The 461373-nt window shown below is 44.3% G+C and carries 420 protein-coding genes, 6 tRNA genes, 4 pseudogenes, 1 riboswitch and 2 other annotated features (2 of these 433 running past the window's edge); of the genes and pseudogenes, 150 read left to right on the forward strand and 280 right to left on the reverse strand.

The genetic code is table 11. The features are described 5' to 3' along the window. From L1D31_RS07580 to L1D31_RS07590, 3 genes are all read left to right on the forward strand, one after another. Positions 1-1052: the 3' portion of an ABC transporter permease gene (locus L1D31_RS07580; protein ID WP_239836486.1), read on the forward strand. Its footprint begins 106 nt before the window's first position; 1052 of the gene's 1158 nt are visible here — the last part of the coding sequence; the start codon falls outside the window, past its left edge; the stop codon is at positions 1050-1052. Next, positions 1049-2176, forward strand: a complete 1128-nt coding sequence (locus L1D31_RS07585; RefSeq protein ID WP_239836487.1) for an ABC transporter permease — start codon at positions 1049-1051, stop codon at positions 2174-2176. The genes L1D31_RS07580 and L1D31_RS07585 overlap by 4 nt, the downstream gene beginning before the upstream one ends. A gap of 185 nt (positions 2177-2361) precedes the next feature. Beyond that, positions 2362-3858, forward strand: a complete 1497-nt coding sequence (locus tag L1D31_RS07590; RefSeq protein WP_239836488.1) for an EAL domain-containing protein — start codon at positions 2362-2364, stop codon at positions 3856-3858. 13 nt (positions 3859-3871) lie between these two features. On the opposite strand, the gene L1D31_RS07595 is transcribed toward L1D31_RS07590, so the two are convergent. Together L1D31_RS07595 and L1D31_RS07600 are read right to left on the reverse strand one after the other, a co-directional pair. Then, on the reverse strand, positions 3872-4309 hold the full coding sequence (locus L1D31_RS07595) for a DUF3859 domain-containing protein (protein ID WP_239836489.1): 438 nt from the start codon (positions 4307-4309) through the stop codon (positions 3872-3874). Then, positions 4288-4731 carry an ATP-binding protein gene (locus L1D31_RS07600; protein WP_239836490.1) on the reverse strand — a complete coding sequence of 148 codons (444 nt, stop codon included), beginning with the start codon at positions 4729-4731 and terminating at the stop codon, positions 4288-4290. The genes L1D31_RS07595 and L1D31_RS07600 overlap by 22 nt, the downstream gene beginning before the upstream one ends. Before the next feature lie 77 nt (positions 4732-4808). Between L1D31_RS07600 and metA the strand changes: the two genes are divergently transcribed. Next, positions 4809-5750: a homoserine O-succinyltransferase gene (gene metA, locus L1D31_RS07605; RefSeq protein ID WP_239836491.1), complete on the forward strand. Its 942-nt coding sequence runs from the start codon at positions 4809-4811 to the stop codon at positions 5748-5750. On the opposite strand, the gene L1D31_RS07610 is transcribed toward metA, so the two are convergent. Further along, on the reverse strand, positions 5734-6549 hold the full coding sequence (locus L1D31_RS07610) for an alpha/beta hydrolase (protein WP_239836492.1): 816 nt from the start codon (positions 6547-6549) through the stop codon (positions 5734-5736). The genes metA and L1D31_RS07610 overlap by 17 nt on opposite strands. Positions 6550-6669: 120 nt before the next feature. Here L1D31_RS07610 and pilW point away from each other — a divergent pair, with 120 nt between their 5' ends. Next, a complete protein-coding gene (gene pilW / locus L1D31_RS07615; RefSeq protein ID WP_239836493.1) occupies positions 6670-7341 on the forward strand; it encodes a type IV pilus biogenesis/stability protein PilW in 672 nt (223 codons plus the stop codon). Positions 7342-7354: 13 nt separating this feature from the next. Here the strand turns inward: pilW and L1D31_RS07620 are convergent, their stop codons facing one another. The 3 genes from L1D31_RS07620 to L1D31_RS07630 all read right to left on the reverse strand — a co-directional run bounded on the left by L1D31_RS07620 (position 7355) and on the right by L1D31_RS07630 (position 9122). Further along, positions 7355-7549 carry a hypothetical protein gene (locus L1D31_RS07620; RefSeq protein ID WP_239836494.1) on the reverse strand — a complete coding sequence of 65 codons (195 nt, stop codon included), beginning with the start codon at positions 7547-7549 and terminating at the stop codon, positions 7355-7357. 14 nt (positions 7550-7563) lie between these two features. Next, on the reverse strand, positions 7564-8547 hold the full coding sequence (rlmF, locus tag L1D31_RS07625; protein WP_239836897.1) for a 23S rRNA (adenine(1618)-N(6))-methyltransferase RlmF: 984 nt from the start codon (positions 8545-8547) through the stop codon (positions 7564-7566). Between the two features lie 65 nt (positions 8548-8612). Next, complete coding sequence (locus tag L1D31_RS07630; protein WP_239836495.1) at positions 8613-9122, reverse strand: M48 family metallopeptidase; 510 nt, start codon at positions 9120-9122, stop codon at positions 8613-8615. Positions 9123-9231: 109 nt separating this feature from the next. On the opposite strand from L1D31_RS07630, the gene L1D31_RS07635 reads away from it, so the two are divergent. Further along, positions 9232-9462, forward strand: a complete 231-nt coding sequence (locus tag L1D31_RS07635) for a glutaredoxin family protein (RefSeq protein ID WP_006962058.1) — start codon at positions 9232-9234, stop codon at positions 9460-9462. 4 nt (positions 9463-9466) lie between these two features. Here L1D31_RS07635 and L1D31_RS07640 read toward each other — a convergent pair whose 3' ends face one another. The 4 genes from L1D31_RS07640 to L1D31_RS07655 form a co-directional block, all read right to left on the reverse strand. After that, on the reverse strand, positions 9467-11911 hold the full coding sequence (locus L1D31_RS07640; protein WP_239836496.1) for a PAS domain-containing hybrid sensor histidine kinase/response regulator: 2445 nt from the start codon (positions 11909-11911) through the stop codon (positions 9467-9469). Positions 11912-11930: 19 nt separating this feature from the next. Beyond that, positions 11931-13145, reverse strand: a complete 1215-nt coding sequence (locus L1D31_RS07645; protein WP_239836497.1) for an ABC transporter substrate-binding protein — start codon at positions 13143-13145, stop codon at positions 11931-11933. A gap of 148 nt (positions 13146-13293) precedes the next feature. Beyond that, on the reverse strand, positions 13294-14751 hold the full coding sequence (gene modF, locus L1D31_RS07650) for a molybdate ABC transporter ATP-binding protein ModF (RefSeq protein ID WP_239836498.1): 1458 nt from the start codon (positions 14749-14751) through the stop codon (positions 13294-13296). Between the two features lie 96 nt (positions 14752-14847). Further along, complete coding sequence (locus L1D31_RS07655; protein WP_239836499.1) at positions 14848-15717, reverse strand: LysR family transcriptional regulator; 870 nt, start codon at positions 15715-15717, stop codon at positions 14848-14850. A 114-nt stretch (positions 15718-15831) separates the two neighbouring features. Here L1D31_RS07655 and L1D31_RS07660 point away from each other — a divergent pair, with 114 nt between their 5' ends. Next, a complete protein-coding gene (locus tag L1D31_RS07660) occupies positions 15832-17079 on the forward strand; it encodes an MFS transporter (RefSeq protein ID WP_239836500.1) in 1248 nt (415 codons plus the stop codon). A 70-nt stretch (positions 17080-17149) separates the two neighbouring features. Beyond that, complete coding sequence (locus tag L1D31_RS07665) at positions 17150-17710, forward strand: DUF1415 domain-containing protein (RefSeq protein ID WP_239836501.1); 561 nt, start codon at positions 17150-17152, stop codon at positions 17708-17710. A 31-nt stretch (positions 17711-17741) separates the two neighbouring features. Here L1D31_RS07665 and L1D31_RS07670 read toward each other — a convergent pair whose 3' ends face one another. Then, complete coding sequence (locus L1D31_RS07670; RefSeq protein ID WP_239836502.1) at positions 17742-18818, reverse strand: sensor domain-containing diguanylate cyclase; 1077 nt, start codon at positions 18816-18818, stop codon at positions 17742-17744. Positions 18819-18998: 180 nt separating this feature from the next. Here L1D31_RS07670 and L1D31_RS07675 point away from each other — a divergent pair, with 180 nt between their 5' ends. Next, positions 18999-19574 carry a nucleoside triphosphate pyrophosphohydrolase family protein gene (locus L1D31_RS07675; RefSeq protein ID WP_239836503.1) on the forward strand — a complete coding sequence of 192 codons (576 nt, stop codon included), beginning with the start codon at positions 18999-19001 and terminating at the stop codon, positions 19572-19574. A gap of 293 nt (positions 19575-19867) precedes the next feature. On the opposite strand, the gene btuD is transcribed toward L1D31_RS07675, so the two are convergent. From btuD to L1D31_RS07715, 8 genes are all read right to left on the reverse strand, one after another. Further along, positions 19868-20623: a vitamin B12 ABC transporter ATP-binding protein BtuD gene (gene btuD, locus L1D31_RS07680; RefSeq protein ID WP_239836504.1), complete on the reverse strand. Its 756-nt coding sequence runs from the start codon at positions 20621-20623 to the stop codon at positions 19868-19870. Further along, positions 20610-21605: a vitamin B12 ABC transporter permease BtuC gene (btuC, locus tag L1D31_RS07685; RefSeq protein WP_239836505.1), complete on the reverse strand. Its 996-nt coding sequence runs from the start codon at positions 21603-21605 to the stop codon at positions 20610-20612. Before btuC ends, btuD begins: the two co-directional genes overlap by 14 nt. A 119-nt stretch (positions 21606-21724) precedes the next feature. Beyond that, positions 21725-22753 (reverse strand): succinylglutamate desuccinylase, encoded by a 1029-nt coding sequence (locus L1D31_RS07690; RefSeq protein ID WP_239836506.1) that lies wholly within the window; start codon positions 22751-22753, stop codon positions 21725-21727. A gap of 225 nt (positions 22754-22978) precedes the next feature. Further along, entirely contained in the window at positions 22979-24769 is a 1791-nt protein-coding gene (locus tag L1D31_RS07695; RefSeq protein ID WP_239836507.1) for a M3 family oligoendopeptidase, read from the reverse strand. A 3-nt stretch (positions 24770-24772) separates the two neighbouring features. Next, a complete protein-coding gene (locus L1D31_RS07700; RefSeq protein WP_239836508.1) occupies positions 24773-25393 on the reverse strand; it encodes a histidine phosphatase family protein in 621 nt (206 codons plus the stop codon). Positions 25394-25464: 71 nt separating this feature from the next. After that, positions 25465-26232: an adenosylcobinamide-GDP ribazoletransferase gene (locus tag L1D31_RS07705; protein WP_239836509.1), complete on the reverse strand. Its 768-nt coding sequence runs from the start codon at positions 26230-26232 to the stop codon at positions 25465-25467. Beyond that, on the reverse strand, positions 26229-27257 hold the full coding sequence (cobT, locus tag L1D31_RS07710; RefSeq protein WP_239836510.1) for a nicotinate-nucleotide--dimethylbenzimidazole phosphoribosyltransferase: 1029 nt from the start codon (positions 27255-27257) through the stop codon (positions 26229-26231). The genes L1D31_RS07705 and cobT overlap by 4 nt, the downstream gene beginning before the upstream one ends. Positions 27258-27263: 6 nt before the next feature. Further along, the gene (locus L1D31_RS07715) at positions 27264-27875 is read right to left on the reverse strand and encodes a flavin reductase family protein (RefSeq protein ID WP_239836511.1); all 612 of its coding nucleotides are present in this window, start codon (positions 27873-27875) and stop codon (positions 27264-27266) included. Between the two features lie 530 nt (positions 27876-28405). Here L1D31_RS07715 and L1D31_RS07720 point away from each other — a divergent pair. The 3 genes from L1D31_RS07720 to L1D31_RS07730 all read left to right on the forward strand — a co-directional run bounded on the left by L1D31_RS07720 (position 28406) and on the right by L1D31_RS07730 (position 32291). After that, entirely contained in the window at positions 28406-29092 is a 687-nt protein-coding gene (locus L1D31_RS07720; RefSeq protein WP_239836512.1) for an NAD(P)H-binding protein, read from the forward strand. A 191-nt stretch (positions 29093-29283) separates the two neighbouring features. Further along, positions 29284-30657 carry an L-cystine transporter gene (locus L1D31_RS07725; protein ID WP_239836513.1) on the forward strand — a complete coding sequence of 458 codons (1374 nt, stop codon included), beginning with the start codon at positions 29284-29286 and terminating at the stop codon, positions 30655-30657. Positions 30658-31418: 761 nt separating this feature from the next. Then, positions 31419-32291, forward strand: a complete 873-nt coding sequence (locus L1D31_RS07730; protein WP_239836514.1) for a hypothetical protein — start codon at positions 31419-31421, stop codon at positions 32289-32291. Between the two features lie 128 nt (positions 32292-32419). Here L1D31_RS07730 and L1D31_RS07735 read toward each other — a convergent pair whose 3' ends face one another. After that, positions 32420-33454: an HD domain-containing phosphohydrolase gene (locus L1D31_RS07735; RefSeq protein WP_239836515.1), complete on the reverse strand. Its 1035-nt coding sequence runs from the start codon at positions 33452-33454 to the stop codon at positions 32420-32422. Then, positions 33444-37202 carry a response regulator gene (locus L1D31_RS07740; protein ID WP_239836516.1) on the reverse strand — a complete coding sequence of 1253 codons (3759 nt, stop codon included), beginning with the start codon at positions 37200-37202 and terminating at the stop codon, positions 33444-33446. Before L1D31_RS07740 ends, L1D31_RS07735 begins: the two co-directional genes overlap by 11 nt. A 487-nt stretch (positions 37203-37689) precedes the next feature. Here L1D31_RS07740 and L1D31_RS07745 point away from each other — a divergent pair, with 487 nt between their 5' ends. Beyond that, entirely contained in the window at positions 37690-37866 is a 177-nt protein-coding gene (locus L1D31_RS07745; RefSeq protein ID WP_239836517.1) for a hypothetical protein, read from the forward strand. Positions 37867-38521: 655 nt separating this feature from the next. Here L1D31_RS07745 and L1D31_RS07750 read toward each other — a convergent pair. After that, positions 38522-38992: pseudogene (locus tag L1D31_RS07750) on the reverse strand (BCCT family transporter); the annotation flags it as partial. Between the two features lie 346 nt (positions 38993-39338). Between L1D31_RS07750 and L1D31_RS07755 the strand changes: the two are divergent. After that, on the forward strand, positions 39339-39620 hold the full coding sequence (locus tag L1D31_RS07755) for a phage antirepressor N-terminal domain-containing protein (protein ID WP_345772834.1): 282 nt from the start codon (positions 39339-39341) through the stop codon (positions 39618-39620). Between the two features lie 129 nt (positions 39621-39749). Here L1D31_RS07755 and L1D31_RS07760 read toward each other — a convergent pair whose 3' ends face one another. Continuing rightward, positions 39750-40124, reverse strand: a complete 375-nt coding sequence (locus tag L1D31_RS07760; protein WP_239836520.1) for a hypothetical protein — start codon at positions 40122-40124, stop codon at positions 39750-39752. A gap of 502 nt (positions 40125-40626) precedes the next feature. Between L1D31_RS07760 and sbcB the strand changes: the two genes are divergently transcribed. The 4 genes from sbcB to cdd all read left to right on the forward strand — a co-directional run bounded on the left by sbcB (position 40627) and on the right by cdd (position 44374). After that, a complete protein-coding gene (gene sbcB / locus L1D31_RS07765) occupies positions 40627-42051 on the forward strand; it encodes an exodeoxyribonuclease I (protein ID WP_239836521.1) in 1425 nt (474 codons plus the stop codon). 143 nt (positions 42052-42194) lie between these two features. Further along, positions 42195-42560 (forward strand): CidA/LrgA family protein, encoded by a 366-nt coding sequence (locus tag L1D31_RS07770; protein ID WP_239836522.1) that lies wholly within the window; start codon positions 42195-42197, stop codon positions 42558-42560. Then, a complete protein-coding gene (locus L1D31_RS07775) occupies positions 42560-43237 on the forward strand; it encodes a CidB/LrgB family autolysis modulator (RefSeq protein WP_239836523.1) in 678 nt (225 codons plus the stop codon). Before L1D31_RS07770 ends, L1D31_RS07775 begins: the two co-directional genes overlap by 1 nt. Positions 43238-43486: 249 nt before the next feature. Further along, positions 43487-44374: a cytidine deaminase gene (gene cdd / locus L1D31_RS07780; protein WP_239836524.1), complete on the forward strand. Its 888-nt coding sequence runs from the start codon at positions 43487-43489 to the stop codon at positions 44372-44374. 48 nt (positions 44375-44422) lie between these two features. On the opposite strand, the gene L1D31_RS07785 is transcribed toward cdd, so the two are convergent. Continuing rightward, complete coding sequence (locus L1D31_RS07785) at positions 44423-45628, reverse strand: HD-GYP domain-containing protein (protein WP_239836525.1); 1206 nt, start codon at positions 45626-45628, stop codon at positions 44423-44425. Between the two features lie 322 nt (positions 45629-45950). On the opposite strand from L1D31_RS07785, the gene purT reads away from it, so the two are divergent. After that, the gene (purT, locus tag L1D31_RS07790) at positions 45951-47126 is read left to right on the forward strand and encodes a formate-dependent phosphoribosylglycinamide formyltransferase (RefSeq protein WP_239836526.1); all 1176 of its coding nucleotides are present in this window, start codon (positions 45951-45953) and stop codon (positions 47124-47126) included. A 38-nt stretch (positions 47127-47164) separates the two neighbouring features. Here the strand turns inward: purT and L1D31_RS07795 are convergent, their stop codons facing one another. Then, positions 47165-47812 (reverse strand): thiopurine S-methyltransferase, encoded by a 648-nt coding sequence (locus L1D31_RS07795; protein WP_239836527.1) that lies wholly within the window; start codon positions 47810-47812, stop codon positions 47165-47167. Positions 47813-48128: 316 nt separating this feature from the next. Here L1D31_RS07795 and L1D31_RS07800 point away from each other — a divergent pair, with 316 nt between their 5' ends. The 3 genes from L1D31_RS07800 (at position 48129) to L1D31_RS07810 (ending at position 50538) form a co-directional block, all read left to right on the forward strand. Then, positions 48129-48902, forward strand: coding sequence for a phosphoribosylglycinamide formyltransferase (locus tag L1D31_RS07800; RefSeq protein WP_239836528.1), 774 nt, complete (start codon positions 48129-48131; stop codon positions 48900-48902). Positions 48903-48959: 57 nt separating this feature from the next. Then, the gene (locus tag L1D31_RS07805; protein WP_239836898.1) at positions 48960-49427 is read left to right on the forward strand and encodes an ASCH domain-containing protein; all 468 of its coding nucleotides are present in this window, start codon (positions 48960-48962) and stop codon (positions 49425-49427) included. 127 nt (positions 49428-49554) lie between these two features. Next, positions 49555-50538, forward strand: coding sequence for a DUF3187 family protein (locus L1D31_RS07810; protein WP_239836529.1), 984 nt, complete (start codon positions 49555-49557; stop codon positions 50536-50538). Here L1D31_RS07810 and L1D31_RS07815 read toward each other — a convergent pair. After that, positions 50535-51278: a sporulation protein gene (locus L1D31_RS07815; RefSeq protein WP_239836530.1), complete on the reverse strand. Its 744-nt coding sequence runs from the start codon at positions 51276-51278 to the stop codon at positions 50535-50537. The genes L1D31_RS07810 and L1D31_RS07815 overlap by 4 nt on opposite strands. A gap of 185 nt (positions 51279-51463) precedes the next feature. On the opposite strand from L1D31_RS07815, the gene hutC reads away from it, so the two are divergent. The 6 genes from hutC to L1D31_RS07845 all read left to right on the forward strand — a co-directional run bounded on the left by hutC (position 51464) and on the right by L1D31_RS07845 (position 58730). Beyond that, the gene (gene hutC / locus L1D31_RS07820; RefSeq protein ID WP_239836531.1) at positions 51464-52177 is read left to right on the forward strand and encodes a histidine utilization repressor; all 714 of its coding nucleotides are present in this window, start codon (positions 51464-51466) and stop codon (positions 52175-52177) included. Positions 52178-52284: 107 nt separating this feature from the next. Further along, positions 52285-53523, forward strand: a complete 1239-nt coding sequence (gene hutI, locus L1D31_RS07825) for an imidazolonepropionase (protein ID WP_239836532.1) — start codon at positions 52285-52287, stop codon at positions 53521-53523. Further along, on the forward strand, positions 53516-54514 hold the full coding sequence (hutG, locus tag L1D31_RS07830; RefSeq protein WP_171353390.1) for a formimidoylglutamase: 999 nt from the start codon (positions 53516-53518) through the stop codon (positions 54512-54514). The genes hutI and hutG overlap by 8 nt, the downstream gene beginning before the upstream one ends. A gap of 95 nt (positions 54515-54609) precedes the next feature. Then, the gene (gene hutU, locus L1D31_RS07835) at positions 54610-56307 is read left to right on the forward strand and encodes a urocanate hydratase (protein WP_239836533.1); all 1698 of its coding nucleotides are present in this window, start codon (positions 54610-54612) and stop codon (positions 56305-56307) included. Positions 56308-56334: 27 nt separating this feature from the next. Beyond that, positions 56335-57867 (forward strand): histidine ammonia-lyase, encoded by a 1533-nt coding sequence (hutH, locus tag L1D31_RS07840; protein ID WP_239836534.1) that lies wholly within the window; start codon positions 56335-56337, stop codon positions 57865-57867. A 137-nt stretch (positions 57868-58004) separates the two neighbouring features. After that, complete coding sequence (locus L1D31_RS07845) at positions 58005-58730, forward strand: DUF3581 domain-containing protein (protein ID WP_239836535.1); 726 nt, start codon at positions 58005-58007, stop codon at positions 58728-58730. Between the two features lie 45 nt (positions 58731-58775). Here L1D31_RS07845 and L1D31_RS07850 read toward each other — a convergent pair whose 3' ends face one another. After that, complete coding sequence (locus L1D31_RS07850; protein WP_239836536.1) at positions 58776-59237, reverse strand: isoprenylcysteine carboxylmethyltransferase family protein; 462 nt, start codon at positions 59235-59237, stop codon at positions 58776-58778. A gap of 66 nt (positions 59238-59303) precedes the next feature. Next, complete coding sequence (locus L1D31_RS07855) at positions 59304-62336, reverse strand: FAD-binding and (Fe-S)-binding domain-containing protein (RefSeq protein WP_239836537.1); 3033 nt, start codon at positions 62334-62336, stop codon at positions 59304-59306. A 204-nt stretch (positions 62337-62540) separates the two neighbouring features. Here L1D31_RS07855 and L1D31_RS07860 point away from each other — a divergent pair, with 204 nt between their 5' ends. The 5 genes from L1D31_RS07860 (at position 62541) to L1D31_RS07880 (ending at position 66438) form a co-directional block, all read left to right on the forward strand. After that, on the forward strand, positions 62541-63221 hold the full coding sequence (locus L1D31_RS07860; protein WP_239836538.1) for a DUF3334 family protein: 681 nt from the start codon (positions 62541-62543) through the stop codon (positions 63219-63221). Positions 63222-63391: 170 nt separating this feature from the next. Then, positions 63392-64075 (forward strand): DUF2786 domain-containing protein, encoded by a 684-nt coding sequence (locus L1D31_RS07865; protein ID WP_239836539.1) that lies wholly within the window; start codon positions 63392-63394, stop codon positions 64073-64075. A 195-nt stretch (positions 64076-64270) separates the two neighbouring features. Next, a complete protein-coding gene (locus L1D31_RS07870) occupies positions 64271-64939 on the forward strand; it encodes an OmpA family protein (protein WP_239836540.1) in 669 nt (222 codons plus the stop codon). Positions 64940-65053: 114 nt separating this feature from the next. After that, positions 65054-66088, forward strand: a complete 1035-nt coding sequence (locus L1D31_RS07875) for a J domain-containing protein (RefSeq protein WP_239836541.1) — start codon at positions 65054-65056, stop codon at positions 66086-66088. A 170-nt stretch (positions 66089-66258) separates the two neighbouring features. Continuing rightward, positions 66259-66438 carry a hypothetical protein gene (locus L1D31_RS07880; protein ID WP_239836542.1) on the forward strand — a complete coding sequence of 60 codons (180 nt, stop codon included), beginning with the start codon at positions 66259-66261 and terminating at the stop codon, positions 66436-66438. Between the two features lie 85 nt (positions 66439-66523). On the opposite strand, the gene maiA is transcribed toward L1D31_RS07880, so the two are convergent. The 5 genes from maiA to L1D31_RS07905 all read right to left on the reverse strand — a co-directional run bounded on the left by maiA (position 66524) and on the right by L1D31_RS07905 (position 71222). Then, positions 66524-67177: a maleylacetoacetate isomerase gene (gene maiA, locus L1D31_RS07885; protein ID WP_239836543.1), complete on the reverse strand. Its 654-nt coding sequence runs from the start codon at positions 67175-67177 to the stop codon at positions 66524-66526. Then, a complete protein-coding gene (locus L1D31_RS07890; protein WP_239836899.1) occupies positions 67177-68187 on the reverse strand; it encodes a fumarylacetoacetate hydrolase family protein in 1011 nt (336 codons plus the stop codon). The genes maiA and L1D31_RS07890 overlap by 1 nt, the downstream gene beginning before the upstream one ends. A gap of 12 nt (positions 68188-68199) precedes the next feature. Continuing rightward, on the reverse strand, positions 68200-69339 hold the full coding sequence (locus tag L1D31_RS07895) for a homogentisate 1,2-dioxygenase (protein WP_239836544.1): 1140 nt from the start codon (positions 69337-69339) through the stop codon (positions 68200-68202). Continuing rightward, positions 69332-70405, reverse strand: a complete 1074-nt coding sequence (gene hppD / locus L1D31_RS07900; RefSeq protein ID WP_239836545.1) for a 4-hydroxyphenylpyruvate dioxygenase — start codon at positions 70403-70405, stop codon at positions 69332-69334. The genes L1D31_RS07895 and hppD overlap by 8 nt, the downstream gene beginning before the upstream one ends. A 358-nt stretch (positions 70406-70763) precedes the next feature. After that, positions 70764-71222 (reverse strand): HPP family protein, encoded by a 459-nt coding sequence (locus L1D31_RS07905; protein WP_239836546.1) that lies wholly within the window; start codon positions 71220-71222, stop codon positions 70764-70766. Between the two features lie 106 nt (positions 71223-71328). Here L1D31_RS07905 and L1D31_RS07910 point away from each other — a divergent pair, with 106 nt between their 5' ends. After that, positions 71329-71907: a TetR/AcrR family transcriptional regulator gene (locus L1D31_RS07910; RefSeq protein WP_239836547.1), complete on the forward strand. Its 579-nt coding sequence runs from the start codon at positions 71329-71331 to the stop codon at positions 71905-71907. A gap of 60 nt (positions 71908-71967) precedes the next feature. Here L1D31_RS07910 and L1D31_RS22660 read toward each other — a convergent pair. Together L1D31_RS22660 and rhlP are read right to left on the reverse strand one after the other, a co-directional pair. Beyond that, positions 71968-72145, reverse strand: a pseudogene (locus L1D31_RS22660) (YrhK family protein); the annotation flags it as partial. A gap of 156 nt (positions 72146-72301) precedes the next feature. Beyond that, on the reverse strand, positions 72302-73141 hold the full coding sequence (rhlP, locus tag L1D31_RS07915) for a rhombotarget lipoprotein (RefSeq protein WP_239836548.1): 840 nt from the start codon (positions 73139-73141) through the stop codon (positions 72302-72304). Between the two features lie 1316 nt (positions 73142-74457). On the opposite strand from rhlP, the gene L1D31_RS07925 reads away from it, so the two are divergent. After that, entirely contained in the window at positions 74458-74895 is a 438-nt protein-coding gene (locus L1D31_RS07925) for a DUF285 domain-containing protein (protein ID WP_239836549.1), read from the forward strand. Positions 74896-74933: 38 nt separating this feature from the next. Further along, positions 74934-76049: a BspA family leucine-rich repeat surface protein gene (locus tag L1D31_RS07930; protein WP_239836550.1), complete on the forward strand. Its 1116-nt coding sequence runs from the start codon at positions 74934-74936 to the stop codon at positions 76047-76049. 220 nt (positions 76050-76269) lie between these two features. On the opposite strand, the gene L1D31_RS07935 is transcribed toward L1D31_RS07930, so the two are convergent. The 8 genes and pseudogenes from L1D31_RS07935 to L1D31_RS07970 form a co-directional block, all read right to left on the reverse strand. Further along, positions 76270-76500 carry a hypothetical protein gene (locus L1D31_RS07935; RefSeq protein WP_239836551.1) on the reverse strand — a complete coding sequence of 77 codons (231 nt, stop codon included), beginning with the start codon at positions 76498-76500 and terminating at the stop codon, positions 76270-76272. 286 nt (positions 76501-76786) lie between these two features. Continuing rightward, the gene (locus L1D31_RS07940; RefSeq protein ID WP_239836552.1) at positions 76787-77146 is read right to left on the reverse strand and encodes a VOC family protein; all 360 of its coding nucleotides are present in this window, start codon (positions 77144-77146) and stop codon (positions 76787-76789) included. A gap of 540 nt (positions 77147-77686) precedes the next feature. After that, positions 77687-78373, reverse strand: a complete 687-nt coding sequence (locus tag L1D31_RS07945) for a hypothetical protein (RefSeq protein WP_239836553.1) — start codon at positions 78371-78373, stop codon at positions 77687-77689. 136 nt (positions 78374-78509) lie between these two features. Continuing rightward, positions 78510-78893: a DUF2726 domain-containing protein gene (locus L1D31_RS07950; RefSeq protein WP_239836554.1), complete on the reverse strand. Its 384-nt coding sequence runs from the start codon at positions 78891-78893 to the stop codon at positions 78510-78512. Between the two features lie 297 nt (positions 78894-79190). Continuing rightward, positions 79191-79706: pseudogene (locus L1D31_RS07955) on the reverse strand (LysE family translocator); the annotation flags it as partial. 15 nt (positions 79707-79721) lie between these two features. Continuing rightward, positions 79722-79967, reverse strand: a pseudogene (locus L1D31_RS22575) (LysE family transporter); the annotation flags it as partial. Between the two features lie 148 nt (positions 79968-80115). Then, positions 80116-80562 (reverse strand): GNAT family N-acetyltransferase, encoded by a 447-nt coding sequence (locus tag L1D31_RS07965; protein WP_239836900.1) that lies wholly within the window; start codon positions 80560-80562, stop codon positions 80116-80118. Between the two features lie 488 nt (positions 80563-81050). Continuing rightward, positions 81051-81407 (reverse strand): PilZ domain-containing protein, encoded by a 357-nt coding sequence (locus tag L1D31_RS07970; protein ID WP_239836555.1) that lies wholly within the window; start codon positions 81405-81407, stop codon positions 81051-81053. Positions 81408-81705: 298 nt separating this feature from the next. On the opposite strand from L1D31_RS07970, the gene rarD reads away from it, so the two are divergent. Further along, positions 81706-82596 (forward strand): EamA family transporter RarD, encoded by an 891-nt coding sequence (rarD, locus tag L1D31_RS07975; RefSeq protein ID WP_239836556.1) that lies wholly within the window; start codon positions 81706-81708, stop codon positions 82594-82596. A gap of 21 nt (positions 82597-82617) precedes the next feature. Here the strand turns inward: rarD and L1D31_RS07980 are convergent, their stop codons facing one another. The 10 genes from L1D31_RS07980 to L1D31_RS08025 all read right to left on the reverse strand — a co-directional run bounded on the left by L1D31_RS07980 (position 82618) and on the right by L1D31_RS08025 (position 91866). After that, positions 82618-84036 carry a basic amino acid/polyamine antiporter gene (locus L1D31_RS07980; protein ID WP_239836557.1) on the reverse strand — a complete coding sequence of 473 codons (1419 nt, stop codon included), beginning with the start codon at positions 84034-84036 and terminating at the stop codon, positions 82618-82620. 331 nt (positions 84037-84367) lie between these two features. Continuing rightward, complete coding sequence (locus L1D31_RS07985; RefSeq protein WP_239836558.1) at positions 84368-84592, reverse strand: hypothetical protein; 225 nt, start codon at positions 84590-84592, stop codon at positions 84368-84370. An 87-nt stretch (positions 84593-84679) separates the two neighbouring features. Continuing rightward, the gene (locus L1D31_RS07990; protein WP_239836559.1) at positions 84680-85156 is read right to left on the reverse strand and encodes a Dps family protein; all 477 of its coding nucleotides are present in this window, start codon (positions 85154-85156) and stop codon (positions 84680-84682) included. 369 nt (positions 85157-85525) lie between these two features. Continuing rightward, entirely contained in the window at positions 85526-85864 is a 339-nt protein-coding gene (locus L1D31_RS07995; RefSeq protein WP_239836560.1) for a DOPA 4,5-dioxygenase family protein, read from the reverse strand. A 67-nt stretch (positions 85865-85931) separates the two neighbouring features. Continuing rightward, positions 85932-86570: a response regulator transcription factor gene (locus tag L1D31_RS08000; RefSeq protein ID WP_239836561.1), complete on the reverse strand. Its 639-nt coding sequence runs from the start codon at positions 86568-86570 to the stop codon at positions 85932-85934. After that, positions 86563-87918, reverse strand: coding sequence for a cache domain-containing protein (locus L1D31_RS08005; RefSeq protein WP_239836562.1), 1356 nt, complete (start codon positions 87916-87918; stop codon positions 86563-86565). The genes L1D31_RS08000 and L1D31_RS08005 overlap by 8 nt, the downstream gene beginning before the upstream one ends. A 79-nt stretch (positions 87919-87997) precedes the next feature. Beyond that, entirely contained in the window at positions 87998-89281 is a 1284-nt protein-coding gene (locus tag L1D31_RS08010; RefSeq protein WP_006958853.1) for a TRAP transporter large permease subunit, read from the reverse strand. Between the two features lie 10 nt (positions 89282-89291). Next, positions 89292-89831 carry a TRAP transporter small permease subunit gene (locus tag L1D31_RS08015; protein WP_006958854.1) on the reverse strand — a complete coding sequence of 180 codons (540 nt, stop codon included), beginning with the start codon at positions 89829-89831 and terminating at the stop codon, positions 89292-89294. A gap of 138 nt (positions 89832-89969) precedes the next feature. Next, the gene (locus L1D31_RS08020; protein ID WP_239836563.1) at positions 89970-91061 is read right to left on the reverse strand and encodes a TRAP transporter substrate-binding protein; all 1092 of its coding nucleotides are present in this window, start codon (positions 91059-91061) and stop codon (positions 89970-89972) included. Positions 91062-91494: 433 nt separating this feature from the next. Then, positions 91495-91866 (reverse strand): MarR family transcriptional regulator, encoded by a 372-nt coding sequence (locus tag L1D31_RS08025; RefSeq protein WP_239836564.1) that lies wholly within the window; start codon positions 91864-91866, stop codon positions 91495-91497. 221 nt (positions 91867-92087) lie between these two features. Between L1D31_RS08025 and L1D31_RS08030 the strand changes: the two genes are divergently transcribed. Beyond that, positions 92088-92759 carry a DUF2982 domain-containing protein gene (locus tag L1D31_RS08030; protein ID WP_239836565.1) on the forward strand — a complete coding sequence of 224 codons (672 nt, stop codon included), beginning with the start codon at positions 92088-92090 and terminating at the stop codon, positions 92757-92759. A 38-nt stretch (positions 92760-92797) separates the two neighbouring features. Here L1D31_RS08030 and L1D31_RS08035 read toward each other — a convergent pair whose 3' ends face one another. The 10 genes from L1D31_RS08035 to L1D31_RS08080 form a co-directional block, all read right to left on the reverse strand. Further along, a complete protein-coding gene (locus L1D31_RS08035) occupies positions 92798-93454 on the reverse strand; it encodes an MBL fold metallo-hydrolase (RefSeq protein WP_239836566.1) in 657 nt (218 codons plus the stop codon). A gap of 82 nt (positions 93455-93536) precedes the next feature. After that, the gene (locus L1D31_RS08040; RefSeq protein ID WP_239836567.1) at positions 93537-94076 is read right to left on the reverse strand and encodes a DUF882 domain-containing protein; all 540 of its coding nucleotides are present in this window, start codon (positions 94074-94076) and stop codon (positions 93537-93539) included. Positions 94077-94259: 183 nt separating this feature from the next. Then, positions 94260-95813, reverse strand: a complete 1554-nt coding sequence (locus L1D31_RS08045; RefSeq protein ID WP_239836568.1) for a L,D-transpeptidase family protein — start codon at positions 95811-95813, stop codon at positions 94260-94262. 109 nt (positions 95814-95922) lie between these two features. Next, on the reverse strand, positions 95923-97005 hold the full coding sequence (locus L1D31_RS08050; protein ID WP_239836569.1) for a DUF1513 domain-containing protein: 1083 nt from the start codon (positions 97003-97005) through the stop codon (positions 95923-95925). After that, positions 96995-98050, reverse strand: coding sequence for an imelysin family protein (locus L1D31_RS08055; protein ID WP_239836570.1), 1056 nt, complete (start codon positions 98048-98050; stop codon positions 96995-96997). Before L1D31_RS08055 ends, L1D31_RS08050 begins: the two co-directional genes overlap by 11 nt. A 9-nt stretch (positions 98051-98059) precedes the next feature. Continuing rightward, complete coding sequence (locus L1D31_RS08060; RefSeq protein ID WP_239836571.1) at positions 98060-99448, reverse strand: di-heme oxidoredictase family protein; 1389 nt, start codon at positions 99446-99448, stop codon at positions 98060-98062. Positions 99449-99563: 115 nt separating this feature from the next. Beyond that, positions 99564-100826 carry an imelysin family protein gene (locus tag L1D31_RS08065; RefSeq protein WP_239836572.1) on the reverse strand — a complete coding sequence of 421 codons (1263 nt, stop codon included), beginning with the start codon at positions 100824-100826 and terminating at the stop codon, positions 99564-99566. A 167-nt stretch (positions 100827-100993) separates the two neighbouring features. Then, positions 100994-101632, reverse strand: coding sequence for a GTP cyclohydrolase II (gene ribA, locus L1D31_RS08070; RefSeq protein ID WP_239836573.1), 639 nt, complete (start codon positions 101630-101632; stop codon positions 100994-100996). A gap of 160 nt (positions 101633-101792) precedes the next feature. Further along, the gene (locus tag L1D31_RS08075) at positions 101793-101969 is read right to left on the reverse strand and encodes a hypothetical protein (RefSeq protein WP_239836574.1); all 177 of its coding nucleotides are present in this window, start codon (positions 101967-101969) and stop codon (positions 101793-101795) included. Between the two features lie 184 nt (positions 101970-102153). Further along, complete coding sequence (locus tag L1D31_RS08080) at positions 102154-103125, reverse strand: GGDEF domain-containing protein (RefSeq protein ID WP_239836575.1); 972 nt, start codon at positions 103123-103125, stop codon at positions 102154-102156. Positions 103126-103246: 121 nt separating this feature from the next. Between L1D31_RS08080 and L1D31_RS08085 the strand changes: the two genes are divergently transcribed. Continuing rightward, positions 103247-103666, forward strand: coding sequence for a BLUF domain-containing protein (locus tag L1D31_RS08085; RefSeq protein WP_239836576.1), 420 nt, complete (start codon positions 103247-103249; stop codon positions 103664-103666). 35 nt (positions 103667-103701) lie between these two features. On the opposite strand, the gene L1D31_RS08090 is transcribed toward L1D31_RS08085, so the two are convergent. The 6 genes from L1D31_RS08090 to L1D31_RS08115 all read right to left on the reverse strand — a co-directional run bounded on the left by L1D31_RS08090 (position 103702) and on the right by L1D31_RS08115 (position 109439). Next, positions 103702-104175: a DUF2947 domain-containing protein gene (locus L1D31_RS08090; protein WP_239836577.1), complete on the reverse strand. Its 474-nt coding sequence runs from the start codon at positions 104173-104175 to the stop codon at positions 103702-103704. A gap of 25 nt (positions 104176-104200) precedes the next feature. Next, entirely contained in the window at positions 104201-104788 is a 588-nt protein-coding gene (locus L1D31_RS08095; protein ID WP_239836578.1) for an HD domain-containing protein, read from the reverse strand. A 2-nt stretch (positions 104789-104790) separates the two neighbouring features. Beyond that, positions 104791-105369 carry a ribosomal protein S5-alanine N-acetyltransferase gene (gene rimJ, locus L1D31_RS08100; RefSeq protein ID WP_239836579.1) on the reverse strand — a complete coding sequence of 193 codons (579 nt, stop codon included), beginning with the start codon at positions 105367-105369 and terminating at the stop codon, positions 104791-104793. After that, the gene (tyrR, locus tag L1D31_RS08105; RefSeq protein ID WP_239836580.1) at positions 105370-106914 is read right to left on the reverse strand and encodes a transcriptional regulator TyrR; all 1545 of its coding nucleotides are present in this window, start codon (positions 106912-106914) and stop codon (positions 105370-105372) included. It abuts the gene before it with no gap. A 102-nt stretch (positions 106915-107016) separates the two neighbouring features. Further along, positions 107017-108066, reverse strand: coding sequence for a TIGR01620 family protein (locus L1D31_RS08110; protein ID WP_239836581.1), 1050 nt, complete (start codon positions 108064-108066; stop codon positions 107017-107019). Next, on the reverse strand, positions 108063-109439 hold the full coding sequence (locus L1D31_RS08115) for a YcjX family protein (protein WP_239836582.1): 1377 nt from the start codon (positions 109437-109439) through the stop codon (positions 108063-108065). Before L1D31_RS08115 ends, L1D31_RS08110 begins: the two co-directional genes overlap by 4 nt. Before the next feature lie 1129 nt (positions 109440-110568). On the opposite strand from L1D31_RS08115, the gene L1D31_RS08120 reads away from it, so the two are divergent. Then, positions 110569-113493, forward strand: coding sequence for a hypothetical protein (locus L1D31_RS08120; protein ID WP_239836583.1), 2925 nt, complete (start codon positions 110569-110571; stop codon positions 113491-113493). Between the two features lie 195 nt (positions 113494-113688). Here the strand turns inward: L1D31_RS08120 and L1D31_RS08125 are convergent, their stop codons facing one another. Together L1D31_RS08125 and L1D31_RS08130 are read right to left on the reverse strand one after the other, a co-directional pair. Next, a complete protein-coding gene (locus L1D31_RS08125) occupies positions 113689-113874 on the reverse strand; it encodes a hypothetical protein (protein WP_239836584.1) in 186 nt (61 codons plus the stop codon). A gap of 111 nt (positions 113875-113985) precedes the next feature. Next, positions 113986-115509 (reverse strand): fumarate hydratase, encoded by a 1524-nt coding sequence (locus tag L1D31_RS08130; protein WP_239836585.1) that lies wholly within the window; start codon positions 115507-115509, stop codon positions 113986-113988. A 205-nt stretch (positions 115510-115714) separates the two neighbouring features. On the opposite strand from L1D31_RS08130, the gene pabB reads away from it, so the two are divergent. Further along, positions 115715-117082 carry an aminodeoxychorismate synthase component I gene (gene pabB / locus L1D31_RS08135; RefSeq protein ID WP_239836586.1) on the forward strand — a complete coding sequence of 456 codons (1368 nt, stop codon included), beginning with the start codon at positions 115715-115717 and terminating at the stop codon, positions 117080-117082. Here pabB and L1D31_RS08140 read toward each other — a convergent pair. Continuing rightward, the gene (locus L1D31_RS08140; protein WP_239836587.1) at positions 117079-118773 is read right to left on the reverse strand and encodes an ATP-binding protein; all 1695 of its coding nucleotides are present in this window, start codon (positions 118771-118773) and stop codon (positions 117079-117081) included. The genes pabB and L1D31_RS08140 overlap by 4 nt on opposite strands. A gap of 6 nt (positions 118774-118779) precedes the next feature. Next, positions 118780-119322: a heme NO-binding domain-containing protein gene (locus L1D31_RS08145; RefSeq protein WP_239836588.1), complete on the reverse strand. Its 543-nt coding sequence runs from the start codon at positions 119320-119322 to the stop codon at positions 118780-118782. A gap of 38 nt (positions 119323-119360) precedes the next feature. Between L1D31_RS08145 and L1D31_RS08150 the strand changes: the two genes are divergently transcribed. The 3 genes from L1D31_RS08150 to L1D31_RS08160 all read left to right on the forward strand — a co-directional run bounded on the left by L1D31_RS08150 (position 119361) and on the right by L1D31_RS08160 (position 123013). Then, positions 119361-120014 (forward strand): CoA pyrophosphatase, encoded by a 654-nt coding sequence (locus tag L1D31_RS08150; protein ID WP_239836589.1) that lies wholly within the window; start codon positions 119361-119363, stop codon positions 120012-120014. Between the two features lie 289 nt (positions 120015-120303). After that, positions 120304-121557 (forward strand): aromatic amino acid transport family protein, encoded by a 1254-nt coding sequence (locus L1D31_RS08155; RefSeq protein WP_239836590.1) that lies wholly within the window; start codon positions 120304-120306, stop codon positions 121555-121557. A 94-nt stretch (positions 121558-121651) separates the two neighbouring features. Beyond that, positions 121652-123013, forward strand: coding sequence for an L-serine ammonia-lyase (locus tag L1D31_RS08160; RefSeq protein ID WP_239836591.1), 1362 nt, complete (start codon positions 121652-121654; stop codon positions 123011-123013). A 50-nt stretch (positions 123014-123063) separates the two neighbouring features. Here the strand turns inward: L1D31_RS08160 and L1D31_RS08165 are convergent, their stop codons facing one another. Together L1D31_RS08165 and queD are read right to left on the reverse strand one after the other, a co-directional pair. After that, positions 123064-124218: an aromatic amino acid transport family protein gene (locus tag L1D31_RS08165; RefSeq protein ID WP_239836592.1), complete on the reverse strand. Its 1155-nt coding sequence runs from the start codon at positions 124216-124218 to the stop codon at positions 123064-123066. Between the two features lie 471 nt (positions 124219-124689). Further along, on the reverse strand, positions 124690-125052 hold the full coding sequence (gene queD, locus L1D31_RS08170; RefSeq protein ID WP_239836593.1) for a 6-carboxytetrahydropterin synthase QueD: 363 nt from the start codon (positions 125050-125052) through the stop codon (positions 124690-124692). A 290-nt stretch (positions 125053-125342) separates the two neighbouring features. On the opposite strand from queD, the gene L1D31_RS08175 reads away from it, so the two are divergent. Both L1D31_RS08175 and asnS read left to right on the forward strand, forming a co-directional pair. Continuing rightward, on the forward strand, positions 125343-126956 hold the full coding sequence (locus L1D31_RS08175) for a methyl-accepting chemotaxis protein (RefSeq protein WP_239836594.1): 1614 nt from the start codon (positions 125343-125345) through the stop codon (positions 126954-126956). A gap of 181 nt (positions 126957-127137) precedes the next feature. Continuing rightward, complete coding sequence (asnS, locus tag L1D31_RS08180; protein ID WP_239836595.1) at positions 127138-128538, forward strand: asparagine--tRNA ligase; 1401 nt, start codon at positions 127138-127140, stop codon at positions 128536-128538. 86 nt (positions 128539-128624) lie between these two features. Here asnS and L1D31_RS08185 read toward each other — a convergent pair whose 3' ends face one another. Beyond that, a complete protein-coding gene (locus L1D31_RS08185) occupies positions 128625-128831 on the reverse strand; it encodes a hypothetical protein (RefSeq protein WP_239836596.1) in 207 nt (68 codons plus the stop codon). A gap of 96 nt (positions 128832-128927) precedes the next feature. After that, the gene (locus tag L1D31_RS08190; RefSeq protein ID WP_239836597.1) at positions 128928-130319 is read right to left on the reverse strand and encodes a PLP-dependent aminotransferase family protein; all 1392 of its coding nucleotides are present in this window, start codon (positions 130317-130319) and stop codon (positions 128928-128930) included. Between the two features lie 196 nt (positions 130320-130515). Here L1D31_RS08190 and L1D31_RS08195 point away from each other — a divergent pair, with 196 nt between their 5' ends. The 3 genes from L1D31_RS08195 to L1D31_RS08205 all read left to right on the forward strand — a co-directional run bounded on the left by L1D31_RS08195 (position 130516) and on the right by L1D31_RS08205 (position 133910). Continuing rightward, positions 130516-130761: a hypothetical protein gene (locus L1D31_RS08195; RefSeq protein WP_239836598.1), complete on the forward strand. Its 246-nt coding sequence runs from the start codon at positions 130516-130518 to the stop codon at positions 130759-130761. Positions 130762-131004: 243 nt separating this feature from the next. Further along, entirely contained in the window at positions 131005-132510 is a 1506-nt protein-coding gene (locus L1D31_RS08200; RefSeq protein WP_239836599.1) for an HD domain-containing phosphohydrolase, read from the forward strand. A gap of 209 nt (positions 132511-132719) precedes the next feature. Beyond that, positions 132720-133910 (forward strand): amino acid aminotransferase, encoded by a 1191-nt coding sequence (locus L1D31_RS08205; protein WP_239836600.1) that lies wholly within the window; start codon positions 132720-132722, stop codon positions 133908-133910. A 50-nt stretch (positions 133911-133960) separates the two neighbouring features. On the opposite strand, the gene L1D31_RS08210 is transcribed toward L1D31_RS08205, so the two are convergent. The 3 genes from L1D31_RS08210 to L1D31_RS08220 form a co-directional block, all read right to left on the reverse strand. Next, entirely contained in the window at positions 133961-134590 is a 630-nt protein-coding gene (locus tag L1D31_RS08210) for a transporter (RefSeq protein WP_239836601.1), read from the reverse strand. Positions 134591-134757: 167 nt separating this feature from the next. Next, positions 134758-135135, reverse strand: a complete 378-nt coding sequence (locus L1D31_RS08215; protein ID WP_239836602.1) for a transporter — start codon at positions 135133-135135, stop codon at positions 134758-134760. Positions 135136-135358: 223 nt separating this feature from the next. Next, positions 135359-137704, reverse strand: coding sequence for a DEAD/DEAH box helicase (locus tag L1D31_RS08220; protein WP_239836901.1), 2346 nt, complete (start codon positions 137702-137704; stop codon positions 135359-135361). Between the two features lie 142 nt (positions 137705-137846). Between L1D31_RS08220 and L1D31_RS08225 the strand changes: the two genes are divergently transcribed. From L1D31_RS08225 to L1D31_RS08240, 4 genes are all read left to right on the forward strand, one after another. Further along, complete coding sequence (locus tag L1D31_RS08225) at positions 137847-139535, forward strand: NAD-dependent malic enzyme (protein ID WP_239836603.1); 1689 nt, start codon at positions 137847-137849, stop codon at positions 139533-139535. A 44-nt stretch (positions 139536-139579) separates the two neighbouring features. Next, the gene (locus tag L1D31_RS08230) at positions 139580-139909 is read left to right on the forward strand and encodes a DUF3392 domain-containing protein (protein ID WP_239836604.1); all 330 of its coding nucleotides are present in this window, start codon (positions 139580-139582) and stop codon (positions 139907-139909) included. Next, positions 139909-140646, forward strand: a complete 738-nt coding sequence (locus tag L1D31_RS08235; protein WP_239836605.1) for an ElyC/SanA/YdcF family protein — start codon at positions 139909-139911, stop codon at positions 140644-140646. Before L1D31_RS08230 ends, L1D31_RS08235 begins: the two co-directional genes overlap by 1 nt. Positions 140647-140820: 174 nt before the next feature. Then, positions 140821-141645: a DUF2797 domain-containing protein gene (locus L1D31_RS08240; protein WP_239836606.1), complete on the forward strand. Its 825-nt coding sequence runs from the start codon at positions 140821-140823 to the stop codon at positions 141643-141645. Between the two features lie 72 nt (positions 141646-141717). Here the strand turns inward: L1D31_RS08240 and L1D31_RS08245 are convergent, their stop codons facing one another. From L1D31_RS08245 to L1D31_RS08260, 4 genes are all read right to left on the reverse strand, one after another. Further along, positions 141718-143352 carry an insulinase family protein gene (locus tag L1D31_RS08245; RefSeq protein ID WP_239836607.1) on the reverse strand — a complete coding sequence of 545 codons (1635 nt, stop codon included), beginning with the start codon at positions 143350-143352 and terminating at the stop codon, positions 141718-141720. Between the two features lie 69 nt (positions 143353-143421). Beyond that, on the reverse strand, positions 143422-144465 hold the full coding sequence (locus L1D31_RS08250; RefSeq protein WP_239836608.1) for a pitrilysin family protein: 1044 nt from the start codon (positions 144463-144465) through the stop codon (positions 143422-143424). 155 nt (positions 144466-144620) lie between these two features. Continuing rightward, positions 144621-145856 (reverse strand): cysteine desulfurase-like protein, encoded by a 1236-nt coding sequence (locus L1D31_RS08255; protein WP_239836609.1) that lies wholly within the window; start codon positions 145854-145856, stop codon positions 144621-144623. Next, a complete protein-coding gene (locus L1D31_RS08260) occupies positions 145840-146496 on the reverse strand; it encodes a 2OG-Fe dioxygenase family protein (protein ID WP_239836902.1) in 657 nt (218 codons plus the stop codon). The genes L1D31_RS08255 and L1D31_RS08260 overlap by 17 nt, the downstream gene beginning before the upstream one ends. Positions 146497-146896: 400 nt before the next feature. Between L1D31_RS08260 and trxB the strand changes: the two genes are divergently transcribed. The 3 genes from trxB (at position 146897) to cydC (ending at position 151472) form a co-directional block, all read left to right on the forward strand. After that, on the forward strand, positions 146897-147859 hold the full coding sequence (gene trxB / locus L1D31_RS08265) for a thioredoxin-disulfide reductase (protein ID WP_239836610.1): 963 nt from the start codon (positions 146897-146899) through the stop codon (positions 147857-147859). Positions 147860-147970: 111 nt separating this feature from the next. After that, positions 147971-149758, forward strand: coding sequence for a cysteine/glutathione ABC transporter permease/ATP-binding protein CydD (gene cydD / locus L1D31_RS08270; RefSeq protein ID WP_239836611.1), 1788 nt, complete (start codon positions 147971-147973; stop codon positions 149756-149758). After that, positions 149751-151472 carry a cysteine/glutathione ABC transporter ATP-binding protein/permease CydC gene (gene cydC / locus L1D31_RS08275; RefSeq protein ID WP_239836612.1) on the forward strand — a complete coding sequence of 574 codons (1722 nt, stop codon included), beginning with the start codon at positions 149751-149753 and terminating at the stop codon, positions 151470-151472. The genes cydD and cydC overlap by 8 nt, the downstream gene beginning before the upstream one ends. Positions 151473-151662: 190 nt before the next feature. Here the strand turns inward: cydC and rluB are convergent, their stop codons facing one another. The 5 genes from rluB to L1D31_RS08300 form a co-directional block, all read right to left on the reverse strand. Then, positions 151663-152601: a 23S rRNA pseudouridine(2605) synthase RluB gene (gene rluB, locus L1D31_RS08280; protein WP_239836613.1), complete on the reverse strand. Its 939-nt coding sequence runs from the start codon at positions 152599-152601 to the stop codon at positions 151663-151665. A gap of 189 nt (positions 152602-152790) precedes the next feature. Continuing rightward, positions 152791-155154 carry an EAL domain-containing protein gene (locus tag L1D31_RS08285; RefSeq protein ID WP_239836614.1) on the reverse strand — a complete coding sequence of 788 codons (2364 nt, stop codon included), beginning with the start codon at positions 155152-155154 and terminating at the stop codon, positions 152791-152793. Further along, the gene (locus L1D31_RS08290; protein WP_239836615.1) at positions 155151-155801 is read right to left on the reverse strand and encodes a hypothetical protein; all 651 of its coding nucleotides are present in this window, start codon (positions 155799-155801) and stop codon (positions 155151-155153) included. The genes L1D31_RS08285 and L1D31_RS08290 overlap by 4 nt, the downstream gene beginning before the upstream one ends. A 118-nt stretch (positions 155802-155919) precedes the next feature. After that, the gene (locus L1D31_RS08295) at positions 155920-156540 is read right to left on the reverse strand and encodes an L-threonylcarbamoyladenylate synthase (RefSeq protein ID WP_239836616.1); all 621 of its coding nucleotides are present in this window, start codon (positions 156538-156540) and stop codon (positions 155920-155922) included. Positions 156541-156624: 84 nt separating this feature from the next. Next, on the reverse strand, positions 156625-157482 hold the full coding sequence (locus tag L1D31_RS08300; RefSeq protein WP_239836617.1) for a PHP domain-containing protein: 858 nt from the start codon (positions 157480-157482) through the stop codon (positions 156625-156627). Between the two features lie 82 nt (positions 157483-157564). Here L1D31_RS08300 and L1D31_RS08305 point away from each other — a divergent pair, with 82 nt between their 5' ends. The 8 genes from L1D31_RS08305 (at position 157565) to L1D31_RS08340 (ending at position 166193) form a co-directional block, all read left to right on the forward strand. Then, positions 157565-157690: a Trp operon leader peptide gene (locus L1D31_RS08305; RefSeq protein ID WP_239836618.1), complete on the forward strand. Its 126-nt coding sequence runs from the start codon at positions 157565-157567 to the stop codon at positions 157688-157690. Further along, positions 157637-157739: a sequence feature (Trp leader region), on the forward strand. Its footprint overlaps the gene before it by 54 nt. Before the next feature lie 131 nt (positions 157740-157870). Further along, the gene (locus L1D31_RS08310) at positions 157871-159436 is read left to right on the forward strand and encodes an anthranilate synthase component 1 (protein ID WP_239836619.1); all 1566 of its coding nucleotides are present in this window, start codon (positions 157871-157873) and stop codon (positions 159434-159436) included. Positions 159437-159439: 3 nt separating this feature from the next. Continuing rightward, a complete protein-coding gene (locus L1D31_RS08315) occupies positions 159440-160048 on the forward strand; it encodes an aminodeoxychorismate/anthranilate synthase component II (protein ID WP_239836620.1) in 609 nt (202 codons plus the stop codon). A gap of 10 nt (positions 160049-160058) precedes the next feature. Continuing rightward, positions 160059-161057, forward strand: coding sequence for an anthranilate phosphoribosyltransferase (gene trpD, locus L1D31_RS08320; protein WP_239836621.1), 999 nt, complete (start codon positions 160059-160061; stop codon positions 161055-161057). Positions 161058-161080: 23 nt separating this feature from the next. After that, positions 161081-162508, forward strand: coding sequence for a bifunctional indole-3-glycerol-phosphate synthase TrpC/phosphoribosylanthranilate isomerase TrpF (trpCF, locus tag L1D31_RS08325; protein ID WP_239836622.1), 1428 nt, complete (start codon positions 161081-161083; stop codon positions 162506-162508). A gap of 90 nt (positions 162509-162598) precedes the next feature. Further along, on the forward strand, positions 162599-163789 hold the full coding sequence (trpB, locus tag L1D31_RS08330; protein ID WP_006958942.1) for a tryptophan synthase subunit beta: 1191 nt from the start codon (positions 162599-162601) through the stop codon (positions 163787-163789). Beyond that, a complete protein-coding gene (trpA, locus tag L1D31_RS08335) occupies positions 163789-164595 on the forward strand; it encodes a tryptophan synthase subunit alpha (protein WP_045974477.1) in 807 nt (268 codons plus the stop codon). The genes trpB and trpA overlap by 1 nt, the downstream gene beginning before the upstream one ends. Before the next feature lie 338 nt (positions 164596-164933). Beyond that, a complete protein-coding gene (locus tag L1D31_RS08340; protein WP_239836623.1) occupies positions 164934-166193 on the forward strand; it encodes a dicarboxylate/amino acid:cation symporter in 1260 nt (419 codons plus the stop codon). Positions 166194-166258: 65 nt separating this feature from the next. On the opposite strand, the gene L1D31_RS08345 is transcribed toward L1D31_RS08340, so the two are convergent. From L1D31_RS08345 to L1D31_RS08355, 3 genes are all read right to left on the reverse strand, one after another. Beyond that, entirely contained in the window at positions 166259-166753 is a 495-nt protein-coding gene (locus L1D31_RS08345) for an outer membrane beta-barrel protein (protein WP_239836624.1), read from the reverse strand. Positions 166754-166855: 102 nt separating this feature from the next. Then, complete coding sequence (hrpA, locus tag L1D31_RS08350; protein WP_239836625.1) at positions 166856-170782, reverse strand: ATP-dependent RNA helicase HrpA; 3927 nt, start codon at positions 170780-170782, stop codon at positions 166856-166858. Between the two features lie 133 nt (positions 170783-170915). Next, positions 170916-172208 carry a MipA/OmpV family protein gene (locus L1D31_RS08355; RefSeq protein WP_239836903.1) on the reverse strand — a complete coding sequence of 431 codons (1293 nt, stop codon included), beginning with the start codon at positions 172206-172208 and terminating at the stop codon, positions 170916-170918. A 151-nt stretch (positions 172209-172359) separates the two neighbouring features. Between L1D31_RS08355 and L1D31_RS08360 the strand changes: the two genes are divergently transcribed. The 3 genes from L1D31_RS08360 (at position 172360) to L1D31_RS08370 (ending at position 175169) form a co-directional block, all read left to right on the forward strand. Then, positions 172360-172731, forward strand: coding sequence for a hypothetical protein (locus tag L1D31_RS08360; protein WP_239836626.1), 372 nt, complete (start codon positions 172360-172362; stop codon positions 172729-172731). Beyond that, positions 172728-174635 (forward strand): alkaline phosphatase D family protein, encoded by a 1908-nt coding sequence (locus L1D31_RS08365; protein WP_239836627.1) that lies wholly within the window; start codon positions 172728-172730, stop codon positions 174633-174635. Before L1D31_RS08360 ends, L1D31_RS08365 begins: the two co-directional genes overlap by 4 nt. Positions 174636-174713: 78 nt before the next feature. Beyond that, positions 174714-175169 (forward strand): TerB family tellurite resistance protein, encoded by a 456-nt coding sequence (locus tag L1D31_RS08370; protein WP_239836628.1) that lies wholly within the window; start codon positions 174714-174716, stop codon positions 175167-175169. Positions 175170-175211: 42 nt separating this feature from the next. Here the strand turns inward: L1D31_RS08370 and L1D31_RS08375 are convergent, their stop codons facing one another. Then, entirely contained in the window at positions 175212-175742 is a 531-nt protein-coding gene (locus L1D31_RS08375; RefSeq protein WP_239836629.1) for a 3'-5' exonuclease, read from the reverse strand. A gap of 309 nt (positions 175743-176051) precedes the next feature. Between L1D31_RS08375 and L1D31_RS08380 the strand changes: the two genes are divergently transcribed. From L1D31_RS08380 to L1D31_RS08390, 3 genes are read left to right on the forward strand one after another with little or no spacing between them, the layout of a single operon-like run. Then, positions 176052-176684: a DUF2760 domain-containing protein gene (locus L1D31_RS08380; RefSeq protein WP_239836630.1), complete on the forward strand. Its 633-nt coding sequence runs from the start codon at positions 176052-176054 to the stop codon at positions 176682-176684. Beyond that, positions 176684-178612, forward strand: coding sequence for an Hsp70 family protein (locus tag L1D31_RS08385; protein WP_239836631.1), 1929 nt, complete (start codon positions 176684-176686; stop codon positions 178610-178612). The genes L1D31_RS08380 and L1D31_RS08385 overlap by 1 nt, the downstream gene beginning before the upstream one ends. Positions 178613-178667: 55 nt before the next feature. After that, positions 178668-181475 carry an Hsp70 family protein gene (locus L1D31_RS08390; protein WP_239836632.1) on the forward strand — a complete coding sequence of 936 codons (2808 nt, stop codon included), beginning with the start codon at positions 178668-178670 and terminating at the stop codon, positions 181473-181475. Positions 181476-181560: 85 nt separating this feature from the next. Here the strand turns inward: L1D31_RS08390 and L1D31_RS08395 are convergent, their stop codons facing one another. The 3 genes from L1D31_RS08395 to L1D31_RS08405 form a co-directional block, all read right to left on the reverse strand. Further along, positions 181561-181869 carry a hypothetical protein gene (locus L1D31_RS08395; protein ID WP_239836633.1) on the reverse strand — a complete coding sequence of 103 codons (309 nt, stop codon included), beginning with the start codon at positions 181867-181869 and terminating at the stop codon, positions 181561-181563. Between the two features lie 83 nt (positions 181870-181952). After that, the gene (locus tag L1D31_RS08400; RefSeq protein WP_239836634.1) at positions 181953-182708 is read right to left on the reverse strand and encodes a transporter substrate-binding domain-containing protein; all 756 of its coding nucleotides are present in this window, start codon (positions 182706-182708) and stop codon (positions 181953-181955) included. An 87-nt stretch (positions 182709-182795) separates the two neighbouring features. After that, entirely contained in the window at positions 182796-183833 is a 1038-nt protein-coding gene (locus tag L1D31_RS08405; protein ID WP_239836635.1) for an AraC family transcriptional regulator, read from the reverse strand. A gap of 150 nt (positions 183834-183983) precedes the next feature. Between L1D31_RS08405 and L1D31_RS08410 the strand changes: the two genes are divergently transcribed. Both L1D31_RS08410 and L1D31_RS08415 read left to right on the forward strand, forming a co-directional pair. Further along, on the forward strand, positions 183984-184997 hold the full coding sequence (locus L1D31_RS08410; protein WP_239836636.1) for a DUF2804 domain-containing protein: 1014 nt from the start codon (positions 183984-183986) through the stop codon (positions 184995-184997). A gap of 19 nt (positions 184998-185016) precedes the next feature. Continuing rightward, on the forward strand, positions 185017-185868 hold the full coding sequence (locus L1D31_RS08415) for a sterol desaturase family protein (RefSeq protein ID WP_239836637.1): 852 nt from the start codon (positions 185017-185019) through the stop codon (positions 185866-185868). A 34-nt stretch (positions 185869-185902) separates the two neighbouring features. Here L1D31_RS08415 and L1D31_RS08420 read toward each other — a convergent pair whose 3' ends face one another. Further along, positions 185903-186382, reverse strand: a complete 480-nt coding sequence (locus L1D31_RS08420) for a hypothetical protein (RefSeq protein ID WP_239836638.1) — start codon at positions 186380-186382, stop codon at positions 185903-185905. Next, positions 186379-186714, reverse strand: a complete 336-nt coding sequence (locus L1D31_RS08425; protein WP_239836639.1) for a DUF805 domain-containing protein — start codon at positions 186712-186714, stop codon at positions 186379-186381. The genes L1D31_RS08420 and L1D31_RS08425 overlap by 4 nt, the downstream gene beginning before the upstream one ends. Positions 186715-186897: 183 nt before the next feature. Between L1D31_RS08425 and L1D31_RS08430 the strand changes: the two genes are divergently transcribed. After that, on the forward strand, positions 186898-187917 hold the full coding sequence (locus L1D31_RS08430) for a helix-turn-helix domain-containing protein (RefSeq protein WP_239836640.1): 1020 nt from the start codon (positions 186898-186900) through the stop codon (positions 187915-187917). A 12-nt stretch (positions 187918-187929) separates the two neighbouring features. On the opposite strand, the gene L1D31_RS08435 is transcribed toward L1D31_RS08430, so the two are convergent. Together L1D31_RS08435 and L1D31_RS08440 are read right to left on the reverse strand one after the other, a co-directional pair. Further along, a complete protein-coding gene (locus tag L1D31_RS08435) occupies positions 187930-188682 on the reverse strand; it encodes a helix-turn-helix domain-containing protein (protein WP_239836641.1) in 753 nt (250 codons plus the stop codon). 20 nt (positions 188683-188702) lie between these two features. Beyond that, positions 188703-189164, reverse strand: a complete 462-nt coding sequence (locus tag L1D31_RS08440) for a carboxymuconolactone decarboxylase family protein (RefSeq protein ID WP_239836642.1) — start codon at positions 189162-189164, stop codon at positions 188703-188705. Between the two features lie 130 nt (positions 189165-189294). Between L1D31_RS08440 and L1D31_RS08445 the strand changes: the two genes are divergently transcribed. Then, a complete protein-coding gene (locus tag L1D31_RS08445; protein WP_239836643.1) occupies positions 189295-190026 on the forward strand; it encodes an ABC transporter substrate-binding protein in 732 nt (243 codons plus the stop codon). Between the two features lie 62 nt (positions 190027-190088). On the opposite strand, the gene L1D31_RS08450 is transcribed toward L1D31_RS08445, so the two are convergent. Continuing rightward, positions 190089-191252 carry a hypothetical protein gene (locus tag L1D31_RS08450; RefSeq protein WP_239836644.1) on the reverse strand — a complete coding sequence of 388 codons (1164 nt, stop codon included), beginning with the start codon at positions 191250-191252 and terminating at the stop codon, positions 190089-190091. Positions 191253-191374: 122 nt separating this feature from the next. On the opposite strand from L1D31_RS08450, the gene L1D31_RS08455 reads away from it, so the two are divergent. Continuing rightward, positions 191375-191935, forward strand: coding sequence for a LysR substrate-binding domain-containing protein (locus L1D31_RS08455; protein ID WP_345772835.1), 561 nt, complete (start codon positions 191375-191377; stop codon positions 191933-191935). Between the two features lie 48 nt (positions 191936-191983). Continuing rightward, positions 191984-192670 carry a DNA-3-methyladenine glycosylase I gene (locus L1D31_RS08460; RefSeq protein WP_239836646.1) on the forward strand — a complete coding sequence of 229 codons (687 nt, stop codon included), beginning with the start codon at positions 191984-191986 and terminating at the stop codon, positions 192668-192670. A gap of 1 nt (position 192671) precedes the next feature. Here the strand turns inward: L1D31_RS08460 and L1D31_RS08465 are convergent, their stop codons facing one another. Further along, on the reverse strand, positions 192672-193130 hold the full coding sequence (locus tag L1D31_RS08465) for a MarR family transcriptional regulator (RefSeq protein WP_239836647.1): 459 nt from the start codon (positions 193128-193130) through the stop codon (positions 192672-192674). 115 nt (positions 193131-193245) lie between these two features. On the opposite strand from L1D31_RS08465, the gene L1D31_RS08470 reads away from it, so the two are divergent. Further along, positions 193246-193668 (forward strand): organic hydroperoxide resistance protein, encoded by a 423-nt coding sequence (locus tag L1D31_RS08470; RefSeq protein ID WP_239836648.1) that lies wholly within the window; start codon positions 193246-193248, stop codon positions 193666-193668. A 56-nt stretch (positions 193669-193724) separates the two neighbouring features. On the opposite strand, the gene metE is transcribed toward L1D31_RS08470, so the two are convergent. Next, positions 193725-196007 (reverse strand): 5-methyltetrahydropteroyltriglutamate--homocysteine S-methyltransferase, encoded by a 2283-nt coding sequence (gene metE, locus L1D31_RS08475; RefSeq protein WP_239836649.1) that lies wholly within the window; start codon positions 196005-196007, stop codon positions 193725-193727. A 277-nt stretch (positions 196008-196284) separates the two neighbouring features. On the opposite strand from metE, the gene metR reads away from it, so the two are divergent. Further along, a complete protein-coding gene (metR, locus tag L1D31_RS08480; RefSeq protein ID WP_239836650.1) occupies positions 196285-197196 on the forward strand; it encodes an HTH-type transcriptional regulator MetR in 912 nt (303 codons plus the stop codon). A 29-nt stretch (positions 197197-197225) separates the two neighbouring features. On the opposite strand, the gene L1D31_RS08485 is transcribed toward metR, so the two are convergent. The 4 genes from L1D31_RS08485 to L1D31_RS08500 all read right to left on the reverse strand — a co-directional run bounded on the left by L1D31_RS08485 (position 197226) and on the right by L1D31_RS08500 (position 203289). Further along, positions 197226-197426, reverse strand: coding sequence for a DUF4250 domain-containing protein (locus tag L1D31_RS08485; RefSeq protein ID WP_239836651.1), 201 nt, complete (start codon positions 197424-197426; stop codon positions 197226-197228). Between the two features lie 75 nt (positions 197427-197501). Continuing rightward, complete coding sequence (locus tag L1D31_RS08490; protein WP_239836652.1) at positions 197502-198182, reverse strand: hypothetical protein; 681 nt, start codon at positions 198180-198182, stop codon at positions 197502-197504. 14 nt (positions 198183-198196) lie between these two features. Further along, positions 198197-200740 carry an EAL domain-containing protein gene (locus tag L1D31_RS08495; protein WP_239836653.1) on the reverse strand — a complete coding sequence of 848 codons (2544 nt, stop codon included), beginning with the start codon at positions 200738-200740 and terminating at the stop codon, positions 198197-198199. Between the two features lie 74 nt (positions 200741-200814). Continuing rightward, positions 200815-203289 (reverse strand): EAL domain-containing protein, encoded by a 2475-nt coding sequence (locus L1D31_RS08500; RefSeq protein WP_239836654.1) that lies wholly within the window; start codon positions 203287-203289, stop codon positions 200815-200817. Positions 203290-203500: 211 nt separating this feature from the next. On the opposite strand from L1D31_RS08500, the gene L1D31_RS08505 reads away from it, so the two are divergent. Together L1D31_RS08505 and L1D31_RS08510 are read left to right on the forward strand one after the other, a co-directional pair. Further along, positions 203501-205780: a YgiQ family radical SAM protein gene (locus L1D31_RS08505; RefSeq protein WP_239836655.1), complete on the forward strand. Its 2280-nt coding sequence runs from the start codon at positions 203501-203503 to the stop codon at positions 205778-205780. A 230-nt stretch (positions 205781-206010) separates the two neighbouring features. Then, positions 206011-208023 (forward strand): methyl-accepting chemotaxis protein, encoded by a 2013-nt coding sequence (locus L1D31_RS08510; RefSeq protein WP_239836656.1) that lies wholly within the window; start codon positions 206011-206013, stop codon positions 208021-208023. A gap of 50 nt (positions 208024-208073) precedes the next feature. On the opposite strand, the gene serC is transcribed toward L1D31_RS08510, so the two are convergent. Both serC and L1D31_RS08520 read right to left on the reverse strand, forming a co-directional pair. Continuing rightward, positions 208074-209156, reverse strand: coding sequence for a 3-phosphoserine/phosphohydroxythreonine transaminase (gene serC, locus L1D31_RS08515; protein WP_239836657.1), 1083 nt, complete (start codon positions 209154-209156; stop codon positions 208074-208076). Between the two features lie 184 nt (positions 209157-209340). Then, the gene (locus tag L1D31_RS08520; protein WP_239836658.1) at positions 209341-209919 is read right to left on the reverse strand and encodes a TetR/AcrR family transcriptional regulator; all 579 of its coding nucleotides are present in this window, start codon (positions 209917-209919) and stop codon (positions 209341-209343) included. Positions 209920-210049: 130 nt separating this feature from the next. Between L1D31_RS08520 and L1D31_RS08525 the strand changes: the two genes are divergently transcribed. Continuing rightward, on the forward strand, positions 210050-211093 hold the full coding sequence (locus tag L1D31_RS08525) for an alkene reductase (RefSeq protein ID WP_239836904.1): 1044 nt from the start codon (positions 210050-210052) through the stop codon (positions 211091-211093). A gap of 96 nt (positions 211094-211189) precedes the next feature. Here the strand turns inward: L1D31_RS08525 and L1D31_RS08530 are convergent. From L1D31_RS08530 to uvrY, 7 genes are all read right to left on the reverse strand, one after another. Further along, positions 211190-211265, reverse strand: a tRNA-Gly gene (locus tag L1D31_RS08530). A 14-nt stretch (positions 211266-211279) separates the two neighbouring features. Further along, positions 211280-211366, reverse strand: a tRNA-Leu gene (locus L1D31_RS08535). A 69-nt stretch (positions 211367-211435) separates the two neighbouring features. After that, positions 211436-211511: transfer RNA gene (locus L1D31_RS08540), tRNA-Gly, on the reverse strand. A 3-nt stretch (positions 211512-211514) separates the two neighbouring features. Then, positions 211515-211588: transfer RNA gene (locus L1D31_RS08545), tRNA-Cys, on the reverse strand. A 230-nt stretch (positions 211589-211818) separates the two neighbouring features. After that, a complete protein-coding gene (gene pgsA / locus L1D31_RS08550) occupies positions 211819-212376 on the reverse strand; it encodes a CDP-diacylglycerol--glycerol-3-phosphate 3-phosphatidyltransferase (RefSeq protein WP_239836659.1) in 558 nt (185 codons plus the stop codon). A 78-nt stretch (positions 212377-212454) separates the two neighbouring features. Next, the gene (uvrC, locus tag L1D31_RS08555) at positions 212455-214287 is read right to left on the reverse strand and encodes an excinuclease ABC subunit UvrC (RefSeq protein ID WP_239836660.1); all 1833 of its coding nucleotides are present in this window, start codon (positions 214285-214287) and stop codon (positions 212455-212457) included. Then, a complete protein-coding gene (gene uvrY, locus L1D31_RS08560) occupies positions 214287-214931 on the reverse strand; it encodes a UvrY/SirA/GacA family response regulator transcription factor (RefSeq protein ID WP_239836661.1) in 645 nt (214 codons plus the stop codon). The genes uvrC and uvrY overlap by 1 nt, the downstream gene beginning before the upstream one ends. Before the next feature lie 345 nt (positions 214932-215276). Between uvrY and L1D31_RS08565 the strand changes: the two genes are divergently transcribed. From L1D31_RS08565 to L1D31_RS08575, 3 genes are all read left to right on the forward strand, one after another. Beyond that, a complete protein-coding gene (locus tag L1D31_RS08565; protein WP_239836662.1) occupies positions 215277-215762 on the forward strand; it encodes a DUF3015 domain-containing protein in 486 nt (161 codons plus the stop codon). A gap of 125 nt (positions 215763-215887) precedes the next feature. Then, positions 215888-217744, forward strand: coding sequence for a DUF4105 domain-containing protein (locus L1D31_RS08570; RefSeq protein WP_239836663.1), 1857 nt, complete (start codon positions 215888-215890; stop codon positions 217742-217744). A gap of 73 nt (positions 217745-217817) precedes the next feature. Next, positions 217818-220181, forward strand: a complete 2364-nt coding sequence (locus tag L1D31_RS08575) for a DNA polymerase II (RefSeq protein ID WP_239836664.1) — start codon at positions 217818-217820, stop codon at positions 220179-220181. A gap of 13 nt (positions 220182-220194) precedes the next feature. Here the strand turns inward: L1D31_RS08575 and L1D31_RS08580 are convergent, their stop codons facing one another. After that, positions 220195-220962: a nucleotidyltransferase domain-containing protein gene (locus L1D31_RS08580; protein WP_239836665.1), complete on the reverse strand. Its 768-nt coding sequence runs from the start codon at positions 220960-220962 to the stop codon at positions 220195-220197. 136 nt (positions 220963-221098) lie between these two features. Between L1D31_RS08580 and yeiP the strand changes: the two genes are divergently transcribed. Together yeiP and L1D31_RS08590 are read left to right on the forward strand one after the other, a co-directional pair. Then, positions 221099-221665, forward strand: coding sequence for an elongation factor P-like protein YeiP (gene yeiP, locus L1D31_RS08585; protein ID WP_239836666.1), 567 nt, complete (start codon positions 221099-221101; stop codon positions 221663-221665). Between the two features lie 2 nt (positions 221666-221667). Beyond that, on the forward strand, positions 221668-221988 hold the full coding sequence (locus L1D31_RS08590; RefSeq protein ID WP_239836667.1) for an HI1450 family dsDNA-mimic protein: 321 nt from the start codon (positions 221668-221670) through the stop codon (positions 221986-221988). Positions 221989-222106: 118 nt separating this feature from the next. Here L1D31_RS08590 and ihfA read toward each other — a convergent pair whose 3' ends face one another. Continuing rightward, the gene (gene ihfA / locus L1D31_RS08595) at positions 222107-222403 is read right to left on the reverse strand and encodes an integration host factor subunit alpha (RefSeq protein ID WP_045974367.1); all 297 of its coding nucleotides are present in this window, start codon (positions 222401-222403) and stop codon (positions 222107-222109) included. 647 nt (positions 222404-223050) lie between these two features. On the opposite strand from ihfA, the gene L1D31_RS08600 reads away from it, so the two are divergent. From L1D31_RS08600 to L1D31_RS08640, 9 genes are all read left to right on the forward strand, one after another. Next, positions 223051-224226, forward strand: a complete 1176-nt coding sequence (locus L1D31_RS08600) for an acyl-homoserine-lactone synthase (RefSeq protein ID WP_239836668.1) — start codon at positions 223051-223053, stop codon at positions 224224-224226. After that, positions 224219-226744 carry a response regulator gene (locus L1D31_RS08605; RefSeq protein ID WP_239836669.1) on the forward strand — a complete coding sequence of 842 codons (2526 nt, stop codon included), beginning with the start codon at positions 224219-224221 and terminating at the stop codon, positions 226742-226744. The genes L1D31_RS08600 and L1D31_RS08605 overlap by 8 nt, the downstream gene beginning before the upstream one ends. A gap of 402 nt (positions 226745-227146) precedes the next feature. Next, positions 227147-229663 (forward strand): response regulator, encoded by a 2517-nt coding sequence (locus tag L1D31_RS08610; RefSeq protein WP_239836670.1) that lies wholly within the window; start codon positions 227147-227149, stop codon positions 229661-229663. 290 nt (positions 229664-229953) lie between these two features. After that, positions 229954-230196: a hypothetical protein gene (locus tag L1D31_RS08615; RefSeq protein WP_239836671.1), complete on the forward strand. Its 243-nt coding sequence runs from the start codon at positions 229954-229956 to the stop codon at positions 230194-230196. Positions 230197-230335: 139 nt separating this feature from the next. Beyond that, a complete protein-coding gene (locus tag L1D31_RS08620) occupies positions 230336-230887 on the forward strand; it encodes a septation protein A (protein WP_239836672.1) in 552 nt (183 codons plus the stop codon). Between the two features lie 92 nt (positions 230888-230979). After that, positions 230980-231378, forward strand: coding sequence for an acyl-CoA thioester hydrolase YciA (gene yciA, locus L1D31_RS08625; RefSeq protein ID WP_239836673.1), 399 nt, complete (start codon positions 230980-230982; stop codon positions 231376-231378). 113 nt (positions 231379-231491) lie between these two features. Then, positions 231492-231788 carry a YciI family protein gene (locus tag L1D31_RS08630; protein WP_239836674.1) on the forward strand — a complete coding sequence of 99 codons (297 nt, stop codon included), beginning with the start codon at positions 231492-231494 and terminating at the stop codon, positions 231786-231788. A gap of 1 nt (position 231789) precedes the next feature. Beyond that, positions 231790-232191, forward strand: a complete 402-nt coding sequence (locus tag L1D31_RS08635) for a GspS/AspS pilotin family protein (RefSeq protein WP_239836675.1) — start codon at positions 231790-231792, stop codon at positions 232189-232191. A gap of 331 nt (positions 232192-232522) precedes the next feature. Beyond that, positions 232523-232744, forward strand: coding sequence for a hypothetical protein (locus tag L1D31_RS08640; protein WP_239836676.1), 222 nt, complete (start codon positions 232523-232525; stop codon positions 232742-232744). Positions 232745-232786: 42 nt separating this feature from the next. Here L1D31_RS08640 and L1D31_RS08645 read toward each other — a convergent pair whose 3' ends face one another. Next, on the reverse strand, positions 232787-233035 hold the full coding sequence (locus L1D31_RS08645) for a DUF1289 domain-containing protein (protein ID WP_239836677.1): 249 nt from the start codon (positions 233033-233035) through the stop codon (positions 232787-232789). 213 nt (positions 233036-233248) lie between these two features. Here L1D31_RS08645 and L1D31_RS08650 point away from each other — a divergent pair, with 213 nt between their 5' ends. The 5 genes from L1D31_RS08650 to L1D31_RS08670 all read left to right on the forward strand — a co-directional run bounded on the left by L1D31_RS08650 (position 233249) and on the right by L1D31_RS08670 (position 237995). Next, positions 233249-233695, forward strand: coding sequence for an META domain-containing protein (locus L1D31_RS08650; protein ID WP_239836678.1), 447 nt, complete (start codon positions 233249-233251; stop codon positions 233693-233695). 203 nt (positions 233696-233898) lie between these two features. Further along, the gene (locus tag L1D31_RS08655; protein ID WP_239836679.1) at positions 233899-235041 is read left to right on the forward strand and encodes an ABC transporter substrate-binding protein; all 1143 of its coding nucleotides are present in this window, start codon (positions 233899-233901) and stop codon (positions 235039-235041) included. A 33-nt stretch (positions 235042-235074) separates the two neighbouring features. Further along, entirely contained in the window at positions 235075-236784 is a 1710-nt protein-coding gene (locus L1D31_RS08660) for a thiamine ABC transporter permease (protein ID WP_239836680.1), read from the forward strand. After that, positions 236750-237397 (forward strand): ATP-binding cassette domain-containing protein, encoded by a 648-nt coding sequence (locus tag L1D31_RS08665; RefSeq protein ID WP_239836681.1) that lies wholly within the window; start codon positions 236750-236752, stop codon positions 237395-237397. Before L1D31_RS08660 ends, L1D31_RS08665 begins: the two co-directional genes overlap by 35 nt. Beyond that, positions 237390-237995, forward strand: coding sequence for a CDP-alcohol phosphatidyltransferase family protein (locus L1D31_RS08670; RefSeq protein ID WP_239836682.1), 606 nt, complete (start codon positions 237390-237392; stop codon positions 237993-237995). The genes L1D31_RS08665 and L1D31_RS08670 overlap by 8 nt, the downstream gene beginning before the upstream one ends. Before the next feature lie 272 nt (positions 237996-238267). Here L1D31_RS08670 and L1D31_RS08675 read toward each other — a convergent pair whose 3' ends face one another. The 3 genes from L1D31_RS08675 to L1D31_RS08685 form a co-directional block, all read right to left on the reverse strand. After that, positions 238268-239200, reverse strand: a complete 933-nt coding sequence (locus L1D31_RS08675; RefSeq protein WP_239836905.1) for a class I SAM-dependent methyltransferase — start codon at positions 239198-239200, stop codon at positions 238268-238270. Between the two features lie 11 nt (positions 239201-239211). Then, positions 239212-239907 (reverse strand): TIGR01621 family pseudouridine synthase, encoded by a 696-nt coding sequence (locus tag L1D31_RS08680; protein WP_239836683.1) that lies wholly within the window; start codon positions 239905-239907, stop codon positions 239212-239214. 122 nt (positions 239908-240029) lie between these two features. After that, entirely contained in the window at positions 240030-241460 is a 1431-nt protein-coding gene (locus L1D31_RS08685; protein WP_345772832.1) for a sodium-dependent transporter, read from the reverse strand. Positions 241461-241865: 405 nt separating this feature from the next. Between L1D31_RS08685 and cls the strand changes: the two genes are divergently transcribed. The 4 genes from cls (at position 241866) to L1D31_RS08705 (ending at position 246643) form a co-directional block, all read left to right on the forward strand. Further along, entirely contained in the window at positions 241866-243320 is a 1455-nt protein-coding gene (gene cls / locus L1D31_RS08690) for a cardiolipin synthase (protein WP_239836684.1), read from the forward strand. An 87-nt stretch (positions 243321-243407) separates the two neighbouring features. Next, entirely contained in the window at positions 243408-244613 is a 1206-nt protein-coding gene (locus L1D31_RS08695; RefSeq protein ID WP_239836685.1) for a cystathionine beta-lyase, read from the forward strand. A 253-nt stretch (positions 244614-244866) separates the two neighbouring features. Beyond that, positions 244867-245769 (forward strand): triacylglycerol lipase, encoded by a 903-nt coding sequence (locus L1D31_RS08700; protein ID WP_239836907.1) that lies wholly within the window; start codon positions 244867-244869, stop codon positions 245767-245769. A gap of 10 nt (positions 245770-245779) precedes the next feature. After that, a complete protein-coding gene (locus L1D31_RS08705; RefSeq protein ID WP_239836686.1) occupies positions 245780-246643 on the forward strand; it encodes a lipase secretion chaperone in 864 nt (287 codons plus the stop codon). 15 nt (positions 246644-246658) lie between these two features. Here the strand turns inward: L1D31_RS08705 and L1D31_RS08710 are convergent, their stop codons facing one another. The 7 genes from L1D31_RS08710 to pspA form a co-directional block, all read right to left on the reverse strand. Next, positions 246659-247219 (reverse strand): DNA-3-methyladenine glycosylase I, encoded by a 561-nt coding sequence (locus L1D31_RS08710; protein WP_239836687.1) that lies wholly within the window; start codon positions 247217-247219, stop codon positions 246659-246661. Positions 247220-247280: 61 nt separating this feature from the next. After that, on the reverse strand, positions 247281-250382 hold the full coding sequence (locus L1D31_RS08715; RefSeq protein ID WP_239836688.1) for an efflux RND transporter permease subunit: 3102 nt from the start codon (positions 250380-250382) through the stop codon (positions 247281-247283). After that, complete coding sequence (locus L1D31_RS08720; RefSeq protein ID WP_239836689.1) at positions 250375-251460, reverse strand: efflux RND transporter periplasmic adaptor subunit; 1086 nt, start codon at positions 251458-251460, stop codon at positions 250375-250377. Before L1D31_RS08720 ends, L1D31_RS08715 begins: the two co-directional genes overlap by 8 nt. A gap of 1 nt (position 251461) precedes the next feature. Then, a complete protein-coding gene (locus tag L1D31_RS08725) occupies positions 251462-252493 on the reverse strand; it encodes an efflux RND transporter periplasmic adaptor subunit (protein WP_239836690.1) in 1032 nt (343 codons plus the stop codon). 134 nt (positions 252494-252627) lie between these two features. After that, entirely contained in the window at positions 252628-253017 is a 390-nt protein-coding gene (gene pspC, locus L1D31_RS08730; protein WP_239836691.1) for an envelope stress response membrane protein PspC, read from the reverse strand. Continuing rightward, positions 253010-253243 (reverse strand): envelope stress response membrane protein PspB, encoded by a 234-nt coding sequence (gene pspB, locus L1D31_RS08735; protein WP_239836692.1) that lies wholly within the window; start codon positions 253241-253243, stop codon positions 253010-253012. The genes pspC and pspB overlap by 8 nt, the downstream gene beginning before the upstream one ends. 178 nt (positions 253244-253421) lie before the next feature. After that, positions 253422-254093: a phage shock protein PspA gene (gene pspA / locus L1D31_RS08740; protein WP_239836693.1), complete on the reverse strand. Its 672-nt coding sequence runs from the start codon at positions 254091-254093 to the stop codon at positions 253422-253424. A 213-nt stretch (positions 254094-254306) separates the two neighbouring features. On the opposite strand from pspA, the gene pspF reads away from it, so the two are divergent. From pspF to L1D31_RS08770, 6 genes are all read left to right on the forward strand, one after another. Continuing rightward, positions 254307-255305, forward strand: coding sequence for a phage shock protein operon transcriptional activator (gene pspF / locus L1D31_RS08745; protein WP_239836694.1), 999 nt, complete (start codon positions 254307-254309; stop codon positions 255303-255305). 109 nt (positions 255306-255414) lie between these two features. After that, positions 255415-257034 carry an ABC transporter substrate-binding protein gene (locus L1D31_RS08750; protein WP_239836695.1) on the forward strand — a complete coding sequence of 540 codons (1620 nt, stop codon included), beginning with the start codon at positions 255415-255417 and terminating at the stop codon, positions 257032-257034. Then, positions 257034-257996: an ABC transporter permease subunit gene (locus L1D31_RS08755; protein WP_239836696.1), complete on the forward strand. Its 963-nt coding sequence runs from the start codon at positions 257034-257036 to the stop codon at positions 257994-257996. Before L1D31_RS08750 ends, L1D31_RS08755 begins: the two co-directional genes overlap by 1 nt. Beyond that, the gene (gene sapC / locus L1D31_RS08760) at positions 257983-258870 is read left to right on the forward strand and encodes a putrescine export ABC transporter permease SapC (RefSeq protein WP_239836697.1); all 888 of its coding nucleotides are present in this window, start codon (positions 257983-257985) and stop codon (positions 258868-258870) included. The genes L1D31_RS08755 and sapC overlap by 14 nt, the downstream gene beginning before the upstream one ends. After that, the gene (locus tag L1D31_RS08765; protein ID WP_239836698.1) at positions 258870-259868 is read left to right on the forward strand and encodes an oligopeptide/dipeptide ABC transporter ATP-binding protein; all 999 of its coding nucleotides are present in this window, start codon (positions 258870-258872) and stop codon (positions 259866-259868) included. Before sapC ends, L1D31_RS08765 begins: the two co-directional genes overlap by 1 nt. After that, entirely contained in the window at positions 259865-260650 is a 786-nt protein-coding gene (locus tag L1D31_RS08770) for an ATP-binding cassette domain-containing protein (RefSeq protein ID WP_239836699.1), read from the forward strand. Before L1D31_RS08765 ends, L1D31_RS08770 begins: the two co-directional genes overlap by 4 nt. A gap of 92 nt (positions 260651-260742) precedes the next feature. Here L1D31_RS08770 and L1D31_RS08775 read toward each other — a convergent pair whose 3' ends face one another. Together L1D31_RS08775 and L1D31_RS08780 are read right to left on the reverse strand one after the other, a co-directional pair. Then, positions 260743-261132 carry a DUF2750 domain-containing protein gene (locus tag L1D31_RS08775; RefSeq protein ID WP_239836700.1) on the reverse strand — a complete coding sequence of 130 codons (390 nt, stop codon included), beginning with the start codon at positions 261130-261132 and terminating at the stop codon, positions 260743-260745. A gap of 66 nt (positions 261133-261198) precedes the next feature. Further along, positions 261199-262104 (reverse strand): manganese-dependent inorganic pyrophosphatase, encoded by a 906-nt coding sequence (locus L1D31_RS08780; protein ID WP_239836701.1) that lies wholly within the window; start codon positions 262102-262104, stop codon positions 261199-261201. Between the two features lie 183 nt (positions 262105-262287). On the opposite strand from L1D31_RS08780, the gene L1D31_RS08785 reads away from it, so the two are divergent. Next, the gene (locus L1D31_RS08785; RefSeq protein ID WP_239836702.1) at positions 262288-263499 is read left to right on the forward strand and encodes a putative manganese transporter; all 1212 of its coding nucleotides are present in this window, start codon (positions 262288-262290) and stop codon (positions 263497-263499) included. A 75-nt stretch (positions 263500-263574) separates the two neighbouring features. On the opposite strand, the gene L1D31_RS08790 is transcribed toward L1D31_RS08785, so the two are convergent. The 13 genes from L1D31_RS08790 to L1D31_RS08850 all read right to left on the reverse strand — a co-directional run bounded on the left by L1D31_RS08790 (position 263575) and on the right by L1D31_RS08850 (position 281036). Beyond that, on the reverse strand, positions 263575-264663 hold the full coding sequence (locus tag L1D31_RS08790; protein WP_239836703.1) for a response regulator: 1089 nt from the start codon (positions 264661-264663) through the stop codon (positions 263575-263577). Between the two features lie 78 nt (positions 264664-264741). After that, positions 264742-265665, reverse strand: a complete 924-nt coding sequence (locus tag L1D31_RS08795; RefSeq protein ID WP_239836704.1) for a diguanylate cyclase — start codon at positions 265663-265665, stop codon at positions 264742-264744. A gap of 19 nt (positions 265666-265684) precedes the next feature. Further along, on the reverse strand, positions 265685-270481 hold the full coding sequence (locus L1D31_RS08800; protein WP_239836705.1) for a PAS domain S-box protein: 4797 nt from the start codon (positions 270479-270481) through the stop codon (positions 265685-265687). Continuing rightward, positions 270478-271689, reverse strand: coding sequence for an EAL domain-containing response regulator (locus L1D31_RS08805; protein ID WP_239836706.1), 1212 nt, complete (start codon positions 271687-271689; stop codon positions 270478-270480). Before L1D31_RS08805 ends, L1D31_RS08800 begins: the two co-directional genes overlap by 4 nt. A gap of 239 nt (positions 271690-271928) precedes the next feature. Further along, the gene (gene hisIE, locus L1D31_RS08810) at positions 271929-272564 is read right to left on the reverse strand and encodes a bifunctional phosphoribosyl-AMP cyclohydrolase/phosphoribosyl-ATP diphosphatase HisIE (RefSeq protein WP_239836707.1); all 636 of its coding nucleotides are present in this window, start codon (positions 272562-272564) and stop codon (positions 271929-271931) included. Further along, a complete protein-coding gene (gene hisF, locus L1D31_RS08815) occupies positions 272561-273334 on the reverse strand; it encodes an imidazole glycerol phosphate synthase subunit HisF (RefSeq protein ID WP_239836708.1) in 774 nt (257 codons plus the stop codon). The genes hisIE and hisF overlap by 4 nt, the downstream gene beginning before the upstream one ends. Further along, entirely contained in the window at positions 273316-274053 is a 738-nt protein-coding gene (gene hisA / locus L1D31_RS08820; protein ID WP_239836709.1) for a 1-(5-phosphoribosyl)-5-[(5-phosphoribosylamino)methylideneamino]imidazole-4-carboxamide isomerase, read from the reverse strand. Before hisA ends, hisF begins: the two co-directional genes overlap by 19 nt. Before the next feature lie 12 nt (positions 274054-274065). Beyond that, positions 274066-274680: an imidazole glycerol phosphate synthase subunit HisH gene (gene hisH / locus L1D31_RS08825; RefSeq protein WP_239836710.1), complete on the reverse strand. Its 615-nt coding sequence runs from the start codon at positions 274678-274680 to the stop codon at positions 274066-274068. Between the two features lie 26 nt (positions 274681-274706). Continuing rightward, on the reverse strand, positions 274707-275780 hold the full coding sequence (gene hisB, locus L1D31_RS08830; protein ID WP_239836711.1) for a bifunctional histidinol-phosphatase/imidazoleglycerol-phosphate dehydratase HisB: 1074 nt from the start codon (positions 275778-275780) through the stop codon (positions 274707-274709). A gap of 56 nt (positions 275781-275836) precedes the next feature. Further along, positions 275837-276877: a histidinol-phosphate transaminase gene (gene hisC / locus L1D31_RS08835; RefSeq protein WP_239836712.1), complete on the reverse strand. Its 1041-nt coding sequence runs from the start codon at positions 276875-276877 to the stop codon at positions 275837-275839. 12 nt (positions 276878-276889) lie between these two features. Further along, a complete protein-coding gene (gene hisD, locus L1D31_RS08840; RefSeq protein WP_239836713.1) occupies positions 276890-278182 on the reverse strand; it encodes a histidinol dehydrogenase in 1293 nt (430 codons plus the stop codon). 5 nt (positions 278183-278187) lie between these two features. After that, positions 278188-279084 carry an ATP phosphoribosyltransferase gene (gene hisG / locus L1D31_RS08845; protein WP_239836714.1) on the reverse strand — a complete coding sequence of 299 codons (897 nt, stop codon included), beginning with the start codon at positions 279082-279084 and terminating at the stop codon, positions 278188-278190. Positions 279085-279124: 40 nt separating this feature from the next. Beyond that, positions 279125-279260 (reverse strand) — a sequence feature (His leader region). Positions 279261-279434: 174 nt separating this feature from the next. After that, on the reverse strand, positions 279435-281036 hold the full coding sequence (locus L1D31_RS08850; RefSeq protein WP_239836715.1) for a Na+/H+ antiporter NhaC family protein: 1602 nt from the start codon (positions 281034-281036) through the stop codon (positions 279435-279437). 115 nt (positions 281037-281151) lie between these two features. Beyond that, positions 281152-281334: riboswitch (Lysine riboswitch) on the reverse strand. 605 nt (positions 281335-281939) lie between these two features. On the opposite strand from L1D31_RS08850, the gene L1D31_RS08855 reads away from it, so the two are divergent. Next, a complete protein-coding gene (locus L1D31_RS08855; RefSeq protein WP_239836716.1) occupies positions 281940-282347 on the forward strand; it encodes an H-NS family nucleoid-associated regulatory protein in 408 nt (135 codons plus the stop codon). 91 nt (positions 282348-282438) lie between these two features. On the opposite strand, the gene L1D31_RS08860 is transcribed toward L1D31_RS08855, so the two are convergent. Beyond that, the gene (locus L1D31_RS08860; RefSeq protein ID WP_239836717.1) at positions 282439-283743 is read right to left on the reverse strand and encodes an inosine/guanosine kinase; all 1305 of its coding nucleotides are present in this window, start codon (positions 283741-283743) and stop codon (positions 282439-282441) included. Between the two features lie 207 nt (positions 283744-283950). Next, entirely contained in the window at positions 283951-284220 is a 270-nt protein-coding gene (locus tag L1D31_RS08865; RefSeq protein WP_239836718.1) for a hypothetical protein, read from the reverse strand. Positions 284221-284413: 193 nt separating this feature from the next. On the opposite strand from L1D31_RS08865, the gene mnmA reads away from it, so the two are divergent. From mnmA to purB, 3 genes are all read left to right on the forward strand, one after another. Next, positions 284414-285535 carry a tRNA 2-thiouridine(34) synthase MnmA gene (gene mnmA / locus L1D31_RS08870; protein WP_239836719.1) on the forward strand — a complete coding sequence of 374 codons (1122 nt, stop codon included), beginning with the start codon at positions 284414-284416 and terminating at the stop codon, positions 285533-285535. Between the two features lie 26 nt (positions 285536-285561). Continuing rightward, a complete protein-coding gene (hflD, locus tag L1D31_RS08875; protein ID WP_239836720.1) occupies positions 285562-286179 on the forward strand; it encodes a high frequency lysogenization protein HflD in 618 nt (205 codons plus the stop codon). Between the two features lie 149 nt (positions 286180-286328). Next, positions 286329-287699 carry an adenylosuccinate lyase gene (purB, locus tag L1D31_RS08880; RefSeq protein ID WP_239836721.1) on the forward strand — a complete coding sequence of 457 codons (1371 nt, stop codon included), beginning with the start codon at positions 286329-286331 and terminating at the stop codon, positions 287697-287699. Positions 287700-287783: 84 nt separating this feature from the next. On the opposite strand, the gene L1D31_RS08885 is transcribed toward purB, so the two are convergent. From L1D31_RS08885 to htpX, 9 genes are all read right to left on the reverse strand, one after another. Then, on the reverse strand, positions 287784-288320 hold the full coding sequence (locus L1D31_RS08885) for a DUF3833 domain-containing protein (protein ID WP_239836722.1): 537 nt from the start codon (positions 288318-288320) through the stop codon (positions 287784-287786). Position 288321: 1 nt separating this feature from the next. Next, on the reverse strand, positions 288322-288876 hold the full coding sequence (locus L1D31_RS08890) for a chalcone isomerase family protein (RefSeq protein ID WP_239836723.1): 555 nt from the start codon (positions 288874-288876) through the stop codon (positions 288322-288324). Continuing rightward, positions 288827-289351, reverse strand: a complete 525-nt coding sequence (locus L1D31_RS08895; RefSeq protein ID WP_239836724.1) for a DUF2878 domain-containing protein — start codon at positions 289349-289351, stop codon at positions 288827-288829. Before L1D31_RS08895 ends, L1D31_RS08890 begins: the two co-directional genes overlap by 50 nt. Before the next feature lies 1 nt (position 289352). Further along, a complete protein-coding gene (locus L1D31_RS08900) occupies positions 289353-290591 on the reverse strand; it encodes a cyclopropane-fatty-acyl-phospholipid synthase family protein (protein ID WP_239836725.1) in 1239 nt (412 codons plus the stop codon). Then, positions 290588-291385 (reverse strand): DUF1365 family protein, encoded by a 798-nt coding sequence (locus L1D31_RS08905; protein WP_239836726.1) that lies wholly within the window; start codon positions 291383-291385, stop codon positions 290588-290590. Before L1D31_RS08905 ends, L1D31_RS08900 begins: the two co-directional genes overlap by 4 nt. Then, positions 291385-292665, reverse strand: coding sequence for an NAD(P)/FAD-dependent oxidoreductase (locus tag L1D31_RS08910; RefSeq protein WP_239836727.1), 1281 nt, complete (start codon positions 292663-292665; stop codon positions 291385-291387). Before L1D31_RS08910 ends, L1D31_RS08905 begins: the two co-directional genes overlap by 1 nt. Before the next feature lie 12 nt (positions 292666-292677). Continuing rightward, on the reverse strand, positions 292678-293403 hold the full coding sequence (locus L1D31_RS08915) for an SDR family NAD(P)-dependent oxidoreductase (protein ID WP_239836728.1): 726 nt from the start codon (positions 293401-293403) through the stop codon (positions 292678-292680). After that, on the reverse strand, positions 293400-293819 hold the full coding sequence (locus tag L1D31_RS08920; RefSeq protein WP_239836729.1) for a nuclear transport factor 2 family protein: 420 nt from the start codon (positions 293817-293819) through the stop codon (positions 293400-293402). Before L1D31_RS08920 ends, L1D31_RS08915 begins: the two co-directional genes overlap by 4 nt. Before the next feature lie 193 nt (positions 293820-294012). After that, entirely contained in the window at positions 294013-294873 is an 861-nt protein-coding gene (gene htpX, locus L1D31_RS08925; RefSeq protein ID WP_006962801.1) for a protease HtpX, read from the reverse strand. Between the two features lie 302 nt (positions 294874-295175). On the opposite strand from htpX, the gene L1D31_RS08930 reads away from it, so the two are divergent. After that, a complete protein-coding gene (locus L1D31_RS08930; protein WP_239836730.1) occupies positions 295176-295343 on the forward strand; it encodes a hypothetical protein in 168 nt (55 codons plus the stop codon). Between the two features lie 64 nt (positions 295344-295407). On the opposite strand, the gene bioD is transcribed toward L1D31_RS08930, so the two are convergent. From bioD to bioB, 4 genes are read right to left on the reverse strand one after another with little or no spacing between them, the layout of a single operon-like run. After that, on the reverse strand, positions 295408-296091 hold the full coding sequence (gene bioD / locus L1D31_RS08935) for a dethiobiotin synthase (RefSeq protein WP_239836731.1): 684 nt from the start codon (positions 296089-296091) through the stop codon (positions 295408-295410). Continuing rightward, positions 296088-296891 carry a malonyl-ACP O-methyltransferase BioC gene (bioC, locus tag L1D31_RS08940; RefSeq protein ID WP_239836732.1) on the reverse strand — a complete coding sequence of 268 codons (804 nt, stop codon included), beginning with the start codon at positions 296889-296891 and terminating at the stop codon, positions 296088-296090. Before bioC ends, bioD begins: the two co-directional genes overlap by 4 nt. After that, positions 296891-298036: an 8-amino-7-oxononanoate synthase gene (locus tag L1D31_RS08945; protein ID WP_239836733.1), complete on the reverse strand. Its 1146-nt coding sequence runs from the start codon at positions 298034-298036 to the stop codon at positions 296891-296893. Before L1D31_RS08945 ends, bioC begins: the two co-directional genes overlap by 1 nt. Continuing rightward, positions 298023-299075: a biotin synthase BioB gene (gene bioB / locus L1D31_RS08950; RefSeq protein WP_239836734.1), complete on the reverse strand. Its 1053-nt coding sequence runs from the start codon at positions 299073-299075 to the stop codon at positions 298023-298025. The genes L1D31_RS08945 and bioB overlap by 14 nt, the downstream gene beginning before the upstream one ends. 133 nt (positions 299076-299208) lie before the next feature. Here bioB and bioA point away from each other — a divergent pair, with 133 nt between their 5' ends. Continuing rightward, positions 299209-300492, forward strand: a complete 1284-nt coding sequence (gene bioA, locus L1D31_RS08955) for an adenosylmethionine--8-amino-7-oxononanoate transaminase (RefSeq protein ID WP_239836735.1) — start codon at positions 299209-299211, stop codon at positions 300490-300492. Positions 300493-300623: 131 nt separating this feature from the next. Here bioA and L1D31_RS08960 read toward each other — a convergent pair whose 3' ends face one another. Next, on the reverse strand, positions 300624-301655 hold the full coding sequence (locus L1D31_RS08960) for a porin (protein WP_239836736.1): 1032 nt from the start codon (positions 301653-301655) through the stop codon (positions 300624-300626). A gap of 518 nt (positions 301656-302173) precedes the next feature. On the opposite strand from L1D31_RS08960, the gene dinG reads away from it, so the two are divergent. From dinG to L1D31_RS08985, 5 genes are read left to right on the forward strand one after another with little or no spacing between them, the layout of a single operon-like run. Beyond that, positions 302174-304246 carry an ATP-dependent DNA helicase DinG gene (gene dinG, locus L1D31_RS08965; RefSeq protein ID WP_239836737.1) on the forward strand — a complete coding sequence of 691 codons (2073 nt, stop codon included), beginning with the start codon at positions 302174-302176 and terminating at the stop codon, positions 304244-304246. A gap of 18 nt (positions 304247-304264) precedes the next feature. Next, complete coding sequence (locus L1D31_RS08970; protein WP_239836738.1) at positions 304265-305044, forward strand: TSUP family transporter; 780 nt, start codon at positions 304265-304267, stop codon at positions 305042-305044. Beyond that, positions 305041-305589 (forward strand): primosomal replication protein, encoded by a 549-nt coding sequence (locus tag L1D31_RS08975; protein WP_239836739.1) that lies wholly within the window; start codon positions 305041-305043, stop codon positions 305587-305589. Before L1D31_RS08970 ends, L1D31_RS08975 begins: the two co-directional genes overlap by 4 nt. Continuing rightward, positions 305585-305755, forward strand: coding sequence for a pleiotropic regulatory protein RsmS (gene rsmS / locus L1D31_RS08980; protein ID WP_239836908.1), 171 nt, complete (start codon positions 305585-305587; stop codon positions 305753-305755). Before L1D31_RS08975 ends, rsmS begins: the two co-directional genes overlap by 5 nt. Positions 305756-305775: 20 nt before the next feature. After that, positions 305776-306888 (forward strand): cupin domain-containing protein, encoded by a 1113-nt coding sequence (locus tag L1D31_RS08985; RefSeq protein ID WP_239836909.1) that lies wholly within the window; start codon positions 305776-305778, stop codon positions 306886-306888. A gap of 35 nt (positions 306889-306923) precedes the next feature. On the opposite strand, the gene L1D31_RS08990 is transcribed toward L1D31_RS08985, so the two are convergent. Next, the gene (locus L1D31_RS08990; protein ID WP_239836740.1) at positions 306924-309041 is read right to left on the reverse strand and encodes a methyl-accepting chemotaxis protein; all 2118 of its coding nucleotides are present in this window, start codon (positions 309039-309041) and stop codon (positions 306924-306926) included. A 219-nt stretch (positions 309042-309260) separates the two neighbouring features. On the opposite strand from L1D31_RS08990, the gene xthA reads away from it, so the two are divergent. After that, positions 309261-310067 carry an exodeoxyribonuclease III gene (xthA, locus tag L1D31_RS08995; RefSeq protein ID WP_239836741.1) on the forward strand — a complete coding sequence of 269 codons (807 nt, stop codon included), beginning with the start codon at positions 309261-309263 and terminating at the stop codon, positions 310065-310067. 99 nt (positions 310068-310166) lie between these two features. Here xthA and L1D31_RS09000 read toward each other — a convergent pair whose 3' ends face one another. From L1D31_RS09000 to L1D31_RS09015, 4 genes are all read right to left on the reverse strand, one after another. After that, entirely contained in the window at positions 310167-311684 is a 1518-nt protein-coding gene (locus L1D31_RS09000; RefSeq protein WP_239836742.1) for a hypothetical protein, read from the reverse strand. A 519-nt stretch (positions 311685-312203) separates the two neighbouring features. Next, positions 312204-313406: an enoyl-ACP reductase FabV gene (gene fabV / locus L1D31_RS09005; protein ID WP_239836743.1), complete on the reverse strand. Its 1203-nt coding sequence runs from the start codon at positions 313404-313406 to the stop codon at positions 312204-312206. A gap of 178 nt (positions 313407-313584) precedes the next feature. Beyond that, positions 313585-315870: an acyl-CoA dehydrogenase gene (locus L1D31_RS09010; RefSeq protein WP_239836744.1), complete on the reverse strand. Its 2286-nt coding sequence runs from the start codon at positions 315868-315870 to the stop codon at positions 313585-313587. A 65-nt stretch (positions 315871-315935) separates the two neighbouring features. Then, positions 315936-316562 (reverse strand): TetR/AcrR family transcriptional regulator, encoded by a 627-nt coding sequence (locus L1D31_RS09015; protein ID WP_239836745.1) that lies wholly within the window; start codon positions 316560-316562, stop codon positions 315936-315938. A gap of 471 nt (positions 316563-317033) precedes the next feature. On the opposite strand from L1D31_RS09015, the gene L1D31_RS09020 reads away from it, so the two are divergent. After that, positions 317034-317927 carry a 1-aminocyclopropane-1-carboxylate deaminase/D-cysteine desulfhydrase gene (locus L1D31_RS09020; RefSeq protein WP_239836746.1) on the forward strand — a complete coding sequence of 298 codons (894 nt, stop codon included), beginning with the start codon at positions 317034-317036 and terminating at the stop codon, positions 317925-317927. 97 nt (positions 317928-318024) lie between these two features. Then, entirely contained in the window at positions 318025-318330 is a 306-nt protein-coding gene (locus tag L1D31_RS09025) for a DUF1496 domain-containing protein (protein ID WP_239836747.1), read from the forward strand. A 1-nt stretch (position 318331) separates the two neighbouring features. On the opposite strand, the gene L1D31_RS09030 is transcribed toward L1D31_RS09025, so the two are convergent. Then, positions 318332-319249, reverse strand: coding sequence for an ROK family protein (locus tag L1D31_RS09030; RefSeq protein ID WP_239836748.1), 918 nt, complete (start codon positions 319247-319249; stop codon positions 318332-318334). Positions 319250-319399: 150 nt separating this feature from the next. Here L1D31_RS09030 and manA point away from each other — a divergent pair, with 150 nt between their 5' ends. Then, positions 319400-320584, forward strand: a complete 1185-nt coding sequence (manA, locus tag L1D31_RS09035; RefSeq protein ID WP_239836749.1) for a mannose-6-phosphate isomerase, class I — start codon at positions 319400-319402, stop codon at positions 320582-320584. 95 nt (positions 320585-320679) lie between these two features. Continuing rightward, the gene (locus L1D31_RS09040; protein ID WP_239836750.1) at positions 320680-321078 is read left to right on the forward strand and encodes a DUF296 domain-containing protein; all 399 of its coding nucleotides are present in this window, start codon (positions 320680-320682) and stop codon (positions 321076-321078) included. Positions 321079-321332: 254 nt separating this feature from the next. Here L1D31_RS09040 and L1D31_RS09045 read toward each other — a convergent pair whose 3' ends face one another. Beyond that, positions 321333-321866: a YbhB/YbcL family Raf kinase inhibitor-like protein gene (locus L1D31_RS09045; RefSeq protein ID WP_239836751.1), complete on the reverse strand. Its 534-nt coding sequence runs from the start codon at positions 321864-321866 to the stop codon at positions 321333-321335. Positions 321867-321916: 50 nt separating this feature from the next. Then, positions 321917-323008: an alkene reductase gene (locus tag L1D31_RS09050; RefSeq protein WP_239836910.1), complete on the reverse strand. Its 1092-nt coding sequence runs from the start codon at positions 323006-323008 to the stop codon at positions 321917-321919. 395 nt (positions 323009-323403) lie between these two features. Between L1D31_RS09050 and L1D31_RS09055 the strand changes: the two genes are divergently transcribed. Then, positions 323404-323865, forward strand: a complete 462-nt coding sequence (locus L1D31_RS09055; RefSeq protein ID WP_239836752.1) for a VOC family protein — start codon at positions 323404-323406, stop codon at positions 323863-323865. 281 nt (positions 323866-324146) lie between these two features. Here L1D31_RS09055 and L1D31_RS09060 read toward each other — a convergent pair whose 3' ends face one another. The 4 genes from L1D31_RS09060 to L1D31_RS09075 form a co-directional block, all read right to left on the reverse strand. Beyond that, positions 324147-324470: a hypothetical protein gene (locus tag L1D31_RS09060; protein ID WP_239836753.1), complete on the reverse strand. Its 324-nt coding sequence runs from the start codon at positions 324468-324470 to the stop codon at positions 324147-324149. Positions 324471-324760: 290 nt separating this feature from the next. Next, a tRNA-Ser gene (locus L1D31_RS09065) sits at positions 324761-324848 on the reverse strand. A 145-nt stretch (positions 324849-324993) separates the two neighbouring features. Beyond that, a complete protein-coding gene (locus tag L1D31_RS09070; RefSeq protein ID WP_239836754.1) occupies positions 324994-325443 on the reverse strand; it encodes an L-alanine exporter AlaE in 450 nt (149 codons plus the stop codon). Between the two features lie 224 nt (positions 325444-325667). Beyond that, positions 325668-328097: a hybrid sensor histidine kinase/response regulator gene (locus tag L1D31_RS09075; RefSeq protein WP_239836755.1), complete on the reverse strand. Its 2430-nt coding sequence runs from the start codon at positions 328095-328097 to the stop codon at positions 325668-325670. Positions 328098-328221: 124 nt separating this feature from the next. Here L1D31_RS09075 and L1D31_RS09080 point away from each other — a divergent pair, with 124 nt between their 5' ends. Further along, on the forward strand, positions 328222-328791 hold the full coding sequence (locus tag L1D31_RS09080; protein WP_239836756.1) for a UPF0149 family protein: 570 nt from the start codon (positions 328222-328224) through the stop codon (positions 328789-328791). A gap of 31 nt (positions 328792-328822) precedes the next feature. On the opposite strand, the gene L1D31_RS09085 is transcribed toward L1D31_RS09080, so the two are convergent. The 21 genes from L1D31_RS09085 to L1D31_RS09185 form a co-directional block, all read right to left on the reverse strand. Further along, complete coding sequence (locus tag L1D31_RS09085; RefSeq protein ID WP_239836757.1) at positions 328823-329182, reverse strand: hypothetical protein; 360 nt, start codon at positions 329180-329182, stop codon at positions 328823-328825. Further along, positions 329175-330404, reverse strand: a complete 1230-nt coding sequence (locus tag L1D31_RS09090; protein ID WP_239836758.1) for a serine protease — start codon at positions 330402-330404, stop codon at positions 329175-329177. Before L1D31_RS09090 ends, L1D31_RS09085 begins: the two co-directional genes overlap by 8 nt. Positions 330405-330548: 144 nt before the next feature. Then, complete coding sequence (locus tag L1D31_RS09095; RefSeq protein ID WP_239836759.1) at positions 330549-331583, reverse strand: potassium channel family protein; 1035 nt, start codon at positions 331581-331583, stop codon at positions 330549-330551. Between the two features lie 193 nt (positions 331584-331776). Continuing rightward, positions 331777-332838 carry a quinolinate synthase NadA gene (nadA, locus tag L1D31_RS09100; protein WP_239836760.1) on the reverse strand — a complete coding sequence of 354 codons (1062 nt, stop codon included), beginning with the start codon at positions 332836-332838 and terminating at the stop codon, positions 331777-331779. A gap of 136 nt (positions 332839-332974) precedes the next feature. Beyond that, positions 332975-333751, reverse strand: coding sequence for a tol-pal system protein YbgF (gene ybgF, locus L1D31_RS09105; RefSeq protein WP_239836761.1), 777 nt, complete (start codon positions 333749-333751; stop codon positions 332975-332977). Positions 333752-333766: 15 nt separating this feature from the next. Further along, positions 333767-334306: a peptidoglycan-associated lipoprotein Pal gene (pal, locus tag L1D31_RS09110; RefSeq protein ID WP_239836762.1), complete on the reverse strand. Its 540-nt coding sequence runs from the start codon at positions 334304-334306 to the stop codon at positions 333767-333769. A 37-nt stretch (positions 334307-334343) separates the two neighbouring features. Beyond that, on the reverse strand, positions 334344-335696 hold the full coding sequence (gene tolB / locus L1D31_RS09115) for a Tol-Pal system beta propeller repeat protein TolB (RefSeq protein WP_239836763.1): 1353 nt from the start codon (positions 335694-335696) through the stop codon (positions 334344-334346). A gap of 10 nt (positions 335697-335706) precedes the next feature. Further along, positions 335707-336780 carry a cell envelope integrity protein TolA gene (tolA, locus tag L1D31_RS09120; protein WP_239836764.1) on the reverse strand — a complete coding sequence of 358 codons (1074 nt, stop codon included), beginning with the start codon at positions 336778-336780 and terminating at the stop codon, positions 335707-335709. Between the two features lie 13 nt (positions 336781-336793). Continuing rightward, the gene (locus tag L1D31_RS09125) at positions 336794-337237 is read right to left on the reverse strand and encodes an ExbD/TolR family protein (RefSeq protein WP_239836765.1); all 444 of its coding nucleotides are present in this window, start codon (positions 337235-337237) and stop codon (positions 336794-336796) included. Positions 337238-337242: 5 nt separating this feature from the next. Then, positions 337243-337941, reverse strand: coding sequence for a protein TolQ (gene tolQ, locus L1D31_RS09130; RefSeq protein ID WP_239836766.1), 699 nt, complete (start codon positions 337939-337941; stop codon positions 337243-337245). Beyond that, on the reverse strand, positions 337931-338350 hold the full coding sequence (ybgC, locus tag L1D31_RS09135; protein WP_239836767.1) for a tol-pal system-associated acyl-CoA thioesterase: 420 nt from the start codon (positions 338348-338350) through the stop codon (positions 337931-337933). Before ybgC ends, tolQ begins: the two co-directional genes overlap by 11 nt. Positions 338351-338515: 165 nt before the next feature. Continuing rightward, complete coding sequence (gene ybgE, locus L1D31_RS09140; RefSeq protein WP_239836768.1) at positions 338516-338818, reverse strand: cyd operon protein YbgE; 303 nt, start codon at positions 338816-338818, stop codon at positions 338516-338518. Next, positions 338811-338918 (reverse strand): cytochrome bd-I oxidase subunit CydX, encoded by a 108-nt coding sequence (cydX, locus tag L1D31_RS09145; RefSeq protein ID WP_000270284.1) that lies wholly within the window; start codon positions 338916-338918, stop codon positions 338811-338813. Before cydX ends, ybgE begins: the two co-directional genes overlap by 8 nt. Before the next feature lie 12 nt (positions 338919-338930). Then, positions 338931-340067, reverse strand: a complete 1137-nt coding sequence (cydB, locus tag L1D31_RS09150; protein ID WP_239836769.1) for a cytochrome d ubiquinol oxidase subunit II — start codon at positions 340065-340067, stop codon at positions 338931-338933. Between the two features lie 15 nt (positions 340068-340082). Next, a complete protein-coding gene (gene cydA, locus L1D31_RS09155; protein WP_239836770.1) occupies positions 340083-341669 on the reverse strand; it encodes a cytochrome ubiquinol oxidase subunit I in 1587 nt (528 codons plus the stop codon). A gap of 458 nt (positions 341670-342127) precedes the next feature. Continuing rightward, positions 342128-343132, reverse strand: a complete 1005-nt coding sequence (gene ruvB / locus L1D31_RS09160) for a Holliday junction branch migration DNA helicase RuvB (RefSeq protein WP_239836771.1) — start codon at positions 343130-343132, stop codon at positions 342128-342130. Positions 343133-343152: 20 nt separating this feature from the next. Continuing rightward, on the reverse strand, positions 343153-343770 hold the full coding sequence (gene ruvA / locus L1D31_RS09165) for a Holliday junction branch migration protein RuvA (RefSeq protein WP_239836911.1): 618 nt from the start codon (positions 343768-343770) through the stop codon (positions 343153-343155). A 78-nt stretch (positions 343771-343848) separates the two neighbouring features. Then, entirely contained in the window at positions 343849-345300 is a 1452-nt protein-coding gene (locus L1D31_RS09170; protein ID WP_239836772.1) for a methyl-accepting chemotaxis protein, read from the reverse strand. A gap of 123 nt (positions 345301-345423) precedes the next feature. Beyond that, the gene (ruvC, locus tag L1D31_RS09175; protein WP_006962853.1) at positions 345424-345945 is read right to left on the reverse strand and encodes a crossover junction endodeoxyribonuclease RuvC; all 522 of its coding nucleotides are present in this window, start codon (positions 345943-345945) and stop codon (positions 345424-345426) included. A gap of 68 nt (positions 345946-346013) precedes the next feature. Continuing rightward, the gene (locus L1D31_RS09180; protein ID WP_239836773.1) at positions 346014-347753 is read right to left on the reverse strand and encodes an alpha-galactosidase; all 1740 of its coding nucleotides are present in this window, start codon (positions 347751-347753) and stop codon (positions 346014-346016) included. Between the two features lie 294 nt (positions 347754-348047). Further along, a complete protein-coding gene (locus L1D31_RS09185) occupies positions 348048-349025 on the reverse strand; it encodes a porin (RefSeq protein WP_239836774.1) in 978 nt (325 codons plus the stop codon). Positions 349026-349467: 442 nt separating this feature from the next. Here L1D31_RS09185 and L1D31_RS09190 point away from each other — a divergent pair, with 442 nt between their 5' ends. After that, positions 349468-350127 carry a transporter substrate-binding domain-containing protein gene (locus L1D31_RS09190; protein ID WP_345772836.1) on the forward strand — a complete coding sequence of 220 codons (660 nt, stop codon included), beginning with the start codon at positions 349468-349470 and terminating at the stop codon, positions 350125-350127. Positions 350128-350141: 14 nt separating this feature from the next. Here L1D31_RS09190 and L1D31_RS09195 read toward each other — a convergent pair whose 3' ends face one another. From L1D31_RS09195 to L1D31_RS09205, 3 genes are all read right to left on the reverse strand, one after another. Further along, on the reverse strand, positions 350142-351017 hold the full coding sequence (locus tag L1D31_RS09195) for an SDR family oxidoreductase (protein WP_239836776.1): 876 nt from the start codon (positions 351015-351017) through the stop codon (positions 350142-350144). A 133-nt stretch (positions 351018-351150) separates the two neighbouring features. Beyond that, positions 351151-352302 (reverse strand): patatin-like phospholipase family protein, encoded by a 1152-nt coding sequence (locus tag L1D31_RS09200; protein ID WP_239836777.1) that lies wholly within the window; start codon positions 352300-352302, stop codon positions 351151-351153. Positions 352303-352311: 9 nt separating this feature from the next. Next, positions 352312-352404 carry a YnhF family membrane protein gene (locus L1D31_RS09205; RefSeq protein WP_239836778.1) on the reverse strand — a complete coding sequence of 31 codons (93 nt, stop codon included), beginning with the start codon at positions 352402-352404 and terminating at the stop codon, positions 352312-352314. Between the two features lie 131 nt (positions 352405-352535). On the opposite strand from L1D31_RS09205, the gene L1D31_RS09210 reads away from it, so the two are divergent. The 3 genes from L1D31_RS09210 (at position 352536) to L1D31_RS09220 (ending at position 355191) form a co-directional block, all read left to right on the forward strand. Further along, positions 352536-353129: a porin family protein gene (locus L1D31_RS09210; protein WP_239836779.1), complete on the forward strand. Its 594-nt coding sequence runs from the start codon at positions 352536-352538 to the stop codon at positions 353127-353129. Positions 353130-353629: 500 nt separating this feature from the next. Further along, positions 353630-355090, forward strand: a complete 1461-nt coding sequence (locus L1D31_RS09215; RefSeq protein ID WP_239836780.1) for a sodium-dependent transporter — start codon at positions 353630-353632, stop codon at positions 355088-355090. A 2-nt stretch (positions 355091-355092) separates the two neighbouring features. Then, positions 355093-355191 carry a MetS family NSS transporter small subunit gene (locus tag L1D31_RS09220; protein WP_239836781.1) on the forward strand — a complete coding sequence of 33 codons (99 nt, stop codon included), beginning with the start codon at positions 355093-355095 and terminating at the stop codon, positions 355189-355191. A 64-nt stretch (positions 355192-355255) separates the two neighbouring features. Here L1D31_RS09220 and L1D31_RS09225 read toward each other — a convergent pair whose 3' ends face one another. The 15 genes from L1D31_RS09225 to yceD form a co-directional block, all read right to left on the reverse strand. Continuing rightward, positions 355256-355681: a hypothetical protein gene (locus L1D31_RS09225; protein WP_239836782.1), complete on the reverse strand. Its 426-nt coding sequence runs from the start codon at positions 355679-355681 to the stop codon at positions 355256-355258. A 166-nt stretch (positions 355682-355847) separates the two neighbouring features. Continuing rightward, the gene (gene ptsG, locus L1D31_RS09230) at positions 355848-357278 is read right to left on the reverse strand and encodes a PTS glucose transporter subunit IIBC (RefSeq protein ID WP_239836783.1); all 1431 of its coding nucleotides are present in this window, start codon (positions 357276-357278) and stop codon (positions 355848-355850) included. 445 nt (positions 357279-357723) lie between these two features. Beyond that, positions 357724-358491 (reverse strand): YchF/TatD family DNA exonuclease, encoded by a 768-nt coding sequence (locus L1D31_RS09235; protein ID WP_239836784.1) that lies wholly within the window; start codon positions 358489-358491, stop codon positions 357724-357726. Continuing rightward, a complete protein-coding gene (gene holB, locus L1D31_RS09240) occupies positions 358482-359444 on the reverse strand; it encodes a DNA polymerase III subunit delta' (RefSeq protein WP_239836785.1) in 963 nt (320 codons plus the stop codon). The genes L1D31_RS09235 and holB overlap by 10 nt, the downstream gene beginning before the upstream one ends. Before the next feature lie 2 nt (positions 359445-359446). Beyond that, positions 359447-360076, reverse strand: a complete 630-nt coding sequence (gene tmk / locus L1D31_RS09245; RefSeq protein WP_239836786.1) for a dTMP kinase — start codon at positions 360074-360076, stop codon at positions 359447-359449. Continuing rightward, on the reverse strand, positions 360073-361089 hold the full coding sequence (gene mltG / locus L1D31_RS09250) for an endolytic transglycosylase MltG (RefSeq protein ID WP_239836787.1): 1017 nt from the start codon (positions 361087-361089) through the stop codon (positions 360073-360075). The genes tmk and mltG overlap by 4 nt, the downstream gene beginning before the upstream one ends. Beyond that, complete coding sequence (pabC, locus tag L1D31_RS09255) at positions 361086-361889, reverse strand: aminodeoxychorismate lyase (protein WP_239836788.1); 804 nt, start codon at positions 361887-361889, stop codon at positions 361086-361088. The genes mltG and pabC overlap by 4 nt, the downstream gene beginning before the upstream one ends. Positions 361890-361965: 76 nt before the next feature. After that, the gene (fabF, locus tag L1D31_RS09260; RefSeq protein WP_239836789.1) at positions 361966-363210 is read right to left on the reverse strand and encodes a beta-ketoacyl-ACP synthase II; all 1245 of its coding nucleotides are present in this window, start codon (positions 363208-363210) and stop codon (positions 361966-361968) included. Positions 363211-363300: 90 nt separating this feature from the next. Then, on the reverse strand, positions 363301-363534 hold the full coding sequence (acpP, locus tag L1D31_RS09265) for an acyl carrier protein (RefSeq protein WP_004406112.1): 234 nt from the start codon (positions 363532-363534) through the stop codon (positions 363301-363303). Between the two features lie 234 nt (positions 363535-363768). Beyond that, positions 363769-364503, reverse strand: coding sequence for a 3-oxoacyl-ACP reductase FabG (fabG, locus tag L1D31_RS09270; RefSeq protein WP_239836912.1), 735 nt, complete (start codon positions 364501-364503; stop codon positions 363769-363771). 21 nt (positions 364504-364524) lie between these two features. After that, positions 364525-365448 (reverse strand): ACP S-malonyltransferase, encoded by a 924-nt coding sequence (fabD, locus tag L1D31_RS09275; RefSeq protein WP_239836790.1) that lies wholly within the window; start codon positions 365446-365448, stop codon positions 364525-364527. Between the two features lie 74 nt (positions 365449-365522). Then, a complete protein-coding gene (locus tag L1D31_RS09280) occupies positions 365523-366473 on the reverse strand; it encodes a beta-ketoacyl-ACP synthase III (RefSeq protein WP_239836791.1) in 951 nt (316 codons plus the stop codon). A 5-nt stretch (positions 366474-366478) separates the two neighbouring features. Continuing rightward, complete coding sequence (plsX, locus tag L1D31_RS09285) at positions 366479-367504, reverse strand: phosphate acyltransferase PlsX (RefSeq protein ID WP_239836792.1); 1026 nt, start codon at positions 367502-367504, stop codon at positions 366479-366481. Positions 367505-367513: 9 nt separating this feature from the next. After that, positions 367514-367684, reverse strand: a complete 171-nt coding sequence (gene rpmF / locus L1D31_RS09290) for a 50S ribosomal protein L32 (protein WP_006959289.1) — start codon at positions 367682-367684, stop codon at positions 367514-367516. A gap of 31 nt (positions 367685-367715) precedes the next feature. Continuing rightward, positions 367716-368240, reverse strand: coding sequence for a 23S rRNA accumulation protein YceD (gene yceD, locus L1D31_RS09295; protein WP_239836793.1), 525 nt, complete (start codon positions 368238-368240; stop codon positions 367716-367718). Between the two features lie 148 nt (positions 368241-368388). On the opposite strand from yceD, the gene L1D31_RS09300 reads away from it, so the two are divergent. Then, the gene (locus tag L1D31_RS09300) at positions 368389-368970 is read left to right on the forward strand and encodes a Maf family protein (protein WP_239836794.1); all 582 of its coding nucleotides are present in this window, start codon (positions 368389-368391) and stop codon (positions 368968-368970) included. A gap of 77 nt (positions 368971-369047) precedes the next feature. Here the strand turns inward: L1D31_RS09300 and rluC are convergent, their stop codons facing one another. After that, positions 369048-369992 carry a 23S rRNA pseudouridine(955/2504/2580) synthase RluC gene (gene rluC, locus L1D31_RS09305; protein WP_239836795.1) on the reverse strand — a complete coding sequence of 315 codons (945 nt, stop codon included), beginning with the start codon at positions 369990-369992 and terminating at the stop codon, positions 369048-369050. A 566-nt stretch (positions 369993-370558) separates the two neighbouring features. Here rluC and rne point away from each other — a divergent pair. Continuing rightward, complete coding sequence (gene rne, locus L1D31_RS09310; protein WP_239836796.1) at positions 370559-373483, forward strand: ribonuclease E; 2925 nt, start codon at positions 370559-370561, stop codon at positions 373481-373483. Positions 373484-373781: 298 nt separating this feature from the next. Continuing rightward, entirely contained in the window at positions 373782-375341 is a 1560-nt protein-coding gene (locus L1D31_RS09315) for a SulP family inorganic anion transporter (protein WP_239836797.1), read from the forward strand. 45 nt (positions 375342-375386) lie between these two features. Here L1D31_RS09315 and rnd read toward each other — a convergent pair whose 3' ends face one another. The 8 genes from rnd to L1D31_RS09355 all read right to left on the reverse strand — a co-directional run bounded on the left by rnd (position 375387) and on the right by L1D31_RS09355 (position 383115). Beyond that, entirely contained in the window at positions 375387-376502 is a 1116-nt protein-coding gene (rnd, locus tag L1D31_RS09320; RefSeq protein WP_239836798.1) for a ribonuclease D, read from the reverse strand. Between the two features lie 99 nt (positions 376503-376601). Next, positions 376602-378290 (reverse strand): long-chain-fatty-acid--CoA ligase FadD, encoded by a 1689-nt coding sequence (fadD, locus tag L1D31_RS09325; protein WP_239836799.1) that lies wholly within the window; start codon positions 378288-378290, stop codon positions 376602-376604. Between the two features lie 111 nt (positions 378291-378401). Continuing rightward, positions 378402-379259, reverse strand: coding sequence for an alpha/beta hydrolase (locus tag L1D31_RS09330; protein ID WP_239836800.1), 858 nt, complete (start codon positions 379257-379259; stop codon positions 378402-378404). Then, entirely contained in the window at positions 379256-379813 is a 558-nt protein-coding gene (locus tag L1D31_RS09335) for a Slp family lipoprotein (protein ID WP_239836801.1), read from the reverse strand. The genes L1D31_RS09330 and L1D31_RS09335 overlap by 4 nt, the downstream gene beginning before the upstream one ends. A 17-nt stretch (positions 379814-379830) precedes the next feature. Beyond that, positions 379831-380133 carry a chromosome partitioning protein ParA gene (locus tag L1D31_RS09340; RefSeq protein ID WP_239836802.1) on the reverse strand — a complete coding sequence of 101 codons (303 nt, stop codon included), beginning with the start codon at positions 380131-380133 and terminating at the stop codon, positions 379831-379833. A 20-nt stretch (positions 380134-380153) separates the two neighbouring features. Then, a complete protein-coding gene (gene tsaB / locus L1D31_RS09345; protein WP_239836803.1) occupies positions 380154-380855 on the reverse strand; it encodes a tRNA (adenosine(37)-N6)-threonylcarbamoyltransferase complex dimerization subunit type 1 TsaB in 702 nt (233 codons plus the stop codon). Positions 380856-380867: 12 nt separating this feature from the next. Continuing rightward, positions 380868-382793, reverse strand: coding sequence for an ATP-dependent DNA helicase (locus L1D31_RS09350; RefSeq protein ID WP_239836804.1), 1926 nt, complete (start codon positions 382791-382793; stop codon positions 380868-380870). Positions 382794-382914: 121 nt separating this feature from the next. After that, positions 382915-383115 carry a hypothetical protein gene (locus tag L1D31_RS09355; protein ID WP_239836805.1) on the reverse strand — a complete coding sequence of 67 codons (201 nt, stop codon included), beginning with the start codon at positions 383113-383115 and terminating at the stop codon, positions 382915-382917. A 195-nt stretch (positions 383116-383310) separates the two neighbouring features. Between L1D31_RS09355 and purU the strand changes: the two genes are divergently transcribed. Then, positions 383311-384144 (forward strand): formyltetrahydrofolate deformylase, encoded by an 834-nt coding sequence (gene purU / locus L1D31_RS09360; RefSeq protein WP_239836806.1) that lies wholly within the window; start codon positions 383311-383313, stop codon positions 384142-384144. Positions 384145-384211: 67 nt separating this feature from the next. On the opposite strand, the gene L1D31_RS09365 is transcribed toward purU, so the two are convergent. After that, positions 384212-386215 carry an NADPH-dependent 2,4-dienoyl-CoA reductase gene (locus L1D31_RS09365; RefSeq protein WP_239836807.1) on the reverse strand — a complete coding sequence of 668 codons (2004 nt, stop codon included), beginning with the start codon at positions 386213-386215 and terminating at the stop codon, positions 384212-384214. A 205-nt stretch (positions 386216-386420) separates the two neighbouring features. Here L1D31_RS09365 and sppA point away from each other — a divergent pair, with 205 nt between their 5' ends. Together sppA and ansA are read left to right on the forward strand one after the other, a co-directional pair. Further along, on the forward strand, positions 386421-388271 hold the full coding sequence (gene sppA, locus L1D31_RS09370) for a signal peptide peptidase SppA (RefSeq protein WP_239836808.1): 1851 nt from the start codon (positions 386421-386423) through the stop codon (positions 388269-388271). Between the two features lie 133 nt (positions 388272-388404). Further along, positions 388405-389421: an asparaginase gene (gene ansA / locus L1D31_RS09375; protein ID WP_239836809.1), complete on the forward strand. Its 1017-nt coding sequence runs from the start codon at positions 388405-388407 to the stop codon at positions 389419-389421. A 70-nt stretch (positions 389422-389491) separates the two neighbouring features. On the opposite strand, the gene serS is transcribed toward ansA, so the two are convergent. The 4 genes from serS to L1D31_RS09395 all read right to left on the reverse strand — a co-directional run bounded on the left by serS (position 389492) and on the right by L1D31_RS09395 (position 393538). Further along, complete coding sequence (gene serS / locus L1D31_RS09380) at positions 389492-390799, reverse strand: serine--tRNA ligase (RefSeq protein ID WP_239836810.1); 1308 nt, start codon at positions 390797-390799, stop codon at positions 389492-389494. A 96-nt stretch (positions 390800-390895) separates the two neighbouring features. Beyond that, positions 390896-392242 carry a replication-associated recombination protein A gene (locus L1D31_RS09385; RefSeq protein WP_239836811.1) on the reverse strand — a complete coding sequence of 449 codons (1347 nt, stop codon included), beginning with the start codon at positions 392240-392242 and terminating at the stop codon, positions 390896-390898. 2 nt (positions 392243-392244) lie between these two features. Next, positions 392245-392841 (reverse strand): outer membrane lipoprotein chaperone LolA, encoded by a 597-nt coding sequence (gene lolA, locus L1D31_RS09390; RefSeq protein WP_239836812.1) that lies wholly within the window; start codon positions 392839-392841, stop codon positions 392245-392247. An 82-nt stretch (positions 392842-392923) separates the two neighbouring features. Further along, on the reverse strand, positions 392924-393538 hold the full coding sequence (locus L1D31_RS09395; protein ID WP_239836813.1) for a YecA family protein: 615 nt from the start codon (positions 393536-393538) through the stop codon (positions 392924-392926). 225 nt (positions 393539-393763) lie between these two features. On the opposite strand from L1D31_RS09395, the gene dusC reads away from it, so the two are divergent. After that, positions 393764-394717 (forward strand): tRNA dihydrouridine(16) synthase DusC, encoded by a 954-nt coding sequence (dusC, locus tag L1D31_RS09400; protein ID WP_239836814.1) that lies wholly within the window; start codon positions 393764-393766, stop codon positions 394715-394717. A gap of 105 nt (positions 394718-394822) precedes the next feature. Here dusC and L1D31_RS09405 read toward each other — a convergent pair whose 3' ends face one another. From L1D31_RS09405 to cysB, 5 genes are all read right to left on the reverse strand, one after another. Further along, positions 394823-395617: an ABC transporter ATP-binding protein gene (locus tag L1D31_RS09405; protein ID WP_239836815.1), complete on the reverse strand. Its 795-nt coding sequence runs from the start codon at positions 395615-395617 to the stop codon at positions 394823-394825. Further along, the gene (locus L1D31_RS09410; RefSeq protein ID WP_239836816.1) at positions 395614-396558 is read right to left on the reverse strand and encodes an ABC transporter permease; all 945 of its coding nucleotides are present in this window, start codon (positions 396556-396558) and stop codon (positions 395614-395616) included. Before L1D31_RS09410 ends, L1D31_RS09405 begins: the two co-directional genes overlap by 4 nt. Before the next feature lie 56 nt (positions 396559-396614). After that, complete coding sequence (locus L1D31_RS09415; RefSeq protein WP_239836817.1) at positions 396615-397580, reverse strand: ABC transporter substrate-binding protein; 966 nt, start codon at positions 397578-397580, stop codon at positions 396615-396617. A gap of 173 nt (positions 397581-397753) precedes the next feature. Continuing rightward, the gene (locus L1D31_RS09420) at positions 397754-398950 is read right to left on the reverse strand and encodes a methyltransferase (protein ID WP_239836818.1); all 1197 of its coding nucleotides are present in this window, start codon (positions 398948-398950) and stop codon (positions 397754-397756) included. A 53-nt stretch (positions 398951-399003) separates the two neighbouring features. Beyond that, on the reverse strand, positions 399004-399978 hold the full coding sequence (cysB, locus tag L1D31_RS09425) for an HTH-type transcriptional regulator CysB (RefSeq protein WP_239836819.1): 975 nt from the start codon (positions 399976-399978) through the stop codon (positions 399004-399006). A gap of 297 nt (positions 399979-400275) precedes the next feature. Between cysB and L1D31_RS09430 the strand changes: the two genes are divergently transcribed. Both L1D31_RS09430 and L1D31_RS09435 read left to right on the forward strand, forming a co-directional pair. Next, a complete protein-coding gene (locus L1D31_RS09430) occupies positions 400276-401040 on the forward strand; it encodes a DNA repair protein (RefSeq protein WP_239836820.1) in 765 nt (254 codons plus the stop codon). A 68-nt stretch (positions 401041-401108) separates the two neighbouring features. After that, positions 401109-401885, forward strand: a complete 777-nt coding sequence (locus L1D31_RS09435; protein ID WP_239836821.1) for a tRNA isopentenyl-2-thiomethyl-A-37 hydroxylase MiaE — start codon at positions 401109-401111, stop codon at positions 401883-401885. Between the two features lie 115 nt (positions 401886-402000). Here L1D31_RS09435 and pyrF read toward each other — a convergent pair whose 3' ends face one another. From pyrF to tig, 13 genes are all read right to left on the reverse strand, one after another. Further along, positions 402001-402699, reverse strand: a complete 699-nt coding sequence (gene pyrF, locus L1D31_RS09440) for an orotidine-5'-phosphate decarboxylase (protein ID WP_239836822.1) — start codon at positions 402697-402699, stop codon at positions 402001-402003. 85 nt (positions 402700-402784) lie between these two features. Next, positions 402785-403954 carry a lipopolysaccharide assembly protein LapB gene (gene lapB, locus L1D31_RS09445; RefSeq protein WP_239836823.1) on the reverse strand — a complete coding sequence of 390 codons (1170 nt, stop codon included), beginning with the start codon at positions 403952-403954 and terminating at the stop codon, positions 402785-402787. 25 nt (positions 403955-403979) lie between these two features. Continuing rightward, a complete protein-coding gene (locus L1D31_RS09450) occupies positions 403980-404261 on the reverse strand; it encodes a lipopolysaccharide assembly protein LapA domain-containing protein (RefSeq protein ID WP_239836824.1) in 282 nt (93 codons plus the stop codon). Positions 404262-404398: 137 nt separating this feature from the next. Continuing rightward, positions 404399-404680: an integration host factor subunit beta gene (gene ihfB / locus L1D31_RS09455; RefSeq protein WP_239836825.1), complete on the reverse strand. Its 282-nt coding sequence runs from the start codon at positions 404678-404680 to the stop codon at positions 404399-404401. A 211-nt stretch (positions 404681-404891) separates the two neighbouring features. Beyond that, the gene (gene rpsA / locus L1D31_RS09460) at positions 404892-406562 is read right to left on the reverse strand and encodes a 30S ribosomal protein S1 (RefSeq protein ID WP_239836826.1); all 1671 of its coding nucleotides are present in this window, start codon (positions 406560-406562) and stop codon (positions 404892-404894) included. Positions 406563-406665: 103 nt separating this feature from the next. Continuing rightward, a complete protein-coding gene (gene cmk / locus L1D31_RS09465; RefSeq protein ID WP_239836827.1) occupies positions 406666-407346 on the reverse strand; it encodes a (d)CMP kinase in 681 nt (226 codons plus the stop codon). A gap of 139 nt (positions 407347-407485) precedes the next feature. Beyond that, on the reverse strand, positions 407486-407785 hold the full coding sequence (locus L1D31_RS09470; RefSeq protein WP_239836828.1) for a ComEA family DNA-binding protein: 300 nt from the start codon (positions 407783-407785) through the stop codon (positions 407486-407488). 141 nt (positions 407786-407926) lie between these two features. Then, positions 407927-409786, reverse strand: coding sequence for a peptidylprolyl isomerase (gene ppiD / locus L1D31_RS09475; RefSeq protein WP_239836829.1), 1860 nt, complete (start codon positions 409784-409786; stop codon positions 407927-407929). Between the two features lie 173 nt (positions 409787-409959). Next, entirely contained in the window at positions 409960-410232 is a 273-nt protein-coding gene (locus L1D31_RS09480; protein ID WP_004414742.1) for an HU family DNA-binding protein, read from the reverse strand. Positions 410233-410426: 194 nt separating this feature from the next. Then, positions 410427-412778 (reverse strand): endopeptidase La, encoded by a 2352-nt coding sequence (gene lon, locus L1D31_RS09485; protein WP_239836830.1) that lies wholly within the window; start codon positions 412776-412778, stop codon positions 410427-410429. A gap of 129 nt (positions 412779-412907) precedes the next feature. Continuing rightward, on the reverse strand, positions 412908-414191 hold the full coding sequence (gene clpX / locus L1D31_RS09490; RefSeq protein ID WP_239836831.1) for an ATP-dependent protease ATP-binding subunit ClpX: 1284 nt from the start codon (positions 414189-414191) through the stop codon (positions 412908-412910). Between the two features lie 73 nt (positions 414192-414264). Then, positions 414265-414891: an ATP-dependent Clp endopeptidase proteolytic subunit ClpP gene (gene clpP, locus L1D31_RS09495; protein ID WP_045975254.1), complete on the reverse strand. Its 627-nt coding sequence runs from the start codon at positions 414889-414891 to the stop codon at positions 414265-414267. Between the two features lie 105 nt (positions 414892-414996). Then, complete coding sequence (tig, locus tag L1D31_RS09500) at positions 414997-416301, reverse strand: trigger factor (RefSeq protein WP_239836832.1); 1305 nt, start codon at positions 416299-416301, stop codon at positions 414997-414999. 512 nt (positions 416302-416813) lie between these two features. On the opposite strand from tig, the gene L1D31_RS09505 reads away from it, so the two are divergent. Together L1D31_RS09505 and L1D31_RS09510 are read left to right on the forward strand one after the other, a co-directional pair. Then, a complete protein-coding gene (locus L1D31_RS09505; protein WP_239836833.1) occupies positions 416814-418622 on the forward strand; it encodes an ATP-binding protein in 1809 nt (602 codons plus the stop codon). Next, positions 418622-419965, forward strand: a complete 1344-nt coding sequence (locus L1D31_RS09510; RefSeq protein ID WP_239836834.1) for a sigma-54 dependent transcriptional regulator — start codon at positions 418622-418624, stop codon at positions 419963-419965. The genes L1D31_RS09505 and L1D31_RS09510 overlap by 1 nt, the downstream gene beginning before the upstream one ends. Before the next feature lie 45 nt (positions 419966-420010). On the opposite strand, the gene L1D31_RS09515 is transcribed toward L1D31_RS09510, so the two are convergent. From L1D31_RS09515 to L1D31_RS09570, 12 genes are all read right to left on the reverse strand, one after another. Further along, positions 420011-420244 carry a DUF2789 domain-containing protein gene (locus L1D31_RS09515; RefSeq protein ID WP_239836835.1) on the reverse strand — a complete coding sequence of 78 codons (234 nt, stop codon included), beginning with the start codon at positions 420242-420244 and terminating at the stop codon, positions 420011-420013. A 130-nt stretch (positions 420245-420374) separates the two neighbouring features. Beyond that, on the reverse strand, positions 420375-421736 hold the full coding sequence (locus L1D31_RS09520; protein WP_239836836.1) for a TRAP transporter large permease: 1362 nt from the start codon (positions 421734-421736) through the stop codon (positions 420375-420377). A 3-nt stretch (positions 421737-421739) separates the two neighbouring features. Continuing rightward, complete coding sequence (locus L1D31_RS09525) at positions 421740-422411, reverse strand: TRAP transporter small permease (protein WP_239836837.1); 672 nt, start codon at positions 422409-422411, stop codon at positions 421740-421742. A gap of 110 nt (positions 422412-422521) precedes the next feature. Continuing rightward, a complete protein-coding gene (locus L1D31_RS09530) occupies positions 422522-423517 on the reverse strand; it encodes a TRAP transporter substrate-binding protein (RefSeq protein WP_239836838.1) in 996 nt (331 codons plus the stop codon). Between the two features lie 487 nt (positions 423518-424004). Then, positions 424005-425120: a sn-glycerol-3-phosphate ABC transporter ATP-binding protein UgpC gene (gene ugpC / locus L1D31_RS09535; protein ID WP_239836839.1), complete on the reverse strand. Its 1116-nt coding sequence runs from the start codon at positions 425118-425120 to the stop codon at positions 424005-424007. 5 nt (positions 425121-425125) lie between these two features. After that, positions 425126-425983 carry a carbohydrate ABC transporter permease gene (locus tag L1D31_RS09540; protein WP_019277875.1) on the reverse strand — a complete coding sequence of 286 codons (858 nt, stop codon included), beginning with the start codon at positions 425981-425983 and terminating at the stop codon, positions 425126-425128. Beyond that, positions 425980-426903, reverse strand: a complete 924-nt coding sequence (locus L1D31_RS09545; RefSeq protein WP_006959370.1) for a sugar ABC transporter permease — start codon at positions 426901-426903, stop codon at positions 425980-425982. Before L1D31_RS09545 ends, L1D31_RS09540 begins: the two co-directional genes overlap by 4 nt. Before the next feature lie 105 nt (positions 426904-427008). Beyond that, positions 427009-428256 (reverse strand): ABC transporter substrate-binding protein, encoded by a 1248-nt coding sequence (locus L1D31_RS09550; protein ID WP_239836840.1) that lies wholly within the window; start codon positions 428254-428256, stop codon positions 427009-427011. A gap of 138 nt (positions 428257-428394) precedes the next feature. After that, on the reverse strand, positions 428395-429843 hold the full coding sequence (locus tag L1D31_RS09555; RefSeq protein WP_239836841.1) for an ATP-binding protein: 1449 nt from the start codon (positions 429841-429843) through the stop codon (positions 428395-428397). 3 nt (positions 429844-429846) lie between these two features. Then, positions 429847-430569, reverse strand: coding sequence for a response regulator (locus tag L1D31_RS09560; protein ID WP_239836842.1), 723 nt, complete (start codon positions 430567-430569; stop codon positions 429847-429849). 675 nt (positions 430570-431244) lie between these two features. Beyond that, positions 431245-431853, reverse strand: coding sequence for a DUF2913 family protein (locus tag L1D31_RS09565; protein WP_239836843.1), 609 nt, complete (start codon positions 431851-431853; stop codon positions 431245-431247). A 198-nt stretch (positions 431854-432051) separates the two neighbouring features. Beyond that, positions 432052-432128 (reverse strand) — tRNA-Arg (locus L1D31_RS09570). Positions 432129-432328: 200 nt separating this feature from the next. Here L1D31_RS09570 and folD point away from each other — a divergent pair. Next, positions 432329-433192, forward strand: a complete 864-nt coding sequence (gene folD, locus L1D31_RS09575) for a bifunctional methylenetetrahydrofolate dehydrogenase/methenyltetrahydrofolate cyclohydrolase FolD (RefSeq protein WP_239836844.1) — start codon at positions 432329-432331, stop codon at positions 433190-433192. A 45-nt stretch (positions 433193-433237) separates the two neighbouring features. Here the strand turns inward: folD and recR are convergent, their stop codons facing one another. The 6 genes from recR to L1D31_RS09605 form a co-directional block, all read right to left on the reverse strand. Further along, complete coding sequence (gene recR, locus L1D31_RS09580; protein WP_239836845.1) at positions 433238-433837, reverse strand: recombination mediator RecR; 600 nt, start codon at positions 433835-433837, stop codon at positions 433238-433240. A gap of 16 nt (positions 433838-433853) precedes the next feature. After that, complete coding sequence (locus L1D31_RS09585; RefSeq protein WP_006959389.1) at positions 433854-434183, reverse strand: YbaB/EbfC family nucleoid-associated protein; 330 nt, start codon at positions 434181-434183, stop codon at positions 433854-433856. A gap of 72 nt (positions 434184-434255) precedes the next feature. Beyond that, positions 434256-436331, reverse strand: coding sequence for a DNA polymerase III subunit gamma/tau (dnaX, locus tag L1D31_RS09590; protein ID WP_239836846.1), 2076 nt, complete (start codon positions 436329-436331; stop codon positions 434256-434258). 12 nt (positions 436332-436343) lie between these two features. Further along, positions 436344-436889 (reverse strand): adenine phosphoribosyltransferase, encoded by a 546-nt coding sequence (gene apt / locus L1D31_RS09595; RefSeq protein ID WP_239836847.1) that lies wholly within the window; start codon positions 436887-436889, stop codon positions 436344-436346. A 163-nt stretch (positions 436890-437052) separates the two neighbouring features. Then, positions 437053-437418, reverse strand: a complete 366-nt coding sequence (locus L1D31_RS09600) for a YbaN family protein (protein WP_239836913.1) — start codon at positions 437416-437418, stop codon at positions 437053-437055. A gap of 345 nt (positions 437419-437763) precedes the next feature. Further along, positions 437764-438864 (reverse strand): response regulator, encoded by a 1101-nt coding sequence (locus L1D31_RS09605; RefSeq protein ID WP_239836848.1) that lies wholly within the window; start codon positions 438862-438864, stop codon positions 437764-437766. A 242-nt stretch (positions 438865-439106) separates the two neighbouring features. Between L1D31_RS09605 and L1D31_RS09610 the strand changes: the two genes are divergently transcribed. After that, complete coding sequence (locus tag L1D31_RS09610; RefSeq protein WP_239836849.1) at positions 439107-439982, forward strand: LysR family transcriptional regulator; 876 nt, start codon at positions 439107-439109, stop codon at positions 439980-439982. A gap of 35 nt (positions 439983-440017) precedes the next feature. Here L1D31_RS09610 and L1D31_RS09615 read toward each other — a convergent pair whose 3' ends face one another. The 3 genes from L1D31_RS09615 to fadI form a co-directional block, all read right to left on the reverse strand. Beyond that, on the reverse strand, positions 440018-440566 hold the full coding sequence (locus L1D31_RS09615; RefSeq protein ID WP_239836850.1) for an NAD(P)H nitroreductase: 549 nt from the start codon (positions 440564-440566) through the stop codon (positions 440018-440020). Between the two features lie 104 nt (positions 440567-440670). Beyond that, positions 440671-442794 (reverse strand): fatty acid oxidation complex subunit alpha FadJ, encoded by a 2124-nt coding sequence (fadJ, locus tag L1D31_RS09620; protein WP_239836851.1) that lies wholly within the window; start codon positions 442792-442794, stop codon positions 440671-440673. Next, a complete protein-coding gene (fadI, locus tag L1D31_RS09625; protein ID WP_239836852.1) occupies positions 442794-444101 on the reverse strand; it encodes an acetyl-CoA C-acyltransferase FadI in 1308 nt (435 codons plus the stop codon). Before fadI ends, fadJ begins: the two co-directional genes overlap by 1 nt. 626 nt (positions 444102-444727) lie before the next feature. Here fadI and L1D31_RS09630 point away from each other — a divergent pair. The 4 genes from L1D31_RS09630 to L1D31_RS09645 all read left to right on the forward strand — a co-directional run bounded on the left by L1D31_RS09630 (position 444728) and on the right by L1D31_RS09645 (position 449168). Next, complete coding sequence (locus L1D31_RS09630; protein WP_239836853.1) at positions 444728-445303, forward strand: sigma-70 family RNA polymerase sigma factor; 576 nt, start codon at positions 444728-444730, stop codon at positions 445301-445303. Further along, positions 445296-446024 carry a DUF3379 domain-containing protein gene (locus L1D31_RS09635; protein WP_239836854.1) on the forward strand — a complete coding sequence of 243 codons (729 nt, stop codon included), beginning with the start codon at positions 445296-445298 and terminating at the stop codon, positions 446022-446024. The genes L1D31_RS09630 and L1D31_RS09635 overlap by 8 nt, the downstream gene beginning before the upstream one ends. Before the next feature lie 266 nt (positions 446025-446290). After that, the gene (locus L1D31_RS09640) at positions 446291-447577 is read left to right on the forward strand and encodes an outer membrane protein transport protein (RefSeq protein WP_239836855.1); all 1287 of its coding nucleotides are present in this window, start codon (positions 446291-446293) and stop codon (positions 447575-447577) included. A gap of 316 nt (positions 447578-447893) precedes the next feature. Then, positions 447894-449168: an outer membrane protein transport protein gene (locus L1D31_RS09645; protein WP_239836856.1), complete on the forward strand. Its 1275-nt coding sequence runs from the start codon at positions 447894-447896 to the stop codon at positions 449166-449168. Positions 449169-449218: 50 nt separating this feature from the next. On the opposite strand, the gene L1D31_RS09650 is transcribed toward L1D31_RS09645, so the two are convergent. The 16 genes from L1D31_RS09650 to L1D31_RS09725 form a co-directional block, all read right to left on the reverse strand. After that, a complete protein-coding gene (locus L1D31_RS09650; RefSeq protein WP_239836857.1) occupies positions 449219-449989 on the reverse strand; it encodes a VacJ family lipoprotein in 771 nt (256 codons plus the stop codon). A gap of 64 nt (positions 449990-450053) precedes the next feature. Continuing rightward, the gene (gene ccmI, locus L1D31_RS09655; RefSeq protein ID WP_239836858.1) at positions 450054-451274 is read right to left on the reverse strand and encodes a c-type cytochrome biogenesis protein CcmI; all 1221 of its coding nucleotides are present in this window, start codon (positions 451272-451274) and stop codon (positions 450054-450056) included. Then, positions 451274-451753 carry a cytochrome c-type biogenesis protein gene (locus tag L1D31_RS09660; RefSeq protein ID WP_239836859.1) on the reverse strand — a complete coding sequence of 160 codons (480 nt, stop codon included), beginning with the start codon at positions 451751-451753 and terminating at the stop codon, positions 451274-451276. The genes ccmI and L1D31_RS09660 overlap by 1 nt, the downstream gene beginning before the upstream one ends. After that, entirely contained in the window at positions 451750-452304 is a 555-nt protein-coding gene (locus L1D31_RS09665) for a DsbE family thiol:disulfide interchange protein (RefSeq protein WP_239836860.1), read from the reverse strand. Before L1D31_RS09665 ends, L1D31_RS09660 begins: the two co-directional genes overlap by 4 nt. Next, a complete protein-coding gene (locus L1D31_RS09670) occupies positions 452304-454262 on the reverse strand; it encodes a heme lyase CcmF/NrfE family subunit (protein WP_239836861.1) in 1959 nt (652 codons plus the stop codon). Before L1D31_RS09670 ends, L1D31_RS09665 begins: the two co-directional genes overlap by 1 nt. After that, positions 454259-454744, reverse strand: a complete 486-nt coding sequence (gene ccmE / locus L1D31_RS09675; protein WP_239836862.1) for a cytochrome c maturation protein CcmE — start codon at positions 454742-454744, stop codon at positions 454259-454261. The genes L1D31_RS09670 and ccmE overlap by 4 nt, the downstream gene beginning before the upstream one ends. Then, positions 454741-454947 (reverse strand): heme exporter protein CcmD, encoded by a 207-nt coding sequence (ccmD, locus tag L1D31_RS09680; protein ID WP_239836863.1) that lies wholly within the window; start codon positions 454945-454947, stop codon positions 454741-454743. Before ccmD ends, ccmE begins: the two co-directional genes overlap by 4 nt. Positions 454948-454951: 4 nt before the next feature. Further along, positions 454952-455698, reverse strand: coding sequence for a heme ABC transporter permease (locus tag L1D31_RS09685; protein WP_239836914.1), 747 nt, complete (start codon positions 455696-455698; stop codon positions 454952-454954). A gap of 114 nt (positions 455699-455812) precedes the next feature. Continuing rightward, positions 455813-456481 (reverse strand): heme exporter protein CcmB, encoded by a 669-nt coding sequence (gene ccmB / locus L1D31_RS09690; protein WP_239836864.1) that lies wholly within the window; start codon positions 456479-456481, stop codon positions 455813-455815. Between the two features lie 2 nt (positions 456482-456483). Then, positions 456484-457104: a cytochrome c biogenesis heme-transporting ATPase CcmA gene (gene ccmA / locus L1D31_RS09695; protein WP_239836865.1), complete on the reverse strand. Its 621-nt coding sequence runs from the start codon at positions 457102-457104 to the stop codon at positions 456484-456486. A 187-nt stretch (positions 457105-457291) separates the two neighbouring features. Next, complete coding sequence (locus tag L1D31_RS09700; protein WP_239836866.1) at positions 457292-457786, reverse strand: DUF2802 domain-containing protein; 495 nt, start codon at positions 457784-457786, stop codon at positions 457292-457294. After that, positions 457786-458280: a chemotaxis protein CheW gene (locus L1D31_RS09705; RefSeq protein ID WP_006959436.1), complete on the reverse strand. Its 495-nt coding sequence runs from the start codon at positions 458278-458280 to the stop codon at positions 457786-457788. Before L1D31_RS09705 ends, L1D31_RS09700 begins: the two co-directional genes overlap by 1 nt. 37 nt (positions 458281-458317) lie before the next feature. Then, on the reverse strand, positions 458318-459328 hold the full coding sequence (locus L1D31_RS09710) for a chemotaxis protein CheW (RefSeq protein WP_239836867.1): 1011 nt from the start codon (positions 459326-459328) through the stop codon (positions 458318-458320). Beyond that, entirely contained in the window at positions 459321-460097 is a 777-nt protein-coding gene (locus tag L1D31_RS09715) for a ParA family protein (protein ID WP_239836868.1), read from the reverse strand. The genes L1D31_RS09710 and L1D31_RS09715 overlap by 8 nt, the downstream gene beginning before the upstream one ends. A 12-nt stretch (positions 460098-460109) precedes the next feature. Continuing rightward, on the reverse strand, positions 460110-461240 hold the full coding sequence (locus L1D31_RS09720) for a chemotaxis response regulator protein-glutamate methylesterase (RefSeq protein ID WP_239836869.1): 1131 nt from the start codon (positions 461238-461240) through the stop codon (positions 460110-460112). Positions 461241-461264: 24 nt separating this feature from the next. Beyond that, positions 461265-461373 carry the final stretch of a chemotaxis protein CheA gene (locus L1D31_RS09725; protein WP_239836870.1) on the reverse strand. 2147 nt of this gene lie beyond the right edge of the window, so the window shows 109 of its 2256 coding nt (coding positions 2148-2256); its start codon lies beyond the right edge, outside the window; the stop codon is at positions 461265-461267.

Consider the following 461373-nt stretch of genomic DNA (forward strand, 5'->3'; position numbering starts at 1 on the left):
TTTTTTCACAAGGACTGGCACGAGACTTACCTATTGGCATTGTCGACTTATCTCATAGTCAACTTTCCCGCCAACTGAGCCACTATTACGATGCGACATCAACTTTAAAAGTGACTCGGAACTTTGCCGATATTGCCGAGGCCAAAAATGCACTCGTGACCAGCAAGGTTTTCGCCTATGTCGTTATTCCGACGGATTTTGATAAGAGTATTTATCAGGGTATACCTCCGCTGGTGAGTGCGTTTTATAACAGCCAGACAATATTGATTGGAAAACTTATCAGCTCAGCCTTGGTGCAAGCACAGTCAACATTCAATGCCCAAATCGACACTAAGAAAGCGTTATTAGAAGGAGGACACTCAATAGATCAAGCGCTGGGATCAGCACTGCCAGTCAAAACCCAAATTACACCTTTATTCAACAAAAACGCCAATTACGCGCAGTTTTTGGTCTCTGCAATTGTGCCTGCCTTGTGGCAAATCATCATTGTGGTTTCGACCATTTTAATACTGGCCGCAAATCATAGAAATAGAGGCTTAGTACGTTGGTTGGGAAATAACAGCACCACAGAGTGCTTAAAAACTCTGCTTCCTTACTTCCCCATATTTATAGTACAAGGCTTGGCCTTCCTATACTGGTTTTACATGGGCTTCAAATGGCCAATGAGCGGTAGTTATGCTGTGTTGATATTCGCACAAATCATCACTGTTTTCGCTTGTGTTGTTATGGGCAGCTTCTTCTTCTTTTTAACTCTCGACCCAGCTCGCGCCATGAGTTTTGCTGGCGCTTTCACTGCCCCCAGCTTCGCCTTCATGGGCATTACTTTTCCAGTGACAGACATGAACCACCTCGCACAAGCTTGGCGCAGCTTGTTACCTATTAGTCATTATATCGAGATTCAGGTAAGCCAAGTCAGTTATGGTCAAAGTGTTTATGATGCCTTACCTCACCTGCTACCCATGTTAGGCTACTTACTCCCAGCCTTAATGTGTGCTTTGCTAATTCGAAAACATTTATTCAACACAAGACAAAGCCAAGTGGAGGCGCAATGAGAATCATAGATGTACTTTCTGCCGAAGTTAAAGCTTTGTTGAGTAACCCTATCGTGACACTTACTGTGTTTGGTGGTGTACTGTTCTATTCGTTTCTGTACCCTCTTCCCTACAACCACCAAACGCCAAGAGAACAACCCATCAGTATTGTCAACCTTGATCGTAGCCAGACTAGTTACAAGCTTGAGAGAATGGTGGATGCAACGCCACAGGTCAAAGTCGTACAACGTGATTACGCTATCGAGTCTGCTCAACAAGCCTTTATCGATGGTAAAATCAGTGGCTTTCTTGTGATTCCTGAGCATTTTTATAAAGACCTATTAATGGGTGCTAGCCCGACTCTCTCTTTCGCAGGGGATGCCTCCTATTTTCTTGTCTACGGAACCGTCGTTGAAGGCCTTGCACAAGCTGGGGGAACCTTAGCCGCCCAAACAAAAGTTACTCGATTACTCCTGGATGGGACTCCAATGGCTTTAGCCAGTGAACAATATAGCGCAACCAAACTGAACCTTAAGCCGACCTTCAACCCACGTATGGGCTACATTGACTATGTTGTTCCAGCAGTGTTTGTTTTGATTTTACAGCAGACAATGGCGATGGCTTCAGGCCTAATGACTGGTAGCCAAAAAAGCGGAAAAGGCTATTGGAGTGCCACCCAGCCGAGCACACTACTCTTGGTCCGCTTTAGTGTTCTGGTAGGCATTTACTATATTCTGAGCATGTTTTATTTTGGTGCCAGTTTCTCGATGCATGGCATCAGTCAACTTGCAACTAGTGCTCAACTCCTCTCCCTGCTATTGCCGTTTTTACTCGCTTCCTGCGCAATCGGTATCTGCTTGGGAGCAATAACGCCAAGACGAGAACTTGTTACCCTAGTGGTTCTCATCAGCTCAATGCCGTTGATCTTCAGTGCAGGATTTATCTGGCCACTAAACAGTATTCCCTCCCCAGTCCTCTGGCTCTCACAACTTTTTCCAAGCACACCAGCTATTCAGGGCTTTCTTGCCTTAAATCAAATGGGAGCAAGTTGGGATCAAATATCTTCTCAATGGGGGCTGTTGTGGTTACAAAGCGGCTTATGGATCAGCTTAGCTCTCTACAGCTATCGAAAATACTGTCAATAAAGCGATTACCAGCACTTATCTTCTAACGGTAAATAACATAGATCACCTAAGGCGGCAATTGGCTGAATAGCGAGAATTGGTGTAAAAGTTAACTTAGTTATTGCGATTAATTTGCGGACAGTTCGACATTTTTATGCGGCAATACATATTAACATCAAATAGGTTAACAAAATAGAATAATTAAAATGAATCAAAGCGTATCAACTCTAACACTAGAACTTAAATCACTGCTTGCTTACATTTTAATTCCACTTTGCATTGTTTTTCCTGTTTCACAATACGTTGCGTATTATGGAATTACGGATAGCTTGAAAACCATCGCCTTAAATTTTCAAGATAGAATTGAAGATGTCATCACTGAGATCCAAGAAAAAAATGCTAAAGCAATAAAGCATCCTGAGAGTTGTGACGCTATTCGTGAAGATCTCCTGTTTGAGAGTTCCTTAAGAGAACTCATCATCATTCAAGACGGCATCGCTATTTGCTCCTCAAAGCGTGGGGAAGTTTATACCGACTTAAACTATGCCTTTAAAAATGGTACGGCTAAATCTGGCGTCTTTCTTTTCGATATTAACCAAGACCCAAAACAAAGAACGATGGTCGTGGTGAATAGAGAACCGAATATCGTTAATAGTGGTGCTTTTGCTATCGTTGACAATAACTACCTTCTTACAAGGCTAACTAACATTGAAAATGATAAGCTGAGTTTTATTACGGCTAAGTTTGGTCAAAAAGTCTACCCTGCAGACAAAGATTTTGCATCGGATACTCTTCATTACATTACTACCTCTCCAAAGTATGGTTTTTCTTTAATGACTGAAGCGAGCCCCGAATTTATTCATCGACGTGTTGTTTATTCTGCATTAAGCAGCATTCCAATTTCTTTTCTCATTTCAATGGTTTTATATACTGTTCTTTCGCGTCTCAAAAGCCGTGACAGTCTCGTCGATGACCTAAGAAAAGGCTTAAAAAGAAAAGAGTTATTCCTCGTTTATCAACCTATTATTGACGCTGACGACAGTCAGAAACTGAGTGGTTTTGAGGCACTCATTCGCTGGCAACACCCTAAACTAGGTTTGGTTCGCCCAGACTTATTTATACCACTGGCTGAACAAGAAAATATCATAGATGCTATTACTGATTATGTCTTGGAAGTGGCATTAGAGGATTTCAGTTCAGAACCTGCATTCCGTCATGTTCATCTAGGTATTAATGTTCCTCCCTCCTATCTACATCAGCCACAAAACATATCAACTCTATGTCACTATGCTATCCGCTTTAGACAGGTTGGGATTCGCCTTGTAGTTGAGGTCACCGAAAGACAGATACTTGATGACAGAGGGCGAGATGCGCTTTCAGAGCTGAGAAAGAGCGGTGTTCTCATCTCGATTGATGACTTTGGTACCGGCCACACAGCTCTCTCAGTCATCCAGAACACTCAGTTTGATTATTTGAAAATTGATAAATGCTTTGTTGATACTATTGGTTTAGAAACCGTTAATGCCACTGTACTAAATACGATTATTGAACTTGGCCATCGCCTGGGTGTAAAAATAATTGCAGAAGGTGTCGAAGAGCCCGAGCAAGTCAAATATTTAGCCGAAATGAAGGTATCTTATCTGCAAGGTTACTACTTTTCTAAACCCTTGAAGTTAGAGACACTTAAACAATCTTGGCTATAGTAACAGGAACAGCCTAAAACCCTCGTCTTTTCCAGAATTCACCTTCATCTCGGCTGTAAACATCGAAGGTCTTATCCGCAACCACTTTGCCATTTAATTCAATGGTCATACGCCATTTACCAATGTTGGAATCATAACCATTGATAGGGGCTAAAAGCTGAATGGTATCCCCAAGATAAAAATCCCAGTCATTACTCCCGACATGCATGTCCCCAGTAAACGGATCTAATATCTGGCCTTTTTTACCCAGAACCCCCGGATGGTCAATGCAATATTCAATCACCTGACCTTTGGCTTTTTTGATATTCACAATAAAACCAAACTCTATATCCTGATCGGCAGGAACTTTAGTTGTGAAGTCTTGGATTTTAGGTAAGTGCTTAGATTTTGAATCCCACTGGCTATAGACGCCGTAAGAGGTCATTTCTATTACAGCTGTTCTCTTCGCCATTCTTGCCACCGTTTTTTCATCTCTAGGATAGTGCTTGCAGGAACACCGTGAATATTGCCATAGTCTTGCTTACATTCGATGACTTCAAACACCGCGTCATACTGTTGCGCCATTTTGTAGTAAGGTATGATCTCCCATCTCATGACAAAAGTATTAGATACCACCACGCTTTGCCTCTGAAGCAAGCTTTCACGCGTCATTGTTTTGCACCAATCATGCGCCTTCGAGATATCTTCTGGTCTGAAAATGTAATCACCTTGAGCATCAATGAAGTACATATCCGCTTCATAATGATTCACACCCAGTGTCCGAGCTAGAGTACTTTTCCCGGAACCAGGCAACCCACGAATAATGGTCAGCTTTAGCGTCATTGAAATGAATAGTTCGACTAATGAGGCACAAATTTTACCGCAAATAAGCATAACAATGCTATCGACATCTCATTAGGTTTGAGTTAAGTTTGGATGTATAGACGTCCAAAAAGCTTAGGGAGAAAGCTGTGCCGATTAAGATCCCCGACCAATTACCTGCTAGTGATGTATTACGTCAGGAAAATATCTTCATAATGCCCGAATCTCGAGCGTCTACGCAGGAAATTCGCCCCCTAAAAGTATTGATCCTCAACCTAATGCCGAAGAAGATAGAAACTGAGACTCAGTTTCTTCGCTTACTTTCTAATAGCCCGCTTCAAGTAGACATTGAGCTGCTACGTATCGATGATAGACCAAGCAAGAACACACCCACGGAGCACTTGGATAACTTCTATCGTCAGTTTGAGATGGTCAAAGGGCGTAATTTCGATGGTCTGATCATTACAGGAGCCCCATTAGGACTGGTTCAATTCGAAGACGTAATCTATTGGGAGCACTTACAAGCCATCATGAGTTGGGCGAAAGAGCACGTAACCTCGACATTATACGTGTGTTGGGCTGCTCAAGCAGGTTTGAAACTGCTTTATGACCTACCCAAGCGCACTCGGAAAGAGAAACTTTCTGGTGTCTACCACCATCAGATACATCAACCGTACCATCCTGTATTGCGTGGCTTTGATGATACTTTCTTAGCTCCCCACTCACGATATGCAGACTTCTCACCCGAGTATCTCGCTGAGCATACCGATTTGGATGTGCTGGCGACTTCTGATATCGCAGGAGTGTATTTAGCCGCGACGAAAGACAAGCGAAATGTCTTCGTGACGGGTCATCCTGAATATGATGCATTTACGCTTCACAATGAGTATATCCGTGATCTCGGCGAAGGAATGGAACCCGCTATTCCTGTGAACTACTATCCGAACAACAATCCAGATAACAAACCCATCGCAAGCTGGCGCAGTCACGGTCATTTGCTATTTTCGAACTGGCTCAACTACTGCGTATACCAACAAACTCCTTACGACTTAGATCAATTTAGTGAAGCCAATTTCACAAAGGATGATTAAGGCCTAAAGCGTGGATTAGTTGTTTGATTTCGTTGATAACTTTAGGGGTATTTTGCCAAAGGATAAAATGCCCCTCACCCTTAACTTCCACCAACCTCTTATCTTTTCCAGATAGGCGCTCAATAGCAAAAGTCGAATTCTCAGGCGCTGCGATATTATCTTCATCACCGTGAATCAAAGTCACGAGCACTGAATCCAATGGACTCCAATCCTTAGCACTGAGCTTTTCAAGCTCTCCAGCAAGAGGCAACATTTCTCCATTTGACTTCCTCCAACTGTCAGTAAGAAAAAGACTAACCAGCCACGTATCTGCCAGCTTGTTGTACCATTTAGGTGCTTCAAGTGTTGGGTCAAATGCTGGCGCAATCAATACCATTCCGTGAACCAAATTCGGAAACATCAGTGCGAGATTTAGTGCAATAGGCCCACCTAGAGAATGACCAACCAGAATATTAACTTTGTCTTCAGCAAGAAAAGATTTAATGGATAGGGATTGTCCGTCTAAATTGGCAATAAGCTGGTTAGGAGACTGACCGTACCCCAAACGATCAATCGAAACCAATTCAGCATTGGCTAATAACCAAGTGTCTTTCAAGTAAGCTTCATAGCCTTCTTTATTCCCGGGGGAGCCATGAATAAAAATCAGCCTATAGTGACTAGCATGGTTACCCTGCTTAACATACGCCACACCACTGTCCGCATACTGAGTGCTCATGTCTAACTCAGATGCGATAGATGATTTAATAGACAGCCCGACTAAAAAGCTTAAGGCCACTGCACCGATGACTTGTTTTTTCACACTCTGTTCCCTTTATTTTCAGCCGTTCTTGCTAAATCGCCCGCATGATTACGCCTATTTTGATGAGACCGGACAAACAACGTAATACATTCAAAAGAAGGTCCTTCTCTTTGCCATACTATGCGCTTTCTATTTCTTTTCGCCAGCCTATTACTATCAGCTTGTGTCACCGTCAAAAATCCTTTATCGACCTCAGCGAAAAACCATCAAGCGGATGCTCGAATCGCATTGGGGATAAGTTATTTACAACGTGGGGAGCGGGTCAAAGCACGAGAGAATCTACATAAGGCTCTTGTACATTCACCGAACTATTTCCGCGCTCAACTGGCTATGGCTCATTATTTGGATCATGTGTCTGAGTACGAACGAGCGGATAATATGTACCAGAAAGCCATTCATAGCCAACCTAGTAATGGGCAGATACTGCATGACTACGGTAGTTTTCTTTGCAAACAATCCCGCTATAACTCAGCGCAGACTATGTTTGACAAGGCCATTCAACAGCCTGACTACCTCAATGTCGCAGCGAGCTACGAAAGTGCCGCTTTTTGTGCGCTTAAGGCTGAACAAACCATACAAGCAATGACATACTTCAAAAGAGCAATAGCACACGATCCCAAACGAGCACAATCAATACTAAACTTGGCCAAGCTTGAAATTGAGCATGGAAAACTGGCAATTGCCCGACAGCGTATCAACTTGTTTCACCAAGAATTTGGCGTACGAGATGTTTCGCTCCGCTTGCTCATGAAGTTAGAGCAGAGCCAAAAAACAACCAGCCTCAGACCATAGTATTGAAGCATGCTTAGCGTTTCTTTCGGTGTGATAAAGGGGTACTACGCCGGCGTTTTATCCGAGAAGCTCGCTGGATTTTGAGATACTCTCTATAAACGATAAATACAAAGCCCAAAAGCCCAGCAATAAACAGGAAGGCAAAGAGAATAAGTAAACCATCGCAAAACCATTCAGGCTCACAAGGCATATAAATTTCGACATCCATATGCCCTCCTTTGTTTACTGTTTTGAGCTGTACCAGCCTTGTCTTTCAGCTGGCGTTTGAAACGTCCATGCCATAAACCGGCTCACTTTGTGCCCTTGACTCATTTCAACTATTTGTACCTCTTTCGCACCAACTTTAGCGAGGTTCTTGCGCATCCAACGTACGTTCTCTTTTTTGGAAATCAAAGTAGAAAACCACAATACCTGTTTCGCAAAGTCACGGCTTTCAAACGCAAGGTTCTTGATAAAGGCCGCTTCACCTCCAGGGCACCAAAGTTCCGCATTTTGGCCACCAAAGTTAAGTATAGGTGATGCTTTGTATTTCTCTTTTTCCCTGTATAAGCCACGTTGCTGCTTACTGCGATTGAGGTTGTTAATTTTACGCTCCGTACCTTGCTGCGCTTCCTGTAAGGATCTGTGAAATGGCGGGTTACAAGTTGTTAACTCAAAATACTCATCGCTTTGAATGATATCTTTAAAGAAATACCGGCTTTGTGTTTGCAAACGGCACTCTATTAGTGGTTTGAGTTCAGCATTACTTTCAACAATCTGATTGGCGTTCTCAATAGACACCGGATCAATATCAGAGCCTACGTACTGCCATCGGTACTGCGTTGCTGCGATGATAGGATAAATACAATTTGCCCCTACTCCGACATCCAGTGCCCTGACTTTTTCGTGGTTTATCTGCTTGTTATCTTGCACTAGCAACTCTGCTAAGCGGTGGATATAGTCGGCACGACCAGGAATTGGCGGACACAGATAACCCTCGGGAATATCCCAAAAGGAAATGCCGTAATGATGAACCAGTAAGGCTTTGTTGAGTAATTTGACGGCAACAGGATCAGAGAAGTTAATGGACGCCTCACCTTTCGGATTTTTAACAACATGCCTTTTCAACTCTGGGGTCACTTTCACTAATTGAGAAAAATCGTAGCGACCTCGATGCAGATTATGCTGGTGTAACCCCGCTTTTCCTTTTAAAACCGTGACTTTCATTTCTCCTGACGGCTTGCCTGTGTATTTCGGGCTTGTTCGCTTGTTCTGCTCAATCATAAATTAGTTTACTTATTCGTTTTCTCTACCGTTTCGGTATATATCATAAATAATCGAGCATCGAGCTCAAGTTGGTGATAGTCAGGTTCCATATGGCAACAAAGTTGGTAAAACGCTTTGTTATGGTCTTTTTCTTTCAGGTGTGCAAGCTCGTGAACCACAAGCATTCTCAGCAAAGGTTCAGGGGCATTTCTAAACACACTGGCGATGCGGATTTCATTTTTGGATTTAATTTTACCGCCGTGCACTTTAGCGATGTAAGTATGTAGTCCTAACGCATTGTTGATAAGGTGAATCTTATTGTCGTATACCACCTTACTGATGGGCGATGTTTTTTTCATATAGCGATTTTTTATCGCCATTGTGTACTCAAACAGCGCTTTCTCGCTTTTAATCTCGTGATTTTCCGGATAACGACGCTTAAACCATTTCTGCAACCGTCCTGTTTCCAACAATTCTGTCACTGGATTAATAATATGTTCTGGATAACCTTGGATGTAACGAAGAACTGGATTCATAGCGTAAATATCAGTGCAAAGATCAAGGTGTGCCAGTCTACCCGAATCACACTTGCCATTCACTGTCTTTTCATTACACTCTGCTGCAAAGCAAGATTAGGAATTTACGATGAAAAGACTTGTCTTATATGTGAAGGATAAATGCCCGCACTGTAAAGATGCCCAGCGATACTTAGATGAAAAAGGGTACGCCTACAGGTTAACTAACGCCAAAATGCAACGCGGTCGCAAAGAGCTTGATGCGATCGGCGCTCGTTCTTTGCCCGTACTCAAAATTGGTGATCGCTATATGATTGGCTGGAACCCGAAAAATTTCGAAAAGATGTACAACTCAAAGTGATCAATCATGCTTCGCGCATCGCTTTTTCTTCCAAAGTTTTAAGCGTTGCGTGAAATACTTCATCCAGTTTGTCTGAACTAATAGGTTTGGTAATGACATCTGCACAGCCTGCAGAGATCATTCGCTCTCTTGTGTATTCAAATGCGTCAGCAGTACAACCAATAATAACTGGAGGGGACTTTAAGCCTAGTTCAACAATCGCTTTGGTTGCCTTCAACCCATCCATCACTGGCATATGGTTATCCATTAAGACACAATCGAAATGTTGATTTTGCACTCTTTCCACAGCCAATTCACCATTCTCAACCACTTCATATTCAAACCCTTTGTTTTTAAGGAATTTACCTAAAACCAAGGCGTTGACTCTCGTGTCTTCCGCAATAAGAACACTCAGGCCTGCTCCGTCGAACTCTGGGAGCTGTTCCTGCTTCTCATGAGTCTGACGAACTTGTACAGTTTTCAATTCAATAGGAACGAGCACCGTAAACTGGCTACCCTCTTCGACGGTACTGTTTAAGTCAATCGTCCCCTTCATTGCTTTGACCAAATCACGTGTAATAGACAAACCTAAGCCCGTTCCACCAAATCGACGCGTGGTATCGTTTTCCGCTTGAGCAAAAGGGTCAAAAATCACTGATTGCTTTTCCGAACTTATCCCAATCCCTGTATCAGCAACCACCATATGAAGCTCTGTTTTCTGACTTTGCTTCACCACATCTAAAGTTAGGCTAATCCCTCCTTCCGAAGTGAACTTTAAGGCATTACTGAGCAAGTTTTGTAGGATTTGCAGTATACGCGTTTCATCCGCGATTAGTGCTTTATCAGATGATTGAGGGTAGGTACATTTGAACTCAAGGTGTTTGTCAGCACACAGTGGTTCATAAAGCCGAGTCAGCCTTGTCGCCACGTCATGTAGAGAAAACTCTGTTTCTTCAAGTTCGAGTTTTCCCGCTTCAATTTTTGAGAAATCAAGAATATCATTCAGCACATTTAACATGTGTTTCCCAGAGCTCACTAAAGTGTCCACGTACTCTTGCTGCTCTTGGCTAAGGTTTGTGTTTTTAAGTAGATCCCCGACACCAAGAATACCATTCATCGGCGTTCTTAGTTCATGGCTCATCGCGGCTAAAAATTGAGATTTAGCTATGTTCGCCGCTTCCGCTTCTACAGCTTTTATTTTTAGAGACTCTTCAAGCTCAACACGCTGGGTAATATCGCGCTCAACAGCCATAAAGCCCTCAATCTGTCCATCTGTGGAATATAAAGGAGTCAGCGCAATTTCAATCCAGTATGACTCTCCGTCTTTGTTATAATTCAGCAGCTCAAAGAAACCCGGTTCTCTGCGATCGATGAAGTCATGCATTCTCCTTGTTGTTTGTCTATCTGTATCAGCTCCTTGGAGCAGCTGACTAGGCTTTTTACCCACTAACTCAGATAACGAATAACCTGTCAGCTGTTCAAAAGCTCCATTAACCCATGTCACTTTGGCATTTAGGTCGGTGAATACAACGGCATCACGCATATGCTTAACCACGCGTGCTAATCGAGCCGATTCTGCCTCTCGTATTTTCAAAGATTCTGACTGCTTATATAAACGCTGCTCTGACTCTGCCAATTTTAGGAATGGCGAGACCAGTACTCTACGCCCAAAGATAAACATAACAATCAGCGTAATCCCAGTGGCAGTGAGCATGCCAATAAATAAGCTTTCCATTAAATTGGATCTGGCGTTCACCACCAACTGTGGTGATACCGAATACATTAAGGTCAATTCAGTTCCTTCGATAGGAAAGGTATCAACCTTCCAATTATTGGGTGGACTCATCTCCCAATTCAGTCGATTTTGAGCAATACCAAACCAGTGCAAACTATCTGTGCCTAAGCTCTCGAAAAACTGGCTCTCATCCAGTGGTGTGACATAGGTACCTAGGCCTTCTGCGTAATCGTTATATAAGATTGGAGAAGTAAGCAGAAGATAGTCTCTTCCACCATATTTAAACAGTGAGTATGACTGTTTATCCATTAATGACTCATTTTCTACACCAGTTGTAATGAAGGTTAGTACCGTATCTGGAAGGGCTATTTCTTGATAAATTTCCCCTCCTGAAAAATCATATATATTAACGTAGGCAGTCGAGCCAGATGACTTAATTACATCAAGTTGATCTTTAAATGCGCTGCGATTATCCACCCCTTCTAATACTGCTCGTGTGACAACAGAGTGAGAAGTGACACGTCCAAGCCTTTGCTCATGCAGCTTCAGAAACTCGAATACATACCTCTCAATGGCAACGAATTTTCCTTTTAGACTCTCGTTAATAAGGATTTGTGCCGTCTCTCTGGCTTGATGTTGAACAAAGGCAAAACTTGCAAGCATGAATACGCAGGCCCCAACGATGAGAAACAACGAAAACAAATGCATTCCATTTTTCTTATCAAACTTCAACATAGACCTGCGTTACCTGTGCTTAAATGGATTTGGGGTTCAGTTTTACAGCGTTTTTATCATCGTAAGTCGCCATACAAAAATCATCAGCACCTAATGCTTCATGGGCATCAAAATTATCTTCAGAGAAGGGAGAGAATGGTGATTGATATTCTTTAATTAGCCCTTGCACAATGATATCGCTCGATTCCAAAGCATTTTTTAGCGCAATACGATTAGATTCCACATTATCCGTTAACTCTATTCGACTGGCTGCTTCAATGAATATTTTTGCCAGATCGTAACCATGAACAAACCCGGCTGGGGCCTCAATATTGGTGTCTTCAAAGTACGCTGGGAATAGGTTTTTGGCGTCTCTAAACACATTTTGGCTAAAAGTATTTAACTCAGAGCTATAAAAGTTGAAACACGATTGGATGAAGTGAAGATTAGCTTTCTCGCGGATAGAGAAAGGGATATTTTGTGCAAACTTCCCTCCCGTAATTCCCCAATGACTGTATATCGGCATTTCTATATCAATATCTGCCACACTTTCCACAATCAATTTGCCTTCACGGCTATTCGCTACCAGTAATACACAGTCTGCACCACTGGATTGGGCTTCACGAATCAAAATCCGCGCATCAACATTCTTAATCCCCCAATTAAACCAGCTTGTTTTAACCTGCTCGGTGAGGTCTTTAGGCAACGCAGACATCATGGCTTTGTGATTGGATTTCCCCCACCCTGTATTTTCTAACACCAAGTGAGGTTGTTTACATTGCTGCTCTAATGCATAGTTAACCAATATTTTCCCAACCTTAGAGTCATCGACAGAAAGGCGAAATACATAGTTATCTTCCGCTGAAGGGTAACGGGTTATTGGCGTACCAGCTGCCCATGGTACTAGCGTCAGCATCTTGGATTTATTGATGTATTCTCGATATTTCATTAAAGGCGGCGAATGCATTCCAGCAAAATAAACCAATCCATTATTATCTTTTAGGAAACGATCCATATTTCTCTTACTACGCAGTACGTTTCCTCGGTGATCGGTCGTTACAAACTCAACCGGAATGCCCGAAATTTGATTTCCTTGTTGAGCGAAAGCCACCTTAACCCCATGCTCAATGGCCAGTGCCGACTCTAGATGCCCAGTTCTATCGGCATCCAAATACACTCTTAGCACATCGGGTTTAGTCGCATGAACCAAACCGCTGAATAGTAGCATCACTCCAATCAAAATTTTCCTAGCCATATAGATCACCAAGTTAGTCGTTATCCTTTGTTTCTATAATTAGCCTAGGAAAGCATGACGTTTTTTCCAGTAATTTATTGACTTTAAAAAACAAAAATTGAGTGCACCCGCTGTTTAGGCCATCAACCAGAGAATATCACCTCTCTCATTACAGCGATTGGTGAATGACAGTCTTGTAGCATGCATGAGTTTGATCGAAGCAAAACTCGAGTTCGTTATGGATACTTTTTAGCTTGTCATTTTGATAGTGAGAAACATAAAGAAGCTGGCTCAAGTTTTCCTTAGCAATCAGCTCGAGCGTATTTTTAACCAGTCTCCTACCTAAGTAGTCAAGCCCCTGATAAGGTTCATCTAGGATTAGAATTGCTGGTTGTTTTATTATCGCTCTGGCAATCAATAACAGACGCTGCTGACCGTACTCAAGTTGCTTAAAAGAGGTTTTTTCGTACTCTGACATATGCAGTATTTCCAACCACTCTTGAGCGACTTGGACTTCCTTTTTGGAAGGTGATTGATAGAGACCAATAGAGTCATAAAAGCCAGAAAGGATAACTTCTAGTGTGCTACAACTGACACGATATTGCAGATGTAATGCAGACGACACCATCCCAATGTGTTTTTTAATATCCCAAATAGATTCACCTGAACCACGTTTATTCCCCAAGATATGAATATCGTTAGAATAGCACTGCGGATGATCACCAAAAATCAATCCAAGTAACGTACTTTTCCCACAACCATTAGGGCCTTTAACCTGCCAGTGCTGACCTTTGTCGATTCTCCAATTTACACCAGAGAAAATTGTTTTCTCTGTGTATTCGACCTTACCCTCCTTAAGTTCAAATATCGGATTGTTAAATTCTGTGGTGTGCTGATGACGACGAATAAGAGACATCATCTGTTCACTCTGCTGTTTGGATTGGGCTTTGATTTGATTGATGACTGGGTGTTGATGCCAAGATTCGATGTCCATGACACTCTCGAGTTTTCCCTGATTAAACAACGCAACTTGCTCAATCCAGCTAGGCACATCTTCCTCTCGGTTAAATGTGATGATCATCTGAAGTGATTTCGACAGTGCCACTAGATACTCCGCAAGCGCTGAACGGTGAGTAACATCGAGACCTGTAAATGGATTATCAAGAACAATCAAATCCGGCTTGGTTGCCAGCGCTCGTGCTAACATAACTCGCCGTGTCTCTCCTGTGGAGAGAACACGAAAACCACTATCACTGAGGTGTTTAAGATCTAACCCTTTAAGCAGTCGTTGAGTTAGCGCTTCATCTTGACACTGTTCATAGATCAGAGTCTGAACAGTACTCCCCTTATCTATTCGGTCTAGAAAGTCGGTATCGTCTTTCGCGAGCTCATCTTCTAGCAACCGCTGTTGCTCGACAAGAGAGACCTGAGCGACTCGACCTTCAGATATAGCGAAACCTCCCTCGACACCCTCCAACTCCCCACAAAGCAAACAGCCCAGAGTAGAACCAATATCGCCTTCTGTACTAAACACGGCCCATGATTGGTCTTGCTCAATATCCCATCGCTTAATTTCCAACTTACTCGCGCCAGTTTCAACCATCAGATCTTCAATCTTCAATTGCATTTCACTGCATTCCTTCCCTGAATTTTGTATCCAATCAAACTACTCTAATCGAAACAATGTTGCGACCAACTTAGGGGAAAGTGTGAGCTACATGAGCTACACATACTGCTTAACAAATTCAATGAATGTCCGATCGGCGATGGATAGATAACCATCTTTTCGCCATGCGAGAGATAAGCGTAAGTTGACGGGATCATCAAAAGGCACAGCAACCACATCTTTCTCATGCTCCGTGACCAGCTTAAGTAGAGCAGTAATAGCAAACTCATGCTTCACAATGCTTAATATCATTGGTAGCAAATTGGTTTCAAAAGAAAAATTCATCTTCTTTTCATACTGACGCGCTTTGCTTTCTACGAAGTCACGGTGGAAATATCCGGGCTTAAACATCACCAGTTCATGTTCAAAGAACTCGGTGAAACTAATACTTTTCTTTTCAGCAAGTGGGTGTTCGGGGCCAACGACTGCAACCATTTCAACATTCAACAAATGGTCCGTTTCCAGATCATCAGGTACATTTTCATCATCAATGACACCAATATCGAGCTCTCCATTCAAGAGCATCTTTCTGATTGAACGAGCGCCCGCATCAATAAGGGTTAATTTGAGATTGGGATAATGTGTCTTGAATGCCATCAGAACCTGCGGAAAGAAATAGGAGCCCATCATGCTTGGTGCTCCCAATCTGACTTCCCCTTTCTCTAAACCTCGCATTTCGTCGATTGCTAATTTGGCGTCATCTATTTGTTGCAAAACTCGCTTGGCATGTTCATACAGCACCTTGCCTTCATCAGTTAACGTTATTTGTCGTTCTTCTCTACGGAACAATTCAACACCAAGTTGCTGTTCAAATTTTTTTATTGAAATACTTAATGCGGGTTGCGCAATATGCAGTGCTTTTGCAGCCATGGTGAAGTGGCCATGCTCTGCAACAGAGACGAAATGTTTCAGGTGTCGAGAGTCCATGTTTCTTCATATATTTTATATATAGCATCCATATTTTTAATATATTTTATTAATCCTCATCTCACTGATATTTTGATCACATTAACCGATTGAATTTCTAAAGGCACACCTTCAATGATCGAATTAGGCACTCAAGATTACCGACGCGTCACTTTGAGCCTCGCATTGGGATCCTTCATTATTTTCTGTAACTTATACTTGTTCCAGCCAATGCTGCCCTATATGGCAGTGCACTTTTCAGTGTCCGAAACTCAGGTTAACTGGCTATTTGCTGCAACAACACTCGCACTTTCATTCAGCTTGGTTCCTTGGGCTGTTGCCTCTGAAGCAACTGGACGTAAACGCGTCATGCTAGCAGGACTTCTTACAATGCCAGTGATTGGTCTTTGTATGCTGCTCTTTCCATCATTGATCAGTTTGGTGGCTATGCGCACTTTAATGGGCATTGCGATCGCTGCATTTGCTTCCGTTGCCGTTGCTTACATGGTCGAAGAACTCTCGCCAAAAGCTTTTGGGCAAGCTATTGGTGGCTACATTGCCGCTAACTCACTCGGCGGGATCACCGGGCGTATTGTCGGAGGGACGCTTACCGACGCACTTGGCTGGCAACAGGCGGTTATTGTCATGGCGATATTGACTTTCATTGGTGCCCTAGCCGTTTGTGTGATGTTGCCAAAGCAGAAACATTTTGTGCCTCAAAAAGGTATGCTGAGATATCACAACCGAGCACTCATCAAGCATCTCAAGAACCAGACTATTTGGCTCGCAATGCTGATTGGCGGAGTGAATTTCGCTCTATTCGTAAACTTGTATTCGGTCATGGGGTTCCGACTCGTTGCAGCTCCCCACTCTTTACCGATAGGGTTAGCATCGTTGATTTTCCTTTGCTACTTACCCGGCACACTAAGTTCTAAGCTGACTTCTGTATGGAACCGCAACCATCAACCCATATCCGGTATGGTTTGCGGCACCATGATCAGCCTACTAGGAATGTTGGTCGCCTACATTGACCGTATTCCATTTATGATTCTAGGCTTAGCCCTAATAAGCTTTGGTGCTTTCTTCACTCATACTTTGGCTTACGCTTGGGTCAGCCAAAAAGCCACCAGTGCCAAAGCGACAGCAACCGCACTATACCTCGTGCACTATTACGTAGGTGGTAGTTTAGGAGGATTCTTCTTAATTTACTGCTGGCAGCATGGTGGCTGGGCCTATGTTATTGGTGGAGGAATGACTCTATATCTGACAATTTTTACCCTTTGCTACAAGTTAAACTCAATCAGTATTGAGCCGGTACTTAAAGACAACAAGACACAAACTGAAACGTCTCATGAGTTACAGGCTACAACACCTTCTCAATAGCCTTCTTAACTACTTACTGCCATAAACTGAATCTGCTATTCTTGCTTCCAAATAATAAACCGGAAGCAAGATGACCACTTCAAGCTCAACACAAGCCATCGCAGAGCAAGTCAATCAATGGCTCAATGATGTCGTAATCGGCCTAAACCTATGCCCATTTGCTGCCAAACCACAACGCAATAAACAGATTAAAATCTTTGTGAGTGAAGCTACGCAAGAAGAAACACTGTTAGAAGACATACTCACTCAATTAATGGAACTGGAAGCCAAGCCCGCCGAAGAATTGGAAACCACTCTAGTGGTGGTACCAAACATGCTGGAAGACTTCTTCGATTACAATCTATTTATTGACTGGGTAGAAGCCTTAATTCGCCAACAAGATTGGGAAGGTGTCTACCAATTAGCGACGTTCCATCCCGATTATTGCTTTGGGGGTGCTGAGCCTGAAGATGCAGAGAATCTGACCAACCGTTCTCCTTATCCAGTTTTTCATCTCATCCGCGAGGCGAGCATGGAAAGAGTATTGAAGCACTACCCTGATCCCGAATCTATTCCTGACAACAACATTGCGCGAGTCGAGTCTCTTACTCAGGCAGAATTGATCAAACTTTTCCCGTACTTATTTAAATAACGCACCAGTTTGAGTGGAGTCTCACCTCCACTCATTTCAACGATTCATTGACAAATGAAGATAGCGAACGTATCACAACGCAATTGCGTCCTTGGTTCTTAGCGGTATACAGCGCCTCATCAGCCACAAGAATGATTTGATCGAGAGTACTCTTCTTACAATCAGAGTTTGATTCAAGGGAGAAGTCAAACTCACAAACGCCAATGGAAACCGTTATTGGTTTATTATCCAGCACCACTTCGGTAACCGATTGATGAAGTTTATTGATGAACTGCTTTCGTTCTTCAGTATTGCGCTCTGGGAACCAGACAACAAACTCCTCTCCGCCTAAACGAGCAATAAAGTCTCTGTCAGACAAGCTGGACTGAAGTTTTTGTGCCGTTTTCTTTAGAACGTCATCACCAATTTGATGGCCATAAGTATCGTTGACTTTCTTGAAGTTATCGATGTCAATGACCGCCAAAGCTCCTTTACCACCAGCATGTTTCATACGTTCAATGTCCAAATGTATCGTTTTGAACATACAGCGACGATTTGCGACACCAGTCAAAACATCATGATAAGCCTGATATTCTAATTGGCTGTTCATCTTTTGTAGACGTTCTTCCTGATTACGACGAATTAACTCGACCTCAATCCATGAAGCCATGAGTTTAAGCGCATCAATATCGATATCTTTGAATTTTCTTGGGTAGGGAGAGGCGGAAGAAAAGTTGAGCGTCCCAAAAATCTCGTCATCAATAAAAATTGGTATGCCGATGTATGACTCTAAGCCAAAAGCCTCATAAGCTGGGTGTTTAGCGTACTTATCGTTTTCTCCCATATGCTCAATAGAAACAGGGCCAGACGAGCTGCAGGTAATTTGGCAATACGTAGACTCATAATTAAAAGTATCCCCAGAGTTTAACTCGACACCTTCGGATGTAACGCAATATAACACGGTATATTGGTCGTCATCTATACGAGATAAGATACCAATATCAAGATTAAAGCGCTCCAACCCCATTATGATCAGTTGGGTAATCTGGATATCAAACCCTTTCTGATAATCATTGGTGATCTGGTAAAGACGTCGTATTACCTTTTCACTTTCACTCGCTACAACCATATGCTTTCCTAATAAATTTCCTTTTATATAAGATAGACTTACTTTCACAACAACATCAATGGCCTTGAACGTGAAACTCTGAATATTTTGGCCTTGCCCCATTTATTTTCGTGCTGCAATGGCACGTTTCATAAGGCTTTGTTAGTATGACGCGATAATTAGCAATTGCAGGTTAAGTGAATGCACCTATCCAAACTTACTCAAGATATCTTTGACCATCTTTACCGCGACATTACCGAGTTTCGTACTACTTTCGACTTACCTGTTGCCTCTCCTGAAAGCTTAGACGAGAAAGCAGACACCCTGCATACCTCTTTAGCGGTAGAAGAGCTTACTGAGTTAGCTGAAGCTGACAATAAAACGGAACAAGCTGACGCTATCATTGACAGTGTATATGTCTTAATGGGCCGCCTAGTTCATCTAGGGGATAATAAAGTAGAGTCCAACCTAGCCATCAGTTACCTGATTGACTTGCTACTCAATGTTGCGGTTAATCGTGGCATCGACTTTATTCCTTGTTGGGATGAAGTCCACTCAAGCAACATGAGTAAAGTCTGTCGAAATGAGCAAGAATACGCGGAAACCGAAGCCCATTATGCAGAGCAAGGCATCAAGTTGAAAGCGGTACAGAAAGGTGATTACATTATCGCCAAATGTGCTGAAGACTTCGTCTCTGAGGGCAAGACAATTCGCCAAGGTAAGGTGTTAAAATCTGTTTATTACCGCCCAGCAGACCTCGCTCCCCTCACCGTATAACCCCTAGATAAAAAGCCGCCACCTTCGGAAACCTTAGGTGGCGGAAGCTGCCATAATCATAAAAATGGCTTATTTGTTGTCAGCTTTCTGGTTTCCCTTCAAATTGACTAAGCCTAACAAGAACGAGAATGTATCATTCTTATTAATGCCAAACTTATGCCACCCTACGAAACAAATCTAACCAATTGATATTTAAGGTTAATAAGATTTTTGCTTCGCTAAAATCAGATGAGTATGAACACATTCAGTGCAGACTGCACTAATTTGAGTATTAGAAATGGTAGGGCTGTCTATCAGTCAAAGACTAATACGGGCTCCCCATTGAACTCTGTCCGGTGAACTTGAGTGTTGAACACTTTCGATAACTTACTTGGCTCAAATACTTGAGAGACGGGGCCGACATGTTGCATCACTCCTTTATCAAGCAATAAAGCTTGATCGGCATGCTTCAGTGTCCGATTCAAATCATGATTGGACATCACAACGCAGATCCCCATATCCGCCACCTTTCGAATCAACCGATATAACAGCGCCTCTTGGCCAATATCCAACGACGCAGCAGGTTCATCGAGAACCAAGAGTTTCGCGTATGGATTCAATGCTGGCCAAATTTGAAGACAAATGGCACATAAACGGACACGTTGCCATTCACCACCAGATAATTGATGAATTGAGCGATGGAGCTTATCCTCGAGTTCGAGCAGTTGGACCAGTTCACTCACCACTTGCTCTACCCCTTGATTCATTTTCAGAACTGAACTCGGCAATGATAGAGAAAGGTATTGTGACACTTCAAGATTAAAAGCTGGTCGATCATTTTGGCTTAAGAAAGCTCTATACATGGCAAGGCTCTCAATAGAGCTAGAGTGGACGCTTAAACCGAAAATCGTTGCTTCCCCCTCAAACTCTAACAACCCCGAAAGAGCCGTCAATAAGGTGCTCTTCCCACTCCCATTTGGGCCGACAACGTGAAGTATCTGCCCTTTCTCGACCGAGAATGAAAGTGGCAATAAACGCGCGCCTACCGATAGGCTATTAACGTGAATCATGATGTTTTACCAGCATCCATATAAACACAGGGGCGCCTATCGTCGTCGTGACGACTCCAAGTGGCAGCTCAGCAGATTCCAACGCGATTCTGGCGATGATGTCGGCAAAGACAAGCAGCAACGCGCCTGACAATGCGGAGATGGGGAGTAAATAGCGATTCTCACTTCCCAAAGCGAGTCTAAGCAAATGCGGAACAATTAAACCAATGAACCCAATCACACCACCGAGTGCGACTGAACCACCAACAAGAATCGAAACGGCTAAGATTAACTTCCAGCGAACCGCTTCCACGTCAACGCCGAGTTGCTTGGCATGCAGTTCACCCATCATTAGCTTGTCCAGTATCTGTCCTTTTAAACACAACCACACCAAAACAGGGATCAACGTGAGTGTTAATGTGTGGTGGTACCAACTCGCCCCACCAATACTACCCATCAACCAATACATAAGCTGCCTTAGGCTTAAGTCATCACTGAAATAGAACGCCCAAGTCACAACAGCACCCGTCAAAATACCCAATGCAACACCAACCAAAAGTAGCCTTGTCGTAGTCAGCCGCATCACCTTAGCCATAGACACAAGCAGTAGAGTAAACAGCAATGCACCTATCACCGCAGCCACCATAAAACCAACTGGGGTTGCCAAAGCAGGAAGAAAAAACAGGAGGATGACCATCATTACGCTCGCCCCACCTGAAATACCAAGAACGCCTGGCTCTGCAAGAACATTGCCCAAAAGCACCTGCAAAACGGCACCCGATACAGCCAGTGACGCCCCAATAGCAATCGCGGCAAGTAGCCTCGGCAATCGAAGTTGAGTCATCAATTGTTGCTGCAAATGGGTCAATTCTGAGAAAGGCGAAATGAACATTTCACCAACCATAAGGTGCGCCATGGAGAGAAGAACAAGCGCAGCAAAGATCACCATAAGACAACGCTTCCAGCGTTGATGTCTGCGACTTAATAATTGACTCAGTTCCATACGACTTCGCTTAACTTCATACAGCAAGTGATTCTAGGTATGATAAAAATAATGGCTTAACGATACCGTTAAGCCATTAAAATAGAAAGCTTGTCTGATGAGTTTAGACTGCAAACGCTTTAATCATAGACAAGTTGATCTTCTTCATAACGCGTTTTCACTGGGCAAACCATTAACGCAGCTCTTTGCCCTATCGCAACATGCCTGTTAGGAAATACGATCGCTTCCCCCTCATTTTTTGCCATCAGCGGTTTATCACCATCATGACCAAACACTTCGCCATGCTTAAATGCCGTAAAGTTTTCTACATCATCATCAAACATGAAATCAAAGTCATCGTGCAGACGAACGATAGTACGGCTAACACGATACATAACGGGCACACGCGGTAGGTGTTCTGCTTCGCTGGATGAGAGGAGATCTCGCATCGCCAAATCAAAAGCGACCAGTTTATCGAGATCATTCTCCCCGATACGTGCAACTCGCCCTAATTCCACCGTCAATGCCTGTGCGGCAAAGTTTTCGGCACTGAACCAGCTGAATGTGCTGGAAGGCGCATTGGAAAACATCACAGCATCAATATGACCGCTCGCAACAAACTCCATGAGAGCTTTGCTTCGAACAGGATGGCGTGTCTTCGGGCTCACAACAAATGTGTAGTGTTTAGATAAGCGGATTGCACAATGCAGATCTAGATGCCAGCGCTTATCTGAAGGCGTACCTTCATAGAATTCTGCCACAATACGTTTAAGGTTTCGCGCAATGACCAGCTCTTTCGTAGGTTCATATTCTTTTTCATCAAACAAACGGTTGAGGTTCATTTCTAGAAAACGAGTATGAGCGTTCGTTGACTCAGGATGAGCAATAATAAACAACAAACGTTCCGTGACAGGCTGAAAGCCTGACTGGATATCAGAAATGATTTTATCCACCAACTCCATGGGAGCGGTTTCGTTACCATGAACACCACAGGAAAAAATGATGTGTTTACTGTCTTCATTTAACGTTGACGGGATGACTTCCAGAACTCCACGTTGGTGAAGTTTGAACACAGTACCATTTGCAACAGTGATTTCACCAGCTGGCATGTCTTGTTCTAAGTTCAGACTGTCAAAAAGAAAAGATTGGCGAAAGAGGTTTTTCGTCATGCGCTACTCCTTTATTGCACAGCGGGTATGTTAATGAATTGTTCAGGCAATTTATGTAGACACGATCTCACTTATCAAGAGAAAATCCGTGCTTCATCGTAAAAAACTCAACTGCCACGCCCGATACCATTTTCCGTTCGGGATAGAATGCTCTCGCTGTACATAAAACAACCGGGCAGACTCCCTACCCGGCTTGCTGACTATCGTATCATATTTATGGTGAATTTATTCTTGATCCAATAGAGATTCGAACTCATCAATTTTATTTTTCACCATATCGACGCTTTGTTGCCAAAACACTTCACTGTTCAATGCCATACCCAAATGCTTTTCAACCACTTCTTCTGCCATCATTGAGCCAGTATCACGTAAAAGGCTGACGTAATCCGCATAGAAGTTGTCACTTTTCGATTCTCGTTGTGCATAGACACCTTTACTAAACAGATAGCCAAATAAATACGGATAGTTGTAAAAACTGACTCCCGAAATGGAGAAATGAAGCTTGCTTGCCCAGAAATAAGGATCGGCTTCCGTCATTGACTCACCATACCATTCTTTCCAAGTCTCACTCATCAAAGCACACAATTGTTCAGCACTCAGTTCACCTGCCATTCTCTGCTGATAGAATGCCTTTTCAAATTCAAAACGCACTGGAATATTGATCATCAAGGCGTAGCAACTTGAAAGCTCTTCCCATAGCATTTCCAACTTTTCTTCACGACTTTCGCTCTGTTCCAGCAAGTAATCACGGACAATATTTTCAGCGAAGATGGAAGCCGTTTCTGCTAGCGTCATCGGATAGCGTGTTTGACACAGCGGCATATCACGCATTACCCAGTTATGAAAAGCGTGGCCAAGTTCATGAGCTAGAGTGAGAAGATTGGAACGGCTTCCTCCCCAAGTCATGAAGACTAACGGGGAACGCGTTGCGGCAAATTTTGTACAATATGCACCTAGGCGTCTGTTGGTTGAAGGCGCAGCGTCAATCCATCCATTTTCCACCATCATGGTGACAAATTCCGCCATTTCATTGTCCACTTGAGCAAAGGCATTGGTAATGATCTCGATACCCTCATCAAAGCTATACACCTTAGGTTGAGTCTCTGTTAGGCTCGGCATACCCGCTAAATGGTTCCAAGGTTTCATTTCCGTCAAACCATGCACTTTGGCCATAAGCAAACCTGCTTTCTGTCCTACATGTCGGTTGTCTTTAGCAACTTTCATCATGGTATCTAAGGTTTCCGCTTGGATACGACTGCCATGAAGACTACTATCTAGGAAGTGTACTTTTTTCACATGAGAACGTTTTTGGTTGACCGTGTGGCGCCATCCCGCTAGTGCATTTAAAATTCCAGCAAAACTTTCTTGGTGCGTGTGCATTGCTTTCTGAATACCGCGCCAAGCTCGTTCTTGTTTGTTAAAGTCCGTACCATACAAAATACTGGCAGCCTGAGAAAAGCCGATAAAATCGGGTTCGTGTTCTCCTACATTCACTTGCAGCGAGCCTGTGATGTTGTCATACATTCTCCCCCAAGCATCTCGCCCATCCACCTGCATTGCTGATAGCAATTGCTCTTCCGCAACACTTAACTTGGTGTCTGCAAGCTTGCGTGTACAATCAATCTGAAATGCCTGACCAAACACATCCCCATTTTCATGGTTCAATACCTCAATAATGAACTCTTCGGGAGCGTTTGTCAGAGTATCTTCATAAGGCGTAAACGCTTGAGAAAGCTCAGAATTCAGCTTAGCTACACGACCAATCATTGCTTTGGCTGCGCTGTTTTTGGCGTCTACTGACGCATGGCAATTTGCAAACGTATTGATTGTTGAAAGTAGCTTGCCTGCGGCTTCACTAGTCAATATTGCATTTTGCATCACGGCAACCGAGTTACGTTTATCAACGTTCAGTCCCAATACCTGAATACATTGCTGAACGAGCTCGACATCTTGTTCAATCTTATTATCGTCTAAACCTTGATAAGCAATGGTCAGATTCCAACTTGGTGTTGTCATGTTTTATTCCTTAATTTGAAGTGGTACGCCAATGGAGCACACTCGTTGGTACAGACTGTCTGCTCTGGTCAGTTGGATGTGAGTCAGGCTTTGATTGCCTATTTGAAGCACAGAATAGAGCGCAGGGTTTTTCCAGTCTAAATCCAATATTGAAGCTAATATCATACGTATCGTACCACCATGACAAATGATTAATGTGTCCTCTTCGACACTCTCTACCAGTGCAGTCCACCGTTGAGTAACACGACGGTGAAACTGCTGTAGAGTCTCTGCCTCTGGTAAAACCGTCTCTGCGGGGTCTTGCCAAAATTGCTCCAGCAATGGCCAGTGAGGCTTAATACAGTCAAATGGTTTACCGTCAAGCTCACCAAAATTCATTTCCTGCAGCTGAGGATCTGCTGATAATGAGAGAGCCGGCCGATTTGACACCAGTAGTGCGGCCAAGTCTTGGCAGCGCCGAAGTGGTGATGTCACAACGTGGGTGATGTTTAAAGACAATGATATCAAACCTCGGCAAATTGCTTGCTGAGTATCGGAGTCAACCAAAACATCAGTGGAACCATTCAAGGCAGGCTCACCTTGTGTTTTTCCATGCCTGAGTAAATAAATATTAACTGTCTTCAAGCTTCTTCCCTTACAGCTTGATTGGCAAAATAGCCGCAACCAATGTCAAATGTATAGACACTCTTTCACCTTCACAGAAAACCAAGTATCACTAGATAAATCACTATTTCCATCAACTGCTGAGCAGCACCTAGGCAGTCGCCCGTAAATCCACCAATTCGTTTCATTAGCCAGTGTTTGAAAAGCACTCGAAACATAAGAGCGGCAGTAATCAACAAAACCACTAGCGTATAATCTAACCACAACATCGGCAGCAAAGCGGTGACAGCCAGTATCACAAGTTCACTTTTAGATTGTTGATTTGCAAGCGGTTTACTCTTGCTCACCTCGGGGTCACTCACATAAGGCATGTTATAAATGAGCGAAGCAGCGATCGCTCGGCTTAAAGTATAAGAGATGAGTAAAACGACTATGAGTTCAGTTTTAGGCGCAAGCTCAGTAAGCAGAACGTACTTTCCCAGTAAAGCCATGACAAGGGCACTCGCGCCGTAGGTGCCAATTCGACTGTCTTTCATGATGGTCAAACGCCTTTCAAGCGTCATTCCACCACCAATGCCATCTGCCATGTCGGTCAGGCCATCCTCATGGAAAGCACCGGTTAACAACAAACTAAACACCATAACCACGACAACGGCGACATTGACGCCCCAGACACTTTCGGCCAACCAATAAACCATGGCACATAATGCTCCTAGGCATAAGCCGACTAAAGCAAAGTAACGGCCAGCCTGATTCATGCGCTTTTCTGAGTATGGAGTAGCTTGAGGAATGGGTAACCGCGAAAAAAAACCTAAAGCCAGCCAGAACAGTTCTATCTGATACCTCAGAGAATGCATCAAACCGTTACTCCGGCATCTTCGAAGCTTGCCATTGAATTGTAAAACTCTGCAGCCGCTCTGACTAAAGGAATCGCAAGAGCGGCGCCTGTGCCTTCTCCTAAACGCATAGACAAATCTAACAGCGGGTTAGCATCGAGTTTTTCGAGTAATATCTGATGGGCCAATTCTTCAGATTTATGCGCAAAAATCATAAACTCTCTGCATTCAGGTGCTATCAGCGTTGCTGCGTAGGCTGCTGCTGTGACAATAAACCCATCGACAATAACGGGTGTTCTTGTTTCACTGGCGGCCAAGAACGCCCCCACCATTTGCACAATCTCAAAACCGCCCACTTCAGATAACACCTGATAAACGTCACCACCTCGGCAACGCGACACGCCTTGCTCAACTAGAGCCACTTTTTTCGCTAGCTGTTCAGTGGTGATTCCTGTGCCTAGACCAACACATGATTGGGCATCCTGACCTGTCAAAGCAGCAACTATGGCGGCGGCACTTGATGTATTGCCAATACCCATTTCACCAAACATGACAAGGTTGCAACCTTCATTGACCGTTCGCTTAACTAGCTCGCGACCAAACTCAATCCCCTGTTTGACTTGGTCACTAGACATCGCTGCCTCATTGGCAAAATTGGCGGTTCTGTCACCCAGCCTTTGCACTACAAAGTTGAGCGCTGACACCTCTACAGGAATCAATATTCCCGTATCAACCACCTTAAGCTCAATCTGGTTTACCCGACAAAAACAATTGATTGCCGCTCCACCAGCAAGAAAATTTAACACCATTTGTTGAGTCACAGCGCTTGGCGCGATGCTCACACCTTCGTCCGCAATGCCATGGTCACCAGCAAAGACAATAGCGGTTGGCTTTACAATGCTCACACTAGTGACGGCGTCACTTTTTGAGTTACTCTGAATCAGTGCGAGCTGGTGGGCAATTGACTCTAACTGTCCAAGAGCACCCAGTGGTTTAGTTTTTTGATTGATTCGATGCCAAATAGCATCTGAATAAGATTGATCTAACATACAGCTTTATTTCGGTCTGGCGACAGTAAATGGTTGGTCTAGATTGGCATATTGGCTACCACCTAAACGAGAAAGAGGATTCACTTTTAGTGCGTCAACAACTAAACGTTCTTGTTTATCTCCAATCACTTCCGGCGCAATATATATGTCTTCAATTTGAGCAAAGATTAGGCTTTGAGGTGTTTCCCCAATTTCTTTAACTTCAAACAGCTTGCATCCAAAAGCAATTGGGCAATCTTTGATTCTTGGTAATTCAAAGCCCTCAAATTCAGTCAGTTCCAACTCGGCTAAGGCAACCTCAGACTGACCATGTGGTAAGGTTGCCGATGTCTGAGTTACTTGCTCAGCCATCTCAGCATTTGCGATATGCACCACCATTCTTCCAGTCTCTAGGATGTTGCGTGTCGTATCTTTGATCTCGCCTGTCGGTTTTTTACCCACAGAAAACATTAAAAGCGGAGGGTTACTTGAGATAGGTGTGAAATAAGAAAATGGTGCGAGGTTGTAATCTGCATCACCCGAATCGGTCAAAACCCACGCAATTGGCCTTGGAATCACGGTTTGAGTCATCAAATGGTACATCTGAGTAGGAGCAAGAGTGCTTGCATCAATATTCATTTTATTGTTCCTTTTGGTGTCACGAGTCCCCAGTGAAGCTCTGAGTGTAACGCGAAATCAGCTAGTTAACACCCCACCCCCACGCTTATTTCATCGCGTATAGACATATACAGGCGTCATTTTCATATTCAAATTGATGTGAAAAATGAAACTTTTCCCGCCCATCACCTATCTTATTATATGGGGCAGCCTTATTCACAACTAACTTACTGAAAAATATCACACTGAAAATTAGTCGGCATGAAGACTGCATTGCTTAACGCCGAGTACGGTTGACCCAAGCTTGATAGCGCAAGGAGGTTTGTATGTTTGCCAATCAAAAATCGAAGAAACAGAAACAACACAAGTCGAATCAAAAGACTCAAAAGCGAGTCCCTTTCTCCCTAACTTGATCTCTCCACCACCAGAATGGCCTCGTTAATCGAGGCCAAACATGACCCAAGATAACTCTCAACCTAAAGGATCGATCACAGACTTTTCAAGTGCATTATTAGATGCTCTGGTTGTTACATTGAACTAAGGACAATAATGTGTCTGAGTCGAGAGATTTAGTCGTCATGATTGCTGGCGCGACAGGCTTAATAGGAACAGAGCTGATTAAACAGATGCTAGAAGAAGCTCCCATCACACGCATCTATGCCTTGAGCCGTCGTCCACTGCCTTTCTTTCACCCCAAGCTGGAAGTACTGGAAAACAAACAACTTCAAGTTCAAGAGTGGGACTCTGATAAACCATCCCCAAAATACGGCTTCATCTGCCTAGGTACCACCATCAAGCAAGCAGGCTCAAAACAGGAACTGGAACGCATCGATTACGAGTTAGTGTGCGATGTAGCTCAAACAATGAAGGTACTTGGTGTGACTCACTTAGCCGTTGTCTCTAGTTACGGTGCTTCGGTACGTTCTGTGTCTCATTACTTGCGCTGCAAAGGCAAAATGGAAATAGCCATTGAGCGTATGGGGTTTGAACATGTTTCCTTTGTCAGGCCTGGACCTCTTGTCGGCCTTAGGGATACCCCTCGCACTGATGAAGCCGTTGTTCAATTTGTCTTGAAATCTCTTCGACCGCTTATGTTAGGCAAGCTGGCTAAGTTGATTCCCATTCAAGCTGAAGAAGTCGCAAGGGCGATGCAATACAGCTTGCTGACCAACACGGAAAGAAAAATTCAAACTCTTGATAGTATCCAGATGAGAGATTTGATTAATAAATATCAATAAGTTGCCCATTTTCACTTTTATTCGCGCACTTTCGATACAAAATCGCCAGTTTAATAACTTAAATACATATCAAATATCTTTTTTTTATTTCAATCATACTTTTCAAATCATTATTGTTTGTTACAGAATTTAATCCTGTAATGCATTTACTCAATAAATGCGACTCAAACTCTCAATAAGGACAACCTATTATGTCAGTAGCGGCTATCGCTTCTTTAGCGGTATTTGTCGGTATCCTCTTTTTCCTTTTTGGCCAACAGCGGAAGGAAAACACATTATCCCGACTCGTTCTATGCGGTTTAGTGCTCGGCAGTGCATTTGGCTTAGCGCTTCAACTTATATTCAGTGAAGGTAACCCGGTTATCGTTCAAACTCTGGAGTGGGTCAATGTCGTTGGCCGTGGTTATGTTGGCCTATTAAAGATGGTCATTATGCCTCTGGTACTGGTCTCTATGATTGCCGCCGTTGTCAAACTAGAAAAAGGCGGATCATTGGGCAAGATCTCTGGCCTGACAATTTCCGTTCTATTAGCCACCACGGCAATTTCTGCCATCATCGGTATCTTTGTGACGCAGGCGTTTGGCCTTAGTGCAGAAGGTTTAACTGAAGGTGCCCGAGAAACAGCTCGTATTGCTGTGCTCGAAGACCGCGTAGGTGTCGTCAGCGATCTCACCATTCCTCAAATGCTGGTTAGCTTTATTCCTACTAATCCTTTTGCTGATCTAACTGGTGCTCGCTCGACTTCGATTATCGCTGTTGTGATCTTCGGTGTATTAACTGGTATCGCTGCACGCAAAGTGATGGCAGAAAAGGAAGAATTGGAAGCACCGATTCGTACGTTTGTAGAAGCCACTCAGTCGGTAGTGATGCGTTTGGTAAAAATGATCATGGCTTTGACACCTTACGGTATTGCAGCGCTAATGGCGAAAGTTGTTGCCACATCCAGTGCGAGTGACATTCTCAACCTACTGGGCTTTATCGTAGCGTCATACGTTGCCATCGCATTAATGTTTGTTGTTCACGGAATTCTGGTGTCTTTTGTTGGTGTTAGTCCTAAAGAGTATTTCCAGAAGATTTGGCCGGTGCTGACATTCGCATTTACGTCACGCAGCTCAGCAGCAACGATTCCACTTAACGTAGAAGCACAGATCAACAAGCTGCGCGTGCCACCTGCGATTGCAAACCTTTCAGCATCATTTGGCGCAACCATAGGACAAAATGGCTGTGCGGGAATCTACCCTGCAATGTTGGCCGTGATGGTTGCTCCAACTGTGGGTATCGATCCAACGGATATCAACTTCATCCTATCCCTAGTTGCAATTATCGTGGTGAGCTCATTCGGTATCGCCGGCGTGGGGGGCGGTGCGACCTTCGCAGCCTTGATTGTATTACCTGCAATGGGATTACCAGTAACCATCGCAGCGCTGCTTATCTCAATTGAACCTTTGATTGATATGGCACGAACTGCTCTTAACGTCTCAGGTGCCATGACAGCARRCACCCYCACAAGCCGTATTCTTGGTGATAAACTCACCGACGAAGAGCTTGAAGCTCAACAAGCCTAACATAGCGAAGCCCTGAGTTAACCACTCGGGGCTTTTTCTAAGCCAACAAATTTCCTGCAATCCAGCGCTTCCTGTTTGCCTTGTCTCATCCTCAGTGGTCTAATACCTGAGTGAATTTCAAAGACTTGGTAAAGAGATAATGCAACAAGAGCATCAACCTACGTTTTTCTTCTTCGATTATNCTTTTTCTAAGCCAACAAATTTCCTGCAATCCAGCGCTTCCTGTTTGCCTTGTCTCATCCTCAGTGGTCTAATACCTGAGTGAATTTCAAAGACTTGGTAAAGAGATAATGCAACAAGAGCATCAACCTACGTTTTTCTTCTTCGATTACGAAAATGAAACTGTAAGAAACTGATATTTATATATTTTATTTTTAAATATAAAATTATGAGACACTAGATAGACGCAATAAAACAGCTATATTTTGGTCTTATAAGTAACTTCTAGACAGGAACGGCTTAGGGTATTCGTACGAAACAGCCTACTTCTGATAAATTCCGTTTAGACAAAGTGGCTAAAACCATTCAGCATCAGATGCAACCAAACCTAGTCTCAGCCTGCGAAATATTATCAAACTAACTACCTGAGCCTTCACAATACCAATCCTAGTGATTTGGAGCACTAGCCCTTATCATATGAGTTGACCAGCTTCTAGGCTTGCTCAATCAATATATTTTTGATTGCAACTTTATAAATATCAGTACCATAGCGAACGACAAATATATAGACTCTATTGGTATTCATTTGGAGGAGTAACTTAGTGCTGATGATCAATTATTGGACACAGATCCAGAAAGACTGCTATGAGTTAGTACATGAATGTATCTATTGGGGTAAGAGTTGCTTAGCATCTTTACGTGAGAACATTACATCTCCAACGAAGCTGTTTGACACATTCATAAAAACCGCTACATCTATCTCCGCAATAGCTCTAATCGGTACTTACTTCGTGATGATGGCAGTTAAGCCTTGGTATGATGGTGGAGGAAATTGGCTATATGTTCATGACGTTTGGTCAAACTGGCAAACACTTAATGCTGCTATGATCGCCTTCTCTGCCAGCTTGGTTGCTGTATATGCAGCCAGATATAGCGAGGAAAAAAAGCGCCAACGCCAGTTAATTGCAGCAAGGGCGATGTTACCCCAAGCATTATCAGATTTCACTGAGCACACTACGAATTTAGCCAACTTCTATATACAGACCTACGATTATTGGCGAATTGATCAGACGACCCGAGACGAAAAACCAGTTCCCCCCAAAGCAAGCATCAATGATGCAGTCACCATATTCTCAAACTGTATGCAACATACGAATATTGAAGTGGTTGAGATAATGGCCAAGGTATTAAGTATGAATCAATATATATCCGCTAGAGCACAGAGCGAATACAAGGACACCAACCTAGTACGTAGAGCGTCGTGGAGATTTAATATAGAATCTCAATTATGCGAATTAGGTGAAATGCAGGCCTTGATAAATAGGATGTTTAGTTACGGGCGTGAGCTACAAAGCGATCTTGACCTCACCAACTTAACTGAACAGGAAATAAGTCAAGGCATGAGAAATATCAATATTGTTAACTGCCCTGCTGCATATGAGTATTTAGCAGGGAAGTTTGGGAGCACTCCTTAGAACAATACTTATGCCTGATTAGTAGTTTGGCACGAAGTTGGACATTTCTGTGTCAGTGATTTTAATAATTTAGCAATTAATAAATAACTACAGGTATTGAAAAGTCGCTTGATGAAGGTCCAGTCTGTCTAGAGCAGAACACTGTCAGATGAGGTCTGATTAGTACGCTTTAGCGTCTTCTCTTTTTTATCCCATTTCGCTTTAATTTCTTTTATCTCGTCGATATGAGCGATAAAAATATCGACCAGTCGCTTTTCCAAATGCCCGATAGACATTTCACTTAATGTTTCTAGGACCTTAGGTATTGGCCATGCTTCTTTGTAAGGACGCTTCATAGTCAAAGCATCAAACACATCTGCTACAGCAACGATTCTTGCGGATTCTGGGATAGCGTCGCCAGCGAGTCCTTCTGGGTAACCACTCCCATCCCACTTTTCATGGTGGCCCAACGCAATCTCTGCCGCTAGATTAAATAATTTATTGTCACTTTTACTTAATATATCGTAACCAATTTGCGAATGTTTTTTCATCACCGCCCACTCGTTTTCGTCTAGCTTGCCCGGTTTTTTTAAAATCGTATCTGGTATACCGATTTTACCCGTATCATGCATCGGTGCTGCCATTTCTAATAATTCACTGTCTTCCCTACTCCAGCCAGACCAGAAGGCTAAGTATTTGGCGTATTCAGCCATTCGCCAGATATGAACCCCAGTATCGGTATCGTTAAAATGCCCTGCTTCCCCTAGCATGTGCAATGCCGAACGCTGACTATCTTCCAGTTCAGAGGCTTTAACCAGTGATAAATGAGTGTGAATCCTTGCTTTTAAGATCGGCTCAGAAATAGGTTTAGAGATATAATCCACACCACCGACTTCAAATCCCTTGTTCTCATCAACTTCACCCTTAGATGCGGTAACAAAAATTACTGGGATATTTTTTAGGTCATCACGTTGCTTGATTTTTCTGGTGAGCTCAAAACCATTAAGATCTGGCATATCCACATCCACCAAGATTAAATCTGGCTGATGTTTTACTGCACTCTCAAAACCAGAAATACCACCATTGGCATACTTAAGGATATAGAGTTCTTCTAGGAAGCTGCGCATCAACGCTAAGTTCACCGGTTCATCATCAATACATAGAATGGTTTTTCTAAAAGGCATGTTTGTACCCACTGTCCAAATAGTGCTTCACTACGTCTTCTGCACGACGAAATTGGAACTGTTCAACCTCAGCTGTAACTTGATCTACCACCTCTTGAGGCAACCTATTCACGGCCACACTTAGTGCCTGTTCAATTTCGCTCAAATCATCACTATCGAGCGCCGTTAGCAGCTCACCTAATGCAGCGCGTTGTCCATCATTGTCATAGCGTATATCAGCCGACGATTTAACATCGCTTATTTCTGGCTGTAGAGAGGTGATGTATGCTTGCGCTTCTTCAATTGATCTGGCTAGAGATCGATTAATCGAATCCAATGCCTTATCGCTGATACTCTCTGAAAGCTCAATTTCTAATTCGGCTTGTCCACTTACTTCCATCAACTCATTCATACAGAGAGCCCCTGCAACTCCTCTCAGCTTATGCAGTAATGAACGTGCGCTTGCCCATTGATGTTTTAAGGTATGCTCTTCCAAGCGCTGGGCCGCATCTGCATGGTTTGAAACGAAAGATTGAAGTTGCTTTAAATAGTTATCCTCTCTTTTCCACACCTTCAGCCCTTGGGTAATATTCAGCACCAATGAACTATACGAGTCGCCTTGGTTGACTGGATTATTATCCGCATGGCTTTGGTCAAGTTTCGTGTCTACCACATCAACCTTTTCACTATTTTCCTGTTTTGGCGTCCACTTGAGTACTTCTTCAATCAGTTGCTCCACATCAAACGGCTTGGACACAAACGAACTCATTCCCGCATTTTTTGCGTTTTGCTGATGAACTTTAAACGCACCAGCACTCAATGCGATGACTGGGAGATCAACCAATGTAGGGATAGAACGAATTTTTGCAGTCGCTTGATAACCATCCAAAACGGGCATTTGAATATCCATAAGGACAAGGTCGAACGCCTCAGGTGATTGCACCAACATATCCACCGCCTCTTGGCCATTTTGGGCAGTTGTTATAGAAGCACCTTCATCTTCTAAGATAGTTTGGGCGACTTCTCGGTTGATTTCGCTATCATCCACAACCAGAATGGAACGATTTTTTAACCGCTTGAAAGAAGCGAGCTGACGATCATTAGATGTTTTTTCAACGAGACGTTTATTCGCTGAAAGCACTGCGTTATACAGACTTGAGCTTGTAACAGGTTTAGCTAAAACAACATCTATTACACGATTGGACTGCTCATCAATACTATCTACAAGGTGAGGCGATATAATTAGAATCACCGTCAAATTGACTTCCTCAGACAACCCTTTAACCGCCCGTGCAACTGGTATTCCCCCAGATTCAGGAAGTTGGTAGTCAATCAAGACTGCATCATAGTGATCAACACCTTTTTCGTTGATCAGTTTAAGTGCATCTTGCCCACAACCTGCGGAATTAACTTGCCAGCCAATACTCGACGCGATATCGCACAAAAGCTCACGCGTTGTCGGATGCTGTTCTACGATGAGTAATCTCTGGTAGACCATACTTGGCAACGAGTTACCTTCCTTGTTATTGACTTCGAAAGGTAGCTCAAAATAAAACTCACTTCCCTTACCAAATTCACTAGTCAGTTGTAGTTCTCCTCCCATCAAAGAGGTCAGTTTTTTACTTATCGTTAACCCTAAACCCGTACCACCGTACGTACGTGTAGTTGAGCTATCCGCTTGAGAAAACTCGCTAAAAATATGCTTTTGTTTCTCAGGGGGAATACCAATACCTGTATCCGTGACGCTAAACCTCAATTTCGTTTTACCCTGATTAGTTAACTCACCGACAGATTCAACTTTGAGTACAACTTCCCCTTCATCGGTAAACTTAAGCGCGTTGCTAGCTAGATTAATCAGTATCTGTCTGAGCCTAAGTGGATCCCCTTTTAGAAACTCAGCTTCCGGAGGCAAGGCTGAGATAACAACTTCAACCGGTTTTGAGCCGACTGCTGTGGACATAATACTGGCAACGTTGTCGATCACTTCAGTCAACCGAAATGGAACATTTTCGATTTCAAGGCGGTTTGCTTCAATTTTAGAGAAGTCCAAAATATCGTTAATAATGCCAAGAAGTGACTTACCTGCATCATGAATACGCTTAACCATATCTAGCGACTGAGGTGACAACTCCTGTTTTTTCAACAAGTAAGCCAGACCTAAAATCGCGTTCATTGGGGTGCGAATTTCGTGACTGATATTGGCGACAAAATCCCCCTTCGCTTTGTTCGCGGCAATGGCTTTGTCTTTAGCCAAACGTAGTTCAGAAGTTCTGTCTAGCACCGTTTGTTCTAGAGATTCATTCACTTCCAACAATTTCGACGCTGTTTTCTTCTGTTCCGTCACATCGCGCATAATGCCCGCGACACCAGAGATCGCATTGTCCTTATTGACAATTGGCGACAGAGTAATAGAGACATCGAGCTTATCTCCGTTACGCTTGTTTGCGACGGCATCAAACGAATCCACCACACCTCCGGCAAAGATGTCGATGAGCTTTCTTTGCATAGGCTGCGCGGAGTCATGAGAGAAAACCAATTCAAACAGATTTTTGCCTTGCGCGTAACTGGCGGTAAAACCAAATATCGTTTCAGCCGCATGGTTCCAGCTTTTTACTATTCCGTTACGGTCAACACCGATCACGGCGTCGTAAGAATTCTTGACGATGGCTTCAAATTCAGATTGCGTATCCAATAAGGTAAATTTCTTGTTGAGAAATATATGAGCGACAAAGAGAAACCCGCTAATAAGGATGAAAAGAACCGCCAAAACTGCGTATAAAGGGAGTGACTGATTGGCGATTGATTGCTCTATAACGGATAACGGCGTGAGAAGTACTAAACGTATCCATCTATGCTCTTCTAAGCGACCGAGTTCAATATTCTTTTGCGTGAACATAATTTCATCTTGTAGAAGTTCACTTTCTGAATACAGCGCATTCGATGGATATAGGTTCGCAACACTGTCAGAAAAATAACTGTCCCATGTGTGTTGATGGCCTAAATCAGTCGCCATTTCCATATTCGAATCAGGGCCTAATAAGAACTCGCCGCGGCTATTCAATATGTACGCCTGTATATCTGAATTGAGATTTTCTGAAAACAGATCGAGTAATGCATCCGCGTAATAGTTGATGACCAACAAACCAAACAACTGTCCTTTATCATCATGTACGGGATATAAAAATCGAATCGTTTTAGTGTAAGGGAACGAAACTTTTCCGTACTCACGATTCAGGTTGATACCAGATTTGTAGATTTCATTCGGAAGGAGTTTTGTTCCGGCTTGGTAATAATCAGATTTGCTCTTGTTCTGCAGTTTGTTTGACGGCACTATCTCAGCCGACCCCCCCGCTCTGTCTACACGAACGATTTCCATTCCTTTATTTTTCACACCGATATATCGAATCTGAAAAATGTCGCTGTTGTTCTCTATGTAACCTTTAAAAATTGTATTTAGGCGATCAATCCAAAGTTGAGATGTCGTACCATCAAATGGGTCAACACCAGCATTTTCGTCAGCACGTACGATTCCCTGAATGGGCGGTGTTGAATATAGAAAGCTGATTTGTCTCTGCCAATCGTTTAGCTTACGTTGCAAAGTATTTTGTCTGCTGGAAAGCTCATTTGCTAAGTCTGAGGCGTACTGAGCTGTTGCCTGCTGAGAAATATACTCTTTAGCGCCAAAAGCAAGCGCAATACACAAGCCGATGGTGACACATAACACTAACAATAGGGATGATTTTAAAGTTTTTTGATTGCTAAGGTGCATATCAGCACGCTCCCTAGTAGTCCACTAAATTGACGATGATTGTGTAAAGTCGCGATCAGATTTTTCTAGGGCAACAGACACAAGCACCATCACACATTATGTAACCAGTAGAATAATATTAGACAGGGTTCATAATTTTGCATACGAAAAATATGCAATAAAGATCAATTTGTTTACAAAAACTGCAATCTACACAAAAGTTAGGCTATTTCTGGTTTAGATTGTAAGGTTCAGTGAGCAAACTCTAAAGCGGCTAAGGCATCTGGGGCGGGAGTACTTTCTGGTAAAGCATTTTAAAGACCGTTGCTGGCGACGCAAAAACGTGTGCTGGCAATCCAGTTTGTCTGATACCACACTCCTCCTCTTCAGCTGAACGCATTCAATATTTGTATGGCAACTTGGTGCGTGGATTCAATCAATCTTCACTGTTTCTAACAAGACCTTTGCAAATCCTGACCCTCATTTTTATGGCTACATTCGAGAAACGGTGTGTGACGCTCAAGGCGAATTTGAATTTGGCAATATCCCGGATGGCACCTATCACATCACCACACACGTCCTATGGAAAGTGTCTGCTGATGCTTATCCAATGGAAGGTGGCGCACTTATGAAACGAGTTAACGTGCCTAGTGGAAGCAATCAGAAACATACTCTAAGCCATTAATGTTACGAGATGATGCGACAAAATCACTTGGTGATCACATCTTCTATGGTGTACCTCAAACCGATTTTTGGACATTGTCAATTTAGCGGCGACGGCCAAAATCCACCCATCGAATAACTTCTAGTATCACAAAGCGCAATTGGGCACCGCTTATCGCAGTACCTGAGATGCAAGCTTTTGGACATTTTTGAGTTACGAAAAATTAAATATTAGCAACTCATGAATAACTACAAGTATGGCAAGTCTAGTCGCATGATAGCAGACTACTCATTTCTTTCAGCTTGCTGTTTTAGTATTGCTTTCAATTCCTAAACCTCTGCTCTGAGAGCATTCACCTCTTCTAAGATCTGAACCTCCACCTTGCGCTCGTTAGTGGTCAACATAAAGTTTGGCAGTCACATTTAGTAGGGCTCAGAAAGACCTGAAACGTTGGTGGACAAAAGTGAGTCAGTGACTATTTTAATTTAGCAAATCACTGATAACTCTGTGTATGGAAAGACACTTAAACCGGTGTCCAACCTTTTATGCAGATATATAAGGGATGTATGGACTTTTGAGTGAAAAGTAGCTCTAAGGAGGAACTTGAAAGTGAGGAGAGCTGTATAGTCAGTGAATCGTCTATATTATTGATCTTACGTAATCTAACTCAATATGATTACTTACCACCATGGATGACTTGAGTTTTCCTATATTCATATTCAATCTCCGTTTGCTCTGCTTTTCTAATCACTTCATCCAATTCCGCTCCTCTCGTTTTGGTTGCCGGAGCATATACTTCAAGATACACAGATTCCATAAACCCATAACTCATCATCGTTACCATAATGGCAAAAGGACATCCCATAATAACGAGTAGTGATTGAATAGCTGTCATACCTCCACTCATTAACAACAAGCTAGTGATACCTGAAATAGCAATTACCCAGCCAATGCGTTGTGAAATCGGAGCATTGTCTTCGTCCTTTGATGTCAGTGTATTGATAACAAGCGTGCCCGAATCAGAGGTCGTGATAAAGAATACGAAAATGCTGAATAGTGCTAGGTAAATAGGCAGACTCCAATCAGATACCAACTCAAAAAACTTAAACCGTGCTGATGAAGGGTTTGTCATTACAGCAGTGCTTAGTTCAACAGCGTTTGATAGTCATTCAAGGCTTTACTAAAAATTACCAACCGAACAAAGCAAAGGACCATATTCAATTACTGCTAAACGAACTAGGTCATTCACTAACCATTACCTGGGATCACTACATGTTCCTCAAACAAAATCCTTATCTCTTAGATGTTCAGCCGTTCTTCACAGGAGAGACTGTTGATATACTGAGACTGAGTTTTGATACATAAGCTCTACGCCTCCAAACGATCGGCTATCTACTATCTTTGAGAGATAGCCTTTTTCTACCAGCTGTTGATTGGTGCGTTTTGGTGATTAAAGTCTCTATTGCTACGAGGGCATACATATATCTAATCAAATCACCGTTCCATTCCACGACTCAAATCTTATTATCGTCGAACACAACGGCAAACCTTACCCCCCAATGAAACCTATTGTTGAAGGCATGGGGATGGAAGAAGGACATGTTGTTAGCACGCAAATCGTCCCTGAAGATTCCGTGGTGTTCAGATTAGAAGAAATCCCTAAACTTCTTAGAGAGCCCGGGTACTTTACCGTGGATCAACTTAAGGAAGTCGCAAATACTGCTGTAGAGAAAATTACTGAAGTGGCAAACAGCTCATTGAGTTTACTAAGATAATCAGCTTCAGCGGGTGGATACAATGCTCTCCCGTTCTCTCGCACAATCTAGGCTGGTGAAGCTTTGCTCAGCTTCACCGCTGTTACTAAGATGTCTTCCTTTCACTAGATTCAAAGTCCATAACTTCAACTACATATCTATAATTCTTGCCACGCAAGTGTCGAGATACTTAAAAGAATCATCCACGTGAACAGTAATTTCTTGTCCACTCAATCTTGCGGCAAGTACTAAAGAAAAGAGATCAGATTCAGCATTTCTAGCAATAACTAATGCGGTACCATTATTACAGGAAGCCGTCGTACGACAACTGCCAACTGTAACGTCGGATTCCAAACAAAACCAACTAGCGCCATCCCATGATGCACCAGTTAAATACTGATGTGTCCGTAGCTTTTGGACCTTACCAGTAATTGAACCTGAAGCGGCCAACACATTGAAGCTTTGTAAAGTCAAAGCGGATAAAAGGCATGTGATAAAACAAGATTTTAATAAAATTTTTCTCATGATAATCTATCTCTTCTAATTCAAATAACAGCTACTAGACAGAAACTACACATTTTTAATATGAATACTTACAAGTCTTTATATAGCCACGTTTATTTACTTGAATATTAACAGTGGTTTAAACCACTAACAATGCTAGCCAAACTTAAAGAATAGAATTTTCTATCCAGCGAGAATTTCTAATGAGCATTCGAAATCATGTATGTATACTCTATCTCCCATCTTGATTACCCAAGTATTGAGTAACTAAACTCTACTCCGCCATTTGTTGTGTCGTCACAATCTCTCCAATTTTGATCGCATCAAGCACTTTAAGCTGTGTTTTGGTTGGCTTCACTCGCACCACCTGGTGAGGACAATTGCGCGCAGCAGTTATAAGAACCTCGTTTAACACCTTTTTCTAAGCCAACAAATTTCCTGCAATCCAGCGCTTCCTGTTTGCCTTGTCTCATCCTCAGTGGTCTAATACCTGAGTGAATTTCAAAGACTTGGTAAAGAGATAATGCAACAAGAGCATCAACCTACGTTTTTCTTCTTCGATTATGAGACGTGGGGAACCAGCCCAGCAAAAGACAGACCGTCTCAGTTTGCGGGAGTACGTACCGATATGGACTTCAATATCATAGGTGAACCTCTTGTTATCTACTGCCAACCACCCTCAGATTATCTTCCTTCACCAGAAGCTGCGCTGATCACAGGTATTACACCTCAAGTTGCGGAATCGAAAGGCCTGCCAGAGCCTGAGTTTATCGCCAAAATTCATGAGCAATTATCCACCCCCAACACCATTAACTTAGGTTACAACAGCATTCGATTTGATGACGAAGTAACGCGATACACCTGTTACCGGAATTTCATCGATCCATATGCGTGGAGCTGGCAAAACGGCAACTCTCGCTGGGACTTACTTGATGTCATGCGTGCCTGTCACGCCCTTCGCCCAGAAGGCATTAATTGGCCAGAGAATGACGAAGGTTTTATCAGCTTTAAGCTAGAGCACTTGTCCGTTGCCAATGGCATTGAACACGAGAATGCACACGATGCGATGGCTGACGTTATAGCAACGATTGAAATGGCTAAAAAGGTGAAAGCCGCTCAGCCTAAGCTCTTTGATTATTTCCTTAGTATGCGCCACAAGCGAAAGCTGAACGAACTCGTCGATATCGTGAATATGACACCGCTTATGCACGTATCGGGTATGCTGGGCCATGAATGCAATTACACTAGCTGGGTGGTTCCGGTCGCTTGGCATCCAACCAACCAGAATGCGGTGATCGTGGTCGATTTAGCGAAAGATCCTCAGCCGTTGTTGGATTTAGATGTAGGACAGCTTAATGAGCGTCTCTACACCAAACATTCTGAACTTGGCCCAGACGAACTGCCTGTACCAATCAAACTTGTCCATCTCAACAAGTGCCCTATTTTGGCTCCAGCCAAAACATTAACTGCTGAGAATGCAGCTAACATAGGCATTGACAGAGAAAAATGCTTACAAAACCTTGAGAGACTTAGACAGCATCCAGAGATTAGAGAAAAACTCAATTCGCTATACAGTATCGAGAGAGAATACGAAAAGAGCGATGATGTTGATACTATGCTTTACGATGGTTTCTTCTCTCCTGCGGCAAAGCAATCAATGGATATCATACGAGAAACTGAACCAAAGAATCTTTCCGCCCTTGATATCTCATTCAGTGACGACAGAATTGCTCCGCTTCTATTCCGCTATCGCGCCAGACATTTTCCGTGGACATTGGACGAGAGTGAACAACAAAAATGGGCGGCACATTGCCGTGAGTACTTTGAAAGCCGAATTGAAGATTACATGTTGAATTTGGAAAACTTAGTTCACGAGTATGAAAGTGACGAAAAAAAGATAGCTATCTTAAAATCTGTTTACCAATACGTTCAAAAGCGAGTATCTTAAACAACTTATTGCCTGCACCCTATAACAGTTAGGCCTCATCACACTATAAAAATACCACCTTGCTGAGGCCTGTGAATACACTGAACCTACGTTTCAGTGTATTCACATATGCAAAAGTTGATTAAATTTGGACGACACCACCTATGGCGAAAACCTTGCTTAAATACGTCGTATCTATGGGGCTGATTTTTCTTTGCCTCATGGCAGGCATTAATATTCAAAACCTTCTAGATATCTCAATTCCGGGCAGCATCATTGGCATGTTAATCTTGTTTTCACTTCTTGCCAGCGGCCTAGTACCAGTGGAATGGGTACGCCCTAGCGCCACTCTGTTTATTCGATACATGGTACTGCTCTTTGTTCCAATCAGTGTTGGATTAATGGAACACTTTGATCTACTCCTCAACAACGCGCTTCCGATTCTTGCTAGTGCAGTAGGTGGCACTTTCATCGTACTGGTTTTATTAGGACTCATGTTGGATAGAATGCTCAAGCGAGGTGACCAATAATGTGGCTACTCGTAACAATTGTCGTTTTTCTGTCTGCACGCTGGCTCTGTCAAAAGATCACTAGTCCGTTTATGAATCCTCTACTGATCAGTCTGGCAGTGATGATCCCTTTACTCACCCAGCTCAAAGTACCGTTCGAAACTTATTACCAGGATAATGAGTGGATTAATTTTCTGCTACAGCCTGCCGTTGTTGCCCTCGCATATCCCCTATACGAGCAGCTTCCTCAAATACGAGCTAACTGGCGAATCATCATTCTGGCCTGTGGTGTCGGTAGTGTCATGTCGATGCTGACCGCCACGGTTATCGCATCCTACATGCAGACAGACCTCTCATTGATCGCCAGCTTATTAGGTAAATCTGTAACAACGCCAATCGCAATGGAAGTATCAAGCCATTTAGGTGGCGAACCTGCTATTGCCGCTATTTTGGTGCTATTGGTTGGGTTGTTTGGTGCGATTCTGGCCTACCCTATTTATAATGTATTGAACATTACTCATCCCATTGCCAAAGGCCTCACCATGGGCACCGTTTCTCATGCATTGGGGACCGCAACCTGTGCAGAAAAGGACGCACAAGATGCAGCCTTCAGCTCATTGGCACTCGTGGTCTGTGGCGTAATTACCTCAATTCTCGCCCCATCATTCTTCGCTCTCGCGATCTGGCTCGCTGCATAAACCTCCGCGTCGGATAGCGTATCTACGCATTCCGACGTACATCACCTAAACCTTCACTGCAATCGTTATCATGTGTGACATCACTCTAATTGTGTAACAATAAAATCCATTGCAATTTTTATTGTGACAATGATCTCAGTAAAGTTTTCTGCGTTACATAAAATGAAATACCAGTATCAGGGTAAGCCACTCTAAAAGTAACTCAGGCAGACCCAAAGATATTCATTATTGCTTAAACAAGGATTCAATATGAGAAGCCGCATAGAACAAGCGCTGTCTGAAGCGCCAGATAAAGTCGCAAAGTTCCTTTCTCCTATTTTGTTAGCGGATGATTTTGATGCAACCCTCTCTTCTGAACAGTTTGCAGAGCTACTCGCTATTTCTGATCTACAAGATGATGAGCTGAGAGTGGCACTGCTTCCCTTAGCCGCGGCTTATTCTTATGCTCCGATTTCAAATTTTTATGTAGGTGCAATTGTTCGTGGTCTGTCAGGAAGACTTTACTTCGGTGCAAACGTTGAAATTTTAGGCGCGCAACTTGGTCAGACCGTACACGCAGAGCAATCAGCGATTAGTCATGCGTGGATGAAAGGCGAACAAGGTATCTCGGACATTACAATCAACTTTAGTCCTTGTGGTCACTGTCGCCAATTTATGAATGAATTGACGACAGCTGGTGAATTGGCGATCCAACTTCCTCAACGTGATGAGAAAACCCTTCAAGAGTATTTGCCTGAATCATTTGGGCCTAGTGATCTCGGTATCGAATCAGGTTTAATGGCAGCCGTTGACCATGGAAAGCGATGTGACGAGTCTGATGAAGTCGTCCTCAAAGCATTAGATGCGTTGAATAGAAGTTATGCGCCTTACACTCACAATTTAAGTGGTGTTAGCATCAAGCTAAAAAGTGGAAAAGTGTATCAAGGTGCCTATGCAGAAAATGCAGCCTTCAACCCAAGCCTACCTCCACTACAAGTAGCATTGATCCAATTACTTCTTGATGGTGAGTCATTCGATAATATTGCCACAGCAGCACTTGTTGAGATGTCTGAAGGCACAATCAGCCACCTTGCCGATACTCAGTCAACGCTGGAAGCAATCAATCCCGATATCCCTGTATCTTATTTGGCTATCTAATAAGGTGATATTCGCAAAAGGCGCTGAGTTAGCGCCTTTATTATTTTCTCACACATCAAAAAATGGGGCGGGATCTACTTCAAGATTACTTGGCGCAATCGCCTTCGCAATTTTATATTGACTGTTCTTGATATCGACGAAACTGACATCAATAAAACGCTTATATTTTCTTGAGTAAAAGCACTTCACTTCTGGCTTTAGAGGTTCATCCGCATTCGATGTCCAAACAATGCCAACCCTACCGTCATTCAGTTCGACTAACGCCCCGACTGGATAGACGCCGATACAGTTAATAAACTTATAAACCAAGTCACGATCAAGATGAAATGGCGTTAAACTCAATATGATCTTAAACGCTTCGGCCGAGCTCATTCCTTTCTTGTAACAGCGATCTGCGGTCAATGCATCATAGATATCCACAATGCAGCTCATTCTCCCATGTAATGGTATTTCATCACCCTTGAGCCCCTTCGGGTAGCCATTGCCGTCTAATTTCTCATGATGCATCAGACAAACATCACGACTGATGCTACCTAACCCCTCGACAGTAAAAATAATCTCTTCAGCATAGACTTGATGCAATTTCATATGCTCAAACTCTTCAGGGGTGAGCTTACCAGGCTTGTGCAGAACTTTATCGTCCACCTTAATTTTACCGACATCATGAATAATACCGCCTATAGCCAGTTGCTTCAGTGTCTCTTTCGGCAAGTCAAGGTGTTTGCCAAAAGTCACCAATAAAGTAGCGACATTGACTGAATGCTCAAGCAAATACTCGTCTTTACTTCTTAGTGCAGAGACGCAGTGCAAAGCATCGGAATCAATCAATACCGCTTCTATAAGATCATTGGCCCAACCATCTAACTCATCAACATGAATCGACTTATCATCAAACGTCTGATTAAGAATTTTTTGCGCAAGACCTTTGGCTTCACGAATGATTTTTGACGCTTTCTTTTGCTTAGAAAAACGGCTCATGGGCTTGCGTTTAATCGGTGTTGGTGACGACTCTTCGTTCACCTTGGGCTTGGCTTCAACCACAGGTTTAAACACACTCCCTTTAGCAGACAGACTTTTATCTACCCACGCGAATTTGATCCCATTCTGAACGAGTTGCTGGATGGCTTTCTTAGAAGAAACTCTACCCGCATTTGCCAAATTAACGCGCTTGTTATCTTCGATTGCCGTAACAAACATCCCAACCATTAACGTATCAATCGGAACCTTTATGGAGTTGTTTGGATCGTACTTCATCTATTGACTATGACAACTATTGTGATTTCTGTAGTTTTATAAATTATAATCACAAACTTATCACTTTACTTAAGCATTCACTCTACTGATATGTCACATAATTAAGATTTTTAACGATGCACACTCAATTCACTCTCTTCCGTTCAATACACAAGTCATAACAACCTCATTCGGCAGCATAGAGCGAGTAAATCATCCACTGAACGTAAGGCTCTGCAGTACCCAGCTGTAATTCTCACAGAAAAGCAAACGTTTGCCTTTTTTGTTTATATCAGTATGATTCGTATCATTTTCAATATCCATTAATTGTGAAAGGTTATTTATGTTTGGTACTGCTACCCGCAATAACGCGACACGTGTGTTGCTGCTAGGTTCCGGGGAACTTGGAAAAGAAGTTGCGATTGAATGTCAACGTTTAGGCTTAGAAGTCATTGCATGTGACCGATATGAAAATGCTCCCGCCATGCAGGTGGCGCACCGAAGCTACACGTTAGATATGCTTGATGGCGAAGCGTTAGAAAAAATTATCACCAAAGAACAACCGGATTACGTTGTACCTGAAATTGAAGCAATTGCCACAGAGAAACTCGTTGAGCTTGAAGCCAACGGATTAAATGTTGTGCCAACAGCAAATGCAACTCGTCTAACAATGAACCGAGAAGGAATACGCCGGCTGGCAGCAGAAGAGCTCAACCTCACCACTTCACCTTACCATTTTGCTAGTACCTATGAAGAATTCACCCAAGCCGTTGAGTCTGTTGGCATCCCATGCGTATGCAAACCAATTATGAGCTCTTCAGGCAAAGGTCAAAGTATTATTAAATCAGCAGCGGATGTAGAGGCCGCTTGGCAATATGCACAAGAAGGTGGCCGCACAGGTGCAGGACGCGTTATTGTCGAAGGCTTTATTGATTTTGATTATGAGATCACTCTATTAACAGTTAAAGCTATTGATGGTATCCACTTCTGCGCTCCGATTGGACACCGCCAAGAAGACGGTGACTATCGCGAGTCATGGCAACCTCAAGCGATGTCTGATGCTGCGCTATCTGCCGCTCAAGACGCCGCTAGCAAAGTTGTAAATGCGTTAGGAGGCCGAGGTATCTTCGGCGTAGAACTGTTCGTTAAAGGTGACACCGTCATTTTCAATGAGGTCTCCCCTCGCCCGCACGATACTGGCCTGGTCACTCTTATGTCTCAAGACAGTTCTGAATTCGCACTTCATGTCCGCGCATTCACTGGCCTACCTATTTCAGGTATCACCCAGTACGGGCCTACCGCATCAGCGGTAATTTTAGGACAAGGCCAATCCGATAACCTTCAGTTTAAAGGAATGGTAGACGCTCTAGCTGCCCCACAAACTCAACTTCGTTTATTTGGAAAACCTGATATCAATGGACGCAGGCGCTTAGGAGTGAGCATCGCTCGTAGAGAGACCATTGAGCAAGCGATTGCAAGCGCTGTTACCAGTGCAGATAAAGTAAAAGTCGTTTATTAAAAACACCAGCCCCTGAGTCTGTATAGGGGCTTTCATCATTAACTTTCAATCAAATACACTTCTTCGGCGAAGCTGGATAAACCTTTCTTCGCTATCTTAGGGTGATGTTCATCTGCGTCATCACGATACAGTTTAGTGATGCGGTATTCTGAGAATAAAGAGCGTACTTCTGTTTCGGTCACAGAGAATGGAGGACCCGCCATTTCAGCTTGCGGATAATCTAACGTAACTAACAGAATTCTTCCGCCCGGTTTCAGCAGAGATTTAATACGCTGGACGTAATCTGCACGCATTTCTTCTGGCAAAGCGACCAGAGCAGCTCGGTCATACACAATCTCAACTGGCTGAACGGGCGCGGTAAAGATGTCGCCAGTGTAAACAGACAGCTCATCAAACTGATACAATTCATGCTGACCATTTACAGGGATCACCGTAGGCGTATAAAAATGTTCAGCAAAAAATGAACGTACTGCAATTTTGCTTAGTTCCACTCCCTGAACATCATCATGCTTGGTCGCTAACCAGACTAGATCTTCCGTTTTACCACACAGAGGGACAAACACTTTATCTTCTCTGCTCGGTTTGGTTTCAGACCAATACTGAACCAGCAGTGAGTTTACATCTTCTACGTGAAAACCGATTTGGTTTGATGCCCATTTACTGTGCCAAAATTCTGGATCTTTCATTTTTATTCCCTACCTAACGTGACTGCCTCATAGCCTATACGAAAGCGTTTCTCAGTGGTATCCCTCAAGCTTTATAAACCGTTCAGATTGGGTTCAGATAAAGCGTTTATACTGATTTACACATTGAGAATGAACCATAAGGACATTGGACACTCAAATAAATTGGGAGTTAGCTCATACAATTACATCACAAGGAAATTCCTACATTGTAATTATCGGACTAGCCCTCATATATAAATTAGAGATTGGTATGCCTTGGTTGTTGAATCTTTTCTTACACCATTTACCCAAGACGCTACGAATCTAAGGAGAGTGAATGAGCCTATTTTTGCGCACCACAGCCCTGATGCTTTTAATGCTCAGCCGCGCGCCAGCTTTCGCCGCTATTCCAACAGCACCCGGTAGTGAGGAAAATCGTTCGACTAACCAGAACGAAGTCTGTTCCAAAGCATTCAAACACAACCTGAGTGGCCTGTATGGCATCCAATCCACACCAACAACTCCACTTCAACCCTACTCTGACTTCGACATTCTATACAGCAAAGCACACCAAGCTCAGGCTGAGTTAGAAATGATCTGTAAGAGCACTGCAATGCTAACTTCAACAAACGCCCACTTTGCAGGTGTGAAATCTGCAGAGCGAGCAAAGCAAAAGATCTCCTATGAACTTGATGGTGATGCTGAGCGTATTACTGACCTTGCCCGTGCGACGATTGTGGCCGATGACATCGAAGGCTTGATGTCAGCTTACGAAGCGTTGAATCGTGAAACCACTGTGGTAAAAGTAAAAAACCGCTTTAAGAAACCTGGGGCTTCAGGCTATCGTGACCTAAATCTATTGGTCCAGCTTCCAAAGACCAACTTGATTGCTGAAGTCCAGCTACACCTTAAAGCCATTGCTGATGTAAAAAGTGGTCCAGAGCATGACTTGTACGAACGTATTCAGAAAATTGAACGTCAAGCGGCTTCAGAAGGCCGCCACATCAGTGAGTTTGAATTCGCTCAGATTAAGTCAATGCGAGCTCAGTCGAAAGCGCTTTACCAAGAAGCATGGCAACCTTATATTACCACCCATCTAAGTGCTGCCTAGGCCTAACTAAATGCGACAGCCCCTTATTATTGAAGGGGCTTCTTTTCAAGGACGATGATGACCCCACAGCAACAAGCGTATCTAAACGAATACCTCACCACCCTCACGCTTAAACAGCGAGAAACGATACCAGACACCATCGCTGAATATTTTTGCGCTGACGAGTTTAATGCCAACCAATGCGCCAAATTGATTAGCGAAGGTACAAAGCGGGAGTCCTGTAGCTTGAAACAAGGCTACGATATTGAACAAGAACCTCTTCCTCAGGTAGGTCGTATTACAGTGGTGCTTAACTGGCAGCAAGAGCCGGTTTGTATCATTCGCCTAACAGAAGTTTCTATCTGCCCTTTCGATCAAGTAACTGAAGAGTTTGCCCGCTCAGAAGGAGAAGGTGACCTGAGCTATGAATGGTGGCGTGACGCGCACATTAAATTCTTTACTCAATACGCTGGTGAGATTGGCGCCAAATTCGATTTACAGTCCGACTTGGTACTAGAACGATTCGAAAAAGTGTATCCACTGTAAAGCTAACCCAGACCGACTGCTAAGGGTTAGCCAGACGTCCCTCAGCACATATCCGATCATAAATTCGGCACATGATAAATTCATAAACTATCCTTTTATCAGTGACATAAGAATAAGAAATGAATCTATGATCCTTTGCAGGCAGTTTTTCCTCTCTCTCATTCCTCTGGTATTAGTTAACGCCGCGTGGGCACAAATCGACTATGGACCTGTGCAAAGCTATACGCAGTCCCCTTTCCATACCAATAGTTTGTCACCTCAGCTTCGTTCTGGGTTTTCGATGGATAGGAATGAAGTGGAAGTTTATGGCACCGGCACTATTTCAAGTATCTGGGCTGTCACGTCAGATTACGAATTAGACTACTATCAGAATCAAATTGCCGTAGGTGGGAAATGGCAGTTCACTGCCGATTGGCAATGGGAACTGAGCTATCGCTGGAATTACGCTGGTAACAACCACCTTGATCGATTAACCATCGCTTTTCACGACTGGTTTGGTATTGACCAAAATGGCCGTGAGAATGTGGACAACGATCGCTTTGTAATTAATATGCCTGACTATGGCATAGAATTGGAAGACTTCCGTGGAGAAAGCCTAAGTCACGCAATCACCAGTTATATGCAATATCAATTTATCAATAAAGAACATTACGGGCTTTCAGTCGGTGCATCTCTTTACTATAACGACACTAAGCATGGCATTTTCAGTTCTTCAGAGTTCGAGCAAGGTATTCAACTAAACTACGGCTACCGCCGCGACAAACACTCCCTAGACACCCTACTTGCTATCACTTTTCGCAATACACCAACAGTATTCAAAGATATGCCCTATCGCTCTAGCACCTGGACGGTTGGAACGAGTTATCGCTACCAGCTATTGGAAAGGCACCATCTTATTGGACAAATCGCTTTTCATGAGGGTGTATCAGGTGGGGAGGATGAATTTTCCAAGCCATCGACCGAGTTCACCTTTGGCTATCGTTACCAGATGGAAAACTCAGCCATTGAATTGACTGCAGTGGAAAACATGTTTAACGCAGATAACAGCACCGATATCGCCTTTGGAATAGGATATCGGTACCGCTTTGGAGGTTCAGATAACCAAGCTTAAACTGAAAGCACTCGGCTAACCGCAGAGCTGATTTCAGCATCGCTGGCGTTAAGACTCAGAGAGAAAGAGACGTACTGGTCACCACGCATGCTAAGCGAACGGTCAACTTCCGCTAAACAATGCATAACACTGCCATCAAGGATGAATGACAACTCTATTTCTTTCTTGTTAATAAAGCCATTGTTGCGGAACTCTATCTCCTGATAGCAACCAGATTTAGATGAGAAGTTGCTGCCTCGCAAATACCCTTTTTCCACGTCGGCCTTGACCATTGCAAAGCCAGCCTGCTCTATCGCTGAAATTACTTTAGAAGTAACCGGTAATGCTTTCACTTCAACAAAGTCACGATCTTTAGGATCGATCGCGAAATCAATATCTAATGTTGTTTCTACCCAAACATGACACTGATTCTTCATTGCATTCAGCGCCGTAATCGGTGTTTCATCATCTAACTTAAATTCGAAAGGAACCTGTTTATTTTCCTGCGGCTGAATAGTGAAAGGTTGTACTGCCTGAAGGCTGCCAATGGTGAAACTCTGATAGCTAGCACCGTTATCACTCTCAACTTTGACCTCAGTACAGAGTTTAAGATTAATAGCGTCAATTTGCTGCTCAACATCGCCCCCTTGAATATGGACAACACCTTTCAGAGTTTCTCCCTGAAAAACAGACATGCTCTCAAGAATCGTATCTACTTTCGCAGATCCAATACCCAGTGACGCTTTTAACTTACCAAACATAAGGTTTCCTTTTACTTTCTATGTCGTTATTGTGTCTGATTAACATGCCGTGTTAATCAGCCGCAAGTCCTTTCTCTGAATAATGCGTCAACCATCATTTGAACGATTAATCCGTAACCAGAGTTGCAATTTAATGGCAAATGAACCACCATTTGTATAGTCAATTAGATAATTATTAAGTAATTATGAGCCAATCGCCATTATATCTTCAAATAAAACAATATATTACTGACAAAATCGATTCCGGATATTGGCCTGTGGGTCATCGTATATCGACTGAACTAGAGCTAACAGAACAGTTCGAAGTTAGCCGGATGACAGTCAATAAAGCAATTCGTGATCTAGTCGCTGAAGGTAAGCTTCAAAGGCGGCCTAGGCTTGGCACATTTGTTTGTGCACCAGATGATAAAGCAGAGTCTCCATTATTGGATATTCAAAATATTGCCGAAGAAGTGAAGCTACGAGGTAAAACCTACTCTAGTAAGGTAATCAAACAAGCCTCGATGCTCGCCGACGAAACTGTTGCAATAAAATTAGGAGTGATGTTGAACAGCCCGATTTTCTATAGTGAAATCATTCACTTTGAAGATAATTCTCCTATTCAATATGAACTTCGCTGGGTTAATAGCACTTATGCGCCTGATTATCTTGAACAAGACTTTACCCAAATCACCCCAAACCAGTACCTATCCGAAAATTGCCCACTAAGTGCTATCGAACATACCGTTGAAGCCATCGTTGCAGATGATGAGGTGCGTAATGCCTTGAGACTCGGGGCTAACGAACCTTGCCTGCTACTGAACAGAAGAACATGGAGCCAAGATAAGCTCGTGAGTTCTGCATTGCTTTACCACCCGGGCACTCGCTACAAATTAAGCTCCAAAATATTACTCGGTTAAAGCATTTCATACTTTTTACTGATCACATTTTTGCAACAAGCCACTTGATCAATTGTTATACCTGAACAATCATTTGTATATACATTTAAACTTATGGACTCAATTACATGCTTGGAAGCGCTTCTTCATCCTTAAAAACCGACAGCCAAGAATTGCTGCTAACCAATGCACGACTGGTCTCTATGGTCGCTGGATCGCAAGGGTATTCTGTTTCAGAACCAAGTAGCCTTCTTATTAAGAGTGGAAAAATCGCGCAAATCGGTGGCTCCGAGCTTTCTTGCACCAACTCTTATGATTGTAACAACCAGTTGGTCACACCTGGATTTGTTGATTGCCACACTCACCTAGTCTATGCAGGTAATCGCGCTAATGAGTTTGAAATGCGTCTTAATGGTGTCCCATACCCAGAGATTGCCAAGCAAGGTGGCGGTATTCTATCAACCGTTCGTGCAACGCGAGAAGCAAGTGAAGAAGCTTTAATTAACCTCGCACTGCCACGATTGGACGGTTTGATTCGAACTGGTGTCACATCGGTAGAAGTAAAGTCGGGTTACGGTCTGACTGTACAAGACGAGATCAAAATGCTACGTGCAGCAAAAGCACTAGAAGAGCACCGTAAGATTCGAATCACCACAACATTACTCGCAGCACATGCCCTTCCTACAGAATATGCCGGTAAAGCGGATGACTACATTAAATTGGTGTGCGACGAAATTATTCCTCTTGTCGCAGAAGAGAAACTAGCCACCAGCGTCGATGTATTCTGTGAATCGATTGGCTTCAACTTGGAACAAACCGAAAAAGTATTCGCTGCTGCCAAACAACATGGTCTGCATGTAAAAGGTCATACTGAGCAACTGTCTAACTTAGGTGGCACAGCCCTAACCGCTCGCTATCAAGGACTGTCAGCAGATCATATTGAATATCTAGATGAAGAAGGCGTAAAAGCACTCGCCCAATCTGGAATGGTTGCCACGCTGCTGCCTGGGGCGTTTTACTTCTTACGAGAAACCCAGTTACCGCCCATTGAGCTACTTCGTCAACACAATATTCCAATGGCAATAGCAACGGATCTTAACCCGGGCACCTCGCCTTTCTCAGATTTGACTATGATGATGAATATGGGCTGTACACTTTTCGGCCTAACGCCTGAAGAAACATTGCGTGGTGTGACTTGCAATGCAGCTCAAGCGCTAGGCTTCGGTAACAGCCGAGGGCAAATTCAGCCAGGCTATGATGCTGATCTTGCTATTTGGGATGTGAGCCACCCTGCCGACTTCAGTTATCAGCAGGGTTTGTCACGCTTGTCTGCTCGCGTGGTAAACGGAGAACTGGAATATGTCTAATCTACCAACGACTAACCAGGATTTTCACTGGCAAGGGCGCCATGACGCTGAAGATGGTGCGATGGGAAAACGCGTCCATCACGTTATCAAACAGCTGCAAGTACAGGATCTTGAACCTTATCGAAACGCTGTGAGCGTCTTGGGTTTTGCCTGCGATGCTGGTGTTGCAAGAAACAAAGGTCGCGTTGGCGCCAAAAAAGCGCCTGATTTGATTAGACGCGCACTTGCCAACATGGCTTGGCACAAAGAAAGCGCGCTTATCGATTTGGGTAATGTCGTCTGTGAAGATGACTTGCTGGAACAGTACCAATCAGAATGTGCTGATGTCATCGCTGCAGCGCTTCGCTCTACTCCGGTTATCACACTCGGCGGCGGTCATGAAGTGGCGTGGGCTTCCTTTCAAGGACTTGCACGCTACTTCGAGTACTTAAACCCAGTAACGCCTCCTAAGATTGGTATCATCAATTTTGATGCTCACTTTGATTTACGTGCGTTTGAAAGCAATAACGCCGACGTAAAGCCCAGCTCTGGCACACCATTTAATCAAATTTATGATTACTGCCAAAAACATGACTGGCCGTTCCATTACGCCTGCCTAGGTGTCAGCAGAGCCAGTAACACGCAAGCCTTGTTTGAGCGAGCGAAGGAGCTCAACGTGTGGTTCGTCGAGGACAAAGATCTCGCGCATTTAAACCACATCTATCATCTGACCCAGTTGCAGCATTTCATCGATAATTGCGATTATATCTACCTCACCATCGATCTTGATGTCTTCCCTGCTGCGACAGCTCCGGGCGTCAGTGCCCCTGCCGCCAGAGGTGTCAGTATGGATACGTTGGCACTCTTTTTAGACCGAATTTTACACTACAAACAGAAGTTGGTTATTGCCGACATCGCTGAGTACAACCCTACTTATGACGTTGACAGTCAGACGGCGCGGTTAGCTGCAAGGCTTTGTTGGGATATCGCTAACGCCTTTTCCGAAAAATAGAAAAACCAGAAAGGAAAGCGACTAGATTGCGTGAGAGCTTTGCTCTTGCGCCACCCGCTTTCAACCTGAAAACGTGAAATACAAGGAGTCTTACCATGACGGAACGCCAAGTAGAAGATATGCGTCTCGATACTACCCGCACCATTCGTGCCCCACATGGCACGGATCTGAGAGCAAAATCTTGGCTGACTGAAGCCCCGCTTCGCATGTTAATGAACAATCTGGATCCTGACGTCGCTGAGCATCCTCATTCACTGGTTGTGTACGGTGGTATTGGCCGTGCAGCGCGCAACTGGGAATGTTTTGACAAGATTGTTGAAGTTTTAGAACGTCTTGAAGACGACCAAACCTTGCTGGTTCAGTCTGGTAAACCTGTCGGTGTATTCCCAACACACAAAAATGCGCCACGTGTTCTTATTGCAAACTCTAACCTAGTACCGCATTGGGCGAACTGGGAACACTTTAATGAGTTGGATAAAGAAGGGCTGATGATGTACGGTCAGATGACCGCCGGCAGCTGGATCTACATCGGTTCACAGGGCATTGTTCAAGGCACTTATGAAACGTTTGTTTCTGTTGCGAAGAAGCACTTTGATGGTAAAGCAAACGGACGTTGGATTCTAACCGGAGGCCTTGGCGGCATGGGCGGCGCTCAGCCTCTGGCTGGCACCATGGCGGGCTTCTCTATGATCGCGGTCGAGTGTGACGAATCTCGTATCGATTATCGTCTACGTACAGGCTACGTTGACAAAAAGGCCACCAGCTTAGATGAAGCACTGGCAATCATTTATGAATCTGAAGAGCCTGTTTCTGTCGGCCTACTAGCAAACGCGGCAGATGTATTCCCTGAGCTGGTTGAGCGCAACATCACGCCAGATGTAGTGACAGACCAAACGTCAGCGCACGATCCACTCAACGGTTACCTTCCAATCGGTTGGTCGATGGAACACGCAGCCGATATGCGTAAGCAAGATGAAGCCGTTGTTGTCAAAGCAGCCAAAGAATCGATGGCGATTCAAGTTAAAGCGATGCTTGAGCTTCAAAAACGCGGTGCTGCGACTCTAGATTATGGTAATAACATCCGTCAAATGGCCCTAGAAGAAGGCGTAGAGAACGCGTTTGACTTCCCGGGTTTCGTTCCAGCTTATATTCGCCCACTCTTCTGTGAAGGTATTGGTCCATTCCGCTGGGCAGCACTATCCGGTGACCCAGAAGATATCTACAAAACCGATCAGAAAGTCAAAGAGTTAATCCCAGACAACCCACACTTGCACAACTGGCTAGACATGGCTCGCGAGCGTATTCAGTTCCAAGGCCTACCTGCTCGTATTTGTTGGGTTGGATTGAAAGATCGTGAGCGTCTAGGCCAAGCATTCAATGAAATGGTCAAAAATGGCGAACTTAAGGCGCCCGTTGTTATTGGCCGTGACCACCTAGATTCAGGTTCAGTCGCTAGCCCTAACCGTGAAACAGAAGGCATGATGGACGGTTCTGATGCCGTGTCAGATTGGCCTCTGCTGAATGCTCTGCTAAATACAGCAGGCGGTGCTACTTGGGTTTCACTCCACCACGGTGGCGGTGTAGGAATGGGCTTCTCTCAGCACTCTGGTATGGTTATTTGTTGTGATGGCAGCGATGATGCGTCTGAACGAATTGCTCGCGTTCTTCACAATGACCCAGGCACAGGCGTGATGCGTCATGCAGATGCTGGCTATGACATCGCCAAGCAATGCGCAGCAGACCAAGGGCTCGACCTACCTATGCTCAATGAAGAGCTGAAGAAGCTTAAGTAAGCAAACCTGAAGAAAGGAAAGACAAAGATGTTAAATTTAACGCTAAAGCCGGGAAATATTAGCTTAAAAGAACTCCGTCAGGTGAGCCGCTCTCCTGCAAGATTGACTCTGGATCCAGAAGCCATTCCTGCTATCGATGAAAGCACTAAAGTGGTTGAACAAGTGATTGCCGAAGACCGCACTGTCTACGGCATCAACACCGGCTTTGGTCTACTTGCTAACACTCGTATTGCACCAGAAGATCTCGAGACGCTGCAAAAGAGTATCGTGTTGTCGCACGCGGCCGGCATCGGCAAGTTCATGTCAGATGAAACGGTTCGCCTGATGATGGTACTTAAGATCAACAGCCTTGCTCGTGGATTCTCAGGTATTCGCCTTAAAGTCATACAGGCGCTGATTGACCTAGTGAACTCTCAGGTATATCCATGTGTGCCACAAAAAGGCTCTGTGGGTGCTTCTGGTGACCTCGCGCCACTGGCGCACATGAGTACCGTATTACTTGGTGAAGGTCAGGCACGCCACAACGGTAAGATCATCTCAGGTCTGGAAGCGATGAAAATCGCTGGGCTTGAACCAATCACACTTGCGCCTAAAGAAGGCCTTGCGCTGCTTAACGGCACTCAGGCATCAACTGCCTTCGCACTTGAAGGCTTATTTGCGGCTGAAGATCTGTTTGCTTCTGCGACCACCTGTGGCGCAATGTCTGTAGAAGCGGCACTGGGAAGCCGTCGTCCATTCGACCCTCGTATTCACCGCGTGCGTGGTCATCGAGGCCAGATGGACGCAGCACTAGCGTATCGCCACGTTTTGGATGCCAATAGTGAAATCGGTGACTCACACACAGGTTGTGAGAAAGTTCAGGATCCATATTCTCTGCGTTGTCAGCCTCAAGTTATGGGGGCATGTTTACAACAAATCCGTAACGCTGCTGACACTCTAGAAGTGGAAGCCAACTCTGTCTCTGACAACCCACTGGTTTTTGCCGAAGACGGTGACATCATCTCTGGTGGTAACTTCCATGCTGAGCCTGTCGCCATGGCAGCGGATAACCTAGCTTTGGCCATTGCTGAGATTGGTAGCCTCTCTGAGCGTCGTATGGCACTTTTGATCGACAGCGCGCTGAGTAAGCTACCGCCTTTCCTTGTCGACAACGGCGGTGTTAACTCTGGCTTTATGATTGCTCAGGTCACTTCCGCTGCATTAGCAAGTGAAAACAAAACGCTGGCTCACCCTGCGTCTGTTGATAGCTTGCCAACATCGGCAAACCAAGAAGATCATGTATCTATGGCAACCTTTGCTGGGCGCCGTCTGCGTGAGATGGCAGAGAATACTCGCGGCATTTTAGCGGTTGAGTATCTTGCGGCCGCTCAGGGGATAGACTTCCGTGCTCCAAACAAGTCGTCTGCGAAAGTCGAAGAAGCAAAACAGATCTTGCGTGAGAAAGTACCGTTCTACGATAAAGACCGCTACTTTGCGCCGGACATTGAGCAAGCAAACAGTTTACTCAAGCTTGCCGTGCACAATCATCTGATGCCAGATTCGATTTTACCTAGTCTCTGATCACTGTTTGTAGGGCTCCAATTCGGAGCCCTTTCTTGAATTTATCGTCATAATTCAGTAATAACTCCACTGGATGGACCATTCAAAAAGAATCGTCATATATAATCCATCTCAGTTTTGGCTATTTACCGTAAATTATGTTTTTAAAACCATATTTTTCTAACAACGACAAGCAGTTTCAGTTCACTCGTCAGCAAGCAAGCCATTTTGCAAAGATGGTTGCGGGCGACTTCAACCCAATTCACGATGAAGACAACAAGCGCTTCTGCGTTCCGGGCGACCTGCTTTTCGCGGTATTGCTACAGAAAGAAGGCGTTAGCCAGAAAATGCGTTTTGATTTCTCAGGTATGGTCAGTGACGGTGTTGCTCTGCACATTGAAAACAAGTGTGACAAAGAAGCCGCCGTTGTTGACGAAAGCGGTAAAGAATACCTACACATGAACCGCGAAGGCGAAGTGAATCGTGATACCGCATTTATTGAGCATGTCGTAACAAATTACGTTCAGTTCTCAGGCATGAACTTTCCACACATCATGGTTCCATTAATGGAAGAACAGCAGATGATGATCAACTGCCAGCGCCCATTAGTCATTTACGAGAGTATGGAAGTGGAATTCGCTCGTTTAAGTCTCTCACATCCAGAAGTCGAGTTTGCAGGCGCAACGTTTGATGTTGAAGGCAAACGTGGTGTCGTCACATTGAATTTCGACTTTAAAGAAGGCGACGAGGTTGTCGGTAAAGGTGTTAAGCGCATGGTTGCGAGTGGTTTGAAGCCATACAACCAAGAAGACATCGACGGCTTAGTGGCTCGCTTTAACGAGCGCAAAGAGGCATTCTTAGCGCAGTTCAACAAAGCTGCATAACCTTAGATTTCTAAAAAGAACCCCGCACATATGAGCGGGGTTCTTTTATATCCAGCGTCTGACACGTTGCTTGTAGTCTAAATAAGCGGCCCCAAAAAGCTCTTCAAGGGCGCGCTCTTCAGGACGAATTTGAAATCGATTCATATATAGAACAAATCCGAAAGCAAACACAATACACAACAAGTTTTGTTGCCAGTAAGCGAAACCAAACAGCAACAAAAATAGCCCCAAATACATTGGGTTTCTTGAGTAAGCAAAGACACCACTATCCACGATCTTTGAAGCTTCTTTGACGTTAACTGGATTGACGGTAGTGTTCGCTTTGCGAAACTCATAGACGCCAGATAGCCCAACAAACGCTGAAATAACGAAACACACTAATAAGACTATCCAAGGTAACGGCAGGCCAATCGAAAAAGAGTGGAACTCATGGCCAATATGATTCATCAACACTCCAATAAGGATAAACAGCGCGACAGGTGGGATTTTTCTTTCTAACTTTTCCATAATCTTCAAGAGCTTTGCAGGTGTTCATAAAAAATAGCCCAGCTTTCAACGCTGGGCTAGGTCTAATCACACAATTTGCAGTAGTGCCTGTAAAGGATGCTTCACTTTGACATCCTCAAAGCGCTTCACCTGACTTCGACAGGAATAGCCAGTGATCAAGCATCGCTCCTTCGGCAACTGCTCTAATTGAGGTTTCCAACTCAGCCCGTAAATGTCTCTCGACATCTGCAACTTATCGACTTCGTGGCCAAACGTTCCAGCCATACCACAACAGCCCACAGGAACCGTATTCAGGCGAGAGCCAAAGTGTGAGAATATTGCTCCCCACTCTTTCTCTGCGTTAGGCATTTTGGTTTTTTCTGTACAGTGAGCCAGAAGATACCAAGGTTCCTCTGCACTCGTACCAGAGGCCTCGAACTCACAGAGCCTAGATTGCAGCCATTCATGAACCGTCAGCACTTCGAAATCACCACGCTTATCGCCGAGCACTTCGTTGTACTCATCGCGATAACAAAGCACCAACGCCGGATCGACGCCAACCATAGACACTTCTAGATCGGCCACTTGTTGTAAGAACATCGCTGTGCTCTTAGCACTTTTGGCAAAACGCTGTAAGAAACCTTTCACGTGCTGAGCCTTACCATTAGGTTTGAAAGGCAGCAAAACAGGCGTTTTACCAAGTTTAGTCAACAACTTAGCAAAGTCTTCCACCACTTCAGCATCGTAGTAGCTGGTAAATGGGTCCTGTACGATCACCACATGGTTCGCTTTATCTTCTTTTGACAAAGCCGCCAGATATTGCAGATCAAAAGGTTGAAGGTGCTGCAATCGTGACGTTAGCGTCGGCACTGACATGAATGGCGCATCAGTATAACCCACCGTAGAAGCCGTGAAGCTTTGGACCCATTTTTGGTTTAGAACACCATTTACTAACTTTGGTGCTTTCGCCATGACAGGTAAAACTGATTCTATATTCGCAACCAAATAGTCCTTTGCAGGACGCTGATAGCGCGAGTAATAAATATTGAGGAACCTTGAACGGAAGCTTGGTACGTCTACCTTAATCGGGCATTGGCTAGCACAAGCTTTACAGGCTAGACAGCCATTCATCGCTTCGTAGACTTCATGGGAAAAGTCATACTCATGACGCTTGTTTAACGAATTACGCACTCTGTCCAACATCGATTTGATGGATGACGTTTCTTCTAAAGCCTGCTTCTCCAAATCGAGAATATCCACACCCTGCTCTGTAAGCTGACGCAGCCACTCACGAACCAAGCCAGCACGACCTTTAGGAGAGTGGCGACGATCTGCCGTCACTTTCATCGAAGGACACATTGGCGAAGATGTATCGTAGTTAAAACAAAGACCGTTACCGTTACATTCCATCGCCTGCTTAAAGCTGTCTCGCACTTCAACATCGATCTGGCGATCAAAGTAGCCGCGCTTTGTATCTGTGACTTTGACTAGCTCTTCTTGGCTCTCTAGTGGTGTGCAGATCTTACCTGGGTTCATCTTGTTGTGAGGATCAAACGCCGCTTTAACTCTTCTCAACTCAGTAAACAGCTCGTCACCAAAGAACTCAGGACCATATTCTGAGCGGTAGCCTTTGCCGTGTTCTCCCCACATCAAACCACCATATTTGGCGACGAGCTTAACGACTTCGTCAGACACTTCATGCATCAAGGCTTCTTGCTTAGGATCGCACAAATTTAACGCAGGTCGAACATGAAGAACGCCTGCATCAACGTGACCAAACATACCGTAGCTGAGAGATTTGGAATCCAGTAGCTCTCGGAACTCAACAATAAAGTCAGCAAGGTTTTCAGGCGGGACACAAGTGTCTTCTGCAAATGCGACAGGCTTAGCTCTTCCTTTCGCTGCACCAAGCAAACCAACCGCTTTTTTACGCATGTTGTAGATACGACCAATACTGGCTACATCACTGCACACCTGATAACCGATAATGCCCGCTTGCTCGGCTTCCATCATTTGATCCAAACGTTTGGTCAGCGCATCGACCTGCTGCTCGACTTCCTCAACATCTTGGCCTGCATACTCCACCATGTTGATGCCTTGCATATCTTTGCCGGGAACATCAGTCAGCAAATCACTGACGGTATGCCAGACAATGTCTTGCTTAGCTAAATTGAGTACTTTTGAGTCGATGGTTTCTACTGAAAGCGCGTTAGCTTCAACCATAAATGGGGCGTTACGCAGTGCGGAATCAAAGCTGTTGTATTTCACGTTCACTAACGTGCGAGCGTTAGGGATTGGAGTGAGGTTAAGCTTAGCCTCTGTAATAAATGCCAAAGAGCCTTCCGCGCCACATAATACTCGAGTTAAATCGAAGCTCTGTGTCTCTTCATCCAATGCATTCTTTAAGTCATAACCCGTTAGAAAGCGATTGAGAGGGGGAAATTTCGCATTGATTTGCTCACGCTTGCTACGACACACTTGCTCTGTAACCTGCAATGCTTGGTATGCGTGCTCTCCCTCCTGAGGGCGACCTTGTGACATATCCGACTCAAGCACTGATCCATCAGCAAAGACCGCTTGTAAAGACAATACGTGATCAGACGTTTTTCCGTATTTCAGGGAACCTTGTCCGGAAGCATCAGTATTGATCATACCGCCTAGAGTCGCACGGTTACTAGTCGAAAGATCAGGCGAGAAGAAATAGCCATAAGGCCTGATAGCATCGTTTAACTGATCCTTAACCACACCAGTCTGAACGCGTACCCAACCTTCCTTCTCATTGATTTCCAGCACCTTGTTCATATGGCGTGATAAATCCACCACGATACCCTTGGTCAGCGACTGACCATTGGTGCCAGTGCCTCCACCACGTGGTGAAAACGTAATACGCTCATATTGAGATTGGGTACTGAGTCTGCCAATGAGGACAACATCTTGAGTAGACTTAGGGTGAACGACTGATTGGGGGAGTTGTTGGTAAACACTATTGTCCGTCGCGACAGCCAAGCGGCTAGAATATTGGCTTTCGATGTCTCCGGTAAAACCCGATTGTCTGAGATCTTCTAAAAAACTGAGTACGACGGGATCCACATCAGATTGAGAGTGTAATCTTGGTAACATTTGCTTCCTGCCCCTACTACGCTGATCCTATCAGCATTGGGTTCAATATAATGAGTAATATTTTTTTGATTTTCGTCACTTTACAACATTTGAAAGGGTGAATAAAACAGAAATGCAATGTCAGAATGGCACTAATTGCAATTCTTATCCACACTTAGTAATTATACCTAAAATTAGTAAGTGTCTTTCATGAGTGAATCATCAATGAAAAAAAATAAAGTCATTACCACAGAAGATATCCTTTTAAAGCTTTGCCAGTCCGTATCGAGTGTGCTGACTTCTGCAACCAGTTCTGATATCAGCTATTCCGCTATGGTACAAAAAATCACCAAAACGAGTCTCAAACCTGACTTCGGTTGTTTTGTACTGTTTGATGGTGGTTTCTCTGGGCTGGTTGTTATCAACTTTACTTCAAAAGCTGCTTTGGAGATTTATACCAATTACATGCGCAACATGGGTATGCCTGAGGAAGAATTAGCCGTCCTACATACTTCAGATGAGGTAGGTGATGTGCTTGGAGAGCTGATGAACCAGTTGGTCGGTGACTTCACCAACCAAGTAAGAAAAGCGCTGCAAACACATATTACGCAGAACCAACCTAAGATGCTGACGCTGAATAAGCAAGTCATCCTTTCCGTTGACACGAACTTAGACCGCCCTCAGGCTCGCCGTGTGACCTTCTCAACCGAAAACGGCAACATTTTCTACCTTGAGCTTGCTATGGACAAAACGGAGTTCATTCAACTAGAAGAATTTGAAACTCACGAAGATGAAACACCAGATTCGATTCTTGAACAAGCACAACAAAAGCTGAAATCTAAGAAAGAATCGCCAAAAGAACAGGCCGATAACGGCAACGATTTGTTAGATGAGCTAGGTATCTAATCTTTCTCAACTAAACCTGACTAAGCCGCTGTAATTTCAGCGGCTTTTTTATTTTTGAATATATGGTTTCAAAACAAAACTTATCCTCTGGCAAGCCAAGAGTTTCGTTTTGATGTCAGAAGCGTTAAAATGGTCGACTTTGTAAAAATCAGTGAGATTTTCTGTTGTCGATGGATAAACAAAAAGCCCTCAAAAAAATTGCTAAGTGTTTAGAACTTGGTAACTCAGCCAATGTTAATGAAGCGGCGAACGCGATAAAAATGGCGCATCGCCTCATGCTCAAATATGGCTTAGATAAAGATGACATTGAATTCATCAAAATGGGCAAAACTAAATCGACAAACTTACTGCCTTCTAACATTAGCTCTACCCTACTCCGTATTATTCGCGGGATTAATACCAAATTTGGTGTAGAAGCCGTCTTAACCAACCACAAAGGCCTCAAGCGTGCTGAATTCATTGGTGAGGCTGATCGCGCCATCTTTGCAGCTTTTGCATTCGATATCATCTATCGTGAGATGAATGAGCAAACAGGTAAGTTTCGCAACAGCTTTGCGGGTACAGGCACGTCTACTGGTGAGGTATCTCGTCGGGTCAATTCCTTCGTTTCGGGTTGGGTTGAAGGGGCGCTTGAGAAACTGCCACTCATCAGCCCTGATGATGACTCCAATAAAAAAATCGACGACTATATCGATAAAGAATTCAAAAACATTGATCGCGAAACGTTCAAAAAGCAACTTCGCGAAGCAATGAAAAACCTCACAGAAGACTATGAAGTCGGCCTAAAGAAAGGTCGTTCAGTCTCAGTCAGTCGTCCAATTGATGGGGCCCAAGCCCCTAAAATGCTACGATAAACTCTCCCCTCTCTTAAATTAGCTTGGCTGAATTCTCACCACTTACGTTCAGCCAACGTTAACATTCAGTCAATTGATATATAATTAATTGACATAACAAACACTAGAGGGTTAATTCTACTCCCCGTATAAGCCCACAGGTCAGTTTTGACTTATGCTGACAATGAAAGTGAAAGAATACATGGAGATGTTTTCGTGAAAAAAATGACTTTAGCACTTGCGGTAGCGATCGCACTCACTGGCTGCCAAGCAACACAGCGCCAGAATGCGACCACCGGTGAATCCGAAACAAATTCAGCTACCAAAGGGGCACTGCTCGGCGCTTTGACAGGCGCTGCAGTCGGGTTAGCGACAGGTGATGATGCAACAGAGCGCCGACAACATGCGCTAATAGGTGCAGCCGGAGGAGCCGCCGTCGGCGGTGGTGTAGGTTACTATTTTGATCAACAAGAAGCGGCTCTTAGAAAAGAGTTGCTCAATTCAGGTGTTCAGGTTGAGCGTGTTGGTGAAAATCAGTTATTGCTTCGTATGGAAAATGGTATCGGATTCCAAACCAACTCGTACAACCTAGACCCTAGCATCCACAATACCCTACGCGGCGTGGCTAAGATTCTGGTTGAGTATCCAGATACCAGCTTAGTCATTGAAGGACATACCGACAGCACAGGTAGCGATACGACTAACCAGGTATTATCTGAACGCAGAGCTGAGTCTGTTCGCTCTTATCTATTATCACAAGGTGTTGCGGCTGGTCGCGCGATTGCACGAGGCAACGGCGAACGCTTCCCGCTATGCTCGAACAGCACTTCAGACGGTCGAGCTTGCAATCGAAGAGTAGAAATTAAGATTCTACCTCTTAAATAAGACTCGGGATTCTATCGATGAAAATGGCTTCTCTAGAAGCCATTTTTTTATTTGTTAGATAAATACATTACACTATAGATCAGGTAAGTCATTTTTAATGGTTTGGGGAATATCTTGAAATTTATCAGCCTTTTATTGTTAATGCTCTCCCCAATCACCTTGGCCGAGTCTATCGAAGTTTTAACGAATAAAGCTCAAAGCAATGACGTAGAAGCGCAGATACAACTAGCCAACCAATACCTTAAGGGTAAAGATGTTCAACCCTCACAAGAAGACGCACTCTACTGGCTCGAACAAGCAGCCAACAACGGCAGCACTGAAGCGGCAGTACAACTCGCCTCTCTTTATCTTCAAAATGAGACTAAAGATACCCAGGAAGCCATATATTGGCTCACTAAACTCGCTGTATCCGGAAATACCCAAGCTCAATTCAATCTGGGCAAGGTTTACGAGAACATGCCTGACTCACCTGAAAATTTGGACCTGGCTGAAGTTTGGTACCGTACGGCCTCATCAGCCAATGAAGAGGCCGAACAAGCCTATGCTAGGGTACTGGAAAAGAAATTCAATGCCCAAAGAGCGAAACAAGTGTCATCGATCGGCCAGTTAGACGTCGCTTTTGATAATTCGACTATTGAGCTAAGCCCTGTCGCTAAAAGTAAGTCCCGTGCCAGTAACCGGAGTAATGACATCATTTATGCATTGATGATCATTTCAGGTGCATTATCAGTATTAGCATTCTGGCTGGGTCGCAAAGTACGTAAGTTAAAAGCATATTCAAAGCTCTCACATGATGATTTGTCTGGTGAGAAACGCAAACTAGAGTCTAAACTAAAAGACAAAGACAACCTGTTGAGACAACAAAAAAAACAGCTGGAAACCTTGTATCGCCAGTTTAAGAAGATGCAATCGTCTCAAGGTCAACACATACCTAAACACAAGTCAGATTCTCTCGCTACAGAGCAAAAACTCTCGCTCGCGTGCGCTCTATTTGGCTTCAAAGTAGAGGCCATTCCTGCTGAAAAAGACATCAAAGTCAGATATAAGCAATTATGTAAAATTTACCACCCAGATTTGAAGGGCAGTGATGAGGAAATGAAACGCCTTAACAATGCACTAAAAGTCATCCTTGCCAATGTTAATAGATAGTTACAATTTAAAACTCGTTGAATTTAAAACAGACAGGACCCTTAGTTTCACTCACTTACGCAATCGATCTCCCTCCCACTTCAAGTAACAAAAAGTTAACTTACCTTCATCATGTATGTCATACTCTTCGCCGAAAATAACACCTGGTAAAACAAGGTGAGGAGAAATCTATGTTTACTATCGAAGGTATTTGCGATTGGTGCAAAAAGCCTAGCCTAGTTACCAAACATGAGTATATTGACGGCCTTTGCCACCACTCCTGTAAAGAGTGTAACGATCTAGCCAAATTAGACGTTCGCCAATTCAATATCGCAGAAACCCAGCAACGGGAGCGCCTTGCACAATCATAGTATCCACTGTTGCCATGCTCTATGAGAAGAAATAGAACAGCCACCGTTTTCGCGGTGGCTTTGTTTTTGTAGTGAGGGTAATTATTTAGCTCGTCGCTGCATCGGGTTGATGTTCCGGCGCTGCGGAAATAAAGGCTGGATGCTCCCTTAGTGACATTGTCACTTTATGAATAAGAGGATAACGGCTCAAATCCACACTGAATCGTTCTGCATTATAAACCTGTGGAACCAAACAAACATCGACTAGACTGATATCATCACCAACACAATAAGCACCATGTGTTTGCGCCAGTTTCTTTTCCAAACTATGAAAGCCCACATCGATCCAGTGACGATACCATTGAGACTTTTGTTCCTCTACAACCGACAGCTCTTTACTTAGGTACTGCAGTACACGCAAGTTATTGATAGGATGGATATCTACAGCAATATCCTGCGCCAACGCTTTCACGATATAGCGTTTCTGCTTATCCAGTGGCGTCAGAAGGTAACTAGGGTACTGCTCATCAAGGTAATCAATAATAGCTAGTGATTGATTCAATCTAACATCACCATCAATCAGCACTGGGACCAGTTCGCTGGCATTCAGGGCTTGAAATTGGGCGGAGTGTTGCTCTCCGCCATTGTTCACCAAGTGAATAGACTTCTGTATGTACGGCAACTGCTTGAGATTCAGAGCGATTCTAACTCTATAAACTGCTGATGAACGCCAGTACCCATACAATGTCAAATCAGACATCAGTACTTCACCACTTTTTGATCTATCGAACCAAAGATGGAAGCGCCAGAGACATCCTTCATTTCCATTTTGATTCGGTCACCGAACTTCATAAAGCCAGTCGAAGGTTTACCATCCCGAATCGTCTCGATCATACGAACTTCTGCAATACACGAATAACCTACTCCTCCCTCTTCAATAGAAGTACCATATTCTGTACCTTGCTTATTGGAGACGGTTCCTGAGCCTATGATAGCCCCTGCTGATAACGGACGAGTTTTTGCAGCATGAGCTATTAGGTCAGGGAATTCAAATGTCATATCAACCCCTGCATTGGGGCAACCGAATGCTTCGTCGTTATAGAACGACAACAGAGGTAAAGTGACTTTCCCCCCATCCCATGCATCACCTAATTCATCTGGCGTTACAGCAACTGGAGAGAAGACAGAGGAAGGTTTTGACTGAAAGAAACCGAAACCTTTTGCCAACTCATTAGGGATCAGCCCACGCAATGAAACATCATTCACCAACATCAGTAAGCGGATCGACTTCGCTGCTTCTTCCGCAGTCACCCCCATAGGGACATCATCGGTGATCACAGCCACCTCACCTTCAAAATCAATCCCCCACTCTTCACTGCCTACAGGAATATCATCTCTAGGACCGATAAACGCATCAGAACCTCCTTGATACATAAGTGGGTCAGTCCAGAAACTCGGTGGCATTTCGGCACCACGAGCCTTACGCACCAGCTCAACATGATTGACATACGCACTGCCATCAGCCCACTGATAAGCACGCGGTAAAGGAGACTCGCACAGGCTCTGTTCGAAAGGCATTTCAGCAACCAGCGTGCCTTCATTCAAGGCTTGGTAAACTTCGGTAAGTTGAGGTTCTACTTTTGACCACTGATCGAGCACAGACTGCAAAGTCGCAGCAATGTCTGCAACAGCCACACATTTCGTCAGGTCTTTGCTGACAACAACCAACTGACCATCTCGAGTATCGTTTTTCAGGGTAGCTAACTTCATCATTGTTCCCTTTTATTTTTCTGGATGTGTTTTCCAGCTATAAACATATTCTGGGTTCTCTACAGCATGCGCTTCATCGCTGAACTTTAACGCATGTCGGGTATCGATCATCACAGCAACTTCGTCGGTAAATTTTTTCTTATACTCCTGTCCCGCTTTGAATGCTTTAGGATGAGGGCCATGCGTAAATCCAGCAGGGTGAAATGTCACCATGCCTGCTTCGATGTTATCCCTGCTGAAAAAGTCACCGGCATGGTAGAAAAGCACTTCATCGTAGTCATCGTTGTTGTGATAGAAAGGCACTTTAAGTGCTCCAGGGTCACTTTCAATTGGCCTTGGTACAAAAGTACAAATAACAAACCCGGCACCGACAAATGTCGTATGCGCTGACGGCGGTAAATGATAGCGGTGAGACATTAACGGACGAATATCACGCCAATTAAGCTTCACAACAGAGAGATCACCGTGCCAGCCAATAGCATCAAGCGGGTTAAACGGATAAGTGATCACGCTTACTTGCTCGTGCCTTTTCACCTGCACTTGAGTTTGCTTCTCCGAATATTGTGCTTTGAAATGATCATCAATTGAAGGAATTTCCAACACGGCAGGATCAAACACCGCATGATTACCAACCATACCTTTTTCAGGCAATGAATAAGCGGCATCGGTATTCTCGATCATCAGAATGAACATTGGTTCAGAAGGCTCTAGGCGCCAGTTGGTCGAACGGGGAATCATCACATAATCCCCTTCGCCAACTTCTAGATGACCGTAATCGCAATACAGATCAGCTTTGCCCTGATGGATAAACAGAAGTTCATCTCCATCGGCGTTGCGCACAAGAAAGTCCATCTTGTCATCCATACGCCAGATACGAATTTTACAGTCATTGTTATGCAGAAGATTCGGCACTGCCCATGGTGAAACCTGTGCCGCTTTCTCAACCAGATTAAAATTAAACGCGCGAGGCCTTAACTCCCCTTCCCACTCCGTCCAGCCTGTTGGTGCGTGCTGGTGATGGAAATGAGCTGCAGGGCCGAAGAATCCACTTCGACCTGCTTCGCGCTCATAAATTGCCTCTTCCGGAAAGTCAGCATGTGCCTGTTTGGAGCACACTCCCTCCCGGTGAGGGAATGTAATCCATTTATGCATCGCTCAGTACTCCTCGGCGGATCTGATCTTCTTCAATCGATTCAAACAACGCTTTGAAGTTACCTTCACCGAAACCTTCATTACCTTTACGCTGAATGATTTCAAAGAAAACTGGACCAATGACCGTTTGAGTAAAGATTTGCAGCAAAATACCATCTTTCATCGGCGCACCATCGATCAAGATCTGCAGATCTTTTAGTTTTTCAACATCTTCCGTGTGGCCTTCAACTCTAGAATCGATTTTTTCGTAGTAAGTGTCCGGTGTTGGCATAAAGTCCATACCACGGTCGCGCAGCGTTTGTACGGTTTGGTAGATATCATCCGTTGTCATCGCAATGTGCTGAATACCTTCGCCATTGTATTCTCGGATAAATTCTTCAATTTGTGATTTGTCGTCAGAGGACTCGTTAATTGGGATTCGGATCTTTCCACACGGAGCCGTCATCGCTCGGCTGACTAGACCAGTCAACTTACCTTCGATGTCGAAATAGCGGATTTCACGGAAATTACCGATACGCTCATAGAAGCCGGCCCATGTGTCCATGTTACCTTGCTTAACGTTATGCGTCAGATGGTCAATTTCGTACATGCCAACATCCGCTTTCTTCAAACGCGCTTCAGCATCATCATAGAAATTAAAGTCGACATCATAGATACTCTGCTTACCATAACGATCGACAAAATAAAGCAAGCTTTCACCAATACCATAAACCGCTGGTATGCTAAGCTCCATTGGACCAATTTGCGTCTTGTATTCTTCTGCACCATTCTCTAATGCATGAGCCATGGCTTTGGCAGCATCTGCCACACGGAATGCCATACCACACACAGATGGACCATGTACCTTAGCAAACGCTTCCGCTTGGCTATGGGGCTGTGCATTGACAATAAAGCTGATGTCTCCCTGGCGGTATAGCCACGCTTCTTTTGAGCGATGTTTGGCAATTTCCGCGAACCCTAGAGAAACAAACAAATCCTTCAACTGCCCGATCCCTTCATCTGTCGCAGCGGTGTACTCGACAAATTCAAATCCATCAGTTCCAAGTGGGTTATATGCTTGAGTCATTGTTTTTCCCTCAGTGATTAGTTACGTCCTTTCCTAATTAACTTGAACCAACTTGACCACTAAGGGAATAAGCTCACTCTAAATCGATTTTAAAAGTCAAACGCATGATTTTGTAAACAAAGCGTAACAAGACAGAAAAACAAAAAAAACACCATTACAAACAAACAATTAGATAAAAACAAAAGTAACATTTTATTTACAAAAGAGCGTGTGCCTGCAACTTTTCACTCACAATCTAGTGTTTGGTATAGAGCTCCTAAGGGGCAAAGCAAAACAATATTTGGCGATGACAAAGCTCTTCACTAAAAGATGTTTCATCAACGCCACTGCGGCACTATCACGTGACTTGATTACTTTGTTAACGCTCCGTGTTAAAGCCGTATGACTGGATTTTTTGAAGAGTTTTGCTCATAAACACGATAGCGATAGATCCAACCAAAACAGGCGTAATTAAAAACGACCACCCATAACCAGCCAGCATGATTAAGATAGGGTTCGCTCCAGCTGGTGGATGCGTCGTTTTAGAGACCAGCATGCATGTAATTCCCAGCCCAGTGGCGATAGCTAAGTTCATTGGATTTACATCCATATACTGAGAAAAAATCACCCCAATGATCGCAGTGATTAAGTGACCCATAATAACATTTTTCGGTTGGGCAAGCGGACTCTGCGGTAAACCAAAAACCAGAACGGCTGTAGCGCCAAATGGAGCAATTACCAACATCACATTTTCTATATTACTCTCCAGCACCAAAAGAAAGCCAATAGCAAGTGATGCTCCAACCCCCGATATCAACGCAGACAAATAATGATTCATATAAACCTCTCCATTGCAAAAGTAGACCACTCTGTCTACCTATCTAGGGTAGACAATTTGTTCTACCTGCGTCAATATAGAAAACACGATTTTTGAGGTACCTTTTATGAGCAAGAAGCGAGATTTATTGCTAAGTACAGCACTAGAATTGTTTTATCGACATGGCATTAACTCCATTGGAATAAATGAAGTCATCAACGTTTCTGGGGTAGCGAAAAAAACACTGTACAGCCACTTCAATAGTAAAGAGGACTTAATACTTAAGGCTTTAGAAAGAAGGCACCAAACTTTTATGTATTGGTTGGAATCTAAACTCGAACACGCCACAACCAATGTTGAGCTGATTGAAGCATTGTTTTCTTCTTTAGAGAATTGGTTTAATAGTAAAGAGCCTGAATTAGGCGACTTTAATGGATGCTTCTTTATTAATACCTCTGCGGAGTTTCGCAATACTGACAGTGAAATATCGAGCTATTGCCGCTTTCACAAAGAACAAGTCCGTCAATTGATTCAGTACAAACTTAGTGAAAACTCAGAGGAGTTACTAAACGCGATTTGTTTGCTAAAAGAAGGCGCTATTACAACCGCTTACATATCGGGACAAAGTTCAGAACTCATTAAAAGTAGTGTGGATACTTTACATCGCCTGAGTGATCTGCTCCAGCAAGACTCGGGGTCACATTAGGTGTATGATTATAGACATCTTTTCAACTATACTGGGTGTCTATTGGCAGAGAAATCAACCACCTATAACAAACATCCAATTACCACTTTCAACAAGAGGCTCATTCAAAAAGAAAAGACTACCAACTAAAACCAAATCGCTATTAGCAAATCATGATTGCTCCCAAGGCCTCATAACGACGTTGGATGACAGCATGTCGATTACCAATGTCTAGATCCAATTTCATAGTTTGACTCATTTCCACCTCATAAAACGATCCATGACTGAATAAAATAAACATCAGGTTGCAAATGTCCATTGGCAACCTAACGCCTCATTAAGTGGTGAACAACGCCCCCACTATGCTCTAGAAAACCGTCGAAAACACTGCACTTCAATCTGCAACTAAAAGTGCTTAGCGTTGTGAGTCCGTCTTGAACGCTTTGTTAGCTTTCTTTCGAAACAGTGAAAGTGATGCCAGAACAACTAAAACAAACCAATAGATACTACCGCCGCTATAACCACTGCCGTAGCTAACATTAGCTACCTTTTCTTCTTTGATACGGGTTTTGAACAAATCGAGCTCCGAACCAAGATTGTTCACCATGTCTGTAACAGCCAAGTCAAAACCTTTTTCAGAGTTTTCGTAGAAGGTCTCCTCAATGCCGACGGCCGTGGACACAGACCCAACATTACTCAAGCCAGGAGCTCTGAATAGCAACTTGCTGCTATTAATATCGAAGACCGCAGTATCTACAAAAGTTTGAGTTGTATTTTGGTCTCCGGGGATTAAGTACATACCAACGATGGTCCAATAAAGTAGAGCAGCGTTGTTTTGACTACTACGCGCCACTTGGTCATACGAAACTAGCGCCATAACTTGTACATCATACAACCTAGAAATTTGCTTTAAATTATCAAAACCACCGCCACTTCTTAGGTAGGTGTCGGATATAATTTCTATTCTATTTACGTAGTCGAGCCCTATAAATTCATTTTTTACTTTTGACAAAATTTCATGCTTTCGCTTACTAGACAAATCCAACTTGCCGTATTTTGAGCTAGGTACAAAGGCGATACCAACGTTAACTGGTAAAACCAAATGAGGAATTGTCGGCTGGTGTTCTTGATAATCTTTAGTATTGGGGTAGAGGAAGTCAACTAAGCTACTAGAAGCCGTTTCTTCACTTTGACCAAGCCCGCTACACCCAAATATAAAGATCGATAAAGCAAAGATAAACGCTATTTTCTTCATATTATTACCCCTTTATTAATACTAAAAAACCTTAAAAGCTACGCTAAGTTAAGTGGTGACTAGACGTGCGCGATGCTTGAGCAAACGAGTCCAGCGCGCGTTTAGACATCCACTTGAACGCCTTGTTATAAGTGCTTATTCTGCCACCGATTTTTAACCAGCGCACAGTGGTTGGGAGAGTTTTGTGAAGCATAGAACACCGCGTTCATCGCTGAGCCCTCGAGCCGAGTACGTACAGAAGTTAAGACACATTGATAGAGCGGTGATAAATATTGACCGCTACGCCACAGTGAAACTATGCCAGCAATTGTGAACCGCTAAACTTGGCAAGGTGCCCAGTAGTAACCATCGATTTCACCACACAAACCAAGACCACAACAACGAGATTTGGCTAGCTAGATAAAAGGTCAGGTGGAAAACTTTAGAATTAGAGTACAAAAGCACAAAGCCTTATAACGCCGCATTAAGGTGTGAGCAACGCAATACCGATTCTGCCGCATACCACCTTAATCACTTAAACCAACGCATAGTGAAAATGCCACGCGTTGCGAATCACTCTTAAACCCCTTGTTATGTGCATTTTTCGTTAGATGTCAGTTGACCGTACGAGAGTTCTAAACGTTCAATGAAAGACTCTTTTTGTCCGGAAGACCAGAAGCAAAGGTATCAACATACGACTTTTCAAAAACATCATATAAAAATCTATCTTCAGTTTTGGCTACATGAATAGGTGAATATGGCCTAAGAGCAATAAGAAAGTCGTCTAATTCATTGTCATCGATTAAATTGTATTAGTCTCCGTAATATCTACAGCGATACCGTTAATCTCTATCCAATAATGCGTGATAAGCCTATTTTCAGGTCGAACACCTCTAATACTTTTAATTTCAAGATCTGGATAGAGTTTGAGGAAATGATAGACAAGGATCATTGACGTCAGTTTGCAATTCATTGCAGGAAAATCAGCCGTTACTAAATCTGCCTGCTCTGGGTCACAAGACTGAATTAACTACCTGAGCTTAGCGGCCTGCCTTAGTATTTCATGCTTATTAATAGCCACAAACTCCCTCATGCACATAACACCGAATTAATAAGGTGTTCGATTAATGTAAACTTTTAGAAAGTCAATATAGCTTGTCATTAAGATATCAAATTTAATAACCCATAAATAACTTAAATAACACTAAATCGAATTCTATATGTGACGTTAATAACGTTATTGTATTTTGAATGCATCAAGATAAAAAATAGTTTTAACTTTAATTAGTTAAGCAAATATAATATTAGAATTAATCATAATAAATAATATATTAATCATGAAAATAACGTCTGTTATTTTAGCCTGCATGGCTTTGGGTAGTACAGCCAGTTTTGCCGAAGAAAATCATACAATTCGTTGTGATGCTAACCCTCCCGGTAGTGTGGTGATTATCGATGAGCGTTTATATGTGGTGGTCGATAATGCGCTATTGCGCCAACAAGATTACTGGCAAAACTTTATCAACGGCAAGATAGAGCTGTGTACAAGTCATGTCACTGATATGAGCGATTTATTTGCTCAATCACCCTATTTTAATTACGACATCAGTCAATGGGACACGCGCCGCGTGACCAATATGGATCGTATGTTTAAAGGGGCGAAGCGCTTTAAGCAAGATTTATCCAATTGGTCGGTGGAAAAGGTCACTCGCCATAAAGACTTCGCCCTGCAAAGTGGCCTACCTAATTATTACCTGCCGCTATTTTCGCACTAATTTCTCTTAATAATGTCGATTCAACCTAGGAAATAACCATGAAAAAGAATCTTCTTTCACTGCTTGTTGGGGCGGCGGCGCTCGTCAGCCAGCAGGCTTATGCCATCGATATTTCAGTCAAATGCCCAGATCAGCCCGTCAATTCCGTGATACTCGAAAACGGCAAGGTGTATGTGGTGGTCGACAACACTTTGATTAAAAACCCAATTATGCTCGATAACCTAGAGCAAGGTCATATTGGCTTTTGTACCACTCAGGTCACTAATATGTCTAATGTGTTCTTTGAAAGAACCGCCTTTAATGCCGATATCAGCGATTGGGATACGTCTAATGTGACTACTATGAGAGCGATGTTTAAGGGAGCGAAAACTTTTAATCAAGATATCGGTTATTGGGATACCTCTAATGTGACTATTATGTCTCAAATGTTTTGGAATGCTGAAGCTTTTAATCAAGATATCGGTCATTGGGACACCTCTAATGTGACTACTATGCATGGGATGTTTTTAGAGGCGGTAGCCTTTAACCAAGATATCGGGCACTGGGATACCTCGAATGTGATTCATATGAGTGCGATGTTTAGGAGTGCTGACGCTTTTAACCAAGATATCGGGCACTGGGATACCTCTAATGTGACTATTATGTATTCGATGTTTGAACTTACTGAAGCTTTTAATCAAGATATCGGGCACTGGGATACCTCTAATGTGACTCATATGAATTCTATGTTTGGTCATGCTAAAGCTTTTAACCAAGATATCGGGCATTGGGATACCTCTAATGTGACTGATATGGCTACTATGTTTAAAGATGCTTCCGCTTTTAACCAAGATATCGGTCATTGGGATACCTCTAATGTGACTGCTATGGGTGCTATGTTTGCTGAGACGAAAGCTTTTAATCAAGATATCGGGCAGTGGGATACCTCTAATGTGAGAAAAATGAGATGGATGTTTAGTGATACTTACGCTTTTAACCAAGATATCGGTGATTGGGATACCTCTAATGTGATTGACATGTCTTATATGTTTTTTAAGGCGAAAGCTTTTAACCAAGATATTGGCAATTGGAATGTTAGCCAAGTAACTAAGTATAGCGATTTTGCTAAAGACAGCTTATTGACTGAGGAGCAGCTGCCTATATTTACCCAGTAGCGGTTGATCTATAGATTTACTGCTTATCTCTATGCAGTGGCCAACTAAAATTGGCCACTGCAAGATTCCAATACCACGACACATGGAGATTGTTGAGGCAAAAATGCCTAAATTGCTGAGGCGTCAGTTCTCTATTAGAAAGCAGCTTTGAGTTTCAATAAACACCTATTTATATCGCCTTAGGGGCTAGGTCACGCCAATGATCGTGGTTCTCATCTTGTTAGCTGGTCGTTTCCACGACATCCAAAGCTACCAAATTGAAACTTGTTGCCTGAATAAACCACTCAAGCCAAGGCATCGATTCCTTAAAACCTTCAAAGTGGAATCGACTGCCATCAAACTTCGCGTTCATAATTTCATCAATCGGGCACTCTGGTGTTTCGTGGGCGACAGGTGCAATGTTATTTAACCAAGTGAGGCTTTTTTCATCAGACACGTTATATAGAGTCATCTCCCCCATTTTGAACAATTAGGTCGCTTCCATTTGTACGTGGGTGCTGTTTGCTGATGAACATACCACTGAGAACCATGGTAACCTAGGAGTCAACTCTGGAAACATCTTTGATAGACACATCATCAAAGCTCATCTTCTCAAAGTTGGTGTTAAACTCCTACCACCTAACGCCGCATTAAGTGGTGAACAACGAGAACACCTAACCTAAAAACATTGTGCTGTAAACGCTTAAGCTGATTTGAACTAAAAATGCCATGCGTTGCGAATCGCTCTGAATTGTTTGTTATACGCGGGCTTCCGACCAAACTGCGAACTCATTACCACTTGGTTCTAGAAAATGAAAACGGCAACCGCCAGGAGATTCGAATATAGGGCGAATGATTTTACCACCACTTTTAGCGATTTTCTTTAGAGTGCCTTCAATGTCGGAGCTATAGAATTCTAAAAGTGCTCCACCGGTATTAGTTTGGTTGCAGCAATCAGCTTTGAAGAAACCACCGTCTAATCCCTGATTTGAAAAAGCTGTATATTCAGGTCCATAGTCGACAAACTCCCAACCGAAAACTGAAGAGAAGAATGATTTTGTCGACTCCAAGTCTTTTGCGCCAAACTCAACATAATTAAGTTTTTCATGCTGATTCATTTCCTTACTTCTTGTTGATTGTCCTGACAAGCGTATAACGCCGCGTTAAGGTGTAAGCGGCGCTACCACCCAGCCTAAAGCATTGTACCGTAGTCACCAAAGTTGAAGTAGAAGCAAAAATGCCAAGCGTTGGGAATCCCTCTTAAATTGTTTGTTATAAGTCAAACCCTCTGGATTTGAGTAGCTCTAAAACCTCTCCATGACCTAGTAAGTAAGAAGATAAGCGAACTTTATTGCCAGATTTAATATGGAGAGCGTACCAGGACATTGATGTGTTAAACTTTGCCGAAATTAGGTCATCCCAATGCTCTTTTTTTGCGCCCGTCCAAGGAGTATGAAATTCGATACCATTATCATTAAATCTGCCTTTGACTTTAAAGTATTCAACGATGGAATGAAAAGTGCCAAGTGTTGAGAATCACTCTTAAATGCTTTGTTAAATTGCTATTCTTCCGCGATCACTGGAAGTAGAAATGAACTCTCTACCCAACCAGGTACCATTTCATTAGATAGATGATCAAAATACTCAACATTAACCCACTAGCCCAGTGTCTTTAGCTCAGAGACTTTTAATTTTGCAGGCAATACTTCGATTACATCTGAACTTATTGTAGGTTCAACACGCAAATTTAGATTTGTTTTGACTACAAAGTGATGTTCGATTGGAGCGCGCTCTATCTCGTTTACCACAGATGTGAGAGCCATTTCTAAAGTATCAATTCGAGCTAGTAATTCTTGCTCAAACTGTGACGATGAATATGTAGTATGAACAACAATAATTAGTGCAATTAAGTGTTCAATATAGAACTCTAAGCTAAGACGACCTTTCGGTAAGGTCTCTGCCCTCTCAACGCTTTGTTCAATAGCATAGTCAAGTTCTAAACTATCAACGACCTCAGTAATATCCTCGTTGTCATCAGCAAGTTCATAGCTAGTAATTGAGTATTTATTAGCAATTGAAATTGCTCGCTGTAAAGACTCGTTTTGTTCAAATAGAATTCGATTGCTATTGAATACAGGGTTACTTTCAAGCTGTTGTAGATGCTTAAAATTAAGCCCTGCTTGTCGCATGACTTTAAATACCGGCTCATTAAAGTTCTCAATTAAACCTTTGGGCAAAGAACATTCAATCTGTTCAGCCATACGGAAAGCTGGATTATCTTGTAGTTTCCTAATCGCTTTCATCGTAGGATTATTAAAAAATTTATCTAGTTCTTCTAATATCACGATACTCTCCTGCAATTTAACGCCAAATTAAGGTGTGAACAACGCTAGCACCTTAGCTAAACCATTGTGCCGTAACCACTAAAATTGAAGTAGAAGCCAAAATGCCAAGCGTTGGGAATCACTCTTAAATGCTTTGTTATACAAAAACTTCCTCGAAGTTATTGCATTTAATTTCAGTCTCGCGCTCCAACACCCGTGCGATTTCAGACGGCTCGTAAAAACGTTTAGTACTAAACCGTACCAACTTATGATGCCCTTCTAGCGCTTCATTTACGTATTGATCACGTTCTTGTCTTTTCTTCCAATTATGTGTTGAGTCGTCAAGCTCAATAACAGCCAGCACTTTTGTTGCTTTGTCAGTAATAACAAAGTCCATCCGTTTAGCCCACGTTCGTGAATTGTTTTTAAAATTAACCGATTTTACTAAGGCCATTAATGATACTTGACTATGAATTATATAGTCTGAAGGCAGAGCTTTTTGCAGAGCAAAGTACAATTTTCTCTCATTTTCTGTAGCCAAGTGACTTTGCTTTTTATGTTCTACCTTAACTTTAGGCTCGCTTGACACATCTACAGAAAGGTTATTATTACGCTTCGGTGTATTTTCGTAAGACTTGGTCTGTTACTTCGGTGCACTCGTTCCTTTGAGTTTCCATATAATGTAGCCGATAGCAACTAGGACTAATAATTCAAACATTAACGTATATATCTCCTTTTTGTATAACGCCGCATTAAGGTGTGAGCGGCGCTTGGCTATACTTGAGCGAAGCGAAACTGCCAAGCGTTGCGAATCGCTCTTAAATGCTTTGTTATGCCACTAGCGGTCACTGATTGCSACTTTACTTGCTAGACCAATAAGTAAAACACCCGAAAATCCCTCCAGTGTTCGTGAATAACGCTGAGAATTCGGGCGACTAAAGACCCAACTACCCACTGATGCATACAAAACATTACACACTGTAGCTAATACGCTGAATAGCAAACCAAGCACCAATAATTGCACTGAAGCCGAACCTGCTGAGGCATCAATAAACTGAGGAAGGAATGAAAGGAAGAATAGTGCTACCTTAGGGTTTAAAACACTAACGATAACACCTTGTAAAAATACATTTTTGTCGCTGTCAACGCTTTCACTTACCACTAATTTGCTATCCCCACGCCACATAGAGAGTAACGACTGAACCCCCAAATAGACTAGGTAAGCGGCACCTAGCCATTTTACGGCACTAAAAGCTACCGCAGAGCTGAGGATGATTGCTGATAAACCTAAAGACGCAGCTAATGTATGAACAAAGTAACCAACACCAAGCCCCATTGCAGCTTTAAACCCTGTAANCAAATAGACTAGGTAAGCGGCACCTAGCCATTTTACGGCACTAAAAGCTACCGCAGAGCTGAGGATGATTGCTGATAAACCTAAAGACGCAGCTAATGTATGAACAAAGTAACCAACACCAAGCCCCATTGCAGCTTTAAACCCTGTAAACAGCTTACCTTTCATTGTGCTTGAAACAATGTAGATAACGTCTGGCCCCGGTATCATATTGATAGCCAAACAAGCGACTACAAATAATAGTAGTGAATTAAAATCCATTTCCTTTTCTCCATATTTGATAGCTGTGGCATAACGCCGCGTTAATGGGCAGCAACGCTACCACAAACCTAAGCCATTGTGACATAAACACTAGTGCCAAACTGTGAGCTAAAACTGCCAAGCGTTGACTGTCCAATTGAACGCTTGGTTATGTGCGTACTAACGACATGGGGACAAAACGAACCCCATTAAATTCCGCTTCATCACCTATTTTAAGGAAGCCATGGCCATGGTAAAAATCCACTGCATTAACTGATGAACGCAAGCTTATTTCATTGGCATCGCTTGATGCCAACAAGTGTTCAAGCAATTTACGGCCTAACCCCGTGCCTTGAGCCTRTTTTGACACGAAAAGGTGGGTGAGATAGTTACCGTCACGTAACGCAGCAAAGCCTAGCAAATTATCATTTGAGACCACCTTAATGGCCAAAAAGTTTTTGCCGCTAAACACGGTATGTAAATCTGGGACAATTCGTTCGTTAAACTGTTGCTTACCTTCTTCACCAAACAAAGGAAGAATATCTAAAGCTGAAACTGCAGAGACAAGATTCAGCACAGCATCGATGTCATCCACTGATACGTTTTGAATTAACATATTACCTCCGAGCACCATAACNACAATTCGTTCGTTAAACTGTTGCTTACCTTCTTCACCAAACAAAGGAAGAATATCTAAAGCTGAAACTGCAGAGACAAGATTCAGCACAGCATCGATGTCATCCACTGATACGTTTTGAATTAACATATTACCTCCGAGCACCATAACATTTGTATACTGCGCGAGCTCTGTTTGAAACACCCGATTTTCGATGAACCTCTCTGATTCCTATACAGAAAACGCTAGAAAAACTGTAAAACAAAATGCGCGTGCGTATTTTGACTGCGCAGTATCTCTTTATTACTTTTTGTAACTTATTGAATTTTAAAATCACTTATCATTTGTCACAAACATAAATGAGCGTCATCGTGTGTATGATCACTTTTGTTATTACATTCTTTGTTCTTCCAGATGTCAGATACAAAACCGCCGCATAGTTTATGCGGCGATTTCACTATTTGCTTCGCTATAGGAGATGAAGCTCGTTAAGCCACTTCAGTCGTTGGACGAGAGAAATACGCTGGGTACTTCTGGCGAATATGGCGCTGCTCTTCAACCATATTCTTAAAAGATGGACCTTTTCTGAGCTTAACAATTACCTCATTTTGTTCGAATCGTAGCACATTGCCCTCAAAGGTCACTTGCTTGTTGTTATGCAAATGAATCGTCCCAGACATTGCTAACCCTTTATACCAATTGGTAAAGGTATTTTTGACCACTCGGATACCCCCCTCAGACACTTCGGTGACATGAAACAGTTCGTTAGAAATACGCACTGAAGGTCTTGCTCTTCTTGGGTACTTCAATCGATAAAATTTACGCTTTTGTTCAAAATCACTCATTAACTTTCTCCTATAACTTCGAGTGATAAAGCCCCGAAGAGTCTTATATTTCTGGTGATTCTAGGGTCATCCAGACAAATCTAATCTTAAGATAATATAATTGTCGGCTATCAAAAGGAAATCTTTAGCCGCTAGTTGTGAGCCTGTGATCTCTCAGCATACTATTCAGTCCGCAATATATAATCATAAGAAATTGATTTTAAAAGAATAAACCCTAAAAACCCATCCATAGCAAATCTCTTTACAATACGAGGTTTTGCTCATACATTGCACGCATCATAATCGCTAGGTGTATTCCATGTCACAAGAACGTACTGGTAACTGGATGGCTGCTCTTTCATTCCTTTTATGGGGATTGTTACCACTCTATTATCAATATTTTCCTAATGCGGCTTTGGACGAGTTACTCACCGTTCGACTAGTTGCCTCTGTACCCTTTGGTATACTGATCGTGCTGTTTGTCACAAAAAAGTGGCCTAATTTTACAGCTATTTTTAGTGATCACCGCTCTTTAGTCATCACACTATTGGGCAGCACTCTAATGTCAATTTCTTGGTGTGCATTCACATGGGCGATGACAAATGATCGCGTGATTGATGCCAGTTTAGGCTTTTTCATCAGTCCACTAACAATGACAGCCTTGGGGGTATTCGTGTTAGGTGAAAAACTCTCACTTGGCAAAAAGGTGGCATTAGTATTAGCGACGGCAGGATTAAGTTATCAAGTCATGCAATATGGGCAAATACCTGTTATCGCACTGACTATGGCCATTTTCTTTACACTGTATGGTTGGTGTAAAAAGAAGATTCAATACGAATGGAGCACATGCCTGTTTGTCGAAGCCTTAGTGTTGCTGCCCTTTGCACTTGGCTATCTCACTTTCAAAGAACTCACTGTCGGTACTGAATCACTTAACTCAGGCTGGTCAACCTTTGCACTCTATATTGGCTCAGCTCCCGCAACCCTCGTTCCTTTGTTGTTTTACTCTTTAGCGATTCGTTGGACCAGTATGTCAACGGTCGGATTAATGCAATACATTGAACCGTCAATTCAATTTCTATTAGCAATATATCTCTTTGGTGAAATCTTTGATGAAGTCAAACTAATCAGCTTCAGCCTGATATGGACCGGTTTGCTTTTCACCATTGCAGAAAGTGCCAAAAACCGAATGGTACTGAAACGCTCATAAAATCCCCCTCCGGGGGATTTTTTAAAATGAAAGATGAAGCGTACCTTGCCAAAGCAGTCCGACAGCCAAAACAGCAGCTACACTCAACACACTAGCACCAAGTTTCTCTTTACCTTCAAACGGGTTGATCCCCTGCTCTTTCTTGGCCTGAATGTAAAAATACAGACCCGGCACATAAAGAATCGCCGAAAGAAGTAGGTAATTGAGCCCAGATGCATACAGTAACCACAGACCATATAACGTAGCGCCAATGCCCACAGCAAGTAAGCTACCTCGGCTTTTTTGTGTTATTGCTAATTTGAGTACGTAGGCACCGACCAAAAAATATGGTACTAAGATCATTTCAGAAGCAATGATCAACAAGGTATCGTACGTGCTGCCCGCAAACATCACCAAGATCAGAGAGATCTGAACCCAAATATTGGTCAAGGTTAGCGGCTTTACCGGGCTACCAGCTTTATTCAACTTCGCATAACTGGCCGGGAACATTTTCTCTTTTGCACACAGATAAGGTGCTTCTGAAGCTAAAACCGTCCAACTCAAGAATGCACCACACACAGACACGAGCAAGCCGACACTGATTATGTATTGACCCCATGGCCCGAGAATATGAGTCAGCACCTTTGCCATTGACGGGTTTTGATAGTGCGCCAACTCTGTTGGCTTAATGACTCCCATAGAGAGCAAAGTCACCAAGACATAGATAGATAAGGCGGTCAGCAGCCCCAGTATTGTTGCACGTCCAATATCTTTGCGGTTACGAGCCCGACTGGATACTACCACCGCACCTTCAATACCAATGAACACCCAAACTGTCACTAGCATAATACTTTTTACTTGATCCCATAGCGTATGCGTATCACCAAAATGGAGACCACTGAAGTCAATCGTGAATGTGTCCCAGCTAAACGCAAACATTGCACAGAGTATAAACACCACCAGCGGTACAAGCTTCGCGTAAGTCGTTACCATATTAATCAAAGCGGCCGTTTGCACACCACGTAGGACTAATGCATGTACCATCCACAAAAGCATGGATGCACCTAAAATAGATACCCAAGTATTACCCTGGCCAAAGATCATGTTGTCAGGTGTGTCAAACAGCATGCCTAAGGTACTAAACACAATAACCAGATAAGAAACGTTGGCCAACATCGCACTTAGCCAGTAACCCCATGCAGAGCAGAAGCCGACAAAATCGCCAAAGCCTTCTTTTGCATAACCAAACACCCCGCTTTCAATCTGAGGTTTATGAGAAGCCAGCTTTTGGAATGAGAATGCAAGAAAGACCATGCCAATACCAGTAATCGCCCAGCCAATCATGACTGCCGCAGGGCTTGCAACAGAAGCCATGTTTTGTGGCAAGCTAAATACGCCTGCACCGATCATTGAACCAATGACGATCGCAGTGAGAGAGCTCAACCCAAGTTTGTTATTCATTGTTGTTCCGGATTATAAATTCAATGGTTTCGGAAATGGTCATATTACGGAGAAACTGCAATAAGAGGCAGAGTGGTTGTGACTCCTATCGCAAAGAAAAGCGAATAATCAGACACTTCATTGCTGCCGATCAAACCAAATCCACATCTTAATATTTAATTCCAGTAATTAAAATATAATTAGAATTTAAAACCACAAAAATAGCAATAAAACAGCCCACAACCTCAACAAAAGGTCCACTAAATAGCAAATTGCACTTTAAAAAGAAAAGGGCGCTTGGGGAATAAAAGAAGACAAAAGCAGGACCTAAAGAGCCCTGCTTTATACTGGGTTAGTGATGCGAGCCAGACGGGTCAAATCCGAAGTCTGACTGCTGGTAAATGTCCGACAAAGCCTTTTCTTTCTTAGACTTAGTCGAACTCCTTGAAGTCCCTGTGTGGTGTACATCCTGTGACTCCAAAGCCTTTTCATGTGCTTTTGCCGATCGAATAAATTCTGGGTTGTTAAGCGCCTCCTGACGCAGGCGATTAACACGTTCAAGGGTTTCCCACAACATAACTCACCTCCAGACTCTGTATTTATATACAGTATAGATAACCTCACTAATATCTCAAGAAAACACTGTCTATTTGAACAGTTATTTTTACTGCAAATAGGCGTTCAGCATCCACATCAGCTTTTCTTGCTCTCGAATATAGTCTCCCATTAGGGCTGCCGTACCTTCATCTTCTGCTTCTTCTGCTTGGTTTAAAATCGCGCGTTGCTGAGTCAGTAACGTGCTAAAACCATGAACAAGACCTCTCACACATTCTTTACCTGTTGTCGCATTTTGGTGTTCTTCAATGCCACTCTTTGCTAAATACTGGCTAAAACTGTGGTCTGGCGCTGAGCCAATAGTCAGAATACGCTCTGCTAGCTCATCAATTTTGGTTTGAAGATCGGTGTAGATCTCTTCAAATTTCAAATGCAGTTCAAAGAATTGCTGACCTTTGATGTTCCAGTGATAACCGCGGGTGTTCATATAAAGCACTTGATAGTGCGCTAACAACGCATTCAACTCGGTCGCCAGTACTTGTGATTTTTCGTTGTTTAGGCCAATTAAGTTAATTTGGTTTGTCATAGTGCATTCCTCATCACAATCAATGTTTTTGGCTGTTGCCTTTCAATGATTTAACTATACTCACTCCTAATAGATAGTTAAAAACGTTCATTTCTATAGATTTAATAGGCAATTCCTATAAACACTCAGTCTAATAGTGAGCAGCCTCTACTCTCTGTAGAAGTGAACTAGCGTTACTCTGAAGCTGTGGTGCAAATATGAAGATAATGGCTAAATGGGGGCTTGTGCGGGTAAAAGAGCACTTTAACCGCGAGAAAGTTGAAATAGTAGGAATGACAGAAATGATAGCTCTCATTTCTGTTCCTTAATGTACACAATGAGTTTACGTCACGCTTGTTGTACTCGGGTATTGAATGAAAGGTATATCCACTAAAGCGAAGAGAGATCCAACTCAACAGGTTTGCCCAACCAATAAGCAAATTCGGTATGATCTTTGAGGTCATTACCCGTCAATGCGTGAACCAAAACCGGTAACTCCCCACGGGATTTATCTAACCAAGGGATTAAAACATCAAAGTCATCCGCCGTAAACGTCACAGAAAAGCTCCACATGGTATGAGGGCCGACTAGTTTCTGGTTGAAGCGCCCGACAGACAAATCAAACTCGCGGCTGATTTTCTCTCTCAAATCAGATGCGAAGTCTTTGCTGTAGGCGTCAAAATAGACATGTGCATGGTAATCTTGATGGATATTTTTTGGATAAGTCATAATAATCTTCATTGAACGTGTTCGGATACACGATCCTGCCACATTATTTAGTTTGCTAATGCGGTCGCTAACCCAATAGCCCTTGTTCGACAGCATATTTGGCAAGCTCTGCAGTGCTGTGTATATCTAGCTTCTGCTTGATGTTTTGCCGATGGGTTTCCACGGTGCGGTAACTAATACTCAGCAAAGCGGCGATTTTCTTACTACTGTTTCCTTCCGCAACCAATTTAAGAACGGCTTCCTCGCGTCGACTGAGAGGGTTAGGTTTTTGCGCAGCGGGAATCACTTCTTGAGAAAACAAAGTCTGTGTCACGGATTCGCAAAAATAGGTCGAGCCTTGGTAGACCGTTTTAATCGCCTGCACCATCCGACGGGCACAAATCTCTTTCAGCATGTAACCAACAGCGCCGGCCTGCATCACCTTCATGATATATTCGCGGTTATCATGCATGGTCAGCATCAACACCTTAATCTCTGGCAGCTCTTCCTTGATAAGACGCGTGGCATCGATGCCGTTCATTAATGGCATACTCACATCCATCAGCACAACGTCTGGCGTTAGCGCCTTAACCTTTTCAATCGCCTCCAAGCCATTGCTGGCCGAGCCAATCACCTCAATTTCTGGTTCCAGTTGGAGCCGAGCGATAAATCCATCTAAGACGACCTGGTGATCGTCGACTATCACCACTGTGATCGGTTTATCCATAAACTAGTCCATCTAATTTCAACAGTACGGTAATCTCTGTACCAAACCCTGGTTCGCTTTCGAGCTCAAAATCACCACCCAAAAACTCTACTCGCTCACGCATATTGCGTAAACCAATGCCCGACTTTCTTAGCGTTGAGCCTACATCAAATCCGACACCATCATCACGTATGATCAGCTGAAGCATATCGCCCAATTGCTGCAGGATTACCGTCACCTGCTTCGCTTGAGAGTGCTTCTCTATATTAGTCAGCGACTCCTGTGCCACTCGGTAAAGTGTGGTTGCTACCTCTGATTTTAGCCTGCTCTCACTGGTTGATAATGACGCCTCAACATCGACGCCAGAATGCGCTTTAAAGTCCGTCAGCAGAGTCGTCATCGCAGCCTCAAGGCCGATATCATCCAGCGCACTAGGCCTTAACTGATGCGAAATATGTCGAACTTCATTAATCGCTGTCATAAGAGAATTCTGCGACTTAGCCAGATGCTGCTTTTGTGTTTCGTCATCAAGTTTAGTGCCAAGCAACTCCAAATGGCATTTGCTTGAGATCAGAAGCTGGTTAATACCATCGTGAAGCTCCCTCGCTAAATGCTTTTTCTCGTCTTCCTGAAACATCACGGTTTTATGCGCCAGCTCTTTTAAGCTCTTATCCGCCAGTCGATGCTCATGTAAATTAACCGCTAATGTCAGAACCAGAATCACCGCGACGGTCACCACTACAATCACAATGAGTGAAAAGAAGGTCGTCTCGATATTATCGTTGACCGCCAATTGGAGGTTTGCCACTTCTTCAGTGACATCTTCAATGTACAAGCCCGTACCGATCATCCAGTTCCACTTGCTCAACCAAGCCGCGTAACTCAGTTTAGGAACGCTTTCTCCTGTGGATGGCTTTTGCCACAAATACTGATGAAAACCGCCACCGGATTTTGCCTGCGCCAGTAAAGACTCTATTAAGTGGTTGCCGTTTTCATCCTGAATGTGCAGCAGGTTTTGCCCCACCAATTCGGGCATAATAGGGTGAACCAGATTGGTCCCATTCTTGTCGTAAACGAAGAAGTAACCATCTGTACCATATTGCAGACGACTGATGATCGCTTTGACCTGCTCCTTGGCCTGATGCTCTTCGATATTAGGATCGTTATAGATGTGCTCAATGGCATCAAAGGCCAAATCCACCAGATCCTTGAGCGCCGATTCTTTTGACTTAATGAGGCTGGAATGGAAGATGTTCACTTCTTTATCACCCAGCGTTTTGGTTTGGTAGATAGCGATCCAACTTGTCAGTGCCATCACTAACAACAGCGGCAACAAGCTCAACAAAATCAACTTAGCTTTTAGAGGCATTCCTTCTCCCATACTAAAAAGCTGCCCATACGAGCAGCTTTACTTTAGCAAGAGTTGTTACATTTCTGTAATCGGGCGATCACATTCCATAGAATCCAGGGAAGACTAACAGTGATGCCAGCACGAGGATCTGAATACCGATGAATGGCATCACGCCTCGGTATATATCTCGGGTCGTCACCCCTTTCGGTGCGACACCTTTGAGATAAAACAGGCTGAAACCAAATGGTGGGGTCAAGAAAGAGGTCTGAAGGTTCATCGCAATCAAGATCGCAAACCAAGTCATGTTGATGCCCATAATCTCGGCAACGGGTGCGATGATCGGAACGATGATAAAACAGATTTCCACAAAGTCGATGAAAAAGCCCAGAACCAGAATCACCAACATAGTGATGATCAGGAAGCCCCATTTTTCCCCCGGTATTTGTAGCATCCACTCTTCAACTAGGTAGTCACCGCCCGTGTAGGTGAATGCCATGGAGAACGCTGTGGCACCAAGCAGAATCGCAAACACCATTGCCGTCACTTTAACCGTCTCTTTCGACGCTTCATACACCATGTTCCAGCTGAATTGCTTGTAAAGCAGAGACAGAACTATCGCACCAGCCCCACCAAGTGCGGCGGATTCTGTTGGCGTCGCAACACCAGCAAAGATGGAGCCAAGTACCACTACGATAAGCGCAAGTGGCGGGATCACAGCTTTGAGCGCAGTGATGACTTCCTGCTTACGGCTTACCGATTCATCACGAGGAATTGGCTGCGCAGCTTCTGGATTGAGTTTGGCGTAAATCAGGATGTAAAGAACGTAAGCGCCAACTAAAACAAGCCCCGGCCAAACCGCTGCCTGAAACAAATCTCCTACTGGCACACCTAACACATCGCCAAGAAGAATTAAGACGATAGATGGTGGAATGATTTGGCCTAACGTACCTGAGGCACAAATCGTTCCGCACGCCAGCCCTTTATCGTAGTTGTACTTGAGCATAACTGGCAGAGAGATAAGCCCCATCGCTACAACAGAGGCACCAACAACGCCTGTCGACGCCGCCAGTAAAGCACCCACTAACACGGTAGAAATCGCGATACCACCGCGCACACCACCAAACAGCTTACCCATGGATTCAAGCAGCTGTTCCGCTAGACGTGTTTTTTGAAGAACCAAACCCATGAAAACGAACAATGGCACTGCCATCAATACCGTGTTTTCCATGATGGATTGGATGCGATATGGCATGAAAGCAAACATATCCATGCCTTCGGCCCAAACGCCGAATATCAGTGCAATACCACCAAAGGTGAACGCAACTGGGAAGCCAAGCAGCAAAGCAAACAAGGCAACAAAAAACATTACAATACCGACCATTTTTGTCTCCTTACTTTTGCTCTGTTGAGTTGGCGTAAATTAAATGCGGGTTAAAAATCTTATTGAGAGAATGAAGCAGTAATCCAACACCACTTATTGCCATAAACATAAACGACAATGGAATCATGGCTTTAATTACCCAGCGATAGGGTAAGCCACCTGGATCACCAGACGTTTCACCCAGGGCGAAACTTTCTTTAGCGAAATCAACGCCGTACCAAGCCACCAGCAGGCAAAACGGGAAAAGAAAAACGATGGTACCGATTAAATCAATGATCGCCTGAGCTCGATGAGACAAGCGCTCGTAAAAAAGGTCTACCCTGACATGGCCACCAGCTTTAATGGCATAAGGAACACCTAATAGGAATACGGCAGAGAACAAGTGCCACTCCATTTCCTGAAATGCAATGGAAACATCGTTAAACACGTAGCGCATCACCACATCGTAAACGACATTTGCGAGCAATAAGATAAACAGGATACTCGACAGCCATCCTAGGAAATCGCCGAAGCGATTAAAGATGCGCTCTATATAGATTAGATTTCTCATTCCCTACTCCATGGAACTTTGAAATAACTCCGCTTGGCCGAAGCCTGCGGAGCTTTGTTATAGACTCTTCAAATTATAAGAGAGTTTTCTTGGGCTTCTCGTTGCCAGCTCATTCAAACTGGCAACGAATTTTTATGATTATTGTTGTGCCTGACTGTTCAGGTATGCGCGGTGCGAGATGTCAGACCAAGGACGAACTTGCTCGATGTAAGCTGCCTGAGACGCTTGGATCTCTTTTGCCATTTCATCTTTGTCAGCATGTTCTTTAAGTAGACGCTCGTTAGCTTCGCGAAGTGCTGTCATAACTTCCGCTGGGAAGTTTTTCACCTGTACATTTGGATATTCAGACTTGATTGACGCCCAGTTCTTACCACTTTCGTGTTTAGACTGAGTGTACATATCGTAAGCCGCAGTTTTCATGGCAACCTGAAGAATCGCTTTCAGATCGTCAGGCAGACGGTTCCAAGTGCGCTTATTGATCAGGAATTGCAACTCTGTACCTGGCTCATGCCAACCTGTGTAGTAGTAAGGTGCAATCTTGTGGAAACCCATACGTAGGTCAAGTGATGGCCCTACCCACTCAAGTGCATCGATAGTGCGGCGCTCAAGCGAGGTATATAGCTCACCCGGTGCGATATTGGTTGGTTTTGCACCCAGCTCCGCCAAAATCTCACCGGCAAATCCAGGGATACGCATTTTCAGACCTTTTAGGTCATCGACAGAGTTGATCTCTTTCTGGAACCAACCACCCATCTGAGTATCTGTGTTACCTCCAGGGAAAGACATCAGGTTATGAGGTGAATAGACTTTCTCCATTAACTCCATACCACCACCGTAATAGAACCAAGCGTACTGCTCTGTCGGCAGCATACCAAATGGCATCGAGGTGAAATAAAGCGTATTAGGCACTTTACCTTTCCAGTAGTAAGACGCAGAGTGCCCCATGTCATACTGGCCCGATTTCACCATGTCAAACACGCCCAGTGGTGCTTTGTGCTTATTTGCAGAGTCGATTCGAATCTGAAGGCGGCCATTAGACATTTCTTCCGCCATCTTCGCCATGTTTTTGGTTGCGTCACCAAAGATTGGGAAGTTTGGCCCCCAAGTTTCCGCCAGCTTCAAGCGGTACACTTTTTCAGCAGCATTCACTGATGTCGCAGCAACAGCTAGTACTGCTGCCATAGCCGTACCTTTCAGTACTCGTTTCAAAGATTGTCTGATTAGACTCATGTTCACGTCCTTTGTTAGATTCAGCAACTTTCCAGCTACTTTTTACTCAAGCAAAGAGTGGTTCATCTAATCAGTTTTAGAAATAAGCGTGAACACGGAGAAAAATTAACAATGTCGTTTGCTATTTGACTTGTTAATTACGTATTTCTACGTAGGCCAAAGTGCAATAAAGATTTTTAATCATTAACAATCAATCTATTACATAGAGGCAAAATATGAGTTTATTTCAATAATACGTAGACAACGATACGTGATACGGATAGGTGGGGATTTTTTATAAATGTGACAAATGTTAAATATTGATAGATATAGCGATAACTGACCAGATATTATTCTCAAAATAACAGCGCCCCGACATTAAAGTCGGGGCACTTCTATTCGTTCTCAACAACAGAGTGCTCTGCTGTTCAAAAGAGCGCTATAACAGTATGAATTAAAGGGCTTTATAGATAACTTTGTTACCTGCTAGCTGCTCTTTTGCCACTAGGTTTTCTTCTAGCAGTTTTTTCAACGCGCCCGTCGCCCATGAAGCAGCTTTGGCTTCTTCTTGGCCTGCGGCAAGACCAATGCCTTTCGGGTTAATGCCTTCTGCATTGGCAACAACAATATCTAACACTTGTTGTTGTTTAGGAGTCAGTGCAACGCTAACTTCTTTAGTCGTAACAACTTTCTCCGCTGCTGATGCTACAGCTACTTTTTTCTCAACTACAGGCTTAGCTTTCTTAGTTGCTTCTACGTTTGCAACTGTCGCCTTAACGCGTTTTTGCAATTTCATCTGCACTTTACGCTTATGAGCAAGTCTCATCGAGTTTCTCTCCATTTCACTGCATCCGGAGCAGTGGTGAAAATTTGAAGCGCGATTTATACCAAAATTTTGCGGCTATTTACAGGGTATAAGGGGCTTTATCGAGCAAAAATGCGTGATATGCTGTCATCAGACTACAATTTAATCAGTGCTGATTATGATCCTTTTCATAACTACTGAATATATAAACAGAGGTTTGGGTCACTGCTAGGGAGTCGTAAATGCAGACGTTGCATCTTACCAATCAACCTATCCGGCTTTCTTCACCGTTAGCCAAAATCATTGCGACTATCGCATCTATTATAATGATTTCTCTTGTTATGTTTTCACCAGACTTTCAACAAGCCCTTTTAACGCTGGTGGTAATTTTATCGCTGGTTGGTTTTGGCTACCTGATGATTCTTAAAGGCACAGTTTCCTACACGTTGACGGCTACACATTTTCAGCAGCACTTGTTCAAAGGCGGTTGGGTAGTGAAATGGAATAACGTCAGCAAAATTGGCATCTGCCACTATGATCAAGAAGGCTGGCAACAACCTTTGCCTTGGATTGGCATTAAACTCAAACACTACTCCCCTTATCTCGATAGCATCTGCCCTCGAATCGCCACAGAAATCCTTCTCAGCCAAAGAGCGCTGCTGTATCTCGGTGCCAAGCAAAGTCAACAGGGCATTCAGTTTGAAGACATCGTTTTGGACTCTCAACCTTACAAGAACTCAACAGGAGAAGAGTATTCAGGTTTACAAGCGATGCTCGCTAATCGCATGCGATACCAGAGGAACTACTTTGATTACGATATATTCATTTCTGCTCATGACTTGGATCGATCGGCTGAAGAGTTTGTCGGGCTAGCAAGACGATATCTTGCGGCTGCAGAGCCTGAAGAAGGTTAAGAATAACAAAAGGTCGCGCGAGGCGACCTTTTCAGTGATTAATAAAGTGGCATCTCATCGGCCACAAATGGGTTGGAAGCGCGTTCTCTGCCAAATGTCGACTCTGGACCATGGCCAGGTACAAACCGAACGTCATTACCTAGAGGCCAAAGTTTGGTTTTAATCGAGTGAATCAGAGTATCGAAATCGCCTTTAGGAAAGTCTGTACGTCCGACTGAACCGTTAAATAACACATCACCAACAAAGGCCAATTTAGCTTCTTTACTGAATAACACCACATGACCCGGTGTGTGACCAGGTGTGTGGTAGACATTGAGAACTTGATTACCAAACTCTACGGTATCACCATCATTCAACCACTTTTGCGGTTCGAATGCTTCGGCCAATGGAAAACCGAACATCTGGCTCTGCCCTGCTAAGCCCTGAAGCCAGAAATTGTCATCTTTGTGTGGACCGACAATGTCTACTCCACCAAGTTCATCGGACAAAGGTTCACTACCACCAACATGATCCAAATGACCATGCGTCAAAACCAAGTTTGTCACCTTAACCCCTAACTCTTTGATCAGCGCAGCCAATTGCTTTACATCCCCACCGGGATCAACCACTATGCCTTGCATAGTTTCATCGCACCATACGATGGAGCAGTTTTGCGAAAAAGAGGTAACGGGAACGACTTGGTACTTCAGAGACATATTGAAACCTTACGAATATCTAAACTGGCGAAACTATGACATTTGGTAAGGTCTTTGACAACCTTGTCTTACGCAAACGTACTTACCAACGGCGTACAGGCCCAGTATCAATGTGCACAAAGTTACTTCTCGGATAATAACCGACTCCACCCGCTTGAAGTTCAATCGCAGCATCACGAACCCTTTTCAAATTGACGCCATCAAGTCGAAAATCAATCGCCTGCCCCAACATGTGGTAGCTCTTCTTCGCCACACCGTTTGACTTAGAGCGCAGCTCGGCGTTGGTAGCGGGAGAACGGTAGCCAGAGATGATCTGTACTTCTGCATCGACTCCAAGTTGAGATTGAATCAGCGAGATTTGATCAAAAAGATACTTATCCATCTTATGGACTTCATTGCGACGAAAGTCTCGACAGATATTATCAATTCGACTCAACTCATTCGCCACATAGACTCGGCCATCGAAATAGCAAGATTCCAGCTCTTCCCCTGTATGGAGGTTACTAAATGCCAGAGCGCGAGGTTGGTCTGGGTGGGAAGCAAAAGCAAGAGAAGGAACACAGCTGGCAACAACTAAGCCACTACCTGCTAGTTTGATAATGTCTCTACGAGAAAAATTCACAATGAGAAGCCTTCAAAATATCGTTGATGATGCGTGTCGAACGGCGACACTACCTAACTCTAAAATGAAGTGCAAATGCATAAACTGTGCTCACAGAGAGATCTTGAGCATCGAAATTTACTTAGTACTTGACCTTATTAATAAAAAAGTTCGTTGGGAGAAAATGTGATTTTTTGGTCAGGTTCACCCTTTGCCATAACTAAACCGATCCCAGCGGTAAATATCATCCCTGTAATGCACTTTGCCACCTTCTGACCATGCAGTCTGGTAAATGATGTGAACGGGTACCCACTGTTTGAGCGGAATCGCTTTATTTGCGGCAAGCTCCTCTTCTTCTAACGTCGACATATCCAGCCCTTGGGTCTCAAGTAGCCGAGTGGCAAACTGATCCGCGTGCTCAACCCTAATGCAACCTGAGCTAAATGCCCGGCTTGCTTCGTCAAACAAATTCTTACTTGGTGTATCGTGCAGGTAGATAGCACGTCGATTAGGGGTATTGAACTTGTATAACCCTAGAGCATTTTTATCTCCAGATAGTTGTGTCATCCGATAAGGAAATGCACTGGGGCGCATGTTCTGCCAATCAATATCCTCTGGGTTAATCAACTCTTTTGATCCCCACTTAGGCACAATCTTAATATTTTGCTTAACCAAATACTCAGGGTCTTCTTTTACCTTAGGAATAATATCTTCAACCATAATTTTCCAAGGCACGTTCCAAGTAGGATTAAGGATCAGTGAGTCCAGCTTAGTCGTCATCATCGGTGTTGGTCTGCCTTTACGCCCCACAACTACTTTGGACTGAAACACAGCTTGACCTGAGTACCAATATTTCATTTCAAAGCCCGGAACGTTCACCACAATGATGGTGTCACGCTCAATCGGCCACAGTCGACTGCGCTCGGCATTGAGTGCCAAAATGGATAAGCGTTCACTCGGGCTAGTATTAAGCCAGCGAATCGTATCGGGGCCGATAATGCCATCACCGATTAAACCATGAAGGCGTTGGAACTGCTTTACTGCAGCTTCTAAGGTAGCATCGTACCTGCCGACATCACGTCGAACTCCCGACAAATCGACATCGACCATCTCCATTCTGACTAACAACACTTCGCGGTTTTCAAGTTTATCACCGATTTCTCGTAATCCCCGCTGGTGATATTTAGGGAGGTTCAATTCTTCAAACTTTACAACGTGCAGGTAACTATCTATCAGCTGCTGGTAGTCATCACTATCAGGCGTATACACTTCGATCAGCTCGCTTAACTGCTGATGTTCGACCGCCACTGCGACAGCGATCAAATTGGTCTGGCTCAACCTCGGTAAGGGCTTATACAGCTTAGACTCGAAAAACCAGTCATAGCCAAGCAGCTTGGCTTGCTCAGCATAACTGATATAAAGAAGTAAGGTGTCCGTGGCGAGCAAGTCGTACTCATGCCAACGATTGCTTTTCCGATAATATTCAAGATATCTTAGCTGGCGTGCAAAAAGGGGGCTAAAACCAGCACTGGTAATGATTTCAAGCTGAAACTCAAGGCGAGAGCTCTGTTGCAGGTCAAACCAAATCAGTTGATTGTGATTGCTCTGATAAATCTGCTCAACATCTCTCGAATACTGTAAAACTCTTAGGACGTGACTGTCAGGCTCCAACCAGCCAATACGCTCAAAATAGCTACTGGCCCACGTTGGTGTAGAAAGCATTATCAGCAGTAATAGAAGGGGGTTAAGTCTAGCCATCTTACTCTCCAATCTAATCGCCCGAGATCAAAGTATGGCAGAGAAATAAGAGGCTAGGATGAAATGTTGATGAGAATATTAATTTTCCCAAGCTTTACAATGAAGTAGGCTAAGAAATCATCGACCAGTGGTTATCCCATTGAATTCCTGACTGAATTTTTTTCTTCTCTTCGGGTGAATATTGCGTGATCACGCCGCCAGCCCCCGAGCTAACTCGGAAAAAGCCGTTCTGTACGACGACACCCGAAGCGTCTGGTAATGAAGCCAATTCAACCATTTTTCTGGTTTGTTTAGACCAGATTCCATAGCAGTTTCCGCGAGGTGATGTTGCCAAGATCCACTCATCGGTTGCCGCAATACTCGCTATGTAATGATTAAATCTTGCCCACTGTTCCGGTTCCCCTTCAAGCGGGATCATTTCACCACCTTGAGTATGCATTGCCAAAAGAGACGGGTACTCATCAGGCTCACCACGGTACTGCTGACCGCACAGGACAGTTTTGTCACCATCATGTGCGAGATGACGAATACTCAAATGGTTATCTGGCAAAGCCACCTGCTCGGTCAGTTCGCCATTGGAGTTAAGGTAGCTCAAGCTAGGCTTCATGGTTGCAATGTTAAGCGGCTGTCGGCCATTGGTATGAACACCGCCAACACCAATTGCCAGAGAGCCATCTGGCATGGCAATCACTTCATGCGGCCCAAGGCCAAAGTTGGTGAACTCCGCCACCTTATCGTATCCAGCCAGCACATCGTAAACACCAATAATACCTCGACTGGTGCCACGTTCACCCTCAGTTGCGTACAGCCACTTACCGTCGTTCGAATACACGCCATGACCATAATAGTGACGATTGGAATGGGCGGCTGAGGATTTGATCACTTCACCCGTCATGTAATCAAACACAACGAAAAACGTACCTGGACGACGAGCAAACGCCACTGCATGGTTAAGTTTCGCGTTTGTTGCGACTCCATGCCCTCTTGCAGGAAGAGGAACTTGTCTTATCGGGTGACCAAACTCATCCGCGACTACCGCAGAGTACTTGTCTCGACCATATAAGGAGCAACCAATCAGTGCCGGCTGACCCAATGTCTCGGACGTGCTCGCACAACCGAAAGGCAGCATAGGCGCAGCAGCGCCAAACAGCGCTGCCTTGAGAAGATTTCTTCTTGTGTTATCAGTCACCATCAGTTGCGTTAAACCCTATTACGACACCAAGTTCAATCGCCACTTCTTCGTGGATAAGATACTTCAGCTGTTCCAGCTTATTGTATTGAGCGTAAGCTTTACGATAACCCTCTTTTGTCTGCAGCATGTCAAACAAACTTTCATCGGTCGGCCACGTTTCCAGTGCGGTATCAAACTGCTGAGCAATGCTGTCAGCAAGTTGTACTTTTCCACGCTCACGCAGCAGTTTATCCAGCCCATTTCCGCCCGCTAAGTACAACGCCTGCATCGCCTCAATATTAGCCTTCAAATTCAGCATGGAAGTTTCTGAACGCCAGGACTCAGCGAAATAAGGTCTTGGTTTACCAAAGTTCGCTAAAGGACGACTCATCTTTTTCATGCTGTATTCAAGCTGATTAGAAAGAAGAGAAATGTACTCAGACGTCCATGCTTTCTCATCCAGCTTGACCCAAGGGTTAGTCTCCCATGCCGTAGCAATGGTCTCAGCATTCGCGGCAATGTTCTCTGCGATTGCAATACCGGTTTGGCAGGTAGCTTGTGATGAACTCAAAGAAGAGGCTTGATCATACAACAGCCATTCTACCGAGCCTAACCCCTGAACCGTCACGCTCTGCTGTGAAATTTGCGCTTGCGTCCAAGTCTTGCTTTGGCCCGTCAGTGCAGTCATCTTGCGGCCCGTCAGTGCAGTCATCTTGCGACCCGTCGTATTTTTCTTGTCTGGCCAAAACTGAATATTCCAGCTCTGCTCAAGTGCCTTTTCAGGCCCCCTTTCCTGCCCTTGTAGTGCCATCCAAGCAACCATGGTTTGATGCCATTGTGACTTCAGTGACTCCAATTCCGTCGCGTCCGCACAATAAGCTGCCATTTGAGCGGCCAGCTTATCAGCTTGATTTGAGAAAGTGTGGGCGGCGGCAAACTCTACTTGATAAACACCCTGACTAGGATGAGAGGTTTTCTGAGCGACAGGCTCTGTGCTGCTGGTTGACTGACAACCAGCCAGCATCATTATCGAGGCAGCCAATGTTGATAAAGAAAAAATCTTCATCGTGATTCCTTACAATGAATTCAAGAAAGCGATCAATGCATCGCGCTCTTTTTGATTGAACTTGAGAACAGTTTGTTTCGCCGGCTCAGCTTCACCGCCATGCCACAATACCGCTTCCATCAGGTTACGTGCTCGGCCATCATGAAGGAAATAAGTATGGCCGTTGACTTCTTCGGTGTAGCCGATGCCCCATAATGGCGCAGTTCGCCATTCACGTCCATTCGCCAAATACTCAGGCCTGTTATCTGCAAGTCCTTCACCCATATCATGAAGCAGCAAATCGGTGTAAGGATGAATTTTCTGATTCGACAAGGCTGGCAGGCCTTCTCTCTTCATAGTTCTGACTTCGCTCTTATGGCAGCTATCACACCCTGCTTTAGCAAATAAGTTTTGACCGAGATTAACTTGCGGATCATCCATATTACGACGAATCGGTACGGCTAAGTGTTGAGAATAGAATTCAACGAAATCGAGAATGTTGTCACTCACTTCAGGAGCTCCACCGTTTGGCAATTCAGCACAAATAGATTGCTTTGACGTGCAGTTTTCATTCGGGAACAAGTTGCTGGTCAGGCCAACATCACCGTTAAATGCCGCAGCATTTTGTTGCATCAGTGTAGGCTGCCCAGATTTCCAGCCAAAGCGACCAATGGCGAAATCATTCTTCTGTATATCCCAGACTTTGTTCACCTTACCTGAGATACCATCGCCATTGGCATCATGTTCATCTGCCCAAGTTTGCAGCGTTTCATCAGAAATACTTTCTAATAGCCCCAAACCAATCATTGGCGGAGCAACGCGGGCGGAAAATTGGGTATCTGGGTGCATCTCGCCGTAACCTAAATCGGTAATTTTGAGGTTGGGCTTACGTAGCATTACTTTTGTACCATCGGTAAAGGTCACTGGTACATCTGTGTATATAATGTTGATCTGTCCTTCAGGAGTTTGATCCTGAAGTGAAAAGTCTTGTAGCTGACCACCATACGTTGGTTCTGGAATGACACCATCTTTGATGAAAGCTTTTTTCTGCTCTGGTGTCATCGCAGGAATACTCAAGCGCACTAGCATGGAAACGGCATGAATGTCCCCTTCTTCTGGTGGGTGGCCACGACCATCTTTAATATGGCAGTTTTGACAACCATTGGTATTAAAAAGAGGCCCTAAGCCGTCACGGGCATCGGTAGAAGCCGGTGCTTGTACCCATGGGTTACGGAAAAAACTGTTACCAACACTGAAATCCAGTCGCTTGGACATTGGCAGGTTTCCAGCCGGCAAAGAGTATGCATTGGCACCCTCTTTCTTAACCGCGGTACCACCGCCAGATTTCATTTCATAACCAGAAACAGAAGCACTCACCAGTATTAGAGAGGCTAATATGGACTTTTTATACAACTTCATACCAATAATTCTCGGGTAAAGACCAACACTTTGTTAAGAAATATTCTCATTAAAAGTGTGGTTATATAAACAGCAAAAGGGCTCACTAAGAGCCCTTAAAATTAATTAATTGTTTTTAGAATTCGTGGTCAGCTGTATCTGGGTTCAGGCTGTTGATACCAACGATTTTTGCCGCACGTTCGATAGATGAAGTCTGAGCAACTAGAGACATAATTGTCTCGTTTACTAGCGCGTTACCTTGCGCGTTGCCTGCTGCAATTAGCTGGTCAAAGTACTGACCGTTCTTTTCAGCAGAAGTTACAAGTTGACCTACTTGAGATCGTGTTACGTCGAACTGCTTCTGGATCTCTTCCGCTGCTGCCTTATCTTTCTGAGCTACAAGATCTGCGATGCTAGGACCAGATAGAAGCGTACCGTCTTCACGTTTGTACAGACCAGTGTATACGTTGTAAATACCCTGTTCGTTGTAGTAGTGAGAGTTGTGCGTGTTGTCAGAGAAACAATCGTGCTCATCTTCAGTAGAGTTTGCTTCTAGAGCGACTTTCATACGCTCACCAGCAAGCTCACCTAGAGATAGAGAACCCATGCCGAATAGCATTTTGCGAAGACCATTGTCTGCAGAGTCGTTGAGAAGTTCTTCACGGTAGTTACCTTTTACATCTGAAGACCACTGCTTCTCCATCCACTGTAGATCTTGAACCAGTAGATCAGCCGCTGCTTTTAGGTACTCACCACGACGGTCACAATTGCCATTAGTGCAACCTTTACCAACAACGAAGTCAGTGTAAGCACGCTCACCAGCACCAGCGTTAGTGCCGTTTAGATCTTGACCCCATAGCAGGAATTCAATCGCGTGGTAGCCAGACGCAACGTTCGCTTCAGAGCCACCCACTTCGTTCAGGTCAGCAATCGCTTCTGGAGTCAGCTGTGCAACGTCAAGTGTAGTTGCACCAATCGTTAGCTGCTTGTTTGCAACGATATTTGCGCTCGCGCCTTCGTTACCTAGCTCATATTGGTAATCAGTTGATACGTAGTCGATAAGGCCTTCATCAAGAGGCCATGCGTTTAGTTGGCCTTCCCAATCATCAACAACCGCGTTACCAAAACGGAATACTTCAGACTGTTGGTACGGTACGCGAGAGTCCAACCAAGCTTGTTTTACTTCAGCAAGTTTGGCTTCAGATGGAGCAGCAAGGAAAGATTCGATAGATTGGTCTAGTGTCTTAGCAGTAGTTAGTGCATCGGCAAATACTGCGTGAGCAACATCTGCGTAGTGTTCTACCACTTGCTCTTTTGTCACGTTCGCTGCAAAAACAGAACTGCTAGCAAGAACGAGAGAAGTGGCAACAGAGCGCGCTAAAAGTGATTGTACATTCATTGAAAAGCATCCTTGTTGAGCTTAATAATTATTCTGCAAAATAAGTGCTAATTATTCTCATTTGCACTCATAGTCGCAGATAATACAAACTTACATTTTTTTTGCAAGCGCTATACAAAAAAGCCTCACAAAAGTGAGGCTTTTATCAACATAGGGTATTCAACGGGTTACAGCTTTAGATCGTGCTTACCATGCGAGACTTTGGCTTGAAGGTATCCCTCGTTGCCTTCTTTGACATGCGCTGAAGTATTGACAGTGTCTTCAATTTCGACGCCGTGCTCTTTCAATTCACGGATCTTTTTCGGGTTATTAGTGATTAGACGGATCTTATCGACGCTTAATGCTTTGAGCATCTGCGCGGCTTCGGTGAAATCACGCAAGTCATCACCAAATCCTAGATGATTATTGGCTTCATAAGTGTTCATGCCTTGGCTTTGTAGCTTATATGCGTCAATCTTATTATATAAGCCAATACCACGGCCTTCTTGGCGAAGGTAAAGAATAATGCCACCAGACTCTCCCATCTTATTGATGGTTTCATCCAATTGCTCACCGCAGTCGCATCGAGAAGAATGGAACACGTCGCCTGTCAGACACTCTGAATGTAAGCGAACTAAAGGGCTGGACTGGGTCTTATCGGCTTGTTTGAAAATGACGGCTACGTGTTCCTTGTCGGTCTTCAGTCCTTTAAATGAAAGAAGCTCAGCCTCTATGTCACTATTTTTACCGACTTTAAAATCTACTCTGGCTCTAACTTCCGCCATATCCCTACTCACTTGAATCTTGCTATCTTCTATTTCTATCATTTTAGAAATCTCTTATGTGACTAACTATGGGGATTGATACCCGATAAATCAATGGTCAGATCACTTTTTGTTATAATATAACAATTTAATTTTGAGGCAATAAAAAACCTCAGCGAATTTTATTCGTGAGGTTCTTTATAAAACTGGGTGAGTAGGGTCGTTAGTGATTCTGTTTTTTCTTCCAAACAGAAAGTTCAATCCACAAAGCTTCAAGCACTTGAAGTTCTTCTTCGGTCAATAGAGAAAGGGTTGGTTTAGTCTGTGGCAAAGAATAAGCCTGCAATGAGCTTATTTGAGCATAAAAATCTTTGCGTAATTGAGAGATATTTGTATCCACTACTATTCCCTAAGTCTCTTTCTATAAACCGATATAAATTGGTGACTCAAACCATTTGTCTCAAAAATGATAGCAAATTACATAAATTGCGCAAAGGTATGAGCTAATTTTGAGTAATAAATCACATTTTATTTGCTAGCTATATCTTTATAATTCAGCATATTACTTGATCATATTTGATCTTTTAAAAGAGCTCTACGTAATCCAAATGATCATCATCATTCGGCCCTGCTCTTCCTAAGATGAGATCTTCATAACACTCAATTCGGTTACGCCCATTCTCCTTCGCACTGTACAATGCAGTATCCGCATGACCTAAAATCGTCGGCAAGTACTCATGCCGAGAGATCGCACATACACCGCAGCTGAATGTCATACTATTAACTCGTGGGAAGCGGAATGCCTCTATATGTCGACGAAAGCGATCAAGTTCATTGATCACTTGCTGTTTTTCCTGAGGAGGCAGCAATAAGACAAATTCCTCACCACCGAAGCGAAATAACTGAACTTGCTCTGAAAAGAAGTTCTGTAGTTGTTGAGAGAACATCAGCAGCACTTCATCTCCAATCATGTGCCCGTAGGTATCGTTGATGCCCTTAAACAGATCAAGATCAATTATCGCAACCCATGCCTGCTCACCCGCTTCATGGCCAGAGGCCAAATTAAAGCTATGAGATAACCTTTCTTCTAATGTTTTCCGATTGAGTAAACCAGTTAATTTATCCCGCTCACTCTCATGTAATACAATTAAGTAATTGCGATAAATCTTTGAAAAGCCATCGATAAGAAGTTCAAATTGAGATGGGTCCGACGTGGTTTCAATCTCTAACAACGCTGAGCTCTGCTCAGAGATAGGAATCGGGCACTGACAAACATACTGAGTGCTATTGAGTTGGTTAATAGTCAGCACACTATGACTGTGCTCGTGGCTATAACATTGCTCAGGTGCTTGATCATATCTCCATTGGTAGTCATTATTCTCACCATGTCGATAAACACTCGCGACCACAATAGAAGTACTCGATAAATAATGGACAAGACGAATTGATTCAATGGGCATCATTTCTAATAAGGTGGCAACGAGGCAGTGGCCAAGAGATAAAGAATTTCGTTGCTCAGTGATTTCGACAACAGAGTTCAGAATCTTATCTTCCATCAATCAAACCTAACCAGACTTCATTAATTAAATTCATTATAGACGTTAATAAAAATAAATGAGTTTTATTGCATATAATAAAGATTCAAGGAAGCAAACGCGCAATCACAAGGAGAAGACTATGTTCCTAGTCAGGTTGGTTTACACCAGTACCATCGCTAAAGGAGTGACTGAATCAGACATTCAAAACATTCTTGATGTGGCAAGGAAAAACAATTCCCTCATTGATGTGACAGGCTTACTTTTGTTCAATCGCAATTACTTTTTGCAATGTCTTGAGGGTTCAAGGGCGCAAGTTAATAAAATCTACCATCAGATCCTTAATGATCCACGACATGAGAATATTCTATTGCTGGACTACTCCGAAGTTGCTGAACGAGAATGCAGTGAATGGAGTATGGGGTATATCCCAGAAGTCAACGCAACCATGCCCATCCACCTTAAGTATTCAACCAACTCAAAGTTTGAACCATACAGTTTGTCTGGCAGCAGTGCTCATAAACTGTTGCTTGATCTACGTAATGTAGTCACGGTTGTTTAGCGAATAAAAACAAAGCAGCCTATTGGCTGCTTTGTTTAATCTCGATGCCCAAGTTTTACATTACCTTCTGAATCAAACCATAAGGCCTCTTTACGTCTACGGCCAATAAGAATAGGCCCATCATCGTAAAACAAAAAGTTTTTCCAGTGCTTCTTAAATACACTCCACTTGGTTTCAATAACGTTATATTTTTCGTAGCAAAAATAAACCGTAACATCGTCTTGCCAGTCAATGAATTCTGCAACTCCCTCGGGCAATGCTTCTTCATCCGACTCCCAAGCCGCCATCCAGTTCACATTATCTTTCCAGCTGGACTCTTTCATTGGCCAATCACCCGAGCTTAAACGCTCTGAGTCTGGGCTTTGAGCACTAATATTATCTTTCCAAAGCTGCGCAGCACGAGCCTGCGTCATGGGTTTTATTTGCTCTAGGTCCTGTACTGGCACAGGCATAGATTGATGAGTGAAAATCCATTTTCTTTGGTATTCATCCAAAGTGAGATACGACATTCATTTTCCTCGTAATGGCATTCATTTAAGCTTTGAGCCAGCCTTTTTGGGTGGCTTCTTCAATGATTTTCTGTGCTTTATCCCATAAAGCTTCTGAGCCATATTCTATTTTTCTATTCACTGTCAGCGCCTGTTCACGGTTTACTCCGTGTTCAAGCCAGCTCTGACCATTATTGTGGTAATTAAGCAGCATAGGAATGAGCCTATCCAAAGCTTTACCAAATTTGGCATCTGCCGATTCTGCTCGCTCAAACTCTAGCCAAAGATCAAGCAGTTCTTGTCCTTGCTCTTTTGGTAACATCGCAAACAATCGCTTTGCAGCGGCGAGCTCTTTCTCTTGCTGAACTTGCGATGCCGCAACGTCGTATACAAAAGTATCGCCAGCATCAATTTCCACTATGTCGTGCAATAACAGCATCTTAACGACGCGCGCAATATTCACCGGCTCATTAGCATGTTCTTCCATTAAAACTGCCATCAAAGCAACGTGCCAGCTGTGTTCCGCACTGTTTTCAAGACGCCCCTCCGCACTTTTCACTCGGGTTCTTCTCAAAACCGATTTCAGTTGATCCAGCTCCATCAATAAAGCCAGTTGTTGCTCTAATCGACTCATGCTCAGCCTTCTTTCCAATCCGGGTTAATCAAAGAGGTTAGGTTATGATCTTCCCATTTTCCATCAATCAATAGGTAATCCTGCGCAAAACCTTCTCGTTTAAAACCAAGACGGTTAAGCACTGCCTCGCTACGATGGTTGCGCGGCATGTAACCCGCCATAATCCGATGAATATTTTGGATGCGAAACATATAGCGAACCGCCATTCTCAACGCTCGTGTCATGACTCCTCGACCCTGAGCGCTCTCACCAAGTGAGTAGCCAAGATTGCAGGCATGAAAAGGAAAGCGTGAAATATTGCTAAACGACACCGTACCAAGCATTGCTCTTGACTCACTATCAATGATGATAAGGTAATAACCTAAGCCCATACGATGCAGTTCATTGAGCTTAATCAAACGCTGGGTCCAACCTGATTCCGAAAAGAAAGCCTCTTCCCTTCTTGGCTCCCATTGCTTGAGGTGCCCTCGATTGGCAATGAAGTAATCGGAAATTAGCTGACCGTCAGTGGGTTCAGCAGTACGCAGGATAATATCCTCATCCTGCTCAAATACCTGCTGGGGAGTGCTGATTCGTTCCATTTAGTTTTTTCTTATTCCGTATTCACGTAATTTGTTGGCCACTGAAGTGTGAGAAACATTGAGACGCTTCGCTAGCTTCCGACTTGATGGGAAAGACTGATAAAGGCGCTCAAGAACCTGAGATTCATAATCTTTCATTATCTCATCCAGCGATCCATCCAAATTGATTGTGGGCCCGCTGGCCGTTGGGCTTTCAAGCTGAGGAAGGTGGAATAGGTCAATAGTGAGAGTGTCGGAATCCAGCTCTGTCAACGCTCTAAGTACCATATTCTCTAACTGACGCATATTACCTGGCCACTGGTAGTTAACTAACTGATCCACCAAAGTTTCATCAATATCTGGTTTCTTGATACCCAGCTGTTTAACGTATTTCACAACGAACAAGTCCAATAAAGGGCCAATATCATTGGAACGTTCACGCAAAGCTGGGATATTGAGCGTCAAAACGTTAAGACGGTAGAAAAGATCTTCACGGAAAGACTTAGACTCGGCAAGATCCGCAAGGTTATGTCGAGTAGAAGCAATCACTCGCACATCAACATGAATTTCCTGCTCAGCACCGACACGACGGAAAGTACCATCCTGCAATAGGCGTAGTAATTTAATTTGCAGATGCGGGCTCATCTCACCGATTTCATCTAAGAAAACCGTGCCCCCATCAGCTTGCTCAAAAATCCCCTTATGGCCCTGTTCATGATTAAACGAGCCTGGCGCATGACCAAATAGTTCCGTTTCTGCCACATCGTCTGGCATAGAGGCACAGCTTAGTACCAAGAAAGGAGAAGCCGCACGATGTGATCGGTTATGACACGCTCTGGCCAGCATCTCTTTACCTGTCCCAGTCTCCCCTTGAATCAATAAAGGCTGGTCAAGCATAGAAAGTTTTTTTGCTTGGCTTATCAGAGCCTTGTGCCGATTTGACACACCTACAAAATGCTCGAACCCCAAATTATTGTGCAGAGGTAATGAGTCTTCTAGGGCGGATTTTTCTTGCGAAGAGCGAATGATCATAACGGTACTGGCGAGAATCGACTCATTCGATTCATCGGTAATATAGACCGGCATGATCTCCATGCTGTAGTCGAGGCCACTAATCACAATGTTTTCGCGTTGGCGAGTAATTTTACCTTCCGCCCATTTAGAAAAGTTAAAGCTCGGCAGTAGAGTGCTTATCTGGTGGCCAATCATTTCCTCTTCTTCACAACTAAACAAGCTCAATGCAGCATGGTTCGCCATGTCAACATTGCCCTTTAAGTCAATCGCCAAAACTGGCTCAGGAAGGTTGTTTAATAGAGAAATGAGTTCCGTGTTATGCCTTTCCATAGGCATGAACTGGATCTTGCGTACGTCTCTTACTCCCGAAATTCGACGTATCTCGGCCATGAGTTCACTGAAAGTATCAAAATCAATATCAGGACAGTTCAGGTAGATAATGCCTGTAATGTCGATTTCGATCCCTCGTAAATCAATATTTTTAGAAGCCAGAATATCGAGTAGCTCACGAGTGAGCCCTAATCTGTCTTCACATGTCACTTCTAAACGCACTGATTATATCCCTAGTCTGAGGTGTCAGGAAAAGTTGACAGTAGTTTCCCCTAAGCCTAGATCCTCGTCAAGCAAACCAACATCACTTGCTTCACATTCACACTATTTGATTGTAATGGCGGCGATTTTTTCAGCGATCTGCTTTCTTATCGCTCCGAGTTTGACTCTCCTGTCTCGGTGCCACGGAGTTGGTCTCAGCAGCGCCATCGCTTTGATGCCCAATCTTGCTGTCAGTATACCAACGCCCAGTCCCTGACCTGCTCTGGCCGATACTTTCCCTGCAAGATCCATCGACATCAAATCCATACTGGCGTCAACCGCAAGTTCACTGGCACCTGCAGCCGCCATATTGATCAGGGTCGCTTTAAACAACTTTAGTCTCGACCAATAACCCAGCTCGACGCCATACACCCCAGCCACGTTATCTATCATTTTGAAGTTACGCCATGCCACCAGCAACATGTCTGCAATAGCCAGTGGGCTTATTGCCACTAAGGCCGCTGATTCCGTTGCATGCTGAGTGACGATTTTGGTTGCTTTCTTGTCTTGTTCACTCACCACCATCGCATCATACATATCCAGTACTTCGGCATCACTGTGGGAGGCATTCACACTGTGTGTCCAACGATCATAACTTGGTGATTCTGTCTTAATGCCACTTTGCTTCGCGATAGATTCGCAAAACGCTTTACCTTGACCAACACTGTTTGCTTCTATCAAGGCTTCACTCTGCTCTTGAATAGAAAAGTGATAACGTAACGTTTTAAGCTTCCATAGCTCCTTTCCAATTGCCCCGACTCCTAACGCAGCCAACGTTGACATAAAACCAGCCCAGCCAAGCGCTAGCCAATCAGAACTTTGAACAGACGTAATAATACTGTCTATGGCTTGCCAACCAACCAAGCCAGAAAACGTCGTAAGTAACCCGCTCGCTAACCATCGGCGCCCTGTTTTAGGTCGAATCACCTGTTCCAGCTTTTCTTCAGCCTCGCTTTGCGTTTCTTCTGAGTTGATTGCCGTTGGTATAAAGGTTTCTTGTTCTTCAAACTGCATTTGGGAGGTCAAGTCCGGGTCGCTGCCCATAGGCTCTTGCTCCAATGTTTGAGTGAAGACTTGTTTTTGCTTTAGCTTTGCATCTTGAGAATCGGTCATTTCAGCTTGTCTCCAATCAGGTATTCCAGCGCTTTATCAATACGAATATGGGGCAGAGGATCATCTATCGAGCTAGGGAGTGGCCGGAAAGCGGTAAATTCGAATCCTTCGTTTTGCCAGAAACTCTTCTGAGGCAGTTTTTTTGGAACTTCGCCAGGAAAGATTGTCAGTGGCTGTTCATCAACGGTTATACCCTGGATTGCGGGAACTGATTCGGTACCACGATTGATGAAACCTGTTTTAGTTGCCTGAATAGACGCCATGGAGATACAACTCATTTCGATGTTCTCATAAGACGCCGTTTGCCAAGCGGGATGCACCATCTGCTGCAATAAAGAAACTAGGTTCGGGTGCTGCTCTGGCGTCACATGATCGGCCTTAGTCGCCGCAAACAATATCTTATCGATTCTCGGTGCAAACAATCTCTTTAACATATTGCTTCTGCCATAGCGGAAGCTGTGCATGATCTGCTCAATTGCATGGCGCATATCATGGAAAGATTCGTAACCGGCGTTCAATGGTTGTAAGCAATCAACTAATACAATTTGACGGTCAAATGTCGAAAAGTGATGCTTGTAAAACGCTTTCACAACCTTTTGCTGATACTCCTGATACCGCGCTTTTAGCATGGCTAAATTGGAGTCTTTGCTGGCTTTGTCCTCTTGTTCGAAACGACAAGGAAAAAACTGCAGCACGGGGGCTCCTTCAAGCTCACCTGGCAAGACAAATCTTCCCGGCTGTACCCAATGCAATCCCCCATTTTTGCAATCATGCAAATACTGGGTATAGCTTTGAGCGATTTGTTCAAGCTGCTTCTCATCCAACTCGCCCGATAGATTGAGTTGGTCAAGTTGGTTTAACCAACCTTGCGCTAATTCTCCGCGTAGGCCTTTAAGCGCAGCAAATTGTGTTTTAGACCATTGATGGAAGTCCATGTCGAGTAATGGAAGATCGAGTAACCACTCACCTGGATAGTCAATAATATCGATGTGCAACGTTGAAGTACTGCCAAACAGTTTTTTCGTTTTACGAGTTGGTCGGTATTTGACCGCAAGACGAATCTCACTTACATCACGTGTCGGTTCAGGCCATTTTGGCGGCTGCGTGAACACATGCTCCATCGCTTCATCGTAGGCAAAACGTGGCACCATCATATTGGCTTGGGGTTCACGCTTCGCACCCACTAGGCGCTTATCGCGTGCTGAAACCAGTAAAGGAAGATTGTCGTGAGTGGAAGTGTGCAACAACTGATTCACCAAGGAGCTGATAAACGCCGTTTTCCCCGCACGAGATAAACCAGTCACCGCGACACGCACATGAGAATCGACGCTGCGGTTAATAAAATCATTCACTTCCTGAGTAATACTCTTCATTTACTGTCTCTTTGTTTTGAACACGAGATTATCCTAACCATTGTAATCTTAATGAAAGATGAATAAAAAAGCCTCCGATATAAATCAGAGGCTTTAGACTGCTGAACTGAATTTCTCTAGGTCAATTGATACCAAGTTATTCACTAAAGTACTCAACGTAGAAGCATTGAGATATCAGGTTACATAGCTCACAACACAGTGCATTCTCATGATATCGCACAGTTTAAGCGAGCAAACCCACTTACTCATCACCAGAAAGACTGCCTTAGGAGCATGAACCACTTCACAAGTTAACAATAGGTAGTCATAAGCTTTATCACTCAAACAATAAATGTGAGTAGGGTTAGGTTTACTCCATGATAAAAGCTCTGAACTCGATTAAGGCTCTAAGCCTGCCCGAAACTCACTGTTCTTTGGGAGGAATGTGACAGTTAATTTGACTTAGTTTCATGTGTAAATGACTCAATAATAATTTAATTGAAGTAAATTCCAATAAAAGAGATTTTTAAGTTAAAGTAACGTAAATTTAAAATAAGTAATTGTTTTTAATAAGTCTTATTCATTCCTATATTTAAAACACTTAATGTCCCATATTTAAGACAGATCACCACTCAAAAATAAAACAGTAAAACTCTTCACTAATTTTGTAATTAAGGTCACAAAACTAGAGATAAATTATTTATTTTATGAAATCTATTTCTCACCATTATAAATTTCGACAATTATCATATATCGTACAAATACTATTTTTATTAAACAAAAAGTAATATGGTTATATGTATCAGTTTTTCGTCATATGTATAAATAAGACCTTCACTTAGTATTTATAAAAACAATTTAGTAAATTATTAAATAATAAAATAAAAACTTTATCAGCACGCTGACGCTGGCCCTATAAGCCTGCATGGCATTTATTTACGAAACTAACAGATATAAAGCCTCTACGCTGCCTTTCTACTGATTTAACCAAAGTAAGGCAGTCGGCACACAAAACAGTAAACTTAAAACTATCTGAATAGAAATTTAAAAACCACTTTAACTTAAGGAGAAATAATATCCCCTAAAAAGAGCTAAAAATTAATCTCTTACAGCCACGTAAGAAACATATTCAAACATTTAGAGGTAAATTATGAACAAGGCAAAGCACAACCGGTCTATATTGGCTGGTATTCTTTCAATCGCTTTAAGTCATCCAGCATTGGGAGCCTACTATGATAACGGCGAAGATGACTTTCTAAAGACGAAGCACATAGGAACATTAGGATTCGATAGCTCTTCTGGGGTAGAAACGTACAAGATATCTATCACTGACTACATATCACAAGGAAGAGTAGCTGGCAGTAGTGATTGGCATCAAGATTATGTAGATATTTTTAAATTTGATGCACATTACACTCATCACCTAAGCGATTTGGTCAGGCGTAATATCATCCCCATCAGAATCCGTTTGTCCAAAACAATGCAACAGCAGCGAGAAACTCGCGGGATAGAAAAGGTTGAACTTATAGAAAAGCATCCTAGTGGTTCATTTAAAAAGCTTGCAGAATTCTTGCCAGCTATGCCTGAAAGCGGTGACAGTGAAGACTATATTGTTGAAACTAAAACAGCACTTCACAATAAAGACCTTGGCTACGAATATTATTTGGTAGTTAAAGGAGATCGCAATAGTGGCCACTATGGTAAAGAGTATTCACTCGAAATCGAACAGTATGACATAGGAGACAAGATAACAGAAGCTGCCGACCTGGGAAATATGGGAGATAGTACTCTGTGGGATGATAGTACTGATTTCTCTAGTGAAACCATGAATGATCTCATTCAGACAGATAACTTGCATGATATTGGTTACTACCGAGACCGCGCGGACCTATATAAATTGAGACTACCAATAGGTCCTGTAATAGCAAAAGTGCGAGCTAACAAGAGTTATCAGCTGAATGATACTTTTACATTAGAACTGCTGAAAGAAGAACAAGGCAATCTAATTTCGGTGTCAGGTCCTTTTAATGCAGGTAGATATGAAGATGTTATTTTAGGAAACATTGATACTAGTGGTGATTACTATATACGGACTGGGTTCTCAGGCAATACCGCTACTGTTTACAAGTACTCACTCGAAGTGCGCAGTGAAACAACCGTCGAGCAGGATAAAACAAAGTTAGCTGTATCTAATCCTCTCGAAAGAAGTTGCGGCGTAAATTCAGACGCACATTGTTATGATTCGCCGTTGAGTAATGGACTAGTTGATGCTGGCGCTGTTTATATTTATCAACATTATCCTGCCTTAAGTAAATGGCAGGCGGAAGGCTTTATAAAGTCACCCAACCCCCAAAGTGGCGACAACTTCGGTGATGCTGCATTTTTCACTGAAAATGATCAATACCTAGCGGTGTCTGCTCCAGGAGAAGACAACTGTGGTAGCGGTGTTGGAGGCTCGGGCACCGGTAACGAATGCGGGGATAGTACACCTGGTATGAAGAATGATTATGCTACTGATTCAGGCGCTCTGTATATTTTTGAAAAACAGCAAAAAGTGAATGCTTATGGATTTAACTTAGGTGATAACGAGCAATATGTTTTCAAGCACTATATAAAAGCACCCGTTGTACATGCAGCTGATAATTTTGGAGCCTCGTTGTCAACCGGTAACCGCATTGCTTTAGTTGGAGCTCCAGGTGTAGGCTCAACCTCAGAGAAAAATCATAACTCTGAATGGCTAAATGAAGCTGATATAGCTCACCATCTCAGTAGTAACAACGGAGATAACACCGGAGCCGTTTTCTTGTATGGTATAGATGAACGCAGTAATTGGTTATTAAAAGGAGCATTTAGACCTCTGAGTTTGCAAAATAACTATGGCTCCCATGCAGGCTCAGTAGAGGACGAAAACTTCGGTGCTGGAATCACTAATAGCGGAGATGGTAAAATAGTTGCCATTAGTGCACCTGGAGACGTCCGCTGCGACCAAGGAAACAGCGATAATGGTGTATACAGCGATAATGGTGTATTCAATATAGCCAAACTGTCCAAAACTGATCTAAAACATTACCTAGAAACATCCACCTCAAATTGTATCAGTGAGAAGTCAGGTAGCGTTTGGGTATATGAGCAACAGCCTGATGGCTCCTACTCTGTGATTAGTTATCTTAAGGCGCCAGAAACAAGAGCTGGAGATTTTTTCGGTGTAGCGACTTGGATGACTAGTAATGGCGAATATCTGGCCGTTGGCTCCCCTGGTAATGATTCAGGCATCAGTGATACAGATGGTTGGGTCAGCAAGAGTGAAAATAGTTTCAACAACCATCCTTGGACTAATACTAGCAAACCAAATTCTGGCGCGGTTTACCTTTATAAGCGTGTAAACATAGACAACCAGACTGGCTATGAGCTTGTTTCTTACATAAAAGATCGAAATGGTGCAATGGAAGGCGCTGACTTTGGCGCGTCTATTTTTCTGAATGATGATAGGACTCTAATTGTTGGCGCACCAGATGCCGTTTATAGCCAAAATAGTAACACCTACGACAACGGTTATGTTTATCTTTTTAATTTTGATGCACTCGGTCAGCTTACCGACAGCCAAGTTATTTATCCAAAAAGTAATGCTAATGCGTTTAACCAAGCAAGTCGCTTTGGTTCAACTGTTCTGATGAAAAACAGCTTCATTTTTATTGGCGAACCTGGAGATGATCATTGTGGTGCCGGAGTAAATGGTGAAAGCCTCAATATTGAAACGGATTATAACCCATATAATGATAATAGTACTTGCTCTGAAGGCCAGATGGTTAGCAATTCAGGGGCAGTACAGATTTATGATGCATCATCTGGTTTGCCTCAAACGATGTTAAAAGCTGTCAATCCTGGTAACACTTATTATGATAGCGAACAGTTTGGGGGAATATTAGCCAGCAATGCTTCCGAAAGCGGGGACAGCGAAGGTGGTATGGCATCTGATCCTATGAGTGAAATACTAAATGACTTTCTCTGTGACAATCTAGATACTGGCAATCCATTTATTGACTTTGTCATCGACTCATTTGTATGTGACGATTAATAAATAGTTAAACATCTATGCCAAACTAGCGGCTATATTGAATAGCCGCTTTTATGCTAATCGTTGTTCACAAACATCTGCTGCAACGGCTTAGAGCAAAGACCCGGCTTAAAAATTAAACCTTTTCTCAACAGCCTGATGTCGCTAAAATAGAGTCAGAGGATTAGTCATTTTCGAAGTAGATAGAAAGTGCCTTTAATCGTTTTCAATCAGCTTGTAGATGACAAACAACGCAATCTCCAGCAATACAAACAAAGCACAGGTGATCATTACGTACTTTTGATCAAATATGCTGATCCCATGCAGAATAAGATCGTAGCCGACAAATACACCGATCACTGCGGCAATAACCAGCTGTAGGATTTGAATAAATCGAGGCATGAATGCTCCTGAGGTTCTCCAACATAAAAAGCAGTATATAAAAAAAGGTGCATTATCTTCTGCACCTTTTATCAAATATTTGCTATGTAATTCAGCTATTTCTCATCAGCCTTAGGCTTGAGATTCCATTTCTTGGATTTTCACTTTCCAAGTATCCGGGCCGATTTGGTGTGCATTGGCACCATTCGAGTCAACCGCAACCGTGACAGGCATATCTTCGACTTCAAACTCGTAAATCGCTTCCATACCCAGGTCTTCAAATGCCACAACGCGTGCTTTTTTGATGGCTTTTGCAACAAGGTAAGCCGCACCACCAACTGCCATCAGATAAACCGCTTTGTGCTTTTTGATCGACTCAACCGTCGCTGGGCCACGCTCAGCTTTACCTATCATGCCCATAATGCCTGTTTCTTCCAGCATCATATCAGTGAACTTATCCATACGGGTGGACGTTGTTGGGCCAGCTGGCCCCACTGCCTCATCACCCACGGCATCGACAGGACCGACGTAGTAGATAAACTTGCCTTTAAAATCGACGCCTTCTGGAAGGCCTTCACCATTTTGCAGCATAGTCTGAATACGCTTGTGCGCGGCATCACGGCCGGTCAGAATTTTTCCTGATAGTAGAACGGTTTCACCCGTTTTCCACTGCTCTACGTCTTGCTGAGTTACTTCGTCCAAGTTCACACGCCGTGTGTTTGCCCCCGCTTCCCAAGTGATATCCGGCCACTCTTCAAGTTTAGGTGGAGTGAGATCCGCAGGGCCTGAGCCATCGAGAGTAAAGTGTACGTGGCGTGTCGCCGCGCAGTTTGGAATCAAGCACACTGGCTTAGAAGCGGCGTGTGTTGGCGCTGTTTTGATCTTCACATCGACCACAGTTGTTAAACCGCCAAGGCCTTGTGCACCGATACCCAGTTTGTTGACACGATTGAAAATATCAAGACGTAACTCTTCTTCAGCATTTTCTGGACCACGTTCGATCAACTCTTGAATATCAATATGCTCCATCAGAGATTCTTTCGCCAATACCGCTGCTTTCTCGGCCGTCCCGCCAATACCTATACCCAACATTCCCGGTGGGCACCAGCCTGCCCCCATGGTTGGCAGTGTTTTCTCAACCCATTCTGCAACGTCATCAGATGGGTTAAGCATCACCATCTTGGTTTTGTTCTCAGAGCCACCACCTTTTGCAGCAATCTGAATTTCAACTGTATTACCCGGTACCATATTGATATGAACAACCGCTGGCGTATTGTCCTTGGTATTGATTCGTTTACCTGCTGGGTCAAGCAGAACAGACGCACGTAGCGGGTTGTCTGGATTAGTATAAGCCTGACGAACGCCTTCATCGACCATCTGTTGCACCGTCATATCAGTAGAATCCCACTGAACTGCCATACCGATATTCACAAAACAAGTGACGATTCCGGTGTCTTGACAGATAGGTCGATGACCTTCTGCCGACATTCGAGAGTTAATAAGAATCTGAGCAATAGCGTCTTTGGCCGCTTGGCTCTCTTCTTTGTGGTAGGCTTCTTCAAGGGCTTGAACAAAGTCTAGAGGGTGATAGTAAGAAATATACTGAAGTGCATCAGCGACACTGCTGATCACATCTTGCTTGCGAATTACCGTCATTGCATGCCTCGTTATAGTTATGCTTCCTTTAACACCGCCGTATAAACGCCAGTTTTATATTCTTGCTTGTCACCACAAGTTTAGAAGACTGACACTATCTTTTTATTATAAAACGTCACTGTAGCGGCGATAGTTGGCAATATGATACTCTTGGTTCTCCTCTCTTGCTATGCAGTGAACGATCTCTTTGTCACAAATTAAACAAATGAATAACAACACACCAAATTGCTTAGAAATCAAACCCATTAATTACCATGCTGAACTTTCAAAGCAGCTTTTCAGCCATATTGAGGACAAGCCATGGGCGATGTTGTTACGTTCTGCATCCGAAAACCACATTGACAGCCGATTCGACATTTTGGTCGCTGATCCGCTGGTGACACTTACCACCTGTAGTGACATCACAAAGATAGTGAATCCTGAAGGACAATTTGAGTCTGACCAAGACCCTTTTATGCTTTTAGAGCAACAGCAGAGTCAATGGCTACCAAGCCAAGAATACAAAGGTGAACTACCTTTCATTGGCGGTGCACTAGGGTACTTTGCCTACGATTTAGGCCGCAGAGTTGAAAAGCTACCACAAATGGCGGAGCACGACCTCTCGACACCCGATATGGCCGTCGGCGTTTATGAATGGGCTGTAGTGATAGATCATAAAGATAAACAAGCATTCGTCGTTGGCGAAAATATCGAGCGCCATTACGATTGGCTTCTATCTCAATCATCTAAACAGTCGCCGCCATTTGCCCTCATCAGTCCTTGGCAGTCAAACATGACAAAACAAGGTTATCAAGCACGCTTTGAACAAGTCCAAGAGTATTTGCGCTCAGGAGACTGCTATCAAATTAACCTCGCCCAGCGCTTTAAGGCAGAGTATTCAGGGAGCGAATGGCAAGCATATCAAAAACTGGAAGCGTATAACAAAGGACCATTTTCGGCTTTCGTGCGCACTGAACACAGTGCAATTCTTAGCGTCTCACCAGAGCGTTTTTTGCAAGTCCATGATCGCCTCATCGAAACAAAACCAATTAAAGGCACTCGGCCAAGGCATCAAGATGCTGAGTTGGATACCGCTTCAGCGCAAGAACTCGCACTAGCAGAGAAAGATCAAGCAGAAAACCTTATGATTGTCGACTTGTTGAGAAACGATGTAGGACGTGTGGCGAAACCGGGGTCTGTTCATGTACCAAAACTGTTTGATATTGAAAGCTTTCCCGCAGTGCATCATCTTGTCAGTACAATACGAGCAGAATTAGATACTCAGTATTCACCTGCGGACTTGCTTCGTGCCAGCTTTCCCGGTGGTTCAATCACTGGGGCCCCTAAAGTTCGGGCCATGGAAATTATTGAAGAGTTGGAACCTCATCGGCGCAGTGCCTACTGCGGGAGCATTGGCTACATTAGCCGACATGGAGCCATGGATACTAGTATTACCATTCGTACGCTCATTGCAGAAAACCATCAAATATACGTTTGGGCAGGCGGCGGCTTAGTCGCGGATAGTGGTTGCGATGCGGAGTATCAGGAAACGTTAGACAAACTTTGCCGTATTCTTCCGATATTGGAGAGTTAAGCCCATTTTTCTAACATAAGCTTGAGATCTTTGGCGGTATACGGTTTGGTGAGAATATCATCCATACCACATTGGATGCATTTCTCGCGCTCTTCCAACGTTGTCCCAGCCGTTAAAGCAATAATTGGCAATTTAAATTCTTGTTCGCGCAAGTAGCTGGTCGCTTCAAAGCCGTCCATTTCTGGCATACGACAATCCATAAAGATAAGGTCATAACGGCTTCCTAATGCCGCTTGAATCGCTTCCACACCATTGTTGGCAATGTCAGGCGTGATCGACCATTTCTTCAACATTTGATTGATGATGACTTGATTCATTCTGATATCATCCACTACCAAAATAGATAGGCTTTCAAGTGGCTTAGCGTTGGTATGACTTTCGGCTTTGTTGGGTATTGACTCTTGCTCTGCAACTTTGAGCGGAATAGACACCTTAAACTCGGTACCCACCCCTTTTTGACTAGTAAAGTTAATCTCACCTTCCATTAAATCAATCAGGTTTTTGCAAATAGCTAACCCTAAACCTGTCCCTTCAAAGTGGCGTTTTGCGGTTCTGTCGGCTTGAACAAATGGATCAAAAAGAATCGGCTGCGCAGCCTCAGGGATACCTATTCCGGTATCTTTGACCGATACTTTTAAGCTATTTTCAGACCACAGAACTTCGACAGTTACAGAACCTACTGAGGTAAATTTGATGGCATTACCAATAAGGTTAATCAGAATTTGGCAAATACGGTCAAAGTCACCAATCAGTAGAGCAGGCACTTCTGAGGAGGAGTGAATGGAAAATTGCACCCCTTTTTCTTTCGCCTTATTAACGAACACTCCCTGAAGCATTTCATTGAGATCGACCCAAGCAAACGTCGACGGAATAAGATCCATCATACCCGCGCTCATTTTGCTGAAATCAAGAATGTCGTTAATGATGTGCCTTAAAAAATCACCGGTATGCGAAAGGTTAGTCAACAAAGTGCGTTGCTCGTCATCCAGAGAAGTGTCGGACAGTAATTCAGCACTACCCAGTAATCCATTGAGCGGTGTTCTCAACTCATGATTGATCATCGCAACAAATTCTTTCGTTGATCTCTCTGATTCCTCAGCCCTCGCTCTGGCTTCTTGGTTACTAGTTAACATGATTTGTCGGCTGATGGCACTGCAAAGTAAGTCCGCAACCAGGCGCATCTGACTCACAATGAACTCAGCGTCTATATCGTGGTCTTTTGTCAGAACAGACAGTTCCCCAACCACTTGATGATCGACTTCTAAGGGCAGTGACACTCTTTCGTCTTCCCAATAGGCATAGGGTTTGATCGCATCGATATGCTCTCGTTGAACACAACCAAAATGACTGTCATGCACCGTTGACACGACATCTGGGACAATATACAAACCAGATTTGGTCAGCGCGGAGGAAGAGTCTAAGCGCTCAAGAAGACTCGAAAGCAAACCATCATCCAGTGTCCGGCTTAAAAAAGCACGACCAAAGTGAATTAATGTCTCATTGATTTGCTCTTCAAAAGCCAGCTTGTGTAAATCTTTATGCGTCTGCCTTTTTAACTGAGTAAGCACCAGTTTCAGGTGTTCATTGGCTTCATAAAGTTCAAGACTTTTCTGTTCCAATAACAGCTCCGCTTGCTTGCGCGCAGCAATCTCTCTGGCAAGTTTCCGCTCTAACGCAGACTGACTACTCATCTACATTTACCCTACGACCGTCACCTTGAACCTAACATCATTGCCACTTTTATTGTTGTTTTCCATGGCTATATGCAATGATTCATCAAAATGCTGGGCACATCCCTCAATTAAACCTAAGCAAACATGGGACATACATCGGGCGCTTTTGTAATCAAATACCATCTCAGTTTCCGTTTCCGAAATGAATTCAAAGCGTGGCGGGTTGGCGTCCTGATAAAGCTTTTTGACCTCAATATGAATATAATCTTCCACTAATCGGATAAATTGCAGCGAGTTTTTGCACCCCTGAAGACTACTTCGCTCGGGTAACGATTGGTAAAGATTTTCAAAAACAGACTGACCAAATACGCGCTGTAATTCCTCCGCAGAAATACCAGTTTGCTTACTCAATTGAACAATCAATGCGACCAAAGCTTTATGGTCGTAACTGCCTACAGCCGTGTAAATTCCATCATCACCAACATCTGAAAGCAGTTGATCAAGTGCATCAAGACCAAACTTCTCTTCGACTAAGTCCATAAATTCTGTGAAGATAATTCCTTTCATATATTGAGCTATCCTTGGTATATGATGGTCTTTCAAGCATGAATCATAAAGTTCAGTTTTTCAAATACACATACGGAGCTAACGTGTTGTCAGAACTCAATAAAAGCCAATTAATTCAGAAGTTCCAGCTACAACAAACTGTCGACTACCACCATGAAGCGTTAAAGCGAGTTGCGCATATCAACCATGCCTCTTTACGTAAAGCCTCGGTACTTATAGGGTTTGTTGAAAGAGACAACGGCCTGAACATTATTTTCACTAAGCGAGCCAAACACTTAAAGCACCACCCTGGGCAAGTCAGCTTTCCAGGTGGAAAATATGAACACTGGGACAATTCACTAGCTGAGACAGCATTGAGAGAGACTTATGAGGAAGTCGGCATTGCACAGCATGAAATCTCCATTTTTGGCCAAATGCCAGAGCTCATCACCATTAGTAAGTTTACAGTGACACCATTTCTTGCTTTTGTGTCCCCCGATTACCAAGCAACTATAGACACCAACGAGGTCGATGAAGTGTTCGAAGTGCCAGCGGAGATTGTCCTTGATAAACGACACTTGCACAGTGAGCGTTTCCAATTCCGGAATCATTCACATCGTGTATTTGGCTTATCCTATGACAAGCACTTTATTTGGGGTATGACTGCGCAAATTATCCACGCGATGCAGAAACATATCATGCACCAATATTAATAAATCTTAATATCGACCGACATTCACTCACATTAGTTAAACTATTCATCAATAAAGAAAACGTTTTCTTGCGACATACATAAAACATTATCGCAACAACATTAGTTTTTCTAATCTTAATAATTAGCATAAATCACCAGTAGCACATCATTTTCGTGAGCAAAAACCTGTTTTTGACATATCATATTATCACTCGTATCAATTCATGATTTAGATCTATTTTTCGTGCAAGATTTTTATGCAAAATTGCACCCGACTTATTTCCTGTTCCCAAAATGAGTATCACAAAATGAATGTTACAAATTCGGCGGTTTCAGCCGCACAATCATCTAGTAAGTTTACTTACAAGGACTTCACTTGGTGTCTATCACTTTTCGGTACTGCTGTAGGTGCTGGTGTACTATTCCTTCCAATCAAAGCAGGTGCTGGCGGCTTTTGGCCATTAGTTATCCTTGCTTTAATCGCCGCTCCAATGACTTGGTTCGCTCACAAATCTCTGGCTCGTTTCGTTCTTTCCGCGAAAAACCCTGAAGCAGATATCACTGATACAGTAGAAGAACACTTCGGTAAAGCTGGCGCAAACCTTATCACTTTTGCTTATTTCTTTGCTATTTACCCTATTGTTCTTATCTATGGTGTAGGTATTACAAACACAGTAGATTCTTTTCTCGTCAACCAAATGGGCATGGAATCCATCCCTCGCTGGTTGCTGTCTGGTGCACTGATTGCAGCAATGACTGCAGGCGTTGTATTCGGTAAAGAACTGATGTTGAAAGCGACATCTGCGATGGTATACCCACTGGTATTCATCCTTCTTGCTCTGTCTTTCTACCTGATTCCTGACTGGAACAGCTCAATGGTTGAAGTCGCGCCTGACTGGTCTGCAATGCCTTCTATCGTTTGGCTAGCCATCCCAATCATCGTTTTCTCTTTCAACCACAGCCCAATCATCTCTCAGTTCTCTAAAGAGCAACGTCGTGTGTACGGTGAAGATGCGGTGAAAAAAACAGATGCTATCACTGGCGGCGCAGCAATGATGCTGATGGGCTTTGTGATGTTCTTCGTATTCTCTGTTGTGTTGTCTCTATCTCCAGAGCAGCTAGCAATGGCTCAAGAACAAAACATCTCTGTACTGTCTTACCTAGCAAACGTTCATGAGTCACCACTGATCTCTTACATGGGCCCACTAGTAGCATTCGCAGCAATTACATCTAGCTACTTTGGTCACTTCCTAGGAGCGCATGAAGGTCTTGTTGGTCTAATCAAATCTCGCTCTGAAGCACCGAAGAGTAAGATTGAAAAAGCTTCTCTACTATTCATCGTTATCACCACTTGGATTGTGGCTATTGTTAACCCAAGTATCCTTGGCATGATCGAAACCATGGGCGCGCCAATGATTGCGGCCATCTTATTCTTAATGCCTGTATTCGCAATGCAGAAAGTCCCAGCAATGGCGAAGTACAAAACTTCTGCACCTGTACAGATTTTCACAACTATCTGTGGTCTTGCGGCAATTAGTTCTGTAATCTACGGAGCACTTTAATCACACTAGTGAATTAAGTGGTTAAACAAAAAATATAACGATAATAATAAGCCTCCCGCTCCCCCTTGGGAGGCTTTATTTTGAGGAAATCGATATGATTAGTGTTTTTGACATCTATAAAATCGGTGTTGGTCCTTCAAGTTCGCACACTGTAGGCCCAATGAAGGCGGGCAAAGAGTTTATTGATGATTTACGTTCAATGGGAAAATTGCGCGACATCACTAAAATCACCGTTGACGTTTATGGATCGCTATCACTGACAGGGAAAGGTCACCACACAGATATCGCTATCATCATGGGTCTTGCAGGCAATACTCCTGAGAAAGTCGATATCGACTCTATTCCGGGCTTTATCGCTCGTGTAGAGGAAACGGAGCGCCTACCTGTTGGCATGCACTGTCACACAGTATCGTTCCCGAAAGATGGCGGTATGAACTTCCATACTACTAACCTTGAGTTGCACGAAAATGGTATGCAAATCCACGCCTGGATCGACGACGAAAAAGTGTACTCAAAAACCTATTATTCAATCGGTGGTGGCTTCATTGTTGACGAAGAGAACTTCGGCAAAGAAGAAGAAAACCCGATCAAAGCACCTTACGAATTCACCACGGCGGAAGAACTAGTAAACCAGTGTAAAGAAAACGGTCTTTCAATCAGCACTCTTGTGATGAAAAACCAAGCAGCTCTACACTCTGAAGAAGAATCTCGAACTTACTTCGCTAATATCTGGAAAACCATGCGTGAGTGTATGGATCGCGGTATGAACACAGAAGGCATTCTGCCTGGTCCACTGCGCGTGCCTCGTCGTGCTGCGGCTCTTCGTCAGCAGTTGATGACTTCTGAGAAAACGACGAACGACCCAATGGCTGTTGTAGACTGGGTCAACATGTTTGCTTTCGCCGTCAATGAAGAAAACGCAGCAGGTGGCCGTGTGGTTACGGCTCCAACGAACGGTGCGTGTGGCATTATCCCAGCGGTATTGGCTTACTATGACAAGTTTATCCAAACCGTCACTGAGAAAGATTACATCCGCTACTTCGCCGCTTCTGGCGCGATTGGTGGCCTTTACAAGCGTAACGCGTCAATTTCAGGTGCGGAAGTTGGCTGTCAGGGTGAAGTTGGCGTTGCTTGTTCTATGGCTGCAGCAGGTCTTGCTGAGCTTATGGGTGGTAGCCCTGAGCAAGTCTGTATGGCTGCTGAAATCGCGATGGAGCACAACCTAGGCCTCACATGTGACCCTGTCGCAGGTCAGGTGCAGGTTCCATGTATCGAGCGTAACGGTATTGCCGCCGTGAAATCGATCAATTCCTCTCGTATGGCTCTACGCCGTTCATCGGCTCCGACTGTGTCTCTGGATAAGGTTATCGAAACCATGCTAGAAACCGGTAAAGACATGAACGCAAAATACCGCGAAACGTCTCAGGGTGGTTTAGCCGTTAAAGTTATTTGCTAATTTGCCTCTTTATCCAATTTCAAAGCCCGGTATTTCACCGGGCTTTTTCATTAAATAACCTGTGAGACCAGCAAGAAACTACCAAACAACAAAGAGAACATCAGCATTATAGCGCCTCCCTCAGCGGTGTATCGCGTCGTTGCGGTATTTGCCAATCTGACTTTGTACACCATCGCCAGTGGCACAAATACAGCCAGAAACACCAAAATGATACCGGCGTAACTCAGTACCGCCAAAAACTTATCAGCGGCCAATAGTGCACCGACAAGAGGCAAGATAAACGTCATCACATATGTCACTACGCGATTTTGTCCGAACATATCGCGGTTTTGGTTAAACAGAGACATCGCCACACCAAAAAATGACGTCAAAAGTGCAAGCCCAGTGAATACAGATAATATCGTACCGATCCAAGGTGAGTGATATTCAAACGCAATAATAAGTTCTGAGACATTAGAGAACTCGCCTAATTGCTCTGGTTGTAAGTTACCCACAACCGCAAACAACCAGCACAAGTAACAGATCAAAGGAATCACAGAACCAATAATCACCATGTTTCGCAATTGCTGATCTGTCGCTTCATGGTTGTAGGAAACAAGAGAAGGAATAACAACCATAAAACCAAAGCTGGTAAACAGAACCGCGCTAGTCTTGATCAACGCAACTTGATCATGATTCATCACCTGCATCAGATTCGTTAGGCGAAAATCCGGTAGCAGGAGTATTAAACTTAAACTCAAGCTGGCAATCATAATGAAAAACAGCGTGCGATTGAGCTTGTCAATGACACCTGTACCGCAAGCGATAACCGCGCCAGCAATAAGCGTGAAGAGGATCTGAGTTTGGCTTGCAGAAAGCTCAATACCAATCGCACGAGTCAGCTTACCGACAAGATCAGCAGCGCCAAGAATATAAGCCATTAATAGACAAATTAGCAGAGCGTATAGAAGCAAGTTTGTCACTAATTGCCCTACTTTTCCTAACGTTTGGCGAGCCACTGAGTTAAGACCAAGGCCACCGCCTGCCTTTAACGTCGCTTCAAGCAACAACAAAGCCGCATATGTGGTGCCGAAGCAAATAAAAACCATTAGTAAGGATCCATACCACAAACCAAATTGTGCCAGAACCATAGGAATTGCGAGCATACCAGCACCGAGCGCGGTACCAGAAATAATCAGGGAACTACCAAGAAGTTTAGTATTCATATTTTCGTATCTATTTTGAAAGTGAAAAGATTGAGATGTGCGCGTGCCTAGCGCGAGGGCTAACAATCAAAAACAATACGAATAGCGAGCTTTAAAGAAGAAAACGCGTTGAAAAGAATGACGTAGAGAGGAAACATTGTTGAACGCTTGAGAGGCAAGAGAAAAGGTAACAGCAGTGTGTGGCGAACCTTCCGTAGGTTCGATGATCGGTGTGGTAATTTTGAAGATCATTTAGGTGTCCGATATTATGAGACAATCCCTTGAAACAAAAGCAGCAATCCTTCCGCTGCCTGCCCTTCAACATGAAGGGACTCGTCATCTTAATCATTGACAGCGGGATTGCAATGTCTTCAATAAAGAAATTTCGCTATTCACCTACTGGTACATTCATAGGCGAGTATTCATAGCGGATCTCATGACGATCAAAAAAGCGAAGCTTTGAGCTTCGCTTTTCACAATTTATATCGTCGCTTAATTGCCGGTGTAAATACAACCCGCAGTACAGGTTTCTTTGATTTCGACTTTGCTTAATAGTGGCAAAGTTGGTTTAAGTTTCTGCCAAATCCATTTCGCCAGCACTTCACTGGTCGGGTTTTCTAAACCTTCAATGTCATTGAGGTAATAGTGGTCAAGTTGATCATAGATAGGTTTAAACGCAGCTTTAATTTCTGCAAAGTCAACAACCCACCCAGTATGTGGATCGACTTCACCTTCTACGTAAAGACGAACTAAGAAAGAGTGGCCATGCAATCTACCGCACTTATGGCCTTCCGGTACGTTAGGAAGGTGGTGCGCCGCTTCAAACATAAACTCTTTGTATAATTCAGTTTTCATTTTGGATCTCGGCATTACAAAAGACACGCAATACTAAGGAAATAGTATAGTAGTGACAAGGTTCACCCCGCGATTAATAGAATTATTTATAAGAGCCTAGTTCTTCGACCTTTGTAGCACGTCGAAAAAATGTCGTCGCGTCAAAGATTTGGTTACATCAGTTCCACATCACATTTACATAAACCACACATTGTGTATGGTCACAATAAATCTCTCTATCGATTGAGTGAATATGCATATAAGTCATTATATTTGACGTCTATTCCAATTCTAACAATTAAGCATTTGAAATGAGTTCAACCATTACTACCAAATTGCTGGCAACCCTCGTCACGGTTTTCTCTCTGGTACTAGCCTCCTCCACCGCGTATCAGTACTGGCAACAGAAAGAGCTAATGAATTCCGTTCTTAGCGAGCAGTTACATGATAAAGCCAGTAACTACTTTGACAGCCTCAATATGATGATGCTAACAGGCACTATGGCGCAAAAAGAAACTCTACGACAAAAAGCTCTTGCTCAAGACGGCATTGAGCAAGTCAAGGTACTCCGTGCTGAGGCTGTCAGTAAACTTTATGGCCCAGGCCAGCCAAGTCAGGCACCTGAAGACGAGATTGACCAAAGAGCTCTAAAGGGTGAACTGGTCATTGAACCGATTTCTGCCGAGTGGGGTAAAGGTTTAGTTGTCGCCTTACCGATGAAGGCAAGCGAAAACTATCGCGGAACAAACTGTGTCTCTTGTCACATGGCACCAGAAGGAGAAGTGCTCGGCGCGATTCGATTAGAATACAACTTATCTCACGTCAATAGCATGATCAGTCAGCGCACAATTATCGCCGTGACCATTATGGCAACCTTCGGCTTTATAGGCTTTTTGTTGACCCTGTTCTTGATCCGTAAATTCATTGTTCGCCCGATTCAAAAGACATCGCGCTACATGCAGAGCGTAAGTGAAAGTAAAGATTTATCCAAACGAATTAAACACGAGAACAAAGATGAGATTGGCCAGCTCTCTGTAGCAATCAATTCGTTTATGGACACGGTAAGCCATAGCTTGGAAAAAGTTCAGGAAACCTCACACCACCTAAACAGTTCCGCGGCAGGGCTTACCGACGTCGCTCAAGTGACCGATCAAGCCGCACATAATCAACAAAACGAGACATCAGACGTTCAAGCCAACATCGAACAAATGCAATCTCAGCAAGTTCAGGTAGAACAGGCTACCAATGATGCTTCCAACTTGATCAAACATACCACCAGCATTGCTGAGCAAAGCGCTGGACAAGCGCACAGCGCCAGTACTGAAATCAAGAGTCTGGTAACCGATATAGAGCAAGTAAAAGTCAATATTGTCGAGCTCAACGATCAGACCGCTGAAGTATCCACCATTTTAGAAGTGATAAAGGGTATTGCAGAGCAAACCAATCTACTGGCACTCAATGCCGCTATTGAAGCCGCTCGCGCAGGCGAACAGGGCCGTGGCTTCGCCGTGGTCGCGGATGAGGTGCGCCAACTTGCCAGCCGAACATCCGACGCGACTGGAAGCATCGAAAACATTATCTCGCAATTCCAGAAAGACAGCCAAACTTCTCTGGCTTCCGTTGATACTGTATGCGAGACCGCTCATGAACGCTCCAATGAGATTGAAGCGCTGTCTGTAGCAATGTCTGAAGTGGTAAGCGAAATGCAACAGGCACTCGCTCATGCGCAAAGCATTCAGCAGCAAACCAGCAATACCACTCACATTAGTCAGCAGGTGCAACATAAAGTCGAAATCATCACCCAGCATGCCGATGACACCTCTCAATCCGCCGCAAAAACGCGCGACATCAGCATGAATCTAGAGCAACTTTCAGAACATTTGGAGTCTTTAATCAACCAGTTTACGCTTTCGCGGAAGAATTAAGTCGATTTGGACATTTTTTGCGCCACTATTAGCGAATAAAGGTTGAAGCCTAAGATTTGAAAGGTAATATGTTCCATTGAATAGATGAATTCAGTCCAACCCAATGTTTGCTCACTTTTTATTCGGTGAGTCCACAAAAAACATTGGGTTGATTTTTTACTCAATGGAGAATATTTACAACATGACTTACGCGCCTGTATCAGACGTATTGAACGGTAAGCTAGCAGTTGACAGTGAAGTCACTGTCCGCGGCTGGATCCGTTCGCGTCGTGATTCCAAAGCTGGAATCTCTTTCCTTGCCATCTACGACGGCTCTTGTTTCGACCCGATTCAGGCCGTGGTCCCTAATAATCTAAATAATTACAACGATGAAGTCCTAAAGTTAACAACAGGCTGCTCTGTTGAAGTAACAGGTACTATCGTTGAATCTCCTGCGAAAGGTCAGGATTTTGAGCTTGCAGCAACTGACGTGAAAGTCGTTGGCTGGGTTGAAGATGCTGAGACTTACCCAATGGCGAAAACTCGCCACTCAATTGAATACCTACGTGAAGTAGCACACCTTCGTCCACGTACGAACGTTATCGGTGCAGTCGCACGTGTACGTAACTGTTTGTCTCAGGCAATTCACCGTTTCTACCACGAGCAAGGTTACTTCTGGGTATCTGCGCCACTTATTACCGCTTCTGACGCAGAAGGTGCGGGTGAAATGTTCCGCGTATCGACACTAGACATGGAAAACCTACCGCGCACAGAAGAAGGCAAAGTGGACTACAACGAAGACTTCTTCGGTAAAGAGACGTTCTTAACGGTATCTGGCCAGCTTAACGGCGAAGCTTACGCTTGTGCGCTAAGCAAAGTGTACACATTCGGCCCTACATTCCGTGCAGAAAACTCAAACACCAGCCGCCACCTAGCGGAATTCTGGATGGTTGAACCTGAAGTTGCTTTCGCTGATCTTGAAGATATCGCGAAACTGTCTGAAGACATGCTGAAGTACGTATTTAAAGCAGTACTAGAAGAGCGTCGTGATGACCTTGAGTTCTTTGCACAACGCATCGACAAAGAAGCGATTACTCGCCTAGAGAAATTTGTTGAGTCTGATTTCGCTCAGGTTGATTACACTGATGCAATCCAGATTCTTCTAGACTCTGGCCGTGACTTCGAATTCCCAGTTGAATGGGGTATCGATATGTCTTCAGAGCACGAGCGTTACCTAGCGGAAGAACACTTCAAAGCACCGGTAATCGTTAAGAACTACCCGAAAGACATCAAAGCCTTCTACATGCGCCTAAACGAAGATGGCAAAACAGTAGCAGCAATGGATGTACTTGCACCGGGCATTGGTGAAATCATCGGCGGTTCTCAGCGTGAAGAGCGTCTGGACGTTCTAGACGCCCGCATGCGCGATATCGGTATCGACCCAGAGCACATGGATTGGTACCGTGACCTTCGTCGCTACGGCACGGTTCCTCACTCAGGTTTCGGCCTAGGCTTTGAGCGTCTGGTTTCTTACGTAACAGGTATGGGTAACGTACGTGATGTTATTCCATTCCCACGTACACCACGCTCAGCCAACTTCTAAATAAGAAGTGAATGAAATATCAAAAAAGCCTCCAAGGAGGCTTTTTAAATGAATAAACCTCCAATATGGAGGTTTATTTTTTTCACCTAAGACTGTTCTGCTTTCGAGGCATATTTAATACCAAACAGGCAAAGTCCAAACATCACAAACGGAATGGCGGCTGCAGTGTATTCCGTCCACACCAAATCAGCAAAAGACTTAGCAAGAATCAGGTGACCAAAAATCAATAAAAATGCGCTGAATATCGCGATGGCAATCAATCGAAATTCATGCTTATAGCGTTGTTTTTCCATACTTTCCTCGCTAACTGTTTATATTTCTGGTGTATTTCATCACAGACCTCGTCAGTCAGCGCAGTACAGTTGAAGCGAAAAATAGCCAAACAGTAGCTAATCAGTGATCACCTTAGCAATTTCAATAATGGTCTGCTCCAACTCACTTGTCATCGGATAGGACGCGTTCAAACGCACACAGTTCTGAAACTTTTCCCTTGAGCTGAATAGTCCGCCATAAGCGATGGTAATTCCTTGCTTTTGCAACCTTTGGTACAACTGGTAAGTATCGACGTCCTCATTCAATTCTAGCCAAACAAAGTAACCACCATTGGGCCGGCTGACCTTCGTTCCTTTGGGAAAATAACGCTCCACAACATCAATAAAAGCATACTGTCTTGCTGCCAATTCCTTACGCAGTTTTCTTAGGTGATTATCTAAGCTTTCATACTGGAGATAATGCGCGATCCCCTCCTGAACAGGTACGCTACCGGATAACGTTGAAACCAGCTGTAGCTTTTGTAAACGCTCGTTGTACTGACCATTAACTACCCACCCGACCCGATAACCGGGGCATAAGGATTTGGATAAAGAGCCACAGAGCAGCACCCTATCTTCTTGGTCCCAGTATTTAAGCGGCATCGGTTTGTGAACACCAAAATAGAGTTCGGAATAGACGTCATCTTCGACGATGGCGAGCTGATGTTGGTTCGCCAATTCAATGACCTTTTGCCTGTTAGCGGACAATAAGCTCGCTCCGGTCGGATTGTGGAAGTTTGGCATCAACCAGCACGCCGTCACCTTATGTTTTTTAAGCGCTCGCTCAAACTTCTCCAAACATAACCCAGTTTCAGGATGAACAGGGACTTCAATGGCTTTCAGGTTTAATCGCTCAATTGCCTGAATGGCGCCATAGAACGCTGGTGCTTCAACGATGACAGTATCACCTGGCTGTGTTACCACCTGTAGCCCTAGATTCAGCGCTTCCATTGCGCCTGAAGTAATGACGATATCTGTATGAGAAACTGTTATTCCTTGCTTGAGGTAACGCTGCGCGATTTGGCGACGCAGTGCTTCATTACCGGGCGGCATGTTATCAAACACACTATTAAGTGGCATTTTACGACCCGCACTCGCCAGATGACGGTTAAGTGATTGAAGAGGAAATAATTGAGGGTCAGGAAAAGCCGAGCCGAGCACAATATCAGCTTTACTGTTACTTTGTAAGAACTCATACAGCTTATCGTTAAATTCAGGTGCAACGACTTTGCTTTCTAGCTCAGGAGTTGGAACCCGTTCTATGATCGAGGTAACGAAATAACCTGACTGTGGTTTGGCGAGTAACCATCCTTGAGATTCAAGAAGTTGATACGCCTGAAGGACAGTTGAAGCGCTGACTGAGCAGTTACGACTGGTCATTCTGACAGAAGGTACTTTCTCTCCGGCTCGCCAAATACCATTCTCAATTTGTAACTTAAGCTGTTCAGCTAACTGTTGATAGCGATTCATACTTCCCTCACCTTTTCATTCAGGTGACAAAAGATAACACACATTTGATTCACACTGGCTTAAGCTAATTAAAACAAATTCGTTAATTTTTAACGCATTCCGTTTGTTGATGATAATCACATTAAATATTTACTTCTCTGTTACATTTAATCACGTATTAGTGATCAAAATAACCTTAACGTAAGGATTGATGATAATGAAAAAATACGATGAGTCGCATATCGAATATAAAGGTGAAAGCAACGGCGTTCATAGCTGGATAGCTCCACATGGTCAGCCGTACTATTGGCACCCAGATTGGCTACACATTGCCGAAGACGCAACAGGTTCACACCCCAAAAAAGATATTGATATTGAGCAAGGTGAAAAACCGACCCAAAAACACGCACTAAAAGCGATTATTTCGCATGTAAATGACTGGGCAGCGAAAAAGCTTAAATAATCGAAGCTAATAGCAAGTGCACTAAACAACAGCAGAGCCACATATCCGGGCGCGGTTATGTGGCTTTCTTCTGAGTAGCGAGATGGCATTGGATATCCCTAAATTGGTATTACCACTACTACTAAAGTTGCAAAAATCTATCTAAACTCGAAATGAAACGATACTATCGCGGGTCATTTATACAGGATGGATATGAAACTTAATCCAAACAGATTTATTTCAACGCAAGAATAGGGCTAGAAGATGGTTAACTCAAACTACAACGCGCCTCTCACACTAAAGCTGTATGCTATTGCAGCGATGGTTTTCGGCACTTATGGAGGTCGAGTCTGTCCTTTTCTTGAAACACTGACAACAAAAGAGATTTTGTTTCATGTTGGAGTCACCTTTGGCTCACTATTCTTAATCCGACATTTTTTGCTCAACAACCACTCTCTCCTTGCCGAACAACGTCAAGCAAGGCTTGATGCCACTCTATTCTTCATGGGTAGTGTTCCTCTGGCCCTGTTCTATAACACTCAATACGACTTCGCTCTCGATAGCAACCTTAAAGTCTTGTTCGGTATGACTCTCTTCGGGTTCTTTACGGGTTTAATTCTCCAACTCATTTCTAAGATCAAACAGTTCGAGCACTTAAGTCAGGAAGAACAATATCAGTTCGAACTTAGTGGTGAACGTCAATCGATGGTCAAGCAAATGATCATGATGATCTGTATGTTACTCGTGACTCTTACCACTATGCTAACGATGGTTGCGGTGAAAGATATATTCTGGTTACAACACAACCCTGAACATGTCCTAGATGGCAGTGGCACTATCAGTATCATTAAAGAGTTTATTTACCTGTCATTGGTTCTTGGCGCGTACGTCGTCACAATTCTTGTGCTTTGGACCAAATTAATGCGCAAAGTTTTGCTCACTCAAGAGTATTCATTGCTTGAAGTTACGCAAGGCAATATTGCCAAGCGCTTGCCTATTTTTGAGCATAATGAATTAGGTTCGATGGCCTCACTCACCAATAAAATGCTCGATAGCCTGCAGGCGAGTCAGGATGAAGTAAAGACGACGCGTGATGTCGCAATTGTATCCCTCTCCGCTCTTGCCGAATCACGGGATAATGAGACAGGCGCCCATATTCTGCGTACGCAAGAATACATCCGTGCGCTGGCCAATTATTTAAGTCAGTTTGATAAGTACAAAGCACTTCTTACTCCAAACTATATAGAATTGTTGTACAAATCGGCACCGTTACACGATGTGGGTAAAGTGGGTATTCCAGACAATATTTTGCTCAAGCCTGGTAAACTCACAGATGAAGAGTTTACCACCATGAAACGTCACCCAGAAATTGGGGCAAAAGCACTGTCGATTGCAGAAAAGCACTTAGGCAGCAACTCTTTCTTACGTCTTGCTAAAGAAATCGCACTTACCCACCATGAAAAGTGGGACGGCGCAGGCTACCCTAAAGGCTTGAAAGGTGATCAAATCCCACTCTCAGGCCGTTTGATGGCACTTGCCGATGTTTATGATGCTCTCATCTCTGAGCGCGTTTACAAGAAAGCCTTCAGCCACGAAAAAGCCAAATCAATAATCCTAGAAGGAAAAGGCAGTCACTTCGATCCTGAGTTAGTTGATGCGTTTCTCACCATAGAGCAAGAATTTGTCGATATTGCAGATAAATACCGTAGTTTAGAAGCAGAAGAGAATGCGATGGCTTTGGAAGAACTTCAAGCCAGTGCGTCCGCTTAAATTTCTTCCAGCGACTTCACATTGATTCACAAAGTTCAACCACTTTTGACCTGCTTTTTATTGGCAAAATGCAGGTTAGGCAGCGAGCGCTAACAAAATGTGCTTATTTTATAATTTTCTTACTGGTTGATGTTGTCTCAGCGCGCGCAGATAAGGTATAAATAACCGAAATACTTATATCCTCCCTTCGATTAACATGGATGACAATTATGTTTGAAAAAGTAGTAGCTGCACCTGCCGATCCTATCCTTGGACTGACGGAAGAGTTTAAAAAAGACTCTCGCGCAGACAAAATTAACCTCGGCGTTGGTATCTACAAAAATGAACAAGGTGAAACACCTGTTCTAGCGACCGTAAAGAAAGCCGAAGCCGCCCTGATTGAAAGTGAAAAAACCAAATCATACCTGACCATCGAAGGGACTGCAGAGTATGGTCTAGCGGTACAAAAACTGCTATTTGGTGATGACTCGAACATTGTAACTAACAAGCTGGCAAAGACAGCACAGGCGCCGGGCGGTACAGGTGCTCTGCGTGTCGCAGGTGAATTCATCAAGCGTCAGCTTGGCAATGTAAAGATCTGGATCAGCAACCCTACTTGGGCCAACCACAACAGTGTATTCACTGCCGCTGGGATCGAAACTGCGCAATACAGCTACTACAATGCTGAAACAAAAGACAAAGACTTTTCGGCAATGCTCGCGGACCTTGAAAAAGCGTCTGAAGGTGACATCGTCCTTCTTCACGGCTGTTGCCATAACCCAACAGGTATTGATCCTACAGTTGAAGAGTGGGAAACATTAGCGAAACTGGTCGCGGACAAAAAACTTCTGCCTCTATTCGATTTTGCTTATCAAGGTTTTGCTAAAGGCGTTGAAGAAGATGCCGCTGGTTTACGTGTCTTCACTAAGTACAACAAGGAGATCTTAGTCGCGAGTTCGTTCTCAAAAAACTTTGGTCTTTACAATGAGCGTGTTGGTGCGTTTACCTTAGTTGCAGAATCAGAGCAGACGGCAAATACAGCATTCTCTCAGGTGAAAGCCATCATTCGCTCTATCTACTCTAACCCACCAGCACACGGTAGCGCAGTGGTGACGCACATTCTTAACAATGCTGAACTGCGCAATGAGTGGGAAGCGGAAGTAAAAGAAATGCGTGACCGCATTCAAAACATGCGCGAGCTGTTTGTTGCGACACTGAAAGAGCAAGGCGTTGACGCTGACTTTAGCTTCATTGAGCGTCAAAATGGTATGTTCTCCTTCTCTGGCCTTTCCAAAGATCAAGTGGCTCGCCTTAAAGATGAGTTCGGAATCTACATCGTGGGTTCAGGCCGTATCAGCGTAGCCGGTATGACTCGCTCAAATATGCTGCCACTGTGTAAAGCCATTGCAGCGGTTTTGTAAGCCTATTCTCTAATAGAAAGAGCCATCTGGCTCTTTCTATTACTACTGCCCTAAAGTAAATATCGTAGACTCACGCCACCTTCGTTAGTCGTTGTCGAGCCGTTATTGCGATGAGTATAAAAACCTCCAAGCATTAGCTTAGGTGAGATTTGATAATCGCCACGCATATTAAAGATATCTTCATCCAAGATATCACTTCGCCTTACTCCTCCAGTCACTGACAGTTCCCAAAGTTTGCTCAATTCATATTTAAGGGTTATATCGCCACCCCACATGAATTTACTGTCACTCGAGATTTTCTCATCTGTAACATCATTCGTTTGCGTCGACCATATAAAGCCTGCTTTAGCACCTGCGACCAAGTCCCATTTATCCTCTAGCGAATACCTGAACGCTGCACCGGGCAGTAATGTGTAACGCTCAGTAGTGGTATCTTTCGGATGGATAAACCTCGCTTCATAATCCAGTGTCGCGAGAAACTGATCATCAAGTAGCATATTGCCACCGACGGCCAAAGAGGTCACATTACTATTAACCCCTAAATTCTCATCCAACGAGCCAGCACTCAAGTCTGCGTACAGAAAGTTATAATTAAGGTCGTGGGCTGTGTTTTGTCCAAAAGCGGATAAAGATGTAACCAAGAATATAGGAGCAAGCAGATAAGGCAGTTTTACTTCCATGAATACCTCTCTTAATACAGACAAATAAAGCCAGTCTATGGGAAAGAACGCATCCTCTATAACAAGAGATGGGCATCGTTCTGGATTAGAAAGTATAGAACAAGTTAACGCAAGTTATTGAGAGATATATAGGATTCTCTGAAGAGAATAAGGCCCGATACAGGGCCTTAAAGTGTAATGAACAGTTCGTCCTGCTGATCGCTTTCGATAGAGGTATTTGAGCGAGTTTCCAGGCTTTCAATTTGTTCTTGCTCTAGCTCATAGGGCATAACCACCTTGAGCTCTTCAATACCTTCACTGCGAGCAATCTGCATCAGTATGAGAATATTGGCCTCATCACTACGACTTGCTGAGAGCGATTTCATCGCTTGATCCCACAAGCGGTCTTCGGCTGAGATTGCTTCTTTGATTGAACTTTTCCAGGCAAGGCTGAAAATAGGGGCAAACGTACTCATCGCTTCTAGGAAAGTCCATTTTTTGCTGCACGATGCGCCAAGAAAAGAAGTATAGTCAAAAACAACACTAGTCTTGCCCTGATGTTCCATATCAACCTCCTCTGGTAGGCAACACAGTGCTCTCAATATCCTCTATCCTTAGTCATATAGCAATAGGATATAAAACAATCGTCTTTTATACCCATTTTTTCGAGAAAAAAGCTATATCAAAACCAACCCGATAACAAAAGATGTACAAAATCGAGACATACACAATCTGTTGCGTAATATTTTAGAGACCAAATTTATCCCTACGGTTTGGATAATTATTCCTCTATCGAATATCTACGATTCGGCTCGCTTTCTTGTACTGAACTCGCCAACCGGGCCATCGCGGCAGTTCCCAACGTTTTGGGTCTCCCTTTCTCAATCCAGATTTATACACCACATACACCAGCTTCTTTTTCGGGTGATATTCAACACTTAGTTGTAAATCACCAATGAAAAGCTCAAATGGGTAAGTCGCTGCAAAATCTTCGTATTCCCAATAAGGTATTCCATCAAAAGGAAAATCGTCAGCGCTGAACATTTCTAGCTCCGAGGCATCTGTCAGTTCTAATGCTTCGAGTTGTTCTATAAACCAAGTATCAAAAGTGAGTGGTTCATGGCATGCCTGAGAAAGCGTCTTATCTAGCGCTTGATAGAGTTTCCAATGTTCGATCTCCTGATGACGCTGTTTCGCAAAACCGGGCAGTAATTCCTCACGTTTTACCGCTTCAAGCAGCGGCTTAATCGCAAATTCTCCCTCAGCTTGCGTTTTCTTTGAAGCCACCTTACGTCCCGCGTAAATCAAATTGAGCTCGACATGAGGGATATCATCAACATTCACTACATCGCCTTCCACCCACTCTCCGACTCCAAGTGCTTCAAACAGTGCAAGATTGACTGGCATAGCTACGGTTACGAGGTTTAAAGTCTGCTTAACGCCTCGTCCTGGTAGGCTGTGAGTATCCAACACCAGCGCTGCATCGACATTACTGGGTAGCCGACTCGCTCGTCCTAGTATGACTTCCATATATCCGTTGCCCAATGCCTCTTTGCGCTTTTCCCGTCTAACGAACAAAAGCTCAGGATGCAAAGCAGCGATGGCCTCTACCAATTCATGGTGTGCATAGCGAGATGCCACGCCAAGTTGCGGCAATTCGAACACCACTCGCATCTGTTCAGACAAAGCTTTGGCTTCTTTCAGAACATCCGATTCAACGTTCACTCCCGGTAGACGTTCACCTCGCAAAGTCCGAATCGCGACCTCAGCATCACAACCCAATGGCTCTTCTTTATCGAGTTGCTCTAACGCTTCTGTATTTGACGACAATCGATACAAAGCCGCGGGGGTAGCGAGAACCGACGTAAGATCCACCATAGCTTCCTGCAATTTTCGGGTTGGCATACGCGTCACCAGATCCGCATACAGAGCGTCTATAGGTAAAGGGTATAATCGTTGACCATGAGATGTAGCAAGGCCGGAATCGTCAATCGCCCCCATGTTTTTCAATATAGTCATCGCCAGCTCAAATGACTTGTCAGGCAGTGGTTCCAAGAAGTTAAGATCCGCCAGTGATTGACCACAACAGGCCGATGCCAGCATTGCTTCAGTCAATGTTTCACGATGAAGCTCTGGCGGTGTAACATCCGCTAAAGCGGCATGCTCACCATATAAACGAATACACACGCCATCCATAACTCGACCTGCGCGGCCACTGCGCTGCCTAGCGCTGGCTTTAGAAATATGCTTCAAGCTCAGCGTGGTCTTACCGTTTCTCTGTTCCGTACGGCGCTCTAAGCCGGAATCAATCACCGCCACGACATTAGGTATCGTCAGTGAGGTTTCCGCCACGTTAGTCGCAAGCACGACTTTCTTTAGGCTTTGTTGGTTTAAGGCAATTTCTCTTTGCTGTTCAGTAACTGAGGCATGCAGTGGAACCACAATCACATCATTTATGTGTGACAGCGCACCTTGACACTGAGCTATCTCTTTTCGTCCGGGCAAAAAAACCAGAATATCGCCATCAATATTGAGTAGAGCCTCTACCTCGGTTTTGACTTTTTGTTCCAAGTTTCGGCCATCGGGCAACTGACGAGAGTCACCCGCTCTATGGGCAACTGCAACTTCAAAATTACGTCCTTTGGCCTGCAATCTTTCAGCACCCACATAGCGGGCAAGTTTATCACCTTCGATTGTCGCTGAAGTAATAACCAAACGGTGCTGGTCGAGTTTGCTTAGCAGAGCAACCAGCAAATCGGTATCCCAACGACGCTCATGAAACTCATCAATAATAATCGTTTGATAGCCACTCAACCGATTTTCTGAATACCAACGCAGTGCAACTCCGGGGGTGACAAAGACGATCTGTGTCTCTTCATCACATCGGTTTTCAAGTTTGATTGAGTAACCAACTGATCGACCAAGTGGCTCCTTTTTTTGTTCCGCAAGAAACTGCGCTAACGAAGTACAAGCGATACGTCTCGGTTCAATCACCAGCACTCTCCCCTTCTCTGCTGACCAAAGCGGTAATCGGGTTGATTTGCCCGAGCCAGTTTCGGCTTCTACTATCATATGGTGAGTAGAAAGCAGGTTCAGAAAGTCGGGGTTGAGAATATCTATAGGTAAGCTGGACATCGTTAGCATCGAGATCGTGGAAAAGGCGGAAAGTATATAACTAATCTGTGCCAGAATGCATGAATATTCGGTTTACAATATGGTCACTAATCCCTATCATTTTCTGGTTCCCGTTCCTTAAGACCCTACGACAAGGCAAGTGATGAATAACGATAAACGCCCTTTATATATCCCTTTCGCTGGTCCAGCGCTTCTTAGCACGCCTCTTCTCAATAAAGGCAGCGCATTCTCAGCAGAAGAAAGAGCTTCTTTCAATCTCGAAGGTTTGTTACCAGAAACAACTGAAACCATTCAGGAACAAGTGGAACGTGCTTACCAACAGTATCGCAACTTTGAAAGCGATATGGATAAACACATCTACCTACGTAACATTCAGGATACCAACGAAACTTTATTCTACCGCTTAGTGCAGAACCACGTTTCAGAAATGATGCCGATCATCTATACACCAACGGTGGGTGCGGCCTGTGAGAACTTTTCAAATATCTATCGTCGTGGTCGTGGTCTATTCGTCTCTTATGCAAACCGTGACCGCATTGATGATCTTCTTAACAACGCCTCAAACCATAACGTAAAAGTGATTGTTGTTACCGATGGTGAGCGTATTCTTGGCTTAGGTGATCAGGGCATCGGTGGTATGGGTATCCCTATCGGTAAACTTGCACTGTACACCGCCTGTGGTGGTATTAGCCCAGCTTACACACTACCTATCGTACTGGATGTTGGTACGAATAACCCTCAGCGTCTTGCAGACCCGATGTACATGGGCTGGCGTCATCCACGTATCACTGGCTCTGAATACGATGCATTCGTCGAAGAGTTTATTCAAGCGGTGCAGCGTCGCTGGCCAGATGCGTTGATTCAGTTTGAAGATTTCGCACAGAAAAATGCAATGCCTTTGCTTGAACGTTACAAAGATCGCATCTGTTGTTTCAATGATGATATTCAAGGTACGGCTGCTGTCACTGTTGGCTCTCTACTGGCAGCTTGTCAGGCAGCGGGCACGCAGCTTTCTGAGCAGCGCGTGACGTTCCTTGGTGCAGGCTCTGCGGGCTGTGGTATTGCAGAAGCTATCATCGCTCAAATGGTATCGGAAGGGATTTCTGACGAGCAAGCACGTTCACAAGTTTACATGGTGGATCGTTGGGGTCTGCTACAGGAAGGCATGCCAAACCTACTTGATTTCCAACAGCGTCTGGTACAAAAGCACAGTAACACCGACGACTGGGAAGCGGAAAGCAATGGCTACTCACTACTCGACGTTATGCGCAATGCCAAGCCTACCGTTCTGATTGGGGTTTCTGGTGCTCCAGGTTTGTTCAGTGAAGAAGTGATCAAAGAGATGCACAAACACTGTTCTCGCCCAATTGTATTCCCTCTGTCAAACCCGACCAGTCGAGTTGAAGCAACGCCTCATGACATTATTCGCTGGACTAACGGTGAGGCTCTCGTTGCCACTGGCAGCCCATTTGACCCCGTCGTTCATGATGGTAAAACTTACCCAATTGCACAATGTAATAACAGCTACATCTTCCCGGGTATCGGCTTAGGCGTACTTGCTGTACAAGCAAAACGTGTTACTGACGAAATGCTCATGGAATCCAGCCGTGCTCTCGCTACGTGTTCTCCGCTGGCGATTAATGGTCAAGGCGCACTGCTGCCTCCTCTCGAAGCTATCCACTCAGTGTCGAAGAAGATTGCTTTCGCAGTAGCAAAGAAAGCGATTGCACAGGGCGTAGCGCTTGAAATTACTGACGAGGCACTAGAAGAAGCGATTGAAAATCACTTCTGGCAACCGGTTTACCGTCGTTACAAGCGTACTTCATTCTAATTACTATATTGACTCAGCCCCTACTAATAGGGGCTTTTTTGTTTATGATGATTTTTGAATTCCTTTCCCCTGCGGGAAAATATCTCTTACCTTATCTAACTGAGATTTCAACAGCGCTGATCGCTTGTTTCCTTGTGATGGCTGGTGGCGAAGTCAACACTTTGCTCAGAAGAACGCTGCGAAACCACAACTTTGTACTCAGAACCGTCGTATTTGTCTTGATTAACGCCTTTGGTTACGGCTTAATCATTGTTAAAGCCACCCCTTACCTCGCTCGGACATTACGTGATATGGACGCTGGCATTATGTTTTCTATTGTTATTGTCAGCTTTATATTAATTGGTTCATGGGCACAACGGAATCGACAAATTTAGTGCGAAGACTCTTTCACAGACCAAAACCCTCTGATCATTATTTAGCCTACGCGCTAAAGGGGCTTCGCTGTATCCCTCTCTTGCTGATCTGCGCGGCTATCTCTCTCTTTTTGATAGACCGCTGGGTCTCCTATCAGACCAAAGATCAGCTCTATACTAGTTCAGAGCAAGTCGGTAATTTTGATGTCGCCGTCGTCTTGGGGACCAGTAAGTATCTTGGAAAAATCCTTAACGATTACTATACCAATCGCATTAGTGCAGCGATCGATCTATACCAAAGTGAGAAAGTCGATAACTTCCTGTTAAGCGGCGACAATGCCCACCGGTCTTATAATGAACCTTGGACAATGAAGCGTGATTTGCTCAAAGCGGAAGTGCCTGAGAATCATATATACCTTGATTACGCAGGCTTTCGCACTCTTGACTCTGTGGTTCGAGCAAAGGAAATTTTTGATACCGATAATTTTTTGATCATCACTCAGAAGTTTCATTGCGAGCGAGCGCTATTTATTGCCAACTTCCATAATATCAATGCCAAATGTTTTGCGGTTCCCGGCCCTTCGGCACATTCTGGTTATCAAATCCGATTACGAGAAGTGTTTGCCAGAGCCAAAGCCGTATTGGATCTTTACATCACACGAGCCAAGCCCAAATTCTTGGGGCCAAAAGAACCAATTCATCCCAGCGAAGCAGAACCATTAAATATTGAAGATAGCGTAGTTGAAGGCACCGAATAGCCTATCGAAACGGGCTGACTTCACCCCCAACTACATCGTTTATCTTCATAAAGCCACATCAGCCAAGTAGCAATATGGTCGATAACGATTCTCTGCTACACTAACCGCTGAGTTAAACAGCTCAAATACAACATTTACCCATATAAGAGCTGTCAATATAAAATGAGTAATGTCATGTCTTTAATCGCAAAAGGTACGCTAAGTAAGATGCGTGCTTCGTTAGATGGTGAAGTACACTATCATCTTCCAGTCGGTGATGAACTCGTCGACCTTCAGCCTTTCATAGGCCAGAAAATAACTCTAAACCATACCGGTAACATCTTTTGTTGCTCTTGTGGTAAGAAAACCAAAAAAAGCTACTCACAGGGCCACTGTTTCGTGTGCATGAAAAAGCTCGCGAGCTGCGATATGTGCATTATGAAACCGGAAACGTGTCACTATGATCAAGGCACATGTCGCGAGCCGCAATGGGGCGAAGATAACTGCATGGTTGACCATTTCGTCTATCTTTCGAATACATCAAGCCTCAAAGTCGGAATTACTCGCCATACACAGATCCCGACACGTTGGATTGATCAAGGTGCCACACAAGGCCTTCCAATATTCAAAGTGAAAACTCGCCATATCTCAGGCCTGATTGAAATTGAGTTGGCAAAACACATTGCAGATAAAACCAACTGGCGAACTTTGCTCAAAGAAGATGGCGAGCCAATGCCACTTGAAGAGAAGTTTGCAGAGCTATTGCCGTTGGTTGAGGACAAAATCGCTGAGATAAAACATCAGTTCGGTGATGATGCGATTGAGATACTCAACGCTGATACCACGTCCATCAGCTACCCAGTTTTGCAGCACCCGATAAAAATCACATCGCATAACTTTGATAAGAACCCTGAAGTGGCAGGCACTTTACAGGGTATTAAAGGTCAATATATGATTTTTGATACTGGTGTGATTAATATCCGCAAGTTCACGTCTTACGAAGTTGAAGTCAGCGTATAACACCTGGCCCATTAACTCCTATTAAAAAAGCCCTTTCATTAAAAATGAAAGGGCTTTTTGTAACAAGGCAACTTATTGGGCTAGCGGGCTAAGTATGTATTTGTAATGCTCTGCACTTTGACCAAATGACTCTATAGCACGAACTCTCACGTCATCTAACGTAATCGTTTTTGCTACCTCTCTTGATTGAGTGAAGGCTTCTTCACCAAAATCATTCACCAAAGTTAAAGCACGGAACCAAGCAACGTCTGAGGGGTAGTTAATCGTGTCTTCAAGGTACACATCCAACTGCTCCTTCGCAATCGCTAGCTCCTCTTGGGTCACAGAAGCGATCAGATTCTGAATGACTTTATCAATGGCTTGTTCTACCTTAGGTAGATCTTCTGCTGCAACTTGAGCTTCAATAGTCCAATCCGTTGCCGGCTCATTATTGTCAGTAGAAAAGTAACTGTCGGGGGCATAATCTAAGCTCAGCTCTTCACGTACGTAAGCATCTAGACGTCTGGCTAAAATACGCTGCACAACCTTATCTACCAACGTAAGTTTTGCATCTTGAGCCCTTGCGGATTGATTAATAGCGCGCAGTCTGTAACGGCTATTTTGCTCATTATTGATCGCTAGGTTAATTTTGCTATCGGGGCGAGCATTATAACGCACTTGATAAGGCGGCATCTTCGCCGCCTCCAGAGGAATTGTCGAAATATAGTTCTTCACACCATAAGCAATCTGCGATGATTCAGCCCCAGCCACAATCACCAGCTTACTATTGCGAGCCTTTCTAAATAGCTCGTCATAAGCTTGTTGCACTTGATCGACCGTCACGCTTTCAAAATCATGGGCATAAGTAGGGAAATACACACTTTGAGCAGCAAAGGTATTCGTTTCAATCGCGTCATACCATTGACCGAGCGGAGATTTGAGATAAGACATGAGTTCATCCGCATACTCCTGCTTTAACACTTCGATCTGCTGTTCACTAAACTTAGGGTATACCATCACGTTATAAAGAAGTTTGAGTACCTCATTAACTTGGTCTTTAGGAGCACTGATTTCAAAACCATGTTCAGTGCCATTAATGTAACTCTGAACATCAATATCATTTTTGCGGATATACGCTTTGAGCTGAGTACCATTAAACTGAGCAACACCACTCTTTATGAGGGTTGCCAAGAGTAATTGAGATGCTGGTACAAGCTCTCGCTCCAGAACGGCTTTCCCACCCGAAGACATATAAACAATATGAGCAAAATCAGTGTCGTTATCGGGGTCAAATAGTACGTCAATACCATTATCCAAGGACCAAGTCACCTCTCCATTGTTTTGTTCTATGGCATCAGGTAAAGGCTTTTCTGACTCCACTTCAACCAATCCATTCATATCCGTACTTATGTGATTACTGGCCACACCAGGCATTCCATACATGCTTTTCCACTCAGGCAGACTTTGCTTCACTTGCTCAATCGATTCCACGGGGTCAGTACCGACGAACATATCATATGAATAAGATAGCATATTTCGTACATGTTGATTGATGTAGTCAATATCCGCTAAACGCAGCAGTTGATCGAGACTGCGCTTGTAATCGGCTAATGACTGAGAAGGTTCTCCCTCCGCCAATTGGGTTGTTCTGTCTTCAGCGAAGTCTTCGCTTCCACGCCGAAACCACTCATCGTCCGCGTGTTTACGACTACTTTTATATTCAGCCATAACTACCTTCAATTCTTCTTGACTAACACCATGATCCCTGAGCGACGCCAAAGTTTCAAAAAACAAAGGCTAAACGGCATTTCGATCTTGAGGGGAGAATGAGATAGACGTATCGTATACGCGCTCCTGCACACTCGTATAAATACTAGAATCCCAGCCGCGTAAAGGTAAAGCATGTTCGGTGTATACTGCATCTAATCGATGTGATATCAAGCGAGCAACAATTTTGTCTTTCCAATACTCAATAAGATCATTTCTTGTGAGAAGCAAATTTTCCCCCAGATAGAAAGTCATCCCTACCACCGATGGCTCATCAATACTAACTTGAGTAACAAAGTCACCTCTGTTGATCGCAGCTTTTGCTCGAACAGGTGGTGGTAAGTCATTCGTTGGCTGCCAGTCTGCAAACATTTTTTGGATTAACCCTTTCGCATCGTCACGCTTAATATCTCCGACAATGATTAATTCACTGGATTGTGGCTGATACCAAGTGTCATAAAACGCTTTCAGTGATTGAGAAGTTGCGCTTTGGATAGTCTCTGGTGTACCAATCGCGTCCTTTCCCTCATAAGGTGTCCCTTTCACGCTGTTTTCATACGCCTTATCGTAGAAAGACAAATGCTCAGGCACTCCCCGGCGATATTCTGCCAGAACGACTCCTTTCTCGCGCTCAACCTCCTCAGGGGCGAATGTCACACGATTTGCAACGTCTCTTAGCCAAAGTATTGCTTTGTCGAGTTCATCTTGGTTCGGTAAACAGAGTGTGTAGACTGTTTCCTCGTACGAGGTATAAGCGTTAACATCGTGACCGCTTGCTCCCGTCTTCTCCATCAGTTCGATGACTTCATTTGGCGTAAAATTTTCACTACCATTAAATGCCATATGCTCGACAAAGTGGGCATACCCGAGTTGGTCAGGTGTTTCTTCCAATGAGCCAACATGGACAAATAACCGAAGAGATATTGCTTCTGTATCAATTGGGTAAATATGGTATCTGAACCCGTTGTCTAACTGACCAGACTTCCAGTTAGTATCTTGCTGAATAGGTATATTCGTACTTTGCTGAGCACAACCGGCTAACAGCAAGACAAACATAATTAAGACTTTCTTCATAATCGATATGCTTCTGTTTTATATTCAGCCGAAATATAACTGTTAATACATCAATGTCGATAGTCTATTTAATAAGAATTAGTCCTTCACGATCAAAAAAGACCCTCAGTGAGGGCCTTATTTATAGCTTAAAAGCAGAAAAAGTCTTTCGCTATTCATTGTCCTAAGATAAGTTTCAGCTCATCAAACAATACATCGACTTCTTCTAATGTGTTGTAGTGCATGAAACCAATTCGAACCACACCACCTGATTGTTCAAGATCGAGCTGACGGGCCAAGCCAAGCGCATAAAAATGTCCGTTCCAAACACAGATATTACGCTGACCCAGCTTCTGAGCAATCTCCTCAGGGGAATGGTCATCAAAAGTCAGTGCGAAAGTTGGCGTTCTCAACTCACTGTTGGCTTCATTGCGTCCCCACAACCTCACTCCTTTTAGCTCTGCTAAACGTGTAAGGAAACGTTCACTGATCGCGGACTCGTGTTGATTAAACTGTTGGAAAGAGTCGACCAACCGGCGGCGAAGATCATCACCATCCTTACCCCATTGAGCCAGATACTTGACAGCGGCAATGACCCCCGCAAGACCTTCAAAGTTCTGAGTGCCCGTCTCAAATCGACCCGGACCTGTATTGGTAGCAGGCTCGACTTTGTATGGCTGTAAAGACTGTAACCACTTAGGCGCGATATATGCAATCCCAACATGGGGGCCAAAGAATTTATACGCAGAGCAAGCCAAGAAATCACATCCTAGCTGTTGTACGTCAACCAAGTGATGCGGAGCGTAATGTACAGCATCGACATATACCATAGCTCCCACACTGTGTGCGGCTTCAACTACACGTTTCACGTCCACAATTGAGCCTGTGGTATTAGATGCGTAAGTCAGCGCGACAAGTTTAGTCTTAGGAGTGATCAGCGATAGCAAATGCTCTAAGTCTAGTGAACAGTCTTGCTCATTCACTCGAGCCTGATAGACTTTCACTTGCTTATCATCCGCCGCTTGCTGCCAACTCGACACGTTGGAGTAGTGATCGAGAGAGGTAACGATGACTTCATCTCCTGCTCGCCAACCGCGACTAATTGCCCGGCTAAGCTGGAACGTCAAAGAGGTCATGTTGGCACCAAAGACGATGTTATCGCTCGATTCTGCATTGAGTAACGCTTGTGCAGATTCTCTCGCTTGTTTCATCAAGTCAGTGGTATGGGCACTGGAAAAATAGTGACCACCAAGATTCGAATTAAAAAAGCCCAGATACGCGGTCATCGCCTCTAGTACACTATTTGGCACCTGTGATCCACCCGGGCCATCAAGAAACATCACCGGCAGGTCATTGTGACTTTGCTGTAAGGCGCGAAACTGCGCGCGTACCAAGTTAGGAGTGAAGTTCATTCACGGCTTCCTTCGCGGTTAGTACAAATACGTCCATATACCCTTCTTCACCCTCAATCACAGAGCGAATTGGCGTTGCGTTATGCCACAATTTATTGTCGGCCAACATGGCAACTTCACCGTTTTGAAGCACTTTGCGGAAAAAAGGCGCTTCGTTGAAACTGCTGTATAGCATCACATCGCCACCTTCGATGTTATGGCGACCCATTCCGACAAGTGCAATATGGTCGAAGCCGTCTTGATGCACGCCTTCTGGTGCTACCTGCGTCTCATCAAAAATGGCAGAGATGCGCATTTGGTGAATTTCAATTTCCTGACCATCTATCAACTTATTAGCATCGACAAACAGCTGACAGATCTCGCGCATCCCTTCACTTTGAAGGGTCGTCGCTTCAATAGGCTCAAATTGACGCACGACATTACCTTGAAACCGGTTGATATCATCGGTTTGCATGAACTCATTTTTCTGAAGATCAATAACCTGACCATCTTTAAACTGGATGACTGAGTAACGACGCAAACGGTATTGACCGTCTGCATGCTCGGTATTAGGTAGTTTGGTAAAAGACGGCGCCAACTGTGCAAACGCAGAGTCACTTAACTGAGTGAGCTGCAAAGTTGTTTCGCGGTTATGTAACATCATCATCTCCTTAATGAATGTTCATATGGGAATCTTTGGTTAACATCTTGTTCACAACCATTATTTGCGCATTTATATTGCAAGATCAACAAATATCAGCAGTTAAAACCAACAAAAATTATAATTTAGAATGTAACACCAAAAATAAAATTAATTACAGTTAAATGAACCATTTTTAGAGTTTGACGAGTCAAAAATTCAGATGACTTATCTGTTAACAGCAATATAAATCTTTCAGCTCAATTAGTTAAGGTGCTCTTTTGTCGTTGCAAGCGTCATCGTTTGCGTTCTAATCTATAACCATTTATTACATTTCGACGACTTGCTAACGCTTTCAATACCCCAAACTATTCCATACAATCGAATGAAATTGATAAGCGTCACCGCTAATGGAGCACAAATGAGCGACGTAAAACACAGTAAGTTACTTATCCTTGGTTCTGGTCCTGCGGGCTACACTGCTGCAGTATACGCTGCGCGCGCAAATCTAAACCCAGTATTGGTGACTGGTATGCAACAAGGTGGTCAGTTAACGACAACAACCGAAGTTGAAAACTGGCCGGGTGATCCTGAAGGCTTGACTGGGCCTGCTCTAATGGAACGTATGAAAGAACATGCCGAGCGTTTTGAAACAGAGATCGTTTTTGATCATATCAACCAAGTCGACTTCAGCCAGCGCCCTTTCCGTCTGAAAGGCGACAGCGGTGAATATACATGTGATGCCTTGATTATCTCGACTGGTGCCTCAGCGAAGTATCTTGGCCTTGAGTCAGAAGAAGCGTTCAAAGGGCGTGGTGTGTCTGCCTGTGCAACTTGTGACGGTTTCTTCTACCGTAATCAAAAAGTCGCGGTGGTTGGCGGCGGCAACACGGCTGTTGAAGAAGCGCTTTACCTCTCTAACATTGCTTCAGAAGTACATCTGATTCACCGTCGTGACAGCTTCCGTGCTGAAAAGATTTTGGTTAAACGCTTGATGGACAAAGTCGAAACCGGCAACATCATTCTCCATACGGATCGCACTTTGGAAGAAATCACAGGCGACGACATGGGTGTGACGGGCGTTCGCATTAAAGACACCAAGTCAGACTCTATAGAAGAATTGGAAGTGATGGGTGCTTTCATCGCAATTGGCCATCAACCCAATACAGGCATTTTTGAAGGTCAGTTAGAGATGAAAGATGGCTATATTCTTGTCCAATCTGGCCTTGACGGTAATGCGACACAAACCAGCGTCCCAGGCGTCTTTGCTGCGGGTGATGTCATGGATCACAACTATCGCCAAGCAATCACTTCAGCCGGAACCGGTTGTATGGCAGCCCTTGATGCTGAACGTTTTCTGGATGCTCTAGCAGACCGTAAATAATATTTTTCATTTTTGACTCAAATCCTTAAAGCCTCGTGGTATTCCCACGAGGCTTTCTTTTGTATAATCGCGAACCTCAACTCGCATAATAATTATCATTAAGCCTTCACGATGGACAAAAAGAAACAGCGCAGCTTGAATAAATGGCTCAAGCAGCAAAGTAAGTTAGCAAAACGCTGGCTGATGATTGCTGTTGGCCTCGGCGTACTTTCAAGCGTATTTTTGTTAGCTCAAGCAGCCTTGCTCGCCACCATTCTGCATCAATTGATCATAGAACAGGTCGACAAATATCAACTTGTGCCTTATTTCATTGGTTTAGCCGCCGTCATTGGTGTTCGAGCGCTGTGTTCATGGGGCCGAGAGATCGCAGGTTATCGCTGCGGCGCGCAAATTCGTGTTTATATACGCCAGCTTATTCTCGACAAGCTAAGAGAGTTAGGCCCAGCTTATATCAAAGGTAAACCTGCTGGTTCGTGGGCAACATTATTGCTTGAACAAGTAGAAGATATGCATGATTTCTTCGCGCGTTATCTGCCTCAAATGTCTCTCTCTGTGCTTGTTCCCTTCGTGATACTTATTGTCGTCTTCCCAGTGAACTGGGCAGCCGGTCTTATCTTCCTGCTCACTGCTCCATTAGTGCCAATGTTTATGGCCCTAGTCGGTATGAAAGCCGCCGACGCCAACCGCAAGAACTTCAAAGCATTACAGCGTTTATCTGGTCACTTTTATGACCGCTTACAGTCGATGACGACGATCCGTCTTTTTGACCGAACCAAAGCAGAAACGGAAGTCATGCGTGGGGCTTCTGAAGTATTCCGAACTCGCACAATGGATGTCCTGAAAATTGCGTTTCTGTCTTCCGCCGTTCTGGAATTTTTTACCTCTATTTCCATTGCACTGACCGCCGTTTACTTCGGTTTCGCCTTTATCGGTGAACTTAACTTTGGTGACTATGGTGCAGGGGTAACCTTGATGGCAGGCCTGTTTATTCTGGTCCTGGCTCCTGAGTTTTATCAACCACTGCGTGATTTAGGTACTTTCTATCACGCTAAGCAACAAGCGGTTGGAGCTGCTGAAAGCATTGTTGAGTTCCTTGATACTGATGTCAGTGCCGTTCGTTCAGGTGACAAAACGCTCAGCGCGAATGACGCTATTTCCATCCAAGCAAAAGATTTAGAGGTGTTCTCACCTGAAGGCATTAAATTTCTTGGTCCTGTGAGTTTTGACCTCTCGACGGCTCAAACGACAGCTTTAGTTGGCCCAAGTGGCGCCGGCAAAACCAGCTTAATCAATGCGATACTCGGATTCCTCCCATATAAGGGGTCACTCATCATCAATGGCATCGAGAGAACAGAGCTGAATCTCGAAAACTGGCGAGAAAAAATCAGTTGGGTTGGCCAAAACCCGTTGCTATTGCATGGTTCTATCCGTGACAACATCACGTTGGGCAAAGACAACGTATCGGATGACGCTATTCAAACCGCATTACAAGAGTCTTTCTCCGCAGAATTCGTAGAGCAACACGGCCTCGATTACGCCGTATCCGACCGCTCTGGCGGCCTTTCTGTTGGGCAAGCTCAACGATTAGCACTCGCAAGAGCGATGGTACAGGACGGAAAATTCTGGCTTCTGGATGAACCAACCGCTAGCTTGGATGCGCGTAGTGAACGCTTAGTGATGCAGGGCTTAGCTGGTCAGATCGAAGGTAAAACGACGCTGATGGTCACCCACCAGCTCAGCCCTCTACAAAACGTTGAACAGATTCTGGTCATGGAAAACGGTGCGATTATTCAAAGTGGTCACTACAACGAACTCTCTAGCCAAGAGGGGTTATTCCAAAATATGCTTCAGGCGAATAATACTCTAAACCAAGCCAATAAGGGGAATCTCGATGCGTGATTTAGTTCCCTATCTAAAACTTTATAAAAAGCACTGGTTCGGCCTATCTCTGGGAATGCTGTTGGCCTTCCTGACTCTATTTGCCTCTATTGGCTTACTGACTTTGTCCGGTTGGTTCTTATCTGCAGCCGCAGTGGCCGGGTTAACTATCGCCCGAGAAACCTTCAACTACATGCTGCCAGGGGCTTTTGTCCGCGGCTTTGCCATGGGACGCACCGCTGGTCGATGGGGTGAGCGCGTTGTTAGCCATAACGCTACCTTCAAGCTACTGACCGATCTGCGTATTTTCTTCTTTTCCAAACTCACACCATTAATTCCGGGGCGAGTATCAAACCTACGTGATGCTGACTTACTCAACCGCCTAGTGGCTGACATTGACGCGATGGACCACGTCTATCTGCGCCTTGTTAGTCCTATGGTCGTAGGCACACTTGGCATCCTAAGTTTAACTGCACTGATTTGCTGGTTTGACATGGAACTCGGCTTAACGCTTGGCGCCATTCTTATGGCTTTACTGCTCATCTGGCCGGTACTGTTCTACAAATTAGGTAAAACCAATGGCGCAGAGCTGACACAGAACAAATCCGACCTGCGTATCGCAACATTGGATTGGTTACAAGGCTATAGCGAGCTCACTCTGTTTGGAGCGGAAGAGCGTTACCGTAATGCGATTTTAAATGTGCAAGAACGCTTACTGAAGAATCAGTATTTTAATGCTCACTTTGCAGGTTTAGCACAAGCATTACTGATGCTGGCTAACGGTTGGACAATTGTTCTGATGCTATGGCTAGCGGCAGATGGAGTGGGCGGTAATATGCCTGATCCTATGGTTGCCTTAGTGGTATTCGCTACAATGGCCAGTGTCGAGCTTCTAATGCCAATTGCTGGCGCTTTTCAACATTTGGGTCAAACACTAACTTCAGCACGGCGATTAAACGACATCATCTTGTCCGAGCCTGATGTTCAGTTCCCAGACCAAAACACTCAGCACGACGACACCTATTCAATTGAGTATGAGAATGTCACTTTCCGTTATCCTGATGGCGATTCAAATACACTTCAAGACATTAGCCTGCAAATCCCTGCCAAGCACTGCATCGCAGTGGTGGGTCAAACCGGTTCCGGTAAATCGACATTAATGCAGTTGCTGAACCGCTATTGGGACACCCAGCAAGGCGACATTAAAATTGCGGGCCAATCCATTCGTCATTGGAGTGAAAGCCAGTTACGCCAAGCCATCAGCGTGGTCAGCCAGCGAGTTGATATATTAAACGGTACTTTGCGTGATAATTTATTGATGGCTTCTCCAGATGCTAACGATGAACAGTTAGCCGAAACGTTATCTAAAGTCGGCCTAAACAAATTATTGGATGAGCAAGGTTTAGATACATGGTTAGGTGACGGTGGTCGCCAACTGTCCGGTGGGGAAAAGCGCCGTATCGGTATTGCGCGTGCTTTACTACACAATGGCCCTATCCTATTACTTGACGAGCCTACCGAAGGTTTGGATAAGCAAACAGAACGACAGATCATGAAGCTGTTCGAGCAGCACTTTGAAAATAAAACGGTTGTTTTCATTACTCACCGCTTAGTGGATCTCCACAGAATGGATGCCATTTGCCTAATTGAGCAAGGCCAGATTGTCGAGCATGGTAGCCATCAAGCGCTGCTTGAAAAACAAGGGCGATATTTCGAGCTCAACCAAACGCTATGATCCACAAGGGCGATAGACATCGCCCTTTTTACGCTGACTAGCGACAATTATCTTGATATCGAACGAGAGGGAAATGGGAGAATCAAGATTTCTGGTAGCGCGGTGATCGCTCTAAAAGGTACGCTATTTATCTGATTGGAGGTACAAAAAAGCAGCCGTATGGCTGCTTTTTGAAATAGATTGATTAGCGCTAACGCTGCTTATTACGAGCACCTTGCTCACCCGCACCTTTGCGCGGTTTACGGCGAGCTGGATTGTTACTACGTCCACCACCATTGTTCATTCGTTCTTCATGACGCTTAACTGCGCGACGAATTTTCTGGCTACGAGAACGCTCACGCTTACGTGACGTATTGGCTTTGTTTTCGTCAAGCATGGTCTCTTTTTCAGGGCGCAGCTCTACCAATTCACGTAAGTAGTTCACCTCTTTGAGGTCAAGCTCCATCCATCCGCCACGAGGCAGTTTCTTATCAAGGAAGATATCACCGTAACGAACACGCTTCAGGCGGCTAACCGTACAGTCCTGAGATTCCCACAAACGACGCACTTCGCGATTACGGCCTTCGTTGATCACAACGTAGAAAGTGTGGTTCATACCATCACCACCTGCGTAAACAACATCTTCAAAGCGCGCTAAACCATCTTCCAGCTCAACACCACTGACGAGGTTACGGACTTTCTTCTCATCCACCTCACCAAATACACGCACTAGGTACTCACGCTCGACCTGACGACTTGGATGCATAAGACGGTTAGCAAGCTCACCATCGGTAGTAAATAACAGCAAGCCTGATGTATTCGCATCTAGGCGACCAACAGAGATCCAACGCGAACCACGGATTTTTGGTAGACGGTCAAATACAGTACGACGACCTTCAGGATCATGACGAGTACACAGCTCACCTTCCGGCTTGTAGTAAGCTAGCACACGGCACACAACTTCTTCCTGCGCCTTAGCAGAAACAGTGTGACCGTCAATACGTACTACGGCATTCTCGTCTTCTAGTCGCTCACCAAGCTTAGCCACAACGCCATTTACACTTACACGACCCGCTTTAATTAAGGCTTCTAGCTCGCGTCGTGAGCCATGGCCTGCTCGCGCTAATACTTTCTGTAATTTTTCGTTCATTCATCTACCTTTGTGTCGTCTTCTCAGACGTCGATTCTATTTTGCGACCTAAATTCGCGGCCGCATATTATCGCAAATCCTTGGAAAAAACGCATGCTTTATTTTCGATTTTGACAACAATAACAATAGCCAATAATGAGAGTAATCGTAAGATTTTATAACCTTTATACACCTCATTAACCTAGCACTTTATTGACGAGAATGAACAGAGCCTATCGCCTTAGCTTTTGGTTCAATATCCCCCCAACGCTGATCTTCTAACACCTCTAGCCAAGGTGTTAACTGTTCTTCAGGCTTCGGCCGACTAATAAAATAGCCCTGCGCATAATCACAGCCATTGTTTATTAACCAATCCAGAGAGGCCTGATCTTCCACACCTTCCGCGACCGTTTTCAACCCAAACCTTTTAGCCAGTTTGATGGTCGATTGTGCAATCGTCTGATCTTGCTGGTCGTCAGCGACATTTAGGATGAAGGATTTATCAATTTTGAGCTCTGTAGCAGGTAAATGTTTGAGCTGAGATAACGATGAGTAACCTGTTCCGTAGTCATCAATCGAAATTGACAGACCTCGTCGGGACATTCTGCTCAGTAGCGATAATGCGTATTCAGGGTCCTCTGCAAGAGCGCTTTCGGTGATCTCTATCGTAACCTCAGCTTCACTGCAACCAAACTGAGAGAGGAAACGAGCGACCTTAACATCAAAGTCTTTCTGTTTAAGGTTAACCGCTGAAACATTGATCGCGACACCAAGCTCATACCCCGCCTCTCTCCAAGTTTGAAGCTGCCGCAATGCATTACCTATCACCCAGTCCGTTAGAGCATCGATTTGCCCTGTTGTTTCTGCAATTTCAATAAACTCATCAGGAGGAATCATGCCCAGCTCTGGATGTTCCCAGCGCACAAGAGCTTCGACTTTATCGATTCGTGATGTGTGTAGATTTAATTTGGGTTGAAAGTGAAGAACCAACTGCTCATTCCGAATCGCTTCTGTCAATTCATGGATTAGACGCACTCGATTAATCGCACTCTCCGCCATGCTAGAAACAAACTCTAAGCTGGGTTGCTTTATTTTCATTGCCTGTTGTAAAGCAATCCCTGCATTATGAAGCAGTTGTCGCGCCGTTTCACCATGTTTGGGATAACGACAATAACCAGAAACAGTGTGCACCGTCACTGAAATACGTCGCAAAGTAAACACTCCCGATAAACACTGCAAAACAACATCGACACTTTGTTCATCACTTTGAAGCTTGCTACAGGTCGTTAATAAAGCAAATTCAGATGAGTCAAGCTGGTAAAACTGAGCTTGTTCATCCAAAGTCAACAAACGACTCGCAGCCGCCACCTGCAATTCTTCCCCCGTATCCAGACCTAGGCTGTAATTAAGTTCTTCAAACTCCAGGACTCGAAATCGAATTAGCATAAAGCCATCGCATTGGTTCTGAATCAAATGGGCAATATCTTCAAATAACTTTTTCTTATTCGGCATTTGTGTCAAATCAGAGTGATAAGCACGGAAATTAAGCTCTGCTTCACGATCATTAACCGCCTGATTCATTAAATTGAACTCATGAGCCAATACACCTAACTCATCTTTGCGTTTAACCACCAACTCGTTACTTGCCTGACCCTTAGCGATTTGTTGTGCCTTTTTCACTAGCTCCTGCAAAGGTTTCGCAAGGCTTTTTGACAAGAAATATGCAGCAAGCACCGAACAGCCAAACGTACCCAATACGATCAGCACAACTTGGAACCAACGGCTTTGAAGTGTGGCGAATAGATCCGATCTGGAGAGGTAAAGTGCAGCGATCAGGTCTTTTTCTTCTTTAAAGCCAATCGCTACCTCAGTCGCTATAGTATTGGCATCCGTTTGCTGGGGCTTAGAAGAAACACCACTCTCTTTACCTTCAATACTACTAGCAAGCAGTGACCATTGACCATTTTCCTGATAGCCGATATCAACATTCATACCGGTTAACAGTGCTAACCTTTGGGCCAATATCTGATCGATAGCGAAGCCAAAACCTATCCATGCAACGGTTTCTGCCCCACTTTGTACTGGAACCAAAACTAATTGGAACACAGCGCCCTGATAATCATAAAGGATGGGTCGGTCTTCATCTGGGGCAGCAGTTTCAGCCATCGTCAGCATATTGTTTTCCGTATCGGCAAGTGTCCGATTACTGCTTCTGTCATAAACCAATTTGCCAATAAAATTACCATCGGCAGTAAGACCGATCGCCAAATCAGCGGATATCCGTTGGCGGTGATTGTTTAAAGCCACCAAAAAGCTGCGTTCATCCTCTCTCAGCGCCTGTTTAAGGCCAAAGTCTTTTGCCACAGTTTGTGCAAATGCGCTCAGATTCCGCGTACGTTGTTCAAACTGATTTTCAAACACTACCTTTGCTGTACTTAGGTGTATTTGGGCTCGTTCAGCTCTCTCTTCTTCATTCGATTGAACGATGGAGTAAAACAGAACACACTGTACAGTGACTAATACCGCCAGGAATGAAAGCAGAATTTGTGTCTGAATACTTTTGAATTGACTCATTTGTATGACCCGTAAGATCTGTAAAAATCAATCGTCTGAGTGTTTTTCTGTTTGGGTATTGGTGACATCTTTTTCGTCAGCGACAAGGTCAACTCTTTCTCTTGACTAAGCTTGGCATACAATTCCTCATTCATCTGAGGGTGCCATGCAATGACTTTCACATTTTCTAATTCATCCGGTAAGGTCATTCTTACCACTCCAGATTTACCTGTGATGGTAAAATACGGCGTGTCCACAACCTTGATATAGCCGCTCATCCAATCATGAATATTACACCCCATCGCTATGACTCCTTCACTGAGGAAGGACTTCTCTACCCCTGCTTCCGAGGAACGAATAACGAAAGAAAAATCCAGTGGACCAGTAATTGAGTATATATGGTGAGAAATGTTGTCTTTATTGGTAAACAACACTGGCTGGTTTACTTTAACTACTGAGATATAAGGCTTAAATGCACGCTTATCTTGCGAGATCTCAGTCACTAAAGTGTCTTTTACTGAGGAAGATTGCTTCGGTAAATTGGACGCCGTGACATAGACCACTGCATCTTTAACAGGTTTACCATTATTCTGGACAACACGAATTTCAACCGGAGCAGCGAAGCAGACAAGGCTGAAAAAGGAGAGAACAAAGATCAAGTGACGCATATTGCATATCTGATTAGTGAGACTTAACAATCAGCATAGCAGTCAGTGGGAAGTTTTGCGGGTAAAGAGAGCATAAGCATCAATGTCTTATGCTCTTGGGAGTCAGCAAAATTGGCTGTTACTTGAAAGGCTCAGGGTCTCCAGAGCCTAAACGAGCAATAACGGGTTCATCATCACTGAAGTCAACCACTGTTGTTGGTTGCTCACCAAGGTAGCCACCGTTGAGGATACAATCGACAGCATGCTCCAGTTGGTCGCGAATCTCTTCTGGATCAGACTCTGTAATGTCGTTACCCGGAAGAATAAGAGACGTCGACATCAGTGGCTCACCGAGCGCTTCGAGAAGATCGAGTGCGATGCGGTTATCGGGGACGCGGATACCTATCGTTTTACGCTTCGAGTTCATTAAGCGACGAGGAACTTCTTTGGTGCCTTTGAAAATGAAAGTGTACGGCCCAGGCGTGTTGTTCTTTAGTAAACGAAATGCCGTATTGTCAACACGGGCATACAAAGACAATTCGGACAAATCACGACAAAGTAGCGTGAAGTTGTGCTTCTCATCCAATCGGCGAATCTTACAGATTCGTTCTAATGCTTGTTTATTTTCTAATTGGCAACCCAGTGCGTAACCTGAATCTGTTGGGTAAATAACCACGCCACCATTACGAATGATTGCTACAGCCTGATTAATCAAGCGAGCCTGCGGGTTTTCTGGGTGAACGTAAAAAAACTGGCTCATTGTCATTCCTCATCATCGAGTCTCTCGACTCTATATATCTTAACGTATTGATTTAATAGCAATCTTATAAACTAATCAGTCCAATTATTGACCATCAGCTTGCGAAGGCTCAATACCCCAATCTTTCCATACAGGTTCAACACCTGCAGGTAGCCATAGATTTCTGCCTAACTCCATCCAAGGAGATGGATAATGGAAATCGCTGCCTTGAGACGCTAATAGTTTGTATTGTATAGCATAATTAGCCAAGTTGCGTCTTTCTTGTTGACCTTGTTGTGGTTGAGCCACCTCCATCGCATCACCACCCGCTTCAACAAATGCTGTAATCAGTCGTTTTATCCACTTAGCAGTTAAGTTGTAACGCCCCGGATGGGCTAGAACGGCCTGCCCACCTGCGCTATGAATAGCCGATACCGCTTCTTCCATTGAGCACCAACTGGGCGGCACGTAACCAGGGTTATTGCGAGTTAGATATTTTTTAAATACCTGCTGCATGGTTTTCGCGTAACCGTTATCAACCAACCATTTAGCAAAATGAGCACGGGTGATGGGCGCATCCCCCGCAATAGCTTGAACTTCTTCCAGTACGCCCTCTCTGGTTGCCTTAGCCAAACGATGCGCCATCATTTCTGCTCGACCTTCTCGATGCTTTTTCTGCTGCTCGATGAGCTTGCCGAGTTGCTCAGATTGCGGATCTAAATTCAACCCAACGACATGGATATCCTTGTTCTGCCATACCGTTGAGATTTCGATACCGTTAATGATCTTAATTGGCAGCTGGTTTGCTTCTACGTACTGATGCGCTTGCTCTAAACCATCGACCGTATCATGATCAGTGATCGCGAGGACATCAATGTTGAAACCGAGAGCTCTGTCTATCAATTCGTTGGCAGGTAATCGTCCGTCAGAGGCGGTTGTGTGGCTGTGTAAATCAATTCTCATAAATGTGTTTTTTTAGTTGACTTTTTACCTCTGCACTAGTTAACTAGTACACAAATACGAAGTACCTGAATAAAGGCTCACTATGTTACAAGAATTTAACCAAAACCAAAAAGCGAATCTTGCATCTGACACTCTACGTGACAGTTCTGCAAACCTTGCTTGGTGGCGCACTTGGACAAGTTCTTGGTGGGCTAACGTGTACTTTTAATTGAACAGATTAATGTTACCAAGCCCGCTACTAAAGCGGGCTTTTTGTTTTGTCGGATACAAAGCACTCAACTGATTAAACATTCATCAATTACTGCAAAATCCACATTGGGTGAATGTTTTCTTTGTGCGACTATGTACGACAGGAAGTAAGAAAGAATACAAATGAAAAGGAGGTCTTGTGAACAAGGCCATTGAAATCAAAAAGCTAGGAAATCTTGAAGTCATTCAAGCGTCTGCACCTTACGCACAGGACCCAACTCGTCTGTTTCATTCCTTGTGTGAGAAAAAAACTGACAGCCTATTATTAGAGTCTGCGGAAATTGACTCTAAGCAAAACCTCAAAAGCTTGCTGATCGTAGATTCTGCCGTTCGCATCGTTTGCAACGGTCACATCGTTACCATGCAAGCACTGACGAATAACGGCAAACACCTGCTTTCTCATTTGACTCACAACATTCATAACAATGTGACTCATTCTTTTGATGGCACGACGCTGATACTTAAGCTCGAAGCACCTTGCGACACATTAGATGAAGATTCTCGCTTACGCGAAGCTTCATCCTTTGACGCCCTGCGCCTAGTTCAACACAGCTTTGACCTCAGTGAACAGCAAAAGCATGCGCTTTTCCTTGGTGGCTTATTTGCTTACGATATGGTGGCTAATTTTGAACCTTTAGGTGATGCCGAAGCCACTAATAAATGTCCAGATTATGTGTTCTATGTCGCTGAAACACTGCTCATTGTTGACCACCAACGCGAGTCCTGTGACCTACAAGCTACTTTATTTGCAAACGAAGAAGAAAAAGCAACGTTACAAGCTCGTATCGAAAGCATTCAATCTCAATGCTCCAACCTTAAACATTTACCACTGGCAACGAAACTGCCCAACATCACCCCTCAACCAAGTGTGAGTGATGCCGATTTCTGTCAGATCGTTCGCGATCTAAAACAATATGTGGTTAAAGGCGATATCTTTCAGGTTGTTCCGTCACGTCGCTTTACTCTGCCTTGCCCCTCACCTCTTGCAGCATATAAAGAGCTCAAGCAAAGTAACCCAAGCCCTTATATGTTCTATATGCAAGATGAACTCTTCACACTATTCGGAGCTTCACCAGAAAGTGCTCTGAAATATGAGACTGAGACTAATCAGGTCGAGATCTACCCTATTGCTGGTACACGTCGTCGTGGCAAGCGTCCTGATGGTGCTATAGATTTTGACCTCGACAGCCGTATTGAGCTTGAGCTGCGTACCGACATGAAAGAAAACGCCGAACACATGATGCTAGTCGATCTCGCGCGTAACGACGTTGCTCGTATTTCTCAGGCAGGCTCTCGTCATGTGGCCGATTTACTTAAAGTCGACCGCTACAGCCATGTTATGCATCTGGTGTCTCGTGTGGTTGGTCAACTTCGCGAAGATCTCGATGCTCTTCACGCTTATCAAGCCTGTATGAATATGGGGACGCTTACCGGGGCACCTAAAATCCGTGCGATGCAACTGATTCGCGATGTCGAAGGCGCTCGCCGTGGTAGCTATGGAGGAGCGGTAGGTTACCTAACAGGTGAAGGAACACTCGATACCTGCATCGTCATTCGCTCTGCTTACGTGGAAGATGGCATTGCACAAGTTCAGGCAGGTGCTGGGGTGGTATTTGATTCAGAACCACAAGCCGAAGCCGATGAAACTCGTGGTAAGGCACAAGCCGTTATCTCTGCAATTCAGTCAGCGCATAAGGAGTCGTAAGAGATGGCTAACATTGTATTTATCGATAACTTTGATTCATTTACCTACAACTTGGTCGATCAGTTTCGTTCACTGGGTCATAAAGTCACCATCTACCGTAACCATATCAGCGCTTCGGCAATTGAAGCAGCCGTCAACAAACTTTCTAATCCAGTCGTTTTGTTGTCACCTGGGCCTGGAGCGCCTTCTGAAGCTGGGTCAATGCCAGAAGTCATTCAACGTCTCAAAGGTAAAGTGCCGATGATTGGCATCTGCCTAGGTCATCAGGCTATTGTTGAAGCTTATGGAGGCACCGTAGCCGGTGCAGGGAAAATCGTTCACGGCAAAGTGTCGATGATGGAGCATCAACACCATGCCACCTATTCAGACTTACCTTCACCACTTGCCATTGCGCGTTACCATTCATTGGTGGCGACAGAAGTGCCACCTTCTCTTACCGTCACCGCCGAAGTTGACGGGCTGGTGATGTCGGTAGTACAAGAACAAGATAAGATTTGCGGATTCCAGTTCCATCCAGAATCGATTATGACTACCTACGGTGCAACCCTATTGGCGAACGCCATCGAATGGGCTCTTGGTCATTCAGAACAAACGTCAGCACAGCTGCAATAAGGAAGAGAAAATGGAAACGATCATTAATAAACTTTATGAGCAGCAGTCACTGACTCAAGATGAAAGCCAGCAACTCTTTGATGTTATTATTCGTGGTGAACTCGACCCTATCCTTATAGCTTCTGCGCTAACTGCCCTGAAGATCAAAGGGGAAACACCGGATGAAATCGCTGGAGCGGCTAAGGCCTTACTTGCTAACGCAAACCCATTCCCACGTCCAGATTATGATTTCGCAGACATCGTTGGCACTGGGGGCGACGGGCATAACACCATCAACATTTCAACTACAGCGGCCTTTGTTGCCGCTGCCTGCGGCCTAAAAGTCGCCAAACATGGAAACCGCAGTGTTTCGAGTAAATCCGGTTCTTCCGATCTACTCGACTCATTTGGCATCAACCTAGCGATGAGTGCGGAAGACACTCGCTCTGCTGTTGATAGCCTAGGAGTGGCTTTTTTGTTTGCGCCGCAATATCACAGTGGTGTTCGCCACGCGATGCCAGTGCGTCAGACAATGAAAACGCGCACCATTTTTAACATCTTAGGCCCGCTGATTAACCCAGCGCGGCCAAACATAGAACTCATGGGTGTTTACAGTGAAGAGCTGGTTCGTCCTATTGCTGAAACCATGCTAAAGATGGGCATGAAGCGTGCTGCAGTCGTTCATGGCAGTGGTTTAGACGAAGTCGCTATTCATGGCGACACCACAGTGGCGGAGATCAAAGATGGGCAAATTACTGAATACACTTTGACTCCAGAAGACTTTGGCCTAACAGCGCATCCGCTTGAAGCAATTAAAGGCGGTGATCCTGAAGAGAACAAAGCCATTATTACCAATATCCTCACTGGTAAAGGCACCGATGCCCAGCTGGGTGCGGTAGCGGTTAACGTTGCGCTTCTCATGCGTTTATTTGGTCATGAAAATCTCAAGGCCAATACTCAGCAAGCTATTGAGGCTATGAACTCTGGTAAAGCGTTTGAGCTGGTTAATCAGCTAGCAGCTCACGCCTAAGCACCTGAAGGAAGGAACAAAAGATGACTCAGACGCAAGATAAACTTTCAGAGCACGTGTCCCTAAAAGAAGCGCAAATGGCAGAAGTATTGGCAAAAATCGTTCGTGATAAGTACATCTGGGTGGAAGAACGTAAAGCCTCTCAACCTTTGGCGCAGTTTAAAGAGGCGCTCACTCCGTCTGATCGTAGCTTCTATGACGCAGTAAGCGGTAAAAAAACTGCCTTCATCACAGAATGTAAGAAGGCGTCTCCGTCCAAGGGACTGATTCGTGACGACTTTGACCTCGATTACATTGCGTCCGTGTACAATAATCACGCTGATGCGATTTCAGTGCTCACCGATGAAAAGTACTTTCAAGGAAACTTCGATTTCCTGCCACAAGTGAGAAAGCAAACATCTCAACCGATTCTGTGTAAAGACTTTATGGTCGATACTTATCAGGTTTATCTAGCTCGCCATTATTCTGCTGATGCAATTCTGCTGATGCTATCGGTACTTGATGACGCCGAGTATAAAGCACTGGAAGAAGTAGCTCACTCACTCAACATGGGCATTCTGACCGAAGTCAGTAATGAGGAAGAGTTACACCGCGCAGTAAAACTTGGCGCTAAAGTTATTGGTATTAATAACCGCAATTTACGTGACCTAACAACAGATTTGAACCGCACCAAAGAGCTGGCACCAACAATACGTGAGCTGGCACCAGAGGCGACCATCATTTCGGAGTCAGGCATCTACACACACCAGCAAGTTAGAGATCTTGCAGATTTTGCTGATGGTTTCCTAATCGGTAGCTCATTGATGGCAGAAGACAACTTAGAGCTGGCAGTACGAAAAGTCACACTAGGTGAAAATAAAGTTTGTGGCCTGACACACCCAGATGATGCTGCGAAAGCTTACCAAGCAGGTGCGGTTTTTGGCGGGCTGATTTTTGTCTCTAAGTCGAAGCGTTGCGTGGATTTAGAAACCGCTCGCCTAACCATGTCTGGTGCTCCTTTGAAATATGTGGGCGTATTCCAAAACCATGATGTCGACACCGTGGTTGGTATTGCGCAAGAGCTTGGCCTCTGCGCTGTACAGCTGCATGGAGATGAAGACCAGAACTTTGTCACTGCGATCCATGAGCAGCTAGGTGATCAAGTTGAAATCTGGAAAGCTTACGGTGTAACAGACTGCTTACCTACCCTGTTGGGTACGCCTGTCCAACGTCATTTACTGGATACAAAAGTAGGCTCGCAAACAGGTGGCACTGGCTTGGTCTTCGACTGGTCATTACTCAGTGACACATCAAAAGTCATGCTGGCAGGTGGCATATCTCCTTTCAATGCGCAAAAAGCGGCCCAACAAGGCTGTCTAGGTCTGGATTTAAACTCAGGCGTTGAAGTTTCACCAGGCAAGAAAGATGCAGAGAAGCTGCAACAGGCATTTGATGCGATTCGCAGCTACTAAATAGATTTATTAAAGATCAATTACTCATAATTAAAGAAATTTTTTGGTGTGCTAGAGAGCAATGCCAAACTGAATTGAAGGAATAAAACCATGGCAAAACTTGATGCCTACTTCGGCGAATACGGTGGTCAGTATGTACCGCAAATTCTCGTTCCTGCACTGGAACAGCTAGAACAAGCGTTTATCGATGCGCAAGAAGACCCAGAGTTTCGCAGCGAGTTTATGACCCTGCTGCAAGAATACGCAGGTCGCCCAACGGCGCTAACACTGACTCGCAATCTAACCAAAGGTACAAAAACCAAACTGTACCTCAAGCGCGAAGATTTATTGCACGGTGGCGCACACAAGACTAACCAAGTGCTAGGTCAGGCACTGTTGGCTAAGCGTATGGGCAAAAACGAGATCATTGCGGAAACTGGTGCAGGTCAGCACGGCGTGGCAACTGCACTGGCTTGTGCATTGCTTGGTCTGAAATGTCGCGTGTACATGGGAGCAAAAGACGTAGAACGCCAAAGCCCGAACGTGTTCCGTATGAAACTTATGGGCGCGGAAGTCATTCCTGTTCACTCAGGCTCTGCAACTCTTAAAGATGCATGTAATGAAGCACTGCGTGACTGGTCTGCAAGCTACGAAGAAGCTCACTACTTGCTGGGTACCGCTGCTGGTCCTCATCCATTCCCGACCATAGTGCGTGATTTCCAACGCATGATTGGCGAAGAAACAAAAAACCAGATTCTGGCTCGTGAAGGGCGCCTTCCTGATGCAGTCATCGCTTGTGTGGGTGGTGGCTCAAATGCAATCGGTATGTTTGCTGACTTTATTGAAGAGGAAACGGTTCGCCTGATCGGTGTTGAACCTGCAGGTAAAGGTATCGATACCGACCAGCATGGCGCCCCTCTTAAGCACGGTAAAACCGGCATCTTCTTTGGTATGAAAGCGCCACTGATGCAAGACGTAAACGGGCAAGTTGAAGAATCTTACTCTGTTTCTGCGGGCCTTGATTTCCCTTCAGTTGGACCTCAGCACGCTCACTTAAATGCAATTGGCCGCGCGGAATACGACAACGTAACCGATGATGAGGCTTTGGAAGCATTCCAAGAACTTGCCCGCAGTGAAGGTATTATCCCTGCACTAGAGTCATCTCACGCACTAGCTCATGCACTACGTATGGCTCGTGAGAACCCAGACAAAGAACAACTTCTCGTCGTAAACCTATCAGGTCGTGGTGACAAAGACATCTTTACTGTTCACGCCATTCTAGAAGAAAAAGGAGTTATCTAATGAGCCGTTATGAGTCTATGTTTGAGCGCCTGAACGAGAAAAACCAAGGTGCATTTGTTCCTTTCGTAACCGTGTGCGATCCAAACCCGGAGCAGTCCCTGAAAATTATGGAGACACTGGTTGAAGCGGGTGCCGATGCACTTGAACTGGGTATTCCGTTTTCGGATCCACTTGCGGATGGCCCTACTATTCAAGGAGCGAACATTCGCGCACTGGATTCGGGAGCAACCCCAGATATCTGCTTTGATTTGATTGGAAAAATCCGCGCCAAATACCCAGAACTCCCAATCGGCCTTCTGATGTACGCAAACCTAGTTTATGCGCGCGGGATTGATAGTTTTTACCAGCGTTGTGCGAATGCCGGTATCGATTCTGTGTTGATTGCTGACGTACCAACCAATGAAAGCCAAGAGTTTGTTGAGGCGGCTAAGAAGCACGGTATTGAACCTATCTTCATTGCACCGCCAACGGCGTCAGAAGAGACACTAAAATCAGTTGCTGAACTAGGTGGCGGCTATACATACCTACTCTCGCGTGCTGGTGTAACCGGTGCAGAAACAAAGGCCAACATGCCAGTAAGTGATCTTTTAGATAAACTCAATAAATACGATGCTCCACCATCACTGTTGGGCTTTGGCATCTCTCAACCAGAACAGGTTAAGCAAGCCATTGAGTCTGGTGCTGCTGGTGCGATTTCAGGCTCTGCCATCGTAAAAATCATCGAATCGAACGTTGAATCTCCGCAAGAAATGTTAAATCAGCTCGCTAATTTTGTTTCACCGATGAAAGCTGCGACGCAAAAGTAATAGATTAGCCGTCTAAACATCTATGAGATCGGTTTCTTAAATCATTAGAGAAACCGATCTTTTTTTTAACATATCAGTGTAACTCCTCCACCCTACCTCCTAATCACACAATGTATTACAAAGCCAAAATCTATCCCACAAACCAATAGCAAACGTTTGCTATTGGTCAAAAAGTTATCATCCATCAAGGAAAATGGTTTTAATCGACCCAATTAACTTGGGCGCTTATTGCTAAATGTAAAAATAAAGTGTAAAAAGCGAAGCGAAATTACTGTCTAAATTATAAATTTGATTTAGATATTAATTCTGGAATTTTAAAATTTGTTAGCACAGAGGTTATGGAAGTGTTAAAAGAAAAGAATTTACTAAACAACATCGGCGTTCAAGTTGTGATCGCCATGATTGTGGGTACTGCCGCGGGTGCCTTCATGGGAGACAGCGCTACGGTCTTCGCTCCATTAGGTGCGATTTTTATTAACCTAATCAAAATGCTGGTTATTCCATTGGTCGCTGTCGCGCTAATTTCGGGCGCAGCGGGCTTAGGCAATAGTCAGTCAGCGGGTAAAGTTGGTTTAGTAACTTTAGGTTACTTCGGTCTGACATCTGCACTCGCTGTTGCACTTGCTCTATTTATGGGTGAAGTCTTCAAACCAGGCATGGGTATCGATGTTTCAGGCATCGAGGGCATGTTCTCTTCTGAGTACGCTTCTAAAGGTGACCTACCTTCTTTCTGGGCAACCATTACTGGTATGATCCCAACTAACGTTTTCCAGTCACTGAATGAAGCAAACATACTGCAAATCCTAGTATTCTGTATGTTCTTTGGCATTGCGATTTCTAAGCAAGATAAAGAGCGTCGTGACCCAATCATTAACGGCGTAAATTGCATTGTTGATGCAATGGTTTGGATGATCAACAAGGTTATGATCATTGCTCCGCTAGGCGTATTTGGCCTGATGGCAGAAGCAGTAGGGACCTTTGGCTTTGGCGCTTTAATGGTGGTATTCAAACTGTTTGTTGTCTACATCGCTGCAATTCTTATCTTTGGTTTCGTGGCCTACCCTCTTATGGTTCACATCTTCACTAAGACCTCTGCGAAGAAATTCCTGACAGCGATGAAGAAGCCTCAAGCCGTGGCTTTATCTACCGCTTCATCAATGGCGACTCTGCCTGTCACGATGGATACCTGTGAGCATGAGCTGGGTGTAAGAAACTCGACAGCGTCTTTCGTTCTCCCGCTAGGCGCAACGATCAACATGTCAGGTAACGCAATTTACTACGGTTTGGTCGCGATCTTCTTCGCACAACTGTTCAACATCGATCTTGGTATGGGCGCATACATTGCCATCATTATTACCTCGACACTTGGTGCAGTGGGCCAAGCAGGTGTACCTGGCCCTTCGTTCCTAGTGGTTGCTGTTCTTCTGGCAGCAGGTATTCCTATCGAAGGTCTGCCACTCTTGTTCGCTCTTGACCGTATCTTCGACATGATCCGTACTGCATTGAACATCACAGGTGACGCCGCTTGCGCTGTGATTGTTGACTCACTGATTGAAGAAGAAGCGAAAGAAGCTGAGCTTCAAAAACAGCAAGCTTAAGCGCTGATTTCAGGTAACAAAAAGCCCGGCTAGTAACATAGCCGGGCTTTTTGGTGATGTGTCTATTACAAGAAGTGGAATGTCGCGTTTAGCGAGAAGTTTTTCACATCGTCTTCTTTCATATTGAATACGCTGTAGCTCGCACCGAGAGAAATGGGGCCCATGACAAAGTACTCCGCACCAACACCGTACATTACGTCGATTTCATCCTCTTTAAAACCGCCATCGGCTTTTAGGTCGTAAGAATGAAGTCCGCCTTTTGCGTAAACATGCAACGGACCAAAATCAAGACTTGGCTTAGCTGCAAAGTAAATGGAAGAACCAGTTAGGTTAGTTTTAATACCTGAATAATCCACACGGTCATAATCACCGAGGTCTTGATAACCAGCCTCGAGACCGATAAAAGGCAAAATACCTGTACCGACATGTACGTTATATGTCGTTGTTGACTCACCCCCTAAGTCGCCTTGACCTACACTTGCACTGCCGTAGATCCATGAGTCCGCTGATGCTGTTGCTGATGCACCTAATAAAGCTAGTGCGAGTAGTGTCTTTTTCATATTTAACCTTCTTTCTTTTCCCTTTGCAGAGGCTGCCACGGCAATCCTCTGCCAGTATAAGTCAAAATATTGTTATATTTAAGTTTAATGCAATTTATATACCTAACATTGGTCAATCGCGTTCTTTACGCGTTTGTCCGATACCGGATATGGCGTGCCCAGCTGCTGAGCAAAATAGCTAACGCGCAGTTCTTCAAGCATCCAACGCACTTCTTTGACGTTATCTGGTACAGCCATTCCTTTAGGAATTTTGTTGAGCAATTCTTTGTAGTCGTTAGTAACGGCCTCAATCTTCAGCATATGCAAACGGTCCTTATTAGGATCGATTGGCAACTTCTCCATACGACGCTCAATCGCTTTCATGTAACGCAAAATATCTGGAAGGCGTATCCAACCACATTCTGTCGCAAACCCTTTAAAGATAAGCCCCTCAATTTGCGCCTTAATATCAGACAAAGCAAAAGCCATGGTGAAATCTATCTTACCCTTTAGCTTTTTATTAATACTGAACGCAGTCGTCAAAATTGTCTCAACTTGTTTTGCAATATCAACAACAGTATCACCGAGCTCAGCACGCACGTGTTCTTTGAGCTGCTCGAACTGCTCAGGCTGCCAAACTAGCCCACCCTTCTCTTCAATAAGCTTATCCACACCACAAGCGATACAGTCATCAATCAGGTCAAGGACTTTCCCATAAGGGTTAAAATATAGACCGAGTTTAGACTTATTTGGCAAGTTACTGTGCAGGTATTTGATCGGAGATGGTACGTTCAGCAATATCAATCGACGTTGGCCAGCCCGCATCGCAGAGGCCTGTTCTTGCTCCGTCTCGTAGAGTTTGATTTCAACACTGTCTTTGCTGTCAACAATCGCTGGATAAGCTTTGACGTCATAGCCGCCGCGCTTTTGCTGATAAACTTTTGGCAACTCACCAAAACTCCAAGTATGAAGCCCTTGTTGCTCAATATCGTCATCGGCGACTTTAGAGAGTGTTTCCTGAACTTTGTCTTTTAGGCTCTCTTTTAGCTCATGCAGATCGCGATTTTCTTTGAGTTTACGATTTCTATGGTCCACTGCGCGGAAGGTAACCTTCAAGTGATCTGGTACTTGCTCCATATTCCAATCTTCGCGTAACACTTCCACGCCAGTCATACGGCGAAGCTCTTTTTCTAAAGCATCAAGTAACGGCACTTCCATCGGTGTTGCACGAGCTAAAAATGCATCAGCGTAGTTGGGGGCAGGGACGAAGTTTTTACGAATCGTCTTTGGCAGTGATTTGATCAGGCTGACGACCAATTCATGGCGCAGCCCAGGAATTTGCCAGTCAAAACCCGCTTGTTCGACTTGGTTTAAAATAGGCAGAGGTAGGTGAACAGTCACACCATCGTTATCTTCTCCCGGTTCAAATTGATAGCTCAACTTGAGTTTAAGGCCATTCTGATGCCAGAAGTTAGGATAATCCAAATCCGTAACATGGCTAGCGTCACCTTTGAAGAGCATTTCTTTTTCAAAGTTCAGCAGCTCACTGTTTTCTTTAGACGCGTTCTTCCACCAAGTATCAAAATGACGCCCTGAAACAACTTCCGTCCCCACTCGTTGGTCATAAAAATCAAACAGCTCATCATCATCAACCAAAATATCACGGCGACGGGACTTGTGTTCCAGCTCTTCCACTTCTTGAAGCAACTTACGATTTTGCTTAAAGAAAGCGTGTTTGGTTTCCCATTCACCTTCTACCAAAGCACTGCGGATAAAGATCTCACGGCTCACTGTTGCATCGATAGGGCCATAATTCACTAGGCGTTTAGGCACAATTGGCACGCCATAAAGCATCACTTTTTCATGAGCCATGACAGCAGCACGCTTTTTCGACCAATGTGGCTCGCTGTAACTGCGTTTAATCAGGTGCTTTGCCAGCGGTTCAATCCACTCCGGTTGGATCTTGGCGATAATACGCCCCCACAACTTTGATGTTTCCACTAGCTCAGCAGACACAATCCACTTTGGCTGTTTCTTAAACAACCCAGACGCAGGGAAGATATGGAAGCGCGCATTCCGTGCCCCTTGGTACTCATTCTTCTCCTGATCTTTCATACCAATGTGAGAAAGTAAACCGACCAGTATCGCACTGTGAGTGGCTTGGTAGCTCGCAGGTTCATCATTGAGTTTGAAGTCCATCTCACGCATAGACTGGTGTATCTGGAAATAGACGTCCTGCCACTCTCGAACTCGGAGATAGTTTAGATAGTCCTGCTTGCACTGCTTGCGGAATTGGTTTCCAGACAGCGTTTTTTGCTGCTTCTGAATGTAATCCCACAAATTAACCAACGTCAGGAAATCAGACTCTTCGTGAAAGAAACGTCTGTGCTTATCGTCTGACGATTGCTGTTTATCGCTTGGTCTCTCTCTCGGATCCTGAATCGAAAGTGCAGAAGCGATAACCATGACTTCTTTCAGTGCCCCATACTTTGGCGCTTCCAAAACCATACGAGCCAAACGTGGATCGATTGGCAAACGAGCTAACTGGCGGCCAATTGAAGTCAGACGTTTTTTAGGATCTTTCGCGTTTTCATTGATGGCACCGAGCTCTTCTAATAATCGTACACCGTCTTGAACATTGCGTTTATCAGGCGCTTCAACAAACGGGAAAGCTTGAATGTCACCCAACCCCAGCGCCGTCATCTGAAGGATAACCGATGCTAGGTTAGTACGAAGAATTTCAGGATCGGTAAACTCTGGACGAGACTCAAAATCTTCCTCAGAGTACAAACGGATACAAATGCCCTCCTCAACACGACCACAACGACCTTTACGTTGGTTGGCACTCGCTTGAGATACAGGCTCAATCGGCAGGCGCTGTACTTTAGTACGATAACTGTAGCGGCTGATACGCGCAGTACCCGGGTCGATAACATACTTGATCCCTGGTACTGTCAGAGAGGTTTCAGCGACGTTCGTTGCTAAGACGATGCGACGTCCAGCATGTGGCTGAAAAATCTTGTTCTGTTCACCGGCTGAAAGACGCGCGTACAATGGGACAATCTCTGTGCTCTTCAGGTTACGCTTTGCCAATGCATCAGCAGTGTCACGAATTTCTCGTTCACCGTTCATGAAGATAAGAATATCCCCTAAACCTTCATCGCAAAGCTCATCGACCGCATCAAAAATACCTTCTAGCTGGTCACGCTCGACATCATCACCACGTAATGGTCGGTAACGCGTTTCGACTGGGTAAGTACGGCCAGACACCTCAATAATGGGTGCATCATTAAAATGCTTAGAAAATCGCTCAGGGTCAATCGTTGCCGAAGTGATGATCACTTTAAGATCAGGACGGCGTGGCAGCAGTTCTTTCAGGTAACCAAGGATAAAATCGATATTAAGACTGCGCTCGTGCGCTTCATCGATAATAATGGTGTCGTACTGGTTCAAGAAACGGTCATGCTGGATTTCAGCCAGCAAAATCCCGTCAGTCATCAGTTTAATTTGGGTATTGTCTGAAATTTGATCGTTGAATCGGACTTTATAACCGACAAACTCACCCAATTTGGTTTCCATCTCTTCCGCGATACGATTCGCTACCGAACGCGCAGCAAGGCGTCTTGGCTGTGTATGGCCAATCAAACCATATTGGCCACGCCCAAGCTCAGCACAAATTTTGGGGAGCTGAGTGGTTTTCCCTGAACCCGTTTCACCGGCGACAATAACCACTTGGTTTTCTTCAATCGCCTTTGCAATATCATCTTTCTTCTGACTTACTGGCAGAATTTCTGGGTATTCGATGGTGGGTTTGTAACTGGCTCTTTGCTCGACATCCATCATGGATTTAGCAATATCTAAGGCTATTTCATCGAAAACGGCATGACGAGACGCTTCTTTCTTTATTTTACTGGCGCCTGAAATGCGCTTACTCAGACGAAATCTATCTTTGAGCATGCACTGATTCAATGCCTTACGCAGAGAAGTAGCCGTGTTGGCCTGCACTTTCTCTTCAGAGGCGGTATTTTTTTCTGGCTGTGACGAAGTCAAAGCGTTACCTATTCTTTTCACTACATAAAACTGCGACAAATTGTACCACAGTCACCGTGACAAATGTCTCAGTCCATACAACAAAAAAGCCGTTAGTGACGTTCTCACTAACGGCTTTTCATCATCGGCTCAATCAAAAGTCACACTGCACATAGATGGTATTGTAGTTACTCCCACCTTTAATCCGACCATATTGGGACGCTTGTTCAAATATCGCGCTGCGATGATGCAGTGAATAACCCACCCACATGTTGTCTAAGTCACGCTTGTTGAATAAATCGCCAATGTTGACGTCAAACGAAAAATCGAGATAGTTAAGGAAATTACTCGCGTTGTAGCCCTTAGAGTCCATCTCCGTTTGTTCGATATACGTGATGCTGTCAATGAATGACATCCCTTCAGCCACACCAAATCGCCACTGAGTCGGCCAATTAAACGTGTAGTAGGCTTTAATCGCAGCAACGTATTCGGTACTGGCAGATTGCACATCTGAAGACCAGTGATGAACAATACCCGGTGTAAAGTAAATATCCAGCGGCACACCAAACAATTCGTCCGTTAAAGGATGACCATAGAAAAGCGACGTCATTTGGTTATTGTATGGGTCTTCTTCTGTATTGAGCTTCATGATGTCGCCGATATTGGATGGCGTTGCCCAACCATGCGCAATCCGAACGTAACGTTTATTCTTGAGTTCAGGCTTAGGCGCTTTCGATTTATCATTAAAGAAACCAAAGCCAACAAAAAACTCGCCTTGATACCTATCTTCAACGGTATTGGAATGGTAGGCGTTATTATCCAGTCGGGTCACGCTGGTAGAACCCAACAGATACAAGTTTGAATAAACGTGATAACGCGCGTCTATTCCTATGTTGAGATCAATGCCACCACCAATATTTTCTTTGGTGATATCGGAAAAAGAGTAATACTGACTATTGAAATCCGCATCCTTATAACGAAGACGGGCATGTGGCCTAAGTTCCCAGTCCCCATAATCAAACTCACCACTCACGCTTAGGTTACTATGGAAACGAAACTCGTCATCTGTCATCAATTCAGCATCTAGGTACCAATCATCATCAAGGAAATAGCGTAGTTGACCACCAAAGTCGACCGCATCTCCACCGTTTGCATTTTGTTCAGAAGAGGGGATGTCTACAAACCTAAGCCGCATTAATGCACTCAACTGGAAGGCTTCATCCTCTGGCTTAAAAAGATAAGCCCCGCCCTGCAAACCTTCGACAAACACGTGCTCGTTCTCAAAATACATCATCGGTACAAACGTACCAACCGTCTGGTCATTGTTACCCGTGTAAAAAGGGATGGAAGCCATACGATAGACAGCAGCAATACCCCAATCTTGTTCACTGATGCCTTTTTCTTCCTCGGCGACAGCAGAAAAACTGACGGCGTTTACTACTAGCATCGTCAGTGTCGATAGTTTCTTTACGCTAATCATTTTTTATCCAAAACTGACCGAACGACTCAAATTCTCATCAATCGATAAAGTTAATACTTATCTTTAAGCACGATTCGCCGTTAATATAAGAGTACATGTTCGCCTAAATTCTAAAATTGTGAAAGCATCAGATTTAAAGAAAGTTCTCGACTCATTACCTGAAAACCAAGATCCGCACATAGTGACTGGAGAAGAATGGCTTCCTGAAAGGTTGGTTAATACTCACCTCGACAATGACATGCTATTTTTAGAATTTGATAACGCACCCGAAGAAACCCAAGGAGAGGAAGAAGGTCGTGGATTTGTCGAGCACGAAGTTGACATGATTCGTCAGCGATTTACACAAATTCTTGACGAAAGCTCCGATACAAAAACCAAAGCAGATGCTATGCTGGCGCTCTTTCTCATGGGTCACGAAATGTCGAGTTCTGAGATCATCGAAATATTGGAAGACCCTGAAGTACCTAAAGATCCGACAGAGAACCAATGAAACCAACACCTGAATTGCCCTTTCTCTTAGCTGGCCCCATTTTAAGAAAATCTACCGCTGATGAGCTTGTCTTCTGGTTAGCAACCAGTCGTCCCTTAGAGGGAAAGTTCATACTTTCTCAAGCGTCCGATCACAACGTAGTCTTTCAAGACAATCTTTCTGAGTGCCAGCAAATTCAGGTGGGCGTACACTGCTTCGTGACCTTAGCGCATTTTAAAAGTGACTTTCCAACTGATGTGGCGCTTAGTTATGAACTCGAGACTCACCTCGGTCCACTAAGCACGCTTTACCCGCATTTACTGCATACTGACGAAGAACAGTTAACGTTTAAAATCTCGACCAAAGCGAATTATGTCCTGCATGGTTCCTGCCGCAATCCGCATTATCCTAGTAAAGATGCGCTCGCCACTATGGATAATAAGGTCGCCACTCAATCTCTGAATGAGAGACCAGACATGCTGATCTTGAGCGGCGATCAAATCTATGCTGATCATGTAGCGGGGCCAATGCTTGATGCGATCTTACAAACCATCGACATACTTGGTTTGCCATCAGAGTCGTTTCCTAATGCTCCCATTGATTGTGCCGAGTCGCTATATGCGCATCCCGACTGCTTTTATGGGCGAGATAAAATTCTACCCCACTACGTTGATGACGGGACTTTCCTGAGCAAATTATTTCCCAAGCGCCGTGTCCCTATTTTCAGCTCACGCGAAAACGAAAATCATCTGGTCACTTTCGCTGAGTTCCTTGCCATGTACATTTTGGTCTGGTCTCCCACTCTTTGGCCATGCCTCAATTTGACACGTCTGCTCGATAAAGAATTTACCCATGGCGGTCAAACGCTTTCGCCTCGCTGGCAACAGCAATGGCGTGAAGAAAAACAAGTACTCGAAGCATTCATCGGCACTTTGCCTCAAGTACAGCGCTTACTTGCTCATATACCGACTTATATGATTTTCGATGATCATGATATTACTGATGACTGGAATCTGACCGTTGGTTGGGAGAAATCCGCATACGAAAACCCATTCTCTAAGCGTATTATTGGCAATGGCTTGATTGCTTATTGGTTGTGCCAAGGGTGGGGAAATGAACCGGATAACTTCAATGACGAGTTTCTGTCTGAGGCATTGAACTACCTAAGCCAACCCACAGCACAAAACCAAGATGAGTTCATCAGTTACCTTTACAGTTTCGAGCGATGGCATTTTACCATCCACACTTCACCTAAAGTTGTCGTTCTGGACACCCGCACACGAAGGTGGCGTTCAGAATCAAGAATGAACAAACCCTCTGGTTTAATGGATTGGGAAGCACTAATAGAGTTTCAGCAAGAGCTAATGCATCAAGATAAAGTGATTGTCGTATCCGCAGCCCCCATGTTTGGCGTCAAGTTTATCGAAGCTCTGCAAAAAGGCATGACCATGCTTGGTCAACCACTAGTGATTGATGCAGAAAACTGGATGGCACACCCTGGCAGTGCAAATACGCTATTGAGCATTTTTACTCACACGAAAACACCTGCAAACTTTGTTATTTTGTCAGGTGATGTCCATTACTCATTTGCGTACGATATAAAACTCCGTTTTCGACGCTCTAGCCCCAATATTTATCAGATCACCTGTAGCGGCTTTAAAAGTCAGTTCCCTGAGCCTTTATTAGCAGTGTGTGACCATCTGGATAGGCTACTCTATTCCCCACGCTCACCACTCAACTTTCTGACTAAACGTAAACGTCTGAAAATCAAAAAGCGGGATCCCAATACCGAAGGAGCCCGTCGTTTGGTCAATGCCAGCGCCATCGGCGAAGTAAAGCTGGATGACAACGGTAAACCTAAACGGATCTCGATATTAACGGGAGATGGCAAAGAAATTGATTTTCCACCGATAGGAGAAAAGTAATCTTTTTGTAAAGAGACTTGTGCTTGCTTCGCATCATCACTATCTATAGAACTAGGAAACAAATTTGAGGCGCGTCACATGCTGAATTCCATCACAACTCTATTTAAACAACTTATCGACGGTCAAGATCTCGGAAAACACGTAGAGACAGACCCAAATCTTGCCATCGCCTGTTTGCTCTGCGAAGTCTCCGGTGCAGATCACCAAATCATTGGCGCCGAGACTGAGGCCAAATGTCAATTGCTCACTCGTCTTCTAAATATCAGTCAACCTGAAGCGTCTTCTCTCCTCGAACGTGCTGCGATAAAAAGTAAAGAGTCTGCCTCTTTGTATGACTTTACTTCACAGTTAAGAGAACTCAGTCAGAATACTCGGTTTGACCTTATTCAAGCGATGTGGGAAGTTGCGCACGCTGACGGAAACATTGATCCGCTTGAAGATGCAGTTATTCGCAAAGCCGCAGAATTGCTCTATGTCGATCACAGCGAGTTTATTCGCGCTAAATTGCAGGTGATTGAGAATAATAACGGCTAACCTAAGCCACCATGACGACAGCCTAAGGCCAACTGTCCGCCACTAAAGCATGGTTAACGCTAATTTAGCGAGATTATAGGCGTCAACGTATCCAGAGTGCTGTCGTCCTTCCCAGTCAATATTTTGTGCTTCCTGAGCGGCCTTGTGGCCAATGCGTTTATCTTTAAGGCGATGCTGGATGCGATACAGAGTAGCTAAGTTAATGAACTCTTTAAACGGCATTTCAATGCCTTTATCCTGACATTCTTGCGCTAAGATCAGATCGTCTCTACCCCATGAGGCGTAAATTTTATTCGCGCCGCCGAAGTTTTTGATCATCGACTTGAGTACTTCTTCGAGCGGGCGACCCTGTTTCTCAATTTTACGCGGCGTAATACCCGTTAGTTGAGAACAAAACAGAGACACTTCATCTTGTTCTGGTTTCACATAGTACTGAGCACGTTTGACGATCTCGCCTTTGACAAGATCAATTTCCGCCAGTCCGACTTCGATGATTTCACCAGTAGTACCGACACCGTTTTCATTCCAACAGCACATTTCCAAATCGAAACAAACTATACGGTTATGGTTCATTGCTCGCCTATGTTTTGTTTTCTGATAAAGCGCCGAATTCTACCTCAGTTGAAGCTAAAACTCGAATCACACCGAGTTGGTTGCGCAGTTCTTCCGCAATCTTGTGTCGAACTCACCACCTAATTTTGGTCAACTTATCTATAGTGTGACTCAAAATGCCTAAAAACAAATCAATCAGGCCTGTTACTGCCTCTTTTCTGAAGGCCTGTCGACTTGAATGTGATAATATTTGCCCCAATTTAACCCAATAATTACGACAATAGCACTCAGGTGTGACTGCTATTTCTTCCATCAATTAAGAGAAATGTCATGACGTTCGATTTACAAATGATCCCTCAAACGTTCGATATGCTGCACGCTGGCCTAACGGCATCAAGCGTCCTTTTACTTCTGATTGCGGTATCACGCAAATCTAAAGTCGTCGAGAAAGTGGTTGAAAAGCCCGTTGAGAAAGTCGTCGAAGTTGAAAAGCCTGTCGAGAAGATCGTTGAAGTAGAAAAAGTGGTCGAAGTTGAGAAAGTCATCGAGAAAGTGGTGGAAGTCGAATCTAAACTGGCAACCGCTTCAACAGATTCAGCGATGCAACTTTTATCTATCATGCAGCAGGAAGCCCGTCTGATTGACTTCCTAAAAGAAGACCTAACCTCATTCTCAGATGAAGAAGTCGGCGCGGCCGCTCGAGTTATCCACACGGGGGGGCAGAAAGTGCTGAGCGATTACGTTTCGCTTGAGCATATCCGTAATGAAGATGAAGACACTCGTATTACGATTGAAGACGGCTTTAACTCGCAGGAGATTCGCCTAACCGGTAATGTGACAGGAAGTGCACCTTTTAATGGCACCTTGATTCATAAAGGCTGGAAAGCACGTGAAATGAATCTACCGAAACTTGCTGAAAACTACGACGCTTCTATTATTGCACCTGCCGAGGTGGAGCTGTAATGGAACACCACAACACAGCGACTGACACGCCTAAATTCAGTGTTGGTATCGACTTAGGCACAACACACTGTGTGATGTCTTTTATCGACACGCACAATGAAGATGCACAAGTTGAAGTGATGCCGATTCCACAGCTCACTGCGCCTGGTACAGTAGAGACTCGCAGCCAATTAGGCTCTTTTCTATACCAACCACATGAGCACGAAATGAACCCGCAATCACGCGTTCTTCCGTGGTCGAGCGAGCCAAAAGCGCTGGTTGGTGCTATTGCACGTAACCTAGGTTCGAAAACACCAATTCGTCTTGTTGCCAGTGCCAAATCTTGGCTTTGTCACTCAGGTGTTAACCGTCGTGATGCATTCCTACCAGCAGGTAGCCCAGAAGAAGTGGAAAAAGTATCCCCACTTCATGCAACTGAGCTTTACCTAGAGCACTTAAAAGAGGCGTGGAATCACGCGAATCCAAACCACAATCTTACCGATCAAGACGTAACTATTACAGTTCCTGCTTCTTTTGATCCTGCTGCTCGCGATCTAACTGCAGAAGCAGCACGCAATGTTGGCTTAACTCACCTGACACTGTTGGAAGAGCCCCAGGCGGCTCTATACAACTGGATCGATAACAGCAATGACAAATGGCGTGATGAAGTCGAAGTTGGCGACATCGTGCTGGTTGTGGATATCGGTGGTGGTACCACTGACCTTTCTTTGGTGGAAGTCACTGAAGACGGCGGTAACCTAACTCTGAACCGTATCGCGGTAGGTGAACACATCCTACTTGGCGGTGACAACATGGACCTTGCACTTGCGTACCGTTTGAAGATGAAGCTAGCGCAAGAAGGTAAAGAGCTACAGCCATGGCAAGTTCAGGCAATGACGCACGCATGTCGTGACGCGAAAGAAGCGCTATTGAGCGACAGTGAACTTCAGTCAGTGCCAATTGTCGTACCAAGCAGAGGTTCTAAACTGCTTGGTGCAACGTTGAAGACAGAACTGACTCAAGAAGAAGTACAACAAACTCTGGTTGACGGCTTCTTCCCTCAAGTTGCGATTACTGATCACCCTGTTCAACGTAACCGTGGCGCTTTAACGCAAATGGGTCTGCCTTATGCACAAGATGCAGGCATTACTCGTCATATTGCAGCCTTCTTGTCTAAGCAAGCCAATGCCCTTTCCGCTTCAGGAAATGGTAGCGCAGAAGCCGCTCAAGACTTCAACCCATTCGCTAACATGCCTGGTATGCCAGGTGCGGATGCTGCGCAATCGGCTGACTTCATCAAGCCAACGGCAATCCTATTCAACGGTGGTGTTCTAAAATCCACACTTCTAGCCACTCGTCTAGAAGATACGATTAACGAATGGTTACTGGAAGCAGATGCGGAACTGGCTAAACGCCTAACAGGCGTGGATCTAGACCTTGCGGTTGCGAGTGGTGCAGCTTACTACGGTTCTGTACGTCGTAGTCAAGGCGTTCGTATCCGTGGTGGTATTGCTTCGGCGTACTACGTGGGTATCGAAAGTGCAATGCCTGCGATTCCGGGCATGGCGCCTCCAATGGAAGCACTGTGTGTCGCACCATTTGGTATGGAAGAAGGCTCAAGCGTTGACGTACCAAGCCAAGAGTTTGGTTTGATCATCGGTCAGCCAGTTAACTTCCAATTCTTTGGCTCAACCGTTCGCCGTGATGACCTAGCAGGTACTCACTTAGATTACTGGGCTCCAGAAGAGCTTGAAGAGCTACCAGAAATCCAAGTGACCTTACCTGTCTCGGAAGGTCGCCGTGAAGGTGAAGTGGTTCCAGTAACCCTAGCCTCTCGCGTCACAGAGCTTGGTACGCTTTACCTAGAAGCCATCGCCGCAGACAACGGACAAAAATGGCATGTCGAGTTTGATGTACGCGAAGACGCGAACACAAGCGAAACAGAATAACTAGACATCAACGGCATCCAATCGGGTGCCGTTTTTTAAAGACACGAAGGTATGTATGGCATCTCCTCGTTTTCTTGTCGGTATTGACCTTGGCACCACAAACACTGTGGTGGCGTATTGTGAAATCACCGACAACCTTGAACAATCCAAAGTATCCCTATTCGACATCGACCAATTGATTGGTCCGGGTGAAGTGGTTCGTAAACCATTACTGCCCTCTTTCCGTTACCATCCTGCGGTTGGTCAAATCTCCCCTGCTGACCTAACACTCCCATGGGAAAACGAACCTGTTTCTGGCGACATTAGTAATGTGATCGTAGGTGAATGGGCACGTGAATTAGGAGCGAAGGTAGAAGGGCGTCAGGTCTCCAGTGCAAAAAGCTGGCTATCGCACCAAGCAGTGGATCGTAGTTCAGACATTCTTCCTTGGGCTGGTGCGCAAGACGTGGATAAAGTCTCCCCCGTGATTGCCAGCGCAAGCTACCTCAACCACATTCGCCAAGCATGGAACTACCGTAACCCTAGCAACAAGCTAGAAGACCAAGATGTGGTTGTGACGGTTCCTGCCTCGTTCGATGAAACCGCTCGTAAGCTCACGCTTGAAGCCGCTGAGCTGGCAGGTTTAAACAAAATCGTCTTGCTCGAAGAGCCACAAGCGGTCTGTTACGATTGGTACGCTCGCCACCAGCAAACTGCAGCCGATGAGTTAAAAGAGCTACCACTGATCCTAGTTTGTGATGTGGGCGGCGGTACCACCGATTTGAGTTTAATCGAAGCAAAGTACCACAATGATGAACTGGCACTGGATCGCATTGGCGTGGGTGAACACCTGATGCTTGGTGGTGATAACCTCGACTTAGCATTAGCGCACCTTGCAGAAAGCCGCTTCAATCAAAGTAAGAAGCTCACTGCAGCGAGCCTGACTAAGTTGATTCAGCAAACTCGTAAAGCAAAAGAAAACTTGCTTTCAGCGAGTGCGCCAGAAGAAGTAAAAATCACCATGCTGGGTAGCGGGTCTAAACTTCTGGGCGGAACAAAGAGCATTGCACTAAGCAAACAAGAAGTGCACCAAATTGCTTTGGATGGCTTCTTCCCGCGTTCTGATTTCAGTGAAGTGCCAGATAAACGCCGCAGCGCAGTGGTCGAGTTTGGTCTTCCCTACGTTGCTGACCCAGCAGTAAGTAAGCACGTCGCCGAATTTTTAACTCAGCATCAACAGGTCTCTCGCGCCGCGCTTGGCGTTGAAGATGACAAACAAAATGCTATCCCCGTTGGAATACTGCTTAATGGTGGTGTATTCAACAGTGAATTGGTCACAGAGCGTGTCACAACGTTGCTTTCTGATTGGCGCGGAGCTCCTGTCACCGTGCTGGATAACCCACACCCAGATTGGTCTGTGGCTCTCGGCGCTGTTGCATTTGGTAAAGCGCGTCGCGGGGCACAACTCAAGATCGGTGGTGGTGCCGCACGTTCTTACTTTTTGCACCTGCAAGAAAAGAACAAGATGGGTAAAGCGCTTTGCTTGCTGGCGAAAGGGACAGAAGAAGGCAACGAAATTCGCCTCAGTGGACGTCGCTTTTCGTTAACGCTTGGTGAGCCAGTACGCTTTAACCTTTTGACATCGACTCACGATACATTAAGCCAAAACACCGCCATTCAAAACGGCGTAATGGTTGATGTTGACCCAGATTTGTTTGCACCTCTGCCACCTTACATCACCACCCTTGAAGGCAAAGGTGCCGAGCTGAAAGCCAACCAAAAAGAGCGTGTTGAAGTGCAACTGGCGTGTCAGTTGACTGAAGTCGGCACACTTAAGATGGAATGTGTCAGTGCGGAAGACGACAGTAAACGTTGGGAGCTGGAATTCGAAGTTCGTAATAAGCAAACCGAGGAAGGCGATCTGGTTGAACTTCATCCTCGCCTGAATGAGTGTAAAGAACTGATCGGTCGACTTTACAGTGGCAATAAGAAAAGCGCTGATGGTAAAGAGATAAAAACCCTAGCTAAAGATCTAGAAAAGAAACTTGGCAAGCGCGACGAATGGGACTTCACCACTCTACGCCAACTGTTTGATGCGTTTACTCAAGGTCGAAAGCGTCGTCGCCGCTCTGAACCACACGAGAAAAACTGGCTGCGTTTAGCTGGCTTCTCTTTAAGACCAGGGTTCGGTGACGCTACGGATTCATGGCGTATCGAGCAGATATGGGGGCTTTATCAGCAAGGTATCCAGTTTAAAAACCACCAAGGTTGGACGGATTGGTGGGTCTTTTGGCGTCGTGTTGCAGGTGGTCTTAGCCAAGAGCAGCAAGAAACCATCTTGGCGGACATTGCTAAATACCTTCATCCGAGCGCAATGAAAAACCCACAATCAGCCAAAGCGGCACAAGAAATGGGTTACGAGTCCATGGTACGCCTTGCGGCCTCCTTGGAGCAGTTAGAAGTCGAAGACAAAGTGCTACTCGCAAGCTGGTTTATGAGTAAAGCGATTAATCACAATCAGTTCGAGCAAGCACATTGGTGGGCTCTAGGGCGACTCTCTTCACGAACGCCTCTGTATGGTAGCCAACACAGTGTCATCCCGCGCGAGCAAGCTGAACAGTGGTTGCCAAAGCTATTGGAACAAAACTGGCTCAAAGAGCCGATGATTGCGTTTGCCGCGGTGATGATTTGTCGTAAGACAGGCGATCGCCTATTCGATATTTCTGACGACTACCGTGAACAAGTTCTCACTAAGCTGAAGCAAAGCAAAGTGCCTGAGTCTTGGTTATCACTGGTTGAAGAAGTCAAAGAGCTGTCTGAGAGCGAATCGAAGCGAGTCTTTGGTGATGCACTGCCGAGTGGCCTAACACTGGTCAATAGCTAAATGTCAGTGGCCTATCTGCTAGAAACATCGAGAGCCGATAGGCCATTGAAACTGTCGTATTGTATATTGGACAGATAAAGCCACACTATTTACGAAGTAAAGCCACACACTCGTCATATGACGGATTATCACTGACTCCAATGTCCCACAGTTGTTTAGCCGCGTAGTGAGCAAAATTTGGATCAGCTGGGAATAAAGCCTGCCTAGAACGCTTCTTTTTCAGATAGATAATTTTTATTTCTTTTAATTCAGAACCAATAATATGCCTAGAGTTGGCACAGATTTCTGCAAGTCCTTCATAAGCATAAGCGTTAACTTCGGCCATATTAATCGCGGCAAACGCATGAACAGGGGCCAATACAGTCAACAGAATTATCTTGTTATGCTTTCTCATATGTTACGCCCCTGCCACATTACAGGTCGTGAGCGAATGGAACATTCCGAACCTCCAGCGCAAGACTACATCCACTTGGTGAACTAATCGTCGTTCTGTATGTTTTGTAAAAAAGCGGCTTCCGATTGCATGATTTCACTGTACTCGCCGGTTTCCATCAAATGCTGTAAACCTGCGTTAAATTCTTTGACCAATACTTGACTGCGTTCACTATCAAATCGGCTGAAAATCACAAACATATCATCTTCAAGTAAAGGTTTAGAATCCAATTTAATGTGTTGCCTTAGCTCTTTAGGCACATAGTGTTTTATGAGGTACAAACCGCGTTCAACACCCGTTGGATAAGCATCAAGTCGTCCCTTAGCCATTTTCTGAAAATTAGTTTCTTCAGAGTTATTTATCTCTACTTTAACACCAAGTTTCTGCATCAAATGGGTTGCTTGATACCCTTGAGTCGCACCTATTTGATACTTATGAAGATCGGCCACTTCCTGCCAAGAAAATAGCGTATCAGAGTGGTAAAAGAACTGAACCCGTTGACTAAAGAAGGGCTCTGAAAAGATAAACTCTTTGACCCTATCCTCATTTTTCATCCAAGGGAAAGTACCATCAAATTTACCTCTTATCGCATACTGATAAGATCTCACCCATGGGTAGTATTCGAGTTCTACGGTATAGCCTCGAACTGCAAATGCCCTTCGTACCAATGTTTCCGATATTTTTAGCTCAGGATCAGACAGAGAGCTGGTATATGGCTCCCAATCTCCCACCGCAAACTTAACCACCTTATCGTCAGAAAAAGACGGGAATGAATAGAGTAAAAGAAGTAAAAAACTCACCCAAAAGCACTTCATAACAACACAACTATCAGTAACACCAATTGTAAGTGTAGCTCTAATACTCATATTCGATAAGCAGTATAGATTTTAGAAAGATCGCAGTGTTCTTAGAGCACTAGGTGCTTTGCCTGACCAGCGTTTAAAACTTCGTCTAAAATTCGCGCTATCGCTATAACCAAGACGAAAAGCGATGTCATCAACCGTCAAGTTTGTGCGCAACAAAAACTCTTTGGACAATTCAAAACGGACTTCATCAAGCTGAGACTGATAGCTGGTTCCTTCTTGGTTTAGCTGCCTTCGTAACGTCCGGGTTGAACAAGCGTGTAGTTGGGCGACGTCATCAAACGAAGGGAATACTCCAGCACTTTGGTAAAGATGTGTTTTAATCTGATTACTCAGTCGCATCGGAGACTGCAATAATGCGATGACAGACTCACAAGAATGGAGGTAAATTCCGAGCAGATCAGCATTATGGGAAGTCAATCGCCAATCCAATACATGAGCGTCAAAAGTCAATGCGAACCGTGGCTGTTCAAAGTTAACTTCACATTGAAAGCGCTGCATATACTCTTCTGCGTACACTGGTGGTGCGAACGGGAGCTCAAGCTTTCTGACCTTGAGTTGTTGCCCCGTCAGTTCAGCAAATAACGATAAGAGTGAGCTAAAAAAGTACTCTGTACAAAAAGGCAATAACTCACCAATATTTAAGTCATTTTCTATCTCAATCGAAGCTGTGTTATCACCCCGTAATACTCTGACCGAGAAGATAGGACCATTAAGATCCAAATACTTAAATCCAGCTTTTATTGCTTCAGAGACGGTTTGACTGCTCATAATGGCATAACCCAATATACCAAAATGACTGAGTGTGGCTTTTCCACCCAGTAATAAACCTAAGCCGATAGAGGGGTAGCACTGCTGAGCAGAGTGAAATAGCAGAAGTTTGTCCGAGTAACTGATATGGTTCTGGGGCTGCTGCCAATCTAAATCATCTAGGCCCGTTTGTCGTAATAAACTCTGCGAGTCTAAGCCGTATTTCTCTAAAGTGGTAAGCAACAAAGAGACATCAAGTACCCCTAACTGATAACGATGTTCAGTGGGTAAATACTCCGCGATCACTTCCATATCAGCTCCCATTTCCAGTTATTGTTTAGAGTAACCAAGTTTAGCTCTCTTAATCGTGATGTTTATTCGTTTTCTGACCGAAAATGACCTGTCAAAATAAACCAAAGCACGTAACACTAATGAAGAATGTTATCAATTTGTGAACACATTATGTTACTGAGTCAAACGGCTCCAGAGTGCCTAATTCAAGCTAATGGGAAGCCTTATTTGGGCCACTTTGATGGCGTACCCAAGCAGCTGGGGATCACCCATTTTGATTATCGAAACAATATGGACCGTAAAGTCGGTAAGATGAAAAAGTACTTTCATTACAAGCAGTTTCAATTCGCAAGTATATCAACGCCTCGCTATGTCATCGGTATCGCTATTGCCGATATCCGCTATGTGGGTTCCGCATTTTGCTACGTCTACGATATGGAAGCCGACACACTGATAGAAAAGAGCTGGCTAAGGCCGTTATGTATCGATAAACAAATGGCTGCATCTCCATACCGCGGTAAGACGACCATCGCAGCAAAGCGCCTGATATTTAATATCGAACACCCTAGATGGCACATGAAAGCCGATACTGATTTTCTACACCTTGATGTGTCACTGGAGCCATTACGTCATAGCTTACCGCTCTCGCTCTGCACACCGACAGGCTATAACGGCTGGACTTACACCCAAAAGCACAACGCGCTGACCGTGACAGGAAACATTGAAATTGGTGGTGACACTATCGACCTTTCAGGCGCGTTAGGCGGCTACGATTTTTCCGCTGGTTTCATGAGGCGAGAAACCAGTTGGCGATGGGCAAGTATTAATGGCAAGACTAAGGATGGCACATTAGGCCTCAATTTGGCCGCCGGTGTAAACGAGACCAGTTGCCATGAGAATACCCTATGGCTCAACGGTTCACGACATTTGCTAGGAGCCGTCCACTTTCGTTTTGATCGTCAATCCTCTCAGAGAAAGTGGCATATTTTCTCGGATGATGGTCGAGTTGATCTCACCTTCACACCAATCAACAGAAGAAGTGAAAAGCTTAATCTTTGGCTGCTACAAAGTAATTTTCGTCAGTTTATTGGCCGCTTTTCTGGTTTTATTGAAGATGAAAATGGTATCCGTCACACGCTAGATCAACAACTTGGGTTAACCGAAGATCATTTCGCTCGTTGGTAACCCTCTCGGAGCTTCACTTATGGACTTCAGAACTCTTATCGAGCACCCAGAATGGCTGCTGATACTGTTAGCCCCCTTATTTATTGGTTTAATGTTGGCCGAATACTTCATCGGACAAAAACGCGGTAAGCTACCTAGAAGCTCCTCCTATATACTCCCTGAAGTTCTGTGTAACTTTACCCTCGCAGGCATGCACCAACTCGCAGATCTATTAGCTGGGCTTTTGATCATTCAACTATATCAGTGGTTATTTGGCTGGCGTCTATTAGAGATTGATATGGGAGTGACCAGCTTTATGATACTGCTCGTTCTGCAAGATTTCTTTTACTACTGGTTCCATCGAGCCAGTCATCGTACTCGCTGGATGTGGGCAGCGCATGTCGCTCATCACAGCTCTGAACGTATGAACTTCAGTACCGCCTTTCGCCAGAGCTTGATGTACCCTTTCGCTGGGATGTGGTTATTTTGGGTGCCTCTGGTGATCATCGGATTCGAGCCTAAATGGGTTATTTTCGCCGTACTACTGAACTTAGGTTTGCAGTTCTTCGTCCATACGCAATGGATACGCTCGCTTGGCCCCTTAGAGTCTATTTTTAACACTCCTTCCCATCACAGAGTTCATCACGGAAGAAACCCTCAGTACATAGATAAAAACTATGCGGGCGTATTGATTATCTGGGACAAATTGTTTGGCACCTTCGAACCCGAAATAGAGGCCGTCCGCTACGGTGTCACAAAGCCAGTAAACAGCTTCAATCCTTTGACCGTGACCTTTCAAGAGTGGGGAAACCTATACCAAGATGTCTTCAAGAGTAAGACATCGATAGCCCACAAACTAAAGGCTTTATTTTCCCCACCCAAAGATCAATGAGCCCCCTAAACCTTACAGGTAGGCTTCCCAAACACTACCGGCAAAATTTATTTCTTGTCTTGCCTAACAACCAAGAAATCCAACGTTTTCTGGAATTGAGGACAAATTCTTCCTCTGGACCGATACCATCAACAATCCAACCATCAACATCCTTGCTTTGGCCAAGTGCTGAAAATTGCCAGTCTTGACTGCTGACTCGCTCACCCTGAATCAAAGCCTTATTCAACGCTTGGCTTCTCACCACGATTTTTATTCCCTCAGCCGAACCAATTCCTAGGCCTGATTCTCCTTTTTGCCCTACTGCAACTGGTATTTTCATCGTGCAGTGATGACCATGTCGATTCACCCAAGTGTAATTGCCTTCTCCCACACGACCTCGAAGCCAAAGCAATTCACCAGATGCCATATCATCGACCTCAAGAATACCCAGTACCTTTTCAGGGTAAATATGAGGGTCAAACCCCGCCATGGCTTCAGAAACAAAAACAAGTAGTAGCCATACTATCCACTTCATGAGCATTGTCCTCCATGGCTTTCAGGCACAATGCCCTGCTGAACAAGTAGGTACGTCAACCAGAATGGGCCTAGGGCGGGGATAAAAAACACTAGCCCCCAATAGCCCGACTTGCCAATATCATGCATCCGCCTTGATACCAAAGCGATGATAGGAATAAAACTGGCGATGCTATACAACACGTCAAACGAAGATAAAGACAAGCTAACGTCCACAGCAATAAATACCAAACTCACCACTACATGAACCAACATAAACACCCAAAACTCTTGCCTTGATGAGTGACCCGAAAAGTCCAATCCTCGTTTCCAAGCTAACCAATAGAAGTGCATCTTTGTTCTCTCTAGATTGTAAAATGAGTGTGTATTTTGCTCATGAAAAGAGAAATGATGCGTCCTAAAACGGGTTTTAGGACGTTCTGATACCCGTTTTAGTCTAGTCTGAGCTTCTAATTCAGTTTCATATCGTTATGCTATGACGAGTTTATCTATCACTTTTTCAATCCAGGACAAACTATGCTCGCGATTCCTGTCCCTTTTGTTGTCTCATTGCTTTTAGGGCTACTGGCTGTCAGCCTCTATTCAAATAATCGTGATCAATCAAAGTTTGCTTGCGGTTTCTTACTTCTCTGTGCCTTGACGACTGCTGTTGTAGGGCTTAGATGGACATATCAGGCACCTCTTCTTTTGTTCGCTCAACCTATTTTAGCGTCTATCATTCCAATCGCAGCATGGTATGCATTCACACGTACTCGTAACACAGCTCTAAGCTCGATATACAAGCATGCTGTGCTCCCATTGATTGTCGTACTATTTCTCCTTACCCAAACGTTTTGGCAACCTCCGCTCGATGAATTACTGACGGTTATTTACTTGTTTTATGGCATCGCTTTGATGAGAACCTCTTCTGATCAAGAACTGCTAGTGAATGTCTCGCTGGGCAGTTGGGAAAGAGTAAAGCACGCAAGAGTGATAGCGGGTTGGATGCTCATGTTTTCCGCTTCCATCGACGCTTTTATATCGCTCGATTTTGCCTATAACCATGGTAACCTGACACTGTATATATTAACGATCGGACACCTCGTCCTCTTACCCATTTTATCTTTGGCAGTTGTGATTACAGGTATTCACACATCACCCAGCAGAGCAGAACCGGCATTTGAACACAAAGAACCGATAGCTCAACCTGCTATGTCAACATCTAAAGCCAAGGAAATCGCATCACAGCTGGATGAAACCATCAAAGAAAAGTGCTTATACCTAGATCCAGAACTGACGCTTTCTCGTTTATCGCGCAAGCTTGGTATTCCCGCTAAGCAAATATCGATGGCCGTCAATTTGGTTCACGGCAAAAATATATCAAAGCTCGTCAACGAGTATCGAATACGTCATGCACAGAACGCTCTAATTCAAACCGATGAGCCTGTTACGCAAATTATGATGAACTCAGGTTTTCAGACTAAATCTAACTTCAATCGAGAATTTAATCGCATTGCAGGAATGAGCCCCAGCGAGTACAGGAAGCAATCAAGATGAAGGATGAATAATTTAGGCGTTGTTTTGCTTGATACGACGACTGAGTTTGCCCGGCGTGATCCGCGCAAAGCTCTTAAACTCTCTGGTCATATGCGCTTGGTCAGAAAAGCCTTGATAAGCGGCTAAGTCGGCAAGCGATAACTCGGGGTTATTTCGCAGCGCTTGAATTGATGTATGCACACGACGCAGGCGTTGAAAGTGCTTAGGGGACATACCAATCCAGTGCTGGAATTTGCGTTCCACCTGTCTTTGACTCTCACCGAAGCACTCTCCTATCTTGCCATCCTGAGCTCGTTGAATCAGTTTCGCTCTCTCATCAGTGGTATTGCTTTGAGCCACAAAGCCCAAACACCAACGCATCAAAAGCACGATACGAACACTGTGGCTTGGCGCCTCTTTGAGTTGGGTAAGAAACTCACTTGATACCTTAAAGGGAAACGTGTCTTGAAAGCACACTTGATTTGTCTTAACCAAACGATCCAAAAACGAAAAGCTCATCCCAGGGTGAAAACGAATACCACAAAGCTGGCTTTTTGGTGCAAGAGTAATGGTTTTGGTAATTTTGCTGTATGGCTGATACATCGCACTCTCAGTGTAGGTTTTACCTTCAAGGCCTACCATCCCTTGTAAAACAAACATCACACCAGAGCCGCCATCACAGTAGAGAGGTTTACAGACCTCACCTTCGTGAGGCACGTTGACCGACCATATTGCTTGAATATGGTCGGCGAGTGGCCCAATTGGGTTAACTATTTGAAAATCCATATTCTGAGAAATAGCTGTATTCACTCTTTTGAAAAGCTGCCCACTTCTGGCTTGAATGCTTTAACAATACGATTCCAGCTGTTTATCGCATTGATTGCCAACGTCAGGACAACAAGCCCTTTTTCACCAAACGTATCGAGTGTCACTTGATAGTCAGCATCCGCTACCTGACCACCCTTCGTTAGACTCTCTGCCCAATGTAGCGCAACTTTTTCTTGTTCGCTATACAAAGGCATATCTCGCCATGCACTCAACCCTATCAAGCGGTGCAGAGACTCACCTTGCTTCAGAGCATCTTTACTGTGCATATCGATACAAAAGGCACATTGATTGATCTGGGATATGCGAAGTTTAACCAGCTCCCACAGCGTGATCGACAATGTACTTTGCTGCTCAAATTGAGCTTTAAGATACTCTTCTTGCCCCATTAAAATTTGGATACCTTCTGGCGCTGCATTAAAGTAATTTAATCTTGGTGTCATAAGTCTATCTCCTTGTTTGATATTAGTAGCCTACCCCCAGCAAAAAACAAAAGATTGAATATTTTCGCCATCCCTCCCCACCAATCTTGTCTATGCTGTTAAAACACTCTCCACAACAAGGAATTAGCTAATGCGCAACCTGACATTGATGTTTTTTAGCCTGATTTTGCTAACATCGCCAGTACGTGGCGATGTTCTTACTCTTACATCTCTTGAGTGGCCTCCCTATGCAGGGCGAAACTTAGACGCTCAAGGAGCCTCCGTTGCTGTTGTGAAAGCCGCTGTAGAAGCGATGGGGCACGAGCTAAACGTCGAATTCTACCCTTGGGAAAGAGCGGTCCATCTCGCGAAGAATCAAGCAAAATATGCTGGCTACTTCCCAGAATACTACTTCGACGCCTCTGACCTAATATTTTCGAACCCCATAGGGACCGGTCCCTTAGGCTTTGTTGAGAATAAAGCCAATCCCATCTCATGGAGCAGTTTACAAGACTTAAAATCCGTTAAAATCGGGGTGGTGCGTGGGTACGTGAACACCGAGGAACTCGACAGCATGATTGCGAGCGGTGCTCTTCAATCTGAAGCGGTCACCAGTGATAACCAAAACCTGAAAAAAGTCTCAGGGCAGCGCATCCCTCTCGCCGTTATAGATAGCAATGTTCTTAACTACTTACTGACGAGTGACAAGAGCCTCCAAGCAGCACAAGACAAGTTGCAAATGAACTCAAAGTTACTTGAAGAGAAGGAACTGTTCATTGCATTTGGTAATGATGAAACAGGTCAAAAGTGGAAATCAATCGTTGATGAGGGGCTGAAAAAAATCGACAGCAAGCAAATTATGTCGGACTACTTTAAAAAATAGTCCTTGTCTTACGGATGCAAATGGGAGAAAAACTCCCATTTGCAGTTATATACCGACCAGATTCATAGATAACGATAACTGATCTCATGCCATCGCTTATCGCCTATTTTTTCAGCCACGGCCTTAACAAATTCTGCAGATAAACTTCCATCAGTTTCAAATTTCAATTGAGTCATCAAGTTATCTAGACTTGAGCCTGCCCCATTCAAAGCTGAATCCAATTCATACCAAAACGCAGAGCCTTTAAAGTAAAACAACGGATAATATTGCCCTGCTCCTTGTTCATTGTAGAGGCGGTTTGCTTTAATCAGCCCTGTTGTAGAAAAAGGAAATTTTTTAGCAAAACTACCCCAGAAACGAGTCGGTTCTTCAGCAGCATAATCCGTAGCTTGCAGCGATTTTATCGCGTAGTACTCAGCCAAACTTTCCGCTGCCCAAGTTGGTCTGCTAGCTGAGTCTAAAACATGCACTGACTCATGCGCTGCAATCTTGAGTAACATCTTTAGTGAAGCTGGGGTGAGTTTTCCTTTCTCTAGCCAGGCATTAATCAAGATCATATTTTCACCAGCAGCTCCACTTATACTCCCTGACGAGCTGTCCTTTTTGAAAAACGCCATTTGCCAGTCTTGTCGCTGTGAGTTCGAGAATACGCTATTCAAGTAATTGAGTGACGATTTTAATACTGGCTTCCATTGCTCTACCTGCTGCATTACTTGAGGAGCATCGCTGAAAACGGTGACTTGTTTGTCGTTGATGTTTAATTCTGTACTTTCCATTCCCCAAACAACAAACAAGGGTGGCTCAGATAAGTCAGGCATCGACTGACAGCTATGAACAGGAGTACAAACGCGAATGTCGTTACTCCCTTTGAAACGCGGCAGGGAATTCCACTCACTAACGAAATACCAACCATCATTGATGCTCCTGCTATCAATTTGTTGCGAGGTATCCATACCTTGCTCAGATGTGTGCTCCATTCGCAACGACCATTGAACCTGTTGGCATTCCTTAGGGTTCAACTGCTCTAAAGCTGTGACCCGCCCCAAACCAGATTGGCATGATACCGACGGCTGAGCCATGGTAGTTAAAGTGCGAGCAGGTATCATCTCTACTTGCTCTAAATTACTCGTGTCTACAGTGACGATGACAATATCAGCATCATCAGGATCGACAGATAACTGATAAGTCAAAGACGGGTTAGCAAACACCTCAGTTGACAAAAACACAGTTATAACGAGAAAAGCATGTTTCAAATTGAACATAAACGTATGGAGTTGAAAAGTTTGCTAGATAGGACATCGACTACATAAATAAAGTTCGACCAACGAAGTGAAAACTGAGTATTTACATAGCTGATTTTCTCTCATTGAACCCCAACATTAACGTCGAAATGGAGCTCAGTAACGAGCTCGTTGACCCACACCTTACTGACGCAGACATGATGGTACGGATCGGCAATCTTGAAAACTCTACTCTGGTCGCACGTTACCTCGGAGATTATCAACTCATCTTCTGTGCTGCACCTAGCTACCTTAGTGCTCACGGCCCCATCCATTCAATCTCTCAACTTAACCAGCATCAATGCCTTGGCTTCAGTTACAGTGAAGGCAGCGCCAACCTAACCACACAACTGTCTAGGAGCGCGTTCTTACGCGGACAGACTCGACTAGCCTCGAACAATGGCGAAGTATTGCGCAGTGCTGCGCTATCCGGTGTAGGTGTTATGCTGCAACCTGCGATATTAGTCGCTGATGATCTAGCGAGTGGCAGACTGGTAGAAATACTCAAGCAGGATGCACCAGGGCCAAAATCCATACACTTGCTTTACAAGAATAAACACCTGTCGCTAAAGAACCGAACATTTGCTGATTTCATCCTCAAAAACTGCCGGCATAGTCAATTGAGATAAAGCCTAACAGGCTGTTATGATGTGGAAAATTTAAAAAGGGCAACGTGTATGACTGTTGAGAAATTTGAACATATCTATCAGAGAGCGGCACAACGAAAAGGTGGTGAAGAGCAACTGGAAGCCCTACTCTCTACTCCGCTGAGTAAAGACGAGATCGCTGCTATAGCCAACGATCGCTGGCTATCGGCATTCAGTATGAAGGTATTCCAAAGCGGGATCTCATGGAGCGTGGTTCGTAATAAATGGCCTAACTTTGAAGAAGTTTTCTTCGGTTTTAAAATTGAGCCGCTACTGATGTTGTCTGAAGAGCAATGGGATAACAAAGCAGCAGATAAACGTATCATTCGACACCATGCCAAAGTGAAATCCATTTATGCTAATGCGCAAATGATTCATGAAGCGTCACTTGAGCATGGTTCTTTCGGGCAAATGGTCGCAGAGTGGCCCACCGAGACTATCACGGAATTATGGCTTTTTTTGAAGAACAAAGGTCATCGACTTGGAGGAAATACTGGTCCTTATAGTCTTCGCCAAATGGGCGTCGATACCTTTATTTTGTCCGGTGACGTTGAAGCTTATCTAAGAAACTGCAAAATCATCGAAGGTGGTAAAGACACTAAACGTTCTTTAGAGGCAGCAAATAAAGCCTTCGCTGAATGGCAACAACAAAGTGGACGCAGCCTGACTCAGATTAGCCAGACGATTGCGTTGAGCACCGGAGACAATCGTGTTTAGCCTAAACTAGGTTCTTCAGCACTTTTTCACATAACTGTTTCAACGTAATCAGTTCATCGAGTTCAAGGTCGATTTTACAGCGCATAGCGTTAGGGACTGACTTGGCGGTTTCTTTCAGTGCTTGACCTGATTTGGTTAGGTTAAGCACTCTCACTCTCTCATCGTCCTGACTTCTTCCCCTTATAACAAACCCTTTTGCTTCTAACCTTTTCAGTAATGGTGTCAACGTGCCTGAATCAAGGTACAGCCTTGTACCTAAGTCTTTTACGCTAGCCCCGTCTTTCTCCCATAGCAGCATCATCACTAAATACTGTGAGTAGGTGAGCTCCAACTTATCAAGAATGGGACGATACGCGCGGATTACGGCATTAGCAGCACTGTAAAGTGGGAAGCAAAGCTGATTATCGAGAAGCAACTTCTCTTCATCTGTTATTTTGTCTACGTTTTGGCATTCTCTCATTCGACGCTCACAGAAATATTTAAATTGCGCACAATATAGTTGCATTCCAGACAACTTTCGATCTAATATTGCAAGCAATTAAATTGTGCGCAATACAAATAAAAGGAAAGATAACATGACAACTCTATACAAAACTTCCGCTAAAGCACTGGCAGGTCGTAACGGCCAAGTTAAAACAGACGATGGTTTACTTGATCTAGAACTGACTTATCCGAAAGAAATGGGCGGTAGTGGTGCAGCGACTAACCCAGAACAACTTTTTGCCGCGGGTTATTCTGCCTGTTTCTCTAATGCCATTTTGCATGTTGCTCGTGAAGCGAAAGTGGCCCTTAGCCAAGCACCTGTCACGGCAGAGGTAGGAATTGGTCCAAATGACAATGGTGGATTTGCACTTACTGTAAGCCTAGCTGCAGAAGTGGACTTACCACAAGAACAAGCTTTGGAGCTCACACGCGTTGCCCATCAGGTATGTCCGTACTCAAACGCGGTCCGTGGAAATGTGGATGTTCAGGTCAGTGTAAATGGTGAGTCAATCTAACCTCAAGATCAAAGATGAAACGCCGACATAAAAGCCGGCATTTCATCTTTGGTATATTAAGCAAACGCCACTCGTAGCTTTTTCGCCGCCGAAACCATGTTAGCCAGTGACGCTTCGGTTTCTGCCCAGTTTCGTGTCTTCAAACCGCAATCTGGATTCACCCACAAACGGTTTGCCGGTATCTTATCAGCGGCCTTGTACAACAGGCCTTCAATCCACTCTTCAGTTGGGATATTTGGAGAGTGAATGTCGTAAACACCAGGGCCAATTTCATTAGGATAGTCAAACTCCTCAAACGCTTTTAGTAACTCCATATTTGAGCGAGAAGTTTCTATCGTAATCACATCCGCATCTAATGCAGCCACGGAATCAATAATCTCATTAAACTCTGAATAGCACATATGTGTATGGATTTGTATCTCGGGCTTGGCACTGGCTGCAGCGATCTTGAATGCCGCTACCGCCCACTCTAAATATTCGGCATGATCACGTTTTTTAAGTGGCAAGCCTTCTCGAATAGCCGGCTCATCAATCTGGATAATATTGATACCTGCCTTTTGCAGATCAGACACTTCATCACGCAATGCTAGCGCCAATTGATTGGTTATTTCTTTGCGACTGATATCCTCACGAGGGAACGTCCAACAAAGAATTGTCACTGGTCCTGTCAACATCCCTTTCATTTGCTTAGAAGTGAGTGACTGGGCATATGTCGACCATTCAACAGTAATGGGGTTTTCGCGCTCGATATCCGCAACGACTATCGCTGGTTTAACGCATCGTGAGCCGTAGCTCTGTACCCAGCCAAATTTGGTGGTTTGAAACCCTGCTAAGTTCTCGGCAAAATATTCCACCATGTCGTTACGTTCGGCCTCACCATGCACCAGTACATCAAGGTCCAGTGCTTCCTGGCGTTTTACAGCATCTTCGATGTGACCTTTCAAGGCTGTCAAATAGTCTGATTCCGATAACTGGCCGCTACGGTAAGCACTACGCTGAACTCGTATTTCATTCGTTTGTGGAAAAGAACCAATCGTCGTTGTGGGGAACAATGGCAAACCTAATACCGCATTTTGATACAGAGCGCGCTCCTCGTAAGGTACACTGCGATCAGACCAAGCTTTTGTTATCTGATTAAGCCGCTGCTGAACTTGAGGCTTGTTGACGTGGGCGGCATTCTTACGAGCCTGAATTGAAGCACTGTATGTATCGCACGCTAAAATAGCCTTATGATCACCATCCAAGGCTCTGCCTAATAAAGCCACTTCGGCCACTTTTTGCTTTGCAAAAGCAAACCAACTGCGTACTTCTTCGGTCAACTCAGGTTCAAGATCCAGATCCACAGGGCTATGAAGCAATGAACACGAGCTCGCAACCCATAACCTATCGCCCAGCCGCTTTTTCACAGGCTGAAGTCGTGCAAGCTGCGCGCTTAGATCCGCCCGCCAAACATTGCGCCCATTAATAACGCCTGCCGAAAACACCCACTCTTTCGGTAATCGAGAAATGACTTCACTTAACTGTTCTGGGGCTTCTGACAGGTCAACATGCAAACCATCGATCTCTAATTCGATAATCTTGTCCAATGTGTCTTCCACTGAATCAAAGTAGGTCGTTAGCAGTATTTTTACCTCGCCACGAATGACCTGATAAGCAAGCTTGAATGCATCAAGCCAAGGTGCCTCCAATTCTAGTGATAGAATAGGTTCGTCGATCTGCACCCACTCAACCCCTTGGCCTGCTAATTTGGCTAGAATGTTTTGATAAACGGTAAGAAGACGTGGTAACAGCGTCAAGCGATCAAACCCTTGTTCCACTTCTTTACCAAGGTAGAGGTAGCTCAACGGACCTAACAGAACGGGTTTCACATTTTGTCCCGCTTTGATAGCCTCATTAACTTCCTCGAACAGTTGAGGCCAGCTAACTTCAAAGCTATCATCCCGACTAAACTCAGGTACGATGTAATGATAATTGGTGTTAAACCATTTGGTCATATCCGACGCCGCAGATCCGCTACAGCTACAATTTGCCTGAGACTGACCACGTCCAACTTTGAACAAGGTATCCAAATCAGGCTCCCCTTCTCGGTGACGTTTAGGCACATGTCCTAGTAATAAGGTCGTGGTCAGAACATGGTCATACCATGCAAAATCACCTGCGGTAACAAAGCTCAGTTCGGCCTCAGATTGTACTTGCCAATTTTTCTTTCGAAGCTGGGCCCCCACTGCTTTGAGCTCAGCTTGGTTAATTTCTCCTCGCCAATATTTCTCCAGTGCAAATTTCAATTCACGCTTTTCGCCGATTCTTGGGTAACCTAGGATATGAGTCGTCGTCGCCATATTTCTAATCCTTCTTGATTATTAAAGCAATTAGGCCTGTACTGCCTAAACAACAGTAAGGCGTCTAGATGGCTAAACTATCTCGATTAAGACATGAATGAACAACCTCCAATTATTCAAGCTGTTTATTAGAAAACTTCATGTCCGCGACAGCGAATTAGCTCAACTAACGAATTCAATCATTAACATCTTTTTAGACGTCTAGATGTTTACACACCTATAAAACACAGGTAAGTTAGTTATATTCATCATCAGCGAGCAAGATTGAAGGGATTTCATGATTGAGATTAAGCATCTGAAAACATTAGCCACATTGCGGGACACTGGCTCTTTGACTGCCACTGCAACAACGCTACACCTGACTCAGTCAGCCCTGTCTCATCAAATAAAAGATCTGGAAGCTCGTATTGGTGGTCAGCTTTTTCTGCGTAAGACTCGTCCTGTGAGATTTACCTCTGAAGGCGAAATCCTTCTTAGCTTGGCAGATGAAGTGCTACCACGCATTGCCAGAGCGGAAAATGAATTAGCCAGTTTGAAAGAGGACGTTAACGGACGTTTGCATATGGCTATCGAATGCCACTCCTGTTTTCAGTGGCTAATGCCTGCGCTAAGAGAATATCAAGTGGCTTGGCCAAGTGTGACTCTGGATTTCTCATCTGGATTTGGTTTTGAGCCTCTACCAGCGCTGATGAATGGCGAGTTGGACTTGGTGATCACCTCTGATATTCAACCAAGATCAGAAGTCCATTATGAGCCTCTCTTTGATTTTGAAATGCGCTTAGTTACTGCAACCACCCACCCACTGGCATCAAAAACCTCTATTGAACCGGAAGATTTAGCCAATGAGACCATGTTGTCCTACCCAGTTCAAAAGAACCGACTTGACGTGGTAAAACACTTTCTACAGCCCGCAGGCATTGAGCCCGCCAAATGGAAACAAGCAGACAACACGCTGATGCTAGTACAAATGGTGTCTGCCGGTTTAGGAGTAGCCGCTTTACCTAACTGGGCAATAAGCGAGTTCTCCCGTCAAGGCTTGATTACCAGTCTCTCTTTTGGCGGTGGGTTGTGGCGACGTCTGTTCGCTGCAACACGAAATTCAGACAAAGACAAACGCTACCTTCAAGCCTTTTTTAATACTGCCAGACAACAATCAAAAAGCCATTTAGAAGGGATAAAAACGGTATAAAAAAGGAGGCATCAGCCTCCTGTTTCATTCTATCTATCGTAAGATTTAAACTGATTGGTGAGCGGATCATATTGATAACCCAATATATCCAATTTCCCCACCACTGTTTCGACATCCATTTCATACATGGTCACGAGTTCTTCAAAGCTATCACACTCGAGTCTCAGCTTTTCATTAACAATGCCAAGTAAAATCGCACTGTCTAACCGACCTACATGAGTCATATCCATAACCACGCTCCTGTGTTGACCATCTATATCAAGCGTAGCGTCAAATCTTCAAATTAACAGTGAGCGATTTCTCTTCTAAAGAACAAACAAGCCTTGATTGAACGTTATTGTCGAGATTAGAGTTAATAATGCAATCGCCAACTGAGCCTTATGTACCGTCTTTGACATAATGATATGCCAACACCAGATAAGAACTGAAGTAATGAGCAGTGCAAACCCAATCAATAGTGGCTGAGTAGCTTGAGCAAGAACAGCTTCATCTAGGCCAAAGGCTTTAAGCAAAATCGCTAAACTCATCAGCATTGCTGAGAGCACACCAGTCACCGGCAGAATACGGTGAAAAGCTTGTAAACGCGTTCTCGCTACGGTGAGGAGCAAGTGAGCAAACAGCGCACCTAAAAGTATGATTTGAATAAATACACTCAGACTAGCCGCAAGATCAGATTGCTCTCCAATACCAATGGCAACATAGGCAAGTGCCAAACCATTAGCAAGGTACATAACCCACATTGGCCCTTGTACTCGCGTTTTTTTGGTTTGAACTTGAGAGTAGAAGTATGCAATGGCAAACACAATCATCATGGCTTCAATTTTCAATGAAGCAACAGCCAGCCACATAATTGCGAGTACAGGAAGGACCTTATGAATACGGCCTCGCTGACCCGGGCAGATATCACCCTTGACCAAAATGAGCGTCAAAATGAATTGAGCACCTAAAAGCATAGGAGCAAACACTGCTAACAATTGCTGAACCATGATGTCTGATATCGCTATAATTTCTGATGGGTGCGGATAATAACAGACTTGCTAAGGCCAATTCCACCAGCGATTCTTACTTGCTCGTTAGCAAAATGGTTGAGCAGATCCTGATTCGTGACCACACCTAAATACTGGCCGGTTTCATTGATAACCAGCCAAGGCGGCTTGATACCACTTTTAATCAGTTCAGGCATTTCAGACATTTTTATCAGGTATGAAGCCCGGTGGATGTCACGCCTCATCACTTGGTTAAGCTTTCTTTTCAAAGCAACCACATCTTTAGGTGTTTCTAGCTTTGTCCCAAGAGTATTCGAAAGATGATGGTTCAATTCTTCTCGACCAATGACACCGACACAAATAGTGCCATCAACAATGGGGATGACCTCAAGATTGTATTGCTGAGAAGTAAATAAGCGCCTCGCATCCTCTAAAGTATCTTTAGGTTCTAAGGTTGGTATATGAGTTTGTGTGATACTAAGAATGCCAACCTGCCTCATACTGGAAGCCCGAGTGAGGAAGTCTTCCAGTTTCTCACAATAGTTCCAAGCACTTTCAAGCTGCTCAAGAGGTAGCGGTTTAGAGAAGAAGTAACCTTGAATATAATCCACTCCAACACCACAAATGACTTCCAGTTCTTGTCGGGTTTCGACCCCTTCTGCCACAACTTTGACATTCAACGTGTGCGCCAATTCAGTAATCATCTTGACGATATGATACTTGTGAGTCCCGACTCTTAAACCCGAGACAAAGTCCCTATCAATCTTTAATAGATCAAAATTACAATCGCTAAGATAACTAAAAGAGCTATAACCCGTCCCAAAGTCATCAATGGCGACGCTGACTCCTCTTCTCCGTATATTTCTAATTAGAGAGGATTGCTCTGACTCGCTATCAAAGTAAGCACTTTCCGTTAACTCAATCGTCACTAGTTCAGGGGTTTTAGCGTACTGGTGCACCAAAGCATCAGCGCTCTGAAGCACTTCATCGACCTCCAACTTGGTATTAAGTGAGCGGTTGATGGTCATCCCTAATTTTTCGCCGTACCGTTCTTGAATCACGGACAAGTCTTCAAGCGCTTTCCTTCCCACACACCAATCCAAATCCGATACCAGATCTAAGTCTTCCGCAACCGTCACCATTTCTTGCGTATTGAGCATTGTCCCATTGGGTGCTTTAAAGCGGCTTAACGCTTCAAACTTGACAATATCCCATGTTTTAACATCAACGATGGGTTGATAGTAAACTTCAACAGCATTCGATTTAATCAGCTTAACCGCCCACTCTTCTAGTTCCTTACGACGCAGGACCTCACGATGAATCGCACCATGGTAAAAAGTGATAAGGCCTCGAGCATCACTTTGTTGCTCAAGCATGGCTTGCACGGCATGCGGCACCAACAGTTTGGGGTTATGCGCATCATGACCAAGTACTGAGACCCCAACTTTGCCGTGAACTATAGCTAAGTGTACCTCTTTGCCTGCCTTTTGGTTAAGTGACGCAAAGAAGCGTCGAATGGTTTGATGAATAATCCGAACTTGAGAAGGGCCTGGTCGTTTTTCACATTCTAAGCAGGCGACGAAATGATTATTCCCGATATAGCCGACTTGCTGCGCGTTGCGATTTCTCGCTAAGTGCTCGGACAAAACAGATTTAAGCTCAAAGTCATCCTCACGGTTGAACTTAGGCACAAACGCGACAACCATGCTGATGTGCTCCGCCGCTTCGTCCATCCATCGGCTCGCCACTGCTTGCGTAAACTGCTGCTCAGTGGGCAGCTGAGTCAATAGTTCAATACCTCCATGCTCAACATCCGCAACTCGGTAAAGATTCTTCGATAGGTCCAAGTACCAACCCACATAAAACATACTCTCGCCGAGAGCTAACTTCTGAACGGTTAGGTCTTGCGGAATCGTATTACCTGATTTGGTTTTAATAAGAATGACACCAGACCAAAAGCCTTTCCGCTTCACCTCTTCCCATAAATTTTGATAATAGTCTTTGCTGTGCTTACCTGAGTCCAGTGTATCTAGGCTCCTCCCCGCCAGATCATGATGCAAATAGCCCGTGTGTTCTTGAAAGTAGCGATTACAGGCAATCACGCTTTTTTCCGAATTGGCGAGCACAACACCATGATGAGGGTTATCAAAAAGCTGCTCAAATAATTGGCTAACCAAATCACTGGTTTTATCAAAACTGATTAGAGGCGTAAGGTGCCCGAGTACTCGACCTTGTTTATCACCGCTAAATGAAAACTCTACGTAGCTGACTTTACCTTGTGCCAGATTCAGGCAACAACAGAATCGCCTTTTCTGAGTGGACTTATGTGCCTCTTCAAAATGATGAACTAACGTAGATTGGTCTTGGTAACTCAAACAAGAAAGTAGAAAGTTGTTGGTTAGACGAGGCAAATCAGACTGAAACAGTTGTACACATTTATCACGATCTATTGAAAAATGGTGTGACTCTGCTTCCCACTGCCATTCAATAGAATTTAGCTCGCTCTTACTTTTGATGTTCGACGCAATCGAACCATGAGAACGGAGATCTCCTAACATCAAGACTCACCCAAAAGAATTATATTATTCGGTATCACTTATAAACTTAGGTGAACTCGGCGGTATTGATAGAATTATTTTTTAATTATCTTACCCAATAAATACTGCATAACTCTTTCATGTTCGATGATACCTTTGAATCGTGATTCATCATCAACCAGCACCCAGGGCAGCGGTGCTCTTGCCATTAAGTCTTCCAATTCCACTAATGATGTATGCCAAGACAGTAGTGATTCCGGTGCAGACATTATACGGTGAGCAGACTTATGCCACATCGTGTGCTCTTTACTGGTCTCATGATCTGTTCCCATATTCGGCGTCAAATGCAAATTCATTGCAGCTCTGCTAATAATGCCCACGCAATGATGGGATTCAATAACAGGCAAAACATTGATCGTTTCCGTTTTAAAATAAGTGTAAATAAGGGACAGAGGTTCGCCCGGGTCAAGATGTGGTAACTGAGGTGTTATCAACTCTAATAACGTACCGGTTTTAGCATTTGACATACTTTGAGTTGACGGTAAAACACAGTAATGACTCACCGATCGTAGATCTTTTATTGGCAATGGCTTCGAGAAGAAATAACCCTGAATGCAATCGACGCCTAAATTACGTAATGTTGTATACTCACTTTCGGTTTCAACACCTTCAGCCACCACTTTTAGCCTGAGTTTTTGGGCTAACTGAATGATGGTATTCACGACATGATATTGCCGACTGCCAAAGCAAATATCTTGAACAAAGCTTCGATCAATTTTCAATACATCAAAATAGTTTCGATTAAGATAATCGAAAGACGCGCACCCAGTACCAAAATCGTCAACCGCGATGGAGACGCCTGCTTTTCGAATCGCTGCCAGTAACTGCTCTTGATAACTGTCGCCACCAAAATACGCACTTTCGGTGAACTCAATCGTCAGCATGTTTGGTTTAATGCCGCTTTCATCGATGAGCTGGGCACAGTGACGAAGGATTTCGACAATGTCTTGTTTAGAATTGAATGAACGATTAACAGACAGCCCAATGTCCTCGCCAAACAATTGCTGCAGTTCCGGCAATGCCGACATAGCTTTTCGATTGACAACATCATCCAATCGGACAATTAGATCAAGATCTTCAACGACATTGATCAACTCCTGCGTTGAGGCGCTGGCAGTGTCACTTTCAGGAAAGCGACACAAGGCCTCAAATTTATCAATTCTTCCTTTTTTGATGTCCACAATCGGTTGGTAAAAAACATCTATTGTCTCTTCCAATATGGCTTGTTCAACCCAGCTCTCCAGCTGTTTCTTACGCTCCACTTGTTCGTGAAGTTCACGGTCATAAAACCTCACTCTTTTATTTTCGCCTGAGTGCAACTCCAGCAAAGCTTGCAATGCGTGCGAGAGTAATCGCTTGGGTGATTTCGCATCAGAATGCAACACAGAGACGCCGGTGAGGCCAAATCTAAGTGCTTGTGCAACGGGCGCTTGAACATGCTTAAAACTGTGGAAAAAAGCTTTAATTAACTTTCGGATAGAGCGGATACTCTCACTCCCCTGCTTCATACTCGCTTTTAGCGTAACGGCAAACCGGCTATCACCAACATAACTAGCAGACGAGACTAGAGAATTTTCAGCAATATAACTGGCAAATTGACGCTTGACTTCCTGCTCATTCTCCAAGGGAAATTGTGGTTGTAATGCCAACATGATCAACAAATCTTCACATTGGCTGTCAGCGTAGTCTTGCTCGAGTTGCTCTAAAAAGCGTTCACGCGATGGCAGTTGCGTCAGTAAATCTACACCGCCAGTTTCTCTGCCATCAATCCGCTGAAGCTGATTCGATAAGTCTGCACACAACCCCAGTAAATACGACTCGCCGTTCCCAGGTTCAATCTTGTGAATTGTCAGTTCTTGAGGCAGTACAGAATCATCAGCCTTTCTTGTCAGCATAGGACCACTCCAATGCCCATGTTGTTCTATGCTTTGCCAAAGCTCACGGTAATAATCATCACTGAGTTTCCCTGCATTCAAAATATTCGTTTTTAGACCAAGGATATCCTCAAGCCTATGGCCCGTTATACGCTCGAAATGACGATTGCAAGCTAGAATTCGAGTCTCTGAGTCCGTTACGACCACACCATGATGCCTATTCTCAAACACAGAATAGAAAATATCGGCTGCCACCATCCGTGATGAAATGACCAAACAAGGTGCAACAACCCCTTTCAGTAAAAACTCACTTTCAGCTTTGATAATGAACTCTACATAAGTAAAGAGGCTATTGGGCGTCAGTAGACAACAGGGAAAGGAATGGGCTTTGTTGGAGGTTAATGCGGTTTTAAACATGGTGCGAGCCATACGGCGTTGAGCGGTAGGCAATAGCTTAAGTAGTTCCTTAGCCGAAATGGTGAGCTTGTCACAACCGAATAATTGCTTCATCGCTTCTGGCTCACAGCTAAATTCCTGAGTCACAAGGTCCAACTGCCAAGCGTACGTTTTGTACTTTCGCTGGCGAGTAGGCGCGACCATCTCCTTCACAGCGGTACCAGAATCAACCTCATACATAAGCGCCCACCTCAAGTTTAGTGCTCATCACTACTCTATAATACTAGTCCCATATGGCACCGTAATCTGTTATATAGCCAACACATCTAATAACAATATGATGCATAACTAACCGAGAGAACTTAAACATGCAAAACCTAGGGATATGTTGAGGTAGATACTCCGCTCGCAAGCCGCTATAATTCGCGCTCCCTGGAACAGAGAACAAAATATGTACAGCAATATCACCCCTATTCACGAGCACAAAAAATACTGGGCAGAATGCTTCGGTAATGCCCCTTTCCTACCGACAAGTCGTAAGGAAATGGATGCCCTAGGATGGGACAGCTGTGACATTATTATCGTAACTGGCGATGCTTACGTTGATCACCCCAGCTTTGGCATGGCGATCATTGGCCGCTTGCTTGAAGCCCAGGGATTTCGAGTCGGCATTATTGCGCAGCCTGAATGGCAAAACAAAGATGCCTTTACTCAGCTGGGTAGGCCAAACCTGTTCTTTGGTATTACTGCAGGTAACATGGACTCAATGATCAACCGATACACCGCTGATCGTAAACTACGCCATGACGATGCTTATACCCCTAATAATGAAGGGGGGAAACGTCCAGACCGTGCAACGCTGGTTTATTCTCAGCGTTGTAGAGAAGCCTACAAAGGGGTGCCGATTGTTCTCGGAGGAATCGAAGCCAGTTTGCGCCGTTTGGCCCACTACGATTATTGGTCAGACAAAGTTCGCCGCTCCATTCTGTTTGATGCAAAAGCGGATATATTGCTGTTTGGTAATGCTGAACGTGCACTAGTTGAAGTTGCTCACCGACTGGCTGATGGCAAAGAGATTGGTAATATGACCAACATTCGCGGCACGGTAGTGAGCCTCCCAGCAGCGCCGGAAGGCTATAAGATCATTGACTCTTCACGTATTGAAAAACCGCGTAAAGAAGCCTTCATCCCACCAAACCCATATGCGGTAGAAGAACAGTGTGACACCAAAGCAAAAACTGAAGAGCCTGAAGCGAAGCCTATCGCTATTCGCCCTTCTCGTCACGATGCAGCAACCACGGCAGTGCGCATTCCACACTTTGAAAAGCTGAATAATGACCGAATTCTCTATGCTCACGCCAGCCGTATTATGCACCTTGAAACCAACCCTTACTCGGGGCGTGCATTGATTCAGCGTCATGGTGATCGTGAACTTTGGGTTAACCAAGCTCCGATTCCTCTTTCAACGGAAGAAATGGATTACGTTTTCGGCCTGCCTTACGCCCGTGTACCGCACCCGAAATATGGTAAAGCAAAGATCCCTGCCTACGACATGATCAAAACCTCCGTGAACATCATGCGTGGCTGTTTTGGTGGCTGTTCTTTCTGTTCTATTACTGAGCACGAAGGTCGTATCATCCAAAACCGTTCTCAAGAGTCGATCATAAACGAGCTTGAAGAGATTCGAGATAAGGTTCCGGGGTTTACTGGCACCATTTCCGATCTTGGTGGTCCAACTGCAAACATGTATCGACTCGGCTGTAGCGATCCGAAAGCTGAAGCAAACTGTCGCCGTCCATCGTGTGTTTTCCCGGGGATCTGTAACAAGCTGAATACCGACCACAAGCACACTATCGATCTGTATCGCGCAGCACGTAAAGTGGAAGGTGTAAAAAAAGTAATGATAGCTTCTGGCGTTCGTTACGATTTGGCAATCGAATCACCAGAATACGTTAAAGAACTGGTTACACACCATGTTGGTGGTTACTTGAAGATAGCGCCTGAGCACACAGAAAAAGGTCCGCTTGATCTAATGATGAAGCCGGGCATGGGCACTTACGATCGTTTCAAAGAAATGTTCGAAAAGTACAGTGCTGAAGCAGGTAAGAAGCAGTACCTGATCCCTTACTTTATCTCTGCACATCCGGGTACCGAAGATGAAGACATGCTGAACTTAGCTCTGTGGCTGAAGAAAAACGACTTCGAGTGCGATCAAGTACAAAATTTCTACCCATCACCTATGTGTAATGCCACCTCTATGTATTACTCAGAAACGAACCCGCTTAAGCGAGTGAAATACAAACAGCGTGAGGAAGTCCCGGTTGCGAAAGGTGAGCGTCAACGCCGATTACATAAAGCACTACTGCGCTACCATGATCCCGCCAACTGGCCTTTAATCCGCGAGGCATTGATCAGCATGGGCAAAAAACACCTGATAGGCGACAAACCAAGCTGTCTAGTCCCAGCAGAAGATAATGATTCATTAACGCCCGCGCAGCGAAGAAAATCAGGTCGACATGGCTCGAATCGATTCGCAACAAAACACACCAAGAGCCAGCCAGGTTTTGAAAAGATGAACGGTTCTGGTCAGAAGAAGCCAAACAATAGCCGCAACTCAGGCAACGGTGGTAAACCAACAGGCGGTCGAAATGGTAAGCCGGGCAGTCAAGTTAACAGTAAGCCGCCAGCGGGCGGAAAACCTTCGGCAGCTCGCAAACCTAAGCGTCGATAAGCAAACCTAAGCGTCGATAAGCAAACCTAAGCGTCGATAAGCAAACCTAAACGTCGATAAGCAAACCACTTTAACACATTTTAAAATCGCAGCTTAGGCTGCGATTTTTTATGACACCCAATCAGCATCATGCCGATAATTATCACCGAATTTGTCAATTATTTTTGCACCTTAAGTCATAAGCTCCATACTTAGTTCATTGGAATCTAACTCCCGATGGAGAGATATAGATGAATGTTCGTCTGTCCCATGCCCTCTACATGGGCTTTTCAATTATCATCATTACGACCCTAATATTAGCTTTCGTCGTCTGGTCTCTAGTCAATAAATCCGCCACTATTTCAGAAGATATAGAATCAGATGATGTTCCCGGTGTACTTGCGTATTTCAACGTCTTGGATGAAATAGGTGATCTTCAAACCAACGCTCTGGAATATCTTAATGGAGATGCTGGTCAGCGTAACGCATTTGAAGTGAATGCCAGCGAGTTTCAGCAGCACTACTCTCGACTCCGCTCTTTAGAATCAGCGAAAGCATCTGACGTCAAAAAAATGGACCGTATCATAGGACTGGCTAACCAATACATAGATCAAGTGAAGCAAGGTGTTTTCACCAAATACAACCCCGCCGACGAGCAACAAGCCATTCAAAAAATAAACCAATTAACCAAAAATGTAGGGGCTCCACTGGAAGATTTACTCAATCAATTGGCTGAAAAACGCTTTACCGAAGCCTACAGTAGTACCGACCTTCACCGCTCTCTCAATCAAGATTTGCCGAGTATTCGCTATTACCTTGAGCTCGTTGACGAAGCAGGCGATATGATTGCAACTCTCAATGTTTATATCATGGGTGATCCGACTGCTCGTGAGACATTTAATGATGATGCTGGCTCCTTTGCTGGCTATCTTGATAAGCTCCGTCCTTTGGAACCAGACCCACAAGCTTCAAGCCAAATCGACGATGTCGAACAATATTACTACGACATTATTCGTACCGCTCAGGAAGTATTTGAAGGCTATGATCCATCAGGAAAAATGTCTGCAAATCAATTGGTAAGGGAACTAAAACAATCCATTATCCTACCACTCGAAAAAGTACTTAACACCTCAGCCACTGAAGAAACCAGTGACTCTATACAAGCTCTCGCAGAATTGAATGACAACATGTCGACAATTATCTTCTGGCTAACCGTCAATGTCATTGTGGTATTAGTCGCCGGCATTGTTGTCGCTTGGGGGCTTTCGAATATCATACGTCAGAGACTGGATGTGATTGCCGCCAAAGCGAAATCTATTGCCGATGGCGATTTGTCAGAACCACCCATCAACGAAACCAACAAGGATGAACTGGGCGAACTCGCTCGTGCTATTGATGCTATGCAGCAATCTCTCAGACGTGTGCTTTCCAACATCACCAATGTCGCCTCCGAAGTGGCCAGTAACACTCAGATGGTAGATGACACAAGCAAACTGGTTGCTTCAGGTATTAAAGAGCAAGCAGACAAAGCGACATTAATCGCCAGTGCCGTTGAAGAAATGACGGTGACAGTTAATCAAGTTGCCGATCAAAGTAGCGATGCGGCTGAAAGTTCTAGGCAAGCGGGAGAAGAAGCCACCAGTGGCGGAAAACTAATGCAAGAAACCGTTCATGGTATGAACCGTATTTCGGAAGTCGTGAATGAAACTGCGGAGACGGTCGATAGTCTAGGCAAGCGTGGAGAAGAGATTGGCAATGTGATCCAAGTGATCAACGATATTGCTGAACAAACCAATTTGCTGGCACTAAACGCTGCGATAGAGGCAGCTCGTGCCGGTGAGTTAGGCCGGGGGTTCGCCGTCGTCGCTGATGAGGTCCGAGGGCTCGCGGAAAGAACCTCGAAAGCAACCGAAGAAGTAGGTGGTTTGATTTCTTCCATTCAGAATGAGACCCGCCAGGCAGTCTCTAGAATGAGTGAAGGCACTCAACTGGTCGCAGAGGGAGTCACTTTATCGAACTCTGCGGGTGATGCTCTGACACAAATTGTTTCGAGAGCCCAAGATGTCAATCAAATGATCGATATGATTGCCACAGCAGGTAATGAACAAGCCACCGCTGCGCAAGAGATATCACGTGATATCAACGCCATTAGCCAAATTGCAGGTAATTCCGTTCGGACGACTCAAGATGGTGAGCAGGCCGTTAGTCAGCTGTATAGAAAAGTCGAAGAATTAGAGCAAGTCGTGGCGAGATTCCGGCTTTAAGCCATAAAAAAGGCTTAGCCATTGTGGCTAAGCCTTTGTCAATTTATGAGTTAAGCGTTCTCTGCTTCAAACTCTTTCATAAACTCAACCAGCGCTTTAACCCCTTCAACGGGCATCGCGTTATAAATCGAAGCACGCATACCTCCCACTGCACGGTGGCCTTTCAACGAAACAAGTCCTTTTTCCGCGGCCAGCTCTAAGAACACGCTGTCTAACTCTGGTTTTGCTAACTGAAAAGGTACATTCATTCGGGAGCGGTTCTGAGCATGGACATCGTTTTTATAAAAATCCGAACTATCAATGTAATTATACAAGATCGCAGCTTTCTCACGGTTAACCTGCTCCATCGCTGCGACACCACCCTGTTCTTTCAGCCATTTGAACACCAAGCCTGACAGATACCATGCGAAAGTTGGGGGCGTATTAAACATTGAATCTTTTTCAGCTAAAATTTTATAACTGATAAAACTCGGTAAAAGATCGTGGGCAAGATCGAGTAAGTCATCGCGAACTATGGCAATACAAATCCCTGCCGAACCAATGTTCTTTTGCGCACCGGCATAAATAACACCATATTGAGAAACATCGATTTCTCGTGACAATATGTTAGATGACATATCCGCAACGATAGGTTTGTCGGTCTTTGGCAAATCTGAGATTTCAATACCATCGATCGTCTCGTTTGGACAAAAGTGCACATAAGCTGATTGAGGGTCAATTTGCCATTCAATAGGGTCTGTAACCGTTAGTTTGCCATCTTTTGTCGTTTTGGCATTAAAAACATCAACTTCGCAGTATTTTTCTGCTTCTTTGATCGCACTTTCCGCCCAGTAACCTGCATTGATATACGTCGCTTTCTTAGCGCTCCCTAAAAGGTTCAGAGGAACCGCTGCAAACTGAGCACGAGCCCCACCTTGACAGAATAAGACTTTATAGTTGTCTGGGACATTCAGTAGGTCGCGTAGATCTTGCTCTGCTTCTTCTGCTACCTTAATGAATTCTTTACTTCTATGACTAATTTCCATCACAGAGGTGCCAAGTCCATTCCATTCAACGAATTCAGCTTGTGCTTTTTCCATTACAGCTCTAGGTAGACCAGCAGGCCCAGCACTAAAGTTATAAACATTGTCCATTTCGAGGTTCCTTGCTCATACTTCAATAAGAAATTAACAGGATTAATAGCATGTTTTTCCACGTATAAAAAGCAAGAAAAGGAGCCTTTCAGGCCTTTGTTTAAGTAGAAGTGCAGAAAATTGAGTATCCCACCATGATGAAAGTCGATGTTATCACTCATTGAGGAGGGTGATCGCAGCCCACTTAGGCTTTGATGTAGTCCAATAATTCATCTTTCAATTCACGCAGTACACCTGGCTTGGGCTGTGTATGAGACAGAGTACGGATCCCATAAATACCCATAACTAAAAATTGAGCCAATTGGGTCGCTGACTTATGCAGGCTAGCTTCTCCTGCTTGCTGTGCTAAAGCAATTTTATCTTCAATCGACTGATGCCAATCTTGTAGCATCATACTGATTAAACGCTCTACTTCATCATCTTGCTGTGCCATTTCGCTGAGTGATTTCTGCAGTAAACAGTCTTTGATCTCCTCTGTTTCACACTCTTCAAGCACCCAATTTAAGTACATCTCAAAACCAGCCATAACACTGGCCTGAGATTCAAAAAGAGTTTGAAAGTCTCGTTTTTTATCATCACGGTATTGCTCTAGAGCTGCGATTAGCAAGCCTCGTTTATTTTCAAAAGCACAATAGATCGACCCCGGGTGCAACCCGGTTACGGCTTTTAGATCTTGCATACTGGTTTTAGCGTAACCCTTGGTCACAAATGCATCCATAGCAGAACGTAGGACGTCTTTTCGATCAAATTCAGCGCTGCGCATCGGCTCTCTTATCTCAATCATCAATATGTGATGATTCTACTTTATTTTGAACAATCATTCAAAAATCAGTTGAACGAAGATTCAAATTAGAATAACTTGAATGGGCATTCAAGAAATCATACAAGGGAACATCATGAACAACCTATTTGAGCCAATAGCACTGAACGACACTATTACGCTAAACAATCGAATTGTGATGGCTCCACTGACCCGCTGCATGGCAGACAATCACTTAGTACCAACTCAACAAATGGTAGATTATTATGCCCGTCGTGCAGACACTGGACTTATTATCAGCGAAGCAACCATCATTCGCCCAGATGGGCAAGGCTACCCTAACACCCCGGGTATCTACAGTCAGAAACAAATAGCAGGATGGCGAAAAGTGACAGATGCTGTTCATGCCAAAGGAGGGAAAATATTTGTTCAGCTGTGGCACACCGGTCGCGTTGCTCACCCACACTTTTTCAACGGTGAATTCGTTTTAGCGCCCTCTGCCATAGGCGTTGAAGGAAGTGTACCGCGCATGCGTGAGCTGACATACACCATTCCTAAACCAGCCTCTCGCGAAGAAATTGAAGAGTTGGTTGAAGATTACCGCCAAGCGGCCATCAATGCATTAGAGGCGGGCTTTGATGGCGTTGAAATCCATGGTGCAAATGGCTATCTAATCGATCAATTTCTTCATTATTCAAGCAACACTCGTGACGATGAGTTTGGCGGTTCAGCAGAAAATATGGCACGTTTCCCCCTACAAGTCGTAGACGCTGTCGTTGATGCCATTGGTAAAAATAGAACCGCACTGCGGCTCTCTCCTGGCGCTTACTTCAACATGGAAGCCGACAATCGTGATCGATTGGTGTTTGATTACTTACTTCAAGCACTAGAAAGTCGAGACTTGAGCTACCTTCACGTTGGCATTTTTGATGACAGCATGACATTTGATTATTTAGGCGGCACAGTGTCTGAGTATATGCGCTCTCATTATAGTAAGACGTTAATGGGGGTTGGTGGCTTTACACCAGAGACAGGTAGTGCTGCCCTTGAAGCTGGGAAATTCGATTTACTGGCAATCGGTCGGCCATTGATCGCAAACCCAGATTATGTAGAGAAAGTAAAATCGGGCTCTGATCTAACTGACTACTCTGAAGAAATGTTGGCGCAACTAGTTTGAGCCCATGACTAGAAATCGGCAGCTTTCGCTGCTGATTTTTATTATGTACGCCATAATCAAAAAAGCCCTGACCTTACGGTCAGGGCTTTCTTAACTTGGAGCGACACACGAGGTTCGAACTCGTGACCTCAACCTTGGCAAGGTTGCGCTCTACCAACTGAGCTAGTGTCGCATAAATGCGTTAGATGGTGCCCCGGGCCGGACTTGAACCGGCACAGCGCGAACGCCGAGGGATTTTAAATCCCTTGTGTCTACCAATTCCACCACCAGGGCACACAAATCTAATTTGTGATGGAGACACCATCTTGGATATCGCTACATTCTCAGCGCTATCCTGAAATTTGGAGCGACACACGAGGTTCGAACTCGTGACCTCAACCTTGGCAAGGTTGCGCTCTACCAACTGAGCTAGTGTCGCAAATGGAGGCGCGTCCCGGAGTCGAACCGAGGTCCACGGATTTGCAATCCGCTGCATAGCCACTCTGCCAACGCGCCTTTGTAACTCCAATTGGTCGCTTTTCTGCGTTCCTCTTGGGTACGGGATGCATTCTACGGATTCGAACTAATGAGTCAACACTATTTTTAATTTTTTGAATCGTTTGTCTAATTAACATGCAAAAGCAGCCAATTTGATTAATTTACTGCCAAAATTCTTTTGATTTTGACTAAGTTAGCTTAAACAAAGTAAATTGCAGGCATAAAAAAACGGGCAACCGCCCGCTTGTTTAGTGATGTTCTTCATTAAGTAGATCGTCTTTCGCAGCCATAAGATACTGCGCCATCGACCAATAGGTAAGTACTGTTGCTATATACAAAGCCACATACCCCAGCCAAACCATCCAATCATCATAACGCCAGATAAGTACCCACAAAGCAAACATCTGGCTAAGCGTCTTCACTTTACCGACCCAAGATACAGCCACACTCGCGCGTTTACCGATCTCTGCCATCCATTCTCGTAACGCGGAAATAATGATCTCGCGAGCTATCATAGTTACAGCAGGGATCGTAACCCAAATAGAGTGATAATGTTCAGTGATAAGAATAAGAGCCGTCGCCACGAGAACTTTATCCGCAACAGGGTCGATAAAAGCGCCGAAACGGGAAGTTTGACCCAACTTTCGAGCTAACATTCCGTCTAGCCAGTCTGTAAAGCCCGCCACCCAGAACACCATCGCAGCAGCAAACGGAGCCCAGCCATAAGGTAGATAGAAAACTACGACAAATACAGGGATAAGGAAAAGTCGTAGTAAAGATAAAATGTTAGGGATATTTAAACGCATATTTATTGAGGCTCTTATCGTTTGCGTATTGCTCTGTTTACTGCTGAAAAACAGGGCTCTTATGGTGCGGGATTTTTCCTATTGTTTCAATGCTTGATAAATGTTTTCTGCCAAAGAAACACTAATCCCAGGAACTTTGGCGATTTCTTCAACGCTCGCACGCTGCAGTTCCTGTAAACCTCCCATGTATTTGAGCAAGGCTTGACGACGCTTAGGCCCTATCCCTTCAATACCTTCGAGTGCACTGGTTCGCCGAGTTTTACCGCGCTTAGCCCTGTGCCCAGCAATCGCATGGTTGTGGCTTTCATCACGGATATGTTGCATTAAGTGCAAAGCAGGCGCATCACTGGGTAGATTGAATTCTTCACCATCTGAGCTAATTAAAGTTTCCAGCCCCGGCTTGCGGGTCACACCTTTTGCAATGCCAATCAAGCGTGGTCGCTTAGGCCAATCTCCCCAATATTGAGAGATAATTTCAAGCGCTCGGTTAAGCTGCCCTTTGCCACCATCAATAAACACAATGTCAGGGATTTTCTCGACATCCAACTGCTTCGAGTAGCGCCGCTCTAAAGCTTGCCCCATCGCAGCATAATCGTCACCACCTGTGATTCCAGTGATATTGTAGCGGCGGTATTCTTGTTTGACAGGGCCTTCATGATTGAACACTACACATGAAGCGATAGTGCTTTCCCCCATCGTATGCGAAATATCAAAACATTCCATCCGTGAGATGTTATCCATCCCCAACACTTCTCGTAGCTCCTTAAAGCGTTGCGAGATGGTCATTTTGTGATTGATCTTAGTTGTAATTGCTGTCAGCGCGTTGGTATTCGACAATTTAAGATAGCGACCTCGAGTGCCCGTCGGGTTTACGTGGAAGTGAACTTTTCTCCCTGCAATGTCCCCTAATGCATCTTGCAGTGATTGTAACTCCGTCATCAACCCAGAGTTAAGGATAATTCGTGTAGGAATGGTTCGAGCTTCGTTGTGACTCAGGTAATACTGACTCAAAAAACTATAGAAGACCTCTTCCTGAGTAGTGTCATTAGGAATTTTAGGAAAGTGACTTCGACTGCCTAAGATCTTACCTTGACGGATCATAAGGATATGAATACAGGCGATACCATTTTCTTGAGCAAAACCCAGTACATCCATATCGTCTTGAGAGTCTTCAGATACAAATTGCTGTTCCTGAATGCGACGTATGGCTTGGATTTGGTCTCTAAATTTCGCCGCCTCTTCAAACTTAAGGCTACGACTGGCAAGCTCCATTTTCTCAACCAGGGTCGTCAATACTTGCTGATCTTTGCCTTGCAGGAATAAACGCACAAACCCAACTAACTCAGCGTAGTCTTGATCAGAAATAATGCTGCTAACACAAGGGCCTGCACATCGGCCAATCTGGTACATCAAACATGGGCGCGTTCGATTACTGTACACCGTATCTTCACACTGTCTAACAGGAAAGATTTTCTGAATAAGATGTAGCGTTTCTCTTACTGCTCCAGAATCAGGGTAAGGCCCAAAATACTCACCTTTCCGCTTTTTAGCCCCACGGTGCATCGATAATCTAGGGTGCTTATGCCCGCTGACAAAGATGTAAGGATATGATTTATCATCACGCAGTAACACGTTGTACTTGGGCAAGTACTGCTTAATGTAATTATGTTCTAGGATCAGCGCTTCTGTTTCACTGTGCGTGACCGTGACATCAATCTTGTTAATATTACTGACTAATGCACGTGTTTTTTCACTATCTACCTTCTTGCGAAAGTAGCTAGAAAGACGCTTTTTGAGATCTTTGGCTTTACCGACATAGATCACTACAGCCTCAGCGTTATACATTCTGTAAACGCCGGGCTGATTGGTCACTGTTTTAAGAAAGGAAGCCGAGTCAAATGTGGCATTCACTACAATGTCTCGGTATCTAACATCCCATGACGGATAGCAAGGTGGGTCAGCTCGACATCACCGCTTATGTCCAGCTTGTTGAACAGGCGATAACGGTAGCTGTTGACGGTTTTCGGACTCAGGTTTAGCTGCTCTGAAATATCCGTCACTTTCTGCCCTTTGGTGATCATCATCATGATCTGTAACTCACGCTCAGACAGATCGGCGAAAGGGTTTTCCGATGCTGGAGAGAATTGGCTAAGCGCCATCTGCTGAGCAATTTCAGGTGAGATATAACGTTGGCCGCTATTAACGACACGAATGGCGTTGACCATTTCATCTGGTCCCGCCCCTTTAGTCAGGTAGCCAGCGGCACCTGCTTGCATCACTTTAGTTGGAAACGGATTTTCCGTATGAACAGTTAAAACAATGATTTTCACATCAGGATTGAAACGCAGTATTTTTTTGGTTGCCTCTAAGCCACCAATACCCGGCATATTCATATCCATCAAAATGACATCGGCATGGTTGCCTCGACACCATTTTGCTGCATCTTCACCGCTTTCAGCTTCCCCTGCTACGTTCATTCCACGGACGTCTTCAATAATACGTCGTATCCCTGTGCGAACCAGCTCGTGATCATCTACAAGGAAAACACTTATCAAACTTGTATCTCCACACTTCTTGATTGGCTCTGTATCTACTCTGAAGCAGATGACAGCATAGCAGCCTATTTTAACTCAAATTTCGTTTTTTGCTTACTCTGAATATGTGCCCAAACGCAAACTTTAGCAAGTACTTATTTTCACATCTGCCGCTTAGTACACTAATGACATTACAATTAATAATTTAAGCCATACACTGCGGTTATGATTCAGAAATCTGCATATAGCCACACAACGCAAGGCTTACCATTGAAAATGAATCTAATTTCACTTATTAATACATAGTGCATACATACAATTGCACAAAATAAATACACTTTAAATGATATCTTATAAGGATATATTATGAAAAAGCTTCTAGCAGTGGCAGCCCTAGCAACAACTCTTCCAATGTCTAACTTTGCACTGGCTGATAACGATGTAGGTTGTGGTTTGGGTACTATGGTATTTGACGGTCAATCAGGTAAGGTTTCTAAAATTCTAGCGGCGACAACGAACGGCACTTCTGGTAACCAAACTTTTGGTATCACTTTCGGTACTTTAGGTTGTGACGGTACTGGCACTATTTCTTCATCTGAAAAACTAGCCATGTTTATTGATGGAAATATGGATAACCTAGCACGTGACATCGCTAAAGGCGAAGGCGAAACTCTTGCAACTCTTTCTGAAGTTTGGGGTATCAATGAAGCGGACAAAGCAACATTCAATACTCTAGCTCAAGAAAACTTTGCCCAAGTTTTCAAATCTGAAAATGTCACTTCTCAAGAAGTATTTGTAAACCTAAACAATGTTGTTGCCGATAACGCACAACTAGCAGGTTACGCTATTTAAGTTATACCCCCTAAAAGGTGCCTTCCTAGGCACCTTTTTAACATCACTCTCAAGCCTTCCTATTATTCGTTGTGTCTTGACGCAGAAAGTAAGAAACTCAACCAAACCGTAAGACTGTGTATTAGATGAAGTCACCTGTGCTGAAAACCTTTTTGTTGTGCGGCTTAAGCTTAAGCCTTTTATTACCTTCGACGTTAATGGCTAGTGAGTTCGATGTCGATCAACTTTCAAAGCACTCCTATTGGCTCAAACTCGGCCACTATTTGCCGACGTTTCTATCTGGCTACGAAAGTACTGTTGATAAAAGTGAGTTTTTTCTTGCGAAAGAGGGAAAATACTCCCCTAAAGCAGAACTGGAAGCAACTATCAGTCGGCTGTACTCCGAAGACAAACAACTCGCTGTAGAGACTCAATGCCAATACCCTGCGCGTTATCACTGGTTGGAGCAACAACAAGGCCGCCAGGCAAAACTCAATTGTCCAGAGCTAGAAACTTGGAGCCAAGTGATTGACCCTGCAGGCCTTACGCTGGTTTTTCCCACAGCGTTTATGAATAACCCTTCTTCTATGTTTGGACACACTCTGCTGCGTGTCGATTCCAAAGACCAAACGAGACACAAAGAATTAGTCGCGTTTGCCATTAATTTTGCTGCGGAACCAGAAACCGACGACAACCCCGCCTTATTTGCGCTCAAAGGGTTGTTCGGTAGCTACCCCGGTCGTTATACCGTGATGCCATACTATCGAAAAGTTCGAGAATATAATGACATCGAATCTAGAGATATCTGGGAATACAAACTCAACCTCACTGAAGAGGAAGTCAATCGCGTTTTGCTCCACTTATGGGAAATGCAGCGGGCAGAGTTTGATTACTATTTCCTAGATGAAAACTGCTCTTACCAGCTTCTTTCACTATTGGATGTCGCCCGAGACGACTTACGATTAATTGAAGGCTTTCCAATCCAAGCAATCCCATCAGACACTGTGTATGCCTTGGCTGAAAATGGATTGTTGGCAGAACCTCATTACCGAGAAGCGTTTGGAACCCGATTATTACACCAAGCTAATGAAGCCAACGAGGAGATCTTCGAGGCGGCGCAAAGAGCCATACACGGTGAATACCCAAGTGAAAGCGAGTTCTCAGATCAAGAGCGAGCAGCAATCCTAGAACTCGCTTACGAATGGCTTAACTTCCAACTATACGATTCTGGTTTAGAGCGCGATCCGACAGCCAAAAGGCTAACCAAGCTACTTTATCTGCGTAGTAGAATAAAAGTAGAGTCTCCATTTACTCCTGTTCCGCAACCTAAAGTCCCACCGGAAAAAGGACATGCATCCGCTCGGATCGGATTGAGCTACCAATACTGGGATGAACACAATAATCAAGCCACTATTGAATGGAGAGCAGCGTATCACGATTTGCTTGATTCTCAGGACGGCTTTATACCCGGAGCCCAAATCAACTTCCTAGATACGCAAGTGAGTGTCGACCAGCAAGGCACTTCTCGACTCGATAGATTTTATTTTATCGACACAATGGCGCTCGCACCCAGCAATAGGGTGTTCAATAGTTGGGCTTGGAATATTCGTACGGGCTTTGATAGGCAGCCTATGTCCGATGAATTGGCTGGAAGATGGTTTGGTCAAGGTGGATTTGGTAAAGCTTGGGGCTCTTCGGATAAACTCCACGTATACTCGCTCTTATCAGGTGCGGTAAGTGGCGGCACTCTGACTCAATATGATGCGATCCCGGGGCTAGGTTTAGAGATGGGCGCCATTTACCAAGCAGGCCGTCACCACAGAATCGGTTTACAAACTCAATACATGGCTCTAATCGACTCTCAGGATGACAGTCATGTTGAGATTGATGCCAGCTGGAACTGGAGCTTTAACCGTAATTTCGCCGTGCGGACACAATTGAGTTACCAAAATTGGCAATCTGAGAATATTGGTGCCAAAGTAACAGGCTTTATCTATTATTAAGAGTACGCCTGCTTATGCTAAGCTAGTGAAACCAAGCTTCATCCGTTGCTTGGTTTTCTTTTAGAGCAGTTTCATGTCAGTCCAACACGGTTTCCTCCTTACTCGACAAGCCAGAGATATTTCTGGTAAAACGCAAATTGATTTGTGGCTCTCGACTGATAGCGGCCCGACCAGGCTTGTGGTCATTGGTGAAAAGCCTGTTTTCTTTATTCCTCAAGCGGATATAGCAACAAGTCTCTCCTTGATGAAGCAACTGTCCGTTGATGCCGAAGTAAAACCTCTCTCTCTTGAAAGCTTCGATGGCACCAAGCTGGCTGCTTGTTACTGTTCAACGATTAAAGACTCACAACTACTGAGTCAAAAGCTCAAGCACCAAGAAATACTCGTCCTAGAGGATGATATACGCCTGGCGGATCGCTATCTCATGGAACGCTTTGTTCAAGGCGGCGTTGAGTTTACTGGTCAGCCACAAAAGAGAAACGGTTATACTCAAGTTGCCAATGTGAAATGCCGCCAAGGTAGTTATACCCCTCAGTTAAAGGTCGTTTCACTTGACATCGAATGCTCAGAAAAGGGGCTTCTCTACTCTATCGGTTTAGATAGCCCAATGGACAGCCGTGTCATCATGATTGGAGAACCACAAGAGGCAGAAACGGAGATCGAGTGGGTCAAAGATGAAAAGCAATTACTCCTCTCATTGATCTCGTGGTTTAGGCAATTTGACCCCGATGTCATCGTAGGTTGGAATGTCATAGATTTTGACTTTCGACTCCTACATAAAAGAGCTGAATGGAACAAAGTTCGATTAACCATTGGGCGAGCCAACCAAGCGAGCTTTTTCCGTACCTCAAATAGCACACAGCAAGCCTTTATTTCTATCCCTGGTCGTGTGGTGATGGACGGCATTGATACTCTGAAAACCGCAACCTACCATTTTCGCAGTTGGTCATTGGAGTCAGTGTCACAGGAGCTGCTCGGCGAAGGGAAGCAAATTCACAACGTCCATGACCGAATGGCAGAAATCAACCATATGTTCAAAAAGGACAAACCGTCACTGGCCAAGTACAACCTGCAAGATTGTGTTTTAGTTAACAAGATTTTTGCCCACACTCACCTACTCGAATTTGCCATTGAACGTTCCAAGCTCACTGGTGTTGAGTTAGATCGCGTCGGTGGCTCAGTCGCTGCATTCACCAATCTCTATTTGCCACAAATTCACCGTGCCGGCTATGTTGCCCCTAATCTCCAACCTGAGAACTGGTTGGCAAGCCCTGGGGGATACGTAATGGATTCAATCCCCAATCTTTATGACTCGGTACTTATGCTGGATTTTAAGAGCCTTTATCCATCGATTATCCGTTCATTTCTCATCGATCCCATGGGCTTAATAGAAGGCCTTAAATTGGAAGTAGGTAAAGGTGAAAATCAGGCTGTAGCAGGATTTCGCGGGGGTCAGTTCCATCGTCACAAACATTTTCTGCCTGAGATGATCGAACACTTATGGGCTGCCCGTGATGTTGCTAAGAAAAACAATGAAAAAGCCTTCTCACAAGCGATTAAAATCATCATGAACTCCTTCTATGGCGTATTGGGCTCTTCCGGTTGCCGCTTCTTTGATACTCGCCTAGCATCCAGCATCACCATGCGTGGGCATGAAATCATGAAGCAAACCAAGAAACTGATTGAGGAGAAAGGCTATCAGGTGATCTATGGGGATACTGACTCAACCTTTGTATCACTAAACGGGAAATTCTCGCAAAGAGAAGCCGATGAGGTTGGGCACCAGCTTGTTGAACACATTAACGCTTGGTGGACTGCTCACCTAAAAAACGAATACAACCTCACTTCTATCTTAGAGCTAGAATATGAGACTCATTATAAAAAATTTTTGATGCCAACCATTCGCGGCCAAGAGACTGGATCTAAAAAGCGTTATGCAGGCCTAATAGGTGAAGGTAGAGAAGAGAAAATTGTCTTTAAGGGTCTGGAAAGTGCACGTACCGATTGGACACCGCTCGCTCAACGCTTCCAACAAGACTTGTACAGTCTAGTTTTTCACGGTGAAGACCCTTCCAGTTACATTCGAGGTTTTGTTGAGAAGACCATGGCAGGTCAGTTTGATGAAGAATTAGTTTATCAAAAGCGCTTACGTCGAAAACTATACGAATACCAGAAAAATGTGCCTCCACAAGTACGTGCCGCTCGATTAGCCGACGAAATTAATGCTCAGTTAGGCCGCTCTTTGCAATACCAAAATAAAGGGCGAATAGAATACTTGATCACGATATCTGGTCCAGAACCCAAAGAGTACCTTAAGAGTACTATCGATTATCAACATTACATTGATAAACAACTCAAACCCGTAGCCGAAGCTATCCTACCTTTTATTGGCATCGACTTTGCGACACTCAGCGAACCGCAGCTAGGTTTATTCTGAACCAGCCGAGCTCTTACCCTATCTTAAATTCGGTTTTTTTGTACTGCTTCGCCAACCACTCACCGAAGCCATCCAGAATACCTATGACAGAGCGTTTTGCGATCACGCGGCCAGTGAGCAAAATCCCCAAGCGCTCTATCTCGACCTTTTTTTCTGGATAATAGCGCAGAAAGTTCTGACCACACTCGACAGGATCGTCAAACCAATTCTTGTCTTTGTACATAACCAATGAATAACTCGCACGTAGCAGCTTCTTAGCAATAATCATCTGAGCTTTGGACTGCTCTTCTGGCGTTGCAGAGCGCGCAATACGATTGCGATAAACGGCAACCCAATCTTCCACATCCATGTTCCAATGTTTAGCAATTTCCCAGCTCGGCTCATAGTCGCCAAAACATTCAGATAAGTCTTCACCATAAATACAAACAGAACAGTGGCGTAGCTGGAAACCCCAAGAAAAAATACTCTCTAAACTTGCTACTTCTTTCGCGAGTGTATTTTTTAAAGAGACCTCAGTGATGAAAGGGTAAGACTTCTGAAATCGCCACTTTATCGAGTTGAAGAGCGTTGTTCTGATATCACTAAAGCTCTTATGCGTAACGACTAGGACATCAAGATTCGAACGATGTAGCTTCGCTCGTTTGCGAGCCACGCTTCCATAGATATATACGCTGTGTAAATTATCGCCTAATCCTCCTCTTAGAAAAGCAATAAGATCATTGATGGCAGGTTGGTACCTTTCTTGAAAAGGTTGCTTAGGATCGATAACGGAAAGAAGCATTAAATTGATAGCAATAATTGTTAGACTTTCGATATCTTAATGTTCGCCTACACGCTGACACGAATCAAGATATTCCTTACCCTAAACTCTATGTATATAATACGACAATTCCATTCCACACTAAGGAAACACTTTTATGCCAAGGGCAAGTGAGCTTAAAAAAGGTTTTGCGATTGAATCTAATGGTAAAACTCTCCTGATCAAAGATATCGAAGTTACCACACCAGGTGGACGTGGCGGCGCAAAAATCTACAAACTGCGTTGTACTGACCTTTCCACTGGCGCACGAGTTGACGAACGTTTTAAATCGGACGACGTGGTTGAGACCGTGGACATGTTTAAACGTGCTGTGGCTTTCTCGTACGTCGATGGCGACGAATACATCTTCATGGATAACGAAGACTACACGCAGTACACTTTCAAGAAAGAAGAGATCGAAGAAGAGCTCATGTTCGTTACTGAAGAAATTCAGGGGCTACACGTTATTGTGGTCGATGGCAACGCTGTTGGTCTAGAGCTTCCTGCTTCCGTAGAGCTTGTTATTGAGGAAACCGATCCATCAATCAAAGGCGCATCAGCCTCTGCCCGCACAAAACCTGCACGTTTTGCAACAGGCCTTACGGTTCAAGTACCGGAGTACATAGCAACAGGTGATCGCATTGTGATCAACACAACTGAACGCAAATACATGAGTCGAGCCTAATTATGTCTGAACTTATCTCTTATGACGACGCCATTGAGACGGCTTACGACATCTTCCTAGAGATGGCTGCGGATAATCTAGAAGCGGCAGATGTGATCATATTCACCGCTCAGTTTGATGACCGTGGTGCAGCTGAACTGGTTGAAACTGGCGACGATTGGGCGGGCCACGTAGGTTTTGAAGTCAACAAAGAAACCTACGCTGAAGTACGTATAGGCCTAGTCAATGAAGAGAATGATGTGTTAGATGAAGTGTTTGCTCGTTTGTTAGTGAGCCGAGATCCAGAACACAAATTCTGCCACATTCTATGGAAAAGAGATTAAGAACAAAAATACCCAAGCTGTATAGCTTGGGTATTTTTTAGAAATAGCTAGAGGACGAATTATCGATTAATCCGTCTTCTAGAATTCTGTAGGTTTCAACTGACAAGCATCATGCGTGTTAGTCTTCTACCTTGGCATTTTCTACACGGGCTTTTAGTTTTTGCCCCGGGCGGAAGGTGACAACGCGACGAGCACTGATTGGAATGTCTTCACCCGTCTTTGGGTTTCGACCTGGACGTTCATTTTTTTCTCGGAGATCAAAGTTACCAAATCCAGACAGTTTTACCTGTTCGCCACTCTCTAGTGCCTTACGAATTTCTTCGAAAAACGCCTCAACCGTTTCCTTGGCATCCCGTTTACTGTATCCGAGCTTCTCAAACAGGTTTTCTGCCAAATCGGCCTTTGTGAGCGCCATAAAACTTTCCTCAAAGCTGTGTTAAACATTGCTACCGAATGGGTAGCGCCAAAGCATTTTGCCCAGCCAATCAACAACATATCGGCTTTACTTGGGAAAGTGTATGCCAACCTTCTGATTTTCGCCAACTTTTTTGTTAATTGAGTGCTATTTAATCATAAAAAACAAATAGATATATGAAAAAAACAGCCAACCCAACTCCGAAAAAATTTAATAACTCCTTATTTTTCAAATAATTAGACTGAAAAATGAAAAGAATCAATATTAAAGACTGAAATAATTGGAAATTTCCCACACTCAACTCGAGATAGAGATGAACGCATTCAATATGCAAACATTTTTACTTTGCACCTCGATTGCTATGAAAGAGGCAGGTAGATGTTTGAAAATACAGCACTCTTATCTTCCGCCTCTCTAAGCAACAAAACACAAAGTAAAAATTTTGTATGGTAGCACTTAACTTGATAATTATTTTTACAGTCTGGTTTACGGCTATTTGTGTATGAAGAATAAGACTCATTCAATTGACCAATATTTATATTAATAACGTGAGCCATGCATTTATTTTTATCAGCAATAAATGTTTAGAATATGAAAGTTAGTACTTATGTATTGACAAATAAATAACTACTGTTGGCTAACTCTGTATGAAAATTATCAAAATGCTATCTTCATTTTTGGAAGAAGATAGGTTATCTCAAACTCAATCTAACGAGCTTTTAAAAAAAATTGCTGATATACCGCAACATACAAAAATACTTGAAGCATTAATTAGCAAAAGAAAACAACAAGTACTGAAAGTGCGTACGGATTTGAACCTAAAAGATCTAAATACACTTTTAGGGACCAAAGAGTACGTTTCTCTTACAAAGCAAAAACCAGCTACCGGAGAATTAGCCGAGGAATTGGACTATTTTCTGGAACAAGTAGCATTAAAACACTTTGAATCATTACCATTACTTTGGGCACTAGTCGAACGCTACAAGTTACACAGTAAGCGCTTGGGAACAGCCCCAAAAACTCCCACTCTAAGTTACAATGACAGCGACTACTACAGCGACCTTATTGCAGAAATATCAAAGGCTCCGCTTATTGTTTCCGTTCCATTTGATGACGGCCTCTATCGAATAAATGATGCGGTCTTACTTTCAAATATTGAGTTATTTATCATCAAACAAAAATGGTATGAGCTGCTTTTTCTTATGGAACACTCCTCTTCCGGTCAACATTTCGTTATGTTCCACAGTTCAACCGAAAGCAAGTATCCGTGTCTGTGCTCATCAGCCATGGTTACAGATTGGCAGCATAAACATCGCTGGCTGAGCTTTAGTCCGTTTTTTCAACATGAAGCCTGGCTACTGCTCGCTTCGAAAGGAACCATAAAAGAGATAAATAGGACAGGAGCGTTTAATCAACTTAATGAAAATCTATCAACTTTAGAACAATTTGATTCAGATTGTATGGCTAAAGCTAACTATTCTTCCAAACTATGTGAGATACTTAGGCTCACAGTATCCGGAAACCAGATTCAACAACTGTATCTTCTTTACTTAGCTCAGAAGGAAATGGCTAAGCAGTTGGCTGAAGCTGGTTATGGATGCGCATATACAATTATTAATAACCCTTGGCTGTTAAATTTCTACGCCCGATTAGAACGTGACGCATATGTTCACTGCGGTTGCTTCGATCTGGGTGAATGTCCAACCTACAGAGGTATGTGGCTTGTACAAGAATTTAACCGCCAATATACAAATATCGACTTTAAACGATATAAGTCTATGGCTAGGCAAAAAATTATGATTTTGGAAGAAAGTGATGCTTGAGTTGCTTACTAACATCCAGATACATCCTGCATTCCTACTGCTTTTCATGGTAGCTGCAATTGTTCTCACTTGGAGTTTTTACTTTGCAAAAACGGCTAACCGCAGCAGTAGTATTCAACTCGGGAAGATCAAGTTACCTTACTTATTCTACTCCCTGTCGATTTTAGGTTGGACACTAAGCAACGCCTTTTTCTATTCTCCGTACTTAGTTAGTTGGGGTGATAACGTTGCGATAGGGATAGCTTTATTTGCAAATGTCACCTCTTACCTTGCATTTGCAAATGCATACATAGTGTGCTTGATGCTTGCAAAGAAGGAAGGTGAGAGATCATGGATTGAAATAACATTTTTAGGTTTAGTCTCTGTGATCGTGCTCATTGCTAATATCGGTAATTACTCCATGATAGATGGAATTACAATCGATGATGTGGGTGTGTTTAACATTCATTTCGGAGAAGGAACTAATTACTTCTTTCTAACCGTTATGATGCTAATATTACTATCTTTCAAAAGCGTAGTTAAATACTCACGTAACGCAAAACCACTTCAGCAGCTTAAATCTCTCTACATGCTGTTTGGTATTGGCGTCTTCATGATTTCCACTCTTGCGATTCATGTTGTCGTACCAATGTTATTTGAAGACTTCTCCTTTGCCTGGCTGCCACCAGCGCTTTCTATAACGGAGATGTTGTTAATGGGATACGCATTAATAACATCTCGCTTCTATAGTAGCCACCATATTATCTATAAACTCACTGCAATGGGCCTAACCATTAGTTTGCTACTATTCCCTACTCTGTTTTTAATTCATGTATTTGAAACAGAAAACATTGTTTTGATTGGAATCCTATTCATCACTATAACAGGGTTGAGCTGGAAATCATTAATGGAGCTGTGTAGCCGCTCAGCGAGTAGAGTGGTGTTTAATGACGAGTTCTCGCCACAAGAAAAACTCTATCAGTTAGAAGATGAGTTTCAAGTTTCAACGGGTCAAGCACTACGTAAAGTTGCCACCATTTTGGGAATAAATGAAAACTCATTACAGCTACTTTCAAATATACAAGATGAAACACTTTATACCTCACACTTAAAAGGGACTGGTAGTGTTCTAATCTATGAAGAAATTGAAGAATCTTTGCCTATTAGCAGCAAACACGTTGCGCATTCGCTTTCAAAACTATACAAGAAAATGAGTGCAGACAACGTTGCGATGGTTCTCCCAATATATGACCACACAAACAATATGTCACATCTATTAGTCGCCCATAAAAAGAGTGATGGTCGCTTATTCTTTAGTGAAGAAATCCAAGCCTTACAGTCTGTACTTAAAAAAGTTCAGGGGTATATCAACGCGGACAGAAAGGTAAGACAATCCCAAGCATTAGCGAATTCTATTGCGCATGAGATGAGAAACCCTCTTGCTCAAGTTCAGTTTCAGTTTGAAAACCTTGCGCTCAAGCTAAATAACGGCACCTCACGAGACGAACTTAATAAGCATGTTTTAGATGGGAAGAATGCAATTGAGCGTGGCAAGCAACTTATAGATATTATATTGAGAGAAGTTAGTGACTCATCTTTGGAACAGGAACCAGCAATATCAACGTCAATACAATCTGTTATACGCACAGCTGTAGACAGGTATGGCTTTGAAGATGATGATGTAAAGAACCGCGTTATTCTCAATATCGATCAAGATTTTGTGGTGAAGATAAACGACACGCTATTTAACTTTGTTTTGTTTAATCTAATGCGCAATGCTATTTACTATTTCGATTCTTATCCACAAAGCACAATAGAAATACAAACCATTGCCGGTAAATATGAAAATTACGTTATTATCAGGGATACAGGTCCCGGTATTCCTGAACATTTAACCAAGCGTATATTCGATGATTTCTTTAGCCACAACAAGAGTGGAGGAAGCGGTCTAGGGTTAGGTTATTGTCAGCGTGTGATGAGAGCTTTTGGCGGTGTAATACGCTGCTACTCTCAGGAAGGGAGTTATACAGAGTTCCATCTTTCGTTCCCATCAATATCGTTTGCACCTCCTGTGGCGCAAGTTCGAGACCATTCCCCTCATTCTCATAAAAATACAACCGAAGAAACAAATAGCTTCATCAGTAACTTAGCCCATAACATTGAAAAGCCCGATAAGCATATGATTTTGGTCGTTGATGATAAAGAAGTTCAACGCTCGCTTGTTAAACTATATCTTGAGCAACTAGGTTATGATGTTGTATTGGCAAACAACGGTAAAGTGGCAATAGAGATCATTCAAAGTAATCCTATTGATCTTGTTTTTATGGATATACAGATGCCAGTAATGAACGGTTTCGAAGCTGCGAGTATAATAAAACGCTCCTATCCCACAATTCCTATCATTGCTCTATCTGGCGAATCCGGTGAGCGTGAATTAAACCTGATAAGTGAGTTGATGGATGGACGGCTTTCTAAACCAACAACCAAGGAAGCTTTAAACCATATGCTTACGTCTGCACTACCTATAAGTACACACTAAACACGTAACCAGCCCCACTAGCTACATACCATAGATAAAAAGATAAGAGTATTTAGTGGGGTATGAAATTTTTAGAACTTATTGAGTCCCAACAACTTGGTATGAGCTATGTTAGTAACTTCAATAACAACGACAATTTTGTTTATAGGATACGTAATAATCTGCCTCTTAATTGCCAAAAAAAATCAATAATTAAAGTGATAATAATCATGATTCATTAAATAGTAATTCTAAACATACAGTTCCCCAAAGAAATATTGCAAATAATCATAATCCACCAAACTATACTTGGCTTAAATGAATTACAGTTTGGATGAGACATTATAAATAGCGCATTAGGGAATAGTTAAATCACTATACTTCATTAAAATCGACGTCATAAATTGGTAAAATAAGAACATTATGTTCAGTTATTTATTGGATCAGGTTTTATATCCTAAAGCTTTATTCCTAATTTTTGCAGCACTATCCTTGTTGGTTTGGGCGATATACTTCTGTTTAACACTCATCAGGCGGCATGGAAAATCTAGCATACGACTATATTACTACTACCTATGCTATATGGCTGGGCTGTTTTTCTGGATTCTAAGCAATAGTTACTTTCATACGGGGTTTCTCAACAAGTTTGGTAGCAATGTTGCTGTAAGTATGGCAGTGATTGCAAACTTGTCCACTCTCGTTGCATTTACCTCGGCTTATCTGTTTTCAGCAAAGCTGTATTGTTTCTACACCCAACGTTCTATTGCTCGTTGGCAAAGTATTATCGTTGCCATCACAGCGATTTTTGCCATCTCATGCAACTTGATACCAGACTTAACTGTTCGTGGAATAAGTATTATTGGTCCAAGTAACTTTGAGCTGAATTTTGGCCCTTGTACCAAGCCATTTTTTTCAGGGCTTGCTATTTTAGTCCTGCTCACGCTAGTTAATTTAATACGTCTAAAAAACACCCCAAACCTAATTCGCAGAACTCGCATCAATTACATGATTCTGGGAATGACCATATTTATGTTTTCAACAGCGATTATACAGCTTGGATTGACTCTGTTCTTTGACGATTTTTCTTTAACTTGGCTACCTCCGGCTTTATCTGTCCGGGAGGTTCTATTTATGGGCTATGCCATATTGACTTCTAGATTCTATAGCCCTAGATATATTAGCTACATCCTTTTAAACGTAACAATAACCGCATTTGTATATGCGTGCTCTATTTCCTTATTCTATTCGCTTGAGGATACTAGTGTTTCAGAGCTTGCAATTGTCGCCATGTTGATCGGTCTATCCTGGCCCAAACTCTATGGAAAGATTCGAACAATAAGTAGTCGATTATTCTACGGAGAACCGCTATCTCCGGTCGATAAAATAGCTCTTCTACAAAAAGATTTTCATCAATCGCCTACCCAAGTCATGGCAAAGCTCGCTGAGTACCTAGGAGTTTCTCAAGGAAAACTTCGTCTACTAGACCGCTATCAAGGCGCAGACGTTTACCAGCAGTACTTTGAAAAAGAGACTGCTCCATTGGTGATTGACGAAGTTGAGGAAAGACTCTCACAGACCGAAGATATGATGCTCAGTGTCGTACACCGCAATATGAAAGAGACCCAATCTGGCCTTGTCCTTCCCATCTACAGCGACAACAAAGAGCTCTCCCATGTTTTGGTCTCAAACTCAAAATCAGAAGGGGTCTATTTTTCCTATGAAGAGATCTCTGCATTAGAGAGTGTCCTTCGGAAAGTTCAACTTCATATCACATATGAACAGCAAGTACGCCAATCCCAAGCCTTAGCAAACTCTATCGCTCATGAAATGCGTAACCCTCTTGCTCAAGTTCAGCTTGAATTCGAGAACCTTGCACAAAAAATAAATGGAAGACAGCCATATGAAACCCTTGCGACTCATGTCAATCTTGGGAAACAAGCCATCAATCGAGGACGGCAACTCATCGACATCATTTTAAGAGAAATTGATAACGCTTCTCTTGATCAAGAACCAGCGATTTCTTCGTCCATCGCTTCAATAATCATTTCAGCAGTCAATCAATATGGATTTGACAATGACTCACTACGAAGCAAAGTGATTCTGGACGTAAAGGAAGATTTCATTGTCGAGATTAACGAGACTCTATTCAACTTCGTCCTCTTCAATCTACTTCGAAACGCTGTGTATTATTTTGACTATTACCCAGAGAGTACTATCACGATACGAACCGAGAAGGGACAAAGTAAAAATACCGTCATGTTTACAGACACTGGACCGGGTATTCCTCATGCATATCAAGAACGTATATTTGATGACTTCTTCAGCCACAATAAAAGTGGAGGAAGCGGCTTAGGGCTGGGCTACTGCACACGAGTCATGAAAGCCTTTGGAGGTTCTATTCATTGCGATTCAAAAATTGGTAAATTCACTACATTTTATCTGACTTTTCCTACTGTTTTGGATAAAGCTAAAAATCGCCACCTTACTGAAAATAATGTGAATATTGACAGTTGTAGACCATTGCTTGAGTTAAGTTCTGATTCAACAATAAAACCGACAAAAGCCAGCACGGATAGACCTCTAATACTGGTCGTTGATGATAAGCAGGCTCAGCTCTCCCTAGCCCAACTGTATATCAAGCAACTAGGCTATAACGTCCTACTAGCCAATAACGGGAAGGTCGCAGTTCAGACGATTCAGAATAACCCTATTGATCTCGTCTTTATGGACATTCAAATGCCGATAATGGATGGGTTTGAAGCGGCTAGCATCATCAAACGCTCACACCCATCTTTGCCCATCATTGCTCTGTCCGGAGAGTCGGGTGATAAAGAGTTAAAAAAAATCAATGAACTGATGGATGGTCATTTATCCAAGCCGACATCAAAGCAAGCATTAGATGAGGTGTTGACCACTGCATTAGCACCTGCTCCTGTCTAATACATCGCTGTTTCAAAACGACTCGCAATTTGCATGTCACCTATCATGCGATAACTCAAGGACTCATTTTCATTATCAACGCCTCATATGTGTTTGGATGTTGACGTGACTTTAACCCACATTAACTGGTTAATATCGTTAATAAAAAATCTATGAAATGGCATTTTCAATAGTTGTGGCACTTATTATGCTTTTAGACAGCTATGAATGAAAAAGTGGCAATATTTTGTCTTTGCCACTTTCTCAGTCTGAGAGAGACATCAGGCTGACATAGCTAAGAGAGGCAGCTTATGGAAATTCATCGTCATACATACTATCGCCTTATTCATCATGGCATTAAAAGCTTGTTGGTTGATCGTCTTGGTCACTTTACTGAGCATGAATATCACGACTACCTCAACTATATGACAGGCAAATCGAGCTGTTTCGCAATGTCCAATGAAGAGCTTCAAGTTGCCGTTTCTAACTTGAAAGACGAGGGCTACCTCGAAGATATTAAGCCCCTAATTAGGCGATTAGAAATGCATTCATAAGTCATCAGTACTAGGCTGGTCAAATATGGCCAGCCACTGAACACTTGAAAGGTTTTAAATCCGCTGCTTTTAATACCTTTGTGATTTCATCAGACTTGGTTAGACTGAATCCCCCCAAAACTCTATAGAACCGCCAATAATGAAACAACTGATCGATTTTATTCCGCTCATTATCTTTTTCGTTTTATACAAAATGCACGATATCTATGTGGCGACAGGTGCTCTAATCATAGCAACGGCTATCCAATTGGTTATCACCTATGCCTTATATAAGAAAATCGAGAAAATGCAGTTGATCACCTTTGTTATGGTTGCGCTGTTTGGCGGAATGACCATCTTCCTGCACGACGATGATTTCATCAAATGGAAAGTCACTATTGTTTATATCGTTTTCGCTATCGGCCTTGCAGTAAGCCATGTAATAGGCAAATCCGCGATAAAGGGTATGTTAGGTAAAGAAATCAGCCTACCAGACCACGTGTGGTCAAAAGTGACTTGGGCATGGGTTGCCTTCTTTTCTTTCTGTGCTGGGGTGAACGTCTATATTGCCTTTAAACTTCCGCTCGATGTTTGGGTTAATTTCAAAGTCTTCGGCTTACTCGCAGCAACATTTGGCTTCACCTTAATCACAGGTATCTACATCTATAAACATCTGCCAAAAGATAAATCCGAAGCCAATTCTGGTGACTAACCACACGCTTTTGATATAATTCATACTAATTTTTCCCCTTTGAGATATTGCAGCGGCCACTTCGGCCGCTGTTTAGTTTTACGGATGTCAAAATGAGTAAAGAAATCACTTCCCCTCGTGGACAAATGCTTTTGCGCACCCTTGCAATGCCTGCAGATACTAATGCGAACGGTGATATATTCGGAGGCTGGATCATGTCTCAGCTCGACTTAGCTGGTGGGATTTTGGCTAAAGAAATATCGGGTGGGCGTATTGTGACGGTTTCCGTCTCAAGTATTACCTTTAAAAAGCCAGTAAAGGTGGGTGATGTGGTTTGCTGCTACGGTGAATGTACCAAGATTGGTCGCACATCAATGAGTATTGATCTCGAAGTATGGGTAAAGCCGGTTAAAGAACATGGTGTAGAAGATCGCTTTATGGTGTGTGACGCGACATTCAACTACGTCGCTATTGATACTGAGGGTAAACCTCGTCCAATCAAACAAAACTAATCTCACACTTTGCTGTCAGAAAGTCTTTAAAAAGCTGTTACATTCTGTAGAGTTAGGTAAATCACACAATAACCGGCTGCTTAGTCGCTTATTCATTATAAGGACATCAATACATGTGGTATGTTATTTTCTCTCAAGACGTTGAAAACTCATTGGAAAAACGTCTAAGTGTACGCCCAACACACTTAGAACGACTTCAAAAGCTTCAAGATGAAGGACGTTTACTGACAGCGGGGCCTATGCCTGCCATCGATTCAGATAACCCAGGTAAAGCTGGCTTTACAGGTTCAACAGTTATCGCAGAGTTCGATTCACTTGCGCAAGCGCAAAGCTGGGCAGATGCTGATCCGTATATTGAGGCGGGTGTGTACGAGAAAGTCATCGTTAAACCATTCAAGAAAGTATTTTAAGATGAAACTGAAGATTACCTTAGCCGTGCTTTCTGCTGCCATATTGGCAGGCTGTGCCTCACCAGAGGGCGATAAACAGCGCGAGCTCGAATTGCTTGCCGCCAATCGAGCGAATTTGTTGGCTTCGGAATTACCTATGGAAGCTGGCCCACTTTCTATCATGAGAGCAAACTCCAAAGGCACAATGATCGAGATCATGATGGTGTATAACCAAGATGCTCAGGGCGCTAAGCCATTGAAGCAAGTGCTTCGTCACAGCGTTAATAGTTACTGCACGAACCCTGATACAAAAAATAATTTGGAGGTTGGCTTAAGCTATCGACTTAAGATGCGTAACAGCCGCGGGCAACTGATGGTCGACGAAATCGTCACAAAACAAACCTGCCAAGCCGCGACCCCTTAAAATTCTCTAAAGACTCTGGAATGTAAAAAGACTTCCACAAGCGAAGTCTTTTTCTTTAAGCCTTCCAATAAATAGGTACCATTTCACATCAATCCACACCGCATATCGAGCTAACATAAATTAATGAAATTTTTATGACATTGCTTATATGGGCAAAATGAGACAATCTCACCTAAGGTCATATTGTTTAACAAAATAATCCTCCTCCCACTGCATACATAAAAATCAAAGCAAAGACAATTATTCTTTAAAAGTGTGATCTCATATTGACGATAGCTCAATCGGCTCCTAACTTTTCATATTAGTGTCATAACCAAGGAGGATCACCTAAATGAAACGCGCAAGCAATTCCTATCGTCTGCAATTAATAAAAGAAGTCGCGACTCGGCAAGAACGGCTAAATTGCGGTGATCCTATGGCAAATTACATTCAGCAACTGCTTGATTCAAAACCTGAATCTGAGCAACACCCTGAACAAAACTATCGCTTTAGCGGCAATCACTTTGACGACCATGTCGGTGGTTGGATAAGTGATAAGTGGGGAATTAAATAGACCCTCCTCGCTTTCAAAAAAGAAGGCGAATCTAGATTGGTATTAAAATAGATCTTGCTGTGGGCTTTGAAGCTCTAAGCCCACTTCTGGCTCGGTCTTCGCACCTTGCATTTTTCGGCGATAGCGTAAGCGGCACAGTTTGATAATGTGGCGCTGTTCGTCTGGGGTAAAATTCAACCAATTAAAACGCTCGTCACGCTTGCGCATACAACCTTTACAGTAGCCTTTTTCATCTACTGTGCAAACGCCTACACATGGGCTTGGGACGGCAAAAAATTCTAGTTGTTCCATATGTGCCTCATCATAGTTTTCTTAGCTACGCTTTAAGCACTTACTCCTACTGTATTAAATTTATAATTAAATGAAATTCAATAACTTTCATTATGTGACTGTAAACAAACTATGACCTTAACCTGACAAAAATAGAGCTTTCTGACCTATACTTTGTGCCATTAAAGTCGACAAAATGTCGAATAACGTTTCTATATTTCGGAGTTCATTACTATGAAGTTTAGTCCAAAAACATTACTTGCTGCTGCCTCACTCCCTTTTGTCATGACAGCTTGTGCAAGCAATGGAGGCGATGTGAAACAAATTACGGCTCAAGATCTTCAACATCACAACTGGGAACTGGTTAGCATTGATGGCGAAGCAGTTAAGGTAGAAAACCATCAGAAAAAACCTCGCCTTGAAGTGGGAGAAAATTTGATGGCTAATGGTAATGCAGGCTGTAACAATTTTTTCGGTCAAGCTGAGCTCAAGGATAACCAACTTCGCATTGAAAAAATGGGCATGACGATGAAAATGTGTATTGGAGACGTGATGGACTTAGAACGCGCATTTTCTCAATCCTTGGCGGAATGGAGTGACGTAACATTGACCGATGAAGGTATGGTATTAAAGAACGACATTCATACTTTGACTTTCAAGCTTAGCGACTGGAAAGGCTAGTTATTAACCTACATATTACAAAGCAGCCATCAATGGCTGCTTTTTGTTATTAAGCTAAGAACATGTTCAATTCTCATACAGTCCGCTTACAATTCCTTCAAATACATAAGAAAATTAAATTTTTTCAGTCATAATGAATGAAAACCATAGATAGTACGGTCTATCACCACATCAATGAACTCATTCAAAGGGTAAGGACAACCATGAAAAGGCTGATCACTTTCATCTCTACCTTGTTGCTGTCTTTTGGGGCAACGGCGCAAGATAATTGGCAACAGATTACAGAGAAAGCCAAAGGACAAACCGTATACTTCCATGCATGGGGTGGCAGTCAAGAAATCAATAACTATCTACGCTGGGCAAATAGCCAACTGCAAGCGCGCTATGATGTGACATTACAGCATGTAAAAGTAACCGACATCGCCGAAACAACAACACGCTTAATAGCAGAAAAAGCCGCTGGGAAAAACACAGGTGGCAGCGTTGATATGGTTTGGATTAATGGCGAAAACTTCAAATCTATGAAGAACAATCAATTACTTTTTGGCCCTTTTGTTCAGCACTTACCAAGCTGGCAGAAAGTAGATAAATCCTTACCGGTTGATCGTGATTTTTCAGAGCCAACAGAAGGTTTAGAAGCCCCATGGGGTGTCGGGCAGTTAGTTTTTATTCACGATAAACTAACGCTCAACAACCCTCCTGCCTCCTATACGGAGATGTTAAGTTACGCCAAGGCATTTCCAAACAAGCTGAGCTACCCTCGCCCGCCAGAGTTTCATGGTACCAGCTTTCTTAAAGCCGTATTGATTGAACTGACTGCCAATGATCCTGCTTTGGCTAAGCCGGTTGAACAGGTCAACTTTGATGCTGTCACTGCGCCTTTATGGAAATACTTAGATGAATTCCATAAAGTCGCTTGGCGACAAGGTAAGCAATTTCCGGCAAGCTCTGCAGAAACAGTACAGCTCTTAGATGACGGACAGCTTGATCTTGCCATCACATTTAACCCAAATTCCGTTTACTCTGCTCAGGCAAACGGTAACTTAGCCGAGAGTACAACGGTTTATGCAATGGATGGAGGTGCTCTCTCTAATATTCACTTCCTTGCTATCCCATGGAATGCCAACGCCAAAGAGGGTGCATTAGTGGCAGTTAACTTTCTATTAAGCCCTGAAGCTCAATCTCGCAAAGGTGACTTGTCTATTTGGGGCGATCCATCCGTGCTTGAGAATCAATACTTAACAGGCAGCGCAAAGAAAACAACGCTATTCAAATCTGTTGCTGAACCACACCCTAGCTGGCAGGCTGCTCTGGAAACAGAGTGGCAGAAGCGCTACGGTAATTAAGAGCAACCATAACCATTAAGTGACGAAAGCCAGATGTTAAGAGCTGCGTACACAGTATTCATTTTGATTTGCATTACCCCAACAATCCCCGGATTAGTTGGTGTATTGCTCTCATCATTTGGCTACGTTCCTCCTGTCGGCCTGTTCGATTTCTCACTCAGCAGCTATCAGCAGTTTTTCGAATGGCCGGGGATTGAGCACTCCATTGGGCTCACTTTATTCAGCTCCATAGCCAGTACTTATCTTTCTTGTTTAATCTGCTTTGCGATTCTTCAAAGCCTTTGGTTAGACCGCCATTGGCGAAAAGTTGAAGCACTGCTTTCACCCTTGCTAGCAATGCCTCACGTCGCTTTCGCGATTGGATTTGCTTTTCTGTTCGCTCCTACAGGTATGGTTGCACGTATGTTGGCTCAAACCTTAGGTATTGACGTAGACACACATGAAGCAACTTGGTTAGTGCATGACCCTTATGCGCTGGGTTTAGCCATGGCACTTTCATTTAAAGAAGTGCCATTTTTGCTGCTCATGAGCATTCCCGTTTTGCAGCAGATTAAAATCGATAAGCTGTATCAAGTCAGCACCTCTTTGGGGTATTCACCTGCACAAATGTGGTGGAAGGCGGTCTTCCCTCTTTGGTTAGTAAGAATGCGCTTCGCCTTGTTTGCCGTGATGGCTTATGGCGTTTCCGTGGTCGATTTAAGCTTGATCTTGGGTCCAACCAATCCACCTACATTGGCCGTCTTAGTATGGCAGTGGTTTAATGACCCCGACTTATCACTTATCCCTCGTGCGGCATCTGGCGCGGTTATGCTGTTTGTGTTAGCCAGTTTACTTTTAGTCCTAATCGTACTGGTCGAAAAGCTTCTCGTCGGCCATTTTGGTCAGTGGCAATACTCAGGTCGAAGAGGGTTTAGTCTGCCCGGGAAAACGCTGTTTACCGTTTCGGCCATTTTAGCCGGCATTATGTTTCCACTGATGTTGATCTGGAGCTTCGCTCATCGATGGCGCTTTCCGGACCTTCTCCCGACCCGATATAACGACCGCTTTTGGAGCAATGAGTGGCTCAATATATTACCGACGGTTAACCAAAGTTTGATCATTGCCGCCGTTACCGCTTGTTTTGCTTTGATATTGGGTGTGGTGGCTCAGGAAAGTCGTATCCGTTTTCGCTTACACTTGCCAGGTTATATCATTGTTTTACCTATGCTTATCCCGCAGCTTTCTATCTTATTTGGTATCCAGGTAACCACTCTCTACTTGTCTGGTGATGCCTATTACATCTGGGTCATCTGGTCACACGTATTCTTTGCTTTCCCATTTGTGTACTTAGCACTCGATGGCCCATGGCGAAGCTATGACAACAACTATACTCGAGCGGCATTAAGCCTTGGCAAAACGCCTCTCTTTGTCTTTTTTCATATTAAGGTTAAGTTGCTGCTACCAGCCATCTTGTACGCTTGGGCTGTCGGAGCCAGTGTGAGCTTGGCGCAATATCTACCGACTCTGATGCTCGGTGGGGGCAGGATTGCAACCGTGACCACGGAAGCCGTCGCTCTTTCGAGTGGCTTCGATCGACGCGTTACTGCCATCTACGCGATTTGGCAAGCCATCTTGCCATTTGTTTTCTTTGTCTCTGCCATCCTTATTGGCAGATTCGCATTGCGACAACCTGATTATCAAAAACAAACGAACAAGGATGCCCTTACGCATGACGCTGTCTCTAGAAAGCCTCGCCATCCATAAAACCAGCGGCGAAGCCCTATTTTCTGATTTGAATATATCCGTTTCAGCGCAGGAAGTCGTTTGCCTAATGGGCCCCAGTGGATGCGGAAAATCAACCTTGTTGAGTTTGATCGCAGGGCATATGACTAGCGAGTTTGTCCATTCCGGGCGCGTGCTACTAAATGGCATTAACTTAGCTGAACTTGAACCCCATCAGCGACAAGTTGGAATTCTGTTTCAGGATGACTTGCTATTTCCACATCTAAACGTGTGGCAGAACCTCGCTTTTGCCCTTCCTAACTCAATCAAAGGCGATGAAAGACGCCACCAAGCTATGGTTGCATTGAACAAGGTTGAGCTCTCACAACTCGCAGATTCATTTCCTGATCAGATTTCCGGCGGCCAACGTGCTCGTGTCAGCTTGCTAAGAATGCTACTGGCCAAACCTAAACTAGCGCTGTTAGATGAACCGTTTAGCAAACTGGATAAAGAACTTAGAACACAGTTTCGTGACTGGGTCATCGCTCAACTGGCAGAAGCAAATATTCCTACTCTGATGGTCACACATGACAAGGATGATGTTCCTGAGAACGGACGAGTATTAAGTTGGCCATGGGATACTCATCATGCTTGATCGATTCAGTATCAAAGTCATTCGCTCCCCTTTGGCCATTGCCGCCGCCGTATTAGATAAACTCGGTGTGACTGCAAACCAAACCACGCTAAGTGGTTTTCTTCTTGGGTGTCTGGCGTTTCCTGCTCTGTACTTTGAGCAATACGAGCTGGCACTTGTGTTCATCGTTATTAACCGAGTATTTGATGGTTTGGATGGCGCGTTAGCTCGGCGTCAGGGCATCACAGATGCAGGTGGATTTCTCGATATCAGCCTCGACTTCCTGTTTTACTCTCTGATCCCATTTGGCTTTGTGGTCGCTAATCCAGAGCCAAACGCGGTGGCGGGCGCTTTTCTCATTTTCTCATTCATTGGTACCGGCTGCAGCTTCCTTGCTTTTGCCGTCATGGCAGGGAAACGGGGAATTGAGAATCCTGTTTATAAAAACAAATCCCTTTACTATATGAGTGGTCTGACTGAGGGCACTGAAACCATAACGTGTTTCATTGCGTTTTGTCTTTTCCCGCAGCACTTTGCCATCATTGCATACCTGTTTGGCACAGCCTGCTGGTTCACGACCTTTACTCGCATCTACTCAGGTTTCCACACTCTGAAATAGACATAAAAAAGGTCGCTCAATGCGACCTTTTTTAGAGGACAAAATTGACTATCACTGCGACCAACAATCCGGAGAAGAAACTCGGAACATGAAACTGACGTTTCGGCATAGATTGGAATTCTAGTGCTGTCTCTTCCTGAAATGTTTTCTTTGATAATTCCTTGATGTAGTCATTTTGCATATCCGTTCTCCCAACTGAAGTAATTCTGACTTCAGCATAGAAGCTCAAGTTAAGTTGAGGTCAATATAGAGTTACAAAGATCTCAGTAAATTTAGCGGAACAGCATCACTTTAAGCGCCGCTTCACTATCAACATCAGCAAATTCTGGCGGATTATCTAACCGTTGAACAAAGCTCAGCTGTGGCGCTTCTTCCTTCATGCTTTCAATTAGGAAATCGCTACTGACCTGAGGAGAGTTCACACACGCAAGCACTTCGCCCTTATCGGTGAGCAATTCAGGCAAACGACGTAGAATTCTCTTGTAGTCTTTGGTTAGCGCAAAGCTACCTTTTTGAAATGAAGGTGGATCGATGATGACTAGATCATACGGCCCTGATCTTTTGATTTTTCCCCAAGATCTAAAAATGTCATAAGCCAGAAACTTCACTTGATTAAGGTTGTGCTCATTCAATCTATGATTATCTCGCCCTTTCGACAGAGACGCTCTTGCCATATCGACATTCACAACCTGATCAGCCCCACCATCGATAGCCGCAACTGAAAATCCACAGGTATAAGCAAATAAGTTAAGAACATTTTTATGTTTAGCATGCTGCTGAACCCACTCTCGGCCTAAGCGCATATCGAGAAACAAACCAAAGTTTTGGTTACGACCAATGTCGAGTTGGTACTTCAACCCTGACTCAACCACAATAGGTTTAGTGTTCAGTTCACCGATAAGCACTTCCGATGGCGAACCTTCGCTGTATCTATGTTGGATAACCACACACTTGACACCTTTCTCCTGCCATAGCGCAGTCTCAGATAGCTCATGCAATCCCTGTTTGAGCTGTTCAAGAAACTCATCATCAACACTCTTGAATATATTGATCAGCAATTGGCAATCGACCCAATCACAAGTGATCTGCTCTAAACCTTGGTAAACACGGCCTCGACCGTGAAATACACGCCTGACTTCGTTGGAAGTACTCGATAACTGCTCCGAAATGTGAGCGAAGAATGTAGGAAGTTGTTCAACCTGCATACTGGTTCCTGTTATTTTTTGATTTTCGGCCATGAGAGCTCCCAAGGTTTTAACCAAGCATTAATGCCTTGGCTGACATTTTCCTGCCGCCATTTCTCACCAAGCAGAGCATTTTCTCTCGGGTCACAGACAAACTGGAATGCTTTTCCATGAAACTCAAATTCAAGCGCAAATGCATGGAGGTAACCTCGGTCTGATTTACTGGTGGGGGCATAAATCGCATCTCCGACGATAGGTGAACCGGCCGACTTTAGTGCTACCCTGATTTGATGAGTTTTACCTGTATGGGGCTTGCACAAGAACAAACGCTCACCCGGTTCCGCGCTAGCTGAAAGAAACTGCGTGATCGCAGGGTTTGAGTGAGAGTTGGTCAATTTCCATGCAGAGCGGCGCGAGCGCTCCATATCACCACTGACAAGCCCTTGTTTCTTCTTCGGCTTCTTACTACCAATCGCCAAATAGAATTTTTCCACACGACGTTGAGCAAATTGTGCCGATAACTCACTCGCAGCCGCAGCGTTGCGCGCAAGCAAAAGAAGCCCAGAAGTCATCTTATCCAATCGATGCACAAGGTAGAGTTGCTCATCACCAGTAACTAATGCCACTTCATGTAGCAACATGGTTTCGCCATCATCCTTATGAACTGAAACATTGGGATATTTGTCAATGACGACAAAGTCTGAGTGAGAAAAAACGATATCAAACATAGAGGGCTCCACTTTGGACGCATGAGTATACCTGTTATGCGTTCTAATTCCACAAGTAGATAAGCAAATCAAAACGGGGAGCCATGTAGGCTCCCCGTTTACGTTGTTAACTGGATTCAGCGCTACAGTTTCTTAGAAAGAACACCTGCAAACGCAATGATTCCGATACCTAGTAGCATGATCTCACCTTTGCCACTATCGAAGCCGGACTTAATGCCCATGAAAGCAACGATTGCGATAGCAACAGGGATAACGTATTTCACTAGGTTGTACCATAAGCCAAACATTGGGAAAGAAACTTCACCGTCGTTCGTGATTTCTTTCTCAAGGTCAGCACGGCTTAGACGCCAGCCCGCAAAGATACATACCAACATACCGCCAACCGCTAGGAAAATCTTATCAGTCAGTAGGTCGAAGATATCAAATGCACCGGTACCAAACAGAGTTGGACCAACGCCACCCAGAGATAGAGAAGCAAACACACATAGTGCCGCCATTACTGAGCTTGCTGCGATTACCGCTGTTGGGCGCTTCATACCTTTCTCATCGATTAGGTAAGAAACTACAACTTCAAGCAATGATACCGAAGATGTCAGTGCCGCCACGGTTAGACCAATAAAGAACAGTAGTGCGAACAGAAGACCAATAACGCCGCCCATTTCAGCAAATAGCTGAGGTACAACAACAAAAACCAGACCAGGGCCTGCTGCCGGCTCCATACCGAATGCGAACATAGCTGGGAACATGGCAACACCTGCTAGGATAGCAACACCCGTATCCATCGCCGTTACCATACCGGTTGTCTGAACTAGGTTCTCTTTCTTCTTCAGGTAAGAACCGTACGTCATCATACAGCCCATACCAAGACTTAGAGAGAAGAACGCCTGACCTAGCGCTGCTAGAACTACGTTGCTATCCACTTTGGAGAAGTCCGGCATGAACAGGAACTCTAGACCTGCCATTGCACCTGGAAGCATCAGACCTTTCACTGATACAACGATCAGGATAAGGAATAATAGTGGCATCAGAATCTTACCTGCTTTTTCGATACCGCCAGAAATACCTTTCATTACGATAACGATGTTAAACATCAGGTAAATACCCATCCATATCAGTGGCTGTACTGGGTCAGAGATAAAGCCACCAAAACTATCACCAATAGCTTCTGGCGTGCTAAGCAGACCACCACCTACTTTAAAGATGTATGCCAGTGCCCAACCGCCTACTACCGGGTAGAAGCCCATGATAAGCAAGCCACTGACAACACCGATAACGCCGGTAAATGTCCAACGACGATCAGTAGACTTAAATGCGCCTACTGCAGATAGACCTGTCTTACGGCCAATAGCGAATTCTGTCAGCATAACGCTAAAGCCAATGAAAATTACAAAAATCAGGTAGATAGCAACGAACGCACCGCCACCACTCTCACCTGCCGTGTAAGGAAACTTCCATATGTTGCCCAAACCAACAGCGGAACCTGCTGCGGCCATAACGAAGCCTAATTTAGACCCCCATGTATCACGGGGCTGTGCACTTATACTGTTAGCCACGATTACTCCATTAAAAATTTATAAGTTGTGTTTGCTTACGTTAGGCGTCGAAAAGTTGAGTGTATAAAAAAATTTACACTTATTAGAATTCTAGGTGACCCTAACAATGTGGCAAGTAAAACAGTTTGAGATTAAAATTGGAACCCCAAAAAGTGTAAATTCCCACCACCGCACGGTATATCGCGCTTAAACGCTGCTTTTTTGAACTAAAACCTCCCCTTTTATCTACATTTTACACTTTTGTAACATGATAATTCTATTTAGGATATTTATCTAACCCACTACGTCACATTACTCATAACAACATTTGAAAACGAAATGTTTGTTGTCGCCGCACCTAACTGGATTTAATATTTAGGTTAATCCTTTATCATACTCAAGCGATTGATTTATTCAGGAAATTGAATGGAAAAGTTCTATCACTTCCTCACATTGGCTGGCATTGTCTTCTACTGGATTCTGGTTGCTGGGGTAACATTACGAGTTGTTCTCAAACGAAGAGCGGTGAGCGTGTCTCTCTCTTGGCTGATGATCATCTACATCATTCCTATCGTCGGCGTGGCTTGTTACTTCCTCTTTGGGGAACTAAACCTCGGCCGAAGAAGAGCAGAAAGAGCAAAAGAAATGTTCGTTCCGTTCGCCAAATGGTTTTCCAGCCTTAATGAATGCCATGCACACGATACTGAGAGCTTCGGTCGTCACATCTATCGCATTGATGAACTGTGTAACAATCGACTTGGATTACCTGCCCTGAGTGGCAACACCTTATCATTACAAAGTTCTCCGAATGACATTCTACATTCGATCATTGAAGATATTGAGAATGCGCAAACCAGTGTACGAATGGTTTTTTATATCTGGCATCCGGGTGGATTGGCTGATGCCGTGGCTTCTGCTCTGATCAGAGCTGCGAAGCGCGGTGTAGAAGTCAAACTGCTTCTTGACTCTGCTGGCAGCCTACGTTTCTTCCGCAGTCAGTGGCTCAAGATGATGCAAACAGCTGGGGTTGAAGTCGTACAAGCTTTAGAGGTCAGCCCTTGGCGTATTTTTCTCCGCCGCCTCGACCTACGTCAGCATCGTAAAATCATCGTTATAGATGACAAGATTGGCTATACAGGTTCAATGAACTTAGTTGATCCTGCCTTCTTCAAACAGGAATCAGGGGTTGGTCAATGGATAGACATCATGGTGCGGGTGACAGGGCCAACCGTTAACGTACTCTCTGCCATCCACTGCTGGGACTGGGAAGTTGAAACTGGGTCGCGCTCTCTTCCCCAATTACCAGAATGCCAATTAGACCCTAACGAGCCTCAGCACCCAGTTCAAGTCGTCCCTTCAGGACCAGGGATGCCAGAGCACCTAATTTCTCAGGTATTGACACTTGCCATCAATCAGGCAAACCAATCAGTGAGAATCACAACACCATATTTTGTACCCAGCGCGGATCTGCTCGAAACGCTTAAAATGACAGCGCAGCGTGGCATTACTGTTGAGCTGATCATTCCGCAAAAAAATAATTCACTCATGGTGCAATGGGCTTCACGTGCTTTTTACGCAGAACTTATGGAAGCAGGTGTAAAAATTTATGAGTTTTATGGCGGCCTACTGCATACCAAATCCGTGGTCATAGATCAGCAATTCTGTTTAGTTGGCACCGTAAATATTGACATGCGCAGCTTATGGCTCAATTTTGAATTGACGCTAGCCATTGATGACGAAGCTTTCACCAAAGAAATGTACTGGCTGCAACAAAGTTATATAGAAACCTCTCATGAAGTAAAACTAGAGGAGTGGAAAAAGCGCTCTCTATATTCACGTTTCTTAGAGCGAACCTACTACTTATTCAATCCTCTTCTATGATAAGTAATTTCTGACTTCTGACTCTCTTGCTATTAATGCGTTGCCATGTTTTAAATAAGGCAACGCATTTTCAGATAAGGATTTTCAATGTCAGAAGATAAGCAAACCAAGCTGGTCACCGCAGGTCGAGACAAAAAATGGACCAATGGGGTCGTGAATCCACCAGTTCAACGCGCTTCTACTGTCGTATTTGATACCGTTGCAGAAAAACATCACGCAACGGTTAACCGAGCAAATAAAACCCTCTTTTATGGCCGTCGTGGCACCCATACTCACTTTGCTTTCCAAGATGCAATGGTTGAAGTTGAGGGTGGGGCCGGCTGCGCTTTGTACCCTTGTGGTACAGCAGCTATTTCCAACGCGATTCTTTCTTTTGTTGAGTCAGGCGATCATATTCTGATGGTGGATACCTGCTATGAACCAACTCGAGACTTCTGTGACAAGATCATGAAGAAGATGGGAGTGGAAACAACCTATTACGACCCAGTGATAGGCGAAGGTATCCGTGATTTAATTCAGCCAAACACCAAAGTGCTGTTCCTAGAGTCACCCGGTTCGATTACCATGGAAGTACAAGACGTTCCAACCTTAGCCAAAATTGCCCATGAACATGACATCGTTGTCATGCTCGACAACACTTGGGCCGCTGGCGTGAATTTCTCACCTTTTGAGCATGGTGTTGATATTTCCATTCAAGCCGCGACTAAGTACATTGTTGGCCACTCTGATGTCATGCTGGGCACCGCTGTCGCAAATGAAAAACACTGGGATCAGTTGCGAGAACAAAGCTATTTAATGGGCCAGTGTGTGTCACCTGATGATGCCTATCTTGGACTACGTGGCATTCGTACTCTCGACGTTCGTCTTCGCCAACATGCAGAGAACAGCCTGAAAATTGCTAAGTGGTTACAAAATCGTCCGGAAGTCGATCATGTTCGCCACCCTGTACTAGAGACTTGCCCTGGCCATGAGTTTTTTCAACGTGATTTCACTGGTGGTAATGGCTTATTCTCATTTGTGTTAAAAGCTAGCTATCCACGCGCCACCACGGCACTGCTTGATGGTATGAAGCATTTCAGTATGGGGTACTCTTGGGGCGGGTTTGAAAGTCTGATTTTAGCGAACGAGCCAAAAAGCTTTAATAGCCTACGAACCGTTGCGAACCCCAACTTCGAAGGCACACTCATTCGGCTACATATAGGGCTGGAAAATATCGACGATCTGCTCACTGATCTTGAACGTGGCTTGGAGCGCTATAATTCGCTCATTCTAGAGCAACATACTACCGTTTGATCTAACAAACTCCTATAAGCCCCCCCTCTGGGGGCTTGATTTTAAAATATTGATATTATTGAACATTTTATCAATACATAATAACACGTTAAACAATTGTGTTGTTTTCCTTTCTCAATTCACAGTTCTATCGCTTAGCTTATATTCATATTTCGTATAGCTCATTTTCTAATCTACTGTTTATTTACTCATCAGAGGTCAAACCAGAAGGAGCAAAACTTTGAAACACAAACTGATACTTGCTGCGCTCTGTATCTTCAGCTTAGGGCTATCAGCAACCACTAGTGCGTCCAGTGCTAGCGGTTACACACAAACTCAACACCCTATTGTTCTTGTCCATGGGTTATTCGGTTTTGATACATTAGCTGGCGTGGACTATTTCTACGGCATTCCTCACGCTTTAACCAAAGACGGAGCAAGTGTTTACGTTGCTCAGGTCTCTGCGACGAATAGCTCAGAAGTTAGAGGCGAGCAGTTGCTAGAACAAGTTGAAACTTTACTTGCAGCAACAGGCGCATCAAAAGTCAATTTAATCGGTCATAGTCATGGCGGTCCAACAGCGCGCTATGTGGCTTCTGTCAGACCAGATCTTATCGCCTCTGTGACCAGCATCGGTGGTGTCAATAAAGGTTCTAAAGTAGCTGACCTCGTTCGCGGTACGGTGCCTGAAGGATCTGGGTTAGAAGCTTTAGCGGTAAAACTGGCTGAAGGGCTAACGACACTGATTAATCTATTGTCTGGTGGCAATGACCTTGATCAAGATCCTCTTGCCTCTTTGGATGCCTTAACGACCGAAGGCTCACTTGCGTTCAATCAACACTACCCGGAGGGCATTCCCGACACTGAATGTGGCAATGGCGATTTATTAGCCGATAACGGTGTGTACTACTATTCTTGGACGGGTTCATCCACTTTTTCTAACATCTTTGACCCGACTGACGCTGCAATGATGATTCTTGGTCTGGCATTTGACGAGCCAAATGATGGTCTTGTTGGGGCGTGTAGCACTCACTTAGGGCAAGTTATTCGCGACGATTACAAGATGAACCATCTGGATGAAATAAATGGATTGCTCGGTATTCACCATTTATTTGAAACAGACCCAGTCACCCTTTATCGTCAACATGCAAATCGCCTGAAACTGCAAGGCTTATAGGAAATAAAAGATGAAAAAGACCGCTCTAATAACGACAATGATGATCGCCTCGATGAGCCTCGGAGCGGTCTATTTCATCAACCGTAGCGAAACAGTAAATACAGCCGCTCAACCCGTATCTCAGCTCGACACTCAGATAGATACTTCATCAAGCCGTGATTTATTTGATTACACCTTGAGCAGTCTGGGTGAACAGGAGATGGATCAGATCAAAACGCGTATACAAAATGTTTCTCAGCGTGAGAAAGAATTAAGCCTTGATGAGACACTTTTCGAAACCTTTTTGCAATATAAATCCGAATTGGGAACTCTGGAGTCAGTCACTTTTCGAACCATTACATTGTCTGATTTAGAACAGCTCCACCTACAAATTCTAGCTCTGCAAAACCAGTACTTTACTGACCCACAAATTGAACTCTTATTTAGTGAAGAAAACCGACTGCGCCAATTGGCTATTGATAAGCTCGCCATCGCAAAACAAGGCTTAGATCCCGAATCACAAGCACAATGGCTAGAAGCGACATTGTCTGGTCAGCCCGACTATATCCTACGAGCAGAGCGTAATAACCAGCTCATTATAGGGCTCAACCACAGTGAGCAGATGGAAGCACAAGATAAACACCTCACCCGTGTCGAGTTGGTTGGGGAAGAGGCTGCGGGCAGGCTAAGTAAACTCGACGAGAAACGCGAGCAGTTTAATTCTCAACTGGATAGCTATTTGGCGCAGCGAAATGACATACTGGCTGACAACACTTTATCGGATGCCGCAAAGCAAACCCAGATAGCTTACCTAAGAGAGCAAAGCTTTGACACCGTACAGTGGCGCAGAGTCGAAGCACTGGAACGCATCCATGATCAAAACTTATCGCCATAGCATGCCCCTACGTCACTAGTATCTGGGTTTCTTGGGGCAATTCACCATATGATCGTCAGCCATGCCTACCGCCTGCATAAACGCATAGCAAATGGTCTCACCTACAAACTTAAAGCCTTTCTTTTTCAAAAACTTGCTCATGGCTTTTGACTGCTCAGTAGAAGCAGGCACATCACCCATTTTTTGCCAATGGTTGACTACAGGCTGACCATCGACAAATTGCCACAAGGCTTTTGATAAGCTGCCATATTCTTCAATCAATGCTTTCGCGGCTCGCGCATTACTGAACACGGATTTAATTTTTCCTCTGTGCTTAACCACATCATAATTTTCAACAATATGCTCAGCGTGCTCGTCCTCATACGCTGCTAATTTATCCAGATCATAGTTTTCAAAGGCTTGTCGGTAGCCTTCGCGTTTTTTCAGGATGGTGATCCAACTCAATCCTGCTTGGGCACCCTCTAACGTAATAAACTCGAACAATACCTTATCGTCATAAACCGGAACGCCCCACTCTTTATCGTGGTATTCACGCTCAAGCTCATGGTTCATCGCCCATGCGCAAGTGGTATCCATTGCTTTCTCCTTTAAATAAAACACCCTGACAAAGCCAGGGGTGTTTGCACTCTTATGTCAATCAGTTTGGCACTGTCACTTTGTGGAAGATACGATACAACACTGGCACGACAATAAGTGTCAGTACGGTCGCAAATCCCAAACCAAACATGATGGTAACCGCCATGGGTTTGAAGAAGATATCCGGTAACAGTGGGATCATGCCCAAAATAGTCGTGATTGCTGCCATGCAAACAGGTCTCACACGGCTTAGAGACGCCTCGACAACGGCTAAATATGGGTCTTTGCCTGACTTCATTTCAATTTCAATCTGATCGAGCAATACGATGCCATTTTTCAGCAGCATGCCTGACAAGCTAAGAAAACCGAGTAATGCCATGAAACCAAATGGGGTATCCAAAACCAACAGCCCTGTTGTGACACCGATAATTGCCAGTGGCACTGTCAACCAGACGATGAGCGGCTCTTTAACAGTGTTGAACAAGAACACTGTGACTAAGAACATAAATAAATAGCCCATTGGCATGGTAGTGAACAGTGAGGCCTGCGCATCGCCAGAGGATTCATACTCCCCCCCCCACTCCAACGCATAACCAGATGGCAGTTCGATGGCTTCAATCAAAGGCTGTAAACGCTTTTGCAATGTCGAAGCCGTTTCCTCTCCCAACAAGTCAGGATCAGCCATAACCGTCAATATACGCTTGCGATTCTTACGTACTATAATCGGGTCTTCCCAGCGCATGTCGTAGCCTAATGTCACTTGCTGCAAAGGGATATATTCACTTAACGCTGGGCTCCAAATTTTCATGCCCTCAATATTGCGAATATCGACACGCTCTTCTTCTGGCAATCGAGCAACAATTGGCATTAACGTTGTACCGTCACGATATACCCCGACCGATTTACCTGAGAAAGACATTGCAAGGAACTCGTCAACATCTGATTTAGTGATGCCGTAACGGCGAGCTTGTCCTTCGTTAAACTGCGGCTCTAACACTTTAGTACGTTCACGCCAATCATGGTGGATGTTCGTCGCTCCAGGGTCCGCATGCATGATGTCTTCAACTTGTCTGGCAATCCCTCTAAGGATAGTTGGGTCAGACCCAATGATACGTGCCTCAATTTTAGCTCCACCGCCAGGGCCGAGTTCAATTTGCTTGAGCTTGTAATTGATCTCTGGGAAGTTGGCTTCAACATGCGCTCGAAAATTAGACATCAAATCCGCAAGTTGCTCATAATTCTCGACTCGAGTGGTGATTTCACCATAGGCAGCGTAGCTTTTCTCTGGCGCATAAGTCAGCATGAAACGTTGCAAACCTTTACCTGCTGTCGTAGTTATATGCTCAACTCCGTCTTGATCTGACAGCCAAGATTCCAAAGCTTTAAGCTTGGTGTTGGTTGCACGAATATCGGTCCCTTCCGGTAACCAGATATCGGCTTGGAACATGGGCGTTGTTGACGATGGGAAAAACGACTGCTTAACGAAAGTAAAGCCATAGATACTTGCCGCAAGACCAACAATCATAACCACAACCGTTAGCCAAGCCCGCTTCATACAAAACTCTAGAAACCCCTTGTATAGCACAAAGATCATACCGTTGTAGGGGTCACTGCCTTCGCCACCCCCTTTGATTTTTTGCCCTTTAAAGAAGATATCAGCAAAAAAAGGCGTCAACGAAATCGCAGTAAACCAACTGAGCATGAGTGAGATTAATAGTACCGTGAACAAAGTGCCACAATACTCACCTGTCGCATCCTCTGACAATCCAATAGGGGCAAAGGCAGTCACGGCGATAACGGTAGCACCAAGCAATGGCCATTTAGTCTGAGTCACGATATCAGTCGCCGCCTGCATTCTTGTTCGGCCTTTCTGGGTCCCGATGAGTATTCCTTCAACCACTACAATCGCATTGTCCACCAGCATACCGAGCGCAATCACCAATGCTCCCAACGAGATGCGTTGCAGGTCGATTGCAAAGTACTTCATAAAGATAAATGTGCCCAACACGGTAAGGAGCAGAATCAAGCCAATGAGTAAGCCGGAGCGTAGCCCCATAAAGAACAGTAAAACGATAATAACGATCGCTATCGCTTGCCCCAAACTAACGACAAAGCCACTCACTGATTTGTCGACTTCTTTTGGCTGACTGTAGATTTCAGAGATCCCAACTCCCACAGGTTGTTGGTACTTTAGTTCGGCAAGGCGACGGGCAAAGCGCTTACCGACCTCAACCACGTTAACGCCTTGCGCAAAAGAAACACCGATATTGAGCGCTAACTTGCCATTAAAAGTAATAATATTGTCCGGTACGTCGATGTAACCGCGTTTGATTTCCGCAACGTCACGCAGATAAATTAATCCTTGTGCCCCACTTTCAGTAATGATCAAGTCTCCTAGCTGGTCAACATTCTGGAACTCACCCGTTGGTTGGATACGGATGTACTCATCACCGATCCGAATTGCACCAGCATCCGAGACCACATTTTGAGTTGAGAGCAAATTAAACACGGTATTAGGTGCCAAACCTAAACTACTCAAACGCTTCATCGAAATCTCAATGAAGACTTGCTCTTGTTGCTGGCCAGAAACAGAGACTTTACTGACCCCCTCTACCAACTCTAATTCACGCCTCAAATAGTCAACATAATCGAGTAACTCCTTGTAACTGTAACCTTCTCCTGTGACGGCAAGTAAAATACCGTAAACATCACCAAAATCGTCAATGACCTTTGGATCATTCACTCCGGGAGGAAACTGACCTTTAAGGTCATTGACCTTACGGCGTAATTCATCCCAAATCTGCGGTAAATCATCAGGACCATAGTTGTTTTTCATGGTCACGGTAATTTGAGATAAACCTCGGCTGGAGATCGAATTAACTTCATCAACATAAGTCAGTTGCTGAATGGCCTTTTCGATTGGGTAAGTCACTTCTTCCTCGACTTGCTGAGGTGTCGCCCCAGAATAGGATGTCACCACCATGGCATCTTTGATCGTGAAAGCAGGGTCTTCGAGGCGGCCTAAACCAAAGAAAGCGGCCACACCACCAATCAAGAAAATTAATGAAATCATCCAACTGATGACACGGTTGCGAATGAAATATGCAGCGATACCAGTCACATCTTGGTCTTTCTGAGACAGTGGGTTATTTTGATCACTCATTGCCTGCCTCCTGCTTTACGATTTCCACTTTCATCCCTTCTCTTAATCGGGAAATTCCCGCCACAACAACTTTTTGTTTGCTCTCGAGCCCCTCTAGGATTTGCAACGCTTCTTTCGTCATTTTGCCAATCGTCACAGCTTGTTTGGCAACGGTATTATCATCGTTTAGCACCCAAACAAACCTGTTAAGTCGGTCAATCTCATCACCATCTGCATTGAATACCGCTTCTATAGGAACCAAAACACCAGTATTCAAATTCAGACCAATATCATTACTTTTGGACGTAACTTCAACGGCCATACCGTCAAGGATGAACTCTTCTTCAGGCATAGGAAGTGACAAAGTTACGGTAAACGTCCTTGTGGCTGGGTCAGGTTCAGTCGTAAATTCTTTAATTGAGGCCGAGTATTCGTTACCACTTGGTACTTTAACCAGAGCCTCAATACGCGATAGGGTTTCTTGATCCGGCTGGTTGACGTATAGACGATCTGGCAACTGTATGAGCACTTCAACACTATCGAGACTATGAATATTCACGATTTGCTGACCGACTTGAATGTTTTCAAATTGCTCGACATTCACTCGGGAAATGATGCCATCGACAGGCGCCAGCAACTTAGTGAATGATAGCCTCAACTGCGCTAACTTCAGCTCTGAGTAGGCTATCTGACGATTGGCGGCAATCTCATCAAATTGCGACTTGGCCAGCAGGCCTTTATCGACAAGAGGTTTAGAACGTCTATATTGGCTATCGATAACACTAAACTTTGCCGATGCGTTATCAACATCAAGCTCGTAATCTGTCGGATCCAGCTTCGCAAGCACATCGCCTTTTTTTACCTGATCGCCTTCTTTAACGCTGAGCTCACTGATTTCACCCGCTACCCGAAAACTTAAATGAGAGCGCTCAGCGGCATTGGCGACTGCAGGGAAATATAAGTGCTCCTTTGAGATACCACTGTCTATTTCTATGATTTTGACTTTAGGGGGACCAAAGTCAACGTATTCACTATCACCACCGCAGCCTACAAGAATGGCAGCTGTTGAGAGCACGATGAGGCTAATCCATTGCTTCATATTACAATCCTCGCTCCTTGATCCACTCCCTCACTTTGGTCCCGGGTTCAATGCCACTGACACCAGAGATGATGATCTGATCACCATCATTTAAACCACTCTTAACTTCACGCTTGTTGTTCAACACAATGGAAGCTTTTTCCACTACGCCATTGTGTGCTACACGCCAAACACAAGTTTTTCCATTTTCGTTAAATATTGCTGCATTAGGAATCCGTGTCGCTCCTTCTGAATCAATTTTGACATGCACCTCCCCTGCCATACCTGGCAAAATTCCGGTATCTGTTGGGCGTGCCATGACCATGGTGACCTTGTAAGAGCCCGTTTTAGGATCGGCCTCCGTATCTACTTCCTGAAAAGTCAGCTCATAGCGGCTCTCAGGAAATGCATCAAATCTCATAGTTGCAGTCAGGTTTATGCCGCTTGCAAAGCGATTCAACAGGTGGTCAGGGAGCTGGAATTGTACTTTCATTAACTGATTCGTCTGAATATTCATTACACCTTGCTTAGCAGCAATGTATTCGTAGTTATCAGTCGTAATCAGTGAAATCGTGCCATCATAAGGTGCGACCAACTTGGTATAACGAAGATTGGCACGGGCTTGTTCTAATGTGGCTTTGGCAGAGTTAAGGTTCGCCTTAGCTTGATCAAAATCTTGCTCTGAAACTACCTTATCAACACGCAGTTTTTTATAACGTTCAAACTGAACATCCGCGAGGCGGTACTGCGCTTCTGCCTGCTTAGCCAATAAGGAATATTCATCTGGGTTTAGGGAGGCAAGGACTTCACCTTTGCTCACAGGTTGGCCCGAAAGGACATCGATAGACTGAAGTTGTCCGGGTACTCGGAAAGCTAAAATCGCTTTATCACCAGCTTCGGATGTGGCGGGAAAATGTCTTTCAAACTGTGCGTTTCCAACCGAAACGGTAAAGAGTTTTGCTGGCCTGGATTCGGGTTCAGGAACAGGAGGGAGCTCCTTACCACAGCCACCTAATGTTGCAGCTATGGCGAGAAGCACAAAATTCTTGTGCATAGTCAAACATCCATTTGTCACTTTTAGTTACAAAGATAGATGAATGATTACGCGACTGCCAGACACATACCAGTAAATTATTATTAAAATTAATAATTTGCTAACAAAACATAGTGGCGGTTCTCATTATCGAACTATAAACTTTTAAACTCTCGATCAACTTTAAACGTATCGGAGGTGACATACGCCTCTAGGCCACGAATTTGATTTTCAAGGCCATCAAAATCTTTCTCAAGCGTTTCTAGCAATGCCCCAGGAGCCTGACCTTGTTGCCATGGTTTACTTTTCAACTTGTGTTCCTGCTCCATTTTAAGAGATTCAACATAATTAGCAGGTTGTTTTTCAAGCATGAAAGTCATCGCGATATAGGCCAACAACACCAAGAAGCTGCCACCAAGAAGTGCAGCAGAGATCACTAAGATTCGAATCAACCAAACTTCAGTACCAAAGTAATTAGCTAAGCCTGCACAAACACCTGAAATCTTACCATTAACGGTATCGCGGTACAGCTCTCGCTTATTCATATCGGCGTCTCCAGTTAGGGGTTTCAGCATCAAGAATACGCTCTAACGTGTCCACACGCTTTTGCATCTGTTCTGCTTTTTCTGACAAGGTTTGTAATCTCTGGAAATCATCTTCTGATAGACCACTTGCCGTTTTCTTCTTGCTACGATAATGAAGTATTAACCATAGTGGAGCGACGAAAATCAGAAAGACAATCAGTGGTCCTGCAATAAGAAATGACGACATAAATGACTCCTAATAAATAGACAACAGTTTCACACGAGTACACCTCTACTCTGCCGCAAGCTGTTATAAAATCAATTAAATAAAACTAAGAACTTCGAAAATATTGGAAAAACCATAAATTGGTTTTGATGAGGCCAGGTGCGACCCACCTGACCTGTGCACCTTCAGATCTCGACTTTTATGATTTTTTTTCGTTCATCTGTTTTTTCAAATTTTCAAGCTCTTGTTCAATCTCGTCTTGCGCTTGCAGCTCAGCAAATTCCTGATCTAAGGATTTCGAATTACCGGATTTAGCATATACATCTGCTTCTGCTTCCAGTTCATCTATCTTACGAGTGTATTGCTCGAACTTTGCCATTGCTTCAGATGTACGCGCCGTATGTAAATGCTTTTGCACATCACGTCGATTCGAAGCCGCTTGAGAACGAATAGCAAGTGCTTGCTGCTTAGCACGTGTTTCGGTGATTTTACTTTCAAGCTTACTGATTTCGCCGGTGAGCTTTTCAATCGTTTCTTCCACTAATGTTTGCTCAGTATGCAAACCTTTCAACATATCTTGTAGTTTTTGCTTTTCAATTAAAGCTGCACGAGCCAAATCCTCACGCTGCTTGGTCAGAGCTAGTGTAGCTTTCTCTTGCCAATCGCTAATTTGGCCTTCAAGAGATTCAACTTTACGTGCCAACTCTTTTTTATCAGCAATCGCCTTGGCCGAATTCGTACGAACTTCGACTAACGTATCTTCCATTTCCTGAATAATAAGACGAATCATTTTTTCAGGATCTTCCGCTTTATCTAATAAGGCACTAATGTTTGAGTTTACGATGTCGGCAAAACGAGAAAAAATACCCATATTTAACTCCTTATCCTGTAATCAATCACATTATCGCGACTTGGTTACATCTGATGTTCATTGTAGGTTTCACTTACTTATTCAATAACCAAGATACGTGCCAACTTATAAACATATACAAAACAACAGATTACGAAAACTACCATTGTAATTCGAACTTATCTATGATGAATTTAGCTAACAATAGGTAAATTTCACCATTGGAGTGTTTTCATGCAACAAAATCTCATTGGCGAGTCACCAGCTTTCCTGACGATACTAGACAAGGTCTCCAAACTCGCAGCCATAGAACGTCCTATTCTGATCATTGGTGAACGAGGGACAGGTAAAGAACTGATTGCTCAACGCCTCCATTACCTATCAAAACGCTGGGATCAGCCACTAATTTCCCTCAATTGCTCTACCTTGAGCGAAGGCCTGATCGACTCAGAGTTATTCGGCCATGAGCAAGGCGCTTTTACTGGTTCAAAAGGACGTCACAAGGGGCGCTTTGAACGAGCTGAAAATGGCACCCTCTTTCTCGATGAGCTCGCCACCGCTCCACTGCTGGTGCAGGAAAAGCTATTACGAGTGATTGAATACGGCCAATATGAACGCGTTGGTGGGCACCAATTGCTTAACGCTAATGTGCGGCTGATCTGCGCGACTAACGCCGATCTGCCGAAAATGGCTGAGAACGGTGAGTTTCGAGCAGATCTGCTTGACAGGCTTGCTTTCGACGTCATTCATTTACCTCCACTTCGAGAACGCCAAGAAGACATTCTGCTGTTAGCGGAATACTACGCCATCAAGATGTGTCGAGAGTTGAACTTTGACTACTTCGTTGGTTTCTCTCCTGATGCTCAGCAAGCACTGCTTGACTATCAATGGCCCGGAAACGTCCGTGAACTTAAAAATGTGATAGAAAGGGCGGTTTATCAGCACGGGCAGCAAGATGAGCCAATCAACCAATTGATATTCGACCCGTTTGCAACGCAGTGGCAAACAGAACCTGAGCCAGTTTCTCTTCAATCACAACCATTACCAGACCAACCAACCTTTCATTTTCCAATGGACTACAAAGCGTGGCAGGAAAGCCAAGATATTCGCCTGCTGAAAGCGGCCCTTGAAGAGAGCAAATTTAACCAACGGAAGGCAGCCGATATGCTTGGCCTGAGCTATCATCAGCTAAGAGGGATGATCAGAAAGTACGACCTCTCGAATCTTTCCTGAGTGCGTATAGGTTATTTTAAAAACCATAAACTAATAATGGTAAACTACTGAGATATTAAGGCATAATGGGGAGTTCTATTATGCTTTGTCTCTGGCAATTGTTCTTTCTATGAAAGCATTCATTCAACTGACATTAAGTATCTTCAGCATTACCTTGCTTACAGGCTGTGGTGAAGAGCTTGATCACAATAAAATTCGCCAAAGTGGTTTCGTCTACTGTGGTCAAGGCGGTCCAACCAGCTTTAACCCTCAATTGGTTGATAGCGGCATTACGTCTGAAACTCTTAGCCCTCAGCTATTTGATACTTTGCTGACGCTAGACTCGAACAATTTCAAACCTATTGCCAACCTTGCGACCAGCTGGTCCGTTAACAAAGCTGGCACAGAATATACGTTTAACCTGCGCAAAGACGCCCAATTCCAAAATACCGCTTGGTTTACGCCTAGCCGAGCCATGAATGCTGAAGATGTAGTGTTCAGCTTCCGTCGAATCATCGACAATTCCCATCCTTATCATTATGTTGGAAGTGGCCTCTACCCTTGGTTTAGCGGGATCGATTTTCAAAACCTACTCGTTGATGTTCGGGCTATCTCACCATATCAAGTCCGTTTCACCCTAAGCCGACCAGACAATACGTTTCTGTCCAATATCGCCACTAGCCATGCAGTTATCCACTCTGCAGAGTACGCTAGCCAACTTACGCTGAGCGATAACAAAGCCATGCTCGACAGCCACCCTGTTGGAACCGGTCCATTTTATCTTGATGATTATCAGATCAATGACCTCGTCAGGCTCAAACGTCACAATGGGTACTGGAAAGGCAAACCTAAGATGGCTCAAGTGGTATTTGATATTTCTCACCGAGGTACAGGCACTTTAGCCAAGCTACTTCGTAATGAGTGTGATGTACTCAACTCACCATTATCGAGTCAAATCCCCATTATTAAACAACAAAGCGATATTAAACTAATGGCTAAACCCGCGATGAATATTTCATTCATTGCCGTCAATACCACTCACCCAGCACTTAATGACCCTAGAGTTCGTAAAGCTCTTAACTACGCCATTAATCGCCAAAACATTCTCGAATCCGTTTACTACGGCACCGGTAGTCAGGCCTACTCGGTGCTCCCTCCCAGCTCTTGGGCATATCTCAAAGACAGTGTGCAAATTCGTTACGACCGTAATTACGCGATTGCGTTAATTAAAGAAGCAGGATTCGATAAAGGGCTGGAGTTAACCATGTCAGTTCCTCTTGAGCCACGTGCTTACAACCCAAGCCCTCGTAAAACGGCTGAGCTCATCCAAGCAAACTTAGCAGATATCGGCATTACACTTAACCTACTGACAGATGATCGCTATGATCGCACTGACGTCGCCAGCAACACCAACATCGATCTGTACCTTACAGGCTGGATTGCCAATACAGGTGACCCAGATAATTTCCTCCGACCATTACTATCGTGTGATTCAAAACGAGTGGGCTTGAATGTCTCCAGCTGGTGTAATGCTGATTTCGATTTCCTACTCGACCTTGCACTTGAAGTCGATAAGCCACGTTACCGTCTTAACTTGTATAAACAGGCACAAAACATTCTCAACGAAGAATTTCCGGTGATTCCACTTAGCCATGGTATGCAGTTCCAAGCTTATGATGCTTCATTACAAGGGTTTAAAGTGAGTCCATTTAACGCACAACCTTTTGATGCGGTAGAGAGGGTCAAATAATGTTTCTCTATACTGTTCGACGTATCAACCTTTTCATCATCACATTACTTATCCTAACCATGGTAGGCTTTAGCCTGCTTAGGCTTGACCCAAATTCTCCTTGGACCGTTCAAGATTTCTGGCCGGGTTGGATGACTTATATTGGCGAGCTAATGCACCTCAACTTTGGGATGACAAAAAGCGGTGTTCCAATCGCAGATGAACTCGCTGTTGTTTTCCCTGCAACGTTGGAATTATGTTTGATTGCTTTTGCCCTTTCTCTCCTGATCGGGATCCCAGTTGGCACGCTCGCCGGCATGAAGCAAGGCAAGTGGATTGACACAGCCATTTCCTTTACCTCAATGTCCGGTTACTCCGCACCGATTTTTTGGGTCGCACTCCTCATGATCATGGCATTCTCACTGCATTTCGAGCTATTCCCAGTCGCTGGCCGTTATGACCTACTCTATGAAATTGATCATGTCACGGGTTTTGCCATCGTGGATGCATTCTTTGCGCGTGGCGAGTATCGCGCTCATGCACTACAAAGTGTTTTAGAGCACTTGATACTACCTTGTTTAGTGTTGGCGCTTGCTCCAACCACTCAAGTTATTGGCTTAATGCGTACTTCGGTTGCCGAAGTCATGGGGCAAAACTATATTCGAGCCGCTCGCATCAAAGGTCTATCGACGCACAAAATCGTCACTCAACACGTGCTGAGAAATGCTATACCGCCGATTATCCCTAAGATAGGCGTTCAGCTATCCAGTATGTTGACTCTAGCTATCATTACAGAATCGATCTTTAACTGGCCGGGTATTGGTCGCTGGTTACTCGACGCACTTTCCAATCAGGATTATGTTTCTATTCAGGCTGGTGTTATTGTTGTCGCCACCTTAGTGTTGACGGCGAATATTCTTTCAGATTTGGTTGGCGCTATGGTCAATCCGTTAGTGAGGAAAGAGTGGTATGCTAACCGATAACATCTATCAGGAAGAACAAATCCCGACGCAATTCGAGCGTTTCTGGCGCAGCTATCGTGCAAACGGCTTAGCCATGTTCGGTTTATGGTGCCTTGTTTTTATTGTTGTCGTCACTTTAGCTTCTCCTTGGCTAACTCCTCATGACCCTCAAGCCCAGACGGGGGAACTGCTTGTCCCTCCCTCTTGGAACCCAGCAGGCACGGTCGAATATTTTCTAGGTACTGATGACCTAGGTCGAGATATCCTATCTCGGCTCATTGAGGGGTCACAGTTAACGTTCGGCGCTGCTGTTATCATCACACTCATTGCAACAATTGTGGGTTGTTTGATTGGTATTTTAGCTGGCATGACCAAAGGATTGTTATCAAGTACACTCAACCATTTACTTGACACCGTCATGTCGATTCCATCGCTTCTCCTCGCGATTATTTTTGTCGCTTTCTTGGGGTTTGGCGAGTTTAATATTCTACTTGCGATATGCCTCGCTTTGATCCCAAGGTTCGTCCGCTCAGTCTATATCGCTGTGCATACTGAAGTTGAAAAAGACTACATTATGGCTGCCCGCCTTGATGGTGCGAACGATTTTTATCTGCTCTGGAACTCCATCCTTCCCAATATTTTGGTTGTGATTGCTTCTGAGGTAACCCTCGCTCTGTCAATCGCGATTTTGGATATTACCGCACTGGGCTTCCTTGGTTTAGGCGCACAAGCCCCAAGCACTGAGTGGGGTGCGATTCTTGGTGACTCTGTTGAATTAATCTATTTAGCACCTTGGACAGTGACGCTTCCTGGCCTTGCCATCATGTTCATCGTGATTGTCATTAACTTGGTGGGTGAAGGCGTTCGTCAGGCACTTAACGCGGGGATCGAATAATGCCATTACTAGATATTCGCCACCTAACGATTGAGATTGAAACACCGCAAGGCCTGATGAAGGCAGTGGATCGCATGAGTCTAACCATGAACGAAGGAGAAATTCGTGGATTGGTAGGAGAATCTGGCTCAGGTAAGAGTTTGGTAGCCAAAGCCATCGTTGGAGTCTGTAAGGAAAACTGGAAGATAACAGCAGACCGAATGCGCCTTGGCAATGTGGATTTACTGCAGTTAACCCCTAAAGAGCGTCGCAGAGTCATCGCTCGTGATATTGCGATGATCTTTCAAGAGCCTTCAACGTGTCTGGATCCTTCGGAAGAAGTCGGACGCCAGTTGATAGAGTCCATCCCCGCTCATTCTTTTACCGGAAAGTGGTGGGAGCGCTTTAAATGGCGTAAGAAACAAGCGGTTGCTCTACTTCATAAAGTAGGGATCAGAAACCACGAACAAATCATGTCAAGCTATCCGTATGAGCTGACGGATGGTGAATGTCAAAAGATCATGATTGCGATGGCCATCGCCGCTAAGCCTAAGCTTCTGATTGCCGATGAACCGACCAATGATCTCGACCCAATCACTCAATCTCAAATCCTACGACTTCTTAGTCGTATGAATCAGATCAACAACACGTCGATCATGCTCATCGGCCATGACTTGACAACCATTACCCAGTGGGCAACGCGGATTACCGTCATGTACTGTGGCCAGTCTGTTGAGTCAGCGGACACTAAAAAGATTCTTGCCAAGCCAAAGCACCCTTATACCGTTGCTTTACTTAAAGCTATGCCCGATTTCGGTGAATGGATTCCTCATAAAGAGAAACTCCAGTCTCTCCCAGGTAGTATTCCGCCACTGCAGCATCTGCCCATTGGTTGCCGGCTTGGCCCCCGTTGTCCTTATGCTCAAAGGCAGTGCGTAGAAATGCCAATCACCAGACGAGTCAAAAATCACAAATTTGCCTGCCACTTCCCTCTGAATATGGAGAAGAAGAAAGCATGAGTGCGCTACTAGAAGTTAATGGCCTAAGTAAAGAGTTTGTCACTCGCTCAGGCTTGTTTCGCAAAAAAATCCACCATGCCGTTAAACCTGTCAGCTTTACATTAGAAGCCGGGCAAACCATTGGTTTTATTGGTCAAAACGGCTCAGGAAAGTCGACATTAGCTCGCATGCTTGCGGGAATGATCGAGCCAACCAGTGGTGAAATACGGGTCAATGGCGAACTTTTGGAACACAAAGATTACTCGACTCGTTGTAAATTGATCAGGATGATATTTCAAGACCCGAATACGTCACTCAATCCACGTATTCAGATTGGCCGCATTCTTGAAAGTCCTTTGAAACGAAATACCAGTATGACACCTGAAGCACGTATGAAGCGCGTTAAAGATGTTTTGCTTAGGGTCGGACTCCTTCCAGAGCACGCTTATTTTTACCCTCAGATGCTAGCTGCAGGCCAAAAGCAGCGCATATGCTTGGCTCGTGCGTTGATTCTACAACCTTCGATTATTATCGCTGATGAAGCACTAAATGGTTTAGACATGGCCATGCGTTCTCAGATTATTAATTTATTCTTAGAATTGCAGGAAGAGATGGGCGTATCGTTTATCTATGTTTCCCAACACTTAGGGGTTGTCAAACACATTACCGACAAGGTGATGGTTATGCATGATGGAGAGGTAGTGGAAGCAGGTGAAACACAGCAAGTGTTAACCTGCCCAGACAACATCATTACTCAACGCATGGTGGAAAGTCACTTCAACAAAGCAACCTGTTTCAAATAATAATCCCATCTACCAAGGCTGCAATGGGATCATACACTGTTTGACTTAGCCAATACGGTAGTGACATCTCTTGGGAAAAGATGCCCTTAGGTTTAGCGTTTCTTTTGGTGCTTTTTCAGTTCAAATTCGAACTCATCAGGGTACAGAACTAGCCCTTCTTCGCTTTGATTGGGAAACACGACAATAGATAACTCATCGTCTTCAAGTCCGTAGGTCCAACGACTAAACCATTTTGCGGTCGATATAGCCTCCGCTTTGCAGTGCTCCCAATCACCTGTAGCCCATTGATTGGCAAATTCTTCATGGGGCCAAACCGGTATACAATCTTCATCTTCTGTATTAAGCATCACGCAGCCATGCTCATCAGTCAAAATCCAGACTTGTCTGTTTTTGGCGATTTCTTTCACCGTGTAACTAAATCGCTCGTCTTCACGCATTTTTAGTACAGAGTCTATCTGTTGTTGTGAAAGTGGCTCTGACATTTCCTTACTCCTTAAAGCAAAACGCCCACGATGACCGTGGGCGTTACATTTAATCATTGAACGGTGTTATGCTAACTCAGCCTGAAGCCAAGGCCAACCTTGCTTCTTACGACTTAGCGTATTTTCCATCATCAGCACACCATCTTGCTCATGCTTAGTCAGCTTTTCCGCCCACTCACCTTTGTATAGTAGACGAGTTTGAGCAGTAGTGATGTCTGTTAACATGACCGCAGCAAAGGCTAGGCTTTCTTCAGCACAGCGGCGTTCTAGATCAGACTCCAGCGCTTCAATCATACCGTCAACTTGCTCTAGAGTAGCCAGCTCAACCTGACCGACAACAACATCACGACCATTAAATGGGTAGCCTTTCAGATCTTTTTCTACAAGCTCAGCCGCAGAAAGACCTTCGATGTTTGTTTTTGCGATAAGAAGATCTTTAATGAAAGCGTCAACATCACATACGTCTGCAATTTTCGCTAGCTCTTCAACGGCATCTTTATCTTTCTGTGTGCAAGTTGGAGAAGCAAAGCCGACGGTGTCAGACAGGATAGCCGACATCATTAGCTTAGCGATTTGCGGTGATATTTCATGACCTTCAATTTTGAACATGTTGAATAGAACAGTGTTGGTACAACCCACTGGCCAAATCCATGCTTCCATAGGGTTTACGGTCATGACATCACCAAGACGGTGGTGATCAACAATACCTAAAATTTCAGCTTCAGCCACGTCATCCGGTGCTTGTGCTAGATCTGAGTAGTCAACCAACCAAATTTTTTCACCCGCAACAGAAGTACGAAGTTCAGGTACTTCTGCGCCCGCGACTTCAAGAATGTGCTGTGTTTCACGGTTAATTTCACCTTGGCGAATTGGCATTGCTTCAAAGCCACGAGCCTTGAGCAGCTCAGTTGCTACCAATGCACTACAGATGCTATCACTATCAGGGTTCTTGTGACCTACAACTAGAATCATCTTTTTTCCTATTACGACTTACATAGGCCCATATTGGGCAATTACTCACAAAGGCCGATACTTTACCTGAATTTTGAAATTTGTCATGAGTTAGCAAAAAGAAAAGTGTAAATCACAACTTTTAGTTGCAAATAATTCCCATTAAAATATATTGATAATTATTCTCATTTGTATTTTGGTATTATGAATTCGATTAGGCTTTTAGCGGCTTTACCCCATTGGCTGTCTTTCTCTCAGTTCCAACCAGCTTACAAACGCCTTTTATTACCCGTCGTTTTGCTGGCTTTAGTGCTTAACGAAGCAACCCGAGAGGTCACAGTTGCAACACTGTCTGATGCCTTTTGGGCGGTGTCAGCCTACGTTGCTTTTACTTTGGTCATCTACCACTATGTGTCCCTATGGATGAACAAAGAGAGCAAGCTGGTTAACTTATACCAGAGCTCACGTAGCTATCAGGTTTTCTTTGCTTCTTTACTGGGTGCACTTCCCGGATGCGGTGGTGCCATCATAGTCACGACACAATTCGTTAGTGGACGAGTCGGGTTTGGTGCTATTGTCGCGGTGTTAACCTCTACGATGGGGGATGCTGCGTTTCTTTTGTTAGCCAGTAAACCTGACATAGGTTTGGCCGTTGTTACACTGGGCATTGTGGTAGGCTCAGTCTCTGGATGGGTTGTCAACGCTATCCATCAAGACGACTTCTTAAGACCAACCGTTAAATCAGCATTAGCTGAAAAGTTCTGCTGCCGCTCTGATCATAGTCAGCAGTCCCACTTTGAAAAGAAGGCCATCAATCTCCAAGGTGCCTTTTGGAAATGGCTAATCGTACCAGCAACATTTGTTGCCATACTAGGCTCGTTTCAAGTGGATATCAATGCGCTCCTTTCTCTTCCTGCAGCGAGTATTGAATGGCTAGGGACAGGGCTTATCATTCTTAGCATGTTACTTTGGTCCTTAACCAAAGAAATCAAAGATTATGAGTCAACAGTATCGGAAGATAAAAAAACCGTTTCTTCACATCCCCTGCAGAAAGCGGCGCAAGATACTAACTTCGTAACTGCATGGGTTGTTCTCGCTTTTATGACCTTTGAACTCATAGCCTACTTTGGTCACATTAACTTAGCAGAGACTTTTTCCGGTTGGGGTGCGTGGATGCCTTTGATCGGGGTCGCTGTCGGTATGCTACCAGGATGTGGGCCTCAAATCTTAGTCACCAGTCTCTACATTTCAGGTGCGGTGCCTTTATCTGCACAATTAGCGAATGCGATATCCAATGATGGCGATGCGCTATTTCCTGCTATCGCATTGGCCCCTAAAGCGGCACTAGTTGCGACTGTTTACTCTGCGATTCCAGCCCTAGTGGTGGGTTACAGTTACTACCTAGTATTCGAGTGACAACGTTAAGTCAACGCACAAATGAGTTTGCATAAAATTGATGGCTTCTATCGTTTAATAACTGGCTCAGGTGGCCTATTTTAACGCATTCGCGATTTTCGCAAGAAGGATATCAGCTTTCGTCGGTTTCACAACATAATCGACAGCACCAAGGCTGATGCTGGATTTAATGATATCTTTATCAGAGTGACTGGTTAGCATGATAATTGGTATGTGCTTAATAGTCTCGACCTTTTTCACTGCGTCTAACGTTGCTAAACCATCCATAATCGGCATATCTATATCGAGTAGTATGAGCTCTGGTTTCATGACTTTTGCTTTCATGAGAGCTTCGACACCATTACTTGCGCTTTCGACTTTATAGCCCTTTGGCTCTAAAATTGAGGATATGATTTTTAGCATCACAGGCTGATCATCAGCAACAACGATCAACGGCCCTTTAGATAAAGCCTGGGGCTTTGAGGCGTCCAGAGAGCTGGAAATCTTATTCAGCATTTCTGCACTGTTATTGCGATATTTTTCTAGATCATCACGAAATTCCTTAATAGAGAATTGGCTGAGTGTCGTTCTTTGTACAGATTCCGGCATTGAGCGCACAATATTAGTAAATGCTTTTTCCCACTCAATGGCTGGCACTCGAGCCAATAGCTCATTAAGCGACTTAGTCACCTGTTCAAACTCACTATCTTGCTGAGTTGATGTCTCCTGTACCTGCGTTTGCAAAGCGTCTATCGACTCAATACTGCTATTAATGCTCTCTTCCATCTTAAGATTATCTTGTTCAACTTGTTGGAGCTCTACTTTGGTCGCCAAGTGCTGCGCTAGTCGACGCAATGTCAGGATAACCTTGTTGGTGTCATAAATTGGCTTGATCGTTTCATAGCTATAGAACAGTTCCTTAACGCATAAGTCATATGCTTCCTGACGATAAGATTTATTGCACATTAATAGATCGTATTTAGGAATGTGTGCTTGATGTTGAAGAGCACCATGCTCATTGAGCAACTTGGAAAGGGTGGCCGCTTCTCTAGGGCTTTCAAAAGCATAGATAGAAATAATGCTTAAGTGTGGCTGCTTAAGCGACTGCACAAACTTGGCTTGTTCTTTCTCAATATTAATGGGTGACACATTATCGAACAATATTGACGCAACAGGCTTTACCATATCTAGTATTTCTTTCGAATTATAGAATATGTAAATACTGGTTTGCGAAACATCCATGTCACCCCCTAACTCTTTCTTTTAACTCGATCGTGCACTTTTTATTGCACTCATTACCGTCGCATCTAGCTTATCTGTATAGTTGTGTTTCTCAGAGCCAATTTGAGCGGCAACACTCGCCTCGGTTAATTCCCTTTCTAGTGTATCCAGACAAAGTTGAAACTGCTTATTTGAGCTATTCGCTAACAAAATCGTAAATATGTTATCACTAAGCCGGGCGATAACCCCCTCATCAGTGACTGATGAATTAATGATAGATACAACAATAGTCAGCAACTGTTGATACTCATCTCCCTTTTCTTTGCTAGGCAAGGTCACATCCAGAGCCACAATATACAGAGGAGTCCCCACTGAACGAACATTACTCTCTTCCTTCTCCAAGTATATTGACCACCCTAATCGGTTTAAAAAACCCGTTTGGTTATCTTTTAATGGTTCAGGTAAAAAACTAACTTGCTTACGAGATAAAGCTATATTTTGCAGTTCTAACTGCAACAGGCTTGAGAGTAGTTTAGAGACTAATTCAACGGTTTCTTTACCATCCGCAGGGACTCTTCCAGATGGTACTGTATCAATCGCACATAAGGTGCCAAACAGATCGCCATTAGCAAAACAGACTGGGATCCCAACATAAGACTTAATTTTTTCCGCTCTATAAATAGGCGCTTCAACATAGGATGGAATGTCATCGACATCAGGAGCCCACCTAGGCCCTTCACCTTTTACCATGCGACTGCACATAGAGTCATTCCAATTAATGACCGTTAATTCGTCGATTTGATACCCATCTCCTTCAACCTGTAATATAACCCACTCATCTCCATTTTTACGCGTCATCATCCAAGCCCCATACCCATACTTATTTCTAAGATATTTCAGCGTACTACGACTCGCCTCAGAAAATGTCGCAAAAGGCGTTTGATCCATCACGTGTAGGTTTAACAAAGTACCTCCTTGCCATCGGCTAGATGATTTTATCGCGCTCTAACTGCTGCTGTATTTTCTCCATCATATCGACCACTTCTTTTATCGCTTGCTCGACGTGTTCAATATCATGGCTGTTTTTTTCTATCGAACGAAAGATCTCACTCAGTAATAAAGCCCCACTGGAAGCTGCGGCCCCCTTCGCACCATGAGACAAGCTCTTAACTTGTGATAAGTCGTTCTCTTGGCAGGCTACTTGTATTTTTACGATATCCTGAGACACACTTTCCCAAAACATCGATAAAACGGCTCGAGTCATTTCTTCATCTCGGCTACCGATCACTTCACTGAGGTGATTTAAGTCAATCAATGGCTTCGAGTCATTTTCAGGTAAATCAAGAGTTTTGACTGGTTCAGCAAGTTGGTTCTCATTGTCACCTTTCGGTTTGCGTAGTGATTTCCCACGTAAACGAAGTGCTAATACTTTCCTTAGGGTAGAAAGCTCTACAGGCTTGGGAATATAGTCATCCATTCCCGCTTCTAAACAATGTTCCGCTTCACCGACCAACGCATTGGCAGTAATAGCAATGATCAGAGTCCTTTCACTGGCCATGTCCGACTCAATACGGCGAATTTCTGAAGTCAGTTCAAAGCCATCCATTTCCGGCATATGGCAATCTGTTAACACTAGCGCGTAGTCATTTGATTGCCATTTTTCAAGCGCCTCACGCCCGTTATCCACCATATCAAAGCGATAACCTAACTTAGTAAGCTGCTGAGCCAATACCATCTGATTGGTTGGTTGATCCTCTGCGCATAAGATTGTGATATCTTGATTATTCACCCAATCAATTTCGCTGTTATCGGTGCTCTCAGCTGTAATCGCTTCGCTCCAATCAAAATCTGGGCTTTCTTGACCGGTCAAGATGGCTAGACCGATCACTAGCTCACTGGGCTTGAGTGGGTGTGTACCAACACCATACTTATCCGGCGCTATGTATCCTCCTTTTGCTGCCGGATTATCACTGAGTATCAGCGAACGCCCTTGAGCCACATTGGCGATATCATCGTCGGTCAAATAGACCGCTTTATGCTCTTCCCAAGTAAACGATGACTGAACATCAACAATAATATCTCGTGTCTCGACGCTGCTTAGAATTTCAGCACATATATGCTTGAGGTTGGCATTTTCAATGTCTAAAACCAACGTTATCGTAGAGAAATCAAAACGACCAAATACTGATTGGGTACGGCATGGCGCAGCAGGAATCGTAAACGAAAATTTGCTGCCTTCACCAATACGGCTTTCGACATCAATATTACCCCCCATTAAATCAATGAAGGATTTTGTAATGCTAAGACCAAGCCCTGTACCACCAAACTTTCTTGTGGTTGAGCTGTCAGCTTGTGTAAATGGCTTAAACAGCTTCAATTGCTGTTCTTCTGTCATACCCACGCCATTATCTTCTACCATGATCGAGAGAAGCTGCCGTGCATTGTCATAACTCGTCGCCACTTTGACTAAGCCCGATTTATCTTTACACTGACTAAACTTGACGGCATTGCCAAGCAGATTAAGGATAACTTGGCGAGTTCTAACTGGATCAATTAATATGAATTCTGGAACTTGGCTCTCGTATGTCATAAACACATCAACGCCTTTCTGATTCGCGCTTAACCACAAAGCCTCCAGCGTTTTTTCTATCAGATAAAGAGGGTTAGTTTCCGTCGGATCTAACTCCATCTGCCCCGATTCGATTTTTGAGAAGTCGAGAATGTCGTTAATGATTTCCAGTAAGGAGAAGGATGAATCACGAATGGTGCTCACCATTCTTCCTTGATCGTAGTCGAGAGAAGTTTCTTTCAGCAGATCTACCATGCCTATAACACCATTCATCGGGGTACGTATTTCATGGCTCATCGTGGCTAGGAAGCGAGATTTGGCTTCATTCGCTTGTTTTGCGGCAAGACTCTCTTTCTCAAGAGCGGCCTGAACTTCTCTCTCTTCTGTAATATCGAGGTTAATACCAAAGACATGACGTAAATTAGAGTCTTTATCGACAACTACATCCCCAGCAGCCTTCACCCAATGCATTGCGCCTGTAGCTTGGTTAATAATTCGAAACTCTGCATTATAGACATCACCGCCTTCAACCGCACGATTAAAGCTTGTTATTGCACTTTCACGATCATCAGGGTGTATGCTTTGTTCCCAATCGGGATAGGACACTGGCTTATTGGGTTCAATACCATATAGGCGATACATGCCCTCATCCCAGCGCAGTGCCTGTGACTGAATATCTAGCGACCAGTTACAGATTCCGCCAGCGTCAGAGGCTAAACGCATTCCTCGTAATAACTCGTCTCGCACAGATTTTGCAGAGCGAAGCTCTTTTTCAATCCGTTTTCGGTTAGAGATATCTTCAACAACAGCCACAAAATATTTGGGTATTGTGTCATCTTCGCAAACGATGGACACTGAAATAGTTGCCCAGAACTCTGACCCCGATTTACTTAAATAGAGTTTATCAATAGTGAACGATCGCTTGTCGTTTCCGATTAGTTGCCCTACCAAACGTTGGCTCTCTTCGCGGTATTCAGGATGAGTCACATCGAGATAGCTCAGCTCTAATAGCTCAGGTTCACTGTAACCGAAGATCTCACACATCTTATCGTTTACTTCGATAAAATTGCCATCGAGATCCACTCGACAAATACCCACAGCTGCCTGATTGAATGCCGCGCGGTAGACCAGTTCACGCTCGCGCAATTCCGACTGTAGTCTCTTCTCTCGCTGTTTGGTTTCTTCTTGTAATGTAATGTCTTTTACCACACCAACAAATACTTGAGCATCTCCCAACCAAGTTTCCCCAACAGAAACCTCAATAGGAAATACACGCCCAGATTTATGTAATCCTTCTACTTGGCGAGGTGTCCCAATGAGTTTTTTATTTCCGGTTAACAAGTAGTTAGAAATAAATCCGTCATGAGCATTGGCATAGTGGGAAGGCATAAGAACACGGACATTTTCCCCAACCAGCTCCTCTCTGATTCGACCAAAAATCATTTCAAGTGAGCGGTTAACATCAACAATAATACCCTTATTATCAATCACTACCGTGCCATCAAGCGCAGTATCAAAAACCGTACGTAGGCGACTTTCAGAATCACGAGCTTGTTGGGTTCTTCGGGCAACTTCATCCTCAAGCTTAATTTTCGCTTGATCCTCAATTCTCTTAATTTCAGTAATATCCGTCTGAACACCAATATAATGAGTGAGTTCACCATCATCATTAAATACAGGGTCGATACGCAAATTGTTATAGAACAAGGAGCCGTCTTTTTTGTAGTTCTTAAGTATTACCGAACAAGAGACTTTATTGGCTATTGCATACCTGAGTTTCTCAATATCTGGTTGCTCGGTATCATTACCTTGAAGAAATCGGCAATTGCGACCGATGACTTCATCTCGTGTATACCCAGTAAGCTCTTCAAACGCTTTATTGGTAAATATGATTGGTGAGTCAGGCAACCGTACATCTGCAACCGTAATGCCCGTTGCCGTCGAATCGATTGCGCGGCTTTGGATTTCTAATTGAAAACGCTGTTCATCCGTTTCTTTGGTTAACTTTGCACGCTCCACAACGATTTCTTTGAGGTTTTTCAGCTCAGACACCATTTTAGCAATTTCATCTTTGCCGGATATTTCCGGTAAAATTACATCCTTCTCTCCATGTGCTAGGCTGTTGATCGCTTTAGATAATTCATTCAGCGGTCTGGCGATTCTTTTCCCAAGATAAAAAGCCACTAAGATGATGAACATCAATAATAAAGCCGCCAGTGCAAAAGAGCTTTTGTATAGACTTTCCGAATCCGCTAATGCTTCGCTGACTTCAACACGTATTAACGCGGACCAACCTAAACCTGGATAGTCATAAGCGCCATTGGTGTAGGCGTATCCTGTCACCTGTTCGACTTGCTTCCGAAAATGGGTAGACACATTTGAGCCACTCAACCCTGACACCGCCAGTCTTGCCCCCTCAACACCATTGGTCGCTAAGTTTAACTGGCCAAGAACTTCAAAGTCCCGTTCATAAACAGCTTCGCTTTGTCCAATCGGATCGTAGTCAACAATTATCCGGCCCTTGTTATCAAGTATCGTTAGCTCAGAACTTAAGAAACCACGCTTCGATAACAAATCGTATGTGTCAGAGACAATGGTCTCTACAGCTTTAAAATCAACCACATTTACCCAAAGCCCCGCAGGCTCTCCTGCTCGGTCTAAAATTAGCGTGGCAAAAACCATATCGTAGGAATTAGGGTTGTCATCGATCAAATATCGTTCAGGCCCAAAAACATAACTACTTCTCGGGCTGTCAGAATCTAATGTGTCTCCGGCAATGGCTTCCGAAAACCACTTGGTCTCTCTTACCTCTCGTGCGGTACGTGCGAGATTAGGTAGCGTTTTTCCAAATTCATTCTCCGTATTACTAGCAAGAATATTTCCTTTGTTATCGAAAATAAGTATCCGCCGATAAACTTTATAATTTTGTACAAAACTATTAAGGTTTTCAGCCATCAAAGAACTGGTTGCCACGTAATCTAACTGCTCTTTATCTACCACACCTAATGACATAGGAAACGCTTGAGCATCGTGGTAGCGCTCAAATAAGTTACTATCAATAAGGCGGATAAGCAGCGCGGCTTCCCTTTCAATAGTCGTGAACGTCGTCTCTTGTAGGATGTCTTTGCCTTTCCAAGATGTCAAAGTCACCGCCCCCAACATCAACACTCCAAAAACAAAAAACAGTAACGGTAGTTTGGTAGAAAACTTCATGAGCGATCCTCATAAATGCGATTTGAGCGCTTCATATAAGCAAGGATGTAGCTCAGTTCGTCCGGCTTAGAATACAAGTAGCCCTGGGCAATGTTGCAACCGATAGACACTAAAAACTCTTCAACTTCACGATTTTCGACCCCTTCGGCTACAACACTCATACCCATAGCCTTACCCATCCGAACACTTTGCTCGAGAATTGCTTGAGACTTGGTGTTTGTTAAACAGTCGAGCACAAAGCGCTTGTCTACTTTAAGTTCATTGAAAGGGATAGAGTGAAGCTGAGCAATAGAAGAATAGCCTGTACCAAAGTCATCGATTGAAAGATTAAACTTAAGTAGCCTGAGCCGAAGCAATTGCGTGTTAATAGCCGCCTGATCATGAGTCAGCGCTGTTTCAGTTAACTCACATAAAATGCTTTCTTGCGGAATTTGATATTCATTTGCAACCTGGTCCAGCCAGCTAGTAAAACCTTGGTCTTCCAAAACTTTTGCCGATATATTGAGGGAAAATGTAATGTCTTGAAGAGATTGGAAATGTTTGGCTATATCAGAGAAGGCAGCTCGAATAATGGTTTTAGTGAGTGATAAAATGAGGTCTAAATTCTTTTCTGCTACGGGAATGAAACTGTCAGGAGGGATAATATTGTCATCTTCATCCACAACACGAGCCAAAACTTCTAAGCCACATACCCGACCCGTTTCCAACTCTATCTGGGGTTGAAAGAATGCCCTTACACAACCCGTATCAATAAAGTGTTGAACTGATGCCGCACTCAAAACCGAAGGAGGACGATTGTTGATTCTTGATATTGTTGACTTTTCAACCTGTGACATCAAATCTTTCACCGTAGTAAAAGAGATGGGTTTCTTCAAACTACCTAAAATGTCGAGCTTGTAAAGGCGGGCTAGGTTCGAAGATGAAGATAACACTTCTTCTTCCTCGCCACTGATTAAAATCACACTGCCACTGAAATGGATTTCGCCTAAGTATCGCAACACCTCAAAGCCATCTTCAACTGGCATATTTAAGTCACAAAAGATGATATCAATATCGTGCTCGACTGCGAGTTGTTTGGCTTCTTTTCCATCACATGCTTCTAGCACATCCTGATAATCGAGATTTTGTAAGCAGAGCTTCAGGGTGTGCCTCACTACTTTTTGATCATCTGCGATAAGCGTTATTTTTTTGCCGTGAGCCACCTTCACTCCGACCTCCTTATAACTCAACATCCTCATTTCGTCTTACGCTACAACTTCTTACCAACAAAAGTAGCAACATAAAAGCCCTTTTAAGAAGAGTAGTTTATATACGCGATAACGAAAGAAACGATCGATAAAGATGATATTTACAACAAAAAAACCGTAAGACGTACTTACGGTTTAGTCAGGGGAGATGTTGAGATGAGTATACTTAGAAGATTAGGTTTTACTCGAAAGTCAAAAAACTATTTATGACGCTCTTTCAGCTTATTAACCACGTCGTTCATTGATAAACCTTGATCCTGAAGTAGAACCAGTAAGTGATAAATCAAATCCGCTGACTCACACACTAACTCCGCCTTGTCACCCGACGTCGCCGCAAGCGCGACTTCAACGCCTTCTTCGCCCACTTTCTGCGAAATACGCTTGGTGCCACGGGAATAAAGGTTGGCAGTATAAGAGGAATCAGGGTCGGCACTCTTGCGGGCAGCCAATAACTGCTCAAGTTGATGAAGCCACACCATTTGCGACTCCTCTTGCGGATCCACATCCCAGCAAGTGGTATTGCCCAAGTGACACGTAGGGCCAATGGGATTCACTTTCACCAACAGCGTATCGTTATCGCAATCTAACTGCATGTTCACCAATTGCAACACGTTGCCTGAGGTCTCACCTTTGGTCCAAAGACGCTGTTTGGTACGAGAGAAAAACGTCACTTGACCCATTTCACCCGTTTTTGCCAACGCATCTTGGTTCATGTAACCCATCATCAGCACTTGGCTTGATTGGAAATCTTGTACGATGGCAGGTACCAGACCATCCACCTTTTCCCAGTTGATTCGCTCAGCTAGCGAACTGACTTCGGCGGCTTTCACACTCATAGTCGTACCTCAATGCCTTGTTGTTTCAAATACTGCTTTAGTTCACCAATGTTGATGACTTGTTTGTGGAATACCGATGCGGCAAGCGCACCATCGACATTCGCTTTTTGGTAAGCTTCTGCGAAGTGCTCCATGGCACCCGCACCACCTGATGCAATCAACGGTACGTTACACACTTCATGCACCATGTTTAGCTGATCGATATCGTAACCGTTACGCACGCCGTCTTGGTTCATCATGTTCAATACGATTTCACCAGCGCCACGCTTTTGCACTTCTTGCACCCAATCACGCGTTTCCCACTGGGTCGCTTTGGTGCGTTCTTCATCGCCAGTAAACTGGTAAACCTGATACTTGCCAGTATCTTTGTCGTAGTAAGAGTCGATGCCAACCACGATACATTGAACACCAAACTTATCCGCAAGGTCAGTAATCAACTGCGGGTTCGCCAATGCAGGTGAGTTGATAGACACCTTGTCCGCGCCAAACTCAAGAATGCGCGCTGCGTCTTCGGCTGATTTAATACCACCAGCGACGCAGAAAGGGATATCAATTACTTCTGCAACACGAGCAACCCAGCTTTTATCGACGACACGGCCATCACTTGAAGCGGTAATATCGTAGAACACAAGCTCGTCAGCGCCTTCTTCCGCATAACGTTGTGCCAAAGGAACGATGTCGCCGATGATTTCGTGGTTACGGAACTGGACGCCCTTCACCACTTGTCCATCACGAACATCAAGACATGGAATTATTCGCTTTGCCAGCATGCAAATGCCTCCTCTGCTGTGAACTTACCATCTAACAGTGCTCGACCGACAATCACGCCTGCCACACCACTACCTTTTAGTGCTTCGATATCTGCTAGCGAGCCGATGCCGCCTGAAGATTGGAACTGCACTTGTGGGTACTGTTTACATAGGTCAACATAAAGCTCTACGTTTGAGCCTTCTAACGTACCGTCACGCGAAATGTCGGTACAAAGTACGTGCTGCAAACCTACTGTTAGGTAATCATTGATCAGAGCTTCAATCGTCACGCCTGAATCTTCTTGCCAACCGGAGATTGCCACTTTGCGTGTACCGTCTTGATCGATGTTGATGTCTAGCGCGAGAACGATTTTCTCTGCGCCGTATTTTTCCATCCAACCTTTTACAAGCTCTGGTTGTTTTACTGCTGTAGAACCAACCACAACACGCTGAGCACCTGCTTCTAGCAGATCAACCACGTCTTGCTCAATACGCACACCACCACCGATTTGGATATTCGCAGGCGTACTTGCTAATAGCTTTGCAATCAAATCAAGCTGACGTGCTGTCGTATCTTTTGCGCCCGTTAGATCGACTAAGTGCAGCCAGTTAGCACCGGCTTGGTGGTACAAGTTAAACTGATCTGCTGGGTCGACTTTGTACTCGGTTACTTGGCCGTAATCACCTTGATAAAGGCGAACCACCTGTCCTTCAATTAAATCAAGAGCTGGAATAATCACACTAAATCCCTTTTATAATTCTAAGAAGTTTTGAATAAGCTTCGCGCCCGCTTTTGAAGAACGCTCAGGGTGGAATTGCACGCCGTAGTAGTTACCGCTTTGTACTGCTGCTGTGAACGGGTTGCCATACTCACACTCCGCAATAGTGTAATCCCCAACAGGCATTGCAAAACTGTGTACAAAGTAGAAGTACTCACCTTCTTCAATGCCTTTGAACAATGGGTTACCTGCTTTTGCAGAGACTGTGTTCCAGCCCATATGAGGCAGCGGCAAGTCGCCAGTTTGTAGTAGCTTCACTTCGCCATCACAAAGTCCAAGACACTCAACCAACTCATCAGCTTTCTGCCCTTTCTCTTGAGACATTTTACCCAACAGTTGCATGCCTAAACAGATACCTAACAGCGGCTTTTCTACCTGCTTTACCAAGCTGATAAGGTCACGCTCTTCAAGGTTTTTCATCGCTTCACTGGCGGTTCCTACACCCGGTAGGAATAGCTTATCTGCCGACAATACAACTTGTGGGTCTTTTGAAATCGTTACGTCATAGCCTAGGCGTTCAATGGCAAACTTCACCGAAGAAACGTTGGCACAGCCAGTATCGATGATGACAACTTTCTGTTCTGTCACTGTTTTTCTCCTTGCTAGCGCTAGCCTTAAAGCACGCCTTTACTACTTGGCAGCTCAGTACCTTCTACTTTGATTGCTTGGCGCAGAGTACGACCAAACGCTTTAAATAGGCTCTCAATGATGTGGTGATCATTATCGCCAGCAGAAGAAAGGTGCAGCGTACACGCTAGGGTGTCAGTTAGAGAGCGGAAGAAGTGAACCACCATCTCGGTTGAAAGGTCACCGACTTGCTCACGGCTGAACTGCGCGTCGAACTTAAGGTAAGGACGCCCTGATAGGTCTAGAGCACATTGCGCCAAACACTCATCCATTGGCAGGCTAAAGCCAAATCGGCCAATACCACGCTTATCACCTAGCGCTTCTTTCAGCGCTTGGCCTAACGCAAGTGCGGTGTCTTCTACTGAGTGGTGATCGTCAATGTGCAGGTCACCTTCCACTTTGCACACCATTTGGAATCCACCGTGCGTCGCAATTTGATCCAACATGTGGTCAAAAAAGCCTAGGCCAGTAGAAATATCATTACCGCCTTGGTCATCAAGATTTACCGCGACTTTAATATCAGTTTCTTTCGTAGTACGGACCACTTCAGCGACGCGAGCCTTCACCGTCAGATCTTTCAGGATCTGTTTCCAACCCATGGTTTCCGGGTTGTATTGAATGCCACGAATTGCCATATTTTCTGCAAGTTGAAGATCGGTTTGACGATCGCCAATCACAACAGAGTTTTGGAAGTCCACTTTGCCACCTTGAAGGTACTCTTTCACCATGCCTAATTTAGGCTTTCGGCATGAGCAGTTATCTTCTTCAAAGTGAGGGCAGATCAATACGTCATCGAACTTCACACCTTGAGATTCGAAGATTTCCATCATCATATCGTGCGGTGCATCAAAATCTGCTTGTGGGTAGCTGTCGGTGCCCAAACCGTCTTGGTTAGTGACCATCACTAGACGGTATCCTGCATCCTGCAACGACAGCAGGCTTGGGATAACAAATGGCTCTAGTTTTAGCTTATCTAAACGGTCTACTTGAAAATCAACCGGCGGCTCAACAATTAAGGTGCCATCACGGTCAATAAAAAGGATTTTTTGTTGTTTGCTCACTCGAACTTCCTTATTTCAAATTTAGTGGCTCTCGCAAAGGCCAGAGCCAATGATATTTAGCTGTAATAGTTTCTAATAAATCCGAGTGTTTTTTCGCACTCGTCGCGGTTACCGACACTGATACGTACGCAGTTCTCAATTGGCGAGTTACGCAAGATAATGCCTGTTTCCCAAGCAGCTTTGAAAAGATCATCACCATCTGGGAATTTAACCAATAGGTAGTTACCCCATCCTTCAAAGACTTCCAAGCCCGGAATCATCGACAAGCCCACCTGCAAATAAGCACGGTTCGCGTTCAAATCGAGAACTTGGAATTTTGCTCTCGCTAGGCCGGCTTCAGAAAGCGCTTGGGTAGCAATTTCAGCAACAGGAACTGGTACTGGGTATGGTGCGATAACTTTAAGAAGTACATTAATCAGCTCTTCGCTCGCAAGCGTAAATCCACAACGCAAACCCGCAAGGGCAAAAGCTTTCGACAGAGTACGCAGAATTGCAAGATTCGGGTATTGAGCCAGTAAATCTACTGTTGACGCTTCTGGGCAGAAATCAATGTAAGCTTCGTCCATCACCACGATTGCGCGGTCTTTTGTCATTTCAAGCAGAGAGACAATATCTTCACGCTTAACCAAGTTACCCGTTGGGTTATTTGGTGAACATACGAAAACCAGTTTAACGTTATCCAGATTGGCTTCGATACCTGTAAGGTCTAGTTGCCAATCTGATGTTAGCGGCACGGTTTTGCGCTCTACACCAATGGTTTCAGCGCTGATAGAGTACATACCGTAAGTTGGTGGGCAGTAAAGAATCGCATCTTCGTCTGGCTCACAGAATGCACGAATCAGTAGTTCAATGCCTTCATCTGCACCGCGAGAAGTCAGCGTTTGTTCTGATTTTACCCCTGCATACGCAGCGTAAGCAGAAATCAGTTCTTTAGGCTGGCATTCGCTGTAACGATTAAGCCTAGCAAAGTCAGTTTTGTATTCATTGTTGAATGGCGATTCGTTGGCATTTAGCCATACATCGCCTGTACCACCGATACGACGAGCCGATAAATAAGGAGTCAGTTTTTGGACCTGTTTACGCGCTAGCTTTTCCATCTCATTGCCCTCTTACTTAGCTGCCAGTTTTTCTACACGAATGGTCACGGCACGTTTGTGTGCATCCAAACCTTCTGCTTCAGCCATGGTCACCACTGTTGGAGCAAGGTTTTTTAGACCATCAGCAGACAGCTCTTGAACTGTCATACGCTTAGAGAAATCCGCTAAACCTAAGCTCGAATACGTACGCGTGTAACCGTAAGTAGGGAGAACGTGGTTAGTGCCCGATGCGTAATCACCCGCCGATTCAGGTGACCAATCCCCTAGGAAGATGGAACCTGCATTATCGAGTAAAGGTAGAAGCTCACGAGGGTTCTTTGTCTGAACAATCAAGTGCTCAGGGCCGTAGTAATTTGAGATTGAAACCGCTTGAGTCAACGACTCCGCGATGATAACCAAACTTGAAGCGAGTGCCTTCTCAGCAATGTCTGCACGAGATAGCTCTTTGAGTTGGCGCTGAACTGCATCAGTGACTTGGTCAGCAATCACAGGTGAAGGCGTCACAAGCACTACTTGAGAGTCAGGGCCGTGCTCTGCTTGGCTTAGAAGGTCTGCAGCGATGAAGTCTGGGTCTGCAGTTTCATCGGCAATCACTAGCACTTCCGAAGGGCCAGCTGGCATATCGATCGCTGCACCGCGAAAATCATTGCTCACCTGACGTTTTGCTTCTGTCACGTAAGCGTTACCCGGGCCAAAGATCTTATCGACTTTGGATACTGTCTCTGTACCGTAAGCCATCGCAGCGACGGCTTGACCACCGCCAACGTTGTACACTTCATCAATACCACACAGTTTTGCTACATAAAGGATCTCGTCAGTAATTGGCGGTGGAGAACAAAGCACCACTTTACGACAGCCTGCAATTTTTGCAGGAACCCCAAGCATCAAAACCGTCGATGGTAATGGCGCGCTGCCACCTGGAATGTACAAACCCACTTTTTGGATTGGACGCGTGACCTGTTCACAAAGCACACCCGGTTGAGTTTCTACTTTGATAGGTTGTGGCTTCTGCGCTTTGTGAAACTTAGAGATGTTGGCATAAGCTTGCTCCAGTGCGTTCTTCATTTTTTCAGAAAGACACGCTGACGCTTCCTCAATCTCTTGAGCCGATACACGAATGGATTCCGGCTTCACGCGATCAAACTTCTCAGTTAATTCAAGCAGGGCTGAATCGCCCTCACTACGAACTTTCGCGATAACGTCAGAAACCGCAGCAGTAATGTTTGCACCCTCTGCAATTGCAGGACGTTCTAGAATCGAGTCTTGCTGAGATTCACTTAGCGATTGCCATACGACGGTTCTCATTGCGGTTACTCCATCATTTTGTCAATTGGTAGCACTAGGATTGAGCTTGCGCCCAGCTCTTTCAGCTGTTCCATAGTTTCCCAGAACAGGTTTTCAGTACTGACCAAATGAACCGCAACTTTTTGCTTGTCGGCAGACAGAGGTAATACAGTAGGGTCTTCAGCGCCCGGAAGTAGTGCCTTGATTTGGCCTAGCTTCTCAGCTGGTGCATGTAGCATGATGTATTTAGATTCTTTCGCTTGCTGTACGCCTTGCATACGAGTCAGGAGTTTCTCGATTAACGCGACTTTGTCTGCATCGAATTCACCTGTACGTTGAATCAGCGTTGCTTTTGATTTGAAGATGATTTCCGCTTCTTTTAGACCGTTAGCTTCCAATGTTGCCCCCGTAGACACTAAATCAGCGATCGCATCTGCAAGACCAGCGCGAGGGGCAACTTCTACTGAGCCTGTCAGCATACATGTTGAGAATGGGACACCCGCTTCATCCATGTAAGCTTTTAGCAACTGTGGGTATGTAGTTGCGATGCGCTTACCAGCAAGGTCTTTAGGGCCGTTGTACTCTTCGTCTTTGTCAATTGCGATAGACAAACGACAGCCACCGAAATCAAGTCGACGAAGTTGGATAAATTCCGATGGTTCGCCCAATGCTTTACGGTCGAGGCGAACTTCTTCTAATTCATTTTCACCAATAAAGCCTAGGTCAACGACACCATCCATAATCAGACCCGGAATATCGTCGTCACGAACCAAAAGTAAATCAATTGGCATATTTTCAGAGTGAACGACAAGGCGCTCCCCCATAACGTTGAATTTAACGCCACACTTTTTAAGTAGAGCTTGGCTCTCTTTACTAAGGCGACCTTTCTTTTGGATTGCGATTCTTAGGCGTTGTGTTTGCATTGCTTTTATCCCTGTGCAAATTAATTCTTAAATCGTTAAAACTAAAAAACCCTCGGAAGAGTAGTCTCCCGAGGGTTCTAAATCTTGTAGTTTGCGATTTCTGCCTCCGGGAGTTTCCTGTCCCCCGGGTATGCGTACATCTCCCGAAAGACTAGACTGGGTGATGATGGTGATGAATGTTCATTACAAAATTACGCATACTTATAAGCTCTTCAGTTCGCTTGCTTGATAACCACACTAACCAAGGAAAAACTATTTTTCAACTAAAAATTAAAGATTTTTAAAATTTGTATTAGACAAATAAAAAGGAGCTTTCGCTCCCTTTTAAGTTCTTTATTGAGTTCAATTCATTAAGCGTTGTGACAGCTTGCTATCTTGGCTCTTGAAAGAATTGACAACAATACACAAACGCCAAAAAAGGCAACGGCTGAAGCGGCAAAAGAGATTCCTACGGAAGCCGTCATCCCCAATGTGATAAAACCAATACAAGATACAGCAGCTACTGACAGCGCATAAGGTAACTGGGTCGCTACATGATCAATATGGTTACAACGAGCCCCTGTTGAAGACAGAATCGTCGTATCAGAAATTGGCGAGCAGTGGTCACCAAATACTGAACCAGCTAATACAGCACTTAGCATAGGCAGCATCAAAGCGAGATCCGTTGCGCCAGCCATATCACCGGCAATTGGAAGCATGATGCCAAATGTCCCCCATGACGTACCAGTAGAAAATGCCATAAGGCCAGAGAGTAGGAATAGAATAACTGGCAGCCAATGTGGATTTATATTACCTTGCGCCAATGTGGACAGGTATTTACCCGTATTCATATCACCAATCACTGACCCAATAGTCCAAGCAAAAACTAAGATCAAAATGGCACCAAACATTGATTTTGCACCAATCCATAGTGTGCGTGTGATCTCGCTTACCGCGATACCTTGCTTAAATACCGTAAACAATGCGATAGCTAAACCGACAAGACCACCGTAAATTAGCGAGGTGCCTACATCGGTGTTTTCAAAGGCACCTAGAATATTAAATGCCTTGCCATCAGCAGCCAAAGCTTGACCGCCGGTATATAACATAGAAGCAATGGTTGCAACAATCAGGAATACGATCGGCAAAACCAAGTCTGAAACTTTACCGCCTTCGCTCTCTTGAATATCTAACTCTTCATTGATTTCATGAGCTTCCTGTGAATCATTCGCTTGCTCTTTCTCAAAACCATGGCCTTGTGAGGCCGCAATTTCGTGATTACGCATTTTACCAATATCAAGGCCAAACCAAGCAACGGCAAACACCATCAGCAATGCAAATACCGCATAGAAGTTCATTGGAATAAGACGCACATACGCGCCAAGAGCGGAATACTCAGTAATGCCATGTGAAACGAGAATGCCACCAATAATAGTCATGATATACGCGCCCCAACTTGATGCAGGCATAATCACACACATTGGTGCTGCGGTTGAATCTAAGATGTAAGCCAATTTAGCTCGAGAAACATAGAAGCGGTCTGTGACAGGACGAGAAATCGCACCAACGGCTAGGCTGTTAAAATAGTCATCAACAAAAATAAATACGCCTAGAAAAGCCGCGAGTAATTTGGAACCACGTTTGCTTTTAACGCGCGATTGCGCCCATTCGGCGAAAGCACGGGTACCACCCGATAACGTCAGTAGCGCCGTCATCATACCAAGTAAAAGTAGGAAACCAACGATACTCATATTCCATGTATTAATACCGCCGTCTTCAATGAAGACACTCGATACCGTTGAGCCTACATAACTGAGTGTATTACCCAGAGAGTAATCGTTAAGAAGGACAGCGCCCAAAGTGATACCCACACCTAAAGACACCAGTACACGACGAGTAATAATCGCCAAACTCAGTGCGACCAATGGAGGTAGCAAAGAAATCGGAGATGTAGCAAAATCAATTAAATTCATGATCTTCAAAAACCAGTAATAAATGGTTAGAGATCTACTGCAGATAAATTGAAAGAAATGAGTATCAAACAATTTATGTTGAACTAAGCGAAAGGGAAGCGAAAACTCCACCCTGCCCTACAGTAGCGCTCCATAGTTTTACAAAATTATAGACTATGGCAGTGTTACCCCTTTCGAGTGTAACCCCAGCAAGCACCGTTGATATGAATACTCACTTCGGCAAAACAACCTTTCATATCTGTTCATTGGCATCACCCCAACAAATACTACTGATTTATTTCGCACCTCTACCGCGACAGTTGATATTTTAAACTACTGAAAAACAGTTTTAACAACAATTTAACCAACACATCGCATTAGGTGGCGCCCATTGTACTGATCGAAAGCCCCATTGCAATACATCTTATCCAATTAAGCATTAATGATTTTTCTTCTTCTGTGCATAAAGTTTCTGCTCATACCATTTAAGCTCAACTAATATCATAACGGACGAGCGATGACCCTTCCTATTTATTCATCAACTCGGTCTTTTCGATGTACATCTTCGATTACGATCGTAAAGTGAAGAAAAAGTCAGCATTTAGTGATAAAAAATATGAATTAAAGAAGATTTGTTACTATCTTGATAATGTCATGACAAAAGGATAATCCAACTTATTTTTATGATATAAAATAAATATCATTAGTGTATGAAACTTATCCTCTCTCAGTATTGTCAAAATCACAAAACCAACGATATTCTATGCAACAAGAATTCATCAGTTAATAAGAAAGGTCTCATTACTCTAATTCTTCGGCGATTAATTAATAGTTTTTATAACAATTTAACTGGAAAATATTGTATTGCGAATAATACGGGTTTAATATTTATTTCATCGGCTCCTTAATTAAGTGGGAAATTACATGTCGGAACTAACAAAAACTCTATTAAACATTCGTAGCCTACGAGCATTTGCACGTGAGCTTACCTTGGAACAACTAGAGGAAGCTCTAGACAAATTATCAACTGTTGTAGCTGAACGAAAAGAAGCGGAAGAAGCAGAGCGTGAAGCCAAAGCAGCACAAGAAGCAAAATTGGCAGATATTGCTGAGCAAATTAAGCAACTAGGTCTAGATAAAGACATGGTTATTTCAGCTCTAGCAGGTGAAGCTACTGGTAAACAGAAATCAAAACGCGCCCCACGCCCAGCAAAATACAAATATGTAGATGCTAACGGCGAAGAAAAAACATGGACAGGTCAAGGTCGTACACCTTCAGCAATCCAAGAACAGCTAGATGCAGGTAAATCACTTGATGACTTCCTGATCTAATTGAAATTTATAGAAGTGTTTTTAATAAACACTTTTGTATTGTAAAAAAACCTCGCTATGCGAGGTTTTTTTGTAATTAATTATTACTGAATTAACGTTCCCAATATGCTTCTTCTAAACTATCTTCACGCTCTGGCAAGCCTCGTGATAGGCGTGGAGAATGCTGAACTAAAACCTCATAACTAGCACGGTTTGAATATTTGCAAACCTGAGAGAACGACGAATATGTCAAGAACGTATGTGCATGCTTACTTGAATTAGGCACATTTTCTTTATGGTATTTATTCGCAGCCATATCATGCAATAACGCGGACAATGCTGCATCACCTGCCCCATTAGTATTTTTAATTTTTTCTGGCCCCCCCATGTAAGGTGAAATATGCGAATACACCTTAATTGGGTTCTCACAGGCCGCTTTCGCTGCTGGACGACTAAATTCAAAACGATTAAATTCAGCAATACTACCTGGAAGTAGTGGTAGAGAAGTCTGACGCTTGGCCGCTTCCTCAGTATAACCTGCCATAAATAGCCCCACAGGACCGGAGGTACAGAGAACCAAATCTACCCACTCCAATGTCTTATCTGACGCCGCTAACGGATCGGACTCACCCGTTAACGCCTCAGCTTCATCCTCATTCATTGCTACGACGCTAACGTGGTCACGCAAAAAGTCTTGCCAGAATACAGGATCATCTTGAATCACGAATTTCGTTCCGAGAGTAAGAACGACTGGCACATTGTATTTCTTCGCATATTCAATGGCTTTCATCGTCGCTTCCGGCATTGGGTCGCCTTCTTTGCAACGCACTAAATAAGCGGTTAATACTAAAGCAGAGGCATTCTCGAAAATCGTTTCAGGAATGCTACTTGGATGTAATTGATTCATCTGCCCTTCGCTAATAGCAAACGTCCGTTCACCATCATCAGAAATGAGAGCAAAACACCGACCAATTGCACCATCAACACCCTGAAGGTAATTCAAATCCATCCGGCTTGAAGTGTTGCACAAATAGCGAAAGCCGTAACTTCCGATCTTAATATCTTGGCTCATGACACCCAAAAGTGTTGAACGATCATCGGCCAGAACAGAATAGTTATGAAGTGTATTACCAATCGTCCCACCAGCATATTCATTGGTGATGAGGGCATTATCTTTCAACTCATTATAAAGCGCTTCTGCAGTAGCATCATCTATGACTAATGAGTGACCTTTACTCAGCTTGTATTTCTCAATAAGCTCCGAGCTTACTTTCGCTTCAATATCGACCAAAGTTTGGTCAATACCAATAATGTGCGTGCTGGACATTTTCTTGCTTTCTTGAGATTGACTCACTAAAGGGTCACGCGCATGCACAGGAAAATAGTGCTTAGATTTTCGTTGGCCAGGAAACTTCATAACAAATATTCTGAGTAAGGGATGAAAGGATGCCGGATTCTACCTCGCACTACCTAACGCGGCAATAACTGGAATTATAGCAAACGTTTGCCACTAAAATTTAATCTTGATGTAATAAATAAGAGGGACTCATAGAACCCTTCAAGGGTCTGTATGAAAAATATGCCAGCTCTATTTGAGTGGCACATTGGGTACCTAAATGGAGGCTTATTCGCCTTCCATAAACCCTATATCGGGGAGCCTGTCTAAGTGCTCAGAGTAGCGCTTTAAGTTGAATTTACCCTCGTTTTTCATGACATCAAATATTTCAATCGATACAGCACAAGCCATCATCGCTATGGCTTCGTCTTTTGGTGTTCCCGTCATCATCAATCGCATTAGCGTTTCTTTAACCTTCAGCGGCTCACCATCTTCAAGCTGATTTTCAACAATCTCAATCAGCTCTGCTTCCGACATGAATTGGTTATCATCACTCATGTTTACACCTTGTTTAACTTGAATTTCGTCAACTATGCCATATATAGGCTGTCTATAGTCATAAAATCGTAGATTTCAGTTACGTGCGAGTAAAATTGCAGCAAAATCGAAGTGTGAGTTCGATCTCGGAACTGTCACCTCGAAACGCTTTCTGTTAAGATCTGCCTCCAGTTAAATTGTGTGGTGTTTAGTAATGTCTAAGAACTGTACTGACAACAGTAAAAAGAAAGTTATCGTCGGCATGTCTGGCGGTGTTGACTCATCCGTTTCCGCGTATCTTCTGATACAACAGGGCTATCAGGTCGAAGGACTGTTCATGAAGAACTGGGAGGAAGACGATAACGAAGAATACTGTACTGCAGCAGAAGATTTGGCTGACGCTCAAGCCGTTTGTGACAAGCTAGGTATTCATCTGCACACCATCAACTTTGCTGCAGAGTACTGGGACAACGTTTTTGAGTACTTTTTGGCAGAATACAAAGCAGGCCGCACCCCTAACCCAGATATCCTTTGTAACAAAGAAATCAAGTTCAAAGCTTTTCTTGAATTCGCCGATGAAGTGCTCGATGCCGACTACATCGCAATGGGTCACTACGTACGCCGTACTTTCCCTGAAAACGGCGAAAAACCTCAAATGCTTCGTGGCCTTGATGGTAATAAAGATCAAAGCTATTTCTTATACACACTCAGCAGTGAGCAAATCGCTCGCAGTCTTTTCCCTGTCGGTGAACTAGAAAAGCCTGAAGTACGTCGTATTGCAGAAGAGCAAGATTTGATTACCGCTAAGAAAAAAGACTCAACCGGAATCTGCTTCATCGGTGAGCGTAAATTCACCGACTTCTTGTCACGCTATTTACCGGCACAACCAGGTAAGATCGAAACACCAGAAGGTAAAGTGATCGGTGAGCACCAAGGTCTGATGTATCACACTTTGGGACAACGTAAAGGCCTGCATATTGGTGGCCAGAAAGGTGGTGGCGGCAATGAAGATCCTTGGTACGTTGCTGATAAAGATTTAAAACGTAACGTACTTATCGCGGTTCAAGGCGCTGATCATCCATTACTAAAGTCTCAAGGGCTAATTGCCTCTCAACTACACTGGGTAGACCGTGAAGTCATCAAAGCGCCTGTTCAGTGCAGCGTGAAAACGCGTTACCGTCAAACAGATATTCCATGTACTCTCATCCCTATTGATGATGAAACGATCAAAGTAATCTTCGACGATCCCCAGGTCGCCGTGACTCCTGGTCAGTCAGCGGTATTTTATAAAGACGATGTCTGCTTAGGTGGTGGCATCATTGAAGAACGAATTTAATTCAACGCATTTAGGAGTATTACTACGTGGCTAACGCACTTTACGATCGCACCATCGCATTTGCAGGAATTTGCCAAGCTGTCGCTCTGGTTCAACAGGTCGCGAAAAATGGTCACTGTGACTCTGATGCGTTTGAAACGTCACTAAAAGCGATTCTCAACATTAACCCAAGTAACACCGTTAGTGTTTATGGTCGTGAGTCGGATTTAAAGCTAGGACTTGAGTGCCTAGTGAAAGGCATTGATAGTACCCCTACTGGTAGTGAAATTACTCGCTACATTATTAGCCTGATGGCGTTAGAACGTAAGCTGAGTGGCCGTAACGATGCAATGTCTCAACTTGGTGATCGTATCCAGATGATCGAAAGACAGCTTGATCACTTTGAGTTGCTTGACGACCAAATGATCAGCAACTTGGCCAGTATCTATCTCGATGTCATTAGCCCAATTGGTCCTAGAATCCAAGTCACGGGTACCCCTTCTGTCCTACAGCAGACAGGTAACCAGCACAAGGTTAGAGCATTGCTGCTATCGGGTATTCGAAGCGCAGTGCTTTGGCGTCAAGTCGGAGGCAAACGCCGTCACCTTATCTTTGGGCGTAAGAAGATGGTTGAACAGGCTCAAATCCTACTCGCCAGAATGTAAGGCTTAATCATACCGCTCGCGTCACGACGCGAGCGTATTTTTTCTACCAGAACAAACCCAAGGCAAACGTTTGCGCAATATGCGTGACAATTGCGTAAGTTATTGGTATAAAGCTCACGAAATTTAGACACTCAATTCAGGAGAACATCATGGAACTGTCAGCATTGACTGCTGTTTCGCCAGTAGACGGCCGTTACGGAAGTAAGACCATTGCACTTCGCAGCATTTTTAGCGAGTTCGGCCTTCTAAAGTACCGCTCTATCGTTGAAATTCGTTGGTTGCAAAAGCTAGCAGCCACTGATGCAATCAAAGAAGTACCAGCTTTCAGTGCAGAAGCAAACCAGTTCCTTGATGAGTTAGCAGCAAACTTCTCGGAAGAAGACGCAGCGCGCATCAAAGAAATCGAACGTACCACTAACCACGACGTTAAAGCGGTTGAGTATTTTCTAAAAGAGAAAGTAGCGGGTGTTCCTGAGCTTCACGCGATAAACGAGTTCATTCACTTTGCTTGTACTTCAGAAGACATTAACAACACGTCTCACGCGCTAATGCTGAAAGAAGCTCGTGACGAAGTGATTCTTCCTGAAATCAAAAACATCATAGATGCTATTAAAGCACTTGCTGTTGAATACCGTGACATCCCTCTTCTATCACGTACACACGGCCAGCCTGCTTCTCCATCTACTATGGGTAAAGAGATGGCGAACGTGGCGTACCGTATGGAGCGTCAATACAAGCAGATCGCTAACGTTGAAATCCTAGGTAAGATCAACGGTGCTGTAGGTAACTACAACGCTCACCTTTCTGCTTACCCAGAAGTAGATTGGCACCAATTCTCTGAAGAGTTTATCACTGAGTCTCTAGGCGTGACTTGGAACCCGTACACAACCCAAATCGAGCCGCACGATTACATCGCTGAACTATTCGATGCTGTTGCACGCTTCAACACTATCCTAATCGACTTCGACCGTGACATTTGGGGCTACATTGCACTGGGTCACTTCAAACAGAAAACGATCGCCGGTGAGATCGGCTCATCCACAATGCCTCACAAAGTTAACCCAATCGACTTTGAAAACTCAGAAGGCAACCTTGGTCTTGCAAACGCGGTATTCGGCCACCTAGCGCAGAAACTACCAATTTCTCGCTGGCAGCGTGATCTAACTGATTCGACAGTGCTTCGTAACTTAGGTGTGGGTGTGGGCTACGCAATCATCGCATACACTTCTACTCTGAAAGGTATCAGCAAGCTAGAAGTTAACCGTGAAGCGCTACTTGCAGAGCTAGACCAAAACTGGGAAGTGCTAGCAGAACCTGTACAAACAGTAATGCGCCGCTACGGTATCGAGAAGCCATACGAGAAGCTAAAAGAGCTAACTCGTGGCAAGCGTGTAGATGGCGAAGCAATGCGTCACTTTATCGATGGTCTTGAGCTTCCTGAGCACGAGAAAGCACGTCTGAAAGAGATGACGCCAGCTAACTACATCGGTCAAGCGATTGAATTGACAGATAAGCTGTAATAGAACACGGTATAAAAACAACAGGGTTGACGTAACAACGTCAACCCTTTCTTTTTGACTCCCAATGAACTGAAAGCTATTGAGTTAATTCGGTGTCCGTTTTTGAAAGAACAAAGTGATTTGACCGACTTCAACACCCAACTTACGAATACTGGTGATATTAAATACATGTCGATCGTCCTGTCTGAATAACCAATCATCAAAAGTGACCTTCACCTTTGAATCATCAAGGGTCAGCTCAAAGTCGTATACCCAGTGGAGCGCATTACCTACTTCTTTACCTTGCGCAATACCCAATATATCCCCCGCTTCCCCCTCATAAGTGCTGTCACTTAATCGCTTAATTTTCCAAATTCTCTGGTCAGGCTCGCCATCATCAAACACAAAGTCTTCAACGAGAGTTATGGTATCTCCATTAATAGTGCCAGCGATGTCAACCTTAAAACGACGCTGCTGTTTATTGGTATAATCTTGAACCATTCCCCAAGCGGTCACTTCACCATCAAAGTACTCAAATAGATTAAAAGCTGGCGTACTTCCTTTATATTCAGAAACTTCTGTCGAACAACCGATAAGTATCGTTAAAAGTACACCGATGATGGCCGTTTTCATTTTTCGCATGCTACTTAGCTCCAATTAAGTCTTGTCTAAGCTTTGGGTATTGCGTTTGAGGAGATAGCCAGATCGCAAGAAACGCGTCATTGAGCTTCGGATCCGTAATCGATCCAATCCACTGATTTTTTTCTTGATGAGAAGAAAAATAGAAACGTCCTTTATCACCATCGGATACGTAGGTCAGTTGCTGTCCATCTTTGATATCTGGGAAGATTTTTTCTAACTGAGTAACCCATGGGCCAGTGTCAGAATAACCAAGTTTCTCCCACTGCTCTCTGGTGGCATTAACCAGCTGCTTTTGGCTAATGTCTCTCTGATACTCAATGGATAAAGCGAGAGGATGTGGGGAAATATCTCTGCTTTGGGTATAATTGCCAGTAGGTGTGAGAAGCTGAGAACGGTAGATATCGAAAAAAAAATAAGTAAGTTGAGCACTCCCAACTTGGCGCCACTCCTGCCAATTTTTATCACTGACAGCATCAGCTTTTATGCTTGTACTGATGGTTAAAGAGCTAGCGATTAACCCTGCCAGCGTAACCCATTTTATTTGACGTATTTCCATAAACCTTCATCACAGCAGCAATTATGAGTAACCACTCGACCATTAATATAAGAATCGTTGTGGTTGTCGGTAAAGGAAAATAAACAGCGCCCAGTTTTTCTCCTGCTAAATAACTGAGTGCTCCTCCAACTCCTCCTAATATAGATACGAGAAAAATTGGAAATCGGCTCACTAGTGGTGCAAGAAAATACGCATACCAAGCAAAAATAAACCAGAGGGCCATCAACCAAATCGGGAATTCACTGAATTGGAAACGAAAGATCCCCAGCGTCATATTGGCGTAATCAACAACGACGCCCAATACCGCCATTAAAAACACTCGTTCAAGCTTTATCGGTGCGACTAACTGACTGTATACGTAACTAACAACAACAAGGCCAACTGCCACCCACTGAAAGTCCTCCCGGCCTAATACCGCGACAAGCCAGACAACTTGGAACCAGAGAGAGTAAACGATCAGCCTTTTGTTTGTCATATCAAGCCTTTTGAAAAGTCATATGCACCGTGCTGATACTTCTTGCACGGAATCCACCCTCGCAATAGCAAAAATAATATTTCCACATACGAATAAACGTCTCATCAAACCCTAGTTGTCTTACGTCTCTCTCCGATGCCACAAACCTTGCATGCCACTCTTTCAAAGTGTTCGCATAATCTAAGCCAATGTCGAACAGGTTTCTCAAGACTAGATCGCTATGAGTCGTCGTCGCGTGAGTTAAGGCTGTTATCGAGGGTAAGAAACCGCCAGGAAAAATATACTTCTGGATAAAATCTACATTGTTGCTGTAGTAATCGTACCTTTGATCGGCAATGGTTATCGCTTGAATCGCCATTAACCCTTGTGGTCTTAAAAGGGACTGACATTTGTCGATATATGACCCCAAGTATTCTTTGCCCACCGCTTCGATCATCTCAATTGACACTAACTTATCGTAATGGCCTTTTAACTGTCTGTAATCCTGTTTTAGCAGAGTTATCTTATGCTCAAGTCCCTTTTCGATGATCTTCTGTTGAGCGTACTGGTACTGTTGCTCCGATATCGTGGTGGTCGTTACATGGCAACCATACTTTTCCGCCATGTATATCGCCATTCCTCCCCAACCGGTACCAATCTCAATCACCCGATCACTGGATGTCAGCTCAAGCTGCTGACATAGCCTTTCCATTTTATTGAGCTGAGCTTGCTCTAAGCTATCTGACGCTGAGTTGAAGAGGGCTGCCGAATACAACATCTCTTTATCAAGAAAGGTTTCATACAGCTCGTTACTCAAATCATAATGAGCACTAATATTCTTCGCGGCATTTTTCTCTGTATTGCGATTGAACCAATGCCCGAGTTGGTAAGATATGCGGGAAATAAAACTACTCTGACCTTCGATAGAATCTAAGGTTTTTAAATTTAAGGCCATCAATTCCATCAGCTTGGTTAAATCCGGGCTATCCCACCAACCATCCATATAAGCTTCACCTGCAGCAATACTGCCACCTTTGAGCAATCTTGCGTAAAAACTCGGGTGTTTGATCTCAATTACCGCATGTAACCGTGATATCTGCGCTGCGCCAAAAGTTGCTCTAACTTCTGACTGTGAGAAAGATTCTATGACAGTGAGTGAACCTGATGTGATTTTTTTTAGGAATGACATTGCCAAACTGCGCGCTGTTTTTTGCCCTGCGCTCAGTGATGATGAGTAACCTAAAGTTTGGGAGTTGATCATGTCCTATGCTCCTTAACCTGATCTCTCGATTTATATTTTCCGGAAGAGGCTTCCGGCTTGATTTTATATTTAGGATGTGAGTAGAACGGTGCACCTTTACACCACAATTTAAACGCATGCCAGTATATGCCTGACAACATTTTTGCTGCCATTAACGGCGTTCTAATCAAATGTTTAAGGAGTATCCTTGATGTAAGTGGTTGCTTACTCATACTGAGCGTGGCATCAAATTCCTTTTGATCCCGATGACACTCAAGATGAATAGAAAGCTTCTTCCCTAAGGGTTTCAACCGCCAAACATATTCTTGTTCTATGGGGTTAAAAGGGGACACATGAAATGCTTTGCTGTGTCGCCACAATGTTTCATCGAAAGCAGGAACTGCATAGTAGTGCCTTTGATTCCAGGGAGTATTACTTACCTCAGCCAACAGATAACGCCAATCTCCATCCTTGTTATAAACATAGTAGAAGTTTACCGGACTGAAATAGATCCCGAGATAGCGAAGGTGAATAACTGCCTCAACGCGACCATCCACTTTCTCTCCAGTCAATTCTTCTATCTTATCGAATACCGCGCGTTTTAGATCTCCTTCCCCAAGGTAATCCGTTCGTTTGAATCTCGCCCAGTGCCACCACTTCTGCCCGAGCCCCCATACAGATTTCTCCACTGCTCTGATCTGGTCCAAATCAATACAAGGCATAAAAATGGGGTATTTTAACTGATGCTCTACTGGGCTAAAGCGTCGATGTCTTACGTCACCAACAAGCAGAGAGCAGCCATGCTCAGGCTTCATTATGCGGCACCTCTCTGTCGTTCTTCTTCATCACGAAGAAGAAGCTCTCTCACGACATCCAAAGCACTTTTTACCCCGTCTTCATGGAACCCGTTATACCAATAGGCGCCACAGAACCAAACGTTATCCTGTCCATTTATGTCAGGGCGGCGCTTTTGAGCGCGCATCGATTGTTCACTAAAAACAGGGTGATGATAGGCAAATGTTTTAAGCACTTTGCTCGGCTCTATCAGGTGTGAACTGTTTAAAGAAACGCAGAATGTCACGGGAGCTTGTATGTGCTGCAGTATGTTCATGTTGTAGGTCAGCGTTGGCGGACGCTCACTTTCACCTTGCTCTCCATCTAACCAATAATTCCAAGAAGCCCACGCTGATTTTCGCTTGGGAAGTAAACTTTCGTCCGTATGAAGAGTGACCTCATTGGCTTGGTACTCCAACTGACTAAGCACTTCATTCTCTAGGTCATTAGCATCCTGTAGCAAAACTAGCGCCTGATCGCTGTGACATGCAAAAATCACTTGGTCAAAGCGTTCAGTTCGCTGACCTAGGTCGATTCGTACACCAAGTTGCTCTCTGCGGACAGATTTAACCGGCGTTGACAGCCGTATACGGTGAGCGAACTCACGGGTTAGCGGCTCAACATAAGCATTTGAGCCTCCTTTCACAACGTACCACTGAGGTCTATTCAGTACATCGAGTAACCCATGGTTCAGAAAGAAACGAGCAAAAAACTGAAGAGGAAAAGCACGCATATCAGCCAACGTGGAAGACCAGATGGCAGCCCCCATGGGTAAGATATAGTTGTCACAAAAATAGTCACTAAACTTCTCTTCTGATAAAAATTCGCCAAGCGTTTTTTCAGGTTCATTAGCTTGCTTGACTAACTGTTTTACCTGTTTGTTGAAGCGTAAGATCTCGAATATGAAAGCGTAGAATTTAGGATTGAACCAATTTCTTTTCTGCGCGAAAAGTGTCGATAATGTATGCCCGTTATACTCTAGGCCACAGCCGTCATTGCGCACGCTAAAGCTCATCTGCGTTGGAATACCTTCTACACCAACTTGTTTCATCATGGCAATGAAATTGGGATAAGTCCTATCGTTGTAAACAATAAAGCCAGTGTCGACTGCATAGTTCTCACCTTGCACCTCAACATTGACCGTAGCAGTGTGGCCACCAATATAGTCGTTGGCTTCAAAAAGAGTGACATCATGTTGCTTGTTGAGATGATAAGCGCATGTCAACCCAGAGATACCTGTCCCTATTATGGCTATTTTCATTGTGGAGTCCTCTTACTCTGAGACCAATTTGGCGGTAAGCCACTTCTGCCAGCGATATGGCATCGTGCCGATGAGACGCAATAGCGTTGTAAATCTTCGCGGAAAGTAAATGTAAGGTTTACGTGCCGACAGCCCTTTCCGTATTGCTTCAGAAGCCTGTTGTACCGATACCAGCATTGGCATTGGAAATGTGTTTTTGTCCGTAAGAGGCGTTTTGACAAAGCCTGGATATATGAGTGACACCGAGATGTTTTTCTTATCCAAGTCGAGTTGAAGTGTTCGGCCTAGATAACTCACCGCGGCTTTAGATGCCCCATAGGCTTCTGCTCTTGGTAACGCCACTTCACTGGCGATAGACCCCACTAGAGCAACAATGTGCCCGGGTTGAAAGTGGTGCTGACTGGCTTCAATAGCGTTGGCAAGACCAATCACATTGATTTCGAATACGCGCTTAATCAATTGGGCATCAATGACACCGTCGTCTATATATTCGCAATCACCAGCGTTAAATATCCAAACCTCAGGTATAACCTCTAGAGTTTCTAGCGACCGTTTTGTACTAGATAACTCGGTTAAATCGAACTCAAGCGTAGTAATAAAAGGAGAGCTCGATCTTAGCTCTTCAAGCGCTTGTTGGTTTCTTCCACAAGCCACTACTTCATAACCCGCTTTAGCATAATCTTCAGCAAGTTGCCTGCCGATACCAGATGTGGCACCAGTGATGAGAACACAAGTCATTGTCCTAGCCTCTGCTTGATTGTTTTGATGATTGAGCCAAGCAGAGGTAGATTTTCATACAGCATTTCACCTAGGTCGAAATAATCCCTGTGATAGATCACCCTGCCATCTTTGAACTTGAGATGACTGACTCCGTTGACGACAACCGTCTTACCTTTTTGCAGCTTGGGGTGCTCTAGCGACATTGACCAAGTCAAGAATCCACTGTCGCCTAATTGCTGATGTTCTTTTATATCAAAGTCACAACGTCTGACATTAGTGTAAAGACTATCGAAATAACTTTGTAAGGCCTGCCAACCTTGGAGACGATGCGCTGAATCCTCAAAGATCACATCTTGGTGATACACATCGTCCAACAGATACAGATTGCTTTTACTTAGTTGCTGGTAGACTTGACCAACCGACTCGACGTTCATGCCTTCTCCGATAAGCAATTTAGTTATACAAAATATTTTTATGTACAAGACAAACTAAAGATTAGGCCACTTTCTTGAGTTGTACAAATATAAATTTTGTAAAAGTTTAATTTGTATATTTGTACGTCGATTCGATAGGAAGGGATCAAAAAAGGCTTGATATAGAATCAAGCCTTTTCGTTAAATCAAAAACTTACGAGTTACGCAACGCCGCTATGCGCTTATCCAATGGTGGATGACTCATCAGTAGCTCTGTCATTGAACGTTTGCCATTAATACCAAATGCCATCATGGAGCCTTCAAGTTGGGATTCATGGCTGACTTTCAAACGCTCTAACGCAGCAATCATTTTGTGCTTACCAACCAGCTGCGCAGCACCTGCATCCGCGTGGAACTCACGGTGACGGCTATACCACATAGTAATAAAGCTCGCGAGAAAGCCAAAAACAAGTTCAAGAACAATGGAAACCCCAAAGTAAACCATCATATTGCTACCGCCTTCTTCTTCATCATTAGAAGACACAATATTCGCAATGAAGCGTGATAGGAAGATAACAAACGTGTTCACAACACCTTGCATCAGTGTCATCGTGACCATATCACCATTAGCAATGTGGCTCACCTCATGCGCAAGTACAGCTTCGGCTTCATCACGCGTCATATTATGAAGTAGGCCAGTAGAGACCGCGACCAATGAGTCATTGCGCTTAGCTCCTGTCGCAAACGCATTGATATCTGCAGAGTCATAAATAGCAACAGTTGGCATACCAATACCCACTTGCTCAGACTGGCGTCGAACGGTTTCTAGCAGCCAGTGTTCGGTCTCGTTACGTGGACTCTCAATAACCATGCCACCAACCGAGCGCAAAGCCATGCCTTTTGACATCATTAACGAGATGAAAGAGCCACCAAAACCAAATACCGCAGCCATGATCAACAGCCCCGATAAGCTGCCTGGTTGCATCCCGGTTACCGCATAAACAATATTAAGAACAACGCTCAAAACCAGCACAACGGCTAGGTTGGTCGCCAAAAACAGCATTACTCGCTTCATTACTTTTCTCCGAAACTGGAAGCTTAATGATTTGCCTCACCGATACGAACGTCGCACCAAGGCTTTATGTCTAATTAATAGATATAGTCTATCCCTTTTAAATACAAGGGATAGATGCAAATTGAAACATTTGTTTTCTTAGCTGTAAAAATTGTGAAAACTTCTTATTTCATACGCCACCAAACAATCAAAAAAGCACCAACATAATACAGAGATATTAGACTTTGGTCTTATTGTACCTAGACTAAAGCGTGCTAGATTGTTATCAGATTCAAATACCCATGTGTGAAAAGGACAAAATCATGGTTGAAACTAACAACTATCAAATGGCTATTGACCTACTATGCTGCCACCTTGGTATTTCAGAGGAAGAAGCCAAGCAGCAACTTGGTATTTCTTCAGAGCAACATGCACAAAAGCGTATCTCTGATACCCAAAAAGCACTGATGGGCTTAAACCAAGACAAGTAAACATAGAACATAAAGACGACAAAGGCTGCCAATGGCAGCCTTTTGTTTAGGTTAAGTGATGACACTAAACTGTGAGCAAAGTTGAGACATTAATATATTTGGCCAAGTCTTTCTGTTTAACATTCGGTACGTAGGGAATCTCTCCCAGTTTAGGGGCTTCTATTTTCTGCTCTAGCATTTCAATGATATCAGCATAATGCTCAGTGCCTGGATTGACTCGGTTAGCCACCCAACCAATTACATTTATACCATCAGCTTTAATAGCATCAATAGTTAACATAGCATGGCTCAAACAGCCTAGTTTTATACCTACCACCAGTATGACCGGTAAGTTCTCTTGTTGAACCCAGCTTGAAAGACAATCTGAATCAGACACTGGCACACGCCAGCCACCCGCCCCTTCAACCAACACCACATCGGATTTCGCTTTGTGTTCTGCCAGTTTTTCACTCAGAACAGAATATTGAATATTGACCCCTTCTCGTTTCGCCGCAATATGTGGTGACGCTGGTAGCTCTAATGCATATGGATTGACATCATCATAATCGACGTCAAGTGTTGCCGCACTTTGAAGGTACAATGCGTCTGAATTACGGTATCCGTGCGATGTTTTTTCACAACCTGCCGCGACAGGTTTATAACCAATAGTTTTTAAGTCCTTTTGCGCTAACGCGTTCAGAATTGCCTTTGAAGCAACTGTTTTACCAACATCGGTGTCCGTACCAGCAATAAAAAATGCATCAATCATAGATGTATAACCCCTAAACAAACCTGATAAGTTGCAGGTAGAAGACCTTGATGGTTTTTGAACTGTCGATACGCCCGTTCAACTTGCAGCAACGTACTGCGACTGGTCAACCCATGTGAACGACCGTTAACATGATTGGCTCCAATCCCCTTTAAATCACGCATTAGTGCAAACGCGGTATCGTACCAAACTGTCATGGTAGGCAAGTCTAGATGATGGTTCTGGTTACCAGATTGCGCTAACGCAATTTTTACCTGATTGCTGCTGATAAAATCGTTGACGTGTTGATATGAATCAATTTCACGCCACGCGCACTTCAACTCTTTTAGAGAGCCGTCTAACAATGTAGAGAAATAGGCTTTACCTTGAGGTTTGATCACTCTGCGCATTTCGCGTAAGGGCAGTGATAAGTTTTCACACCATTGCAGTGCAAGACTAGAAAACACATAATCTACCGAACTATCACGAAATGGTAAGGACTCTGCATCTGCTTGCTGATATTTAACCCTCTCAGAGCCACACCTCTCTTTTGCTTTATTCAACATTTGTTGAGATAAGTCACAACAGATCACTAAAGCCCCACGTTCGCGAAGTTTCTCAGAAAAATACCCAGTCCCGCAGCCCAAATCGAGTACTGTTTTACCAAAAAGATTTTGAGGTAGCCTTTCTAATAAACGCTCTCCCACTTCTCTTTGAAAAGCGGCATGACTGTCATAGGTGTTCGCGGCTTTCCCAAACGCTTCCGCGATGGCAGATTTGTCTTGCAGACAAGTCTTCTGTACTAAAGTCGCTTGTTCCATCAATATTCCTTCTCCATCGCAGTCTCAACGATGTTCGCCAACTCTCGAACTTGTTGTACAGAGTGATTAGCTGAGAGGGTGACCCTAAGCCTTGCTGAATTTTTCGCCACTGTTGGGGGCCTAATCGCCGTTAGCCAATAACCTGATTGCCTGACAGAATCTGCAACTTTGACCGAAAGTTGGCTCTCTCCCAATAACAACGGTTTGATCGGGGTTGGTGTATCAACATAGCCTTCAAACGAAGAAAAGCACTGTTTGTACTCTTCTTGTAGCTCTTGAAGCTTCTCTCTCCTCCAAGCTTGATTTCGCACCATATGAACAGCGTGGGTAAGCGCAAACGCTTGAGAGGGAGGTAAAGCGGTCGAGTAGACATGGTGTCGAGCGAATTGAGTTAAGTAGGCTCCGGTTTCTTTGTTGCACATGATAGCAGCGCCAGAAAGCCCTAGAGCTTTACCAAAGGTAACAACGAGTACCTCTGGCTGAATACCAGCAAAGTGACAACTGCCTCGTCCTTCTTTTCCGAGCACGCCAATACCGTGCGCATCATCCACAACCAACCAAGAGCCTCCTCGCGTGACAGCATGTATCTTTGCAAGAGGAGCCAAATCACCATCCATACTAAACACTCCCTCTGTCACAACAAGAGCACTTCGCTCCAATAGGGTTTGTAAATGAGCTGGGTCATTGTGGTGAAAGCGTTTCATTTTCGCTGGAGAGAGCATGCCAGCTTCCATTAGTGACGCATGATTCCGTTTGTCTTGGAGGAGAAGATCGTCTTTATGCAATAGGCTAAATAGCAATGCTTGGTTAGCAGAAAAACCTGAACTGAACAAAATAGCGCGTTCATAACCTAGCCAGTCACATAGAGAAACTTCTAAATTGTGGTGCGCTTTTGAATATCCGGTTACCAGTGGAGAGGCTCCACTGCCATTACCATACAGATCTAATCCACGCTGCCATGCAATGGCCAACTCTTTGTCAGCAGCAAGGCCTAAATAATCATTATTGGAAAAGTTGATGTAAGGTTTGCCTTCAAAGAGCAGGTTAGCACAGTTACCAGCCCCAACCACTTGAAGTGAGCGTTCCAATCCCTGATGTTTTCTTGATATCAGGGATTGGCGGATACGGTCGCTAAACACTGGCATCGTAGAAAAGATCGTCTTGCGTAGGGCGAGCAGCTACACGCTCAACAACTCGGTCAAGCAAGTCATTTTCTTCAATTTCATCTGGGCGCTGGGAGACTTCCTGACTATTGATACCCAGTTTATTAAACAATTGCATGTCTTTATCTTCAGACGGGTTTGGTGTGGTCAGCAATTTACATCCATAAAACACCGAGTTCGCACCAGCCATAAAACACAGAGCTTGCATTTGCTCATTCATATTTTCACGGCCAGCAGACAAACGAACCGCCGACTTGGGCATCAAGATACGAGCAATGGCAATTAGACGAATAAAGTCGAAGGGTTCAACATCGTCGACTTCTTCCAGTGGTGTACCTTTGACTTTGACCAGCATATTGATTGGCACACTTTCAGGGTGAGTGGGTAAGTTAGCCAATTCAACCAACAAGCCTGCTCGATCGTTAGCACTTTCCCCCATGCCGATGATACCACCCGAGCAAATTTTCATGCCGGCATCACGCACGTGAGACAATGTATCAAGACGATCTTGATAAGTGCGCGTCGTAATAATATTGCCGTAAAACTCTGGCGAGGTATCGAGGTTATGGTTGTAATAATCCAGTCCAGCATCAGCCAGCTCTTTAGCTTGGTCTGGAGTCAGCATTCCCAAAGTCATACAAGTCTCAAGCCCCATTCCTTTCACGCCCTTAATCATTTCAGTCAGGTGCGGCATGTCACGAGCTTTTGGGTTCTTCCAAGCAGCCCCCATACAAAAACGCGTCGAACCTGCACTTTTCGCTTTTTGTGCAGCATCGAGCACGCGTTCCACTTCCATCAAACGCTCTCTTTCAATGTCAGTCTGATAACGCGCACTTTGAGGGCAGTACTTACAGTCTTCAGGACAAGCCCCAGTTTTAATAGAAAGTAACGTACTGACCTGTACGTGGTTGTGTTGTTGATAGTGACGATGGACTAACTGCGCTTCAAAAAGAAGATCCATAAACGGTTTTGCCATTAGCTCGCGTACTTCAGCCACGGTCCAGTTATGACGTACTTCCACATGTATTCCTTACTATTATTGTTAGTTTCTTGACTTGGCTAGTCTACTGACGCGCGTTAAACTGTCAATTAAATTTAAAATCAAAAGTTTACATTTGGTTGCTTTTTGCCCTAACTGTATTTAGGAAATATTAATGGATCTTGAGTTTGACCGCCGCCATATATGGCATCCCTATACGTCGACACTGACACCTCTGACCTGCTACCCCGTGACGTCAGCTAAAGGTGTTTATATTCAACTTGAAGATGGTAGTGAGTTAATTGATGGTATGTCTTCTTGGTGGTCGGCTATTCATGGTTACAACCATCCTCATCTTAATAAAGCAGCTCATGAACAAATAGAAAAAATGTCGCATGTGATGTTTGGTGGCATGACTCACGACCCAGCGATTCATTTATGCAAAAAGCTCCTTTCTCTCACTCCTACTAACCTTAAACATGTCTTTCTCGCAGATTCAGGCTCTGTTGCCGTTGAAGTAAGTTTGAAAATGGCGCTTCAATATTGGCATGCCAAAGGAGAAAAGCGACCTAAGTTCCTAACGCTCAGAGATGGTTATCACGGTGATACTTTTGCAGCGATGTCAGTCACCGATCCTGACAATTCCATGCACTCTCTATACAAGGGCTTTCTTCCAGAACATATCTTTGCTGAATCCCCAAAAATTGGCTTCCATCAGGAGTGGGATGACTCTGATCTTGAGGACTTCGCCTCGAAGCTAAAAAAGCATCATAACGAAATCGCTGCAGTGATCCTTGAGCCTATTGTTCAAGGGGCGGGAGGGATGCGTATTTACCATCCTAACTTTCTAAAAGGGGTACGTAAGCTATGTGATCAGTACGGGGTACTATTGATTCTTGATGAGATAGCAACGGGCTTTGGAAGAACAGGAAAAATGTTTGCCTGTGAACATTCAGAAGTCGAGCCCGATATTCTTTGTGTGGGCAAAGCTCTTACGGGCGGGTATATGACACTGTCAGCCACTCTTGCTTCGAAAGACGTTGCAGACACAGTATGTGGAGGTGAAGCCGGCTGTTTTATGCATGGCCCTACCTTTATGGGCAACCCACTTGCTTGCGCAGTAGCGACAGCCAGTTTAGAGCTATTAGAGCACGGAGACTGGCAGCATCAGACACTTCAAATTAAAACTGCGTTTTCAGAATTGCTACCTAGGTTAAAGCAATATGACTTAGTCGCCGATGTGAGGTGGTTAGGTGCAATTGGAGTCGTCGAAACAACCAAACCGGTCAATATGGAAAAGATACAACAACTATTTGTTGAGAAAGGGGTATGGATCAGGCCTTTTGGTAAGCTTATTTATATGATGCCACCGTATATTAGCGAATTAAACCATATAGAAAAGCTTGTTAATGCAATTGAAGTTGCTTTGAGAAATGAGTCCTGCTTCATTAGAACATAAAAATATCTAATTTTTAAGAACCTAGAGGAGGTCGTCTGCTTTGCGAGCTCCTCCTTTTTCTTAGTCGTTTATATAAAGAAAAAGCCAGTCACAAGGACTGGCTTCAATATCTAGACTAACTTGAAGTTAGATTAGAAGTAGTAGTATGCAGCAGCAAATACGTAAGTTTGCTCTTCGTCGTCAAACTTCTCTTCTAGGTCACGTTTGATATCAACGCCCATGTCAAACTTATCACTAACTGTGTACATAGCAGCAACGTTGAAGTAGCTGTAGTCTTCATCTGCTTTAGTGATATCCTGATAATCAGTTGTCTGATCTGCGTAACCTGCTGCTAATGTTAGCTTAGGAGTAATAGGGTAAGCAGTAGATAGGTAGAAGCCTGTTGTGTCTGAACCAGACTTCGCGTCGTTCTCAGAATCGTTGATCCAGAAGTTCGCACCTAGCTTCAGGTCAGAAATAGTTACATTACCTGATAGAGAAGTAACTTCGTATTCTTCACCATTATCTTTGTCGCGAGTTTCGTAACCTGCATAGATGTTGAATGTTTCTTGCTCAACACCAACGTAACCATTGTATGTTGATTCAGCTGCATCACGATCATCATCAGAGTCAGAAGCAGAGATACCGTATGCAAAACCAGAAGTTGAACCTTGGAACTTGAATACATTGTAGTCATCAGACGTATCGCCTGCACTTGCACCAAATTCGTAAGTGAAATCACCAGCACCATCTACTTTATCTAGTGCAGTATCGTTTTCCCAACCAAATGATAGAACACCGTAGTCAGTGTCAAAACCTAACCAAGCTTTATCTACGTCAGTACCAGGGCCTGAAGTAACTGGGTCACCGTAAACTGCGCTAACTCGATCGTTGTCGCTCTCTGAAGAGTTAAAGTTCATCTCTAGATCGACTTCTACGTAGCCTAGTAGACGATTGTTTTGGTAGTTTACCGCAACTGTAAGAGCCGTAACCCAGTCATCGTAAAATGCTTCTGAGTACGTATCGTAGTAGCCACCAACGCCCCAAGAACCAGAAACAGAGAACTGGTCTTTGTGCATTGGGTCAAACTCGAAAGTAGGTTTTGAGTTTTGAGAGCTGTCGTTCGCTGCAAATGCTGAAGCTGAAATGCTAGCGATTGCAAGAGCTACTAGAGTCTTTTTCATAATAATCCACTGCCTTTTCTATAGAATAGGGGAAATCCTTATCCGGTTCCCTTTATGTTTTTTGATGACAACTCTGAACTCTAACTGGTCAGATGTTGTCGCCACTAAAATTCGGGGTCTAGATTGCAAAAGAATCCTCTCACTGTCAAATTATATAAATAAAACAAATCAAAAAACATAAAAACCTTTTATTACAAAAACTTAGATACATCAAGCATGGTGTTTAGAGCAAGATATAAGCAAACTAAGCAAACTATCATCAAAAAGAAAAAACGAAATTATCAACATATAAACCCAAAAACAGTTAAATTAAAGTTAATAAACAGAGCTTTTCTCTTATCAAAAAACACTTATGGAGAGATATATTTTTAAATCAAAAAATATGCTCTAAGTTTATGAAGGTTCAGTTTTTTTTTGTGAAGGAGATCTAGATTTGGCATGAAATGATCTCATTTCGTGAACTACATATCATTTGAAGAAATGTGCTAACATCGCCTTCCCCAATTGAAGGCTCCTGTATGACAACCAGTAAAATCCAGAAATCCATTCGTACCAGTTATCAAAATTTGCAGTCTCAGCTGGATCATTTTGTGCCTCGCAGAGCTCAAAACTATCTCGTTGCAGAGATTGCTAAAACCCTATGTGGCGAGTACCACAAATCAACACGTATGGTTGTCGCAGAAGCTGGGACAGGTATCGGGAAATCGCTCTCCTATTTAATGGCAGCGATTCCAGTAGCTTTATTCAATAATCGCAAAGTTGTAATCTCAACAGCAACGGTCGCGCTACAAGAACAGTTAATCAACAAAGACCTCCCTTTATATAGAAGACTGATCGACAGAGAATTTTCTTTCATACTGGCCAAAGGCAGGCAACGCTATTGTTGTGCAGAAAAACTCGCTGCTGCATGTGGTGCCGATGGCGGTCAAATGACGATGTTTGATAGCAAGCCAAAACGAAAAGACATCGAGCAGCTTGAGTTGATGTATAAGAAACTCGCCCAAAACAAATGGGATGGTGACAGAGATTCTTGGCCAAAGCCGATCCCTGATGAAATTTGGCAGTCCATTGTCAGCGACAAACACAGCTGTAATAACAGCATGCCCGTTCACCGTGACTGCCCTTTCCAAAAAGCGCGTTCAGAGTTAGATAAAGCGGATGTCATCATTGCCAACCACAGCCTAGTCATGGCTGATGCAGATCTCGGCGGGGGTGTCATTCTTCCTGAGCCCGAGAACACGATTTACGTTTTTGATGAGGCTCATCACCTGCCTCATGTGGCACGAGATCACTCTTCAGCCGCCGCGAGTTTAAAAGGTGCGTCGAGCTGGCTTGAGCGTTTAAATCAATCCGTGACTAAATTTGCCAACTTGGCTGATGAAAAGCGTGTAGGCCGCTTTCGAAATGAACTTCAGGACTCTGTACAACAGCTCATCCCTTCTCTTACTCAACTGGCTAGTCGTTTTAATGCTGACCAATTTGAGGATGGCTGTTATCGCTTCGAAAATGGTGACCTACCAGCATGGTTAGAGGAGGAATCTAAGCAATTAAAAGTGATGACTCAAAAAGGTGCACAATCTGTCGCCAAGATTGCCGACCTCATCGCTGAGCGGGTCAAAGATGGTGAGCTTGCCAATCGACTTGCCGAGCCGGCTTTAGCAGAGCTTGGCTTTTACATACAGAGAATGGACAATCTTGCCCAAGTTTGGAATTTAATGGCTGAGCCTCAACGCGAGAAAGGCGCACCTCTAGCGAGATGGTTGGAAGTCGCCCCTGAGCGTGAAGGCGACTTCGTCGTAAATGTGTCACCACTGGAGGTCGGCTGGCAATTAGATCAACAGCTTTGGAGCCGTTGTATTGGCGCCGTTCTTGTGTCTGCAACCATGAGAGCCCTTAATTCATTTAGTTTTTTCTGTCGACAAGCTGGAATCAGTGAAAAGCCAGAAGATGGCGTCAGGTTTTTAGCTCTTGCATCCCCGTTCGATTACCAAAACCAAGCAGAGCTGCGCGTCCCGAAAATGGATTACGAGCCTCAAGCGCCTCAGTTTACCGATTACTTAGTGGACCGTTTACCAGAGCTCATTGCAAAGAACAAAGCCAATCTTGTTTTGTTTTCATCCTACTGGCAGATGAATCAGGTGACAGATGCCTTATCCTCATATTTTATAAAAAAAGGATGGACGTTGCAGGTTCAAGGTAAAGAGTCGCGTTCAGAGATCCTAAAAAAACATAAAACCTTAGTTCAATGCCAAAAAACTAGCGTACTATTTGGCACTGGCAGTTTTTCGGAAGGGCTTGATCTTCCGGGAGAATTACTGGAAAACCTGATCATCACTAAGATACCTTTTGCAGTGCCTACATCCCCCGTAGAGCAAGCTCATGCCGAATACATTGAAAGTAAAGGCGGTAATCCTTTTATGCAAATCACAGTGCCTGAAGCGAGCAAAAAAATGATTCAATCCGTGGGACGGCTGCTGCGCAAAGAGCGGGATTCTGGTACAGTCATCATCCTTGACCGCCGTATCGTGACTAAGCGATATGGAAAGGCGCTACTCGATTCTCTGCCGCCATTTAAACGTATCATCGAATAACTAGAATTAAGACACTGTATGGAATTTTTTGAACCAACAATGCTGTTGGTGCTAGCGCTGGTTGCCTTCGTTGCAGGCTTTATCGATGCTGTCGCTGGTGGAGGCGGTATGCTGACTGTCCCTGCCCTTCTTTCATTGGGCTTACCCCCTCATATCGCTTTAGGGACCAATAAACTAGCCGCCACGTTTGCTTCCTCGACGGCTGCGTTTACCTACTACAAAAAACGCTTATTCAAGCCTCACTGCTGGGGACGGGCATTTATCGCCACTTTAGTCGGTGCCATACTTGGCACACTGGTTGTCGATCTAATCAGCACCGAGTGGTTGGAAAAAATTCTCCCGCTGATCATCTTGCTGGCGGCGATTTATACCATTTGGCATAAGACACCGCATTCGAACAGTAATGAAATGCCACAGCCATGCCCTAAGTTCAACAAGAAGCAATACCTCCAAGGGTTGAGTATAGGTTTCTATGACGGCATCGCAGGTCCGGGGACAGGCGCATTTTGGACCGTCAGCTCTATGGCTCTCTATCGACTGAATATTTTGCTGGCATCCGGTTTATCGAAAGCAATGAACTTTACCAGTAACTTCACCTCACTAATCACCTTTGCCATTCTTGGTCACATTGATTGGCTGTTGGGGCTAACCATGGGCGTCTGCCTGATGGCGGGAGCTTTTGTCGGTGCGCATTCGGCAATACGATTCGGCGCTAAGTTTATTCGCCCCGTATTTGTTACGGTAGTGAGTATTCTTGCCGTTAAACTTGCTTATGAGGCTTGGTTTGTAACCTTATGAATCAATTTAGCCGACTGTCATCATTGTTAGAACACCTAGAAAGGGAGGCTGCGCAGTTAGACTCCACCAGAGGTGAGCACTACCGTCCTCTATTTGATCAAAAGTTATTTCGCTGTCAGTCCAAACAATTAGCTCCGTATGTAGACGAAACGCGAGAGACCCTAGACAAAATTCTTATAGAGCAATCATCAAGGTCACTAACACCCGAACAGGCCGAATTTTTGTCTGAACGCCTACTTTGCCAGGTGAGTGCGATTAAGCGAGAGCTTGCCACCCAATCGTTGAGAATAAACGAACCTAGGGGTAAGTCTTTCAATCAACAAAGCCTTAACGATCTCTATCAAAATCTAGCTCAGCATCAAGAGTGGGAACTGCGCTTAAAAGATTTGGTTCAAAGTAAGGAAATCGAACATAAGCATGCCGATGCGAGAAGCAAATCACTCGCGGCGCAGACATTGCAGTCGGCTCGTCGCCGCTTACAACGATGCCAGCAAGCTAAAGTCAAAATCGAAAAGCAAATTATCTACAAAGAGCGGAATCATTAACATGTCATCGAACTCGTCAGGTCTGGATCAAGCGCCAGACGAAATCAAACTCGCCGTTGATCTGATTTATCTTATCGAAAGTAACGACATCGATCCTAAAGTGGCCCTTGCCGCCATCAAGATTGTTAAGTCGGACTTGGAAAGAAAGCTGGAGTCTAACTCGTGAATTATCCCATCAATTTTGATATGGCCGAGTTTCTCACCCAATATTGGCACAAGAAGCCCGCCGTAATTAAAAACGGATTTAGTAATTTTGTTGACCCAATTTCTCCAAACGAATTAGCCGGGCTTGCCATGGAGGAAGAGGTTGATTCTCGTTACATTTCCAATTCAAATGGCCAATGGTCTGCACAACACGGCCCTTTTGACGATTCTATGTTTGAACATCTTCCTAAATCACACTGGCAGTTAGTTGTTCAAGCCTGTAATCACTGGCACCTTGGGGCAGCCGAGCTCATAGATCCTTTTAAGCAGCTGCCAAACTGGCTGTTTGATGATCTGATGGTCTGCTTTTCCGCACCAGAAGGAGGAGTTGGCCCACACATAGATCAATATGATGTATTTATTATCCAAGGAAGTGGTAAGCGACGCTGGCGTGTCGGTGAACTGGACAAGGGGCAATATCGTGAATCTATCCAAGCTGGTGCGCTGCGACAGATTGAAGGTTTTGATGCTATCATTGATGAAGTTCTCGAACCCGGAGATATTCTCTATATTCCCCCAGGTTTTCCTCACGAAGGAAATACATTAGAGCCAAGCATGAGCTACTCTATAGGTTTCCGCTCCCCCAAAGAACAAGAACTGCTCAGTAATTTCGCTGACTATGTGCTAGCCAATGAAAAAGGCGATGTTCACCTGCATTACCCTGAGATGACGGTTCAGCATCAATACGGCGAGATACTCAACACTGACTTAGAAAAGCTGACAGCCATGCTTCGTTCAGCCCTACAATCAGAATCCGATATCCGAGAGTTTATGGGAGGCATGTTAAGTCAGTCTCGCCATCAGCTCGATATTGTCGAACTTGAAGAGTCGCTCAATACTCTGGAAATCTACCACCATCTAGAATCACTAGGCAGTTTACGCAAAGTCTCTGGTTTGCGCGCGCTGTACCATGAGAATGAATCTACACATGTTTACATTAACGGTGATGCTTACCCAGCTGAGTCACAACATCTCGTCGACCTACTGTGTAATCAAGAGTCGATTGAGATCGAACACATCGACGGCAAGTTATCTGACTCACAAAAGCAGCTACTTACAACACTAGTTAACCTTGGTTACTGGTACCTAGATTAAGTAGCAAAAGGGCCTCATCAAGAGGCTCTTTACTTTTACACTTTAAACTGGCTCACCAGCTGTTGCTGTCTTTGGGACAAATTTCCAATTTGCCTACTGACAGTTTCGGACTCCTCTGCTTGAGATAAGATTTGTGCGCTCAAGTCTCGAATATTGCTGACGCTCTGATTGACCTCCGTAGAGACCGACTGCTGCTCTTCAGCCGCTTTCACAATCTGCGAGTTCATATCGTTAATCGAAGCAATGGCTTCAAAGATATTGTTCAGTTGCAACACCGCTCTTTCAACTTGCTGAGCAGAATCGTTGGCGAGATCATTACCATCTTGGATCGCGTTAACCACATCCTGCGTCCCCTTTTGAACATCTTCAATCACTTGACGAATCTCTCCCACAGAAGACTGAGTTCGGCTAGCGAGGTTGCGTACCTCATCAGCAACAACCGCAAAGCCACGCCCTTGGTCACCGGCCCGTGCAGCTTCTATAGCAGCGTTTAATGCCAGCAAATTTGTCTGTTCAGAAATCCCTTCAATAACCGTCAATATCTCAGTGATGTTGGCATTATTCTTCGCTAACTCTTCAACAACAGGCACCGCCGCCGTCATTCTCTCAACCAAACGAACCATCTCATCCTGAGATTGTTCTATTACTTTTTTACCTGAGTCTGCAGCGACGTTGGCTTTTTCAGCTTCACTGACAGCCACTTCCGCGTTTTGAACAACAAGGCCTGCCGTTTGTGTCATTTCTTCAGAGGCGGTGGCCACCAAATCGACTTCTTTAAACTGAGAATCACTGCTAGAGCGAGTTTGCTGAGCCGCGATTCGAGACTGCTCTGTCGTCGTACCTATCTGCAACGTCGTTTCTACGACATCACTAATAATAGACTGAAGCTTATCAAGGAATTTATTGAACCCAGTAGCAAGCTGGCCAATCTCGTCTTGGGATTTCACATCTAGCCGCTGAGTTAAGTCCCCTTCACCAGATGCAATGTCATCCAACCTCGCAACCACTTCACGAATGGGTTTGACTAAACGAGAGGCCATCAACGCGATGGTCACTAAACCAAAAATCACCAAAATTAAGCCCGCTAGTACTTCGGTTTTCACACTCGACTCTACTTGGTGACTGATGGTCTGATCAAGCATCTCTGCATCTGCCAACACACTGCTTCTTGGCATATCAAATAATACACCCCAAGTTTGATTAGCAACCATAATAGGGGCAAATACGCTCAACCATTTTCCATCTGCACTCCATTGGGTTTGCACCTCTTGGCCAAACAGAAGGTCCGTCAGTTGGTCATTGGACAACGTCTTACTATTGAAAGCTTGACCTACTGCATGAGAAGGATCATCACTAGCAATTAAGGAACCATCCAAGCTGATAATATTGACATTTCCGCTACCATCAAAAAGCTGGCTGTCTGACTCAGCCACAATATTCGCCATCGTATCTAGGCGAAGATCAGTACCAAAGAAGCCAATCACAGTATCATCAATCATGATAGGAACAGATATAGAGGTAGCCAGAACCTGTCCACCAGCTTGGCTGATGAATCTAGGCGTGCTAACACATGAACCGCCACTAGATAGCGGGCAAAAGAATCTCTCACTATTTTGAGTATCTTCCAGCACCGCTTCACTTAGCACATTCGATATAACATTCTCTCCATTTTGCGCTGTCACCCAATAAGGCGCAAATTGCCCTCTCTCATTCGAGCCTACGTATTCCGCATCAACGTAGTTACTGTCTTCGCCATCTAACATGTTGGGCCTAAATACCAAGTAAGCTCCCTGAATAGATTCAAAACCCAATACCGATTTGCGCACCATTTCATCCAGTGCTGTACGTAACTCTTCACTGTCTCCAAAATTTTCTTCGGTATTGGTTTTCAGAAACAGTGCGTTCGATGCCAACATCTCAGCCCGATACAAAGCCTCATTGAGGTATTCGGCAACCTCTGTCGCATTGAGTAAGGCTCGAGTTTCAAGTAGTTGTTCCGATTTATTGATAACAGATGCAGCACTCTGTGCTTTGATCTGCTGCTGGTTAGTCACCGCGTTGTAGACAGAGAACCCGATCAGGGATAGAGATGTGATGAGCAGGCAGCAACCTGCTAGTAAGGTTATTTTCCATTGAACGGAAAGGGCTCGCATAGTACATCCTTATAAGCAAACTCATTCATACAGATTAAGAACAAAAGCAGATTCTACATTCCGAGACCAATTACAACATATTGCAATCAATTATCAATTGAAATATTACCAATATGTTAATACTAATCAGTCACTGTTAACTTTAGGCGCAGGATAAAGAAAGTGGTAATATCGGAAAAATTTCAATTCGTTGAATTATTTCAATAATAAGGAATAAAAATGAAAGTCATCAGCTTTAATATCAATGGTCTTCGTGCACGCTTGCATCAATTACAGGCAGTTATTGATAAGCATCAGCCAGACGTAATCGGTCTTCAAGAGATCAAAGTGCATGATGAAGCCTTCCCTATCGAAGACGTTGAAGCGATGGGCTACAAAGTCTACTTCCATGGTCAGAAAGCACACTACGGTGTTGCTATGCTATGTAAGAAAGAACCGCTTTCAGTGCAGAAAGGCTTTCCAACTGACAATGAAGAACATCAAAAGCGTATGATCATCGCGACGTTTGAAGATGATAATGGTGAGAAAGTCACCGTGCTCAACGGCTACTTCCCACAGGGTGACAACATCAGTCACGAAACCAAATACCCTTACAAACGCCAGTTCTACAAAGACCTGATGACTTACCTTAATGATCATCACAACAGCGACGAACAGCTTATCGTGATGGGCGATATCAATATCAGCCCAATTGATGCCGACATCGGCATTGGAGAACCTAACCGTAAACGCTGGCTGAAAACAGGTAAATGTTCTTTCCAACCAGAAGAGCGTGAATGGTTGAAAACATTAATGGACTGGGGGTTTGTGGATACCTTCCGCCAGCTTCACCCTGAGGTAGAGGATCGTTTCTCATGGTTTGATTACCGCTCACGCGGTTTTGATGACAATCGGGGGCTGCGCATTGACGTGGTACTGGCGACACCAAAGCTCGCTGAAAAATGTATTGAGTCAGATATCGACTACGAACTGCGTGGTATCGAAAAACCTTCCGACCACGCCCCGATTTGGTCAACGTTTAAATAGCGAAAGAGGTCAAGGGGTGACGTGTTTTGTCACCCCTTTATGTGTGCCCAAACGCAACATATTGGTCCCAACGTCGATGCGATTTTCAGTGGCCTATTTCTAGTCTTGCTCGGATTGATTATCGACTAGATTCCAGAAGTCACTCCACGACGTGTCTTTAATGGCACGGTGTTTAATTTGATTGCCACCCAGCGTATACATGACTCGTCCTGCATTTTGCGCTTCAAGCCTTTTCTTATGCGCTGAAAGTGGCGACTCACTATCATGTCTCTCAAACAATTGCTCAAGGATGCGAGTCAGCCATACCTTAGTTTGTTCAGTGAATTGATTTTGGTTTTTCAGCTTTCGCCGTACCAATAATTCTGCCGCCTCAATATAGGCCCTTTTGGCTTCCTTATCTTCCACCTTGTCCCAGAACTTGGTCTCATCCACCCCTGCACTGACAAAGATCCGATTGAGGAACCTTTTTACTGCCTGATCATCGGATATCCCTATGTCATCGATATAGTAATACTTATTGCAAAACACAACGTAAGGCTCTGACTTATCCAACCTCTTCTTTGGGATGTAAGGCACATCCAACTCCCAAGCATATCGCCCTAAAACGTCATCCCATACTGTTTCAAGAGAAATATGATTGTCTTTGTACATATCCAATTTGAGCTGAATTGCCGCTAGCACGCCGTCAGAAGTGAGAAACTCACAGTTACGCAAACTGTAAAAATTGCCAAAAGCGCTATATGCCCCGCCCATGCCCAATTCGTTTTGATACTCAGGGTCCAACTGAGATCGTGCTTCAACCCGACTAATGCCAATTTGTCCAAGGTGGAGATATTCACTTAAGCTGAACACATTAGTTCTCGGGAGGATGTTCGCGTCTTCATTAACGCCAGATTGATGACCAAAATAGAGGGTACTTTTGTAGTTCTCCGCTAACGCAACATGTACACACCTTTGCTGAGTGCGATTCAGGCCATGAGGCGCATCCATCACATCGGTCAGATCAATTAAATTGGTTCCCACCGCGGCGCAATAGTTCTGCCAATCGGCGACCTCGCCTGGCGTTAATTTACTACCCACGAAACCAATATCATGCATGGGTAAATGCTTATCTTCATTGATTTCATTGATGATGTTTACAATGTCTTTAAAGGCTTGCATGTAAGTGCTGTGTCTTTCATTTCTCGGATCCCAAACCTCGCTTTTGGCTCGCCGGTTAATGTTGAATATCGCCAGGCACTTTTCTCTGTTTCTAACCTGTACAATGTTTTTCGAGTTTAGATATTGTATGACACTCAGATCATTGTTGATTTTGTCTTTATAGAATAGCAACGCTTGTCGGCGGATATCGCGATCATAAGTATTGTTGTCATACTCTTGGTAATGATGGACTTTATCTGCGTGCTTTTTGACTTCATTGACATCCTTGGTGGTCAACCAAACATAGTCCCGCCCCTCCTGGAGTAAGCCAAGATCTCTAATGTGCTGATTGATAGCCGGGATATTTCGATTAAATTCTTCCTGCTCCGACCCTTCTTTGGGAGAATCAAAATATTCAAATACCGTAATCGGTCGCGCCATTTCGTCTTTAAAGGCGACGTATTTGTAGGCATTCATATCCCCTCTGGCACTGGGTGGGTAATGCACAAAAGGCCTTTTTGAATTCAAAAGCCTTAAGACCAAATTTTTTTGTACTGCGCTATATCTGGCTGTGAAACGATGTCAGTTAAATATTTATTGCTCATTGATTTCTCACTTAGAAAATGAATACCATAAAATCAAAACGCACCACCTAAAGATATCGACTCTATAAAGCAATATATTTCAAATAATTAGCTAAACACCGATTTTAAATTATTCGCTAAGCCTCAACATTAGACAGTCCTACCAGCGTTATATGCAGGTTTATCTTATTGGCTTATTACTGTGAGTAATTGGGCTTTTGAGTGAGAAATCAGGGGAAAATTAGGGCTTGATGAATCCACTATTAGCGAATTTCATCTTCTTAGGGACAGGCATGATTCGTAGCTCGCCGTCTAAGTAGAAACCCACATTGACTGCCAATTTATAGAAATTACGGGTATAAAAAAATCCGGAGCCTAGGCTCCGGATTTGCTTTCTAATTTTGATGCTCAATTAGATAGTAATAAAGTCTGCTTTGTAGTCAGGGTTAACATCAGCATCATAATCAACACCTTCAACGCCAAAGCCAAATAGCTTCAAGAACTCTTCTTTATACTCAACGTAGTCTGTTAGCTCTTTAAGGTTCTCAGAGGTGATTTGTGGCCATAGGTTACGGCAGTGCTGCTGAATGTCATCACGCAGTTCCCAATCATCTAGACGCAGGCGGTTCTTGTCATCAACTTCAGGCGCAGAACCGCCTTCCTTGTACAGACGCTGGCTGAACATACGGAAGATTTGCTCCATACAACCTTCGTGTACGCCTTCTTCACGCATTTTTTTGAATACCATTGCAATATATAGCGGCATTACTGGGATTGCAGAGCTTGCTTGAGTCACGACAGACTTCAAAACTGCAACGTTTGCGGTTCCACCTGTTGCAGAAAGCTTCTCGTTTAGAGCAGTCGCAGCACGGTCTAGATCCATTTTCGCTTTACCTAGCGCACCATCCCAGTAGATTGGCCAAGTAAGCTCAGTACCTATGTAGCTGTATGCAACGGTTTTACAACCTTCAGCTAGAACGCCAGCATCAGAAAGCGCGTTGATCCAAAGTTCCCAATCTTCACCGCCCATTACTGTGACAGTGTCTTTGATTTCTTCTTCAGTAGCAGGCTCAACGCTTGCTTCGATGATGACATCTTTGTTGGTGTCAACAGCGGTAGACGTGTAAGTCTCACCGATTGGCTTTAGCGATGAGCGAATCACTTCGCCCGTTTCTGGCATTTTACGTACTGGAGAAGCCAGTGAGTAAACCACCATATCGATTTGGCCTAGATCTTCTTTGATGAGATCAATTGTTTTTTGCTTCGCTTCATTAGAAAAAGCGTCGCCATTCAGGCTCTTCGCGTAAAGACCTTCTTCACGCGCCAGCTTTTCGAAGGCAACTGAGTTGTAGAAACCTGCTGTACCTGGCTTTTTCTCTGTGCCTTCTTTTTCAAAGAACACACCGATAGTTGAAGCGCCGCCACCAAATGCCGCAGCGATACGAGAAGATAGACCGTAGCCACTTGAAGCACCAACAACAAGAACACGCTTAGGCGCGTTTTTGATTGGGCCTTGTGCTTTTGTGTAAGCAATTTGTTCTTTTACGTTAGCTTCACAACCCACAGGGTGCGTTGTAGTACAGATAAATCCACGAATTCTAGGTTTGATGATCATATTCAACTTCCTTTAAAAAACTCCGCTAGGATAAAAGGTTCAACACCAGTTCGCATCTAATTTCTGTAAAAATGTCGGCAAAATGCAAGTGGTTGGAGCACTTTCATACGAGTTTTAGATTTCGCCCAAAAAAGAAAGGCACCCGCTAAGGTGCCTTGACTGATTATGGATTAGCGCTTTATGCAACACTATCCAATTTTGGCTTTACCGGCGCTTGACCCGTTCTCACTTCACTAAAGTCGTGGCTAAAGTCATCGACCTGAATCGCTTGATAGCGCAATGCATCTGCAGCAACAATTTGATCGACTTCGTCCTGAGTCAGCACGTTGGCTTCAAGCGCTTGTGCGAGGCGATCTTTAAGTAGGCCTTTGCGGGCAACCTTGCCCTCTTTGGCTGCTCTCATTAGCTTGCGTTCAAGGCTCTTCACCCCGTACATCGCAAGGAAAGCATTTTCCATCAGACCAACGCTGTCATCCTCTTCTTTACCGATATAACAAAGATGGGTTAAGCGATCGCGGTGCGCTCCTGGTGTCATCAAACTTTCAGCCAATTTCACAGTTAAATTGTCACTTGGCTTGGTAAAGTGGTTACCCAATGGGAAGATCAGCACCTTCAACAAACGGCCCACTGCTTTTTGAGGGTAGTTGGTAAACGCTTCTTGAAGCGCTTTCGCAGCGTTATGCAGACAATGTTGAACCGCATAATGCACGTAATCAAGATCCTGCTGCTGACGACCTTCATCTTCGTATTTCTTGAGCGCGGCTGAACCCATGTAAAGGTATGCTAGAACATCACCTAAACGCGCTGAGATCATTTCTTTACGTTTTAGATCCCCACCCAAGGTCGCCATTGCAATATCAGAACTTACGGCCAGAGCACGGCTTAGACGAGTCAGGTCTTTGTAATAACCTTGAGTCGGGCCGCTCATATCGGCTTTGATGAAGCGTGAACCAGTGAGGGCTGCCGCAAACGCACCAAATGTATTCTTAGTCGCATGGGCAATATGCTTGAAGAGTAACTCATCAAATTCTTTTGCCCCTTGCTTCTCATCTGGGTTCGCTGCCGCTTCCATTTCTTTTAGAACAAATGGATGACAACGTGTCGCACCTTGACCAAAAATCATCAGGTTACGGGTCAGAATGTTTGCCCCTTCAACCGTAATTGCTACCGGAATACCTAGGTAAGGCGATGCTAGATAGTTCATCGGGCCATCCTGAATCGCTCGACCAGAATGAATGTCCATTGAATCATTAAGAATCGTGCGCGCCATTTCTGTCATATGGTATTTGGCAATCGCTGTCACAATGCCTGGCTTCTCTTTAAGATCCAGAGACGTTGTCGTTAGAGTACGCGTTGCTTCAAGCAAGTAAGTCAGGCCACCGATTCGTCCCATCGCCTCAGCAACACCTTCAAATTTACCAATCGACATACCAAACTGTTTACGAACATAAGCGTAAGCGCCCGTAGTACGTGACGTTAGGTGACCAACTGCAGTACCTAGTGCCGGTAGAGAAATACCACGACCCGCAGACAGACATTCCACCAGCATACGCCAGCCTTTACCTGCGTAATCCTGACCGCCAATCAGCCATTCCATTGGAATGAACACATCTTTACCACGCGTTGGGCCGTTCATGAAAGCAAGGCCTAGTGGGTCATGACGCTCACCAATCTCAACCCCTTTGTGATCGGCAGGGATAAGAGCACAGGTAATCCCCAACTCTTTCTTATCGCCCATCAAGCCATCTGGGTCGTACATTTTAAATGCAAGACCAAGTACGGTGGCGACTGGCGCCAGCGTGATATAACGCTTGTTCCAGTTAAGGCGAATACCCAGTACCTCTTTGCCTTCGTGTTCGCCATAGCACACGATACCATCATCAGGAATGCCACCAGCATCAGAGCCAGCTTCAGGACCAGTTAATGCAAAACATGGAATATCCGTACCATCGGCAAGACGTGGTAACCAATAGTCTTTTTGTTCTTGAGTCCCGTAGTGTGAAAGAAGTTCGCCTGGGCCTAATGAGTTCGGTACCATGACAGAAACTGCAGTACTAATACTGCGTGTTGCGATTCGAGTGACGATTGTCGAATTTGCTAACGCAGAAAACTCTCGACCACCGTATTCTTTAGAAATGATAAGAGAGAAGAAACGCTCTTTACGTAGGTACTCCCAAACTTCAGGAGGCAAGTCGCGGTCTTCTTTAACGATCTTATGGTCGTCAAGCATTCCCAACAAAGTTTCCAACTCATTATCAATGAAAGATTGCTCTTCCGCGGTCAAGGTTGGCGTTGGATATTGGTGTAACTTGGAGAAGTCCGGGCGACCAGAGAACAGCTCCCCGTCCCACCAAACACTACCCGCTTCCATCGCTTCCTTCTCTGTGCTGGAAAGCGGTGGCAGTACTTTTTTAAACATTTTGAAAGCTGGGTCACTGACCCATTTTCTACGTAGAGAGCACATAATCAGATCCTTTTGTTCACAGTTGGTGGTCTAATTTATATTTGTTTTATGTTTCGATTTGTCTATTACTCAGCTGCAACACCAGCCGCCAAGTATGGGATAAGCTGATCGACAATTGACTTCGCGTCCATCTGCTTCTCGTAAGCATTCTCAGCAATTTCCATCAGAGCTTGGCTTGATGCCATCGTGAAGACACAAGTCCCCAAGGTGAAATGCAATCTCCAGAACAGCTCTTCCTGAGTCAGTTTAGGATTCGCCTTCATTACTGATTCAGTAAATAGAGACAACGTATCCTGATAACGAGTGGTAATAAACCAGCGTAAATGACCTTGTACATCGGTATAGCCACGGCCGATCAACAACATGAAACGACTCGTACCATTGGGTCTGACATCATTGAGCGCACGCAAAGGCCCTCGCAATGATTCAAATACGTCGGACATTGCGTAATCTTCGTTGAGATTAAGATTGATCAAGGCATCTTGAACCGCTGGCATAAACGCCTCCAAATAGCGATTCAATACGGCACGTACCAATGTCTTCTTATCACCAAAGTGATAGTTCACCGATGCTAGGTTGACACCCGCTTTGCTGGTTATCGTACGCAATGACGTGTCATTGAAACCGTGTTCTGCAAACAGAGCTTCCGCAACATCTAGGATTTTCTCTTTGGTCGTATTTCTCATCGACATTTCAATCACTCGTATTAAACAACTGTTTGAAATATACAACCGAAACAAATAACCAACAAGTTTTTAACATCACACTTTTGAGCATTGGTCCGACCAGATATCAAAGTTGCTAGATAAGCCTCTGAAGAAAAAATTAAATTTTTTTTGCTTTTGATGGAACTGATTTGAATAAAGGGGGTCTGAATAGGTGTAGTTAGCAGAGCCTTCTTAAGTTTACAGGCCGTAATACTTGTTTTCTTGACTGACACTACTAATTTACGCTGCTTTTTCTTATTAACTCCTATGTTTTGTATCAGCCCAGAGCCAGATTGCTCTGGGCTTTTTTTATCCTATTATTTTCTGCAATACTTCTAGGCCATAACCTTTCCCATATGCCATCAACCTTACGTGCATCGGTTTTTGATCCACCTTCATACATTTGAACGTTATTCGAGTAAGATAGCCCTCCTTCATGCACAGACAGATAGACAAATGAAACTTAGCGACACGCCAATCACTCAGCATCAATTCGATGGTATTGATTTTTACCTAAAACGTGATGATCAGCTGCATAGCCACTTCAGTGGCAACAAAGCGCGCAAGTTCATGACACTGTTGGAAGGAGATTACCCAAATACAAAAACGCTGATTAGCTATGGCAGTGCACAAGCCAATTCACTCTATTCATTAGCAGCACTGTGTGCGATCAAGGGCTGGTCATTGGAATTTTACGTAGATCATATCCCCCAATGGTTAATTGAAAGACCTATTGGTAATTATCGTGGTGCACTAGACCTTGGTGCCAGCATCATCCCCGTCAATACACGCAACCTTCACCCAACTGAATTCATTAAAACTGTCCGTCAGCCTGATTCCACCTGCCTAATCGTCGAAGAAGGTGGTCGCTCCAACGATGCCCGATTGGGGGTTGAACAACTTGCCCGTGAAATATTGTCTTGGACTCGCTTTGAAACAGGCAAAACGTTTACCGTCGCCTTGCCTTCAGGAACGGGCACCACTGCTTTATACCTACATCAATTTCTTAAAATGCATCATATCGAGGTCATTACTTGCCCATGTGTCGGAGGTAAGGAGTATCTTATCGAGCAATTTAAACAGCTCGGCGAAACCGATTTCCCACACATCCTTGAGCTCGAAAACAAACACCATTTCGGCAAACTTTATCGCCAAGATTATGAAATCTGGCGTAAACTCTTGGAGAAAACCGACGTTGAATTTGATTTACTCTACGACCCAATGATGTGGCAATGCTTACAGTCTTGGTTTGCGGAGAACCCTGATAAAACGATCATTTACGTCCATCAAGGTGGCTTACTGGGGAACGAAAGTATGCTACCTCGTTATCAGCGTAAATATGGAGACTAAAAAGAAACAAACACAATCACACATTTTTCTCGGTAACGACTTAATCGCGACTAAGAATCGGTCGCCTACAGATTAGGATTTCGTCTAAGGAGAGTTTATGCGCATCAATCTATTCACTTTGCTGTTGTTGGCATCAGCATCCGCTTCAGCAAATGTTATTACGACGCCCGGTAAAGCCGTCCTAGCCATTGATGGAAGCGAAGCGGCCAAGCGGGTTTGTTACTATCAAGACCAAGGATACTCATTAGGCGCGATACTTCAGGTCGGAGAACACTACATGAAGTGCACCGAAGCCAATGATTTTGAAACTAACGGCGCATTAAAATGGGCTCCTCTCAATGAACAAACGCAAGCGGAACCCAAGCAGACAAACCCAAGCGTAAAAAGCTATTCGATTAACTGATTTATTGTTCAAACGAATGCAGAAACGCTGCTCCGCGAACACCTGACGAGTCACCATGAACGTTTTTCACAATGCGCGTTTTGGCTGATTTATTAAACGTATACTGGTTAAGTTTTTCATTGACAAGCGGATACACGGCATCAACATTTGACATCCCACCTCCAAGTACAATTACTTCAGGGTCGATAAAATTGACAACGGAAGCACATACGCGAGCCAGTTGGTCACAGTAGAGATCAAAATGCTGTCGTGCATCTTGGTTACCTTGCGCATACATAGCCATAATTTTTTTCGAATCCGCAGGATAGTACTTCTCTGAAAATGAACGACTAAATCCAGTACCAGAAACAAATGACTCAGTGCAGTTAAGTGAACCGCAGTAACACTCAACTGGTTGACCGTCTTTTTCCTTATCGTATCCAGGCAATGGGTTATGTCCTAACTCTCCGCCTAGCTTATTTAAACCCGTCACTAAGCCATTATTGATGATGACGCCAGAACCACAGCCCGTGCCAATAATCATAGCGATGCAGGAGTTCTGTGCCTGTTTTGCTGCCCCATCTTTAAACTCGGACAGCGCAAGGCAATCAGCATCATTGGCGAGCGCAACGGGAACATCAATAGACTTGCGCAAATCCCCAATGAAATCTTGACCATTTAACACCGTGACATTCGCCCCTTGCATCAGCCCATCGTTACCCACCGAGCCACAACAACCAATGCCAATCGAATCAACCTCACCATATTTCTCAACTTGTTTGATCACAGTGAGGACTGAATGGAGAAACCCTTGATAGCTTTTGATATCCGTTGACTCACGATGCTTGACTAGCGTTGCATAGGTCTCTTTATCTAACCCTACACCTTCTATTTTTGTCCCACCTATATCCAGCCCTACCAGCATAGTTTTCCTCGTCATCGTCCTGCTAAAATTTCACTTCATCATGACATAGTCACACTCCTATCTCTTTTATCTTGCTCATGATATTGGCAAGTTTGTAAACTAGACGAGTTTAGGCCTGAGAACTTTTTGGCCATTTGCTAGCGGTATTTTTTGTAAGGTATAAGAATGTCTCACTCTGCTCCATTTTTCCTATTGGAAAACGTTATTCAAAACTACCCTTGGGGTAGCCACGATTCGATCAATACATTGTTTGGTATCGCCAACCCTGACCATCGGCCTCAAGCGGAAATTTGGATGGGCGCCCACCCAAACGGCTGCTCAAAGATCCAGATTGATAATAAAACCGTACTGCTTTCTGACTACATCGAGCAAAACCCAGACCAAACCATCGGTGCAGAGACGAATCAACGCTTCGGTGAGCTGCCTTTCCTGTTTAAAGTGCTAGCTGCGGCACAAGCGCTGTCCATCCAAGTGCACCCGTCCAAAGCACAAGCTGAAGAAGGATTTGCGAGAGAAGACAAAGCCGGTATTGACCGCGGGGCATCTAACCGAAATTACAAAGACCCTAACCATAAACCGGAATTGGTTTACGCTCTGACACCTTACATGGCGATGAATGGTTTTCGTGATTTTAACGATATTATCGCGCTATTTGACGCCCTCAACGCGCAAGTTCTGCAATCCGATATTGACGCATTTCGTTCAGACCTTTCTCCACAAGGGTTACAGAAATTCTTTAAAGCGATACTAGAGCTCGATGGCGAGAAGAAGTCGAAAGCGCTTGATGCACTGCTAAGTTGGGCGGGAAATAGTAAAGATCCACTGGCAACACTGGTTTTAGCACTCAACAAACAATATCCGAACGATGTGGGCTTACTTGCTCCGTTGATGTTGAATGTACTAGAGCTCCAGCCGGGTGAAGCCATGTTTTTAGATGCAGGTACTCCTCATGCCTACATCAAAGGCACAGGTCTAGAAATCATGGCTAACTCTGATAACGTGTTGCGTGCAGGCTTAACCCCTAAATACATGGATGTTGAAGAGCTGGTCAGTAGTTGTAAATTCGAAGCACTGGATAACAACAAAATCTTGACTCAACCAATTACAGACGGTTGCGAGCTAAGCTTTCCAGTTCCTGTCGACGACTTTAAATTCTCTGTGCTCCAACAGCCAGAAAATCATACATTGGTGTTGAGCCGAGCAGAGATCATCTTCGCCATCGATAACGATGTAACACTACAAGCTGGTGACGATACCTTAGTTCTAAGTAAAGGGCAGTCCGCTTTCGTCCCTCTATCAACCCAAACGATCACCGTCAGCTCGCAAGGTGCAGTCGCAAGAGCGCATTAAGCTTTTACGCTTGAAGTGATACAAATTAAACAATGTAAAGGAGCAATCAATTTGCTCCTTTTATTTTACAAACTTTTAGCGCGTGAGAATATTCTATGATTCAGCCTATTGCGACTCGACTCACCAAAGGGCAAGACCTAAAAAAGCAAATTCAGTCTCTGGTAAAACAACATAGTATTCAGGCAGGAACAATTGCATCCTGTGTAGGGTGTTTGCAACAAATCAGCATTCGCCTCGCAGGCGCCGAACAATCCATAACGCTAACCCAACCTTTTGAAATTGTTTCAGTGATGGGGACACTGACCCCAAATCACCAACACATCCACATTTCGGTCGCAAATAGCGCAGGTCAGGTAATTGGCGGCCATCTTCTCGAAAACAGTATCATAGACACTACAGCAGAACTGATCCTTCACAAGTACCCTAACCTGAATTTTTCCAGAGAACAGGATAAAACAACGGGGTATACCGAGTTGGTGATTGGAGATTGTTGAGATAAGAAGTAATGGATAGTAATGACTCCAGCCTCTTTAAAACACCCACCTATCATCTTAGGTAGTCATAAGCCTGACAGACCAGAGCGCTGTTTAGACTTAACAATATAATAAATCCAAGTGCATGAATACACTTGGATTCTGACATCCTCGCAGGCTTGTTCAACCGTCCATTTCAGGCTTAACTAATCAGCACGGGTACTGTCTGGATCTGAGTAAGCAGTAATTGAAACACGATCTGAGCCTTGTATTCTCTAGCGCGTATAGGTCACTGTCAATGTCGCTTTACCTAGAGCCACACTATTTAAGGTAAACCCGACTACGGCTGCGGGCGTTTGTGCATTAAGATCTAAGGTGGCAGTAGGAAGCGCCCAAACAGTAAACTGATAGCGATGCATACCATCTCCAACGGGCGGGCACGCACCTCCATAGCCGGTCGTGCCAAAGTCGATTCGAGATTCTGTGCCACCTAATTTGTTGATGTCTGCTCCGCGGGGTAATGCATTAACAGAAGCCGGAATGTTAAATGCCAACCAATGCCAGAAGCCACTTCCTGTCGGTGCATCGGGATCATACACTGAGATTGCATAGCTCTTGGTCCCAGCAGGTGCTCCCTTCCATGTCAGCTGAGGAGACAAATTGTCACCATCACAACCCCAGCCCTGATACTCAAAGGTTTTCTGCATCGGATGGCCTTCAATAACGTCTTCGCTCATAAGTTCAAACGCCTGAACAGAGCCCGTCGTTAGGATACCTACTGCCAGTAAAGATTTAGCTATCTTTTTCATTGTTGTCCTTTCCTGTTTTGTTTAAAAGTAGCAGCTTGAGCCCAGTGCCTTTAGCCATACGTAGGGTAATCGGTATACCCGCGTTCATCACCACCAAACAGTGTCGCACCATCCAGCTCCTGCAGAGGCTGTTGATGCTTTAGGCGTGCCACCAAATCTGGGTTAGAAACAAACGGACGCCCAAACGCGACTAAATCTGCATACCCTTTTTCGAGTACGATCTCCGCACGTTGTTGGGTGTAGCTGCCCGCGACAATAATGGTATTGGTGAAGTAGTCACGCAGCTCAGCTCTGAAACTTTCGGGAATCACTGGCGCGTCATCCCAGTCAGCTTCCGACAGATGTAAGTAAGCAATATCACGAGCTTGAAGTTGCTTAGACGCTTTTAAAATCGTCGGTACAATCTCCGGGCAGTTCATGTCCTTAAAGGTGATGAAAGGCGCCAGTCGCACTCCGACTTTATCAGCACCGATGGCATCACTAACGGCATCGACCACCTCTAATAAAAAGCGAATACGGTTTGCCTGAGTTCCGCCGTATTGATCGGTTCTGTGGTTGGAGTTTGTGCGCAGGAACTGATCAATCAAGTAACCGTTACCGCCGTGAATTTCAACGCCATCGAAACCCGCTTCAATCGCACGCTTTGCTGCATAAGCAAAATCACTCACCACTCGGTCAATATCTGCCTGAGACATGGCTCTTGGCTCGACACAATCCACCATATTGCCGTTGCCATTTTCGTCGGAGATCCACACTTGAGTATCTACTGGTTTCAGAGCTGATGGCGCGATAGGTTGCTCGCCGTTTTGAAAACTTGGGTGCGATACGCGACCGACATGCCATAGCTGACAAAACATGACAGCACCTTGTTGTTTAGCGGCTTGAGTCACGGTTTTCCAACCCGCGACTTGTTCGTCGGTGTATACGCCCGGAGTGAAAGAATAGCCTTGCGAATCGTCAGAAATCTGTGTTGCTTCAGAGATAATTAAGCCCGCGGTCGCGCGTTGCTGGTAATAAGTTGCCATCATTGGGTTAGGTATATTACCCGGCTGGCTGGTGCGCGCTCGGGTCATGGGTGCCATCACAACACGGTTTTGCAGATCCAGTTGCTTTAGTTGCGTCGGCTCAAACAGTTTGCTCATCATCGGTTCCTCAGTTAAGACGCGGTCACTGGGATGATTGCTAACGAACTCCAGTCGACCTGATAATCATGGAGTCAGTATATTGATCAGAGCTAGTTTGATAATTAGGGGAAATTTGAATTAACTATTCGGCTCAACCAAATAATGACGAATGAGGGGCTGAATGGGTGAGCCGCCTCAACTAAAGATCAAGAAGCGGAGAGCATGACATTGTAAGCAATGTGATAGTGGACAAGATATCAGGGTACGACAGAACTATGACTAGTGTGTCGCAGGGTAAGTTATAGACTATTCGGTTTGGATAAAAAGTGTTTTTAGGTTGGCTGCCCTTCTCTTTGCCGTCACCGATCACGTATTGTAAATCGTACGTTTCCCTTCAGGCACAAGGTAATCATATGCGTATAAAGGCCATCGATCACTTTACCATCAGAACCTCTAACCTAGATATAACCATACAGTTCTTTGAACAGTCTCTTGGACTACAGAACGGCCCTCGCCCTCAATTTGCTTTTCCAGGTGCTTGGATGTATGACGATGATGGACACCCTATTTTACACCTAGTATCTCTCCCTGCTGGGCATATTCCCAAAACGCTGGCAGATTATTTAGGTAGCAAGGAAGGCCAAGCAGGCTCAGGGGCCATAGACCATATCTCATTCAAAGGACACCACCTCGCATCAACTCAGCAGCACTTGACGCAACTGAAGATTCCTTTTCGTGAACGCGTGATCCCGCAAATCAATGAGCATCAGATCTTTCTCGACGATCCAAACGGTATCACGATTGAAATTATTTTCCCTTTTTCACCCGACAACAAGATAGTAGGCACCCCCTTACCCGTGGTCGAACTCACTTAACAATGTGGGGAGTTTTCTCTGGACTTTAGGGGATATCTAGCCGCTGATGAGTTTTATTCCAAACCCGTTTTGCTCTTACTGTATCGTTTTGTCAGTCGGCTCATGACACGGTCAGAAGGTAAGAGCCAATTCGGCCTCTCGACCTGTATTAGCTCATAAGTTATATATACCGCATCACTTATGGTGATGTGTGTCCGTGTTGGTCATATTAGAAAGCCAATCATGCATTACTGACTTAAGGTATTCATAATTTAATTAGTCACCTATCAGTAATTCAGAACTCACCACACTAACCACTTAAAATAACAAAGAATAATAAACGCTGTCGTCAATCCGACCCAGCCAATAGCTTTGGTGACAACTTCAGGAGAATGCTGATTGAAATGCGGAAACAATATGGCACCAAACGATAGCGCTGGTAACAAACCGTAAAGTTGCCCCATATACTTAGACTTCATAGCGGGAAATGGCTCTATCAGCAGATAGACAATCAGGTAGAGCCCATACAAGGCCATAGCAATAAGCGCTTCCTTTAAGGATGTCTCACTACCCTCGACAAAGAAGTAAAAAGCCCCTAGAACAACAAACACCATTGTTTCAATCACATTGATGCTCCTTTTGAGCTAGGCCGATAGATTGCGTTATGACTTGATCTGACTGTCTCATTGAAGGCTTGTCTATTTGGTTCAACACTAACGAACTTCCTTTAGGTCATAAACATGGGTAAGGAAGCATACTAAGTGCATGACTTTAAAGCAAAGTCAGAGAAAAATTGCCTGAAGGAATTTCACTTTAATTGCTAAGTTTGCTCGCGAGATCAGCTTCAAGCTGCGGCTTATTTTATGGAGTTGAGACATAAAAAAAAGACGTCCTAGGACGTCTTTCTTCAAGAATGTGGCGGTGAGTGAGAGATTCGAACTCTCGATACGTTGCCGTATACACACTTTCCAGGCGTGCTCCTTCAGCCACTCGGACAACTCACCGAATCGAATTGTGGTTGGTTTGCTCACCAACGAGGCGCTAATTTAATGATTCTATTGGGTTAGGTCAAGCCTATTAAGGAAAAAAAACGCCACATCTTGAACGTTTGATTACTTAATGGCTAATTCGACCAGATTTCCTGCAAAATCAGGCTTGCTGGTAGTATCCCGGCACCTTAAACCACTTGCGGCACATATCGAGAAAGTAACCATACAAGACACCCATTCCACATGAGATCACTGCATTCGAGGTTACTGCGGTTAGGATTTGATCACTTGATGCGCCAACTGCAAATAAGATCGCTGCATACACTGGCGATTGAAACAGTACGTAGGCGATCAAATCGGACATATTCTTCATCATACTTGTGGATGAAACTCGCTCACCTTGCCTAAGCATGAAATCTCTGAACATGCCGTATGGCCAAGCAATCGCAATATTTACCGGAATAGAAAGGGTTCGTGAAGCCAACGATTGCTCGAACGTCAGCCCAGAAATAAAGATTTCTACAATCATTCCAGAAACAAAGCAGAATACCACCATAGCAAAAGTGTCTGCTGCAGCATTACGAATACAGAACGGCCCACGCGGCTTCATCTAAAACCTCAGTATATAAATCCAAATAAGAACAATAAAAGTAGCAATATAAACTGGTAAAAATTCAAAACACCAGCACATAAGACTATTATTACATGAATTAATTAGTTTTAGATTTCAAATAAAAACAAAAGTAGTAAATAAACCACCAAACCCAGTAAAAAGGTCAGATTAATTCACTAAAAATCTGGATCTCGCTCACAAAGCAACCAAAATCAAGTAATTTACTTACAAAAATCTTTTAGCAGAACGGTTAAAACGTCCAAATCTGATTGGGAAGGGACCTCCCCTATTGTAAGTTTCATCTGTATCGCTTTCAGGGTTTCTTCCAAGTGTTGATCTTCAATGCCTGTTGTCACCGCTTTCAGGGCTTGAAAATGCTCTTGCGCTTCTTCTAGATCACCATTCTCTAGAGACATATAGAACGTCAGCAATACTGATTCTGTTTCTTCAGTTTCTATGTTTGAGCCACTCAGTAACATGGGCTTGTATTGGTACAAACGCTCAGAATATTGATAAAGTGCATCATCCAGCTCATTCTCGTCAATGGGCTTAGATACTATATAATCCACTCCAACCCCCAACATCCGTTCACGCGTTTCTTTAAAAACATCAGCTGTGCAGCCTAAAATTAGAATTTTAGATTTTGAGCTAGGCAAAGAGCGAATAGCAGAGGTGGCCTCCACGCCATCCATAACTGGCATATGATTGTCCATTAGCACTAAATCATACTCTTTACTGGCAATAGCGTGGATAGATAGTTCACCATTCTCAACCACATCACACTCAAAGCCTTTGTTGGTCATGAAGGTATTGATGATGATGGCATTGGTACGGTTATCCTCAACGATAAGAGCTTTTAAGCCACTATAGTTGAGCTTACTGTGTTCTTTAATCTCCTGATTGCGAGGCTCACAGTGGTCTATTGCCACCAATACATCAAAACTGGTGCCTATACCCAATTCACTCGCTAATGTCACACAGCCATTCATTAGGGTACATAACTGTTTGACGATGGCTAATCCTAAGCCTGTACCTCCAAAACGTCGCGTGGTAGAAGACTCAGCCTGCTCAAAAGGCTTGAATATTTTTTGCTGCGCTTCTTTTGCGATGCCAATTCCAGTATCTCGTACTTTAATCTCCAAATAGTTTTGCCCTTGCTTCTCTATCTCTTTGAAATACACCTCTACATATCCACGCGACGTGAACTTCACAGCATTATTAAGGAGGTTGAACAATATTTGCCGTAAACGTGCTTTATCGGACATATACCAGCGGTCATGGGGGACTTCTGAGTAAACTTTGAATTGCAGGCCTTTTTCTGAGCAAAGGGTAAAGTAGACACTATTAATACTGCCGATGATGGCTTCAAGTGGGAATGGATTATTTTCAAGCTCCAAATGACCTTGCTCGATTTTCGAGAAATCAAGAATTTCGTTAAGTAGTGTCATCATATGATCACCTGATTCATATAAGGTTTTCATATGCTTTTGCTGCTCTTCCGTGAGATCCGTTTTCAGAAGTATCTGAGCGGTACCAAGGACGCCATTCATCGGTGTCCGAATTTCATGAGATAAGGTGGCAAGAAATGCGCTTTTGGCTTTTGTTGAAGCTTGTGCTTTTTGCTTCTCTGCTTCGAGAAAGACGGTTTTCTGGTTGAATGTATCAATAAGATGTTTGATTTCGTCTTGGCTGTTATAAGTCATATCGATGATTCCTCCCTCAATTGAATCATCAACTTTCTTAGCGATAATCACGATAGGCGAGATCAGGAAACGATTGATTAAGAAATACCCCATCATCACACAAGCAAGCATTATGGGGATGATACCCGCTTCAACTTTTGACACTAAGTCATACACTTGCTCCGTCACTAAACGATTGGCATTGACGACATCGATGTACCATTTAAAATCACCAAAATCAGTGCTACTGATGTAGATGTCTTCAACAACCTGAAAATTATGTTCAGTGATCACATCCCCGTAGGAATCTTTTAGTATGACACCTAGTTCGTACTCTTCTGCATGTTTGCGAACAAAAGAAACCAAACTCTCGAGCGATATGTCTATGGTGGCTACACCAGAAAAAACATCATCAATATAGTAAGGTGAGGAGGCGGTGATCATTTGAACATGTGTAAAAGGGTCAATATATACCTCTGACCAAGACACTGTCCCCATCGGTTTATTGACTACAGAGGTATACCAGGACTCTTTGTCGTAGCCGCCCGACTCCGGGTTATCCCAAGAAAAAACCTGATCGACTTGACCGTCACTGGCACGATTGAAAAACAAACTTTTGTAAGCAATCCCTTTATCTATTGAATAAGGAATCGGCCATAAACCACCGCTGATAGCCACACCATCGATCACCGAGAAAAGCTTATAAAGCATCTCTGCCTGATGGCCTTGTGGTTCATTAGTGCTCCCAATACTAACGACACTTTGCAAAATACCAAGAGAACTGTTCAAAGGCTCTTTGATTTCAGCAGCGATGATTTGGGTTCGCAAGTCGATATTCTTTTCCAACTGGTCGCGCACAGGTGGTTCAACCACAAGATAACTCACTGTACCTATCACTGCTATGACAAATGCCATGTACATAGCAAGCGCTAAAAAGCTCTTTCTTTTGAGGGAGGAACGAATTTCCATAAGCCTTTGAATTTTGTCTGTTTACATCCAATTATAGCGGAGATAGCGCAGCTGCCACCTTTTTATGTCTCGTTTTGGCTGTTAGTATTAGCTCAATTTCAATTACCCCTCTTTGGTATTCATTTTGACACTACAAGACATTCTTTCTCAGCCAGAACTGGAAAACCGACTGATCAACGAGCCCAAAACCCAAGGGTTTGTTACCGCTATGGCTGCGGCACCCAATGTATTGCCACCTGAAGAGTGGCTTCCTTTTCTATGGGGAGGTGAAGAAGTGGCACCATTCACTGATGGTGAGCAGTTGGAAACCTACATCGAGTTGATCATCGCAATGTGGAATGAGTACCGCCCTGCTTTATTGGGCAACCAATGGGTATGGCCAAGTACATGTTCTCTAGACGAAGCAGACATCGTCAATCAAGCAGCACGAGACTTCTGTGAAGGTGTTCTACAAGGTTGGCAACTCGCCAGAGACGATTGGGAGACCATCATGCCCGAAGCTAGTGAAGACAGCGCATTGCTGGGAGGAGTGTTGCTATCTTTAAGCATGCTTTATGACCCAGAGACATCAATTGCAACACTTGCAGAGCAAGGAATTGAAGGCCTTGAGCAATTTGAAGAGATATTTAACGCGATTCCGACCATGTTATGTGGCCTAGCAATGCGCGGCTCCATGTTGGTGGAAGCGGAATAAAAACAAAGCCGGCTTTTAGCCGGCTTTTTACTTACTTTCGAATAGCCTCACCCTTCGGGTTATTGACCGTAATACGCTTGCCCTTTATTGACTCCAATAAAGGTAGCTCAAACGCTTCATAAGCAGGCATTCGTTTACAAAGGTCTTTCTTGATTCGAATTATCGATATCCCGACTTTCTCTGCATCCTCACTATCAACACGAATTACAAAGTCTTCATTCGAGCTGCATCCTGTGGAAACTGCCTTAAAAGATATCCGCCCTTCGCTAACATTATGGTTTTCAAGAGGCACCACAAGGTTAGTTTGATTCACGTTACTAGACGTTGAGTTACACGCAGCCAGACTTAGCCCTGAAAGAACCAACAGTAGGCTAGTACACCACTTAAACATTTTTTCTCTCTTTCATTCTGCTCACAAAGCCCAATACAGCTAATAGCATTAGGCCGTAAGACGTTGAGCCACCGCTTCCACCACTACCATTTGCCACAGTGTTTCCATAGCTATATATGATATGCATATCCAGCTCGCCAGCCACACTATGATCCGTAGCGACCTTCATCGTGGCACGGTTTGATGACGCATAAACGGTAGAAGCATCTACTTTAATGTCTATAGAACAAGAATCACCTTGGTTTAAAGTTGACGAGCAATTATTTGAAACTAAAGTGACGCCTGACGGAGTGGTAATGTTCGTCACATCAAAGGATTCTGCTCCGTAGTTTCGGATTGGTAGACTATAGGAATATTCGCCACTTTTAGAGCTAAGTAAAATATCTTGGGTGTAGCTGACGTTTGCAGTTTTCTTGTTGATCCAGCCATTGGTATCAAAATATCCAACGTTTGCATAAACACCATAAGCGTTAGCTTGAGCGCATCCATCCCCCCAACTTACGACACCCACTTGTTTATAGGTACCGCCGTCATTGACAACTAATGGCCCACCGCTATCCCCCTGACAAGAGTCTTTTCCACCTGCTTGATAACCCGCACAAATAGCATCTGTTCCCACAGTAGCGTAATTGCCACCTAAGTTTTGGCAAGTGCCTCTATCAACATAAGGTAGATTAACCTGATACAGCTCTGTTGGGTACACTTTACCTGTAGTACTTTGGTTACCCCATCCCATGACAGTCAGGCTTTGGCCTACAGACAAATTGTTCACTTCTGTTTCAGTTGCAAGTGCTACTTGAGTCGCCGTAACATCGTTTACCAACTCTAGAATAGCGATATCATTCACTGCAGTTGATGCGTTGTAATCTTGATGTATGTAATGAGCACGTACTGCTACACGCTGACCTTCTGTCGCTTCATTGTTTAGATCATGAATACCTATCGATACATCAATTTCACTCGCCGCTTTATCATCCACACAGTGTGCAGCAGTTAATACATACTTCCCGCCAATAAAACTGCCGCCACAAAACTGACCGCTATACGCATCGCTTGATGTATTTTTAATAAGGGCTGTCATAAATGGCCAGTCAGATTTTCCAGCCACTGAGCCATTGATAATACGAGTATTAATCTCATTCTGAGAAGTCGCTGACTCTTGAGCATTCGAAGCCATAGGCATCAGTATACCCACCACAAAAGCCACTAACGTTTTTTGCATGTAATACTTCCTTTCTTATTAATAGTGCAAATAATCGGAAGTAAAGTAATACAAATATTCAAAAAATCAATATGTGAGACAAAAATATAATAGGAGTCTCTTATTTGACATTCCCTGCGCTCGAAAAAATTAAAATACTCGTTACTAAAAATTCCGTTCCCATTCAAAAGACTCTATCCGTTCATCTGCGATGTAAAACAACTTAGTTCCTGGTGGGATGACCGTATCTAAATCAGGGTTGAGCTCAATCCCTTTCCCTGTATCAATGGCGATAAGTGTCGCCTGATAGGCACGCTTGATGTATACAAATATAGACTGCACATCCGTAGCAGCTGCGTCTTCCGGGTAGGTGGTTGAATACTGGGTCATTCCTCGCGTCGAAGCCAATAGTTCCTGATGAAGAGCACTAGAGCCAGGGTCCACCGCTGCTTTTGCGAGCATTTCCGCACCAACAGCTGGAATACACTCAGCATTAGGGCAATGTTGATTTAACAATCGGCTTAGTGCTTCGTCTTTAAAGTACGCGAGTAAATGTGCCTTTGGGTTCACATTTGCAGAGTACAAGGCCGCTGACAGCGTAATATCATCTTCTAAGTTGTCCACTACAATACAACTTGCTTGTGTAATCGACGCTTTTTCCATCTCTTGTTCGTCTGTGTAGCTGGTCACTTTAACAAAACCTATTTCTCCAGGGAGCGGGTTTTCAATATCAGAGCGACTACACAGGACTATAGGGCGCTTCCCCTCTTCCTCATGCTGTAGCATGCGAATAAGATGCATTGTTCGTTGACCATTCCAGCCCAAAAGCAGAATATGATTTTCCACACCAACTCTCCGTTTTCCTAATATGCCTGCCCGCCAGTAATCCACTGAAGCAGAAGCTAACCGTCCAATTAATGCAGCAAACAAGGTTAAGCCGCCCGGTATAACAAATAAAATGACTACCCATTTTCCCGCTTCGGTCACTGGTGAATAATCGCCATAGCCCACCGTCGACGCAGTGACCATGAGGTAATAAACAAACGTCGAAACATCTTCTGTAAGAGCTGTTTCCCCACTTGCAACCAAGGCCAGCCAAGACAATGCAATGTAGACTAAAAGCAATACCATAAGGTTACGATTGCTTAATTGAAACAAGCGTACTTGAAGCCACTTTTTAAAGACGAACCACGCTGACATACTTTCACTTACTCGACTGATTACTATCAATATTCTTACAGACTAACTGACTCATGACCGATAAGCCAATCCTGTCACTTACAGTGATATGTACCCAAGTTACTCATTTCACCGAACTCAACAAAAGCGATTGCTATGAAGTATGGGAAACAAAAAAGCCAGCTTCACGAAGCTGGCTTACATTCAATATCGTTTAGGCGTTACCTTTAACCTGCATGTTAAGCTTCTCTGCGAAGTCGAGCATACGATTAAGTGGAATTAATGACTTAACGCGAAGCGCTTCATCAACAAAAATTTCATGCTGTTCACCACCTTCACGCAGCGCTTGCTCAATCGCTTTGAGACCATTCATCGCCATCCACGGACAATGGGCACAGCTACGACAAGTGGCTCCTGCACCGGCTGTTGGTGCTTCAATCAGTTCTTTCTCCGGAACCAGTTGCTGCATCTTAAAAAAGATACCTTTATCAGTCGCAACAATCATTTTTTGCTGAGGAAGCTCTTTCGCAGCTTTGATCAGCTGGCTGGTTGATCCAACTGCGTCGGCAAGCTCGACAACACTCGCTGGTGATTCAGGGTGTACGAGAATAGCAGCTTCAGGATACAAGCCTTTCATCTTACGTAATGCATCAGCAGAAAATTCATCGTGAACCACACATTCACCTTGCCACAGCAGCATGTCTGCCCCAGTTTGGTTGGCAATGTATGAACCTAAATGACGATCAGGCCCCCAGATAATAGGTTTGTCTTCAGAATCTAAGTGCTCGACGATTTCCAAAGCAATACTTGAGGTAACCACCCAGTCAGCACGGGCTTTTACTGCTGCTGAAGTATTGGCATACACCACAACAGTATGGTCTGGATGAGCATCACAAAACTCTGTGAACTTATCGGCAGGACAGCCCAAATCTAACGAACATTCAGCTTCAAGTGTTGGCATAAGGATACGCTTTTCTGGCGTCAAGATCTTCGCAGACTCGCCCATAAAGCGCACACCACCAATGATCAATGTACTCGCAGGATGGCGGTTACCAAACTTAGCCATCTCTAGTGAATCACCAACAAATCCACCAGTCTCTTCGGCGAGTGCTTGGATCTCAGGGTCCGTGTAGTAATGGGCAATCAATACCGCGTCTTTCTCTTTAAGCAATGCTTTAATATTTTTAATGTGCGCTTGCTTTTGTTCGTCTGTCAGCGGTGTTGGTTTTGGCGGGAAAGGGTAAACTGTTTCGATTGTATCTAAAATGTGGCTCATTGCTCTTGCTCTACGCAACTTCCAGTAATCCGAGTATTGTAACCTTAACCCAGATCAAGATGCCAGTTTCCACAAGAATTACTTATAGTGTTTATAGAGCCAATAAAAAAGGAGTGACCATGCACTCCTTTCCAAGTTACTTAATACGCTCTGCGGCTAATTTCGCAGAAGCACTATCAGGATATTCATCAAGTACTTGTTGATAGTATTTTTTTGCCTGTGCTGCATTGTTATTACGTTGAGCAATATCGCCCAGTTTAACTAACGCATCTGCACGCTTATTCGAATCTTTATAAGATACCACAGCAGCAAAGCTCTTCACCGCATCTTGGTCTTGCTTCTTAGCAAAATAAAGCTGACCTAACCAATAATGCGCATTCGGCGAGAATGTTGAATCAGGAAAGTCTTTCTGAAATTGCTGGAACGCTGAAATCGCTCCTGTGTAATCTCGTTTTTTAAGAATTAAGTCTACGGCGTTCTGGTAAGCCGTTTGTTCATCAGCGTTGGTACTAAATTTACCCGCTGGTTTAGCATTAGCATCGCTTGTAGACGTAGTCGCAACTGGGGCACTATTCACTTGACCGCGAAGTTTATCAAGTTCGATAAACAGCTCACGTTGACGTTGCAGCATCTGCTGCATGTCATAGTTATTCTTTTCTAGCTGACCACGAAGGTCACTAATTTCCAGTGCCATTTCATCTAGCTGTTGCTGCATTTGCAACTGAACACGATTACGGTTTTCTAATAAACGTTCGAGACGTTGAACTTCGGTTTCATTAGCCGGAGCGGCTGAGGAGGATGGCGCAGAGTGACTAGCACTGATATCTGATACTGGAGCTGGTGCAGCGAACACAGAGTTCGCTGCACTTGCCAGTAACGTAAGCGTAACTACGCGCTTAAGGTTACTGAACATAAGGACTTTCCTTGATTAGTATACTAGAACCGCACGACGGTTCTTAGCGTATACATCTTCCGCTTGACCTAGAAGAAGAGGCTTCTCTTCACCATAGCTCACGATTGAGATTTGATCCGCTTGAACACCTAATGCTTGTAGGTACTTAGCAACTGCCGTCGCACGACGCTCACCAAGAGCGATGTTGTACTCAGGAGTACCGCGCTCATCTGCATGACCTTCGATAGTCACTTTTAGCGCTGGGTTTTTGCTTAGGTAAGCCGCGTGTGCTGCTAGCATTTCTTCGTAGTCACCAGCGATGGTTGCGTTGTCAAACGCGAAGTAAATTGTTTGAGACTCACGAAGTGCCTGCTCTTTAAGCTCTTGCTCAGAAAGTTGGCCGTTCTCACCGATTGGTGAAACTACTGTTGTATCAACACCATTAGCAGAACCAGATGTTGATTGGTTCGTTTCAGAACCAGAAGCGTTAGCTGCATCATCGCTTGAACTACACGCTGTAACAGCTAGAACTGGTAGCGCAATCAATAGCCCTTTTAGAACTTTGTTTAGTTGCATTGTTATATTTTCCTTACTTTTTGATACTTATTACTTGCTACAAGAACGGAGACCATGCTGGTGCACGGACACGACCGTTTGTTGCCGGTAATCGAGCTTTAAAGCGTCCATCTATAGAAACCATTGAAAGTACATTGGTTTTATTAAAGATAGAGCTATAAATAACCATACCGCCATTTGGTGCGATGCTCGGCGATTCATCTAGCAAAGTTTTGGTCAGAATTTGAACGGCACCCGTTTCAAGATCCTGCTTCGCCAAATTGAAGCCCGAGTTACTACGATTGACCATTACTAGGAATCGTCCATCAGGTGTAATTTGCCCACCTAGGTTCTGATGCCCCTGCCAGGTAAGGCGGTTGGTTGAACCACCAGCCAAATCTACTTGATAAATCTGAGGTTTACCACCCCGATCCGAGGTAAAGATCAAGGATTTGCCGTCAGGATGCCAAAATGGTTCCGTATTATTTGATCTACCACGTGTTATTTGTGTCAACTTACGGGTTTTCAAATCCAATGTATACACTTGCAGGCTGCCAGTTTTCGACAACACTAAAGCTAGTTTATTACCATCAGGAGAGAATCGTGGCGCACCATTATGACGTGGGTATGACGTTACTTTTTCACGCTCACCAGTATAGATGTTCATGATATAGATTTCTGACTGGCCGTTTTGGAAACTCACATAAGCCAGTTTCTTACCATCTGGTGACCAAGCTGGGGACATCAGCGGCTGCTTAGAACGTAATACCAAACGCTCATTGTAACCATCATAATCAGACACGCGTAACTGATACGGGTAGCTGTCTTTGTCATTCACAACAACATAAGTAATACGAGTCAAAAAAGCACCACGTTCGCCTGTCAGCTCTTCATAAACTAAGTCAGAAATACGGTGGGCATATTCACGTAAGCGCTCGCCAGGAACCGTTGCACGCTTGTTGAATAGAACATGATCTTTAGACAGTACCAGTTGGCCATCCGTACTTAATGCCTTACTTTTCCCTTGCGTTAACTGACCTCGAACCACATCAACGAGCTGATAGTTAACGACATAGTTCCCCTCAGCATTTTGAGAAATCGTCCCTGTTAGCAGCGCATCAACACCTAACCCCGTCCAAGCATCAAAATTGATTTCAGTTTCACTGTATGGAGTTTGTGGCATTTTACTTGTTGCCACGGGGCTGAACTTACCACTTCGCTGTAAATCCGAGGCAATAATCGCCGAAACATCATGAGGTAATTTAGTTGAACCTTCCCATTTGAATGGGACAATAGCGATTGGACGTGCAGAGTCAATGCCGTCTGTAATCACAAGTTCCAGCGCCGCATTGGCCATCTGAAACACGCTCATCACTGTGAGCAAACATCCTAATACTAGTCGCTTTAACACAAGCTTTTCCTTATGACTTAGGTTCTACGGTTAAATTGATACTTTTTAGCTTGTTAATGACATCTTGCTCTTTGGGCAATGGAAAACTACCCACCTGAGCAACAGCACGCTTTGTTGCAGAACATAAACGGCTATCACCATCAAGCACACTTAAATTGCCAACTATTGCACCTGACCCCGTCGGTATCAGGCGCAGGTTAACTCTGCAGGACTTTCCCCGAAAGCTATCCTCCAAAAGCAAATTTTGCTGAATTAGCTGAGTATAAATAGCGCCATAACGGTCCGTTTCACTATTTACATGCTGTTGCCTTGCCGAGCTATTCTGCTCTGCTTCGTTTTCAAGGCCCGAAAAAATATTATCTAACGCTGCTTCTTGCTCTTTACGCTCACGCTCTAAACGTTCTAAACGCTCCTTCTCCTTACGCGCTTTTTCAGCGGCTTCTTTGGCTGCTTTTTCTTTAGCTATACGTTGTTTTTCAGCTTTTTCGGCTGCTTCACGTTGACGGCGAGCTTTCTCTTCCGCTTCTTTTGCCGCTTTCTCTCGAGCAACTCGCTCTTTTTCTGCCTTAGCAATTGCAGCCTGTTTAGCCAACCGTTCCTGCTCTGCTTTTTTAATGGCTTCTTCTTTCGCTTTACGTTCAGCTTCAAGTTTCGCAGCACGCTCACGCTCTTTACGTACACGAGCTTCTTCTGCTTTCCGCTCTTTCTCTTTCTGTTGTCTCGCTCTCTCAGCCTCGCGCGCGGCTTTTACCTCTCTCGCTTGCTGCTCTTTTAGCTTACGAATACGCTCTTCTTCAGCTTTGCGATTCTTCTCAAGTTGTTCACTCTCACGGCGTAACTTATCCAAGCGATCTTGCTCTTTCTTCGCTGCAGCTTCTCTCTGGGTGCGTATTTGCTGTGCTTGCTGACGAACTAAATTCGGATCTATTACCACTGCCTGAACCATCTGTCCGGAAGGTTCAGGTTTGGACATGGTAAAGTCCGTCCCCCAAATCAACGCAACGATCAAAAGCAAATGCAGTACCGCTGATATCACTATCGGCTTAGTGTAATCACTCTTTTTTTTCGGTTTCGTGTCTTTCATAACCAGAGAGCGCTTATTCCTTTATGTCCGTCAATAAACCAACTTTAGGGATACCCGCGCGGCTTAATTCATCCAATACTAAGACAACTTCCGCATACGGCGTTGAAGCATCACCACCCACTGCGACTGGCGAATCCGGCTTCAGCGAAAGCTCCGCTTTTACCCGTACGATAACATCCTGAAGAGAAAGGCCTCTTATCACGTCTTCATCGTTCACACTCAGGCCTAAATTACCCTCGCGATCGATTTCGACAATGATAAAGCTGGCATCACTATCTCCAGCTAAATCAGAGGCAGGCTTTGCTGTCGTGGTTTTTGGCAGCTCAACATCAACGCCCTGTGTTACAAATGGGGAAGTCACCATGAAAATGATCAATAAAACCAGCATAACGTCGATATAAGGAACAACGTTAATTTCTGCCGTCATCTTACGTTTTTTAGGTTGGTAGCCAGCCATATCCATTAGTCCCTAGTGGAAGAGTCACGCCCAGCCATAGCTTGGCGATGTAGGATACTGTGGAATTCTTCGGAAAAAGTCGCGTAGTTATGTTCCAGCTTACCGACTTTATTGCTCAAGCGGTTATAGGCCATGACTGCAGGGATCGCAGCAAACAGGCCCATAGCTGTCGCGATAAGCGCTTCGGCAATTCCTGGTGCCACCATAGCAAGTGTTGCTTGCTTAACTTCACCCAAAGCAATGAATGCATGCATAATGCCCCAAACGGTACCAAACAGACCAATATATGGACTGATAGAACCTACGGTTGCAAGGAATGGCAGATTAGTCTCTAACTCGTCCACTTCGCGTGCCACAGCGACACGCATCGCACGACCAGTGCCTTCCATGATAAAGTCTGGCGAATCAGAGTTAGATTTTCGAAGGCGAGCAAACTCAGTAAAACCGGAATAGAAAATTTCTTCGGTGCCAGCCAATTCATCTTTACGCTTTTTCGCATTTTGATACAGGACAGAGAGATCTGTACCTGACCAGAATTTATCTTCAAATGTCTCTGCGCTTTTTGACGCTTGAGAAAGCACTTTGCTGCGCTTAATGATCATTGCCCACGACACGATCGACATACCTAACAAGGTCAACATCACCATTTTTACGAGCAGGCTTGCTTGCAAAAACAGGTCAAGCATTGAAATATCAGCGGTCACTGTGAGTAAACTCCATAACTATTGATTGAGGAATCGCTTTTGGCCTCATTTTTTTATTATCGATGCATGCTACCTTAACCATTGCTTTACACAATGTTTTAGCATCAGGATTTACGATCTCTTGACAGAAAATAAGGGTGGCTTTCTTGATCTCTGCAACCGATGTCTTAACCGTCAGACGGTCTTCAAGACGGGCACCTTGCAGAAAATCAATGTCCATATGTCGGACTACGAAACCGATGTTTTGTTCCAAAAGGCTGGATTGTGAAACACCAATACTGGTCAGGTATTCCGAACGACTACGCTCAAAATACTTGAGGTAGTTGGCATGATAGACCACACCACCAACATCAGTATCTTCGTAATAAACTGTTACCGGCAGCTCAAATACCGCACGCTCGTCTTGCACATCAATCCCTTTCTACCATTTGAGGTGCTTTACTATAACGCAACTCATTACCGTTTATGCAATGGTTAATAACGGTTTTCAAAGGTTTAGACAAAAAAATAGCGTCAACTATCAATGAGTGACGCTATTGTGACTATTTAGTGGATAATTTTCAGTCAGTTCAACTTATAAAGCACGTATTAATGTTAAATAAATTAGAATCGTTAAGGAAAAATAGGGACTGAATAATACTTGCCAATACCAGTTTTTCGGCTTAAAGCTCAAACCAAAGATCATGCTGGAACAAATAGCCCAAATCATTAGCGGAGAGATTAAAGCATTAAAGCCGCCAATAGAGGCTGAATATTGCTCCGGATCCCACATCACCATAGCCACATGGTAAAAGCCGAGAATCAAAGATAAGGCTCTGAATAGAGCCTTATCCATTGGCGCATGTAGCTTAGCTACTTGCTCCGGCAGATTACTCACTATCTTTATCCATCATTTCAGAATGCTCTAACCAAAGAGCGTTGATGATGCCGAATGCACAAGCAAGTAGTACACCTAGAATCCATGCGAAATACCACATAGTAATAGCTCCTTAGTAAAGTGAGTTTTTGTTGTCTTCAATGAACTTGCTGTCCAGACGACCAAACATCTTGTAGTAAGTCCAAATGGTGTAAGCCAAGATAATAGGCACCATGATAAAGGCAACACCAGTCATTAGGTTGAGCGTCAATTCAGATGACGTTGCATCCCACATTGTCAGGCTGTGGTTAGGCATCAAATCAGAAGGCATGATGAATGGGAACATCGCCAGACCCGCTGTAAAAATAATACCTGCATTACCTAGACTTGAAGCGAAGAATGCAATACCACCACGCTCAAGACGTGAAGCCAATACAGTCACAAGAGACATTACTACACCCAGCGCCGGAGCAATCCACATCAATGGGTACTGCTCGAAGTTGTTCATCCAAGCCCCCGCTTCACGAATTACTTCTTTAGCAAGTGGGTTAGAGGAGCCGTTATGGTCAATTGCACTGGTAATCACATAGCCTTCGATGCTTTGAACCCAGAAACCAGCTGCAACGAAAGTCGCAACCGTTAGTAGACCCATGATTTGTGCAACACTACGCGAGCGAGCGTGAACTTCGTCTGTAGTCTTCATCTGTAGCCAAGTAGCGCCCTGCATTAAAATCATGAACAAGCTGACTAAACCACATAATAAGGCGAATGGGTTTAATAGACCAAAGAATGAACCGTGATACGTTGGCATCAAAAATTCAGTCAACTGGAACGGTACACCTTGCAGTAGATTACCAAACGCCACACCAAAGATGATTGGTGGAACGAAGCCACTGATAGAAATACAAATGTCCCACGTTTGACGCCACTTAGTATCTTCAATCTTTGAGCGATAAGAGAGACCCAAAGGTCTTAACCACAACGCAGCCAAGGTCAGAATCATCGCCAGATAGAATCCAGAGAACGACGTTGCGTAAACTAAAGGCCATGCAGCAAACAGAGCACCACCTGCTGTCACCAACCAAACTTGGTTGCCTTCCCAGTGAGGTGCGATTGAGTTAATCATCACACGGCGTTCAGTGTCATTTTTTCCGATTACAGGTACTAGCGCGCCAACACCCATATCGAAACCATCAGTCACTGCGAAGCCTACCAGGAGAACACCGATCAGAACCCACCAGATAAGTCGCAAGATTTCGTATTCAAACATATGTTTCTCCTTGCTTTACGCGTCTACTTGACGACTAACTTTGTCTTCAACAGAGTCAGCGTTTTGCTCAAAGTGGTAGCGACCTGTTTTCAGGCTGCTAGGGCCTTTGCGAGCAAATTTCAGCATCAAGTACACTTCTGCAATCAGGAAGACGGTGTATAGCGCCAAGATTGCAAACAGTGACGTCCAGATTTCTCCAGCGGTGAGTGCCGATGCCGCCACATGTACAGGTAGAATTTCACCCACAGCCCATGGCTGACGACCAAACTCAGCAACAAACCAACCTGCTTCGATAGCAATCCAAGGCAGTGGAATACTCAGCAACGCGGCTTTTAGTACCCATGGTTTTTGCTCGATCTTCTGACGACAAGTCTGGATGAATGCGGCACCGAATACGAATAGCATGATAAAGCCACATGCAACCATGATTCGGAACGACCAGAATAGTGGCCAAACTGTTGGGATAGAATCATCCGCCGCGGCTTGAATTTGATCTTCAGTCGCATCAACCACGTTTTCTGTATAACGCTTCAGAAGAAGACCGTAACCTAGGTCACCTTTCACTTCATCAAAGGCGGCCATGTTTTCTTCTGACTTGTCACCTGCACGAAGCTTCTCAAGTAGTTCATAGGCGTATATACCAGTGCGAATACGATCAACGTGTTCATCACGAAGGTCACGTAGACCTGTTACTTGCTCATCCAAAGAACGAGTCGCAATGATACCCATGACGTAAGGAATCTTGATCGCATAATCAGTATGCATGGTTTCCTGATTTGGCAGACCAAACAAAGTGAAAGCGGCTGGTGCTGGCTCGGTGTGCCATTCTGCTTCTACTGCTGCCAGTTTTACTTTCTGTACTTCACCTAATTCATAACCAGATTCGTCACCAAGCACGATTACAGACAGGATTGCCGCCATACCAAAAGAGGCTGCAATGGCGAATGAACGACGAGCGAAAGCGATGTCACGACCTTTTAATAGGTAGTAAGAACTGATGCCAAGAATAAACATCGCGCCTGTCGTATAGCCCGAAGCGACCGTGTGAACGAATTTCACCTGAGCCACAGGGTTAAGAACCACTTCAGCAAAGCTCACCATTTCCATTCGCATGGTTTCAAAGTTAAAGTCTGCCCCAACTGGATTTTGCATCCAGCCATTTGCAACCAAAATCCACAATGCCGAGAAGTTAGAACCTAGAGCGACTAACCAAGTGACAACTAAGTGTTGCCGTTTAGTCAATCGGTCCCAGCCGAAAAAGAAAAGGCCAACAAAAGTGGACTCAAGGAAGAAGGCAACCAACGCTTCGATGGCCAAAGGTGCCCCGAAGATGTCTCCGACGTAATGAGAATAGTAAGACCAGTTAGTACCAAACTGGAACTCCATCGTCAGACCGGTGGCAACACCTAGTACGAAGTTAATACCGAACAGCTTACCCCAGAACTTTGTCATGTCCTTATAGATTTGCTTATCCGTCATAACGTACAGAGATTCCATGATGGCGAGAAGGAAAGCCATACCCAGAGTCAATGGTACGAAGAGGAAGTGATACATCGCAGTGAGCGCAAACTGCAACCGCGACAGATCTACTACATCAATCATGTTTACTCCTATGTGTCGGCTGAAGACACTTTTTACATTTCTGCGGCATAAGTAAGCGTTGAACAAACTCAAACAATGTTGCTAAAGAACAGCATGTTGTTGCAAAAATGTACCGTAACGGTTAGTTAATTGTTAAGCATCAGCTAATATAGCTAGTGCTAATACTACTGCTAAAAACTTTCTGTTTCAAAAGGTTTGTATTTAGACTTCGCTTTGATTTGTATCAAATTTTGTGCGGCATTTTTGTCTAAAAAACCATCACATTGATCAACATCAACAGTTTAAACGAGCTTTTGTTAATTTGTGGTTATTTGTGAAGGAGAACAAGGTATTTATGCAAAACAAGTGCTTAACAACTCGTCTACTTTAGTTACCTAAATGGCAGGAGCAAGATTCCATTATTGTGACTTGAATCACTAAAAATAAAAACCAGCTCATATTGAGCTGGTCCTGAAAACTTATTTTTCAATTCCGAAATGAAGATAAGCCCTATCGGTAGCTATACGCCCTCTTGGCGTCCGCTGTAGATAGCCTTGCTGTATCAGATATGGCTCCAAGACATCTTCAATGGTGTCCTTCTCTTCACCAATGGCGGCTGCCATATTATCCAGCCCAACCGGCCCACCACCGAACTTCTCCATAATGGCTAACAGTAGCTTGCGGTCCATGTAATCAAAGCCCTGAGCATCAACATCCAACATATCCAGCGCTTTATCAGCAATGTCAGCACATATATGCCCATCACCTTTCACTTCCGCGTAGTCCCTCACTCGACGTAGTAAACGGTTAGCGATACGTGGTGTCCCACGTGCGCGTCTTGCCACTTCCAATGCCCCTTCTCCATCCATTGACAAGCCAAGGCAATCCGCACTGCGCTGAACAATATGCTGAAGATCTGGGATTTTGTAGTATTCAAGGCGCTGAGTTATGCCAAAGCGATCTCGAAGTGGAGAAGTTAACGAGCCCGCTCGCGTCGTGGCTCCTATTAGAGTGAATGGAGGCAAGTCAATTTTAATAGAGCGCGCGGCAGGACCTTCACCAATCATAATATCGAGTTGGTAGTCTTCCATCGCGGGATACAACACCTCTTCAACCATCGGACTCAAACGGTGAATCTCATCAATGAACAATACATCGTTTTCTTCTAGGTTGGTCAGAAGCGCGGCCAAGTCACCCGCTTTTTCCAGAACAGGACCAGATGTAGTGCGAATGTTTACGCCCATTTCATTGGCAACAATGTTTGCCAACGTGGTCTTACCTAAACCTGGAGGGCCAAAAATCAGCAGATGATCCAACGCCTCTTCCCGGAGGTTGGCTGCTTTGATGAAAATCTCCATTTGATCACGAACATGATCTTGACCTTGATAATCCGCCAGCTTCTTTGGACGAATGGCTCTATCGATGACGTCTTCTTCTTTATAAACCGCATTATCCGGTGCGATTAGACGATCCGCTTCAATCATTAACCGTTCCTAGTTGTCACTTAAACCATGGACTTCAGTGCTTCGCGGATCAGCTCTTCACTGCTCATCTCTGAAGTTTTAACCTGAGACACAACTTTAGAAGCTTGGGTCGGTTTGTAGCCTAGTGCAAGTAAGGCACTAATCGCTTCTTCTTCGGCATTAGATTGATCGGCTTGCGGTACAGAATCCACTGGAGCTGCGTCTGTATGAGGAGTGAACAAATCACCCGCCCCCCAGCCTTTGAGACGGTCTTTCATCTCGACGACCAGACGTTCCGCTGTTTTCTTACCAACACCCGGCAATTTAACCAGTGTTGAAATGTCTTCACGTTCAACACATGAAACAAATTGGCTGGCTGTCATACCTGACAATATACCCAAGCCCAGTTTCGGACCGACGCCATTAGCTTTAATCACTTCGCGGAATAGAGCGCGTTCTTTAACAGTATTAAAGCCATAGAGTAGCTGAGCATCTTCGCGAACAACAAAATGCGTGTAGATGATTGCTTCCTCACCAACATTCGGCAATTCGTAAAAGCAGCTCATCGGCATCTGAACTTCATAGCCAATACCGTTTACTTCAATCAACAATTCAGGGGGTTGCTTTTCAAGCAGAATGCCACGCAAACGTCCAATCACACTCAATACTCTTTGGAAATGAATTTGCGACAGGATAATAAAGAACTGGATAGACATCCAGTTCTTTATACGGTGTATCTAGATTTTTGAGACCACTAGATCAAGTTGGGATGTAAGAGTGCGCACTGTCTCGACCTGCCCGTTTAACTGCGCACCATTTTGTGCAACAAGCTCGGAAATGGTCTTGGTCTCCACCACACCATTGGCCACTTCACTGCTCGCTTCATCCAGTTCTTTGAGTGCCGACATTTGGTTGGTCATGATATTGGCTAAGCCGTTTACATCTTTCGAAATACCTGTCACTTGTTCGATGACTTCTTTCATTCGCGTCGCACTAGCGTGGACCACCTCTTGACCGTGACGCACTTCCTGTTCGCTTCGGTCAAGCAAGTTACGAATCTCCACGGCAGACTCACTACTCTTAGCTGATAACTCACGAACCTGATCCGCCACCACAGCAAACCCTCTGCCCTGTTCACCTGCGCGAGCGGCTTCAATCGCTGCATTCAGTGCCAGTAAATTGGTTTGTTCCGCAACCGAAGTGATCAAATCAGCGACTTTCATGATTTGATCATGGCTGTCGATGATCTGGCTTATTGCACTGATAGAAGCTTCAAGCAGTTCTGAGCTCTTCTCCGCCTGTTTATGGACAGCGTCACTTCGTCCGCGTAACTCAGTGACAAAGTGGCTAGAATCTTCAAGCCCCTCGGTCATCTGATGCACCTGCTGACTCATCTGTTCAGCGGCACTGGCCTGAGATTCACTATTGATGTTGAGCTGACTGACCTGGCTGTCGAGAGCTTCCGACTGAGACTCCAAAACTTGCGAGACTTCTTTCAATTGATGAGAATTCTGATTTGCTTGATCTAGTACACTCGATAAATGTCGCTCACCTTGCGTAGCTTTGTCGGCTACCGCTTCACTTTTTTGTTTTGCGTACTCTGCTAACTCAATCGCCTGCTCACGCTGTTTCGCCGTAAAGGCTTGAGCAATACAAATCACCACCAGCGGGAGAATGGTTCCTGACCATATTTCAATGCGCAATGCCGATGCAGATAGAATCAATTGAGGAAAGCGAAAATCAGAGAGATGAAGATACGTCATGGCAGCCGACGACGAAATGACAATCGCACTCCAACAAATCGCCATGCTCCTCGTCCCCGATAGGAAAAAAGCAACAACCAGTAAAGGCACCCAATAGGTTTGAGTTGACTCTACCACTCCGCCGCTTTGGTAAATGATGTTGAGCGCATGAACCGTCATACCGACAAACCCAAGATTGAGCGCAAAACCGGGATGTTTAAGCCACTTCAAACACGCCGCAGAAATCAGCTCTAATACAATAAGAAACACAGAAGTCAGCACCAAGCTGTCATGGCTGTGCTTACTCCATTTAATAAAGCTGTAAAGGCCGACGAGGAAAGCAATAAAAGTGAATAGAGACAGGATATCAGCCTGTCGCTGTTGTGATTTTGTCCAATTGTGTTGGCTCGGCATGCACGCACGACGCCAGAGAGTGGCTGGGTTCATTGTCAATCATCCTTGATTGAAAGTTGCAAGACCTCCGACCACTATAGGTTTACAACATTTTCATAACAAATCGCATTATTAGATCTGTTTAGGACGTCTCAGTTTTGAAATCACTATGCACAATCAACGGTAACGACCTCGTCGTGCACTGGTTGCTTTACCAGCCAAAGCAACTAAGGTTTTATTGGTATTCGCATGACAGATAGCAACGCCTAGGGCATCAGCGGCATCCGCTTGAGGCTTGGCAGGCAACTTGAGCATTGACTGCACCATGTGTTGCACCTGTTCTTTATCTGCGCCACCAGTCCCGACCACCGCCTGTTTGATTAAGCGCGCTGCGTATTCATATACCGGAAGGTCAGCATTCACTGCAGCAACGATCGCACTACCACGGGCTTGACCAAGCTTTAAGGCGGAGTCCGCATTGCGCGCCATAAACACTTGCTCAATAGCGAACACATCCGGTTGGAATTGGGTGATGATTTCGGTCACTCCGGCGTAGATTTGCTTGAGCCGTCCTGGCAGCTCTTTTTCTGATGTTCGAATACAGCCACTACCTAGATAATGAAGGTGACGTCCGGTTTGGCGGATGACGCCGTATCCAGTGATGCGGGAACCTGGGTCAATGCCCAAGATGATTGACATAGTGCTTATAAAACCTATTCGTTTAGCCAGCGCGTATCTTAGCTTACACCATGAGCATTAGCGAGGTTTCAGGGCGCAGTGACCACCGCTCTGCTCGATAAACCCGCATCCAGCGTCACTTCAATAACCGCAGTGCGCTCATGACTAAGCTTTTCCCCACTCCAGTAGTCATACCAATGCACTGGGAAATCAGACGTCAGAGTGACCTCTCGTGCTGGTTGCTGGAAATTAAATAGACAATGTAAGTCGTTTTGCTCCGTCATGGGTAGATACGCGTGGTGCAAACTCAATGACGTGAATCGGGCGGCATTTTGATTATGCTTTTGGCGGATAAACAAACGCGACAGTGTTCGCTGAGCAAACGGCGTCATCTCAGGTAATGGGTCACCTGATAACAACAGCCCACCACTCGCCAGCAATACATCACGATGAAATTCATAGTAACGCCGCTCAGTCGCTTGATTAGGTAGTGAGACTAACGTGGCGCAATCCGGATCAACCTGCCATAACTTCCGATGCTGCCAACTACGATAAAAGGTTTCTTTAGCAATCTGTTCGAAGCGCCTCTCATCTCGCTCGACATCGTCTGAGATCCGCATCGCATCAACCATACCAAGCGATGGCCACATTGGAGCATTACAGCCAAGAATCAACGCATCACCCGCTCCTTCGGCAATGGCTTCCATACCCAGCCGATACGCCTCTACACCTGTGATACCACTCTGATGTCTAAAACCTTTCAATGTTCCCCAATAGTTCGCATCGAGCTTGAATAACTCAATGCCCCACTCTTCACGCATCGTTTTCACTACGTTTGTTAGATGTTCCTGAACATCTGGATTAGACGTATCTAATATGTACCAAGGCGTACAACGCCAGCCCGCGTAAGTCACCTCTTCAGCTTTAAGTAATGAACCATCTTCATGAGTCACAAACCAATCTTGATGTTGCTTAAAAAGCTCCGATTCTGGCTGAGCAATAAAGGGAGCTAACCAAATTGCTGGTTTCTTGCCTTGGAGCTTAATTTCTTTGATCAGTGATTCTATACCAGATGGAAACTTGTTTGACGGTGTCAACCAATCGCCCATAAATGCCTGGTAACCGTCATCCAACAGAACATATTCGAGTTGTTGTAGATCACCTTGCATACACTTCATGTTATCCAGAATATGCCCTTGTGTAACTTCAGCGTAATAAGCGTACCAAGAGCACCAGCCAATTGGTGCGTCCTTCATAGTGCCCTGCCGAGCAGGATGATGTCGCGATATCAATGTCGCATATTCATCATAAAGGGTGGAAAGAGACGTTCCCTGCAGCACAACAACAGATTCGAGTTGATTAGAAGCCCAATCAAGCGGGTGAGTGTTTTCACCATCAATGCATATCTTCAACCAGGTGTGATTTTCAATATCGACAATTTCGAAATATCCAGCGAAACGGTGACAAGAAGTAAAACCAAATAGGGTGTAACCCATCGAATCTTCTACCACCAGATAGTTGTAGTAACGTTTTGCCGCAGTGGGAGGATAAATTCGGTAACTAGAAGAGTTGTCAGGACAACGTCCTATATCAATGGGGTGCTCCGCCGTGCCAGTCGTCTGAGCTAACATCTGAAAACCATCACCCAGCAAAGTGGCAGTATGCTCAAAGCCAAATTCAATAATCGCCAAGACATAACGTCCACCAATGGGATCATTATTCAACCCTTGATAAGTAAACGTAATCTCATTGTGATTAAGATCGGCCTGAAGATTGATGTCTCTTACTCGCAGGGTGCGACCATTCTCCAGTTTGACTGAAAACGACATAAATGAACTCCCAGACCCTATACATTTTTGCACTGTTAAACAAATTAGAGCACTAGGCTTTTTTATTGTCCAATCACTAACTTAGGTAATATTGGTCTAGGTCACGAATTGTCCACTTTAAATTCACAAGTTGAGTGAATACGGTTTTAAATGAGGTATAGCATAGAGATGAAGCGAAAAAGCCCTCCAACTCCGGGAGGGCGAAAAGGCAGTGGATTATTGCGCTAAGCTTCCTGCTTAAAAAAAGCCCACCTCAGTGGGCTTTAAGAGATATGAACAAACTCAGTCGTTAAATTAGAATGCGTAAGCCAGTTTAACGAATGATTCGATGTCGCCTTCTTCTGCGCCAACACCTAAGCTGTAACCTTCATCAGAGATGTGGTAAGCAACATCTACTAACGCCGTCATATTGTCAGTGAACGCGTAAGAACCGCCAAAGTTCACTGCCTCACGAGTGTCTTCGATCGTTACGTAGCCCACTGCTAGGTAAAGAGCATCGATAGTGTAACCCGCAGAAGTGTTGTACATCTTCACTTTTTTGCCATCTGCGAATTCTTCTTCGGCAAATGTCGCGCCAATACCTACTGAACCCAGCTTCACAGAGCCGTTCACTAGGTAAAGTTTGTCAGTAGTACCTTTATCCTCATCGTTATCTTCGTAACCAAAGTTAACCATGAAAGTGTCGTTTTCATAACCTAGGTAACCGTTGTAACCTGGTTGGCGCTCTTCTTCAGCAGAATCGTCCGTATAGTTGCGGTCACCATAGTAAGAGATGCCGTACTTAACGCCTTCTTTATCGCCTTCAAACTTAACTACCTGACGTGCGTCAGAAGCGTCATTTGGTGACCATAGGAACTCAATAGTTTGGTCTGCAGCACCATCCACTGCGTCGAGAGCTGTGTCGTTAGCATAACCAGCAGAAACAACACCAGCTCCAGTTTTGTAACCAACCCAAGTATCTGTGATAGTAAACGTTGAGTCTGATGTACCGTAGTCATTTTCTACGTCAAATTCACCACCAAACTTACCGACAATGTTGCCGTTTTCGTAATCAGCGAAGATATCAAAACCCGTGACACCACCGTTGTAAAACTCTTCGTCTTTTTGTTTTTCGAAATTATTTACTTCTTCGTTTTCTTTACGGTCTGTTTGGTAATAACCACCAACGGCGATTTCACCTGATACTGTAAATTGGTCGCCTGAAAGTGCGTCTGCGGCTACCGCTGAACCAGTAATGAGAGATAGGGCTACTGCTAAAACTGTCTTTTTCATTTTCTATGTTCCTATAGATTTTTATTTATGAGCGTCAAATACCACCTGCCCGCTCTGGCTATAGAAACTATTGGCACTAATAATTATTAACAAATGAATCAATAAAAATTAACCGTAGCCACATAATTAAGGTTGTCGAAAACACTTAAGTTTTATTAATCACTAATAACAAGTAACTCAATTAAAAGAAAAAAGTGCCCCATGCTGTCATAGAAGATGAAAAGCAGCCTTGTCACTCCAATGGACTGAATCACGAACATGATTGAGTAAACACCGCCATACCTATGCCCTGAGCAGAAATATTCTTTGCTTTCTCAACCTCAACTAAACTTATAACTAAGAGGTTTGATGGAACAGACTGGTGTACAGATCCGCGATTGGACAATTCATTTACCTTATTCTCATTCTTTGGGGTGGAGTCGTATGGTCCTCGCCACTGAGAGTGGCTCAGGATTTATGGCCCCCGTATGTCATGAATTCTGTATTAGGCAGTGGTATCGCGCATGATTTAGTCACCGATGGACTTGTCTCATCGGGCTATGAAGTTGAGTATTCTGTCAAACCATGGTCGCGAGTGCTGAAAGAAACTATTAATGGAAAAAATGACGTCATCATCGCCATCTGGAAAACAGAGCAACGCAATAAGGATTACTTGTTTACTGATGTCTATATGTACAACCAAATGGCTTTCGTGTCTCGCTCTGACACCAAGTTCGAATACGTATCTCAAAACAGTTTAAAAGGGAAAAGAGTCGCGTTAATTAACAACTACGGCTACGGTGCTGGGCTACGCGAATTTGATGGGTTGATTCCAATAGACTCTATAGACTTACCTAATAGTATCCGTCTCGTTATGACGGATCGCGCTGATGTATTAGTCACAGACGAGGCTGTCGGCAGATGGACGGTAAAAGAGATGAGAATTAAGAAGGGCGAGCTGTACTTTAGCACGACTTACCTTGATTCAACCCCACTTCACGCAGCCGTCAGGCGAGAGCACCCACAAGCTAAAGCAATCGTCTCAGCTCTCAATCGCTACTTCCGAGAGCATGCCGCTCAGAAGCTTGAGCAACTCAGAGTAAAGTACGGGCTAACTGACTAAATATGAACACTTGTTTATTCCATCTGGCGCATTTCATTGTGGCAAGCCACAAAATGATCACGAATGGTTTTATTCCCATAACATGGTGCAATCGCGTCACGACCTAATACAGTCAAGAAGAACTCGGGGGGGCCGACCCAATTCTCTGGCAAGTGAGGAAAGAACCATAACAAAGCTCGACGAACAATATCAGGGACAGAAACGATCGAAACAGGCTTGTTCTGTACTTGAAAAGCCAAACGTGCGAGCTCATTAATCGATAATACCTCAGGGCCTCCGATATCATACTCATTTTGATCTGAGTCTAGCTGACTTAAACAAAAACTAGCCAAATCTTCCCCATCAATGGGGTTCATTCGCATCGTCCCCTGACCAAATTGATAGATTCGCCCTTTGGCAGCCATACGATAGAACTCCTCAAGGTCTACAAAAAATCCATTTGGCCTGATGACACACGGAGATAAATGTTCTGAATTCAGTAATCGACGCGCAAATCTCTCTTTGGCTCGAAGCAATCGAACTTGTGGGTACTCTTGTGCCTTAAAGGCCGAAACATAGATAAACCGTCTAACGCCAGAGCTTTCCGCTTCAAGTAAGATATTTAGATTCGCTTGGTAATCGACATCCATATAACTGACATCATCCTTCTGCCGAGTAATACCTAAGCAAGAAATAACCACATCGACACCTCGGCATATGCCCTCAAGTTGCTCTGGCTTAGTGACTTGCGCCTCAACGATTTGTGATTCGCTGAGTCCTATTTCAATCAGCTTTTTCTTATTACGAGCAAGGGCAATAAAGTCGCGCTTCTGTTCTAAAAGCTGTTTCACAATATGCGTGCCCAAATAGCCTGTGGCGCCAACAACCAAAACTTTATGTGATGTTGCCATTCCATTCTCCTTATTCACTCATCATGACTTATTGACGATTCGATTTTCGTTGGGCGGTGTAATCCTTCACTAAACGTTCAGAACATTACCAGAATTGAAGAAGATATACTGGAATCTGTATATGATGGCTTCATTACTGCCCTTCTGGGATACGTCGCGCAGAGACAGAAGAGAACATTTCTACAAAGCGGAAACCGGAATCGAGCCCTACCTGATAATCATGCAACAACGCATCGCGACTGCTCATTAAAGAGTTAGATAGCAAAGGCTTGTCGGGCTTAATTTGCACAATAAAGCAGTCGTCAGGAGGATTATGCAGAAAGTTTTGAGTTAATGCGTAAGTTTGATAGTGCACCATGAGCATGTCAGCCAAACTCGAGTCAAATCTGTCCCCAAGTAAGTAGCCCAATCTATATATGCTGTCCGCTCCAAATAGCCAACGTCCTCCATTCAATGGCTCTATATACTGTTGGCTTATTTTTTCTTCTTTTGCACGTTGCAGTTGTTCATAAAAGAATGTTCGCCAGTCAATTTTCCATTGGGCAAACCTCTCTTGCCATTGTTCCTGTATTAATTGAAATGAACCTCGATTCCAATTAATGCGTTCACCTTCAGGCAAAGGTAACGGCCCAGGCTCCTCTAGATCCTCACCTTCCGTGCGAATGACAACGATACACCTTGCCTCTTTACGCCATGCTTCCTGAACTGGTATAGACGCCGAGACTCCGCCGTCCACATAAACCCCATGTTCAAACTCAACCGCTTCATGATAGAGCCTTGGAATTGCACAGGTAGCGATCAGCACTTTTCTCCAATCATCTTCAAGCATGGGCAGATAATGGTCCAATAGACGTCGGGTATCTGTCACTGCCGCATATGCTTTACGATCAGCCAACACCCGCCGACCCATATCAATATCTAGCTTATAAGGAAATTCACTGATTTTATCCAAAGCCCAGTCAAGGCCTAGATATTGTTTACGGCGGATGTAACGAAATAGATTGAAAAACTCTGGTTCAGTGGTGAGTTCAAGAATGAATGAGCGTCCCAAACCTCTTTGACGACATAGGTAGGCGCAAAGGTTTAATGCACCTGCGGATGTTCCATAAAAAGTATCAAAGGGATCGAAATTCGATAACTGAAAGGCATCAAGCACTCCCGAGGTAAAAATACCACGCTGACCACCCCCTTGAGCAACCAGCGCATTTTTACCACCTGTGTACTTTGCAAAGCGTTGAGTATCCAACTGGATAGCAGCGCTGGTAACCACACCGCTATTGTCCATAAGCTCAACCTAGGCTGAAGTGATTGCGATTAGGCCAAAACCTATCAGAACAGCAAAAACTGTTACAGTGATGACTAACGCATATTTCAGATCGTGTTCCATAGACACCTCCATTATTGTGTAACAAAGTAATAACATCGTTGTGAGGTATCTTCAATAATTCCCTTTTTTGTGTGCGTAATTATGACGTTACTATCACAATTAGAAGGTATCGCTCTGATAGGACAGTGCTTATGAACAACAAAAATATCCCTCTGCTCGGTTGCATTTTGCTTAGTTTTACTCCGACAACTTTTGCAGATGTATATCTAACACCTTGGGCTGGTTACACCTCAGGTGGCAGTGTAGAGAATCAAGATCAACAAGAGTACGATCTGAAAGGTTCCGCAAGCTTTGCAATAAGCGCTGAAATGGATCTAGACAAAGGCAGAATCGGTTTGTTTTACGCCAATCAAAAAACCGACGTAGAAACCGTCAGCCTCAGCTCAACCATGCACTATCTACATTTTCAAAGTAGCATTTATTATCCCGTTGAAGAGTCACTATACAGTTATCTTGGTGTTGGGCTGGGCGGTTCATACATAGATGCAGATTGGGTGGGCGATGAATTGGGCTTTTCTGCCAGTATCTTCGGTGGTTTTGAATATCGTCTCACTGAGCACTTTGCACTGAATACTCAGCTGCGTTGGCTTGGCACAGTTGTCGATAACGACACCAGTGGCGTATGCAATCTGCCCGCTTCACAGGAAGGAAGTTGCCTCATTAAATTCAAAACAGATTGGATGAACCAATTCTCGGCAAATGTCGGATTAACCCTACGCTTTTAGAGGCAATGCCTTTTCATTGCAAATAATTTAGTAAAATACATTAACTGAGCGTATATTTTTCAGTCATACGCTCTCTTAATTTTAAAAGAGTTATGTTTCACTGCACACAAAAAAATCTCAAGTTTCTTCTAGAAAAGTATGTAACAACCATTTAACTCACTAATAAATCATCACAAATACATTTTTCTCACCAAGTCCCAACATTGAGCTCACAATTACAATCTATTGCTTTAACCTATGCTTGTAGTTAGTCTTTTCAATATGCACAGCTGATTATTTCAGTTAGAGCAAACACACATTGAAAAATTAAGCATTTATATCTGAGAAACCTTAAAGAAACCCAAATAAACAACCACAAACTTATTTAGATAAAGACAGTTAAGCATCCATATTAATCGTTATATCTGCTTTACTGATTATAAGTTTGCTCAGGCTCCCGTTCAGCCTGAAGGGGTTTGAGGTAGCTTCACTCTCGGAAATCGGATTGACAGGAGTCCTTTATGAAGCGAGAACAATGGGGATCCCGCGCCGGGTTTATTCTGGCGGCAGTGGGATCGGCTATCGGCTTAGGAAACATTTGGCGTTTCCCATATATGGCCTATGAAAACGGCGGTGGCGCTTTCTTTATCCCTTACCTTTTTGCAATGATCACTGCAGGCATACCTTTTATGATCCTAGAGTTCAGCATGGGTCAAAAATATAGAGGCAGCGCACCAAGAACTTTAGCTAAAATTCACTCCAAATTTGAATGGCTTGGTTGGTTCCAGGTCGGCATTGCTGCTGTCATTGCCGTTTACTACGTGGCTGTGATTGGCTGGGCGATCTCCTATTTTGGTATGTCGTTTAACCAGAGCTGGGGAACCGACACCAATGCATTCTTCTTTAGTGATTACCTAGCTTTAGGCGATAACTCGCCAACAAACCTTGGCAGCATCCAATGGAAGATTGCAATCGCGATGCTGATTGCTTGGGGGATCACCTACGCTGCTATTGTTGGTGGCGTTAAGGCTGGTATTGAGCGGGCCTCTAAAATCATGATGCCTATTCTCTTCATCATGGTCGTACTTCTTATCGGTCGCATGATATTTCTGCCTGGTGCTTTGGATGGCGTCAACTATATGTTCGAGCCTGACTTCAGCAAAATTTGGGATGTTAAAGTATGGGCAGCAGCGTACGGCCAAATCTTCTTCACACTCAGTATTGGTTTTGCCATCATGCTGGCTTACTCTAGTTACCTACCAGAGAAGTCGGATATAACCAACAATGCGTTTATGACCGTATTGATCAACTGTGGCTTCTCAATTCTGGCCGGTATCATGATTTTCTCTGTATTGGGCTACATGGCACAAGAACAGGGCAAACCACTGACTGAAGTGGTTTCTGCTGGTGTTGGGTTGGCGTTTGTGACTCTACCAGCAGCAATTAACTTGCTCCCAGCACCATATATTCTCGGTCCTCTGTTCTTCTTCGCTCTTGTCGTGGCCGGATTGAGCTCACATATCTCCATTATGGAGGCCGTTACGTCAGCCGTTATCGACAAACTAAAATGGAGTCGCAAAAAAGCGGCAACTGTTGTTATTGGCGCGGGCGTGATTGTCTCAATGGCATTTGCAACCAATGGTGGCCTACTACTACTAGATTTGGTCGACCATTTTGCTAACAACGTCGGTATCATGGTGGGTGGCTTTGTCGAGATTATTCTTATGGCTTGGCTACTGAATAAAGTTGGTGATGTACGCGAATACGTCAATGAGATCTCTGACTTTTCTATCGGTGCTTGGTTCGTGATTTGTCTGCGCTTCATCACTCCAATTATGCTGGCAGTTATTCTCGCAACCAAACTACAAACCCTATTCACTGAAGGCTACGGTGGCTATGACCTAACACTAGGTTGGGCAATGATAGCAGCTCTATTCGTTATCGGTGTACTCATTAATGCAGCTAGCCGCAAGGAGGCCTAATTATGACAACAGGTGCAATTATTATGATGGTAGTAGGTTTAGGTATCACATGGGGTGGTGCTGCTATCTGTATCAAAAGAGCAATGAATAAGCAGGACTAACCTTACTGCTTATCTTTATCTCAAATGCCGACATTGAATGTCGGCATTTGTGTATTGATCAGAGCTAAAATGTGTACTTAACGCCGAGGGCTCCGCCAATCTGAAGTTCTGGGCCACTATACAAATCTAGCTCAGGGTGAACTTGACCATACATGTTCCAACCTTGACTGAAATTCCAGTTCAAACCAAGCGGCACACGGGCACCAAATTCGTTATGGTCCCATTCGCTCCATACCCCCGCTCCAATATACCAAGTGAAAGGTGTACTCTCACTAAATTCACCACGCTTAATAATGTAATCAAACGCAGCGCCATCATTACCAACAGTAAAGCGATACTGATTATCCAGTTCAAGTACTGCACTTAAGTCTTGATCAACCGCCAAGCCCGCGGAAATACTCGTAGATTCAGAGCCCTCCGCAATCGTAGCAGTACTACCGATTAACGCTGATAGGGCCACCATAGTTTTAACTAGTGTACTTGTCTTCATCACTATTTACTCCCACAAAATAAAACAACATACAATCATCCCAATTTATGAGTTCACAGTGTCAAATAGAGGTAAAAGTAGGGTTAAAGGCAAGGCAGGTATGGCTCTAGCTCTGATCAAAAAAGGAGGCCGAAGCCTCCTTTTTCATACGAATGAAGAGTAAGAATTAACCGTGGTTACGGATCCATTCATCCATCTCAGTTTTTAGGTTGTCAGACTTAGTACCAAAGATAGCCTGAACACCACCTGCCACCACTACTACGCCTGCAGCGCCTAGTTGTTTTAGTTTGTCTTGGTCAACAGCTTCTGTATCCGATACTGCTACACGTAAACGAGTGATACATGCATCTAGGCCAGTGATGTTTGCTTTACCACCGAATGCGGCAACCAGATCACCTGCCAAATCTGAACCCGATGTAGCGACTGCTTCTTCAGATTCATCTTCACGACCTGGAGTCTTAAGGTCCATCGCTTTGATAACAGTGCGGAATACTGCGTAGTAGATAACCGCATAAACCAAACCAACACCTACCATCAGACCGATTTTCTGTGCGTTACCAGATAGTACAATGAAATCGATCAGACCGTGTGAGAACGAAGTACCATGTACAAAACCTAGAGTGTTTGCAACAACGTATGCAGAACCCGCTAGTAGAGCATGGATACCGTACAGTACAGGAGCAACAAATAGGAATGAGAATTCGATTGGCTCTGTGATACCTGTTAGGAATGAAGTCAGAGCAGCAGACGCCATGATACCCATTACTTTCGCGCGGTTCTCTGGCTTAGCAGAGTGAGCGATTGCAATAGCTGCTGCTGGTAGACCGAACATCTTGAACATGTAACCACCTGCTAGCTGACCAAAGCCATTACCCGCAGCACGAGATGCTTCGTCTGCAACTAGGTAACAAGTTAGAACGCCGTTTTGTGTTTCGCCAGCAGCATTCACACAAGTACCCGCTTCGAAGAAGAATGGTACGTTCCAAACATGGTGTAGACCGAATGGGATTAGAGAACGCTCAACGATACCGTAGATGCCGAATGCAACTTGTGGGTTCTGATGTGCAGCCCAGTCAGAGAAAGAAGCGATAGCGCCACCAATTGGAGGCCATACCACTGACAGTACAATACCCAGTGCGATAGCAGCGAAACCAGTAATGATAGGCACAGCACGCTTACCAGCGAAGAAGCCTAGGTATTCTGGCAGTTGAATCTTGAAGAAGCGGTTAAATGCCCATGCAGCCACACCACCAACAAGAATACCACCTAACACACCTGTGTCGATTTTCTCAACACCCATGACACCAGCCATCACACCCAGCGTTGCTGTCATGATACCGTAGCCAACGATTGCAGCCAGACCTGCTACACCATCGTTGTTAGTGAAACCAAGCGCTACACCCACCGCAAATAGCAATGCCATCTGACCAAATACAGAGCCACCAGCCTGTTCCATCAAGTTGGAAACAATTTCCGGAATAAAGCTCAGATCGGCAGCACCAACCCCGAGTAGAATACCTGCAACAGGTAAAACCGATACTGGTAGCATCAGCGCTTTACCCACTTTTTGCAGGTTGGCAAAAAGATTCTTAAACATGTTTATGCTCCTGAAAAGTTATAAGAATTATTGGGTTCTAACGGCACACCCCCGTAGCCTTAAATGTTAGCACCCAGAGAAAATGTAACCACGTAAAACAGTATATTTTCCGGCTCTAAATATATATTGATGGTGAACAAACTTTCTAGTTAGTGATGGAAATTAGTTTCAAACTAATAGATGGATCACAATCCATAAGAGACTAAATTAGCTCACTTTTACCCTATATCTTATTGATATTTATAAATTTATCATGAAGAGCAATTAATTTTGATGAGTAAATAAAATAAGCCAGATTGTTATTTTATGTAACAAAATTACAATTTGATATTTACCGCCTCTCATCTTCAACATATTTAGTAAACAAGCGATTTTTTATGAACTAACGTGATATTAGACACAAAAAAAAGGAGCATACGCTCCCTTTTTAACCAGAACTCTTTTTCTATCTCAAAAAAAGATTTCTGAAGTTTTCACTGGTTTTACTTCCGACTTCGCTCAACGAAGTATTTTTCAATTGGGCAATATAGGAAGCGACTTCAACCACATAGGCTGGCTGGTTTTGCTTTCCTCGATGCGGTACAGGGGCAAGATAAGGTGAATCGGTTTCAATTAATAGCCTTTCAAGCGGTAAAGCTTTCACCACTTCTTTCAACTCAATGGCTTGCTTAAACGTCACAATCCCTGAGATAGAAATATAAAAGCCCAGCTCCATCGCAGCTTCGGCAAACGCAAGATCTTCGGTAAAACAATGAATCACACCACCACACTTTTCTGCTTGACCACGACGAAGAATATCCAACGTATCTTGTCTAGCATTACGCGTATGTATAATCAAAGGCTTATTCAGCTTAACACCTAGCTCAACTTGCTGTTGAAATCTCAGCCTTTGTAACTCAGCGGTTTCAGGCTGGTAGTGATAATCCAGCCCGGTTTCTCCTATCGCTACCACTCTTGGGTTCGAGGCATATTCATGCAACCGATCCAACGCAAACTCACTCTCTACATCCAAAGGGTGAACACCACAAGAAGCGTAAACGTTGTCAAAAGGCTCGATCATTTCCAGCATGGCAGGGAAAGAGTCTAACGTCACCCCAACCGAAAGTAGCTCTGATACATTAGCGGCCTTGGCTTTCTCCACGACATCTTTAATACCAGAATGCAGCTCCTGATAATCCAATTTGTCTAAATGACAGTGCGAGTCTACGAACATGATTCCTCATTAAATCTAAATAACCAATCTAAGATTAACAGCTCACTATTTAGGCCAACGTGCTCTCTAAGCTGATCAAGTAACTGACTCAATGTGTCAGTTTGGCGGTACAATATCTGATAGCTGATACATCCTGCTAATAACTTTGCCCCTGGCGTGAAGTAAGGCTGATTCAAGCCAAAATGGACTTTTTGAGCATCTGTCATCAGGTACCACAACCATTGTAGGTACTCTACTGGTGAACTAGCCAGTTCTTTTGCTAACTTGACATTATCTCCCATATTTTGAGCAACCTTTAGGAGTTCTGCTTCAAATGACAAATACTTCTCTTCGTAATCTTGTTCAATGAATGCTTGTGTTTTGAGCGGCGCGTTACCATTAATGTGCGCGATATAAGGTGCGATAGTGACAGACACTTGTGTGCTTAACCACTGAGTGACTACCTCAGGTTCTGGATTCACCACCTGCCATTGCTGACAGCGGCTAGTTATGGTTGGTAACAGTTGGTGTACTTTGTGGCTCAACAAAAGAAACATACAGCTTTCGGATGGTTCTTCTAGTGTTTTCAGTAATGCGTTAGCCGCAGACTCGTTCATCGCTTCCGCTGGTTCAATAATGAACAGCCTAACCCCCGACAACTGAGAAGACTCCTGTGCCAAGCGATTACATTGGCGAATCTGTTCCACTGTAATCGCCTTGCCTTCTTTTTCAGGCTTAACGATATGAAAATCTGGATGGTTGTTCGCTTGCATCAACTGACAGCTATGACAGAAGCCGCAAGCTTCATTGACGTAATTGCTACACATCACAGCATTGCTGAATTTTTCGATCAGCAGCTCAGCACCAAGACCTTCCTCTATAGCCAATAAGGTAGCATTAGAGAATCGCTCAGCCTCAAGGCTTAATTGCCACTCCTGCCAGATATCAGTCAGCCAAGGATACAGTGCTTGCATAGCTATTGTTCCAACCAGTTGGTTAAGACGGTTTTGATGTCTAGCGCAACTTTATCAATACTTTGCTCAGCGTTAACGACAACGACGCTCGGGTCGTTGTCTGCCAACTCAAGATAACGCTCTCGTGTACGATCGAAAAAGCTCATATCCATTTTCTCGATTCGGTCTAACTCCCCACGCCCACGAGCTCGTTCAAGGCCGATACGTGGGTCGAGGTCAAGATATATCGTTAGATCGGGTTTGAAATCACCCAGTGTAGTCTGTTTAAGCACACTCATTGTTTGCTTGGAGATTTGACGACCACCGCCTTGGTAGGCCTGAGAAGACATATCATGACGATCTCCTACCACCCATGTACCGTCAGCGAGAGCTGGTTTAATCACATTTTCGACCAACTGAACACGAGCTGCATACATAAGAAGTAATTCAGTCATATCTTGCAGCTCCTCACCTTCGTGCTCTTGCTTCACCAAGGTTCTGAGCTTTTCCGCTAATACCGTTCCACCAGGTTCTCGGGTGTTTCGGATTCTTTCTATACCCGTTTGTTTTAGCGTATCAAGCACTGCATTGATTGCCGTGCTTTTCCCCGCGCCTTCTAACCCTTCAATTACGATGAATTTCGCTTGTGTCATTTGTTGCTTCTTAATTGTCTTAAATACGCACGAACGGCTCGATTATGCTCGCTCAGTGTTTTGGAAAATACGTGGCCACCTGTACCGCTGGCCACAAAATAGAGATAGTTGCTATTTTCAGGATTAGTGGCTGCCGCGATAGAGGCTTCGCCAGGCATAGCAATTGGCGTAGGTGGTAAGCCAAATATCACATAAGTGTTATATGGTGTCGGTGTTCGCAAGTCTTTCTTACGTATATTTCCATCATACTTGTCACCCATGCCATAGATAACAGTGGGATCCGTTTGTAAACGCATTCGCTTATTCAGGCGATTAACAAAAACACTCGCAACACGTTCGCGTTCAGCACCTACCGCCGTTTCTTTTTCGATGATAGAGGCAAGAATTAAAGCATCGTAAGGCGTCTTTAACGGCAAGTTGTCCTGACGTTGCTGCCAATGTTTTTCGAGAATCTGTTCAAGCTTGTCAGCCGCACGTTTGAGAATATCGAGGTCGGAAGTTCCAAACGTATAGTGATAAGTCTCAGCCAGAAGTAACCCCTCCAATTTGGATTGAGTAAGACCAATCTGTTGAGCAATTTCTGCTTCACTTAATTCTGACGTTTTATGTTCAAGGTATGGCGCACTCTCCATTGCTTCACGCCACTCTGCAAAGGTTGAGCCTTCAACAAATGTAATAGCAAACTGATGCTCTTTACCTGTCTTGAATAATTCTAGCGCTTGAGTGAGGTTGAGCTCTGGTTTAAGCAGATAGGTACCGGCTTTTACTTGGGTTAGTTCAGGATGAAAGCGACGAACGAATCGAGCCATATCACTAGACTCGATTAGACCTTGCTCTGTCAACTCGGAAAGAAGGCGATTGAAACTCACACCGGACTTTAAGGTATAGATTTGTTCTTGTTCGAGCTTAAGGGGTTGAGCCACGTACTCATCCACTTGTTGCTTCACATATAGATATCCAGCGCCAGCGATCAGCATGGCGAGAACCAGAAAAAAGGTGATCTTTTTAATCACGGGTTAACCATCTCCTGAATTTTTTTCGTTATCGTTCCTATTGAATAGGCTTGTGTGCCAACACTTTTAACAGGAGTAACACCAAGAATCGAGTTACAAACAAACACTTCATCTGCACTATAGAGCTGATCAAGCGTATAGTCTCCACTTTGAGCTTGAACACCGTCACGGAGCAAAGTCTCAATGACCACTCGGCGCATAACACCTGAAACACCTGCATTCGTCAAATCTGGGGTATGTATAATACCTTGCTTAACCCAGAACACGTTGGCCATCGTCGTTTCAATGACTCGATCGTTCACATCTAAAGCAATGCCATCCGCCCAACCTGCATGATCCATTTCAGCTTTCAACAATATCTGCTCAAGACGATTATTATGTTTATGACCAGCTAACAAAGGGTTCAAGCCTAACCTTTTTTGACACACGCCTAGACAAATCCCATCCGTTAACCATTTTTCATAATGGACAGGATAGTGAAAGGCGCTAATAGTAACATTTGGTAAGGTCACTTGAGTAGGGCTATATCCACGCCCCCCTACACCACGACTGATGTGTAGCTTTAAACCAGATTTAGGCGCGTTGATCCGCGCGCTCCTGAGCCAAGTTTCTACATCCTGCCAGTCAGGTGGTTGGATATCGAGCACCTCCAAACAAGACTGCATTCGCTCTTTGTGCTTACCCCAATGTTCTATATCACCATCAACAACCAACATGGTCGTAAAACAGCCATCTCCGTATTGAAACGAGCGATCTGCGAGCGCAATCATTTCAGCGGCTTGTCCATTAACCCAATACATATCAGTGCCCAAATAAAAGAAAACGGCTTAATGCCAAAGCATTAAGCCGTTTTATCACAAATTAGAGAATGACTCTTTAGATCTTTTTGAAAACCAACGAGCCATTTGTACCACCAAAGCCAAATGAGTTACAGATAGCGTACTCTGAGTCGATTGGTTTTGCCGTATGAGGGACTAAATCAATGTCTTCAAGGCCTTCTTCACGGTTGTCTAAGTTAATGGTTGGTGGAACCATTTGATCAACCAAAGACATAATCGTAACAATGGCTTCAACAGAACCAGCAGCACCAAGTAGGTGACCCGTCATTGACTTGGTAGAAGAAACTTTCACTTGCTGAGTACCTTCTTCGCCCAGTGCACGACGGATGCCTTTCACTTCAGCAACATCGCCAGCCGGAGTAGACGTGCCATGTGCATTCACATAGCCGACCTGTGTACCAGTGATGCCAGCGTCGCGCATTGCCGCTTCCATTGCCAGCGCACCACCAGAGCCATCTTCACTCGGCGAGGTCATGTGGTAAGCATCACCAGACATACCAAAGCCAACCAGCTCTGCGTAGATCTTAGCACCGCGTGCTTTGGCATATTCGTACTCTTCCAGAACAATGATACCTGAGCCATCACCCAGTACAAAACCGTCACGGTCTTTATCCCATGGGCGAGAAGCTTTTTGGGGTTCGTCATTACGGGTTGACAGCGCTTTCGCTGCACCAAAGCCAGCCATGCCCAGAGGAGTCGAAGCTTTTTCTGCGCCACCTGCAACCATAGCGTCAGCATCACCGTATGCAATCATACGGGCAGCATGACCGATATTATGTAGACCCGTTGTACACGCCGTAGAAATCGCGATATTAGGACCGCGCAAACCACGCATAATGGATAAGTTACCAGCAACCATATTTACAATGGTTGAAGGGACGAAGAATGGGCTAACTTTGCGAGGGCCTTTTTCGACTAGTGCAGTATGACCAGACTCAATAAGGTCAAGACCACCGATGCCTGAACCAATCGCAACACCTACTCGCGCTGCGTTTTCTTCATTAATTTGTAAACCAGAGTCGTCTAAAGCTTGGATACCAGCAGCGATGCCGTATTGGATAAACAAGTCCATCTTACGAGCATCTTTTTTAGACATGTACTCTGTACAGTCGAAATCTTTTACTAAGCCTGCAAAACGAGTTGAGAAATTTTCAGTATCAAAGTGCTCGATATTCACAATACCACTTTGACCAGCTAGCAAGGCTTTCCAGGATGATTCTACAGTGTTGCCGACCGGTGACAACATACCCATGCCAGTGACAACAACACGACGCTTGGACACGATTTTATTCTCCGGGATTGAAATGATTCTATGAGAGGATAGAAGGAATAAAAAGAACACAGGCGGCCAGAAGGCCGCCTGGGAGAGATATTACTGAGCGCTGTTCACGTAGTCGATAGCAGCTTGAACAGTAGTGATCTTCTCAGCTTCTTCGTCTGGAATCTCAGTGTCAAATTCTTCTTCTAGAGCCATTACTAGTTCAACAGTGTCTAGAGAATCAGCACCTAGATCGTCAACGAAAGAAGCTTCATTTTTAACTTCTGCTTCGTCTACACCTAGCTGTTCAACAATGATTTTCTTTACGCGTTCTTCGATGTTGCTCATTTTTCTTTTCCTTTACAGATTTCGCTCAATGCGATGATTCCGTAGTTTATTCGAACTATTGAAAGTTGCAAGGGGGTCCTTGCTGGTCAAACCACAATTTTCGCGATTTTAACCGAAATTCAATACATTTTTGACTTATATCATGCACAAATGTTGCGCATTTTAATGCCAGTTATCACAAACTATAGGCTACTTTTGTGACAGCAAATAGCCCATTTGGTTCAAGATTAGGCATTAAACCATGTACATGCCACCATTAACATGCAAAGTTTCACCAGTAATGTACGCAGCTTCTGGAGAAGCTAAGAACGCTACTGCTGATGCAATTTCACGTGGGTCACCAAGACGACCAGCTGGGACGTTAGCCAAAGTTGCTGCACGTTGCTCGTCATTTAGCGCCTTAGTCATGTCAGTTTCGATAAATCCTGGTGCAACGGTGTTAACGGTTACACCACGAGAAGCCACTTCACGTGCCATAGATTTAGTGAAACCAATCACACCTGCTTTTGCTGCTGCGTAGTTAGTTTGACCTGCATTACCCATAGTACCAACAACAGAACCAACGTTGATGATACGACCTGCACGCTTCTTCATCATGCCACGAAGTACAGCTTTAGACATGCGGTAGATAGGCGTCAGGTTAGTATTGATGATGTCATTCCATTCATCATCCTTCATACGCATCAATAAATTATCACGCGTAATACCTGCATTGTTCACCAGAATATCGATTGCGCCAAACTCATCGTTAATATTTTTCAGAGTTGCTTCAATTGATTCGATATCTGTCACGTTTAGCGCCAGACCTTTCCCATTTTCACCAAGGTATTCACTGATTGCAGCAGCACCATTCTCAGAGGTCGCAGTACCGATAACCTTAGCACCACGTTCAACAAGTAGTTCAGCGATAGCACGGCCAATACCACGACTTGCGCCTGTGACCAGTGCGATCTTGCCTTCTAGGTTCATCATGATTTATTCCTTAAAAGTTTACTTAGCCGCTTCTAGAGATGCAGCATCGTTAACTGCAGCGCCACTAAGTGTCTTTACGATACGTTTTGTCAGACCCGTTAGAACTTTACCTGGGCCTAATTCAAGAAGTTTTTCAACACCTTGCTCGCTCATTAGCTGTACGCTTTCCGTCCAACGGACTGGGCTGTATAGCTGGCGTACAAGTGCATTCTTAATTTTCGCAGGGTCCGTTTCAGCAACAACATCAACGTTATTGATCACAGGCAGCTGAGGTGCATTGAATTCGATGTTTTCAAGAGCGATAGCAAGCTTATCTGCTGCTGGCTTCATCAAAGCACAATGAGAAGGCACGGAAACAGGTAGCGGTAGAGCACGCTTAGCCCCCGCTTCTTTACACAGTGCTCCAGCACGCTCGACTGCATCCTTACTCCCCGCAATCACAACCTGACCTGGTGAGTTGTAGTTTACTGGCGATACCACTTCACCTTGAGCCGCTTCCTCACATGCTTTAGCAATAGATTCATCATCTAGACCGATGATTGCGAACATAGCACCAGTGCCTGCTGGCACTGCTTCCTGCATGAGCTGACCACGTAGTTCAACCAGTTTGATGGCTTGTTTAAAGTCAATCACACCAGCACATACTAATGCCGAATATTCACCTAGACTGTGGCCCGCTAGGTTTACTGGCTGTTCTAGGCCAAGCTGCTGCCAAACACGCCAGATAGCCACCGAGGATGCTAACAGTGCTGGTTGAGTACGGAATGTCTGATTAAGATCTTCAGCAGGGCCACTTTGAACCAGCGCCCAAAGATCGTAACCGAGAGCCTCAGACGCTTCTGCGAAAGTGTTTTTTACTACTTCATACTGTTCGCCAAGCTCTGCAAGCATACCCACAGCTTGAGAACCTTGACCTGGAAATACGATAGCAAAATTGCTCATTTTCTTTTCCTTAAAACAAAGTAAGAAAGAAAAGATGCCTAAAAAGGCACCTTAAAGTTTAAATTCAATTGAGGTTAGAACTTAACCAGAGCTGAGCCCCAAGTAAAACCGCCACCAAACGCCTCCAACAGAAGCATCTGACCACGTTTAATTCGCCCATCACGCACAGCTTCATCCAGTGCTGTCGGGACAGTGGCCGCTGATGTATTGCCATGCCTATCCAGTGTAATCACTACTTGATCTAATGACATAGACAGCTTCTTAGCCGTTGCGGAGATAATACGGTAATTGGCTTGATGAGGAACTAACCAATCTAGTTCAGACTTATGCATATCGTTGGCAGCCAGCGTGTCCTTAACGAGTTTGGACAGCTGTGTCACCGCCACTTTAAAGACCTCGTTGCCCGCCATATGTAGCCACTTATCAGCATCTTTACCACGCTCAGGAACCTCAAGGCTTAGCAACTCACCGAAACGGCCATCTGAGTAGATATGCGTTGAAAGAATCCCAGGCTCTTCACTTGCACCAACAACAACTGCACCAGCGCCATCACCAAACAAGATAATGGTAGAACGGTCTGTTGGATCACAAGTTTTCGACAGAGTATCTGAACCGATAACCAGTACATTCTTACACATACCCGTTTTGACATGCTGGTCAGCGACAGAAAGTGCGTAGACAAAACCTGAACATGCCGCGGCAATGTCAAATGCAGGACAACCTTTGATATCCAATTTAGCCTGAACTTGGCACGCAGAAGATGGAAAAGTATGACTACTACTGGTTGTCGCGACAATGATCAGGTCGATATCGTTTTTGTCGATACCCGCCATTTCAATAGCATTCTCTGCCGCGATATACCCCATATCAGCAACAGTTTCACCCTCGGCTGCGATGCGACGCTCTTTAATACCAGTACGAGCGACAATCCACTCATCACTCGTATCTACCATTTTCTCTAAATCTGCGTTTGAACGCACCTGAGATGGCAGGTAGCTGCCAGTACCTAAAATTTTGCTATACATGAAGACTAATAATGCCTCTCGAGTAAAACCGCTTCCAAACGATCACTAATACGGCTGGGTACTTGTCGTTTGACCTCGTGTAACGCTTCACCAATGGCATTGATGACCGCGTCTACATCAGCACTTCCGTGGCTTTTTATGACAATGCCGCGCAATCCTAGCAAACTTGCACCGTTATACTGGTCGGGGTTCAATGTTTTTAGTTCATTAAATAGCCCAGAAAATAATTTTCTTGCAATCCAACCTTTTATCGATGAAGCCATCATGCTCGTTTTCAGCTTATCGATAAACAGTTGAGCGGTACCTTCACATGCTTTGAGACACACATTGCCGACAAAACCATCACAAACCACCACATCAGCAGAATCGTGCAATAACTGATTACCTTCAATATAGCCGACGAAATTCACGGATTGCGTCTGAGATAACATTTCAGCACAACGTTTTACGAGATCGTTACCTTTAATTTCTTCGGCACCGATATTAAGAATCGCAACACGTGGAGGCCGGCCTAGATACTGTTCAGTTAAAGCACTACCCATAACCGCAAACTGAAACAGAGAATCCGCATCACACGACACATTAGCACCAAGATCTAACATCCAAGTTCGACCACCGGAAGCGGTCGGTAAGGCTGAGATTAGTGCTGGACGCTCAATTCCCGGTAGTAGTTTCAGTCGAAAACGTGACAAAGCCATAAGTGCACCAGTGTTACCACCACTGACACAGGCATCGGCTTCGCCTTGAGCCACAGCATCAATAGCGGTAGCCATTGAAGTACCATTGCTGTTCCGAAGCGCAAGAGAAGGTTTTTCTGAGTTAGAGATCACCCGGTCACTGTGCTGAATACTCAGACGAGCATCAGTTTGATAACCAAGAGATGACAATTGAGTTGTGATCGCAGTCCGATCACCTGTGAGGATCACTTTCAGCTCTGGGAAATGCGACAGTGCCTGCACGGCGGCAGGCACTGTGACGCGAGGACCGAAATCCCCGCCCATTGCATCAAGTGCAACGGTTATATTAGGCAAAGGTCAACCTTACTTGTTGATAACCTTTTTACCACGGTAGTAACCTTCAGCAGTTACGTTGTGGCGCAGGTGAGTTTCACCTGAAGTTGCGTCTACAGATAGTGCAGCTGTAGATAGGGCATCGTGTGAACGACGCATGCCACGCTTTGAACGTGATTTCTTGCTCTTTTGTACGGCCATTGACCCTACTCCTATGTTAATTCTTAAAGAATTACTTCTTTAAGTTTTTTAAAACATCGAATGGATTCGGCTTATCTTCCACAATTTCTTCTGGAATTTCACCAAATACCAAATTGTCTGATTTAACGCTACAGTCCGCTTCATCATGTTTTGCGATTTGAGGCAAGTTTAGAATGAACTCGTCTTCAACAAGCTGTATTAGGTCAATTTCACCGTACTCGTTCAGATCTACCAAATCGTACTCTTCCGGTGCTTCCTCTTCAGTCTTTTCACCTTTGTAAGGTGTATAAGTGAATTGGACATCACACTCATGTGCGAAAACCTCATTACAGCGTTGACACTCTAAATCAACTTCGATGTTAGCTTTACCAGAGATAACAACGAGCCGCTGTTCATCTAACTCAAATGACAATGACACTTGAGCGTCGCGTTTAACGCCTTCGACTGAGTCAAACAAACGCTTAAAAAGGCTAACTTGAATGATACCATCATAATCAAGTCGCTTCTGAGCAGCGCGTGCCGGATCAACCGTTCGCGGTATTTTTACCTTTTGCATAGGGCGCGAATTCTATCTTCCAATTCGTTTTGAGTCAAAGGAAAAGGACAAAAAGTTAGAGTTTTTTTCCTTAGTATCAGAAGAGCTAGGACGACTAGCGTAATATCGATTAAGCTGTGGCTAACTCCCTGAAAGATTGTAATAGACAATGTCAAAGTACCAACTTGTTTTAGCCTCAACCTCTCCATATCGCAAACAACTGCTTAATAAGCTATCACTCCCTTTTGTCACTGCCTCTCCTCGTTTTGATGAGACACCACTTTCTAATGAGCAACCTGAAAACCTAGTCAAGCGCTTAGCAATAGGTAAAGCTGAGTCTTGTCAGACCGATCAACCGAGTCTGATCATAGGCAGTGATCAGGTTTGTATTATTAATGGGCAGATAATAGGTAAGCCTCACAATAGGGAGAAAGCCATTCAGCAGCTCACTCAACAAAGCGGCAAGGCCATTCAATTTTTTACTGGGCTAGCGATCCATAACACTGAAACAGAAAAGACAGAAGTACGGGTAGATACATTTACCGTTCAATTCCGAAAGTTGACGCACCAACAAATCTGTAATTATGTCGATAAAGAGCAACCATTCTATTGTGCAGGTAGCTTTAAGAGTGAAGGATTAGGCATCGCCTTATTTGAGCGACTAGAAGGTAAAGACCCGAACACCTTAATTGGCCTTCCTTTGATTGACCTGATAGATATGCTTGAAACTCAAGGAGTCTCTGTACTTTAATCAGATTGAGTGTATTAACACGCGAGAGTAGAACCCTGTTACTGTTTAACCCTCGCCTATGAGACCTATCACTTCATTTAAAGATTACGAAGTCCAGCTAATGCCTTTTCAAGCTTTGGCTCCATTGGGGCACTTATCTCCATCCATTCGTCATTAGATGGATGTTGGAACTTGATATTAGCTGCATGAAGGAAAAGGCGATCAAGCCCTACTTTCGCGGTATATGCATCAAATCGACGATCACCATATCGGTCATCCCAAGCAATTGGATGACCTGTATACTGAGTATGAACACGGATTTGGTGGGTACGCCCCGTAATAGGACTCGCCTGAATCAAAGTCGCATCTGCGAGCTTTTCTATGATCTTAAAGCGTGTCTCTGAAGGCTTTCCCTGCGGATTCACACGCACAATACTATTCACCTCATTTTTGAGTAGTGGCGCTTTGACAACCTTACAGCTGCTTTTCCACTGACCCATAACCAAGGCAAAGTAGTATTTCTGCACGGTTTTCTCTCGAAACTGAGCTTGAAGATGGCGCAAAGCTGAACGCTTTTTCGCCACGAGCAAAATACCAGAAGTATCACGGTCAATACGATGCACTAGTTCAAGAAAACGAGCTTGAGGTCTTAGTGCACGTAATGCTTCAATCGCGCCAAACTTTAGCCCACTGCCACCATGAACAGCGGTACCCGAAGGTTTGTTTAGAATTAACATATGTTCATCTTCATGGATGATCATATGTTCAAGTTCAGCCACCTTATTGAGTTTGACACTTGGTGCAACTTCGTCTTGCTTTTCTTCAATCGTCACAGGAGGAATTCTGACTAAATCCCCCGCTTTCAATTTATATTCAGCTTTGATTCGCTTCTTGTTTACGCGTACTTCCCCCTTGCGCAAGATCCGGTAAACCATGCTTTTTGGAATGCTTTTCAGTTGGTTGCGTAAGAAGTTATCGATACGCTGGCCAGCCATGTCTTCGTCGATATCGACAAACTGGACTTTTGTTCTAATTTCGCTCATTTGGCTATTCTATCATTCTAGCTTGCGTAAGTTCACGTTTTCTAGACAACAACTTAATCATCCCCTCTCTTAGAATGAATTTCTGTTGTTCTACGAATAAAAATCCACCAAGCTAATTGCAATTTTCAAAAAACCTTATACAAAGTTTTTAAATACATGCACTTAAAAAATTTAAAATTAGGTTTTTTAGCGTTTTATAATAAAGCAGATTGCTGAGTTTAATGGGTACTGCTATAGTTCACACCTGCAATGAATGATTAGGTTGCATTTTAAACAAGCCCGATCACTTTTGAGCAAGAGAATGAGTAGCCCGCTAATTTACCAAAATGCAGCATATGGCGTAAGACATTTTCGGGATTAGTACAGCTTGCTGCCCTACTCAAAAATCTTTCATGTTGAGTATCATCCGCCACTATTGCGGCTTACAAGCCAAACGTTTGTAAGACTGACGTGCCCAAAGAGCATCCCTCCAGCCGGGAGGCTGCACACATTAAGCCATGGGATCAGGCACCGTGAAAGAAATTATCAGGCAGCAAGAAGACATAGAATGACAACGAGATTTATCAATGAAAAGAATGTTAATCAACGCAACTCAAAAAGAAGAGTTGCGTGTTGCTTTGGTTGATGGTCAGCGCTTATATGATTTAGATATCGAAAGCCCAGGCCACGAATCCAAAAAAGCAAATATCTACAAAGGACGTATCACTCGCATCGAACCAAGTCTGGAAGCAGCCTTCGTTGATTATGGTGCTGAAAGACACGGTTTCCTCCCTCTAAAAGAAATTGCCCGCGAATATTTCCCTGAAGGCTACACCTACCAAGGCCGACCTAGCATTAAAGAAGTGCTGACTGAAGGCCAGGAAGTGATTGTTCAGGTTGAGAAAGAAGAACGAGGCAGCAAAGGCGCTGCACTCACGACTTTTATCTCTCTTGCTGGTAGTTACCTTGTTCTGATGCCAAATAACCCTCGTGCCGGTGGTATCTCTCGCCGAATCGAAGGGGATGAGCGCACTCAACTTAAAGCCGCACTGAGCACTTTGGAACTGCCGCAAGGCATGGGCCTTATCGTTCGCACTGCAGGTGTTGGTAAAAGCGCAGAAGAGCTTGAGTGGGACTTAAATGTACTACTCAACCACTGGGGAGCGATCAAACAAGCCTCTGATGCTAACCCCGCCCCTCTTCTGATCCACCAAGAAAGTAATGTTATCGTACGCGCCATTCGCGATTATCTTCGTCGTGATATTGGTGAAATTCTGATTGATAGCAATACCATCTATGAGCGTGCATTAGAGCACATTCGCCTTGTTCGCCCTGACTTCGTGAATCGAGTCAAAAAATACGACGGTGAAGTACCTCTATTTAGCCATTATCAGATTGAAAGCCAGATTGAATCCGCTTTCCAACGAGAAGTGCGCTTGCCATCTGGTGGTTCAATTGTGATTGATCCAACAGAAGCACTAACGTCAATCGATATTAACTCCGCTCGTGCAACGAAAGGCGGCGATATCGAAGAAACTGCACTGAACACCAACCTTGAAGCAGCGGATGAGATTGCACGCCAGCTTCGCCTTCGTGACTTAGGTGGTCTTGTTGTTATCGACTTCATTGATATGACGCCTGTTCGTCATCAACGTGAAGTTGAAAACCGTCTGCGTGATGCTGTTCGTCTTGACCGTGCTCGCGTCCAAATTGGTCGTATCTCACGCTTTGGGCTACTAGAGATGTCTCGCCAACGCCTGAGCCCGTCTCTTGCAGAGGCTAGCCACCATATCTGTCCTCGCTGTAGTGGTACAGGTGTAGTGCGTGATAACGAGTCTCTTGCACTTTCCGTTCTTCGTTTAATTGAAGAAGAGGCATTGAAAGACAACACAGCTCAAGTTTTGGCTGTTGTTCCTGTTCCAATTGCATCATACCTTCTGAATGAAAAACGCCGCTCGGTTAACCACATTGAACGCATTCAGGAAGTGAAGATCACGGTAGTTCCTAACTCAGACATGGAAACACCGCATTTCGAAGTGATCCGAGTTCGTGAAGGTGAAGAGTTTGATTTACTGTCTTACTTGCTGCCTAAGAAACTCGAGTCAATGAAAGAAGCGGAAGGCCGCGAGACCACGGAAACCGAAGTTAAACCAAAGAAACTCGAAGAACCAGCACTTAAAGGTTTCGCTGCACCTTCCCAGTCAGCACCAGCGCCTAAACAACCAGTGAAGACACCTGAGAAGAAAACAGAGCCTAGCGAGGAGAAACCTAGCTTAGTGACTCGATTCTTCAAAGCATTAGGTAGCTTCCTGTTCAGTTCAGATGCTGAAAAAGAGCAGCCAGAAGAGACACCGAAGCATACGAAGAAAGAAGGTCAGCGTAACAATCGCAACCGCCGTAATCGTAATGACCAGCGTCGTCGCAACTCTCGTGACAACCGTAACGAGAATCGTGAAGACAAGCGTGATAATAAACGTAACAAGCCTCAACGTGAGCGTGATGAATCTGCGAATGAGAACAAAGCAGCTTCTAATGAGCGTAAGCAGCAAAACCGTAAGCCTAAGCAAGACCGCCGTAACAAGCAGCGTGATGATGCAAAAGCAAGTAAAGTTGCTGAAGAGGGCCTAAAACTTGCCGCTGAAGCCCAAAAAGACGACAAACCTAATCGCGCAGAAGAAAAGGCTGCAAAAGTTAAAGAGCGCCGCCAGCGCCGTAAACTGAATAAGCAGGTTCGCGTAAAAGATCAGAAAGCCCAAGCTGAAGCTGTTGAAGAAGTGAAACAGGTTAAAACCGAAGCGGTAGCAGAAGCGGTTGAGCAATCTGTTGAAGAAGCAGCAGCGGAAGAAGGCGAACAACCAAAACAGCGCCGTAACCGTCGTTCACCACGTCATCTTCGTGCAAGTGGACAGCGCCGTCGTCGTGGTCGTGATCGTCGCCCTAATCCTTTCCGTCTACGTAAAGGTGGTGTCGCTTCGCCAGAAATGGCAATGGGTAAAGTCATGCCAAGTTACGGTATTACCAAACCAGAAGCTAAGCAGAAAGCAAAGACTGAGCAAGTCGCTAGCGCTGAAGCTACAGCTATCATTGGAGGTTTTGCTTGTCCAGAAATGGCAATGGGCAAAGTAATTGTTCGCCAACAAGAACCTGTGATTGAGCCAGTAGTGGAACAAGCTGAGCCAGTTGAAGCGACCACAGCGGTTGAAGCAGCTCCAATAGCAGCTACAGCGACTGAAGAAACAAAAGCTGACGTTATACCGGTAGTCGAAGAAAACACCGTAAAAGAAACGGTTGTCGCGCCTGAAACTCAGCCAAGCTCAGATATTGTCGTGCCTAAAGCCTTTAAAGGTCACGCTTCTGCACCAATGGCTAAAGCGCCAGGGACTACAGAGATGAAAGAAATCAATGTGGTTGCGGCACCTTTCCGTGAAGAGCGTTATCTATCTAAAGGGGCAGGCAGCCAAGTTGCTAGCAATAAAGCCAGTGCTGCAATGGCAAAGCCTCAAAGTTTTTAATTAGATTTGATGAAGAGTAAAACAGCCCCATTTTGGGGCTGTTTTTTTATATATGCCTAGGGCAGTTCATGACTGCTCTCACTATTTGTCACAAATATTAGCCAATATTGGCTTCTTTGTTGAACTTAATCACACTTTTAGGTAGCATTCGCCGACTCGATCTGAATCAATTGTTTGGTTTTCAGTGCTCTTTTACATCGCATTTTGCTCACATGAAAACTAAACCAGAACCTATACTTTAAACTGTCGTTCTCTGATATTCAGAATAACCGTAAACATTTAGCATAACTGAGCAATCATGTTTGAATTCCCTCAATTTTCGAAACACTCTGTAAAAAACGACGTGTTATCCGGCCTAACTGTTGCGTTAGCGTTAGTGCCTGAAGCCGTTGCTTTTGCATTCGTTGCAGGCGTTGACCCTATGGTTGGTCTCTACGCGGCATTCATTGTTGGCCTTATTACCTCTATCTTCGGTGGTCGTCCCGGTATGATCTCTGGTGCAACAGGCGCAATGGCTGTTGTTATGGTATCACTGGTTGCATCCCATGGAGTTCAGTATCTGTTCGCAGCGATCATGCTAGCAGGTATCCTCCAAGTAACGGCGGGCTTGTTTAAGCTCGGCAAATTCATTCGCATCGTGCCGCATCCAGTTATGATTGGTTTTGTGAATGGCCTGGCGATTGTTATTTTCCTAGCTCAGCTTGGTCAGTTTAAAGCCCCGGACATTAATGGCATGCTAACTTGGCTACCTCAAGACCAAATGATGCTGATGTTGGGTTTGGTGGCGCTAACTATGGCTATTATCCACTTCCTACCAAAGTTCACGACCGCCGTACCATCGTCCTTGGTAGCGATCGTTACAGTGACAGCTTTGGTAGTAGGCTTAGATCTGGAAACCCGTACCGTTGTCGACTTCCTACGCACGATGTCAGGTGATGACGCTGCAACGCTGGCAGGCTCGCTCCCAACCTTCTCCATCCCTATGGTGCCATTCACACTTGAAACTCTACAAATCATTCTGCCTTACGCCATTATTCTTGCAGCGATTGGTCTGATTGAATCTCTGCTAACACTGACTGTTCTCGACGAAATGACAAACACACGTGGTCAATCAAACCGTGAATGTATTGGTCAGGGTATGGCAAATATGACGTGTTCTGTGTTTGGGGCTATGGGTGGTTGCGCAATGATTGGCCAATCGATGATCAACGTTAACTCCGGTGGTCGCGGACGCTTATCAGGCATCGTGGCGGCATCTGCGCTGTTAATATTCATCCTGTTTGCTTCCTCTCTCATTGAGATGATCCCTCTTGCAGCCCTAGTCGGTGTCATGTTTATGGTTGTGATTGGTACTTTTGAATGGGCAACGTTCAAACTGGCTCGTCGTGTACCAAAACAAGATTTCTTCGTAATTGTACTAGTTACAGTGGTTACAGTATTGACTGACCTTGCTATCGCGGTATTTGTTGGGGTTATCGCATCCGCACTTATGTTTGCATGGCAACATGCGAAGCATATTTATGCCGACACTAATATAAATGAGGAAGGCTCTAAAGAGTACAAAATCCACGGCCCGGTCTTCTTCGGTTCCGTTGCTAACTTCCTTGAAATTTTCGATGCTCACGAAGACCCAAGTGACGTGATCGTTGATTTTGCCGATTCTCGCGTCACCGACCACTCGGCTATTGAAGCGATAGAAACACTAGCTGAGCGTTACGCTGCGCAAGGTAAGACACTTCATCTACGCCACCTAAGCCCAGACTGTCGCAAACTACTCGACAAAGCAGGCAGCTTGGTCGAGATTAACGTCAAAGAAGATCCAAGCTATAAAGTCGCAACCGACGTATTAGCGGGTTAAGCAAATACATCAAGGGCTTCCACATGGAAGCCCTTTTATTATCCGCTACAAATGCTTGCTTAACTTTTCACCCATCAACTCCAGCCGCCAACCCTGCATTACATCTGGTAAGTGTGCCGGATCTCGATCCTTTTTCCATACCCAACTGATCAGCTGATTAAGCTGTTTCTTAGAGGATAAGAACTCCGTTGCCAGACCAGAAGACTGTGAGACTTTTTTCACTTCATCTTTTAATGTCTTAAATTTCTGCTTGTAGCCCGGCATATCCATTAAGCGTTCAATTTTTTCTGGATACTCCTCCGCAGGCGTCATACGTGCTGACTTAACAATAGAGATTATTCTCGCACTGTGTCGTTGCACTGAGCGAAGATCCATACCTTCTTGTTCCATTCGTTGTTTGTTTTGCAAACCGAGCTTAGCAATAGTAAGTAAATCATTCTCTTTGAAAACGAAGTTCAATGCTAAGTCGCGGCGTACCGCCTCTTTATAACGCCAAGTGGCAAGAGGCTTCAATATTGCTAACTCGCGAGGTTTAAGTTGCCATGCGCCTTTAATATCAAGGTAAGCATATTCAGCATTAACAGATTTGATACGTTTAGTCGCCAGTAACTCACTTTCCTGCTGAGCTGCTTCCCACCAACCAGCCTGAACAATGTCATCGTGCAACTTTTCGTACAACGGGAACAAGTAGTAGACATCCGCTGCCGCATAATCGAGCTGTTTATCAGTCAATGGCCTCGCTAACCAGTCTGTCCGAGACTCACTTTTATCCAGTTCAATCGCCAGATAAGATTCAACCAAAGAAGCGAAACCCGTCGACAAACCATGCCCTAAAAATGCAGCCATCAGTTGAGTATCCACCATTGGGAATGGTAGGCACCCAAAGCTGTTATTAAACACTTCCAAGTCTTCACCACATGCATGCAAGACCTTAACCACTGAGGTATCTTTAAGAAGGTGCACAAAGGCTGTCATATCATCGATGACCGTTGGATCAATCAGAGAAAGTTTCTCACCATCAAACAACTGAATAAGGCCAAGCTGAGGATAATAGGTGCGAGTTCGAACAAACTCAGTATCGAGCATAACAACATCCGTTTCTCGAGCTTGTTGACACACACTTTCTAGCTGTTCTGGACAGGTAATGATCTGATAATTCACAAAGTTCTCACTGTGACTAATGGGGCCTGCAAATAAAAATGCCGACTGGTATTAGTCGGCATTTTAACACTAAACACTTGGTTCTGCTTATTTTTAACTTTAGCTGGCCTTCGCTAGGTTTGCATCATTCTCTTCACGAAGAACACGACGCAATATTTTACCCACGTTGGTTTTCGGCAGCTCATCTTTGAATTCAACCAGCTTAGGTACTTTATAACCCGTTAGATGCTGGCGGCAGTGAGCAATGATCTCATCTTTTGTCAGGCTTGGATCACGCTTAACCACATAGATTTTAACCAATTCTCCTGATACTTCATGTGGCTGACCAATCGCGGCAACTTCCAGAACTTTACCGTGCAGTGCAACCACATCTTCAATCTCGTTCGGATAAACATTAAAGCCCGAGACTAGAATCATATCCTTTTTGCGATCTACAATATGGATAAGACCTTCATCGTCAAATTTAACAATGTCACCAGTAGACAGCCAGCCTTCACCATTGATCACCTCTTTGCTGGCTTCCGGTCTTTGCCAGTAACCTTGCATCACCTGTGGCCCGCGAACTTGTAGCTCACCTACTTCCGTATTTGGTACTGGGTTACCTTCATCATCAACAATACGAACTTCAGTAGAAGGGACTGGCAAACCAATTGCGCCCGTATACTCCGTCAGATCATAAGGGTTAACTGTCACCAATGGAGAACACTCGGTCAGTCCATAACCTTCTAACAGATAGACACCCGTGGTCTTCTTCCATTGTTCAGCAACAGCACGCTGAACGGCCATACCGCCACCTACCGCCAATTTGAGATTACTGAAGTCGAGTTCATGGAAATCTTCATTGTTGACCAAAGCATTGAAAAGAGTGTTTACGCCTGTGATCGCAGTGAATGGACACTTTTGAAGCTCTTTGACAAAACCAGGAATATCTCTAGGGTTGGTGATCAACAAATTGCGCCCGCCAAGCTCAAGGAACAATAAGCAATTCACCGTGAGAGCAAAAACATGATAAAGCGGTAGAGCGGTTACAACCACTTCTCGACCTTCTATGAGAACTGGCCCATACATACCTTTTGCTTGCATGATATTAGCAATCATATTGCTATGAGTCAGAATTGCACCTTTCGCGACCCCTGTTGTCCCACCGGTGTACTGAAGAAAAGCAATATCATCCCCGGACATAAAAGGCTTAACGTATTGCAAGCGTCGACCTTTATGAAGAGCCTTGCGCATGGAGATTGCACCTGGTAAATCATACTTAGGCACCATACCTTTAACGTACTTTACAACAAAATCGACAATCGTCCCTTTCGCACGTGGAAGCATCTGACCAAGGCTAGTCAGCACTACATGTTTCACAGGGGTGTTTTCGACAACTTGCTCTAAGGTATTAGCAAAGTTAGAGACAATCACGATCGCTTTGGCGCCAGAATCGTTGAGCTGGTGTTCAAGTTCACGTGGGGTGTAAAGAGGGTTCACATTAACAGCAATAAGCCCTGCACGCAGAACACCAAACAGTGCAACTGGATATTGCAGTAAGTTTGGCATCATCAAAGCAACACGGTCACCTTTTTGCAATTTCAGTTCATTTTGCAGATAAGCAGCGAAAGCACGACTACGTTCCTCTAGTTTACGGAACGTCATAACCGAGCCCATATTCATAAAGGCAGGCTGATCAGCAAATTTTTGTACTGACTGCTCAAACATTTCCACCAATGACGGATATTGATCTGGGTTGATGTGTTCTGGCACATCGCTCGGATAACGTGATAACCAAGGTTTATCCACGGTAATACTCCTCGAAATAAGCTGGCTGTTGTCGACGAAACGCCGTGTTTTTTATTGACGACCATTACAACACAGGCCAAGTGCTTGAGCACGAAAGACTCAAACACTTGTTTAAATTTTGTTAACTAAGCCAAAAATTAGGTTAGATACTCTAGAAGGGACTTGTAGATGGCAGTGATGTCCACCAGGTACCGCGACAACATCGGTATTCATCGAGGCATCATTTGTTGGTTTCTGCAAGTGGGGAAAACCTTGTTCGCCCATGACAATGATCTGGGGGCAAACTATCTGTTGGCAAACGGATTGCGCGTGCTCAAAAGACATTCGATACAAAGACTGGCTTTGTAATTTTTCATCGTGACGCCATACCCAGCCATCATCAGTCCTTGCCAGTGCTCTTTTGACAACAGGGCTGATAAGTTCAGGAGAGATTTGATTAATCTTGGCCCTGACCTCGATAGCGGTAGTATCGGAATCAAATGCTCTGGTCGGTTTATTGCGTATTCTCTGTCGGCTCAAAACACCTTCTCTTAAGCGAGAAACGGTTTTACTTTCTTCTTCCGCTAGAGGCCCACGCCCTTCTATCTGAACTAATCCACTGATTTGTTCAGGAAAGGCGGCACTATAGCAACTTGCAATCAAAGCACCAAGTGAATGACCAACCAACACTAACCTGTTTGGCGATAACTTAGCCAAAAACTGGTAAACATCGTCAATATAATCATGAAATGGGTAAAAATTGCTACCTAACTTATGGCTAGAGTGACCATGACCGGGCAAATCGATAGCACAAAGATGTAAGAAAGGCGCTGACTGGTGCAACGCCTGCATTACAGATTCAAAACTGGCGGCGTTATCCAACCAACCGTGAATAAAGACGATGCTGCAGTCTGACGCCTGACTATCTCCGTATTCTATGGCGGTAATATGCCCATCAGCAATTGAGTAACTGGTATCTCTGCAGGTCATTTGACTTCTTGGATCACTTTGCCCTGTCTGGTTCCTCGGGTGAGGTCACGACAATACAAACTTCGGCAAGGGTACCTTGAGGATCCAAAATCATCGTGCACAATTACACGCTCTTCAATTCGCCACAGATGATAACTCTTGATATTCATGACTGGAAAATCGTAGCTATACTCACCCACTTTGGCAGCTTCAGTGCCACTGCTATCACCGAGCAAAGTAATCAATCGACCTTGAGAAAGAGTCACAGGGTCGGCAAAACCGTCGATATAGCCTACGAATCGACCTTGAGGTTCTTGGTTAATATCAGGCTTACCATTAGAGCTGATAGGCAGATTCACCACTTCAACTCTCGTCTTATCTTTAAGGTTAGTAACTGAAGCGATGACGCCCCCCAAGCGAAGCTCTTGCTCTTGTGATGCTGAAGACTGCCAGCCAGAATAATTGGTTTGCAAATCCGGATTATCAGACGCAAGGTTTTCAGGGAGAGTACTGCACGCGGTCAATACAGTAAGGATACTTGCCACGGGAATAATTTTGAAAAAGCGAGACATCATAAGGACTTACCCATAAGTTATATATAGATATCGACACCCAACAGCTGTGATAGTTCATCACGCTTAGATTGGTTCATGACATTCATATACTCTTCCATTGCTTTACGGCCCTGACCTTCGGGCAAGTCGTATTGCACTTGAGCTTTATGGATGTCTGCTTCATGGACATGACGAATAGAGTGCGCCACCGCGTTGGCGACTTTAGATGGCTGACCAACAGACGGCTTATTCTGAGACTTTCTCGCCTCATCTTTTTTTCCGGTTTTATTGGCCTTATTCGGTCCCGGAACCGAAGGAGGCAATCCATTAATCGAAACCATACTATCCGTCTAATTACACCTTATTCTCTGCCTGGCAATTTCTTCCATGCTACGGTATCACGAAGATACACAGGACTTGCATCCTCAACCGTCACGGTGTTGCCCCGTTCCAATTCGAATTTCGCCAGTGCGACGATATCTTCTGCATCTGGGAAAAGAACCTCTCCCGCCGCGACTTCAAATTTCAGCTCAGCTAGCACTTCCTGATACGCTTCCCAACCCGTTCCTGCAGTCAACCAGCGTTGTTCGTCACTTTGGCTATTTTCAGCCAAAATCGCAGGAGGAATAACACATTCGGCATCAACAGCAATCCAAGTGCCATCTTCTTGACGCGAAAAACGCCCCCAGTAGACTTCGCTCATTCGCGCGTCAATCGCACACGCTACATGACTTACGCCGTGTTTACGGTAGCTACCTTGAGCCATTGCTTGCAATGTTGAAATCCCAATCATAGGCAGGTCAGCACCAAATGCTAAACCTTGTGCAATACCGATGCCAATGCGTACACCTGTAAAGCTGCCTGGGCCACGACCAAACGCAAGAGCATCAAGCTCTGCCAGAGTCATCCCGGCTTCGTTTAACACTTCGTCTACCATAGGGAGGATTTTCTTAGTGTGGTCTCGCGGTGCAACTTCACTGCGAACATAGATCTGATCGTTAACTAGCAATGCAACAGAACAGTTCTCTGTTGACGTGTCTAAGGCAAGAATTTTTGCGCTCATTGAATTCTCTGATTATTCGGTTGTTTCTGAAATTTGCTTAAGGAAATCCTGTACCAGACCTAAATCCCGTGTTCGAGGAATCGGTGGGAGGCTGGCCAAGAAAACGCCACCATAATCACGTGTAACTAATCGATTGTCACAAATGATCAGCGCACCTTTGTCTTTCTTATCTCGGATTAACCGCCCGACTCCTTGTTTAAGGGTAATCACGGCATCCGGAATCTGGACCTGAGAAAAAGGGTCACCACCTTTAAGCTGGCAATCTTCTATCCGCGCCTTAAGCAACGGGTCATCAGGTGCAGTGAAAGGTAATTTGTCTATAATAACACAGCTCAGTGTATCACCTCTAACATCAATCCCTTCCCAAAATGCTCCGGTCGCCACCAACAAAGCATTACCCAGCTCCATAAACTCTGCCAGAGTTTTTTGTTTACTGGTTTCCCCTTGCATCAGCACCGGAATACTCAAGCATTCGCGGAATCTCTCACCTAGCTCTCGCATCATGCTATGAGAGGTACAAAGGAAAAAACAGCGCCCCTGATTCTGCTCAATCAAAGGACTGAGCATGCGAACGAGCTTATCCGCCATACCCGGGCTATTCGGCTCCGGAAGGTAACGCGGAACACATAGCCTTGCCTGACTTTGGTAGTCAAATGGACTTGGCAGTGACATTTCCGTCTCAGGTTTTAACCCTAGACGAGAAGTAAAGTGACCAAAATCCCCTTTTACCCCCAAGGTCGCAGAAGTAAATATCCATGCCCCTTGCTTAAGTTCGATCTGTTCCCGAAACTTATCCGATACCGAAAGCGGTGTAATATGCAAGCTGAAGTGACGTGGGGAAGTATCGTACCAATAGGAATACCCCGTTATGGAGACTTCGCAAATGCGTTCTAGCCTCGCTTGAATCGTACTTGCTCGCTCATAAGCCGTATCCAAAAGTTGGCTACGGCCTAGCGCTAATTTGAGTACTTCGAGACAAAAGTCTAAGGACTCGCGTAAACGCTCTAACTCTCTTGAAATTGAGGGAGACTGAATGGCTTCACGCCAATTACCACGGTAACCGGGCTCACCTAGCGCCACTCGCAAATCCATCGCACTTTGCTGTAATTTATCACTGATCTTTTGCAATTGGCGCATGTCTTTCGCTTCGGTGCGATAGCCAATTTCAATATCTTTGGAAAGTTCCTGTATTTGGCGACTGGACAGAGATTGACCAAAGTACTGGCTAGCAATATCAGGTAGCTGGTGAGCCTCATCAAAGATAAATACTTCAGCTTCAGGTATCAGCTCCCCAAACCCCGTTTCTTTGATCGCTAGATCGGCCAAAAACAAATGATGGTTGACCACCACAACATCTGCATCCATGGCTTTTTTGCGAGCCTTAAGAACAAAGCAATCTTGATAACTGGGGCACTCTTTACCTAAGCAATTGTCGTTGGTTGAAGTAATGGTTGGGATCACAGGGCTATCTTCAGCGATTTCGTCACAGTCGCCTAAATCCCCACTATTGGTCTCGCTCGCCCATGAGCGCACTTTAACCAACTGGCTAAGCAGTGTTGGATCGGCATGATGTCCATGACTCTCCACCATTTGTCGGCTAAGGCGATCTAAGCACAAGTAGTTTGCTCGGCCTTTTAGCAGCGCCACCTGACCATAAAACCCCAATGCATCAGTCATCAAAGGTAGATCGCGGTGAAACAACTGCTCTTGCAAATTTTTCGAGCCCGTACTGATGATGGTCTTTTTACCACTCAAAAGAGAAGGAACTAAATAAGCAAAGGTTTTTCCCGTACCAGTACCTGCTTCGATGACGACTTGCTGGTCATGTTTAATCGCTTTAACCACAGACTCAGCCATATCTAACTGAGCTTGTCTAGGTTGAAACCCCGGGATCGCTTTGCCTAGTGCACCATCCGCGGAAAAAGTTTTTGAGATCATCAAGGACTAACTATGTGAGTGAAACAAGTGATGAACGGGAGATTATGGCAGGTTTACAGACTTGGCGCGAATGCAAATCTGCTCCGCGCCGATAAGCCATCGTATTGATGAATGAAGAGTGTTAACGTCGGTTGAGATATCGCGATAGCCATGCTGGACCAGAAAACTCATTCTGACCATCCATCATAGCTCGAGCCGCTTCACTAGGTGACGCTTTGTTTTCCCACATTTCGTTGAGAAGCTCTTCATTCATGTCATGGTCACCCAGTAGCGCACTGACTCTTTCAGAATACAACTTACGTGCTAGTAGATCTTTATCCATAATTACCACCTGTTGGGCTCAAATCGGATACTTTCCAAACAAATTCGCCAAGCTAATCGGTTAACTTAGATTAATTGTTGAAACCATCTTGATATTAGTTTAATTGTAGCTGTCATATTGTGGAGTGCTTCACCGTTCAAAGCCCTGCAAAAAATTCAGAATACGAAAAAAATAAATCACGGAAGTTTTAACCCAATGGAAAAGAAAACACTGCTTACTCATTGTACGGATGCGCCTGGACTGATTTCTAAAATCACCAATATCTGTTACAAGCACCAGCTCAACATCATCCACAATAATGAATTCGTCGATAACACCAGCGGCCACTTCTTCATGCGTACTGAGCTAGAAGGTTACTTCAATGACCAAACCTTTCTAGCCGACCTTGATCAAGCCCTCCCACAAGGGGCCAAAAGAAAGCTAATTGGCCCAAATCGCAAACGTATTGTCATTCTCGTAACTAAAGAAGCACACTGTATTGGTGATATTCTGATGAAAAACTATGATGGCAGTTTGGATGTTGATATTGCTGCTGTAGTGGGTAACTACGATACACTACAAAGCCTGACGGAAAAGTTTGATATTCCCTATCATCATGTATCTCACGAAGGCCTAAACCGTGAAGAACATGAACAGAAGATGCTGGCAGTGATCGACCAATATGATGCTGACTATCTCGTACTAGCAAAATACATGCGTGTACTAACCCCTTCATTCGTCGAAAAATACCACCACAAGATTATTAACATCCATCATAGTTTCTTACCGGCTTTCATTGGCGCTAAACCTTATCAGCAAGCTTATGAACGCGGCGTTAAGATCATTGGTGCTACAGCACACTTCGTCACGAATGACCTAGACGAAGGACCAATCATCAAGCAAGACGTGATTCCTGTCGATCATAACTTCAGCGCGAAAGATATGGCACAAGCAGGACGAGATGTTGAGAAGAATGTATTGAGCAAAGCGCTCAATAAGGTGATAAACGACCACGTATTTGTCTATGGTAACAAGACGGTGATTCTTTAAACTTCCAAATGCTAAAAGACCTCCCACTGGAGGTCTTTTTTAATCTCAGCGTTTATTAGAGCCTGGCTTAAAGCTTCGCAGCAAGCTCTACACCTTGTCGAATAGCACGAACAGCATCTAGCTCACCCGCATGATCAGCACCGCCTATGATATGAAGCTTGTCGCCAAACTGCTGCCACTGATCTTCAAAGGGTCTCACCGACTCCTGGCCCGCACAGATAATGACTTTATCTACTTCAAGTAACTCGGATTTCCCATCGTGACTGATGTGTAGGCCTCTCTCATCGATCTTGTCATAGCTGACACCGCCAACCAAGTTAACGCCTCGTTTTTCTAACGTACGCTTGTGAATCCAACCCGTTGTTTTACCTGGTCCTTTACCCACTTTTCCTTTACGACGCTGTAGAACCCAAACCTCTTTTTCACTTAAAGACTCAGGGTACGGATACAGCCCACCGGGATGAGCAATCTCTTTATCGATCCCCCACTCATGCAGCCAGTCATCTAAACTATGACCCACAGGCTCAGTCAGCATGGTAGCCACATCCACACCAATACCACCCGCACCGACAATAGCGACCTTCTCACCAACGTAAGTTTTCTCTTTAATTAATGTCTGGTAATCAATTACTTTCTCTCGGTTGTCAACACCCTCAATCTTGACTTTACGGGGTTCGACACCAGATGCCATGACCACTTCATCGTACTCAGCTAACAGGTCAAAGTTGGCATCCGTTTCAAGATGTAGCTTCACGCCTGTTTCATCAATCTGATTGGCAAAATAACGAATGGTCTCGCGAAATTCTTCTTTACCGGGAATCTGCATGGCTAAGCGGAACTGCCCACCGATTCGATCATTGCGCTCAAACAGATCAACATGGTGGCCTCGTTTCGCCAGAGTCGTCGCACATGAGAGGCCAGCTGGACCAGCTCCAACTACAGCAATATTCTTAGGCTTGTCAGTCGGTATAATTTTCAGTTCATCTTCACGACACGCTAATGGGTTGACCAAGCAACTGGCACGCTTTCCCTTGAAGACATTATCCAAACAGGCTTGGTTACAACCGATACAAGTATTAATCAAATGTGACTGTTTATTTTCAGCCTTGATAACAAAATGTGGGTCAGCAAGGAAAGGTCTCGCCATTGATACCATATCAGCGTGGCCACCCGATAGAATGCGCTCCGCTTCTTCTGGCGTATTGATACGGTTACAAGTGACAATCGGTACATTGACGTGTGGTCGCACTTTTTCAGTCACCCATGTAAAGGCACCGCGTGGCACTTGAGTAGCAATTGTTGGGATTCTTGCTTCATGCCAGCCGATACCCGTGTTGATAATAGTGACCCCGGCTTTTTCTAGCTCCTTTGCCAGCATTATGACTTCATCAAAGGTGCTACCTTCTTCAACTAAATCCAGCATAGAAAGACGGAAGATGATGATAAATTCCTCTCCGACTTCTTTGCGAATCGCGCGCACAATTTCTAGAGGCATACGCATGCGATTCTCATAGCAACCACCCCACTCATCGTAACGCATGTTAGTACGTTTACAGATAAACTGATTAATCAGATAACCTTCCGAGCCCATCACTTCGACCCCATCATAACCCGCAGACTGAGCGAGCTTGGCACTGTTAGCAAAGGCATCAATAGTTTTATGGATCTGACGGGTACTCATCTCACTTGGCGAGAAACGAGCAATAGGAGCTTTGATGGCAGATGAACTTTGAGAAAATGGATGCATGGCATAACGCCCTGCATGGAGCAACTGTAGAGCAATTTTTCCACCATGTTCGTGAACGGCTTCCGTTACGACTTTATGCGCTTTGGCATGTTTAGGTTTACTGAACTCAGCGCTAAATGGGTGTAAACGACCACGAAGATTAGGCGAAAAGCCACCGGTAACAATCAAACCTACACCACCTTTCGCGCGCTCAGCGTAAAAAGCAGCCAACTTTCCGAGACCTTCTTTATGCTCTTCCAGACCAGTATGCATTGAGCCCATTAAGACTCGGTTTCTAATCTGAGTAAATCCTAGATCCAACGGCTTTAACAAGTTTGGGTACATGGCAGACATCACTTTGTTATTTTGTTCTGGTCTGACCAGAATATGAGGAGTTGTAATAAAAATCAAACAGGCGTTTACAATTTTGTAACACCGATCAATCTTGCAGTTGTTTGGGTATACTAGTTTAAGTAGGATATAACTTTCTGTACTTATCAGGTCTTAGACTGCCAAGACCTATACCTGTGCTTAGCACAGCGGAGCCCTAATGAAAAAATTATTCAAGTTTATTGGTATGATTTTTAAAGGTATATGGAAGCTCATCACCTTTATTCGTCTCGCCTTGGTTAATCTTATCTTTCTCGCCACCATTGGTATTATCTACTTCATCTACACCAATGCAGACTCTCCGGTACCCTCAGTACCTCAAAAAGGCGCTCTGGTGCTAAATATTTCAGGGCCTATTGTGGAGCAATCAAGATACGTAAATCCTATGGATTCTTTCACGGGTTCACTATTTGGTCAGGATATGCCAAGGGAAAATGTCTTGTATGACATTGTTGAGTCAATACGCCATGCCAAAGACGACCCGGAGATCACAGGTATTGTACTGGCTCTACGCGACATGCCAGAAACCAACCTGACTAAGCTGCGCTACATTGCGAAAGCTCTGAATGAATTTAAAGCGTCAGGCAAGCCAATTTACTCGGCGGGTGAGTTCTACAATCAGAGTCAGTATTACCTAGCCAGTTACGCTGACAAGATTTATCTAGCACCTGATGGCGCAGTATTGATTAAAGGCTACAGTGCTTACTCCATGTACTATAAGACACTATTAGAAAAGCTGGATGTCAATACCCACGTTTTCCGCGTAGGCACCTATAAATCAGCCATTGAACCGTTTGTTCGTGACGACATGTCAGACGCGGCGAAAGAATCCGCGTCACGCTGGTTGAGCCAGCTATGGGGAGCCTACGTTGATGACGTTGCTACTAATCGTCAGGTATCAGCAAAAACCTTAAATCCGAGTATGGCTGAATTCTTAAGTTTATTGAAAGAACAAGATGGCGATTTAGCCGCTTTATCACTAGAACTCGGTTTAGTTGATGAACTGGCAACTAGGCAACAAGTTCGTGCCGATTTGACTGAAGTCTTTGGTAGTAATGGTGAAGATAGTTACAACTACGTTGACTACTATGAATATCAAACCACAATCAAACCAACATTCGATTTATCGCGGGATGACATCGCGGTTGTAGTGGCGAGTGGAGCGATTATGGATGGCTCTCAACCACGAGGCACAACAGGGGGGGACACGGTTGCAGCGCTTCTTCGTCAAGCCCGCAACGATGATAAAGTCAAAGCCGTTGTACTACGAGTGGATAGCCCAGGTGGTAGTGCATTTGCCTCTGAAGTCATTCGCAATGAAATAGAAGCGCTAAAAGAAGTAGGTAAACCTGTTGTTGCTTCAATGTCTAGCTTAGCTGCGTCTGGTGGTTACTGGATTTCAATGAGCGCTGATCGTATTGTTGCACAGCCAACTACATTAACTGGCTCTATCGGTATTTTCAGTGTGATTACGACCTTTGAAAAAGGCCTCAATAAGCTGGGGGTGTATACCGATGGTGTTGGGACCTCTCCATTTTCAGGTGTCGGGATAACCACTGGCTTATCGGAGGGGGCTGCCGATGCATTCCAGATGGGTATTGAGCACGGCTACCATCGCTTTGTGGGCCTTGTTAGTGAAAACCGTGAAATTCCGTTGAACGACATGAATAGCATTGCCCAAGGCCGCGTTTGGACAGGTCAAGATGCGGCAAAATTTGGCTTAGTCGATAAAATGGGTGACTTCGATGACGCCGTAAAGCTAGCTGCAGAGCTAGCCAAAGTCGAAGATTACAACCTGTTCTGGGTAGAAGAGCCGTTATCACCTGCCGAACAGTTCATCCAAGACTTTATGAATCAGGTCAAAGTTAATCTTGGCTTGGATGTCAGTAGCTTGATTCCTGCGGCTTTACAACCTGTCGCGACACAAGTTGTTCAGGATACCAGCCTACTGGATAGCTTCAACGATCCAAAAGGCCAATATGCATTCTGTTTGAACTGCCAAGTTCAGTAATTACACACTGCTGATTCACCAGTTGGATTCCAATTATGTGGGGTATTCCTGTGCGGGATACCCCTTTTTATTGCTACTGATTGATATATAATCCCACGCTCTGTTCCCCCTACAATTAACTGGTTTCTAAGCAATGGCAAGAAAACACATTTATATCGCCTACACGGGCGGAACCATCGGCATGAAAAAGTCGCATGACCACGGTTATGTACCTGTGGCTGGTTTCATGGAAAAACAACTGGCTAGTATGCCAGAGTTCCAGCGCCCGGAAATGCCAGAATTTACTATTCACGAATACGATCCTCTAATCGACTCATCGGACATGACACCGAAAGACTGGCAACAGATCGCGGATGACATTCGAGAAAACTACGAAAAATACGACGGTTTTGTCATTCTGCACGGCACAGACACGATGGCTTACACAGCATCGGCCTTGTCTTTTATGTTGGAAAATCTAGGTAAGCCTGTGATTGTGACGGGCTCACAAATTCCGCTTGCTGAGCTACGCTCAGATGGTCAGGCAAACCTGCTTAACGCACTGCATATTGCCGCTAACTACCCTATTAACGAAGTTACCTTATTCTTCAATAACAAGTTGATGCGTGGTAACCGAAGCACAAAATCACATGCTGATGGTTTCAACGCCTTTACGTCGCCAAACTTGCCTCCTCTGCTTGAAGCGGGTATCAACATCCAGATCAGCAGCGATATTGAGGTTGGTGAAGAACCTGCAGGTGAATTTAAAGTTCATGATATTACACCCCAGCCAATAGGTGTGATTACTATGTATCCTGGCATCTCACATGAAGTGATTCGCAACACCTTACTTCAACCAGTTAACGCGATGATCCTACTGACTTTTGGGGTCGGCAATGCACCGCAAAACCCGGAACTATTGGCACACCTTAAAGATGCTTCAGAGCGAGAAGTGATTGTCGTTAACCTAACTCAATGCCTAGCGGGTAAAGTCAACATGGGTGGGTATGCTACCGGATGTGCCCTTGCTGAAGCCGGCGTCATCAGTGGCTATGATATGACACCAGAGGCGGCTCTTGCCAAGCTGCATTATCTCTTGAGTCAAGACCTGACTCACGAGCAAGTGAAAGTCCAAATGCAGCAAGTGCTGCGTGGTGAAATGTCGATATAATATTGCTTTACAAGGTTTTAATAATAAAAAGCCAGCTCACTTGAACTGGCTTTTTGGTTTTTATTTGAGATTAACCGATGTGCGTTGCGCCGCCCATGTACTTTTGCAGTACAGCAGGGATTGCGATACGGCCATCCGCTTCTTGATTGTTTTCAAGAATCGCAACCATAGTACGACCAACTGCTAGACCTGAGCCGTTTAGCGTGTGTACTAGCTCTGGCTTCTTCTCACCCTTACGACGGAAACGAGCTTGCATACGACGAGCTTGGAAATCCCAAGTGTTTGAACATGAAGAGATCTCACGGTAAGTCTCTTGAGCAGGAACCCAAACTTCAAGGTCATAAGTTTTACGAGCACCAAAGCCCATGTCACCTGTACATAGAATCACTTTACGGTAAGGAAGCTCTAGAAGTTGTAGCACCTTCTCAGCATGACCTGTTAGCTCTTCAAGTGCTGCCATTGACTCTTCTGGCTTAGTGATTTGTACTAGCTCAACTTTGTCGAACTGGTGCATACGAATCAGACCACGAGTATCACGACCGTAAGAACCTGCTTCAGAACGGAAGCAAGGAGTGTGAGCTGTCATTTTAATTGGCAGATCGGCTTCATCAACAATAGTGTCACGCACCATGTTGGTTACCGGTACTTCTGCCGTTGGGATAAGAGACAATTTACGTGGTTCTTCATCATTCACTTTTTCAGTCAATGGCTCAGTATGGAACAGATCTTCACCAAACTTAGGTAACTGACCAGTACCAAACAAGCTGTCAGAATTCACTAGGTAAGGTACATACATTTCCGTATAGCCATGCTCTTCTGTATGAAGATCCAGCATGAACTGAGCAATTGCACGGTGTAGACGAGCAAATTGGCCTTTCATGATGATAAAGCGAGCGCCAGTGATCTTTGTTGCGCTAGCGAAATCTAGGCCATCGCCCATTTCACCTAGATCAACGTGATCTTTTACTTCAAAATCGTAAGACTTAGGCTCACCCCAACGAGAGATTTCAACGTTCTCGTTTTCATCTTTGCCATCTGGCACTTCATCGTCTGGCAGGTTTGGCACAGACAGCGTGATGTCTTCCAGTTTGTTCTGGATTTCCACCAGCTCAGCTTTTTTCGCTTCCAGATCGCTACCTAACGTACCGATCTGCTTTTTAATCTCTTCAGCACCTTCTTTGTCTCCAGCAGCCATTTTCTGACCAATTTGCTTGGAGATGGAGTTACGCGTGGATTGTAAATTTTCAACTTCTACTTGAATGGACTTACGTTGTTCTTCAAGTGTACGGATTGTCTCTACGTCTAGCTTAAAGCCACGACGCGCCAGTTTAGCAGCTGTTTCATCCAGCTCTGTACGAAGTAATTTAGAATCCAGCATTGTTAATCCTATGCTTTTTTGGTTGTGAAAGTGCGTCCAAACTTCATGCTCAAACGCTTTTATAATTAACCGAACAAATGTATCCAAAAAAGACGCTTATTCATAGCGCTTTTGTGGGCTTTTTGCATCTAAACTAGCCAAGTAATCTAACTTTTCGCCAATTTTCGCCTCTAAGCCTCGGTTTGTAGGAGAATAGTAACGAACCTCCCCCATTTCTGGTGGTAGATATTTGTCTCCAGCCGCGTAAGCACCGGGTTCGTCATGAGCGTAACGATATTCCGCTCCATAACCAAGATCTTTCATTAAACTTGTCGGTGCATTGCGAAGATGAGGTGGTACTTCGTACTCAGGTTGATTGTGAGCATCACGCAGGGCTTGTTTCCAAGCGGTATAAACCGCATTACTTTTAGGTGCACAAGCAAGATATACAATCGCCTGGGCAATGGCTCTCTCACCTTCTGCCGGGCCCACTCTGGTAAAGCAATCCCACGCTGACAGCGCGACCTGCATTGCGCGTGGGTCGGCATTACCAATGTCCTCAGATGCAATCGCTAACAATCGGCGAGCGATATACAAAGGGTCACAACCTGCAGCAATCATACGTGCTGACCAGTAAAGTGCCGCATCTGGATTCGAACCACGAATCGATTTATGCACTGCTGAGATCAAGTCGTACCAAATGTCTCCTTTGTTATCAAAGCGCGACACTTTTTCGCCAGCCACTTCAGCAAGGAGCTCTAACGTGATTTGCTTAACGCCCTTATCATCCTCTTGCGCCATGTCATACAGCAGCTCAAGATAGTTAAGTGACATGCGTGCATCACCATTCACTAACTCAGATAAGCGATCCAATACGTTATCGGCGAAATGGGCTTCAAACTGACCTAATCCACGCTCAGCATCACTGATTGCTTGCTCTAACGCCAGACGAATATCTTGCTGAGCCAAAGAGGTGAGTTTGTAGACTCGAGCACGCGACAGCAAAGCATTGTTAAGCTCAAAGGAGGGATTCTCCGTTGTCGCGCCAATAAAAGTTACGGTGCCATCTTCAATATGAGGGAGAAATGCGTCTTGTTGGGATTTGTTAAAGCGATGAACCTCATCAACAAACAAAATCGTTCTTCGGCCGGTCAATTTGTTTTCACGAGCCTTATCAATCGCTGCACGAATGTCTTTGACGCCAGACGTCACCGCTGAAACTCGCTCGACTTCCGCATTGGCATAATTTGCCGCGACTTCAGCCAGAGTTGTTTTTCCGGTTCCGGGCGGCCCCCAAAGAATCATCGAATGAACATGCCCTGCCTCCAGCGCACGGCGCAGGGGTTTACCTAGCCCAAGAATATGTTGCTGACCGATGTATTGGTCCAGCGTTTCTGGGCGCATTCTAGCAGCAAGGGGACGAAAATCTTCGTCCCCTGAAAAGTCCAATGAATAGTTGCTCACTATTAATTCCTTTGGTCGTCGACCTCTACCCCCTCGGGAATAGTAAAGGTAAAGCGATCGGCACTTGGTTTAGCCAGTTTGATGTTATTAAACTTGAAGGTACTTTTTTGGCCATCTTGCTCTATAACACTAAAGCCCTTCACCGCACCTTTACCATCAATCTCTAGCTTAAACTGTCCCTGATTGGTGTCCACTGCGGTCGGTACCAATGTAAACACATCGCCTTGCTGTGACACTTGGTAGTTTTCCCAATCGCTGGCTCGGTTACGAGTCAGCAGAACAAAAGGGGTTTGTTCTGTAGCTTGCTCCTGCCAGTAAATGCTAACTTGTTCGATGAAAGGGCTGTAGTACCACAGAGATTCACCATCTGACACCAAGACATTCTCATCTGGTGAAGTAGTAGTCCAACGGAACAAGCTTGGACGCGCAATTTCGACTTTGCCTTCACCTTCCGTCAACATTTCCCCTTCAGGGCTGATCAACTGCTGTGAAAAATCCGCACTAAACCCATCAGTCAGTTGCAGTCGCTGGCTCAATTCATCTTTGGGCGCTGCGATGACGGAGAAGCTAAGGAAAAACAACGCGGCTAATTTCTTCATTCTTTATCATCCTATTTCGTCGCGAATACGACGTTATACCTCGGTTTCGATACTGTTTTGACCGGATAAAGTTAACTTTGTTCTACTGACCGCAACACTGTTTGAATTTTTTACCGCTACCACACGGGCAAATGTCGTTACGCCCGATATCTTTAAATGGGTTTACACTTTGTGCTTTGGCTCCAACCATGGCTTCATCTGCCGCTTGCGCGACTTCGTTAATCATCAAATCCAGCTGGCCAAGAAAGTCATTCAATGCCGGTGGCGTTTCGATACCTGCTTCTTTCATCTGCGCTTGAGTCTGCTCTTCATCGATTGCCAACATCATTGTGGTTAGCAAAGCTTGTAGCATGCGTAATGTCCCATCACCGATAGACGTTTCCGCCCATTGCTCTTCGATGGTGGGCCAGAGCATCATAAAACCTTCAGCGAAATCAGCGAGCTGCTCGTCACGCTGCTCTTCATTAAGCAAGGACAACAAAGAATATTCATTGCGCTTTAAATAGCTGTATTGCTGATTTATATGACCTTCAACCTCCGCCTTAACAGACTGTGCTTGCTCGGAAAAAAGGCTAGGCAACCAACTTTCTGGCACAAGTGGCCTTGTCGCCAAATTTGCCGCCAAGATGACGCCTTCAAGATACAGTGCAGATTCTTCAGTTTGGGATGGTTCAAGTGTCAGTAGTTGATAAGTCATTATCTGATTCAGTGTTGCAAGATTCTAGCGCCATTATAACCCTATAAAAAGCTGGGGGTCACTCAGTCTTCCAGAGCATCGCTTTACGCTATCCCATATTCTCGCCCCTTCCTCTCTTTATTAGAATCTATAGAGCAAAGCAATGAGAAAAAATGATGTTTCGTTGTTAGACATCTCGCAGCGAAATCTCTAAAATCACGCCTCCTGATTCTAAGGCGATTTTTTATGCGAGTTGTTCTGGGCCCTATGGAGGGCGTGTTAGACCATTTAATGCGAGAGATATTAACTGACATCAACGACTATGATCTGTGTGTCACGGAATTCGTTCGCGTGGTTGATCAGCTGCTTCCTGAGCACGTATTCTACCGCCTCTGCCCAGAGTTAAAACAAGGATCACAAACGAAGTCTGGTGTTCCTGTCCACATCCAACTTCTCGGCCAAGATCCTCATTGGATGGCGGAAAATGCCATTCGCGCCGCTGAACTGGGAGCGAAAGGCGTTGATATCAACTTCGGCTGCCCAGCAAAGCTAGTAAACAAAAGTAAAGGTGGTGCAGCACTACTCCAGCACCCTGAGCTTATTCACCGTGTGGTCAAAGCATGTCGTGAAGCCGTACCAGAAGGCACTCCGCTCACGGCCAAAATTCGCCTTGGTTGGGATAACCCAGAAGATTGCTTCGAGATCGTAGATGCGATTCAAAGCGCTGGTGCAGACGAGCTCACTGTTCACGCACGCACAAAAACGGGTGGTTATAAGGCCAGCGAGATTAAGTGGGACTATATCAACCAGATTCGTCAACGCTTTACTATCCCCTTAATTGCCAATGGCGAGATTTGGAACTACGAAGACGGTCAAGCCTGTATCGAAACCACAGGTGTTGACTCACTAATGGTATGTCGCGGGGCTTTCAATGTGCCTAACTTGGGTAATGTGGTTAAGCATAATCATACCGTGATGCCATGGGCTGAAGTGGTTAAACTGCTGCTACTCTACTCTCAATACGAAATGAAAGGGGACAAAGGGCTGTATTACCCCAATAGAGTCAAGCAATGGTTCTCATATTTACGTCATGAGTACCCTGAAGCCAATGAGCTATTTCGTGAAATTCGTACCTTTAACAAGGCTGAGCCGATTGTAGAGCGTATCAAAGCCTACCAAGACAAACTTTGTACAGTTTAAAGCCCTCATTAGCTCTTGCCGCTATTTTATCGTCATCGCCAGCATACTGCTTGCGATGACAAAGGCAGTAAAGCAACACGTAGGATATCGCTACATTTTTGAGTTCTAATTAAGAAGCAGACTGTCATCTGCCAACTCTTCTCCTCTGACTTTAGAGAACATCTCCAACAAATCTGGGACTTGCATGTTGGCTCTTTGTTGTCCAGCAACATCGAGTACGACTTCCCCTTGATGCAGCATCACAGTTCGGTCACCACACGCTAGTGCATCTTTCATGGAGTGCGTAACCATCATTACCGTTAGATTAAACTCAGTCACTATCTTCTTGGTTAAATCAATGATAAATGACGCCATTCTTGGGTCAAGCGCCGCAGTATGCTCATCAAGTAATAGCAGCTTACTATCAGATAGCGTTGCCATCACTAGGCTTACAGCCTGACGCTGACCACCCGACAGCAGGCCGATGTTGTCACCCAAACGGTCTTCCAGCCCTAGCCCAAGAATGCTGATACGCTCTTGAAACAGTTCGCGACGCTTACTTGATAAAGACAGACTCCAGCCGCGCTTTTTTCCTCGCATATAAGCCAAAGCCATGTTTTCTTCTATCGTAAGATCACCACAGGTTCCCGCCAGTGGGTCCTGGAATACTCGGGCACATTGACGAGCTCTTTGATCAACAGTTTGCCGTGTGACATCCAACTCATTAATGACGACTCGTCCGCCCACCATTGGCGTTTCACCCGTCACAGCCCCTAACAATGTTGACTTACCGGCGCCATTAGAGCCAATAACCGTCAAAAATTGATGTTCAGGGACTTCCAGTGAAACACCTTTCAGTGCTGGATTTTCAAGAATGGTTCCAGGATTAAAAGTGACTTGAATGTTCTCAAGCTGAATCATGCTGCATCTCCTGATTTTTCTACCTGCTTAGATATGACTTTGTTCTGAGCAGGTGAACTAGGCTTTTTTGATTTGAAGTTTCCTTTTAGCTTCGGTGCAATCAGCGCAATTGCGACCAGAATCGCTGTAACCAAGTTAAGATCAGAGGCTTGTAGACCAAACATTCCTGTACTTAATGCAAATGCCACAGCAAGTCGATATAGCACCGAGCCTACAATAACAGCCAACACAGCCACCCATATCTTTCGTCCCGGAATGAGCGTCTGCCCTAAAATAACAGCAGCTAAACCGACCACAATTGTCCCGACACCAGAGGTGACGTCAGCAAAACTGTTGGTCTGTGCAAACAAAGCCCCAGCAAAACCCACAAAGCCATTAGACAGCGCCAATCCAAAGTATGTGTAAAAGGACGTGCTGCCGCCTTGAGCGGACACCATACGCGCATTCACTCCCGTTGCACGTAGCCCTAACCCAAAATCACTGTTTAGTAACCGCACGACAAACCAAGCAGAAATCAAGACGAGCACACCGACAAGTAATGGCCTCATCAACATTGGATCACCAATCGTCTCAAAAGGGGTCAGGATTGTCTCTTCCCCTAGTAGGGCCATATTGGGTCGGCCCATTATGCGAATGTTAATAGAGAAAGCCGCGATCATAGTAAGAATAGAGGCTAGTAAGTGAAGAATCCCACAGCGTACAGCCAAAAAGGCCGTTACCCAACCAGTCGCTGAACCAGCCAATATAGCCATAACGGTTGCGACCCACGGATTAATGCCCGCGACAATTGCCGTTGCTGCCACAGCAGCACCCATTGGAAAACTACCGTCAACACTTAAATCAGGAAAATCCAGAACCCGGAAAGTAAGATAAACGCCCAGAGCCACTAAGCCATACAACAAGCCAATCTCAAGCGCGCCAAAAAAAGCAAAAGCAGACATACCCACTCCCTTTTCTGCTTTGAACAAGAGAGCGCATTACGCACTCTCATCTTGGGTTACTTAACCTTGGTCGCTCGGTCAAGAACAGAGGTAGGAATCGTAACACCTAGCTTTTTGGCTGCTGTCGCATTGATGACCAGATCTGACCCCTTGGCAACCTTCACATCCAATGAGCCAGGCTCCGAGCCTTCAAGAATCGCCGCCACGTAGTCTGCCGTTTGAACTCCAACCTGATAGTAATCAAAACCTAAACTAGCAATAGCGCCTTTTTCAACGTAAGAAGTCGCACCGCCCAGAACCGGGGTTTTCGCCTGATTCGCCGCAACAATCATCCCTTCTATTGCACTTGCAACCGTGTTATCAGTTGGCGCGTAAATCACATCCGATTTTTCTGCAATTGCTTGCGTCGCGGACTGAACATCTGCACTTTTTAATGCTGTTGCTTCAACAACTTCGATACCCTGTGCTTTGGCACTCTCTTTAAGTAGCTTCACCAAGGTCACTGCATTTGCTTCTCCCGGGTTAAAGACAACACCAATCGATTTCACATCCGGCATAATCTCTTTAATCAGCTCGACATGTTGACTAACTGGCGATAGATCCGAAAGGCCCGTCACGTTCTTTCCAGGCTTCTCCATGCTTTTAACTAGCTTGGCACCAACAGGGTCTGTGACGGCTGTAAATACCACAGGTATAGTGCGTGTTGCAGACACAAGCGCTTGTGCGGTTGGAGTAGCGATCCCTACCAGCACATCTGGCTTTTCACCTACATATTGGCGAGCAATTTGTACCGCAATCGCTGGGTTTCCTTGTGCCGTTTTGTAGTCAAACTCAAGATTTTCACCTTGTTCATAGCCTTTCGCTTTAAGGCCATCTATCAGCCCCTGACGAGTGGCATCTAGCGCAGGGTGTTCAACGATCTGAGAAACTGCAACTTTTGCTGTTTTGGCCATGATACTTGTTGATGATAGTAGAGCTGCACCTGCCAGTACAGCAGCTGCAATAACGTTTCGTGCTTTCATCTCAACTCCTTGATTTCAGCATTATTGATGTGATGTTGTGTGCGGATGTTCTTTATATACTTATTGATAGAGTTGCACATTTTCTGTGCACATCACTCATTATTACCAATAACTTAGAAAAATTGAAAGGGAGTTTTAACAATAAATCAACAAATTTAGAGGTGTGTATTCGACTATTTTTTAACCGCTTGAATAAGAATATTTCTCGGCGTGATTTTCTTCTCACAAAACATTTCAACTGACACCTCGTAACCATGCTCAGTAAGGTATAACGCTTTGTCGAGTACTAACCACATTTCAAGGCTACGACGAAAATGCTGCTGAACGAGACTCAATCGCTCCATCTGCCAATAACGTAGCTCACCTTTTAATTGAAACTCACGGAAGGAAACATCAACAGGTAAAGCTAACTGTTTTTTTTCTGCCGCCCAGTGACAGAAAGACTCAAAACCATCGGCTAATAAAGACTTTTTAATACTCGGTATGGGCACATAGTCTTGATACCTTCCTGCTTCTCTCAATAGTAAATCAAACCCTAGCCGATAACTCATTTCTTGAAAACGATGCCGCTTAACTCTTTCTCCACCCGTGACAGTTTCTTGAAGCGGTATTCTTAACTCAGATAGTGTGAGTACAAGCGATGAAGATTTGGCCAGCCGAGATAAAGGTTGGTATTGGTCGTGTTGAATCAGGTGATAACAGCAAGGAGAAATCGTTATTGCAGGTAATCCGACTAAGACCGCCTTTTCTATTAGTGATACATGTAAATCACCGCATGCATGTAAAGCTACGGCATGTTGATTGGGGTTGAGGGCACGAACCGCATCCGCAGACAAAGCATCACCTTGAATAAATGTCATCGGTAAAGAGTATTTATCCGCTTCTCTCTGCCCAGACTCACACAGTTTTTCCTGAAACTCGAAACTGGTCACAGGTTGCTGACTTTGACTAGCAAGGAGCCTTCCTAAGAAACCTTTACCTGAGCACCACTCTAGCCATTCACTGCCTTTATGAGACTGTAGCGCAGCTTCTCCCATCGAAACTATTTGCTCAAGTTTTCTCCCTGGAACTCCGGCATCTAAACCTCTGTCTAATTGCAGCCCTTGCAAAAGAGTCACAGGAAGTTGAGTGAGAACGGAAGCTACCTCTAAATCAGGGATAAAGGCTTGCAAAGCGTCAGTTAGAGCACGTGAGTCAGACTTGAGCGACTCAATCTGGCCGTGATCCAGCTGCATGAGCCAGTCACACAGTTCAGGGTAATCGTCATGCCATGGCAACTGTTGATCAATACTGGAAAAGAATGGCTCAAAACGCCATAAGTTCTGATAAGAATAAAGAAATGAATCGAGTTGTAAAAATGTGTTTTGCATACTTCCCCCTGACAAGGCGATATTCTAGAGGGAAGCATAATCAGAAGAAAGTTTTAGCGCACTGGCAACTCAATATCTTTAAACATTTCTTCTATTTCTGCATTCGATTTAAGCGATAAGGCTTGCTCCACTACAGGGCGGGTTAGGTGTGGTGCAAAACGCTCCATGAAATCAAACATGTACGAGCGAAGGAATGTTCCTCGGCGGAAACCGATACTGGTTGTGCTCGCCCCAAACAGATGGCTGGCATCAATCGCGATCAAGTCTTCATCTTGATCCTTGTCGATAGCCATACTCGCAATCACACCCACACCAATCCCCATGCGTACATAAGTTTTGATCACGTCGGCGTCTGTTGCAGTAAATACAACGCGAGGCGTCAAACCAACTTTATTAAATGCTGTATCCAGCTCCGAACGACCAGTAAAGCCAAAGACGTAAGTGACCAGCGGATACGAGGCAAGATCTTCAATGGAAATTGCGCCCTTTTGCGCAAGGGGATGGTCTTTCGGAACAACGATCGAGCGATTCCAATGATAACAAGGTAACATGATAGCATCTTGATATAAGTGCAGTGCTTCAGTCGCTATCGCAAAATTTGCCGTCCCTTTTGCAATCGCTTCAGACATCTGAGATGGCGTCCCTTGATGCATGTGTAGGGAAACCTTAGGATAGCGGGCAGTAAACCCTTTGATGACATCAGGTAAAGCGTAACGAGCTTGAGTATGGGTCGTCGAAATGTTTAAGGTACCCATTTCCGGGTGAGTATGTTCTCCAGCCACCGCTTTAATGCTTTCAACACGGGCAAGGATTTCCTGAGAAATACGAATGATGTCTTCACCAGCCGAAGTAACTTGAGTCAAGTGCTTACCACTACGCTCAAAAATTTGAATGCCCAGTTCGTCTTCAAGCAAGCGTACCTGCTTACTGATACCAGGCTGTGAGGTATATAAACTCTCTGCGGTAGCAGATACATTAAGATTGTGGTTAACTACCTCAACAATGTACTTCAGTTGTTGTAATTTCATTCTCGACCCCGTAATCCCTTACTCGACGCCCCATTATGAGCAAATATAGTTTATAATATTTAGTTATAACGCCTCTTGGTTGAAATTGATACCCCATTTCACTATTTGGGTTCTTTATAAAAGAGGAATTTCTGGTTTAGGTGAGTTTTTTGTAAGCAATAACTCAAAAATCACTCATAGATCAGAGTTTTCGTTAATAATTAGCCATGGAAACGTAATAATACAAAATAGGTGCAGTGGTTCTTAAGAATCGTGTATCCTTATCCGCTAGCCAACGAAACATAAGATACGGAATTTATGAATATTGGGTTAATCATAGCTTTAGTTGCCATCTTACTGGTGTTAGTGCTTGGCTATAACATCATGCTCCAGTACAAAGTGAAAGTTGAAACTGCTAGGAAGCAGGAAGGTGCCAGATACCTTGCTATCATTGACGCGACGGAAGAGCTCATTGGTCACGCGCACCACATGCCATACAGCAAAGATTTATTGATTTGCTTAAATAATCGAATTTTGGATGCTGTTGAAAGCATGTATGAACTCGATCCTAAGAATAAACAACTTGAACAACGTGTCGCACACGTTAAACAGCAAATTAAGCAGCTTAAAGACGATAATAAAAGTGGAGAAAGCACCACATTCAAGACACCAAGCAGTGACAAACAAGCGATAGTGATGCTTAAGTTGGTCAAGCGTTTACGTGATACCATCCGCAGTGAACACAATAAAGGTCGTTTTGAAACTCAAGCTTATGTGGCAGAAAATGCTCGGCTAGAAACTATCCAAGTTCGGATTAACATTGAAAATGTCATTAAACGTGCCAATGATTCGATCGTACGTGGCCAACCTGGCACAGCTATCCAGCTACTGCGTAAAGGTCTTGATGCACTTAGCACCAAAAATGATAACTATTCCAACCAAGCCAGAGAAAAGCTTCAGGAAATGTATGATGAACTAGAGCAAAAACGCCAGTCTAAAAACGCTGAAGAACTTCACCAGATTGAAGAAGACCAACGTAAAAATGATATGGATGAGCTCTTTGGTGAAAAGAAAAAGTGGTAATATAATTCCCACTGCCTATTTCAAAAGGTCGCTTCTGGCGACCTTTTCTATTTTATTAAATGTTTATCATGATCGATTTAAAAAACTACGATTCTTTACTGCAGCCTATCAATAACTTTCTTCAATGCTCGACCCCCGAAGCCTGGATAACAGAAGCTCGAAAAGCCGAAAACCTAAAAACAATTCTGATCGATCATCTGTTGTGTGAGTTAAAGGCTGGCCAGTCAGCTATGTACCTTATTCGTAAATATGCCGTTGATAAAAACAGTGCGCATAACCTATTAGACTGGTTTAAACCCTATGAAGACTTTGCATATCGAAAAGTAGGTGACTTAGAAACGTTGAAAGGTAAAAGCAATATATCCAAAGCGATTATGGCTAAATCAGGTTCCCCCTATAGCCAAGATTTAATCGATAAGATGGTGCTTTTAATCAAAGAAGAGTTACATCACTTTTATCAAGTTCTGGAAATCATGGATAGCCGAGGCATCGCTTACGAGCCGGTTCAAGCCAGTCGTTACGCCAAAAGCCTTTTAGCCAAAATGGCAACCTATGAACCACAAACACTGATCGACAAATTGATCATCGGAGCCTACATTGAGGCGCGCTCGTGTGAGCGCTTTGCCAAACTTGCACCTCATATGGACGATGATATCGCTAAATTTTATGTTTCACTATTGCGCTCTGAAGCTCGTCATTATCAGGATTACCTATGCTTAGCTGAAGAAATCGCTGGGGAGGATATTTCGGCGCGCGTTACCTATTTCGGAAAGCTAGAGGCAGATCTAATTTCTAGCCCTGATAAAGATTTTAAGTTCCACAGTGGTATACCAATCCAAAGTTAGTTAACTATGCCACTACCACAATGAGAAAGGATTCCGTTTGGCACCCTTTCTCATTAAGCGTATTGTATTACTTCACAGTGAACGGAATTTAGGTTCGCTGACAGTTTTCAAAAATTTAGATCATCAAAGATTGGTTAATTTCTGATAATACGCTCGCTGGATCCGGTGCTTGAGTAATTGGTCGACCTATAACCAAGTAATCCGAACCCGCTTGAATCGCATCAGCAGGTGTCATGATACGCTTTTGATCCCCAACCGCAGCGCCAACAGGACGAATTCCAGGCGTTACAAGTTTAAAGCTCTTACCTAACTCACCTTTCAGCATAGAAGATTCCTGAGCGGAACATACTACGCCATCAAGACCTGAATTTTGCGTTAACGAAGCTAAGCGAATTACCTGCTCTTTAGGCTCAATGTTGAGCCCAATACCAGCTAAGTCGCTTTGTTCCATACTGGTCAACACCGTCACACCGATCAATAGCGGGCGTTGTTTCCCATAAGGCTCAAGAATCTCACGTGATGCCGCCATCATGCGCTCACCACCACTCGCATGAACATTAACCATCCACACCCCTAGCTCTGCTGCTGCGCGCACAGCTTTTGAGCAGGTGTTTGGAATATCATGAAATTTAAGGTCTAAGAATACTGAAAAGCCGCGCTTATGTAGCTCTTTAACGAAATCAGGACCAAACAGCGTGAACATTTCTTTGCCCACTTTTAATCGACAAGAATTTGGATCAATTCTATCGACAAAAGCCAATGCATCCGCTTGATTGTCGTAATCCAGTGCAACAATAACTTTTTGGTCAATCATTTCATCTCCTACTTAATTCATACATATCTAAAAAAAGCAGCGGGATCACCGCTGCTATTTTTGATTGGAATACCAATCGAATCTTTTATTCACCATCAAGCCCTCGAATTGGTTTAATGGTGCCCCAGCCTTTACATGATGGGCAATGCCAATACATTGAGTGGGTTGAAAAACCACATTTTCGGCATCGATAATGCGGCTTGACCTTAAGTTGCTCACCAACAAGTTTCTGCAACGTTTGTAAACTGGCCTTAGCGCGGCCTTCCTCCGCATCAGCCAAGTGGTAGTCCATTAAACGGTAGAAACCCTTCATCGTTGGGTTCTTTACTAACTGGCGTGTTAAAAGCTCTTGCGCGGAACCTGGCCCTTCATGTTGGGCTACCAATTGGGCCAACATTAGCTCTGCAGAAACCCCAGCTTTAGCGGCAATGCATTGGCGTAAAAAGTCTAACAGCTCTTCTTCTTGCCCAAGGTGGTGGTAACAATCCGCAAGAGTCGGCAGTACCTCACTAATGAAGTCCGTATCTTGCTCAAGCACCATTTCCATATGCTTGATTGTTTTCGCATAGTCTTCGACTTCCAAATATATTTTGCCTAACGCGATACTTGCTCTGACACACTTAGGGTCTTCTGATAAGGCACGTTTAAAATGCTGAATAGCACGGTTATTATCACCATCAGCTTTTTCTTGCATGGCAAGCTCACACCAAAAATGAGCAATGCTATTCCTCATTCTCTTACGGCCTAACTTGACCAGCTGAGTCGCGTATTGAATCGCTTTACCCCACTCTCGGGTTTGCTGATAAATCGAAACCAACTGTTGCAATGCGGCTTCTCTATGATCTGGTTCATCGACAAGTTGTTCGAAAATTTTCTCTGCACGATCAAGAAACCCTGATGCCATGTAGTCTTTCGCTAATTGCTGAAGCGCAATATTTTTCTGATCAATAGTCAGACCCGAACGGGATATTAAATTCTGGTGGATACGAATGGCACGGTCAACTTCACCACGAGATCGGAACAAATTCCCCAGAGCTAAATGAGTATCAATCGTCTCGTTATCGACTTGAAGAAGTTCAATGAAGTGATCTACTGCCTTGTCCGATTGATCAGACAAAAGCAGGTTAAGACCCGTCACATACTGACGGGAAATTTGATTGGAGTGTTTCTGCTTGTCTTGTTGGGCACTTCGATTACCCATATACCAACCGTATGCAGCAGCGATTGGAAGTAACAAGAAGAGTATTTCTAGCATCGAGTAAAAAGCCTGCCTGTACTACTTAGTGGGCTTTAACCTGTTGAGGTTCACTCTCGGAAGGTGAAAGTTTTTTCACTTGTTTTCTTAGCTTGCGCACTTGAAGTTGAGAACGTAAATGCAAAGTACCGAAGATAATCCAAGCCAAAACAAAGCCAGTAACAAATACAACACCAAGTAATGTTGACAGATGAAACTCACCCTGTGCCAATAAGTAGTTAAAGTTAACTAATTCTTGGTTCTGAGAGCCTAAAGCCAGTGCGATTAAAAATAGGGCCAGCACGATAACAATTTTTATAATTTTCATATTCTACACCTAAGTGGATATCTGCCGATACGATTATGCAGTAAAACCCGTGAACAAACCATGCCTATCTCCGAATTTCATCTCATAAAAAAGCGGCATACACTGTGTATGCCGCTTTTCAAGATAATAACTAGAGATCAGCCGAGGTTGACACGCTCGCGTAATTCTTTGCCTGGTTTAAAGTGAGGGACATACTTGCCATCCAATTCTACTTTCTCACCAGTTTTCGGATTGCGGCCCACACGTGGCTCGCGATAATGTAGAGAGAAGCTACCAAATCCACGAATTTCAATTCTATCGCCCGTTTCTAGTGTCGAAGCCATATGCTCTAAAATGTCTTTTACAGCATCTTCAATCTCTTTTGCTGAAAGATGGGTTTGCTCAGCGCAGAGTCTCTCAATCAGTTCAGACTTAGTCATAGTTTCCCTCGTAGAGTAGTTTATCACTTATTATAGTAAGTAATACCAATTCCAACAAACACTTGCTATCAATTCTAGATGCAAAACCAATAAATTGCGCACTTTCAAATCGCGTTTTATCAGAGTCACTTGCTGAGATTGGTATTAGGACTAGTTTAGCTCAATCCATAAAAAAGGAGCCTTTCGGCTCCTTTTTCAATAAAGCGAGATATTATTCGCCTTTAGCTGCTTTGAAAGCGTCAGCCATTGCATTACCGAACGAAGCGTCGTCTGCTTTGTTCAGAGAAGCCATTGCTTCTTGCTCTTCTGCTTCATCTTTAGCTTTAACAGATAGGTTGATTACGCGGTTCTTACGGTCTACACCAGTGAACTTCGCTTCAACGCTGTCGCCAACGCTTAGGATTAGAGAAGCATCTTCTACACGGTCGCGAGAAACTTCAGAAGCGCGGATGTAACCTTCTACGCCTTCTTCAAGCTCGATAGTTGCACCTTTAGCATCAACTGCAGTAACAGTACCGTTAACTAGTGCACCTTTCTTGTTCTCAGCAACGTAAGCATTGAATGGGTCATTTTCCATTTGCTTAACGCCTAGAGAGATACGCTCACGCTCAGCATCTACTGCTAGAACAACTGCAGAGATTTCATCGCCTTTCTTGTACTCACGTACCGCTTCTTCACCTGCAACATTCCAAGAAATGTCAGATAGGTGAACAAGACCGTCAATACCGCCTTCTAGACCGATGAAGATACCGAAGTCAGTGATAGACTTGATCTTACCAGTAACTTTGTCACCTTTAGCTTGCGCTTCAGCGAAAGACTGCCAAGGGTTAGCTTTACACTGTTTCAGACCTAGAGAGATACGACGACGTTCTTCGTCGATTTCAAGAACCATAACCTCAACTTCGTCGCCAACATTAACAACTTTAGATGGGTGGATGTTCTTGTTAGTCCAATCCATTTCAGAAACGTGTACTAGACCTTCAACGCCTTCTTCGATTTCAACGAAACAGCCGTAGTCAGTTAGGTTAGTAACGCGACCAGATAGTTTGTGACCTTCTGGGTAACGCTTAGCGATTGCTACCCATGGATCTTCGCCTAGCTGCTTAAGACCTAGTGATACGCGAGTACGCTCACGGTCGAACTTAAGAACTTTAACTTGGATCTCGTCACCAACATTCACGATCTCAGAAGGGTGCTTAACGCGCTTCCAAGCCATGTCTGTGATGTGTAGAAGACCGTCAACACCACCTAGATCTACGAATGCACCGTAGTCTGTTAGGTTCTTAACGATACCTTTAACTTCTGCGCCTTCTTGTAGAGACTCAAGAAGCTCATCACGCTCAACGCTGTTCTCAGACTCGATTACCGCACGGCGAGAAACAACAACGTTGTTACGCTTCTGGTCAAGTTTGATAACTTTGAACTCTAGCTCTTTGTTTTCTAGGTGAGCAGTGTCGCGGATTGGACGTACGTCTACTAGAGAACCAGGAAGGAAAGCACGGATACCGTTTAGTTCAACAGTGAAACCGCCTTTAACTTTACCGTTGATGATACCAACAACAGTTTCAGCTTCTTCGTAAGCTTTCTCAAGAACGATCCAAGCTTCGTGACGCTTCGCTTTCTCACGAGAAAGTTGAGTCTCACCGAAACCGTCTTCAACAGCGTCTAGCGCTACGTCTACTTCAGAACCAACTTCAACTTCAAGTTCGCCAGCAGCGTTCTTGAACTGTTCAGCAGGGATTGCAGACTCAGACTTAAGACCAGCGTCAACAAGAACGAAACCGTTCTCGATAGCTACTACAGTACCTTTAACGATAGTACCTTGTTGGAATTCAGTCTCGTTTAGAAACTCTTCAAAGAGTTGAGCAAAAGATTCAGTCATTTATTTAATCTTCAATAAATTAAACGTCCACGGGTATCCTACCGCGTGGGGTTATTAAATTCGCCAGTCATCATCCATGCGACCAACGCTCTGACCTAGCCGCCTAAACGACTAGCTTAGATTCGATATATTGTAGTGCCTTTTCTACCACTTCGTCGATACTCATCGAAGTAGAATCCAGCAATAGCGCATCCTCAGCGGGACGTAATGGCGCCACCGGGCGGTTACGATCTCGATCGTCACGCTCTTGGATCTCGCTCAAAAGGTCGTCAAATTTAACATCTAACCCCTTGCCTTGCAACTGTTTAAGGCGGCGGTTAGCGCGCTCTTCGGCACTTGCATCTAGGAAAATCTTTACTTCCGCTTTAGGGAAAACTACGGTTCCCATATCGCGCCCATCAGCCACTAAGCCACTACCTTCGACAAAAGCACGCTGGCGGCGCAACAGAGCCTCACGGACTCGTGGCAATGCAGCAACTTTGGATGCCGCCATCCCCGTCTCTTCTTTGCGTAGCTCACCGGAAACGTCTTCACCCTCTAAGATAACTTTTACTAAGTCACCCTCAGCAATAAATTGTACATCTAGATGCGTAGCAATTGGGACAAGTGCGTCTTCAGAGTCAAGATCGACACCATGGTGGATTGCTGCCAACGCCAATACACGATAAATCGCACCGGAATCCAATAAATGAAAGCCTAGCTTCTTTGCTAGAAGCATACAAAGAGTGCCTTTACCTGCACCACTTGGTCCATCAACGGTTACGACTGGCGTATGAGACGACATGTTTTACTCCACATTAGTTAAAAATAATAGTCATTAAGCTGACCAATATTCGGCGTGAATTATAGTGGGATTCGTCTCTCGGCACCAGCAGGTATTGAAAGGAAACAACCAAAAATAGAGCGCTTAGCGCTCTACCTAATTACAACTTTATTCGGCCGCGGTTTTTATCTATTAAAGCGGGCCCGATACCTTTTACCAAAGTCAGATCATCCACCTTCAAAAAAGGACCATTTTCATCCCTATATAGAACAATAGCTTGGGCTTTTTTCTCCCCAATACCACTCAATAATGTGGCTAATTCAGCCGCTTCAGCAGTATTTACATTCACGGTAATCTCTATTCCCGCGTATTCAGCGTGAGTCGTTTGTTCAGCCGATATGGTAATCGGACTATATGCAGCGATTGTCAGTAATAAGCAAGTCCATAGTATGTGTAACATTTCCCTTTTGTTCCTCTAAATAACATTGTGGAATAGATACCATAGAGGGCGTTTTCATTTATGGGTGGAGAGATGATACATAATAAAACGGGCTGCATCTGCAGCCCGTCATAAGTAGTTTATCAGTTACATCGATTAAGATTACTGAGTCACAGCGTAATATTCGATATCGATAGTTTTACGAAGAATATTGATCAAGCCAGAGAGATCTTGCTGTGCATTCATCTGAGTTAACTGAGTACCAATCTGTTCGTTGTACTGCGCATTTACATCAGACTTCACATTAGTAAGCTCAACCACAACGATATCACCGTTAAAATCTTTTGCCTGAGCAAATTCAACTTCACCTTCAGTAGGCTTTTTCATTGAAAATACAACGTCAGCTAATGGTGAACTACGATCAATTTTTTCTGAATCACTGAATGCCAAACCATGTTCAGACATTAACTCTTGGTTGCCTTTCTTCAACTCCGCAACAAGGTTATCTGCCAATTCAATAGCGCTTTGCTCACCTTTAATTTTCGCTAAGGAAGTAGTCACTTGATCACGTACTTCTTCCAAAGGAAGTACCGTTTCATCACGCGTATCTTCAACACGAACTACGATGACATGCTCGGGCGCAACTTCAAGTACTTCAGAGTTTAAGCCATCTTCTTTCACTTCTGGGCTGAGAATAGACTGCATTACAGCAGGGGTTTTCAGCAGTTCTGGTGCATCAGCCTGAGAAATAAAATCTGTGGTGTGAATATCCACGTTAATCGCTTCAGCAGCATCATCTAAAGAATCAGGGTATTCAAATGCCACTTTTTCAAGCTCACTCTGCAATTCATAGAATTGATCGATTGCTTGTTGGTCTTTCAACTCCTGCTTGATTTCGGTCGCCACTTCTTCATATGGCTTAGCAACTGAGTCTTTCAGTTCATCGAGCTGAATAATGTGGTAGCCGAAGTCCGATTTTACCAGACCGGTTACATCACCAACTTTCTTCAAAGCAAAAGCGGCTTCTTCAAATGCCGGATCCATCACATCACGCTCAATCCAACCAAGAGAACCCCCTTCAGAAGCACTGCCAAAGTCGTCAGATTTCTCTTCCGCCAAGCTGGCAAAGTCAGCACCAGCATTCAATTCATCTAGAACAGATTGTGCTTTTGCTTTGTCGTCACCTTCAACCAGGATATGGCTTACACGGCGCTGCTCTTCTGAAGAATACTTATCAAGGTGCTCTTGATAGTATTGTTTAGCTTGCTCGTCAGACACTTGAATCGCATCTTTCAATTGCTGCGCTGAAAGCTCAATGTAAGCCACTTTCACTTGTTCAGGGCGCGTATATTGGTCTGCGTTCTGAGTGTAATAGTCGTTAATTTCTTGGTCAGAAAGTTCCGCTTTAGAAGCGAAATCCGTTAAAGAAAGTGTCACTTTCTTAATTTCTCGCGTCTGAGCCAGAAGCTTGCTTTGAGCTTCAACCTCTCCTTCCAGTGAGAAGTCACTTGCTTGGACAGCCGTTAGAAGCTGATTGCGTACAAGATCTCTACGCAGATACTCTGCAAAACTATCCGGAGTGAATCCAGCACGACGAAGAGAGGCTTGATAGACTTCCTGATCAAACTTGCCGTCCACTTGGAACTGAGGCATATCAACAATCATGCTTCTTACCTGAGCATCGCTGACACGTAGGCCCAAAGCTTCAGCATGCTGCTCCAATAAGAGATCGTTAATCATTCGGTCAAGTACTGACTTACGGAAAGATTCAACGTAGCTTGGATCTGCTAACAGATTAGAAAAATAATCACCAAGCTGGGCTTGCATACGATTACGCTCGTTTTGGTAAGCTTGTTCAAACTCACCACGGCCAATCTCCACGTTACCAACCTTGGCTGCAGAATTGTTACTACCACCAACGATGTAGCTACCAACTCCAGCAAAGACAAAAGAAAGGATGATTAATCCAAGGATAATTTTAACCGCGATGCTATTAACGCCTTCGCGTAATCGATCCATCATATGTAAAAAACTCTCCGCGTGTGGTCCATATTAGCCTTTACATGTGCTAACACGACATACGTTATAACTAAAATAAGATAGCGCGATAATATCAGAAAAAGAAAAGCGCATCAGTATGATGCGCATAATTTAAAAAGGTTCGATAAAAACTGCCACCGCTGGCAACTTTTAAACTAGTTGCAAGAGTCTTTTAGAGCTTTACCAGCTTTAAACGCAGGTACTTTTGCTTCTGCGATTTGGATTTCTTCACCAGTTTTTGGATTGCGACCAGTACGCGCAGCACGAGTACGAACACTAAATGTACCAAAGCCCACTAGCGCGACTTGGTCACCAGACTGAAGAGTGTCGCCTACAGCTTCAATAAATGCGTCTAGGGCACGGCCCGCTGAAGCTTTTGAAAGGTCAGCGTTTTCTGCAATTTTTTCTACTAATTGTGTTTTATTCACTGTGATTCCCCTTTGCGCCACCTTGTTATTATTTTTTAAAGGCAGCATTCGTTCCATTTCAATTTAAAACTAACTCCAATCCCTTATACAACAAGGCCTGAAGCTATGTGGGTAACGTTAGCCTCCAAAAAAAACGCTGACAAGCCTTTTTATGCTTATCAGCGTAATCTTTTACTTATTTTTGCTGCACATCACTATTTTACAGCAGCAATTTCGACACCTGATGGGTCTTTTTCTAACGCGACTTTAAGAACATCATCAATCCATTGCACCGGAATGACCTTAAGATCAGCGATAACATTATCAGGAATCTCTTCCAGATCACGTTCATTGTCTTTAGGAATCAGGACCGTTTTGATACCTCCGCGATGCGCTGCCAGTAGTTTCTCTTTTAAACCACCAATAGGAAGAACTTCACCACGTAGGGTAATTTCACCTGTCATCGCCACTTCCGCTTTCACAGGGTTACCTGTTAAGCTGGATACCAGCGCTGTACACATCGCAATGCCTGCACTCGGCCCATCTTTTGGGGTTGCCCCTTCTGGGACATGGACGTGAATATCACGCTTCTCATAAAAGTCCGAGTTAATCCCAAGTTTTACGGCTCGAGACCTCACTACAGTCATTGCCGCTTGGATTGACTCCTGCATGACATCACCAAGTGACCCGGTCTGTGTCAACTTGCCTTTACCCGGCATTGCTTCCGTTTCAATAGTAAGTAAATCACCACCAACCTCAGTCCATGCAAGACCTGTCACTTGACCAATTCGATTGCTATCATCAGCTTTACCGTAGTCATGACGCTGAACACCTAAGTAATCTTTAAGGTTATCCATTGTCACAGTGACCATTTTCAGGTTGCTATCAAGCAGGATATTTTTCACTGCTTTGCGACAGATCTTCGAAATTTCTCGTTCCAGATTACGAACTCCCGCTTCGCGGGTGTAGTAGCGAATAATGCCAATGATTGCAGAGTCTTCAATCTCAATTTCACCCAGTTTCAAACCATTACGTTTGATCTGTTTCTCTACTAAGTGACGTTTCGCAATATTGAGTTTCTCGTCTTCGGTGTAACCCGATAGACGAATCACTTCCATACGGTCTAGTAGAGGACCTGGAATATTCATTGAGTTAGACGTCGCAACGAACATCACGTCAGACAGGTCATAATCCACCTCTAGGTAGTGATCGTTAAACGCATTGTTTTGTTCTGGGTCGAGTACTTCTAGTAGGGCAGAAGACGGGTCACCACGCATGTCAGAAGACATTTTGTCGATTTCATCCAACAAGAACAGCGGGTTTTTCACGCCTACTTTAGACATTTTTTGAATAAGCTTGCCCGGCATAGAACCAATGTAAGTACGGCGGTGACCACGAATTTCAGCTTCATCACGTACACCACCCAATGCCATGCGCGTATATTTACGCCCGGTTGCTGCTGCGATAGAGCGACCTAGAGAGGTTTTACCTACACCCGGTGGACCAACAAGGCAAAGGATAGGTCCTTTAAGTTTGTTAATTCGATTTTGAACCGCTAGGTATTCAAGAATGCGCTCTTTAACACGCTCAAGGCCGTAATGATCTTCGTTTAGCACTTCTTCCGCTTTCGCTAGATTTTTCTTAACTTTAGATCGCTTGTGCCAAGGCACGCCTAACATCCAGTCGATGTAACCACGAACAACAGTGGCTTCAGCCGACATTGGCGACATCATTTTCAGCTTTTGTAGTTCTTGCTCAGTCTTTTCACGCGCTTCTTGAGGCATCTTTGAGTCAACGATTTTCTGTTTCAGCGTTTCGAACTCATCAACACCGTCTTCCGTTTCACCTAACTCTTTCTGAATCGCTTTCATCTGCTCATTCAGATAGTACTCTCGCTGAGATTTTTCCATCTGCTTTTTAACGCGAGTACGGATACGCTTTTCAACCTGCAGCAAATCGATCTCTGATTCCATTTGTCCCATCAGGAACTCAAGGCGCTCAGTGATGTCTAGTGTTTCCAAAACAATTTGCTTGTCAGCCAACTTGAGTGGCATATGGGCAGCAATTGTATCGGCAAGGCGAGCTGCTTCATCAATGCCGTTGAGGGAAGTCAGTACTTCAGGTGGGATCTTTTTATTTAGCTTGATAAAACCTTCGAACTGATTAATCGCACTACGAACAATCACTTCTTCTTCACGCTCGTCTAGCTGTTCTGTCGTTAAGTATTCAGCATCTGCGGTGAAGAATTCTTCTTCTTCAAATTTATGAATTTTTGCACGCTGCTGGCCTTCAACCAGCACTTTTACGGTCCCATCAGGCAGCTTCAATAATTGAAGAATGGTTGCCACGGTACCAACATCGAACAGATCGTCTTTCGCTGGCTCATCGGTTTCCGCTTTTTTCTGCGCCACTAGCAGTATTTGCTTGTTGTTATCCATTGCTGCTTCAAGGCAAGCAATTGACTTTTCACGTCCAACAAACAAAGGAATTACCATGTGCGGGTAAACGACTACATCTCTTAGAGGTAGTACGGGGATCTCGATACGTTCGGAACGTTCCAAGTTCATATTCTTCTCTCTTCCGCTTAGTCTTATGAGCAGTATATGGGGGCTAATTAGTTGGATTCAATGAAAGAATAAAAAAAAGGAGGTAAATGATTACCTCCTTAAATTATTTACTAATTTATGTGAATTTGATTAAGATTCCGCACCCGCGGCCTGATTATCAGAGTTACTGTAAATCAGCAGTGGGTCAGACTCACCATTGATTACAGACTCGTCAATCACGACTTTGCTCACATCACTCATCGATGGCAATTCATACATAGTTTCAAGTAGAACGCCCTCTAAGATTGAGCGTAATCCACGAGCACCTGTTTTACGTTCCATCGCTTTCTTAGCAATTGCACGCAAAGCATCTTCACGGAATTCAAGCTCTGAGTTTTCGAGTTCGAATAGTGCTGCATATTGTTTGGTGAGTGCGTTCTTCGGCTCACAAAGAATTTGGATAAGCGCTTCTTCATCCAGCTCTGTCAACGTTGTCGTCACAGGAAGACGGCCTATGAACTCTGGAATCAAACCATATTTAACTAAATCTTCTGGCTCTACCTGAGTAAACAGTTCACCGACAGTTTTAGTTTCATCTTTAGAACGAACTTCCGCACCAAAACCAATACCTGTGCCCGTGGCTACACGTTGTTCAATCACTTTATCTAGGCCAGCAAATGCACCGCCACAGATAAATAGGATCTTAGAGGTATCAACTTGAAGAAACTCTTGCTGAGGGTGCTTACGCCCACCTTGAGGTGGAACTGAAGCCACTGTACCTTCAATCAGCTTGAGCAACGCCTGCTGAACACCTTCACCGGACACATCACGTGTGATCGATGGGTTTTCCGCCTTACGTGAAATCTTGTCGATTTCATCGATGTACACGATACCGCGCTCGGCTTTTGCTACGTCATAGTCGCATTTCTGCAGTAGCTTCTGGATGATGTTTTCAACATCTTCACCTACGTAACCCGCTTCAGTTAACGTAGTGGCATCCGCCATTGTAAATGGTACATCTAGGAAACGCGCTAATGTCTCAGCCAGCAGTGTTTTACCACTACCCGTAGGACCAATTAGAAGGATGTTACTCTTACCGAGTTCCACACCTTCACTTGTCGTGTCTCCATTACGTAAACGCTTATAGTGGTTATAAACGGCTACTGCTAGCACTTTCTTAGCGTAATCTTGGCCAATCACGTAATCATCAAGGTGTTCACGAATCTCTCTTGGCACTGGAAGTGCTTCCGATTGCTTCTTCGGCAGAACATCTTTGATTTCTTCACGAATAATGTCGTTACACAAATCGACACATTCGTCACAAATGTAAACGGATGGACCTGCGATTAGCTTGCGAACTTCGTGCTGGCTTTTGCCGCAGAAAGAGCAGTAAAGAAGCTTACTACTACCGCTCTCTTTGCTTTTGTCTGTCATTCGCTAACCTCTTAGCCTTTACTCTTTATAATCTGAGTGTATATCAATTATAGCCAAAATGCTCTGGCAATTATTACTCACCGCGATGAGTGAGCACAGCATCAACCAAACCGTATTCGACCGCTTGCTCTGCCGCCATAAAGTTATCACGATCAGTATCACGCTCAATCACTTCAAGAGGTTGACCTGTATGTTCAGCAAGCAGCTTGTTTAGCTTCTGCTTGATAGTCAAAATTTCTTGAGCGTGAATTTGGATGTCTGATGCCTGACCTTGGAAGCCGCCCAAAGGCTGGTGAATCATCACTCGTGAGTTTGGTAACACATAGCGCTTACCTGGCGCACCACCAGCAAGAAGGAAAGCACCCATTGAGCATGCTTGCCCCATACATACCGTGCTCACATTCGGTTTGATGAACTGCATAGTGTCATAGATTGACATGCCGGCAGTCACACTGCCACCTGGCGAGTTGATGTAGAGAAAAATATCTTTATCAGGATTTTCAGATTCTAAGAAAAGCAGTTGGGCCACGACAAGATTTGCCATGTGGTCTTCCACTTGACCTGTTAAGAAAATCACGCGCTCTTTGAGTAGACGAGAGTAAATATCGTAAGAACGTTCACCACGGGAAGTTTGTTCAACCACCATTGGTACCAGCGCGTCTAAAATTGGTGACATTGCATTTTTTTCTTGGTAGCTCATATTCTTATGTCCCTAAAATAAATGGCCCGGATGATAAATATCATACGGACCATTGTTAGCAGAATAGTTAACGATCCGTCAACCTTCTACGCAAGATATTGCTTATTAAGCAGGCTGCTGTTGGTTCATCAGCTCGTTGAAGCTAACTTCCTTTTCAGAAATCTGTGCTTTAGCGATGATCGCATCAATAGCTTGCTCTTCTAGAGCAACATTACGCATGTTGTCCATCATTTGAGTGTTTTGCTCGTAGTAAGCAATCACTTCTGATGGGTCTTCGTAAGCTGTCGCCATTTCTTCGATAAGTGATTTCACTTTCTCATCGTCAGCTTTTAGCTCTTCAGACTTGATGACTTCACCTAGAAGAAGGCCAACGACTACACGACGCTTAGCTTGCTCTTCGAATAGTTCACGTGGAAGTTGCTCAGCAGCTTCAGGGTTACCACCGAAGCGTTGTGCCGCTTGCTGACGTAGCGTACCGATTTCTTGATCGATAAGTGCAGCTGGTACGTCGATTTCGTTTTCTTTCACTAGACCGTCGATAGCCTGCTCTTTGATGCGGTTTTTAACTGCTTGCTTAAGCTCACGTTCCATGTTCTTACGAACTTCTGCTTTAAGAGCGTCAACACCACCCTCAGCAACGCCGAACTTAGAAACGAACTCGTCGTTAAGTTCTGGTAGTTCACGAGCTTCAACTTTGTTTACTTTGATAGCAAACTTCGCCGCTTTACCTTTTAGGTTTTCAGCGTGGTAATCTTCTGGGAAAGTCACATCGATTTCGAACTCCATACCAGCAGTTTTACCTGCGATACCGTCTTCAAAACCAGGGATCATGCGGCCTGCACCCATTTCTAGAGGGAAGTTCTCAGCTTTACCACCTTCAAACTCTTCGCCATCGATAGAACCAACGAAGTCGATAGTAACACGCTTACCTTCTGCCGCGGCTTCTTCAACTTCTGCCCAAGTCGCTTGCTGCTTACGTAGCGTTTCGATCATTTCTTCAACGTCTGCGTCTTGAACTTCAGTGGTTGGTTTTTCAACAGCGATGTTCTCTAGACCTTTCAGCTCAACTTCTGGGTAAACTTCGAAAGTTGCGTTGAAAACGAGATCTGCACCTTCTTTGCTCTCAACTGGAGCAAAAGTTGGTGCGCCTGCTGGGTTGATTTTCTCTTTAACGATCGCTTCGATGAAGTGACGTTGCATAACTTCACCCATCACGTCTTGACGTACTGCTTTGCCGTACATCTTCGCAACCATTTTCAGAGGCACTTTACCCTTACGGAAACCATCGAAACGACGGTTCTTTGCGATGTTGCGTAGTTCAGCTGTTACAGCATCTTCGATGTTTGCAGCAGGAACAGTAATGTTTAGACGGCGCTCTAGGCCCTCTAGCGTTTCAACAGTAACTTGCATTATTCATTAACCTCAAAACTGGCTCAGCTGAGCTGAGCGTATGTGCCTTCATGCCATTATGACAAAACAAAAGGCCCATCCTTGTTTGCACTCTAAGAGCACTTTTCGTAAATCGAGTATCGATAACTGAGCGAGTCAGCTACCGGACTAATTAGCGATATCTTTACGAACTCAGTTCGTGAAAGCTATCTCCGATTAGCCTCAGGATTAAAATTTAGACGCAGCATTCTACCGACCTCGTCAGTCACTGTCGAGCCGATCCCTAACATAGCTTGGGCTTTACCCTAAAAACTCTGCTAACTGCTAAAAAAAACATCAATCAAGCAGCTAATGGTTCCAGAAATGGGGACATTAATCGCTTTTTCAAGAGAAACTAGCCTTTTTTCTGAATTAAACGATAAAACTAGATCCAAGTCCGGTTTTGTTCCTCATTTTCGTTACATAACCAAACACACCTGTAACAAAAAACATTACTCTAAGCTATCGGTCGCACCACAGCTACAGGGAATGTAATGTCACCTTTTCGTCGGGCAAACGTCTACCTGTTGATTCTTTACCTGCTCTGTCTTGTTATCGGTTCACAATGGGTATGGAATTACCACTATCAATCTTTGTTAGACGAACACCAAGCTCAGCTCGACCGATTCGCTAGCCACATTGCCTCAAGACTGGATAAGTACGCTCACCTCCCCCAGTTACTGGCTAAAGATACAGAGTTGATTTCGGCCTTAATGCAGCCTGACAATCCGGCTCAACTAGACATCACCAATCGTTATCTGGAAAACGTCAATAACATCATCCAGGCGTCAGACACTTATCTGATTGATCGAGTCGGTAACACCATCGCGGCGAGTAACTGGAATTTAAATCGTTCTTTTATTGGCAAAAACTTCGCTTGGCGACCCTATTTTTCTGAAGCCGTGAAAGGTCATTCCAGCCAATATTTCGCGCTTGGCTCAACGTCAGGACAAAGAGGCTATTACTACTCTTTCCCCGTAGTTTACGCGGGTGAAATAGCAGGCGTCATCGTCGTTAAGATGGACCTGTCTGCAATCGAAGAAAATTGGAAAAGTAAGCAAAACACCTTCGTCGCTACCGATAGCTACGATGTCATTTTCATGTCGAGTAATCCCCAATGGCTCTTTAAAAGTGTAATTACACTTTCAGAATCAGAGCGACAGCAGATCACCTCCAGCAGACAGTATTTAGATAAAGACATTCAGTCGCTCGGATTGGTCGGTCAACTCGATAAGCCCCAGTCCGAACTAGAGAATCGTTTTCTTGGTTGGATTCAAGGCGATTATATCGTCTCTAGCCGCCCACTTTCTTTGCTTGATCTGACCATTCGTGTCCTGACTGAAAAGACAACCGTATTTTGGTCTACTTTGAGTTTCGCACTGATACTAACTCTGCTGTTTGTAATTGCATTTTTAACACTGCAACTGACCTACCAAAGGCATCTCAAAAAACGACAGTTTGAGCATTTGCAGTCTGAAGCCAAGCAAAAGCTAGAGTTTTTGGTTTTGGAACGAACATCAGAGTTACAAGCTGAAGTGATGGAACGGTCTCGTACCGAACAGATTTTACGCCAAACACAAGACGAGCTAATCCAAGCAGCGAAGCTGGCTGTTCTTGGTCAGATGTCAGCCAGTATAAGCCATGAACTGAATAATCCACTCGCCGCCATTCGAAGCTTTGCAGATAACGGCCGTCGCTTTCTCGGCAAAAATAAACTCGATCGTGTTGATGACAACCTAAAGCGCATCTCAGCATTGACTGACCGGATGGCAAAAATTAGCAATCAGTTAAAATCCTTTACCCGCAAATCAGACACCAGCGACAAAAGCGTTCTCGATATCGAACCTATCCTGCTATCAGCGAAGGAACTGGTTGCACCTCAGATAAAATCTTATCGGGTAGAATTAGCCACACAATTTAATCACACCACAGCAGCGGCTGAGGTCAATGCGATTCAGCTGGAACAGGTTTTGATCAATCTGATCACTAACGCCGCTCAAGCCGTGGAAGAACAAGATGAGCGTAAAGTGGTGTTGTCTACCGAACAAACAGACACGGAAATACACATCTGCATCGATGACAACGGCCCAGGTATTGAGAAAGAGCAAGCCAAGCACCTTTTTGAGCCCTTTTTTACCACCAAGAAAAATGGATTAGGGCTGGGATTGTCCATTTCACAACAGATTATTAAAGCAATGAATGGCCAGTTAAGGGTAGAAGACTCTCCTTATGGGGGAGCCCGATTTACCATACAATTACCATTTTGTACTTCTGCCCCAAAAGAGACAGCAAAGGAATCTTGATGTACGACGTCTATTTTATTGATGACGAAAGCGACATTCGCTTAGCCATAGAGCAAAGCTTTGAATTAGAGGAAATATCCGCGCAATTTTTTGCCAGTGCTGAAGAAGCGCTTCTAGCGATGAAACGCGACGGATTACCCAAAGTCGTCATTTCCGATATCTGCTTACCCGGCCTGTCAGGAGAGAACCTACTCTCAACGATTCTCCATCAAGATAAAGATGTCCCTGTGATTCTCATTACCGGCCATGGTGACATCTCAATGGCGGTCAATGCCCTCAGAAATGGTGCTTATGATTTTATCGAAAAGCCCTTTCCTATCGACCGACTGATCGATACCACTCGCCGAGCATTAGAAAAGCGTGATCTCACCTTGGAGAATCAAGATCTCAAACGCAGCCTCAAAGCGAGCCAGACTCTCGGCCCAAGGATCATAGGTGACACGCCCTCTATACAGATGCTGAGAGAGACCATTTCTCATATTGCCGATACCGACGCCGATATCCTCTTATTCGGTGAAACCGGGACAGGCAAAGAACTGGTTGCTCGTTCGATTCATGAACAAAGTTCAAGACGCGACGCGAACTTTGTCGCCATCAACTGTGGCGCAGTGCCTGAGAACCTCATTGAAAGTGAACTCTATGGCCACGAAAAAGGAGCATTTACCGGTGCTGAAACTAAGCGTATCGGTAAGTTTGAACACGCTCAGGGGGGAACCCTATTCCTTGATGAGATAGAATCCATGCCGATACAGGCACAAATTCGCTTACTGCGCGTGCTTCAAGAAAGAGTGATCGAACGCGTTGGATCCAATGAATTACTCCCGCTCGATATACGGGTCATTGCGGCCACCAAAATTGACCTCAAACTGGCAGCAGAAAAAGGAGAATTTCGTCAAGATCTCTACTATCGCCTTAACATCGTCACACTGGATTTACCCGCACTGAGGGAACGTAAGGAAGACATCACAACCTTGTTTCATCATTTTTTACTGGTCGCCGCTTCCCGCTACGGAAAAATGGTGCCTGCGCTGCCTAACAGTACATTAAGCCAGCTCTTGAGCCACGATTGGCCCGGTAATATACGCGAGTTAAGAAACGCCGCAGAGCGTTTTGTCTTGCTGGGTAAGCTGACTCAATTTGGAGAAAATACAGAGCAAAGCTCTCAGTCACACTCACTGGCGGAACAAGTGGCTGAGTTCGAGCGAAGTGTCATAGAGCAAGCCTTGCTTGAATCGGGAGGAAGCATTAAACAGACCATGGATAAACTGAGTTTGGCGAGAAAAACACTGTATGACAAAATGCAGCGCTACGGATTAGACAAAGCCAACTATAAATCGGATTAACTAGTTACGAAGTAACAGCCAGCACCAAGTGCTGGCTTTTACTTTCTAACCTCTCAGCATGGCATCAAGCTGGTCGACAACTTCCGCCCAGTCAGCATCTTCTTCTATCGCTTCTTTTAAAAACGTAGCCTGAGACGGTGACCAGAAAAACGCTTCATATAACGCCGTGCCAACTACCAACCCGCTGTGATTATTCACGAAATCCCGAATACTCTCTTCGGAGCTATCTAACCCAAGTTGTCGAAACAAATCTGGCATAGAGTGTTGGTGCATTTCCATAATGGCCTCACTCGTATCACGGTAAAGAACAGCGCTACTTCGACAGTAACGGCTCCCTATAACTATAGACTGGTTAGTGGAAAGCATAAAAAAGCCTCACCATCTGGTGAGGCTCTCGGTAGCCATTAAATCATTTAGTAATGATTTCCGGTCCCATCAATGTTGTAGGCAACCAAGTTGACACCCATGGCACGTAAGTAACAATAATGAGGAACAAGAACATCACCGCGACCCAAGGGAGCGCAGCCTTGACCACCTGCATCATTGACATCTTAGCGACCCCAGCCGTCACAAATAAATTGAGCCCGACAGGTGGTGTGATCATCCCAATTTCCATGTTCACAACCATCATGATACCAAGGTGAATTGGGTCGATACCCAATGCAATAGCGATGGGGAATACCAACGGAGCAACAATGATCAGCAGGCCCGACGGCTCCATAAACTGACCACCAATCAGAAGCAAAACGTTGACCACAATGAGGAAAGTGATCGGCCCAAGGCCAGCAGATAACATCGACTCGGTAATCATCTGCGGGATGCGCTCTTCTGTCAGTACATGCTTAAGAATCAGGGCATTAGCAATGATAAACAGCAGCATAATGGTCAGTTTACCGGCATCATAAAGAGTATGTTTAGTATCTTTATGAACAAACGCTTGGAAGACTTTTACGACGACCGGTTTGCGATTGTTTTTATCGGCAAATGGGCCCATGTCTTTGTAAATAAAGTTTGCAATCAGGAACGAGTATACCGCCGCTACGGCTGCCGCCTCTGTTGGGGTAAAGATGCCGCCATAGATACCGCCTAGGATGATCACTACTAGCAATAACCCCCAGCTCGCATCTTTCGCTGCTGCGAACATTTCGCCCCAGCCAACAAATGGCTGTTTCGGCAGATTTTTTACCCGCGCTGCAATATAGATAGCAATCATTAGCATCACACCCGCCAGAAGACCTGGAATCACACCGCCGAGGAACATACGCCCAACTGACACGTCCGTCGCAGCGGCGTATACAACCATAACGATTGACGGTGGGATCAAGATACCTAGCGTACCCGCGTTACAAATTACCCCAGCGGCAAAGTCTTTGGAGTAACCGTTTTTGATCATACCTGCGATAACGATACTACCGATGGCGACAACCGTGGCTGGTGATGAACCAGACAAGGCGGCGAACATCATACATGCAACGACAGAAGCCATCGCCAATCCGCCACGGAACCAGCCGACCATTGCAATAGCAAAACGAATAATTCGCTTAGCCACACCACCAGTCGACATAAAGCTTGATGCCAAAATAAAGAATGGAATAGCGAGTAAGGTATAGTGACCTGCAAACGCGTTGAACAGGGTTTGCGCTACCGAGGCTAAAGAAGCGTCAGAGTGCATCATCAAAAACAGGATACTCGATAGACCAAGTGATACAGCGATTGGCACACCAATCAGCATAAAGCCAACCACCATTACGAATAAAAACAGAATATCCATGGCTTAGCTCTCCTTGCTCTTATCATCGGCTTTTTTAGGCTCCATCGCTTCACCAGCGTCTTTGAGCTCTTCTTTCAGCGCCTCAAGTTCTTCTTCCGCTTCATGACCTGCAATCAAACGGTCTAATTTACCGGTTGCGATTTGTACGGTGATTTGAATAAAACGGAATGTCATCAGTGCCATGCCAATCGGCAGCGCCATATAAGGAATAAAGCGTGGCAACTTTTCATAACGCTCTCCTTCGTTCAGCCAGTCAGCCAGGAACTGCAACATTTCAGGCATGGGAATATCATCCGTCTCATACCAAGCACGCTCTGTAACAAACGGATACCAGTAGTTCCACGAACCGATCAAAAGAAGTATTGAGAAGGTAAGACAGCAAGCTGCGGCAAGTAGCGCATACACTTTGCGTAGCTGTTCTGGTGCCATGTTGATAATGACATCCACACCGATATGAAAGTGTTTTTTCACACCATAAGATGCACCAACAAGCACCATCCAGGCAAAAAGGAAAACGGTGAGCTCAAGAGCCCAAAGAATATTGTCATTAAAGACATATCGAAAAATCACATTAGCAAAGGTCAGCAGTGTCATTGCTCCCAAGAAAAACGCAATCAGCGTTTCCTCGATAGCATCTGTCACCTTTCCTATTCTTGCAAAAATTGACTGTTCCATAGTTACATCGCTTTAATCACCTGTTGGCATAACCTCACAGGTATGGAAAGGAAAAAAGGCCCTCCTCCCGATTCAGAGGGCCAATAGTCATGGATGTTTTTATTATGAGATTACTGGTTCGAGGCCAGTGCCGCTTCGATCAGATCTGAACCGATGTCTTTTTCAAACTTCTTCCAAACAGGTTGCAACGCAGTAACCCATTGCTGACGCTGCTCAGGCGTTAGCGAGCGAACCTCACCCCCAGCTTCGATAATGTTATTCTTATTCGCTAGATTCACTTTTGTGGATTCAGCATTACGCTGAGCGGTGACTTCCTGAATAATGGTATTCAATTGCTCACGCTGATCCGCGGGTAGATTTTTCCAGAAATCGTTCGAGGTAACCACAAGGTAATCAAGGATACCGTGGTTGGTTTCTGTAATGCCGTCCTGAACTTCAAAGAACTTCTTACCGTAGATGTTTGACCAAGTGTTTTCTTGACCGTCAATAACCTTAGTTTGTAGACCGCCATACACTTCTTTAAACGACATCTTCTGTGGGTTCGCGCCAAGTTGCTCGAACTGCGCCACCAATACATCAGACGCTTGAACACGGAATTTAAGACCTTTTGCGTCTTCAGGCGTCAAAAGAGGCTTGTTTGCCGACATTTGCTTCATGCCATTATGCCAGAAGGCCAGACCTTGTAGGCCACGACGCTTCATTGCATTTTTTAGCTTCTCACCAGATTCTGAGTTTTGGAATCGATCAACCGCAGCCACATCTTCAAACAAAAATGGTAAGTCAAAGATACGGTATTTCTTCGTGAACTTTTCAAACTTAGAAAGAGAAGGGGCAGCAAGTTGCACGTCACCGTTTAGAAGCGCTTCCAGCACTTTATTGTCATCGTAAAGCGTCGAGTTCGGGAAAACCTGCATACACACTTTTCCATTCATCTCTTCGTTAACACGCTTTTCCAGTAGTGAAGCCGCAATACCTTTAGGGTGTTTATCTGTATTCGTCACATGGCTGAACTTAATCACGGTTTCACCAGGGTCACAGTTCGCAGCAGCGTTAAAACTAGTTACAGCAAGAATGGAGGCAGATAGTAGGGTCAAAGGCTTTAGCATTGTTTTTCTCCTTGTTAATAGAACAACCCCATCACTGGGTGTTGATATATTTATAAGGGCAATAACCAAGCCAACTTAGCTTTGTTTATTTAGTTATTATTTTTCAAATACTTAGCAACAAATTTCTACATCAAAGCAATTAAGGCTGATTTCATCAGCTCAAAATGGGTGGGATATGACACATTCATAACAATCAAATGTGTCAGTTTACACATATTTAACATCAAGCAAATATTATAAAAACAAATGGCAGCCAAGCGCTGCCATTTTTATTAGATGAGACATGAGAGTCAGCAAGGAGACGAGACTGACTCCCACTCTCAATACATACATGAATTGAATATTCATGTTGATGCTTTAAGCATAGTTACTATTGATACTTTTGTTAAAAATTTATCTAGCCAAATTAGGGGAGAACACGCTCCCAACTCGGACAGCAAGCCAGTCCGATTCTCCCCCGTACTGGTTGGGAGTGTGTTCAATCTTATCAATGGAACTCTATCCTTTGTTCTGTTTGTGCATCAAAGAATACCGCTTTTGACAGATCAAAATGCAGGGGAGCAACCTGACCAACACGAGCATCAAACTCCGGAGACAATCGGCATGCCACCTCCTGATCGTTGACTTTAATCATTGCGATAGTATCTGGCCCAGTGGGTTCCAGAACCTCAAGTTGCAGATCCAGTTGCGTAGTAGCGCCCGATTCCTCATTTTCTTTTTCAGTAATGTGCTCTGGACGCAAACCAATCACAACTTCCTTACCATCTTGCTCACGCATTGAGTTAGGCAAACGGATATGGTGCTCCTGATCGTTACCACCTTTCACTTTAATCACTGGCTTCTGCTCATCATCAAGATCCACCATGGTCTTAATGAAGTTCATCGATGGAGAGCCCATAAAACCGGCAACAAACATATTGTTGGGTGTATTGTAGATTTCCTGAGGCGTGCCCAGTTGCTGCAACTCACCATCTTTCATCACTGCAATGCGATCAGCCAATGTCATGGCTTCAATCTGATCATGAGTAACATAAACAATGGTGGTATTGAGTTGTTGATGAAGGCGTTTGATCTGATGGCGCATTTCGACACGGAGTTTTGCGTCCAGATTCGATAACGGTTCATCAAACAGATATAACTTAGGTCGGCGCGCTAACGCTCGTCCCATCGCAACACGCTGACGCTGACCACCTGATAACTGTGATGGCTTACGGTCAAGAAGATGGTCGATTTGTAGCATCTCGGCCACACGCTGCACTTCAGCATCAATCTCAGCGTCAGGCATTTTACGGATCTTAAGGCCAAACGCGATGTTGCCACGCACCGTCATATTTGGATACAAAGCGTATGACTGGAATACCATCGCAATATCACGATCTTTTGGCTCCACAACTGAAACATCACGGCCATCGATCACGATTTCACCTGAACTGATACCCTCTAGGCCAGCAATGGTATTCATCAAGGTTGATTTACCACAGCCCGAGGGGCCAACCAGAATCAGAAACTCCCCCGAGTCAATGCTAATATCGATTCCCTTAAGAGTTTCCTGTTCCGCTTTTGGATAGGTTTTACGGATCTGTTTGAGTTCTAAAGTTGCCATTATGATTATCCTTTTACTGATCCGGCGGTCAGGCCACGAACAAAATATTTTCCTGCCAGCACGTAAACCAGCAACGTCGGTAGAGCTGCGATGATGGCCGCAGCCATATCCACGTTGTATTCCTTCACACCTGTACTGGTATTAACTAGGTTGTTAAGTGCTACTGTAATCGGCTGTGTGTCCGACCCTGAATACACCACACCAAACAAGAAATCGTTCCAGATCGATGTGAACTGCCAAATCACGGTCACCATGATGATTGGCGTTGAAAGTGGCAGCAGGATTTTGAAGAAGATGGTAAAGAAGCCCGCCCCATCCAGTTTTGCTGCTTTGATCAACTCATCAGGAATGCTGATATAGAAGTTGCGGAAGAACAACGTCGTAAAGGCCATACCGTAAATAACGTGAACGGTCACCAAACCCGCCGTAGTATTAGCTAAACCCAACTTTCCTAGTACCGCCGCCATAGGCAGCAAGATGACCTGAAATGGAATAAAACAGCCAAACAGCAACAAGCTGAAAAAGAGATTCGAACCACGGAACTGCCATTTGGTCACAACATAGCCATTGAAAGCGCCGAGCAAAGTTGAGATAGCAACAGCGGGTATTACCATCTGGAAAGAGTTCCAGAAATAACCTTTCACACCTTCACATTTCACTCCGGTGCAAGCTCCGTCCCAAGCTTTATACCAAGCATCAAACACCCACTCTTTAGGTAGGCTCATCAAATTACCCGCTTTGATATCTGGTAAGGTTTTGAATGACGTGATGACCATGACAAACAATGGCATCAAGTAAACCAGACAGAAAAAAATCAGCGCTGAGTAAATGAACAGGCGAGCAAAATTCATGTTATTGGTCATGATTTTTTCTCCCTAAGTTCGGAATACAAATACGGCACCAAAATGGCAAGAATTCCGGCTAGCATCATCATGGCACTGGCAGCACCAAGACCAATCTGGCCACGCGTAAATGAATGGGCATACATAAACAATGCTGGTAGGTCTGAGGAATAACCTGGCCCCCCAGCCGTCATTGCGGTCACTAAATCAAAACTCTTAATCGCAATATGCGAAGTAATAATTACTGCGCTAAAGAACACAGGCCTTAGGCACGGAAGAATAATTTTCACGTAAATCGTCGGCAGATTAGCACCATCAATTTGAGCGGCTTTGATGATCGATGAGTCAATACCACGAAGGCCCGCGAGGAACATCGCCATTACAAAACCGGAAGATTGCCATACTGCAGCAATGACTAACGTGTAAACCGCCATATCAGAGTCTACCAACCAGTCGAATTTGAAGTCTGTAAAGCCCCAGTCGTGCATCAGTTTCTCGATGCCCAGACCCGGGTTTAGAATCCATTTCCAAGCCGTACCAGTAACAATGAACGACAACGCCATCGGATAGAGATAAATAGTACGAATCGCCCCTTCCTGACGAATATTTTGATCGAGCAATATTGCTAGACCGACACCTAAGCCGATTGCGACCAGCATAAATAGCAGGCCAAAAATGCCTAAGTTTGAAATCGAAGTGATCCAACGGTCGTTGTCCATTAGCTTTTCGTACTGGGTAAAACCGACAAAATTAAAGCTAGGTAGAAATCGAGAGTTGGTCATAGATAGTGCGGCAGTCCAGAAGATGTAGCCGTAAATACACACCACAGTAACCAACATGGTCGGTGCTAATACGATCTTCGGTAGCCAGGTTTGTAGCCTGTCAGCAAAGCTTGGCTTATAGACAGACTGACTTTTTGACCCAGTCAAAACATGCTCCATAACGAATCCTTGTGACACTTTCCCTGAAAGTAAGTCTTAGAAGGAAAGGACAAGCAGGCTCCCCACAAGCCTGCCTGCCCTTGGGGGTGACAGAATAAAGCGCCGTTAGATCGCCGCTTTTACTGCTTTCGCCAGTTTCTGCGCGGCGTCTTGCGGATTGGCATCTTTGTCGTTAAAGAAGTTAGTCACAACGTCAAAGATCGCGCCTTGTGCGTAGCTGGTTGTTGACATTCCGTGCGCCATACTTGGTACGAGATCACCGGATTTCGCCGTCGCTTTAAACTCGTCCATTGAATCCAGTGCACACTTATCAAACTTCGACATATCCATATCCAGACGCACTGGAATAGAACCTTTATTCAGGTTGAACACTTCTTGGAATTTAGGGTCAAGAATGGTGGCTGCCAACGCTTTTTGCGCTTGTTGGTTGCCTGATTCGCCTAGCTCAAAGAAAGCAAAGCTGTCGACGTTATGAGTAAACTGACCTGCGGTACCCGGAGCTGGCACACAGACATAATCTTTACCTGCCACTTTGCCGGCTGCTGAGAATTCGCCTTTCGCCCAGTCACCCATGATTTGCATCGCTGCTTCACCATTGATCACCATAGAAGTCGCAACGTTCCAGTCACGGCCCGGCGAGTTTGAGTCGATGTAATCATGCATTTTCTGGAATTTGGCAAACACCTCGACCATCTTATCGCCAGACAGAACATCCATATCTAGCTCAACAAAGGCTTTTACGTAGTCTTCACTACCTAGAACATCAAGCGCAACCGCTTCAAACACAGTTGCGTCCTGCCATGGCTGACCACCATGGGCCAACGGGATTAGACCTGCTGCTTTGATTTTGTCACCTGCGACAAAAAACTCATCCAAGGTCGTTGGGACTTTTGCGCCCGCTTTTTCAAATACCACCGGGTTTGCCCAAAGCCAGTTCACACGGTGAACGTTGACTGGCACAGCCACAAAATCACCGTCCCACTTCATGACGTCGGTCACCATTTTTGGCACCACGCCATCCCAGTTACCTTTTTCTGCAACGTCATCAAGGTTAGTCAGGAAACCCAGACCACCCCACTCTTGAATATCGTGGCCTTTGATCTGCGCCGCTGAAGGCGGGTTACCTGACACCGCGCGAGTTTTCAGTACCGTCATCGCACTTTCACCACCGCCACCAGCAACCGCAAAATCTTTCCAGCTGTGGCCTTGCTCTTCCAGCATGTCTTTCAGAACTGAAATGGATTTAGCTTCGCCACCCGAAGTCCACCAGTGAAGCACTTCAACTTCGCCCGCTTGAGTCATAGAAGCCGCTGATAGAAGGGATAAGGTAAGTAGGGTTTTATTCATTTTCATTATTATCTTCCATGTATTGGATTAGACACAGGGCTGACAGCGAACAAGCCCCTGTTTCATGTGTTCGAAAATGAGTGTATAGATTTGCACAGATTAGATTGAAACAAACCGTAATAGGAATGTAACAACAATGTTACATTAAACTTCAAGTGTCAGTGGAATAAAGAGTTGCGCTCTCAAACCGCCTTGTGGACGATTGCTAATAATGAGATCTCCGCCGTGCCCATGCAGAATGTTACGGCAGATACCTAAGCCTAAACCGTGGCCCTGATCATCAGAAGCTAAACGAAAATAAGGCTCAAAAACGGCTTCGAGCTTATCACTTGGGATGCCTAATCCAACATCGTCAATCGAGACGGAAATCCATTCATCCGTTACTTCAATCGACACAGTGGCACTCTCTCCATATTTAACCGCATTATCGATTAAATTGGTCAACACTCGCTTAATGGCTAAGGGCTTAGCCACCATAGGCTCCATCTCGATTGGAGTAAAAGTGACACAATCACGCTTAAAGTTCATCGGCTCGATTACCGACTGAATCATGGCATTGAGATCAATAAAGGCATTGTTCTCGTGTAAATCGGTGTCTTTCACACATTGAAGTGCGCCTTTAACCATCATCTCCAGCTCATCTAAGTCCTGATTGAATTTATGACGTTTTTTGTCGTCATCGAGTAGCTCAGCTCTTAAACGTAATCGAGTGATCGGCGTTTTGAGATCATGGGATATGGACGAAAACAGATGCTCCCTATCAGCCACATAGCGCCTAATACGCTGCTGCATTCTGTTAAATGCTCGAGTCGCGGTGACCAGTTCACTCGCCCCTTCTTCACCTAATGGCGGCTGATCAATATCCATGCTCATTTCATTGGCCGCTTTTGCCAAACGCTTTAAGGGTTTGACTTGTCGGCGCATTAACAGATAAGTCAGACCAAGCAACAAGGTCGTCGAGAAGAAGATAAATAGGATCTGCTCTCGGCCAATTAAGGTGTCATCTAATGTGAGATAAGGTGCGGGAAGTAACGCGGCGATGTAGACCCATTCATTGCTCTTGAGCTCGATCTGTACCACCAGGACGGGAGGATCAATGGGCGATAGTGTTAAAGTATGATGCGCCCATGATTTGGGTAAATCACTAAGATAGATGTCATTCTTTAGTAGACGAAGATTGTGCGCATGAGAAAAGTCGACAGATATCGAAGATACTTTAGGTAGTTTGTCGTTGAGCACAGATTCCACCGCAGAAAGAGAGGCTCTTTTTAACTGTGTATCTGGAATGGGCTCAACAATCAGCTTTTCTTTATTGAATGACACAAAGAAACGCGTGCCACCCATATTACGAATCTGATCCAGCACAATATGACGATAGCGAGTCGGTAGGGATTGGAAGAAGGTCACCGTTGAGGCAAACATGTTCGCCATACTTTCTGAGGCTGACTGAATACCCGCCAGCTCTTTTTGCTTCGATTCGGTATACCAGATCGCCGTCGCAATACCCTGCGCTAATATCACCGCTAATAACGCCAACCCTAGAGTACGGGTAACCAAGGAGTTGGGTTTTAGCCTACGTAATAGAGTGTTCATCTATCAATGTTCGATACTGACTGGTACGGCGAGGATATAGCCATTTCCACGCATAGTTTTAATATATTGCGGGTATTTACCACTGTCACCCAGACGCTGACGCAAGCGACTCAACTGGACGTCAATACCTCGCTCAAAGGGAAGTGCCTCTCGTCCTCTAGTCGCAAAAGAGATCGTATCGCGATCTAAAACTTCATTCGGACGCGAGAGAAACAGCATTAAGAGTGCGAAATCACTGCCCGACAGATCGTGTTCTTCTTGGGTATCACTATGGGTAATTTTGTGCGCTAAGGTATCAAGTTGCCAGTCACCAAACGTAATCTGTTTTGGTAGAGAATCCGAACTTTTTTCTTCATTGACTTGAACTCGTCGCAACACCGCTTTTATCCGAGCAATGAGCTGACGTGGATTAAATGGCTTGGCTATGTAGTCATCGGCACCAATTTCCAGACCGATGATCTGATCAGTTTCATCCGACACTGCGGTCAGCATAATAATAGGGACGTTGGAGTCACGACGAATATGTTGGCACAAGGTGAAGCCATCATCACCCGGTAGCATCACGTCAAGAAGCACCATATCTGGGTAGCCTTCTTGATCGAGGTGCGCCTTTAATTCATCGCCATCCGCCACGGCGTTGACCTGATAACCCGCTTTGGTTAGGTATTCACCCAACAGCTCCCGAATTTCTAGATCATCATCTACAACAAGTATCTTTGCGTTCATTCACTTCAGTTATCACTTACGATGTCTGGCCCTAGTTTAGAGAGGAATAGGCTTAGAAGCAGATGGAAAATTTTAGATTATTTGATCACAAAACAGATTCAGATCACAACCTATTAACAAATATAAAAATAAGTTCGGAGGTGTTCGTCAGCCATTTCATCAGAAGAGCAAAGTGGTCTTAGTTCGCGATAAGTGTGCGATACAATCAAAGAAGTACCACTGAAAATATTGTGACCGAAGCAATATCACAGAGAAGAAAATAGAATAGAAGCCGCCTTAACAAATGGTTTTGAAGTAAGCAAACACATACTTATTAAGGCTTAGCTTTCTACGTGACTTGTTAGATAAGTGCAAATACACCAACAATACCAACAAGTGAAAAAAGACAGGTACGGCTGATAACACCGAAGTTAGAAGGTTGGATCATTTCTTGATGCTGCATATATTCTCCTCGTAGTATTTGTTACATCTTAATTACAATATGATGAATTTGAACAAAATTCTCAACACACAATAAGATTAAATTTTTATGACAGTCAATAGAACTTGAGAGGTATTACACAACTTTTCGTTTATCAAAAGCTGTAATTTATATTTTACACCCCGAAAGAAGTAGAAGGAAATACAGACAAAATCAGCGAAGCCATATCTGTCTTATCTTAGGCTGTTAGAAGGCTACTTAAGGCTTAGGCGAATACGCAAAAAGTCTTCGTCTTCATATTCTATACGGTGCTCAAAAATAGCGGATGTATAGATAATACGCAGCACAGAGTGCTTCTCACCACGTGAGCCTCTAAAAAGCATTGAGATATCCGCAGATAGACGATTACGGTTATCAAAGTGAGCGTTAAGGTCTTGTGATAATACACACAATAAGCAACCTTTTGGGTTAAACGAGAGATCAACCTCTTCTGGGCTTGAAACCAACACTGTCGTATTGAGTTCTTTCTCTATTGTGTTTATTAACAAGAGGAAACTGTCTAAATGAGGTAATTCGTCCCCGTTTAAGGGAGAAAGCAAATTACCCAGCATCATTTCCATATCTAGCCGCTGAGAACGAGCGTGGGTAACTAGAGAACGTATTTTTTTCTTGAAAGGCTTATATTTCTTACTGTTCGCTGCTTTATTCAGCCAAGCAGAAAGAATGTCGTTAATATCGGATCTCGACTTGTGTGTCAGTACTTTAGCTGAGTGGTTGCTACGTAAGTGAAGCAACGCATGCAATGCTAGCTCAGACAAGAGAGGTTCAAACTCGGGTTTAATTTTGGTGTGAATACTGCGCATGATGTCTGAACGTAAATACCGTGTTCAAGCCTTATCAATTAGATACAACTACATAGAAGGGGCGCAATGCTACCGAAAAGCTCAGCTTATGTACAGATTGAATTCAAGCCATTTGTCACAGCTTTGCGCGCGTAACCGCATTTAATGTCTAAAACGACAAAACCCTGACAGCAACTAAGCTATCAGGGTTTCTAATAATGGCACGCCCTACAGGATTCGAACCTGTGACCACATGCTTAGAAGGCACGTGCTCTATCCAACTGAGCTAAGGGCGCGTTACAGGGAAAGGATTATACGAGTTCGAGTTCTTAAAACAAGGTCTTTTATTAACATTCTGATCTGAATGACTAAAAAAAGGTCACCGAATTTCATTTTGATTAAAAACAGCCCAAAGCAAACGTTTGCTTATAGATGTTCGTCAAATAATTTGCGACAATGCGCGCAACTAAATAGCCATTCTATTTAAAGGAACGACATGACTGCTCAAAATATTGATGGAACACTTATTTCTCAAACGGTTCGTTCGGAAGTCGCTGCACGAGTTAAAGCCCGTGTTAATGCTGGCCTCAGAGCACCAGGATTAGCAGTAGTGCTGGTTGGCGAAGATCCAGCGTCACAAGTGTATGTGGGCAGTAAACGTCGTGCATGTGAGGAAGTGGGGTTTGTTTCAAAATCTTTTGACTTATCGGCTTCCACCACAGAAGAAGCGTTACTTGCTCTAATAGATGAGCTAAACGCAGATGATGAGATTGACGGCATTCTAGTGCAGTTACCATTACCGGCAGGTATTGATACAACTCATGTACTAGAACGAATTCACCCAGAAAAAGACGTTGACGGCTTCCATCCATATAACGTTGGCCGTTTAGCGCAACGTATTCCTAAACTACGCTCTTGTACCCCGAAAGGTATCATTACTCTCCTTGATCGTTACAACATCAACCTTCGCGGCAAACATGCTGTTGTTGTGGGGGCATCGAACATTGTTGGCCGCCCAATGACGCTTGAGCTTCTACTAGCCGGCTGTACGACGACAACTTGCCACAGATTCACCAAAGATCTCGAAAGCCATGTCCGTCAAGCTGATGTAGTTGTGGTAGCCGTCGGTAAACCTAACTTTATCCCAGGGAACTGGATTAAAGAAGGCGCTGTTGTGATCGATGTTGGCATCAACCGACTTGACTCAGGTAAGTTGGTTGGCGATGTGGATTATGAGAATGCCAAAGAAAGCGCAAGCTTTATTACACCGGTCCCCGGTGGTGTTGGGCCTATGACCGTCGCGAGCCTCATTGAGAATACAATGCTCGCTTGTGAGCAGTTCCATACGAAAAAGAAATAATAGTAAGCCACTCAAATGAGTGGCTTTTTATTGGAACGATATAAATTACAGCTTTTGTCGACCAAGTAAAGAGTGTGACAGTGTCGTTCCATCAACAAGCTCTAACTCACCGCCCACAGGAACGCCATGAGCAATTCGGCTTGCCTGAACCTGATGCTCTTTACACAGCTCAGCAATATAGTGGGCCGTTGCTTCACCTTCGACCGTAGGGTTTGTTGCCAAAATCACTTCAGATATATCTCCACGACGTAGACGATAATCAAGCACGTCAAGACCAATATCACTCGGGCCAATTCCATCAAGAGGCGACAAGTGCCCCATTAGGACAAAATAGCGACCTGAGAACTGCCCGGTTGACTCCACCGCGGCAATATCAGCTGGGCTTTCAACCACGCATATTTGTCCATTCTCCTGACGTTTAGGATTAGTACAAATATGGCACGTTTCTTCTTCAGTGAACGTACGACATTCGTTGCAATGGCCGATTTCAGTCATCGATTGACTCAATGCATCCGCCAGTTGTAAGCCGCCTTTTCTATCACGCTGTAACAAATGAAAGGCCATACGTTGAGCTGACTTGGGGCCAACCCCAGGCAGACAACGTAAGGCCTCCATCAATTGCTCCAGCATATGACTGGTGCGCATTAACTAACCCTATCGATTAGAAAGGCATTTTCATGCCTGGTGGTAGTTGCATACCTCCAGTCACGCCAGCCATTTTTTCTTTTTGAGTTTCTTCAACACGACGAGCCGCATCGTTGAAAGCGGCTGCGATAAGATCTTCTAGCATTTCTTTGTCGTCTTCCATTAGACTCTCGTCAATTTCAACGCGACGAACGCTGTGGCTACCTGTAATGGTCACTTTTACTAGACCAGCACCAGATTCACCTGTCACTTCCATATTTGCAATTTCTTCTTGAAGCTTTTGCATACGCTCTTGCATTTGCTGGGCTTGCTTCATTAGATTGCCCATACCGCCTTTACCAAACATGTTTATCTCTCTGGTTAGTTAGCTTATTTCGTTATTAAATGAGGCCGAAAATGCTGATTTTCAACCCCAGTGTTAAATTGGTCGCACGCTGTCTTTATCCAGTTCAGCAGAAAAGCGCTGCGCGATAAACTGGACATGCTTGTCATTTTCAAGGCTGACAAATGCCTGTTGTAATCGTCCTTGGTAAAGCTTTTCTCTTAACTCTAACGGAGTTTCCCCCCCGTCACCTATCTCAACTGACAGGTGGCACTCTTCACCTAACACACCATTTATCGCCTCGAGCAGTTCACTTTGAGCACGCTCTGTGTTCAAGTGTGCTTGCTGAGGTCGCAGTGTTAATGAGATAGACGAACCTTGTTTTTCAAAATGAGAGTTCAAAGCCAGTTGCTCAGTCATTTTAGCCGTATCTAACTGGCTAATCAGCTTTGCCCACTCACTCTTCGCTAGGCTTTCTTCAGCTAGTTTGGTCGCCATCTCAGGCGTTTTTTCATGCTCTAACGCCTTTTTTATTTGAGTTGGTGTTAACTCGCTGCCCTGCTTTTCTACTTGAGGAAGTGATGGCTTCCACTGATAAGGTTCGTTTTTATCCCGTTCAGGTGTCGCTACCGATTGAGGGTTTGACAATGGCGACACCTGCATAGTTCCTGAATGTCGCTGAGCAACACGGTCAAGAACGGATTTAGATTTTTTTACAGGTGTCGCATTAGCCTTTTTTGGCGTATTTCCCTGAGGGTTACCTTTGCGCTGAGAACGAAGCTGATGGCGCAAGCCGCTTATAGGTGACGCTGGTTGATCTTGTGGTGTCGGTGGCGTCATCGGCTCTTCATGCGTAGGAGGCGCAGAAGTGTCATACTGAGGGGGCGTATTCCCCATAGATTCTGCATGATATTGCTCTGGCATGACTTCCGAAGGCGCTGGTACTTCTCTTCCCTGCGGATAAGTATCAGCTGGCGTTATCGTTTCAGTTGCCTTAGCCGATGACAACTGGGGTGAATGTGCAGCAGTAGGAGTACTAGCAGGCAAAGAGCCCACCTCAGCCGAAATATTCTTTACTTGAGGTTGAGAAGAAGGTCTGAATGCCATCATTCGTAGTACGACCATTTCTAAGCCGATACGCTCGGAGGGTGCTAAAGGCAAATCTTGCCGACCTTTTAAGGCCATTTGATAATACAGCTGCACGTCCTGCGGTGTTAATTTTCGGCTTAAAAGCTCTATTTTTTCCGAATCAGGCTGAGCCTTATCCAGCGTTGCGGGCAGAGCTTGATACATTGCCATTCGATGTAGTTGGGTGGCCAACTGCTGGAGAAGCCCATCCCATTCAACACCATTTCGTGCTAGAGCTGATAAGCAATCCATCGCGACTTGAGGTTGCTTAGAACTGATAGCCTCAAGCAAATGTAATGCTTGGTCAGTATCCAGCGTGCCCAACATATGAGCAACACTATCCGTTATAACCTGACCATTGCCTAACGCTATCGCCTGATCACTTAAACTTAACGCATCACGCATACTGCCGTCTGCAGCATGCGCGATCATACCTAAAGCTCTAGGCTCAAACGAGACTTGTTCCTGTTTTAGGATATGCTCCAGTTGCTCATGGATATCATCAACACTGATAGGCTTAAGATGAAACTGCAGACAACGAGAAAGAATCGTGACTGGCAGCTTCTGTGGGTCCGTCGTGGCCAGAAGGAATTTCACATACTCAGGCGGCTCTTCCAGTGTTTTCAGCAAAGCATTAAAACTGTGGCGCGAGAGCATGTGGACTTCATCGATTAGGTAAACTTTAAAGCGCCCACGTGCAGGTTTGTACTGCACGTTATCGAGTAATTCACGAGTATCTTCTACCTTGGTTCTGGACGCAGCATCGATTTCGAGCAAGTCAACAAATCGACCTTCGTCAATCTCTTTACAGGTATCACAGGTGCCACAAGGGGTGGAGGTAATACCCGTTTCGCAGTTTAGCCCTTTGGCAAACAATCGACCTATCGTTGTTTTACCAACACCTCGAGTACCGCTAAACAAGTAGGCATGATGAAGGCGGTTTTGGGCTAAAGCGTTTTCTAACGCCGTCAAAACATGGCTTTGCCCTACTACTTCACTAAATTTTGTAGGGCGCCACTTTCGAGCTAAAGCAAGATAACTCATGAATATATCCGATTAATGACCGTCAAATTCGCAAATGCTGTACACATTAAGACCTAAGCCTTCAAGGCGCTTATCACCGCCAATTTCAGGCAGGTTAATAACAAAAGCCGCATGTTCTACCACACCACCTAACTGGCGGATTAACTTAGTCGTTGCTTCGATTGTCCCACCTGTCGCCAACAGATCGTCGACAACGAGTACTTTATCCCCTTCTGAAATAGCATCTGTATGGATTTCTAATACGTCTGTACCGTACTCAAGCTCATACGACTGAGCCATCGTCTCACGTGGTAATTTACCCGGCTTACGAACAGGAACAAAACCCAGTCCTAACTCTAAAGCTAAAGGGGCACCAAACAGAAAGCCACGTGCTTCGGTACCCACAATTTTGGTGAACCCCATGTCCTTATACTTCTCAACCAAAAGCTGAATCGTTGCTTTATAGGCAGATGCATCTTCCATCAAACTCGTCACATCACGAAATAGGATGCCTGGTTTCGGATAATCAGGGATGCTCTTAATACTAGATTTGATCTGTGAAATTGTTTCAGTTGTCATAACTCATTTCTTAGATTGGCTAAGCTTGTTCCTTATCATGTAATTGTATGGCAAGCGATAGCAGGGACTCTTTGCACATCAGGTCATTAAACAGCTGACTAAAATTTTCTGTGCCTAGAATTACAAACGCCCACTCGAATAGCGGGCACACTTCTCTGCAATCTTAGTGATTTTCTTGCTTGTCAGCAAGGCACTCAATCACAGGCAAACGAATAAACCAGGTCAATAGAAGAATCAACATAACCACCAGCATGATCTTTAACCAAAAATGTGGCACAACCCAAATTGAAAAAACAAAACTTGCCACCATGCAGAGCGCTCCACGTGTTTTTACCTTGCTGGTCACAGCGCCATGTTGATGCCAGTTATCTAATATGGGGCCAAATGTTTTGTGCTCATGCAACCAACGATGAAAAGCAGGACTACTACGCATAAAGCATGCGCTCGCGAGAAGAATAAAAGGGGTCGTAGGGAGAAGAGGAAGGAATATGCCTAGGAAGCCTAGGCATAAGCTCAAGCCACCAACAATATTTAAGCCAAATCTTTGAATACTGATGGGAAGCTCCGATGAATTCAGTTAGAAGCCCGCATATCCATTGACTACTCGAATCCAAGTTAGAGTCGCAGGTAGTGTTGGAATCAATAGAGCTGCAATAAAACCTAAAAAGTAAAAAATATTATAAGGTTCTTTGAAATCTTTGTCTGCCATGGGATTACTTCTCAAATGTAAATGACGATTTTACGACCACTAGTTACACTTTCGTTAAAACAATGGGTCATTTTTGTTTTGGCGGACTATACATCAATCTCTGGATCTTAAACACCGAACAAAAAAAGGGTTATTTCGACATTACACTCAATAGTCGAATAGCGCTTACGCGCTACCGCCACGGAAAATATCTAAACTAAAGCTACTTGAGCCTAGGCAACTCAACGTTAGCTGGCAGGCAGACTGTATAGGCAAATCAGTCGTAATAAAGTTTTTCGCACAACTATCACCTAATTTAACGCCAGCCGGAATGTGTTGAGAAAAGTACCCATTCGACCATTGGGCATCCAAACCAGCGGGTAAAATAGACAGCGTGCCTTCCGAGACATTAGCAATGCCAAAGAGAGCTTTAACGGGGCTTGCACACTCTGAACAGGCTAACCCTTTCTCTAAAAGGTCGGCAATGTCTTTGAGATCCGCATTAAAACATTTTAGATTTCGCAAATAATCATGAAAGAGAGCACGCACTAGCAAGGTCGTTGCCGCACCGTGTCGACCTTCGCTGGCCGAATCAACAAGGTAAAAAGCAAACTGACCGTTCATTAACCACGCATAATCAAACACCAGAGGCATAACATCAGTTGATTGCAATAGTCGATAACTGCATTTCCAATCGCCTTGAGAAGTATCTTTTTCTGGCAACAAGGCGTGCAGAAGGTCTTTGGCAGCAATAGGGTTATCCTGAAGATATTCTAAATGCCAATGCAGCTCTTGTTCTTCAGGCATGTCACCACTGTCGACGCGAAACCACTGGCTAGCAAAATCACGCTGATCACACAAATGGTTATCAGAGTCATCCAATGTATTTTCAATCGCGCCAGCGAGGTGCTGATGATTAGAAATGGGCTTGGGTAAGAAATCCTTAATGCCAAAGCGTAATGCCTTTGCCACATCGGACATTTCATCCGTTGCAGACACGACAATCAAAGGAAGCGATGGGTATTCCAAACTCACTTCTTCAACAAATTCGATACCATCCAATACTGGCATGGAGAGATCACACAGAATTAAATCCGGTTCAGCATCCCTAAGTTTTTTTAGGCCTTCTAAGCCATTTTCAGCTTCTACGACTAGGTAACCTTGTGCTTTCAAAAAACCACAAGTGATATTACGAAACACTGGGTCATCGTCTACTAACATGATCAGTTTTTGGCTGGCAGCCAGCTGAGCTGAGGGCGTTGTCGCCACTTCATATGTTTTATGCATAAACCTTCGCCTCACACAACTTAAAACGTACAACGGCTGTTATTATTGTTTTTATAAATTGTTTCAAACGTTCATTTAAAAGTAGTCGCGAAAGTGTATTTATACAAATCTTCCACTTTTCGCTTTAGTTGCATACTATATGTACGCAATATCACAGATCGTCAAACTTGTTGATGTGACTCAACCTTTGACATCTGATATAGATATAAATTACTCAAATTCGTAAAAATGTGTCGGACATAATGAAATTAGACGATCTCAACCTTTTTAGGCTAGTTGTTGAAAATGGGAGTTACACTGCGACATCTCGTAAAACGATGATTCCCGTTGCGACAATCACTCGACGCATACAGGCGTTAGAAGAGGCACTCAACCTTAGGTTACTCAACCGCCACGCTCGTAAGCTTTCTCTTACTGAAGCAGGCGAACGTTTCTACAACGAATGCTCTCCTCTACTCAACCGACTTACTATGGCCGCCGAAGAAATCACCGACGAATGCCGTGGTGCAGCAGGTAAAATTCGTATTTCAGCGCCTTCTAATCTTACCAAACGAATGATGATGCCGATGTTCAACGAGTTCATGACGCATTACCCAGATATCAATATTGAACTCACCACCAGTAATCATGCAGATCAACTCGATCCGACAGAGTGGGATGTCATATTTCGTGTCGGACCACAACGAGATTCGAGCCTCATTGCACGTAAAATAAGCTCGGTGGAAGACATCTTAGTGGCCAGCCCTAGTTACTTAAAAAACAACCCTGCCCCTAAGCACGCAGAAGACTTACATAGCCACTCACTTCTAAAAGGCTCACCTCTCCTGAAATGGCAACTTACCAACGCCAGCGGCGAAGCGGTTGTCAATAACGATAAAGGACGTTTTCAAGCCAACACGTTAGATGTTGTTCGTAGCGCCTGTTCTGATGGGTTAGGTATCACGCTGATGCCAGATGTTATGCTCAGAGAATACATTGAAGATGGTAGCTTAACTCGAGTGCTTGAAGAATGGAGTGCCAACCCAAGAGACATTTACATGTTGTACAACCACAAAGATCACCTCCCAGAAAAAGTCCGTTTGTTTATTGACTTTGTGATCGCTTACAACATTCATTAATGAGAAAAGAGCTTGGGCAACCCAAGCTCTTTCTTTTACAAATACTCAACGAACTTACTCAATTCCCGTTCTGGCACCTTCATTGGTGTACAAGTCGGTGTGCCCAAGTAAAGGAAACCAACGATTTCATCGTCACCTTGTAATCCAAACGCATCATGAACCACTTGGTGGAACATCCACTTACCTGAACGCCAAAAACCTTGGAACCCTTGTGCAACTGCTGCCATTTGCATCGCTTGTACGGCACAGCCTGCTGACAAGTACTGCTCTAAAGCCGGCACTTTGTCATGTTCTGTTACCTTAGCGATGACTGTAATAACCATAGGTGCTCTAAAAGGCGCATTCTTCAGTTTTTCAATCACCGTCTCGTCGCTATTTTCGGCTTGAGCTGCAGAAACCAGAATGTCCGACAGCTTGTTCAATCCTTCACCTTGAGAAATGACAAAACGCCAAGGTGTTAGGCCTGCATGATCTGGGGCTCGTAATCCTGCACGGATAATATTCTCAAGTACCTTTCCTTCAGGTGCCGGATCAGATAGCTTGGCTATTGAACGTCGGTTGAGCAACAAATCTAAAGCATCCATTTGAATTCCTTACTGAGTTTTTATAATTGCTTTAACGTGATCATAACCTCAGGTAACAAAAAAGGCGAACCTTACGGCTCGCCTGATTGTCATCTTGTCGTGTATTACTCGTAGAACGATTTCTCTAACCCTGCTCGGGTCAACAAACCGTCACATGGAGCGAAGCGATCACCATATTTCTGTGCGTGATCGTTCATCATTTCAACCAGTTTCTTCACGCCAATCTGATCCATGTAGCGGAAAGGACCGCCAAGGAAAGGAGGGAAGCCAATGCCAAAAATTGCACCAATATCCCCGTCTCTAGGACTACGAATAATACCTTCATCTAGGCAGCGAACCGCTTCGTTGAGCATTGGTAACACACAGCGCATCGCGATGTCTTTCTCTGCCATCTTAGACTCTGGTGATAAACTCAATAGCTTATACACTGACTTGTCGACTTCCTTCTTCTTACCTTTATAGGTATAGAAACCTTTACCTGTTTTACGGCCTTTTCGGTTATCGTTGAGCAAAGTATCGAATACGTCCGGGCCTTGGAAACGTTCACCTAATTCTTCAACCAGAATCGGCATGATCTTAGCACCAATATCCACGCCTACTTCATCAAGCAAAGTGATTGGGCCAACTGGGAAACCAAAATTCAACAATGCAGAATCCAGTTGCTCAATTGGTTCGCCGGCCATCAGAACATGAGCTGCCTCATTCATGTACGGGGCAAGAATTCGGTTAACATAAAAGCCAGCGCAATCTTTGACAACAATCGGTGTCTTGCCTTGCTTACGCGCAAACTCGACAACCGTAGAAACAGTCTCGTCAGATGTTGTTTCATGTGGGATGACTTCCACTAACGGCATCTTTTCTACTGGGCTAAAGTAGTGCAAGCCAACAATATTCTCTGGTCGCTGTGCCTTCTCTGCAATTTGGTGGATAGGCAGAGATGACGTATTAGTAGCAAAAATAGTGGTTTCTTTCGCATTTTTCTCTATATCAGCAACCATTTGTTGCTTAAGGTTCAAATCTTCAAATACGGCTTCTACGACAACATCCGCGTGATTGAAGCTAGTGAAATCTGTACCACCTGACATTTGCAACATCTTAGACTGCAACTGGGCTTTGGAAATGATACGGCGCTTACGCTGCTTATCAAACAACTTATAGTTGTACTTCAATGCGTTAATAACACCATCGTTAGAGACATCTTTAATACGCACTGGAACTTTCGCTTTCGAGACGCTGACGTGGCTAATTCCAGCACCCATCAGACCACCACCAAGAACCGCCGCCCGTTCAATCGCTTTAGGCTCAGCATCGCTGCCATTCTCTTTCTTCATCTCTGTCGTGGCAAAGAAAATAGAACGAAGAGCTTTCGACTCTGAGGTCATCACCAACTCACCAAAGCGCTGCGCTTCTTTTTGCTGGCCTTTCTCAAATCCTTTCTCTAAGCCATAGCGAATGACTTCAAGGATCGCCTCAGCTGCTGGGTAATTACCACGAGTCTTTTCATTGGTTTTCTTAGATGCTTGTTCAAAAATGACCTTTCGACCAAGACCCGTATTTGCAATCAATTTTTCTTTGGTTGAAACCTTACGCTTAGCTTTAGACTTGCCTGAATTCTTTTCAACGAAGCTTTTCGCAACTTCAAGAAGAATGGTTTCCGGCACGACAGCATCAACGACACCGAGCTTCTTGGCTTTTTTAGCGCGTAACTGCTTTCCTGTAAGAATCATATCCAGAGATGGCAACAATCCAATAAGACGTGGCAGTCGCTGTGTACCACCAGACCCCGGAAGAAGACCAAGTTGCACTTCTGGCAAGCCTAAACGGGTTTTATCTGAATTAGTACAAACACGGTAATCACATGCAAGTGCTAGTTCTAATCCACCACCAAGACATGGGCCATGAATAGCCGCAACCACAGGGTATGGGAGATCTGACAACTGCTGGAACATTTTCTGCCCTTGCTCAGCTAATGCTTGCGCTTCTGCAGCACTACCACATGCATCCAACATGCGAACATCAGCTCCCGCGATAAAGTTGTCTGGTTTAAGAGAGTGGACAATCAAACCTTTTACAGAGGACTTTTTCTCTTTTAACTGAGTGAAAATATCTTCCATTTCCTGAGAAAACGCCGCTTGCAAGGTATTCATTTTCTCGCCTGGTACATCAATCGATAACCATGCGATACCTTGTTCGTCAATCTTTAGCTCAAACGCTTTTTGCTCACTCATTACTCCACCTCCAATACCATAGCTGCACCAAGACCACCTGCCGCACAGGCTGTATTCAACGCCAGACCACCGCCTCGACGCTGAAGCTCACGTAATGTCTGAGTGATCATACGTGCACCAGTCGCTGCAAACGGGTGACCGTAGGCAATGGAGCCACCAAGTACATTGAACTTGTCCATATCGATTTCGCCGATTGCTTTAGAGCGACCCAACTGCTCTTGAGCAAACTTTTTGGAGGCAAACATTTTCACATTGGACAAAGTTTGCGCTGCAAACGCTTCATGCATATCGATCAGAGTAAGATCTGACAGCTCAATACCGGCTCTATCAAGAGCCATTGGCGTAGAATAAGAAGGCCCCATCAACATATCGGTTTCAACGCCAATAGCAGAGAATGCATAAGAGCGGATATAGCCCATGATATCTAACCCAAGCTCTTTGGCTTTGCCTTCACGCATCAACATGATCGCTGCGGCACCATCAGTAAGAGGCGTACTGTTTGCCGCAGTCACACTACCATACTGACGATCAAATGCAGGGCGTAGTTTAGCGTAGCCCTCTAAGGTAGAGTCATGGCGGATGTTGTTATCTTGTGAGATCCACTTCTTATATGGTTCGGGAAACGCGGTCATCACCTCGCCTTCGATCTTTCCATCATTCCATGCTTGTGCAGCGAGAGTATGAGAGCGATGGGCTAACGCATCCTGTTCCAGACGCGTAATAGAGTGTGACTTCGCCATCTGCTCCGCCGTCTGTCCCATAGAAAGACCAGTAGAATATTCAGCGACTGCCGGAGGGACAGGCATCAAGTCTTTAAAAGACAAGTTCTTGAGGATCTTGAGCTTTTGGCCCATGGTTTTCGTTTTGCTTAGCGCAAGTAGATTAGCCGCTAACTTTTTAGATACACCAATTGGCAAAACAGAAGAAGAATCAGCACCACCCGCGATTCCGACATCAATCGTGCCCGACATAATACTTTCAGCAACGTTGACCGCAGACTGAAAACTCGTCGCACAAGCTCGGGTCACGCTGTAAGCGTCTGTGTGAATGTTCATTCCGGTGCCCAAAACAATTTCACGAGCAATGTTCGGAGCTTCCGGCATTTGCACGACCTGACCAAAAACAACCTGATCGATAAGCTTAGGATCGATCTCAGTTCGTGCCATCATTTCGCTCACTACCATTTTACCCAGATCAACTGCTGGCACTTGACTGAACTCAGTACTTTGACGTGCAAATGGTGTACGCAAACCCGCGACAACCGCGACGCGCTCTCCAGAACGCGTTTTCACTTCCTGTTTGCCCATTGTTTCTCCTTTAAAGAATAAGAGGTCTGACCAGAAACATTGTAATCAGAATGTTAACACAATCAAACAACCGTTTAAATAAACGTGATTTAGGATGGAAAAGCACTTTACTTGATAGGAATGAACTAAAACTGAACGAAGTAGCCATTGATAGGATAAATAACTGACGAGAAAGGCTTTGCTTACCCAATCTGTTAGCTTGAGATACTATCAACTATAGTTACAACAACGAAGAATAGTAGGCAAAAAAAAACCACACAGAACTGTGTGGTCGGAATATATAAAACAATTAACTTACGCCAATTGAAAATAATCAGTTTCCTGATTAGGAGAAAGTAAAGTCAGCCTTCAAAAGGAAGTGTCATCTTGCTCAACTTGTTAGTCATAAGACCAACTAGATGACAAGGAGTACTATAACCTTTGAAATTCATTAGATTTTGAAATAGATCAAGTTTAGGTGGATTTATCTCTCTTATTGAGTTTTATAAAATCTATTGGCTGGGTTTCACTCTTTCCGTAGCAATGAGAACATTCACTGCTATACAAAGTTGGACATTCCCGTTTGATTCAGGCCTCGTGCAACAGCCTCTATCTACAGGCGTATAACCACAAACCACAGAGCAAATTTGGAGGCTCATGTGTCAGTCATCAATTTTTTTGGGAAGAAAAAGTCCAGCAGTCCGGTCAACTCGGATATGGACAGACAAAGAAAATACGAAGCGCTTGTCAGAGCGTACCATAGGGACCTGTACCGTTATGCTTACTGGTTATGTAAAGATCAATCAGTCGCAGAAGATTTAGTACAAGAAACCTGCTTACGAGCTTGGAAGTCTTTAGATAGCTTACAAGATGAAAAAGCCGCAAAGTCTTGGCTCATTACCATATTGAGACGAGAAAACGCCCGACGCTTCGAAAGAAAACAGTTTGATTTAGTCGACATTGATGACCACGGTAATGATGCAAAGGTCAGTGATGACCCACATCATCAGTCGGAATGGGTTCAAGCGCAGATCATGAAACTAGAAGATGAATATCGCGAACCACTTTTTCTACAAGTCGTCGGCGGCTTCAGTGGAGAAGAGATAGGTGAAATATTAGGCCTGAATAAGAACACGGTAATGACTCGTCTGTTCAGAGCAAGAAATCAACTGAAAGACATGCTGGATACAGCAAACAGTCATAGAGGGCAGCAAAATGGATGAATTAGAATTTCGTCGTCGCATCATGTCCGATCCTAAAGACCGAGACAGTGATATTTTAGAGGCTATTAAGTCGAATGACGCCAATGGCAAATTCGCCGATGATATTCTTGATCTTGACGCTCAAATCGCCAAAGCGATGAATGTCGATGTGCCTGAGGATTTAGCCGATCGAATATTGTTCAATCAAACATCAAGCGCCGAATCAAATATCGTTAGACCAAGTTTTGTTAGACGAAGCATGGCCATGGCCGCATCGATTGCTTTTGTCTTTGGTTTACTTATCGGGCAGGTAAACTGGGGCAACATCGTAGTATCACCAGCACAAGCCAGCTTGGCGGATACTGCCATCAAACATGTCATTGATGAAAAGCCATTTGTTGAACACTTGGATGAAAACGTCGCTTCATCGCAGATCAACGCCAAGATGATGCCGTTTGATCATCAGCTCGGTGAAAACTTCCCTTATCACGTTTACTACCTCAATCATTGTGGCTTTGGTCCTTCGAATGCACTTCACATGGTATTCAGAGGTGAAAAAGGCAAAGTCACCCTGTTTTTTACAGGTATATCTTCTGACAAAACTGTCGACTTCGAGAAAGAGGGGATGGCGGGTGTTGTAGAACCTGTCGGTCAGACCAGTTTAATCTTAGTCGGAGAAGAAGGTGAAGATGTGGCTAAAATCGCCGAAAATCTAATGACTATCATCAAACCTATGAGTTAACCAAATATTAACATTTTGTGACTTACTTCATGGCTTGAGCATACCGTTCAAGCCATTTTTTTAGCATAAAATTAGAGTTCAAGCTCTAAAAAGAAGTTTTTTTCAGCATATTCCTGCCAGATAGACATCATTTCCATAATTTTATCATCCAATTAGGCAATGGTCGGATTTCTATCTTTTATACTTGAGTCTAGTATCAGCCACCACTGAGCTTTTGCTCGAGTATAACGTCCGGTAGAGACGAACAGAAAAAGGAAAAAGCAAAAATGAACAAGACGCGTCTGTTTAAAAAATCACTTCTAGCAGTGACCATTGCCACAACCACAATGGCTTCGCAGCAAGCTCTCGCTGCAGGTTTTCAACTTAACTCTCAATCAGCGACTGGTTTAGGGCGAGCCTTTGCCGGTGATGCCGTTATTGCTGATAATGCTTCAGCAATGGCACGTAATGCCGCTGCGATGGCTCTTTTTGATCGTACTGAAATGTCACTCGGCTTCAACATCATTGACTCAGAAGTAGATGTTAAAGACGTTAGCCATTCATTTACTGGCGATCAAAACCTAAATACTACAAATGACGCTACTTCTTTCGTCCCTAATCTCTATGTATTGCATCCAGTAAACGACAAAATTGCCGTTGGCGTAGGCTTATACTCTAACTACGCAACTACTAATGAATTCGACAGCAATTGGGGCCAGGGTACAGGCACCATAATCACTTCCCCATCTGTTGTTACTGTTCCAGGTGCTGATGCTTTTGGTGGAACTACTAACCTAAGTTCATTGAACCTACTTCTTGCTGCCTCATACAGAATAAACGATCAATGGAGCATCGGTGGTGGCCTTGACGTAATTTACGGCCAAGGGGAGCTAAAACGCAATACAAACTTCGACGGCACCGTTGAACAACAATTGCTTGATGTTGATGTTGATGGTATTGGAGTAGGTTTCAACCTAGGCACTGTATTCGAACTCAACGAAAACAACCGTTTTGGTCTGAGCTACCATTACAGTCCAGAAATCGAAGCTGGTGGTACAGCTAAACAATACAACTCAACAACCAAACAACTAGAAGACATTGGCAAAGTAAAAATTGCCCTACCATCACGAGCTGAATTCTCAGGTTACCACCGTATAGAAGATACTAAGTTCGCAGTTCACTACAGCATCCAGTACATTAGCTGGGATGACTTCGAAGAATTGGGCTCTACTAGTGGCACGCAGATTAAAGAATATAAGTGGCAAGACACTTTCCACTACTCAATTGGTGGTACTTACTACATTAACCAAAATTGGGAAGCTCGTGTCGGCTACATGTTTGATGAAGGTGTACAGGATGAGCTAACATCAGTCTCTGTACCAGACTCTGACCGTCAGTGGTTCTCCGCGGGTGCAACATATCATCTAAACCAAGATCAAGCTATCGATGTTGGCTTTACATATCTAACAAGTAAAGAGAAACAAGTTAACGACCAACTTAACTCTGTAACTTTAGATGCCAAAACACAAGCAACAGCTATGCTATTTGGTGTGCAGTACACTCACAAGTTTTAATTTATAGCAGCTTATAGCTTTAAGGGGTCAGCTTATGCTGACCCTTTTCTTTTTCAGCAAACCTGAATTCCTATCCAAGGTGTTGTTTTTCTTTCCTTTCAGCTTACACCTGTACTCATAAATCACATTTTCACACCACACGTGTACGCTAAAACACAAAAACAAGTCATTAACATTTAGAATTTTAATGATGTAAATTTGGGTTTATTGAAATTTTATATTAAATATAAGATTTACACTGTTTTTAATTTTTAAAGCAATAGCTCTAAAACTATTATCGCTGGACGAATTTATAAATCATCCAGCGAACATTAAAATGAAAACAAGCAAAACTCTTCTATCTCTTGCAGTGGCAGGTGGCCTTCTTTCAGTATCGGCATCCGTAAATGCAGCGGGTTTCCAGCTCGCTGAGTATTCAGCAACAGGTTTAGGCCGAGCATACGCAGGCGAAGCCGCTATAGCTGACAATGCGAGTGCGCAGTGGCGTAACCCTGCAATGTTGACCTATCTTGAGGGGACTCAAGTTTCTGTCGGCGCTATCTATGTAAACCCTAATGTTGATGTTAGTGGAACGATTAATAATTCTCTGAGAGCAGATTCAAAAGACTTTGCCGATGACGCTGTCATTCCAAACTTCTATCTATCTCATCAATACTCCGAACAATTCGTCGTTGGCCTAGCACTAGGTACAAACTACGGTATGGAAACCAACCTTGGCACAGACTTTGCCGCTTCTCATTTTGGTAACGAAGCAAGCGTTACTACAATGGAAGCAAACTTAAATGCCGCCTATAAACTTAACGACTCAATTAGTATCGGGGGTGGCATCCGTTACATAATGGGTGAAGGTAGTTTTGGGGCGATTGCTCCTAGTCATAGCAACTCAGCGCTATCTGGAAAGACATTAAAATACATGGAAGGTGACGATACAGCCTGGGGTTGGCAATTAGGGACTGCTTGGCAAATCAATCCAAAACATAGACTTGGTATCACTTATAAATCAGCCGTGGATCTCAAACTGTCTGGTAGTGCCAAGATTCTCAATGCAACAACTTTTCAAGTTCAGGAAGACACTGGCTCAATGGATTTAACATTGCCTGCTACTCTTGAGCTAGCAAGCTTCCATCAGTTAAATGAGAAGTTGGCTATTCACTTTAGCCTAAATTGGACCGACTGGAGTAGCTTTCAGCAGCTTTACGCAGATCTCGACACTCTAGACTCACAAGTTGTTAAGGTAGAAAACTGGGACGATAATTATCGCTTCGCCATCGGTGCAACCTACCAGCTTGATCAAAAACTGGCTCTTCGTACAGGTATTGCTTACGACACCTCAGCGGTGAGTGATAAGAACCGCACAATTACTATTCCAGAAACCGATCGTACATGGTTAAGCTTGGGTGCAAGCTATGAGTTGACAAAACAATTCACCCTAGATGGTGGACTAACATATATTCTTGCGAAAGATGCGCCGATCACCGAATCACGTGGTTATGCATCAGATGAAGCAGCTGAATTAGTCGGTGGGCAATTTGTTGGTGAAGCCAGTGGTAATATCTGGCTAGTTGGTATTCAGGCGAATTACAAGTTCTAAATAAACTATCCCGCAAAGAAAAAAGGCTTGGTCATGACCAAGCCTTTCTACTAGAAATCATCATCTAAGTACTCATCTAGGTAAGCTTCTTCTTCTGCGTCGTAATCGTCTTCAGGTTCGATTTCCGCATTGAAGTCTTGCCGTTGGAGATAGGCACCACGTGTTAATGCATAAGGGTCCGGTGAATCTTCTAGCATCGCTTCTTGAGACACCAATGCCGCGCGCGTCTCCATGCCTTCTAGCGCCCACTTCCCTAAGCCAGCCCAAAAGTTGAGTAATGAAAGGGGAACATACAAACCATCGACAATATCCGTGGACTCACGTACGGTCCAAGGGCCATACCCAGGCACCATCACATACGGGCCGTTACCTACCCCATAGTGGCCTACCGCATCACTGAACGCTTTATCATTATGATCGGTAATTCCAGCTTCGGAAGCAATGTCGATAAGGCCGAGTAAGCCAAAAGTACTGTTGATCCAAAAACGGTTAAAGTGATCGAGAGCTTTCTCCCCATTCCCCATTACTAGGTTATTAATCATGCTTGCTGGTTCATCCAAATTACCAAGAAAGTTTGACACACCGTGGCGAAGTGGATCAGGAACATAATTCACATAAGCTAAGGAAACAGGGCGGACGAAGTAAGGATCTAAATAATCGTAATTGAGCGACCACATTGTTCGGTTAAATCCTTCGAACGGATCATTCACTTCTGATTCGACTGACGTTGAGTTTGCATTTTCCTGAGGTGACCCTGCACAGCCAAAAAGAAATATTGACGTGCAAGCAACAACCCATATATGAGACTTGAGGCTCTTCATTATTATAATTTCCATAAAAAAGACCGGTGAAAAACACCGGTCTCTGTACATTCATAACGAGTATCTATTGATACTGCTTATCAATTATAACTTCAACAGGTTGACCCATTTTAACGGCTTCACTCTCACCAAACCAGTCCCCTTGTTTAGTTGCAACGTTTCCATCGCTATCAAGACGCACTCTTACCATCAAAGACTCCAATGAAGATAGCTTACGATCTTGCAACATGCTATTCCCATCATCTAGAACTACAGTCCTTGGAAAAGAGCCTAGTGGATACCTAGCAGCTGCAACTGGCATAGGAGCCCCATCAGCGGTATGCACCGAGACTATCAATACTGAATTAGGGGCCGCTTGAACTTGATCACTGAGCGATATAGAAACAGACACTGACTTGCCACTAGCAACATGCTCACCCATTTGCTGCTGAGCATTTTCAATACTGCGTGACAGCATTTCGTAGCGACTGTCTTGCGGGCCAATCATCTGCTGCATAATACCCCAGTAGCGGGCCGCTGCTGAATAATCCTTACGCTCGTAAGCATCAAAAGCTAATAACGAGAATACCCTCAAGTCCACATAATCACTTTGGACCAGCTCACCAAGAATCTTTCGAGCCTTGTCTTGATCGATTTCATCCTGTGACAACATCAGTGCCTGAGCATAACCCAATTTGACATCAGTGTTTTCAGACTCAAGCTTATAAGCCTTTTTCATTGCCCCAATGGCAGTTCCCACATCTCTATTCGCAAGAGCGATACGACCGAGTAACAGCCAACCCGTTGAATCATCAGGCTGATAGTGAAGACGGGTACGTAATGCTAACGTTAAATCACGCATTTCGTCGTCACTCAACGCTGTTCCTTCCGGTGCCATTAATTTTTTCGACAAAGCTGGTAAGTTGGCACTGACTTGTTGCCATTCTACGACTTTATCTGAAGCACCGAACTTCATGTACATCGCATAAGATAGAACAACAACAAGAAGCACGGACGGGACAAGGACGGCCATCGGTGAAATACCACTGCCGCTTTCTTTCTGCTGCTCATTTGGAATATCATCCAATAGAGACTGCTTCAGATCATCAATCAGGTCCTGCTGATTTTCAACCAAGCCTTCTTCGGCTTCTTCTTTAAGTTCGGATAAACGATCTTTGTAAAATACTTTATTCAGCTCATCACGTAACGCTTCATCATTATTGGCTTTCTTACGTATGATCGGTAGCGCGATAAAAATTGAGCTCAATACAACAAGAATGACTGAAGCTACCCAAAATAATGTCATTACTGCTTATCTCCATCATTCTTATTATTCAGCAGCTCTTTCAAGCGTGCTTCTTTGTCTTGATCCCATGTTGAATCTTGAACAGTTTGCTCTTTTCGAGAACGCGTTCTTAAGACAATAAAACCAAAGCCAAATACAACCACAAATAGAGGACCTAACCACAAAATTGCCGTTGCAATGGTGAACGGTGGGTTATAAGTGACAAAGTTGCCGTAGCGAGCAATCATATAATCTATGATTTCTTGTTTCGACTTGCCCTCTTTTGTCATTTCATACACTTTTTGCCGTAAGTCGACAGCCAGCTCGGCATTAGAATCCGCGATCGTATTGTTCTGGCATTTTGGGCAACGAAGTGTACTTCCTAGCTCCTTGAACTGCTGCTCTTGTTCCAGGCTTTCAAACTCATAAATTTGAATAGCAGCATTTGCAGCGAGAGAAAAAGCCATTGCGGCTAGTACAGCAAGGATCATTTTTTTCATTTCCCTGCCTCCACTAGCATTTGCTCATACATAGGCTTGAGCGTTTCACTCCAGTTGCGCTCATTAACATCACCAACGTGACGATAACGGATTTTCCCTTGCGCATCGATTAAGAAGGTTTCCGGTGCACCGTAAACCCCGAGGTCCAAACCTAACATCCCATTTCCGTCAAACAAGCTGATCAAATAAGGGTTGCCTAACTCGTTTAACCATTGCACGGCTTTACTGCGATCATCTTTATAGTTCATCCCGATGATCTTAACGTCTTGGGCTGCAAGTTCATTCAAATATTGGTGTTCTGCGTAACAAGTTGGGCACCACGTCGCCCATACATTTAAAAGTAGAGGCTCCCCCTTAAAAATTGATTGATCGTAGAGTTTGCCCGGCTCAGCCAGATCTTCTAAACGAAACTCAGGCACGGACTTTCCTACCAGAACAGACTCAAGTTTAGTTGGATCATCACCATGTGAGTTCTTCACCAACTGAGTAGCGAATACTGCCACCAAACCTAAAAACGCCAGCAGTGGAATAAATAGAAGTTTCTTACTCATTATGCCTCCTGCGGTTTCACGCTTTTTCTGAACCGGTAACGCTTATCGCTAATAGCAATTGCGCCGCCCAATGCCATCAGCAACGAGCCAGCCCAAATCCAACGAACAAAGGGTTTGTAATAAATACGGACAGCCCAAGACTTGTTGTCATCCAAACGCTCTCCCATCGCAATATACAAATCACGTGTGACGCCTCGGTCAATTGCGGCTTCTGTCATCATTGAGCGAGCGGTACGGTAGAAGCGCTTTTCTGCATGAAGCGTATTAAGGTATTTGCCATTATGAGTGATTTCGAAGTCTGCGATGTAACCGTCATAGTTCGGGCCATCTTTATCACGCAGACCTTGAAAATAGAAGTCATAGCCTTGCATGTTGTAGTGCTGACCAGGAGCCAAACGTACATCGCGTTCGATACTGTAATTCTGCACCATGGCAATACCAATAATGCTGACAGCTAAACCAATATGACCCATCATCATCGCCCAATGACTTCGCTGCAACTTCTTAATTCCGACAGCAAAGCTGTGGCGATGGGTCGCTCGTTCATACAACTCAAAACCATGCATGAAGATAATCCACAATGCCATCACCCAACCTAGATATGCCATGAATTGGAAGAAGTCAGCAAACAGGTAGACAAAAACACCCGCCAGAGCGAATGACGCTACACCGGATATCAGCATAGGTTTAAGCAAGCTGGAGAGATTATCGCGCTTCCAACGAATCAGCGGACCAATACCCAACAAGAACGAGAATGGGATCATTAGCCAAGCAAATAGCATATCGAAGAATGGCGCACCAATAGAAACAGAACCAAGGCCGATCTGCTTATGTACTAACGGTAATAGTGTTCCTACTAAGACAACCACTAAAGCAGCAATCAATAACACGTTATTGCCAAGTAGTGCGTTCTCACGCGATACAAGATCAAAGTTACCGCGAACTCTAACCGTGGCACCTTTTAATGCAAATAGGAGTAATGAACCACCAATGACAAACACTAGGAAGCCAAGAATAAACATTCCACGTGAGGGATCGGAAGCAAACGCGTGTACTGAAACAAGAATGCCGGAGCGAACAAGGAACGTACCCAATAAACTCAATGAGAACGCTGAAATAGCTAACAGTACCGTCCACGCTTTGAAAGTGCCGCGTTTTTCTGTCACTGCAAGCGAGTGCATCAGCGCAGTACCTGCTAGCCAAGGCATAAACGACGCGTTTTCGACAGGATCCCAGAACCACCAGCCACCCCAGCCAAGTTCGTAATAAGCCCACCAAGAGCCTAGTGCGATACCCAAAGTGAGGAACAGCCAAGCGGCTGTGGTCCATGGTCGTGACCAACGTGCCCAAGCCGTATCAAGTCGTCCTGTCATCAATGAGGCGATGGCGAACGAGAAAGCGACAGAGAAACCGACATAACCCATGTACAACATAGGCGGATGAATGATCAGCCCTGGGTCTTGGAGTAGCGGGTTTAGATCTCGCCCATCAACAGGGAAAAACGGTAATGTTCTAAGAAATGGGTTAGAGGTGACGATTATAAACAGTAAGAAACCGACACTGATCATCCCCATGACAGCAAGAACTCGCGCAACCGATTCTTGAGGCATACCACGACTGAATGTTGCTACTGCAACCGTCCAAGCCGCTTGAATCAATACCCAAAGTAACAGAGAACCTTCATGAGCTCCCCAGACCGCAGTCAGGCGGTAGTACCAAGGCAACTGACTGTTTGAATTAGTCGCGACGTAATTCAGTGTAAAATCATTGGTATAAAAAGCCCAAAGTAAAGCACCGAAAGAGAGCAATAGAAGTAGGAACATTCCCCAAGACAACGGTCTTGCGGTGTTCATCAACATTGTATTATTTCGTGATGCACCGACTAATGGCAGTATGCTCAACAGTACTGCCATCGCCAGTGAAACAATCATGGCAAAATGGCCAATCTCAGCAATCATTGACCGCTTCCTTGTTTTTGTTGTTCTGTATATTCGAGCGGCTGGTGATTTTTCTTCATCGCTTCCGCTATCTCAGGCGGCATGTACTCTTCATCATGCTTAGCCAACACTTCAAATGCTTCTACCGTAGTGGCATCTCTAAGAACACCCTGAGCGACAATCCCCTGCCCTTCACGGAATAAGTCAGGGAGAATTCCATCGTAAACAATAGTCACTTTCGGGCCTACATCATGTAAGTCAAAAGAAACGCGCAATGACTCAGGGTCACGTCGTACCGAACCCTCAACAACCATACCACCGATACGCAGCCGCTGACCGACTTCAGGTTTCGTGCCATCGGGTTTACCGTCTACGAGCTCCGTTGGTGTATAAAATAGATCCATATTTTGATTCAGTGCGTAGAGCATTAAGCCAACAGTTGCACCAATACCAATGAAAATGGCTAAGACAATTCCCAGCCTTTTTTTACGCCTCGGATTCATAGTGTGTTCTCCAAATTTTTAGCCGCATCAATACGCGCTTGTCTGTCAACTTTCGACTGCACTTCATTCAACAGCTTTTTGCCACGACGGATACTCACCGTAAGCAGAACAAACATCGAAAAGAATGTGATACCAAAAGCGCTCCAAACATAGCCGGCATAACCGCCCATTGCGAAAAAATCGCCCAAAGATTCAAAATGCATCAGTTTAATTACCTCTCTGAGACTGAGCTAAAGCGATCACCCACGGACGGTGACTCTCCTTGCTGATAATCTCATTACGTAGGCGAATCATAGTCACCGCACCAAAGAAAAATGCAAAACCAAAGATGTTCAACAACAACGGCCAGAGCATATCGGTAGAAATAGAAGGTTTGGCAAATTTGGTGATAGTCGCGCCTTGATGAAGGGTATTCCACCACTCGACTGAAAAATGAATGATCGGCAGATTCACGACCCCTACAATGGCTAGAATCCCCGCTGCCTTAGCCGCTGTTTTCTGGTCATCAAATGCGTGGTATAACGCAATCACACCCAAGTAAAGGAACAAAAGAATCAGCTCAGAGGTTAAGCGCGCATCCCACACCCACCACGCTCCCCACATTGGTTTCCCCCAGACCGCTCCCGTCAGTAGAGCAATGAAGGTATACACTGCACCAATTGGAGCCATTGCGGAAGCCGCCATATCCGACAATTTAACCTGCCAAACTAAACCGATAAATGCAGCGATGGCCATGGACATGTATACGCCCATTGACCAAATCGCAGAAGGGACATGGATGTAAATAATCCTAAAACTGTCGCCTTGTTGATAGTCTGAAGGGGCGAAGGCCAGCCCCCATACTGTCCCGACCGATAAACACAGTAGGGCTAATATGGAAAACCAGGGCAAAAGCTTACCACATAGCTGATAAGCGGTTTCGGGCTTGGCATAAGGATGAAGCCATTTCCACATCGTCATTCTCACTCTTACTTCAGTGTTGTCTTGTTACGTCTCACGGACTGATTTTGACAATTATTAGTTTTGTAATTTATATAAAGGGAATTTTTCGTGCTTGATCGAAAACAATTAATTTACACTTACACGCAAAGCCGCACTAATAGCAAATGGCGTCAAGGTCATTGCGCCCATAAACATGGCGCCAAGTATGGCCAATTGGCCGTTGTATGCCATTCCCAGTGATGCTGCATCAATCGCTGATGTCGCGAAAATCAATATTGGTATATACAAAGGCAACACAAGCAAACTCAGTAGCACACCACCTTTTTGTAAACCAACCGTTAATGCCACCCCGATAGCACCAATGAAACTTAACGTAGGTGTACCAATCAGCAGGGTGGTGACAACAGCCAGCCACGAGTTCATATCTAGGGAAAGCAAAATGGCCAATAAGGGGCTAATTAAAATCAGTGGCAACCCAGTCAACACCCAGTGTGCAATCACTTTTGAAATCACCACGACAGGCAATGGGACAGGCATTAGCATCATTTGTTCCAAAGCTCCATCTTGAAAGTCATCTCTAAATAATCTTTCAAGAGATAATAATGCCGAAAGAAGAGCTGCCACCCAAACGATACCCGCGGCAATACGAGCCAAGAGGTTAGGTTCAGGCCCTATACTCAGCGGGAATAGCGTGATGACGATAATAAAAAACCACAGAGGGTTGAAAATGTCTGCTTGACGGCGAAATGCAATCAGCAGTTCTCGTCGAATAATACTACTCATCGTTGCAAACATGACTACTCACCCAGCTTTATTTTTCTTAATTTTGGATTATCAGCAAACATGTCCTGATGCGTCGTCAGTATCACAATGCCCCCATTTTCAGCATGACTGAGAAAGAGTGACTCTAGAACTTTAACTCCTTGCTTATCGATCGCCGTTAAAGGCTCATCTAAAATCCAGAGTTTGTGCTCACTCAGCCACAAACGTGCCAGCGCAACCCTACGTTGTTGACCAGCCGATAACTGCGCAACAGGCACATCTTCACGCCCCGCTAGCCCTACTTTAACAAGGGCATTAAAAATGGTCTCTTTGTCTACGCGTTTACGAGTATGTACATTGAGGTAGAATCTTAAGTTTTCGTAGGCAGTCAGCTCACGTTTTACGCCTGTTTGATGGCCTAGAAACAGCAAGTCTTGATGGTAACCATCTCTATTGGATTCGATGTTTTCACCATTCCAAAATATCTCACCATCATCTCGTTCGCCAAGCCCAGTAACGATTCTCAACAGTGTCGTTTTGCCTGTACCATTGCGACCTTCAATCTGGACTAACTCACCGGAATTAATAACAAAAGAGAGGGATTCAAAGAGAACTCTTTCATCCCTGATGGCGGTCAGCTGAGATACTTCTAACATGGATATTCACTACATAAATTTTGTGTGGGTATAGTACCACAGCCACTCTCACACAAAATAGAATTAGCCCCACGCGAATCACGAAACTCGGTAAGATTATGTTAATAATCTACCATGGTTCATTTCAACTACCACTAAATGGTTACATTTAAAACAAAAAAGGATGCCGCTGGCATCCTTCCTGTTATTACTTTCTGGCACTTTTTCGCCGAACAGCTGATTTTTTGTGTTCATCGCTAGCGCGCAAAGGCGGGACTTTCTCTTTACCTGCAATTTTCTTCTGCAGAGACAACATCAGTTCAGCTTCAGCTTTTGGTAATTCGCATTCTTCAATCAGCTCATTGACATCTGCCCCCAACTGAACCATTTTTGTCGCTCTGGAGTACAGACGTCCATCACCATCTTCTTGTTCTAGTTCTGATATTCTTTCGTTCAGATGCTGTATGATATCTTGCTGTTCACTGACACGCTGACCAAGCCCAACAACCACTGAGCGTACTTCAAGCAACTGCTTGTTCGCTTTCTGTAACTCTTTATCCAAGTGTCTATTTTGTTGCCGCCAATGATCAGCCATCGAGCGCTGCCCTTTCTTAATTCGAAAAAGAGCTAATATAACCAACAGTACAACCAGTGCAGCAACTCCCGCAATCACAGGAGCATTTGCAAATACAACTGCATCCATTACAGGTGTGCCATCTCATCCCATTCTTCATCGGTGAGAAGTTTGTTCAGATCAACAAGAATCAGTAGCTTACCATCGCGGTTGCTCACACCTTGGATAAACTTAGCACTCTCATCCGTACCAACGCTTGGTGTGGTATCGATTTCAGAAGAGCGTAAGTAAACCACTTCAGCAACGCTATCGACAAGAATGCCAATGACTTGGTGTTCTGATTCAATCACGATAATACGCGTGTTATCGGTGATCTCACCTTCCATCAAACCGAAGCGTGAACGAGTATCAATCACCGTGACAACATTACCACGTAGATTGATAATACCCAGAACGTAATCAGGCGCTCCTGGTACAGGGGCAATCTCTGTATAGCGAAGCACTTCACGTACCTGCATTACGTTGATGCCGTAAGTTTCTTCTTCAAGCTGGAACGTCACCCACTGAAGTACTTCGTCATTGGACTGATCTTTTCTTACTTCGACTTCATTAGTTTGAGACATACCTATTCCTCTCTAAGCCTAAATCGGCATAAATGTTTTATTTATCTAAGGCTTTTACATCAAGTCCTGCATTAAGCATAGCTATCAATGCTTCAACATGGATCAAAGCACACATTTTTTCTTTAACCATACCTGCGAGCCAAGGGCGTTTCCCTGCTGTTTTACGCCAACGCACTTTCTCTGGATTCAGTGATTCTGTGCCCATTAACTGTGTAGAAGCAAGACCCCACATACTTTCATCCAGCATCACAATGTATTGATAGTCATCTTTGTAGGTTTCATCAGACAGTTTTTCCGCCATGACCCACTTCGCTGTATCAACCACATCAAGTTGAGCTTCACGACTGGTTTGCAAACCTAAGTACCAATCAGGGCGACCTATTAAGTGATTTAACTCGGCAATTCGGTGAATACCACCGAGTTCATCCAATGGCACTGCAAACGTAACACCATTGACATCAAAGTAGAGAACCTGAAACTCAATATCACGCTCCGTAGAATGCCAAGTGCCTAGACCACTATCACCAGTCTGTGTTTCAGGCTGAACTTCTACTTGCTCTGCATTTTCGGTGATGATTTCAGGCTCAGATTCAAGCTCTGTTTCTACTTCTACTGAAATATCTGGTTCAGTAATAACTTCGGCTACATCAGGAGTTTCAACGTCCCATTCCTGAATCTCTTCTATCGCCACTTTCGCTTCAGCAATCTGAACCGTATTTTGCTCCATCACTTCTTCAAGCTGAAGCTCTGCAACCGGATTGGTAGACTCTAATTGCTCTAGCAATCTCTCCACATCATCCAAATTTGGCACTTCTACTTCTGCTGTGAGTGCCGAGTAGTAACTCTTTTCTTCTACCGATTGCATGACAGGTTCTAGCTCTGGCTCTGGCTCTGGCTCTGGCTCTGGCTCTGGCTCTGGCTCTGGCAAGTAATCCTGAGCACTGACTGTCTCTTCTAGAAACTCTTCAGATTCAACCGTTTCATCAAGTAGCGCAGAAAAATATTCATCCAGCGCCTGTTCACTTGATAGTAAAGTATCGCTACTCATTCACCGCTAACCTCTCTAAGTAGATCAACAGCTGTTTGTAAGCAAAAACACCCCTGCTACCAGAAGCAAAGTGTGAAACTGGGAGATGTTTTAAACTGGCATCTCTAAATTTAGTATCGATTGGCACTGCAGAAGACCATACTTGGTCAGGATAATCCTTCTTTAATTGCTGTAAAGTTTGTAATGACGCCCTTGTACGCTTGTCATACATGGTTGGAACAATGGTGACATTAAACGCTTTATTGCGTGATTTCTGCATAATCGCGAGCGTACGAACCATCCGCTCAAGACCTTTCATCGCCAAAAATTCAGTTTGAACAGGGATGAGGATTCGATTACTTGCCGCTAGTGCATTCACCATCATAACGCCAAGTATCGGCGGGCAATCTATTAAAACGTAATCATAATGGTCTTTTATTGCCATCATCGCTCGCTTTAGAATGAGCCCCATGCCACTGCGATTCCCCATCACTCGGTCCAGAGTTGCGAGTGACATGTGTGCAGGAATGATATCAATACCTTCAATGTCAGATTTCATCACCAGCGGCAAGACACTTTGCTCGTTGAATTCCTTTAATTGAAAGAGATCGAACAAGCTTGCTGGAACACCATCAGAGTCGTACCCCAAATACGTCGTCAAAGAAGCATGGGGGTCCGTGTCAACAAGTAGTACCCTTTTACCTTGTTTGCTCAACAAACCAGCCAGAGTAATCGTAGTCGTTGTCTTGCCTACGCCTCCTTTTTGGTTTGCGATACTCCAAACAATCATGCGCTACTACTCCTACGACAAACCAACTTCGACCAGCATACGCTCTGCGATACGGTCTAATGGTAGGTCTTCTGTGGAAATACCAGCTTTAGCAACCGCTTGTGGCATGCCATATACAACACAGCTTTCTTCATCCTGTGCCCAGATGGTCGAGCCAGCACTCTTAAGCATACGAGCGCCTTCACGCCCATCCGCTCCCATACCTGTCAGAACCATAGAAAGTACTTGATCTGAGTATATTTTTGCCGCACTACCAAATGTCACATCCACACACGGCTTGTAATTCATACGCTCACCACCATCAATAATGCGCAACTTAGCTGAGCCCGGACGACCATCGATCATCATCTGCTTACCACCCGGAGCCAAATAAGCCACTCCTGGTTTCAGTGCATCTCCATCTTCTGCTTCTTTCACTTGAATTTTACATAAAGAATTCAGGCGACTCGCAAAGGCAGCAGTAAACGTCGCTGGCATATGCTGGATTAACACAATAGGGTGAGGATAGTTTGCTGGTAATTTAGTCAAAATCTTCTGCAAAGCAACGGGACCGCCAGTTGAAGTACCAATAGCAGTGAGCTGATACTTCTTACCACTCGACTTAAATCTCGCGGAAGCCGCTGGTTTCGCTGCAGATGACGTAACTGGACGAGTCGCACGTTGAGTCGCAGTTGTCGTAGTTGCTGACCTCGTAGCCGGACTAGGCGTTGATGCAGGTTTTGCCGCAGGGCGGCGCATAAATGTACGGCGAGAAGAGATTTGAATAACTCGTTGCTGCAACAAAGACACCGCTTCATCACGATTGCGCGCAATATCCTCAAATTTCTTCGGTAAAAAATCCAGTGCTCCGGCATCGAGGGCATCCAGTGTCGCCTTTGCACCATCATGTGTGAGCGAGGAGAACATTAAAATTGGCACTGGGCTTTTGGCCATAATTTCACGGACGGCGGTGATTCCGTCCATTACTGGCATTTCAATGTCCATCGTAATGACATCTGGCTTCAGTCTGACTGCTTTTTCAACGGCTTCCTTGCCATTAGTCGCCACATCCATAACCTCAAGGCGAGGTTCAGAGTTGATTATTTCACTGACTCGGCGACGAAAAAAACTCGAATCATCTACTACTAAAACTTTAATCGCCATAGCTATCCTTTTTAGTTCTACGACTTAGATTCGAGAAGCAGCTGCATACTGCTTGAGCAAATCCGGTACATCCAGAATAAGCGCGATATGTCCATCACTGGTAATTGTCGCACCCGCCATTCCTGGCGTGCCT

The sequence above is a fragment of the Vibrio sp. Isolate23 genome (assembly GCF_022398095.1).
GTDB classification, from domain to species: Bacteria; Pseudomonadota; Gammaproteobacteria; order Enterobacterales; family Vibrionaceae; genus Vibrio; species Vibrio coralliilyticus_A.

Coding starts and splice junctions, on each gene's coding strand:
- L1D31_RS07585 (WP_239836487.1), top strand. CDS start 1,049: ATGAGAATCATAGATGTACTTTCTGCCGAAGTTAAAGCTTTGTTGAGT.
- L1D31_RS07590 (WP_239836488.1), top strand. CDS start 2,362: ATGAATCAAAGCGTATCAACTCTAACACTAGAACTTAAATCACTGCTT.
- L1D31_RS07595 (WP_239836489.1), bottom strand. CDS start 4,309: ATGGCGAAGAGAACAGCTGTAATAGAAATGACCTCTTACGGCGTCTAT.
- L1D31_RS07600 (WP_239836490.1), bottom strand. CDS start 4,731: ATGCTTATTTGCGGTAAAATTTGTGCCTCATTAGTCGAACTATTCATT.
- pilW (WP_239836493.1), top strand. CDS start 6,670: ATGCGCTTTCTATTTCTTTTCGCCAGCCTATTACTATCAGCTTGTGTC.
- L1D31_RS07620 (WP_239836494.1), bottom strand. CDS start 7,549: ATGGATGTCGAAATTTATATGCCTTGTGAGCCTGAATGGTTTTGCGAT.
- rlmF (WP_239836897.1), bottom strand. CDS start 8,547: ATGAAAGTCACGGTTTTAAAAGGAAAAGCGGGGTTACACCAGCATAAT.
- L1D31_RS07630 (WP_239836495.1), bottom strand. CDS start 9,122: ATGAATCCAGTTCTTCGTTACATCCAAGGTTATCCAGAACATATTATT.
- L1D31_RS07635 (WP_006962058.1), top strand. CDS start 9,232: ATGAAAAGACTTGTCTTATATGTGAAGGATAAATGCCCGCACTGTAAA.
- L1D31_RS07640 (WP_239836496.1), bottom strand. CDS start 11,911: ATGTTGAAGTTTGATAAGAAAAATGGAATGCATTTGTTTTCGTTGTTT.
- L1D31_RS07645 (WP_239836497.1), bottom strand. CDS start 13,145: ATGGCTAGGAAAATTTTGATTGGAGTGATGCTACTATTCAGCGGTTTG.
- modF (WP_239836498.1), bottom strand. CDS start 14,751: ATGCAATTGAAGATTGAAGATCTGATGGTTGAAACTGGCGCGAGTAAG.
- L1D31_RS07655 (WP_239836499.1), bottom strand. CDS start 15,717: ATGGACTCTCGACACCTGAAACATTTCGTCTCTGTTGCAGAGCATGGC.
- L1D31_RS07660 (WP_239836500.1), top strand. CDS start 15,832: ATGATCGAATTAGGCACTCAAGATTACCGACGCGTCACTTTGAGCCTC.
- L1D31_RS07665 (WP_239836501.1), top strand. CDS start 17,150: ATGACCACTTCAAGCTCAACACAAGCCATCGCAGAGCAAGTCAATCAA.
- L1D31_RS07670 (WP_239836502.1), bottom strand. CDS start 18,818: ATGGTTGTAGCGAGTGAAAGTGAAAAGGTAATACGACGTCTTTACCAG.
- L1D31_RS07675 (WP_239836503.1), top strand. CDS start 18,999: ATGCACCTATCCAAACTTACTCAAGATATCTTTGACCATCTTTACCGC.
- btuD (WP_239836504.1), bottom strand. CDS start 20,623: ATGATTCACGTTAATAGCCTATCGGTAGGCGCGCGTTTATTGCCACTT.
- btuC (WP_239836505.1), bottom strand. CDS start 21,605: ATGGAACTGAGTCAATTATTAAGTCGCAGACATCAACGCTGGAAGCGT.
- L1D31_RS07690 (WP_239836506.1), bottom strand. CDS start 22,753: ATGACGAAAAACCTCTTTCGCCAATCTTTTCTTTTTGACAGTCTGAAC.
- L1D31_RS07695 (WP_239836507.1), bottom strand. CDS start 24,769: ATGACAACACCAAGTTGGAATCTGACCATTGCTTATCAAGGTTTAGAC.
- cobT (WP_239836510.1), bottom strand. CDS start 27,257: ATGTTAGATCAATCTTATTCAGATGCTATTTGGCATCGAATCAATCAA.
- L1D31_RS07715 (WP_239836511.1), bottom strand. CDS start 27,875: ATGAATATTGATGCAAGCACTCTTGCTCCTACTCAGATGTACCATTTG.
- L1D31_RS07735 (WP_239836515.1), bottom strand. CDS start 33,454: ATGCCTTTTAGAAAAACCATTCTATGTATTGATGATGAACCGGTGAAC.
- L1D31_RS07740 (WP_239836516.1), bottom strand. CDS start 37,202: ATGCACCTTAGCAATCAAAAAACTTTAAAATCATCCCTATTGTTAGTG.
- L1D31_RS07760 (WP_239836520.1), bottom strand. CDS start 40,124: ATGAGAAAAATTTTATTAAAATCTTGTTTTATCACATGCCTTTTATCC.
- sbcB (WP_239836521.1), top strand. CDS start 40,627: ATGCAACAAGAGCATCAACCTACGTTTTTCTTCTTCGATTATGAGACG.
- L1D31_RS07770 (WP_239836522.1), top strand. CDS start 42,195: ATGGCGAAAACCTTGCTTAAATACGTCGTATCTATGGGGCTGATTTTT.
- L1D31_RS07775 (WP_239836523.1), top strand. CDS start 42,560: ATGTGGCTACTCGTAACAATTGTCGTTTTTCTGTCTGCACGCTGGCTC.
- cdd (WP_239836524.1), top strand. CDS start 43,487: ATGAGAAGCCGCATAGAACAAGCGCTGTCTGAAGCGCCAGATAAAGTC.
- L1D31_RS07785 (WP_239836525.1), bottom strand. CDS start 45,628: ATGAAGTACGATCCAAACAACTCCATAAAGGTTCCGATTGATACGTTA.
- purT (WP_239836526.1), top strand. CDS start 45,951: ATGTTTGGTACTGCTACCCGCAATAACGCGACACGTGTGTTGCTGCTA.
- L1D31_RS07795 (WP_239836527.1), bottom strand. CDS start 47,812: ATGAAAGATCCAGAATTTTGGCACAGTAAATGGGCATCAAACCAAATC.
- L1D31_RS07800 (WP_239836528.1), top strand. CDS start 48,129: ATGAGCCTATTTTTGCGCACCACAGCCCTGATGCTTTTAATGCTCAGC.
- L1D31_RS07805 (WP_239836898.1), top strand. CDS start 48,960: ATGACCCCACAGCAACAAGCGTATCTAAACGAATACCTCACCACCCTC.
- L1D31_RS07810 (WP_239836529.1), top strand. CDS start 49,555: ATGATCCTTTGCAGGCAGTTTTTCCTCTCTCTCATTCCTCTGGTATTA.
- L1D31_RS07815 (WP_239836530.1), bottom strand. CDS start 51,278: ATGTTTGGTAAGTTAAAAGCGTCACTGGGTATTGGATCTGCGAAAGTA.
- hutC (WP_239836531.1), top strand. CDS start 51,464: ATGAGCCAATCGCCATTATATCTTCAAATAAAACAATATATTACTGAC.
- hutI (WP_239836532.1), top strand. CDS start 52,285: ATGCTTGGAAGCGCTTCTTCATCCTTAAAAACCGACAGCCAAGAATTG.
- hutG (WP_171353390.1), top strand. CDS start 53,516: ATGTCTAATCTACCAACGACTAACCAGGATTTTCACTGGCAAGGGCGC.
- hutU (WP_239836533.1), top strand. CDS start 54,610: ATGACGGAACGCCAAGTAGAAGATATGCGTCTCGATACTACCCGCACC.
- hutH (WP_239836534.1), top strand. CDS start 56,335: ATGTTAAATTTAACGCTAAAGCCGGGAAATATTAGCTTAAAAGAACTC.
- L1D31_RS07845 (WP_239836535.1), top strand. CDS start 58,005: ATGTTTTTAAAACCATATTTTTCTAACAACGACAAGCAGTTTCAGTTC.
- L1D31_RS07850 (WP_239836536.1), bottom strand. CDS start 59,237: ATGGAAAAGTTAGAAAGAAAAATCCCACCTGTCGCGCTGTTTATCCTT.
- L1D31_RS07855 (WP_239836537.1), bottom strand. CDS start 62,336: ATGTTACCAAGATTACACTCTCAATCTGATGTGGATCCCGTCGTACTC.
- L1D31_RS07860 (WP_239836538.1), top strand. CDS start 62,541: ATGAAAAAAAATAAAGTCATTACCACAGAAGATATCCTTTTAAAGCTT.
- L1D31_RS07865 (WP_239836539.1), top strand. CDS start 63,392: ATGGATAAACAAAAAGCCCTCAAAAAAATTGCTAAGTGTTTAGAACTT.
- L1D31_RS07880 (WP_239836542.1), top strand. CDS start 66,259: ATGTTTACTATCGAAGGTATTTGCGATTGGTGCAAAAAGCCTAGCCTA.
- maiA (WP_239836543.1), bottom strand. CDS start 67,177: ATGTCTGATTTGACATTGTATGGGTACTGGCGTTCATCAGCAGTTTAT.
- L1D31_RS07890 (WP_239836899.1), bottom strand. CDS start 68,187: ATGAAGTTAGCTACCCTGAAAAACGATACTCGAGATGGTCAGTTGGTT.
- L1D31_RS07895 (WP_239836544.1), bottom strand. CDS start 69,339: ATGCATAAATGGATTACATTCCCTCACCGGGAGGGAGTGTGCTCCAAA.
- hppD (WP_239836545.1), bottom strand. CDS start 70,405: ATGACTCAAGCATATAACCCACTTGGAACTGATGGATTTGAATTTGTC.
- L1D31_RS07905 (WP_239836546.1), bottom strand. CDS start 71,222: ATGAATCATTATTTGTCTGCGTTGATATCGGGGGTTGGAGCATCACTT.
- L1D31_RS07910 (WP_239836547.1), top strand. CDS start 71,329: ATGAGCAAGAAGCGAGATTTATTGCTAAGTACAGCACTAGAATTGTTT.
- rhlP (WP_239836548.1), bottom strand. CDS start 73,141: ATGAAGAAAATAGCGTTTATCTTTGCTTTATCGATCTTTATATTTGGG.
- L1D31_RS07925 (WP_239836549.1), top strand. CDS start 74,458: ATGAAAATAACGTCTGTTATTTTAGCCTGCATGGCTTTGGGTAGTACA.
- L1D31_RS07930 (WP_239836550.1), top strand. CDS start 74,934: ATGAAAAAGAATCTTCTTTCACTGCTTGTTGGGGCGGCGGCGCTCGTC.
- L1D31_RS07935 (WP_239836551.1), bottom strand. CDS start 76,500: ATGACTCTATATAACGTGTCTGATGAAAAAAGCCTCACTTGGTTAAAT.
- L1D31_RS07940 (WP_239836552.1), bottom strand. CDS start 77,146: ATGAATCAGCATGAAAAACTTAATTATGTTGAGTTTGGCGCAAAAGAC.
- L1D31_RS07970 (WP_239836555.1), bottom strand. CDS start 81,407: ATGAGTGATTTTGAACAAAAGCGTAAATTTTATCGATTGAAGTACCCA.
- rarD (WP_239836556.1), top strand. CDS start 81,706: ATGTCACAAGAACGTACTGGTAACTGGATGGCTGCTCTTTCATTCCTT.
- L1D31_RS07980 (WP_239836557.1), bottom strand. CDS start 84,036: ATGAATAACAAACTTGGGTTGAGCTCTCTCACTGCGATCGTCATTGGT.
- L1D31_RS07985 (WP_239836558.1), bottom strand. CDS start 84,592: ATGTTGTGGGAAACCCTTGAACGTGTTAATCGCCTGCGTCAGGAGGCG.
- L1D31_RS07990 (WP_239836559.1), bottom strand. CDS start 85,156: ATGACAAACCAAATTAACTTAATTGGCCTAAACAACGAAAAATCACAA.
- L1D31_RS07995 (WP_239836560.1), bottom strand. CDS start 85,864: ATGACTTATCCAAAAAATATCCATCAAGATTACCATGCACATGTCTAT.
- L1D31_RS08000 (WP_239836561.1), bottom strand. CDS start 86,570: ATGGATAAACCGATCACAGTGGTGATAGTCGACGATCACCAGGTCGTC.
- L1D31_RS08005 (WP_239836562.1), bottom strand. CDS start 87,918: ATGCCTCTAAAAGCTAAGTTGATTTTGTTGAGCTTGTTGCCGCTGTTG.
- L1D31_RS08010 (WP_006958853.1), bottom strand. CDS start 89,281: ATGGTCGGTATTGTAATGTTTTTTGTTGCCTTGTTTGCTTTGCTGCTT.
- L1D31_RS08015 (WP_006958854.1), bottom strand. CDS start 89,831: ATGAGAAATCTAATCTATATAGAGCGCATCTTTAATCGCTTCGGCGAT.
- L1D31_RS08020 (WP_239836563.1), bottom strand. CDS start 91,061: ATGAGTCTAATCAGACAATCTTTGAAACGAGTACTGAAAGGTACGGCT.
- L1D31_RS08025 (WP_239836564.1), bottom strand. CDS start 91,866: ATGAGACTTGCTCATAAGCGTAAAGTGCAGATGAAATTGCAAAAACGC.
- L1D31_RS08030 (WP_239836565.1), top strand. CDS start 92,088: ATGCAGACGTTGCATCTTACCAATCAACCTATCCGGCTTTCTTCACCG.
- L1D31_RS08035 (WP_239836566.1), bottom strand. CDS start 93,454: ATGTCTCTGAAGTACCAAGTCGTTCCCGTTACCTCTTTTTCGCAAAAC.
- L1D31_RS08045 (WP_239836568.1), bottom strand. CDS start 95,813: ATGGCTAGACTTAACCCCCTTCTATTACTGCTGATAATGCTTTCTACA.
- L1D31_RS08050 (WP_239836569.1), bottom strand. CDS start 97,005: ATGGTGACTGATAACACAAGAAGAAATCTTCTCAAGGCAGCGCTGTTT.
- L1D31_RS08055 (WP_239836570.1), bottom strand. CDS start 98,050: ATGAAGATTTTTTCTTTATCAACATTGGCTGCCTCGATAATGATGCTG.
- L1D31_RS08060 (WP_239836571.1), bottom strand. CDS start 99,448: ATGAAGTTGTATAAAAAGTCCATATTAGCCTCTCTAATACTGGTGAGT.
- L1D31_RS08065 (WP_239836572.1), bottom strand. CDS start 100,826: ATGAATGTACAATCACTTTTAGCGCGCTCTGTTGCCACTTCTCTCGTT.
- ribA (WP_239836573.1), bottom strand. CDS start 101,632: ATGATAGAAATAGAAGATAGCAAGATTCAAGTGAGTAGGGATATGGCG.
- L1D31_RS08080 (WP_239836575.1), bottom strand. CDS start 103,125: ATGGAAGATAAGATTCTGAACTCTGTTGTCGAAATCACTGAGCAACGA.
- L1D31_RS08085 (WP_239836576.1), top strand. CDS start 103,247: ATGTTCCTAGTCAGGTTGGTTTACACCAGTACCATCGCTAAAGGAGTG.
- L1D31_RS08090 (WP_239836577.1), bottom strand. CDS start 104,175: ATGTCGTATCTCACTTTGGATGAATACCAAAGAAAATGGATTTTCACT.
- L1D31_RS08095 (WP_239836578.1), bottom strand. CDS start 104,788: ATGAGTCGATTAGAGCAACAACTGGCTTTATTGATGGAGCTGGATCAA.
- rimJ (WP_239836579.1), bottom strand. CDS start 105,369: ATGGAACGAATCAGCACTCCCCAGCAGGTATTTGAGCAGGATGAGGAT.
- L1D31_RS08110 (WP_239836581.1), bottom strand. CDS start 108,066: ATGACCGATTCTCAAGATGCAAAGCTAAAGCAAAAACAAGTCTTCACT.
- L1D31_RS08115 (WP_239836582.1), bottom strand. CDS start 109,439: ATGAAGAGTATTACTCAGGAAGTGAATGATTTTATTAACCGCAGCGTC.
- L1D31_RS08120 (WP_239836583.1), top strand. CDS start 110,569: ATGAACAAGGCAAAGCACAACCGGTCTATATTGGCTGGTATTCTTTCA.
- L1D31_RS08125 (WP_239836584.1), bottom strand. CDS start 113,874: ATGCCTCGATTTATTCAAATCCTACAGCTGGTTATTGCCGCAGTGATC.
- L1D31_RS08130 (WP_239836585.1), bottom strand. CDS start 115,509: ATGACGGTAATTCGCAAGCAAGATGTGATCAGCAGTGTCGCTGATGCA.
- pabB (WP_239836586.1), top strand. CDS start 115,715: ATGAATAACAACACACCAAATTGCTTAGAAATCAAACCCATTAATTAC.
- L1D31_RS08140 (WP_239836587.1), bottom strand. CDS start 118,773: ATGAGTAGTCAGTCTGCGTTAGAGCGGAAACTTGCCAGAGAGATTGCT.
- L1D31_RS08145 (WP_239836588.1), bottom strand. CDS start 119,322: ATGAAAGGAATTATCTTCACAGAATTTATGGACTTAGTCGAAGAGAAG.
- L1D31_RS08150 (WP_239836589.1), top strand. CDS start 119,361: ATGAATCATAAAGTTCAGTTTTTCAAATACACATACGGAGCTAACGTG.
- L1D31_RS08155 (WP_239836590.1), top strand. CDS start 120,304: ATGAATGTTACAAATTCGGCGGTTTCAGCCGCACAATCATCTAGTAAG.
- L1D31_RS08160 (WP_239836591.1), top strand. CDS start 121,652: ATGATTAGTGTTTTTGACATCTATAAAATCGGTGTTGGTCCTTCAAGT.
- L1D31_RS08165 (WP_239836592.1), bottom strand. CDS start 124,218: ATGAATACTAAACTTCTTGGTAGTTCCCTGATTATTTCTGGTACCGCG.
- queD (WP_239836593.1), bottom strand. CDS start 125,052: ATGAAAACTGAATTATACAAAGAGTTTATGTTTGAAGCGGCGCACCAC.
- L1D31_RS08175 (WP_239836594.1), top strand. CDS start 125,343: ATGAGTTCAACCATTACTACCAAATTGCTGGCAACCCTCGTCACGGTT.
- asnS (WP_239836595.1), top strand. CDS start 127,138: ATGACTTACGCGCCTGTATCAGACGTATTGAACGGTAAGCTAGCAGTT.
- L1D31_RS08185 (WP_239836596.1), bottom strand. CDS start 128,831: ATGGAAAAACAACGCTATAAGCATGAATTTCGATTGATTGCCATCGCG.
- L1D31_RS08190 (WP_239836597.1), bottom strand. CDS start 130,319: ATGAATCGCTATCAACAGTTAGCTGAACAGCTTAAGTTACAAATTGAG.
- L1D31_RS08195 (WP_239836598.1), top strand. CDS start 130,516: ATGAAAAAATACGATGAGTCGCATATCGAATATAAAGGTGAAAGCAAC.
- L1D31_RS08200 (WP_239836599.1), top strand. CDS start 131,005: ATGGTTAACTCAAACTACAACGCGCCTCTCACACTAAAGCTGTATGCT.
- L1D31_RS08205 (WP_239836600.1), top strand. CDS start 132,720: ATGTTTGAAAAAGTAGTAGCTGCACCTGCCGATCCTATCCTTGGACTG.
- L1D31_RS08210 (WP_239836601.1), bottom strand. CDS start 134,590: ATGGAAGTAAAACTGCCTTATCTGCTTGCTCCTATATTCTTGGTTACA.
- L1D31_RS08215 (WP_239836602.1), bottom strand. CDS start 135,135: ATGGAACATCAGGGCAAGACTAGTGTTGTTTTTGACTATACTTCTTTT.
- L1D31_RS08220 (WP_239836901.1), bottom strand. CDS start 137,704: ATGTCCAGCTTACCTATAGATATTCTCAACCCCGACTTTCTGAACCTG.
- L1D31_RS08225 (WP_239836603.1), top strand. CDS start 137,847: ATGAATAACGATAAACGCCCTTTATATATCCCTTTCGCTGGTCCAGCG.
- L1D31_RS08230 (WP_239836604.1), top strand. CDS start 139,580: ATGATGATTTTTGAATTCCTTTCCCCTGCGGGAAAATATCTCTTACCT.
- L1D31_RS08240 (WP_239836606.1), top strand. CDS start 140,821: ATGTCTTTAATCGCAAAAGGTACGCTAAGTAAGATGCGTGCTTCGTTA.
- L1D31_RS08245 (WP_239836607.1), bottom strand. CDS start 143,352: ATGGCTGAATATAAAAGTAGTCGTAAACACGCGGACGATGAGTGGTTT.
- L1D31_RS08250 (WP_239836608.1), bottom strand. CDS start 144,465: ATGAAGAAAGTCTTAATTATGTTTGTCTTGCTGTTAGCCGGTTGTGCT.
- L1D31_RS08255 (WP_239836609.1), bottom strand. CDS start 145,856: ATGAACTTCACTCCTAACTTGGTACGCGCGCAGTTTCGCGCCTTACAG.
- L1D31_RS08260 (WP_239836902.1), bottom strand. CDS start 146,496: ATGTTACATAACCGCGAAACAACTTTGCAGCTCACTCAGTTAAGTGAC.
- trxB (WP_239836610.1), top strand. CDS start 146,897: ATGAGCGACGTAAAACACAGTAAGTTACTTATCCTTGGTTCTGGTCCT.
- cydD (WP_239836611.1), top strand. CDS start 147,971: ATGGACAAAAAGAAACAGCGCAGCTTGAATAAATGGCTCAAGCAGCAA.
- cydC (WP_239836612.1), top strand. CDS start 149,751: ATGCGTGATTTAGTTCCCTATCTAAAACTTTATAAAAAGCACTGGTTC.
- rluB (WP_239836613.1), bottom strand. CDS start 152,601: ATGAACGAAAAATTACAGAAAGTATTAGCGCGAGCAGGCCATGGCTCA.
- L1D31_RS08285 (WP_239836614.1), bottom strand. CDS start 155,154: ATGAGTCAATTCAAAAGTATTCAGACACAAATTCTGCTTTCATTCCTG.
- L1D31_RS08290 (WP_239836615.1), bottom strand. CDS start 155,801: ATGCGTCACTTGATCTTTGTTCTCTCCTTTTTCAGCCTTGTCTGCTTC.
- L1D31_RS08295 (WP_239836616.1), bottom strand. CDS start 156,540: ATGAGCCAGTTTTTTTACGTTCACCCAGAAAACCCGCAGGCTCGCTTG.
- L1D31_RS08300 (WP_239836617.1), bottom strand. CDS start 157,482: ATGAGAATTGATTTACACAGCCACACAACCGCCTCTGACGGACGATTA.
- L1D31_RS08305 (WP_239836618.1), top strand. CDS start 157,565: ATGTTACAAGAATTTAACCAAAACCAAAAAGCGAATCTTGCATCTGAC.
- L1D31_RS08315 (WP_239836620.1), top strand. CDS start 159,440: ATGGCTAACATTGTATTTATCGATAACTTTGATTCATTTACCTACAAC.
- trpD (WP_239836621.1), top strand. CDS start 160,059: ATGGAAACGATCATTAATAAACTTTATGAGCAGCAGTCACTGACTCAA.
- trpCF (WP_239836622.1), top strand. CDS start 161,081: ATGACTCAGACGCAAGATAAACTTTCAGAGCACGTGTCCCTAAAAGAA.
- trpB (WP_006958942.1), top strand. CDS start 162,599: ATGGCAAAACTTGATGCCTACTTCGGCGAATACGGTGGTCAGTATGTA.
- trpA (WP_045974477.1), top strand. CDS start 163,789: ATGAGCCGTTATGAGTCTATGTTTGAGCGCCTGAACGAGAAAAACCAA.
- L1D31_RS08340 (WP_239836623.1), top strand. CDS start 164,934: ATGGAAGTGTTAAAAGAAAAGAATTTACTAAACAACATCGGCGTTCAA.
- L1D31_RS08345 (WP_239836624.1), bottom strand. CDS start 166,753: ATGAAAAAGACACTACTCGCACTAGCTTTATTAGGTGCATCAGCAACA.
- L1D31_RS08355 (WP_239836903.1), bottom strand. CDS start 172,208: ATGCTAGTAGTAAACGCCGTCAGTTTTTCTGCTGTCGCCGAGGAAGAA.
- L1D31_RS08365 (WP_239836627.1), top strand. CDS start 172,728: ATGAAACCAACACCTGAATTGCCCTTTCTCTTAGCTGGCCCCATTTTA.
- L1D31_RS08370 (WP_239836628.1), top strand. CDS start 174,714: ATGCTGAATTCCATCACAACTCTATTTAAACAACTTATCGACGGTCAA.
- L1D31_RS08375 (WP_239836629.1), bottom strand. CDS start 175,742: ATGAACCATAACCGTATAGTTTGTTTCGATTTGGAAATGTGCTGTTGG.
- L1D31_RS08380 (WP_239836630.1), top strand. CDS start 176,052: ATGACGTTCGATTTACAAATGATCCCTCAAACGTTCGATATGCTGCAC.
- L1D31_RS08385 (WP_239836631.1), top strand. CDS start 176,684: ATGGAACACCACAACACAGCGACTGACACGCCTAAATTCAGTGTTGGT.
- L1D31_RS08390 (WP_239836632.1), top strand. CDS start 178,668: ATGGCATCTCCTCGTTTTCTTGTCGGTATTGACCTTGGCACCACAAAC.
- L1D31_RS08395 (WP_239836633.1), bottom strand. CDS start 181,869: ATGAGAAAGCATAACAAGATAATTCTGTTGACTGTATTGGCCCCTGTT.
- L1D31_RS08405 (WP_239836635.1), bottom strand. CDS start 183,833: ATGGAAGTGATCGCGGAGTATTTACCCACTGAACATCGTTATCAGTTA.
- L1D31_RS08410 (WP_239836636.1), top strand. CDS start 183,984: ATGTTACTGAGTCAAACGGCTCCAGAGTGCCTAATTCAAGCTAATGGG.
- L1D31_RS08415 (WP_239836637.1), top strand. CDS start 185,017: ATGGACTTCAGAACTCTTATCGAGCACCCAGAATGGCTGCTGATACTG.
- L1D31_RS08420 (WP_239836638.1), bottom strand. CDS start 186,382: ATGAAGTGGATAGTATGGCTACTACTTGTTTTTGTTTCTGAAGCCATG.
- L1D31_RS08425 (WP_239836639.1), bottom strand. CDS start 186,714: ATGCACTTCTATTGGTTAGCTTGGAAACGAGGATTGGACTTTTCGGGT.
- L1D31_RS08430 (WP_239836640.1), top strand. CDS start 186,898: ATGCTCGCGATTCCTGTCCCTTTTGTTGTCTCATTGCTTTTAGGGCTA.
- L1D31_RS08435 (WP_239836641.1), bottom strand. CDS start 188,682: ATGGATTTTCAAATAGTTAACCCAATTGGGCCACTCGCCGACCATATT.
- L1D31_RS08440 (WP_239836642.1), bottom strand. CDS start 189,164: ATGACACCAAGATTAAATTACTTTAATGCAGCGCCAGAAGGTATCCAA.
- L1D31_RS08445 (WP_239836643.1), top strand. CDS start 189,295: ATGCGCAACCTGACATTGATGTTTTTTAGCCTGATTTTGCTAACATCG.
- L1D31_RS08460 (WP_239836646.1), top strand. CDS start 191,984: ATGACTGTTGAGAAATTTGAACATATCTATCAGAGAGCGGCACAACGA.
- L1D31_RS08465 (WP_239836647.1), bottom strand. CDS start 193,130: ATGAGAGAATGCCAAAACGTAGACAAAATAACAGATGAAGAGAAGTTG.
- L1D31_RS08470 (WP_239836648.1), top strand. CDS start 193,246: ATGACAACTCTATACAAAACTTCCGCTAAAGCACTGGCAGGTCGTAAC.
- metE (WP_239836649.1), bottom strand. CDS start 196,007: ATGGCGACGACGACTCATATCCTAGGTTACCCAAGAATCGGCGAAAAG.
- metR (WP_239836650.1), top strand. CDS start 196,285: ATGATTGAGATTAAGCATCTGAAAACATTAGCCACATTGCGGGACACT.
- L1D31_RS08485 (WP_239836651.1), bottom strand. CDS start 197,426: ATGGATATGACTCATGTAGGTCGGTTAGACAGTGCGATTTTACTTGGC.
- L1D31_RS08490 (WP_239836652.1), bottom strand. CDS start 198,182: ATGGTTCAGCAATTGTTAGCAGTGTTTGCTCCTATGCTTTTAGGTGCT.
- L1D31_RS08495 (WP_239836653.1), bottom strand. CDS start 200,740: ATGTTAGGAGATCTCCGTTCTCATGGTTCGATTGCGTCGAACATCAAA.
- L1D31_RS08500 (WP_239836654.1), bottom strand. CDS start 203,289: ATGTATGAGGTTGATTCTGGTACCGCTGTGAAGGAGATGGTCGCGCCT.
- L1D31_RS08505 (WP_239836655.1), top strand. CDS start 203,501: ATGTACAGCAATATCACCCCTATTCACGAGCACAAAAAATACTGGGCA.
- L1D31_RS08510 (WP_239836656.1), top strand. CDS start 206,011: ATGAATGTTCGTCTGTCCCATGCCCTCTACATGGGCTTTTCAATTATC.
- serC (WP_239836657.1), bottom strand. CDS start 209,156: ATGGACAATGTTTATAACTTTAGTGCTGGGCCTGCTGGTCTACCTAGA.
- L1D31_RS08520 (WP_239836658.1), bottom strand. CDS start 209,919: ATGCGCAGCGCTGAATTTGATCGAAAAGACGTCCTACGTTCTGCTATG.
- pgsA (WP_239836659.1), bottom strand. CDS start 212,376: ATGCGTTTAAATATCCCTAACATTTTATCTTTACTACGACTTTTCCTT.
- L1D31_RS08565 (WP_239836662.1), top strand. CDS start 215,277: ATGAAAAAGCTTCTAGCAGTGGCAGCCCTAGCAACAACTCTTCCAATG.
- L1D31_RS08570 (WP_239836663.1), top strand. CDS start 215,888: ATGAAGTCACCTGTGCTGAAAACCTTTTTGTTGTGCGGCTTAAGCTTA.
- L1D31_RS08575 (WP_239836664.1), top strand. CDS start 217,818: ATGTCAGTCCAACACGGTTTCCTCCTTACTCGACAAGCCAGAGATATT.
- L1D31_RS08580 (WP_239836665.1), bottom strand. CDS start 220,962: ATGCTTCTTTCCGTTATCGATCCTAAGCAACCTTTTCAAGAAAGGTAC.
- yeiP (WP_239836666.1), top strand. CDS start 221,099: ATGCCAAGGGCAAGTGAGCTTAAAAAAGGTTTTGCGATTGAATCTAAT.
- L1D31_RS08590 (WP_239836667.1), top strand. CDS start 221,668: ATGTCTGAACTTATCTCTTATGACGACGCCATTGAGACGGCTTACGAC.
- ihfA (WP_045974367.1), bottom strand. CDS start 222,403: ATGGCGCTCACAAAGGCCGATTTGGCAGAAAACCTGTTTGAGAAGCTC.
- L1D31_RS08600 (WP_239836668.1), top strand. CDS start 223,051: ATGAAAATTATCAAAATGCTATCTTCATTTTTGGAAGAAGATAGGTTA.
- L1D31_RS08605 (WP_239836669.1), top strand. CDS start 224,219: ATGCTTGAGTTGCTTACTAACATCCAGATACATCCTGCATTCCTACTG.
- L1D31_RS08610 (WP_239836670.1), top strand. CDS start 227,147: ATGTTCAGTTATTTATTGGATCAGGTTTTATATCCTAAAGCTTTATTC.
- L1D31_RS08615 (WP_239836671.1), top strand. CDS start 229,954: ATGGAAATTCATCGTCATACATACTATCGCCTTATTCATCATGGCATT.
- L1D31_RS08620 (WP_239836672.1), top strand. CDS start 230,336: ATGAAACAACTGATCGATTTTATTCCGCTCATTATCTTTTTCGTTTTA.
- yciA (WP_239836673.1), top strand. CDS start 230,980: ATGAGTAAAGAAATCACTTCCCCTCGTGGACAAATGCTTTTGCGCACC.
- L1D31_RS08630 (WP_239836674.1), top strand. CDS start 231,492: ATGTGGTATGTTATTTTCTCTCAAGACGTTGAAAACTCATTGGAAAAA.
- L1D31_RS08635 (WP_239836675.1), top strand. CDS start 231,790: ATGAAACTGAAGATTACCTTAGCCGTGCTTTCTGCTGCCATATTGGCA.
- L1D31_RS08640 (WP_239836676.1), top strand. CDS start 232,523: ATGAAACGCGCAAGCAATTCCTATCGTCTGCAATTAATAAAAGAAGTC.
- L1D31_RS08645 (WP_239836677.1), bottom strand. CDS start 233,035: ATGGAACAACTAGAATTTTTTGCCGTCCCAAGCCCATGTGTAGGCGTT.
- L1D31_RS08650 (WP_239836678.1), top strand. CDS start 233,249: ATGAAGTTTAGTCCAAAAACATTACTTGCTGCTGCCTCACTCCCTTTT.
- L1D31_RS08655 (WP_239836679.1), top strand. CDS start 233,899: ATGAAAAGGCTGATCACTTTCATCTCTACCTTGTTGCTGTCTTTTGGG.
- L1D31_RS08660 (WP_239836680.1), top strand. CDS start 235,075: ATGTTAAGAGCTGCGTACACAGTATTCATTTTGATTTGCATTACCCCA.
- L1D31_RS08665 (WP_239836681.1), top strand. CDS start 236,750: ATGACGCTGTCTCTAGAAAGCCTCGCCATCCATAAAACCAGCGGCGAA.
- L1D31_RS08670 (WP_239836682.1), top strand. CDS start 237,390: ATGCTTGATCGATTCAGTATCAAAGTCATTCGCTCCCCTTTGGCCATT.
- L1D31_RS08675 (WP_239836905.1), bottom strand. CDS start 239,200: ATGCAGGTTGAACAACTTCCTACATTCTTCGCTCACATTTCGGAGCAG.
- L1D31_RS08680 (WP_239836683.1), bottom strand. CDS start 239,907: ATGTTTGATATCGTTTTTTCTCACTCAGACTTTGTCGTCATTGACAAA.
- cls (WP_239836684.1), top strand. CDS start 241,866: ATGGAAAAGTTCTATCACTTCCTCACATTGGCTGGCATTGTCTTCTAC.
- L1D31_RS08695 (WP_239836685.1), top strand. CDS start 243,408: ATGTCAGAAGATAAGCAAACCAAGCTGGTCACCGCAGGTCGAGACAAA.
- L1D31_RS08705 (WP_239836686.1), top strand. CDS start 245,780: ATGAAAAAGACCGCTCTAATAACGACAATGATGATCGCCTCGATGAGC.
- L1D31_RS08710 (WP_239836687.1), bottom strand. CDS start 247,219: ATGGATACCACTTGCGCATGGGCGATGAACCATGAGCTTGAGCGTGAA.
- L1D31_RS08715 (WP_239836688.1), bottom strand. CDS start 250,382: ATGAGTGATCAAAATAACCCACTGTCTCAGAAAGACCAAGATGTGACT.
- L1D31_RS08720 (WP_239836689.1), bottom strand. CDS start 251,460: ATGAAGCAATGGATTAGCCTCATCGTGCTCTCAACAGCTGCCATTCTT.
- L1D31_RS08725 (WP_239836690.1), bottom strand. CDS start 252,493: ATGCACAAGAATTTTGTGCTTCTCGCCATAGCTGCAACATTAGGTGGC.
- pspC (WP_239836691.1), bottom strand. CDS start 253,017: ATGAATAAGCGAGAGCTGTACCGCGATACCGTTAATGGTAAGATTTCA.
- pspB (WP_239836692.1), bottom strand. CDS start 253,243: ATGTCGTCATTTCTTATTGCAGGACCACTGATTGTCTTTCTGATTTTC.
- pspA (WP_239836693.1), bottom strand. CDS start 254,093: ATGGGTATTTTTTCTCGTTTTGCCGACATCGTAAACTCAAACATTAGT.
- pspF (WP_239836694.1), top strand. CDS start 254,307: ATGCAACAAAATCTCATTGGCGAGTCACCAGCTTTCCTGACGATACTA.
- L1D31_RS08750 (WP_239836695.1), top strand. CDS start 255,415: ATGAAAGCATTCATTCAACTGACATTAAGTATCTTCAGCATTACCTTG.
- L1D31_RS08755 (WP_239836696.1), top strand. CDS start 257,034: ATGTTTCTCTATACTGTTCGACGTATCAACCTTTTCATCATCACATTA.
- sapC (WP_239836697.1), top strand. CDS start 257,983: ATGCTAACCGATAACATCTATCAGGAAGAACAAATCCCGACGCAATTC.
- L1D31_RS08765 (WP_239836698.1), top strand. CDS start 258,870: ATGCCATTACTAGATATTCGCCACCTAACGATTGAGATTGAAACACCG.
- L1D31_RS08770 (WP_239836699.1), top strand. CDS start 259,865: ATGAGTGCGCTACTAGAAGTTAATGGCCTAAGTAAAGAGTTTGTCACT.
- L1D31_RS08775 (WP_239836700.1), bottom strand. CDS start 261,132: ATGTCAGAGCCACTTTCACAACAACAGATAGACTCTGTACTAAAAATG.
- L1D31_RS08780 (WP_239836701.1), bottom strand. CDS start 262,104: ATGATTCTAGTTGTAGGTCACAAGAACCCTGATAGTGATAGCATCTGT.
- L1D31_RS08785 (WP_239836702.1), top strand. CDS start 262,288: ATGAATTCGATTAGGCTTTTAGCGGCTTTACCCCATTGGCTGTCTTTC.
- L1D31_RS08790 (WP_239836703.1), bottom strand. CDS start 264,663: ATGGTAAAGCCTGTTGCGTCAATATTGTTCGATAATGTGTCACCCATT.
- L1D31_RS08800 (WP_239836705.1), bottom strand. CDS start 270,481: ATGAAGTTTTCTACCAAACTACCGTTACTGTTTTTTGTTTTTGGAGTG.
- hisIE (WP_239836707.1), bottom strand. CDS start 272,564: ATGAGTGTGAAAGCCGCCGAAGTCAGTTCGCTAGCTGAGCGAATCAAC.
- hisF (WP_239836708.1), bottom strand. CDS start 273,334: ATGCTGGCAAAGCGAATAATTCCATGTCTTGATGTTCGTGATGGACAA.
- hisC (WP_239836712.1), bottom strand. CDS start 276,877: ATGGAAAAGCTAGCGCGTAAACAGGTCCAAAAACTGACTCCTTATTTA.
- hisD (WP_239836713.1), bottom strand. CDS start 278,182: ATGAGAACCGTCGTATGGCAATCGCTAAGTGAATCTCAGCAAGACTCG.
- hisG (WP_239836714.1), bottom strand. CDS start 279,084: ATGCAAACACAACGCCTAAGAATCGCAATCCAAAAGAAAGGTCGCCTT.
- L1D31_RS08850 (WP_239836715.1), bottom strand. CDS start 281,036: ATGAATTTAATTGATTTTGCTACATCTCCGATTTCTTTGCTACCTCCA.
- L1D31_RS08855 (WP_239836716.1), top strand. CDS start 281,940: ATGTCGGAACTAACAAAAACTCTATTAAACATTCGTAGCCTACGAGCA.
- L1D31_RS08860 (WP_239836717.1), bottom strand. CDS start 283,743: ATGAAGTTTCCTGGCCAACGAAAATCTAAGCACTATTTTCCTGTGCAT.
- L1D31_RS08865 (WP_239836718.1), bottom strand. CDS start 284,220: ATGAGTGATGATAACCAATTCATGTCGGAAGCAGAGCTGATTGAGATT.
- mnmA (WP_239836719.1), top strand. CDS start 284,414: ATGTCTAAGAACTGTACTGACAACAGTAAAAAGAAAGTTATCGTCGGC.
- purB (WP_239836721.1), top strand. CDS start 286,329: ATGGAACTGTCAGCATTGACTGCTGTTTCGCCAGTAGACGGCCGTTAC.
- L1D31_RS08885 (WP_239836722.1), bottom strand. CDS start 288,320: ATGCGAAAAATGAAAACGGCCATCATCGGTGTACTTTTAACGATACTT.
- L1D31_RS08890 (WP_239836723.1), bottom strand. CDS start 288,876: ATGGAAATACGTCAAATAAAATGGGTTACGCTGGCAGGGTTAATCGCT.
- L1D31_RS08895 (WP_239836724.1), bottom strand. CDS start 289,351: ATGACAAACAAAAGGCTGATCGTTTACTCTCTCTGGTTCCAAGTTGTC.
- L1D31_RS08900 (WP_239836725.1), bottom strand. CDS start 290,591: ATGATCAACTCCCAAACTTTAGGTTACTCATCATCACTGAGCGCAGGG.
- L1D31_RS08905 (WP_239836726.1), bottom strand. CDS start 291,385: ATGAAGCCTGAGCATGGCTGCTCTCTGCTTGTTGGTGACGTAAGACAT.
- L1D31_RS08910 (WP_239836727.1), bottom strand. CDS start 292,665: ATGAAAATAGCCATAATAGGGACAGGTATCTCTGGGTTGACATGCGCT.
- L1D31_RS08915 (WP_239836728.1), bottom strand. CDS start 293,403: ATGACTTGTGTTCTCATCACTGGTGCCACATCTGGTATCGGCAGGCAA.
- L1D31_RS08920 (WP_239836729.1), bottom strand. CDS start 293,819: ATGAACGTCGAGTCGGTTGGTCAAGTCTACCAGCAACTAAGTAAAAGC.
- htpX (WP_006962801.1), bottom strand. CDS start 294,873: ATGAAGCGAGTAATGCTGTTTTTGGCGACCAACCTAGCCGTTGTGCTG.
- L1D31_RS08930 (WP_239836730.1), top strand. CDS start 295,176: ATGGTTGAAACTAACAACTATCAAATGGCTATTGACCTACTATGCTGC.
- bioD (WP_239836731.1), bottom strand. CDS start 296,091: ATGATTGATGCATTTTTTATTGCTGGTACGGACACCGATGTTGGTAAA.
- bioC (WP_239836732.1), bottom strand. CDS start 296,891: ATGGAACAAGCGACTTTAGTACAGAAGACTTGTCTGCAAGACAAATCT.
- L1D31_RS08945 (WP_239836733.1), bottom strand. CDS start 298,036: ATGCCAGTGTTTAGCGACCGTATCCGCCAATCCCTGATATCAAGAAAA.
- bioA (WP_239836735.1), top strand. CDS start 299,209: ATGGATCTTGAGTTTGACCGCCGCCATATATGGCATCCCTATACGTCG.
- L1D31_RS08960 (WP_239836736.1), bottom strand. CDS start 301,655: ATGAAAAAGACTCTAGTAGCTCTTGCAATCGCTAGCATTTCAGCTTCA.
- dinG (WP_239836737.1), top strand. CDS start 302,174: ATGACAACCAGTAAAATCCAGAAATCCATTCGTACCAGTTATCAAAAT.
- L1D31_RS08970 (WP_239836738.1), top strand. CDS start 304,265: ATGGAATTTTTTGAACCAACAATGCTGTTGGTGCTAGCGCTGGTTGCC.
- L1D31_RS08975 (WP_239836739.1), top strand. CDS start 305,041: ATGAATCAATTTAGCCGACTGTCATCATTGTTAGAACACCTAGAAAGG.
- L1D31_RS08985 (WP_239836909.1), top strand. CDS start 305,776: ATGGCCGAGTTTCTCACCCAATATTGGCACAAGAAGCCCGCCGTAATT.
- L1D31_RS08990 (WP_239836740.1), bottom strand. CDS start 309,041: ATGCGAGCCCTTTCCGTTCAATGGAAAATAACCTTACTAGCAGGTTGC.
- xthA (WP_239836741.1), top strand. CDS start 309,261: ATGAAAGTCATCAGCTTTAATATCAATGGTCTTCGTGCACGCTTGCAT.
- L1D31_RS09000 (WP_239836742.1), bottom strand. CDS start 311,684: ATGAATGCCTACAAATACGTCGCCTTTAAAGACGAAATGGCGCGACCG.
- fabV (WP_239836743.1), bottom strand. CDS start 313,406: ATGATCATCAAACCTAGAATTCGTGGATTTATCTGTACTACAACGCAC.
- L1D31_RS09010 (WP_239836744.1), bottom strand. CDS start 315,870: ATGTGCTCTCTACGTAGAAAATGGGTCAGTGACCCAGCTTTCAAAATG.
- L1D31_RS09015 (WP_239836745.1), bottom strand. CDS start 316,562: ATGTCGATGAGAAATACGACCAAAGAGAAAATCCTAGATGTTGCGGAA.
- L1D31_RS09020 (WP_239836746.1), top strand. CDS start 317,034: ATGAAACTTAGCGACACGCCAATCACTCAGCATCAATTCGATGGTATT.
- L1D31_RS09025 (WP_239836747.1), top strand. CDS start 318,025: ATGCGCATCAATCTATTCACTTTGCTGTTGTTGGCATCAGCATCCGCT.
- L1D31_RS09030 (WP_239836748.1), bottom strand. CDS start 319,249: ATGACGAGGAAAACTATGCTGGTAGGGCTGGATATAGGTGGGACAAAA.
- manA (WP_239836749.1), top strand. CDS start 319,400: ATGTCTCACTCTGCTCCATTTTTCCTATTGGAAAACGTTATTCAAAAC.
- L1D31_RS09040 (WP_239836750.1), top strand. CDS start 320,680: ATGATTCAGCCTATTGCGACTCGACTCACCAAAGGGCAAGACCTAAAA.
- L1D31_RS09045 (WP_239836751.1), bottom strand. CDS start 321,866: ATGAAAAAGATAGCTAAATCTTTACTGGCAGTAGGTATCCTAACGACG.
- L1D31_RS09050 (WP_239836910.1), bottom strand. CDS start 323,008: ATGAGCAAACTGTTTGAGCCGACGCAACTAAAGCAACTGGATCTGCAA.
- L1D31_RS09055 (WP_239836752.1), top strand. CDS start 323,404: ATGCGTATAAAGGCCATCGATCACTTTACCATCAGAACCTCTAACCTA.
- L1D31_RS09070 (WP_239836754.1), bottom strand. CDS start 325,443: ATGAAGCCGCGTGGGCCGTTCTGTATTCGTAATGCTGCAGCAGACACT.
- L1D31_RS09075 (WP_239836755.1), bottom strand. CDS start 328,097: ATGGAAATTCGTTCCTCCCTCAAAAGAAAGAGCTTTTTAGCGCTTGCT.
- L1D31_RS09085 (WP_239836757.1), bottom strand. CDS start 329,182: ATGTTTAAGTGGTGTACTAGCCTACTGTTGGTTCTTTCAGGGCTAAGT.
- L1D31_RS09090 (WP_239836758.1), bottom strand. CDS start 330,404: ATGCAAAAAACGTTAGTGGCTTTTGTGGTGGGTATACTGATGCCTATG.
- L1D31_RS09095 (WP_239836759.1), bottom strand. CDS start 331,583: ATGTCAGCGTGGTTCGTCTTTAAAAAGTGGCTTCAAGTACGCTTGTTT.
- nadA (WP_239836760.1), bottom strand. CDS start 332,838: ATGAGCCACATTTTAGATACAATCGAAACAGTTTACCCTTTCCCGCCA.
- ybgF (WP_239836761.1), bottom strand. CDS start 333,751: ATGTTCAGTAACCTTAAGCGCGTAGTTACGCTTACGTTACTGGCAAGT.
- pal (WP_239836762.1), bottom strand. CDS start 334,306: ATGCAACTAAACAAAGTTCTAAAAGGGCTATTGATTGCGCTACCAGTT.
- tolA (WP_239836764.1), bottom strand. CDS start 336,780: ATGAAAGACACGAAACCGAAAAAAAAGAGTGATTACACTAAGCCGATA.
- L1D31_RS09125 (WP_239836765.1), bottom strand. CDS start 337,237: ATGGCTGGCTACCAACCTAAAAAACGTAAGATGACGGCAGAAATTAAC.
- cydX (WP_000270284.1), bottom strand. CDS start 338,918: ATGTGGTATTTCGCATGGATTCTAGGTGTACTACTTGCTTGTGCATTC.
- cydB (WP_239836769.1), bottom strand. CDS start 340,067: ATGTTTGAATACGAAATCTTGCGACTTATCTGGTGGGTTCTGATCGGT.
- cydA (WP_239836770.1), bottom strand. CDS start 341,669: ATGATTGATGTAGTAGATCTGTCGCGGTTGCAGTTTGCGCTCACTGCG.
- ruvB (WP_239836771.1), bottom strand. CDS start 343,132: ATGATTGAAGCGGATCGTCTAATCGCACCGGATAATGCGGTTTATAAA.
- L1D31_RS09170 (WP_239836772.1), bottom strand. CDS start 345,300: ATGAACCCAGCCACTCTCTGGCGTCGTGCGTGCATGCCGAGCCAACAC.
- ruvC (WP_006962853.1), bottom strand. CDS start 345,945: ATGTCAATCATCTTGGGCATTGACCCAGGTTCCCGCATCACTGGATAC.
- L1D31_RS09180 (WP_239836773.1), bottom strand. CDS start 347,753: ATGTCGTTTTCAGTCAAACTGGAGAATGGTCGCACCCTGCGAGTAAGA.
- L1D31_RS09185 (WP_239836774.1), bottom strand. CDS start 349,025: ATGAAAAAGACAGTTTTAGCAGTAGCCCTATCTCTCATTACTGGTTCA.
- L1D31_RS09195 (WP_239836776.1), bottom strand. CDS start 351,017: ATGGCAACATCACATAAAGTTTTGGTTGTTGGCGCCACAGGCTATTTG.
- L1D31_RS09200 (WP_239836777.1), bottom strand. CDS start 352,302: ATGGACAATAGCGGTGTGGTTACCAGCGCTGCTATCCAGTTGGATACT.
- L1D31_RS09205 (WP_239836778.1), bottom strand. CDS start 352,404: ATGGAACACGATCTGAAATATGCGTTAGTCATCACTGTAACAGTTTTT.
- L1D31_RS09210 (WP_239836779.1), top strand. CDS start 352,536: ATGAACAACAAAAATATCCCTCTGCTCGGTTGCATTTTGCTTAGTTTT.
- L1D31_RS09215 (WP_239836780.1), top strand. CDS start 353,630: ATGAAGCGAGAACAATGGGGATCCCGCGCCGGGTTTATTCTGGCGGCA.
- L1D31_RS09220 (WP_239836781.1), top strand. CDS start 355,093: ATGACAACAGGTGCAATTATTATGATGGTAGTAGGTTTAGGTATCACA.
- L1D31_RS09225 (WP_239836782.1), bottom strand. CDS start 355,681: ATGAAGACAAGTACACTAGTTAAAACTATGGTGGCCCTATCAGCGTTA.
- ptsG (WP_239836783.1), bottom strand. CDS start 357,278: ATGTTTAAGAATCTTTTTGCCAACCTGCAAAAAGTGGGTAAAGCGCTG.
- L1D31_RS09235 (WP_239836784.1), bottom strand. CDS start 358,491: ATGTTCGTAGACTCGCACTGTCATTTAGACAAATTGGATTATCAGGAG.
- holB (WP_239836785.1), bottom strand. CDS start 359,444: ATGCAAGCACTGTATCCTTGGCTGACTGATATCTGGCAGGAGTGGCAA.
- tmk (WP_239836786.1), bottom strand. CDS start 360,076: ATGACACAAGCGAAATTCATCGTAATTGAAGGGTTAGAAGGCGCGGGG.
- pabC (WP_239836788.1), bottom strand. CDS start 361,889: ATGTATTGGGTTAATGGACAAGCCGCTGAAATGATTGCGCTCGCAGAT.
- acpP (WP_004406112.1), bottom strand. CDS start 363,534: ATGAGCAACATCGAAGAACGCGTAAAGAAAATCATTGTTGAACAGCTA.
- fabG (WP_239836912.1), bottom strand. CDS start 364,503: ATGAACCTAGAAGGCAAGATCGCACTGGTCACAGGCGCAAGTCGTGGT.
- fabD (WP_239836790.1), bottom strand. CDS start 365,448: ATGAGCAATTTTGCTATCGTATTTCCAGGTCAAGGTTCTCAAGCTGTG.
- L1D31_RS09280 (WP_239836791.1), bottom strand. CDS start 366,473: ATGTATAGCAAAATTTTAGGTACTGGCAGCTACCTGCCATCTCAGGTG.
- rpmF (WP_006959289.1), bottom strand. CDS start 367,684: ATGGCCGTACAAAAGAGCAAGAAATCACGTTCAAAGCGTGGCATGCGT.
- yceD (WP_239836793.1), bottom strand. CDS start 368,240: ATGCAAAAGGTAAAAATACCGCGAACGGTTGATCCGGCACGCGCTGCT.
- L1D31_RS09300 (WP_239836794.1), top strand. CDS start 368,389: ATGTCAAAGTACCAACTTGTTTTAGCCTCAACCTCTCCATATCGCAAA.
- rluC (WP_239836795.1), bottom strand. CDS start 369,992: ATGAGCGAAATTAGAACAAAAGTCCAGTTTGTCGATATCGACGAAGAC.
- rne (WP_239836796.1), top strand. CDS start 370,559: ATGAAAAGAATGTTAATCAACGCAACTCAAAAAGAAGAGTTGCGTGTT.
- L1D31_RS09315 (WP_239836797.1), top strand. CDS start 373,782: ATGTTTGAATTCCCTCAATTTTCGAAACACTCTGTAAAAAACGACGTG.
- L1D31_RS09330 (WP_239836800.1), bottom strand. CDS start 379,259: ATGACCTGCAGAGATACCAGTTACTCAATTGCTGATGGGCATATTACC.
- L1D31_RS09335 (WP_239836801.1), bottom strand. CDS start 379,813: ATGATGTCTCGCTTTTTCAAAATTATTCCCGTGGCAAGTATCCTTACT.
- L1D31_RS09340 (WP_239836802.1), bottom strand. CDS start 380,133: ATGGTTTCGATTAATGGATTGCCTCCTTCGGTTCCGGGACCGAATAAG.
- tsaB (WP_239836803.1), bottom strand. CDS start 380,855: ATGAGCGCAAAAATTCTTGCCTTAGACACGTCAACAGAGAACTGTTCT.
- L1D31_RS09350 (WP_239836804.1), bottom strand. CDS start 382,793: ATGATCTCAAAAACTTTTTCCGCGGATGGTGCACTAGGCAAAGCGATC.
- L1D31_RS09355 (WP_239836805.1), bottom strand. CDS start 383,115: ATGGATAAAGATCTACTAGCACGTAAGTTGTATTCTGAAAGAGTCAGT.
- purU (WP_239836806.1), top strand. CDS start 383,311: ATGGAAAAGAAAACACTGCTTACTCATTGTACGGATGCGCCTGGACTG.
- L1D31_RS09365 (WP_239836807.1), bottom strand. CDS start 386,215: ATGTACCCAAACTTGTTAAAGCCGTTGGATCTAGGATTTACTCAGATT.
- sppA (WP_239836808.1), top strand. CDS start 386,421: ATGAAAAAATTATTCAAGTTTATTGGTATGATTTTTAAAGGTATATGG.
- ansA (WP_239836809.1), top strand. CDS start 388,405: ATGGCAAGAAAACACATTTATATCGCCTACACGGGCGGAACCATCGGC.
- serS (WP_239836810.1), bottom strand. CDS start 390,799: ATGCTGGATTCTAAATTACTTCGTACAGAGCTGGATGAAACAGCTGCT.
- lolA (WP_239836812.1), bottom strand. CDS start 392,841: ATGAAGAAATTAGCCGCGTTGTTTTTCCTTAGCTTCTCCGTCATCGCA.
- L1D31_RS09395 (WP_239836813.1), bottom strand. CDS start 393,538: ATGACTTATCAACTACTGACACTTGAACCATCCCAAACTGAAGAATCT.
- dusC (WP_239836814.1), top strand. CDS start 393,764: ATGCGAGTTGTTCTGGGCCCTATGGAGGGCGTGTTAGACCATTTAATG.
- L1D31_RS09405 (WP_239836815.1), bottom strand. CDS start 395,617: ATGATTCAGCTTGAGAACATTCAAGTCACTTTTAATCCTGGAACCATT.
- L1D31_RS09410 (WP_239836816.1), bottom strand. CDS start 396,558: ATGTCTGCTTTTGCTTTTTTTGGCGCGCTTGAGATTGGCTTGTTGTAT.
- L1D31_RS09415 (WP_239836817.1), bottom strand. CDS start 397,580: ATGAAAGCACGAAACGTTATTGCAGCTGCTGTACTGGCAGGTGCAGCT.
- L1D31_RS09420 (WP_239836818.1), bottom strand. CDS start 398,950: ATGCAAAACACATTTTTACAACTCGATTCATTTCTTTATTCTTATCAG.
- cysB (WP_239836819.1), bottom strand. CDS start 399,978: ATGAAATTACAACAACTGAAGTACATTGTTGAGGTAGTTAACCACAAT.
- L1D31_RS09430 (WP_239836820.1), top strand. CDS start 400,276: ATGAATATTGGGTTAATCATAGCTTTAGTTGCCATCTTACTGGTGTTA.
- L1D31_RS09435 (WP_239836821.1), top strand. CDS start 401,109: ATGATCGATTTAAAAAACTACGATTCTTTACTGCAGCCTATCAATAAC.
- pyrF (WP_239836822.1), bottom strand. CDS start 402,699: ATGATTGACCAAAAAGTTATTGTTGCACTGGATTACGACAATCAAGCG.
- lapB (WP_239836823.1), bottom strand. CDS start 403,954: ATGCTAGAAATACTCTTCTTGTTACTTCCAATCGCTGCTGCATACGGT.
- L1D31_RS09450 (WP_239836824.1), bottom strand. CDS start 404,261: ATGAAAATTATAAAAATTGTTATCGTGCTGGCCCTATTTTTAATCGCA.
- ihfB (WP_239836825.1), bottom strand. CDS start 404,680: ATGACTAAGTCTGAACTGATTGAGAGACTCTGCGCTGAGCAAACCCAT.
- rpsA (WP_239836826.1), bottom strand. CDS start 406,562: ATGACTGAATCTTTTGCTCAACTCTTTGAAGAGTTTCTAAACGAGACT.
- cmk (WP_239836827.1), bottom strand. CDS start 407,346: ATGTCGTCTCATACGCCAGTCGTAACCGTTGATGGACCAAGTGGTGCA.
- L1D31_RS09470 (WP_239836828.1), bottom strand. CDS start 407,785: ATGTTACACATACTATGGACTTGCTTATTACTGACAATCGCTGCATAT.
- ppiD (WP_239836829.1), bottom strand. CDS start 409,786: ATGATGGATCGATTACGCGAAGGCGTTAATAGCATCGCGGTTAAAATT.
- lon (WP_239836830.1), bottom strand. CDS start 412,778: ATGAACTTGGAACGTTCCGAACGTATCGAGATCCCCGTACTACCTCTA.
- clpX (WP_239836831.1), bottom strand. CDS start 414,191: ATGACAGACAAAAGCAAAGAGAGCGGTAGTAGTAAGCTTCTTTACTGC.
- clpP (WP_045975254.1), bottom strand. CDS start 414,891: ATGAGCTACCAAGAAAAAAATGCAATGTCACCAATTTTAGACGCGCTG.
- tig (WP_239836832.1), bottom strand. CDS start 416,301: ATGCAAGTTACTGTTGAAACGCTAGAGGGCCTAGAGCGCCGTCTAAAC.
- L1D31_RS09505 (WP_239836833.1), top strand. CDS start 416,814: ATGTCACCTTTTCGTCGGGCAAACGTCTACCTGTTGATTCTTTACCTG.
- L1D31_RS09510 (WP_239836834.1), top strand. CDS start 418,622: ATGTACGACGTCTATTTTATTGATGACGAAAGCGACATTCGCTTAGCC.
- L1D31_RS09515 (WP_239836835.1), bottom strand. CDS start 420,244: ATGGAAATGCACCAACACTCTATGCCAGATTTGTTTCGACAACTTGGG.
- L1D31_RS09520 (WP_239836836.1), bottom strand. CDS start 421,736: ATGGATATTCTGTTTTTATTCGTAATGGTGGTTGGCTTTATGCTGATT.
- L1D31_RS09525 (WP_239836837.1), bottom strand. CDS start 422,411: ATGGAACAGTCAATTTTTGCAAGAATAGGAAAGGTGACAGATGCTATC.
- L1D31_RS09530 (WP_239836838.1), bottom strand. CDS start 423,517: ATGCTAAAGCCTTTGACCCTACTATCTGCCTCCATTCTTGCTGTAACT.
- ugpC (WP_239836839.1), bottom strand. CDS start 425,120: ATGGCAACTTTAGAACTCAAACAGATCCGTAAAACCTATCCAAAAGCG.
- L1D31_RS09540 (WP_019277875.1), bottom strand. CDS start 425,983: ATGACCAATAACATGAATTTTGCTCGCCTGTTCATTTACTCAGCGCTG.
- L1D31_RS09545 (WP_006959370.1), bottom strand. CDS start 426,903: ATGGAGCATGTTTTGACTGGGTCAAAAAGTCAGTCTGTCTATAAGCCA.
- L1D31_RS09550 (WP_239836840.1), bottom strand. CDS start 428,256: ATGAAAATGAATAAAACCCTACTTACCTTATCCCTTCTATCAGCGGCT.
- L1D31_RS09555 (WP_239836841.1), bottom strand. CDS start 429,843: ATGAACACTCTATTACGTAGGCTAAAACCCAACTCCTTGGTTACCCGT.
- L1D31_RS09560 (WP_239836842.1), bottom strand. CDS start 430,569: ATGAACGCAAAGATACTTGTTGTAGATGATGATCTAGAAATTCGGGAG.
- L1D31_RS09565 (WP_239836843.1), bottom strand. CDS start 431,853: ATGCGCAGTATTCACACCAAAATTAAACCCGAGTTTGAACCTCTCTTG.
- folD (WP_239836844.1), top strand. CDS start 432,329: ATGACTGCTCAAAATATTGATGGAACACTTATTTCTCAAACGGTTCGT.
- recR (WP_239836845.1), bottom strand. CDS start 433,837: ATGCGCACCAGTCATATGCTGGAGCAATTGATGGAGGCCTTACGTTGT.
- L1D31_RS09585 (WP_006959389.1), bottom strand. CDS start 434,183: ATGTTTGGTAAAGGCGGTATGGGCAATCTAATGAAGCAAGCCCAGCAA.
- dnaX (WP_239836846.1), bottom strand. CDS start 436,331: ATGAGTTATCTTGCTTTAGCTCGAAAGTGGCGCCCTACAAAATTTAGT.
- apt (WP_239836847.1), bottom strand. CDS start 436,889: ATGACAACTGAAACAATTTCACAGATCAAATCTAGTATTAAGAGCATC.
- L1D31_RS09605 (WP_239836848.1), bottom strand. CDS start 438,864: ATGCATAAAACATATGAAGTGGCGACAACGCCCTCAGCTCAGCTGGCT.
- L1D31_RS09610 (WP_239836849.1), top strand. CDS start 439,107: ATGAAATTAGACGATCTCAACCTTTTTAGGCTAGTTGTTGAAAATGGG.
- L1D31_RS09615 (WP_239836850.1), bottom strand. CDS start 440,566: ATGGATGCTTTAGATTTGTTGCTCAACCGACGTTCAATAGCCAAGCTA.
- fadJ (WP_239836851.1), bottom strand. CDS start 442,794: ATGAGTGAGCAAAAAGCGTTTGAGCTAAAGATTGACGAACAAGGTATC.
- fadI (WP_239836852.1), bottom strand. CDS start 444,101: ATGGGCAAACAGGAAGTGAAAACGCGTTCTGGAGAGCGCGTCGCGGTT.
- L1D31_RS09635 (WP_239836854.1), top strand. CDS start 445,296: ATGGATGAATTAGAATTTCGTCGTCGCATCATGTCCGATCCTAAAGAC.
- L1D31_RS09640 (WP_239836855.1), top strand. CDS start 446,291: ATGAACAAGACGCGTCTGTTTAAAAAATCACTTCTAGCAGTGACCATT.
- L1D31_RS09645 (WP_239836856.1), top strand. CDS start 447,894: ATGAAAACAAGCAAAACTCTTCTATCTCTTGCAGTGGCAGGTGGCCTT.
- L1D31_RS09650 (WP_239836857.1), bottom strand. CDS start 449,989: ATGAAGAGCCTCAAGTCTCATATATGGGTTGTTGCTTGCACGTCAATA.
- ccmI (WP_239836858.1), bottom strand. CDS start 451,274: ATGACATTATTTTGGGTAGCTTCAGTCATTCTTGTTGTATTGAGCTCA.
- L1D31_RS09660 (WP_239836859.1), bottom strand. CDS start 451,753: ATGAAAAAAATGATCCTTGCTGTACTAGCCGCAATGGCTTTTTCTCTC.
- L1D31_RS09665 (WP_239836860.1), bottom strand. CDS start 452,304: ATGAGTAAGAAACTTCTATTTATTCCACTGCTGGCGTTTTTAGGTTTG.
- L1D31_RS09670 (WP_239836861.1), bottom strand. CDS start 454,262: ATGATTGCTGAGATTGGCCATTTTGCCATGATTGTTTCACTGGCGATG.
- ccmE (WP_239836862.1), bottom strand. CDS start 454,744: ATGAATCCGAGGCGTAAAAAAAGGCTGGGAATTGTCTTAGCCATTTTC.
- ccmD (WP_239836863.1), bottom strand. CDS start 454,947: ATGCATTTTGAATCTTTGGGCGATTTTTTCGCAATGGGCGGTTATGCC.
- L1D31_RS09685 (WP_239836914.1), bottom strand. CDS start 455,698: ATGTGGAAATGGCTTCATCCTTATGCCAAGCCCGAAACCGCTTATCAG.
- ccmB (WP_239836864.1), bottom strand. CDS start 456,481: ATGTTTGCAACGATGAGTAGTATTATTCGACGAGAACTGCTGATTGCA.
- ccmA (WP_239836865.1), bottom strand. CDS start 457,104: ATGTTAGAAGTATCTCAGCTGACCGCCATCAGGGATGAAAGAGTTCTC.
- L1D31_RS09700 (WP_239836866.1), bottom strand. CDS start 457,786: ATGGATGCAGTTGTATTTGCAAATGCTCCTGTGATTGCGGGAGTTGCT.
- L1D31_RS09705 (WP_006959436.1), bottom strand. CDS start 458,280: ATGTCTCAAACTAATGAAGTCGAAGTAAGAAAAGATCAGTCCAATGAC.
- L1D31_RS09710 (WP_239836867.1), bottom strand. CDS start 459,328: ATGAGTAGCGATACTTTACTATCAAGTGAACAGGCGCTGGATGAATAT.
- L1D31_RS09715 (WP_239836868.1), bottom strand. CDS start 460,097: ATGATTGTTTGGAGTATCGCAAACCAAAAAGGAGGCGTAGGCAAGACA.
- L1D31_RS09720 (WP_239836869.1), bottom strand. CDS start 461,240: ATGGCGATTAAAGTTTTAGTAGTAGATGATTCGAGTTTTTTTCGTCGC.